The 461,373-nt window shown below is 56.0% G+C and carries 419 protein-coding genes, 7 tRNA genes, 2 pseudogenes, 1 riboswitch and 1 other annotated feature (2 of these 430 cut by a window edge); of the genes and pseudogenes, 227 read left to right on the plus strand and 201 right to left on the minus strand.

Translation table 11 applies throughout. From position 1 onward, the window contains the following. On the minus strand, window positions 1-180 hold the beginning of the coding sequence (locus tag PUP35_RS01875) for a helix-turn-helix transcriptional regulator (protein WP_115876639.1). 420 nt of this gene lie to the left of the window's left edge; only the first 180 of its 600 coding nucleotides appear in the window; it begins with the start codon at window positions 178-180; its stop codon lies beyond the left edge, outside the window. 261 nt (window positions 181-441) lie between these two features. Here PUP35_RS01875 and sugE point away from each other — a divergent pair, with 261 nt between their 5' ends. Continuing rightward, entirely contained in the window at window positions 442-759 is a 318-nt protein-coding gene (gene sugE, locus PUP35_RS01880) for a quaternary ammonium compound efflux SMR transporter SugE (RefSeq protein WP_006178944.1), read from the plus strand. Here sugE and PUP35_RS01885 read toward each other — a convergent pair. Then, on the minus strand, window positions 756-1,286 hold the full coding sequence (locus PUP35_RS01885; RefSeq protein ID WP_045888999.1) for a lipocalin family protein: 531 nt from the start codon (window positions 1,284-1,286) through the stop codon (window positions 756-758). The genes sugE and PUP35_RS01885 overlap by 4 nt on opposite strands. Window positions 1,287-1,391: 105 nt before the next feature. Further along, a complete protein-coding gene (gene blaACT / locus PUP35_RS01890; RefSeq protein ID WP_274241823.1) occupies window positions 1,392-2,537 on the minus strand; it encodes an ACT family cephalosporin-hydrolyzing class C beta-lactamase in 1,146 nt (381 codons plus the stop codon). Window positions 2,538-2,669: 132 nt separating this feature from the next. Here blaACT and ampR point away from each other — a divergent pair, with 132 nt between their 5' ends. Continuing rightward, on the plus strand, window positions 2,670-3,545 hold the full coding sequence (ampR, locus tag PUP35_RS01895) for a LysR family transcriptional regulator AmpR (protein WP_271369029.1): 876 nt from the start codon (window positions 2,670-2,672) through the stop codon (window positions 3,543-3,545). A gap of 29 nt (window positions 3,546-3,574) precedes the next feature. On the opposite strand, the gene frdD is transcribed toward ampR, so the two are convergent. The 4 genes from frdD to frdA are packed head-to-tail and all read right to left on the minus strand — an operon-like array spanning window position 3,575 to window position 6,868. After that, window positions 3,575-3,934 carry a fumarate reductase subunit FrdD gene (frdD, locus tag PUP35_RS01900; protein WP_032662398.1) on the minus strand — a complete coding sequence of 120 codons (360 nt, stop codon included), beginning with the start codon at window positions 3,932-3,934 and terminating at the stop codon, window positions 3,575-3,577. 10 nt (window positions 3,935-3,944) lie between these two features. Further along, entirely contained in the window at window positions 3,945-4,340 is a 396-nt protein-coding gene (gene frdC / locus PUP35_RS01905; RefSeq protein ID WP_111965403.1) for a fumarate reductase subunit FrdC, read from the minus strand. A gap of 10 nt (window positions 4,341-4,350) precedes the next feature. Continuing rightward, window positions 4,351-5,085: a succinate dehydrogenase/fumarate reductase iron-sulfur subunit gene (locus tag PUP35_RS01910; RefSeq protein WP_274241824.1), complete on the minus strand. Its 735-nt coding sequence runs from the start codon at window positions 5,083-5,085 to the stop codon at window positions 4,351-4,353. Beyond that, window positions 5,078-6,868, minus strand: a complete 1,791-nt coding sequence (gene frdA / locus PUP35_RS01915; RefSeq protein ID WP_274241825.1) for a fumarate reductase (quinol) flavoprotein subunit — start codon at window positions 6,866-6,868, stop codon at window positions 5,078-5,080. Before frdA ends, PUP35_RS01910 begins: the two co-directional genes overlap by 8 nt. 310 nt (window positions 6,869-7,178) lie before the next feature. On the opposite strand from frdA, the gene epmA reads away from it, so the two are divergent. Beyond that, window positions 7,179-8,156 (plus strand): elongation factor P--(R)-beta-lysine ligase, encoded by a 978-nt coding sequence (gene epmA / locus PUP35_RS01920; RefSeq protein ID WP_127729343.1) that lies wholly within the window; start codon window positions 7,179-7,181, stop codon window positions 8,154-8,156. 44 nt (window positions 8,157-8,200) lie between these two features. Here the strand turns inward: epmA and mscM are convergent, their stop codons facing one another. The 3 genes from mscM to rsgA form a co-directional block, all read right to left on the minus strand. Beyond that, window positions 8,201-11,524, minus strand: coding sequence for a miniconductance mechanosensitive channel MscM (gene mscM, locus PUP35_RS01925; RefSeq protein ID WP_274241826.1), 3,324 nt, complete (start codon window positions 11,522-11,524; stop codon window positions 8,201-8,203). Between the two features lie 19 nt (window positions 11,525-11,543). Further along, window positions 11,544-12,512 carry an archaetidylserine decarboxylase gene (gene asd, locus PUP35_RS01930; RefSeq protein WP_115876634.1) on the minus strand — a complete coding sequence of 323 codons (969 nt, stop codon included), beginning with the start codon at window positions 12,510-12,512 and terminating at the stop codon, window positions 11,544-11,546. Between the two features lie 97 nt (window positions 12,513-12,609). Further along, window positions 12,610-13,662: a small ribosomal subunit biogenesis GTPase RsgA gene (gene rsgA / locus PUP35_RS01935; protein ID WP_274241827.1), complete on the minus strand. Its 1,053-nt coding sequence runs from the start codon at window positions 13,660-13,662 to the stop codon at window positions 12,610-12,612. A 107-nt stretch (window positions 13,663-13,769) separates the two neighbouring features. Between rsgA and orn the strand changes: the two genes are divergently transcribed. The 4 genes from orn to PUP35_RS01955 all read left to right on the plus strand — a co-directional run bounded on the left by orn (window position 13,770) and on the right by PUP35_RS01955 (window position 14,811). Beyond that, the gene (gene orn, locus PUP35_RS01940) at window positions 13,770-14,315 is read left to right on the plus strand and encodes an oligoribonuclease (protein ID WP_023310130.1); all 546 of its coding nucleotides are present in this window, start codon (window positions 13,770-13,772) and stop codon (window positions 14,313-14,315) included. 196 nt (window positions 14,316-14,511) lie between these two features. Then, window positions 14,512-14,587: transfer RNA gene (locus PUP35_RS01945), tRNA-Gly, on the plus strand. Between the two features lie 36 nt (window positions 14,588-14,623). After that, a tRNA-Gly gene (locus tag PUP35_RS01950) sits at window positions 14,624-14,699 on the plus strand. A 36-nt stretch (window positions 14,700-14,735) separates the two neighbouring features. Beyond that, window positions 14,736-14,811, plus strand: a tRNA-Gly gene (locus PUP35_RS01955). Window positions 14,812-15,081: 270 nt separating this feature from the next. On the opposite strand, the gene queG is transcribed toward PUP35_RS01955, so the two are convergent. After that, window positions 15,082-16,221, minus strand: coding sequence for a tRNA epoxyqueuosine(34) reductase QueG (gene queG, locus PUP35_RS01960; protein ID WP_274241828.1), 1,140 nt, complete (start codon window positions 16,219-16,221; stop codon window positions 15,082-15,084). On the opposite strand from queG, the gene nnr reads away from it, so the two are divergent. The 14 genes from nnr to rlmB all read left to right on the plus strand — a co-directional run bounded on the left by nnr (window position 16,220) and on the right by rlmB (window position 31,982). Then, on the plus strand, window positions 16,220-17,743 hold the full coding sequence (gene nnr / locus PUP35_RS01965) for a bifunctional ADP-dependent NAD(P)H-hydrate dehydratase/NAD(P)H-hydrate epimerase (RefSeq protein WP_274241829.1): 1,524 nt from the start codon (window positions 16,220-16,222) through the stop codon (window positions 17,741-17,743). The two genes, queG and nnr, sit on opposite strands and share 2 nt — an antisense overlap. Next, window positions 17,736-18,197: a tRNA (adenosine(37)-N6)-threonylcarbamoyltransferase complex ATPase subunit type 1 TsaE gene (gene tsaE / locus PUP35_RS01970; protein ID WP_013095283.1), complete on the plus strand. Its 462-nt coding sequence runs from the start codon at window positions 17,736-17,738 to the stop codon at window positions 18,195-18,197. The genes nnr and tsaE overlap by 8 nt, the downstream gene beginning before the upstream one ends. Window positions 18,198-18,213: 16 nt before the next feature. Further along, complete coding sequence (gene amiB / locus PUP35_RS01975; protein ID WP_143344560.1) at window positions 18,214-19,545, plus strand: N-acetylmuramoyl-L-alanine amidase AmiB; 1,332 nt, start codon at window positions 18,214-18,216, stop codon at window positions 19,543-19,545. 9 nt (window positions 19,546-19,554) lie between these two features. Beyond that, complete coding sequence (gene mutL / locus PUP35_RS01980; RefSeq protein WP_274241830.1) at window positions 19,555-21,399, plus strand: DNA mismatch repair endonuclease MutL; 1,845 nt, start codon at window positions 19,555-19,557, stop codon at window positions 21,397-21,399. After that, window positions 21,392-22,342 carry a tRNA (adenosine(37)-N6)-dimethylallyltransferase MiaA gene (gene miaA, locus PUP35_RS01985; RefSeq protein WP_025758256.1) on the plus strand — a complete coding sequence of 317 codons (951 nt, stop codon included), beginning with the start codon at window positions 21,392-21,394 and terminating at the stop codon, window positions 22,340-22,342. The genes mutL and miaA overlap by 8 nt, the downstream gene beginning before the upstream one ends. 85 nt (window positions 22,343-22,427) lie before the next feature. Continuing rightward, window positions 22,428-22,739 carry an RNA chaperone Hfq gene (hfq, locus tag PUP35_RS01990; RefSeq protein ID WP_023334248.1) on the plus strand — a complete coding sequence of 104 codons (312 nt, stop codon included), beginning with the start codon at window positions 22,428-22,430 and terminating at the stop codon, window positions 22,737-22,739. A gap of 74 nt (window positions 22,740-22,813) precedes the next feature. Further along, on the plus strand, window positions 22,814-24,094 hold the full coding sequence (gene hflX, locus PUP35_RS01995) for a ribosome rescue GTPase HflX (RefSeq protein WP_023310136.1): 1,281 nt from the start codon (window positions 22,814-22,816) through the stop codon (window positions 24,092-24,094). A gap of 56 nt (window positions 24,095-24,150) precedes the next feature. Then, window positions 24,151-25,407 (plus strand): FtsH protease activity modulator HflK, encoded by a 1,257-nt coding sequence (hflK, locus tag PUP35_RS02000; protein ID WP_133293628.1) that lies wholly within the window; start codon window positions 24,151-24,153, stop codon window positions 25,405-25,407. Between the two features lie 2 nt (window positions 25,408-25,409). Then, a complete protein-coding gene (gene hflC / locus PUP35_RS02005) occupies window positions 25,410-26,414 on the plus strand; it encodes a protease modulator HflC (protein WP_111965392.1) in 1,005 nt (334 codons plus the stop codon). A 71-nt stretch (window positions 26,415-26,485) separates the two neighbouring features. Beyond that, complete coding sequence (locus PUP35_RS02010) at window positions 26,486-26,683, plus strand: DUF2065 domain-containing protein (RefSeq protein WP_274241831.1); 198 nt, start codon at window positions 26,486-26,488, stop codon at window positions 26,681-26,683. A gap of 104 nt (window positions 26,684-26,787) precedes the next feature. Continuing rightward, window positions 26,788-28,086 carry an adenylosuccinate synthase gene (locus PUP35_RS02015; protein ID WP_006178975.1) on the plus strand — a complete coding sequence of 433 codons (1,299 nt, stop codon included), beginning with the start codon at window positions 26,788-26,790 and terminating at the stop codon, window positions 28,084-28,086. Window positions 28,087-28,278: 192 nt separating this feature from the next. After that, window positions 28,279-28,704 carry a nitric oxide-sensing transcriptional repressor NsrR gene (nsrR, locus tag PUP35_RS02020; RefSeq protein WP_111965420.1) on the plus strand — a complete coding sequence of 142 codons (426 nt, stop codon included), beginning with the start codon at window positions 28,279-28,281 and terminating at the stop codon, window positions 28,702-28,704. Window positions 28,705-28,742: 38 nt separating this feature from the next. Then, window positions 28,743-31,184 (plus strand): ribonuclease R, encoded by a 2,442-nt coding sequence (gene rnr, locus PUP35_RS02025; RefSeq protein ID WP_274241832.1) that lies wholly within the window; start codon window positions 28,743-28,745, stop codon window positions 31,182-31,184. A gap of 66 nt (window positions 31,185-31,250) precedes the next feature. Continuing rightward, entirely contained in the window at window positions 31,251-31,982 is a 732-nt protein-coding gene (gene rlmB / locus PUP35_RS02030) for a 23S rRNA (guanosine(2251)-2'-O)-methyltransferase RlmB (RefSeq protein WP_274241833.1), read from the plus strand. Between the two features lie 82 nt (window positions 31,983-32,064). Here rlmB and PUP35_RS02035 read toward each other — a convergent pair whose 3' ends face one another. After that, complete coding sequence (locus PUP35_RS02035; RefSeq protein ID WP_274241834.1) at window positions 32,065-33,339, minus strand: MFS transporter; 1,275 nt, start codon at window positions 33,337-33,339, stop codon at window positions 32,065-32,067. 194 nt (window positions 33,340-33,533) lie between these two features. On the opposite strand from PUP35_RS02035, the gene PUP35_RS02040 reads away from it, so the two are divergent. Continuing rightward, a complete protein-coding gene (locus PUP35_RS02040; RefSeq protein ID WP_274241835.1) occupies window positions 33,534-35,156 on the plus strand; it encodes an isovaleryl-CoA dehydrogenase in 1,623 nt (540 codons plus the stop codon). Here the strand turns inward: PUP35_RS02040 and PUP35_RS02045 are convergent. The 3 genes from PUP35_RS02045 to bsmA all read right to left on the minus strand — a co-directional run bounded on the left by PUP35_RS02045 (window position 35,153) and on the right by bsmA (window position 38,010). Next, window positions 35,153-37,084 carry a methyl-accepting chemotaxis protein gene (locus PUP35_RS02045; RefSeq protein WP_274241836.1) on the minus strand — a complete coding sequence of 644 codons (1,932 nt, stop codon included), beginning with the start codon at window positions 37,082-37,084 and terminating at the stop codon, window positions 35,153-35,155. The two genes, PUP35_RS02040 and PUP35_RS02045, sit on opposite strands and share 4 nt — an antisense overlap. 172 nt (window positions 37,085-37,256) lie before the next feature. Continuing rightward, entirely contained in the window at window positions 37,257-37,544 is a 288-nt protein-coding gene (yjfN, locus tag PUP35_RS02050; RefSeq protein WP_111965386.1) for a DUF1471 family protease activator YjfN, read from the minus strand. A 136-nt stretch (window positions 37,545-37,680) separates the two neighbouring features. Next, the gene (bsmA, locus tag PUP35_RS02055; RefSeq protein WP_111965385.1) at window positions 37,681-38,010 is read right to left on the minus strand and encodes a biofilm peroxide resistance protein BsmA; all 330 of its coding nucleotides are present in this window, start codon (window positions 38,008-38,010) and stop codon (window positions 37,681-37,683) included. Between the two features lie 137 nt (window positions 38,011-38,147). Here bsmA and yjfP point away from each other — a divergent pair, with 137 nt between their 5' ends. Next, window positions 38,148-38,870, plus strand: coding sequence for an esterase (gene yjfP, locus PUP35_RS02060; protein WP_274241837.1), 723 nt, complete (start codon window positions 38,148-38,150; stop codon window positions 38,868-38,870). Between the two features lie 167 nt (window positions 38,871-39,037). Here the strand turns inward: yjfP and yjfY are convergent, their stop codons facing one another. Continuing rightward, on the minus strand, window positions 39,038-39,313 hold the full coding sequence (gene yjfY, locus PUP35_RS02065; RefSeq protein ID WP_010427445.1) for a DUF1471 family protein YjfY: 276 nt from the start codon (window positions 39,311-39,313) through the stop codon (window positions 39,038-39,040). A gap of 341 nt (window positions 39,314-39,654) precedes the next feature. Here yjfY and rpsF point away from each other — a divergent pair, with 341 nt between their 5' ends. From rpsF to rplI, 4 genes are read left to right on the plus strand one after another with little or no spacing between them, the layout of a single operon-like run. Further along, complete coding sequence (gene rpsF / locus PUP35_RS02070) at window positions 39,655-40,050, plus strand: 30S ribosomal protein S6 (protein WP_014068637.1); 396 nt, start codon at window positions 39,655-39,657, stop codon at window positions 40,048-40,050. A gap of 6 nt (window positions 40,051-40,056) precedes the next feature. After that, complete coding sequence (priB, locus tag PUP35_RS02075; protein ID WP_008502895.1) at window positions 40,057-40,371, plus strand: primosomal replication protein N; 315 nt, start codon at window positions 40,057-40,059, stop codon at window positions 40,369-40,371. 4 nt (window positions 40,372-40,375) lie between these two features. Beyond that, entirely contained in the window at window positions 40,376-40,603 is a 228-nt protein-coding gene (gene rpsR, locus PUP35_RS02080) for a 30S ribosomal protein S18 (RefSeq protein ID WP_000135199.1), read from the plus strand. A gap of 41 nt (window positions 40,604-40,644) precedes the next feature. Continuing rightward, window positions 40,645-41,094, plus strand: a complete 450-nt coding sequence (gene rplI, locus PUP35_RS02085; RefSeq protein ID WP_024907318.1) for a 50S ribosomal protein L9 — start codon at window positions 40,645-40,647, stop codon at window positions 41,092-41,094. Between the two features lie 68 nt (window positions 41,095-41,162). On the opposite strand, the gene PUP35_RS02090 is transcribed toward rplI, so the two are convergent. Continuing rightward, entirely contained in the window at window positions 41,163-41,801 is a 639-nt protein-coding gene (locus tag PUP35_RS02090; protein ID WP_271369014.1) for an OapA family protein, read from the minus strand. Window positions 41,802-42,034: 233 nt separating this feature from the next. Between PUP35_RS02090 and fklB the strand changes: the two genes are divergently transcribed. After that, the gene (gene fklB, locus PUP35_RS02095; protein ID WP_274241838.1) at window positions 42,035-42,655 is read left to right on the plus strand and encodes an FKBP-type peptidyl-prolyl cis-trans isomerase; all 621 of its coding nucleotides are present in this window, start codon (window positions 42,035-42,037) and stop codon (window positions 42,653-42,655) included. Between the two features lie 311 nt (window positions 42,656-42,966). After that, entirely contained in the window at window positions 42,967-44,376 is a 1,410-nt protein-coding gene (cycA, locus tag PUP35_RS02100; protein WP_115876619.1) for a D-serine/D-alanine/glycine transporter, read from the plus strand. A 95-nt stretch (window positions 44,377-44,471) separates the two neighbouring features. On the opposite strand, the gene ytfE is transcribed toward cycA, so the two are convergent. Further along, entirely contained in the window at window positions 44,472-45,134 is a 663-nt protein-coding gene (ytfE, locus tag PUP35_RS02105) for an iron-sulfur cluster repair protein YtfE (RefSeq protein WP_115876618.1), read from the minus strand. 244 nt (window positions 45,135-45,378) lie between these two features. Here ytfE and PUP35_RS02110 point away from each other — a divergent pair, with 244 nt between their 5' ends. Continuing rightward, complete coding sequence (locus tag PUP35_RS02110) at window positions 45,379-47,028, plus strand: methyl-accepting chemotaxis protein (RefSeq protein ID WP_111965380.1); 1,650 nt, start codon at window positions 45,379-45,381, stop codon at window positions 47,026-47,028. A gap of 79 nt (window positions 47,029-47,107) precedes the next feature. Here PUP35_RS02110 and PUP35_RS02115 read toward each other — a convergent pair whose 3' ends face one another. The 3 genes from PUP35_RS02115 to PUP35_RS02125 form a co-directional block, all read right to left on the minus strand. After that, entirely contained in the window at window positions 47,108-48,073 is a 966-nt protein-coding gene (locus PUP35_RS02115) for a DMT family transporter (protein ID WP_274241839.1), read from the minus strand. Between the two features lie 75 nt (window positions 48,074-48,148). Further along, entirely contained in the window at window positions 48,149-48,973 is an 825-nt protein-coding gene (locus PUP35_RS02120) for an AraC family transcriptional regulator (RefSeq protein WP_274241840.1), read from the minus strand. A 48-nt stretch (window positions 48,974-49,021) separates the two neighbouring features. Further along, entirely contained in the window at window positions 49,022-50,065 is a 1,044-nt protein-coding gene (locus PUP35_RS02125) for a GlxA family transcriptional regulator (RefSeq protein WP_274241841.1), read from the minus strand. 254 nt (window positions 50,066-50,319) lie between these two features. Between PUP35_RS02125 and PUP35_RS02130 the strand changes: the two genes are divergently transcribed. After that, the gene (locus PUP35_RS02130) at window positions 50,320-52,137 is read left to right on the plus strand and encodes a beta-ketoacyl synthase (RefSeq protein ID WP_274241842.1); all 1,818 of its coding nucleotides are present in this window, start codon (window positions 50,320-50,322) and stop codon (window positions 52,135-52,137) included. A gap of 85 nt (window positions 52,138-52,222) precedes the next feature. Here PUP35_RS02130 and PUP35_RS02135 read toward each other — a convergent pair whose 3' ends face one another. Further along, the gene (locus PUP35_RS02135; protein ID WP_274241843.1) at window positions 52,223-53,071 is read right to left on the minus strand and encodes an SDR family oxidoreductase; all 849 of its coding nucleotides are present in this window, start codon (window positions 53,069-53,071) and stop codon (window positions 52,223-52,225) included. An 84-nt stretch (window positions 53,072-53,155) separates the two neighbouring features. Here PUP35_RS02135 and PUP35_RS02140 point away from each other — a divergent pair, with 84 nt between their 5' ends. Next, on the plus strand, window positions 53,156-53,542 hold the full coding sequence (locus PUP35_RS02140; protein ID WP_023331869.1) for a winged helix-turn-helix transcriptional regulator: 387 nt from the start codon (window positions 53,156-53,158) through the stop codon (window positions 53,540-53,542). A gap of 91 nt (window positions 53,543-53,633) precedes the next feature. On the opposite strand, the gene PUP35_RS02145 is transcribed toward PUP35_RS02140, so the two are convergent. After that, window positions 53,634-55,577, minus strand: coding sequence for a bifunctional 2',3'-cyclic-nucleotide 2'-phosphodiesterase/3'-nucleotidase (locus PUP35_RS02145; protein WP_143344572.1), 1,944 nt, complete (start codon window positions 55,575-55,577; stop codon window positions 53,634-53,636). A gap of 190 nt (window positions 55,578-55,767) precedes the next feature. Between PUP35_RS02145 and cysQ the strand changes: the two genes are divergently transcribed. Further along, entirely contained in the window at window positions 55,768-56,508 is a 741-nt protein-coding gene (gene cysQ, locus PUP35_RS02150; RefSeq protein WP_274241844.1) for a 3'(2'),5'-bisphosphate nucleotidase CysQ, read from the plus strand. On the opposite strand, the gene PUP35_RS02155 is transcribed toward cysQ, so the two are convergent. Next, entirely contained in the window at window positions 56,502-57,059 is a 558-nt protein-coding gene (locus PUP35_RS02155; RefSeq protein ID WP_023310161.1) for a YtfJ family protein, read from the minus strand. The two genes, cysQ and PUP35_RS02155, sit on opposite strands and share 7 nt — an antisense overlap. Before the next feature lie 323 nt (window positions 57,060-57,382). Between PUP35_RS02155 and PUP35_RS02160 the strand changes: the two genes are divergently transcribed. Next, on the plus strand, window positions 57,383-57,589 hold the full coding sequence (locus PUP35_RS02160; RefSeq protein ID WP_008501430.1) for a DUF1107 domain-containing protein: 207 nt from the start codon (window positions 57,383-57,385) through the stop codon (window positions 57,587-57,589). A gap of 71 nt (window positions 57,590-57,660) precedes the next feature. Here the strand turns inward: PUP35_RS02160 and PUP35_RS02165 are convergent, their stop codons facing one another. Both PUP35_RS02165 and msrA read right to left on the minus strand, forming a co-directional pair. Beyond that, window positions 57,661-58,998 carry a hemolysin family protein gene (locus tag PUP35_RS02165; protein ID WP_023310162.1) on the minus strand — a complete coding sequence of 446 codons (1,338 nt, stop codon included), beginning with the start codon at window positions 58,996-58,998 and terminating at the stop codon, window positions 57,661-57,663. Window positions 58,999-59,252: 254 nt separating this feature from the next. Continuing rightward, window positions 59,253-59,894, minus strand: coding sequence for a peptide-methionine (S)-S-oxide reductase MsrA (gene msrA / locus PUP35_RS02170; RefSeq protein WP_274241845.1), 642 nt, complete (start codon window positions 59,892-59,894; stop codon window positions 59,253-59,255). 223 nt (window positions 59,895-60,117) lie between these two features. On the opposite strand from msrA, the gene tamA reads away from it, so the two are divergent. From tamA to PUP35_RS02185, 3 genes are read left to right on the plus strand one after another with little or no spacing between them, the layout of a single operon-like run. Beyond that, complete coding sequence (gene tamA / locus PUP35_RS02175; RefSeq protein WP_127729377.1) at window positions 60,118-61,851, plus strand: autotransporter assembly complex protein TamA; 1,734 nt, start codon at window positions 60,118-60,120, stop codon at window positions 61,849-61,851. Next, entirely contained in the window at window positions 61,848-65,624 is a 3,777-nt protein-coding gene (gene tamB, locus PUP35_RS02180) for an autotransporter assembly complex protein TamB (protein WP_274241846.1), read from the plus strand. Before tamA ends, tamB begins: the two co-directional genes overlap by 4 nt. A gap of 2 nt (window positions 65,625-65,626) precedes the next feature. Beyond that, window positions 65,627-65,971 (plus strand): gamma-glutamylcyclotransferase family protein, encoded by a 345-nt coding sequence (locus PUP35_RS02185; protein WP_111965369.1) that lies wholly within the window; start codon window positions 65,627-65,629, stop codon window positions 65,969-65,971. Window positions 65,972-66,128: 157 nt separating this feature from the next. On the opposite strand, the gene ppa is transcribed toward PUP35_RS02185, so the two are convergent. After that, window positions 66,129-66,659 carry an inorganic diphosphatase gene (gene ppa, locus PUP35_RS02190; RefSeq protein WP_111965368.1) on the minus strand — a complete coding sequence of 177 codons (531 nt, stop codon included), beginning with the start codon at window positions 66,657-66,659 and terminating at the stop codon, window positions 66,129-66,131. A 309-nt stretch (window positions 66,660-66,968) separates the two neighbouring features. Between ppa and ytfQ the strand changes: the two genes are divergently transcribed. The 5 genes from ytfQ to PUP35_RS02215 all read left to right on the plus strand — a co-directional run bounded on the left by ytfQ (window position 66,969) and on the right by PUP35_RS02215 (window position 73,174). Continuing rightward, entirely contained in the window at window positions 66,969-67,925 is a 957-nt protein-coding gene (gene ytfQ, locus PUP35_RS02195; RefSeq protein ID WP_014882271.1) for a galactofuranose ABC transporter substrate-binding protein YtfQ, read from the plus strand. 57 nt (window positions 67,926-67,982) lie between these two features. Further along, the gene (ytfR, locus tag PUP35_RS02200; protein WP_274241847.1) at window positions 67,983-69,485 is read left to right on the plus strand and encodes a galactofuranose ABC transporter, ATP-binding protein YtfR; all 1,503 of its coding nucleotides are present in this window, start codon (window positions 67,983-67,985) and stop codon (window positions 69,483-69,485) included. A gap of 10 nt (window positions 69,486-69,495) precedes the next feature. Further along, complete coding sequence (gene ytfT, locus PUP35_RS02205) at window positions 69,496-70,521, plus strand: galactofuranose ABC transporter, ATP-binding protein YtfT (protein ID WP_274241848.1); 1,026 nt, start codon at window positions 69,496-69,498, stop codon at window positions 70,519-70,521. Beyond that, window positions 70,508-71,509 (plus strand): galactofuranose ABC transporter, permease protein YjfF, encoded by a 1,002-nt coding sequence (yjfF, locus tag PUP35_RS02210; RefSeq protein WP_023293434.1) that lies wholly within the window; start codon window positions 70,508-70,510, stop codon window positions 71,507-71,509. Before ytfT ends, yjfF begins: the two co-directional genes overlap by 14 nt. A 93-nt stretch (window positions 71,510-71,602) precedes the next feature. Then, a complete protein-coding gene (locus tag PUP35_RS02215; protein WP_115876607.1) occupies window positions 71,603-73,174 on the plus strand; it encodes a methyl-accepting chemotaxis protein in 1,572 nt (523 codons plus the stop codon). On the opposite strand, the gene PUP35_RS02220 is transcribed toward PUP35_RS02215, so the two are convergent. Together PUP35_RS02220 and fbp are read right to left on the minus strand one after the other, a co-directional pair. Continuing rightward, window positions 73,146-73,502 carry a helix-turn-helix domain-containing protein gene (locus PUP35_RS02220; RefSeq protein ID WP_274241849.1) on the minus strand — a complete coding sequence of 119 codons (357 nt, stop codon included), beginning with the start codon at window positions 73,500-73,502 and terminating at the stop codon, window positions 73,146-73,148. The genes PUP35_RS02215 and PUP35_RS02220 overlap by 29 nt on opposite strands. A 149-nt stretch (window positions 73,503-73,651) precedes the next feature. Beyond that, window positions 73,652-74,650 carry a class 1 fructose-bisphosphatase gene (gene fbp / locus PUP35_RS02225; RefSeq protein WP_023310178.1) on the minus strand — a complete coding sequence of 333 codons (999 nt, stop codon included), beginning with the start codon at window positions 74,648-74,650 and terminating at the stop codon, window positions 73,652-73,654. A gap of 197 nt (window positions 74,651-74,847) precedes the next feature. Here fbp and mpl point away from each other — a divergent pair, with 197 nt between their 5' ends. After that, a complete protein-coding gene (mpl, locus tag PUP35_RS02230; protein WP_111965364.1) occupies window positions 74,848-76,227 on the plus strand; it encodes a UDP-N-acetylmuramate:L-alanyl-gamma-D-glutamyl-meso-diaminopimelate ligase in 1,380 nt (459 codons plus the stop codon). 78 nt (window positions 76,228-76,305) lie between these two features. Here mpl and yjgA read toward each other — a convergent pair whose 3' ends face one another. Further along, window positions 76,306-76,857 carry a ribosome biogenesis factor YjgA gene (gene yjgA / locus PUP35_RS02235; protein WP_008501414.1) on the minus strand — a complete coding sequence of 184 codons (552 nt, stop codon included), beginning with the start codon at window positions 76,855-76,857 and terminating at the stop codon, window positions 76,306-76,308. Window positions 76,858-76,952: 95 nt separating this feature from the next. On the opposite strand from yjgA, the gene pmbA reads away from it, so the two are divergent. The 12 genes from pmbA (at window position 76,953) to PUP35_RS02295 (ending at window position 87,630) form a co-directional block, all read left to right on the plus strand. After that, window positions 76,953-78,305 (plus strand): metalloprotease PmbA, encoded by a 1,353-nt coding sequence (pmbA, locus tag PUP35_RS02240; RefSeq protein ID WP_047652092.1) that lies wholly within the window; start codon window positions 76,953-76,955, stop codon window positions 78,303-78,305. Window positions 78,306-78,343: 38 nt separating this feature from the next. Then, window positions 78,344-78,730 carry a cytochrome b562 gene (cybC, locus tag PUP35_RS02245; protein ID WP_008501412.1) on the plus strand — a complete coding sequence of 129 codons (387 nt, stop codon included), beginning with the start codon at window positions 78,344-78,346 and terminating at the stop codon, window positions 78,728-78,730. Between the two features lie 314 nt (window positions 78,731-79,044). Then, window positions 79,045-79,383: a glycine dehydrogenase gene (locus PUP35_RS02250; RefSeq protein ID WP_115876605.1), complete on the plus strand. Its 339-nt coding sequence runs from the start codon at window positions 79,045-79,047 to the stop codon at window positions 79,381-79,383. Window positions 79,384-79,393: 10 nt separating this feature from the next. Then, window positions 79,394-79,756 carry an SFCGS family glycine-rich protein gene (locus PUP35_RS02255; protein WP_010427372.1) on the plus strand — a complete coding sequence of 121 codons (363 nt, stop codon included), beginning with the start codon at window positions 79,394-79,396 and terminating at the stop codon, window positions 79,754-79,756. Window positions 79,757-79,758: 2 nt separating this feature from the next. Beyond that, on the plus strand, window positions 79,759-80,058 hold the full coding sequence (locus PUP35_RS02260) for a DUF4312 family protein (protein ID WP_006810338.1): 300 nt from the start codon (window positions 79,759-79,761) through the stop codon (window positions 80,056-80,058). 22 nt (window positions 80,059-80,080) lie between these two features. Next, a complete protein-coding gene (locus PUP35_RS02265) occupies window positions 80,081-80,857 on the plus strand; it encodes a DUF4311 domain-containing protein (RefSeq protein WP_024907277.1) in 777 nt (258 codons plus the stop codon). A gap of 13 nt (window positions 80,858-80,870) precedes the next feature. After that, window positions 80,871-81,512 (plus strand): DUF4310 family protein, encoded by a 642-nt coding sequence (locus PUP35_RS02270; protein WP_003856081.1) that lies wholly within the window; start codon window positions 80,871-80,873, stop codon window positions 81,510-81,512. A gap of 42 nt (window positions 81,513-81,554) precedes the next feature. Beyond that, entirely contained in the window at window positions 81,555-82,688 is a 1,134-nt protein-coding gene (locus PUP35_RS02275) for an amidohydrolase/deacetylase family metallohydrolase (protein WP_274241850.1), read from the plus strand. Next, complete coding sequence (locus PUP35_RS02280; RefSeq protein ID WP_274241851.1) at window positions 82,672-83,790, plus strand: DgaE family pyridoxal phosphate-dependent ammonia lyase; 1,119 nt, start codon at window positions 82,672-82,674, stop codon at window positions 83,788-83,790. The genes PUP35_RS02275 and PUP35_RS02280 overlap by 17 nt, the downstream gene beginning before the upstream one ends. After that, window positions 83,787-84,527 carry a 2-dehydro-3-deoxy-phosphogluconate aldolase gene (dagF, locus tag PUP35_RS02285; protein WP_274241852.1) on the plus strand — a complete coding sequence of 247 codons (741 nt, stop codon included), beginning with the start codon at window positions 83,787-83,789 and terminating at the stop codon, window positions 84,525-84,527. Before PUP35_RS02280 ends, dagF begins: the two co-directional genes overlap by 4 nt. A 36-nt stretch (window positions 84,528-84,563) precedes the next feature. Then, window positions 84,564-85,700, plus strand: coding sequence for a lactonase family protein (locus tag PUP35_RS02290; RefSeq protein WP_274241853.1), 1,137 nt, complete (start codon window positions 84,564-84,566; stop codon window positions 85,698-85,700). Window positions 85,701-85,719: 19 nt separating this feature from the next. Next, entirely contained in the window at window positions 85,720-87,630 is a 1,911-nt protein-coding gene (locus PUP35_RS02295) for a BglG family transcription antiterminator (protein ID WP_274241854.1), read from the plus strand. A 32-nt stretch (window positions 87,631-87,662) separates the two neighbouring features. Here PUP35_RS02295 and nrdG read toward each other — a convergent pair whose 3' ends face one another. From nrdG to treR, 5 genes are all read right to left on the minus strand, one after another. Next, window positions 87,663-88,127, minus strand: a complete 465-nt coding sequence (nrdG, locus tag PUP35_RS02300; RefSeq protein ID WP_274241855.1) for an anaerobic ribonucleoside-triphosphate reductase-activating protein — start codon at window positions 88,125-88,127, stop codon at window positions 87,663-87,665. Between the two features lie 105 nt (window positions 88,128-88,232). Next, window positions 88,233-90,371 carry an anaerobic ribonucleoside-triphosphate reductase gene (nrdD, locus tag PUP35_RS02305; RefSeq protein WP_274241856.1) on the minus strand — a complete coding sequence of 713 codons (2,139 nt, stop codon included), beginning with the start codon at window positions 90,369-90,371 and terminating at the stop codon, window positions 88,233-88,235. A 376-nt stretch (window positions 90,372-90,747) separates the two neighbouring features. Beyond that, window positions 90,748-92,391: an alpha,alpha-phosphotrehalase gene (gene treC, locus PUP35_RS02310; RefSeq protein ID WP_274241857.1), complete on the minus strand. Its 1,644-nt coding sequence runs from the start codon at window positions 92,389-92,391 to the stop codon at window positions 90,748-90,750. 51 nt (window positions 92,392-92,442) lie between these two features. Then, window positions 92,443-93,861: a PTS trehalose transporter subunit IIBC gene (gene treB, locus PUP35_RS02315; RefSeq protein WP_029739268.1), complete on the minus strand. Its 1,419-nt coding sequence runs from the start codon at window positions 93,859-93,861 to the stop codon at window positions 92,443-92,445. A gap of 128 nt (window positions 93,862-93,989) precedes the next feature. After that, a complete protein-coding gene (gene treR, locus PUP35_RS02320; RefSeq protein WP_032651468.1) occupies window positions 93,990-94,937 on the minus strand; it encodes a trehalose operon repressor TreR in 948 nt (315 codons plus the stop codon). A 390-nt stretch (window positions 94,938-95,327) separates the two neighbouring features. Between treR and mgtA the strand changes: the two genes are divergently transcribed. Both mgtA and PUP35_RS02330 read left to right on the plus strand, forming a co-directional pair. Then, window positions 95,328-98,036: a magnesium-translocating P-type ATPase gene (mgtA, locus tag PUP35_RS02325; RefSeq protein ID WP_045335516.1), complete on the plus strand. Its 2,709-nt coding sequence runs from the start codon at window positions 95,328-95,330 to the stop codon at window positions 98,034-98,036. Between the two features lie 210 nt (window positions 98,037-98,246). Then, complete coding sequence (locus PUP35_RS02330; protein WP_274241858.1) at window positions 98,247-100,631, plus strand: beta-N-acetylhexosaminidase; 2,385 nt, start codon at window positions 98,247-98,249, stop codon at window positions 100,629-100,631. A gap of 50 nt (window positions 100,632-100,681) precedes the next feature. On the opposite strand, the gene ridA is transcribed toward PUP35_RS02330, so the two are convergent. The 4 genes from ridA to PUP35_RS02350 all read right to left on the minus strand — a co-directional run bounded on the left by ridA (window position 100,682) and on the right by PUP35_RS02350 (window position 102,687). Beyond that, entirely contained in the window at window positions 100,682-101,068 is a 387-nt protein-coding gene (ridA, locus tag PUP35_RS02335; RefSeq protein ID WP_008501391.1) for a 2-iminobutanoate/2-iminopropanoate deaminase, read from the minus strand. 73 nt (window positions 101,069-101,141) lie between these two features. After that, entirely contained in the window at window positions 101,142-101,603 is a 462-nt protein-coding gene (gene pyrI, locus PUP35_RS02340; RefSeq protein WP_023310197.1) for an aspartate carbamoyltransferase regulatory subunit, read from the minus strand. A gap of 12 nt (window positions 101,604-101,615) precedes the next feature. Continuing rightward, window positions 101,616-102,548, minus strand: coding sequence for an aspartate carbamoyltransferase (gene pyrB, locus PUP35_RS02345; RefSeq protein ID WP_032651472.1), 933 nt, complete (start codon window positions 102,546-102,548; stop codon window positions 101,616-101,618). Between the two features lie 34 nt (window positions 102,549-102,582). Then, window positions 102,583-102,687: a pyrBI operon leader peptide gene (locus tag PUP35_RS02350; RefSeq protein WP_022646880.1), complete on the minus strand. Its 105-nt coding sequence runs from the start codon at window positions 102,685-102,687 to the stop codon at window positions 102,583-102,585. Here PUP35_RS02350 and PUP35_RS02355 point away from each other — a divergent pair. Further along, window positions 102,667-102,784 (plus strand): annotated as a pseudogene (locus PUP35_RS02355) (hypothetical protein). The gene PUP35_RS02350 and the pseudogene PUP35_RS02355 overlap by 21 nt on opposite strands. A gap of 3 nt (window positions 102,785-102,787) precedes the next feature. Here the strand turns inward: PUP35_RS02355 and PUP35_RS02360 are convergent. The 5 genes from PUP35_RS02360 to arcA (PUP35_RS02380) form a co-directional block, all read right to left on the minus strand. Then, window positions 102,788-103,267 carry an arginine repressor gene (locus tag PUP35_RS02360; protein WP_029739272.1) on the minus strand — a complete coding sequence of 160 codons (480 nt, stop codon included), beginning with the start codon at window positions 103,265-103,267 and terminating at the stop codon, window positions 102,788-102,790. A gap of 80 nt (window positions 103,268-103,347) precedes the next feature. Beyond that, window positions 103,348-104,751 carry a YfcC family protein gene (locus tag PUP35_RS02365; RefSeq protein WP_127729404.1) on the minus strand — a complete coding sequence of 468 codons (1,404 nt, stop codon included), beginning with the start codon at window positions 104,749-104,751 and terminating at the stop codon, window positions 103,348-103,350. A 46-nt stretch (window positions 104,752-104,797) separates the two neighbouring features. Beyond that, window positions 104,798-105,802: an ornithine carbamoyltransferase gene (argF, locus tag PUP35_RS02370; RefSeq protein WP_127729406.1), complete on the minus strand. Its 1,005-nt coding sequence runs from the start codon at window positions 105,800-105,802 to the stop codon at window positions 104,798-104,800. 26 nt (window positions 105,803-105,828) lie between these two features. Beyond that, window positions 105,829-106,740, minus strand: a complete 912-nt coding sequence (arcC, locus tag PUP35_RS02375) for a carbamate kinase (protein ID WP_032661347.1) — start codon at window positions 106,738-106,740, stop codon at window positions 105,829-105,831. Between the two features lie 10 nt (window positions 106,741-106,750). Further along, window positions 106,751-107,971: an arginine deiminase gene (gene arcA, locus PUP35_RS02380; RefSeq protein WP_274241859.1), complete on the minus strand. Its 1,221-nt coding sequence runs from the start codon at window positions 107,969-107,971 to the stop codon at window positions 106,751-106,753. 676 nt (window positions 107,972-108,647) lie between these two features. On the opposite strand from arcA (PUP35_RS02380), the gene PUP35_RS02385 reads away from it, so the two are divergent. The 5 genes from PUP35_RS02385 (at window position 108,648) to PUP35_RS02405 (ending at window position 115,416) form a co-directional block, all read left to right on the plus strand. Next, a complete protein-coding gene (locus PUP35_RS02385; RefSeq protein WP_274241860.1) occupies window positions 108,648-109,100 on the plus strand; it encodes a YhcH/YjgK/YiaL family protein in 453 nt (150 codons plus the stop codon). Between the two features lie 194 nt (window positions 109,101-109,294). Continuing rightward, the gene (gene yagE, locus PUP35_RS02390; RefSeq protein WP_274241861.1) at window positions 109,295-110,203 is read left to right on the plus strand and encodes a 2-keto-3-deoxygluconate aldolase; all 909 of its coding nucleotides are present in this window, start codon (window positions 109,295-109,297) and stop codon (window positions 110,201-110,203) included. A 14-nt stretch (window positions 110,204-110,217) separates the two neighbouring features. Then, a complete protein-coding gene (gene yagF / locus PUP35_RS02395; RefSeq protein WP_274241862.1) occupies window positions 110,218-112,185 on the plus strand; it encodes a xylonate dehydratase YagF in 1,968 nt (655 codons plus the stop codon). A gap of 226 nt (window positions 112,186-112,411) precedes the next feature. Next, the gene (locus tag PUP35_RS02400; RefSeq protein WP_274241863.1) at window positions 112,412-113,794 is read left to right on the plus strand and encodes an MFS transporter; all 1,383 of its coding nucleotides are present in this window, start codon (window positions 112,412-112,414) and stop codon (window positions 113,792-113,794) included. An 11-nt stretch (window positions 113,795-113,805) separates the two neighbouring features. Then, window positions 113,806-115,416, plus strand: coding sequence for a glycoside hydrolase family 43 protein (locus PUP35_RS02405; RefSeq protein ID WP_274241864.1), 1,611 nt, complete (start codon window positions 113,806-113,808; stop codon window positions 115,414-115,416). A gap of 4 nt (window positions 115,417-115,420) precedes the next feature. On the opposite strand, the gene xynR is transcribed toward PUP35_RS02405, so the two are convergent. From xynR to argL, 3 genes are all read right to left on the minus strand, one after another. Continuing rightward, window positions 115,421-116,179 carry a DNA-binding transcriptional repressor XynR gene (gene xynR / locus PUP35_RS02410; protein ID WP_274241865.1) on the minus strand — a complete coding sequence of 253 codons (759 nt, stop codon included), beginning with the start codon at window positions 116,177-116,179 and terminating at the stop codon, window positions 115,421-115,423. 138 nt (window positions 116,180-116,317) lie between these two features. Beyond that, window positions 116,318-117,322 carry an ornithine carbamoyltransferase gene (argF, locus tag PUP35_RS02415; protein WP_274241866.1) on the minus strand — a complete coding sequence of 335 codons (1,005 nt, stop codon included), beginning with the start codon at window positions 117,320-117,322 and terminating at the stop codon, window positions 116,318-116,320. After that, on the minus strand, window positions 117,292-117,387 hold the full coding sequence (gene argL / locus PUP35_RS02420; protein ID WP_213014347.1) for a putative translational regulatory protein ArgL: 96 nt from the start codon (window positions 117,385-117,387) through the stop codon (window positions 117,292-117,294). Before argL ends, argF (PUP35_RS02415) begins: the two co-directional genes overlap by 31 nt. 99 nt (window positions 117,388-117,486) lie before the next feature. On the opposite strand from argL, the gene rraB reads away from it, so the two are divergent. The 5 genes from rraB (at window position 117,487) to PUP35_RS02445 (ending at window position 121,701) form a co-directional block, all read left to right on the plus strand. After that, window positions 117,487-117,912 carry a ribonuclease E inhibitor RraB gene (rraB, locus tag PUP35_RS02425; RefSeq protein ID WP_014882320.1) on the plus strand — a complete coding sequence of 142 codons (426 nt, stop codon included), beginning with the start codon at window positions 117,487-117,489 and terminating at the stop codon, window positions 117,910-117,912. Between the two features lie 46 nt (window positions 117,913-117,958). After that, on the plus strand, window positions 117,959-118,717 hold the full coding sequence (miaE, locus tag PUP35_RS02430) for a tRNA isopentenyl-2-thiomethyl-A-37 hydroxylase MiaE (RefSeq protein WP_274241867.1): 759 nt from the start codon (window positions 117,959-117,961) through the stop codon (window positions 118,715-118,717). Window positions 118,718-118,747: 30 nt separating this feature from the next. Continuing rightward, a complete protein-coding gene (locus tag PUP35_RS02435) occupies window positions 118,748-119,470 on the plus strand; it encodes a topoisomerase II (protein WP_274241868.1) in 723 nt (240 codons plus the stop codon). 106 nt (window positions 119,471-119,576) lie between these two features. Then, window positions 119,577-119,661 (plus strand) — tRNA-Leu (locus tag PUP35_RS02440). Between the two features lie 90 nt (window positions 119,662-119,751). Further along, window positions 119,752-121,701, plus strand: coding sequence for a site-specific integrase (locus PUP35_RS02445; protein WP_274241869.1), 1,950 nt, complete (start codon window positions 119,752-119,754; stop codon window positions 121,699-121,701). 476 nt (window positions 121,702-122,177) lie between these two features. Here the strand turns inward: PUP35_RS02445 and PUP35_RS02450 are convergent, their stop codons facing one another. From PUP35_RS02450 to PUP35_RS02460, 3 genes are all read right to left on the minus strand, one after another. Next, window positions 122,178-123,224: a DUF3800 domain-containing protein gene (locus PUP35_RS02450; RefSeq protein ID WP_001774110.1), complete on the minus strand. Its 1,047-nt coding sequence runs from the start codon at window positions 123,222-123,224 to the stop codon at window positions 122,178-122,180. A 195-nt stretch (window positions 123,225-123,419) separates the two neighbouring features. Next, window positions 123,420-123,752: an NIPSNAP family protein gene (locus PUP35_RS02455; protein ID WP_274241870.1), complete on the minus strand. Its 333-nt coding sequence runs from the start codon at window positions 123,750-123,752 to the stop codon at window positions 123,420-123,422. Between the two features lie 1,200 nt (window positions 123,753-124,952). Next, window positions 124,953-125,486 (minus strand): GNAT family N-acetyltransferase, encoded by a 534-nt coding sequence (locus PUP35_RS02460; RefSeq protein WP_274241871.1) that lies wholly within the window; start codon window positions 125,484-125,486, stop codon window positions 124,953-124,955. A gap of 189 nt (window positions 125,487-125,675) precedes the next feature. On the opposite strand from PUP35_RS02460, the gene PUP35_RS02465 reads away from it, so the two are divergent. The 3 genes from PUP35_RS02465 (at window position 125,676) to PUP35_RS02470 (ending at window position 129,272) form a co-directional block, all read left to right on the plus strand. Further along, window positions 125,676-126,233, plus strand: a complete 558-nt coding sequence (locus PUP35_RS02465; protein WP_000964075.1) for a recombinase family protein — start codon at window positions 125,676-125,678, stop codon at window positions 126,231-126,233. A gap of 108 nt (window positions 126,234-126,341) precedes the next feature. Next, on the plus strand, window positions 126,342-126,479 hold the full coding sequence (locus tag PUP35_RS21960; RefSeq protein ID WP_373275854.1) for a hypothetical protein: 138 nt from the start codon (window positions 126,342-126,344) through the stop codon (window positions 126,477-126,479). 276 nt (window positions 126,480-126,755) lie between these two features. Next, window positions 126,756-129,272: an AAA family ATPase gene (locus PUP35_RS02470; protein ID WP_225627633.1), complete on the plus strand. Its 2,517-nt coding sequence runs from the start codon at window positions 126,756-126,758 to the stop codon at window positions 129,270-129,272. A 40-nt stretch (window positions 129,273-129,312) separates the two neighbouring features. Here PUP35_RS02470 and PUP35_RS02475 read toward each other — a convergent pair whose 3' ends face one another. Next, window positions 129,313-129,810 (minus strand): hypothetical protein, encoded by a 498-nt coding sequence (locus PUP35_RS02475; protein WP_274241872.1) that lies wholly within the window; start codon window positions 129,808-129,810, stop codon window positions 129,313-129,315. 240 nt (window positions 129,811-130,050) lie between these two features. Here PUP35_RS02475 and PUP35_RS02480 point away from each other — a divergent pair, with 240 nt between their 5' ends. After that, window positions 130,051-130,515 carry a helix-turn-helix domain-containing protein gene (locus tag PUP35_RS02480; protein WP_274241873.1) on the plus strand — a complete coding sequence of 155 codons (465 nt, stop codon included), beginning with the start codon at window positions 130,051-130,053 and terminating at the stop codon, window positions 130,513-130,515. Window positions 130,516-131,026: 511 nt separating this feature from the next. On the opposite strand, the gene PUP35_RS02485 is transcribed toward PUP35_RS02480, so the two are convergent. Next, the gene (locus PUP35_RS02485) at window positions 131,027-131,896 is read right to left on the minus strand and encodes a phosphorothioated DNA-binding restriction endonuclease (RefSeq protein ID WP_274243216.1); all 870 of its coding nucleotides are present in this window, start codon (window positions 131,894-131,896) and stop codon (window positions 131,027-131,029) included. 300 nt (window positions 131,897-132,196) lie between these two features. Here PUP35_RS02485 and PUP35_RS02490 point away from each other — a divergent pair, with 300 nt between their 5' ends. The 4 genes from PUP35_RS02490 (at window position 132,197) to PUP35_RS02505 (ending at window position 134,182) form a co-directional block, all read left to right on the plus strand. Beyond that, window positions 132,197-132,664, plus strand: a complete 468-nt coding sequence (locus PUP35_RS02490) for a SymE family type I addiction module toxin (protein ID WP_274241874.1) — start codon at window positions 132,197-132,199, stop codon at window positions 132,662-132,664. Window positions 132,665-132,881: 217 nt separating this feature from the next. After that, on the plus strand, window positions 132,882-133,340 hold the full coding sequence (locus PUP35_RS02495; RefSeq protein ID WP_274241875.1) for an STM2901 family protein: 459 nt from the start codon (window positions 132,882-132,884) through the stop codon (window positions 133,338-133,340). Next, window positions 133,334-133,666, plus strand: coding sequence for a DUF1493 family protein (locus PUP35_RS02500; protein WP_064673157.1), 333 nt, complete (start codon window positions 133,334-133,336; stop codon window positions 133,664-133,666). The genes PUP35_RS02495 and PUP35_RS02500 overlap by 7 nt, the downstream gene beginning before the upstream one ends. A gap of 18 nt (window positions 133,667-133,684) precedes the next feature. Then, window positions 133,685-134,182 (plus strand): Hcp family type VI secretion system effector, encoded by a 498-nt coding sequence (locus PUP35_RS02505; protein WP_274241876.1) that lies wholly within the window; start codon window positions 133,685-133,687, stop codon window positions 134,180-134,182. 50 nt (window positions 134,183-134,232) lie between these two features. Here PUP35_RS02505 and PUP35_RS02510 read toward each other — a convergent pair whose 3' ends face one another. After that, a complete protein-coding gene (locus tag PUP35_RS02510) occupies window positions 134,233-134,580 on the minus strand; it encodes a hypothetical protein (protein WP_274241877.1) in 348 nt (115 codons plus the stop codon). A gap of 174 nt (window positions 134,581-134,754) precedes the next feature. Next, complete coding sequence (gene trpS, locus PUP35_RS02515; protein WP_274241878.1) at window positions 134,755-135,759, minus strand: tryptophan--tRNA ligase; 1,005 nt, start codon at window positions 135,757-135,759, stop codon at window positions 134,755-134,757. A 199-nt stretch (window positions 135,760-135,958) separates the two neighbouring features. Here trpS and fosA point away from each other — a divergent pair, with 199 nt between their 5' ends. Continuing rightward, the gene (fosA, locus tag PUP35_RS02520) at window positions 135,959-136,384 is read left to right on the plus strand and encodes a FosA/FosA2 family fosfomycin resistance glutathione transferase (RefSeq protein WP_274241879.1); all 426 of its coding nucleotides are present in this window, start codon (window positions 135,959-135,961) and stop codon (window positions 136,382-136,384) included. On the opposite strand, the gene PUP35_RS02525 is transcribed toward fosA, so the two are convergent. Then, the gene (locus PUP35_RS02525; RefSeq protein WP_274241880.1) at window positions 136,370-137,377 is read right to left on the minus strand and encodes a LacI family DNA-binding transcriptional regulator; all 1,008 of its coding nucleotides are present in this window, start codon (window positions 137,375-137,377) and stop codon (window positions 136,370-136,372) included. The two genes, fosA and PUP35_RS02525, sit on opposite strands and share 15 nt — an antisense overlap. 185 nt (window positions 137,378-137,562) lie before the next feature. Between PUP35_RS02525 and PUP35_RS02530 the strand changes: the two genes are divergently transcribed. Continuing rightward, a complete protein-coding gene (locus PUP35_RS02530; protein ID WP_274241881.1) occupies window positions 137,563-138,651 on the plus strand; it encodes a cellulase family glycosylhydrolase in 1,089 nt (362 codons plus the stop codon). A gap of 50 nt (window positions 138,652-138,701) precedes the next feature. Then, complete coding sequence (locus tag PUP35_RS02535) at window positions 138,702-140,096, plus strand: MFS transporter (protein WP_028015354.1); 1,395 nt, start codon at window positions 138,702-138,704, stop codon at window positions 140,094-140,096. A 40-nt stretch (window positions 140,097-140,136) separates the two neighbouring features. Here the strand turns inward: PUP35_RS02535 and PUP35_RS02540 are convergent, their stop codons facing one another. From PUP35_RS02540 to PUP35_RS02565, 6 genes are all read right to left on the minus strand, one after another. Further along, on the minus strand, window positions 140,137-141,435 hold the full coding sequence (locus PUP35_RS02540; RefSeq protein WP_274241882.1) for an McrC family protein: 1,299 nt from the start codon (window positions 141,433-141,435) through the stop codon (window positions 140,137-140,139). Further along, window positions 141,432-143,492 (minus strand): McrB family protein, encoded by a 2,061-nt coding sequence (locus PUP35_RS02545; protein ID WP_101865844.1) that lies wholly within the window; start codon window positions 143,490-143,492, stop codon window positions 141,432-141,434. Before PUP35_RS02545 ends, PUP35_RS02540 begins: the two co-directional genes overlap by 4 nt. A gap of 129 nt (window positions 143,493-143,621) precedes the next feature. Beyond that, on the minus strand, window positions 143,622-144,443 hold the full coding sequence (locus PUP35_RS02550; protein ID WP_148400879.1) for an alpha/beta fold hydrolase: 822 nt from the start codon (window positions 144,441-144,443) through the stop codon (window positions 143,622-143,624). A gap of 30 nt (window positions 144,444-144,473) precedes the next feature. After that, a complete protein-coding gene (locus PUP35_RS02555; protein ID WP_028015358.1) occupies window positions 144,474-146,093 on the minus strand; it encodes an MFS transporter in 1,620 nt (539 codons plus the stop codon). After that, window positions 146,090-146,497 carry a DoxX family protein gene (locus tag PUP35_RS02560; RefSeq protein ID WP_274241883.1) on the minus strand — a complete coding sequence of 136 codons (408 nt, stop codon included), beginning with the start codon at window positions 146,495-146,497 and terminating at the stop codon, window positions 146,090-146,092. Before PUP35_RS02560 ends, PUP35_RS02555 begins: the two co-directional genes overlap by 4 nt. Beyond that, window positions 146,497-148,368 carry an amidohydrolase gene (locus tag PUP35_RS02565; protein ID WP_274241884.1) on the minus strand — a complete coding sequence of 624 codons (1,872 nt, stop codon included), beginning with the start codon at window positions 148,366-148,368 and terminating at the stop codon, window positions 146,497-146,499. The genes PUP35_RS02560 and PUP35_RS02565 overlap by 1 nt, the downstream gene beginning before the upstream one ends. A 217-nt stretch (window positions 148,369-148,585) precedes the next feature. Between PUP35_RS02565 and PUP35_RS02570 the strand changes: the two genes are divergently transcribed. From PUP35_RS02570 to PUP35_RS02590, 5 genes are all read left to right on the plus strand, one after another. Continuing rightward, on the plus strand, window positions 148,586-149,272 hold the full coding sequence (locus PUP35_RS02570) for a hydrolase (RefSeq protein WP_047059056.1): 687 nt from the start codon (window positions 148,586-148,588) through the stop codon (window positions 149,270-149,272). Window positions 149,273-149,333: 61 nt separating this feature from the next. Next, the gene (locus PUP35_RS02575) at window positions 149,334-149,555 is read left to right on the plus strand and encodes a DUF1427 family protein (RefSeq protein WP_032660957.1); all 222 of its coding nucleotides are present in this window, start codon (window positions 149,334-149,336) and stop codon (window positions 149,553-149,555) included. After that, window positions 149,552-149,812: a XapX domain-containing protein gene (locus PUP35_RS02580; RefSeq protein ID WP_274241885.1), complete on the plus strand. Its 261-nt coding sequence runs from the start codon at window positions 149,552-149,554 to the stop codon at window positions 149,810-149,812. Before PUP35_RS02575 ends, PUP35_RS02580 begins: the two co-directional genes overlap by 4 nt. A 23-nt stretch (window positions 149,813-149,835) precedes the next feature. After that, window positions 149,836-150,216 carry a response regulator transcription factor gene (locus PUP35_RS02585; RefSeq protein WP_111964145.1) on the plus strand — a complete coding sequence of 127 codons (381 nt, stop codon included), beginning with the start codon at window positions 149,836-149,838 and terminating at the stop codon, window positions 150,214-150,216. A 9-nt stretch (window positions 150,217-150,225) separates the two neighbouring features. Beyond that, complete coding sequence (locus tag PUP35_RS02590) at window positions 150,226-155,808, plus strand: trifunctional serine/threonine-protein kinase/ATP-binding protein/sensor histidine kinase (protein ID WP_274241886.1); 5,583 nt, start codon at window positions 150,226-150,228, stop codon at window positions 155,806-155,808. Window positions 155,809-155,811: 3 nt separating this feature from the next. Here PUP35_RS02590 and PUP35_RS02595 read toward each other — a convergent pair whose 3' ends face one another. Then, complete coding sequence (locus tag PUP35_RS02595) at window positions 155,812-156,429, minus strand: response regulator transcription factor (protein WP_274241887.1); 618 nt, start codon at window positions 156,427-156,429, stop codon at window positions 155,812-155,814. Window positions 156,430-156,713: 284 nt separating this feature from the next. Between PUP35_RS02595 and PUP35_RS02600 the strand changes: the two genes are divergently transcribed. Continuing rightward, a complete protein-coding gene (locus tag PUP35_RS02600; protein ID WP_274241888.1) occupies window positions 156,714-157,316 on the plus strand; it encodes an ATP-dependent Clp protease proteolytic subunit in 603 nt (200 codons plus the stop codon). Window positions 157,317-157,375: 59 nt separating this feature from the next. On the opposite strand, the gene PUP35_RS02605 is transcribed toward PUP35_RS02600, so the two are convergent. The 15 genes from PUP35_RS02605 to PUP35_RS02675 form a co-directional block, all read right to left on the minus strand. After that, window positions 157,376-157,684: an SH3 domain-containing protein gene (locus PUP35_RS02605; protein ID WP_248175312.1), complete on the minus strand. Its 309-nt coding sequence runs from the start codon at window positions 157,682-157,684 to the stop codon at window positions 157,376-157,378. A gap of 129 nt (window positions 157,685-157,813) precedes the next feature. Further along, window positions 157,814-159,064: a hypothetical protein gene (locus PUP35_RS02610; protein WP_274241889.1), complete on the minus strand. Its 1,251-nt coding sequence runs from the start codon at window positions 159,062-159,064 to the stop codon at window positions 157,814-157,816. Between the two features lies 1 nt (window position 159,065). Further along, window positions 159,066-159,494, minus strand: coding sequence for an IrmA family protein (locus tag PUP35_RS02615; RefSeq protein WP_320739837.1), 429 nt, complete (start codon window positions 159,492-159,494; stop codon window positions 159,066-159,068). 25 nt (window positions 159,495-159,519) lie between these two features. Next, window positions 159,520-159,996: a hypothetical protein gene (locus PUP35_RS02620; protein WP_181899772.1), complete on the minus strand. Its 477-nt coding sequence runs from the start codon at window positions 159,994-159,996 to the stop codon at window positions 159,520-159,522. A gap of 51 nt (window positions 159,997-160,047) precedes the next feature. Further along, window positions 160,048-160,530: a hypothetical protein gene (locus PUP35_RS02625; protein WP_115876568.1), complete on the minus strand. Its 483-nt coding sequence runs from the start codon at window positions 160,528-160,530 to the stop codon at window positions 160,048-160,050. A gap of 11 nt (window positions 160,531-160,541) precedes the next feature. Next, a complete protein-coding gene (locus PUP35_RS02630) occupies window positions 160,542-161,240 on the minus strand; it encodes a hypothetical protein (RefSeq protein ID WP_133293703.1) in 699 nt (232 codons plus the stop codon). Between the two features lie 18 nt (window positions 161,241-161,258). Beyond that, window positions 161,259-162,794 (minus strand): SUMF1/EgtB/PvdO family nonheme iron enzyme, encoded by a 1,536-nt coding sequence (locus PUP35_RS02635; protein WP_248175315.1) that lies wholly within the window; start codon window positions 162,792-162,794, stop codon window positions 161,259-161,261. After that, the gene (locus tag PUP35_RS02640; RefSeq protein ID WP_274241890.1) at window positions 162,784-163,965 is read right to left on the minus strand and encodes an ABC transporter permease; all 1,182 of its coding nucleotides are present in this window, start codon (window positions 163,963-163,965) and stop codon (window positions 162,784-162,786) included. Before PUP35_RS02640 ends, PUP35_RS02635 begins: the two co-directional genes overlap by 11 nt. Before the next feature lie 31 nt (window positions 163,966-163,996). Next, window positions 163,997-164,683, minus strand: coding sequence for an ABC transporter ATP-binding protein (locus tag PUP35_RS02645; RefSeq protein ID WP_274241891.1), 687 nt, complete (start codon window positions 164,681-164,683; stop codon window positions 163,997-163,999). After that, window positions 164,683-166,638: a vWA domain-containing protein gene (locus PUP35_RS02650; RefSeq protein ID WP_133293705.1), complete on the minus strand. Its 1,956-nt coding sequence runs from the start codon at window positions 166,636-166,638 to the stop codon at window positions 164,683-164,685. Before PUP35_RS02650 ends, PUP35_RS02645 begins: the two co-directional genes overlap by 1 nt. A gap of 8 nt (window positions 166,639-166,646) precedes the next feature. Next, window positions 166,647-167,606 carry a hypothetical protein gene (locus tag PUP35_RS02655; protein ID WP_127729462.1) on the minus strand — a complete coding sequence of 320 codons (960 nt, stop codon included), beginning with the start codon at window positions 167,604-167,606 and terminating at the stop codon, window positions 166,647-166,649. 6 nt (window positions 167,607-167,612) lie between these two features. Continuing rightward, window positions 167,613-170,276, minus strand: coding sequence for a putative virulence factor (locus tag PUP35_RS02660; protein ID WP_133293706.1), 2,664 nt, complete (start codon window positions 170,274-170,276; stop codon window positions 167,613-167,615). Beyond that, a complete protein-coding gene (locus PUP35_RS02665) occupies window positions 170,276-173,281 on the minus strand; it encodes a virulence factor SrfB (protein ID WP_274241892.1) in 3,006 nt (1,001 codons plus the stop codon). The genes PUP35_RS02660 and PUP35_RS02665 overlap by 1 nt, the downstream gene beginning before the upstream one ends. Further along, window positions 173,282-174,655 carry an SrfA family protein gene (locus tag PUP35_RS02670; RefSeq protein ID WP_274241893.1) on the minus strand — a complete coding sequence of 458 codons (1,374 nt, stop codon included), beginning with the start codon at window positions 174,653-174,655 and terminating at the stop codon, window positions 173,282-173,284. Window positions 174,656-174,904: 249 nt separating this feature from the next. Next, window positions 174,905-176,125 (minus strand): VWA domain-containing protein, encoded by a 1,221-nt coding sequence (locus PUP35_RS02675; protein WP_127729467.1) that lies wholly within the window; start codon window positions 176,123-176,125, stop codon window positions 174,905-174,907. 331 nt (window positions 176,126-176,456) lie between these two features. Here PUP35_RS02675 and PUP35_RS02680 point away from each other — a divergent pair, with 331 nt between their 5' ends. Further along, entirely contained in the window at window positions 176,457-177,578 is a 1,122-nt protein-coding gene (locus tag PUP35_RS02680) for a ribosomal protein uL16 3-hydroxylase (RefSeq protein WP_274241894.1), read from the plus strand. A 61-nt stretch (window positions 177,579-177,639) separates the two neighbouring features. Here PUP35_RS02680 and PUP35_RS02685 read toward each other — a convergent pair whose 3' ends face one another. Beyond that, window positions 177,640-179,058 carry an aminotransferase-like domain-containing protein gene (locus PUP35_RS02685; RefSeq protein ID WP_133293710.1) on the minus strand — a complete coding sequence of 473 codons (1,419 nt, stop codon included), beginning with the start codon at window positions 179,056-179,058 and terminating at the stop codon, window positions 177,640-177,642. A gap of 176 nt (window positions 179,059-179,234) precedes the next feature. Between PUP35_RS02685 and PUP35_RS02690 the strand changes: the two genes are divergently transcribed. Next, window positions 179,235-179,396 (plus strand): DUF1127 domain-containing protein, encoded by a 162-nt coding sequence (locus PUP35_RS02690; RefSeq protein WP_045357378.1) that lies wholly within the window; start codon window positions 179,235-179,237, stop codon window positions 179,394-179,396. 39 nt (window positions 179,397-179,435) lie between these two features. Here the strand turns inward: PUP35_RS02690 and pdxR are convergent, their stop codons facing one another. Continuing rightward, complete coding sequence (gene pdxR / locus PUP35_RS02695) at window positions 179,436-180,824, minus strand: MocR-like pyridoxine biosynthesis transcription factor PdxR (protein ID WP_274241895.1); 1,389 nt, start codon at window positions 180,822-180,824, stop codon at window positions 179,436-179,438. A 101-nt stretch (window positions 180,825-180,925) separates the two neighbouring features. Here pdxR and PUP35_RS02700 point away from each other — a divergent pair, with 101 nt between their 5' ends. Beyond that, entirely contained in the window at window positions 180,926-181,405 is a 480-nt protein-coding gene (locus PUP35_RS02700) for a carboxymuconolactone decarboxylase family protein (RefSeq protein WP_127729473.1), read from the plus strand. On the opposite strand, the gene PUP35_RS02705 is transcribed toward PUP35_RS02700, so the two are convergent. Then, on the minus strand, window positions 181,392-182,294 hold the full coding sequence (locus tag PUP35_RS02705; RefSeq protein WP_115876554.1) for a LysR family transcriptional regulator: 903 nt from the start codon (window positions 182,292-182,294) through the stop codon (window positions 181,392-181,394). The two genes, PUP35_RS02700 and PUP35_RS02705, sit on opposite strands and share 14 nt — an antisense overlap. A 100-nt stretch (window positions 182,295-182,394) precedes the next feature. Here PUP35_RS02705 and PUP35_RS02710 point away from each other — a divergent pair, with 100 nt between their 5' ends. The 7 genes from PUP35_RS02710 (at window position 182,395) to PUP35_RS02740 (ending at window position 188,014) form a co-directional block, all read left to right on the plus strand. Then, a complete protein-coding gene (locus PUP35_RS02710; RefSeq protein WP_274241896.1) occupies window positions 182,395-183,810 on the plus strand; it encodes an aldehyde dehydrogenase family protein in 1,416 nt (471 codons plus the stop codon). Window positions 183,811-183,885: 75 nt separating this feature from the next. Then, the gene (locus tag PUP35_RS02715; protein ID WP_033144543.1) at window positions 183,886-184,209 is read left to right on the plus strand and encodes an antibiotic biosynthesis monooxygenase family protein; all 324 of its coding nucleotides are present in this window, start codon (window positions 183,886-183,888) and stop codon (window positions 184,207-184,209) included. Continuing rightward, window positions 184,202-184,579, plus strand: a complete 378-nt coding sequence (locus PUP35_RS02720; RefSeq protein WP_274241897.1) for an amino acid-binding protein — start codon at window positions 184,202-184,204, stop codon at window positions 184,577-184,579. The genes PUP35_RS02715 and PUP35_RS02720 overlap by 8 nt, the downstream gene beginning before the upstream one ends. Further along, window positions 184,572-185,267: an ArsR/SmtB family transcription factor gene (locus PUP35_RS02725; RefSeq protein ID WP_274241898.1), complete on the plus strand. Its 696-nt coding sequence runs from the start codon at window positions 184,572-184,574 to the stop codon at window positions 185,265-185,267. Before PUP35_RS02720 ends, PUP35_RS02725 begins: the two co-directional genes overlap by 8 nt. Window positions 185,268-185,413: 146 nt before the next feature. Continuing rightward, a complete protein-coding gene (locus tag PUP35_RS02730) occupies window positions 185,414-185,884 on the plus strand; it encodes a MarR family winged helix-turn-helix transcriptional regulator (protein ID WP_274241899.1) in 471 nt (156 codons plus the stop codon). Then, window positions 185,881-186,948, plus strand: a complete 1,068-nt coding sequence (locus tag PUP35_RS02735; RefSeq protein ID WP_111964134.1) for an HlyD family secretion protein — start codon at window positions 185,881-185,883, stop codon at window positions 186,946-186,948. Before PUP35_RS02730 ends, PUP35_RS02735 begins: the two co-directional genes overlap by 4 nt. Beyond that, window positions 186,938-188,014: a DUF2955 domain-containing protein gene (locus tag PUP35_RS02740; RefSeq protein WP_149367773.1), complete on the plus strand. Its 1,077-nt coding sequence runs from the start codon at window positions 186,938-186,940 to the stop codon at window positions 188,012-188,014. Before PUP35_RS02735 ends, PUP35_RS02740 begins: the two co-directional genes overlap by 11 nt. On the opposite strand, the gene PUP35_RS02745 is transcribed toward PUP35_RS02740, so the two are convergent. Next, window positions 188,011-189,282 carry a DUF445 domain-containing protein gene (locus tag PUP35_RS02745; protein ID WP_274241900.1) on the minus strand — a complete coding sequence of 424 codons (1,272 nt, stop codon included), beginning with the start codon at window positions 189,280-189,282 and terminating at the stop codon, window positions 188,011-188,013. The two genes, PUP35_RS02740 and PUP35_RS02745, sit on opposite strands and share 4 nt — an antisense overlap. A 56-nt stretch (window positions 189,283-189,338) precedes the next feature. Continuing rightward, entirely contained in the window at window positions 189,339-189,986 is a 648-nt protein-coding gene (locus PUP35_RS02750) for a hypothetical protein (protein WP_274241901.1), read from the minus strand. A gap of 197 nt (window positions 189,987-190,183) precedes the next feature. Here PUP35_RS02750 and PUP35_RS02755 point away from each other — a divergent pair, with 197 nt between their 5' ends. Beyond that, window positions 190,184-191,554: an NAD-dependent succinate-semialdehyde dehydrogenase gene (locus PUP35_RS02755; RefSeq protein WP_274241902.1), complete on the plus strand. Its 1,371-nt coding sequence runs from the start codon at window positions 190,184-190,186 to the stop codon at window positions 191,552-191,554. Between the two features lie 51 nt (window positions 191,555-191,605). On the opposite strand, the gene PUP35_RS02760 is transcribed toward PUP35_RS02755, so the two are convergent. Then, window positions 191,606-192,151, minus strand: coding sequence for a YfaZ family outer membrane protein (locus tag PUP35_RS02760; RefSeq protein ID WP_133293723.1), 546 nt, complete (start codon window positions 192,149-192,151; stop codon window positions 191,606-191,608). 410 nt (window positions 192,152-192,561) lie between these two features. Here PUP35_RS02760 and PUP35_RS02765 point away from each other — a divergent pair, with 410 nt between their 5' ends. After that, window positions 192,562-193,920, plus strand: a complete 1,359-nt coding sequence (locus PUP35_RS02765; protein ID WP_274241903.1) for an esterase-like activity of phytase family protein — start codon at window positions 192,562-192,564, stop codon at window positions 193,918-193,920. A 62-nt stretch (window positions 193,921-193,982) separates the two neighbouring features. Here PUP35_RS02765 and yjiA read toward each other — a convergent pair whose 3' ends face one another. From yjiA to hpaG, 14 genes are all read right to left on the minus strand, one after another. Then, complete coding sequence (yjiA, locus tag PUP35_RS02770) at window positions 193,983-194,936, minus strand: GTPase (protein WP_274241904.1); 954 nt, start codon at window positions 194,934-194,936, stop codon at window positions 193,983-193,985. A gap of 10 nt (window positions 194,937-194,946) precedes the next feature. Continuing rightward, window positions 194,947-195,150, minus strand: coding sequence for a YbdD/YjiX family protein (locus PUP35_RS02775; protein ID WP_003856610.1), 204 nt, complete (start codon window positions 195,148-195,150; stop codon window positions 194,947-194,949). A gap of 65 nt (window positions 195,151-195,215) precedes the next feature. After that, window positions 195,216-197,369, minus strand: a complete 2,154-nt coding sequence (locus tag PUP35_RS02780; RefSeq protein WP_111964124.1) for a carbon starvation CstA family protein — start codon at window positions 197,367-197,369, stop codon at window positions 195,216-195,218. A gap of 191 nt (window positions 197,370-197,560) precedes the next feature. Then, on the minus strand, window positions 197,561-198,478 hold the full coding sequence (locus PUP35_RS02785; RefSeq protein ID WP_274241905.1) for a helix-turn-helix transcriptional regulator: 918 nt from the start codon (window positions 198,476-198,478) through the stop codon (window positions 197,561-197,563). A 179-nt stretch (window positions 198,479-198,657) separates the two neighbouring features. Then, the gene (locus PUP35_RS02790; protein WP_111964122.1) at window positions 198,658-199,170 is read right to left on the minus strand and encodes a 4-hydroxyphenylacetate 3-monooxygenase reductase subunit; all 513 of its coding nucleotides are present in this window, start codon (window positions 199,168-199,170) and stop codon (window positions 198,658-198,660) included. Between the two features lie 17 nt (window positions 199,171-199,187). After that, the gene (gene hpaB, locus PUP35_RS02795) at window positions 199,188-200,750 is read right to left on the minus strand and encodes a 4-hydroxyphenylacetate 3-monooxygenase, oxygenase component (RefSeq protein ID WP_274241906.1); all 1,563 of its coding nucleotides are present in this window, start codon (window positions 200,748-200,750) and stop codon (window positions 199,188-199,190) included. A gap of 195 nt (window positions 200,751-200,945) precedes the next feature. Further along, window positions 200,946-201,836, minus strand: coding sequence for a 4-hydroxyphenylacetate catabolism regulatory protein HpaA (gene hpaA, locus PUP35_RS02800; protein WP_274241907.1), 891 nt, complete (start codon window positions 201,834-201,836; stop codon window positions 200,946-200,948). After that, window positions 201,808-203,160, minus strand: coding sequence for a 4-hydroxyphenylacetate permease (gene hpaX, locus PUP35_RS02805; protein WP_274241908.1), 1,353 nt, complete (start codon window positions 203,158-203,160; stop codon window positions 201,808-201,810). Before hpaX ends, hpaA begins: the two co-directional genes overlap by 29 nt. Window positions 203,161-203,181: 21 nt before the next feature. Beyond that, window positions 203,182-203,979 carry a 4-hydroxy-2-oxoheptanedioate aldolase gene (hpaI, locus tag PUP35_RS02810; RefSeq protein ID WP_274241909.1) on the minus strand — a complete coding sequence of 266 codons (798 nt, stop codon included), beginning with the start codon at window positions 203,977-203,979 and terminating at the stop codon, window positions 203,182-203,184. A 9-nt stretch (window positions 203,980-203,988) separates the two neighbouring features. Continuing rightward, window positions 203,989-204,792, minus strand: a complete 804-nt coding sequence (gene hpaH / locus PUP35_RS02815; RefSeq protein ID WP_024908290.1) for a 2-oxo-hept-4-ene-1,7-dioate hydratase — start codon at window positions 204,790-204,792, stop codon at window positions 203,989-203,991. 69 nt (window positions 204,793-204,861) lie between these two features. Then, a complete protein-coding gene (locus PUP35_RS02820) occupies window positions 204,862-205,242 on the minus strand; it encodes a 5-carboxymethyl-2-hydroxymuconate Delta-isomerase (RefSeq protein WP_127729512.1) in 381 nt (126 codons plus the stop codon). 9 nt (window positions 205,243-205,251) lie between these two features. After that, a complete protein-coding gene (gene hpaD / locus PUP35_RS02825) occupies window positions 205,252-206,103 on the minus strand; it encodes a 3,4-dihydroxyphenylacetate 2,3-dioxygenase (RefSeq protein WP_133293729.1) in 852 nt (283 codons plus the stop codon). Between the two features lie 2 nt (window positions 206,104-206,105). After that, window positions 206,106-207,572, minus strand: a complete 1,467-nt coding sequence (gene hpaE, locus PUP35_RS02830; protein ID WP_008502108.1) for a 5-carboxymethyl-2-hydroxymuconate semialdehyde dehydrogenase — start codon at window positions 207,570-207,572, stop codon at window positions 206,106-206,108. Then, window positions 207,569-208,846: a 4-hydroxyphenylacetate degradation bifunctional isomerase/decarboxylase gene (gene hpaG / locus PUP35_RS02835; RefSeq protein WP_274241910.1), complete on the minus strand. Its 1,278-nt coding sequence runs from the start codon at window positions 208,844-208,846 to the stop codon at window positions 207,569-207,571. Before hpaG ends, hpaE begins: the two co-directional genes overlap by 4 nt. A gap of 270 nt (window positions 208,847-209,116) precedes the next feature. Here hpaG and hpaR point away from each other — a divergent pair, with 270 nt between their 5' ends. Beyond that, window positions 209,117-209,557 carry a homoprotocatechuate degradation operon regulator HpaR gene (gene hpaR / locus PUP35_RS02840; protein ID WP_023334396.1) on the plus strand — a complete coding sequence of 147 codons (441 nt, stop codon included), beginning with the start codon at window positions 209,117-209,119 and terminating at the stop codon, window positions 209,555-209,557. 83 nt (window positions 209,558-209,640) lie between these two features. Continuing rightward, window positions 209,641-211,305, plus strand: a complete 1,665-nt coding sequence (gene tsr, locus PUP35_RS02845; RefSeq protein ID WP_149367760.1) for a methyl-accepting chemotaxis protein — start codon at window positions 209,641-209,643, stop codon at window positions 211,303-211,305. A gap of 92 nt (window positions 211,306-211,397) precedes the next feature. Here tsr and PUP35_RS02850 read toward each other — a convergent pair whose 3' ends face one another. The 18 genes from PUP35_RS02850 to PUP35_RS02935 all read right to left on the minus strand — a co-directional run bounded on the left by PUP35_RS02850 (window position 211,398) and on the right by PUP35_RS02935 (window position 226,605). Continuing rightward, entirely contained in the window at window positions 211,398-211,904 is a 507-nt protein-coding gene (locus PUP35_RS02850; protein ID WP_271368922.1) for a GNAT family N-acetyltransferase, read from the minus strand. Between the two features lie 29 nt (window positions 211,905-211,933). Continuing rightward, complete coding sequence (locus PUP35_RS02855; RefSeq protein ID WP_023615762.1) at window positions 211,934-212,407, minus strand: hypothetical protein; 474 nt, start codon at window positions 212,405-212,407, stop codon at window positions 211,934-211,936. Window position 212,408: 1 nt separating this feature from the next. Next, on the minus strand, window positions 212,409-213,149 hold the full coding sequence (locus tag PUP35_RS02860) for a winged helix-turn-helix domain-containing protein (RefSeq protein ID WP_127729524.1): 741 nt from the start codon (window positions 213,147-213,149) through the stop codon (window positions 212,409-212,411). 124 nt (window positions 213,150-213,273) lie between these two features. Then, entirely contained in the window at window positions 213,274-214,230 is a 957-nt protein-coding gene (locus PUP35_RS02865) for a Csu type fimbrial protein (RefSeq protein ID WP_274241911.1), read from the minus strand. Continuing rightward, window positions 214,221-216,509 carry a fimbria/pilus outer membrane usher protein gene (locus tag PUP35_RS02870; RefSeq protein ID WP_274241912.1) on the minus strand — a complete coding sequence of 763 codons (2,289 nt, stop codon included), beginning with the start codon at window positions 216,507-216,509 and terminating at the stop codon, window positions 214,221-214,223. Before PUP35_RS02870 ends, PUP35_RS02865 begins: the two co-directional genes overlap by 10 nt. Further along, window positions 216,430-217,206 carry a fimbrial biogenesis chaperone gene (locus tag PUP35_RS02875; protein ID WP_274241913.1) on the minus strand — a complete coding sequence of 259 codons (777 nt, stop codon included), beginning with the start codon at window positions 217,204-217,206 and terminating at the stop codon, window positions 216,430-216,432. The genes PUP35_RS02870 and PUP35_RS02875 overlap by 80 nt, the downstream gene beginning before the upstream one ends. A 2-nt stretch (window positions 217,207-217,208) precedes the next feature. After that, complete coding sequence (locus PUP35_RS02880; RefSeq protein ID WP_143344621.1) at window positions 217,209-217,703, minus strand: Csu type fimbrial protein; 495 nt, start codon at window positions 217,701-217,703, stop codon at window positions 217,209-217,211. A gap of 32 nt (window positions 217,704-217,735) precedes the next feature. Then, entirely contained in the window at window positions 217,736-218,278 is a 543-nt protein-coding gene (locus tag PUP35_RS02885) for a helix-turn-helix transcriptional regulator (protein WP_274241914.1), read from the minus strand. Beyond that, a complete protein-coding gene (locus PUP35_RS02890; protein WP_115876526.1) occupies window positions 218,275-218,913 on the minus strand; it encodes an EAL domain-containing protein in 639 nt (212 codons plus the stop codon). The genes PUP35_RS02885 and PUP35_RS02890 overlap by 4 nt, the downstream gene beginning before the upstream one ends. 180 nt (window positions 218,914-219,093) lie before the next feature. After that, window positions 219,094-221,385 carry a phosphatidylglycerol--membrane-oligosaccharide glycerophosphotransferase gene (opgB, locus tag PUP35_RS02895; RefSeq protein WP_271368916.1) on the minus strand — a complete coding sequence of 764 codons (2,292 nt, stop codon included), beginning with the start codon at window positions 221,383-221,385 and terminating at the stop codon, window positions 219,094-219,096. Window positions 221,386-221,655: 270 nt separating this feature from the next. After that, a complete protein-coding gene (locus PUP35_RS02900) occupies window positions 221,656-222,138 on the minus strand; it encodes a DUF2501 domain-containing protein (protein WP_274241917.1) in 483 nt (160 codons plus the stop codon). An 82-nt stretch (window positions 222,139-222,220) separates the two neighbouring features. Beyond that, complete coding sequence (gene dnaC, locus PUP35_RS02905; RefSeq protein WP_014168503.1) at window positions 222,221-222,958, minus strand: DNA replication protein DnaC; 738 nt, start codon at window positions 222,956-222,958, stop codon at window positions 222,221-222,223. Beyond that, the gene (gene dnaT / locus PUP35_RS02910; protein WP_274241919.1) at window positions 222,955-223,500 is read right to left on the minus strand and encodes a primosomal protein DnaT; all 546 of its coding nucleotides are present in this window, start codon (window positions 223,498-223,500) and stop codon (window positions 222,955-222,957) included. Before dnaT ends, dnaC begins: the two co-directional genes overlap by 4 nt. Before the next feature lie 148 nt (window positions 223,501-223,648). Further along, the gene (locus tag PUP35_RS02915) at window positions 223,649-224,077 is read right to left on the minus strand and encodes an organic hydroperoxide resistance protein (RefSeq protein ID WP_023310299.1); all 429 of its coding nucleotides are present in this window, start codon (window positions 224,075-224,077) and stop codon (window positions 223,649-223,651) included. Window positions 224,078-224,161: 84 nt separating this feature from the next. After that, entirely contained in the window at window positions 224,162-224,614 is a 453-nt protein-coding gene (locus PUP35_RS02920; RefSeq protein WP_127729540.1) for a MarR family winged helix-turn-helix transcriptional regulator, read from the minus strand. A gap of 41 nt (window positions 224,615-224,655) precedes the next feature. Next, window positions 224,656-225,297, minus strand: a complete 642-nt coding sequence (locus PUP35_RS02925) for a TetR family transcriptional regulator (protein WP_111964103.1) — start codon at window positions 225,295-225,297, stop codon at window positions 224,656-224,658. Window positions 225,298-225,364: 67 nt separating this feature from the next. Next, window positions 225,365-225,838 carry a threonine/serine exporter gene (locus PUP35_RS02930; RefSeq protein WP_020885295.1) on the minus strand — a complete coding sequence of 158 codons (474 nt, stop codon included), beginning with the start codon at window positions 225,836-225,838 and terminating at the stop codon, window positions 225,365-225,367. Then, a complete protein-coding gene (locus PUP35_RS02935; RefSeq protein WP_115876516.1) occupies window positions 225,829-226,605 on the minus strand; it encodes a threonine/serine ThrE exporter family protein in 777 nt (258 codons plus the stop codon). Before PUP35_RS02935 ends, PUP35_RS02930 begins: the two co-directional genes overlap by 10 nt. Window positions 226,606-227,014: 409 nt before the next feature. On the opposite strand from PUP35_RS02935, the gene PUP35_RS02940 reads away from it, so the two are divergent. Beyond that, window positions 227,015-227,752 carry a helix-turn-helix transcriptional regulator gene (locus PUP35_RS02940; RefSeq protein WP_115876514.1) on the plus strand — a complete coding sequence of 246 codons (738 nt, stop codon included), beginning with the start codon at window positions 227,015-227,017 and terminating at the stop codon, window positions 227,750-227,752. Next, on the plus strand, window positions 227,749-228,384 hold the full coding sequence (bglJ, locus tag PUP35_RS02945; protein ID WP_115876511.1) for a DNA-binding transcriptional activator BglJ: 636 nt from the start codon (window positions 227,749-227,751) through the stop codon (window positions 228,382-228,384). Before PUP35_RS02940 ends, bglJ begins: the two co-directional genes overlap by 4 nt. A 38-nt stretch (window positions 228,385-228,422) precedes the next feature. On the opposite strand, the gene PUP35_RS02950 is transcribed toward bglJ, so the two are convergent. Next, window positions 228,423-228,881, minus strand: a complete 459-nt coding sequence (locus PUP35_RS02950) for a YbaK/EbsC family protein (protein ID WP_115876508.1) — start codon at window positions 228,879-228,881, stop codon at window positions 228,423-228,425. Between the two features lie 328 nt (window positions 228,882-229,209). On the opposite strand from PUP35_RS02950, the gene PUP35_RS02955 reads away from it, so the two are divergent. Beyond that, complete coding sequence (locus PUP35_RS02955) at window positions 229,210-230,556, plus strand: PTS sugar transporter subunit IIC (protein WP_115876505.1); 1,347 nt, start codon at window positions 229,210-229,212, stop codon at window positions 230,554-230,556. Window positions 230,557-230,683: 127 nt separating this feature from the next. Here PUP35_RS02955 and fhuF read toward each other — a convergent pair whose 3' ends face one another. Together fhuF and PUP35_RS02965 are read right to left on the minus strand one after the other, a co-directional pair. Continuing rightward, window positions 230,684-231,472 carry a siderophore-iron reductase FhuF gene (gene fhuF / locus PUP35_RS02960; RefSeq protein ID WP_271368908.1) on the minus strand — a complete coding sequence of 263 codons (789 nt, stop codon included), beginning with the start codon at window positions 231,470-231,472 and terminating at the stop codon, window positions 230,684-230,686. A 95-nt stretch (window positions 231,473-231,567) separates the two neighbouring features. Further along, entirely contained in the window at window positions 231,568-232,632 is a 1,065-nt protein-coding gene (locus PUP35_RS02965) for a GGDEF domain-containing protein (RefSeq protein WP_029740020.1), read from the minus strand. Window positions 232,633-232,847: 215 nt separating this feature from the next. On the opposite strand from PUP35_RS02965, the gene PUP35_RS02970 reads away from it, so the two are divergent. Then, window positions 232,848-233,117, plus strand: coding sequence for a DUF1435 domain-containing protein (locus PUP35_RS02970; RefSeq protein ID WP_206529377.1), 270 nt, complete (start codon window positions 232,848-232,850; stop codon window positions 233,115-233,117). A gap of 41 nt (window positions 233,118-233,158) precedes the next feature. On the opposite strand, the gene PUP35_RS02975 is transcribed toward PUP35_RS02970, so the two are convergent. From PUP35_RS02975 to rsmC, 4 genes are all read right to left on the minus strand, one after another. Further along, window positions 233,159-233,244, minus strand: a tRNA-Leu gene (locus PUP35_RS02975). Between the two features lie 33 nt (window positions 233,245-233,277). Then, window positions 233,278-233,364 (minus strand) — tRNA-Leu (locus tag PUP35_RS02980). Window positions 233,365-233,392: 28 nt separating this feature from the next. Beyond that, window positions 233,393-233,479: transfer RNA gene (locus PUP35_RS02985), tRNA-Leu, on the minus strand. A 172-nt stretch (window positions 233,480-233,651) separates the two neighbouring features. Continuing rightward, window positions 233,652-234,680, minus strand: a complete 1,029-nt coding sequence (gene rsmC, locus PUP35_RS02990) for a 16S rRNA (guanine(1207)-N(2))-methyltransferase RsmC (protein ID WP_271368906.1) — start codon at window positions 234,678-234,680, stop codon at window positions 233,652-233,654. A gap of 102 nt (window positions 234,681-234,782) precedes the next feature. On the opposite strand from rsmC, the gene PUP35_RS02995 reads away from it, so the two are divergent. The 8 genes from PUP35_RS02995 to PUP35_RS03030 all read left to right on the plus strand — a co-directional run bounded on the left by PUP35_RS02995 (window position 234,783) and on the right by PUP35_RS03030 (window position 241,144). Continuing rightward, a complete protein-coding gene (locus PUP35_RS02995; RefSeq protein ID WP_008502079.1) occupies window positions 234,783-235,196 on the plus strand; it encodes a DNA polymerase III subunit psi in 414 nt (137 codons plus the stop codon). Continuing rightward, window positions 235,165-235,608 carry a ribosomal protein S18-alanine N-acetyltransferase gene (gene rimI, locus PUP35_RS03000; protein ID WP_111964094.1) on the plus strand — a complete coding sequence of 148 codons (444 nt, stop codon included), beginning with the start codon at window positions 235,165-235,167 and terminating at the stop codon, window positions 235,606-235,608. Before PUP35_RS02995 ends, rimI begins: the two co-directional genes overlap by 32 nt. 19 nt (window positions 235,609-235,627) lie before the next feature. Beyond that, entirely contained in the window at window positions 235,628-236,305 is a 678-nt protein-coding gene (yjjG, locus tag PUP35_RS03005; RefSeq protein ID WP_271368903.1) for a pyrimidine 5'-nucleotidase, read from the plus strand. A 91-nt stretch (window positions 236,306-236,396) separates the two neighbouring features. After that, a complete protein-coding gene (prfC, locus tag PUP35_RS03010) occupies window positions 236,397-237,986 on the plus strand; it encodes a peptide chain release factor 3 (protein ID WP_127729550.1) in 1,590 nt (529 codons plus the stop codon). Between the two features lie 299 nt (window positions 237,987-238,285). Further along, entirely contained in the window at window positions 238,286-238,903 is a 618-nt protein-coding gene (osmY, locus tag PUP35_RS03015; RefSeq protein ID WP_039260909.1) for a molecular chaperone OsmY, read from the plus strand. 127 nt (window positions 238,904-239,030) lie between these two features. Beyond that, window positions 239,031-239,192 (plus strand): DUF1328 domain-containing protein, encoded by a 162-nt coding sequence (locus tag PUP35_RS03020; RefSeq protein WP_003856556.1) that lies wholly within the window; start codon window positions 239,031-239,033, stop codon window positions 239,190-239,192. A 120-nt stretch (window positions 239,193-239,312) separates the two neighbouring features. Then, a complete protein-coding gene (locus PUP35_RS03025; protein ID WP_149367746.1) occupies window positions 239,313-240,365 on the plus strand; it encodes a patatin-like phospholipase family protein in 1,053 nt (350 codons plus the stop codon). Then, entirely contained in the window at window positions 240,362-241,144 is a 783-nt protein-coding gene (locus PUP35_RS03030; RefSeq protein WP_133293746.1) for a TatD family hydrolase, read from the plus strand. Before PUP35_RS03025 ends, PUP35_RS03030 begins: the two co-directional genes overlap by 4 nt. On the opposite strand, the gene PUP35_RS03035 is transcribed toward PUP35_RS03030, so the two are convergent. Both PUP35_RS03035 and PUP35_RS03040 read right to left on the minus strand, forming a co-directional pair. Then, on the minus strand, window positions 241,139-241,999 hold the full coding sequence (locus PUP35_RS03035; RefSeq protein WP_271368898.1) for a YjjW family glycine radical enzyme activase: 861 nt from the start codon (window positions 241,997-241,999) through the stop codon (window positions 241,139-241,141). The two genes, PUP35_RS03030 and PUP35_RS03035, sit on opposite strands and share 6 nt — an antisense overlap. Beyond that, on the minus strand, window positions 241,974-243,521 hold the full coding sequence (locus PUP35_RS03040) for a YjjI family glycine radical enzyme (RefSeq protein WP_274241940.1): 1,548 nt from the start codon (window positions 243,519-243,521) through the stop codon (window positions 241,974-241,976). Before PUP35_RS03040 ends, PUP35_RS03035 begins: the two co-directional genes overlap by 26 nt. A 262-nt stretch (window positions 243,522-243,783) precedes the next feature. On the opposite strand from PUP35_RS03040, the gene deoC reads away from it, so the two are divergent. From deoC to deoD, 4 genes are all read left to right on the plus strand, one after another. Next, window positions 243,784-244,563 (plus strand): deoxyribose-phosphate aldolase, encoded by a 780-nt coding sequence (gene deoC, locus PUP35_RS03045; protein WP_023303054.1) that lies wholly within the window; start codon window positions 243,784-243,786, stop codon window positions 244,561-244,563. Window positions 244,564-244,672: 109 nt separating this feature from the next. Then, window positions 244,673-245,995 (plus strand): thymidine phosphorylase, encoded by a 1,323-nt coding sequence (gene deoA, locus PUP35_RS03050; RefSeq protein WP_127729558.1) that lies wholly within the window; start codon window positions 244,673-244,675, stop codon window positions 245,993-245,995. Between the two features lie 53 nt (window positions 245,996-246,048). Then, window positions 246,049-247,272, plus strand: a complete 1,224-nt coding sequence (gene deoB / locus PUP35_RS03055) for a phosphopentomutase (protein ID WP_127729560.1) — start codon at window positions 246,049-246,051, stop codon at window positions 247,270-247,272. Window positions 247,273-247,361: 89 nt separating this feature from the next. Continuing rightward, a complete protein-coding gene (deoD, locus tag PUP35_RS03060) occupies window positions 247,362-248,084 on the plus strand; it encodes a purine-nucleoside phosphorylase (protein ID WP_032643987.1) in 723 nt (240 codons plus the stop codon). 61 nt (window positions 248,085-248,145) lie between these two features. Here the strand turns inward: deoD and lplA are convergent, their stop codons facing one another. Beyond that, entirely contained in the window at window positions 248,146-249,162 is a 1,017-nt protein-coding gene (gene lplA, locus PUP35_RS03065) for a lipoate--protein ligase LplA (protein ID WP_274241946.1), read from the minus strand. Between the two features lie 39 nt (window positions 249,163-249,201). After that, a complete protein-coding gene (locus tag PUP35_RS03070; protein ID WP_115876488.1) occupies window positions 249,202-249,846 on the minus strand; it encodes a YtjB family periplasmic protein in 645 nt (214 codons plus the stop codon). A 117-nt stretch (window positions 249,847-249,963) separates the two neighbouring features. On the opposite strand from PUP35_RS03070, the gene serB reads away from it, so the two are divergent. The 3 genes from serB to nadR are packed head-to-tail and all read left to right on the plus strand — an operon-like array spanning window position 249,964 to window position 253,597. After that, the gene (gene serB, locus PUP35_RS03075) at window positions 249,964-250,932 is read left to right on the plus strand and encodes a phosphoserine phosphatase (RefSeq protein ID WP_008502066.1); all 969 of its coding nucleotides are present in this window, start codon (window positions 249,964-249,966) and stop codon (window positions 250,930-250,932) included. Between the two features lie 11 nt (window positions 250,933-250,943). Further along, window positions 250,944-252,329, plus strand: coding sequence for a DNA repair protein RadA (gene radA / locus PUP35_RS03080; RefSeq protein ID WP_274241951.1), 1,386 nt, complete (start codon window positions 250,944-250,946; stop codon window positions 252,327-252,329). A 35-nt stretch (window positions 252,330-252,364) separates the two neighbouring features. After that, window positions 252,365-253,597: a multifunctional transcriptional regulator/nicotinamide-nucleotide adenylyltransferase/ribosylnicotinamide kinase NadR gene (gene nadR, locus PUP35_RS03085; RefSeq protein WP_006810194.1), complete on the plus strand. Its 1,233-nt coding sequence runs from the start codon at window positions 252,365-252,367 to the stop codon at window positions 253,595-253,597. Window positions 253,598-253,661: 64 nt separating this feature from the next. Here nadR and PUP35_RS03090 read toward each other — a convergent pair whose 3' ends face one another. Next, complete coding sequence (locus PUP35_RS03090) at window positions 253,662-254,663, minus strand: zinc-binding alcohol dehydrogenase family protein (protein WP_274241954.1); 1,002 nt, start codon at window positions 254,661-254,663, stop codon at window positions 253,662-253,664. 108 nt (window positions 254,664-254,771) lie between these two features. Here PUP35_RS03090 and PUP35_RS03095 point away from each other — a divergent pair, with 108 nt between their 5' ends. Then, window positions 254,772-255,671: a LysR family transcriptional regulator gene (locus PUP35_RS03095; protein ID WP_223581196.1), complete on the plus strand. Its 900-nt coding sequence runs from the start codon at window positions 254,772-254,774 to the stop codon at window positions 255,669-255,671. Between the two features lie 93 nt (window positions 255,672-255,764). On the opposite strand, the gene ettA is transcribed toward PUP35_RS03095, so the two are convergent. After that, window positions 255,765-257,432: an energy-dependent translational throttle protein EttA gene (ettA, locus tag PUP35_RS03100; protein ID WP_003856515.1), complete on the minus strand. Its 1,668-nt coding sequence runs from the start codon at window positions 257,430-257,432 to the stop codon at window positions 255,765-255,767. A 227-nt stretch (window positions 257,433-257,659) separates the two neighbouring features. Between ettA and sltY the strand changes: the two genes are divergently transcribed. Further along, a complete protein-coding gene (gene sltY / locus PUP35_RS03105; protein ID WP_274241959.1) occupies window positions 257,660-259,597 on the plus strand; it encodes a murein transglycosylase in 1,938 nt (645 codons plus the stop codon). 55 nt (window positions 259,598-259,652) lie between these two features. Further along, the gene (gene trpR / locus PUP35_RS03110; RefSeq protein WP_047747961.1) at window positions 259,653-259,979 is read left to right on the plus strand and encodes a trp operon repressor; all 327 of its coding nucleotides are present in this window, start codon (window positions 259,653-259,655) and stop codon (window positions 259,977-259,979) included. On the opposite strand, the gene yjjX is transcribed toward trpR, so the two are convergent. Then, the gene (gene yjjX / locus PUP35_RS03115; RefSeq protein WP_048961786.1) at window positions 259,976-260,491 is read right to left on the minus strand and encodes an inosine/xanthosine triphosphatase; all 516 of its coding nucleotides are present in this window, start codon (window positions 260,489-260,491) and stop codon (window positions 259,976-259,978) included. The two genes, trpR and yjjX, sit on opposite strands and share 4 nt — an antisense overlap. Before the next feature lie 50 nt (window positions 260,492-260,541). Here yjjX and gpmB point away from each other — a divergent pair, with 50 nt between their 5' ends. Continuing rightward, window positions 260,542-261,189: a 2,3-diphosphoglycerate-dependent phosphoglycerate mutase GpmB gene (gene gpmB / locus PUP35_RS03120; protein ID WP_008502057.1), complete on the plus strand. Its 648-nt coding sequence runs from the start codon at window positions 260,542-260,544 to the stop codon at window positions 261,187-261,189. Here the strand turns inward: gpmB and robA are convergent. Then, complete coding sequence (gene robA / locus PUP35_RS03125; RefSeq protein WP_274241965.1) at window positions 261,186-262,055, minus strand: MDR efflux pump AcrAB transcriptional activator RobA; 870 nt, start codon at window positions 262,053-262,055, stop codon at window positions 261,186-261,188. The genes gpmB and robA overlap by 4 nt on opposite strands. A gap of 211 nt (window positions 262,056-262,266) precedes the next feature. On the opposite strand from robA, the gene creA reads away from it, so the two are divergent. Further along, window positions 262,267-262,740, plus strand: coding sequence for a protein CreA (creA, locus tag PUP35_RS03130; RefSeq protein ID WP_274241967.1), 474 nt, complete (start codon window positions 262,267-262,269; stop codon window positions 262,738-262,740). Between the two features lie 45 nt (window positions 262,741-262,785). On the opposite strand, the gene arcA (PUP35_RS03135) is transcribed toward creA, so the two are convergent. After that, complete coding sequence (arcA, locus tag PUP35_RS03135) at window positions 262,786-263,502, minus strand: two-component system response regulator ArcA (RefSeq protein ID WP_003856501.1); 717 nt, start codon at window positions 263,500-263,502, stop codon at window positions 262,786-262,788. Between the two features lie 95 nt (window positions 263,503-263,597). Between arcA (PUP35_RS03135) and yjjY the strand changes: the two genes are divergently transcribed. The 7 genes from yjjY (at window position 263,598) to PUP35_RS03170 (ending at window position 270,396) form a co-directional block, all read left to right on the plus strand. After that, window positions 263,598-263,738: a protein YjjY gene (gene yjjY / locus PUP35_RS03140; protein ID WP_085928893.1), complete on the plus strand. Its 141-nt coding sequence runs from the start codon at window positions 263,598-263,600 to the stop codon at window positions 263,736-263,738. A gap of 399 nt (window positions 263,739-264,137) precedes the next feature. Then, complete coding sequence (locus tag PUP35_RS03145) at window positions 264,138-264,824, plus strand: tRNA/rRNA methyltransferase (protein ID WP_274241971.1); 687 nt, start codon at window positions 264,138-264,140, stop codon at window positions 264,822-264,824. A gap of 211 nt (window positions 264,825-265,035) precedes the next feature. After that, entirely contained in the window at window positions 265,036-265,104 is a 69-nt protein-coding gene (gene thrL, locus PUP35_RS03150; protein ID WP_015572623.1) for a thr operon leader peptide, read from the plus strand. Continuing rightward, window positions 265,043-265,160, plus strand: a sequence feature (Thr leader region). Its footprint overlaps the gene before it by 62 nt. 24 nt (window positions 265,161-265,184) lie before the next feature. Beyond that, window positions 265,185-267,647, plus strand: coding sequence for a bifunctional aspartate kinase/homoserine dehydrogenase I (thrA, locus tag PUP35_RS03155; protein ID WP_274241973.1), 2,463 nt, complete (start codon window positions 265,185-265,187; stop codon window positions 267,645-267,647). Between the two features lies 1 nt (window position 267,648). After that, window positions 267,649-268,578 carry a homoserine kinase gene (thrB, locus tag PUP35_RS03160; protein ID WP_048225593.1) on the plus strand — a complete coding sequence of 310 codons (930 nt, stop codon included), beginning with the start codon at window positions 267,649-267,651 and terminating at the stop codon, window positions 268,576-268,578. Window positions 268,579-268,581: 3 nt separating this feature from the next. After that, entirely contained in the window at window positions 268,582-269,868 is a 1,287-nt protein-coding gene (gene thrC / locus PUP35_RS03165; protein ID WP_271368882.1) for a threonine synthase, read from the plus strand. 246 nt (window positions 269,869-270,114) lie between these two features. Beyond that, a complete protein-coding gene (locus tag PUP35_RS03170; RefSeq protein ID WP_274241978.1) occupies window positions 270,115-270,396 on the plus strand; it encodes a DUF2502 domain-containing protein in 282 nt (93 codons plus the stop codon). A 32-nt stretch (window positions 270,397-270,428) separates the two neighbouring features. Here the strand turns inward: PUP35_RS03170 and yaaA are convergent, their stop codons facing one another. After that, on the minus strand, window positions 270,429-271,202 hold the full coding sequence (yaaA, locus tag PUP35_RS03175) for a peroxide stress protein YaaA (protein ID WP_274241979.1): 774 nt from the start codon (window positions 271,200-271,202) through the stop codon (window positions 270,429-270,431). A gap of 66 nt (window positions 271,203-271,268) precedes the next feature. Then, on the minus strand, window positions 271,269-272,699 hold the full coding sequence (locus PUP35_RS03180) for an alanine/glycine:cation symporter family protein (protein ID WP_274241981.1): 1,431 nt from the start codon (window positions 272,697-272,699) through the stop codon (window positions 271,269-271,271). Between the two features lie 262 nt (window positions 272,700-272,961). Between PUP35_RS03180 and tal the strand changes: the two genes are divergently transcribed. The 3 genes from tal to PUP35_RS03195 all read left to right on the plus strand — a co-directional run bounded on the left by tal (window position 272,962) and on the right by PUP35_RS03195 (window position 276,058). Then, a complete protein-coding gene (gene tal / locus PUP35_RS03185; RefSeq protein WP_023310342.1) occupies window positions 272,962-273,915 on the plus strand; it encodes a transaldolase in 954 nt (317 codons plus the stop codon). Between the two features lie 110 nt (window positions 273,916-274,025). Beyond that, the gene (mog, locus tag PUP35_RS03190; RefSeq protein WP_274241984.1) at window positions 274,026-274,613 is read left to right on the plus strand and encodes a molybdopterin adenylyltransferase; all 588 of its coding nucleotides are present in this window, start codon (window positions 274,026-274,028) and stop codon (window positions 274,611-274,613) included. 122 nt (window positions 274,614-274,735) lie between these two features. Next, window positions 274,736-276,058 carry an MFS transporter gene (locus PUP35_RS03195; RefSeq protein ID WP_115876471.1) on the plus strand — a complete coding sequence of 441 codons (1,323 nt, stop codon included), beginning with the start codon at window positions 274,736-274,738 and terminating at the stop codon, window positions 276,056-276,058. Here PUP35_RS03195 and satP read toward each other — a convergent pair. Then, a complete protein-coding gene (gene satP, locus PUP35_RS03200) occupies window positions 276,035-276,601 on the minus strand; it encodes an acetate uptake transporter (protein ID WP_008502042.1) in 567 nt (188 codons plus the stop codon). The genes PUP35_RS03195 and satP overlap by 24 nt on opposite strands. Window positions 276,602-276,897: 296 nt before the next feature. Here satP and dnaK point away from each other — a divergent pair, with 296 nt between their 5' ends. From dnaK to nhaR, 4 genes are all read left to right on the plus strand, one after another. After that, a complete protein-coding gene (gene dnaK, locus PUP35_RS03205) occupies window positions 276,898-278,811 on the plus strand; it encodes a molecular chaperone DnaK (RefSeq protein ID WP_008502041.1) in 1,914 nt (637 codons plus the stop codon). Between the two features lie 87 nt (window positions 278,812-278,898). Then, window positions 278,899-280,044 carry a molecular chaperone DnaJ gene (gene dnaJ, locus PUP35_RS03210; RefSeq protein WP_014830600.1) on the plus strand — a complete coding sequence of 382 codons (1,146 nt, stop codon included), beginning with the start codon at window positions 278,899-278,901 and terminating at the stop codon, window positions 280,042-280,044. Between the two features lie 172 nt (window positions 280,045-280,216). Further along, window positions 280,217-281,392, plus strand: coding sequence for a Na+/H+ antiporter NhaA (gene nhaA, locus PUP35_RS03215; RefSeq protein ID WP_115876467.1), 1,176 nt, complete (start codon window positions 280,217-280,219; stop codon window positions 281,390-281,392). A gap of 58 nt (window positions 281,393-281,450) precedes the next feature. Further along, complete coding sequence (gene nhaR / locus PUP35_RS03220) at window positions 281,451-282,350, plus strand: transcriptional activator NhaR (protein ID WP_032660752.1); 900 nt, start codon at window positions 281,451-281,453, stop codon at window positions 282,348-282,350. Window positions 282,351-282,407: 57 nt separating this feature from the next. Here the strand turns inward: nhaR and rpsT are convergent, their stop codons facing one another. Further along, window positions 282,408-282,671, minus strand: a complete 264-nt coding sequence (gene rpsT, locus PUP35_RS03225; RefSeq protein ID WP_003856458.1) for a 30S ribosomal protein S20 — start codon at window positions 282,669-282,671, stop codon at window positions 282,408-282,410. Between the two features lie 101 nt (window positions 282,672-282,772). On the opposite strand from rpsT, the pseudogene PUP35_RS03230 reads away from it, so the two are divergent. The 13 genes and pseudogenes from PUP35_RS03230 (at window position 282,773) to folA (ending at window position 298,073) form a co-directional block, all read left to right on the plus strand. Further along, a pseudogene (locus tag PUP35_RS03230) lies at window positions 282,773-282,991 on the plus strand (DUF2575 domain-containing protein). A 7-nt stretch (window positions 282,992-282,998) separates the two neighbouring features. Beyond that, window positions 282,999-283,925 carry a bifunctional riboflavin kinase/FAD synthetase gene (gene ribF, locus PUP35_RS03235; RefSeq protein ID WP_032644021.1) on the plus strand — a complete coding sequence of 309 codons (927 nt, stop codon included), beginning with the start codon at window positions 282,999-283,001 and terminating at the stop codon, window positions 283,923-283,925. 45 nt (window positions 283,926-283,970) lie between these two features. Then, window positions 283,971-286,787: an isoleucine--tRNA ligase gene (gene ileS, locus PUP35_RS03240; RefSeq protein ID WP_274241993.1), complete on the plus strand. Its 2,817-nt coding sequence runs from the start codon at window positions 283,971-283,973 to the stop codon at window positions 286,785-286,787. Continuing rightward, window positions 286,787-287,287: a signal peptidase II gene (lspA, locus tag PUP35_RS03245; protein WP_033144602.1), complete on the plus strand. Its 501-nt coding sequence runs from the start codon at window positions 286,787-286,789 to the stop codon at window positions 287,285-287,287. Before ileS ends, lspA begins: the two co-directional genes overlap by 1 nt. 52 nt (window positions 287,288-287,339) lie before the next feature. Next, complete coding sequence (gene fkpB, locus PUP35_RS03250; RefSeq protein ID WP_003856450.1) at window positions 287,340-287,789, plus strand: FKBP-type peptidyl-prolyl cis-trans isomerase; 450 nt, start codon at window positions 287,340-287,342, stop codon at window positions 287,787-287,789. A gap of 1 nt (window position 287,790) precedes the next feature. After that, window positions 287,791-288,741 (plus strand): 4-hydroxy-3-methylbut-2-enyl diphosphate reductase, encoded by a 951-nt coding sequence (gene ispH / locus PUP35_RS03255; protein ID WP_111964069.1) that lies wholly within the window; start codon window positions 287,791-287,793, stop codon window positions 288,739-288,741. 205 nt (window positions 288,742-288,946) lie between these two features. Beyond that, window positions 288,947-289,768: a 4-hydroxy-tetrahydrodipicolinate reductase gene (dapB, locus tag PUP35_RS03260; protein WP_274241998.1), complete on the plus strand. Its 822-nt coding sequence runs from the start codon at window positions 288,947-288,949 to the stop codon at window positions 289,766-289,768. A 454-nt stretch (window positions 289,769-290,222) separates the two neighbouring features. After that, on the plus strand, window positions 290,223-291,371 hold the full coding sequence (carA, locus tag PUP35_RS03265; protein WP_010427050.1) for a glutamine-hydrolyzing carbamoyl-phosphate synthase small subunit: 1,149 nt from the start codon (window positions 290,223-290,225) through the stop codon (window positions 291,369-291,371). 18 nt (window positions 291,372-291,389) lie between these two features. Then, window positions 291,390-294,614, plus strand: a complete 3,225-nt coding sequence (carB, locus tag PUP35_RS03270) for a carbamoyl-phosphate synthase large subunit (protein ID WP_111964067.1) — start codon at window positions 291,390-291,392, stop codon at window positions 294,612-294,614. 139 nt (window positions 294,615-294,753) lie between these two features. After that, entirely contained in the window at window positions 294,754-294,987 is a 234-nt protein-coding gene (locus PUP35_RS03275; RefSeq protein ID WP_274242001.1) for a YgdI/YgdR family lipoprotein, read from the plus strand. A gap of 103 nt (window positions 294,988-295,090) precedes the next feature. Further along, window positions 295,091-295,621 (plus strand): glutathione-regulated potassium-efflux system oxidoreductase KefF, encoded by a 531-nt coding sequence (gene kefF, locus PUP35_RS03280; RefSeq protein ID WP_274242003.1) that lies wholly within the window; start codon window positions 295,091-295,093, stop codon window positions 295,619-295,621. After that, the gene (gene kefC / locus PUP35_RS03285; protein WP_115876461.1) at window positions 295,614-297,479 is read left to right on the plus strand and encodes a glutathione-regulated potassium-efflux system protein KefC; all 1,866 of its coding nucleotides are present in this window, start codon (window positions 295,614-295,616) and stop codon (window positions 297,477-297,479) included. The genes kefF and kefC overlap by 8 nt, the downstream gene beginning before the upstream one ends. A 114-nt stretch (window positions 297,480-297,593) precedes the next feature. Next, window positions 297,594-298,073 (plus strand): type 3 dihydrofolate reductase, encoded by a 480-nt coding sequence (gene folA / locus PUP35_RS03290; RefSeq protein ID WP_008502023.1) that lies wholly within the window; start codon window positions 297,594-297,596, stop codon window positions 298,071-298,073. 39 nt (window positions 298,074-298,112) lie between these two features. Here folA and apaH read toward each other — a convergent pair whose 3' ends face one another. Genes apaH through lptD form a run of 6 tightly spaced genes read right to left on the minus strand, consistent with a single transcriptional unit; the run spans window position 298,113 to window position 304,836 of the window. Further along, a complete protein-coding gene (gene apaH / locus PUP35_RS03295; RefSeq protein ID WP_115876460.1) occupies window positions 298,113-298,961 on the minus strand; it encodes a bis(5'-nucleosyl)-tetraphosphatase (symmetrical) ApaH in 849 nt (282 codons plus the stop codon). Between the two features lie 4 nt (window positions 298,962-298,965). Then, window positions 298,966-299,343 (minus strand): Co2+/Mg2+ efflux protein ApaG, encoded by a 378-nt coding sequence (gene apaG / locus PUP35_RS03300; RefSeq protein WP_008502021.1) that lies wholly within the window; start codon window positions 299,341-299,343, stop codon window positions 298,966-298,968. Window positions 299,344-299,346: 3 nt separating this feature from the next. Next, the gene (rsmA, locus tag PUP35_RS03305; protein ID WP_023310362.1) at window positions 299,347-300,168 is read right to left on the minus strand and encodes a 16S rRNA (adenine(1518)-N(6)/adenine(1519)-N(6))-dimethyltransferase RsmA; all 822 of its coding nucleotides are present in this window, start codon (window positions 300,166-300,168) and stop codon (window positions 299,347-299,349) included. Next, entirely contained in the window at window positions 300,165-301,151 is a 987-nt protein-coding gene (gene pdxA / locus PUP35_RS03310) for a 4-hydroxythreonine-4-phosphate dehydrogenase PdxA (protein ID WP_032660737.1), read from the minus strand. Before pdxA ends, rsmA begins: the two co-directional genes overlap by 4 nt. Further along, the gene (gene surA, locus PUP35_RS03315) at window positions 301,151-302,437 is read right to left on the minus strand and encodes a peptidylprolyl isomerase SurA (RefSeq protein WP_115876459.1); all 1,287 of its coding nucleotides are present in this window, start codon (window positions 302,435-302,437) and stop codon (window positions 301,151-301,153) included. Before surA ends, pdxA begins: the two co-directional genes overlap by 1 nt. Window positions 302,438-302,490: 53 nt before the next feature. Then, entirely contained in the window at window positions 302,491-304,836 is a 2,346-nt protein-coding gene (gene lptD / locus PUP35_RS03320) for an LPS assembly protein LptD (protein ID WP_271368860.1), read from the minus strand. A 239-nt stretch (window positions 304,837-305,075) separates the two neighbouring features. Between lptD and djlA the strand changes: the two genes are divergently transcribed. Then, complete coding sequence (gene djlA, locus PUP35_RS03325; protein WP_008502016.1) at window positions 305,076-305,891, plus strand: co-chaperone DjlA; 816 nt, start codon at window positions 305,076-305,078, stop codon at window positions 305,889-305,891. Between the two features lie 28 nt (window positions 305,892-305,919). Here the strand turns inward: djlA and rluA are convergent, their stop codons facing one another. From rluA to araB, 6 genes are all read right to left on the minus strand, one after another. Then, window positions 305,920-306,579, minus strand: a complete 660-nt coding sequence (rluA, locus tag PUP35_RS03330; protein ID WP_008502014.1) for a bifunctional tRNA pseudouridine(32) synthase/23S rRNA pseudouridine(746) synthase RluA — start codon at window positions 306,577-306,579, stop codon at window positions 305,920-305,922. Between the two features lie 12 nt (window positions 306,580-306,591). Then, window positions 306,592-309,498, minus strand: a complete 2,907-nt coding sequence (rapA, locus tag PUP35_RS03335; RefSeq protein WP_133293761.1) for an RNA polymerase-associated protein RapA — start codon at window positions 309,496-309,498, stop codon at window positions 306,592-306,594. 128 nt (window positions 309,499-309,626) lie between these two features. Continuing rightward, on the minus strand, window positions 309,627-311,984 hold the full coding sequence (gene polB / locus PUP35_RS03340) for a DNA polymerase II (protein WP_274242010.1): 2,358 nt from the start codon (window positions 311,982-311,984) through the stop codon (window positions 309,627-309,629). A 74-nt stretch (window positions 311,985-312,058) separates the two neighbouring features. Then, the gene (gene araD, locus PUP35_RS03345; protein WP_133293763.1) at window positions 312,059-312,754 is read right to left on the minus strand and encodes an L-ribulose-5-phosphate 4-epimerase; all 696 of its coding nucleotides are present in this window, start codon (window positions 312,752-312,754) and stop codon (window positions 312,059-312,061) included. Window positions 312,755-312,843: 89 nt separating this feature from the next. Then, on the minus strand, window positions 312,844-314,346 hold the full coding sequence (araA, locus tag PUP35_RS03350) for an L-arabinose isomerase (protein WP_032649842.1): 1,503 nt from the start codon (window positions 314,344-314,346) through the stop codon (window positions 312,844-312,846). Between the two features lie 10 nt (window positions 314,347-314,356). After that, window positions 314,357-316,066, minus strand: a complete 1,710-nt coding sequence (gene araB / locus PUP35_RS03355; protein WP_274242011.1) for a ribulokinase — start codon at window positions 316,064-316,066, stop codon at window positions 314,357-314,359. A gap of 337 nt (window positions 316,067-316,403) precedes the next feature. Between araB and araC the strand changes: the two genes are divergently transcribed. Beyond that, window positions 316,404-317,249 (plus strand): arabinose operon transcriptional regulator AraC, encoded by an 846-nt coding sequence (gene araC, locus PUP35_RS03360; protein ID WP_023310373.1) that lies wholly within the window; start codon window positions 316,404-316,406, stop codon window positions 317,247-317,249. Between the two features lie 128 nt (window positions 317,250-317,377). Further along, window positions 317,378-318,145: a DedA family protein gene (locus tag PUP35_RS03365; RefSeq protein WP_111964056.1), complete on the plus strand. Its 768-nt coding sequence runs from the start codon at window positions 317,378-317,380 to the stop codon at window positions 318,143-318,145. 44 nt (window positions 318,146-318,189) lie between these two features. Here the strand turns inward: PUP35_RS03365 and thiQ are convergent, their stop codons facing one another. The 4 genes from thiQ to sgrR all read right to left on the minus strand — a co-directional run bounded on the left by thiQ (window position 318,190) and on the right by sgrR (window position 323,268). After that, complete coding sequence (gene thiQ / locus PUP35_RS03370) at window positions 318,190-318,891, minus strand: thiamine ABC transporter ATP-binding protein ThiQ (protein ID WP_111964055.1); 702 nt, start codon at window positions 318,889-318,891, stop codon at window positions 318,190-318,192. Continuing rightward, window positions 318,875-320,485, minus strand: coding sequence for a thiamine/thiamine pyrophosphate ABC transporter permease ThiP (thiP, locus tag PUP35_RS03375; RefSeq protein WP_274242012.1), 1,611 nt, complete (start codon window positions 320,483-320,485; stop codon window positions 318,875-318,877). The genes thiQ and thiP overlap by 17 nt, the downstream gene beginning before the upstream one ends. Further along, window positions 320,461-321,444: a thiamine ABC transporter substrate binding subunit gene (gene thiB, locus PUP35_RS03380; protein ID WP_274242013.1), complete on the minus strand. Its 984-nt coding sequence runs from the start codon at window positions 321,442-321,444 to the stop codon at window positions 320,461-320,463. Before thiB ends, thiP begins: the two co-directional genes overlap by 25 nt. 31 nt (window positions 321,445-321,475) lie before the next feature. Continuing rightward, window positions 321,476-321,576: riboswitch (TPP riboswitch) on the minus strand. Between the two features lie 36 nt (window positions 321,577-321,612). Continuing rightward, on the minus strand, window positions 321,613-323,268 hold the full coding sequence (gene sgrR, locus PUP35_RS03385; protein ID WP_115876450.1) for an HTH-type transcriptional regulator SgrR: 1,656 nt from the start codon (window positions 323,266-323,268) through the stop codon (window positions 321,613-321,615). A gap of 88 nt (window positions 323,269-323,356) precedes the next feature. Here sgrR and sgrT point away from each other — a divergent pair, with 88 nt between their 5' ends. Together sgrT and PUP35_RS03395 are read left to right on the plus strand one after the other, a co-directional pair. Next, complete coding sequence (gene sgrT, locus PUP35_RS03390; RefSeq protein WP_023334488.1) at window positions 323,357-323,509, plus strand: glucose uptake inhibitor SgrT; 153 nt, start codon at window positions 323,357-323,359, stop codon at window positions 323,507-323,509. A gap of 119 nt (window positions 323,510-323,628) precedes the next feature. Next, window positions 323,629-324,807 (plus strand): sugar efflux transporter, encoded by a 1,179-nt coding sequence (locus PUP35_RS03395; protein ID WP_133293771.1) that lies wholly within the window; start codon window positions 323,629-323,631, stop codon window positions 324,805-324,807. Between the two features lie 48 nt (window positions 324,808-324,855). Here the strand turns inward: PUP35_RS03395 and PUP35_RS03400 are convergent, their stop codons facing one another. From PUP35_RS03400 to leuL, 7 genes are all read right to left on the minus strand, one after another. Next, entirely contained in the window at window positions 324,856-325,437 is a 582-nt protein-coding gene (locus PUP35_RS03400) for a cytochrome b/b6 domain-containing protein (RefSeq protein ID WP_111964050.1), read from the minus strand. Between the two features lie 106 nt (window positions 325,438-325,543). After that, window positions 325,544-326,434 carry a cation diffusion facilitator family transporter gene (locus PUP35_RS03405; protein ID WP_274242014.1) on the minus strand — a complete coding sequence of 297 codons (891 nt, stop codon included), beginning with the start codon at window positions 326,432-326,434 and terminating at the stop codon, window positions 325,544-325,546. A gap of 162 nt (window positions 326,435-326,596) precedes the next feature. Next, complete coding sequence (gene leuD / locus PUP35_RS03410) at window positions 326,597-327,202, minus strand: 3-isopropylmalate dehydratase small subunit (protein WP_029741219.1); 606 nt, start codon at window positions 327,200-327,202, stop codon at window positions 326,597-326,599. 10 nt (window positions 327,203-327,212) lie between these two features. Then, a complete protein-coding gene (gene leuC, locus PUP35_RS03415) occupies window positions 327,213-328,613 on the minus strand; it encodes a 3-isopropylmalate dehydratase large subunit (protein ID WP_115876447.1) in 1,401 nt (466 codons plus the stop codon). 2 nt (window positions 328,614-328,615) lie between these two features. Next, a complete protein-coding gene (gene leuB / locus PUP35_RS03420) occupies window positions 328,616-329,707 on the minus strand; it encodes a 3-isopropylmalate dehydrogenase (protein WP_115876446.1) in 1,092 nt (363 codons plus the stop codon). Next, window positions 329,707-331,278 (minus strand): 2-isopropylmalate synthase, encoded by a 1,572-nt coding sequence (gene leuA / locus PUP35_RS03425; RefSeq protein WP_023334495.1) that lies wholly within the window; start codon window positions 331,276-331,278, stop codon window positions 329,707-329,709. The genes leuB and leuA overlap by 1 nt, the downstream gene beginning before the upstream one ends. A gap of 91 nt (window positions 331,279-331,369) precedes the next feature. After that, the gene (leuL, locus tag PUP35_RS21965) at window positions 331,370-331,456 is read right to left on the minus strand and encodes a leu operon leader peptide (protein ID WP_071786497.1); all 87 of its coding nucleotides are present in this window, start codon (window positions 331,454-331,456) and stop codon (window positions 331,370-331,372) included. 588 nt (window positions 331,457-332,044) lie between these two features. Here leuL and leuO point away from each other — a divergent pair. The 23 genes from leuO to mutT all read left to right on the plus strand — a co-directional run bounded on the left by leuO (window position 332,045) and on the right by mutT (window position 359,239). After that, the gene (gene leuO, locus PUP35_RS03430; RefSeq protein WP_274242016.1) at window positions 332,045-333,007 is read left to right on the plus strand and encodes a transcriptional regulator LeuO; all 963 of its coding nucleotides are present in this window, start codon (window positions 332,045-332,047) and stop codon (window positions 333,005-333,007) included. A gap of 380 nt (window positions 333,008-333,387) precedes the next feature. Next, the gene (gene ilvI / locus PUP35_RS03435) at window positions 333,388-335,112 is read left to right on the plus strand and encodes an acetolactate synthase 3 large subunit (protein ID WP_274242019.1); all 1,725 of its coding nucleotides are present in this window, start codon (window positions 333,388-333,390) and stop codon (window positions 335,110-335,112) included. Between the two features lies 1 nt (window position 335,113). Continuing rightward, the gene (ilvN, locus tag PUP35_RS03440) at window positions 335,114-335,605 is read left to right on the plus strand and encodes an acetolactate synthase small subunit (RefSeq protein ID WP_045907792.1); all 492 of its coding nucleotides are present in this window, start codon (window positions 335,114-335,116) and stop codon (window positions 335,603-335,605) included. 179 nt (window positions 335,606-335,784) lie between these two features. Then, complete coding sequence (cra, locus tag PUP35_RS03445; RefSeq protein ID WP_008501993.1) at window positions 335,785-336,792, plus strand: catabolite repressor/activator; 1,008 nt, start codon at window positions 335,785-335,787, stop codon at window positions 336,790-336,792. A gap of 599 nt (window positions 336,793-337,391) precedes the next feature. Then, the gene (mraZ, locus tag PUP35_RS03450; RefSeq protein WP_021240528.1) at window positions 337,392-337,850 is read left to right on the plus strand and encodes a division/cell wall cluster transcriptional repressor MraZ; all 459 of its coding nucleotides are present in this window, start codon (window positions 337,392-337,394) and stop codon (window positions 337,848-337,850) included. Window positions 337,851-337,852: 2 nt separating this feature from the next. Next, the gene (gene rsmH, locus PUP35_RS03455) at window positions 337,853-338,794 is read left to right on the plus strand and encodes a 16S rRNA (cytosine(1402)-N(4))-methyltransferase RsmH (RefSeq protein WP_021240527.1); all 942 of its coding nucleotides are present in this window, start codon (window positions 337,853-337,855) and stop codon (window positions 338,792-338,794) included. After that, window positions 338,791-339,156, plus strand: coding sequence for a cell division protein FtsL (gene ftsL, locus PUP35_RS03460; RefSeq protein WP_008501989.1), 366 nt, complete (start codon window positions 338,791-338,793; stop codon window positions 339,154-339,156). The genes rsmH and ftsL overlap by 4 nt, the downstream gene beginning before the upstream one ends. Before the next feature lie 15 nt (window positions 339,157-339,171). Further along, a complete protein-coding gene (locus PUP35_RS03465; RefSeq protein ID WP_111964042.1) occupies window positions 339,172-340,938 on the plus strand; it encodes a peptidoglycan glycosyltransferase FtsI in 1,767 nt (588 codons plus the stop codon). Beyond that, window positions 340,925-342,412 carry a UDP-N-acetylmuramoyl-L-alanyl-D-glutamate--2,6-diaminopimelate ligase gene (gene murE / locus PUP35_RS03470; RefSeq protein ID WP_048979011.1) on the plus strand — a complete coding sequence of 496 codons (1,488 nt, stop codon included), beginning with the start codon at window positions 340,925-340,927 and terminating at the stop codon, window positions 342,410-342,412. Before PUP35_RS03465 ends, murE begins: the two co-directional genes overlap by 14 nt. Continuing rightward, window positions 342,409-343,767, plus strand: a complete 1,359-nt coding sequence (murF, locus tag PUP35_RS03475; RefSeq protein WP_136195613.1) for a UDP-N-acetylmuramoyl-tripeptide--D-alanyl-D-alanine ligase — start codon at window positions 342,409-342,411, stop codon at window positions 343,765-343,767. The genes murE and murF overlap by 4 nt, the downstream gene beginning before the upstream one ends. Continuing rightward, the gene (gene mraY, locus PUP35_RS03480; protein WP_008501985.1) at window positions 343,761-344,843 is read left to right on the plus strand and encodes a phospho-N-acetylmuramoyl-pentapeptide-transferase; all 1,083 of its coding nucleotides are present in this window, start codon (window positions 343,761-343,763) and stop codon (window positions 344,841-344,843) included. The genes murF and mraY overlap by 7 nt, the downstream gene beginning before the upstream one ends. A gap of 2 nt (window positions 344,844-344,845) precedes the next feature. Then, window positions 344,846-346,162 (plus strand): UDP-N-acetylmuramoyl-L-alanine--D-glutamate ligase, encoded by a 1,317-nt coding sequence (murD, locus tag PUP35_RS03485; protein ID WP_143344650.1) that lies wholly within the window; start codon window positions 344,846-344,848, stop codon window positions 346,160-346,162. Beyond that, a complete protein-coding gene (gene ftsW, locus PUP35_RS03490; protein WP_115876438.1) occupies window positions 346,162-347,406 on the plus strand; it encodes a cell division protein FtsW in 1,245 nt (414 codons plus the stop codon). The genes murD and ftsW overlap by 1 nt, the downstream gene beginning before the upstream one ends. Next, the gene (murG, locus tag PUP35_RS03495; RefSeq protein ID WP_039260813.1) at window positions 347,403-348,467 is read left to right on the plus strand and encodes an undecaprenyldiphospho-muramoylpentapeptide beta-N-acetylglucosaminyltransferase; all 1,065 of its coding nucleotides are present in this window, start codon (window positions 347,403-347,405) and stop codon (window positions 348,465-348,467) included. The genes ftsW and murG overlap by 4 nt, the downstream gene beginning before the upstream one ends. A 56-nt stretch (window positions 348,468-348,523) precedes the next feature. Next, entirely contained in the window at window positions 348,524-349,999 is a 1,476-nt protein-coding gene (gene murC / locus PUP35_RS03500; RefSeq protein WP_274242039.1) for a UDP-N-acetylmuramate--L-alanine ligase, read from the plus strand. Further along, the gene (locus PUP35_RS03505; protein WP_274242041.1) at window positions 349,992-350,912 is read left to right on the plus strand and encodes a D-alanine--D-alanine ligase; all 921 of its coding nucleotides are present in this window, start codon (window positions 349,992-349,994) and stop codon (window positions 350,910-350,912) included. Before murC ends, PUP35_RS03505 begins: the two co-directional genes overlap by 8 nt. A gap of 1 nt (window position 350,913) precedes the next feature. Further along, the gene (gene ftsQ / locus PUP35_RS03510; protein WP_111964036.1) at window positions 350,914-351,756 is read left to right on the plus strand and encodes a cell division protein FtsQ; all 843 of its coding nucleotides are present in this window, start codon (window positions 350,914-350,916) and stop codon (window positions 351,754-351,756) included. Continuing rightward, window positions 351,753-353,009, plus strand: a complete 1,257-nt coding sequence (ftsA, locus tag PUP35_RS03515; RefSeq protein ID WP_023334508.1) for a cell division protein FtsA — start codon at window positions 351,753-351,755, stop codon at window positions 353,007-353,009. The genes ftsQ and ftsA overlap by 4 nt, the downstream gene beginning before the upstream one ends. 63 nt (window positions 353,010-353,072) lie before the next feature. Then, complete coding sequence (ftsZ, locus tag PUP35_RS03520; RefSeq protein WP_008501978.1) at window positions 353,073-354,224, plus strand: cell division protein FtsZ; 1,152 nt, start codon at window positions 353,073-353,075, stop codon at window positions 354,222-354,224. 101 nt (window positions 354,225-354,325) lie between these two features. Next, the gene (gene lpxC, locus PUP35_RS03525; RefSeq protein WP_008501977.1) at window positions 354,326-355,243 is read left to right on the plus strand and encodes a UDP-3-O-acyl-N-acetylglucosamine deacetylase; all 918 of its coding nucleotides are present in this window, start codon (window positions 354,326-354,328) and stop codon (window positions 355,241-355,243) included. A gap of 278 nt (window positions 355,244-355,521) precedes the next feature. After that, complete coding sequence (gene secM / locus PUP35_RS03530; protein WP_274242046.1) at window positions 355,522-356,025, plus strand: secA translation cis-regulator SecM; 504 nt, start codon at window positions 355,522-355,524, stop codon at window positions 356,023-356,025. Between the two features lie 58 nt (window positions 356,026-356,083). Then, window positions 356,084-358,789: a preprotein translocase subunit SecA gene (secA, locus tag PUP35_RS03535; RefSeq protein WP_111964034.1), complete on the plus strand. Its 2,706-nt coding sequence runs from the start codon at window positions 356,084-356,086 to the stop codon at window positions 358,787-358,789. A 57-nt stretch (window positions 358,790-358,846) separates the two neighbouring features. Next, the gene (gene mutT, locus PUP35_RS03540) at window positions 358,847-359,239 is read left to right on the plus strand and encodes an 8-oxo-dGTP diphosphatase MutT (RefSeq protein WP_045401031.1); all 393 of its coding nucleotides are present in this window, start codon (window positions 358,847-358,849) and stop codon (window positions 359,237-359,239) included. Between the two features lie 34 nt (window positions 359,240-359,273). Here the strand turns inward: mutT and yacG are convergent, their stop codons facing one another. Genes yacG through coaE form a run of 3 tightly spaced genes read right to left on the minus strand, consistent with a single transcriptional unit; the run spans window position 359,274 to window position 360,841 of the window. Further along, complete coding sequence (gene yacG, locus PUP35_RS03545) at window positions 359,274-359,468, minus strand: DNA gyrase inhibitor YacG (protein WP_045401034.1); 195 nt, start codon at window positions 359,466-359,468, stop codon at window positions 359,274-359,276. A gap of 9 nt (window positions 359,469-359,477) precedes the next feature. Beyond that, complete coding sequence (zapD, locus tag PUP35_RS03550; protein ID WP_047173318.1) at window positions 359,478-360,221, minus strand: cell division protein ZapD; 744 nt, start codon at window positions 360,219-360,221, stop codon at window positions 359,478-359,480. After that, complete coding sequence (gene coaE / locus PUP35_RS03555; protein ID WP_271368824.1) at window positions 360,221-360,841, minus strand: dephospho-CoA kinase; 621 nt, start codon at window positions 360,839-360,841, stop codon at window positions 360,221-360,223. The genes zapD and coaE overlap by 1 nt, the downstream gene beginning before the upstream one ends. Window positions 360,842-361,069: 228 nt before the next feature. On the opposite strand from coaE, the gene PUP35_RS03560 reads away from it, so the two are divergent. Next, complete coding sequence (locus PUP35_RS03560) at window positions 361,070-362,113, plus strand: GMP reductase (RefSeq protein ID WP_274242056.1); 1,044 nt, start codon at window positions 361,070-361,072, stop codon at window positions 362,111-362,113. Window positions 362,114-362,154: 41 nt separating this feature from the next. Here the strand turns inward: PUP35_RS03560 and hofC are convergent, their stop codons facing one another. The 4 genes from hofC to nadC form a co-directional block, all read right to left on the minus strand. Beyond that, window positions 362,155-363,339 carry a protein transport protein HofC gene (gene hofC / locus PUP35_RS03565; protein WP_115876433.1) on the minus strand — a complete coding sequence of 395 codons (1,185 nt, stop codon included), beginning with the start codon at window positions 363,337-363,339 and terminating at the stop codon, window positions 362,155-362,157. Continuing rightward, window positions 363,329-364,711, minus strand: a complete 1,383-nt coding sequence (gene gspE / locus PUP35_RS03570; protein WP_252093403.1) for a type II secretion system protein GspE — start codon at window positions 364,709-364,711, stop codon at window positions 363,329-363,331. The genes hofC and gspE overlap by 11 nt, the downstream gene beginning before the upstream one ends. Window positions 364,712-364,721: 10 nt before the next feature. Next, window positions 364,722-365,159 (minus strand): prepilin peptidase-dependent pilin, encoded by a 438-nt coding sequence (gene ppdD, locus PUP35_RS03575; protein ID WP_111964028.1) that lies wholly within the window; start codon window positions 365,157-365,159, stop codon window positions 364,722-364,724. 174 nt (window positions 365,160-365,333) lie between these two features. Continuing rightward, window positions 365,334-366,227 (minus strand): carboxylating nicotinate-nucleotide diphosphorylase, encoded by an 894-nt coding sequence (gene nadC, locus PUP35_RS03580; RefSeq protein WP_115876431.1) that lies wholly within the window; start codon window positions 366,225-366,227, stop codon window positions 365,334-365,336. Window positions 366,228-366,314: 87 nt separating this feature from the next. Between nadC and ampD the strand changes: the two genes are divergently transcribed. Then, window positions 366,315-366,866, plus strand: coding sequence for a 1,6-anhydro-N-acetylmuramyl-L-alanine amidase AmpD (ampD, locus tag PUP35_RS03585; RefSeq protein WP_274242061.1), 552 nt, complete (start codon window positions 366,315-366,317; stop codon window positions 366,864-366,866). 9 nt (window positions 366,867-366,875) lie between these two features. Further along, window positions 366,876-367,730 carry a beta-lactamase regulator AmpE gene (gene ampE, locus PUP35_RS03590; RefSeq protein ID WP_111964025.1) on the plus strand — a complete coding sequence of 285 codons (855 nt, stop codon included), beginning with the start codon at window positions 366,876-366,878 and terminating at the stop codon, window positions 367,728-367,730. Between the two features lie 18 nt (window positions 367,731-367,748). On the opposite strand, the gene PUP35_RS03595 is transcribed toward ampE, so the two are convergent. From PUP35_RS03595 to PUP35_RS03610, 4 genes are all read right to left on the minus strand, one after another. Continuing rightward, window positions 367,749-368,699 (minus strand): glycoside hydrolase family 43 protein, encoded by a 951-nt coding sequence (locus PUP35_RS03595; protein ID WP_274242064.1) that lies wholly within the window; start codon window positions 368,697-368,699, stop codon window positions 367,749-367,751. A 10-nt stretch (window positions 368,700-368,709) separates the two neighbouring features. Then, window positions 368,710-370,107, minus strand: coding sequence for a glycoside-pentoside-hexuronide (GPH):cation symporter (locus PUP35_RS03600; protein ID WP_271368817.1), 1,398 nt, complete (start codon window positions 370,105-370,107; stop codon window positions 368,710-368,712). A 164-nt stretch (window positions 370,108-370,271) separates the two neighbouring features. Beyond that, complete coding sequence (aroP, locus tag PUP35_RS03605) at window positions 370,272-371,642, minus strand: aromatic amino acid transporter AroP (protein ID WP_045355157.1); 1,371 nt, start codon at window positions 371,640-371,642, stop codon at window positions 370,272-370,274. A 46-nt stretch (window positions 371,643-371,688) separates the two neighbouring features. Then, entirely contained in the window at window positions 371,689-371,916 is a 228-nt protein-coding gene (locus PUP35_RS03610; RefSeq protein ID WP_127729634.1) for a hypothetical protein, read from the minus strand. 263 nt (window positions 371,917-372,179) lie between these two features. Here PUP35_RS03610 and pdhR point away from each other — a divergent pair, with 263 nt between their 5' ends. The 4 genes from pdhR to lpdA all read left to right on the plus strand — a co-directional run bounded on the left by pdhR (window position 372,180) and on the right by lpdA (window position 379,241). Next, window positions 372,180-372,944: a pyruvate dehydrogenase complex transcriptional repressor PdhR gene (gene pdhR, locus PUP35_RS03615; RefSeq protein ID WP_008501960.1), complete on the plus strand. Its 765-nt coding sequence runs from the start codon at window positions 372,180-372,182 to the stop codon at window positions 372,942-372,944. Window positions 372,945-373,067: 123 nt separating this feature from the next. Further along, entirely contained in the window at window positions 373,068-375,731 is a 2,664-nt protein-coding gene (gene aceE / locus PUP35_RS03620) for a pyruvate dehydrogenase (acetyl-transferring), homodimeric type (RefSeq protein ID WP_028015529.1), read from the plus strand. Window positions 375,732-375,745: 14 nt separating this feature from the next. Beyond that, the gene (gene aceF, locus PUP35_RS03625; RefSeq protein ID WP_111964021.1) at window positions 375,746-377,641 is read left to right on the plus strand and encodes a pyruvate dehydrogenase complex dihydrolipoyllysine-residue acetyltransferase; all 1,896 of its coding nucleotides are present in this window, start codon (window positions 375,746-375,748) and stop codon (window positions 377,639-377,641) included. Window positions 377,642-377,816: 175 nt separating this feature from the next. Further along, complete coding sequence (gene lpdA / locus PUP35_RS03630) at window positions 377,817-379,241, plus strand: dihydrolipoyl dehydrogenase (protein ID WP_003856313.1); 1,425 nt, start codon at window positions 377,817-377,819, stop codon at window positions 379,239-379,241. Between the two features lie 52 nt (window positions 379,242-379,293). Here lpdA and PUP35_RS03635 read toward each other — a convergent pair whose 3' ends face one another. Then, on the minus strand, window positions 379,294-380,085 hold the full coding sequence (locus PUP35_RS03635; RefSeq protein WP_045401139.1) for a DUF2950 family protein: 792 nt from the start codon (window positions 380,083-380,085) through the stop codon (window positions 379,294-379,296). A gap of 10 nt (window positions 380,086-380,095) precedes the next feature. Continuing rightward, window positions 380,096-381,655, minus strand: coding sequence for a DUF3300 domain-containing protein (locus PUP35_RS03640; RefSeq protein ID WP_271368813.1), 1,560 nt, complete (start codon window positions 381,653-381,655; stop codon window positions 380,096-380,098). Window positions 381,656-382,053: 398 nt separating this feature from the next. On the opposite strand from PUP35_RS03640, the gene acnB reads away from it, so the two are divergent. Both acnB and yacL read left to right on the plus strand, forming a co-directional pair. Further along, a complete protein-coding gene (gene acnB / locus PUP35_RS03645) occupies window positions 382,054-384,651 on the plus strand; it encodes a bifunctional aconitate hydratase 2/2-methylisocitrate dehydratase (protein WP_032645211.1) in 2,598 nt (865 codons plus the stop codon). A 190-nt stretch (window positions 384,652-384,841) separates the two neighbouring features. After that, entirely contained in the window at window positions 384,842-385,204 is a 363-nt protein-coding gene (yacL, locus tag PUP35_RS03650) for a protein YacL (RefSeq protein ID WP_115876426.1), read from the plus strand. 31 nt (window positions 385,205-385,235) lie between these two features. Here yacL and speD read toward each other — a convergent pair whose 3' ends face one another. The 3 genes from speD to PUP35_RS03665 form a co-directional block, all read right to left on the minus strand. Beyond that, window positions 385,236-386,030 (minus strand): adenosylmethionine decarboxylase, encoded by a 795-nt coding sequence (speD, locus tag PUP35_RS03655; protein ID WP_008501953.1) that lies wholly within the window; start codon window positions 386,028-386,030, stop codon window positions 385,236-385,238. After that, complete coding sequence (gene speE / locus PUP35_RS03660; RefSeq protein WP_039265690.1) at window positions 386,031-386,900, minus strand: polyamine aminopropyltransferase; 870 nt, start codon at window positions 386,898-386,900, stop codon at window positions 386,031-386,033. It abuts the gene before it with no gap. 114 nt (window positions 386,901-387,014) lie between these two features. Beyond that, window positions 387,015-387,362, minus strand: a complete 348-nt coding sequence (locus PUP35_RS03665) for a YacC family pilotin-like protein (protein ID WP_014882582.1) — start codon at window positions 387,360-387,362, stop codon at window positions 387,015-387,017. Window positions 387,363-387,507: 145 nt separating this feature from the next. On the opposite strand from PUP35_RS03665, the gene cueO reads away from it, so the two are divergent. Then, window positions 387,508-389,076 carry a multicopper oxidase CueO gene (cueO, locus tag PUP35_RS03670; RefSeq protein ID WP_274242065.1) on the plus strand — a complete coding sequence of 523 codons (1,569 nt, stop codon included), beginning with the start codon at window positions 387,508-387,510 and terminating at the stop codon, window positions 389,074-389,076. An 87-nt stretch (window positions 389,077-389,163) separates the two neighbouring features. Here cueO and PUP35_RS03675 read toward each other — a convergent pair whose 3' ends face one another. Continuing rightward, window positions 389,164-391,554: a glucose/quinate/shikimate family membrane-bound PQQ-dependent dehydrogenase gene (locus PUP35_RS03675; RefSeq protein WP_274242066.1), complete on the minus strand. Its 2,391-nt coding sequence runs from the start codon at window positions 391,552-391,554 to the stop codon at window positions 389,164-389,166. Between the two features lie 208 nt (window positions 391,555-391,762). Here PUP35_RS03675 and hpt point away from each other — a divergent pair, with 208 nt between their 5' ends. Then, a complete protein-coding gene (gene hpt / locus PUP35_RS03680; protein WP_008501948.1) occupies window positions 391,763-392,299 on the plus strand; it encodes a hypoxanthine phosphoribosyltransferase in 537 nt (178 codons plus the stop codon). Between the two features lie 61 nt (window positions 392,300-392,360). Here hpt and can read toward each other — a convergent pair whose 3' ends face one another. Then, the gene (gene can / locus PUP35_RS03685) at window positions 392,361-393,023 is read right to left on the minus strand and encodes a carbonate dehydratase (RefSeq protein ID WP_008501947.1); all 663 of its coding nucleotides are present in this window, start codon (window positions 393,021-393,023) and stop codon (window positions 392,361-392,363) included. Between the two features lie 107 nt (window positions 393,024-393,130). Between can and PUP35_RS03690 the strand changes: the two genes are divergently transcribed. From PUP35_RS03690 to PUP35_RS03705, 4 genes are all read left to right on the plus strand, one after another. Further along, window positions 393,131-394,057 carry an ABC transporter ATP-binding protein gene (locus PUP35_RS03690; protein WP_008501946.1) on the plus strand — a complete coding sequence of 309 codons (927 nt, stop codon included), beginning with the start codon at window positions 393,131-393,133 and terminating at the stop codon, window positions 394,055-394,057. Further along, the gene (locus PUP35_RS03695) at window positions 394,054-394,824 is read left to right on the plus strand and encodes an ABC transporter permease (protein ID WP_023334536.1); all 771 of its coding nucleotides are present in this window, start codon (window positions 394,054-394,056) and stop codon (window positions 394,822-394,824) included. Before PUP35_RS03690 ends, PUP35_RS03695 begins: the two co-directional genes overlap by 4 nt. Before the next feature lie 104 nt (window positions 394,825-394,928). Next, entirely contained in the window at window positions 394,929-395,369 is a 441-nt protein-coding gene (locus PUP35_RS03700; protein ID WP_133293795.1) for a PTS sugar transporter subunit IIA, read from the plus strand. Window positions 395,370-395,431: 62 nt separating this feature from the next. Then, entirely contained in the window at window positions 395,432-396,679 is a 1,248-nt protein-coding gene (locus tag PUP35_RS03705; RefSeq protein WP_115876423.1) for a polysaccharide deacetylase family protein, read from the plus strand. Between the two features lie 3 nt (window positions 396,680-396,682). On the opposite strand, the gene panD is transcribed toward PUP35_RS03705, so the two are convergent. From panD to thpR, 9 genes are all read right to left on the minus strand, one after another. Next, window positions 396,683-397,063 carry an aspartate 1-decarboxylase gene (panD, locus tag PUP35_RS03710; RefSeq protein WP_006810068.1) on the minus strand — a complete coding sequence of 127 codons (381 nt, stop codon included), beginning with the start codon at window positions 397,061-397,063 and terminating at the stop codon, window positions 396,683-396,685. 33 nt (window positions 397,064-397,096) lie between these two features. Further along, window positions 397,097-397,948, minus strand: a complete 852-nt coding sequence (gene panC, locus PUP35_RS03715) for a pantoate--beta-alanine ligase (protein WP_111964013.1) — start codon at window positions 397,946-397,948, stop codon at window positions 397,097-397,099. Window positions 397,949-397,959: 11 nt separating this feature from the next. Beyond that, window positions 397,960-398,751, minus strand: a complete 792-nt coding sequence (panB, locus tag PUP35_RS03720; protein WP_045401071.1) for a 3-methyl-2-oxobutanoate hydroxymethyltransferase — start codon at window positions 398,749-398,751, stop codon at window positions 397,960-397,962. 122 nt (window positions 398,752-398,873) lie between these two features. Then, window positions 398,874-399,353, minus strand: a complete 480-nt coding sequence (gene folK / locus PUP35_RS03725) for a 2-amino-4-hydroxy-6-hydroxymethyldihydropteridine diphosphokinase (RefSeq protein ID WP_248175383.1) — start codon at window positions 399,351-399,353, stop codon at window positions 398,874-398,876. Beyond that, on the minus strand, window positions 399,350-400,747 hold the full coding sequence (gene pcnB / locus PUP35_RS03730; RefSeq protein ID WP_202977124.1) for a polynucleotide adenylyltransferase PcnB: 1,398 nt from the start codon (window positions 400,745-400,747) through the stop codon (window positions 399,350-399,352). Before pcnB ends, folK begins: the two co-directional genes overlap by 4 nt. A gap of 42 nt (window positions 400,748-400,789) precedes the next feature. Further along, a complete protein-coding gene (gluQRS, locus tag PUP35_RS03735) occupies window positions 400,790-401,680 on the minus strand; it encodes a tRNA glutamyl-Q(34) synthetase GluQRS (protein WP_133293801.1) in 891 nt (296 codons plus the stop codon). A 59-nt stretch (window positions 401,681-401,739) separates the two neighbouring features. Further along, window positions 401,740-402,195, minus strand: a complete 456-nt coding sequence (gene dksA / locus PUP35_RS03740; protein ID WP_001155232.1) for an RNA polymerase-binding protein DksA — start codon at window positions 402,193-402,195, stop codon at window positions 401,740-401,742. A 176-nt stretch (window positions 402,196-402,371) separates the two neighbouring features. Further along, window positions 402,372-403,076 (minus strand): DNA/RNA nuclease SfsA, encoded by a 705-nt coding sequence (sfsA, locus tag PUP35_RS03745; RefSeq protein ID WP_023310436.1) that lies wholly within the window; start codon window positions 403,074-403,076, stop codon window positions 402,372-402,374. Further along, window positions 403,066-403,620: an RNA 2',3'-cyclic phosphodiesterase gene (gene thpR, locus PUP35_RS03750; protein ID WP_115876418.1), complete on the minus strand. Its 555-nt coding sequence runs from the start codon at window positions 403,618-403,620 to the stop codon at window positions 403,066-403,068. The genes sfsA and thpR overlap by 11 nt, the downstream gene beginning before the upstream one ends. A gap of 73 nt (window positions 403,621-403,693) precedes the next feature. Between thpR and hrpB the strand changes: the two genes are divergently transcribed. The 6 genes from hrpB to fhuB all read left to right on the plus strand — a co-directional run bounded on the left by hrpB (window position 403,694) and on the right by fhuB (window position 414,992). Next, window positions 403,694-406,123 carry an ATP-dependent helicase HrpB gene (gene hrpB / locus PUP35_RS03755; RefSeq protein WP_274242080.1) on the plus strand — a complete coding sequence of 810 codons (2,430 nt, stop codon included), beginning with the start codon at window positions 403,694-403,696 and terminating at the stop codon, window positions 406,121-406,123. A 141-nt stretch (window positions 406,124-406,264) separates the two neighbouring features. After that, the gene (mrcB, locus tag PUP35_RS03760; protein ID WP_274242082.1) at window positions 406,265-408,784 is read left to right on the plus strand and encodes a bifunctional glycosyl transferase/transpeptidase; all 2,520 of its coding nucleotides are present in this window, start codon (window positions 406,265-406,267) and stop codon (window positions 408,782-408,784) included. A 235-nt stretch (window positions 408,785-409,019) separates the two neighbouring features. Further along, window positions 409,020-411,275, plus strand: coding sequence for a ferrichrome porin FhuA (fhuA, locus tag PUP35_RS03765; protein WP_274242083.1), 2,256 nt, complete (start codon window positions 409,020-409,022; stop codon window positions 411,273-411,275). 50 nt (window positions 411,276-411,325) lie between these two features. Continuing rightward, window positions 411,326-412,123 carry a Fe3+-hydroxamate ABC transporter ATP-binding protein FhuC gene (gene fhuC / locus PUP35_RS03770; RefSeq protein ID WP_127729650.1) on the plus strand — a complete coding sequence of 266 codons (798 nt, stop codon included), beginning with the start codon at window positions 411,326-411,328 and terminating at the stop codon, window positions 412,121-412,123. After that, window positions 412,123-413,013 carry a Fe(3+)-hydroxamate ABC transporter substrate-binding protein FhuD gene (gene fhuD, locus PUP35_RS03775; protein WP_127729652.1) on the plus strand — a complete coding sequence of 297 codons (891 nt, stop codon included), beginning with the start codon at window positions 412,123-412,125 and terminating at the stop codon, window positions 413,011-413,013. Before fhuC ends, fhuD begins: the two co-directional genes overlap by 1 nt. Further along, the gene (gene fhuB, locus PUP35_RS03780) at window positions 413,010-414,992 is read left to right on the plus strand and encodes a Fe(3+)-hydroxamate ABC transporter permease FhuB (RefSeq protein WP_248175389.1); all 1,983 of its coding nucleotides are present in this window, start codon (window positions 413,010-413,012) and stop codon (window positions 414,990-414,992) included. Before fhuD ends, fhuB begins: the two co-directional genes overlap by 4 nt. A gap of 93 nt (window positions 414,993-415,085) precedes the next feature. On the opposite strand, the gene hemL is transcribed toward fhuB, so the two are convergent. After that, complete coding sequence (gene hemL, locus PUP35_RS03785) at window positions 415,086-416,366, minus strand: glutamate-1-semialdehyde 2,1-aminomutase (RefSeq protein ID WP_252093414.1); 1,281 nt, start codon at window positions 416,364-416,366, stop codon at window positions 415,086-415,088. 176 nt (window positions 416,367-416,542) lie between these two features. On the opposite strand from hemL, the gene clcA reads away from it, so the two are divergent. Further along, entirely contained in the window at window positions 416,543-417,943 is a 1,401-nt protein-coding gene (gene clcA / locus PUP35_RS03790; RefSeq protein ID WP_274242084.1) for a H(+)/Cl(-) exchange transporter ClcA, read from the plus strand. A gap of 79 nt (window positions 417,944-418,022) precedes the next feature. After that, a complete protein-coding gene (gene erpA, locus PUP35_RS03795; RefSeq protein ID WP_008501923.1) occupies window positions 418,023-418,367 on the plus strand; it encodes an iron-sulfur cluster insertion protein ErpA in 345 nt (114 codons plus the stop codon). Between the two features lie 92 nt (window positions 418,368-418,459). On the opposite strand, the gene PUP35_RS03800 is transcribed toward erpA, so the two are convergent. From PUP35_RS03800 to mtnN, 3 genes are read right to left on the minus strand one after another with little or no spacing between them, the layout of a single operon-like run. Then, entirely contained in the window at window positions 418,460-419,083 is a 624-nt protein-coding gene (locus PUP35_RS03800; protein ID WP_115876409.1) for a TRIC cation channel family protein, read from the minus strand. A gap of 27 nt (window positions 419,084-419,110) precedes the next feature. Further along, window positions 419,111-419,911 carry a vitamin B12 ABC transporter substrate-binding protein BtuF gene (btuF, locus tag PUP35_RS03805; protein ID WP_111963999.1) on the minus strand — a complete coding sequence of 267 codons (801 nt, stop codon included), beginning with the start codon at window positions 419,909-419,911 and terminating at the stop codon, window positions 419,111-419,113. Beyond that, window positions 419,904-420,602 (minus strand): 5'-methylthioadenosine/S-adenosylhomocysteine nucleosidase, encoded by a 699-nt coding sequence (gene mtnN / locus PUP35_RS03810; protein WP_014882620.1) that lies wholly within the window; start codon window positions 420,600-420,602, stop codon window positions 419,904-419,906. Before mtnN ends, btuF begins: the two co-directional genes overlap by 8 nt. Before the next feature lie 82 nt (window positions 420,603-420,684). Between mtnN and dgt the strand changes: the two genes are divergently transcribed. From dgt to PUP35_RS03825, 3 genes are all read left to right on the plus strand, one after another. Continuing rightward, window positions 420,685-422,199 carry a dGTPase gene (gene dgt, locus PUP35_RS03815; RefSeq protein ID WP_274242087.1) on the plus strand — a complete coding sequence of 505 codons (1,515 nt, stop codon included), beginning with the start codon at window positions 420,685-420,687 and terminating at the stop codon, window positions 422,197-422,199. Window positions 422,200-422,330: 131 nt separating this feature from the next. Then, the gene (gene degP, locus PUP35_RS03820) at window positions 422,331-423,767 is read left to right on the plus strand and encodes a serine endoprotease DegP (RefSeq protein ID WP_024907518.1); all 1,437 of its coding nucleotides are present in this window, start codon (window positions 422,331-422,333) and stop codon (window positions 423,765-423,767) included. Window positions 423,768-423,913: 146 nt separating this feature from the next. Next, window positions 423,914-425,071, plus strand: a complete 1,158-nt coding sequence (locus PUP35_RS03825; RefSeq protein WP_274242090.1) for a CdaR family transcriptional regulator — start codon at window positions 423,914-423,916, stop codon at window positions 425,069-425,071. Window positions 425,072-425,163: 92 nt separating this feature from the next. On the opposite strand, the gene PUP35_RS03830 is transcribed toward PUP35_RS03825, so the two are convergent. From PUP35_RS03830 to map, 4 genes are all read right to left on the minus strand, one after another. Continuing rightward, on the minus strand, window positions 425,164-425,550 hold the full coding sequence (locus tag PUP35_RS03830) for a DUF3461 family protein (protein WP_014168696.1): 387 nt from the start codon (window positions 425,548-425,550) through the stop codon (window positions 425,164-425,166). A 111-nt stretch (window positions 425,551-425,661) separates the two neighbouring features. After that, entirely contained in the window at window positions 425,662-426,486 is an 825-nt protein-coding gene (gene dapD, locus PUP35_RS03835; RefSeq protein WP_008501915.1) for a 2,3,4,5-tetrahydropyridine-2,6-dicarboxylate N-succinyltransferase, read from the minus strand. A gap of 32 nt (window positions 426,487-426,518) precedes the next feature. Then, on the minus strand, window positions 426,519-429,194 hold the full coding sequence (glnD, locus tag PUP35_RS03840; protein ID WP_274242095.1) for a bifunctional uridylyltransferase/uridylyl-removing protein GlnD: 2,676 nt from the start codon (window positions 429,192-429,194) through the stop codon (window positions 426,519-426,521). A gap of 63 nt (window positions 429,195-429,257) precedes the next feature. Next, on the minus strand, window positions 429,258-430,052 hold the full coding sequence (gene map, locus PUP35_RS03845; RefSeq protein WP_023310454.1) for a type I methionyl aminopeptidase: 795 nt from the start codon (window positions 430,050-430,052) through the stop codon (window positions 429,258-429,260). Window positions 430,053-430,373: 321 nt separating this feature from the next. Between map and rpsB the strand changes: the two genes are divergently transcribed. The 20 genes from rpsB (at window position 430,374) to tilS (ending at window position 453,856) form a co-directional block, all read left to right on the plus strand. After that, window positions 430,374-431,099: a 30S ribosomal protein S2 gene (gene rpsB, locus PUP35_RS03850; protein ID WP_003856207.1), complete on the plus strand. Its 726-nt coding sequence runs from the start codon at window positions 430,374-430,376 to the stop codon at window positions 431,097-431,099. Window positions 431,100-431,216: 117 nt separating this feature from the next. Then, window positions 431,217-432,068, plus strand: a complete 852-nt coding sequence (gene tsf / locus PUP35_RS03855; RefSeq protein WP_014882627.1) for a translation elongation factor Ts — start codon at window positions 431,217-431,219, stop codon at window positions 432,066-432,068. A gap of 150 nt (window positions 432,069-432,218) precedes the next feature. Then, window positions 432,219-432,944, plus strand: a complete 726-nt coding sequence (gene pyrH / locus PUP35_RS03860; RefSeq protein ID WP_008501910.1) for a UMP kinase — start codon at window positions 432,219-432,221, stop codon at window positions 432,942-432,944. A 167-nt stretch (window positions 432,945-433,111) separates the two neighbouring features. Continuing rightward, entirely contained in the window at window positions 433,112-433,669 is a 558-nt protein-coding gene (frr, locus tag PUP35_RS03865) for a ribosome recycling factor (protein ID WP_274242101.1), read from the plus strand. A gap of 95 nt (window positions 433,670-433,764) precedes the next feature. Continuing rightward, window positions 433,765-434,964, plus strand: coding sequence for a 1-deoxy-D-xylulose-5-phosphate reductoisomerase (gene ispC / locus PUP35_RS03870; RefSeq protein WP_274242103.1), 1,200 nt, complete (start codon window positions 433,765-433,767; stop codon window positions 434,962-434,964). Window positions 434,965-435,150: 186 nt separating this feature from the next. Then, window positions 435,151-435,909 (plus strand): (2E,6E)-farnesyl-diphosphate-specific ditrans,polycis-undecaprenyl-diphosphate synthase, encoded by a 759-nt coding sequence (gene ispU, locus PUP35_RS03875; RefSeq protein WP_024907522.1) that lies wholly within the window; start codon window positions 435,151-435,153, stop codon window positions 435,907-435,909. 12 nt (window positions 435,910-435,921) lie between these two features. After that, entirely contained in the window at window positions 435,922-436,779 is an 858-nt protein-coding gene (gene cdsA / locus PUP35_RS03880) for a phosphatidate cytidylyltransferase (protein ID WP_023310457.1), read from the plus strand. 11 nt (window positions 436,780-436,790) lie between these two features. Then, window positions 436,791-438,143: a sigma E protease regulator RseP gene (gene rseP / locus PUP35_RS03885; protein WP_111963994.1), complete on the plus strand. Its 1,353-nt coding sequence runs from the start codon at window positions 436,791-436,793 to the stop codon at window positions 438,141-438,143. Between the two features lie 29 nt (window positions 438,144-438,172). Further along, window positions 438,173-440,590, plus strand: coding sequence for an outer membrane protein assembly factor BamA (gene bamA / locus PUP35_RS03890; RefSeq protein WP_111963993.1), 2,418 nt, complete (start codon window positions 438,173-438,175; stop codon window positions 440,588-440,590). Between the two features lie 122 nt (window positions 440,591-440,712). Beyond that, entirely contained in the window at window positions 440,713-441,207 is a 495-nt protein-coding gene (gene skp, locus PUP35_RS03895) for a molecular chaperone Skp (protein ID WP_045907838.1), read from the plus strand. 3 nt (window positions 441,208-441,210) lie between these two features. Then, window positions 441,211-442,236 carry a UDP-3-O-(3-hydroxymyristoyl)glucosamine N-acyltransferase gene (gene lpxD, locus PUP35_RS03900; RefSeq protein WP_111963991.1) on the plus strand — a complete coding sequence of 342 codons (1,026 nt, stop codon included), beginning with the start codon at window positions 441,211-441,213 and terminating at the stop codon, window positions 442,234-442,236. Window positions 442,237-442,338: 102 nt separating this feature from the next. After that, window positions 442,339-442,794, plus strand: a complete 456-nt coding sequence (fabZ, locus tag PUP35_RS03905; protein ID WP_010426706.1) for a 3-hydroxyacyl-ACP dehydratase FabZ — start codon at window positions 442,339-442,341, stop codon at window positions 442,792-442,794. A 3-nt stretch (window positions 442,795-442,797) separates the two neighbouring features. Further along, the gene (gene lpxA / locus PUP35_RS03910) at window positions 442,798-443,586 is read left to right on the plus strand and encodes an acyl-ACP--UDP-N-acetylglucosamine O-acyltransferase (protein ID WP_023310462.1); all 789 of its coding nucleotides are present in this window, start codon (window positions 442,798-442,800) and stop codon (window positions 443,584-443,586) included. Further along, a complete protein-coding gene (gene lpxB, locus PUP35_RS03915; protein ID WP_127729666.1) occupies window positions 443,586-444,734 on the plus strand; it encodes a lipid-A-disaccharide synthase in 1,149 nt (382 codons plus the stop codon). Before lpxA ends, lpxB begins: the two co-directional genes overlap by 1 nt. Continuing rightward, window positions 444,731-445,327, plus strand: coding sequence for a ribonuclease HII (gene rnhB / locus PUP35_RS03920; RefSeq protein WP_008501897.1), 597 nt, complete (start codon window positions 444,731-444,733; stop codon window positions 445,325-445,327). Before lpxB ends, rnhB begins: the two co-directional genes overlap by 4 nt. Before the next feature lie 38 nt (window positions 445,328-445,365). Continuing rightward, window positions 445,366-448,848 (plus strand): DNA polymerase III subunit alpha, encoded by a 3,483-nt coding sequence (gene dnaE / locus PUP35_RS03925; protein WP_111963989.1) that lies wholly within the window; start codon window positions 445,366-445,368, stop codon window positions 448,846-448,848. Between the two features lie 12 nt (window positions 448,849-448,860). Next, entirely contained in the window at window positions 448,861-449,820 is a 960-nt protein-coding gene (gene accA / locus PUP35_RS03930) for an acetyl-CoA carboxylase carboxyl transferase subunit alpha (RefSeq protein ID WP_111963988.1), read from the plus strand. 100 nt (window positions 449,821-449,920) lie between these two features. Next, window positions 449,921-452,053 (plus strand): lysine decarboxylase LdcC, encoded by a 2,133-nt coding sequence (locus PUP35_RS03935; protein ID WP_274242114.1) that lies wholly within the window; start codon window positions 449,921-449,923, stop codon window positions 452,051-452,053. A 65-nt stretch (window positions 452,054-452,118) separates the two neighbouring features. After that, window positions 452,119-452,508, plus strand: coding sequence for a VOC family protein (locus PUP35_RS03940; RefSeq protein WP_023334583.1), 390 nt, complete (start codon window positions 452,119-452,121; stop codon window positions 452,506-452,508). Between the two features lie 58 nt (window positions 452,509-452,566). Beyond that, window positions 452,567-453,856, plus strand: coding sequence for a tRNA lysidine(34) synthetase TilS (gene tilS, locus PUP35_RS03945; protein WP_115876398.1), 1,290 nt, complete (start codon window positions 452,567-452,569; stop codon window positions 453,854-453,856). A 28-nt stretch (window positions 453,857-453,884) separates the two neighbouring features. On the opposite strand, the gene rof is transcribed toward tilS, so the two are convergent. Beyond that, window positions 453,885-454,145 (minus strand): Rho-binding antiterminator, encoded by a 261-nt coding sequence (rof, locus tag PUP35_RS03950; RefSeq protein ID WP_008501890.1) that lies wholly within the window; start codon window positions 454,143-454,145, stop codon window positions 453,885-453,887. Then, complete coding sequence (locus PUP35_RS03955; protein ID WP_008501889.1) at window positions 454,132-454,332, minus strand: YaeP family protein; 201 nt, start codon at window positions 454,330-454,332, stop codon at window positions 454,132-454,134. The genes rof and PUP35_RS03955 overlap by 14 nt, the downstream gene beginning before the upstream one ends. 196 nt (window positions 454,333-454,528) lie before the next feature. On the opposite strand from PUP35_RS03955, the gene PUP35_RS03960 reads away from it, so the two are divergent. From PUP35_RS03960 to nlpE, 3 genes are read left to right on the plus strand one after another with little or no spacing between them, the layout of a single operon-like run. Then, on the plus strand, window positions 454,529-455,074 hold the full coding sequence (locus PUP35_RS03960) for a YaeQ family protein (protein WP_023310470.1): 546 nt from the start codon (window positions 454,529-454,531) through the stop codon (window positions 455,072-455,074). Next, a complete protein-coding gene (gene arfB, locus PUP35_RS03965; protein ID WP_032649720.1) occupies window positions 455,071-455,493 on the plus strand; it encodes an alternative ribosome rescue aminoacyl-tRNA hydrolase ArfB in 423 nt (140 codons plus the stop codon). Before PUP35_RS03960 ends, arfB begins: the two co-directional genes overlap by 4 nt. Window positions 455,494-455,527: 34 nt before the next feature. Next, a complete protein-coding gene (gene nlpE, locus PUP35_RS03970) occupies window positions 455,528-456,232 on the plus strand; it encodes an envelope stress response activation lipoprotein NlpE (RefSeq protein ID WP_274242121.1) in 705 nt (234 codons plus the stop codon). A 48-nt stretch (window positions 456,233-456,280) separates the two neighbouring features. Here the strand turns inward: nlpE and proS are convergent, their stop codons facing one another. From proS to metN, 6 genes are all read right to left on the minus strand, one after another. Beyond that, window positions 456,281-457,999 (minus strand): proline--tRNA ligase, encoded by a 1,719-nt coding sequence (gene proS, locus PUP35_RS03975; RefSeq protein ID WP_274242123.1) that lies wholly within the window; start codon window positions 457,997-457,999, stop codon window positions 456,281-456,283. A gap of 112 nt (window positions 458,000-458,111) precedes the next feature. Continuing rightward, a complete protein-coding gene (gene tsaA / locus PUP35_RS03980) occupies window positions 458,112-458,819 on the minus strand; it encodes a tRNA (N6-threonylcarbamoyladenosine(37)-N6)-methyltransferase TrmO (protein WP_115876395.1) in 708 nt (235 codons plus the stop codon). After that, the gene (rcsF, locus tag PUP35_RS03985) at window positions 458,816-459,220 is read right to left on the minus strand and encodes an Rcs stress response system protein RcsF (protein WP_008501883.1); all 405 of its coding nucleotides are present in this window, start codon (window positions 459,218-459,220) and stop codon (window positions 458,816-458,818) included. Before rcsF ends, tsaA begins: the two co-directional genes overlap by 4 nt. Window positions 459,221-459,326: 106 nt before the next feature. Continuing rightward, window positions 459,327-460,142, minus strand: coding sequence for a methionine ABC transporter substrate-binding lipoprotein MetQ (metQ, locus tag PUP35_RS03990; RefSeq protein WP_014168729.1), 816 nt, complete (start codon window positions 460,140-460,142; stop codon window positions 459,327-459,329). A 40-nt stretch (window positions 460,143-460,182) separates the two neighbouring features. Further along, entirely contained in the window at window positions 460,183-460,836 is a 654-nt protein-coding gene (locus PUP35_RS03995) for a methionine ABC transporter permease MetI (RefSeq protein ID WP_271368680.1), read from the minus strand. Next, a protein-coding gene (metN, locus tag PUP35_RS04000) for a methionine ABC transporter ATP-binding protein MetN (RefSeq protein WP_023310475.1) crosses the window boundary here: on the minus strand, window positions 460,829-461,373 show its 3' portion. It continues 487 nt past the right edge of the window; only the last 545 of its 1,032 coding nucleotides appear in the window; the start codon falls outside the window, past its right edge; the stop codon is at window positions 460,829-460,831. Before metN ends, PUP35_RS03995 begins: the two co-directional genes overlap by 8 nt.

A 461,373-nucleotide genomic window follows, 5' to 3' on the forward strand; every position in this document is an offset into this window, starting at 1 on the left:
GCCGTACAAATCGGCGATAACCAGCGTGGGTTTCCATTGCAGAATGTGCTCCCTGGCAAGGAACAGATTATTCAGCCCGGTCACAACGTAGTGTCCCGGGAACAAACCGGAATGATTGAGCCATGCTTCAAACCCCGTGCGGGTAAAGTGACAACGGTCAATCAAGAGAATTTTGAACATATTTTATTCGCAGTCGGCTAGTGGTTTGGCTTCCTGCCATCAGAAAGCACATCATCATAGAGAAGTCGGATGAGTGCTAAATGCCGGAACTACGCGCCATACTGCGGCTATTTCTTGCCTTAACGTGTTCAGCAAAAAAAGATTGAAAAAAAATAGCACGCTAACCAAAATATGGGGCGTAATCTCTGCCTTACGGGACGACCCGTAAGCGTTTCTTTCACCGGGGACGGCCCCAACTTCTATTAAGTTAAGGAGCCTCAAATGTCCTGGATCATTCTTTTTATTGCCGGTCTGCTCGAAGTGGTGTGGGCGATTGGTCTCAAGTACACCCATGGATTTACCCGTCTGACGCCCAGCGTTATTACCGTAACCGCGATGATCGTGAGTATTGTCCTGTTATCCTGGGCGATGCGCTCGCTGCCTGTGGGAACGGCTTATGCCGTCTGGACGGGCATTGGTGCGGTGGGGGCCGCCATCACCGGCATTCTGCTACTGGGAGAGTCAGCGAGTCTGGCGCGTATCGCCAGCCTCGCCTTGATTGTAGCGGGGATCATTGGGCTTAAGCTCAGCACCCATTAATGGGGTTGTTTTACCCAGATCAGTTTTGACACATCAAACCCTTGCCGGGTCGCGACGTCCAGCATCTGCTGTTTCATTTCTGACGAAATAGTTGGCGTGCGGGAAAGTATCCACAGATAGTCGCGATCCGGCCCGCAGACCAGCGCGTGACGGTACTCTCTGTCGAGCGCGATCACGTTATAGCCACCATAAAACGGGCCAAAGAAAGAGACTTTTAGCGCGGCCCGTCGCGGGTCGCCCGTGAAGTACGCTTTCCCAATCGACTGCTGCCACATCTCCCGATCGGGATTATAGCCCCGGTTGATCACCTGAATACCGCCATCATCCATCGGGCTGTAATTTGCAGTGACCTTCTCTAAGCCCTGCTCAAACCGATGGTCGAGGCGCGCGATTTCATACCATGTTCCAAGGAAGCGTTGTGCATCAAAAGGCGTGACGACGGTAACGCCAGGCGGTGGGGTAGGGGAACTGCAGGCAACCACTAAAAACGCGGCTGTCACCGCGGCGATAACAGGCAGAATGCGCATAGGAGTTTCCTTACTGTTTTTTGTTAAGTGTAGATGACGGCAAGGAAAATGTGGTTTTTGTGCGGTGTGTTTCGCCGGGTAAGCGCAGCGCCACCCGGCAATGTTTTACTGCAGCGCGTCGAGGATACGGTATGCCGCCTCAACGCGGGCAGGGTTCGGATAGCTTTTATTCGCCAGCATCACAATGCCGAGCTGTTTTTCAGGAATAAATGCCACGTAGCTGCCAAACCCGCCGGTTGAGCCTGTTTTATGGACCCAGGACGCGTTGACCAGCGGTGCCGGTGGATTCACTTCTCTCGCAGGCAGCGGTGCCAGCGCCACCTTATTGTCGCTGCCTTCAACCACGGTTTTGGCATCGACCGGCCAGTTAAGCATTTCCCAACCTAACCCTTGATACATGGCCCCCACGCGCCAGTAGCGAGACTGCGCCAGGGCAATGCCTTTCCTGAGTGAACTATCCTGAAGCGAGTCCGGCTTCATGTTGACCATCACCCAGCTTGCCATATCCTGCACGTTGGTTTTTACGCCATAGGCTTCTGCATCCAGCATTCCTGGCGAAACGTGGACCGCTTTACCGTCGCGGTATCCCCAGGCGTAATGCGCCTCTTCCGTTTTCGGAACGTTAATCCAGGTATGGTTCAGATTGAGCGGCTTAAAGATTCGCGTCGTCATGGCCTGCTCATAGCTCATGCCGGAAGGTTTAACCGCCAGCGCGCCAAAAAGACCGATGCTGGCATTGGCGTAAAGACGCGTGGTGCCCGGCTTCCACTGCGGCTGCCAGTTTTGATAAAAGCGCAGCAGAGAGGCGTTATCCGTGACCTCATCCGGTACCTGTAACGGCAGACCGCCTGCGGTATAGGTTGCCAGCTCCAGCATGCGAATGCCCTGCCACTGCTTGCCCGTCAGTTCAGGCCAGTATTTTGTCACCGGATCGCCGAGCGATATTTCACCGCGAGCAATGGCATCGCCACCCAGTACGCCGGTGAAGGTTTTACTTATAGAGCCCAGCTCAAACAGGGTTTGCGGGGTGACGGGTTTGTTCGCCGCAACATCGGCTTTACCGAAGGTAAAGTAGTGTGGCTGACCCTGATAAATTACCGCCACCGCCATACCCGGAATGGCCTGCGCGTTCATCAGCGGCGTAACGGTACGTTCCACCACCTCAGCCAGCTGTTTTTCGGACATCGGTGCGGCGAATGCAGAGCTGGCGACGCTGAGCAGCAGGGCACAGCTTAGGGATTTTGTCATCATCGGTTATCTTCCGTAATAGCAGTTCAAGGGAGTGTCCGGGCCCGTCAGACCGCTATAGTCTGTTGGATTTGACTATGGCTGACAAACGGTTAAATTTAGCATGAGCTGTTAATTTTTCTAACGGACGAGACCATGACGCGCAGCTATCTTCCTCTGAACTCCCTGCGGGCGTTTGAAGCAGCCGCCAGGCACCTCAGTTTTACGCATGCCGCTATTGAGCTGAATGTCACCCATTCCGCGATTAGCCAGCACGTCAAGACGCTGGAGCAGCACCTTAACTGCCAGCTTTTCGTTCGCGTTTCGCGAGGGCTGATGTTGACTACCGAAGGCGAGAATTTGCTGCCGGTGCTGAATGACTCGTTCGATCGTATCGCCGGAATGCTGGATCGCTTTGCCAGCCAGCGCGCGCAGGAGAAGCTCAAAATTGGCGTGGTCGGGACATTTGCGACGGGGGTGTTATTCTCGCAGCTCGCGGACTTCCGCCGCTGCTATCCGCATATTGATCTTCAGCTTTCCACCCATAACAACCGTGTCGATCCGGCGGCTGAAGGACTTGATTACGCCATTCGTTATGGCGGCGGGGCCTGGCACGGCACGGAAGCGACGTTTCTTTGCCCTGCACCGCTTGCGCCGCTTTGCACACCTGACATTGCTGCCGCGTTGCACACCCCTTCCGATATCCTGAAGTTTACCCTCCTGCGCTCTTACCGGCGCGACGAGTGGACCGCCTGGATGCAGGCCGCGGGAGAAAACCCGCCTTCACCGACGCACCGGGTAATGGTATTTGATTCGTCCGTCACCATGCTGGAAGCCGCGCAGGCAGGTACGGGCATCGCGATTGCCCCTGTCGATATGTTCACCCATCTGCTGAACAGCGAGCGCATCGTGCAGCCATTTGCAACGCAGATTGACCTCGGCAGCTACTGGCTCACGAGGCTGCAGTCACGGGCAGAAACGCCCGCAATGCGCGAGTTTGCCCAGTGGCTGGTGGGGAAGATGCAAAAATAGAAGGCCCGCCTGATGGCGGGCCTGAAGCGTCAGAGGGTGACCACGGCAATCAGCGTTACTACGGTCAGGATGGTTGCCAGACCGTAGAACACCCATTTCCCGCTCGGGACATGGATTTTCAGGTCATGCATCGCATGGTGAATACGGTGCAGGCCACACCACAGCGGCAGGACGATCATCAGGAAGATGAACACGCGGCCGATAAAGCTGCTCGCGAACGCCAGTACGCGTTCGTAGCTCAGCGCATCTCCCGGGAACAGCCCCAGCGGCAGCATAATGCCGACCAGCAGGATGATGACGGGGGCGATGATGGCACTCCACATGCCGCCTGCGCCAAACAGTCCCCAGAAGACCGGCTCGTCAGAACGTTTTGGATTTGGATTGATCACAGTAGTCTCCTTACCAGAACAGTGCGACAAACAGAATGACCACAGTGACCAGAATCGTCACTGCCCAGAGCCCTTTAATCACCGGCTCTGGCCCCATTTTCTCGTCTTTTACGATGATGTTCGCCGCTTTTGGCGCCAGCTCAAACCAGGTTTTGGTATGAAGCAGCGCGGCCGCGAGCACGATCAGATTCAGCACAACAATGATCGGGTTTTGCAGGAAACCGACGAAGCTGGCCCAGGCTTCCGGGCCATGCTTGAGGGCAAAAACGCCGTACATCAGCTCAAGGCTGAACCAGACCGCCGGTACCGCCGTGCCTTCACGCAGCATGTAGAAGCGATAAAACGGCAGATTTTTCCACCAGGTTGACGGCACAGGCCGCACGTAGGCTTTGCGTTTAGTCGTCATCATGCACTCCTTAGCGTGGTTTCAGGGTAGCGATAAGAAAGTCTTTCGAGCTTTCCACTTTACCCTGCTGAATAGCGGCGGCCGGGTCGACGTGCTTCGGACAGACTTCGGAGCAGTAGCCCACAAAGGTACAGCTCCAGACGCCGTTCTGGCTATTGAGCTGCGCCATACGTTCTTTTTTACCGTGATCGCGGTTGTCCTCGTTATAGCGGTGCGCCAGGGTAATGGCGGCCGGGCCGATGAACTCCTTGTTCAGGCCAAACTGTGGACAGGCGGCGTAGCAGAGGCCGCAGTTGATGCATCCAGAGAACTGATGGTATTTCGCCATCTGAGCTGGCGTCTGGGTGTTTGGCCCCTGATCCGGCGTGCGCGAGTTGCCAATGATGTACGGCTTAATGGCTTCCAGGCTTTCGATAAAGTGGGTCATATCGACCACCAGATCGCGTTCAATCGGGAAGTTGCCCAGCGCTTCGACCTTAATGCCTTTGGTGTACTCGCGCAGGAAGGTCTTACAGGCCAGCTTCGGCACCTTGTTGACCATCATGCCGCAGGATCCGCAGATTGCCATGCGGCAGGACCAGCGGTAGCTCAGATCCGGCGCCAGGTTGTCTTTGATATAGCCGAGCGCATCCAGCAGGGAGGTTTGCTCGTCATAAGGGACTTCATAGAAAGCGCTGTGCGGTGCGGCGTCCACTTCCGGATTGTAGCGCACCACTTCAACCTTCATTTTTTGCATCTCAGCCATTCGCCTTCTCCTTCTTCTCGGCGGCTTCTGCTTCTGCACCGTACACGCGTTTAGCCGGCGGCAGCGTGGTGATTTTCACGTCGCTGTAGTCCAGACGTGTGGTGCCATCCGCATCGCGCCAGGCGAGAGTGTGTTTCAGGAAATTGACGTCGTCACGTTCGGTGCAGCCTTCGTCCAGACGCTGGTGGGCTCCACGTGACTCTTTACGCGCCAACGCAGAGTGCGCCATACATTCCGCTACGTTCAGACCGTGGCCCAGCTCGATAGTGTAGAGCAGGTCGGTGTTGAATACGCTGGAGGTATCGGTGATGCGCACGCGCTTGAAGCGCTCCTGCAGTTCCGCCAGCTTGTCGACGGTTTTTTGCATCAGCTCTGGCGTACGGTAGATACCGCAGCCTTCTTCCATCGACAGGCCCATCTCGTCGCGGATCTTAGACCAGTTCTCGTTACCCTCCTGGTTCACCAGAACTTTCAGGCGTTTTTCAACGTCTGCAACCTGCGCATCCAGTGCGGCACCGTTGGCTTCGCCTGCGGTAGCCGCCCGCTCCATCGCGCGCTCGCCCGCCATGCGGCCAAAGACGACCAGCTCTGCCAGCGAGTTAGACCCAAGACGGTTGGCGCCGTGCAGGCCCACAGAGGAACACTCGCCGACGGCGAACAGGCCTTTAATTCGGGTTTCGCACTGCTGGTCGGTTTCGATCCCGCCCATGGTGTAGTGCGCCGTTGGACGTACCGGAATCGGCTCTTTCACCGGGTCGACGCCAACGTAGGCTTTTGCCAGCTCGCAGATGAACGGAAGACGTTCCAGCAGCTTCTTCTCGCCCAGATGACGCAGGTCGAGGTGAACGACGTCGCCTCGCGGCGTGGAGATAGTGTTGCCTTTGCGCCACTCGTGCCAGAAGGCCTGAGAGACTTTGTCGCGCGGGCCAAGTTCCATGTATTTGTTCTTCGGCTCGCCGAGCGGGGTTTCCGGGCCCATGCCGTAATCCTGCAGATAGCGGTAGCCGTTTTTGTTGACCAGAATACCGCCCTCACCGCGGCAGCCTTCCGTCATCAGAATGCCGGAGCCTGGCAGGCCGGTTGGGTGATACTGGACGAACTCCATATCGCGCAGGGGTACGCCATGGCTGAGCGCCATGCCCATGCCGTCACCGGTGACGATGCCGCCGTTGGTGTTATAACGATAAACGCGACCCGCACCGCCCGTCGCCATCACTACCGCGTTGGCGCGGATCTGGACAAGCGTGCCTTCCATCATATTCATCGCCACCAGGCCGCGCGCGTGTCCGTCATCAACCAGAATGTCGAGGACGAAATGTTCATCGAAGCGCTGAATTTGTGGGAACTGAAGGGAGGTCTGGAACAGGGTGTGCAGCATGTGGAAGCCGGTTTTATCGGCGGCGAACCAGGTTCGTTCAATCTTCATTCCGCCAAAGCGGCGAACGTTGACGCTGCCGTCCGGACGGCGGCTCCACGGACATCCCCACTGTTCAAGCTGGGTCATTTCCGTTGGACAATGATGCACAAAGTAGTCAACGACATCCTGTTCGCAAAGCCAGTCGCCCCCTGCAACCGTGTCGTGGAAATGGTATTCAAAGCTGTCATGATCCTGCGCAACGGCGGCGGATCCTCCTTCTGCTGCCACAGTGTGACTACGCATTGGATAGACTTTTGAAATCAATGCGATTTTAGCGTTAGGATTAGCTTGTGCTGCAGCAATCGCAGCACGTAATCCAGCCCCGCCAGCGCCTATTACGGCAAGATCGGCCTGAAAAGTTTGCACGACATTCCTCCAGATTTTTGTTATTTCGCAACGCGACAAACTAAAGGTAGTTCACCCGTCCAAAAGGACGATTGCGAAAGCGTTTCCACTGCTCCTTTATGGGTAAAACAGTATAACCGTGTAGATGTCAGGGAAATTTGACGTGTTCGATTTTTTTGCTGTTCTGTACGGCGATTTATCATGAAGATTGATGAAATACGTCACGAAAAAGTTCACCAAAATGAAATGCGCTTTTTTACTGCGCAAAATTTGTCTCTGCCCCTGCTAACGAGTAGACTTCGTGCCCTTGTCTGAAATCGGAGAACAACTCATGAGCGAAACGGCCACCTGGCAGCCGAGCGCATCCATCCCTAATCTGTTAAAACGCGCTGCAATTATGGCGGAGATCCGCCGTTTCTTTGCCGACCGCGGAGTCCTTGAGGTGGAAACGCCGTGCATGAGTCAGGCAACGGTAACGGATATTCATCTGATCCCGTTTGAAACCCGTTTTGTTGGCCCCGGCCACTCTCAGGGGATGAATTTGTACCTGATGACCAGCCCGGAATATCACATGAAACGCCTGCTGGCAGCGGGATGTGGCCCGGTGTATCAGCTGTGCCGCAGTTTCCGTAATGAAGAGATGGGTCGTCACCACAACCCGGAATTCACCATGCTGGAGTGGTACCGCCCGCATTATGATATGTACCGCCTGATGAATGAGGTGGACGATCTGCTCCAGCAGGTGCTGGACTGTTCAGAAGCCGAAACGCTCTCCTATCAGCAGGCTTTCCAACGCCATCTGGAAATCGATCCGCTGTCGGCGGATAAAACCCAGCTGCGTGAAGTAGCGGCAAAGCTGGATCTGAGCAACGTGGCGGATACCGAAGATGATCGCGACACGCTGCTGCAGCTGCTGTTCACCTTCGGCGTAGAACCGCAGATTGGCAAAGACCGTCCGACGTTTGTCTATCACTTCCCGGCAAGCCAGGCTTCACTGGCGCAGATCAGTACCGAAGATCATCGTGTCGCAGAGCGTTTTGAGGTCTATTACAAAGGCATCGAACTGGCGAACGGCTTCCACGAACTGACTGATGCCCGCGAGCAGCAGCAGCGCTTCGAGCAGGATAACCGCAAGCGCGCCGCGCGCGGTCTGCCGCAGCAGCCTATTGATGTTAATTTGCTTGAAGCCTTAAAAGCGGGTCTGCCGGATTGCTCCGGCGTGGCGCTGGGTGTGGATCGTCTGGTGATGCTGGCCCTGGGCGCAGAGCAGCTTGGCGATGTGATTGCGTTTACCGTAGATCGCGCCTGACGGCAGTTAACCCTCTCCCGTGGGAGAGGGGCGCCCTGCTTATCTTACAAACTCCCCGCCGGGCGCGTACGCGCCGCTGACGTCAACGTTCTTCCCGTTTTACGCCCGTCCAGGCTTTCCAGACGCATCTGGAACGGTGGGAACGGCATATCAATACCGTGCTCGCGGAAGCCTGCCAGAATCAGCTGGTGGATCTCATGGCGCAGCGGCATACGGTGGCCCATTTCGGCGGCGTAGATACGCAGCTCGAAAATCTGGATCCCCTGCTGTAAATCCACCAGGAACACTTCCGGTGCCGGGTTATCGATCACCAGCGAGCAGCGCTCTGCGGCTGTGTAGAGGATCTGGGTGACCTCTTCGCTGTTGGCGTCCGACGGCGCCGGTACCGTCAGCACCACACGGGTAACGGAGTCTGACAGCGACCAGTTGATGAACTGCTCGGTAATAAACGCCTTGTTCGGTACAATGATCTCTTTGCGATCCCAGTCGCTGATCGTTGTCGCACGTGTGTTGATCTTGGTGATGCTGCCGGTCAGATCGCGGATCGTGACGGTATCGCCAATACGGATCGGTTTTTCGAACAGAATGATCAGGCCAGAGATGAAGTTGGCGAAAATCTCCTGTAAACCAAAACCTAACCCTACACCAAGGGCCGCCACCAGCCACTGCAGCTTCGACCACTCAATACCGATCATCGAGAAGCCAACCAGTCCGCCAAACAGCATGATCAGATATTTGGTTATGGTTGTAATCGCATAACCCGTCCCTGGCGTTAAATCCAGATGCTGCAGCAGCGCCAGCTCCAGCAGCGCCGGGAAGTTGCGCACCAGCTGCGTGGTAATGATCAGCACCAGAATGGCAATCAGCACCGCACCTAAGGTGATCGGCTCCAGGCTTTCAACACCCTGCACCGTGGACGTCACGTCCCAGAGAGAGATGTTCTCCAGGAAACCAAATGCGGAGTGTATCTCTGACCACAGGAATATGACCGACAGGAGGGCAATTAGCATCAGGATGGAACGAACCAGGCGCAGGGACTGGGTGCTGATGGCATCCAGATCCAGTTCGACCTCGTCCGCTTCCGTCGTGCCTTCCGTACTGTTGACGTGGTTTGGCTCTTCCTCACCTCGCGCGCGCTGGGCGAGGATCTCTGCCCGGCGATGCTTGGCACGGTCAAAGGCCAGACGGCGCCGCTGGATCAGCATCCAGCGGCGGATCACGTGGTACACCACCAGCAGCAGGAACCAGATGGCCACCGAGGTTTCCAGCCTTGCCAGCAGCGCCTGCGCGGTTGCCAGATAGCCCACCGCGGCCGCCAGCATCGCAAACAGCGGCGCGCTAAGCAGCAGGTTCCAGAGCAGCCGATTGAACATGTTTTCGCCGCTGCCGGATTTATCGAGATAGAGCGGAATACCCGCGCGTTTCAGGCTGAGCGTGACGATGGCCAGCGCCCCGCATATCAGCATAAAGCAGAGACGGCCCAGCGAGCCTGAGAATTCCCGGTCGTTGAGATTGTCGAACATGATCAGCGCCATAATCAGCGGCACAATCAGCCCGATGCTCATCAGGTAGTAACGCATGGCGCGCGCAACGCGATTACGCGGCCAGCCAAAGTGGGTGATAAACAGGCCATTGGGGCGCGCGAAGGTGGCGCAAATCATGACTACCCACAGCAGCGGCACCGTGGCGGTGACGCCATCGCCAATCGCGACCGCGAGCGGATAGGGCCAGGCTTCCCGCAGGCCATACCCCAGCGTCATCCACAGCACCGGCAGCGGGGAGGCGACAAGAATCGACCAGAATACGGTGCGCAACGTTAGCCAGAAGTGATCCTGGGTGACTTTCCCGACCCTGGAGCTGGAACGCTCCAGGAAGCGAGTGAAATGTCTGCGCGAGTAAATGCTGAAGCCCACCAGAATCAACGCCCCCAGCAGCGGGAAAATGGTCTCTTTGCTGGTGAACATCATCACGCTGGCCTGTCCCAGCTGGCTGAAGGTGTCCAGCGAAATCAGGCGGCGCAGGTCCTGGACGATCTCAATCGGCCACGAGAAGGTCATCGGACGCACGTCGGACGTCCAGAAGAGATAACGGTGCGTCGCCTCGTTCACCTCTTTCAGCGCATCTTCCAGCTGGCTATTGGAGACTTTTAGCTTGGTCAGCTCCAGAATCAGCGTATCCCCGCCCTGGAGCAAAGAGTTCAGCAGTTCACGCTGGGTACGCAGCTGGGCTTCCAGAATACGGTTTTGCTCGCTGGTCAGGGGCTGTCCGTCAGCCTGACGGATCTGGCGGATTTGCGGCTGTTTATTAAGGAGATCTTCAAAGTGCAGTCGCTGAACGCGCAGCTGGGCCATCTCGGTATCCAGCTGTTGCGGCTTCGGCATTTCCGGCAGGCGCGCGACCTGGGCACGTAGCGCTTCGCCCAGCAGGTTTGATGACCCGAGCCACTGGGACTGCTCGCGCAGGGTGTTGAGCGCCTGGCGAACCTGAAGGGTTTGATTGGTGGCCTGACGCTGCTGCGAGGCAACCAGATCCATACGCTGCGCCTGCTGATTCAGCGCGGCAGAAAGCTCGCGGTTGACCTTAAACTGTTCGACGATTCCGGCAGGCAAGTTATCGCTGTTTTCTGCCAGCAGTTCGGTACTTTCCAGCGCGCGCTCCGCCTCGCGTTGACGCTGACTGTTGAGCTGATTGCGCAGGGCCTGAAGATACGCATCCAGTTGCTCGCTCTGCTTCTGAGCGAGTTCAGAGCGCAACCGCGACAGCTCCTGGCGGTTATTGGCGGAAAGCTGCGCCAGCTCAAGTTCATCGACAAGGGCCTTCAGGCGAGCCGATTCTGCCTGCAGGCCCAGATTTTGGGCCTGAGCCTGTGGCGTATTGCCGCTTTGCGTACCCACGCGGCGCTCAACTTCATTTAGCTGGCGACGGGCGTCGGTTTGCTGCTGTGGAAGCTGGCTGAGGGAGTCGGCAATTTCGCGCGCGCGCTCCTGCTCCTGCTGAGCAAGGCGGCTCTTTTCCAGAAGCTGGCTGCTGACCTGGAGGATCTCCTGGTTCAGCGCGTCGGAGGTCATCCCTGCGGGCACATCGCGCGGTTCGTCACGCAAATTATTGAGCTGCGAGCGTAGCGTCTGCGAGAGTTTAGGGAAGTTGTCGATAACCTGCTGATACTGCTGAGCGCGCTCAAGAGAGCCTTTCCGCTCCTCAAGCGCGTTCAGGGCAGCCTGGAGCGACTCGACGGTCTCTGGCTGAGCGGGTTTGGCCGCTTTTGCCTGCTCCAGTTCCTGGGTTATCTGTTTGGCGTCGGGGGCTGTCGCTGCGTACGCCCCCATGCTGAGGCACCAGGCCATCAGTAGAACGATAATCGGGCGCACGTCAGCGATCCTTCTGTTGTTAGCCTTCGTCTTTTTTGTCGTCAACCAGCGGGCTGGCGTCGTGCTCGGCGTTGATCTCTTCCTGTGACAGCGGAGCAGGTTCTGCTTCCGGCGTCACGAAGGTTTCGGTAGAGACCGCCAGCGGCTGGCCCAGCTTGGTGACCGACAGGCTTTCGAGCTGTTCAGCCAGCTTCACTTTGCCCGGCGCAAACAGGTTGATCACGGTGGAGCCAAGCTTGAAGCGACCCATCTCCTGACCTTTTAGCAGGGCCACAGAGCCTTCCGCTTCACCGGCAGGCCAGGTCCAGCGTTTGATCACGCCTTCGCGCGGTGGGGTGATGGTGCCGGCCCAGACGGTTTCAATGCTGCCTACGATGGTTGCACCCACCAGAATCTGTGCCATAGGACCAAATTCAGTATCGAACAGACAGATGACGCGCTCGTTACGGGCAAACAGGTTCGGCACGTTCTGCGCGGTCAGGTGGTTGACGGAGAACAGATCGCCCGGGACATAAATCATTTCACGCAGGATACCGTTACACGGCATGTGCACGCGGTGATAGTCGCGCGGTGACAGATAGGTAGTGGCAAACGTACCGTTGCGGAACAGATCCGCCATCAGGTAGTTACCTGCCAGCAGAGCTTCCAGACTGTAGTTATGGCCCTTCGCCTGCAGGATTTTGTCGTCTTCGATGTTACCCAACTGGCTGATCACGCCGTCTGCTGGCATCACCAGGACGTTAGGATCGGTGTTCAGCGGGCGCACTTCGTCACGCAGCGGGCGCACGAAGAACTCGTTGAAGGTGCGGTAGCTGGCGGTGTCCGGCTTTTGCGCCTCTTTCATATCGACCTTGTAATATTTTACGAAAAGGTCGATGACCAGTTTGGTCAGCCAGCCTGCGCGTTTGCTCGCGCCCCAGCCCGCCAGGCGAGTGAGCCACAGTTTTGGCAGAATGTATTGAAGCGAAAGTTTAAATGCGTTTAACAAGGTAGCCTCCAGGCCATTGTTTTGTCGTTCCTGATCCGGCGTTAAGCCGCCGGAACCTGAAAAAAGGGGACGATTTTAGCGATGCTTAGCTTAGTTGTCAGTTATCAGAATCAGAAAAGTTTTTACGCGTTTTTACGTCTTCCATGCTCTCAAGAATACGGTGGTAATTCTCGAAGCGGGTTTCCGCGATCTCGCCTTTCCCAACCGCTTCACGGATAGCGCAGCCTGGGTCGTTATCGTGTTTACAGTCGCGGTATTTACAAGCGCCTAAATAATCATGGAATTCGACAAATCCGTTAAAGATTTGTTCCGGCTCAAGGTGCCACAAACCGAACTCACGCACCCCTGGGGAGTCGATCACGTCGCCGCCGTGCGGGAAATGATACAGACGCGAGGCGGTGGTGGTGTGCTGGCCCAGACCCGAGACGTTGGACACATCGTTAGTCAGGATCTCTTGCTGGAGGCCAAGCAGGTTGTTCAGCAGGCTCGATTTACCCACGCCGGACTGGCCCGCAAAGATGCTGATACGGTCGGTCAGCGCCTCTTCTAACGGCTTAAGGCCATCTTTGGTATGGCTGGAGACCATCAGCACGCGATACCCGATCTTACGGTAGATATCCATCTGCTCATTCACGAAGGCCATGCCGTCGTCATCCAGCAGATCGATTTTATTCAACACGATAATCGGTTCAACCTGCAGCGTTTCGCAGGCGACAAGGTATCGGTCGATAATGTTGAGCGAAAGTTCGGGTAAAATCGCCGAAACAATGACGATCTGGTTAATGTTGGCGGCAATTGGTTTTACGCCATCGTAGAAATCCGGGCGGGTGAGCACCGACGTGCGTTTATGCACGGCTTCAACGATGCCCTTAACCGTGACACCTTCAGCTGCCTCTTTACCCGGACGCCAGACCACGCGATCGCCGGTCACCAGGGAACGAATGGTCCGGCGGATATTGCAACGGTGAATGTCACCGTCGGCGGATTCGACATCGGCATGCATACCGAAACGGCTGATGACTACGCCTTCTGTCGCTTCACCAAACAGGTTGTCGTCATAATCCGGCTTCTCCGAAGTGGTTTTAAGACGGCGCTGGTGGTTGGCGTTTACGCGGCGCTGCTGCCCTTTGGAGAGTTTATTTTTACTCAATCGCGCTGGCTCCTGGTCGCCCGTAAGGGGCAAAACCTCTATGATACACTCTAATTAATACTAGTTAACCTGCTACTGCCGGTTATGCGAGAAGGGTGGAAAATAACATGAGCGCGGATGAAAACAACCTGATTTGGATCGATCTCGAAATGACCGGGCTGGATCCCGAGCGCGATCGCATCATTGAAATTGCAACTCTGGTGACGGACGCCAACCTGAATATCCTGGCTGAAGGGCCAACGATTGCGGTGCATCAGTCCGACGACCAGCTGGCTTTGATGGATGAATGGAACGTGCGTACCCACACCGGCAGTGGCCTGGTGGAGCGCGTGAAGGCGAGCACGTTCGGCGACCGTGAGGCGGAGCTGGCGACGCTTGAGTTCCTGAAACAGTGGGTTCCGGCAGGCAAATCCCCTATCTGCGGCAATAGCATCGGCCAGGATCGCCGTTTCCTGTTTAAGTACATGCCGGAGCTGGAATCTTACTTCCACTACCGTTATCTGGATGTCAGCACTTTGAAAGAGCTGGCGCGTCGCTGGAAGCCTGAAATCCTCGACGGCTTTAAAAAGCAGGGGACGCACCAGGCAATGGACGATATCCGAGAGTCCGTGGCGGAGCTTTCTTACTACCGCGAAAACTTTATTAAGCTGTGATTTTGCGATCCGGCGCCTTGCGTGGCCGGGTTTTTGTCGTTAAATTGTTCAGCTTGCCGATTTAATAAGCATTTGAACTTAATTTCGAAAAAATCGCTTTAAGGGGGGTTGCAGCTAAAAGGATTTCTCGTATAATGCGCCTCCCGTAACGACAGAGAATTACACGTTACGACAGCAACAAAAGCAGTGCAGATTTGCGGGAATAGCTCAGTTGGTAGAGCACGACCTTGCCAAGGTCGGGGTCGCGAGTTCGAGTCTCGTTTCCCGCTCCAAAATTTGAAAGTGCTTTCACAGCACAGACTGCCCAAGCGGGAATAGCTCAGTTGGTAGAGCACGACCTTGCCAAGGTCGGGGTCGCGAGTTCGAGTCTCGTTTCCCGCTCCAAAATTTGAAAGTGCTTCCACAGCACGGACCACCCAAGCGGGAATAGCTCAGTTGGTAGAGCACGACCTTGCCAAGGTCGGGGTCGCGAGTTCGAGTCTCGTTTCCCGCTCCAAATTCTTCTTCATCTCTAAAATATCCACAGCGAAAAGCGTCGCTGGGGGCGTTTTCTATTGTCTCTGAAATACTCTTGTGAACAGAGTTATCCACAGAAACTGCGCTTAACCGAAACAGGGTTAAAACTTAGCAGGGTGAATAATATCCTCATAACTCACTGTATTTAAAGTATAAAATTTGATTTCAAAATGTTATTGAGATCACTTGACCTCATCTCCAGCCCAGATGGCGCTTGAGTTTGTAATTTTATTCACAGGCTGTGAATAGTTCAGGCATCCCGCGAAAGCCCTTTTTCAATCACCCTCACCAGACGCTGTTTCTTCGGCAGCTGCACCTCGACAACGCAGGCATTACGTTTCTCAATTTGCTGCGCAATCGCCCACTCGATGTGCTCATCAAGAAGTGGGTGCTCACCTCGACGGCTTTCAAGCGCCCGTATATTCGCTTCCTCCCACGGGGCATTCCCCAGCGCGACGGCAACATTACGCAGCCAGCGCAAATGACCAATACGGCGAATGGCCGAACCCTCCGTCACTTTCAGGAACCATGCTTCGCTCCAGGCGAACAGTTCAATGAGCTGCGGCGCATGCAGAGCCTTACGCGGGCTGAAATCCTCTTCGTCCGTGAGCTGCGAATAGCGGTTCCACGGGCAGATCAGCTGGCAGTCGTCGCAACCGTAGATGCGGTTGCCAATAAGTGGTCGGAATTCCTCTGGAATGGCCCCTTCCAGCTCGATAGTGAGGTAGGAGATGCAGCGGCGTGCATCAACAGTGTAAGGCTCGACGATAGCACCCGTCGGGCAGATGGTCATGCAGGCCACGCAGCGCCCGCAGCCTTCTTCGACCGGGCCGTCTACCGGCAGCGGTAAATCAATCAGCAGTTCGCCCAGGAAGAAGAACGATCCGGCGTCACGGCTGAGGATAAGTGAGTGCTTACCTGTCCATCCAAGCCCGGCTTTTTCGGCGATCGGACGCTCAAGAATAGGCGCAGAATCGACAAAGGGTCTAAAATTCAGCGAAACACAGTGCTGCTGAATGGTTTCCCCGAGTTTTTTTAAGCGGTTACGCAAGAGCTTATGGTAATCACGACCCAAAGCGTACCGGCTGACGTAACCCAAAGAGGGATTTTTTAGCGTGCGCGCAAAGGCCGCGTTGGCGGGTAGATAGTTCATGCGCACGCTGATGACGCGTAATGTGCCCGGCAAAAGCTCGTGAGGACGGGCGCGCATCATGCCATGACGCGCCATCCATTCCATTTCGCCGTGGTATTGTTTGTCCAGCCAGGCCTGCAGTTTCGGCTCGCTGGCGGAAAGGTCGGTATCGGTAATGCCCACCTTCTGGAAGCCAAGCTCAGCACCCCACTGTTTTATTTTTTGCGCTAATTCATTGAGATCGAGGGGCTGTGACATGACGGACCATACGGTGAAGAAAAACCCCGCAAGTATACCACATTCCATCTGGCATGCGGATGACCTCCGGCGTGCCGAAAAAGAGGCCGCAGACAGCCTCGGGATTACCCTCTATGAACTGATGCTACGTGCGGGTGAGGCGGCGTTTAACGTTGCCCGCAGCGCGTACCCGCAGGCCGCTCACTGGCTGATTCTGTGCGGGCACGGCAACAACGGCGGTGACGGCTACGTCGTTGCCCGTCTCGCGGTGGCTGCGGGTATCCGCGTGACCTTGCTGGCTCTTGAAAATGATAAACCGCTGCCGGAAGAGGCCAGCGCGGCGCGGGAGGCATGGCTGAACGCAGGCGGTGTGATTCATGCGCCTGATATCGTCTGGCCAGAGGATGTTGATCTGATTGTTGACGGGCTGCTGGGCACCGGGCTGCGCAGCGCGCCGCGCGAAAATATTGCCGCGCTTATTGAACACGCTAACAGACATTCTGCGCCGGTAGTCGCCCTGGATATTCCCTCTGGCCTGATGGCACAAACCGGCGCGACGCCGGGGGCGGTGATTCAGGCGGCACATACGGTGACCTTCATCACCCTCAAGCCGGGGTTACTGACCGGTAAAGCGCGCGACGTCGTTGGCGTGCTGCACCACAATGCGCTGGGGCTGGAGAGCTGGCTGGCCGGGCAGGAAATGCGCCTCGCGCGTTTTGATGCGTCGCAGCTTGCAGCGTGGCTCCCGCCGCGCCGACCAACGTCCCATAAGGGCGATCACGGCAGGCTGGTGATTGTGGGAGGAGACCACGGTACGGCTGGTGCGATTCGTATGACGGGTGAAGCGGCTCTGCGCAGCGGTGCCGGATTAGTGCGAGTGCTCACTCGCATTGAGAATATTGCGCCCATAATCACCGCCCGGCCGGAACTGATGGTCCATGAGCTTACGCCCCAGGCGCTTGAAGAAAGCCTGGAATGGGCGGATGTGGTGGTGATTGGCCCCGGGCTTGGGCAGCAGTCATGGGGTAAACAGGCCCTGCAAAAGGTCGAGAATTTTCGTAAACCGATGCTGTGGGATGCCGACGCGCTTAACCTTCTGGCAATAAACCCGGATAAGCGTCACAATCGCATTCTGACACCACACCCCGGCGAAGCCGCGCGCCTGCTTAACTGCAGCGTGGCAGAAATTGAAAGCGATCGCTTACTTTCTGCTCAGCGTCTGGTAAAACGTTACGGAGGTGTTGCTGTTTTAAAAGGGGCAGGAACCATTGTCGCCAGTGATGAGATGCTGGGCATTATTGATGCCGGAAATGCGGGCATGGCGAGCGGCGGAATGGGCGATGTGCTTTCCGGCATCATTGGCGCATTGCTTGGACAGAAACTTCCCCTTTATGATGCAGCCTGTGCGGGCTGCGTGGCCCACGGTGTCGCGGCGGATAAACTGGCTGCGCGTTACGGTACACGCGGTATGCTGGCCACGGATCTTTTTTGCACGCTGCGGCGTGTTGTTAACCCGGATGTGATTGACGTAGAAAATGACTAATCGAGCGATTCCTTTACCTGATGAACAAGCCACTTTAGAACTCGGCAAGCGCGTGGCGCAGGCCTGTCAGGGGGCAACCGTCATTTATCTGTATGGTGATTTAGGTGCGGGTAAAACCACCTTCAGCCGGGGTTTTTTGCAGGCGTTAGGGCATAACGGGAATGTGAAAAGCCCAACCTACACGCTGGTAGAACCGTACACCCTTGAAAATCTCATGGTGTACCACTTCGATTTATACCGCCTTGCGGATCCTGAGGAGCTGGAATTTATGGGGATCCGTGATTATTTTGCCAACGACGCCATTTGCCTGGTGGAGTGGCCGCAACAAGGTGCGGGTGTGCTGCCTGACCCGGATGTCGAAATTCACTTAGATTACCAGGCTCAAGGGCGTGAGGCACGCATCAGTGCTGTTTCCTCATCAGGCAGTTCCTTACTGGCGCGTCTGGCCGGTTAAGCGTAGGGATGACGGGATGATAAATCGCGTTAAAGGTTGGGTGTTGGCTGCCACCGTGCTGCTGTGCGCGCAGGCCGGGGCGGCAAACCTCTCAGATATTCAGGTATCTAACGGCGAAAGCCAGGCCCGGATTACGTTCAGCTTTATGGGCGATCCTGAGTATGCGTTTTCACAGCCAGACAGCCACAGCGTGGCGCTGGATATCAAGCAGACAGGCGTGATCCAGGGATTACCGCTGCGGTTTAGCGGCAACAACCTGGTGAAAAGTATCCGTTCGGGTACGCCGCAGGATAGCCAGTCGTTACGCCTGGTGGTTGATCTGACCGAAAAGGGCAAAACGAAGGCGGTGAAGCAGCAAAACGGGGCGAACTATACGGTGGTCTTTACCATCAATGCCGACGCACCGCCGCCGCCGCCGGTCGTAGCGAAGCGGGTGGAAGAACCGGTGTATACGCCGCGTCCTGCTGAACCTGCGCGTAATCCGTTTAAATCGCAGAACGATCGCATCACTGCGGCAACCAGCAGCGATACGGTGACGCGTCCGGCGGCCAGCGCGCGACGCGCGACGGTCAGCGGTGACAAAGTGATTATCGCCATTGATGCGGGTCACGGCGGGGAAGATCCCGGGGCGATTGGTCCTGGCGGCACGCGAGAGAAAAACGTAACTATCGCTATCGCGCGTAAACTGCGTTCGCTACTCAATGACGACCCTATGTTTAAAGGCGTGTTGACCCGCGACGGGGATTACTTTATCTCCGTAATGGGGCGCTCGGATGTGGCGCGTAAGCAAAACGCAAACTTCCTGGTCTCCATTCATGCGGACGCCGCACCGAATCGTAGCGCCACCGGCGCCTCGGTTTGGGTGCTGTCGAACCGTCGCGCTAACAGCGAAATGGCCAACTGGCTGGAAGAGCATGAAAAGCAGTCTGAACTGCTAGGCGGTGCGGGCGACGTGCTGGCGAACAGCCAGTCCGATCCGTACCTCAGCCAGGCGGTGCTGGATTTACAGTTCGGTCATTCTCAGCGCGTCGGGTATGATGTCGCCACTAACGTATTGAACCAGCTGCAAAGCGTTGGCGTGCTGCATAAGCGTCGTCCGGAACATGCCAGCCTCGGCGTTCTGCGCTCGCCAGATATTCCGTCCATCCTTGTAGAGACGGGCTTTATCAGTAACAACGGTGAAGAGCGTCTGTTGGGAAGCGACAGTTACCAGCAGCAAATTGCCGAAGCGATTTATAACGGTTTACGCAAATATTTTGAGGCGCATCCTCTGCAGTCTGCGCCGCAGAGCGGCGCTGCCCAGACGGCCAGCGCAGCGCTGCCGGGTGAGATGACCGCGACCAACTAAGGAGAATTCATGCCGATTCAGGTTCTACCGCCGCAGCTCGCGAACCAAATCGCCGCCGGTGAGGTGGTGGAACGCCCTGCGTCGGTGGTGAAGGAGCTGGTGGAAAACAGCCTCGATGCGGGCGCAACCCGCATCGATATTGATATCGAACGCGGTGGCGCGAAGCTTATCCGCATTCGGGACAACGGCTGTGGCATTAAAAAAGAGGAGCTGTCGCTGGCGCTGGCTCGTCACGCCACCAGTAAAATCGCCTCTCTGGACGATCTGGAAGCGATTATTAGCCTCGGTTTTCGCGGTGAAGCGCTGGCCAGTATCAGCTCGGTTTCGCGTTTAACGCTGACCTCCCGTACCGCTGAACAGCAGGAAGCCTGGCAGGCTTACGCCGAAGGGCGCGACATGGATGTGACGGTCAAACCGGCGGCGCATCCTGTCGGGACGACGCTTGAAGTATTAGATCTCTTCTACAACACCCCCGCCCGACGCAAGTTTATGCGTACCGAGAAGACCGAGTTCGGCCATATCGACGAGATCATTCGCCGTATCGCGCTGGCCCGCTTCGATGTCACCATCAACCTCAGCCATAACGGTAAGGTGATGCGTCAGTACCGCGCGGTGGCGGAAGGCGGACAGAAAGAGCGCCGCCTGGGCGCTATCTGCGGGACGCCGTTTCTGGAACAGGCGCTGGCTATAGAATGGCAGCACGGCGATCTGGCTTTACGCGGCTGGGTTGCCGATCCAAACGCGAGCAGTGCTGCGTTTGCCGAGATCCAGTATTGCTACGTCAACGGCCGCATGATGCGCGATCGTCTTATCAATCACGCGATTCGCCAGGCATGCGAAGACAAGCTCGGGGCCGATCAGCAGCCTGCTTTCGTCCTTTATCTGGACATCGACCCGCATCAGGTGGATGTGAACGTTCATCCTGCCAAGCATGAGGTGCGGTTCCACCAGTCGCGTCTGGTTCACGACTTCATTTATCAGGGCGTGGCCGCTGTGTTGCAGCAGCAGGCAGCACCAACGCTGCCGCTGGAAAACGACGCTCCTGTACCGCGTCCGCTGCCCGAAAACCGTGTGGCGGCAGGGCGCAACCATTTTGCGGAGCCTGCCGCCGCGCGTGAACCGGAGACCCCACGTTTCTCCCCGGCAGGGAGCGCAACGCGTTCAACGGGCGCGAACTACCCGAATGCCCAGCCTGGTTATCAGAAGCAGCAGGGAGCGTTGTACCGCAAACTGCTGGAAACGCCAGCCGTGGAGCGTAAAGAGCACATTCCTGCCGCACAGCCTTCTCTGGACGGGCATAGCCAAAGTTTTGGCCGGGTGCTGACGATTATCGCGCCCGACATGGCATTGCTTGAGCGTGACGGCAAACTGATGCTTATGGCACTGCCGGTCGCCGAACGCTGGCTTAAACAGGTGCAGCTCACGCCTGGCGAAAATGCAGCCTGCGCGCAGCCGCTCTTGATTCCGGTTCGCCTGAAAATATCCCCTAATGAAACAAGCGTATTGCAGCGTGCAGAGCCGCAGCTGGCGCAGATGGGTATTGAAACTGTGCTCGAACCACAACATGTGACAATTCGTGCAGTGCCTTTACCCTTACGCCAACAAAATTTACAAAACTTGATTCCTGAACTGATAGGCTACCTGGCGCAGCAAACATCGTTTGATGCCGCCAACACCGCGCAGTGGATCGCCCGCCATCTGGCAAGCGAACACGCGCCGTGGAGCATGGCACAGGCCATCAGTGTGCTGGCTGAGGTTGAACGCCTCTGTCCGCATCTGGTGAAAGCGCCGCCGGGTGGGTTATTACAACCTGTTGATTTACAAACGGCGATGAACGCCCTGAAACATGATTGACGTAAGTAAGGCGAGCCTGCCTAAGGCAATTTTTTTAATGGGCCCAACGGCCTCCGGCAAAACGGCGCTAGCCATTGAGTTGCGTAAAGTTTTGCCTGTAGAGTTGATTAGCGTCGACTCCGCCCTCATCTACCGAGGGATGGACATCGGCACGGCGAAGCCTGACGCAGAAGAACTGCGCGCGGCACCGCACCGTTTGCTGGATATACTCGACCCGGCTCAGGCTTACTCCGCAGCGGATTTTCGCCGGGATGCCTTAGCCGAGATGGCAGAGATAACGGCGGCGGGGCGTATACCGCTGTTGGTTGGCGGAACCATGCTCTACTTCAAGGCGCTGCTGGAGGGGTTGTCACCTCTGCCATCCGCGGATCCGGAAATAAGAGCGAAAATTGAGCAGCAGGCGGCAGAGCAGGGTTGGGACGTTTTGCATCAGCAACTGGCGGAGATTGACCCGGTTGCCGCAGCGCGGATCCATCCAAATGATCCGCAAAGGCTTTCCCGGGCACTGGAAGTTTTTTTCATTTCGGGTAAAACTTTAACGGAACTGACGCAAACGTCAGGAGACGCTCTGCCGTATCAGGTGCATCAGTTCGCCATCGCCCCGGCGAGCCGTGAACTGCTCCATCAGCGGATTGAGCAGCGTTTTCATCAGATGTTAGCTTCAGATTTTGAAGCAGAAGTGCGGGCGCTTTTTGCCCGTGGAGATTTGCATACGGACATGCCTTCCATTCGTTGTGTGGGATACCGCCAGATGTGGTCGTATCTTGAAGGTGAGATTTCATACGATGAAATGGTTTATAGAGGTGTTTGCGCCACGAGACAGTTAGCGAAGCGCCAGATCACCTGGTTGCGCGGTTGGGAGGGTGTTCACTGGTTAGACAGTGAAAAACCGCAACAGGCGTTAAACGAAGTGATTGAGGTTGTTGGTGATATCGCTCACTGAATGTGTACAATTGAGGCGTATCGTGCGCAATTTTTCAGAATCGCAAGGTTCTAAGTACAAAACAAGCATATAAGGAAAAGATAGAATGGCTAAGGGGCAATCTTTACAAGATCCGTTCCTGAACGCATTGCGTCGGGAACGTGTTCCAGTTTCTATTTATTTGGTGAATGGTATTAAGCTGCAAGGTCAGATTGAGTCTTTCGATCAGTTTGTGATTCTGTTGAAAAACACGGTCAGTCAGATGGTCTACAAGCACGCTATTTCTACTGTTGTTCCGTCCCGTCCGGTATCTCATCACAGCAATAACGCTGGCGGCGGCACTGGTAGTAACTACCATCATGGCAGCAGCGCGCAGGGTTCTTCAACGCCGGCGCAGGACAGCGACGAGACCGAATAAGGTTTCGCACTGTTATCCACACGGGGAGCCAGGGATCCTGCGTTCCCCGCTGATCTTTTTAGAGAGGTTTACGCTTGTTTGACCGTTATGATGCCGGTGAGCAGGCGGTGCTGGTACACATCTATTTTTCGCAAGACAAAGATATGGAAGACCTCCAGGAGTTTGAATCTCTGGTCTCTTCCGCCGGTGTCGAAGCAATGCAGGTGATTACCGGTAGCCGTAAAGCGCCGCACCCAAAGTATTTTGTTGGTGAAGGTAAAGCAGTCGAAATTGCGGATGCCGTAAAAGCAACCGGCGCGTCAGTCGTGTTGTTTGATCATGCGCTGTCTCCAGCCCAGGAGCGCAACCTGGAAGCCCTTTGCGAATGCCGTGTTATCGATCGCACGGGTTTGATTTTAGATATTTTTGCTCAGCGTGCACGTACCCATGAAGGGAAACTGCAGGTTGAGCTGGCGCAGCTGCGCCATCTGGCAACGCGTCTGGTGCGTGGCTGGACACACCTTGAAAGACAAAAAGGCGGGATTGGTTTGCGCGGTCCGGGTGAAACCCAGCTCGAAACCGACCGTCGTTTACTGCGTGGCCGAATTACCCAGATCCTCTCACGTCTGGAACGTGTAGAGAAACAGCGTGAACAGGGGCGTCGGGCGCGCACCAAAGCCGACATCCCGACGGTGTCGCTGGTGGGCTATACCAACGCCGGTAAATCCACCCTGTTTAACCAGATAACTGAGGCCCAGGTGTATGCCGCAGACCAGCTGTTTGCGACCCTGGACCCTACGCTGCGCCGTATTGACGTTGCAGACGTCGGTGAAACGGTGCTGGCGGATACCGTAGGTTTTATTCGCCACCTGCCGCATGATCTTGTGGCGGCGTTTAAAGCCACCCTGCAGGAGACGCGACAGGCGACTCTGCTGCTGCACGTGATTGATGCAGCAGACGTGCGCGTGCAGGAGAACATTGACGCGGTGAATGTGGTGCTCGAAGAAATCGATGCTCACGAGATCCCAACGCTGTTGGTCATGAACAAGATCGATATGCTGGACGATTTCGAACCGCGTATCGACAGAGATGAAGAAAACAAACCAATTCGGGTCTGGCTTTCTGCCCAGACCGGTATTGGTGTGCCACTGCTTTTCCAGGCTTTGACAGAACGTCTTTCCGGTGAGGTAGCTCAGCACACGCTGCGACTGCCGCCACAGGAAGGCAGGCTGCGCAGCCGGTTTTATCAGCTTCAGGCGATAGAAAAAGAGTGGATGGAGGATGACGGCAGCGTGGGGATGCAGGTGCGTATGCCGATCGTTGACTGGCGTCGCCTCTGTAAACAAGAACCTGCGCTGGTCGACTATATCGTCTGATCAGAAAGGGGATGCCTGAATAATTCGCCCTTGCATAACAAATATGGAGCATATACATGGCGTGGAATCAGCCCGGTAATAACGGACAAGACCGCGACCCGTGGGGAAGCAGCAAACCTGGCGGCAACTCTGAGGGAAATGGCAACAAAGGTGGTCGCGAGCAGGGGCCGCCGGATCTGGATGATATCTTCCGCAAACTGAGCAAGAAGCTTGGTGGCCTTGGCGGAGGAAAAGGTTCTGGCTCGGGTGGCAATTCCACTCAGAGTACGCGCCCGCCAATGGGTGGCCGCGTAGTGGGCATCGTGGCCGCTGCGGTAGTCATCATCTGGGCAGCCAGCGGGTTCTACACCATTAAAGAAGCAGAACGCGGCGTAGTCACCCGTTTCGGTAAGTTCAGCCATCTGGTTGAGCCGGGTCTGAACTGGAAGCCAACCTTCATTGACGACGTGACCGCGGTAAACGTGGAATCCGTCCGTGAACTGGCCGCCTCCGGCGTGATGCTGACCTCTGACGAAAACGTGGTGCGCGTTGAGATGAACGTGCAGTACCGCGTGACCGATCCTGAGCGTTACCTGTTTAGCGTGACCAGCGCCGATGACAGCCTGCGTCAGGCGACTGACAGCGCCCTGCGTGGTGTCATCGGTAAATACACCATGGACCGTATCCTGACCGAAGGTCGTACCGTTATTCGTAGCGATACCCAGCGCGAGCTGGAAGAGACCATTCGTCCGTACAACATGGGTATCACCCTGCTGGACGTCAACTTCCAGGCTGCGCGTCCGCCGGAAGAGGTGAAAGCCGCATTTGACGATGCGATTGCTGCCCGTGAAAACGAACAGCAATACATCCGTGAAGCAGAAGCGTACACCAACGAAGTTCAGCCACGCGCTAACGGTCAGGCGCAGCGTATTCTGGAAGAAGCGCGCGCGTATAAGACCCAGACCATCCTGGAAGCACAGGGTGAAGTGGCTCGCTTTGCGAAGATCCTGCCTGAATACAAAGCGGCGCCGGAAATTACCCGTGAGCGTCTCTATATCGAGACCATGGAAAAAGTGCTGAGCCACACCCGCAAAGTGTTGGTTAACGATAGTAAAGGCGGAAACCTGATGGTGCTGCCGCTGGATCAGATGCTGAAGGGCAGTTCTGCACCGGCAGCAAAAGATACCAGCGGAGCGAACAACCTGCTGCGTCTGCCGCCAGCCTCAACAGGCAGCGCCAGCACGAACACAACGCCTTCTTCGAACGATGGTGACATTATGGACCAACGCCGTGCTAACGCGCAGCGTAACGACTACCAGCGTCAGGGGGAATAAGGATGCGTAAGTCAGTTATTGCGATCATCGTCATCGTACTGGTCGTGCTTTATACCTCGATCTTTGTGGTGAAAGAGGGCGAGCGTGGGATCAAGTTCCAGTTCAGCAGCGTCGTGCGTGATGGCGACAAACGCCCGGTGATTTACGAGCCGGGTCTGCACTTCAAGGTGCCGTTCATTCAGTCCGTAAAAACGCTTGATGCGCGTATCCAGACCATGGATAACCAGGCAGATCGTTTTGTGACCAAAGAGAAGAAAGACCTGATCGTTGATTCCTATATCAAATGGCGCATCAGCGATTTCAGCCGTTACTTCCTGGCAACGGGCGGCGGTGACGTTTCTCAGGCAGAAGTGCTGCTGAAACGTAAGTTCTCTGACCGTCTGCGTTCTGAGATTGGTCGTCTGGATGTGAAAGACATCGTGACCGACTCCCGTGGTCGTCTGACCCTGGAAGTTCGCGATGCGCTAAACTCCGGCACAGCGGGCACTGAAGATGAAGTTTCAACGCCGGCAGCAGACGATGCGATTGCCAAAGCGGCTGAACGTGTTCAGGCGGAAACCAACGGTAAAGTGCCGGTGATCAATCCGAACAGTATGGCTGCACTGGGTATCGAAGTCGTTGACGTGCGTATCAAGCAGATCAACCTGCCGGTGGAAGTGTCCGAGGCGATTTACAACCGTATGCGCGCCGAGCGTGAAGCGGTAGCCCGTCGTCACCGTTCACAGGGCCAGGAAGAGGCTGAGAAGCTGCGTGCTGCAGCAGACTACGAAGTCACCAAGACGCTGGCGGAATCTGAGCGCCAGGGCCGTATCCTGCGCGGTGAAGGTGATGCGGAAGCCGCGAAGCTGTTTGCTGATGCCTTCAGCCAGGATCCTGACTTCTATGCCTTTATCCGTAGCCTGCGTGCCTACGAGAATAGCTTCCAGAGCAGCCAGGATGTGATGGTGCTTAGCCCGGACAGCGATTTCTTCCGTTATATGAAGACGCCGACTAACGCAACGCGATAAACTCAGGCTCGTTTGAGTATTCAAACCACCGCTCTCAACGGAGCGGTGGTTTTCTTTTATAAGGAACAAAAATGAATTCAACGATCTGGCTCGCGCTGGCCCTGGTCCTGGTGCTTGAAGGCCTGGGACCGATGCTCTATCCACGCGGCTGGCGTCGAATGATCGCCACCATGAGCCAACTGCCGGATAATATTTTACGTCGTTTTGGCGGCGGTCTTGTGGTTGCGGGCATCGTGATCTACTACATGTTGAGGAAAACGATTGGCTGATCAAAAAGTAGGCGCAATCGGCGTATTTTGAGGTCAAAAAGTGCTGTATATCTGAAAAAGCGATGGTAGAATCCATTTTTAAGCAAACGGTGATTTTGAAAAAAATGGGTAACAACGTCGTCGTACTGGGCACCCAATGGGGTGACGAAGGTAAAGGGAAGATTGTTGATCTTCTGACTGAACGGGCTAAATATGTTGTGCGCTACCAGGGCGGTCACAACGCAGGCCATACTCTCGTAATCAACGGTGAAAAAACCGTCCTCCATCTTATTCCATCAGGCATTCTTCGCGAAAACGTCACCAGCATCATCGGTAACGGCGTTGTGCTGTCTCCAGCGGCGCTGATGAAAGAGATGAAAGGTCTGGAAGACCGTGGTATCCCTGTTCGTGAGCGTCTGCTGCTCTCCGAAGCCTGCCCGCTGATCCTGGATTATCACGTGGCGCTGGACGTAGCGCGTGAGAAAGCGCGTGGCGCGAAAGCGATCGGCACCACCGGTCGTGGTATCGGCCCGGCTTACGAAGATAAAGTTGCACGCCGCGGTCTGCGCGTGGGCGATCTCTTCGACAAAGCGACCTTCGCTGAAAAACTGAAAGAAGTGATGGAATATCACAACTTCCAGCTGGTGAACTTCTATAAAGCTGACGCTGTTGACTACCAGAAAGTGCTGGATGACGTCATGGCGATTGCAGACATTCTGACCGGTATGGTTGTTGATGTGTCCGATCTGCTGGACCAGGCGCGCAAGCGTGGCGATTTCGTCATGTTCGAAGGTGCGCAGGGTACGCTGCTGGACATCGACCACGGTACCTATCCGTACGTCACCTCCTCTAACACCACCGCGGGTGGCGTGGCGACCGGCTCTGGCCTGGGTCCACGTTATGTGGATTACGTCCTGGGCATCATCAAAGCGTACTCCACTCGCGTGGGTGCGGGTCCATTCCCGACCGAACTGTTTGATGAAACCGGCGAGTTCCTGTGCAAGCAGGGTAACGAGTTTGGCGCGACCACCGGTCGTCGTCGTCGTACCGGCTGGCTGGATGCGGTTGCAGTGCGTCGTGCTGTGCAGATCAACTCCCTGTCTGGCTTCTGCCTGACCAAGCTGGACGTACTGGACGGCCTGAAAGAAGTGAAAATCTGCGTCGGCTACCGTATGCCAGATGGCCGCGAAGTGACCACCACTCCGCTGGCTGCTGACGACTGGGAAGGCATTGAGCCAATCTACGAAACCATGCCGGGCTGGTCTGAGACCACCTTCGGTGTGAAAGAGCGTAGCGGCCTGCCGCAGGCGGCGCTGGATTACATCAAGCGCATTGAAGAACTGACCGAAGTGCCGATCGATATTATTTCTACCGGCCCGGATCGTACTGAAACGATGATCCTGCGCGACCCGTTCGACGCATAATCTTCGTGACTGCTGGCCTGCGGGGAGACCCGTAGGCCGGATAAGTGTAGCGCCATCCGGCGACCGCTCCTGGATCTCCGCTTTTTCGCCCCGTCTGTCAAATAAATTAGCCGCTAACTATCTGGCTGGTTTATCATCATTAATGAATATCTCTGCGGTTTGTCCGCGATTTCCCTTTTTCCTGAGGTTGATGTGCAGTTAACAAGTTTCACCGATTACGGCTTACGTGCGCTGATTTACATGGCGTCGTTACCCGAGGGGAAGATGACCAGTATCTCTGAAGTGACAGAGGTCTACGGCGTATCCCGTAATCATATGGTCAAAATAATCAATCAACTTAGTCGTGCCGGATACGTTGCTGCCGTCCGCGGGAAGAATGGTGGGATCCGTCTCGGTAAACCGGCACAGAGTATTCGTGTTGGCGATGTGGTACGTGAACTGGAGCCGCTGTCTCTGGTGAACTGCAGCAGCGAGTTCTGCCACATCACGCCCGCTTGCCGCCTGAAACAGGCGCTTTCTAAGGCCGTGCAAAGTTTTCTCATGGAACTGGATAACTACACGCTGGCCGATTTGGTTGAAGAGAATCAACCGCTTTATAAATTATTGCTGGTGGAATGAAGAAAATTTCCACCGGAGCTGACAACGGAGGAACCGACATGTCACACGATCCTTTCCAGGAACGCGAAGCCGAAAAATACGCGAATCCTATCCCCAGCCGCGAGTTCATCATTGAACACTTAACAAAACGCGAAAAACCCGCCAATCGTGAAGAACTTGCCGTTGAATTAAATATTGAAGGTGAAGAGCAGATTGAAGCCCTTCGCCGCCGCCTGCGCGCGATGGAGCGCGACGGGCAACTGGTCTTTACCCGCCGCCAGTGCTACGCGCTGCCGGAACGCCTCGATCTGCTGAAAGGGACCGTCATTGGTCACCGCGATGGCTTCGGCTTCCTGCGCGTGGAAGGCCGTAAAGACGATCTGTATCTCTCATCTGAACAGATGAAAATGTGCATCCACGGCGACCAGATCCTGGCACAGCCGCTGGGCGCCGACCGTAAAGGTCGCCGAGAAGCGCGCGTCGTGCGCGTTCTGGTGCCAAAAACCAGCCAGATTGTCGGCCGCTACTTTACCGACGCGGGCGTTGGGTTCGTGGTGCCGGACGACAGCCGTCTGAGCTTCGACATCCTGATCCCACCTGAAGAAGTGATGGGCGCCCGCATGGGCTTTGTGGTGGTGGTGGAACTTACCCAGCGCCCAACCCGTCGCACCAAAGCGGTAGGTAAAATCGTCGAAGTGCTGGGCGATAATATGGGCACCGGCATGGCCGTTGATATGGCGCTGCGCACCCACGAAATTCCGTACATCTGGCCGAAAGCGGTTGAAGAGCAGATCGAAAGCCTGCGTGAAGAAGTGCCGGAAGAATCCAAAGTGGGCCGCGTGGATCTCCGCTCCCTGCCGCTGGTTACGATCGACGGTGAAGACGCCCGTGACTTCGATGACGCCGTCTACTGCGAGAAAAAACGCGGCGGCGGCTGGCGTCTGTGGGTCGCTATTGCAGACGTAAGCTACTATGTTCGTCCGCACACTCCGCTGGATAACGAAGCGCGCAGCCGCGGTACCTCGGTCTACTTCCCGTCCCAGGTCGTGCCGATGCTGCCGGAAGTGCTCTCTAACGGCCTGTGTTCCCTGAACCCGCAGGTTGATCGCCTCTGTATGGTTTGCGAGATGACCATCTCCACCAAAGGGCGCTTAACCGGCTACAAGTTCTACGAAGCGGTGATGAGCTCGCACGCGCGTCTGACCTATACCAAGGTCTGGCATATGCTGCAGGGCGACCAGGATCTGCGCGAACAGTACGCGCCGCTGGTCAAACACATCGAAGAGCTGCATAACCTCTACAAAACGCTGGATCAGGCGCGCGAAGAGCGCGGCGGGATCTCGTTTGAGAGTGAAGAAGCGAAATTTATCTTCAACGCCGAGCGCCGCATTGAGCGTATCGAACAGACCCAGCGTAATGATGCGCACAAGCTGATCGAAGAATGTATGATTCTGGCGAATATCTCGGCGGCACGCTTCGTTGAGAAAGCCAAAGAGCCTGCGCTGTTCCGTATCCACGATAAACCGTCGACGGAAGCCATCACCGCGTTCCGCTCCGTGCTGGCTGAACTGGGCCTGGAGCTGCCGGGCGGCAACAAGCCAGAGCCGCGCGATTACGCCGAGCTGCTGGAATCCATTAGCGATCGTCCTGATGCAGAAATGCTGCAGACGATGCTGCTGCGCTCAATGAAGCAGGCGATTTACGATCCGGAAAACCGCGGACACTTCGGCCTGGCGCTGCAGTCTTACGCCCACTTTACGTCGCCGATCCGTCGTTATCCTGACCTCTCCCTGCACCGTGCGATCAAGTATCTGCTGGCGCAGGAGCAGGGCCATAAAGGGAACACCACTGAAACCGGTGGCTACCACTATTCGATGGAAGAGATGCTGCAGCTGGGTCAGCACTGCTCCATGACCGAACGCCGTGCCGATGAAGCCACCCGCGACGTTGCGGACTGGCTGAAGTGTGACTTTATGCTGGACCAGGTGGGTAACGTGTTTAAAGGCGTGATTGCCAGCGTGACCGGCTTTGGCTTCTTCGTTCGTCTGGATGAACTGTTTATCGACGGTCTGGTGCACGTCTCCAGCCTGGATAACGACTACTACCGCTTCGACCAGGTCGGCCAGCGTCTGATCGGCGAATCTGGCGGCCAGACCTATCGTCTGGGCGACCGCGTGGAAGTGAAGGTTGAGGCCGTGAATATGGACGACCGTAAAATCGACTTCAGCCTGATCTCCAGCGAGCGCGCCCTGCGTAACGTCGGTAAAACCGAGCGCGAAAGAGCGAAAAAAGGCGGAAACGGCAAAACGAGCGGCAAGCGCCGTCAGGCCGGTAAGAAGGTGAACTTCGAGCCGGACAGCGCGTTCCGCGGTGAGAAGAAGCAGAAGCCGAAGGCGGCGAAGAAAGAAGCCCGTTCAGCGAAGAAACCTTCCGCGAAGACACAGAAAATAGCGGCCGCCACCAAAGCGAAGCGCGCGGCCAAGAAAAAGCAGGCGGAGTAAAATCTCCCCTCATCCTGACCCTCTCCCCAACGGGGGGAGGGGAAATACTTATTACGAGAACCATCAATGAGTGAAATGATTTACGGCATCCACGCGGTGCAGGCCCTTCTCGAGCGCGCACCGGAGCGTTTTCAGGAAGTGTTTATTCTGAAAGGGCGTGAAGATAAACGTCTGATGCCGCTGATCCATGCCCTGGAAGCGCAGGGTGTGGTGATCCAGCTGGCGAACCGCCAGTTTCTGGATGAAAAAAGTGAAGGCGCGGTGCACCAGGGCATTATTGCCCGCGTGAAGCCGGGCCGTCAGTATCAGGAAAACGATCTGCCGGATCTGATCGCTGAGCTGGATAACCCATTCTTCCTGATCCTCGATGGCGTAACCGATCCGCACAACCTCGGCGCGTGTCTGCGCAGCGCGGATGCGGCGGGCGTGCATGTGGTGATCGTGCCGAAAGATCGCTCCGCGCAGCTGAACGCGACGGCGAAGAAAGTGGCCTGCGGCGCGGCGGAAAACGTTCCGCTGATCCGCGTGACCAACCTGGCGCGCACCATGCGTCTGCTGCAGGAAGAGAACATCTGGATCGTCGGTACCGCCGGTGAAGCAGATCATACCCTGTATCAGAGCAAAATGACCGGCCGTCTGGCGCTGGTGATGGGGGCGGAAGGTGAAGGCATGCGTCGTCTGACCCGCGAGCACTGCGATGAGCTGATCAGCATCCCGATGGCGGGCAGCGTGTCCTCCCTGAACGTGTCTGTTGCGACGGGTATTTGCCTGTTTGAAGCGGTGCGTCAGCGTAGCTGATTTTCGCCCGGTGGCGCTTCGCTTACCGGGCCTACGGTTTTGTAGGCCGGGTAAGGCGAAGCCGCCACCCGGCAAAACAACCTCACTCCTCTAACGACCGCAAATGGTCATCCTTCCTCAGAGTCATCAGCGCGAAAATACTCACCACCGCCGTTGCCATCACGTAATACGCCGGAATATCCAGGTTGCCCGTCTGCTTAATCAGCCCGGTAATGATTAACCCTGCGCATCCCGAGAAAATCGCGTTCGATAACGAGTAGGCCAGCCCCAGCCCGGTATAGCGCACGCGCGTCGGGAACATCTCAGAGAGCATCGCCGGGCCTGGCCCCGCCAGCATGCCCACCAGACCGCCCGCAATTAATACCACTATCGCTTTCACCGCCAGCGTGCTGGACTCCGCCTGCAGAAGTTTCAGCAGCGGCAGGGCGAGGATCAGCAGCAGCGCGGTGGCGATAATCATCACCGTGCGACGCCCGATCCTATCGCTCAGGATCCCCGACGGAATGATGGTTAGCGCAAACCCAATGTTCGAAATCACCGCGATCAGCAGCGCCTGGTTAAACCCGGTGTGTAGCGCCGACTGCAGATAGGTCGGCATAATCACCAGGTAAGTGTAACCCGCCGCAGACCAGACCATTACGCGCCCAATCCCCATCACGATGGCCCGGAGCGTGGCGGCAATATCCGCCTTAGCGACAGCCGGTTTGTCCTGCTGCTGCACAAAGCTGGGCGTCTCCTCCATGCTGACGCGAAGCCACAGCGCAACAGCGCCCATGGGCAGCGCCAGGAAGAAAGGAATGCGCCAGCCCCAGTCGTGCAGGGCTTCAGGCGTGAGGAGGGCGGAGAGCAGCGCCACGATGCCTGCGCCCGCTAACAAGCCCAGCGCCACGGTAAAGGACTGCCACGCGCCGTAGAGGCCGCGCCTGCCGCGCGGGGCGAACTCCGTCATCAGCGAGACCGCACCGCCGTACTCGCCGCCGGCGAACAGTCCCTGCAGGATGCGAAGCAGCGTAACGATCAGCGGTGCGGCAATGCCGATGCTGGCATAGACCGGCACAATGCCGATGGCGGCGGTGGCCAGCGTCATGAGCACCAGCACAATAATGAGCGTCGGCTTACGGCCAATTCGGTCACCGATGCGGCCAAACACCACCGCGCCCAGCGGACGGAAGAAGAAGGCGATGGCGAATGAGGCGTAGGTGAGGATCAGGCTGGTGAGTCCCGCTTCCCCTTCAAGCTGGAAGAAGTTCTTCGCAATGACGGTCGCCAGAAAACCGTAGACCGCAAACTCATACCACTCGATAAAGTTACCAATGGAGCCGGCAATTAATGCTCGCTTGTGCGCATCCGGTTGCATAACTTTCCTCACTGAAAGGGGGGGAGAATAAATTATTCAACAAAAGCGGAGTCATGAAATAGTTTATTCTTATGTTCTGTGAGCTATTTCACGAATGATATCAGCGGGATCGTGAACGTGTGACTCCCCTCCCATGCAGCGCGTGCGCGGTCTGTCCATACTTATCGTCATTGCCACTGAAGGAGGGAGACAGTATGCACTGGCAGACCCATACCGTTTTCAATCAACCCGCACCGCTTTCCAACAGCAACCTTTTCCTTTCGGACTGCGCGCTGCGTGACGCAGTTTCGCGCGAGGGGGCCGAGTGGGATGTTGAGCTGCTCGCCAGCATCGGGCAGCAGTTAGGTACCGCAGAGTCGCTGGAGCTGGGCAGGCTGGCGAACGTGAATCCGCCGGAGTTGCTTCGCTATGACGCCACCGGAGAGCGCCTGGATGACGTTCGCTTTCACCCGGCGTGGCACCTGCTGATGCAGGGGCTGTGTGCCAATCGGGTGCATAACCTGGCATGGGAAGAGGAGGCGCGTAAAGGGTCGTTTGTCGCGCGGGCCGCACGCTTTGTGCTTCATGCTCAGGTGGAAGCGGGCACGCTTTGCCCGGTCACCATGACGTTTGCCGCCACGCCGCTCCTGCAGCAGGCGCTTCCCAAAATATTTCACGACTGGCTGACGCCGCTGCTCAGCGATCGCTACGATCCGCATCTGGCTCCTGGCGCGCAAAAGCGCGGCCTGCTGATCGGTATGGGGATGACGGAAAAACAGGGCGGCTCGGACGTGCTGAGCAACACCACCAAAGCGGAAAAATGCAGCGACGGCAGCTACCGGCTGGTGGGGCATAAATGGTTTTTCTCCGTCCCGCAAAGCGATGCGCATCTGGTGCTGGCACAGGCGAAGGGCGGGTTGTCCTGCTTTTTTGTGCCGCGCTTTTTACCTGACGGACAGCGCAACGCCGTGCGTCTTGAGCGCCTCAAGGACAAGCTCGGGAACCGCTCCAACGCCAGCAGCGAGGCGGAGTTCCTCGATGCCTCCGGCTGGCTTCTGGGGGAAGAGGGCGAAGGGGTACGGCAGATCCTCAAAATGGGCGGTCTGACGCGCTTTGACTGCGCGCTGGGCAGCCACGGACTGATGCGTCGGGCGCTGTCCGTGGCGCTGTACCATGCGCATCAGCGCCAGACCTTCGGCAAAAATCTTATCGATCAGCCGCTCATGCGCGAAGTGCTAAGCCGGATGGCGCTGGTGCTGGAGGGGCAAACGGCGCTGCTGTTTCGCCTGGCGCGGGCGTGGGATAAACGCACGGATCCGCAGGAGGCGGCATGGGCGCGGCTGTTTACCCCGGCCGCGAAGTTTAGCGTGTGCAAAGCGGGCATCCCGTTTGTCGCGGAGGCGATGGAGGTGCTGGGCGGGATCGGATATTGCGAAGAGAGCGAACTTCCCCGCCTGTACCGAGAGATGCCGGTGAACAGTATCTGGGAAGGTTCAGGAAATATCATGTGCCTGGACGTGCTGCGCGTGCTGGCGAAGCAGCCGGGGATTCACGATCTGCTTGCCGATGAGTTTGCACAGGTAAAAGGGCAGGACAGACACTTCGACCGCAGCTGGCGACAGCTTCAGCAAAAACTGCGTAAACCGCAGGAGGCGCAGGGGCGGGAGATCGCGCAGCAGCTTTTCCTGCTGGGTGCCGGGAGCGAAATGCTGCGGCACGCGTCGCCTCCGGTGGCGCAGGCGTGGTGCCGCATGATGCTCGATACCCGTGGCGGCACGCTGATGAGCGAGCAGGTGCAAAGCGACCTGCTGCTGCGTGCGACGGGCAGAGTTGGCTAGCCTTTTAGCTGGAACAGACTCACCAGCTGGGCCAGATGTGATCCCTTCTCGCGCAGCGTTTGAGCCGTTTGTTCGCTGCGTGAGATGCGATCCGCATTGATATGCGACGCTTCGCCAATGTGGGTCATGGCGAGATTAACCTGGCCAATCCCTGCGGACTGCTCGCGTGAGGCATGGTTAATCTCGGTGACCAGCTGGCTGATGTTATCGATATGAATGATGATGTCATCCATCGCCAGGCGGGTCTTTTCAGACAGCGCATGGCCCTCACTCACTTTTCTGAGCGTATCGCCAATCAGCTGTTCAATCTCCTTCACCGCGTTAGCGCTGCGTCCCGCCAGGGCGCGAACTTCCTGCGCGACTACCGCAAACCCTTTTCCGTGCTCACCCGCGCGGGCCGCTTCCACTGCCGCATTCAGCGCCAGAATATTGGTCTGGAAAGCGATGGATTCGATCACGCGCGTGATGTCTTCGATGCGTTTTGACGCTTCGCGAATATCGTCCATGGTCGACACCGCGTGGGTGACCGTCTCACCGCCCTGATGGACCGCGAGCGAGGTTTCACCGACCAGCTGCTGCGTTTGCTCCATGTTGGCGGCATTTTGCTGCACGGTGGCGGCCAGCTGCTCCATGCTGGCGGAGGTCTCTTCCACGCTGCTCGCCTGCTTGTTGATCTGCTCTGAAATCTCGCCGGTGTCGGCGGCCAGCGCGTTGGTGCCCAAATGGATCTCGCCAGCGGCCTCGCGGACCTGCAGGACAATTTTTTGCAGGCCGCCGCCGATGCCGTTGATGGCGTCGATCAGCTGGCCGACTTCGTCCTGGCGCGTCACGGGCAGGCTGGAACGGAGATCCCCTGCGGCATATTGCCGGGCAAGATGGATCACTTTGCGCAGCGGTCGGGTCAGCACGCGGCGAATAAGAATCACGAACAGGCCAGCAAACAGGATGGATAAGACCACGCCGGCCAGCAGGAAGCGATCGCGCATGGCGGTAACGCTTGAAAGCAGCACCGATTTATCCACTTCGCCGACGATAGTCCAGTTCCAGCCTGGCAGCGGGGTATAGGCCATTTTCAGCGTGCGGCCGTCGTCGCTTACGCGTTCCAGCGTGCCGGGCTTGTCACTCAAAAGCTGTTGCTGCGTCGCGCCGTCCCACTTCGGCAGCTGTCCCTCTTCACCGGCATGGAACAGGTATTGCCCGCGCGTTTTGCCGTTGCTGCGATCCAGCACGAAGAAGTGGCCGCTCTCGCCCAGGCGGCGGGTGAGGATTTTCTCGCGCATGACGTTCCAGGAATGCGTAATGTCCACGCCAACAAAGACGATCGCAATGACCTGGCCTTCGGCGTTTTTAACCGGCTGATACTGGGTGATATAGCGTTTGCCAAACAGCAGCGCCAGGCCACGGTAGACTTCCCCTCTGTTGACGGCGGCAAAGGCCGGGCTGGTGGTATCCAGCACGGTGCCCATCGCCCGCTCGCCGTTCTCTTTGCGCAGGGAGGTGGCGACGCGAACAAAGTCGTTACCGCTGCGTACAAACAGCGTGGAGATTGCTCCCGTACGGCTCAGAAAATCATCGGAAAAAGAGGTATTTTCATGGAGTTCAGCGTCTCCCCCTTTCAGTAGGGGTACGGTGAGCCCGTTAATGGTCCGGGGCTGCTGAGTATCGACGCTAAAAGGCTGGGGCAGAAATGTCGTAAACAGTTTGGTGTAGCTTTCGACTTCTTCGCTCAGGCTGGTATTAAACATCTGCACCATGTCGACCATGCCTGTGGACTGATTATGCAGATCTTCGACGGCGAGGGCTTCAAGCTGCTGGCTGGCTTTTTGACTGAGCAGAAAAGTGAAAAGCAGAAACAGCGTGGCGACACTGATGCCCGTAAGCAGCGACAGCTTTGCCCCCAGGCCTGCACGGCGAAAAACGTTGATCATAAATTGCTCATCATTGAAAAGGTATGGTTCTTCAACGGCAGAGCGGGGATTACGTTTACTGAATTAATGTAACAAAATGTTATTTTCTTGTTATTGATTGGTTTTTCATACGATAAAAGATTTGCAAAAACGAAAAGCCACTAAAAATAAGTGGCTTTTATCAGGAGGGATATTACACGTAAAGAATGGCCTGTACTCGCCAGTGGTCGATGTGGTGATCTTCCTGCATCTGGATGATGCGATACCATGAAGCACCCTGCTCATCGGCCTTTAATGCCACAACGCGTTCAACGTCCTGCGGGCTCCCCGAGATATTATTCACGGAGATCTGGCCAATTTCATTCAGGCCAGTCACACAGTCAGCACTGGCGAATTCTGCTGACTGCGCGGTGGTGCTCACCAGGCCTGCTGAGAGCAACAGAGAGGTCAAAGCAAGAGTTCGTTTCATCGTCAGCTCCATTTCACATATCTCCGGTATCCGCCGGGCAATCCTTCGCGAATAAACTCCCTTCCATTGACGCGGGCATGGAGTTTATTGTGGACAGGAAAATGTCTATGGACGCAAAGCAGTGTAAATCTCGTTCAAAGGAAAACCATTATTTACGGTACAAAATGGCCTGTGAATACCACTGTCCCGTTATGATGGTTTCGTCGATCATAATGATGACGTAATAATCTGCTTTGGCGGCGACGGCCTGTGCTTTTATTGCCGCTTCTGCGTCATCCGGGGAGCCGCGTACCAGCGCGGAAATCGTGCCCATTCGTTGTAATCCTTCCGTCTGATTACGACGAATCTCCTGTGGATGATCGGCGACCGGTGGAGCGGGTTGCGGCGTTCCCTGCAGCGCGCTACAGCCACTGAGCAGAAACACCAGCACTAAAGCAGCAAACCTGCGCATAACCATATCTCGTTTCCTGATAGCCATAGTGTAGTTGTCTGTGAATTTAGTTTTGGGGGAATGTTCCCGAAGTGTTATCTGGGACGTATATTTCGAATGAAAATGACGTGAAAGCGTAACCCAGTTCTCAACATTATGAATCATACATTCGCACAGGGTCGACAATGATTGAAATTGAAATACGCCACCTCGGCGACCATGAAATTTTACACGCGATGCCAGCGGGTAAACGTGATAAACCGCTGCCTGTTGTGGTTTTTTATCATGGGTTTACCTCATCGAAGCTGGTTTACAGTTATTTTGCCGTCGCGCTGGCGCAGGCGGGGTTTCGGGTAGTGATGCCTGATGCACCCGACCACGGTGCACGCTTTTTGGGTAACGAACAGGCGCGTCTTGGGCAGTTCTGGCACACTCTGCACGGGAGTCTGACCGAGTTTGCCGGGGTGCGCGATGCGCTGTATAAGGCAGGGCTGGTGGCCGACAATCGTCTGGCTGTCGCCGGGGCGTCGATGGGCGGTATGACGGCGCTGGGGATTATGACGCATCATCCGGAAGTGAAGTCGGTCGCCTGCCTGATGGGCTCGGGCTATTTTACGTCGCTGGCGAAGACGCTCTTTCCCCCTAAGGAATTAGCGGAAATCACCGCGACGCTCGAAGAGTGGGATGTGTCCCGGTCATTGCCGCGCGTGGCCGATCGCCCACTGCTGCTATGGCACGGTGATGCGGATGATGTGGTCCCGCCCGAGGGAACCTTCCGTCTGCAGCAGGCGTTAATGAATGAAGGACTGGACGGTAATCTGACCTGCCTGTGGGAACCTGGCGTCCGCCACCGCATCACGCCAGCGGCGCTGGACGCCACGGTGGCATTTTTCCGCCAGTACCTTTAAATGCGCAGCACCTTAACTCCCTGATCTTCCAGCTTCTGGAGGAGCTCAGGGGGGCTTATGCCGATGGTATTCCGGAGCCTTTCTCAAAAAAAAGCCCCCGGGCAGGGGGCAACGTCAACTATGGCTATGTTCTCGTTGTTGGCTTTCCTGGTGCTAGCGTTAAAGCGTTATCGGTAAATATCTGCACTGGCGTGCATGTTGCCGTTGCTGCCGGGCTCACGGGTTAACATGACGTGGTAATAGGTTGCGCCCTGCGCATCGGTTTCTTCGTTTAGGGCCTGATCTGCTTCACTTTCCGTGGCGAAATTATGATTGATGTAAATGACGCCCAAGCTTTGCACATCATCCATGTTTCTGGCCTGTCGGCTGTCTATCTTGATGGCTGCCATCGCGTTTGCACTGAGCAAAAGCGCCGCCATTATGGCTAATGCGATTTTTTTCATGATATGCGCTCCACGACTACGTGCTGCGAGAGGGGGGATGCTCCTTCTTTAATTCAGGTGATTTCTGATTAAAGTGTAATCACTCATCCAGCGGGGATGCGTGACCATTTCTGATGCAGTTGTTCAAAAAAACAACGCTTCCGGATGTGACCAATTTTAAATCACCTACTTAGACCCGCTTCGCGCTTTGTGCGAATTATTTGTGCAATCAGCTTGAGTTTCCAGGGGCGCGCAAGTATTATGACGCGTCAATTTTTCAGCCGACCTTTAACACGTTCCTTGCCTCCCCGGGCCTCGGCTGACCCAGACAGGAGGCTGAATAATCCGTAAGGAGCAATTCGATGCGTCATTACGAAATCGTTTTTATGGTCCATCCTGACCAGAGCGAACAGGTTCCGGGTATGATCGAGCGTTACTCTGCTGCCATCACTGGTGCAGAAGGTACGATCCACCGTCTGGAAGACTGGGGCCGCCGTCAGCTGGCTTACCCGATCAACAAACTGCACAAAGCACACTACGTTCTGATGAACGTTGAAGCGCCGCAGGAAGTTATCGATGAGCTGGAAACTACCTTCCGCTTCAACGATGCCGTTATCCGCAGCATGGTTATGCGTACCAAAAACGCAGTTACCGAAGCATCTCCGATGGTTAAAGCGAAAGACGAGCGCCGTGAGCGTCGCGATGATTTCGCAAACGAAACCGCAGATGATTCTGATGCTGGGGATTCTGAAGAGTAATTTCTGATGACCAACCGTCTGGCGTTGTCCGGCATCGTATGCAGGGCTCCCCTTCGAAAGGTCAGTCCATCAGGAATTCCGCATTGCCAGTTCGTGCTTGAGCATCGTTCTGTGCAAGAGGAAGCCGGGTTTCACCGGCAGGCGTGGTGCCAAATGCCCGTTATTATTAGCGGACACGAAAACCAGGCCATTACTCACAGTTTAACGGTCGGTAGCGCAGTAATCGTTCAGGGGTTCATCTCTTGCCACAAGGCAAAGAACGGCCTGAGCAAAATGGTTCTGCATGCCGAGCAGATTGATTTGATAGATTCTGGAGACTAGCCATATGGCACGTTATTTCCGTCGTCGCAAGTTCTGCCGTTTCACCGCGGAAGGCGTTCAAGAGATCGACTATAAAGATATCGCAACGCTGAAAAACTACATCACCGAAAGCGGTAAGATTGTCCCAAGCCGTATCACCGGTACTCGTGCAAAATACCAGCGTCAGCTGGCTCGCGCTATCAAACGCGCTCGCTACCTGTCCCTGCTGCCGTACACTGATCGTCATCAGTAATCGGGCACGGTCCATTAATACGACTTTAAGAGGATAAGGTAATGCAAGTTATTCTGCTTGATAAAGTAGCAAACCTGGGCAGCCTGGGTGATCAGGTTAACGTTAAAGCGGGTTACGCACGTAACTTCCTGGTTCCACAGGGTAAAGCTGTTCCAGCTACCAAGAAAAACGTAGAGTTTTTCGAAGCACGTCGCGCTGAACTGGAAGCCAAACTGGCTGACGTTCTGGCGGCTGCTAACGCTCGCGCTGAAGCAATCAACGCACTGGGCACCGTTACCATCGCGTCTAAATCAGGCGACGAAGGTAAACTGTTCGGTTCCATCGGTACCCGCGATATCGCTGATGCAGTAACTGCTGCAGGCGTTAAAGTGGCTAAGAGCGAAGTTCGTCTGCCGAACGGCGTTCTGCGTACCACTGGTGAGCACGAAGTTGACTTCCAGGTTCACAGCGAAGTGTTCGCTAAACTGGTTGTTAACGTTGTAGCTGAGTAATTTTTTACTCTGCTCACGTTGAAACGCCGGCCTTGTGCCGGCGTTTTGCTTTTTACAGCTCCGGGCCCTTAACGCGCCCTGATAAAACTGCCGTCTGGCTGGCGGGTAAACAGCACCTGTTGTCCGTTTCCTGTATCAATCGTTAATCCTGTCACCACACCGCTGGCATTCTGACGAACCTGCACCATCTGTCCATTCTGCAGGTTACTGAGCGGCTTACCTGCACCTTCCACCTTCGCCATGGCATACACGTCGGTTGGCGGCAGGTTATGGTCGCGGAACAGCTGTGCCAGGGTTTTGCCCGGCTCCACGCGATAGGAACGCCACTGTTGCTCGATGCCGGTAGGCTGTTGCGTCTGAGGCTGAGCGGCGGCTTGATCCTGTGGTTGTTCATCCTGAATGGGCTCTGGCTCAACCGGTGCAACCTGACCCGGATCGTTAGACGGGGTGACAAGCTGCGTTTGCATCGGCTGTGCGTCAGGCTGCGGTCGCGTCTGCGACTGAATGTCCAGTTGGGCATTCCGGGTAACGGGTACGGTATCGACATCATTGCTCCCGGAAGGAAGCAGGAAGCCCACGATCACCATCAGCGCGCCAATGATAATCCCTCTGCGATGCAGAGGAGGCAGCGGGTCCATGATGCGAAAATTGTCCGGCGCCTGCCAGATTTTCGCCAGGGTAGGTTTCAGTTCAAATCGCCCGGGCATGGCACTCCTCCTGCTCCGCGTCTTTTTTATCCTGTGTTCCGAAGTATAGTTTGCTAACTGCCTGAACGGCGTAGCAAACCCGACATCCGTGACATCAGTTCGGGATTAATCCTGGTTATCTCTATTGTTTCTGTTTCGTCGCGGTTTGTCACCTTAACTTCAGACAAAGTTTTACCCATAAGGGCATGGCTGATATGCTGCCCGCTACTTTAAATGTGATGGAAGGAAAACCCATGACCACCCCGACTTTTGACACTATCGAAGCGCAGGCAAGTTACGGTATCGGCTTGCAGGTAGGACAGCAGCTGAGCGAATCCGGCCTGGAAGGTCTGTTACCAGAAGCGCTGGTGGCGGGTATCGCTGACGCACTGGAAGGCAAACAGCCTGCCGTTCCGGTTGACGTTGTGCACCGTGCGCTGCGTGAAATCCACGAGCGTGCTGACGCCGTGCGTCGCGCACGCTTTGAAGAGATGGCCGCCGAAGGTGTGAAATATCTGGAAGAGAACCGTGAGCGTGAAGGCGTGAACAGCACCGAGTCTGGTCTGCAGTTCCGCGTGATCAATCAGGGTGACGGCACAATCCCGGCGCGTACCGACCACGTTCGCGTACACTACACCGGTAAGCTGATCGACGGTACCGTGTTCGACAGCTCCGTGGCGCGCGGCGAACCGGCTGAGTTCCCGGTGAACGGCGTTATCGCAGGCTGGATTGAAGCGCTGACCCTGATGCCAGTCGGTTCCAAATGGGAACTGACTATTCCGCATAACCTGGCCTACGGCGAGCGCGGCGCTGGTGCGTCCATCCCGCCATTCAGCACCCTGGTCTTTGAAGTCGAGCTGCTGGAAATTCTGTAATCGACTTTTCTTATTTCCTCTCTCCGGTTGGGGAGAGGAAAATAGTGTAAAAACCTATAGTTATGGTGCAATCAACATTTTATCTTGCAAACGAAACTGTTGCGTGTATTTTTGTGAGCTGTTTCGCGCTGCATGAGTGATATGACACTCACTTTCAACATATTATTAACATAATATCTAAATCATAGTATTCATCCCGCCGATTCTTACCTAATATCGATTAGCCCTTACAAGGGAACGTCATCTTTTGACGTATTTAAAGGCCAGAAGAGCCTTAACAACACAGACAGGCATAAACAGGAAAATATCACATGGTAGATCAGGTTAAAGTCGTCGCCGACGAAGGGGCGTCGTCTGAACAGTCGCTACGGCGCAATCTCACAAACCGTCATATTCAGCTCATTGCCATCGGGGGTGCCATCGGTACCGGGCTGTTTATGGGGTCAGGCAAAACTATTAGTCTCGCCGGGCCGTCAATCATATTCGTTTATATGATTATCGGTTTTATGCTGTTCTTCGTGATGCGTGCAATGGGTGAACTGCTGCTCTCGAACCTCGAATACAAATCCTTTAGCGACTTCGCTTCTGACCTGCTCGGGCCGTGGGCGGGCTATTTCACCGGCTGGACCTACTGGTTCTGCTGGGTTGTCACCGGTATGGCGGACGTCGTGGCGATTACCGCCTACGCGCAGTTCTGGTTCCCGGGTCTGTCGGACTGGGTCGCCTCGCTGGCGGTTATTGTTCTGCTGCTGAGCCTGAACCTCGCCACCGTTAAAATGTTCGGTGAGATGGAGTTCTGGTTCGCGATGATCAAAATCGTGGCCATTGTCGGGCTCATCGTGGTGGGCCTGGTGATGGTGCTCACCCACTTCCAGTCACCAACCGGCGTTCAGGCATCGTTTACCCATCTGTGGAATGACGGCGGCTGGTTCCCGAAAGGTATTAGCGGCTTCTTTGCCGGCTTCCAGATCGCGGTATTTGCGTTCGTGGGCATTGAGCTGGTGGGCACGACGGCAGCGGAGACCAAAGATCCCGAGAAGTCTCTCCCGCGCGCGATAAACTCTATTCCGCTGCGTATCATCATGTTCTACGTCTTCGCGCTGATCGTCATTATGTCCGTGACGCCGTGGAGCTCCGTGGTGCCAACCAAGAGCCCGTTCGTTGAGCTGTTCGTGCTGGTAGGCCTGCCTGCTGCCGCGAGCCTGATTAACTTCGTGGTGCTGACCTCTGCGGCATCTTCCGCGAACAGCGGCGTGTTCTCCACCAGCCGTATGCTGTTTGGCCTGGCGCAGGAAGGCGTAGCGCCGAGCGCGTTCGCCAAGCTCTCTAAGCGTGCCGTACCGGCAAAAGGGCTGACCTTCTCCTGCATGTGCCTGCTGGGCGGCGTGGTGATGCTCTACGTGAACCCAAGCGTGATTGGCGCGTTCACCATGATCACCACGGTCTCAGCGATCCTGTTTATGTTCGTCTGGACCATCATCCTCTGTTCATATCTGGTGTACCGCAAGCAGCGCCCACATCTGCATGAGAAATCGATCTACAAGATGCCGCTGGGCAAGCTGATGTGCTGGGTGTGTATGGCGTTCTTCGTCTTCGTGCTGGTTCTGCTGACGCTGGAAGATGATACCCGTCAGGCACTCATCGTCACGCCGCTGTGGTTTATCGCGCTGGGGCTGGGCTGGGTGTTTATCGGTAAGAAACGTATGGCAGGCGTACGGTAAAAGCAAAACGGCAACTTCGGTTGCCGTTTTTAGTTTTTGCACCCTCTCCCGTGGCAGAGGGGCGGGGTGGGGGCATCAGGCCGCAGCGGCCTTTTTTATTCCCCCGCTAATGCCCGCGGGAACAGAACGTTGTTCTCGAGACTGATGTGTTCCATCAGGTCGTCAATCATCTCGTTAATGCCGTTGTACATCGCTTTCCACGTTGTGCACGCTTCTGCCGGCGGCGTAACGTTGTGGGTGGTGTGTTTGATCACTTCCAGCAGTTCGCCCGCGTCATCATGCTCGCTTTCCATCACGCTGATGGGCCCCATCGCCTGGCTTCCCATACCCTGTTTAATCATCGGGAAGAGGATCTGCTCTTCCTTCATCATGTGGCTTGAAAGCTCTTCGTGCAGCAGGGTCAGGTACTTTGCCAGACCGCGCGGTACGGTAGGTTTGTCGGCATGGACGCGCTCGACTTTGGTCGCCTGAAGAATCAGTTCCGGCAGTTGCTCACGGTGACGGTCATGATAACGCACGATGATATGGTCGATGATTTCCGCGAGCGGGGCGGTTCGCCAGTCTTTGTCGATGGGCTGCTCGGCCAGCTGCGCCAGCTCTGCTTCAATAACCTCAACGTCCAGCTCTTTGCGTGAGGCCGCACGCTCCAGTGTTTGCTTACCGCCGCAGCAGTAGTCCATATCGTATTTACGGAACAGCGCAGAAGCGCGAGGAATGGAGAGCGCCAGCTCGCCAAGGGGTTGGTCGCGAAAGGCCATAGCAGTTACCTCGTCATCAATATTATAAGGTGCATATTAAATGCATCTTTAGGCCAGCGCTATAACCCTTTAGAGGGAAGGGGGAAAGTGAGATGTGGATCACAAAAAAATCCCACTTTTAACTCTCTGAATGGGCTCAGGAAAGTGGTTTCGAAACTTTTTAAAGGTGGAGGAACAGTAAACAACCCGCCGCGCCTGCCGATATATCCACGTCAGACAAACCTGCATATAACAAAGGCAACGCATGTTTAAACGTATAAAAGTCATTACCCTTCTGATTTCGGTGCTGCTTGTGCTCGGCATCATGCAAGTGATTTCCGCTGGTATCTTTATCAACGCCCTGAATAACGATAAAGATAACTTCACCGTGTCGCAGCTCTCCAGCAAGAACGTGGCGGAGTTTACCGATGCGTGGATCAGTCTGAACCAGGCTCGCGTCACCCTGAACCGCGGGATGCTGCGCCTGCAAAGCAGCATGGCCTCACAAATTAACGGCGGTCAGCTGAATGAGCTGGTGACCACGGCGAAAAATCTGCTGACTGAAGCGCAGGTTCATTACGATAAATACTATGCCCTGCCGAACACGCCAGGCCTGGATGAGAACCTGACCAACCAACTCGAAGAGCAGTACCGCATTTACTCTGCAACGCTGACGCAAATGAACGTTCTGCTGAGCCAGGGCAATCTGGAAGATATGTTCAAGCAGAATGCCGAACAGAAACAAAACGCGATGCAGACGGTATATCGTGAATGGCGCGAAGCGCAGGCAATGCTTACCGATAAAGGCATCCAGGACAATGAAAGCGACTACAAGCGCATCCTGTGGATCCTCTCTGCGGTTATGCTGCTGGTGATTGTGGTGATTATCTCCAGCTGGATCGCCATGCGCCGCGTGCTGCTGCTGCCTCTTGAAGAGGTGATTAACCATATTCGCGCTATTGCTGCAGGCGATCTCACCCAGCCGATTCAGGCAGACGGTAATAATGAAATGGCCATCCTTGCGCGCAACGTTCAGGAGATGCAAACCTCGCTGGCGAACACCGTGGGCGTGGTGCGTGAAGGTGCGGATACCATTTACACCGGTGCAGGCGAAATCTCTGCAGGCAGTAACGATCTCTCTTCCCGCACCGAGCAGCAGGCCGCGTCTCTGGAAGAGACGGCAGCCAGCATGGAACAGCTGACGGCGACCGTGAAGCAGAACGCTGATAACGCGCGTCAGGCTTCCCGTCTGGCACTGGATGCCTCCTCAACGGCGAAGAAGGGCGGTAACGTGGTTGAAGGCGTCGTGCGGACGATGGACGAAATCGCCACCAGTTCCAGCAAAATTGCGCAAATTACTAACGTGATCGACGGCATTGCTTTCCAGACGAATATCCTGGCGTTGAACGCGGCGGTGGAAGCCGCGCGTGCGGGCGAGCAGGGCCGTGGTTTTGCAGTTGTGGCAGGCGAAGTGCGTACTCTTGCCCAGCGTAGCGCCCAGGCGGCGAAAGAGATTAAAGCGCTGATCGACGATTCCGGTGAACGCGTGAACGCGGGCTCTCAGCTGGTTAACGAAGCCGGGGAGACGATGGCAGAGATCGTCAATGCGGTCACCCGCGTCACCGACATCATGGGCGAAATTGCTTCGGCCTCTGACGAGCAGAGCCGTGGTATCGATCAGGTGGGCCAGGCGGTAGCCGAAATGGACCGCGTGACCCAGCAGAACGCCTCGCTGGTGGAGGAGTCTGCGGCCGCGGCGGCGGCGCTGGAAGATCAGGCTGCACGCCTGAACGAAGCGGTGGCGGTGTTCAAAATTACCCGCAACCAGGCGGTAAAAGCGGCGCCGGTAAAAACCTATGTGCCAAAAGCGCAGCCTGTCGCGGCGGCGTCTGAAGGGAACTGGGAAACGTTTTAAGGGCTTGCCCGGTGGCGGCTACGCCTTACCGGGCCTACGGTTTTGTAGGCCCTGCAAGCGCAGCGCCGCCGGGCAATACTCACATCTCCGATGCCGGAACAACCCTCGGTTTTTCCGGCTTCGCTCTCACCGCCATCACTACCCCCACCACCAACAGCACGATCCCACAGGTCGTGAACAGCGGCGGTACGCTCTGGCGCATCAGAAAGGTATAAAGCAGTCCGGCCAGGGTTTCGAAGACAATCAGCGGCCCTAATATCACCGTCGGCAGCTTCTGGCTGGCAATATTCCAGCACAGCGCGCCCACCCATGAACACAGCACGGCGATCGCCACCATCAGGCCGATAAACACCCACGGTCTTGGCCCGAAAGGCTGGGCGAAGTCCGGCTGCTGATGGCCCAGCCAGAGGCATGCGCCGAGATACCCTACGACTGATACGGGCAGCGTGACCAGCGCCTGCGCCGTGGCCCACATCATCGGGTGCTTGTCCGGGTTCTCCCGCAGCCAGCGCGCGTTGCGCAGGGCATACCATGCCCAGCACGCCACGGAAATGAACGCCAGCAGAATACCAGAACCGTAACGCCACAGGTCAACATTCGCCTGGCCATGACGCAGCTCGGCAATATTGACGCATATCAGCCCCAGGGCAGTGCAGACCAGCGCCGGCGCCATTTTAGACCACGCCAGTTTGCCATCGCGCTGGCTGTAGAGCAGGTTAGCAAAGACGGGGATGACGACCGGCAGCGTGCCGATAATCATGGTCGATACCGGCGCACCGGTACGCTGAATGGCGCTCGCGAGGCAAACGTAATAGATAAGATTGCCCATCATGGTCAGCGCCAGCGCGGTACCCCAGTCCTGACGGCTGAGCTGACGCAAGCGCGCGCGTCCCAGCCACGCCAGAGGCAGGGCAATCAGCCCCAGCGCCAGATAACGTCCGGTCGACTGCAATATTGCCGGATACTCGGGCACGATCAGCGGGCCGACGAAAATCAGACCCCACATCATCCCGGCCAGCAGGGCATACAACACTCCACTAATCATTTTTCCATCCACAGGTATTTACGCTATATGCAGTGTAGGAGGGGAAAATACGCGCGTATTGTATGAGATTGCGCATTAGCGCCGGATGACCTGCTTCTGGTAGCGCACGGGCGTAATGCCGTAGCGGCGGGTAAACGCGCGGGTGAGATGCGACTGATCGGTCAGCCCGGTTGCGGCGGCGACCTCTGCGGCGGGCATGCCGTGCGTGAGGAATGCTTTGGCGCGCCAGAGGCGAATGGCCATCAGCATCTGATGTGGCGTCACGTGAAAATGGGCTTTGAACTGGCGCTGAAAATGATACGGGCTGAGTGAAACGACGCTGGCCAGCTCGTCCAGCGTCAGGGGGTACATGTAGTTGTCGTGCAGGTACTCGCGTACGCGTTCGAAGCGGTGCGCGCCTTCCTGGACCTGCGGCGCGTGATGGGCCAGAGGCTGGAAGGTCTCAATCAGATCCAGCAGTAATCCTTTTTGCGCAAGCGGATCGTCCGTGTGCCACAGGCCGTAAATCAGCCTGCCGATTTGCTGTGAGCGCAACGGGTCATGGCGGGTCACGTCGCTAAACCACCAGTGCCTGAGGCCGGTCACCTCTTCAAGCAGAGCGGGTTCGATATAGACCATCCGGTAGCGCCAGCCGCCCTCGGTGGCGGATTCACCGGTGTGGATCTCGTCCGGGTTCATGGTGACGACGGATTTTTCCGCCGCGAGATGCTGGCTACCGCGATAGCGAAAGCGTTCGGCACCGGTTTCAATCGTGCCGATCCCGAAGGCTTCATGGGTGTGAGGCTCAAAGGCGTAGTCAGAAATGTGCGCGTGGTACAGCTCCAGGCCCGGCAGCTGCGCCAGATGGCGAAAGCGCGCTCTGTCTCTTTCATCATTAAACTGTTCCGGTACGCCTTGCACGTTGAACCTCCTCGTGGTCATCTTTTCATTATCAGAGATGACCGGCGTTTATGCACTAAACATCTTTGCCCGGACGGTCTTACGGTAATCCCCCGGTGAAACCGTTGTTTTATGCTTAAACTGGCGATTAAAGTGCGCAATATCCTGATATCCCACCGCATTGGCGATCTCCTGAATGCACAGATTGGTGGATTGCAGCATTGTCATGGCGGATTCAATTCTGGCGGTTAATAAATACTGCAGGGGAGACATGTCGGTGGCATTTTTAAAGCGACGGTTGAAGTTGCGCAAACTCATGCCAGCCATATCGGCAAGATTCTGCATGGATATATCCGAGGCGCAGTTGGCTTTTATCCAGGTTTGAATTTGAACAATATCTTCATCCGGATGCGGTTTGTTTTCTTCACTGTAACACTGGCGATCGAACTGACTACGAATTTCATGGAAAAATGTCCGTTGAGTATGTGTGGCTACACGTTTCCCGTATATCGTTTCGATAAAATGAATCGTCAGATCTGACAGGGCCTTAACGCTGGCGGCACAGTAAATATTATCGGCCTGCGTGAGAAAATGTTTGGTTTGTAATTTTACGCTGGGGTAGTCGCGCGAGAATTGTTTGAAGTAGTGCCAGTGGGTGGTGGCGGGCTTTCCGTTGAGCAATCCCGACTCCGCCAGAAAACAGCAGCCCGTTCCGACGGCAGCGATACGGGTTCCTCGCACAGCCTGCTCGGTCAACCATTTCAGAAGTTCAGGCTTTTGTCTGACCACTGCTCGAGGGTTGCGCCACAGGGCAGGAAGATAGATAACGTCATAGTGCCTGTCTGCGGCAAGCGTGGTATCGGCGGTAATGCTAAAGCCACTTTGCGTCAGGATGGGCTCGTTATTTATGCCAATAGTATGAACTTTCAGTATATTCTCCGGACGACAGGGCCTGAACGCAGATGTCTCCGTTTTGTGCGTGTCTGCGTGGGATGTTGTTTTTTGCTCGGCTAAATAGCTGCTGGCTGCGGCTTTCCACATTTCAATCGGCAGACTGAGACCGGAACTTAGCATGCGTTCACATAACACAAATCCAATTTGTGTATTTGTCATTTTCGATTAATACCTGTTTTGACTATTATTTTTGGTGACTCATCGTTGCCCTAGCCAAAAAAGTCAGCATTTTGGCTGGATTTTCATATTAGCTTTTGTCGGTAATTTGTAAACTAATATCTGAAATTATCGCACTTGCACAAAATAAATCCACGACCACTACAGGATGAATTATGGTGAAATTACCCGTAATAACGGCTTTTGGCGGCTATAGTCCAGCTGGTCGTAGTTCTTTTCATCATGCATTTCGCCGAATGATTATTGATTCATTATCGGAAGAGGAAAGGCAGGAGACGTTATTATCGTTAGCTATTCTGATGGGCGTGCTTAAATATGATGAAGGTGGGTATTGCGACATTTCAGGTAAAAGATTTACGCCCGCTCAGGCTGCCGCGCAGATAAAAGACGAGACGCTGGAAGGAACCCTTATCAGAATAATTACGCGCGACTATTTTGATGTCGATGCTATCACCAGCCATGCAAAATTGAATATGGTTTCTGGCGAAGAAGGATTCAGCTTTAATATCTCAGCCAGACAATTACCGCATCCCTTACCGGCGGGATGGCAGGTTGAGGAATTAGCGGATCGGCGCGTGCGTATTACCGTTCAGGGAGAGATGGACTGTAAAATTGAGGCGTTGTTGCGCACGGAGGTTCAGGCTGCTGGTTTGCTGCCGCAGGGATTCCGGCCGGGTGACCATTACAATTCGCAGTTCCATCCGCGGGCGTTACAAATGGCGATTGTCGGGGCATCGGACGCCATCAACGCTCTGGGGATCCCGTGGCGCGAGATACAGGCAGCGATCGCGCCGGATCAGCTCGGGGTCTATTCGGGCAATATCATGGGACAGCTCGACGATTATGGCTTTGGCGGTATGCTCCAGTCGCGCCTGAAAGGCCAGCGCGTCAGCGCCAAACAGTGTCCGCTGGGCCTGAACAGCATGTGCGCTGATTTCCTCAATGCGTATGTGCTGGGTAGCGTTGGCCATACCAGCGCCACGCTGGGGGCGTGCGCCACGTTTCTGTATAACCTCAATGCGGCAGTCGAAGATATAAAAGCGGGACGCATTCGCGTGGCCGTTGTGGGCAGCGCCGAAGCGCCGGTCACCTCCGAAGTGATTGAAGGATTCGACGCCATGGGCGCCCTGGCAACGGAGAGCAAGCTTAAGCATATTGATGAAACGGAAACGCCCGACTGGCGCAGCAGCAGCCGTCCTTTTGGCGACAGCTGTGGTTTTGTGATCGCAGAATCCAGCCAGTATGTCGTGTTAATGGACGACGAGCTGGCGCTGCAGCTTGGGGCAGAGATCCATGGTTCGGTGGGGAATGTCTTTATCAACGCTGACGGCTTTAAGCGTTCTATTGCGTCACCAGGGCCGGGGAACTACATCACCATGGCGAAAGCCGTGGCTTCGGCAGTGTCGATGGTCGGAATGGAAGCGGTGCAAAAGGGATCGTTTATTCAGGCGCACGGTTCAAGCACGCCGAAGAATTGCGTCTCCGAAGCGGATATTTTTGACCGCGTTGCGCAAGCCTTTGCGATCCGCGACTGGCCGGTGACGGCGGTGAAATCGTATCTCGGTCACTCCCTGGGACCCGCCAGCGGCGACCAGCTTATCAGCTGCCTCGGCGTCTTCCGCTATGGCATTTTACCGGGAATTAAAAGCGTAACCCAGATCGCGCCGCAGGTGAATAACGCACGCTTATCCATTCCTCTTCAGGACTACAAATTAGAGGAAGGCCAGGGGCAAATTGCCTTTATTAATTCAAAAGGCTTTGGCGGTAATAATGCCACGGGGGTGGTTTACTCGCCAAAGCTTACCCATCAATGGTTGCGCAAACGCTACGGGGACGCGGTATTTGCGGATTATCAGCAGCGTAACCGCGAGGTGCGACATCAGGCGAACGCGTACGACGAGTCGGCTTCGCAGGGTGAACTCAACGTTATTTATCTGTTTGGCCAGCAGGGGATAAATGAGGAAGATATTAAGATTGCCAGGGATGGCATCACCCTTCCCGGATTTGAAAAACCGATAATGTACGCGACGGAAAAAGAATACCCGGACTTTTAATCGTTATATCTGTTTTTATTATTAATCAATATGTGTGGGCCGGGTAAGGGAAATCACCCGGCCGCAGGAAAGAACGGTGACACCGTTAAAGAATGGCTTTAATGCTCTGCGCCAGCGGTGTCGTTGCGCGCCCGATCAGTTTGCTCAGCGTATGGCTATCGTCAAAGAGTCCGCCTTTGGAGGCCCCGACATCGGAATCCGCCAGCATATCAGCCAGCCCGGCAGGCAGACCGACGCTTTTAAGCGCGGCGGCAAAATCTGCTTCACTGAGATTCTGATAGGTTACCGGTTTCCCGCTCTGTTTGCTGAGCTCAGCTGCCAGTTCGCTCAGCGTCCAGCCGTGGTCGCCCGCCAGTTCATACACCTTGCCCGCATGGCCCTCTTCAGCGATCACTTTGGCTGCCGCCGCGGCATAGTCTGCGCGGGTGGCAGAGGCAATTTTGCCTTCGCCTGCCGCACCAATAAACACGCCGTGTTCCAGCGCAGGCGGCGCGCTCGCCAGGTAGTTTTCGGTATACCAGCCGTTGCGCAGCAGGGCATAAGGAATCCCGGACGCCGCCAGCGCTTTTTCAGTGGCAACGTGTTCAACGTGCAGGCCGAGCGGTGATGTATCCGCATGCAGCAGGCTGGTGTAGGCGATAAATTTCACCCCAGCCGTTTTGGCGGCGTTAATCACGTTCTGGTGCTGGGTCGCGCGCTGGCCGACTTCGCTGGAAGAGATCAGCAGAAGCTTATCCACGCCGCTCAGCGCGGCGGCGAAGGCGGCTTCATCCGTGTAGTCAGCCTGACGAACCACAATCCCCTGCTGGCTTAAGGCTTGCGCTTTCGCCGGGTTACGTACGATGGCCACAATCTGCTTGGCCGGTACGGTTTTCAGCAGCTGTTCGATAACGAGATGGCCAAGCTGGCCGGTAGCGCCGGTAATCGCGATCATGATGAATCTCCTTCGTGTTTGTCTGATGTTGTGGCACACTAGCACCATAGCTAACTTTTAGTAAGTACGTACAAAAAGGTAAGTATGAAAACAACGATACCGACGCTCAGCGAACAAATGCGCGATGGCAATCTTTTCGCGGAGCAGTGCCCTTCACGAGAGGTGCTCAAACATGTAACCAGCCGCTGGGGGGTACTGATTTTGCTGGCGCTGCGCCAGGGAACGCATCGCTTTAGCGATCTGCGCCGCAAAATGGGCGGGGTGAGCGAAAAGATGCTCTCCCAGTCGCTTCAGGCGCTGGAGCAGGACGGGTTTGTCGATCGCGTATCGTATCCGGTCGTGCCGCCGCACGTAGAGTATAGCCTGACGCCGATGGGTATTGAGGTCAGCGAGAAAGTTGCCGCGCTGGCTGACTGGATTGAGGTGAATACGCCGAAGGTTATGGCGAACAGGGACGATCGCGCGGCGTAAAAGCCGGGTGGCGGCTTCGCCTTACCCGGCCTACCCGTACTCTTTCATCCCGTAGGCCGGGTAAGCGAAGCGCCACCCGGCACAATCGCCGCTACTTGCTTAAATCCACCTGATAAATCGCGAACCCAATATCATCCGTCGCGACCTGTTTCATTGGATACTGCGCCTTCTCCTTGATAAACGTGGCTGCCTTGTCGGATGGCGACGTTTCAAAGCGAATATCCAGTTTCGTATCGCTGTGGATCGGTGCCAGACGCCAGTTGTTATCCACCGCAGGATGAATTTCGCCCGCCTTCTTCGACTCCGCGCTGATCCACGCCGCAAGCACCGAGCGGTTCTCGTCCGGCGAGGCAAAGGCGATATGGCTATCTCCCGTACCGGCAAACTTACCGCCGTAGGCACGGTAGTTATTGGTCGCCACCAGGAAGGTGGCATTCGGGTCGATCGCCTTGCCGTTGAAGGTCAGGTTTTTGATGCGCTCCGCCTGCGGGTTAACCGCCTGGCACTCGCCGTCATATTTCGCCGGCTGGGTGACGTCAATCTGGTAGTTAACGCCGTCGATCACGTCGAAGTTATAGGTACGGAAGCCGTCCCAGTTAATCAGCGACTGCGGCTTACTGCTGTGCGGGTCAATCTGGTTAAACTGTCCGGCAGAACACTCCAGCCACTCTTTTACCTCTTTCCCGGTGGCTTTAACCACCACCAGCGTGTTCGGGTAGAGATAGAGGTCGGCGGCGTTACGGAAGGTCAGCTGGCCCTTTTCGACTTCAACATAGCTGGCCGGGTCATTCTTACGCCCGCCCACTTTGAATGGCGCAGCGGCTGACAGGACCGGCAGTTTTGCCAGATCCGGATCGCCCTGCACAAAGTGTTCGGCATAGGCTTTCTGCGCCATGTTGACGACCTGAACGGTCGGGTCGTCCTGCACTAGCGCGAGGAAGCTGTACATGTTATCGGCGGATTTGCCGATCGGCTTGCTGACGAATTCGCGCGTGGCGTCGTGATCGTGCTTCAGCACGTTGACCAGTTTTTTATCTTCAGCCGCCAGAGATTTTTTCGCTGCAGCGTCGTAGATTGGGCGCGCTTCGGCTTTTGACTGCGTCACCTTCCAGCTGCCACCGTCGTTATTCAGCACCAGATCCACTACGCCAAGATGGTCGCCCCACATACCCGGCATCACCGACGGCACGCCGTTGAGCGTCCCTTTCTCAATGTCAGCCCCTTTGATGCTGACGAAATCTTTACCCGGGAAGACCGCGTGGGCATGGCCGAACAGGATCGCGTCGACGCCAGGGACTTCACTCAGATAGTAAACGGAGTTTTCTGCCATGGCCTGATACGGATCGGCGGAGAGACCAGAGTGGGCGACAACGACCACCAGATCGGCGCCTTTTTTGCGCATTTCCGGCACGTATTTACGCGCGGTTTCGGTGATGTCGTTGACGGTCACCTTACCGTCGAGGTTGGCCTTATCCCACGTCATGATCTGCGGCGGGACAAAACCGATATAGCCGATTTTGAGCGTTTGTTTTTTCCCGTCCCGATCGACAACCTCGGTATTTTTAATCAGGTATGGGGTAAAGAGCGGCTTTTGCGTTTTAACGTCGATGATATTGGCGTTAACGTACGGGAATTTCGCGCCGGCCAGGGCATCGTGAAGGTATTTCAAACCGTAGTTGAATTCGTGGTTGCCGAGGTTGCCGACGGTGTAATCCAGGGTGTTCATCGCTTTATAAACAGGATGGATCTCGCCTTTTTTCAACCCCCTGGTCGCCATGTAGTCCCCAAGCGGGCTGCCCTGAATGAGATCGCCATTGTCGACCAGCACGCTGTTATTCACTTCGCCGCGTGCGGCATCGATCAGGCTCGCCGTGCGTACCAGTCCGAATTTTTCCGTCGGGGTATCTTTGTAGTAATCGAAGTCCATCATGTTGCTGTGCAGATCGGTCGTTTCCAGAATACGCAGATCTACCGTCGCCGCCTGCACGCTCGCTGCAATCAGCGTCGCCAGAAGCGTTGCACTAAACTTAATCATCAGAGGAGTCCTTTTTTCGATGCAGACCACAAAAGAGTATGTATCTATAGCTTGTTGCTTACAGAAATGTGAATCCTGACAGAAAAAAGTAACCTGAAACCGGAATTGCTTCACAGATAGCGGAATTGTTCACATTACGATATAACTAAAACAAAGAGTTAACCTCACTGCGTTAACAAAGAGGTGGAAAATGCTAGAAAAAATTTGTCAGCTCGCACGGGATGCGGGAGATGCCATCATGCAGGTGTATGACGGTATTAAACCTATGGAGGTTGTCAGCAAAGCCGACGATTCTCCGGTCACGGCGGCGGATATTGCCGCGCATAAGGTGATCCTCAAAGGGTTACAGGCCTTAACGCCGGACATCCCCGTCCTGTCAGAAGAAGCGCCGCAAAGCTGGGACGAGCGCCAGCACTGGCAGCGCTACTGGTTGGTCGATCCGCTGGACGGGACAAAAGAGTTCATCAAGCGCAACGGTGAATTCACCGTCAATATCGCCCTGATTGAGAAAGGGAAAGCGGTGCTGGGTGTGGTTTACGCGCCGGTAATGAAGGTGATGTACAGCGCCGCAGAAGGGAAGGCGTGGAAGGAAGAGTGCGGCGTGCGCAAGCAGATCCAGGTGCGCGATGCGCGTCCGCCGCTGGTGGTAATTAGCCGCTCGCACAGCGACAGCGAACTGCAGGAGTACCTGCAGCAGCTGGGTGAACACCAGACCACCTCGATCGGCTCGTCGCTGAAATTCTGCCTGGTGGCGGAAGGCCATGCGCAGCTGTATCCTCGCTTTGGGCCAACCAATATCTGGGATACCGCCGCCGGGCATGCCATTGCTGCGGCCGCCGGGGCGCATGTTCATGACTGGCAGGGCAAACCGCTGGACTACACCCCGCGCGAATCCTTCCTTAACCCCGGCTTCCGCGTCTCTATTTATTGAGCCAGCAGCTTATGCAGCAGGTCGACAACCTGCTGCACCTCTTCCTGGGTTAACGCGCCGTCTTTCGCCCACTGCACGCGACCTTCCTTATCCAACACAATAATCGCTGAGCTTTCTTCCTCCAGCTGCCAGGCCTTACGGGTTACGCCGTTGCTGTCGACGATAAACTGCGACCACGGATAGAGCTTTTTATTGCTCTCAAGGCTTGAGCGCACAAACATCCCGGAGCCCGGAATGGCGTCATCGGTATTAACAATAGTGGTCGTCTGGTAGCGGTCGTGCGGGAATTTCGCGGCCTTGATCGCTTCCACCAGGTTGGCATTTTTCTCTTTTGCGGATGTACGACCGGCAATATGTTGTACAACTCTCACTTTGCCCGCGAGCTGCGCGCTATTCCAGGGTTTGTAGCTAAACTTATCATTGTCGAGAATCAATTCTCCCCGGTCAGCAATGCCGACTGGCGGTACACGTTGTCCTTTTTCAATGTTGTGAGCGGAAGCCCACAGAGGCAGCAGCAGGCAGGCTGCTGCAAGGATATTACGTAGGGTCATGGCGTTTCCTTATTGTTTGCAGGTGATCCGACCACTTGGTCTTACGCTTTAATCATAAGTGCGATCAATGTGGTTTTCCCGCAATCCCGATGCCAGTTTGCGGGTGAACGCACATATCCATGAAAAAACGACGGCTTATACTGCGCCCGGTCACGCTTTGCAAAGATTATTCTGAATAATTGTAATCAAACGGTAAATAAACTTATGCACACTGGGTAACACCGTAGTTCTGGTCTATAGTCATTGGGCATTAAAATTTGCGCTCAGGACAGTCGGGCCGATTGTGGCACCGCAAGAGCGTATGATTCGCAGGAGATACAAGAATGAAAATTTTCCAACGCTACAACCCGCTTCAGGTGGCGAAGTACGTGAAGATCCTGTTCCGTGGACGGTTGTATATCAAGGATGTTGGCGCTTTTGAGTTTGATAAGGGCAAGATCCTTGTCCCAAAAGTGAAGGACAAACAGCACCTGTCTGTGATGTCCGAAGTCAACCGTCAGGTTATGCGTCTGCAAACTGAGATGGCTTAACCAACGTGCTATGCAGTAGTTAAAAAAACGGCTCCCAATGGGAGCCGTTGATGTTTGTGGAGGCTGGAACCTTACGCCGATACCTTCTCTTCCGCATCCGGCAGCTTCGGAACCAGTACGGTCGGTTTGTTGTCGATGCGCGTCACCAGCAGCTGGTCGATGCGGTAGTTATCAATATCCACCACCTCAAACTTGTAGCCGGAGAACTTCACCGAGTCGGTACGTTTCGGGATTTTACGCAGCATAAACATCATAAAGCCGCCGATGGTCTCGTAGTTACCGGACTGCGGGAACTCGTCGATATCCAGCACGCGCATCACGTCTTCAATCGGCGTGCCGCCATCAATCAGCCATGAATTATCGTCACGCTGGACAATCTGCTCTTCCAGCCCCTGGCCAACCAGGTCGCCCATCAGCGTGGTCATCACGTCGTTCAGGGTGATAATACCCACCACCAGGGCGTATTCGTTCATGATAACCGCGAAGTCTTCCCCGGCGGTTTTGAAACTTTCCAGCGCTTCTGAGAGCGTCAGAGTGTCCGGCACAATTAGGGTATTGCGGATCTGCACGCCGCTGTTGAGCGCCAGGCTCTGGTTTGCCAGTACGCGGTTCAGCAGGTCTTTGGAGTCGACGTAACCGATGATGTGGTCGATATCTTCATTACAGACAAGGAACTTAGAGTGTGGATGCTGCGCCACTTTGTTCTTCAGGCTCTGCTCATCTTCATGTAAATCGAACCAGATAATGCTTTCACGGCCCGTCATGGAAGACGGTACGGTACGGGATTCCAGTTCGAACACGTTCTCAATCAGCTCGTGTTCCTGCTTGCGCAGCACCCCGGCCAGCGCGCCGGCTTCCACTACCGCATAGATGTCGTCAGACGTGATGTCGTCTTTACGCACCATAGGCAGCTTAAAGATGCGGAAAATCACGTTCGCCAGGCCGTTGAAGAACCACACCAGCGGACGAAACACGTACAGACAGAAGCGCATCGGGTTGATGATACGCAAAGCCACAGCTTCTGGCGCAATCATACCGATGCGTTTCGGGGTCAGGTCTGCAAAGAGGATGAACAAGCCGGTTACCAGCGAGAAGGAGAGGATAAAGCTGAGCTGTTCGGCCAGTTCAACGGACATGTACTTAACAAACAGGCTGTAAAACGCCGGAGAAAACGCCGCATCACCCACGATACCGCCGAGTATGGCCACCGCGTTGAGGCCAATCTGCACCACGGTGAAGAACATGCCGGGGTTTTCCTGCATTTTCAGGATGCGGGTGGCATTGATGTTGCCTTCATCGGCAAGCAGCTTCAGTTTGATTTTACGGGACGCGGCCAGCGAGATCTCAGATATCGAGAAAAATGCGCTGACGGCAATCAGACAAAGTATTACTAAAATACTGTTTAACATAGTTTATCCGGCTTCTCGCCAGATCCTCAGAAGGGGAGTTGATACCATTTGTGTGGAAACACATTGAACATCCGCTCGTAGCGTTGAGCCGATTATTTCAGCGGGTAGTATAGCGTAAAGAGATGTAAATCTGCCAGAGGTCACAATTTGGCGAAGATGGCCGGCGGGGACGGCTGGTGGATGGATGTTAAGCTATGAGACAACGCTGTCGCTTCTTTGAGCGCCACGCTGCTCGCGTGGCGCTGGAACGGAAATCAGGCCAGCTGTGGCGGCAGGCAGACGCCGATGCCCCCGATACCGCAATAGCCGTACGGGTTTTTATGCAGATACTGCTGGTGATCGTCTTCCGCATAGTAGAATGGTTTCGCGGTTGTGATTTCCGTCGTCACCTCGCGCGTGTCGCCCGCTTCACGCATGGCCTGCTGGAAACGCTCAAGGCTGGCGCGCGCGGCGGCATCTTGCTCCGGCGTGAGCGGATAAATGGCCGAGCGATACTGTGTGCCGTGGTCGTTGCCCTGACGCATGCCCTGCGCCGGGTCGTGGTTCTCCCAGAAGACCTGCAGCAGCTGCTCGTAGCTGATTACCGCAGGGTCATAGACCACGCGCACTGCTTCCGCATGCCCGGTTTCGCCGGAGCAAACTTCGCGATAGGTAGGATTCGGCGTGTAACCGCCCGTGTAGCCAGCCGCCGTGCTGTAAACGCCGGGGAGTTGCCAGAAGAGGCGCTCAACGCCCCAGAAACAGCCCATGGCGAACATGGCGATTTCCATTCCCTCCGGCACGTTGGTCATGGAGTGGTTATTGACGGCGTGTAAGGTCGCCACAGGCATAGGGGTGTTGCGTCCCGGTAATGCATCAGCTTGTGAAACCAGATGCTTTTTGTCGAATAAACTCACGATGGGGCCTCCCGGGGTGCGATGTTTCAGTTAAGGTTGTCACGAAGCGTTTAATTGAACACAATAAATGCGCTGAATCAGTCTAGATTTAATCATAAGAAATATTTGGGTGTTACACCCATTTTCAACCCGCGATTCGGGTTTTTGGCCACAGGCCGTATTTTGCCGCGGAGCGGCACTTCATTTGCTTCCAGGGTGGAAACAGGGATATTCAGGAGAAAACGTGACAAAAATCCGCCAGTTATGTTTAGTCAGTGTGTTGCTGACAAGCGGGATTGCCAGCGCGGCGAATGTCCGTTTGCAGGTTGAGGGGTTATCCGGGGCGCTACAAAAAAACGTGCGTGCGCAGTTGTCGACCATCCAGAGTGATGAGGTGACGCCGGACCGGCGTTTTCGCGCGCGCGTAGATGATGCGATCCGTGAAGGGCTGAAAGCGCTGGGGTATTACGAACCCACTATTGATTTTGACCTCCGTCCGCCGCCAAAGAAGGGGCGCCAGGTCCTTATTGCCCGCGTTTCGCCGGGTGAGCCGGTACTGATTGGCGGTACGAACGTCATCCTGCGCGGCGGGGCGCGTACCGACCGGGATTATCTGGACCTGCTCAGCACGCGGCCGAAAATCGGTACCGTGCTTAACCACGGTGACTACGACCATTTCAAAAAAGAGCTGACGAATGTTTCCCTGCGTAAGGGCTACTTTGACAGCCAGTTCAATAAAAGCCAGCTGGGCATTGCGCTGGAGAGACGTCAGGCCTTCTGGGATATCGACTACGACAGTGGAGAGCGCTACCGCTTTGGCGACGTGACGTTTGAAGGTTCGCAAATTCGCGAAGAGTACCTGCAAAATCTCGTGCCGTTCAAAAAAGGGGATTACTACCAGTCGAGCGATCTCGGAGAGCTGAACCGACGCCTCTCCGCTACCGGCTGGTTTAACTCCGTAGTTGTCGCACCGGAATTTGAGAAGTCTCGCAAAACCAAGGTGTTGCCGCTGCATGGCGTTGTCTCGCCGCGCACCGAGAACACCATTGAGACCGGTGTTGGCTACTCGACGGATGTCGGACCACGCGTGAAAACCTCGTGGAAAAAACCGTGGATGAACTCGTACGGCCACAGCCTGACCACCAGCCTGAGCCTCTCTGCGCCCGAGCAGCAGCTTGATTTCAGCTACAAAATGCCGCTGCTGAAAAATCCGCTTGAGCAATATTACCTTCTGCAGGGCGGTTTTAAGCGCACCGATTTAAACGACACCAAGCAGGACTCCACGACGCTTGCGGTCTCCCGCTTCTGGGATCTCTCCAGCGGCTGGCAGCGCGCCATTAACCTGCGCTGGAGCCTGGACCACTTTACCCAGGCCAACGTCACCAATACCACCATGCTGCTTTATCCGGGCGTAATGATCAGCCGAACCCGTTCGCGCGGGGGGCTGATGCCGACCTGGGGCGACTCACAGCGCTACTCGATCGATTATTCCAACTCCGCCTGGGGCTCCGACGTGGATTTCTCGGTGATTCAGGCGCAAAACGTTTGGATCCGCACGCTGTACGACAAACACCGCTTTGTGATGCGCGGCAATCTCGGCTGGATTGAAACGGGAGACTTCGAGCGCGTTCCGCCGGATCTGCGCTTCTTCGCCGGGGGCGACCGCAGCATTCGTGGGTATAAGTACAAATCGATCTCACCTGAGAACGAAAAGGGCCAGCTAACCGGTGCGTCAAAACTGGCGACGGGATCGCTGGAGTATCAGTACAACGTCAGCGGAAAGTGGTGGGGCGCCATGTTTGTTGACGGCGGTGAAGCGGTGAACGATATCCGCCGCAGCGACTTTAAAACCGGCGCGGGCGTGGGCGTACGCTGGCAGTCGCCAGTCGGACCCATCAAGCTCGACTTCGCCGTGCCTGTCGGCGACAAAGATGAACACGGATTACAGTTTTACATCGGTCTGGGGCCTGAATTATGAGTTTATGGAAGAAAATAAGCCTCGGGGTGCTGATTTTTATCGTGCTGCTGCTCGGTACGGTGGCGTTTCTGGTTGGAACGACGACCGGGCTGCATCTGCTGTTTAACGCCGCGAACCGCTGGGTGCCGGGGCTGGAGATTGGTCAGGTGACGGGCGGCTGGCGCGATCTGCGTCTGAAGAATATCCGCTACGAGCAGCCGGGCGTGGCGGTGAACGCCGGGGAGTTTCATCTCGCGGTGAAGCTGGGCTGTCTGCGTGACAGTAAGCTCTGCGTCAACGACCTGTCGCTTAAAGACGTCAACGTGGCGATAGATTCGAAAAAAATGCCGAAGTCTGCGCCGGTCGAGGAAGAGGACAGCGGCCCGCTGAATCTCTCCACGCCTTACCCGATCGCGCTCTATCGGGTGGCGCTCGATAACGTCAATATCAAAATCGACGACACCACCGTGTCCGTGATGGATTTCACCTCCGGCCTGCGCTGGCAGGAGAAAAACCTCACCCTGACGCCAACGTCCCTGCAGGGCTTATTGATCGCGCTGCCGAAAGTGGCCGACGTGGCGCAGGAAGAGATCGTCGAGCCGAAGATCCAGAACCCGCAGCCGGAAGAGAAGCCGCTGGGCGAAACGCTGAAAGATCTCTTCTCGAAGCCTGTCCTGCCGGAAATGACCGACGTTCACCTGCCGCTGAACCTCAATATTGAAGAGTTCAAAGGCGAGCAGCTGCGCCTGACCGGCGATACCGATCTGACGGTCTACAATATGCTGCTGAAGGTCAGCAGCATTGACGGCAACATGAAGCTCGACGCGCTGGATATCGACACCAACCAGGGCTCGGTGAATGCGTCAGGCAATGCCCTGCTGCGCGATAACTGGCCGGTGGACATCACGCTTAACAGTGCCCTCAACATCGATCCGCTGAAAGGCGAAAAGGTGAAGGTCAAGGTGGGCGGGGCGCTGCGCGATAAGCTCGATGTTGGCGTGAATCTCTCCGGCCCGGTGGACATGGTCCTGCGCGCGCAAACCCAGCTGGCGGAAGCCGGGCTGCCGCTCAATCTTGAGGTGGTCAGCAAGCAGCTTTCCTGGCCGTTCACCGGCGAAAAACAGTTCCAGGCCGATGACCTGAAGCTAAAGCTGAGCGGCAAGATGACGGACTACACGCTTTCGTTCCGCACCGCGGTGAAGGGGCAGGGCGTGCCGCCCGCGAACATTACGCTGGATGCGAAGGGCAACGAACAGCAGGTCAACCTCGACAAGCTGACCGTCGCGGCGCTTGAAGGCAAAACCGAGCTGACCGCGCTGCTCGACTGGCAGCAGGCGATCAGCTGGCGCGGCGAGCTGAAGCTGACGGGCATTAATACCGCCAAAGAGGTGCCGGACTGGCCGTCAAAACTGGATGGCCTGATCAAAACCCGCGGCAGCCTGTACGGCGGTACGTGGCAGATGGACGTGCCGGAAATTAAGCTCACCGGGAACGTGAAGCAGAACAAGGTTAACGTTGAAGGCTCGGTGAAAGGCAACAGCTATCTGCAGTGGGTTATCCCAGGGCTGCACGTGGCGCTGGGCCGCAACACGGCGGATATCAAGGGCGAGCTGGGAGTGAAAGATCTCAATCTGGACGCCACCATCGACGCGCCGAATCTGGATAACGCCCTGCCGGGGCTTGGCGGCACGGCGAAAGGACTCGTGAAGGTGCGCGGCACGGTAGACGCGCCGCAGCTGCTGGCGGATATCACCGCCAATAACCTGCGCTGGCAGGAACTGAGCGTTGCCCGCGTTCGCGTGGAAGGGGATGTGAAATCCACCGATCAGATCGGCGGTAACCTGAACCTGCGCGTGGAGCGCATTTCTCAGCCGGACGTGAACATTAGCCTGGTCACCCTGGATGCCAAAGGGAACGAGAAGCAGCACGATCTCCAGCTGCGCGTGCAGGGCGAACCGGTCTCCGGCCAGCTTCACCTCACCGGCAGCTTTGACCGCAAAGAGGAGCGCTGGAAAGGTACGCTGGATAACACCCGTTTCAATACGCCGGTCGGGCCGCTTGCGCTCTCGCGCTCCATCGCCCTGGACTACCGCAACGCCGAGCAGAAGATCAGCATTGGGCCACACTGCTGGACCAATCCGAATGCGGAGCTGTGCGTGTCGCAGACCATCGATGCGGGCGCGGAAGGGCGGGCGCAGATCAACCTCAACCGCTTCGATCTGGCGATGCTAAAGCCGTTTATGCCGGATACAACACAGGCGAGCGGCGTCTTCAGCGGAAAAGCCGATGTCGCCTGGGATACCACCAAAGAGGGGCTGCCGCAGGGCAGCGTCACGCTGTCCGGGCGTAACGTTAAGGTGACGCAGGAGGTCAACAACGCGCCCCTTCCGGTGGCGTTCGATACTCTGAACCTGAGTGCCGATCTGCATAACAATCGCGCACAGCTGGGGTGGACAATCCGCCTGACCAACAACGGCCAGTTGGATGGGCAGGTCCAGATTACCGATCCGCAGGGACGGCGTAATCTGGGCGGTAACGTGAACATCCGTAACTTCAACCTGGCGATGGTGAACCCGATTTTCGCCCGCGGGGAAAAAGCCGAGGGCATGCTGAACGCTAACCTGCGCCTGGCCGGCAACGCGCAAAGCCCGCAGCTGTTCGGTCAGATGCGGCTTAGCGGCGTGGATATTGACGGCAACTTTATGCCGTTTGACATGCAGCCCAGCCAGATCGCGATGAATTTCAACGGCATGAGCTCGACGCTGAGCGGCTCGGTACTGACGCAGCAAGGGCAAATCAACCTGAGCGGCGACGCGGACTGGAGCCAGCTCGATAACTGGCGCGCGCGTATTGCCGCGAAAGGCAGCAAGGTGCGCATCACCGTACCGCCGATGGTACGCCTGGACGTCTCGCCTGATGTGGTCTTTGAAGCCACGCCAAGCCTCTTCACGCTTGACGGCCGCGTCGACGTGCCGTGGGCGCGCATCGTGGTTCACGACGTGCCGGAAAGCGCGGTCGGCGTCTCAAGTGATGAAGTTATGCTCAATGAAAATCTGAAACCTGTCGAACAGAAGAGCGCGGGCATACCGATTAATAGTAATCTTATCGTGCACGTGGGGAATAACGTGCGGTTGAATGCGTTTGGGCTGAAGGCGAGGCTCACGGGCGACCTGAAGGTGGCGCAGGATAAACAAGGGCTTGGCCTGAACGGGCAAATTAATATTCCTGAAGGGCGTTTCCATGCGTATGGTCAGGATCTGATCGTCCGTAAAGGCGAGCTGCTATTCTCCGGTCCACCGGATCAGCCTCTGTTGAACATCGAAGCGATTCGTAACCCTGAAGCGACGGAAAACGACGTTATTGCTGGCGTACGCGTTACCGGTTCCGCCGACGAACCGAAGGCGGAGATCTTCTCTGACCCGGCGATGTCGCAGCAGGAAGCCCTCTCTTATCTGCTGCGTGGACAAGGTCTGGACAGCGGTCAGAGCGACAGCGCGGCGATGACCTCGATGTTAGTGGGTCTGGGGGTTGCACAAAGTGGGCAGGTTGTGGGTAAAATCGGCGAGACGTTCGGCGTAAGCAATCTGGCGCTGGACACCCAGGGCGTGGGTGACTCCTCGCAGGTGGTGGTCAGCGGCTATGTATTGCCGGGTCTGCAGGTAAAATATGGTGTGGGGATCTTTGACTCACTGGCAACACTCACGTTACGCTATCGCCTGATGCCTAAGCTATATCTGGAAGCAGTGTCCGGCGTAGACCAGGCACTTGATCTGCTCTATCAGTTTGAGTTTTAGCAATGCGAATATTTGTCTACGGCAGTTTACGAACCAGGCAAGGCAACAGTCACTGGATGACCAATGCCCAGCTACTGGGGAATTACGATATCGAGAACTACCAGTTGTACAGCCTGGGCCACTATCCAGGCGCGGTTCCGGGCGAAGGAACAGTACAGGGTGAAGTTTATCGTATTGATAACGCGACGCTTGCCGAACTTGATGCCTTGCGCACCAGGGGCGGTGAATACGCACGCCAGTTGATCCAGACGCCGTACGGAAGCGCGTGGATGTATGTCTACCAGCGTCCGGTCGAAGGGTTAACGCGGATTGTAAGCGGTAACTGGTTAGACAGAGACCAGTACTGAAAAAAAACAGCGCCACCGTGAGGTGGCGTTGTTTTTTTGCGTCTCTTGCCGGGTGGTGCTGCGCTTACCCGGCCTACATGTTCACTGTAGGCCCAGCTGCGCGCCCGCCACAAAAAAAGCCCCGACGTGCGGGGCTTTCATCAATCGGCAGTAAGAATTACTTCTTAGCAGCGCGTTCGAAAGAGGAGATGATTTCCGCTTTCGCTGCTTCTGCGTTGTCCCAGCCGTCAACTTTAACCCACTTGCCTTTTTCGAGGTCTTTGTAGTGCTCGAAGAAGTGAGTGATCTGCGCTTTCAGCAGCTCTGGCAGGTCGTTCACATCTTTGATGTGATCGTACTCTTTGCTCAGCTTGGTGTGCGGTACCGCAACCAGCTTCGCATCTTCACCGGATTCGTCGGTCATTTTCAGCACGCCAACTGGACGGCAGCGAATGACGGAGCCTGGCTCCAGTGGGTATGGCGTTGGGACCAGCACGTCAACCGGGTCACCGTCCAGAGACAAGGTATGGTTGATGTAACCGTAGTTGCACGGATAGAACATCGCGGTAGACATGAAACGGTCTACGAACAGGGCGCCGCTCTCTTTGTCCACTTCGTATTTGATCGGATCTGCGTTAGCCGGGATTTCGATAACTACGTAGATGTCTTCTGGCAGTTCTTTACCCGCTGGGACGTTGAGTAAGCTCATGTCGGTGTCCTTTAAAATGGATGGTAAACAAGTGGCAGGTATTATAGCCAACTCGCGCTGAATGTCTCCGCCTGTTTTCGCCTTCTCTCCACGTTCTTCCCACTTTTCAGACCGATTCCATGACAGAAAAATCCATAAACTCAGCCGCATTTTTCATGGAGAAATGAAAGCGATTACAAACTTGTGATTAACGTTTTATTCACTTTTCTGAAGTGTGATGTAACGCAATTCGTTACATATTTCATGGGCTATAGTCATTCCGCAGAACATCTTTTAACCAACAATAACTCACCCTACGAGGACGTTCATATGTGGAAGCGCTTACTCCTGGTCACAGCAGTTTCGGCAGCCATGTCGTCTATGGCGATGGCCGCTCCCTTAACCGTAGGTTTTTCGCAGGTCGGCTCTGAATCTGGCTGGCGAGCGGCAGAAACCAACGTGGCGAAAAGCGAAGCTCAGAAACGCGGTATTACCCTGAAAATCGCCGATGGTCAGCAAAAACAAGAGAATCAGATCAAAGCCGTGCGCTCCTTTATCGCCCAGGGCGTGGATGCCATCTTTATTGCACCCGTCGTGGCAACCGGCTGGGAACCCGTCCTGAAGGAAGCGAAAGACGCTGAGATCCCGGTCTTCCTGCTCGACCGTTCCATCGACGTCAAAGACAAATCCCTTTATATGACAACCGTCACCGCTAACAACGTGCTTGAAGGGCAGTTGATTGGCGACTGGCTGGTGAAACAGGTCGACGGCAAGCCGTGTAACGTCGTTGAGCTGCAGGGCACCGTCGGCGCGAGCGTGGCCATCGACCGTAAAAAAGGCTTTGCTGAAGCCATCGCGAAAGCGCCAAACATCAAGATCATCCGCTCTCAGTCCGGCGACTTTACCCGTAGTAAAGGTAAAGAGGTCATGGAGAGCTTCATTAAGGCTGAAAACAACGGCAAGAATATCTGCATGGTTTACGCCCACAACGATGACATGGTAATCGGCGCGATTCAGGCAATTAAAGAAGCGGGCCTGAAGCCGGGCAAAGATATCCTCACCGGCTCTATCGACGGCGTGCCGGATATCTACAAAGCGATGATTGACGGCGAAGCCAACGCCAGCGTGGAGCTGACGCCAAACATGGCGGGCCCGGCATTCGACGCGCTGGAGAAATTCAAGAAAGACGGCACGATGCCGGAGAAAGTGACGGTTACCAAATCCACGCTCTACCTGCCTGACACGGCGAAAGAAGAGTTAGAGAAGAAGAAAAATATGGGCTACTAAGCCTGTCTGAATATGCCGGGTGGCGCTGCGCCATCCGGCTTGATGCAGGGGGAAACCATGACCACTGAACAACACCAGGAAATCCTCCGCACAGAGGGCTTGAGCAAATTCTTCCCCGGCGTAAAAGCGCTGGATAACGTTGATTTTAGCCTGCGGCGTGGGGAGATCATGGCGCTGCTGGGCGAGAACGGCGCGGGAAAATCGACGCTGATTAAATCCCTGACCGGCGTTTATCACGCCGACCGCGGCACCATCTGGCTGGAAGGCAACGCCATTTCGCCAAAAAATACCGCCCATGCCCAACAGCTGGGGATCGGGACGGTCTATCAGGAAGTGAACCTGCTGCCGAATATGTCGGTGGCGGATAATCTGTTTATTGGCCGTGAGCCGCGACGCTTTGGCCTGCTGCGCCGCAAAGAGATGGAGGCGCGGGCGACAAAGCTGATGGAATCCTACGGCTTCTCCCTCGACGTCCGCGAGCCGCTGAACCGCTTTTCCGTGGCGATGCAGCAGATCGTTGCCATCTGTCGCGCGATCGATCTCTCCGCGAAGGTACTCATCCTGGACGAACCCACCGCCAGCCTCGATACCCAGGAAGTGGAGATGCTCTTTACCCTGATGCGCCAGCTGCGCGATCAGGGCGTCAGCCTGATCTTCGTCACCCACTTCCTCGATCAGGTGTATGAGGTGAGCGATCGCATTACGGTGCTGCGCAACGGCAGCTTTGTCGGCTGCCACAAAACCCGCGAGCTGCCGCAAATCGAGCTGGTAAAAATGATGCTGGGTCGCGAGCTGGAGACCAACGCCCTCCAGCGCGCAGGGCGCACGCTGCTGAGCGAGAAGCCGGTCGCCGCGTTCAGCGATTACGGCAAAAAAGGAGTGATCTCACCGTTTAACCTTGAGGTGCGGCCAGGCGAAATTGTCGGCCTGGCGGGCCTGCTGGGCTCCGGCCGGACCGAGACCGCCGAGGTGATCTTCGGGATCAAGCCCGCGGACAGCGGCTGCGCGCTGATCAAGGGCAAACCGCAAACCCTGCGATCGCCGCATCAGGCCTCCTGTCTGGGCGTCGGCTTCTGCCCGGAAGATCGGAAAACGGACGGTATCATTGCCGCGGCCTCGGTGCGGGAGAATATCATTCTGGCGCTGCAGGCCCAGCGCGGCTGGCTGCGCCCGATCCCCCGTAAAGAGCAAAACGCCATAGCCGAGCGCTTTATCCGCCAGCTCGGCATCCGCACCCCGAGCGCGGAACAGCCGATCGAGTTCCTCTCCGGCGGCAACCAGCAGAAGGTGCTGCTGTCGCGCTGGCTGCTGACCAAACCGCAGTTCCTGATCCTCGACGAACCGACCCGCGGCATTGACGTGGGGGCGCACGCCGAAATTATCCGGCTTATCGAAACCCTGTGTGCAGACGGTCTGGCCCTGCTCGTCATTTCGTCCGAGCTGGAGGAGCTGGTAGGTTATGCCGATCGCGTCATTATCATGCGCGATCGCAAGCAGGTGGCAGAGATCCCGCTGGATAAGCTGTCCGTTCCGGCGATCATGAATGCCATTGCGGCATAAGGAGTGAATCGTGATGTCCCGTTCGCTTTCGCAAACCGGTGAGTCAAAGCGCCGCTTCAGCTGGCCAACCGGCACGCCGCAAATCGCGGCGCTGCTGGTGGTACTGCTGGTTGACAGCTTTGTCGCACCGCATTTCTTCCAGATTATCGTGCAGGATGGTCGCCTGTTTGGCAGCCCGATAGACATTCTGAACCGTGCTGCGCCCGTGGCGCTGCTGGCCATCGGGATGACGCTGGTCATTGCCACCGGCGGGATTGATCTCTCCGTCGGCGCGGTGATGGCTATCGCCGGGGCCACTGCAGCCGCCATGACCGTGGCCGGACACAGCCTGCCGGTGGTACTGCTGGCGGCGTTAGGCACCGGCGTGCTGGCCGGATTATGGAACGGCATTCTGGTGGCGGTGCTGAAAATTCAGCCCTTTGTCGCCACCCTTATCTTAATGGTGGCCGGGCGTGGGGTGGCGCAGCTGATTACCTCCGGCCAGATTGTCACCTTTAACTCCCCGAGCCTGGCGTGGCTTGGTAGCGGCAACCTTCTGTTCTTCCCGACGCCGGTGATTATTGCCCTGGCCACGCTGGTTGTCTTTTGGCTCTTCACCCGTAAAACGGCGCTCGGCATGTTCATTGAGGCCGTCGGGATCAACATCCGCGCCGCGCGCAACGCCGGGGTCAACACCCGGCTGATGGTGATGCTGACCTACGTGCTGAGCGGCGTTTGCGCCGCCATCGCAGGGGTGATCGTCGCGGCGGATATCCGCGGAGCCGATGCCAACAACGCCGGGCTCTGGCTGGAGCTGGACGCAATCCTGGCGGTGGTCATCGGCGGCGGGTCGCTGATGGGCGGGCGCTTTAACCTGCTGCTCTCGGTGATCGGCGCGCTGATCATTCAGGGCATGAACACCGGGATCCTGCTTTCGGGATTCCAGCCGGAACTCAATCAGGTGGTGAAAGCGGTGGTCGTGCTCTGCGTGCTGATCGTCCAGTCGCCGCGCTTTGTCAGCATCATTAAGGGGATCCGTGGCCATGATAAAACGTAATTTGCCGTTGATGATCACGCTGGGCGTGTTTGTGCTGGGGTATCTCTACTGCCTCACCCAGTTTCCCGGTTTCGCCTCCACGCGTGTGATCTGCAATATACTGACCGATAACGCTTTTTTAGGCATTATCGCCGTCGGGATGACCTTTGTGATCCTCTCCGGCGGGATCGATCTCTCCGTCGGCTCGGTGATCGCGTTTACGGGCGTGTTCCTCGCGAAGGCGATCGGCTTCTGGGGGATCTCTCCGCTGGTGGCGTTTCCGCTGGTGCTGGCGATGGGCTGCGCGTTCGGCGCCTTTATGGGGCTGCTGATCGACGCGCTGAAAATCCCGGCGTTTATCATTACCCTCGCGGGGATGTTCTTCCTGCGCGGCGTGAGCTATCTGGTGTCGGAAGAGTCGATTCCCATTAACCATCCGGTGTACGACACGCTCTCCAGCCTGGCGTGGAAAATTCCCGGCGGCGGTCGTTTGAGCGCGATGGGGCTGCTGATGCTGGGCGTGGTGGTGATCGGCATCTTCCTCGCCCACCGTACCCGGTTTGGCAATCAGGTTTACGCCATCGGCGGTAACGCCACGTCGGCAAACCTGATGGGGATCTCGACCCGCAGCACTACCATCCGCATCTATATGCTCTCGACAGGCCTGGCGACGCTGGCGGGTATCGTCTTCTCGGTGTACACCCAGGCGGGCTATGCCCTTGCAGGCGTTGGCGTTGAGCTGGATGCGATTGCTTCTGTGGTCATCGGCGGTACGCTGCTTAGCGGCGGCGTGGGTACGGTGCTGGGGACGCTGTTCGGCGTGGCTATACAGGGGCTGATACAAACCTATATCAACTTTGACGGCACGCTCAGCTCGTGGTGGACGAAGATCGCCATCGGCATTCTGCTGTTTATTTTTATTGCCCTGCAGCGTGGCTTGACTGTGCTCTGGGAGAACCGTCAAAGCTCACCTGTTACCCGCGTAAACACATCGGTAACAGAGCGATAACACGCTGAATTTGCTTAAAGTCTAAACATTTTCCGGTAGCGGCCGATACTCTTTTTTTATGCCCAGAAATATCTCGCTACCGGAAATAATATCATGCTTAAAACGCTATCGATTCGTACCGGCTTGCTCTCTTTACTGGCCGTTATGACCCTTCTGCTGCTGATTGTCAGCGGCATTGGCATTTATGCCCTCACACAGAGTTCTTCTTCGCTGCAGCGCATTAATCACCTTCAGGGTGAGCAGATGGTGCAGCTAAATTCAGGCTATACGCTGATCCTGCGCGCCCGCAATGAAGCGGGTCAGGCCGTCCGCATGATGGAAATCGGCATGCTGGACGATGCGGCCAAAGCGGTAAAAAACATCAATCAGGAAGTTGCCCTAGCCCAGAAAACGCTGAAAGGCGTGATTGACGGCGGCGTGGCTGACGAGCAGGGACAACAGCTGCTCGACAAAGTGTCAGCCAGCCTGGCGACGTATAACCAGCAGGGGATCAACCCGATGTTGAAAACCCTGAACGACCAGAGCGCGGACGGGTATTACGATCTGCTGGAGAAGACGCTGATCCCGGTGGCGAAACAGTTTGATAACGATATGCAGGCGTTTCAGAAATGGAGCGAAGCGCGTGGTCAGGCGGAAGTGAGTGCCGTACAGTCGAGTAAAACCCGCGTGCTGATCCTGATTATCGTCGCAGCGCTGCTGACGGCGGGCATTATCGTGCTCGCGTGGCTGGTGCTGCGCCATATGCTGCTCCAGCCGCTCTCGGCCTCCATTGCTCAGCTGGAGAACGTGGCGGCGGGGGATTTAACCCATACGCTTGCCGCGCCCGCGAGTCAGGAGTTTAACCGCCTCAACGCGGTGATAGAGGAGATGCGACAGTCGCTGATGAACTCGGTAATGCGGGTACGCGATGCCAGCTCGCAAATTGACACCGGCAGCCGCGAACTGACCTTGGGAAACCGCGATCTTGCCGAGCGTACGGAATCCACCGCCACGTCGCTGGAGCAGACGGCGGCCAGCATGGAACAAATCACCGCGACGGTGAAACTCAACGCGGATAACGCCGAGCAGGCGCACCAGCTGGCGAAGTCGGTGTCCGATACGGCCGATCACGGCAGCGAAATGGTCTGCTACGTGATTGAAAAAATGCGCGATATCTCCGGCAGCTCGGCGCGCATCGCCGACATCCTGAGCGTGATCGACGGTATTGCCTTCCAGACCAATATTCTGGCGCTTAACGCCTCCGTGGAAGCGGCGCGCGCGGGCGAGCAAGGGCGTGGTTTTGCCGTCGTCGCGGGCGAGGTGCGAAACCTTGCCAGCCGCAGCGCCGACGCGGCGAAAGAGATCCGATCGCTTATCAGTGATTCGCAGACCCACGTTAACGAGGGCAGCGAGCTGGCTCAGCAGGCTGGCGAAACGATGGATGAGATCGCAACAGAAGTGCTGCGCATGACCAAACTGATGCGCGAGATTGCGACCGCGTCCCAGGAGCAGAGCCGCGGCATTGAGCAGGTGAATATTGCGGTGAATCAGATGGACGAAACCGCGCAGCAGAATGCGGCGCTGGTGCAGCAATCCTCCGCTGCGACCCGCTCCCTTGAGGAGCAGTCGCGTCAGCTGATGGAAGCGATGTCATCATTCAAAGTGACGACTCAGACCGCTGCATAATATTACTCAACCCCGGTACGTTCTGTGCCGGGGTTTTATTTTTCCCGGAATTAATTGCCGCAATATTATCGTGAATTTCACCCATTAATATTTCCAGCGAGCTGGTTAAGGCTAACGCTTTTTCCGTCGGTTCAAGATATAAACCTTTTCGGAAAAATAATGGTTCATCAAAGAGTTGATTAAAACGCTTTAAGGCCAGACTTACCGCGGGGCGTGACATCTCCAGACGCAAAGAGGCTTTTGCCATGCTGCCGCAGCGGACGATTTCAATAAATACAGGGATAAGATTTAAATCAATGCCGGTATTAGAACGGGAATAATTGTTCATTGCGATTCTGCTCCACGAAATATCTGTCAAACTGTTATGGAAATAATGCAGGAGCATTGGTGAATATTAAAGCATGTTTTTTATAAACACTTATACGGTAAAATATATAAATGACAGGGGAGCCAGAACGGCTCCCCTGAAGAGAGATATTACGCGTCCGGGTACTCACGGATAAAACGTTCAACGTCTTCAACCATGTGGTTGTTGCCGACGAAGAATGAACGGCGCTGGTGAAGACTTTCCGGCACGATATCCAGAATACGCTCTTTACCGTCGCTCGCCTTGCCGCCCGCCTGTTCGGCGAGGAATGCCATCGGGTTGCACTCGTACAGCAGACGCAGTTTCCCGTCCGGATGGCTGGCGGTGCTTGGGTAGAGGTAGATACCGCCTTTCAGCAGGTTACGGTGGAAATCAGCGACCAGAGAGCCAATATAGCGGGACGTGTAAGGGCGCTGGGTCGCTTTATCTTCTTCCTGGCAGAATTTAATGTACTTCTTCACGCCGTTCGGGAATCGGATGTAGTTGCCTTCGTTGATGGAGTAGGTGTTGCCCTTTTCCGGGAAGCGCATGCGTTCCTGGCTCAGGCAGAAAACGCCCAGTGAAGGATCGTACGTAAAGGCGTGAACCCCACATCCGGTGGTATACACCAGCATGGTGGAGGAGCCATAAACGACGTAACCGGCAGCAACCTGATTAATGCCAGGCTGCAGGAAATCTTCTTCGGTCACCGGCGTGCCAACAGGCGTGACGCGGCGATAGATGGAGAAAATGGTACCGACAGAAACGTTAACGTCGATGTTTGAGGAACCGTCGAGCGGATCCATCAGAACAACGTATTTAGCGTGTTCACACCCTTCGAAAACAACAATTTCATCTTCTTCTTCAGAGGCGATACCCGCAACGATGTCGCGCGCGCGCAGTGCAGCTTTCAGTTTTTCATTTGCGAACAGATCGAGTTTCTGTTGAACCTCGCCCTGAACGTTCTCGGCACCGCTGGCACCCAGGATATCGACCAGACCGGCCTTGTTGATATCGCGGTGGATGATCTTAGCGCCCAGCTTTATTGCCGACAGCAAAGCAGTGAGTTCACCGGTAGCATGAGAGAACTCGTGCTGCTTTTCGACAATAAATTCACCTAACGTTTTCATAACACTTTCCCTGCATCTTTGTGAGTAGAGCGATTGTATGTTCACTAAAACGACTAAAGCCCAACAATCTTAACAAATATTCAAATAGTAGCGCAGAGGTGAATCGCGCCAGCAACATACGGATTTACCTGAAATGCGTTTCACAGCCGCTAACATGTGAGTAAAATGTGCGCCACATTGAAGAAGGATAGTGACGTATGCGCATTCATATATTGGGGATTTGTGGCACTTTCATGGGCGGACTGGCAATGCTGGCGCGCTCGCTGGGCCATGAAGTGACAGGTTCGGACGCCAATGTGTATCCGCCAATGAGCACACTTCTGGAAAAACAGGGCATCTCTTTAATTCAGGGCTACGATGCCAGCCAGCTGGATCCCGAGCCGGACCTGGTGATCGTTGGTAACGCGATGACCCGCGGCAATCCGTGCGTCGAGGCGGTACTGGAACGCAATATTCCGTTCATGTCCGGCCCGCAGTGGCTGCATGACTTCGTCCTGCGCGACCGCTGGGTGGTTGCCGTTGCCGGTACTCATGGTAAAACCACGACCGCGGGCATGGCAACCTGGATCCTCGAAGCCTGCGGCTATAAGCCGGGCTTCGTGATCGGCGGCGTACCGGGTAATTTCGACGTTTCTGCGCGTCTGGGTGACAGCCCGTTCTTCGTGATCGAAGCCGATGAATACGACTGCGCGTTCTTCGACAAGCGCTCCAAGTTCGTGCATTACTGCCCGCGCACCCTGATCCTCAACAATCTTGAGTTCGACCACGCGGATATTTTTGACGATCTGAAAGCGATTCAGAAACAGTTCCACCATCTGGTGCGCATTGTTCCGGGTCAGGGGCGCATCATCCTGCCGGAGAACGATATCAACCTGAAGCAGACTCTGGCGATGGGCTGCTGGAGCGAGCAGGAGCTGGTGGGCGAGCAGGGCCACTGGCAGGCGAAGAAACTCAACGCCGATGCCTCCGAGTGGGAAGTGCTGCTCGACGGTGAAAAAGTGGGTGAGGTGAAGTGGGGCCTGGTGGGCGAGCACAACATGCACAACGGCCTGATGGCCATTGCTGCGGCGCGTCATGTCGGCGTTCTGCCTGCGGATGCAGCCAACGCGCTGGGCTCGTTTATCAATGCCCGCCGCCGTCTGGAACTGCGCGGTGAAGCCCACGGCGTTACCGTGTATGACGATTTCGCGCACCACCCAACGGCCATTCTGGCAACGCTTGCCGCCCTGCGTGGCAAGGTCGGCGGTACCGCGCGCATTCTGGCGGTGCTGGAACCGCGTTCGAATACCATGAAGATGGGCATCTGCAAAGACGATCTGGCGCCGTCGTTAGGGCGTGCCGATGAAGTCTTCCTGCTGCAGCCGCAGCATATTCCGTGGCAGGTGGCTGAAGTAGCCGACGCCTGCATTCAGCCTGCGCACTGGAGTGCGGATGTGGATGCGCTCGCGGATATGGTGGTGAAAGCCGCTCAGCCCGGCGACCATATTCTGGTGATGAGCAACGGCGGGTTCGGTGGGATCCATCAGAAGCTGCTGGACGGTCTGGCGAAGAAAGCGGAAGCGGCAGCCGACGCGTAAAAAAAAAGCCCGGTGGCGCTCGCGCTTACCGGGCCTACGCTCTTTTCTCCCTCGCCCCACAGGGGTGAGGGGAACGAATTACTCTTCGTTCTCAGACAGCTCGCGCAGATACTGGAAAATCAGGCGCGCGGACTTCGGCGGCTTATTCCCTTCTTTCTCTTTCTTCGCGTTGCGGATCAAGGAACGCAGCTGCTGGCGGTCGGCATCCGGCCACAGGTTCAGCACTTCCGGCACGGCATCATCACCCTGTTCAATCAGACGATCGCGGATCTGCTCCAGCTTATGAAACAGCGCAACCTGCTGGTTGTGGCGGTTTTTCAGCTTGTCCAGCGCCTGGCGGATCGGATCGACGTCGCGCTGACGCAGCATTTTCCCGATAAGCTGAAGCTGGCGACGACGGCCTTCTTTTTTGATTTTCTGTGCCAGTTCAATGGCATCGCGCAGATCCTGGTCGAGCGGGATCTTGTCCAGCGCGTTTTTGCCCAGCTCTACCATTTCCGCGCCAAGCTGTTTTAACTCTTCGGCGTCACGTTTAATTTCACTTTTACTGACCCAGATGATCTCATCATCTTCGTCTTCGATGTCATCACCGGGAACGTCGTCGAGCCAGTCTTCGGGCTGCTTAGTCATGTCAGGCTCCTTAAAAAAAGAGGCTAATGTTACCAGTTAAGACGCGCACTGAAAAACGGTTCTCTGTTAGACTTCAGATAACTCTCTCTTACAGTATGGCATTTGCGATGAAAGTAACCTCACAAGTTGAAGCGCAGCGTAAGATTCTTGAAGAAGCCGTCTCCACCGCGCTGATGCTTGCTTCAGAAAAATCAGATGGCGCCGAAGTGGCGGTCAGCAAAACCACCGGCATCAGCGTGAGTACCCGCTATGGTGAAGTGGAGAATGTAGAATTCAACAGCGATGGCGCGCTTGGGATCACGGTGTATCACCAGAATCGCAAAGGCAGCGCGTCATCCACCGATCTCAGCCCGGATGCCATTGCCCGTACGGTGCAGGCGGCGCTGGATATTGCCCGCTACACCTCGCCGGATCCTTACGCCGGCGTGGCGGATAAAGATCTGCTGGCGTTTGACGCGCCGGATCTCGATCTGTTCCACCCTGCGGAAGTGAGCCCGGACGAAGCGATCGAGCTGGCCGCGCGCGCGGAGCAGGCTTCCCTGCAGGCGGATAAGCGCATCACCAATACCGAAGGCGGCAGCTTCAACAGCCACTACGGCATCAAAGTCTTCGGCAACAGCCACGGCATGCTGCAGGGCTACTGCTCTACCCGCCACTCGCTCTCCAGCTGCGTCATCGCCGAAGAAAACGGTGACATGGAGCGTGACTACGCCTACACCATTGGCCGCGCGCTGGGGGATTTGCAGTCTCCTGAGTGGGTGGGTAAAGAGTGTGCCGAACGTACGCTGTCTCGCCTGTCGCCGCGTAAACTCTCCACCATGAAAGCGCCTGTTATCTTTGCCAACGAAGTGGCGACCGGTCTGTTTGGCCATCTGGTGGGCGCTATCGCGGGCGGCTCCGTTTACCGTAAGTCGACCTTCCTGCTCGACTCGCTGGGCAAGCAGATCCTGCCGGAATGGCTGACCATCGAAGAGCATCCGCATCTGCTGAAGGGGCTTGCCTCCACGCCGTTCGACAGCGAAGGCGTGCGCACCGAACGTCGCGATATCGTTAAAGACGGCATTCTGACCCAGTGGCTGCTGACCAACTACTCCGCGCGCAAGCTGGGGCTGAAAAGCACCGGGCACGCGGGCGGCATTCACAACTGGCGTATTGCCGGACAGGGCCTGAACTTTGAGCAGATGCTGAAAGAGATGGGCACCGGTCTGGTGGTCACCGAGCTGATGGGTCAGGGCGTAAGCGGCATCACCGGAGACTACTCGCGCGGCGCGGCGGGCTTCTGGGTGGAAAACGGCGAAATCCAGTATCCGGTGAGCGAAATTACTATCGCCGGCAACCTGAAGGATATGTGGCGCAATATCGTTACGGTCGGTAACGATATTGAAACACGCAGCAATATACAGTGTGGTTCTGTATTACTCCCGGAAATGAAAATCGCCGGACAATAGAGATAGCGTTTTGTTAATAATAAAAAAGGAAGTGAGCAATGCGTAAACATCTGTTAGCGATCGTCGCGGCTTCAACGCTGGTTCTTGGCTCTTCTGCGTTTGCTGCCGATCTTGAAGACGACATGGGCATCCTCGGTCAAAACCTGAAGGTGGTGCAGAAAACCGACAATGCGGCGGAAATGAAAGACGCGCTGACCAAAATGCGAGAAGCGGCGCTGGACGCACAGAAAGCGACGCCTCCGAAGCTGGAAAGCAAAGCGGCAGACAGCGCAGAGATGAAAGACTACCGCCACGGCTTTGACGTGCTGGTCGGCCAGATCGACGGCGCGCTGAAGCTGGCTAACGAAGGCAAAGTGAAGGAAGCCCAGGCGGCAGCCGAGCAGTTTGTGACGACCCGTAATACGTATCACAAGAAATACCGTTAACCGATCGCGCATCTGACAAACAACCAGCGGGGGCCAGCGGCCCCCGTTTTTTTACGCGGTAATAAGTAAACCCTATCGCCATCACATTTTTGCGTCACCACGCCTGAACGTTTCGTTTCCCCGGCGCGCGTTTTGCCGCTGGAATACGTGATATTCATCACGCAAATACCGTCATTAATTCAGATTCACCGCATTTATGTGGCACAGATCACTGCCGCGGCTCGCCTTTCCACTTCGAAGTGGAAAACAACTCGCTACAAACAATTCCCCCCCAACGTTAGTTTTATTCCAGAGCCATTAACGGGGTAAGACCAGTGATTAACGGAGCGGTAATGAACGACGTTGGGGAACAGGCGGAGCAAACAGAACAGCTCGCGAACACCATGCTGCAGCAGGTTTATGCCCTGCTGTCCCGGAACAACATCATCCCCAATGCGGTACAGGAGCAGATGCTCACTTCCCACGTGCGCGCCATGGCGCACCGGTCCGTGACCGGCGAGCCGCTGCCGGAGGTTGAAGCAGAGCTGTTTGACGAAATTTCACCGGATTCAATGCGGCTCGCCCGTGAAGTGGTCGCGCAGTTTGGCAACCTTCCTGATGAAGAAGCCTGGCTGCTCTCCGTTCACTTTGAAGTCGCGAAAGACAACCTTTAAGGAGCAACACATGGAACAGATTACAGTCGTGATTGGCGATCGCCTGGGTAAAGGTCAGAAAGTGGCAGCCGGTGTGGAAAAAGCAGGTGGACGCGCGGTTGTCGTACCGGGCATGGCGGCAGACATGAAGCTCGGCGACATGATGAAAGCAGAAAACGCCACCTTCGGTATTTCCTTTTGCGGCAGCGGCGGTGCGGGTGCCATCACCGCCCAGACCAAATACGGCTACAAGGCCAAATACGGCATGCGTTCCGTGGAAGAGGGCGTGACCGCCATCAACGAAGGCTGCAACGTGCTGGGCTTTGGCTTTATGGATAAAGAAGAGCTGGGCGAGCGTCTGGTGCAGGCGTGGCAGAAAAAATACGGCGCATAAGCATGAAAGAACAGTTCACAACCACGGTAAGAGTGAAGGGCAAAGGCGACGCCAAAGCGCGCGCCTTTGCCGACGCGCTCAACCACGTTCAGGCCGCGGTGATGAAAGCCTCACCGCATATCTTACTGCGTATTGAGCCACAGGATGTGCAGGTCGTTCAGGCGCAAGAAGCGGTGCGTAAAGAAGCGTTTCTGTTCTTCTTTCTGCGCCGGGAAAGACGCACCTACAGCGTGGAGCTGGATGTGACCGTCAACGTGACCGCTATCAATCTTGACCAGGTGGATTTCGTCACGCAACGCTGATTATTCATAAAAGGGCAGACTGATGTTCTTAATTATATTAATAAAATCGCTCATCATTGGCGGCCTGGTTGGCGTCGGTGTCGGAGCCGGGGCTGCACGCATGTTTCATGCGCCTACCACTCAGGGTATGGGCGCGTTTCGTACGTTGGGGGAACTGAACTCCTGTGAAGGGGATCCGGCGTCCCACTTCTCCTTTGGGTTAGGTTTCTTCTTTAACGCCTGGGCCTCTTCCGTGGCCGCAGGTGCCTTCACACAGGACGTTGACCACCGCATCATCCCGAACTGGGGTGCTGCTGCACTGATGATCAAAAACCGTAACGTCGGCGAAACGCTGCACGACCCGCGCAAAATGGCGATTGCCTGCGGCCTGATCGGCATGATTGTCGTGACCTTCCTTAACCTTACCGCCTCCTCCGTGCCGGCAGCGCTTCAGGTCACCGCCGTGAAGGTGCTGGTGCCTGCGGCAAACCTGCTGGTGAACACCGTGATGCCGGTGATCTTCTGGCTGGCGGCCATCGACGCGGGTAAAAAATCGGGCTTCTGGGCCACCATTTTTGGCGGCGCGGCGCAGCTGATTATGGGGAACGCCGTACCGGGCCTGGTGCTGGGGATCCTGATCGGTAAAGGCGTAGAAGAGAGCGGCTGGAACCACGTCACCAAAGTGATGATGGCGGCTATCGTCCTGCTCTTCGTGCTGAGCGGCTTCTTCCGCGGCTTCGACATGAAGATGATTGAATCCTTCCATCTGACCGTGCCGAACTGGCTCGACATGATCCACAACTCGCTCAGCGGTAAATAACAGGAGCCTCTAAATGGAACAGAATAAAGGTTTTTGGTATGCCGACTGGTCGTTCCCGATCTTCGTTGGCCTGCTCTCCTCCGGCGTGTTTGCCGGGACGCACATGTACTACCTCTACGGCATCGGCGCGTTTAACGAAGTGGCCTTCGTGGCGATGCTGAAAGCGGGCATTGATACCGGCGTTTACGGCGCGGTGGCGGCGTTTGGCGCGAGCTTCCTGTTCGCCCGTATTATCGAAGGGTCGCTGGTTGGTATTCTCGACATCGGCGGCGCGATCCAGACCGGCGTGGGCCTTGGCGTTCCGGCGCTGCTGCTGGGCGCGGGGATCATGTTCCCGGTGACCAACTTCATTGCTTCGCTGATCACCGGGCTGGTGATTGGCCTGGCGATTGGCTACGTCATCATCCTGGCGCGTAAGTTCACTATCAACCAGAGCAACTCCACCTACGGCGCAGACGTGATGATGGGGGCTGGCAACGCCTCCGGCCGCTTCCTCGGGCCGCTGATTATTCTCAGCGCCATGACCGCCTCCATTCCAATCGGCGTCGGTTCGCTGGTGGGGGCTCTGCTGTTCTACATCTGGCAGAAGCCGATTACCGGTGGCGCTATCCTCGGCGCGATGATTCTGGGCTGGCTGTTCCCGGTCGCCCTTTAATACCCGCGGGCGCTCCGGCGCCCGCCTTTTCAGGAGATCCTCATGTTTGATTTACTCCTGCGCCGCGCGCGCCTCGCCGACGATACCCTGACCGATATCGCGATTCAGGACGGGAAGATTGCCGCGACGGGCGACATTGACGCTCCCGCTCGCAAGACGGTTGATCTTAACGGTGACGTGTTCGTCAGCGCAGGCTGGATTGACTCCCACGTACACTGCTACCCGAATTCCCCGATTTACCACGACGAGCCGGACAGCGTGGGCATTGCCACCGGCGTCACCACCGTAGTGGACGCGGGCAGTACCGGGGCCGACGATGTGGACGATTTCTATGACATCACCCGCAGGGCCTCCACCGAGGTCTTTGCCCTGCTGAACATCTCCCGCGTGGGGCTGATTGCCCAGAACGAGCTGGCCAACATGGCCAATATTGACGCCGACGCGGTGAAAGAGGCGGTGACGCGCCACCCTGATTTTATCGTCGGCCTGAAGGCGCGCATGAGCAGCAGCGTGGTCGGTGAAAACGGCATCACGCCGCTGGAGCGTGCCAAAGCCATTCAGAAAGAGAACGGCGATCTGCCGCTGATGGTGCACATTGGCAACAACCCGCCGAACCTCGACGAAATTGCCGAGCTGCTGAGCTCCGGCGACATCATCACCCACTGCTACAACGGCAAGCCTAACCGCATTCTGACGCCCTCCGGCGAGCTGCGCGCCTCCATTACGTCTGCGCTGAAGCGCGGCGTGCGTCTGGACGTCGGGCACGGTACGGCGAGCTTCAGCTTTGAGGTGGCGAAACGCGCCATCGCGATGGGCATCCTGCCGCACACCATCAGCTCGGACATCTACTGCCGCAACCGCATCAACGGCCCGGTGGGTTCGCTGGCAAGCGTGATGTCGAAGTTTCTCGCCATCGGCATGTCATTGCCGCAGGTGATTGACTGCGTCACGGCGAACGCCGCCGACGGCCTGCGCCTGACGCGCAAGGGCCGCATTCAGCCGGGTCTCGACGCCGATCTGACGCTATTTACCCTCAAGCGCCAGCCAACGGTGCTGACGGATGCCGAAAACGACAGCCTGCAGGCTGAACACATTCTGGTGCCGCTTGCCGCGATCCGCGCGGGCAAGGGCTACATGACCGAACAAGGGAGCACGGAACATGCCTTCGATTTATGAGAAGTACAACTTAAAGCAGGTGATCAACACCTCTGGCCGCATGACGGCGCTCGGCGTCTCCACGCCGCGCCCGGAAGTCGTGCAGGCGGCGATGGACGGCATGAATCACTATTTCGAGATGAAGGATCTGGTCAACAAAACCGGGGATTACATCGCGAAGCTGCTGGACGTGGAAGGGGCGACGGTGGTTTCCTGCGCGTCGGCGGGCATTGCCCAGTCCGTGGCCGCGGTGCTGGTAAAAGACAGCGACTGGCTGCTGGAAAACCTGCACGTCACCCCGATTGAGAACAACGAAATCGTCCTGCCGAAAGGGCACAACGTGAACTTTGGCGCGCCGGTGGGCACCATGGTGGCGTTGGGCGGCGGCAGGCTGGTGGAAGCGGGCTACGCCAACGAATGTTCCGCCGATCAGCTGGCGGCGGCGATTACCCCGCGCACGGCGGCGATCATGTACATCAAATCTCACCACTGCGTGCAGAAAAGCATGCTCAGCGTCGAGCAGGCGGCGGTTGTCGCACGTAAACACGACTTGCCGCTCATCGTGGATGCCGCGGCGGAAGAAGACCTGCACGCGTACTACCGTTCTGGCGCGGACCTGGTCATCTACAGCGGCGCGAAGGCGATCGAAGGCCCAACCAGCGGTCTGGTGATCGGCAAAACCCGGTACGTTGAGTGGGTTAAGCGCCAGACGGCGGGCATTGGCCGCGCGATGAAGGTCGGCAAAGAGGGCATTCTCGGCCTGACCTGCGCCATCGAACACTACCTGACGGCCACTAAAGAGAGCGGCGCCGAGATGGTGGCGAAAATGACGCCGTTTATCGAGGCGCTCAACACCCTGAACGGTGTGACCGCGCGCGTGGTCTGGGACAGCGCCGGACGCGATATTGCCCGCACCGAGATTAAGTTTGACGAAGTCACGACCGGCGTCGGCACGGGCGATCTGGTGGCGAAGCTCAAGCAGGGCGAGTACGCCATTTACTTCCGTGGCTACAAGGCCAACGAAGGGATTATTGAGGCGGACGTGCGCAGCGTAAACGCTGACCAGCTGAACATCGTGTACCGCCGCATTAGTGAAGTATTAGGACAGGAGAAAAACGCATGAAACTGACCCCCAACTTTTACCGTGACCGCGTCTGTCTGAACGTGCTGGCAGGGTCGAAAGCCAACGCCAGCGCCATCTACGAGGCGGCGGAAGGTCACGTGCTGGTGGGCGTGCTCTCCAAAAATTACCCGGACGTGGCGAGCGCTGTTGCTGATATGCGCGAATACGCGAAGCTGATTGATAACGCGCTGTCTGTTGGGCTGGGCGCGGGCGACCCGAACCAGTCGGCGATGGTGAGTGAAATCTCCCGCCAGGTGCAGCCGCAGCACGTTAACCAGGTCTTTACCGGCGTGGCCACCAGCCGCGCGCTGCTGGGGCAGAATGAGTCCGTGGTCAACGGTCTGGTCTCTCCGACAGGCACCGTTGGCATGGTAAAAATCTCCACCGGCCCGCTGAGCAGCAAAGCGTCGGACGGTATCGTGCCGGTTGATACCGCGATTGCCCTGCTGAAAGATTTCGGCGGCAGCTCCATCAAATACTTCCCGATGGGCGGCCTCAAGTACCGTGACGAGTACAAGGCGGTAGCGGAAGCCTGCGCCCGCCACGACTTCTGGCTGGAGCCGACCGGAGGTATCGATCTGGAAAACTATGAGGAGATCCTGCAGATCGCCCTCGACGCGGGCGTGAGCAAAATCATCCCGCATATCTACAGCTCGATTATCGACAAAGCCAGCGGCGATACGCGTCCGGAAGACGTGCGTACGCTGCTGGCGATGACGAAGAAGCTGGTTAAATAAAACAAAACTAAACCGCACATACCTGAAGGAGCCACCATGCACACCCGTACCCTGCTTGTCGCTTCACTCTCAATGTTCGCCACCGCCGCTGTCGCCCAGACGCAATACGCCTGGGTGGGTACCTATAATCCGAACGGTGAAGGGCTGTACCGTTTTACTGTTAACCCGCAAACCGGCGCGCTGAACGATAAAACGCTGGTGAGCAAACTGCCGAATGCGGCGCAGCTGACCCTTTCACGAGACGGCAAAACGCTGTATCTGGCAAGTGAAGTGGAGCAGGGCGTGGTGCAGGCGCTGCGCGTCGGCGATAACGGTGAGCTGAGCGAGCTCAATCAGATGGCCTCCGGCGGTGCGGGACCGGTGTATCTCTCCCTGACGCCGAACGGCAAGCATCTTCTGGTGGCGAACTACATCAGCGGATCGATTGCCATTTTACCCGTCAACGCAGACGGCAGCCTGGGTGAAGCCACGGACAAACGTCAGGATCAAGGCGAACCGGGCGCGGCGAAGCCGGAAGCTGCCGTCCAGGGCAGTTTCGCGATCAGCGATCATAACGGCCCGCATGCGCACATGATCGCCGCCGATCCGAGCGGGAAATACGTGTTTTCGACCGATCTTGGGCTGGATCGCATCTATCAGTACCGCTTTGACGATCGGACAGGAAAGCTGACGCCGAACGATCCGCCGTTTATCAGCGCCTCCTCAAAAGGGGCCGGGCCGCGCCACTTTGTCTTTACGCCAAAGGGCGATGCCCTGTGGCTGATTAACGAAGAGGCGTCTACGCTCACCCGGTATACCGTGAACGCCAACGGCACCTTAAAAGAGGGCAAAACAATTTCAGCCCTGCCTGAAGGTTACAAAGGCACCAGCTTTGCTGCCGGTCTGGCGTTAAGCGCAGACGGCAAACAGCTGTATGTGGCTAACCGTTTGCATAACAGCATCGGGCACTTTACCGTAACGGCGGAGGGCATGCTGACGCATCAGGATGACGTGTGGACGCGTGGTGATTATCCCCGCACCCTGACGCTCGATAAACAGGGACGCTGGCTGTACGTCATGAACCAGCGCAGCGACAACATTACCCGTTTCCGCGTGGCGCAGGACGGGAAATTGAGCTTCGAACCGGACTATACCCCGGTCGGCAGCCCATCCCAGATGGTCATTTCACCTTAAGCCGTAAGAGGACAACGACGTGCGATTTCCGAACCAACGTTTAGCGCAACTTTTCGAACTGTTGCAAAACGAGACGCTGCCGCAGGACGAACTGGCGCAGCGGCTGTCGGTTTCCACGCGAACCGTCCGTGCCGATATCACCGCCCTGAACGCGCTGCTGGCAAGCCACGGCGCGCAGTTTATCTTGAGCCGGGGCAACGGCTATCAGCTCAAAATAGATGATGCCCAGCGCTATCAGCAGCTGCAGGCCTCCCACCCGCGCGCGCTGCGTATCCCCCGCACCGGGCCGGAGCGCGTGCATTATCTGGTGGTACGTTTTTTGACCTCGGCATTTTCTCTTAAGCTGGAGGATCTGGCGGACGAGTGGTTTATCAGCCGCGCGACGCTGCAAAGCGACATGGCCGAAGTCCGCGAGTGGTTTCATCGCTATAACCTGACGCTGGAAACGCGTCCGCGCCACGGCATGAAGCTGTTTGGCAGCGAGATGTCGACCCGCGCGTGCCTGACCGATCTGCTCTGGGAGCTGGCGCAGCAGGACAGCCTGAACCCGCTGGTGACCGACGTGGCGCTAAATGCGGGCGTGGCGGAGAAGATGGTGCCGGTGCTGCACGACGCCCTGACGCGTCACCACATTCGCCTGACCGATGAAGGCGAGCTGTTCCTGCGCCTGTACTGCGCGGTGTCGGTACGGCGCATCAGCGAGGGCTATCCGCTGCCGGAATTCCACGCCGAAGACGTGGAAGAGAACGTGCGCGAGGCGGCTAAGGATATCGCCGTCACCATTCAGCAGCTGGCGGGCAAGGCGCTTTCGCCGTCGGAGGAGAGCTGGCTGTGCGTGCACATTGCGGCGCGGCAGATTCAGGAGATCGCGCCCAGCGCCATTAACGCCGACGACGACGAAGCGCTGGTCAACTACATCCTGCGCTACATCAACACCCACTATAACTACAACCTGCTCAGCGACGAACAGTTGCACGCGGATCTGCTCACGCACATCAAAACCATGATCACCCGCGTGCGGTATCAAATTATGATCCCCAATCCGCTGCTGGATAACATCAAGCAGCACTACCCGATGGCGTGGGACATGACGCTGGCGGCGGTGTCGAGCTGGGGCAAATACACGCCGTATGCGATCAGCGAAAACGAGATTGGCTTCCTGGTGCTGCACATTGGCGTCGGGCTGGAGCGCCACTACAACATCGGCTACCAGCGCCAGCCGCGCGTGCTGCTGGTATGCGACGCCGGTAACGCGATGGTCCGCATGATTGAGGCGGTGCTGCAGCGTAAATATCCGCAGATTGAGGTGACGCGCACGCTCACCCTGCGCGAGTACGAGGTTGCGGAAACCATTGGCGAAGACTTTGTGATAGCCACCGCACGCGTCAGCGAAAAGTCGAAACCGGTAGTAACGATCGCCCCGTTCCCGACCGACTATCAGTTAGAACAGATTGGCAAACTGGTGCTCGTGGACCGTACCCGGCCGTGGATGCTGGATAAATACTTCGACGCGGCCCATTTCCGCATTATCGACAAGCCAATCGATCAGCAGACGCTGTTCCGCGAGCTGTGTGAACAGCTTGAAGCAGAAGGCTTTGTCGGCGCGGAGTTTCTGGATTCGGTTGTTGAGCGTGAAGCCATCGTCAGCACCATGCTCGGCGACGGCATTGCGCTCCCGCACTCCCTCGGCCTGCTGGCGCAGAAAACGGTGGTCTACACTGTGCTCGCCCCGCACGGCGTTCAGTGGGGCGACGAAACCGCGCACGTCATCTTCCTGCTCGCCATCAGCAAAAGCGAGTACGAAGAGGCGATGGCGATTTACGATATCTTCGTCACCTTCCTGCGCGAGCGGGCGATGTCGAGGCTTTCTAGCTGCGGAGATTTTGCCGGGTTTAAGGCGGTGGCGATGGAGAGTTTGAGTCGGTTTTGAGGTAAGGGCGGATGGATAACATCCGCCTTTGATCAACGCAAATGATGTACAACCTGGTTACTGCTGCCGCGCCAGATCAAAGACGGGTCTTTTAAATCCTGCACGAACTTGCCGTCGACCAGCACGTTAATCAGATCCACCACTTCCATCTGCTGCGTATTCAGTTCATCCAGCCTGTAGCCTGTCCAGACCCAGATATCTTTTCCCGCACACTCTGCACGAATGCGCTTCACCAGCTTCAGGATATCCGGCACGTTTTGCGGGTGCAGCGGATCGCCGCCGGAGAGCGAAACCCCCTGGCGTTTGATGCGCGTGTCGTTCAGGTCGCTGATGATTTTATCTTCCATCTCCGCGGTGAACGGCATGCCGGAGTTCAGGCGCCAGGTGCTTTTGTTGTAGCAGCCGGGGCATTCGTGGACGCAGCCTGAAACGAACAGGGTGCAGCGGGTGCCGGGGCCGTTGACGATGTCGACAGGGTAGTACTGGTGATAGTTCATAGCGAATAACCACGCCGGGTGGCGCTGCGCTTACCCGGCCTACAAAAGAGAGCGGTCCGTAGGCCCGGTAATCGCAGCGCCACCGGGCATTAACGTGGCTGAGGATTAACCGATCTGCCCATTCCCCAAATGCTTGACGCGACGCTTCACCTCTTCCTGCTTGCCGGCGTTAAACGGACGCGCATCCGGGCTACCGAGATAGCCGCACACGCGACGTGTCACGGATACGCGGGCAGCATCGTGGTTGCCGCATTTCGGGCAGGTAAAGCCTTTGCTCGTACATTCAAACTCACCGGTAAAGCCGCATTCGTAGCACTCGTCGATAGGCGTGTTGGTCCCGTAATACGGCACGTGCTGGTAGCTGTAATCCCACACGTCCTCCAGCGCCTTCAGGTTGTGCTGAATGTTCGGGTACTCGCCGTAGCAGATGAAGCCGCCGCTGGCGATCGGCGGATAGGCCGCTTCGAAGTCGATCTTGTCGTACGGGTTGACCTTCTTCTCGACGTCGAGGTGGAAGCTGTTGGTGTAGTACCCTTTGTCGGTCACGCCCTCCACAATGCCGAACTCGGCGGTGTCCAGACGGCAGAAGCGGTCGCACAGGTTCTCGCTCGGCGTGCTGTAGAGGCTAAACCCGTAGCCGGTTTCCTCTTTCCACTGGTCTACCGCGTCGCGCAGGCGCTGAACGATGGCGATCCCTTTTTCGCGCAGGGCTTCGCTGTCGTACATGTGCGTGTCGCCAAACAGCGCGTTGATGGTTTCGTGAATGCCGATGTAGCCCAGCGAAATGGACGCGCGACCGTTTTTGAAGATCTCGGATACGTCATCGTCCGCCTTCAGGCGCACGCCGCAGGCCCCTTCCATATAGAGGATCGGCGCGACGCGGGCTTTCACCCCTTCCAGACGGGCGATACGGGTCATCAGCGCTTTGCGCGCCAGCTGCAGACGTTCATCCAGCAGTTTCCAGAACTCAGCTTCATTACCTTTCGCCTCCAGCGCGATGCGCGGCAGGTTGAGGCTGATGACGCCCAGGTTGTTGCGCCCGTCGTGGATCTGCTCGCCGTTTTCATCCTCGTACACGCCGAGGAAGCTGCGGCAGCCCATTGGCGTTTTAAACGAACCGGTAACTTTCACAACCTGGTCGTAGTTCAGGATGTCCGGATACATGCGCTTGCTCGCGCACTCCAGCGCCAGCTGTTTGATGTCGTAGTTCGGATCGCCAAACTTGTGGTTCAGGCCGTCGCGGATGGCGAACACCAGTTTCGGGAACACCGCCGTTTTGCGGTTCTTGCCGAGGCCGGAAATACGGTTGCGAAGGATCGACTGCTGGATCAGGCGTGATTCCCAGCTGGTGCCCAGGCCAAAGCCGAAGGTCACAAACGGCGTCTGGCCGTTGGCGGTGTGCAGCGTGTTCACCTCATATTCCAGCGACTGGAAGGCATCGTAGCACTCTTTCTCGGTACGGGAGTGCGCGTAGCCGTCAGCGTCCGGGATCTGCCACTCTTCGGCCGTTTTACGGTGCTTGAAGAAGCTTGCCGTCACGAACGGGGCCAGCACTTCATCAATGCGGTTAATGGTGGTGCCGCCATAAATATGGCTGGCGACCTGGGCGATGATCTGCGCCGTGACCGCGGTGGCCGTGGAGATCGACTTAGGCGGTTCAATCTCTGCGTTACCCATTTTAAAACCGTGGGTCAACATGCCTTTCAGGTCGATCAGCATGCAGTTGAACATCGGGAAGAACGGCGAATAGTCGAGATCGTGGTAGTGAATTTCGCCGCGCTCGTGCGCCGAGACTACGTCGCGCGGCAGCAGATGCTGACGGGCATAGTGTTTGGCGACGATGCCGGCCAGCAGGTCGCGCTGGGTCGGGATCACTTTACTGTCTTTGTTGGCGTTTTCATTGAGCAGGGCAGAGTTGGTCTGCTCTACCAGACCACGGATCTCCTGGTTCAGACGCCCGCGCTTCTCACGCTGCACGTCACGATCGTGGCGGTACTCAATGTAGGCGCGCGCCAGCTGCTTGTAGGGCCCTGCCATGAGCTGGTTCTCAACCGCGGTCTGGATCTCGTTGATATCGACCTGGCTGCGTTCGTTCATCTGGCTGCTAACGACTTCTGCGACGGTGGCGCAGTAATCTGCGTCATCGACTCCCGCTGCTTTAGCTGCACGCAGAATGGCTTCCTGGATGCGCTCTGATTTAAACGGCACTTTACAGCCATCACGTTTCATCACATGCGGTGTCATGATCACTCCATTTTTTGAAAACAGGTTATCCACAGAGGTGGAGAAGTCTTCTCCGGGCGTATTCCCCGCCAGGCCAAAGACTTCCCGCGTTCCCAGCTCGTGTTATCCACAATTCCGGCCAGCGTAAGCGCCGTCTTGTTGTTGGAATAGTAGACGATAAATACAAGATGTTGGGTTGGCGTGCATTTTAAGTGCTACATATAGTGATTTGCATCAAACATGTTTGCGATTTATTTGATGCAGAACAAAGTAAAAAAACGAGAGTACAAACGACGGGCGCTTCAGCGATTGTAAAGGCGCGAGAGAAAAATCTGATTAATTACTCAACAAAAACAGTTAAGTAAGCCGGGTGCTGAGCCGCACCCGGCAGGGAATGCTACTGCTGCAACCACCAGACGGCTTCAAACGGACGCAGCGACGTCGTTTGCGGTGTCGGGTAGTTACTCATCAGCACCTGCAACTTACCGCTGAGAAGGTCTGTCTGCCATTCCTGAGGCGTATTACTCAGGTTTGCCGCAACAATCAAGGTCTGTCCCTGCCACTGGCGGCGATAGCACCACAGAGAAGGATGCTCCGGCAGGAGATCTTCATAATCTCCCCACGTCAGCACCGGCAGGGTTTTACGCAGGCCGATCAGCGACTGGTAGGTGTAGAACACCGAATCCGGGTCGTCGAGCGCCGAGCGGGCGTTCACGGTTTCGTAATTATCGCAGACGCCAATCCACGGTTCGCCCTCGCTAAAGCCCGCGTTGTGCGACGCGTCCCACTGCATTGGCGTGCGGCCATTATCCCGGGACTTACTCGCCAGAATCGCCAGTAATTCATCCGGATCGCGGCCGCTGGCGCGCAGTTCCGCGAACATGTTCAGGCTTTCCACGTCGCGGTAATCGGTGATGCGGCTGAAGTGCGGGTTGGTCATCCCCAGCTCCTCACCCTGATAAATATACGGCGTGCCCTGCATGCCGTGCAGTACCATGCCGAGCATCTTCGCGGCGTGAACCCGGTATTCCCCTTCGTCGCCAAAGCGCGACACAATGCGCGGCTGATCGTGGTTACACCAGAACAGCGCGTTCCAGGCTTTGTTGTGCATCCCCTGCTGCCAGTGGCGGAAGAGGGTTTTGAGCGCCACGAAGTCCGGCTTCGCCTTCGTCCACTTTTCGCCGCCGGGGTAGTCCACCTTCAGGTGGTGGAAGTTAAAGGTCATCGACAGCTCGCGCCCGTCGAGCGACGCGTACTGCTGGCAGTTTTCCAGCGAGGTTGAGGACATCTCGCCCACCGTCATCAGGTTGCGCGGGGTGAAGACGTCGCGGCTCATTTCCTGCAGATATTCGTGGATGCGCGGCCCGTCTGTGTAGAAGCGGCGACCGTCGCCCGTCTCGTCATTCGGGAAATCCTGATCTTTCGAAATCAGGTTAATGACGTCGAGGCGCAAGCCGTCGACGCCGCGGTCGGCCCAGAACTCGCACACCTTTTTCAGCTCGGCGCGCACCGCCGGGTTTTCCCAGTTGAGATCGGCCTGCTCCGGCGCGAAAAGGTGCAGGTAATACTGCTCGCTCTCCGCGTGCCAGCGCCAGGCGTTGCCGCCAAACTTGGAGCGCCAGTTATTGGGCAACTGCTCCGGCGTGCCGTCTCGCCAGATGTAGAACTGGCGGTACGGGCTCGCTTTGTTCAGCGACTCGCGGAACCAGGCGTGCTGCGTGGAGGTGTGGTTAAACACCATGTCCAGCACGATGCGAATGCCGCGCGCGTGCGCCTCAGCGACCAGCTCGTCGAAATCATCCAGCGTGCCGTAGGCCGGGTCGATGGCGGTGTAGTTTGCCACGTCGTAGCCGTTGTCCACCTGCGGGGAGATATAAAACGGCGTCAGCCAGATGGCGTCGATGCCGAGGGTTTTCAGGTAGTCCAGACGCTGCGTCACACCGCGCAGATCGCCGGTGCCGCTGCCGGTGGTATCCTGGAAACTCTTGGGGTAAATCTGGTAGATAACGCCGTTTTGCCACCAGTGAGGAAGGGTATTCATAGTGTGTTCCTGCAAATGCGAAGGGGCGCAACTGCGCCCCGAAAGAGAGAGTTAAACAATCTGCAGCGAGCCCTGACGGAACTTACGCTGGTAAACCACGGTGGTCAGCGCCATTGGGACGATAATGGCGATGGCCATTGCCAGGGCGAACACCTGCCAGTAAGCGGGCTGGATGGAGAGGATGCCCGGCAGGCCGCCGACGCCAATCCCGTTTGCCATTACGCCGTTCAGTCCGCACACCAGGCCAGCCAGACCGGAACCGATCATCGCGCAGAGCATCGGGAAGCGGTATTTCAGGTTGATACCGTACATCGCCGGTTCGGTGACGCCGAGGTAGGCGGAGATGGCCGCCGGAACGGAGATCTCGCGTTCGTTGTGCTTGCGGCTGACGATAATGATGCCGGTCACCGCTGACGCCTGAGCAATGTTAGACAGGGCGATAATCGGCCAGACCGGCGTGCCGCCGAGGCTCTGGATCATCTGCATATCAATGGCCAGCGTGGTCTGGTGCACGCCGGTGATCACCAGCGGGGCGTACAGGAAGCCAAACAGCGCGGCGCCAATCGGGGCGAAGCTGCCGGTCATCAGGTGACGCACCGCGAAGGCCACGCCGTCGCCAATCATGCGGCCAAACGGACCGATAAAGGCATGCGCCAGGAACACCGCCAGAATCAGCGAGCACACCGGCACCACCACCAGATAGAGGTAATCCGGCACGATGCGCTTCAGTCGGGTTTCAATAAAGCCCAGCGCCAGCCCCGCCAGCAGGGCCGGAATGACCTGCGCCTGATAGCCCACTTTGGCGATGGTAAACAGGCCGAAGTTCCACACCTCAGGCACCTGCTGACCAAGTAAGTAAGCGTTCATTAACTGTGGAGAGACCAGCGTGACGCCCAGCACGATTCCGAGAATCGGCGTACCGCCCATTTTACGCACCGCGGACCAGCAAATCCCGACCGGCAGATAGAAGAAGATCGCCTCGCCAATCAGCCACAGGAAATCGTAAACGGTTTTCAGCGCCGGATACATCTGCGCCAGGGTTTTACCGTCGCTCATCGGCACATCGCCGATGACGTTACGGAATCCTAAGATCAAGCCCCCACTGATCAGCGCGGGCAGCAGCGGGAAGAAAATCTCCGCGAAGTGGGAAATCAGCTGCTCGTGCCACTTCATATTCTGGCGCGCGGCCTTCTTCGCCTGCTCTTTATCGGCGGAGGAGTGCCCGGTTGTCGCCAGCAGAGCCTGATAGTAATCGCCCACTTCGGTACCAATAACGACCTGGAACTGACCGGCGTTGGTGAAGCAGCCTTTAACCATGGAGAGTTCTTCAATGGCCTTCGGGTTGGCTTTGGCCGGATCGTTCAGCACGAAGCGCAGGCGGGTAATGCAATGGCTGACGGTGGCGATGTTTTCGCGGCCGCCGACCAGGACGATCAGCCGATCGATATCTGCTTGTTTGACTTTACTCATCATGAAACCTCATGACAGATGGTGAGGGGGGGAATGACCTGAGCGCAAGCCTACTCCTTCAGCGTGACGGCGAAAATGGGAACGTTCCCGAAATCGGGCGAAGATCACAATAATCTGTTTTATGGCGATTACGAAAGGTGAGCGGGAATGACGATCTGACGCGGCTCAGCGCGCCCGTTTATCTGCTCGATCAGCTGCGCGGCGGCCTGTCTGCCGGATTCGGCGTAGCCCGGGTCGACGGTGATGATCTCCGGGTGCAGGAACTTCATCAGCGGCGTGCTGCCGACGCTCGCCACCTGCAGGTTATCGATACGCTGCTCCTGCAGATATTTGCTGGCACCCAGTGCAAGGGTATCCGTGGCGCACACCAGCGCGGTGGTCTGCGGCGTCAGTACGCTGGCGACCTGCTCGTAGCCCTGCTTCATGCCCAGACCCGGCAGGGAGGCCACGGCGGAAAGATTGTGCTTTTTGCAAAAGGCCAGGTAGGCCTCATGACGACGCTTGCCGGTGGTGACGTCCGCGTGCGGGACGCCGAGGAAGCTGATGTGGCGATGGCCTTCGTCAAACAGGCGCTGCATCAGGGTGATAATCGCGCCCTCGTCGTCATAGCAGACGGAGGCAAACCCGTGGGCATCGCGCGCCAGCAGCACCAGCGACGGCTGCCAGGGTTTTAGCATCTCGTCTTTGATGCCGGTAAAGCCGAACAGCACCACGCCGTCAATGTTGCGCCGCTGGAGCATGCCCAGATGCTCTTCCACCAGCTGTGGCGAGAACTGGCTCTCCATCATGATCGGATCATATCCCTGCTCGTAGAAGGCGGGCAGCATCGTCTGCACGGCGAGGTTTTCAGACAAAGAGTCCAGACGCGAGACAATGATGGCAACCACTTTATCGCTTTGCCCGCGCATGGCGCGCGCGGAGCGGGAAGGGGAAAAGCCGTGCTGATTCATAACCGCCTCGACGCGCTCGCGGGTGCGTTCGCTGACGCCGCTTTCGTTGTTCAGCACGCGTGAGACGGTCGATTTCCCCACGCCGCTTAAACGCGCGATGTCTTTAATCGTAAGACGGTTCTGCATGCTGTATTCCCTGTAACAACGACGATGTAGTGAATTGAGCCTAATGCTATAGCGCGATTTCGCTATGGGCAAAGTCTGGTTTACGTTCGGTTTATTTGCAGGGGGGTATAATACCGCCCGAATCGTCATAAAGGGTATGCCTAAATCCCTGGACTGCGCGGCGACACCCTGTTTTTTACTTACCGGAGGCTTCATGGATCCCGATCCCACACCTCTCCTGAACGGGAGAATGCGTTCTTTCCGGTAAGCCAGCTTTTGCTGTCTCACCGGTGATGTGAGGCAGCAACGTCCCAAACGTTCCTGCTTGAAAAATTGAGTGCCTCTCAGGTACGGCTTTGCCACGCCTGAAGGAATTGCTGCGTCCGCATTCGCGGATGCGGAGGAATGACTATGTTTAAAAATATCACCCGGCAGCTGCAGGCCCTGCTGAGCCGCCACCTGCCACACCGTCTTGTTCAGCGCGACCCGCTGCCTAATGCCAAAAACATGGCGGGGGCGGCGATCCCCGCGTCCCTGACCGAACGCTGCCTGAACGTGGCGGCGATGGATGAAAACGAAGTCTGGCGCGCCTTTGGCGGACACCCGGAAGGGCTGAACGCGGCAGAAGTGGAAAAAATCCGCGCCGTGCATGGCGATAACCTCATTCCGGCGCAAAAGCCGTCTCCGTGGTGGGTGCACCTGTGGCTCTGCTACCGCAACCCGTTCAACCTGCTGCTGACCGTGCTCGGCCTCATCTCCTACGCGACGGAAGATCTGTTTGCCGCAGGCGTCATTGCCCTTATGGTCGGTATCTCCACGCTGCTGAACTTTATTCAGGAAGCCCGCTCTACCAAAGCGGCTGACGCCCTGAAGGCGATGGTCAGCAACACCGCGACCGTCTCGCGCGTGATTAACGATCTCGGCGAAAACGCCTGGGTGGAACTGCCTATCGACCAGCTGGTGCCGGGCGATCTGGTGAAGCTGGCCGCGGGGGACATGATCCCGGCGGATTTACGCATCATCCAGGCGCGCGATCTCTTCGTCGCGCAGGCCTCCCTGACCGGGGAATCCCTGCCCGTTGAAAAGGTGGCGCGCAGCCGCGACCCGCAGCAGATGAACCCGCTCGAGTGCGACACCCTGTGCTTTATGGGCACCACGGTCGTCAGCGGCACCGCGCAGGCGATTGTCACCGCCACCGGGGGCAACACCTGGTTTGGTCAGCTTGCCGGACGCGTCAGCGAGCAGGAGAGCGAGCCAAATGCCTTCCAGAAAGGAATTGGCCGCGTCAGCATGCTGCTGATCCGCTTTATGATGGTGATGACGCCGATCGTGCTGCTGATCAACGGCTACACCAAAGGCGACTGGTGGGAAGCGGCGCTGTTTGCGCTCTCCGTGGCGGTCGGCTTAACGCCGGAAATGCTGCCGATGATCGTCACCTCCACGCTGGCGCGCGGTGCGGTGAAGCTCTCTAAACAAAAGGTGATCGTCAAACACCTCGACGCCATTCAAAACTTTGGCGCGATGGACATTCTCTGCACCGATAAAACCGGCACCCTGACGCAGGACAAAATCGTGCTGGAGAACCACACCGATATCTCCGGTAAAACCAGCGAGCGCGTGCTGCACAGCGCGTGGCTGAACAGCCATTACCAGACCGGGCTGAAAAACCTGCTCGACGTCGCGGTGCTGGAAGGGGTGGATGAAGAGTCCGCCCGCACGCTCTCCGGCCGCTGGCAGAAGGTGGATGAGATCCCGTTCGACTTCGAGCGCCGCCGCATGTCGGTGGTGGTGAGCGAGCAGACGGATGTGCATCAGCTGATCTGCAAAGGGGCGCTGCAGGAGATCCTCAACGTGTCGACGCAGGTTCGCTATAACGGTGACATCGTGCCGCTGGACGACACCATGCTGCGCCGCATCAAGCGCGTCACCGACAACCTGAACCGTCAGGGGCTGCGCGTCGTGGCGGTGGCGAGCAAGTTCCTGCCCGCGCGCGAGGGTGATTACCAGCGTATTGACGAATCCGATCTGATCCTCGAGGGTTACATCGCCTTCCTCGACCCGCCGAAAGAGACCACCGCACCGGCGCTGAAGGCGCTGAAGGCGAGCGGTATTACCGTCAAAATTCTCACCGGCGACAGCGAGCTGGTGGCGGCTAAAGTGTGCCATGAAGTGGGGCTGGACGCGGGCGACGTGGTGGTGGGGAGCGATATTGAACATCTCTCTGATGACGAGCTGGCGAAGCTTGCCCAGCGTACCACGCTGTTTGCCCGCCTGACGCCGATGCACAAAGAGCGCATCGTCACCCTGCTCAAGCGCGAAGGGCACGTGGTGGGCTTTATGGGCGACGGCATTAACGACGCGCCCGCGCTGCGTGCGGCGGATATCGGTATTTCCGTCGACGGGGCGGTGGATATCGCCCGCGAAGCGGCGGATATCATTCTGCTGGAAAAAAGCCTGATGGTGCTGGAGGAGGGTGTCATTGAAGGGCGCCGTACCTTTGCCAATATGCTCAAGTACATCAAGATGACCGCCAGCTCCAACTTTGGTAACGTCTTCAGCGTGCTGGTGGCGAGCGCGTTTCTGCCGTTCCTGCCGATGCTGCCGCTGCACCTGCTGATCCAGAACCTGATGTACGACGTTTCTCAGGTGGCGATTCCGTTTGATAACGTGGACGACGAGCAGATCCAGAAGCCGCAGCACTGGAACCCGGCAGATCTCGGGCGCTTCATGCTGTTCTTTGGCCCGATCAGCTCCATCTTCGACATCCTGACCTTCTGCCTGATGTGGTTTGTGTTCCATGCCAACACCCCGGAACATCAGACGCTGTTCCAGTCCGGCTGGTTCGTGGTCGGGCTGCTGTCGCAGACGCTAATTGTGCATATGATCCGCACCCGCCGCATTCCGTTCATCCAGAGCCGTGCCGCGTGGCCGCTGATTGTGATGACGGGGATTGTGATGGCGCTCGGCATCGCGCTGCCGTTCTCACCGCTGGCGAGCTACCTGCAGCTGCAGGCGCTGCCGCTGAGCTACTTCCCGTGGCTGGTGGCGATCCTCGCCGGTTATATGGTGCTGACCCAGATGGTGAAAGGGTTCTATGCGCGTCGGTATGGGTGGCAGTAATTTTTTACCCTCACCCTAACCCTCTCCCTGGAAGGGAGAGGGGACCGCTCGGTGCCGCCTTTCCCCCTCGCCCCTTTGGGGAGAGGGGACTGGCTTTCCTCCCAAATTCAACAACCTGTGATCTCCGTCGGCGCATTCGCTTGACGACAAATTGAGCGCATGTTAACAGAATGTTTTGCCTTTATTTGACCCGTCAGATAAGGAACATTCATGTTACGGTACAGTCTCTTAACCGCCGGGCTGATGCTCGGCGCCTCTGCCTTTGCCGCCCCGGCAGGGGATCTCCCCTTAATGCCCTGGCCTGCGAAGGTCGAACGCCCGACGACTCAGGGCACGCTGGTGCTCAGCAACAACGTATCCATTAGCGTCAGCGGGGACGATCTCGGTGACGCCGTCAGCCGCCTGCGCCAGCGCATCGCCCTGCAAACCGGCTGGACGCTGCAGGCTCAGGCTGAAAAGCCGGACAAACCAACTATCCGCATCGCGATTGCCAAAAAGGTCAAGCCGCAGCCGCTGCCGGACAGCGATGATACCTATAAGCTCACGGTGGACGCCAACGGGGTGAATATCTCCGCCAACACCCGCTTCGGCGCGCTGCGCGCCATGGAAACCCTGCTCCAGCTGATGCAGAACGGGGCGGAAAACACCTCGATCCCGTGGGTTACCATTGAAGATTCGCCGCGCTTCCCGTGGCGCGGGCTGCTGCTCGATTCGGCACGTCACTTTATCCCGCTGCCGGATATCAAACGCCAGATCGACGGCATGGCTGCGGCGAAGCTCAACGTGCTGCACTGGCACTTAACCGACGACCAGGGCTGGCGCTTCAGCTCGAAGCGCTACCCTAAGCTGACGCAGCTTGCCAGCGACGGGCTGTTCTACACCCCAGATCAGATGCGCGAGGTGGTGCGTTACGCCGCCGAACGCGGTATCCGCGTGGTGCCGGAGATCGATATGCCGGGTCACGCCTCGGCGATTGCCGTGGCCTACCCGGAGCTGATGAGCGCCCCGGGGCCGTACGCCATGGAGCGCCACTGGGGCGTGCTGAAGCCGGTGCTGGATCCCACAAAAGACGCAACTTACGCTTTTGCCGACGCGATGGTCAGCGAACTGGCGGCGATCTTCCCCGATCCGTATCTGCACATCGGCGGTGATGAGGTGGACGATAGCCAGTGGAAAGCGAACCCGGCCATCCAGCAGTTTATGCGCGACAACAGGCTGGCGGACAGCCACGCGCTGCAGGCCTATTTTAACCGCAGGCTGGAAACGATCCTCGAGAAGCATCACCGCCAGATGGTCGGCTGGGATGAGATCTACCATCCTGACCTGCCGAAAAGTATTCTGATCCAGTCCTGGCAGGGCCAGGACGCGCTGGGGCAGGTGGCGCAGAACGGCTACAAGGGCATTCTCTCCACCGGTTTCTATCTCGACCAGCCCCAGTCCACCGCCTATCACTACCGCAACGAAATTGTCCCGCAGGGGCTGAACGGCGTGGATGTGATAGCGGATACCGACAGCGCCCAGAGCTGGGCCTTCTCCATGCCGCGCCTGAAGGGCAAGCCGGTGGAGGGGAGCTTCACCCTGGTGAAAGGGGATGCCGGCTGGCGCGGGTTTATTGATTTTGCCGGGAAATCGCGCCGTGCGGTGCAGAACATTGAATGGCGCGATGACAGCCAGGTCACGTTTACCGTCGATACGTGGATGGGCGAAACGCGCCCGGTCGTCACCGTCGATAACGACAAACTCGCCGGTTATTTCCTTGTCGGGAATACGCGCTACCCAATCAGCGGCACGCGTCTGGACGACGTGCCGAAAGGCGTTCCGCCCGTCGTGCCGGACGTGGCGAACCAGGCCAACCTGCTCGGCGGCGAAGCGGCGCTGTGGGCGGAAAACGTGGTGGCGCCAGTGCTGGATATCCGCCTGTGGCCGCGCACCTTCGCGGTGGCGGAGCGGCTGTGGTCCGCGCAGGATGTTAACGACGTCGATAACATGTACACCCGCCTGCAGGCGATGGACAGCTGGTCGACGGTGTCGGTCGGGCTGCAGCAGCATACCCAGCAGCAGGTGCAGTTCACGCGCCTCGCCGGTAATGCCGACACCCTGCCGCTGCAGATCCTCGCTCAGGCGGTAGAGCCCGCGCAGTATTACACCCGCCAGCACCTGAAGTTCCAGGCCGGAAACTACCATCAGTTCGAGCCGCTCAACCGCTTCGCCGATGCGCTGAACGCCGAAAGCGCCACCGTGCGCCAGATGCACAAATGGGCGGACCGTCTGGTGAGCGATGCGGAGGACACGGAAAGCGCCGACGCCCTGCGCCACGTGTTTAACCGCTGGCAGAGCAACACCAGCGACGCGCTGGCGTTAAGCGAAAACAGCTATCAGCTGAAGGCGATGAAGCCGGTGATCCAGGAGGTGGATAAGCTGGCGTCGATTGGCCTGCGGCTCACCGACCTGGTGGCGCGCCAGGGGACGCTGGATGATAAAGAGATCGCGTCGATTCAGAGCGAGCTGGATAACGCGGCGAAGGTTCAGGACGAGGTGGTGATTGCGGCGGTCTATCCGCTGGAGACGCTGCTCAGGGCGACGCGGAATCAGTAGCAAGCAACAAAAAAGGCAGCCTGGGCTGCCTTTTTTATCGCCAAAGCGAATTAGCGACGTACGGCGATCGCTTCGATTTCAATTTTCACGTCTTTTGGCAGACGGGCCACTTCCACGCAGGAGCGCGCCGGGAAGGTGGCGTTGTGCTCGGTGAAGAACGCTTCGTAGGTGGCGTTAACGGTCGCGAAATCGTTCAGATCTTTCACGAAAACGGTAGTTTTCACGATATCACCCACTTTCAGACCGGCAGATTCAACGATAGCCTGCACGTTTTCCAGCGACTGACGCGCCTGCGCCGCGACGTCTTCCGGCACCGCGCCGGTTTTTGGGTTCACCGGGATCTGCCCGGAAGTGATGATCATGCTACCCAGATCAACGCCCTGAACGTAAGGGCCGATAGCCGCTGGTGCATTTTCCGTCGCGAGTACTTTGCTCATGTTTTCTCCAGAATTACAGCGTTAAGAATGTTCCCGGCCATTATAACAGCCGGGATTTCATTACCAACCTCAATTAGTTGGCCAGCACCACATAATGAGAAAACTCTTTTTCGCAGTATTTGCATTTGAGCGCGATGTCATCGGCGCGTTTTTTCACTGCAAAGCTGGAGGAAACCGGCTCAGCGTGACTGATGCAGTTGCTGTTCGGGCAGACCAGCACGCTTTCAATGCGATCCGGCAGGCTCGGGCGGGATTTACCGACCACTTCATACTCGTCGATGCGGTTGACGGTGGCGTCCGGCGCGTAAAGCGACAGTTGGTTAACCTGCTCGTCGGTCAGGAAGGTATTCTCGATTTTAATCAGGTCTTTGCGGCCCATCTCGCCCGACGGCAGGTTCAGGCCGATGGTGATGCGCTGGTCGGTTTCGGTCAGTTTGAACAGCGTCAGCAGCTTAAAGCCTACCTGCGCAGGGATGTGGTCAATCACGGTGCCACGCTTGATGGCTTCAACCTGGAGTTTGTTATCGTGTGTCATGGTCGTCTCCCCTTACAGAGCTAATTCGCGATTCAGAACCAGTGCCAGTAACGCCTGGCGGGCGAAGATGCCGTTTCCTGCCTGCTGGAAGTACCAGGCGTGCGGCGTTTTATCCACGTCTGTGGTGATCTCATCGATGCGCGGCAGCGGATGCAGGACCTTCATGTTGTCGCGCGCGCCCTCGAGGTCGCTGGCGCGCAGCACGAACTGCGCCTTCACGTTGGCGTATTCGGACGGGTCCAGACGCTCTTTCTGCACGCGGGTCATGTAGAGAATATCCACGTGGCTCATCACCTCTTCGATGCTGGCATGCAGGCTCCACGCAATGCCTTTCTCGTCCAGCATGTCGAGAATGTACTGCGGCATCGCCAGCGCGTCCGGGGCGATGAAGTAGAAGCGGTTGCCGTTAAATTTCGCCAGCGCCTGGGTCAGGGAGTGGACGGTGCGGCCGTATTTCAGGTCGCCAACCATGGCGATGTTCAGGTTCTCAAGTTTGCCCTGCGTCTCCTGAATGGTGAACAGGTCCAGCAGCGTCTGCGTTGGGTGCTGGTTGGCACCGTCACCGGCGTTCAGCACCGGAATGCCGCCGGAGAACTCGGTCGCGAGGCGCGCCGCGCCCTCCTGTGGATGACGCATCACAATTGCGTCGACGTAGGTGCTAATCACTGAAATGGTATCCGCCAGGGTCTCGCCTTTTTTACCCAGCGACGTGTTGCTGCTGTCCGAGAAGCCCACCACGCTCGCGCCCAGGCGGTGCATGGAGGTCTCAAAGGAGAGGCGGGTGCGGGTTGAGGCTTCAAAGAAGCAGCTCGCAATCACCTTGTGCTTCAGCAGCTCCGGTTGCGGATTGGCCTTCAGTTTTGCCGCGGTTTCCAGAACCAGTTCCAGCTCTTCGCGGCTGAGGTCGTTTATGGAAATGATGTGTTTTTGATAAAGCGGATTCATGTTTATCTCCTGACGCCGGGCAAAAAAAAGCCCCTCAAATGAGGGGCTCTGGGAATAGGTTTAGCAACGGGAAGAAAAACGGCAGGCCAGCGTCTGATTTCAGACGCGGTAAGACGTTATGTCGTACACGCTTGACCATGCTTCCTCCCGGCAAATTGTCGGGCATTATACGCAGCTCGCTTTTCGGATCAAGCGATTTAATGCACGCTTTACTCAATGCAAACGGTTCTTTGTGAATATTAATGCGTTCTGAGTAAATAATTAATTTGCTTATGCACCAGCGCGGTACGCTTCACCACCCGGGGGGCGACCCAGACAATACTGCTGCCGGCCACCACGCCTAATATTTCCGGAAGCTGGTGATAATCTAGAATACGCGCCACCGCGCGGCCATATCCGGCGACGGTATGAACAAGGATAAACTCGCTATTATGCTCGACGCTGACCACCATTTCGGACACGGTACGCGCGGCGTCGGGGGCAGGGCGCAGCTGGGGATTCAACGAATAAATCTTTAGCCCTTTGGCATTTCGAATTTTTATGACACCGAGCAATTTAAGCAGACGTGAAACGGTGGACTGGCTGATGGTCTCAAAACCACGCTCCTGTAAATCCCGGCGGATCTCCTCCTGAGAGAGGTAACTCTTTTCTGCGATCAGGCGCTGGCAGACCGTCAGCTGTAGTTGCTCTTTGGGAGAGTACTCTTCGTAATCCATCATAGTTCCCATATCAGTTCCCGAAATAACCGGTGGCACCGCACCGATCCGTAGGCCGGATAAGCGCAGCGCCATCCGGCAAATTACAACAACGCCCCCAGACTTAACGCCACCATAATCACCACCGTCAGGATCGCCAGCAGCGGCGCCACCCATTTCAGATAGCGCACGTAAGGCACCCGGGCGATAGCCAGCCCGCCCATCACGACGGCAGAAGTGGGCGTGACGAGGTTAACGATGCCGGAGGCCGACTGGTAAGCCGTCACCACCAGGTCGCGGTTGACGTTAGCGAAATCGGCAAGCGGCGCCATGATCGGCATCGTCAGAACGGCCAGGCCGGATGAAGATGGCACAAGAAACGACAGCACGACCTCCAGCCAGTACATCACGTTGATAAACGCTACCGTGGACAACCCGCTGACCAGCCCTTCCGCGCTGTGCAAAATGGTGTGGGTAATCATGCCCTTATCCATGATGACTACGATACCGCGCGCGATGCCGATAATCAGCGCGACGCCCAGCAAATCTCGCGCGCCGTTGATAAACGTCGACGTCAGTTCCTCTTCGCTCATGCGGGCAATCAGGCCGACGATAATCGCGCTGGCGAGAAACACCGCGGAGATCTCCGCCATCCACCAGCCCAGTACCGCCACGCCGTAAATCATCACCGCGAAGGCGAGGGCAAAAATCACCAGGATGATTTTGCGCACCGGGGTGAATTCCAGCGACTGTTCGCCCTTGTTGCCAAGGAAATGGGCGCGGTTCTCTTCCTGTTTATCCGCGACGATCGACAGCGACGGATCCTGGCGGACTTTGCGGGCATAGCGCATCACCCACGCCACGCAGATGATCCAGCCGATGACCAGCAGCGCCACGCGCAGGGCGATGCCGTTGGTAAAGGGGATCCCGGCGGCGTTGGCGGCGATGACCGTGGCAAACGGGTTGATGGTGGAACCCAGCGTGCCGATCCCCGCCCCGAGCAGCACGGTAGAAGCGGCGACAACCGGATCGAACCGCGCGGCCAGCATCACCGGCACCAGTAAGGTATAGAAAGGCAGTGACTCTTCGGCCATGCCGTAAATCGTGCCGCCCGCGGCGAACAGCGCCATCAGGATCGGGATCATCCACTCCTCGCGTCCGCGCAGCCGGGTGGTCACACGCTCGATCCCGGCGTCAATCGCCCCGGTTTTGGTGACGATCCCGAGAAATCCCCCGATGATCAGAATAAACAGCGCCACGTCGATCGCCCCGGCCTGGCCGGAGACCGGATCGTACAGCCCGGCGATTGGCGCCATCAGGACGGAAACCAGCCCCTGCGGATGCGCCGCCACGTGCGCGTAGGTGCCGGCAATCGGGACTTCTTTACCGAGGGTTTCGTTCATCGCCATCTGGTACTGACCGGCGGGGACGACCCAGCTCAGCGCCGCCACAACGGCAATCAGGAAAAAGAGAATGGTGTAAGCGGAGGGAAACTTGAACTTGCCCATGATGTTCTCCTTAAACCCGGCGCACCCGCGGCGCGCCGGGCGGTGATTAGTCGCCGAGTGTCGCCACCATGACCGCTTTGATGGTGTGCATGCGGTTCTCTGCTTCGTCAAAGACGATGGAATTCGGCGATTCGAAGACCTCTTCCGTCACTTCCAGCCCCTTCAGGCCGTACGCCATCTCGATCTCGCGGCCCACTTTGGTGTGTTCGTTGTGGAACGCCGGCAGGCAGTGCATGAATTTGACGTTCGGGTTGCCGGTGGCCTTCATCACCTGGGCGTTAATTTGATATGGCTTCATCAGACTGACGCGCTCGGCCCAGGCTTCCTTCGGCTCACCCATGGAGACCCACACGTCGGTGTAGAGGAAATCGGTCCCCTGCACGCCTTCTTTCACGTCGTCGGTGAGGGTGATGCGCGCGCCCGTCTCTTTCGCGATGGCGCGGCACTGTTCAACCAGCCCCGCTTCCGGCCAGAAGGATTTCGGCGCGACGAGGCGGATATCCATCCCCATCTTGGCCGCGCCTACCATCAGGGAATTGCCCATGTTGTTGCGCGCGTCGCCGAGATAGGCAAAGCTAAGCTCAGGCAGGGTTTTGCCCGGCGCGTGCTCCAGCATGGTCATCAGATCGGCGAGAATTTGGGTCGGGTGGAACTCGTCGGTCAGGCCGTTCCACACAGGCACGCCCGCGTACTCGCCCAGCTCTTCGACGATGGCCTGGCCGTAGCCGCGGTATTCGATGCCGTCGTACATGCGGCCCAGCACGCGGGCGGTGTCTTTCATCGACTCTTTATGGCCAATCTGCGAGCCGCTTGGGCCGAGATAGGTGACCTGCGCGCCCTGGTCGAACGCGCCCACTTCGAAGGCGCAGCGGGTGCGGGTGGAGGTTTTTTCAAAGATCAGGGCGATGTTTTTCCCGACCAGGGTTTGCTTCTCGCGCCCGGCTTTTTTGGCGGCCTTGAGCTCGATGGCGAGGTCAATCAGGTACTGGATCTCCGCCGGGGTATAGTCCAGCAGTTTCAGGAAGTTGCGGTTTTTCAGGTTGATGGTCATGGGTAAATCCTTTTTAAAATGAGTGTTCAGTTACGAATCAACGTGCCTTTCTCGCCCGCGAGGATCTCCGCGCCGTCGGCCAGCGCGCCGATCCCGGCAATGCCGTTACAGGCTTCAACGAACTCGCGGCAGGCGGCCACTTTCGGCCCCATCGATCCGGCGTCGAACTGCATGCCCCTGAGCAGTTCCGGCGTCACCTGCGCCAGCGGACGCTGGGTCGGCTTGCCCCAGTCGAGGTACACCGCGTCGGCATCGGTCAGGATCAGCAGGGCGTCGGCCTCGATCTGGCGCGCCAGCAGGGCGGCGGAGAGGTCTTTGTCGATCACTGCCTCAATGCCGCGATAGCCGTTGGCGTGTTCCACCACCGGCACGCCGCCGCCGCCGTTGCAGATCACCAGGTGGTCACGCTGGATCAGCGCCGTGATGGCGTCGCTCTCGACGATGCGCTTCGGCTGCGGAGAGGGCACCACGCGGCGGACGTAGCTGCCGTCGGCCTTAAACACCCAGCCTTTCTCCGCGGCCAGCGTTTTTGCCTGGGCTTCGCTGTACACCGGGCCGATGTATTTGGTCGGGTTGCTGAAGGCCGGGTCGGCGGCGTCCACTTCTACCTGGGTGAGCAGAACGCTCACCTCCCGCTGCGGCAGGCTGTTTTTCAGCGCCTGCTGGAGCATGTAGCCGATCATTCCCTGGCTTTCGGCGCCGAGAACGTCCAGCGGGTAGGGCGTCACTTTGTCGTAGGCGCTGTTCTGCAGCGCCAGCAGTCCGACCTGCGGCCCGTTGCCGTGTACCAGCACCACGCGCCACTGCGCCGTCAGCCCGGCGATGGTGCGGGCGGCCTGCTCGATGTTCTGGCGCTGGATCTCCGCTTCCAGCGGCTCGCCGCGCTTGAGCAGCGCGTTGCCGCCGAGGGCCACAACCAGAGTGGGTTTTCGTTCCATGATGGCTCCTTTAAATTCCGTCGCGTTCCAGCGGGCAGCTCATGCAGCGCGCGCCGCCGCGGCCGCGTCCGAGTTCGTCGCCCGGAATGGGCAGCACGGTGATACCCGCTTTGTCGTACTTCTCGTTGGTCCATACGTTGCGCTCGTAGCCGATCACCACGCCGGGGCGGATGGTCAGGACGTTATTGGCGTCGTTCCACTGCTCGCGTTCGGCCTCAAAGGCGTCGCCGCCGGTGGTGATCAGACGCACCTGGTTAATGCCGAGCGCTTTCTCGATGGCGTGCAGGAGGTCGGTTTCCTGGGTGCGCAGCAGGCCGCCGCGGCCGTCCGGGGTGAGCGTCCAGCACTGGACGTCCTTGCGCACCACTTCCGGGTAGACGGAGAAGGTGTCTACGTCGATGTGGGTCATGACGGTGTCGAGGTGCATGCAGGAGCGGTGTTTTGGCAGCTCAACGGCGATCACGCGCTCGGCCTGGCGATGTTTGAACAGGCTGTTGGCGAGGAACTCCACGCCCTGCGGCGTCGTACGTTCGGACATGCCGATCAGGACCGCGCCGCGGCCAATGACTAATACGTCGCCGCCTTCCAGGGTGGCGTGGTCGTAATTAATATTTTCGTCGCCGAAATACTTAATAAAATTGCCGTCGGCGAACGCCGGGTGCCAGCGATATATTGCCCTCAGGTTATTGGTTTCGCGCTGACGGGCCGGTTTGGCCATCGGGTTAATAGAGACGCCGTTATAGATCCAGCAGGAGGTATCGCGGGTAAATAAATGGTTCGGCAGCGGCTTCATAATAAAATCATTCGCCGTGTGGGTATCAACCACCATATTTTTAATGGCTGCCGGAATTTCGCCGTAGGTTAATCCGCCGCTCAGCCTGCGCGCCAGTTCGCGGTGCGGCATATCCGCCAGCCAGCCGCGAACGTCGCCGGCAAAGGTGGGCCCGAGACGATAGTCGGAGATTTGCGTCTCCAGCAGCCAGGCCTTCGCCTCTGCAATATCAAGGGTTTGTGTCAGAAGGTCGGTCAACAGCAGGACTTCCACACCCTGCTCGCGCAGCGTGTTTGCGAAGATGTCATGCTCCTCACCCGCCCGCTCAACCGAGAGCACGTCATCGAAAAGCAGCTCCTGGCAATTCGATGGCGTTAAGCGTTTCAGACTTAAATTTGGGCGGTGCAGCATAACGCTACGCAATTGACCAATTTCAGAACCGACGTAATGCTTTTCCATAATTATTCCTTTAACTGTTTTTCAGAATAAAAAGGGCATGCGCCATGTAACGTATTTAATTTCATGGCGGCTAAGCTCAATTGATTTCGTGATTCATACTAGGCAGTTAAATAATCTGTATTGTGATGTTGCTCACGCGAAAATGGATATTAAGGGGTTTGTTTTCATTTGCATGATTCGCATCAGATAATGATTAATTGGCTATTCTGGCGAGGTGAATAGCTAAGCACTATCCGTTGTCATTATTTGCAGTTGTTAGTGTTTTGTAGAATTTCATGCTTTGAAGTATTTTGTTAAGCTATTGATTTTAATTGTTTTTAATGGCGGCGGGGAATGCCTATGCAATATTGCTAATTAACTATTTTTGGCTTAAGGAAAATCAATAAATATTTATTGAATTTAATAGCAAATTATCAAAGTGATAAAATGTGAAGCTGTAGCGAGTTTTGTTGTTAAGGCATGACGATCAGTAAGTTAGCGCAAGGCCGTGATAACGAAGAACTGAAGATATGCATAATGACTGCATAAATGCCTGCGAGGGCTTAACAGCAAATTAACACCATTCCCGATAAACATGCGCTCGCGCAAACCTCGTCCAAAAAAAGGCTGGTATGGCAGACAGGATTCTCGTATAAAAGGTAAAAATGAAACGTTGTTTTATATCGAGGGTTTTCTCATGATGATCGGCAACATCCACCATCTGCAGTCCTGGCTGCCTGACGATCTGCGCCAGGCGATTGAGCATGTTAAAGCCCACGTCACCGACGCGACGCCGCTCGGCAAGCACGACGTCAACGGCAGCCGCCTGTTTTATCTTGTCTCTGAAGACATGACCCAGCCGTTCGCCGAACGTCGCGCCGAGTACCACGCGCGCTATCTGGATATCCAGATCGTGCTGAAGGGCCAGGAAGGGATGACGTTCAGCACCCTGCCGCCCGGCACGCCGGACACCGACTGGCTGGCGGATAAAGACATTGCGTTCCTGCCGGAAGGCGAGCAGGAGAAAACCGTGGTGCTGAGCGAAGGGGATTTTGTGGTGTTCTGGCCGGGTGAGGTGCATAAGCCGCTGTGCGCGGTGGGCGCGCCGGCGAAGGTGCGTAAGGTTGTGGTGAAGATGCTTGTAGAGTAAGAACCCCCTCACCCCGAACCTCTCTCTACAGGGGAGAGGTTCGGGGTGAGGGGCAATATGTGATCCAGCTTAAAGTTTCCGCACTCCCTCTTCATCTCTCATTTACCTGCGCTTTTCCTGCGTCATAGTATGATCGTTAATTTAATGAACGCTGTTCTATAATGTAGAACAAAATGATTCAGCAAGGAGATCTCATGCCGCAGTCCGCGTTGTTTACGGGAATCATTCCCCCTGTCTCCACCATTTTTTCCGCCGATGGCCAGCTCGATAAGCAGGGCACCGCCGCGCTGATCGACGATCTGATCGCGGCAGGCGTTGACGGCCTGTTCTTCCTGGGCAGCGGCGGCGAGTTCTCCCAGCTCAGCGCCGAAGAGCGTAAAACCATTGCCCAATTTGCTATCGATCGCGTCGATCGTCGCGTACCGGTGCTGATCGGCACCGGCGGCACCAACGCCCGGGAAACCATTTCGCTCAGCCAGCACGCGCAGCAGGCGGGGGCGGACGGCATCGTGGTGATCAACCCTTATTACTGGAAAGTGTCGGAAGCGAACCTGATCCGCTATTTCGAGCAGGTGGCGGACAGCGTCACGCTGCCGGTAATGCTCTATAACTTCCCGGCGCTGACCGGGCAGGATCTGACCCCGGCGCTGGTCAAAACCCTGGCCGACTCGCGCAGAAACATCGTCGGCATCAAAGACACCATCGACTCCGTCGCCCACCTGCGCAGCATGATCCACACCGTCAAAGCCGCCCATCCGCACTTCACCGTGCTGTGCGGCTACGACGATCATCTGTTTAATACCCTGCTCCTCGGCGGCGACGGGGCGATTTCGGCGAGCGTCAACTTTGCCCCGCAGGTGTCGGTGAATCTTCTGAAAGCCTGGCGGGATAAAGACGTGGCGAAAGCGGCTGAGTATCATCAGACCCTGCTGCAAATCCCGCAGATGTATCAGCTGGATACGCCGTTTGTGAACGTCATTAAAGAGGCGATAGTGCTCTGCGGCCGCCCGATCTCCACGCACGTGCTGCCGCCCGCGTCACCGCTGGACGAGCCGCGCAAGGCGCAGCTGAAAACCCTGCTGCAACAGCTCAAGCTCTGCTGAGCCGGACGATAACCATGACCATCGAGAAAATTTTCACCCCACAGGACGATGCGTTTTATGCGGTGATTACCCATGCCGCGGGGCCGCAGGGCGCGCTACCGCTGACCCCGCAGATGCTGATGGAATCCCCCAGCGGCAACCTTTTCGGCATGACGCAGAACGCAGGAATGGGCTGGGACGCCAACAGGCTGACCGGGAAAGAGGTGCTGATCATCGGTACCCAGGGGGGCATTCGCGCCGGGGACGGACGCCCGGTTGCGCTGGGCTACCACACCGGGCACTGGGAAATCGGTATGCAGATGCAGGCGGCGGCGAAGGAGATCACGCGCAACGGCGGGATCCCGTTTGCTGCCTTCGTCAGCGATCCGTGCGACGGGCGCTCTCAGGGCACGCACGGCATGTTCGACTCTCTACCGTACCGCAACGACGCGGCGATCGTGTTTCGCCGTCTGATCCGCTCTCTGCCCACGCGGCGGGCGGTGATCGGCGTCGCCACCTGTGATAAAGGGCTGCCCGCCACCATGATTGCCCTGGCCTCGATGCACGACCTGCCGACCATTCTGGTGCCGGGCGGGGCGACGCTGCCGCCGACCGTGGGGGAAGACGCGGGCAAGGTGCAGACCATCGGCGCGCGCTTTGCCAACCACGAACTCTCCCTGCAGGAGGCCGCCGAGCTGGGCTGTCGCGCCTGCGCGTCGCCGGGCGGTGGGTGTCAGTTCCTCGGCACGGCGGGTACCTCGCAGGTGGTCGCGGAAGCGCTGGGGCTGGCGCTGCCGCACTCCGCGCTGGCGCCGTCCGGGCAGGCGGTGTGGCTGGAAATTGCCCGCCAGTCGGCGCGGGCGGTGAGCGAGCTGGATAACCGCGGCATCACCACGCGCGATATCCTCACCGACAAAGCCATCGAAAACGCCATGGTGATCCACGCGGCGTTCGGCGGCTCCACCAATTTACTGCTGCACATTCCGGCCATCGCCCACGCGGCGGGCTGCACGATCCCGGATGTTGAACACTGGACGCGCGTTAACCGCAGGGTGCCGCGCCTGGTCAGCGTGCTGCCCAACGGCCCGGACTATCACCCGACCGTGCGCGCCTTCCTGGCGGGCGGCGTGCCGGAGGTGATGCTCCATCTGCGCGATCTCGGCCTGCTGCATCTGGACGCCATGACCGTGACCGGCCAGACGGTGGGCGAAAACCTCGACTGGTGGCAGGCGTCCGAACGCCGGGCGCGCTTCCGCCAGTGCCTGCGCGAGCAGGACGGCGTGGATCCGGATGACGTGATCCTGCCGCCGGAGAAGGCAAAAGCGAAAGGGCTGACCTCAACGGTTTGCTTCCCGACGGGCAACATCGCGCCGGAAGGTTCGGTGATCAAGGCCACGGCGATCGATCCGTCGGTCGTCGGTGAAGATGGCGTTTACCGCCACACCGGCCGGGCGCGGGTGTTTGTCTCGGAAGCGCAGGCAATCAAGGCCATCAAGCGGGAAGAGATCAAGCAGGGCGATATCATGGTAGTGATCGGCGGCGGGCCGTCCGGCACCGGCATGGAAGAGACCTACCAGCTTACCTCCGCGCTGAAGCATATCTCGTGGGGCAAGACGGTGTCGTTAATCACCGATGCGCGCTTCTCAGGCGTGTCGACAGGCGCCTGCTTCGGCCACGTGTCGCCGGAGGCGCTGGCGGGCGGGCCGATTGGCAAGCTGCGCGATAATGACATTATCGAGATAGCCGTCGACCGACTGACATTAACGGGCAGCGTGAATTTTATCGGCACCGCGGACAACCCGCTGACGCCGGAGGAGGGCGCGCGCGAGCTGGCAATGCGGCAGACGCACCCGGACCTGCACGCCCACGACTTTTTGCCGGACGACACCCGCCTGTGGGCAGCATTACAGTCGGTCAGCGGCGGCACCTGGAAAGGCTGTATTTATGACACCGATAAAATTATCGAGGTAATTAACGCCGGTAAAAAAGCGCTCGGCATTTAATTATTTTTCACGCGATTGTCGTCTACGGAATATATTCCGTGGACGGCTTTTGCTTGTCTTTATTTTATTAATTTAAACAATAAGTTGTGATATATCGCTGGCGTCACAAAAGCAAAATAACGTAATTCAGAAATAAGATATGACCATTGCTGGTTAATTGAACAGCTCATTACACTCCATTAACACGATGTTGTAATTCAGCACACTACATAAGGGTGTAATTCTGATGACGCAATTAACCATGAAAGACAAAATTGGCTACGGGCTGGGTGACACCGCCTGCGGCTTCGTCTGGCAGGCCACGATGTTCCTGCTGGCCTACTTCTACACCGACGTCTTCGGCCTGTCGGCGGGCATTATGGGGACGCTGTTTCTAATCTCCCGCGTGCTCGACGCCGTGACCGACCCGCTGATGGGGCTGCTGGTCGACCGCACCCGCACGCGGCACGGCCAGTTCCGCCCGTTCCTGCTGTGGGGCGCCATCCCGTTTGGCATCGTCTGCGTGCTGACCTTCTACACGCCGGAGTTCTCCGCGCAGGGCAAAATCATCTACGCCTGCGTGACCTACATTCTCCTTACCCTGGTCTACACCTTCGTTAACGTGCCGTACTGCGCCATGCCCGGCGTCATCACCGCCGACCCGAAAGAGCGTCACGCCCTGCAGTCCTGGCGCTTCTTCCTGGCAGCGGCGGGGTCGCTCGCCATCAGCGGCATTGCCCTGCCGCTGGTGAGCATCATCGGCAAAGGGGACGAGCAGGTGGGCTATTTCGGCGCCATGTGCGTGCTGGGCCTGACCGGCGTGGTGCTGCTCTACGTCTGCTTCTTCACCACCAAAGAGCGCTACACCTTTGAGGTGCAGCCGGGCTCGTCGGTGGTGAAAGATCTCAAGCTGCTGCTCGGCAACGGCCAGTGGCGGATCATGTGCGCGTTCAAGATGATGGCGACCTGTTCCAACGTGGTGCGCGGCGGGGCGACGCTCTACTTCGTCAAATACGTGATGGATCACCCGGAGATGGCGACCCAGTTCTTACTCTACGGCAGCCTCGCCACCATGTTTGGCTCGCTCTGTTCGTCCCGTCTGCTGGGACGCTTTGACCGCGTCACTGCCTTCAAGTGGATCATCGTCGCCTACTCGCTTATCAGCCTGCTGATTTTCGTCACCCCGGCGGAGCATATCGCCCTGATTTTTGCCCTCAACATCCTGTTCCTGTTCGTCTTCAACACCACCACGCCGCTGCAGTGGCTGATGGCCTCTGACGTGGTGGATTACGAAGAGAGCCGCAGCGGTCGCCGCCTCGACGGGCTGGTGTTCTCCACCTACCTGTTCAGCCTGAAGATTGGCCTGGCGATTGGCGGGGCGGTGGTGGGCTGGATCCTGGCGTACGTCAACTATTCCGCCAGCAGCAGCGTGCAGCCGGTCGAGGTCCTTACCACCATCAAAATTCTGTTCTGCGTGGTGCCGGTGGTGCTCTACGCGGGCATGTTCATCATGCTGTCGTTCTACAAGCTCACCGACGCCCGCGTGGAGGCCATCAGCCAGCAGCTGATCAAGCACCGCGCGGCGCAGGGCGATGCCGTTCCCGACGCTGCGACAGCCGCATCCCATTAACCGGAGGCACTATGCAAATCACTAACCCTATTCTGACCGGCTTCAACCCGGACCCGTCCCTGTGCCGCCAGGGCGAGGACTACTACATCGCCACCTCCACCTTCGAGTGGTTCCCGGGCGTGCGCATCTACCACTCCCGCGACCTGAAAAACTGGTCGCTGGTCAGCACCCCGCTGGACCGCGTGTCGATGCTGGACATGAAGGGCAACCCGGACTCCGGTGGCATCTGGGCGCCGTGCCTGAGCTATGCCGACGGCAAATTCTGGCTGCTCTACACCGACGTGAAGATTGTCGACTCGCCGTGGAAAAACGGCCGTAACTTTCTTGTTACCGCGCCCTCCATTGAGGGGCCGTGGAGCGAGCCGATCCCGATGGGCAACGGCGGGTTTGACCCGTCCCTGTTCCACGACGACGATGGCCGCAAATATTACCTCTACCGCCCGTGGGGGCCGCGCCACCACAGCAACCCGCACAACACCATCGTAATGCAGGAGTTTGACCCGCAGACCGGCACGCTCTCGCCCGAGCGCAAAACCCTGTTTACCGGCACGCCGCTCTGCTACACCGAGGGCGCGCACCTGTATCGCCACGCGGGATGGTACTACCTGATGGTGGCCGAAGGCGGAACCAGCTACGAGCACGCCGTCGTGGTGCTGCGTTCCAAAAACATCGACGGGCCGTACGAGTTGCACCCGGACGTGACGATGATGACCAGCTGGCACCTGCCGGAGAACCCGCTGCAGAAGAGCGGCCACGGCTCGCTGCTACAGACCCACACCGGAGAATGGTATATGGCCTACCTCACCAGCCGCCCGCTGCGCCTGCCCGGCGTGCCGCTGCTGGCCTCCGGCGGGCGCGGCTACTGCCCGCTGGGCCGCGAGACCGGCATCGCCCGCATTGAATGGCGCGACGGCTGGCCGTACGTGGAAGGCGGCAAGCACGCGCAGCTGACTGTGAAAGGCCCGCAGATTGCCGAGCAGCCCGCTGCCGTTCAGAACGGCTGGCGGGACGATTTCGATGGCAGTACGCTGGACCCTGAACTGCAGACCCTGCGCATTCCGTTCGACGACACCCTCGGCTCGCTCACCGCGCGCCCGGGCTACTTGCGGCTCTATGGCAACGACTCGCTCAACTCGACCTTTACCCAGTCGACCGTGGCGCGCCGCTGGCAGCACTTCGCTTTCCGGGCCGAGACGCGGATGCAGTTCTCGCCGGTCCACTTCCAGCAGAGCGCGGGGCTGACCTGCTACTACAACAGCAAAAACTGGAGCTACTGCTTTGTTGACTACGAGGAGGGGCAAGGCAGAACGATTAAGGTGATCCAGCTCGACCACAACGTGCCGTCATGGCCGCTGCACGAGCAGCCGATTCGGGTGCCGGAACATGCGGAGAGCGTCTGGCTACGCGTGGACGTGGATACGCTGGTCTACCGCTACAGCTACTCGTTTGACGGCGAGACGTGGCACGCCGTGCCGGTGACGTATGAGGCGTGGAAACTGTCGGACGACTACATCGGCGGGCGCGGCTTCTTCACCGGCGCGTTTGTAGGGCTGCACTGCGAGGACATCAGCGGCGACGGCTGCCACGCGGACTTCGACTACTTCACCTACGAGCCGGCATAACGGCTCAGACCGGGTAGCCCAGCGCGCGTGACAGCGCGAGCCCGGCCTGCTGAAGCTGCTCGCGGAAGCGGGCCAGCTCGGCATCGTCCACGCGTGAGGTGAGCGTCGACAGGCTCAGGGCGGCGATGACGCGGGACTCGTGGTTCCACACCGGCACCGCCACGCAGCGCACGCCCTGCTCGTTCTCTTCGTTATCCAGGGCATAGCCCTGCTCGCGGGTCTGCGCCAGGGCGCTCATTAAGGCTTCGCGAGAGGCGAGGGTAGCGGGCGTAAAGGTGGTGTACTGATAGCCCTCCAGCAGGGCGTTCAGCTCGGTCTCGCCCAGCCAGGCAATCAACACCTTGCCGATGGCGGTGGCGTGAACCGGCAGGCGGCGGCCAATGCGCGAATAGGCGATGGCGGCCAGCTTGCCTTCAATCTTCTCGATATAAACCCCTTCACGCCCGTCCAGGATCCCCAGATGGGTGGTCTGCCCGGTCCGCTGGGACAGCTCCGTCAGCCAGCCTTTCGCCTTCTGGCGAATATCGATGGAGCCCACGACAAAATGACCGCGCTCGACCAGCTTCATGCCGAGGCGATATTTGCCGTTCTCCGGGTTCTGATCGATATAGCCGTGGAGCTGCAGGGTTTTCAGCAGCGAGTGGAGGGTACTCTTGCTCAGCCCCATCAGTTTGCTGATGTCGGTGATCTTAAGCTCGGTGGCCTGCTCGTTGAACAGGTCGAGGATCTGCAAAGCACGTTCAACAGACTGAATAATCGGCATAATGCTGGCATGTCCACGCTGGAATTAAGGCGAAAACGTACCTTTTTCGGGGTGAAAAATCAATGAAACGAAGCCGGTGTTCTCCCTCTCCCCGTGGGAGAGGGCTGGGGTGAGGGCACCAGGCCGCAGAGGAGCCAATCACTTCCCAAGCGTCGCCACCATCACCGCCTTAATCGTATGCATCCGGTTTTCAGCCTGGTCGAACACGATGCTCGCCTTCGACTCAAACACCTCGTCCGTTACTTCCATCCCGCCGTGCAGATCGAACTCCTTCGCCATCTGCTTGCCGAGCGTGGTCTGGTCGTCATGGAACGCCGGCAGACAGTGCAGGAACTTCACGTTCGAGTTGCCGGTCAGCGCCATCATCTGCGCGTTCACCTGATACCCGCGCAGCAGCGCAATCCGCTCCGCCCACTTCTCTTTGGCCTCGCCCATCGACACCCACACGTCGGTATAGATAAAGTCCGCGCCCTTCACGCCCGCCGCCACGTCTTCCGTCAGGGTAATTTTCCCGCCGTGCTTCTCCGCTAGCGCGCTGCACTCCGCTACCAGGCTCTCTTCCGGCCAGCAGGCCTTCGGGGCCACCAGGCGCAGATCCAGCCCGGTCAGCGCCGCCGCTTCCAGCATCGAGTTGCCCATGTTATTGCGTGCGTCGCCCGCGTAGACCAGCGTCATCTCGTTAAACGCCTTGCCCGGCAGGTGCTCCTGCATGGTCAGCAGGTCCGCCAGCAGCTGCGTCGGGTGGAACTCGTTGGTCAGCCCGTTCCACACCGGTACGCCCGCATACTGCGCCAGCGTTTCGACCACTTCCTGGCCGTGGCCGCGATACTGAATGCCGTCGTACATCCGCCCGAGCACGCGCGCGGTGTCCTTAATTGACTCTTTATGCCCAATCTGGCTGCCGCTCGGCCCTAAATAGGTGACGCGCGCGCCCTGGTCAAATGCGGCAACTTCGAAAGAGCAACGTGTACGGGTCGAGTCTTTTTCGAAGATGAGCGCGATGTTTTTACCGGTAAGCTTCTGTACTTCCTTGCCATTTTTTTTATCGGCTTTGAGCTGTGCGGCAAGGGTCAGCAGAGAAGTGAACTGTGCAGGGGTAAAGTCGAGCAATTTCAGAAAGTGTTTCTTGTACAGATCAGACATTTTATCCTCACATGGCGAACGCCACTTATTGAATTAAAATTCACTTTATATGTGTAATTATTCATTTGCAACCCCGTTTCACAATTCTTTCTTACAAAGGTGGAGGCAAACCCGTCCGTGTGTGAAAATAGAAGTATCTGCCGCACTTTAAAGAGGATTGAGCCATGGCAAACCCGGAACACCTGGAAGAGCAACGCGAAGAGACGCGTCTGATTATTGAAGAGCTGCTGGAAGACGGTAGCGATCCGGACGCGCTGTACACCATCGAGCACCATTTCTCTGCGGATGATTTCGACGCGCTGGAAAAAATGGCCGTGGAAGCCTTCAAGCTGGGCTACGAAGTGACCGAGCCGGAAGAGCTTGAAGTGGAAGAGGGCGACACCGTCATCTGCTGCGACATCCTGAGCGAAGGCGCGCTGAAGGCGGAGCTGATCGACGCGCAGGTGGAACAGCTGATGAACCTGGCCGAGAAGTTTGAAGTGGAATACGACGGCTGGGGAACCTACTTCGAAGATCCGAACGGTGAAGACGGCGAAGAAGGCGACGACGAAGATTACGTCGACGAAGACGACGACGGCGTGCGTCACTAAGCGTTTCAGGCGGTGGCGCGCGCCACCGCTTTTTCAAGGCAGAACCATGGATTACCCGCAGATACTCGCCCCCGTACTCAACTTCCTCCAGTGCCCGACCCCGCAAGCATGGATTGATAAAGCCCGCGACCCGGCGAACCTGCCGCTGCTGCTCACCGACCACATGGTGTGCGAGCTCAAGGCCGCCCAGACCGCGCTGCTGCTGGTGCGTAAATACGTCGCCGACGAAAGCGGTGCCGACGCGCTGCTCGACTGGCTCAAACCCTACGAACAGTTCACCTTCCGCGACGGCCCGGAGCCGGACTTCATCGCCCTGCACAGGCAGATTGGCAAAAGCGTGATGCCCAAAACCGACGACCCGTGGGGCCAGGCGCTCATCGACAGCATGGTGCTGCTGATTAAAGAGGAGCTGCACCACTTCTGGCAGGTGCGCGAGGTGATGCTGGCTCGCGATATTCCGTACGTCAAAATCACCGCCAGCCGCTACGCCAAAGGGATGCTGAAGGAAGTGCGCACCCACGAACCGCTGACGCTGATCGACAAGCTCATCTGCGGCGCCTACATCGAAGCCCGCTCCTGCGAACGCTTCGCCGCGCTGGCCCCGTTCCTCGACGACGACCTGCAGAAGTTCTATCTCTCGCTGCTGCGCTCGGAAGCGCGTCATTATCAGGACTACCTGACGCTGGCCCGGCAGGTGAGCGACGACGATATCTCACCGCGCATACAGCTTTTTGGCGAAATTGAAGCCACACTTATCTCGACACCGGACAACGAGTTTCGCTTCCACAGCGGCGTGCCGGTGTAAACCGGCATAGCGAAAGGATAAGGATGCGAGATGAATAAAACGTGGACCCGTATTGTGATTGTCGTCATTGCGGCTGCCGCCGTGGCGTTCTGGGTGTTTTTCGACAGGCAGCGCGCCCCGGAACGGCAGATGGATAACGCCCTCAACGCGATGCCCGCCTGGCAGGTGATTAAGGAGCAGGAGCCCGCGCTGCATCAGCGTATCCTCGACCAGATGGCCGCCCTGCAAAAAGCGGGCGAGCCGGAGCAGCAGATTATCGACACCATCCAGCCGCAGATCCTGCATCTGCAGATGTCGCGCCTGCAAAACGCCCCGGACGCCAACGTGGTGAACTACATGACCATCAACATGGAGCAGACCGCCGCCATCCAGAAGGTGAGCGACGACGCCTGCTTCCGCTTCCTCTACCCGACGGTGAAGGGCGGCGTGAACCCGATGCGCATGCTGGATAAAGACCTGATGGCGCGGCGCATGCAGGCAGACGCCGACATGATGCGCGCGGCCTACGGCAAAAACCGCCACACCGTGACCCAAGCCGAGCGCGAGGCGGCCGTCGAGGATGTGCGACCGATTATGAAGGCGCTTGCCGATAAGTACGGCGAGGACATCCAGCTGCTGCAGATGCCGGAGAAGGCGGCGGGCAAAGAGAAGCTCTCCTGCGATATGGTGCAGGAGATGTGGGCCAAGGTGCTGGCGCTGCCGGAGCAGAAGGCAGCGAGGGTGATTCGGCTGGCGGTGTCTGAGCTGGAGTGACAAAGGGTGCTGGTTTTTTGGGCACTTAGCGCGGGTTTCGCGCGTCGTCGCTTGCATGGCGGCGCGCGACAGGTATAATCCACAACGTTTCCGCATCCCCTTCAGTGCCGAAGTGGCGAAATCGGTAGACGCAGTTGATTCAAAATCAACCGTAGAAATACGTGCCGGTTCGAGTCCGGCCTTCGGCACCAAGACTCATATAAGCTATTGTTTTAAAACAATTTAATTCATAATCTTGCTTGAAATCGCGTAGCCCCTCTTACAAAAGGGTATACGAGGCGATGTCTCAGCGATATAAACTCTATCGTCGAACCAGCGGCATTTATGTTGTCCGCATTAGCGTTCCCCAACGTTTTCGTCGATACGCAGGACAGTGTGAGATTCACACTTCAACAGGCACTCACGATCTTCATGAAGCAAAGCAGAAGTCCGCGCTCCTGTTGGCGGTCTGGTATCAGACCTTACAAGAGTATGAACAATTGGATTATCGAACTTTAAGTGATTGCGCCCCACTGCTTGCTGGTGAGGGGATGATCTCGCTTTCTAACTTTGCTCAGTCAATAGAGTTGCCTATATCGCAATTGATTCGAGAGGTGATTAATCGTAACCTCCCGGTATTCTGGCTGGCGACTGGTCAGTTCGGTTTCTATGTTGATGAATTTAATGCAGTAGAGCGGGAACCCGGTGCAAAACGAGAAAAACAGTCTGATGATGAAAAGGATCAACCTAAAGAAGTCATCATTCTCAATAGCGCGTTTGAGCTGGGTATCGAGAGCTTCGCAAATGGTTATCTCCGCCCCTTCAATCCCCGGCATACTTTAGATTGTCTGTTGAACGCTGAAGTATCCGAAGGAGAGGCTGCATTTCGAACTAGTGGTGATAACCAAAGTGGAGGTTGGTTCTTCGATTTACCCGGTGTAGATATAACTGCTGATAGCCTGTTGATTAGCAAAGTTCATGCTGAAGGCCTTCGACTTACATGGCTGGTTAAGACCACGCCACCAGCAGTTAGCATTCACTCTGCCGTGCCTCTTGTCGCTCCTGTTATCACTAACGAATATGTTCACCGCAAACATTACAATGAAAACTTGTCATGGCTTCGTGAAGAGTATTTGAAACATCGGCGTAAGGGCAAGGTATCAGAAGCGGCGCTCCGCGATATTCGCTATTACTTCGATTTGATGATTGAAGTGATGGGGGATATTCAGTTGCAAGATTTCGACCGTGATTTCCTCCGGGCTTATGAGAGCAAGTTACGCACAATTCCTGCTAACCGTAATTTGATGAAAGGTAAGCACGGGGTTAAGACGCTGGATGAGTTAATCGCCAAAGCGGCAGAATGTGGCGATAAACTGATGACAGAAGAGTCTGTCAAAAAGTATATCAACGGCCTTTATGGCGCAATGGAGTGGGCTGTTGATGATGGTAAGTTTCTGAAATCGCCATGCGACAACTTTTTCCCTCCCGATGATAAAGGTGAGCGAGAGCAGGATCACACTGACATATTTGAACCACATGAAATTAAGGCAATTTTTTCGCAGCCGTGGTTTGTGGCTGGAACGGTTGAACGTAATGCGCAAGGGCGATTCCATCAATATTGCCCGTTTCACTATTGGGCGCCGTTGTTGGGCTTGATGACGGGGGCAAGGGTTAACGAGATTGCACAGTTAATGCTGGACGATGTTCTGGCAGATGACGGCGTTTATTACCTGAACCTTGAAAGCGATAGCGAAAACGGAAAGAAACTAAAAAACGCCAATTCCCGCCGCAAGATTCCGGTTCATTCTACGCTGATTGAACTCGGTTTTATCGAGTATGTGGATGCGTTGAAAGCTGCCGGGTATGACCGTCTTTTTCCCGAGCTTAAACCACATAAAACCAAAGGCTATGGTAGGCCGGTTTCCGCATGGTTCAATGAATCATTGCTTGCGGGTCGATTAAAACTTGAAAGAGACAGAAGCAAATCTTTCCACTCTTTCCGGCATTCTGTTTCAACTTTGCTTAAAGAGAAGGGTGTTAGTTCGGAACTGCGTGGGCAGCTACTTGGGCATGTGCGCGGCAAAACAGAAACTGAAGTGCGATACAGCAAAGATTTAAAACCGGTTCACATGGTTGAGGTTGTCGAAAAGATTGATTTTTCTTTGCCCGAGATAGCGAGATTCAACATTCCTGATGGGCTGGATGCTGTAAGAGATGCGCTGCGAAGAAAGCGTGGCAAACAAACAGGTTGAGTCAGTTACTATTCAGTTGAGTTGTGCTCTTGAATGCGCTGGGACGCTTCCTGGCGCATTTTTTATTAAAGGTCGTGGATTTAATAGTGCCAAATTTGGAGACGCTTAAAATGCGTCTGGTGAGACTTGATTTGCATTAGCTCAGAATTGAGCTGACGGTTTTCTCTGACAGCATACAATCAAGTCTAACAGTCCGCCTTGAGCGAGAAGCAGGCCTTACACTGTAATCAGCATAGGATAGGATGCAGAATCGCTAAACAAATAGATGTCTGTCAGAGTAGTGGCTTTTAGTGGAAATCTATAGTTGCTATAGCTCAGATAATTAAGTGCCGTCTCTGTCCGCAACTCTAGTCAGAGTTTATTGCACAGGGGAAATAAATAAGTGCATGTGAATCATTGTCACGAAACAGTAAATATTCGTCATGGGTCATCATATCACTATTTATATGTGTCAGAGTTGATACCCACCACTGAAATCACTTTCCAAACTTATTAAATTGTTCAGCAATGAAATCAATATACTCATTACCTTGGCCGTTATGCCTGAATTTTTGCTGCCCTTCGAAATCTAAATTAGGTGAAAAATGAATTATTTGGTTATCTTCATACAGTTTTAAAGGAGAATAAAATGACAATGATTTATCATTCAATAATTGACGCACTCCTGTTATAGCACTACCAATCAAAATATCACATAATTGAACTGCCGGGCTTAGTTTTGAATCAACTTGGTGAACATGCTCAAGCTTTAATGGGAATTTAATACTGGCGATTTCAGACATCTTAAACTCGGCTGGCGTCTGACATTTGATAAGCATCGAAAGATATTCATTGTATTGTAAAAGATTTTTAGAACGATCATGCTCAATGCTATACGGTCCCTCTGACATTAATTCAGTGCGTGATATTAGTGCTTGAAGAATAACAAATGCTGCATCAGTAGAAATTTTTGGATTAGTTATTGCCGTAATACAATCTGGATGCTCCAAAGCTAGTGGCCCCAGCACTTCCGGTAATAGACGCCAATTCACGGCCCTAACGTTCGCAATAAGGTTATTTACTGCTGTGTGCGTTTTCTCATGCATCGCATTTTGAAAAGATATTAGGATATTATCAAAATCTCTACCAAAGTAGCTTTGGCAGACATAGTAAGCCATTGATGCCATAGAAACGTTTCCACCATTTTCGTATAGATTTATCCCATGGTCATAGTAAAAAGGCTCTACCGCATACTCAATAAACATTTGAATTAGAATCAAACGTTTATCGGCAACACAAGTAACACATGGAAAATTGGCAAGTAGTTCCTGTTGCAAAGTAAAAATTGGTTTTTGATAACTATCTCGCTTTTTGAGAGAGCTAAATTTCAATTCAGGGGCTTTGTGTTTAGGAAAATGTTGTCTGATAAGATGAAGAGCATCGTCATGACTAATCTTTACAGCGCTGGCCCCTTGCCAAGGTTGTGACTTTTGAAGAAGATCTCGCCCAGTGTAACCAGACTCATCAATTGAAAATATACTCATTTATTCTGTGTCCATAGCTGTTGTTTCACCCAAAATACCTTTTTGGATAGTATTGCGCTATAGCCTTTAACCCTATTAATTGAGATCCATCGATGCAAGCAACGTCCGCTCATGGCACAAAGCTGCCTGTCAGATTAGGTTTGGCTATCTACCTTAACTGTTTTAGGTCAAATCTAAGCTAATACACTTGATTACCTACGATTGCACCCGCAGCCCTTTCACGCTTTCTGATGGTAGGCTAATCACTGTTTTAATGCAGTTCTCTATGCTGCCAACGATGTGTTCGCGTGGGCCGCTGCGCCAGTCTGCGCTTGCGTAGAAAGCATCGAGAACCGAAGCCATGTTTTCAGCGCTGTCAAAGGCGCGAATCAAGTAGTAGCAATCTAGGTCATGAAGCGAGTTGCCAAACGAAACAACATCGATCCCGTGGCAGCGGTGTAGGGGAACGCTGATTTCCTGCATGATTGCGTGAAAAGCAGTTCCGGTGCCTTTGCGTAAGGTGTATTGCAGTATTTCGACGGTTATCAAAAAGTTGTCTCCGTTGGTAGCTACTGGGCGGTTCCTTGTTTATATAGAGATTAAAGTAAACCTGGCCTATGAAGCTACTACTAAGCAGACAGCTATTCGCAAGCCGAAGCAGCAAAACCCTTCAGACGCACAGGGAAGCTGTGTGGCGCGTTTTTTCTCAGGGGTAGTGAAATCATGGTGCAGAATTAGCGGCGCTGTCATAGAGTTTCTGGCGAAGCCAGTGGAAACAAGCGTAACCTTGCCATTGATGGAATATGCGGCATCGTGCTGAAAAATATCAACTAGCGGAGTATAGACGTCTATGGCGACCTATCGACAAATTGCTGATGATGTTAAATCTCGAACAGGGGGATCAGTCAAAACATGCTGGATAGCGCATGTTAAGTCATTGCATGGGCTAACCCGTCGCGTATCACCGAACCGGATTAGCACCGAAAGCCGAGTTTACCCTTGTCCTGAAAAATGGGTAGCGGAGATCGAGCAATCAATGAAAAATCTGGGTGAGCTTTAGCTTGACCGCGTTGCTTAACTTTGGAGGCTGTTTGCCTCTATAAGGAGAAGCCTGTCACATCCGAAGTTTTTGAACGCAATGCCTGATAGGAGGGCTGGCAAACCTAGGACATCCACTTTTCGACGCGACCAATTTTTGCGGTAGCTTTTGTCGTATTGGTTGGAGATTTGTGGGGGCTAAGCTGAAACTTCAAAACCACAAGAACATGGTTCTTGTGTTGTCTTTTCTTTTTAACTTCTTGTTTTGTTTTTATATGTTTTATAAACCTCTTTTCTGGGGAGCAAAACTAGCCCTAAGGACCAATGCGATGATTTGCAGTGAGGCCCTTGGCTAATCAGGCTTCCAGAGTTGTAACCTCTTTTCTGGGTCCCTGCTTGGATCGGCGATGTGAGCTACTCTGCTTTAAAAAAGGCTCACCACATAAGCCCTTTGCAAAACATGATACCTCACTATTAGGTATTGGCTATGCAAGTCCAAGACTCAGCACCCTGCATAACCTCACGCACTCTGGCATACGCCGCCTTTCGGAACTAGACCAGTGGGTAATAGTGCGACCCCTCTTTTCACCCCGGCTCCGCTACGCTAGCGGCTGAGCCTTGTTGATGCGCCATTTTGGGTAAGCGTCTGTATACCAAAACCCCAAAATGTATACTTATAGTAACATTTTGAATCTTTTGTGCAAGCATCTGTCATTTACGGCGCCACTCATCAACGGTGAGAGTAAACAGCAAACTGGGTGGGGCATTATCTATGTCGCTGATCTCTCTGACATACTTTAATCCTGCTTTCGTCAGGACTTTTTGTGATGCAAGATGATTTCCTCTGACGACACCCGAGATGGCTTCAAGCTGAAGTTTTTCGAATCCATAACGAACGGCATAGCGTGAAAACTCAGTTGCCAGCCCTTTACCCCATGCTTCGGTAGCAAAACGATACCCAAGATTGTTGATGGTAATACCGGCGTAAGTGCTAATGCTCAACCCACCAAATCCAATCACCTTTTCTGGCGCTTCATGCAAAGAGATTGCCCAGTTCCCGAAAGCATTTTCCTTCCAGTGGCTAACCCAGCGGTCCAAGACTGTCTTTGCATGAGTTGGATTCGGATAAGGGCCAGCCGGGTTAAAAGTGTTAGTGGCAGGATCGCCATAAATCCTGAATAAGTCATCAACGTCAGATGTTGTAACCGGTCGTAGAGTCAGGCGTTCGGATTGTGTGCGTGTCATGTTCACCCTTATTTATATGATTGAAGCAGATGTTATATCTCACTTGAGTAGAGCCATGCCAACAAACGACCGTTTTCCGGCACCCCTTCGCAGGTATCTTCCGGGATGTTGAAAAATTAGCCTTGGCAATTGTTGGCAGGCGTCCTATTGTTGACACCGTTTTCTGACAGGTATTGAGAGGTGTTGAGAATGGCGATTTTTGGCTACGGGCGTGTCTCTACCGCTCAGCAAGATACGGAGAACCAGAGGTTGGAGCTTGAGCAAGCTGGTTGGACGTTTGACTTTTGGTTTGCCGATATTGTTAGCGGGAAAGCTCAGGCAATTCAGCGTAAGGCGTTTGCTGAAATGCTTGGCAAAATTCGAACCGGTGAAACGCTGGTAGTGGCAAAACTCGACCGTTTGGGGCGTGATGCTATCGACGTGCTCCAGACAGTCCGATTGTTATCTGATCGCGGCATCAAGGTGATCGTCCACCAGCTTGGAACAACTGACCTCACTTCTGCTGCCGGTAAGCTTCTATTGTCGATGTTGGCAGCGGTTGCGGAGATGGAGCGTGATCTACTGATTGAACGCACTCAGGCGGGTTTGTCGCGAGCAAAAGCCGAAGGCAAGAAATTGGGTAGACCTTCTAAAATCGCACCAGAAGCCCGTAGAGCGATTATAGAGAAAAAGAGTAGCGGAATCAGTGTCAGTGCGTTAGCGCGTGAATACGGCGTTTCCAGAGCAACTATAGCAGCGTTGCTTTAAACGTTTATTGCTTCTCGAAGCTCTTGGGCGACAACTCGTTGTATAGCGGTTCTAACTTTCAGACCGCAGGGCTTATCTCAGAGAAAGATTGCCAATGCACTTAATCATTTGGGCATAACTACGCCTCATGGTGGAACTTGGCGATTGTCTCAGGTTCATGGGATAATCAGTAGGTTAGAAGAAAATGTGAAAGAAGAGACTCAGTTTAAAATGCTTTCGGTTGCGTTAAATGAATTCTTCACTTAAAACATAACGGTGTCGCATATGTCGATGTTTATGAGAGAGTTAAGTTAAATTGAAGAGCGTGTTCTTCTTTGTTCCAATGTCTTCGGTGGATGCGATACAGTCTAACCTTATGAATTGCTTATGAAATCTTCTATCAACGCTATTATATGAAAGATAGGAGGCAATTCTTATCTATAAAAATAACTGTTAGAGGCTATCATGGATGTCTTACAGGAAATATTGAAATGGTCTAGTTCCGAGCTACCCCTCTGGGCAAGAGACTGCTTAAGGAGACAATTGGCTTCTCCCTCATTGGAGGATAGTGATTATGAAGAATTATTGGAATTGATAAAGATTGAAAATAAAATATTGCCCTCCGATAAATTAGAATCTCTCCCCTTAAATAAGGATCATATTCCGGTTTCAGCGGTTAATGATCAAGTCATTAAGATTAAAGAACTAAGTAGTCTTGTTCACGTGAACAGGATTGCGCCTGACCAAAAAATTGCATTCTGTGATAATGGGATTACCATCATTTATGGTATGAATGGTGCGGGAAAATCAGGATACGGGCGAGTTCTCAAGCATGCATGTAGAGCACGAGATAAAGGTGGTGCGATACTCCCTAATGTAAACCTGCCTGGCTATTCATCCAATATACCTAACGGGAAATTTAAAATTTCTCTGAATGGGAAAGAACACGATTTACAATGGTCTTATAATTCACCATCCCCAGAATTGTTGTCCTCAATTAGTGTTTTTGATACTCTTTGTGCATCATCATATCTGAAAGAAGGCGAGGCTGCTTATTTACCTCGCGGTCTCGATATTCTTGAAGAATTTGCAAATATAATAATTCCTAAATTAGCAGAGAAAGTTTTAGCCGAAGCTAAGGCTATAGATGTGAATAAAGAGATAACTCAAATTTTTACAGATGGCACTAGTGTATCTGATATATGTAAAGTATTGGACCATAAAACAGATGTCGTAAAATTAAGAGATTTAGCCACTTTAAGTGATTCCGAGCTAAGTAGAGATAAAGAGCTAGATAGAGTTCTGGCAGAAAAAAATCCTGAGGAAAAGTATAAAGAATTACTAAGAAGTGTATCGCACATAAAAGAGCTTTGCGTTAGGATCAATAATCAAAGTAAGTTTATAAATAACGCGGCCATGACAAAGCTTAAGTCGTTGATCGAAGGCGTTACTAATGCAGAAAAGGCATTAAACGAGTCAGCGCAAAAACTTGCGGCCGGAGATGATTTATTGCCTAACACTGGTGAAGGTATCTGGAGAGATTTGTTTCTGTCTGCCAAAAAATACTCGCTCAGTTGTGCTTACCCAGGCCATGATTTTCCCTCCGTTGGTCGTGATGCAAAATGCGTTTTATGCCAGCAACCTATATCCGAAGCAACTGACAGAATGTTACGCTTCAATGAGTTTATTAATGATGATATATCTAAATTATTAGATGAAAGAAAATCTTCTCTAAAAACAGCTAGAGAAAAAATATATACTGCTACCCTTGATTTTAGTTTTAATGCTGCAATACATATTGAAATTGGCAATGAGCATAGCGAATTAATTGAAAGAGTTAATAAGTATCAAGAAGATATTATCAATACAAAGACTGCGATGCTTTCAATGATTGATAGTAAGAACTTCGCGAATATCGAATTTGATTATAATCCAATTTCGGAGCTAAGACTTCTGGCTGCTAGCAAGTTACGTGAAGCAAGGTTATATAAGCAAGCATCCAAAAAAAGAAAGATTGACGCTCTAATAAAGGAAAGTAAAGAACTCAAAGCACGAATTATGCTTGCGGAAAAATTAGAAGGCTTAATTTCTTTAGTTGGTAGATTGAAATTATATAACACTCTTAACTCAATTAGCTTTTCAGCATTATCAAAAAAAGTATCAGATAAATCTAAGTTGTTTGCAAATTCAATAATAAGTAATGCTTTAAAAAAAGATTTGGATGAAGAATTTTCTAAATTGGGTGTTTCTCATATAAAAACAGTTCTCAAACCAAGAGTTTCTAAAGGGAAGGTTTTTTATAGTTTGCTTTTGGATATACCTGTCTCAAATAAAGTGGATTTAATTTTGAGTGAAGGGGAACAGAGGGCTGTATCGTTAGCATCTTTTTTAGCTGAATTAAAACTTGCCAACCATTCATGTGGGATCATTTTTGATGATCCAGTATCTTCTCTTGATCATCATAGAAGAAGACGGGTAGCAACAAGATTGGTTGAAGAAGCAAAAAATCGGCAGGTAATAATCCTCACGCATGATATCGCTTTTTTGAGCGAGTTAATATTTGCTACCGAGAAAAATAATGTCGATAGCTTAATACATCACCTGCAATGGACTGGGGATTTTTCAGGCTGCGTTTATGATGGTTTACCTTGGGACAAGGTCAGCTATAAAACCAGAGTTGAAAAGTTAAAACAAGAATCTCGGCAATTAGATCCTTGGCCTGTATATCCCAGTGCTGAGCAAGACAACTCGATGCGAAGATTATATAGCCGTATGAGATCAACGGTTGAGAAAATGGTTGAAGATGTGATATTCGCTGGGATTGTGGTTAGATTCAGTGAAATTATAGGCGTTGGCAATTTACATAAATTAAGTGGGCTTGAGCGAGAATGTTGTATTGCGATTTCTGAACTCTGGTCAAAATGCCATCGTATTACTGATGCTCATGATCAACCTGCATACAAACAGACAGCGTTACCAAGCCCTGATGAATTTCGGGCAGATTTAGAGCTTATTTTAGATTTAGCAAAAAAAGCAGCAGCGACTCAGATTAAAAAATAGTTAATCTTTAAGCATTCAGGGAAGAATTCCCTGAATGCTTTCATTCAAATGAAGCCGCGATGACTTCCCCAGTGTTGGCGTTAAAAACACAAAAGTATTGCAATGGTATCAGCATATTCATGCTGTTAATGGCCTTAGCCTGTTGTCCAAATGCTTGAATCGTTTTCTTTTGCTCGTTGTGCCAAAGGTAAGTGTCGAAAACTGGCCGCGCTTCACTATCCTGCCACACATGGCGAAACGCTGCTTTCTTGTCCATTATCTGCTTGCACTCTTTGACGGGGTTGTGGTGCGCTTTTGCATAGCATTCAGGGGCGCTACCTAAGCACAAGGTCTTGTGTTTCGCTGCCGGGTGTTCTGCGCTTACAGCGGAAAATGCACATACGCCTAGCACCAATGAGAGGGTTCCAAGAATTCCCCATGAAACTGCGCGTAGCGTGCTGATCTGATGTTTTGAAACAATGCGAGCAACAAATCCATAGCTGACGCAACTAAGCGCGACACCCGCCACCATTGGTAATAAAAAACCTGATCCCGCCATGATTCCCTCATTTTCAAAAACACATCACGCCTACTAGCGAATGTTGGGGACGACCAACCGATGACGATCATAATACTTTGTGGATTTAAAATGTCACTATTGATGTTCATTCTGAATCATTAAGGGTTGTCATGAGGCAGGTGGCTAATGCGAGTGACTCAGCCCGCTGAAGTTAGTATTGATTCAAAATGTCTCATGTAGAGCGTGGCCTTACAGTGGTCAAAACTGCACATTCAGTGCATGAAAAAGACCTTGAGAATACAGTTTGGCGAGCGGGTAAAAGAACTCCGCATAGCCACCGGATTGAGCCAGGAAGCCTTTGCTGATCGGTGTGGGTTTGCACGTAGCTATATGAGCAGAATTGAACGTGGTGGCTCTAATGCGTCTCTGGACGCGATTGAGGTGCTGGCTAACGCTTTGAGCGTTGAGCCGTGGCAGTTATTAGCGTCTGGCTCATCTGAAGATAACGACCCGGAACTGTTGGTTCCATACGCGGCCGATGGTTCCTGTTTTCACCCCGGTTTGGCGAGCTCCCGTGATGGTTCGTTTGGTGTAGGTGATAAAGCGGCTCAGAAGCGTTTTGGCACCTTTTCCGAAGCGCTTGAGTATCTCCGTAGTATGGAGACGGCAAAATGGCGTAGGCCCAATGCCAGTGGCAACTGGGGCATTGTTTCGGCAGTGCGGTGGGACAAACTCAGAAAGTAGTTCAAATGTAAGTTTATGAATTTTTATGCTGTATGGATGAACAGCATTCATTAAATGCTGATAGTCTTATGTTTCATCAGCCCTTTGTTTCTATAAGAGTGAATAAAACAGCAAAATGCGGGTGCGTTACGTAGGCGTTGCGGTGGCGTTTCAATTTGACGCTGAATGGATTAATTCATATCAATAACATTGAGTTAAATGGTTTTTATGAACAAGGCCCGCCGGGTTTAGCTTGTTTCAAAATCCGAACGCAGTGGCGTTTTCTTAACGCCCACTTAGCTGACAAACGTTCTTTCCTCCCGACCCGGCAGACCTCCATAAACATCAAAAGGCAGGTATGGCACGTTGATGTTTTGTGCCCTCACGAACACTCGGTTTGATTCCGTCCACCGGATCAAACTTAAGATGTAGCCCCTAGAACGAAAAGGTCCTACGATTGTTCTTTTAAAGGCTAAAGGGAACGTGATTACAGCAGGTTATGGAGACTTAGGTTCGAGTCCGGCCTTCGCGCTCATCCTCTAAACACCTCCCTCCGATGCCATTCCACAAACCCTTCCCTTGGATAATTCCCTTTCACCATCGGCAAAGCAATCTGCCTCCCGGCAAAATCCCAAAAAAGCCTCCCAACAATTCCATTCCCATTCACCGCCTCAGACACGAGCACCCGCATACTCTCATCCAGCCCAATAGATCCTTTATCAAACGTCTTATGATGAATCGCACACAACGCCAGTCCGTTCGGGATCTCACACGGTCCGCCAAACTGCTTCCACTTAATATGCGCAGCTTCAAGTCCAACAGAGGCGTTATCATGCCGCATGTTGAATCCACAGATTGCGCACTCATAGTTATAAGCACGCAACACCTGCTGGCGGAATAGCGGATCGCGAACCTTACGGATCTGGTGGATATCAAAACTCATCTCATCCGCGATCTCTTCCTGAATGCTTTCAGGAAAATGCGCTTCAAGGATCTGCTGCGCCAGCGAGCCGATCAGGTTTTTGTTCTTACTCAGCAGCGCAAAGTGTTCTTCATCAAACCCGCCTGCAACGTTATGTTCCACAAGCTCTTTAACAGGCGGTTGCTTGCTGCCTGTGGTCGAACAGAACTCAGTATTCTTCAGATCCCAAAATCCATCCCCTTTGAGCCGCCAGAAAGGCATATTCGGGTAATGCGCCTTCCTCTGTGGGCCAAAGCGTTCTAACAGGCTAAGAAGCTGCTCATGGACCTCGGTACCATAATCAAATAGTCGCGCATGCCCCTGCTGATAGTTCGCCAGCACGTACAGAAGCAATAAAGGCTTATGCGGCGCACGCTGTTCGCCTTTGCGCCAGATGGTGATGTCGGCAATTGCCTGTTCGAGAGTTTTGCTGGAAGCCATCGCGTTACGGAAGAAGGTAAATAATTGCGATGATGCTCGCAAAATCCAGACCAATCAACCCACAATCAACAAAAACATGACCTTACCGCACACAACCTTATTTCCTGAATCCCCCTCGCAAATTCCAAATTTACCCCACACCAAACCGCTGTATTTATATTCAGCCCTGTATAATGAGCATCAGAAATTACGCCTAACGGCAAAGGAAGTATCAAAGAAATTTAAACGAGGAATTCGCGATATGAAGGTGCTGCAACACCCCCATACCGCTAACCACAACCAACTAGTAAGGAGTTGTATATGGCTGCGACGAATTTTAAGCCAGAGTTTACTGTTTGCAAAACAGAATCAGACGCTTTCACCGGCGTGATTGAAAACCGCGAGCTGGTACGCAAAAACAGCGCCCGCCGTCTGCACGGCAACCAGCCCAACGCGGCGCCCGTCCATCCCCGTGCGGAAACGCCGCAGGACAGTGCCGCCTGTTGCGAACTGTATGCACGCATAGACATGAAATACCTTCTTCTGGGCGGCGAGTGGTTAACCCGTGCAGGCTTTATCAACGGCATGCCGGTAAAAATCCGCGCCATGAGAGACTGCATTGTGATTACGCCACAGCATACAAGAGAATTATGGGGATGCCTGGAAGGTATGAGTGTGGTGAATATCAATAAACAGAAAGTCGCGCAGTGGTTGAAGACGTTTCCGGGAGCGCTGAATGATACTGGAGATATCCCGGTAGTTAAGCGCACTCTAGGGCAGGCAAAATAATAACGTATTTAAACACCCTTGATCCTGAATCGAGGGTGTTTAAATTAGTAGAAGGGGGGGGGTTGTTTTTTTAATAATATTATTGATCTGAATGGTATGGCTGTATTTTTATCATTGTGGTTATATAAGGAGGCTTTTCAGAAGTATGTTGGAGATCTCAATTTAATTATTGTCCAACATTTATGATTCTTCCTGGAGCAACTCAATGGAATGAACTATGGACACAACAGAAGAACTAAATGGAACCTATTTTTATGCTGGCAGAACAAATCTTACTGCTGGCGGCCTTTTCTTTATGATTTACTGTGAGTCAATTGCCGATCATTTTGGTATTGACGATGTGGCAGGAATTGCTGCGTTATACAGTGGTGCTAATAATCAAACGACTAGAAAGAAACCCGCAGGAGCTACGGAAGGAACGTCCCGAGCCTCGAAAGCCATGAGGAACTATTTCAAACAGGCGAAATTTCCTTATGGCATTAAGCTGCCTACCTGGGTTGGTGGGTACACTCCGTGGACAGTAAAGTGTCGAATGGTATCGAAAGTTAGTGCGTTTGTTGGCAGGACAATACCGTTAATAGGCATAGTGATATTAGTCGCTGATGTATCACTAATCACCTATGCTGCAATACGTGATTATAATCGAATCGCACGGGGCAGCGACAAACTATGGTAGAGGATATTGAGCAGCGCATCTACGCCTTAGCCAGACGCTATAACGGCGTTTATCTGATGAATAACGAAGCGAAGCAGAAATTACTGAATGCAAAAACTGATTTGGATACTGACATGCAGCTTGATGTCACTGAAGCAGAAGATTTAATGGAAGAATTTTTTAAAGAATTTGATGTTGATAGAGGGAATTTTAACATAAACACCTACTACCCTGATGAGCCTTTTTCATGGAATCCATTCAAAAAAAGCCCGGTGGTGATGGTTCCAGATTTCACTATTGGAATGCTTATCGAATCCGCAAAAGCGGGCAAATGGTTATACGACTAAAACGCAAGGAGCAATAGAATGGCCGTACCTGTACATCTCTTTTTAACCAATGACGGCGGCACAATCATTTGTGGTTCTTGTGACGTTGCACAAAGGGAAGGAAGTATTGAGCTAAGAGGATTACAACATAACCTCAGCCTGCCAACCGACTCGGCAACGGGAAAGGTCACTGGCACTCGTCAACATTCGCCGTTTCAGTTTACCAAGGAATTGGATAGCTCTTCGCCCTATCTGTTCAAAGCGGCAGCAACGGGTCAGACCCTTAAAACGGCAGAATTCAGGTTTTACCATATTAACTATTCTGGGCAAGAGGAGGAGTATTACCGAATCACGCTCGAGAATGTTAAGGTCATTTCTGTGAGTCCAGTAATGTACGACACCCGAGGCTGTCCGGGGACTGGGCATATGGAGGAAGTGGCGTTTAATTATGAGAAGATTACCCATTTGTACAAGGACGGTAACTTGTTAGCGCACGACGCGTGGAACGAACGTCCAACATCGGGTTCCGCTGCTTGATGCTATCTTGAACTTGCCCGCCAGCGTTTCGTTTGTGCGGGCAGAGAATATCATTCTTTATTCCTTTTCGTAAATGATGGCAGAAACATCATAAAAATAACCCACGCAAAAATTCCAATAATCTTCATAGGCCAGGGTTCAAACACATCCAGACACACAATTGCGCCAATAACTAATAGCGGACCTTCTATCAGTTCAGCTATCCCCCGTAAAACATGTAACTTATGAGGCAGTGCCCGATTAAGTAATGTCGCAATAAGTTGTGCACTTCCTAAGATTATTGTTACTGCGATTATACGGTCCTCCCAGTTATCAAAACTAACCAAAGAAATGAGGCATGTAGCCAGTACATAACCACAGAATAATATATTCAGCATGTAAATAATAAACTTGCCCATAGCATTTTCCGAGACAGTTAAAAAATAAAGAGTCTATGACAATAGCGCTCTTAACAGAATGACAAACGACAATGGCTAATAATGCATTTAAGAATTTTTGCTCCTCGCTTATTTACGCAATAATCAAGTTAGCGGCTTCATGCCAATCCCCCGCATTCCACCGCTAAATCGACTTTAACTAAACACCGGCACCCCCAGCCCCACCTTCACCTCCCTCAACGTCTCCTGCGTCACTCCCTGTGCCCGCTCCGTCCCGCGCTTCAGCATCGCCATCAACTCTCCCTTGTCACGCATATACATCGCCCTCCGTTCCCGCATCGGCGCAATCAGCTCCTGCAGGCACGCCTCCAGCTCGTTCTTACACACCCGGTCACCCAGCCCGCCCGCCTGATAGTGCGCCTTCATCGCCGCCACTTTAGCTTTGTCCGGATGAAACGCGTCGAGATACGTAAACACCACGTTCCCCTCAATCTGCCCCGGATCGCTCACCTTCAGGTGGTTCGGATCGGTGTACATGGCGCTGACCGCACGGTGGATGGTCTCTTCGCTGGCCGAAAGGTGCAGCGTGTTGCCCAGCGATTTCGACATCTTGGCGCTGCCGTCGATGCCGGGCAGGCGGCTGGTGTCGCTCAGCATCGCCTTGCAGTGGCGCAGCACCGGGGCGGGCAGCAGGCTGTTCATCTTGTGCACAATCTCGTTAGTCTGCTCAATCATCGGCAGCTGGTCGTCGCCGACGGGCACGCACTTGGCCTTAAACGCGGTGATGTCCGCCGCCTGGCTGATGGGGTAGGCCATAAACCCGACCGGCAGCGAGCGGGCGAAGCCCTTCTGCGCAATCTCGTTCTTCACCGTCGGGTTACGCTCCACTCGGGCAACGGTGACGATATTCATATACAGCATCGTCAGCTCGGCGAGGGCGGGCAGGGCGGACTGCAGGCAGATCGTGGTCAGGTTCGGATCGATGCCGGCGGCGAGGTAGTCGGCCAGCACTTCGGGAATGCTGTCGCGGATTTTTTGCGGGTTGCTGCCGTTGTCGGTCAGCCCCTGCAGGTCGGCAATCAGCACAAATTGATTGTGCGTCTGCTGGAGCGCCACGCGCTGGCGCAGCGATCCGACGAAGTGGCCGAGGTGCAGCGGGCCGGTTGGGCGATCGCCGGTGAGGATGGTTGGCGTGTTCATAAAGACTCCTTAATGGGCAGTTGCCGAAAGGGGTCTTAGATGTGTGAAAGCCGCCTTTCGGCGGCTATCTGAAAATGGGGAAAACTACTCCGTGCCGCCTTTAAGAAGGCAGCCACCAGCGGTTTACGGTGAGGACGGCGTGGTTTATGTTCATCTCTTTACCGTATCACGTCCGGCGCGAAAAACAAAAGGGCACGTCATGCTGCAATCACTCAACCACTTGACCCTCGCGGTCAGCGACCTGCAAAAAAGCGTCACCTTCTGGCACGAGCTGCTTGGGCTTGCGCTGCATGCTCGCTGGAATACCGGGGCCTATCTCACCTGCGGCGACCTGTGGGTCTGTCTGTCGTACGACGAGGCGCGCCAGTATGTGCCGCCGCAGGAGAGCGACTACACCCACTACGCGTTTACCGTGGCGGAAGCGGATTTTGAACCGTTCTCGCAAAAACTTGAGCAGGCGGGCGTCACCGTCTGGAAGCTGAACAAAAGCGAGGGGGCGTCGTTCTATTTTCTCGACCCGGACGGGCACAAGCTGGAGCTGCACGTGGGCAGCCTCGCCGCGCGGCTGGCGGCATGTCGCGAGAAGCCCTATGCGGGCATGGTGTTTACCTCAGACGAGGCTTGAGGCGCGCACCTTCAGCCTGCCCGCCAGCGTCACGTGCGTGGCGGCATCTTCCTGATTGCACAGGTACTCCACCGCCAGCCGTCCCAGCTCGCTGTAGGGCAGCTGGATACTGGTCAGCGGCGGGGTAAGCTGCTCGGAGATCTTCTGGTCGTCGTAGCCCGCCAGCAGCATGTCTTCTGGAATGCGCACGCCGTTCACCGTCAGCGCCTGATAGCAGCCAATCGCCAGCCAGTCGCTGGCGCAGAAGATGGCGTCCGGGCGCTCGGCCAGTTCCAGCAGGGAAGCCGTCGCGGTAAAGGACTCGCTGAACTGCCAGTTGGTCTGGCGCACCAGGCCGTCGTCGCACGCGAGTCCGGCCTGCTGTAATGCCGCCTGGTAGCCCGCCAGACGCTGGCGCGAGGCCTCCATCCAGCTCTCGCCGGTAATGTGGGCGATGCGCGTGGCCCCGCAGGCGATGAGGTGTTTAGTCACCTGGAAGGCGTTGGCGTAGTCGTCCGGAATAAACGACGGCAGCAGCGGCGAGCCGGGGTCGCGCTGGTTGAGCAGCACCAGCGGGATGCGGGTGCAGTCCTGGAATGCCGTCATGTCCACCAGCGTGGTGACCGGTGAGGCGAGGATAATCCCGATGCAGTTGCGCTTCTCCAGCTGGCGAATGATGTTCAGCGCCAGCTCGATGTCGTCGCCGTAGTCGTAGACGGTGAGCAACGTTTCATTGCGCCACGCCGCTTCCCGCGCCTGGCTGATGGCGTCGATAAACGGGTCGAAGCTCTGCATGGAGCTCACCAGCAGGGCGATCTCTTCCTGGTTGCGCGGGGCGTGAACGGCGGGGAGGCGGTCGTAGCCGAGCTCGGTGGCGACGCCAATCACCCGCTGGCGGGTGTCGTCGCTGAGCTTGATGTTGCGGGACTGGTTAAGCACCAGCGATACCGTCGCCTGCGACACCCCTGCCGCCCGCGCAATATCGTTCATCGTCACTTTCGTTTTTCGCTTCATCCGTCCTCTCCCTTTCGCGAATTCGCATCATACCCTAACCGCACGCTTACGCGCCGTCGATCACGTTTCTCATTCATCGAAGCGTGAACTTTGTGAGGGGCATCGCTTTTCTCAACGCCGTGATTTGCGCATTTATCCCGCAACTAATATTTATTAGCTAAATATTATCAGTAAGAGGGCGCGTAATGAAAGAGCAGTGGAGCAGGGAGCAGGCACAGGCGTGGTATCAGCAGAAGGGCTGGCTGTGCGGGTTTAACTATCTGCCGTCGACGGCGGTGAACTGGACCGATATCTGGCAGGCAGAGACCTTCGACGCCGGGACGATTGACCGCGAGCTGGGCTGGGCGGCGGAGGCGGGCTACAACACCCTGCGCATCAACCTGCCGTTTATCGTCTGGGAGCACGACCGCGACGGGCTGATGGCGCGCATCGACCAGTTTTTGACGATTGCCGACGGCCACGGGTTCAGCACCATGCTGACCCTGATGGACGACTGCGGCTTCTCCGGCGACGAGCCGTACCTCGGCCCGCAAAAGCCGCCGGTGCCGGGCAAGCACAACAGCCAGGCGGCGGCGAGCCCGGGGCGCGACAAGGTGTGCGATCCGGACTGCTGGGCAGACATTGAGCGCTATATCCGCGACGTTGTCCGCCAGTTCCGCGAGGATAAGCGCGTGCTGCTGTGGGATCTCTACAACGAGCCGGGCAACCGCGGCATTTTCGCGACCGGCACGCAGGAGGTGCAGTACGACGCGAAGCTGGAGACCTGCGCCCATGAGCTGATGAAGCTGGCGTTCCGGTGGGTGCGTGAGGAGGACCCGACCCAGCCGCTCACTGTCTGCGCGTGGCGCCTGCCGCCGGAAGAGGAGGGCGAGACGTTCTTCCAGCATCCGCTGGACCAGACCGCGCTGGCGCTCTCGGACGTGGTGAGCTTCCACGCCTACACCCACACGGGGCGGATGACGGCGATTATCCAGCAGCTGCAACAGCTCGGACGACCGCTGTTCTGTACCGAATGGCTGGCGCGCCACGTGGGCAGCACCATCGAAGAGCAGCTTCCGCTGATGTACGCGGCGAAGGTCGCGCCGTACCAGTGGGGGCTTGTTCGCGGCAAAACCCAGACGTGGCTGCCGTGGCCGGTGGTGATGAAGGAGTCCACTGACTACTGCCGCCTCTGGTTCCACGACGTGTTTGAGGAGAACGGCATTCCGTTCTCGCGCCGTGAAATCGCATTAATGCAGCAGCTGCGCAAGATCGCCCCACAGGCGCAGGACTAATAATATCGACCCGGCGGTCCACCGCCGGGCAACCAGGCAGGCATATAACAATGGCAACGACAATGAAAATACCGTCTCGCGAGCTGTGGTCTTATTTTGGTTATGGTTTAGGTCAGTGTTTTAGCTTTGGTTTAGTGGGTTCGTTTATTAACTATTTTTACACCGACGTGCTGGGGATCTCGGCGCTGGCGGCGAGCACCATCTTCCTGATTGCCCGCGCGTGGGACGCGGTTCACGATCCGCTGTTTGCCAGCATCATGGACACCATTAACAGCCGGTTCGGCAAGTTTCGCCACTTTTTGCTGATCGCCCCGCTGCTGATCACCGGCGTCACGCTGCTGTCGTTCTATAAAATCGAAGCGGACATGACCACCAAAATTCTCTACGCCGGGGTGACGTATATCCTGTGGGGGACGCTGTACGCCATCTCCGATATCCCGTTCTGGTCGATGTCGTCGGTGATGACCAACGACTCCGGGCAGCGCACCCGCGCGGTGACGGCGGCGATGCTCGGGGTGAACGCCGGGATCGCCTGCGCCAACATCTTCTTCCCGAAGCTGGCGGCCTATTTCGCCCAGTACAGCAATGACAAAGGCTACTTTATGGCGGCGCTGGTGATGATGCTGGTGGGCCTGCCGCTGATGCTCAACGGCTTTATGCAGATCAAAGAGCGCGTGCCGCCGAGCCCGGAAAAGGTGACCATCCGCGACACCTTCCACAACCTGCGCCAGAACAAGCCGCTGTTTATCGTCCTGCTGTCGTTCTTCTTCTGCGTGTTCCACAACGTGGCGGGCGGTCTCTATATCTACTTCTTTATCAACAATCTGGGCGACGGCAGCCTGCAGATGGCGATTGGCGTGATGGGAATAGTCGCGGCGGTGCTGTGCCTGGTCGCCCCGATGCTGACGCGCCGGATGCAGAAGCGGAAGTTGTTTATGATCCTCTGCGGGCTGGACGTGGCGGTGCGCGTGGTGATGTGGTTTGTCGGGTATCAGCAGGTGACGATGCTGTTTATTCTGCTCGGCCTGAGCACGCTGTTCGTGATGATGACCAACATCCTCACCTCGTCGATGATTGCCGACACCATCGAGTACGCGGAGTACCACACCCACAAGCGCTGCGCGGCGATCACTTTCTCCGGGCAGACCTTCACCGGCAAGATGTCGGTGGCGGTAGGCGGCGGGTTAATCGGGGTGTTCCTGACCATGATCGGTTACGTGCCGCAGGCGCAAATTCAGAGCGAGAGCGTGCTGTCGGGGCTGTTTTTCGGGATTTGCCTGCTGCCGGCGATTGGGTCGCTGATCCGCATGGGCTTTATGTCGCGCTTTACCTTTACCGAGGAGAAGCACGCGGAGATTTGTCGGCTGCTGGCGGAGCGACGTCACGGCATGGAGCAGGATGAGGTCAGAAAAGGGGAGTTAACTCGTTCGGTTTCGGTTAATTAACATCAACAGACGCTTGTTAAGCAGGCGTCTGTTTCACTTGTTAAAGACTCAATGCTTTAGGGAGGCAGAGTGTCGATTTCTGGATGCTGGTTCCGATGGCAAAGGGGACGACCCACAGACGTAGCGCATGGCCCTGCGGATTATGAAGTTCAAAGGGATGGGGGAGAGCATCACGAAAACCGTCGTATTCCGGATAGATGAGTAACATATCGCCACGGCTATCGAGATATTTCACCCCGTAGGCCTGCATCTGATACAGATCATGTTGTGAAATATTAAAGCCAGGTTTATGAGGCTTAATCTTCTTCCATTTCGTATCGCAGATAACTGCAGAATGTGTCGTGTCGTTATGCGGGCGAAGCCAAATATCTGGTTTTAGCCTGAACATATTCTTCGTATGGTAGCGAGCCAGGCTGTGTGCTTTGGCCTGAGTATCAATCCGATAATGTCGATGATGGTGATGCCGCATCCATGCGGCAACGAAGGATTCAAAAACCGCTTCCATTGGAAAGAGTAGCGATATGGCATTAGCCTCCCCCTGCATACAGTGAGGAGACTCGCCCAGCAATATGAGTTTCGCCCAGTTTAGTGCCTGCTCATAGTGATGCATATGCCTGTCAAGGCGGACCTGACTAAAAGCATACGCGACATCTACCACGGACGGAATGGCCTCAAAGGTTGATCGTAACGACTGAAGTTGCCTGGCGAGTTCAGCGTTGCGGGTCAGGCGGGAGACATTATCAATAGCCGTTTTCAGTAGGCGGTTTTCGGGCCGATCGACGCTGTATTCGTCATATTCCACCTGAAAACAATCGCGCCGAACGCTGTTTTTAGTTATCTGCGCTGAAATCAGTAATTTGCCTTTCATCCAGGCCAGATTATCCTGCTGGCGAAGGTAGTCTCGTTTAAGACCCTGTTGGAGGATCGACTGAACGCTGCTGATAAATTGTTGAATAAAAATATCCATCAATGGCATACGCGAGGTCTGAATGCTGGCGGATGTCGTTGCAATATGTCGGAAGGTTTTCAGAGTACGCAGCATCATCATCAGCTGTTCACGTGCGTTATCATTGCCCGTTTTCGGTAACACTTCAATAAACGCACCGCCCGGGAGCGCAATTACGCCTACGTAGTTTTTGACCTGCAGTGCCTGAACCCGACCAATAGATCGAAGGGTAAGCAGCCGGCCGTCAAACTCTGCGTTATCACTTAAACAGCGTTGTACAAGCCATTGAAAAAGCGTATCCGGCAGTGCGATCGCATGCTCGACGCGGCCCCGATCGTTCTGGCTAATCACATGACGATGCTCAAAAATCGTCCAGTAACGGCCGGGTGTCATTCCTCGCTCTCCTGGCGAATGGATGCTGGGGCGTATATCTGGCGGTACGCAAGCGGATCATTCCACACCGGTTTCGACTCGCTGGAAAGATGATAGCTAATACCTGCTTCCTGCAAATCCTCAGCTGCATCAGCACCGAACAACCGCAGGAAGTTCCCTTCACTGTTTATCGATGAAACGAACTGTAAGCTATCGTCCTCTTTCTGGTTGTCTCCAAGAACCAGGCGAATTTTTTGCCAGTCGTTGTAGAAATACTCCTCCAATAACGGGAGGATTTTGTTTTTCATAATGCGTTTAAGTAGATCGAAGGCGGCGTCTTCGTCATGTTTAACCTGGATAACCGGCATGAAAAAGGCGTGCCCCAGCGTATGTTCATTGTCATACAACGCCTGGATCCTTGCGTTCAAAGTTTCCAGCAGGCGTTCAAGCTCAATTCCCTTGATCGTCGTGCCTGCCAGTAGGCTGGTGTCTGGTAACATCGGAACGAACTCAAAGCGGCGGCGTAAAGCGGTATCAAGCGCCGTCAGGGAGCGATCTGCGGTATTCATCGTACCGACAAGGTAGAGATTATTGGGAACACTAAACGATGTACCAGAATAGGGAAGTGAAACGCTGAGTTCCTCTGCTTCGCCTGCACGCTTAGAAGTTTCAATCAGCGTGATGAGCTCGCCGAAAATTTTAGAAATATTGCCGCGGTTAATTTCGTCGATAATCAACACGAAATTTTGCCGTTTACCGCCTGTTGACTGCGTAGGTGTGGCCGGAATCTCACTCTTTTCGACCAGATACGCGAGGATCCCTCGTACATAAGAAACGTTATGGATTTTGGCATTGTTATCCTGATACCAGGCGCGAATGTCCTTGAGGTACGCATTATAGCCCTGACCCAGATCCTCTTTTTTACTGTGCTCCGGGAAAATCCCAAAAGCGGTTTCACTTTTGTAGGTCACACGGAACGGATTGCCGTTGTGGGTGCGGAGCGTAATGCTCTCTCCTTCCGAAAGCCGCTCCTGTAACTGCACGAGTGCGTTATCCAAAGTCCGCAGCGCACCTGCGTTGCCAAAGGCGGCGTCATCACAAATTTGTTTAAAAATTCCCGGCTTGATGTCGTAACGTACGTTGCCGTCATCGGTAGTCTCTGCCCGCAATCCTTCGATAAACTCTTCGTAGCCGAAGCTCTGATGAAAAGTAATAAAGCGGATTCGGTTTTCACCCATCAGGCGGTCATAAATTTTCTTTAGCTCGCGTCGGCGTTCACTCTCTTCTTTTCCATCCAGTCGGGCATATGCCTGAGGCTCGCAGGCGCGCACGGCAATATCGATGGTTTTATAGGTTTTACCTGTACCTGGAGGTCCATAAAGGATGCGGTTTTTGGGGAGCTGAAGATCGTGGGGTTCGGAGCCTTGTTCGTCTTCATCATCACCCGTGTTGTCAGGCGTCACTAGGGTATCATTTTTCTCAAGGATGAAATGTGCGTACAGATGCCAGAGCGACATATTTAGCGTGATGGAATCAATCTCAGATCCGATGGCCTGGTTTAATGCCTCTTTAAGCTCCATGTTGAGGTCAAACCAATCGCCCTCGCCAGACAGGCCCAAATCAAAGCGGTTGTTACAGTAGTTATAGATCCGGAAAAATGCGTCAGTGTTGACGATATTGCTTATATGCTCTGGATACATAACGGCAAACGCACGATGACAAAGAGCCCAGTATACTTTTTTCAGGATCTTTTGGTCTTTGAGCGCCTTGAGTTGTCCAATCACCTGCTCATAGTTGGTACGTGTACATTCTTTAGACATCTGGCGAGAAAGCTCGCGTAGCTCCTCTATTGCGCCGTTAAATTCATTTATCGACATACCGCCTTGCTTGACACTGGCGACTCCATTGGAGCGATTGTACCAAAGCTCATAAAGCGTCTCGTCTGAGAAGTTGGGGCGTTCATTCTGAACTTGTTGACGGAGCGCGCGAAAAGACGGTCCCCACTCGGGGCTATAAGTATCGTTATTGGCCGTGTGAGAGGTGAAAAATGAGAGTACGTCGGTATGTTCCTGAACCATTACCTGCTCCAGAGCGAAAAGAGGAGAATATTTTCCTCATCTTATAAGAATTATCTGTGAAGCGTCACTGCCTGTTCAGGGGGGAATGAACGGGAATAGCTGACGCCTTTTGGCGTCAGCCCAGGGAACTTACAGCGACTTCACAAACGCCAGCAGGTCTTCGTTGAGCTGGTCCTGGTGGGTCAGCGCAAAGCCGTGCGGCGCGTTGTCGTACACCTTCAGCGTGGCGTTTTTGATCATCTCTGCCGCCAGCTTGCCGGTGCTTTCAAACGGCACGATCTGATCGTTGCTGCCGTGGATCACCAGCGTCGGCACGTCGATTTTCGCCATATCCGGGCGGAAGTCGGTTTCGCCGAACGCGGTCACGCAGTCGATGGTGCCCTTCAGCGACGCCAGGAGGGCGATGTTCAGCGTCTGGGTCAGGGCACCGGCGGAAACGGTCTGCCCGGCGTTGGTGCCGTAGAACGGCGTGGCGAAGTCGCTGATAAACTGGGCGCGATCTTTACGCAGTCCGTCGCGAATGCCGTCGAACACGCTCTGATCCACACCCTGCGGGAAGGAGTCGGATTTGCCGAAGATTGGCGTGACCGCGCCCAGCAGCGCCAGACCGGCGACGCGCGCGCTGCCGTAGTTGTTGATGTAGCGCGTCACGTCGCCGCCGCCCATGGAGAAGCCCACCAGCGTCACGTCCTGCAGGTCCAGGGTGACGATCAGGTCGTTGATGTCGGACGCAAAGGTGTCGTAGTCGTAACCGTTCCACGGCTGATCCGAGCGGCCAAAGCCGCGGCGGTCAAAGGCGATGGCGCGGAAGCCTCGCTCGGCCAGGTAGTTCAGCTGGCTGTCCCACATGTCGCCGTCCAGCGGCCAGCCGTGGCTGAAGAGAACCGGTTTGCCCGCGCCGCAATCTTTGTAGTAAATCTGCGTGCCGTCTTTTGCCTTAAACGTTGCCATAGTGTGTTCCTGTGCAGGTGATGGTTATGGTTATACCGGCGCGACCAGATAACGAATTGCCGGTGATGTTGTGCCCTGATGAAAAGCCAAAACGCGGCTCTGCAGCAGGAGGTCATTCATGGTGTGGCGCTCCTGCTGGCGCAGATGCTCAATCCACGAGCCCATCAGGAAGGTCTCAATAAACAGGCCGGGGCGCTCAATATCCTCATATACCGCCCAGCTCATCGCCCCGGCGCGGCGTCGCACCCGGCGCAGCTCGTGTACCGCCTCCAGGAAGGCTTTCGCGTTGTGCGGGTCAATGATGTACTCGTGCGAGACCAGCACCGGGCCGCGCTCGTTCGGCAGGTCAATCTCCACGCCGTCCAGAGGCTGACCGCTCAGGTCGAGGTTCAATTCCGGGTCTTTCTCCAGCTTCCAGCGGAACACGGTGGCGCTTGCCAGCACCATCCCCAGCGTGGCGACAACCAGCGCGGTCGGGGTGCCGAACCGGGAGGCTATCTGCCCCCAGATGGCGCTGCCCGTGGTCATCGAGCCGAAGAACACCGTCAGGTAGACCGCCAGCGCGCGGGCCTTCACCCAGCGGGCGGCGCTGCGCTGCGCGCCGAGGTTGAGGGTTGAAAGCACCGCAATCCACGCGAAGCCGGTGAAGAACTCAAACAGGTTGAGCAGCCAGACGTGGCGCACGAACGCCAGCGCCAGCATGGTGAGGGCAAAGGTCAGGCTGGCGGCCACCATCAGCCGGTCAGCGTCGAGCCGCTGGCGCAGGCGCGGCAGCAGGATGGCCCCGGCAATCGCCCCCAGGCCAATGCACGCCAGCATCACGCCGTAGCCCGCCGGGCCTAAGCCCAGCTCGCGGCGCGCCACCAGCGGCAGCAGCGCCCAGCCCGCGCTGCCGAAAACGAAGAACGCCACGGTACGCACCAGCACGTTGCGCAGCACCGGGGCGGCGTGCACGTAGCGGATGCCGGTGCGCACCGCAGAGAAGAAGTGCTCCGGCGGCAGACGCTGAATGGACGGTGCCGGGCGCCAGCGCCACAGCACCCACGCCACGCCGACCACGGACAGCGCGTTGAGGGCAAACACCATCCACGGCCCGGCGAGCGACAGCAGGAAACCGCCCAGCGCGGGGCCTATCGCCCGGCTGATGTTCACCCCCAGCGAGTTCAGCGCCACGGCGGCACCCAGCTCCGGCTTGCTCACCAGATCGGGCACCACAGCCTGAAACGGCGGTGAGCTCATCGCCGCGCCCACGCTCAGCAGGAACGTCGCCACCAGCAGAACGGCGGGGGTGACGTGTCCGGTGAAGGAGAGCACCGTCAGCCCGGCGGCGGCGATGAACACCCACAGCTGGGAGAAGAGCAGGTATTTACGCCGGTCAACGATGTCCGCCATCACCCCGGACGGCAGGGCGAAGAGGAACATCGGCAGGCTGCTGGCCGCCTGCACCAGCGCGATATCCAGCGGGTCGGCGCTCAGGGTCAGCATGCTCCAGTTGATGCCGACGTCGCTCATCCATGAGCCGACGTTAGAGACCACCGTGGCGATCCACAGCATGCGGAACACCGGCTGGCTCAGCGGCTGCCAGGGCGAAACCGTCGGTGCGGGCGTCGTCTCGACGTGTGCGTCGCGAACGTCGTTAACCTGGGTCATGCGAATCTCTCCGCTGTCTTACGCTGCAGCCGCCACTGGCCCGGCCCGGTGAGGGCGAGAGTGGTGAAGATAATCAGCAGCAGCCAGCCAAACTGCCCTTCGGCAATCGACCAGTTCGGGTGAACCGCCAGCATCGCCACCAGCAGCACGGCGATAATCGGCAGGCACGCCAGGCGGGTGTACACGCCCGCAATGATAAACAACGGGCAAATCACCTCGGCGACAATCGCCGGGATCAGGCTCGCCCAGGGCCCGAAGCCGAACGGATCTTCAATGCGCGTCAGCTCTTCGCTGAAGTGCAGCACCTTCGGCAGGCCGTGCACGTAGAGCAGCAGCAGGCTGCCGGTCAGGCGCAGAAAGAACAGCCCCAGGTCGATCCGGGGCGGCATAGTGGTGTTTTTCATCAGAATGCAAAGCAGCTGCAGCCCAGCGCCCCCCAGAAAGCGTTATCGTCGGACACCGGCATCGCTGACGTGCGGGCGAAATCGTGCTGGTGGCTGTGAACTCCGCACGGGCCGCTGCAGTGGTGAGCCACACTCATACCCACGCGGGCGGCCTGCGGCGGCGCGCTGCGGTAGTGGCCTGGCACCTTAACCACCGGGGACCACTCGGGCAGAACCGGAATGGCCGGCGGCGCAAGCGGGCCAAAGCTGCCCGCGGCGTAGACGATGTCGCCGTTGACCACCGTGAGAACAGACTCGATGCCCTTGATTTCCTCTTCCGGCACGCGGAAGTAGTCTTTGCTGAGCACCGCCAGGTCGGCGAGCTGGCCGACCTTGATCTGCCCCTTCTGGTTCTGCTCGCTGGAGAACCACGCGCTGCCCTGGGTCCAGAGCATCAGGGCGGTATCGCGGTCCAGACGGGCGCTGTGGTCGTACATCTGCATCCCGCCGACGGTGCGGCCGGAGACCAGCCAGTAGAGCGCGGTCCACGGGTTATAGCTCGCCACGCGGGTGGCGTCCGTCCCTAAGCCCACCGGCACGCCGGTCTCGAGCATTTTCGCCACCGGCGGCGTGTGGCGGGTGGCTTCGATGCCGTAGCGCTCGGCAAAGTATTCCCCCTGGAAGGCCATGCGGTGCTGCACGGCAATGCCGCCGCCGAGCGCTTTGATGCGGTCGATGTTGGCCTGGGTAACGGTTTCCGCGTGGTCGAAGAACCAGTGCAGGCCGTTGAACGGAATATCGCGGTTCACCTTCTCGAAGACGTCCAGCATGCGGCTGATGGATTCGTTATAGGTAGCGTGCAGGCGGAACGGCCAGCGGTGCTCCACCAGGTGGCGCACCACGCGCTCCAGCTCGTCCTCCATGCCCGGCGCGAGATCCGGGCGCGGTTCGAGGAAATCTTCAAAATCGGCGGCAGAGAAGACCAGCATCTCGCCCGCGCCGTTGTGGCGGAAGAAGTCGCTGCCCTGGCCCGGCGTGAGCATGTCGGTCCATTTTTCAAAGTCTTCCAGCTCGTGGCCCGGACGCTGGGTGAAGAGGTTGTAGGCGATGCGGATGGTCATCTGCTTTTTCGCGTGCAGCTCGGCAATCACCTCGTAATCTTCCGGGTAGTTCTGGAAGCCGCCGCCCGCGTCGATGGCGCTGGTCAGCCCCAGGCGGTTGAGCTCGCGCATGAACTGGCGGGTGGAGTTAACCTGCTGCTCCAGCGGCAGCTTCGGCCCTTTGGCCAGCGTGGCGTAGAGGATCATGGCGTTCGGACGGGCGATCAGCATCCCGGTCGGGTTGCCGTTGGCGTCGCGCTGGATCTCCCCGCCCGGCGGGTTTGGCGTGTCCTTGGTGTAGCCGACCACCTTCAGCGCGGCGCGGTTGAGCAGGGCGCGGTCGTACAGGTGCAGGATGAAGACCGGGGTATCCGGCGCGGCGTAGTTAATTTCGTCCAGGGTTGGCATGCGGCGCTCGGCAAACTGGAACTCGGTCCAGCCGCCGACCACGCGCACCCACTGCGGCGACGGGGTGCGCAGCGCCTGCTCTTTCAGCATCCGCAGGGCGTCGGCCAGGGAGGGCACGCCTTCCCAGCGCAGCTCGAGGTTGTAGTTCAGCCCGCCGCGGATCAGGTGCAGGTGCGAGTCGTTCAGGCCGGGGATGGCGGTGTGGCCTTTTAAGTCGACCACTTTGGTGGTGTCGCCGTGGTGCTGCATCACCTCGGCGACGGTACCCACTTCCAGAAATTTTCCGTCGCGCACGGCAACGGCTTCCGCGACAGGATTCTCGCGATCGACGGTGTGAAACTGGCCGTTAACCAGAATGAGATCGGCTTTACCTGGGGTATCCATAACTGCTCCTGACTGAGAGGGGAATGGTCAGGATTATGGGAACCGGTTTCGGCAAAGATCCAGTTATACAATAGGATAGGTATACCAAAGTATAACTATACCTAAGGTTAACTATACGAAGAGATAATTACGCGCAGGGACGGAAAACCGCAGGATGAGGGTGACTTTATCGTCGCGTCGCTCGCGGCGATTTCACCCTTAACCACTGGAAAATGCTATGACCTCTTCCAAGCTCGAAGTGTTAACCCCTGCCAACTGTCAGGTAATCTTTATCGATCACCAGCCTCAGATGGCGTTTGGCGTGCAGTCGATTGACCGCCAGGTGCTGAAAAACAACACCGTGGCGCTGGCGAAAGCGGCTAAGGTGTTCAACATCCCGACCATCATCACCACCGTAGAGACCGAAAGCTTCTCCGGCAATACCTATCCTGAGCTGCTGGACGTGTTCCCGGGCCAGGACATTCTGGAGCGTACCTCCATGAACTCCTGGGACGACCAGAAGGTGCGCGACGCGCTGAAGGCCAACGGCAAGAAGAAGGTGGTGGTTGCCGGTCTGTGGACCGAAGTGTGCAATAACAGCTTCGCCCTCTGCGCGATGCTCGAAGGCGACTACGAAATTTATATGGTGGCGGACGCGTCCGGCGGCACCTCCAAAGAAGCCCACGACTACGCGATGCAGCGCATGATCCAGGCGGGCGTGATCCCGGTGACCTGGCAGCAGGTGATGCTGGAGTGGCAGCGCGACTGGGCGCGTAAAGAGACCTACACCGCGGTAATGGACATCGTGCGCGAGCACTCCGGCGCGTACGGCATGGGCGTGGATTACGCCTACACCATGGTACATAAAGCGCCGTCTCGCCAGAAGAGCGAGCACCGCACCTTAGCGCCGGTCCCGGCTCGCTAAGTCCCGTCGGCGGGCTGGTCCCTCATCCGGCTCGCCGCTGCCTCTTTCTCTGGAGTTCACGATGAGTACTGGGCTGATATCCCTTGCGGCAGGCGTGTTGATTGGCCTGATGTATGCCGTGCTGAAGGTGCGCTCCCCCGCGCCGCCCGCGCTGGCGTTGATTGGCCTGCTGGGGATGCTGGCGGGTGAACAGGCGACGCGCCATCTGTTATCCCGGGACGGCGCGCCTCCTCCTCAGGTGACCGTGCCGCAGGCTAAATCGCAGACGGGAGCGTCCTCATGAAGGCATGGATAATTTCGCTGGCGTGCGGCGTGGCTGCTGGGGTAATTTACGCCCTGCTCGACGTTCATTCCCCGGCACCGCCGGTTGTCGCCCTGCTTGGCCTGTTCGGCATGCTGGTGGGCGAACAGCTCATCCCGGTGGGACGACGTTTACTGAGTCGCGAACCGCTCACCCTCGCCTGGTTTCGTCACGAATGCGTACCGAAAATCAGCGGCTCGGCGCCCCCTGCGCCCGCGAAGGACGATCGCGACGTATAATGATTTTTTAGAGGAAAGACAGCATGACGCTGCCGTGGCGCATTGCCATCATTGATGACGAACGTTCCGTCCGCAGCGGGCTGAGTAATCTCCTGGAGTCGGAAGGGTATTCGACCGATACGTTTGATTCGGCAGAGGTATTTCTGAGCCATCCGCTTGCCCTGTCCGGCGCGGCGCTGGTGATCACCGACATCAAGCTGCGGGGCATGAGCGGCCTGGAGCTGTTTGAAAAGCTGCGCCTGCTGGCCGTACCGCCTCCGCCCGTGCTCTTTATCTCCGGTCATGCTGATGAAAATATGCAGCGGTACGCTCTCGGTCTGGGCGCCGCTGCTTTTTTGCGTAAGCCCATTAACATCGATATTCTGCTGGATCATATTCAGCGGGAGCTGGCCCGCCGACAATAAGGATCGCGGATGAACGAAAACGAGCAGCCTGCATTCTGGCCCGCCCAGGGGAATCTTCACCAGGGGCGGGTTTTTGTCCTTAAAGAGGATGTGATTTTTACCGTGCTGGCGCAGGAGGGCGGAATCGCCTGGATGCACGCGCGACATCCTCATTCCGGCGGCTCATTTATTATCGCCACCGCGGTCAGCGACGAAGAGGAAGAGCGGGCCACCCGGCTGCTGAAAAACGAGTTTGCGCTGCGTGACGCGCTGCAGGATAGCTGGGCCATTCGCGCCGTCGCGTCCACCCAGTACCGGGGACGCTTCGCGCTGGTGTACGCCCCGTTTTCGTTTGAGCTGCTGGCGCGGCGCGCGGGCAGGGCGATCTCGGGTATCACGCGCTTTATCGAGATGGCGATTCAGATCTGCGTTCCCCTGCGCCAGATGCATCTGCAAAACCTGATCCACGGCGATATCAAGCCCGGCACGATTTTTGTTCATCACGATGCCACCTGCCGTCTGGGCAGCTTTGGCCTCTCCTGTAGCCTCTCCGGAGCCTTCACCCAGACCCGGCTTGCCGTGTCCGGCGGTACTCCCGCCTATATGTCTCCAGAGCATACCACCCGCACCCAGCGCCCCGTCGACAGCCGCAGCGATCTCTACAGCCTCGGCATGGTGCTGTATGAACTCCTGACCGGACGCCTGCCGTTTGAGCTGGGAGAGGACGAGCAGACCAACTGGGCGCACTACCATATTGCCTCGGCGCCGCTGGCCCCGGATGCGATCCGCCCGGACGTGCCGGGAATGCTGTCGACCATCATCCTGAAGCTGCTGGAAAAGAACCCTGATAACCGCTACCAGACGGTCGACGGGCTGATTGCCGACCTCCGCCGCTGTCAGGCGACGTTAACCTGCGAGGGCGAGATCGTCGCCTTTACCCCCGGTCAGCAGGATCGCACTCCGGCGATCCATCTGGCGGACTCCCTGTTCGCGACGCATCCGCAGGCGAATGATGTCGTTGCCGCGTTTGAGCGGGTGGGGCAGAGCCTGGTCCCGGAGCTGGTGACGATCGGCGGGCCGTCCGGGATCGGCAAATCCTCCATTATCGCGACGGCGCTTAAAACGCTGCAGCAGCGTACGGTGCTGCTGGCGGTGGGCAAAGTCGATCAGTTTTCACCGTCGTTGCCTTACGGCGTATTAAGCTCTGCGTTCCGCGCCCTGACGCTGCACCTGCTGGGGCTGCCCGCAAACGACGTGGCGAAGTGGAAAATCCGCCTGTCTCGCGCCCTGGAGGGACACGAGGCGCTGGCCGTCAGCCTGGTGCCCGAGCTGGGACTGCTGCTTGAGAGCAAGCCGCGCTTCTCGACGGATACGTTTTCCATTGATGCCCGGGCGCGCTTCAGCCATATGGTGCTGGCACTGGTGAAGACCTTTGCCTCGCAGGGCTGCCCGCTGGTGCTGGTGCTCGACGATCTCCAGTGGAGCGACGCTGCCAGCCTGCACACGCTCAAATATCTGCTGATGAACTGCGGCGCTATCCCGCTGCTGGTGGTCGCGGCCCACCGGGATATCGGCTCTGTGACCGACGCCTCCCTGCAGGCGCTGCTGGCAAGCCTGCCGGAAGCGGCGCAAAACGCGAGCGAGATTGTTCCGCAGGCGCTTTCCGTGAAAGCGGTGGCGCGCTGGCTGGCGACGGTATTTCGCACCCGTAGCGCGGCGACGGCCGATCTCGCCACGCTGATCCACGAGAAGACCGGGGGTAACCCGCTCTTTGTGCACGAGTTTTTCCGCCGTATCGTTGATGACGGGCTGGTGATACACAACAAATATCAGGACAAGTGGCATTACGATCTGCAGGCGATCCGCGCCCGGCATTACACTGAAAACGTGGTCACCCTGGTGCTGGAGCAGCTCGAAGAACTGCCCGACGAGACGTGTCGCCTGCTGGGCAGCATCGCCTGCCTTGGCGGCACGGGCGAGATGGAGATGGTCTGCCGCGTGGTCGGCATGTCGATGGCAGAAATGCGCTATGCGCTGCACCCGGCGGTGATGGCCCAGCTCATCGTGCTGACGGAAAAAGCGTATTCCTTCACCCACGACCGGGTACAGGAGGCCGCCTTCGCGCTGCTGGATCGGCATGAGAAAAGCCATATTCACCTGACGACTGCCAGCCTGCTGGCCGACGCCGCGCGCCAGGCGGCCGGGAACGAACTGCTGTTCCGCGCCGTTCACCACGTCACGGCCGCGCTGGACAGCATTCAGCCCGCGCCGCAGCGCCAGATGTTCCGCGAGCTGAGCCTGCTGGCCGCGCGGCGCGCGAAGCGCTCGGGAGATTACCCGTCGGCACTCAGCTATATCCAGACCGCCAGAGCGCTGGGCAACGCCGGGACGGTGTCGGACTTTATGCTCGATATCGAAGAGGCGGGCTGCGAGTTTGCGCTGGGGCACCTGGAGCGGACCCGCGAGCTGTGTGACGCCATCCTCGGCTGCCCCGGCGGGCTGACCGAAAAGGCGCTGGCGGCCAATCTGCTGGTGGAAGTGTACATTCGCCAGTCGGACAGCCGTCTGGCGCTGGAGGCGGCGCTCTGCTGGCTGGGGGTCTTTGGTATTCAGATCGGCCGCTATCCGGAGGATGCCGACTGCGACGAGGCCTGGGAACACTTCTGCAACCGCGCGAATGACGCGCCACAAAACCTGTTTGCCCAGCTGTCGCGGATGGATAACCCTGAAACCGAAGCGGTGATGAACCTGCTCTACAGCGCCAGCATTTGCGCCAGCTTCATCTGCCCGCGCCTGCACTTTTTACTGCTCTGCCGCATGATGCACCTGACCCTCGACCACGGTATTACCGGCGCCTCCACCACGGCGATGGCCTGGTTTGGCGTGCTGATTGGCCACCGCTACGCCGAGTACCGCCTCGGGTTCCAGTACGGCACGCTGGCCCGCGAGCTGGTGAATCGCCACGGCTACGATGCGTTCGAAGCCAAAACCCTGCTGCCGCTCGACCAGCTCAGCGTCTGGACCCAGCCTTTGTCGTTCACCATCGAGTGCGCGAAAGCCTGTTTTACCTCAGCGGTGACCCACGGGGATATGACGATGGCCTGCTTTGCGGCCTGCCACCAGGTGATTAACTTCCTCTCGCGGGGCGATCACCTGGACGGGGTGCTGACCAGCATCGATCGCGGCCTGGCGTTTGTGCGTAAAACCCACTTCCAGGACGTGGAAACCATTTTGATGGTTCAGCGCGGGTACGTTGAGTTCCTGCGCACGCCGGTTATCGGCACCTGGACCGCGTCGCAGGTGCTGCCGGAGGCGCTGCTTCCCGCGTCGCCGGAGCAGGCCCCGGAGCAGACCTCCACCATGCTGTTCTGGTACTGGCTCTATCGCGGCATGGCGCACTTTACCTGCGGGGAGTATGCCGACGCGCAGGCGGATCTGGAGATGGCGGGGTGGTACGCGTGGTCTGCGCCGGGGCACATCCATCTGCTGGATTACCATCTTTACAGCGCGCTGGCGCTTTCCCGTCAGCTGACGCCGGAGACCTTCTCGGCGAACCACCGTCGCAGCATTCACGCCCACTATGACAAAATCGCCCTCTGGGCGCGCGTTAATCCCGGCACGTTCGCGGATAAAGAGGCGCTGATCTACGCCGAAATCGTGCGTCTGGACGGGATGAACAGCATTGCGCTTGAGCAGTATGAGAAGGCGGTCCGGCTCTCCCGCGAGGGCGGCTTTAATCCGATCAATGCCCTGGCCCACGAGCTGGCGGGGCGCTTTGCGCTGGCCTGCGGCTACCCGACCGCCTCGGACGCCCACTTCCGCGGCTCTATTGCCGCCTGGGGTCGCGCGGGCGCGCAGGCCAAGGTGCGCCAGCTGGAGCAGGATTTCCCGCACCTGCTGGCCTCCGGGCAGGCCAGCGCCTACGACACGGTGGCGTTCGCCCAGAACGAGACCATCCGCGATCTCCAGAGCGTGATCAAAGCATCCCGCGCGCTGTCGGAAGAGATTAATCTTGAGCGCCTGATCGAAAACCTGATGACTATCCTGCTCGAACGCGCCGGGGCGCAGCGTGGCCTGCTGCTGCGCGTGAGCGATAACCTTATTCCTGAGATCGAGGCCAGCGCCTGGACCAGCACCGAGGGCGTGCGGGTGCGGATCCTGAAAGACGTGCCGACGGCGACCGACCTGCCGCTGTCGGTGCTGGCGGCGGTGATCCGCACCGGGCAGGAGATCCGCACCGGCAGGCCGGAGGAGTTCCATCCCTTCAGCCAGGACCCTTATCTTGTGACGTCGGGGGCGGCGGTTATGTGCGTTCCGATGTTCAAACAGGCGCGGCTGGTGGGCGTGCTCTATCTCGAAAACCGCCTGATGCCGGAGGTCTTCACCGCCGAGCACTCGCGCGTGGTGAGCCTGTTGGGCGCGCAGGCAGCGGTATCCCTGGAGACGGCGCGGCTGTACGCCGAGCTGCTGGCGGAGAACATCCAGCGCCGCCGGGTGGAGAAAGAGCTGCGATCCAGCCAGACCTCGCTAATGCTGGGCGAGCAGATCAGCCACACCGGCAGCTGGCGCTGGGAGCTGGAGCAGGATCTGATGTATGTCTCGGAAGAGTACGCCCGCATTCTCGGCCTGCCCGAGCAGCAAAAGATGATCTCCATGGCGGAGTTTTTGACCTTCGTCCATGAGGACGATTACGCCCGCATCAGCGCCATCGTCACCCAAAGCGTGCGCGAAGGTCTCTCCATGCGCGCGGAGTTTCGCGTCAAGCGTCCCGATGGCTCGACGCGCTACATCCTCGGAATTGGCGATCCGGTGGGCGTGGGCAGCGAGGTGAACGAGTACTACGGCATCATCACCGATATCACCAGCCAGCGCGCCGCGGAGGATGCCATGCGGGTGGCGCAGGCGGATCTGGCGCGGGTGTCCCGGGCCACCACCGTCGGACAGCTGACCTCCTCCATCGCCCACGAGATCAACCAGCCGCTGATGTCGATCGTCTCGAACGCCGGAGCGAGCCTGCGCTGGCTCAGCCGCGAGCCCGCCCGGCTGGATAAAGTGCGGGAAGGGCTGGAGGAGATCGCCGCGGAAGGCGCGCGGGCGGGGGAGATCATTCGCAGCATTCAGTCCCTGACGCGCAAGCAGGATCCCACCTTCTCGCGCATCGATCTGCACTATCTGATCCACCATATCATCGCGCTTTCGCGCAGCGAGCTGGAGCAGCGACACATAAGCGTTGATTATCTGTTGAACGCCAGCGACAGCTTTATCACCGGCGATAGCGTGCAGATCCAGCAGGTGCTGTTGAATCTGGTGATGAACGCGGTAGAGGCGATGGCCGAGGTGAAGGATCGCGCCAGCACCATTACCCTTAGCACCGCCAACGCGGACGGGAAAGCGATCGTCGAGATTGCCGATACCGGCAGCGGCATTGAGCCCGAGCGGCTGGAGCAGATTTTTGACTCGTTCTATTCCACCAAGCCACAGGGAATGGGGATGGGGCTGACCATCAGCGCCAGCATCATCGAGCGCCACTGCGGGAAGCTGAGCGCGCGCCGCCGGGAGCCGTACGGCACTGTGTTTGCGTTTGCGCTGCCGCTGGCGGCGCAGGAAGGGTAAACGTTACTCCGCAGGCTGGCTTTTGGTCAGGCGCTCAACGGCCCTGACCAGCTCGGCCACGGAACGCACCTGCATTTTCTCCATCACGCGGCGGCGGTGCACCTTCACCGTGATCTCGCTAACGCCCAGCTCGGCGGCAATTTGCTTGTTCAGCATGCCGCTTATCGCCAGCGTCAGCACCTCGTGTTCGCGCGGGGTGAGGGACATATGGCGCTGCTTCAGGGCGTAGTACTCTTTATTGCGCACGGCGTTGTGTTCCGCCAGCTGAAGCGCGGATTCAATGGCGTTGATAAGCGCGTTAGATTCGACGGGCTTGGTGAGGAATTCGTACGCGCCGCCTTTAATGGCACGCACCGACATCGGGATGGTGCCGTGGCCGGTGAGAAAAATAATCGGGATCTCGCGCCCGCTGTCCTTAAGGGCGTCAGCCACCTCAAAACCCGAGATGGTGGGCATTTGCATATCAAGAACCACGCACGACGGGAGCTCTTCAAAGCGGTACTGAAGAAACGCTTCTGCCGATGAAAAGCCGACGGCGTTTAGGTCTGCCGATTCCAGCAGCCCAATCACGGACTGCCTGACTGCGTCATCGTCATCTACAACATACACAATGTGTTCCATTCACCGCCCCGGTGCTGATTGACATGTCGAGGATGCAAACAATCCCGTCGGTTACGTAAGGGACTGTTTATGCTGACTTTCATCTTAACACATTAACTATCATTATCATTTAACAATATGATAACCGTATGAAGTATAGCGAGCCGGGGCGGGAGTGGTGAAGGAACGAAACGCGTGCAACATGGGCAGTATGCCTCAGCGCCCTCGTTATTTGTCGGTGAGGACTTTGATCGGTAAAACAGGCTACACTCTGGTTTTGAGCGCTAAATGCTGAGGACATAACAATGCACTACACACTGAAAGAGAGCGACAAGGATAAAGCTGAAGGGTCAAACGGCGCGGGCGCTCTGCAGCAAAAACTGCTGGAGTCTCGTTCGATTGTGATCTCCGGTGAGATCAATCAGGAGCTGGCGCAGAAAGTGATCACCCAGATGATCCTGCTGCAAAGCGTCAGCAACGATCCGATCAAGCTGTACATCAACAGCCAGGGCGGCCACGTGGAAGCGGGCGACACCATTCACGACTTCATCAAATTCATTCGCCCGGAAGTGCACGTCATCGGCACCGGCTGGGTGGCGAGCGCCGGGATAACCATCTTCCTGGCAGCGAAAAAAGAGCACCGCTACTCGCTGCCGAATACCCGCTTTATGATCCACCAGCCGCTGGGCGGCGTGCGCGGTCAGGCAACGGATATTGAGATCGAAGCGCGCGAGATCATCCGCATGCTGGATCGCGTGAACAAGCTGATCGCTGACGCCACCGGCCAGCCGCTGGAAAAAGTGAAAAAAGACACCGACCGCAACTTCTGGATGTCTCCGGCAGAAGCGCTGGACTACGGCATCGTGGGCAAGCTGATCGCCCATTATGACGAGCTGAAGCTGGATTAAGGTTTTATCGCCGTGTACGTGTCGGGTGGCGGCTTCGCCTTACCCGACCTACGCCGGACCTATCGTACCTCGAACACCACCACCATCCAGTTCGTTCGCGTGCCTGGCGGAAACGCCGGGTAAGGATCGAGCCGTGTGCATGCCCCCGCCCAGATGTATGTATCCTCACCAATGCGATACCAGTGCGCGTTGCCTTCCACCGCATCCCCCATCACCGCAGCCTGCACCGTCAGTTGGCTTCCCGCAGAGAGTTCACACGCCACGGGCGAGAATACCGAGGGGCTCTGTTTACGCGTGTAGACCGCTGTTGTGGTCTTAACAGAGCCAGTGACCGGCAGTTCAGTGAAATCGCTCATTTTAGACCTCATGACAGTTCTCTCTTAACGTAACGATATAAGCCGCTGTAAATATGGCGATCACGATAAAGCGTGAAACTGTCAGAATGTGTCATGCGGAAGTCTGAAAGGCACCCGTTGAGCGGGTGCCTGGAGGATTACTTAATTCTGGGCTGCGATGCTGATAAGTTCGTAGATTTTTTTTGCCCCGGCATTTGATTGAGTCAGTTCAATATTATGTTTCTGGCCATTCTTCATATGCAGGACAATTTTTTTATTAATGGATCCTTTTATGACTACGCTACTGACTTCTCTGAAGCGGGCGTAGAAAGTTTCATACAATTTTCCCAACACGCAATAAACACCGTCATCAGTTAATACCACACCACGATCTCCTTGGCCGAAAACCGTTTCGTCGTAGTAGAACAGGATCGCATCTTCCGTGAGAGGAGGCAGCGATTGACGATGACTGGCCGCCTGGACGAAATTGCTTATTTTTTTCGCGTTGAGATTGTCGTAGCGGTAAAAATTGTGGTCTTTGTTCGTCGCATACTGTGTTAATTCACCCCCGGCTGGTTTGTGCTCCAGTGCTGGCAAGGTTTGCTGTGGCTGTTGTGGTGTTGTTATCGTTGCCTCCGATACGGAACCAACCATAGAGGCACCAACAGCTCCCATCCCCGGAAGTGTCTGGGAGGTCACGCTATGTTGAATGGTGGTCACAGTTCGGGTGTAAGCGTTGACATGGCTCCCGCCTCGCATATGCGCTGATACGTTTTGCGGGGTTTTGACCACGGTCTGCACCGGGGTCAGCACGGTTCTGAATGCCGCGCGTAGGGATGCCACAATCGAGACGATCAGAAGTGCGATAAGTGGGACCGAAAGCCACATAATTGAAAAATAGAAAATACTTTGCTTAGTGTTGGTTGCCAGCTGCGTTAACCTGGAACAATAAAGCCCTGCAGTTATCACGTACACGACACCACAAGCGATAGTGGCAGCCATGTTGCTCTCCCCGTCCATTGCCATTTCCTGGATAACGGGAAAGAGCAAACATCCATAGAGAACAGCGCTAAAGAGCGCATCGGGAAGTAATGTTTTTATCGTCTCAAAGGCTTTTGCAATATTGTAGAAGATCCACAGAAGTAACAATATCCAGCCAATGACAGGAATAGCTGCGGCGATAGCCATAAGTATCATGCTGACGATCATACTGCCAAGAATATTGCCTAAATGCCCTTCCGAAATAAGATACCAGATAAAATACAGGAAGGAACCGGCGATAACGGCCGGGAAGGCGACCACAACGCTTGCAGGTATAAAGAAAACGAACCCGCCAAAGATAAGTAATAACAAAAAGCAAAGGCCAGGCCCATTATTGTCAGGTGTTGAGTTTGCTTCAGCGTCTATAGACATATTAGTGATCTGCCTGCGGGTTAATGATAGGGAATGGAATAAATGGCCTTGGTGTAAGCAAACTGAGAGGTAAAGGCTGTTTGGTCTTTCCGTTAACTAACGCCAGTGACGTCAGGCGCAGCGTGAGATTGCTTTCGCAATAATGCTCGCCTTCGGCGAAAGCCGTTTGGTATCGCGTGGCATCAGAATCGCCGAATGGCTCTACCTGCAAAGTATCATGAGCTACAAGGTTATTTTTTGCATCAACGAGGTCAAAGCCTATCTCTAACGAACCAACGCTTTCCATGCCACTGTCCAGCGTGAAAGTGGCGCTGCACATCCCTTGATTTGCCCAGACGGTGTTTGAGTGCCAGATCTCAATCGCATGAGATGGAGCAGCGAATAAAAGACATGCGAATACTATGCTACAGTGTAAGTAACGGCTCATCATATTTTACCATCCTGAAAATGATGTATTAATCAACATAACCGTATGTTGCATCATCACCGGTGTCCGCTTCTTTTACGAGGCCTTGACCGCGATATTCATTAGGTAAAAACCCCCCATTAGTGCACTCTTTTTTCATGATGAGCTTTTGGTTTTTATATACTTTCAGGCCGGTATAATCCCATCCTTTTCCCGTACCGCTATAAACAACATAGCTGTAGTTGCCATTGATGAAACGATAATAATAAGCGCCTCCACCCGAGAACGTCATTTCACCCAGGCGAACCTGCGTTTTGTCTCCCTCATTTTGGGGGAGAGTCATTTCTACTTTTTCAAGTGAGCCGTAATAATAAGTAGGAACATCGTGCTCTAGACGGACGATAACGTATTTTTCGTTCGTGAGTTCGCAGTTGAAAATAAGCTCAGGCTCAGGCGGTGCAGCATGAACGCTTGGAATTGTCGCCAGAAGGGTCAATAATCCAGCAGAGAGTAATTGAGATTTCAACGTTATTTTTCCTTAGCAGGTAAAGCAGCCGGTAACCCGGCTGCTATTTTATTATTGTGAAGCCAGTGTTTCTTGTAATTCATTCAGCTGTCCCTGCAGCTTCTGCAGTTCCATCTGTTTTTGCAATTCGGAAGCGCTTGGTTTGTTTTGCGCCTCCTTCATATTTTTTTCCAGGTCTGCAACTTGCTTTTGAGCATCAGCCCGGCCAGCTGTTTTTTTCTTCAACTGGGCGAGCAGATTGTTCATCGACTTTTGCAGTTCTTGCTGCGATTTTTGTTTACTGGCTACGTTGGCATTGCTCAGTGCTTTCTCTTTTTCAATCGCATCATTCACCGCTTTGAACTCTTTATTCAGTTCCTGATCGTATTGCAGCGTTTTTTGTTTATCTTCAACGCGCTTATCCCAGGTGCCGGAGTAGTTGCAGTTAAATTTGGTAATAATGCTGACATCACCGGTTGTCGGGTCACAATCTCGCGCGTTAGTGGCACAGCCGGCTAATATGAGGGCGCTGAGTGCAAGAAAAATATAACGCATTGCTATTCCCCTCAACCGACTTTCAGCGCGGTGCGCTGGGTATAGAGGCTATCGAGCTCGCCCTGCAGAGAGCCAATTTTGTCGCGCATCAACGCAATCTCGCTATCCAGATTTTGGGTATCACTGCCGGATTTGCTCATGTCTGCAGAAACGTCCTGCCACTGCTTCTCATGTTTTTTCATGTCGGTGATGGTGCCACGAAGGTAAGCAATGTTGGCATCCACTCCTTTAATTTGCTTCTGTACTGCGTCTTTTTTCACCGTGTTTGCAGCCATATCTTTTTCTATTTGAGCGAGGGTCTTTTTATCAGAGTCGATAACCGATTTTGCAACGCTGGTTGCGTTCTGAATGCGTTTGTTTTCGGCTTCAACATCCTTAATCGTTGCGTTTAACTGCAGCTCTTTGGAGGCGTATTTTTTGCGCTGATTATCCAGATAGGCGTTAGCCCCCATACCCACACCGCAACCGGCGATAGCGGCGGCGGCCATACATACTGCTTTGTTGCTGGAGTTACTGACAGCGCAGGCCAGTGCGCCGATTACCGCGCCGCCAGCACAGGCCTGCCAGCCTGATTTATTGAAAAACTCAACATCCTGATTATTGGCAAGGCGCGGGTCGACGCCGCCACTACTTCCCGTACTGCCATTCTGGCACCCCGCCAGAAATACCATCATTCCTGCTATCACTGCTGTGCGAATAACCTTTAACATTCCAATCTCCTGAACTATTTAATTATTTTTTTTACATGAACTAAGCCACGCCTCGCGCGCAACTTTTCCATCTTTCCAGTACCCCTGAAGGTTCTTCCAGTAGGTATCGAGATAACCGTTAAGGTTGGTTTTTCCGCGTGCAGCCATCTGTTGCAATACGACAGCGACCTGCGGTTCGATGAGGGGTTTGTCATAGGTTGTGCCCATGTCTACCAGTGTGTCAGCGTAATAACTGGTAATAAAATCAAGGGCTTTTTGATGTTGACCAAGCTGTTCCTGACGGCGGGAGCAATTAGCATCAAGCTGGCTGCCTGCGGCACAGGTTTTGGTGAAGAGCTGGTTGAGACGATCGTAAAACTCGCCGTCATCTTTCATTTTTGTGCACAAAAAGGCGCCCAACTGTAACGATGTGCGTATTGCCTGATCCCGTTGTTCATCCCGAAGCTGGCTATTTGCGCGCAGCTCACCGCGCAGTTGCTCAAGTTGTTTCTTCAGTGCGTCATCCTGGACTTTTGCCGAGATAGCATTCAGGTTTTTTAGAGAATCATCAGCTTTGCCTGCAGGTGTTTCCTTTTTACCCGTGCCTAATGATTGCCACTCTTTTTCAATCTCTTTCACCCGCTCGCGTGATGTCAGGGTTGTGGAAACTAAAACCAGACGAACACCGGTGCTTTTGGTTGTATTCTCGCCTGCATTGGCATAGTACGGCTCCTCTCCACGCAGTGAACTGCGGATATCCGCCTGAGGAGTCATATAACTGCCCCCCCGAACGACATAGCCCCCAGCCTTACCATGCAGGCGATCGAGCTTGTTCAGGCGGAACGGGTCAAACATCATCTCTGCTGCGTTGCCCAGTATGTCGTGCAATCCGAGCGGGTTAGGTTTCAGCAGGCCGGTAAGCTGAAGTTTTCCATTTGCAGACTGTGCCCCCGCAAACCAGACATAACCGTTTAATCCTTCAGGCATCGGGAAGTGGCGATCGCGGAACTCTGCGGGGGAAACCGCGAGCCCGCCGCGTGCGGCAAACTCCCACTCGGTTTCTGTCGGAAGCCGTAAAAATCCCGCCTGACCATCATCTTCAGGCAGTGCAGAAAGTTTTTCTTTTCGTAACCACAGGTTGTATTGATTTGCGAATACCATGGCATCCATCCAGCCAATACTCACCTTCGGTAAACGTCCTTTCATATCCGTCGTCGGGCATTCCCCAGAAAGCGCGCGATACTGCAGGTCGCTCAGTTCATATTTGGCCATCAGGTAATAACGGCCCTTACCACCCTTCTCCGGGAAACTGCCTGCAATGTGTTCCTGGCGAGATTGTTCAACGTATCCCCAGTCGTCGCCTTCTTGCCCCAGCGTGATGTTGTAATCTTCCAGCGGTTTATTCAGCGGGATAGCGACTTTGCGAAATGCCATGGCACCGTCGCACGGCATAGGCAATATCACGTCATCGGCCAGAGGTTTTGGGTTCCAGAACTTTTCATCCCAGGTGGCATTAGCCGCCCAGGCGTACCCGAGTCCAATGATAGCCAGGCTCATCGCCAGTTTAGATTTCACGTAAACTCTCCGCAGGTTCGATTTTCAGTGCGCGCAGTGCTCCGATAGCGGCCACGCCTAACGCCACGGCAAGGACACAGAGCAATGCTGCGATAAAATGAAGGGGGTCAAGGTGACAGACGAATGCCTGGTCCGGTAAAGAACTGCCCAACACATGGTTGAACAATGCACTGCCCAGCAGGTAGATGATCACACCCAGTCCGTATGAGACGCCGGTCAAACACAGCGCCTGAATAATAATAAAAAGCGTCACAGAGCGACGGCGAAAACCCAGAAGGCGCAGCACGGCCATATCTTTGCGCTTACGATCAATGTTGGCGATGAAGGCACCGACTAACGAGGCGATGCATCCTGATGCAGAGATCCAGGCAATCACGCCAAAGATAATACCCAGCACACGGTCGATGGCACGCACAGACTCAATTTGAGCTGACTGAGTGATAGCCTCAATTTTCTGCGTCTCCAGCCACCGCGCGAGGAGTGAAACGTCATCTATCGAACTGGCATAGATACGTGCTCTTGAATAGCGGGTTCTCTCTCTGAACGGCTTGCCATCGCTGACCCCCAGCAAGGGAACCTGAAAGCCATCGCGGTAGTCTTCCAGAGCAACAAGCAAAGGCAATGTAATAAAGGCACCTTGACGTGAAAATTTTGCGTCATCCAGCACGCCGGTAACGGTTAAAGCGAACGTGGCGCGTTGGTTTTTCCCTTCGCTTTTTCGGCTCACCATCAGGCGCAGGATATCTCCTGTCTGCACGCCAAGGCGGCGTGCCGCACTGGCGCTGAGTACGGTATCGCTGTCTTTGACCGGTGCTCTGACATCCTGCAAAAGAGGATCGCCTTTGGCCGTCGGGATCACTTCAGCACCCGGGACAAAGTGTTGCCCGTCTCGGACCAGATCGGCCTGAGTGTTCAGCGAACGAGTCAACGGAATCGAAAATCCGACTTCTGAACGGCGGGCGAGCTTATCAAGCCAGGCAAAATCATAATTACCATTACCCGTCATACGTACTTCCCGGGTGCGAGGGTCGTCGAGAAGCTGATGGCGAAGCTGGCTGACAATGCCATTCTTCAATCCGAACAGCAGCAATAACGGTGCGATAACGGCAATCAAAGAGAAGATGATGCACAGCGCGACCTTGCGATCGTGAATGAGATCGCGCAGAGCCATACGGCACAGCAGGGTGCCTGACGCTGGCATTTCAGCTGGGTAAGAAGACACTTTTTCCCTCTCCGGTCACGGCCTGATATCGGTCAATCCCAAAATGCGTCACGCGCTGCCAGTCGTGGCTCACAATAATGGCTGCCATATCCAGTGAGCGCACCAAACCGATCATCAGGTCAAACAGCCGGTCTGCATTATCAGGATCCAGCGCCGCAGTCGGTTCATCGGCAAGGAGTAAGCGTGGCTGGTGGGCAATCGCACGGATGAAGGCAACGCGCTGGCGCTCGCCGATAGAAAGCCGGGAAGGCATTCTTGTCAGCAGCGGCCGCACGCCCAGGGTGTCGATGGCCTTATCGAGCCAGGCTGACTGTAGGCTAAGTCCTGCCAGCCTGCGAACCAGAGTGATGTTTTCTATCACGGATAACCAGGGCAACAAGCCGCCGTGCTGTAGCATAAACCCAAGCTCGCGTGCGCGAAGCGCGGCCAGGGCAGGCTCGTTTTCAGCCATGAGCGGTATTGAAATATCGCGACCGGCGAGCCGGTACTCGGCAAGATGCGCTGGGCGGAGGATCGCCCCTATCATCTCCAGAAGCGTGCTTTTACCGCACCCGCTAGGCCCGGTTAGAGCGACCACCTCTCCCTTTTTCAACGAGAGGTGCGGGAGGGCGACGCTATAGCCATGCGTCCCGCCCCGGCTGATCTCCATATCGCGGATCCTCAACATCAGGGCAGGTTCTCCAGAGGTACCGGATAAACGTTATCGCGTGGGTCGCTATCGGGCGCTAATGCCACCCAACGGTCTACATCCTGGTTGTAGCGTTGATAGTAATTAAGCTTGGTGTTCAGCCTGCGGATAAAACGCTCCTGCTCAAGGCCATCCCAGCTTTTCCAGGTTTCTTCATCCAGGCTCAATACTTCACTGAGGTAAGGTAAGCTCTCGATATATTCACCGAGCAGTCCCATCTCTCCGAGGCGGGTCGCATTTTTCCCTTTCGCCTGGTTTGGATCGTTGCCCATGGTTGCCGCCAGAGAACGCAGGCTGGCAAACATGTCATCCGGAGAAATCATCCCCTCATTGGCGGCATTGACGATCTTCTTCATGACATCGCTCAGATCGCTGAGCTCGCTTTTCGTGAGCAGTACGCGCACCTCGGTCGCCGGGATGTTTTGGTCAATCAGATCGCGGTCGCTTATCCATGACTTGAATACCGGTGGTGCCGTGGTGCCTTGCTTTTCACCCAGATAGGCAAGACGCATTGCCTTACTTAACTTGTCGGCATCACTGAGCAGGGGATCTTCTTTCTTACCGGCATATTTAGGGCTTGCCCCCAGCGCACTCCCCGCCGTTTCTTCGCCGCTCCAGGCTGTTTTAATCTGGCCGGTAATGGCATTCGCCAGCTTATCGACCATACTACCGAAGCTATTTACATCACCTGAATCAATAGGATAGTAGAGCGGTTTATGCAGGAATGGATTTAACGTCAGCTCCTGATACTGGGCTTCAGCAGAACTGTGATTTTTCTTACCATCAGAGGTTTTCAGATGTAACGCATACAGCGCAACGCCACGATAGGCGGCTTCCTGACGCACCTGGGCGGCATCCAGATGGGTTGACGAGAGCTTATCTGTGCCATCAAGCGCGCCTGCGTCAGTAATCAGTACAACGTAGCGGGCGCCAAACTGCGTCCAGTCCACTTTGTCCAGCGCTGTCATGACCCCGCCGTAAGCATCTTCATCAACCTTGCTGCTGGAAACGGTAGCCTGCTTCAGGTCATGTACTTTAGCGAGGAAGTCTTTACCATCTTTAACGGTATTGGGGTCGACATACATCTTGCTGTCGTATTCAAGACCCGGAACCGCTTTCACGCTGGAGCGAAAAGCTACCAGGCCAAACTTGACCTGATCCTGTAAGTGTTCCTTCTCGATCCTTTTGTAGATCTTATCGATCGCCTCTTTGGTGCGATCGATATACGGCCCCATCGAGATGGTGGAGTCGATCACAAAGACAACCGAGGCGGAGAACCCTTTCATCATGTTCTTTTCATCAGCAGCGGACGCGGCCTTTTTTGCGGGCGACTTTTCGCTGACGGAGGCAACGTTGAGTACACGTACCTGGAAGCCGGTATCGGTAAACACATCATCTGAGCCAAGAACAGGTAAGAGATAAAAGTTTTTTAACTGATCCACCATGTAATCAGGCTCGCGTGCCAGAACCTGCGGGACCGGTTTATGGCTGCTCAAACTGTTGAGCATTGGTTGCAATGTTGCCGCAGGGTTTTTGCTGTTCAGAAGAGACTCAACGTCGGATTTCTCTTTAAAGAACAGCATCGGGTGACGGCCAGCAGGATTGGTAAACGCCAGCGTCAGCTGCATTTTCCAGTCAACGGTGCAGGAGGATTTCATCCAGCCAGCGGTATGACCAAAGCTGTCCGGCCCAACCTGCAGCCACGTGTCCTGACCCTGCGTTGTCCTTTGGTAAACATAGAATCGACTAAAGGCCGGCTGCTCTTTACCTGCTTCACCTGCTTTGGCGGACAGCTGGCAGCCTGGGTAAGTCAGTACCCGCTGGAATAACGCATGTTTACCTTCCTGCAAAAGCGGCTGTTTACCCGCGGCACAGACGGGGGATGCCAGCGTTGCGGCACACACCAGGCTACTGAACCAATGCATGTATTTCATTATTTATCCTATTTCTTCAGCTCAGCTAAACGGGCTTTGGCCTCGTTATTCTGCGGATCCTGATTTACAACCGACTCATACCAATACGCCGCTGTCTCTGCGTCAGGATTGAAGCATCCCCCTGGTTTTGCGGTTTTAGGGTCATATTCTTGTGCATAACGAACGGCCATCTGCGTATCGCCGGACTGGGCTTTATAGGCGTAAAGGCGCTGAGCGATATCGCAATGTTTTGCCGCTTTCGCTTTTGCGATGACGTCCAGCAGTTGTGCACTACTTGGCTGGCTACGCAGGCACCCTTTAACGAACGCCATTTCATTGCCGCTCGCCATTTGTTCATCACCACACGGCCCGGTAGTTTTCGCGACGGGTGCGGGAGGTGCCGCTGGAATTGCAGGCTCTGGCTTACGGGTAAACCACCACCCAGCAGCGGCCAGCAGGAGCAATAGAATGGCTAATCCCGCAAATAACGGCAGCTTGCTTTTCGGCTTCTGCGGCTGTTGAGATACAGGCTTTTCTGCGACAGGTTCTAAAACGACAGGTTCCGGTTCTTGAACGGACATCGGCTGCACGATGGGGGTATCATTCAGCGTCTGTATATTTTCCGGAAGTGGGTTTTCACCACCGGCCTGGGAGCTAAGTAGCCCTTCAGCGATGGTCAGAATCCCCATATCCTTATTACTTCCATCTTTGATGGTGATGCGATAGGCCGCCTGGCGGTTAGCGAGTAGTGGATCGATCAGAGAAGGGCCGACCTGAACGCAGGGCGTCTCCTCATTTTGTATCAGTGGAGGGAGGGCGAGAAAAATCTCGCCACTGACCCAATCACCGTGGCTGTCCAGATACAGACGATCCTGATTACGTACTACCGAGATTGTGACGCCCTCGGCATCGCCTTTCCAGCCTTTCAACAAGAGTAATGCGAATCCTGGTTGTATAGGGGTCAGCGTCTTAAGTTCAGGTTTGATCACGTCCAGTTACTCCTTTGCCGATTTAATCTGGCGGAGAATGACGCCCAGATTTTCGTTCTGCGCGACGCTAATCTCGCGTCCGGCAGAATGACCTGCGTTTTCGGTAATGAGTGCTTCCAGGCCAACCAGCCAGTCGATGATAAAGAAGGCACTGTAGTTCAGCTGTTGCGGCGTCAGGCGTGCCAGGCGTTCATCACCTTTCCAGACCACACTGTCGCACGTTGGTGGACGGGTAAAGATCGGCTGTTCGGGCTGGTTGAGACGGGCCGGGCGTTTCGATTCCGGCATATTTTGATAGCCCAGCCAGGTGATGAAATCGCTCATCACGTGAAGCACGCGTGAAACCTGACGCTCGACCATACGTTCACGACGAACGCCAGCCTGCTCGGTATTTTTCATTGCATTGACCAGCGCGTCCTCGACACGTGAACGCAATAACCCCGTGATCAATTCGTCTACCAGCGCTTCGGCAATCGGGCGCGGAAGACTGATGTAGTTGAGCATGGCGGCGGTTTCAGGCAGGCCGCGCAGATGGTTAATCCAGAGCTGAACGCTCTGGTGCGCGAAAGCGACCTCATGGCTGTGCGTCGTCACCGCAGTTGCGCTGCTTTCGAAAGCATCTTCCACACCGATATCAAAGAATCCTGCATCTTCTTCTGCTTCAGGCGCAGACAGGGTCGTTTGCTGCATGTAAAGTGCATGGAGATCGCGGCGTGCCGGAACCAACCGCGCCAGCAGTTCGCCGTGCATGCCGCTGCGTTTTTTCAGGGTGGCAAGGATCTCTTGCGCAATTCGGGATTTTCTGGACAGCTCTTCTTCGCCGTCCGGTTGGTACCAGTTCCCCAGTCCCCCTTCGACCAGTTCGTGGCGGATCTCGTCGAGCTGTTCTGCGATCCGCTCCAGTTTCAGTTCAGGGCGGGCGACGCGGGCCAGATAATCGGCCATTCGGCGCATACCACCGTCGTTGAGGGTGAGCATCGCATCCCAGGCTTCAGCAGGGTTCGCGATGTAGCGAGCGACAGCTTCATCTTCAAGGAAGGTTTTCCGCATCAGTGCAAGCTGCCCGCCATTGTCGTCGTTGAAAGCCGCTTCACTACCTGCGTTCATGCGGATAAAGGGCGTTTGCTGGCGCGGTTTGCGCACCAGGAACGTGTTATTGAACGCCTGACCCTGGCTCCATTCCTGCATCCATTTGTACTGGCCAAAACGCTCTGTCATCGCCATTTTGATCATCCCGCCAAGCCCCCAGGACTGGCGAAGAAGTGCTTCGTCATGGGAAAGGTTTTGGCTAATGCGCAGATCAAACATGGTTAATGCCCAGACAAGGCCAGGTAAGCGACGACCACGCGCGTCGGCATCGGCGCCCTGGGTGTAACGGATCCACTCGTCCAGCACGCCGCCCACTTCTTTGACATCAGACTGTTTTGTTGAGGCCGTACACACCACCAGGACATTCATCTCCTGGTTTTCGGTATAACGTTCAAAAAGATAGGCCACTTTTCCGCGCAAAATTAACTGCGCTAGCGGGTTGCTCTCTGCATTTTTAACCTCGCGGGTGACATCACCCATGGACTCCACCGCCAGACGGCCGCGATAACCCGGGAAATCAAGCAAGTCGACGGCTTCGAAGATTGTTTCGCGAGGCGGAGCCATTAACGGGATATGCAATTCAACGGTAAGCGCGGTGAGCTCTGCCAGCGATAGCGAAATAGACGCACCCGTTTGCCCATTTACCACAGGACAGACTTCAATAGTCTGATCTGACGGGGTATTCAGCCGCTCCAGCATATCGACGTTCATGATGCTATCCCGCTGGAGAAGCATGCCGTTTTCGTTACGAACCAGCGTGCTCAGTGGGGCACGCAGCTCCTGCACTCCACCGAGACGCTGTAGCGTGTTGGCAAAACGGATATAGGCATTGGTTAGTTCTGGTACTTCGCCCCATAAAACGGAGAAAAGCTGGCCGCGATCTTCAACAGAAAGCCATGGTGCGAGGCTTACTGCCTGTGGCCAGTAGGTCAGGGCAAAACGGCTTTGCGTTTTCTCAGAATGGCGGATGAGGTAATCCCAAAAAGAAACTACGTCATCTTCGGTCACGCCAGGGCTGCGGGAGGTCAGGCGTCGTTTCGACAGGGACGTTAACAGATCGCTGATACGTTTTTCATCGAACTGCCAGTCAAATTTTTCCTGGTTGAAGTCATGGATGAATGCGTTGGCGAGGATCTTCCCCATTTCCACTTCGTTGAAGAGCTGTAAAGTGACAGGCCAGCGTTCGTCCGTGCTCTGATCACTGCGGCTAAACCGGGTAACAAGACCCGTCGCCTCTTTGCCGCCGCCAGGCGGGTTGATGTGGGTCAGAAAATCGAGCTGATTGCCGCCGAGGCGTGTTTCCAGCTTTCCGTTTTCACCCGCAGCCAGCGCGGAAATGAGATACGATTTGCCTGCCTGCGACAAGCCAAAGAAGCCGATTGTCATCGGTTTCGCTGCGGCCTGCGCCAGCCTGCGTGCTTTGTTACGGCTGCGGCGCAAGTTCATGGTCAGGCGATCGGCTTCAGTGTTCAGGCGCGGCGCGTCCTGACGAACGCTAGCGATCCAATCAATGGCCCGGCCTGCACCTTGTTCGACGCCATTCCAGCCCTGGATAATGGTGTTGGGATGAATAGTGCTCATTAGCTTTTAATACTCCCGCTATCCAGCCAGTAATGGGTTTCACTCAGCCCGTTACCGACCATTGTGTTCAACTGGAATGCAACATCTCTACGGCCATAACCGCGCTGTGCGTTTTCCATTTCCATCGAGCCAATCTGGAAGCGCTCCGGACTGACCGGTTCTTCGCTACTACGTCCACGTCCCTGTTCTGCGGTTAAACCGATGCTTATTACAGCATCACCCGACAGCTCGCTTGCCAGGTTCGCACTGGTAATTTTTAGGGTATAAAGTGCGGTCGATGGCCAGCGTTCGTTATCAAGCTGGCGGAAACCGATACGCACTTCCCCCCGTGCTTCAAAGCCTTTCCCTTCGGGTAACTGGAAATCAGCGGAGTCCAAATCAACATCTCGATAGGCGACATTGCTGTCTTTAATCACATTGTTTCCATCAAGCATCCCGACATAGCGGATGGTTGAATAAGGCTTAAAGTTCGCAGTGCGGAAGAAGAAGTTGTTGAGTCTGGATTTCTCCGCTAACAGGCAGAGCATCGCCCCCACAACGGCTGTCGATTTCGGATCGTCAATGCATCCTTTCTTGTTAAACGGATACCAGCCACCGGTTTCATAACCGTGGAGTGGCAGTACGCGAAAAGGGGGAACAGGTTGAAGCTGGCGAATGAGCGCTTGAATTCCCGGCAGGCGAGATGGACGACCGGTTAAAAGTAATACATCGCAGTTGTAGTGCCAAAGCACTTCGCACAACGCGCGCAGGCTGTGGCAAATGTTCATTCGCCCGCTGCGAGGGTCGATAAATTCATTGTGCAGACGCGCAAGATCCAATTCCAGCGGTACATCCAGAATGGAGAACGGTACTTCGCTCGCAAGCTGTCCGGAACGGGCAACGTCGTTTACGTAATCCTGTACTTTCTCGGTTGGAAGATTATCGGCAAGTAGCTCACGGAAGGTGTAATTCAGTATCTCCCGCCCATTTTCCGGGGAGTACTCTTCATAGCGATGCAAAATAGATAACGCCAGAGGCGCGAAGATCTGCAATGTAAGCTGCTGACGTAATACCTGTTTTCCGGCTTCGATAGATTCACTACCGAAGAGTTGTGACATCATTGATTCGGCTGCAAGATCGCTGTGGCCGACTTTGGTCATGGCCGCTTTTACTGCTGGCTGGAGGAAAAGCCGTATAACATCCAGCAGTATGTCGTCGCCTGCTACCTTAAACCCTTCACGGAAAAGCTGTTTCGGGGTAATTCGGACGTTAATGCCCTGGCCTTCATCCAGCGTGTAGCGAGAAATGACGAGGTCGGTCGTTCCTCCGCCAATGTCAATCGACGCGATTTTTAATGAGCGTGTATCGCTGGTGTCTTTTTGAGTATCGGGACGGCGAGTAGCTGCAAAAAATTCGTCCGTGCGACCGCCAAAGTAGTTCTGCGTTTCGTTATAGAGATATACCAACTGCCCACAGGTGGCTTCGTCCCACTTCACGTGTACGCCAGGATGGGCGTACTTCAAGCACTGCGGGTCATCGCCTTCATAATCCATCTCTTCCCAGCCGAGCGCTTTCCAGACCATGCGGATAGCGTCATGCATGCTCTCCTCAAAGATAGCGCGCTCAGGCTTTGGCATCGCCGGAGGGACAGTCATAATGACATTTCGTAAACGACGCGGTGTACTGGCGTGGTTCATCTTCAGCCGCTGTGAAGGGCTGTTGATTTGCATGAGAGCCTGGCTTAATACCTCTGACAACATCATCGTCATCAGCGAGCTACGACTGTATACCGGCGTGAAGACGGGCATACGGTCTTCTTCATTTTTCAGGCGAATGAGCAATTTCCCCTGATCGTTGACTATATACAGCAGCGGTGCTGCAGTGGCTAACGGCTCTCTGTCACTTTTCACGAAGGCCTGGCTAAAGCGCCATCCCGGTGAATAGGGTTGATCGTCCCAGAGGTAGCGTTTAGGGCTGGAGATCCCTGTTGAGCCCTCGGTACCCAGGCGTTGAGCCGCCATTCTGAAGGCTTCTCCGCCGACGCGTCCAATGGTTGGCCATGTGAAGGCATCGCTGCGCCCGCTTTTTAGCGAGAAATCCTGCTTGCCGAATTCGGCCTGGGCAAACTCGAGACGGCTGTCAAAAGGCTCGTTATAAACAAATTGCGGTTGGCTCAAATCGCGGAGCTGAAGCTGATAAAGTTGAGAAAGCCCTTTATTGTCGTCACGATGTTCTTCGATCAAGATGCCGCAGCTACGTGAGTTACCAATGTCCAGCACGAGGTCTACAGGTATCGCTGAGTCCCGGATTTTTACGTCATTGACCTGTACTTCAGGAACGACAATCGTCGTCGCCAGGACATGCAGCAGGTTAAGATAATGCGCCTGATGTTCCTTCTGCAGCAGTTTTTCATCAATGTCATCAATATGTTGGCGTAATACTTCGCGAGCCTGAGTACTGAAAACTTCCCGTAGCCATTCATCCACCCATGGCAGTGAGAGAAACTCCCTCATCTCGTGAGGATGGCGTGCCAGAGCAAATCCCGCACCTGAACGGATATCATCCTCGCCCGGTGCGAGATACTGCGTATTCTCGCGATCCGGGAAAATTTTGGTATCAAAAATCAGAGTAGCGCGCCAGGTATTACCCTTTTCATCCGGCTCAGGCAGCTCATGGAACTGGACGCGTGACCAGTTATAGGGCCCGTGAGCAAAGGCTCGTGGCGGGTTGAAGCGGAAAAATGGCAGCGGTAACCAGAGGCCGCGATAGAGGCGTAGCGACTCTTCGGTCGTCAATGTGTAGTCGGAGTCTGCGTAGCGAGGAGGTTCGCTGTCAGGCAGAGGGAGCTGCAGCTTATCTTCCCTCTCATTATAGATAAGCCGCATAATAGCCTCGTCACCCTGTTGACGAAGAAATTCTCCATATTCTTTACGCGTTGGCAGGGTAAAGGCGAAATCAAGGAACTGGATCCCGCTGTCGCGAATAAGTTTGACCTGTTTTTTAAAATCAGTGAGTTCAGCGAGCATTTACTGACTTGCCTCCTGCTTCATCGAAATAGGGAAAAGTGTTTTGGCGTCGTAACGGCCTTTGCAATTCGCAATGTTTTGCGCGCCGGGAGCACACAGAATTTCTGGCATTTGGTAGCGTGAGCCATCGGAGCACTGTGCTTCTCCCTGATTGTTAATGGCGAGATGACCTGACTGAATGGCCGCATTGACCGCGCCACGACAGGTCACACCGTCGCCACGGATCATCTGTACTTCGCCCTTACCGTCATTGATTTGGTAACTCAGACTAAGGGGCTTTCCTGTGCGTTGATCCTGAATACCAGCCCCTGCGTGCCAGTTCCCGTCCAGAAAACGGGTATTTCCTTGTGCCAGTGAAGATGCGGGCAGGGTCAACGGGACTTTAGCACCAGCTGAGGTATTGGCTGATGGCGCTTCGAGAGCAGGTGCTGTTCCGCCGGGATGAGGGCTATTCGTGGCTGACGCAGGATCCACAGCAGATGCCGTTGCTGCTGCACTTTGTGACGGCGTTTGTAATGCTGATTGCTCTTGTGACGTTGTGAGTGAAGTGCCCGTGGCGCTTAAAATCTCACTGCCCGTTGTCGAATGCAGGTTCGCCTTAGACGTTGTTGTGCTGATGATGGCCCTTGACGACGGCGCAAGAGATTCGGCTGTTGGAAGGTGGGGCGCGGGCAAAGCGGATACAGAAGATGAAATACCAGGGATCGTTATGCCTGGCATGCAACCCCGTAAGAACAGTAGCGCTAAAAGGAGTAACAGAAGTAGCGGCAGTAGCCAACGCAACCATGCGGGTAAGAGCAACCACCAGCGTCTTTTGGCGGGCCTTTGATGCGTAAAGGTGCGTTCTGGTATCACCGGTTCAATACTTGCTGATTGCGGAGGCAAGGCTGTAGATATTGGACGCAAACAGTCTAGCGGCTCGATGCGGGCCTGGTTAGTGGCGTTCACAAATCCCCAAAAACTGATGACCGGCTTTCCACCTACCAGCCACACGTGCTGCTGATCGGGGAATTGCATCGCTTTTTCAAGTAATTTCCCAAAGAGCCGGCGTTCCGGCTGCTGGCTTTGGGCAAATTCATTACTTATCTGGCGAAACGCTGCATGGGTTGTTTCGAGTTGCGCGAGCGCGGCCTGGCGCTCAGCTTCCGTTGCGGCCGTCCATGGAATAACGTCACCGGCCAGCGGGGCATACCAGTCGATTCGATCGCCATGCTCGCTGATTTGCGGGATGGCTAAAGTGTCAGCAACCGCCGTTTGTTTTCTAAGTCGTAGGGTTTCACGCAGCTGTAATGCGGAAATATATACTGCCTGTCCATTCTCACCCATCGACTGATATTTATCGAGCTTGTCACTGCATAGAAAAATTTCTTTCACGCTGCATGCCTTTGCTGTTAAACGAACAAGTGAAAGCTGGTTCCACTGTGGAAAAGGACGCCGCAAATACGCCTGGTAATCTGCGTCATTTGTTTGTGGCAACAAAATATTGAGTATTATCGGCAAGTGGCCGAAAACGTTTAGACCTAAACTAAACTTATTATTGGGACGTGCGCATATCCGATTACCGCAAAAAAAGTTTCGCTGTGAAACTATATTTCTGGCAATGTATTCATTTTCTCTAATGTGTTAGTCACAACCCTGCGGTATATATTCCTTCACGGCGTTGTTCATCATCTTATTAAATTCCTGCGTATTATTGACAGCAAATACCTTTCCACCTGTATTGCTGGCAATACAGTTTCCGGCGCCGGTATTCATGATATCGACAACATTGACCTGTAATCGGGGCTTACGTTTTTTTAGCTCAAGCGCGACATCGCAAGGCGAGCCTCCGCATGTCTCTTCCCCATCCGTCACCAGTAGAATTATGGCATCACGGTCAACGCCATTAACTCGTTTCCCCGCCTCTTCTAACGCCTCTGCCAGAGCGGTTTTACCCACCGGCTGGATTTTATCAATTAACTTTTTTAGCTCAGCGCGTTGTTCCGGCAGGAAAGCCGGAGTTGCGCTCACCTGGTGGCAGTTAGCTGCGGCAATAAGGCTAATGTCCATGTCATTTGGCACGTCATCGATAATGTGTTTAGCGGATTGATGCGCGAGCGTAATGCGGCGAGGTTCACGATCGATACCGGGTACAGGTTTATCCTGCATCCACCGCATTATCTCTTCTGGTGTGGCATCCATGCTCATGGCCATAGAGCCAGAAGCATCAAAAATAATAACCATTTCAGGTGCCTGCTGTTTTGTCCGCTGTGCCGGGCAGAGCATTTTGACCTGATGCTCAGGGGCTGGCTGGACGGGAGAAACGGCAGGAGTGACTACTTTGACAGTCGGCCAGCAGCCGCGCAGGAGAACAAGAGCCAGAAGCAGAGCCAGCGCTAAAAGCCCCAGCCATAACCACCCACGCTTTTTAGGCAGCTGTTCTGCCGGCAACTTAGTTGCCGGCATGATGTCCCAGCCTGTGATTACAGGCTGACCGTCAACGATCCATATTCTTTCTGGTGAGGGCTGTCTGGCTATTTTTGCCAGTAACTGCAGTGTTTCGGGAGAAGTCTGCGCGCTAGTCGAGAGTGTTTGATGAAGTTGAGTGAGTGCCGCCAGCTTTTGTGAGAGGAGTATGGCGATTTTGTCTCGCTCAACGACGTTTAAAGCGTTAAAGCGTTGGGGTTTACCATTTATTTCGCTATACCATTCAACCGCACCATCTTCAGCCTGCTGAGGGCGGGCAAAAAGATTTAGATAAGTTTTAGAAAGGTGTCGGTCAATAAGATTATTTACGACAGAAAACGTTGAAATATATTCTTGTAAGCAATGTTCGCTCTCAACGGTCCTTGTGATTCTAATCATTGCCTTTAATGAGCCAGGTATGCAAAAGAAAATAGCTTAGAGCTAAATATAAAAAATGACAATCTCTAATACTAATCTTGTTCTTAAAATTAAAAAACTACCAGTTTTAAGAGGTAAGATGTTTTGAGTAAAAGTAAACATCGGACAGGGGAAAAGGTTCAGGAAAAATTATCATTTAAGTTTTACTTTAATACCACTTCACCTAATGACTAGGTTTATCATTGCCAACACGCGCGTGGCAGGCAAATCATCTGCGCTTGACCCACGACAAAGCAGCCCTCCACGCCCTCCACCATAATCGCGCCTGTTTCCCTTCTCACTGGTGCTACCCATGGCGTATCAATTGAACCTGAACTGGCCGGAATTTCTTGAGAAATACTGGCAAAAACAACCCGTTGTGCTGAAAAATGCCTTCCCGAATTTTGCCGATCCGATTACACCGGACGAGCTGGCGGGTCTGGCGATGGAGCCGGAGGTCGATAGCCGTCTGGTAAGCCATTTCAACGGTAAATGGCAGGCCAGCAACGGTCCGTTTGAGCACTTCGACGATCTGGGCGAAACCGGCTGGTCGCTGCTGGCGCAGGCGGTGAACCACTGGCATATGCCCGCCGCGGAGCTGGTGCGTCCGTTCCGCGTTCTGCCGGACTGGCGTCTGGACGACCTGATGATCTCCTTCTCCGTGCCCGGCGGCGGCGTGGGTCCGCATATCGATCAGTACGATGTTTTCATCATTCAGGGGATGGGCAGCCGCCGCTGGCGCGTGGGCGACAAGCTGCCGATGCGTCAGTTCTGCCCGCATCCGGCGCTGCTGCATGTCGATCCGTTCGAGCCGATCATCGACGAAGATCTGGCCCCGGGCGATATCCTCTACATCCCGCCAGGATTCCCGCACGACGGCTTTACCCATGAAACGGCGCTTAACTACTCCGTCGGCTTCCGCGGGCCAAACGGCCGCGATCTGATCAGCAGCTTCGCCGATTACACGCTGGAGAACGATCTGGGCGGCGAGCACTACAGCGATCCGGATCTGACCTGCCGCGAACACCCGGGCCGCGTTGAGCAGTACGAGCTCGATCGCATTCGCCAGATGATGATCGAGATGATCAGCAAGCCGGATGATTTCACAAAATGGTTCGGCAGCTTTGTCTCCACGCCGCGCCACGAGCTGGATATCGCCGCCGCCGAGCCGCCGTACGCGCCGGAAGAGGTGCTGGACGCGCTGCAGGGCGGCGAAACGCTGTCCCGCCTGAGCGGCCTGCGCGTGCTGAACGTCAACGGCAGCTTCTTTATCAACAGCGAACAGCTGGAGACGGTAGACGCGAAGGCGGCGGATGCGCTGTGCCGCTATACGGAACTCGGCCAGGCCGAGCTGGGCGATGCGCTGAAAAACCCGGCATTTGTTGAAGAGCTCACCGGGCTGATTAATCAGGGATACTGGTACTTCGACGAGTAATGCGGCACGATTTTCTCCCTCTCCCTGTGGGAGAGGGGCGGGGTGAGGGCATCAGGCCGCACTAGCCCTCCTCCATCGCAATCACAATCGCTTCACCCAGCTTCTTCAGCGCCTCGCGATTTTTCTCCGTCGGCGGCAGCGCCACGTTGATCCGCAGGCAGTTGCGGTACTTCCCGGAGGCGGAAAACAGCGACCCGGCCGCGGCCTGGATCTTCAGCCGGCACAGCTGCTTGCTGACGCACACCATGTCGACCTTCTCCGGCAGCTCAATCCACAGCAGGAAGCTGCCCTGTGGGCGCGTGACGCAAATCTCTGCTGGAAAGTACTGCCGTACCCAGCAGGTGTAAGTTTCCATATTCTGCTGATAAATCTGGCGCATGCGGCGCACGTGGCGATGGTAATGACCGTCGCGAATAAACGCCGCCACCGCCATCTGCGTGCCCGGCACGTTAAACCCGCCGGCGGCGTATTTCATGTGCATCACCCGGTCGTAGTAGCGTCCCGGTACAATCCAGCCGACGCGCAGGCCCGGCGCCACGGTTTTGGTAAACGAGCTGCAGAGGATCACGCGTCCGTCGATATCCATCGAATGAATGGTGCGCGGGCGCGGGTACTCCGCCGCCAGCTCGCCGTAAATGTCATCCTCAACAATCACGATATCGTGCCGCTGGGCGAGGGCCAGCACCTGTTTTTTCCGCGCCTCCGGCATGATAAACCCGAGCGGGTTATTGCAGTTGGGCACCAGAATCACTGCTTTGATCGGCCACTGCTCCAGCGCCAGCTCTAACGCTTCGATGCTGATCCCGGTTTCAGAGTCGGTAGGAATTTCAATCGCCTTGATATCAAACCCGCGCAGCATCTGCATGGTGCCGTGAAACGATGGCGATTCCACCGCCACGATATCTCCAGGTTTGCATACCGAGAGCAGGGCGATTGATAGCGCACCGTGGCAGCCGTTGGTAATCACAATGTCGCTTGCCGAGACGGTGGAGCCGCCGTCCAGCATCAGGCGCGCGATCTGCTCGCGCAGCTCCAGGCGTCCGTCGAGCACGTCATAGCTCAGCATCTCGCCGGGGTTATGCTGCGCGATGCGGCTCATCTCGCGCCACAGGGGCTTCAGGCTCGGCTGGTTAATGTCCGGCGAACCGCCGCCAAAGGAGATCATCTCTTTGTCGGCGCGGGCGTCCAGCAGCATCATCACCTCATCCCACTGGGTAACGTCCACGGGGCGCTGCACCGGGCGCGTCATCGCCGGGACGGGCGGCTGGGCTTTTCGCGGTGAGACAAAATAGCCGGAGCGCGGCTGAGGGGTTATCAACTGGAGGTTTTCGAGGATCTGGTAGGCCTGCTGTATGGTGCTGATGCTCACGCCGTGCTCCTGGCTCAGCGCACGCACCGACGGCAAACGTTCACCGCTGCGATACAGACCTTGTTGAATGCGTTCTGCCAGAAGGTTGGCGAGATGTTGATAGCGCGTCATGCTGTATCCTTTGTTTTCACCATACAGATTATAAAACCAGTACAGATTGCTGCGAAAATTGGCATGCAGATACTGTTTTAGCGGATCTGTATGTTAAACAAAAGCTGTTTTTGCATCTGTATTGCACGGGTGGATTTCAGGGATGATAACCCCACTGGCACAGTGAGGAGAGCATCATGGAATTTTACGAGAATCGTTCAAAACGTCCGTTCGTCGTGTTTGTCTGGATCGGAAAAACGATCTGCAACTGGTATCGCATCAACCGTACCCGCCGCATCCTGAGCCAGATGAGCGACGAGCAGCTGAAGGACGTTGGTTTATCCCGCAATGATATTTAAACCCCAGGCCGGGTAAGGCGCAGCCGCACCCGGCGATGTTTAGCGCAACAGCTCAAGCGTCTGCCGCTTCGGCCTTTCCAGCAGCTCAACCGCCTCTTCATACGAGCGCACGTTGTTATAGCCCATCACCAGCCCGTAGCGTTTGCCCGACCCGCGATACCACTCCGAGAGCGCATTGACCTGCAGCTGCTGCTCCTGCCAGCAGCGCGCCACTTCCCGGTCACGGCTTCCTTTGGTCAGGAACGCCACGATATGCATCCCACCGTCGTTTTGCTCGGTGAAAAACAGATCGCCATACACCTCCTGCAGGGCGGCAATCATCCAGTCGCGGCGGGTCTGATACAGCGCGCGCATCTTTTTCAGATGACGGAAAAAATGCCCTTCGTTGAGAAACGCGGTGAGGATCTTTTGCGTCAGCACCGGCTGGCCGCTGGTGGTGATGTCCGCGCAGTCGGTAAAGGCTCCAACGGTGCTGGCGGGCATCACCACGTAGCCCATGCGCAGCGACGGCATGATGGTTTTACTGAAGGTGCCCATAAAAATCACCCGGTCGTGCTGGTCGAGGCTTTTCAGCGACGGCAGCACCTTGCGGGTGTAGTGGAATTCCCCGTCGTAATCGTCTTCGATAATCCACGCCTCGTTCTGGCTGGCCCAGTCGAGCAGCTGCTGCTTGCGCGGCAGGGAGAGCGTTACCGCCAGCGGGCTCTGATGCGACGGGGTGACGATGGCAAAACGTGCGTCGCGATGGTAACGGAGCAGGTAGTCCGTATCGATGCCGCAGCGATCGACCGGCACGGTGTGCAGGCGCGGCACGATCCGCTTGAGCAGCTGCTGGCCCATAAAATAGCCCGGATCTTCAAACAATACCTTGTCGCTGCGGCTGGCGAGGGTGTCGAGGATCAGCCGCAGGCTGCCGCTGTAGCCACTGGTGATCAGCACCTGTTCAGCGGTGCAGGATAAACCGCGTGAAATATTGAGGTAGCTGGCGATGGCCTGGCGCAGCGGATACCAGCCCAGAACGGGCGGGTTGAGCATCTCCTCCTGTCGCATAGCCCGCGTCGCCTGGCCCGCCAGCAGCAGCCATTTTTTATACGGGAAGCTGTCGAGGGCGGGGATGCCGGGACGCAGAAACCCGGCCCGCTCGCGCTGGCTAATGAGCGAGGCCGGAAGCGCCCCGGTGGGCTGCTCCGCAGGGGCAGTCTTATCCGGCAGCAGTAAGTCCGGGTTAACCCGCGTGCCGCGCGCCCCCTGGCTCACCAGATACCCTTCGCCCGTCAGAATGGCGTACGCCGTTTCGACGGTTTTACGCGCCACCTTCAGCTCTTCCGCCAGCACGCGGATGGCAGGCACCCTGTCGCCTGGCTTCAGCACGCCGCGCATGATGTTATCGCGGTAGCGGGAATAAATCTCGTGATAGCCCGGCTTCATGTCCTACCTCATTTCACGCTTTTTGTATCTTTTTACTATGTCATGAACGGCGTAGATTTGCCTCATCGCACGGCACATGCCGCACAAAAAGAGGAAAGACCATGAGCACTCGCGTTAACCACCATAAAGTTACACCTGCCCTCGCCAACGCGCTGTCTGCCCTGAGCATGGAGGTAGCAAAAACCTCCATCGACCCGGCGCTGAAGCACCTGATCGACATTCGCGTGTCGCAGCTGAACGGCTGTACGTTCTGTCTGGATATGCACTCAAAAGAGGCGAAAATCGCCGGCGAGCGCGAGCTGCGCCTGTATCATCTGGCGGCCTGGCGCGAGTCCCCGCTGTTTAGCGCCCGTGAAAAAGCGGCGCTGGCCTTCACCGAAGCGCTAACCCAGATTAGCGTTCACGGCGTAAGCGATGCGTTGTACCGCAGCGTGGCGGAGCACTTTTCGGACGTCGAGATTTCAGAGCTGAACTTCGCCATCGTGGCGATCAACGCCTGGAACCGTCTGGGGATCACCTCCCGCATGGCGCCCGGCGCGCTGGACGCGGCGTACGGGCTGAACAAGGCTAACCTGGAATAATTCCGCGCTCGCGGATCATCGCCACCAGCGCCCGCAGTCCCGGCGGGACGTGGCGATGGCCGGGGTAGTACAGGCGCAGCCCGGCAAACGGCTGCGCCCAGTCGTTTAAGACGCTCACCAGTTCCCCGCTTTTCAGCTCGTCCCGAATATAGAGTTCCGGTAAAAATCCCACCCCTAATCCCGCTTTCACGGCGCGGATCGAGGCAAAAAGATCGGACGTCGCAAAGCGCGGCGGCACGGCAAGGGCGTACGTTTCCCCCCGACGCGCCAGCTCCCAGCGGTAGATCCCGCCGTGAGCCATACGCATACCGATCCCCTGATGTGAAAGCAGATCGTCCGGCGTCTCGGGTATGCCGTGACGGGCGAAATAGTCCGGCGTGGCGGTGACGAGCTGGCGGATCTCACCGGTCAGCGGCACGGCGATCATGTCCTGCGGAACGGACTCTTCGAGGCGGATCCCCGCGTCATAGCCTTCGGCAACGATGTCGATCATCCTTGCTTCACTCACCGTTTCCACGCGCATTTTCGGGTAGCGGATCATGTAGTCGATCAGCAGCTGGTCCAGAAAAAGCGTGCCGATATGGTTCGGCACGTTCAGCCGTAGCGTACCGGCGGGTTCCCCGGTGTCGCTGTGGATCTCCTCGCTGGCGAGACGGATCTCCTGCAGGGCGGGGCCGATACGCGCCACGTAGCGCTGCCCGGCGTCGGTGAGCGCCACGCTGCGGGTGGTGCGGTTGAAAAGTCGCGTCTCAAGGCGGCTCTCCAGCCCGGCGACGGCATTACTTACCGCCGTGGCGGACATCCCCAGCTCCTGCGCCGCACCGCGAAAACTGCCGCGCCGCACCACCGCCATCACCACTTCCAGCTCTGTCAGACCTGAACGATGCATAGATTATCCTGAAAATCGAAACAACCCTTGCAGCATAGCGTGGATTATCGCAACGGAGAAGCCGTGACAGACTGGGCTCACACAGCCTGAGGAGGTTTATATGCACACCATCGAACAGATCTTTATTAACGGCGAGTTTGTTACCCCGCACGGTACCGAGTGGTTTGATTTGTACAATCCGGCGACGGCGCAGGTCATCGGCCAGGTTCGTCTGGCGGATGAGGTTGACGCTGAACGCGCTATCGCGGCGGCAAAAGCGGCGTTTCCGGCGTGGTCGCAGACCACAAAACAGGAACGCATCACCGCGCTGAAGCGCATGCACGCCGCCGTGGCCGCTCGCCACGACGATCTGCTGGAAGCGGTCATTGAAGAGTACGGCGCGCCCGCCTCGCGCTCGGCGTGGATGGCTAGCTATCCGGCGGAGGTGATTGCTCAGGCAATTGAGGCGCTGGAGGCGTTTGAGTTTGTCACCCCCGCAGGTGCAGCGACGGTGCAGATGACGCCGCTTGGGGTGGCCGGGTTGATTACGCCCTGGAACAGCGACGCGGGGTTTATCTGCGGCAAGCTGGCGGCCGCGCTGGCTGCGGGCTGCACGGCGGTGATCAAGCCGAGCGAAATGAGCGCCCTGCAAACGCAGATTGTCACCGAAGCGCTGCGCGATGCTGAATTACCGCCAGGGGTATTTAATATCGTCACCGGACGCGGCGAGACGGTAGGCGAAACGATTAGCCGTCATCCGGACGTGGCGAAAATCTCGTTCACCGGCTCCACGAATACCGGCAAGGCGATCCTGCGTAACGCGGCGGAAAGCTTTAAGCGCGTGACGCTGGAGTTGGGCGGTAAATCACCGACGATCCTGATGGATGATGTGGATCTCGCGCAGGCGATCCCGCTGGCGATCCAGGCCGGGTTTATGAACAGCGGGCAGGCGTGCGTGGCCGGAACGCGCATTCTTGTGCCTTACTCGCGCAAGGCAGAGATCGAAACCGCGCTGGCGCAGGCCGTGGCGGCGGTGAAATCCGGCGACCCGCGCGATAGCGCAACGGACGTCGGCCCCATGGTCAGCGAAAAGCAGTGGCTGCGGGTGCAGGGCTATATCCGGAAAGGTATCGAAGAGGGGGCACGCCTGCTGGCGGGCGGTGAAGGGCGACCGGAAGGCACGCGGGACGGCTGGTTCGTGCGTCCGACGCTGTTTGCCGACGTGAACAACCGGATGACCATTGCCCGCGATGAGATTTTCGGTCCGGTACTGTGCGTAATCCCCTATCGTGACGAGGCGGAGGCGATCGCTATTGCCAACGACACCGACTACGGCCTGAGCGCGATGGTGCTGGGTGGTGATGTAAACCGCGCGCGACGCGTGGCGCAGCAGATTGTTTCCGGTCGCGTGCTGGTGAACACCCTGGCTCATGAACCGAAAGCACCATTCGGTGGCTTCAAGCACTCCGGTTTGGGGCGCGAGATGGGCGAGTGGGGAATTCGGGCGTTTATGGAGCCGAGGTCGATGGTGGGCTAAAACTTCGCTATTTACCGAAGCATTGTGCTTTTCCATCCCGCATGCTCTCCTCAACATCACCACGGAGAGACCCTCATGATCGCAGTCATTTTTGAAGCTAAAGCCGCGCCTGCCCATCAGGCGCGCTATCTTCAGCTTGCCGCAGAGCTTAAGCCGCTGCTGGCGGACATCGACGGCTTTATTGATATCGAACGTTTTCAGAGCCTGACCACCGACGGCAAAATTCTGTCCCTTTCCTGGTGGCGGGATGAAGAGGCCGTCCGCCGCTGGAAGCAGAACGTCTTTCATCAGGCGGCGCAGGCCGAAGGGCGGGAGTCGATTTTTGCGTACTACCGCATCCGGGTGGCGCAGCTGGTGCGGGAATACAGTTCCGAAACCGGAGGGCATGCCGATGTATGACGTTCATATCATTTTTCGCGATACCCCCGGTGAACTGGCGCGGTTTGGACAGCTGCTGGGCAGAAACGGCGTGGGGCTGGAGGGCGGCGGCGTATTTGGTGCAGATGCCCATTTCCTGGTGGAAGACGGGGAAAAAGCGCGACGCGTGCTGATGGAGGCCGGGTTTACCGTGCAGGCGGTGCGAAAGCCGGTGATCCGGAAACTTAGGCAGGAACGCCCCGGTGAGCTGGGCGAGATCGCAGCGGCGCTGGCGGCACGCGGTGTGTCTATCCTGACTCAGTACAGCGACCATGCGAATCACCTTATTCTGCTGACGGATGATGATAAGCTGGCCGCAGAGATCACCGAACCCTGGGCGGCCCATGCTTAAGACGAGTTTACCTCCTGACAACAGCGCTGCGCTGGAGCTGGCGATTGCCGCGGTGGCGGCTGCAATGGCCGATCCGTCGCGCGTGAAGATGCTGTGTGCGCTAATGGACGGGCGGGCGTGGACGGCCACCGAACTGAGCGCGGCGGCAGACGTCGCCCCGTCGACCGCCAGCGGGCATCTCGCCCGGCTGCTTGAAGGGCAACTGATAACCTGCCTGTCGCAAGGGCGGCATCGCTATTATCGCCTTGCCGGGCACGACGTGGCGGCGCTGGTGGAGCAGATGATGGGGCTTTCGTGGAGCCGCATTACCCCGCCGGAAACCACCGCGCCGAAAGCCATGCGTGAAGCCCGGACCTGCTACGACCATCTTGCCGGTACGGTGGCGGTGCAGATTTATGATTTCATGCAGGCGGAAGGCTGGCTGGAGGCAGACGGTTCAGCGTTGACACTCTATGGCCGGGAGCAGTTCCTGACGTTCGGCATTTCGTTAAGCGATCACCCGCACCGGAAGGCCTGCTGCGCCTGCCTGGACTGGAGCGAGCGGCGGTTTCACCTGGGCGGAGAAGCCGGCGCGTTGCTGCTCGAGCATCTGGAAAATAAAGGCTGGATCCAGCGGGTGGCGGGGTATCGGGAGGTGGCGGTGACGGCGTCGGGGAAGGCCGCTGTAAAGAGGCTTTTTAGCCGCTAAAAATGCCCGGTGGCGCTGCGCTTACCGGGCCTACGCGTACATCGCCGCCAGTAACACCTTTCGCAATTCCTGCGCTTATGCCTCTCGTTTCTTGATACTTACCCTGATAACTATTATCTTGACCGCGTGTGACGAGAGGTTTCCCTATGAGTGAAGAAGAACTGTTCTGCCGCAGGCCGATGGGTATGCGGATGGCGATGATCGTGCGCCAGTGGCGTGCCGTCATCGACGAGGCTATTCTCGATACCGGGTTAACCCAGTCGAGCTGGACGGTGATGATGCAGCTTCATCAGCTCGGGGATAACGTCTCAATGAGTGAGCTGGCGGAGGTGCAGGGCATTGAACTGCCGCCGCTGATGCGCACCCTGACACAGCTGGAAAAGCAGGGTTACCTGCTGCGCGCCACATCGCCTTATGACAAGCGCATCCGGCTTCTGACGCTGACGCCTGAGGGAAAAGCCCTGTTACAAAGGCTCACTCAGGTGATTGAGACGTATCAGGCGCGCGTATCGCAAAACATCGCGCCGGAACATCTCGACATTTTCAGCGCCACGTTGAATCAAATCGCCTGCAATTTGCGGACAATCCGCGAAGAAGATAACAAGACCGAAAAATAATGACCCCTGAACAAAAGTTTGCCCGCTGGGTAAGGGTGAGTATTGCCTCTTTCCTGCTGATGTTTGTCTACTTTATCGTCGCGGATATCTGGATCCCGCTGACGCCGGACTCCACCGTGATGCGCGTGGTGACGCCGGTGTCTCCGCGCGTCTCCGGCTACGTGGCGGCGGTACATGTCCACAACAACAGCCAGGTGAAGAAAGGCGATCTGCTGTTTGAGCTCGACGACACGCCGTTTCGCAATAAGGTGGAAGCGGCGCAAATCGCGCTTGAGCAGGCACGCCTGTCCAATGAACAGCTGGACGCGCAGATCGCCGCCGCGCAGGCCAGCCTGAAAACCGCCGTGCTGACCGCGCGTAACGACAAAGTGACCTTTGATCGCTACCAGAAGCTGAGCACGCTGCAGAACGTCTCGCAGGCGGATCTGGATAAGGTCCGCACGACCTGGCAGAGCAGCGAGCAGTCCGTCAGCACGATTCAGGCCAACATCCGCAACCTGCGCATCCAGCGTGGTGAGCGCGAAGAACACCGCAACGTGACGCTGCAAAAATACCGCAACGCGCTGGATGAAGCTGAGCTGAACCTCGGCTGGACGAAGGTCTATGCCCTGGCGGACGGCACGGTCAGTAATTTGCAGCTGAGCCCTGGCTTCTACGCCTCATCCGGTTCCGCCGCGCTGGCGCTGGTGAACAACCAGACCGATATCGTGGCCGATTTCCGTGAAAAAAGCCTGCGCCATACCCATCAGGGCACCGATGCGGCCGTGGTGTTTGACGCCTTCCCGGGACACGTTTTCCGCGCCCACGTCACCAGCAGCGACGCGGGGATCCTGGCGGGGCAGGAGGCCGTTAACGGCCAGCTTTCCGAGCCGGAAACCTCCAACCGCTGGGTGCGCGACGCCCAGCGCATGCGCATTCACGTGACGCTGGACGAGCCGCTGCCGAAGCATCTGCCGACCGGCGCCCGCGCGACCGTGCAGCTCTACAATAGCGAAGGGCCGTTTGCGCGCTTTTTCTCCGGGATGCAGATCCACCTGGTGAGCCTGCTTCACTATGTCTATTAGTACCCTGGCGCGGGTATTTACCCCGCACGGCAACATCGTCTATACGGCAAACGATTTCCGCCAGACCCTGCGCATCGTTTTTGCCGGGATGATTGCGCTCAGCATCTCCAGCTTTTACAACACCAGCTACGGCGTGTTTTTCGTGGTCTATCCGATCATGCTGCTGTCGCTGGTACCGGTGTTTAATCGCCACGTGGCAAAGCAGTTTATCTTCAGCGCATCGCTCAACTGCGTCGAAATGGTGATTATCATCGGCTACCTGTCGCAATGGCCGGTCATCATGACGCTGGTGGTCTTTGCCCTGTACGTGATGCGTTTTCGCTTTATGAGCAAGGGGCCGCTGTTCCTGTTTGGCTCAATGGGCGTGGTGTGCCAGAGCGTGATGCTCAACTTTATGAGCTACCCCACCACCAACTGGCACACGCTTTTGTTCTCCAACATCGAAGCCAGCGTGATGGCGGTGTGCCTTAGCGCGCTGATGAACTATCTGCTGCCGGACGTGGAGCCCCGCAAGCCGCCGCCGCTGATTGAGAAAGACGACGCCCGCGTGCGCCACGAGTCGCTGCTCTCCGGTACCGTCGCGACGCTGATTTTTGTGGTTTTTCAGATTAGCGACTTAAGCGATTCGCTTTCGGCGCTGATGGCGGGGATTTTGATCCTGTTCCCGATGCACTACCGAGGTTCGGTGATGAGCTCGATCTGGCGCGTGGTCGGCGTGGTGCTGGGCTGTCTCTACATTCTGGTGGTGCAGCTAATACTCTACGATCACAGCAGCCATATGCTGCTGATGATGCCGCTGATTGGCCTCGGCCTGGCGTTTGGCGCGCGACTCCACGTGATGGAAAAGGTGGGGGCGGGCGTGGGCTTTTCCAGCATCACCACCATCGGCATTATGTTCGGGCAGAACATGCACCCGGACACTGACCTGGTGTTCAGCGATCTGTACCGCATCACCTCTGTCACCTTTTCGCTGGTGGCGACGCTGACGATGGTCTTTCTGGTGCACCTGATCCTGAACCGCTTCGAGGCGACCCGCTACGTCATCGCGCCGCCAAAAACGGATTAATGCCCCAGCACGGCAGGCAGCTGCGAGAGTAAAAACAGGATCAGGCCAATCGTCCCGCCCACCAGGGTTCCGTTGACGCGGATAAACTGCAGATCCTTGCCAATGTTCAGCTCAATCTGGCGTGACATGTCTTTGGCGTCCCAGCTTTTCACCGTGTCGCTGATGTGGCGGGTCAGAAACGCCGCGAAGTCCGGCGCGAGGCGGTGCGCGGCCTGCTCCAGATGCTCGTTCAGCGATGCCCGCAGGCTGGCGTCGTTAGACAGCGTTTCGCCAAACCACAGCCCGGCGTTGGCGATGCGCTGCTTCACGCGCGAATCTTCACTCTGCATATCTGCCTTCAGCCACTGGCGCAGATCGGCCCACATCTCGCCCAGATAGCGGTTAAACGCCTCATCGTTTTTCAGGTAGTGCTTGATGTTGTCGGCTTTTGCCGCCATCTCCGGATCGTTTTTCAGATTGTCGATAAGCTTCAGCGTGGCGCGGTCGAATGCCTGACGGATCTGGTGCGTGCGGTCGTGGCTGATATCGTCCAGCAGCGTATTCACCGCGTTCGACACCATCTCCGCGCTCTGATCGCCCAGCCACTCGGTGGGCAGCACCATCGCCTTGCGTGGATGCTCGGTCTTCAGCCAGTGGACAATCTGATCGGCAATAAAGTCCCGCGTGCTTTCCCGCTGAATCAGGGTAATCAGGCGATTGATGATGGCGTCGAGCAGCACCTGATGGCGGTTGTTTTTGGTCATACTCTCCAGCATCACGGCGCTGGTTTCGGTGAAATCGACCTTGTCGATGGCCTTATGCACCGCGCGTTTTAGCAGGCGCTGAATGCGCCCGTCGTCGGTCAGTTCGAGAAAACCGCTCATCACCTGCATCAAGTGCAGCCCGACGCGCTGAGCGTTGTCGGGCTTGCTGAACCAGGCGCCGATCATCTGCGCAGGTTCATAGCGACGGATCAACGCCACCAGCGACTGGGTATCCAGAAACTTCTCCTGAACAAACTGGCCGAGATTGTCGCCGATTCGGTCCTTATTGCGCGGGATGATCGCCGTATGGCGCGAGATAAAGGGAATCGGCACCCGGCGGAACAGCGCGACGACCGCAAACCAGTCAGCCAGCGCGCCGACCATTGCCGCCTCGGCAATGGCCTTGACGCCGCGCACCCAGAAGTTCTGCGGCAGGAATAGGGTGGTGATAAAGGCCGCGGCGGCAACCAGCAGCAGCGACAGCGCCAGCAGCTTGGCGCGTTTGAGTTCAGCTATTTTTTCCATGGGTTAAGGATAGAGGTAAGCGGGGGGAAAGTGCAAAGTCCTCAGTTAAAGATAAATTAGTCGCTATCACCTAATATCTTTTCATTTATTTCATACGATACAGGTAGCATAACTGCATATTTAATGATGTCGTCAATCTGCTCAAATTTTTCATTTTTATGGCTTTGAATATAATTTTCAAAATATTCGTATGCTTTTTTATCAGAAGATGAGACTTTCTTTGTGTTATCATTAGGAAGCAATGAGTTTGAATAGGTGATAATATCAAATTTTGTGTTTCCTTTGATGGATATTTGATAAATAGTGGTACTAAGCAGTTTTTCCCGGATCGTCGCTAACTTTCCGCGAATTGTTTGCTTTTGTGCTAGAACAAGTTCTCTGTTCAAATTATTAAGTAAGTTTTGTTTTTCTATAAGAGTTTTATTTGTTTTGCTCAGGTTTTCATTGAGTTCATTTAAATGGTTGCTGGATGCTAAGAATTTATTTTGTAGTAAGAGATTGTCGGCATTTAATTTTGTTTTTTCTGACTCAAGACTAAGCTTTTCAGCTCGTAAGTTTTGTAGTTCTTTTTCTTTTTCAAAAACGGGATGGATGGTATTAAAGTAGGCATAAATTCCGAAAGCTAGCGTTCCTGTAGTGGCAAATATTGAAGTTATTTTTGATACTTTATCGAAGAAAGCATCGTCAGCTTTAAATAATTTCACTTTCTTTCCTTGATGACTAAAAGTTATCGTCAATAATATGTGTATAATATATTGATATTAATTAATAATATTGTCTATCACAAGAAGAAAATGGTATATACGGAAATGGTAGGCTGCTTACATACCAAACTTTACGTTTGTTTCCAGTCACGTTGACTACCCTTAATACCCTAAGCGGTAAAACAAGGAGATTCGACATGGCTTATCAGACAGTAAACCCTGCCACTAACCAGCTCATCAAAGAATACCCCTCGCATACCGACGCGGATATCGAAGCGGCGCTGAAGGCGGCCGATGCGCTTTATCATTCGGACTGGGCGAAAGGCGACATCAATCAGCGCCTGCCGGTGCTGCATAAGCTTGCCGACCTGATCGACGAGCGCACCGAGGATCTGGCGAAAATCGCCAGCCAGGAGATGGGTAAGCTCATCGAACAGAGCCGCGGCGAGGTGAAGCTGTGCGCGCAGATCGCCCGCTACTACGCCGACAACGCGAAGCAGTTTCTGGCCCCGGTGAAGTATCAATCCGAACTCGGGGAAGCGTGGGTGGAGCATCATCCCATCGGCGTGCTGATGGCCGTTGAGCCGTGGAACTTCCCGTATTACCAGCTGATGCGCGTTCTGGCGCCAAACCTGGCGGCGGGTAACCCCGTCATCGCCAAGCATGCCAGCATCGTGCCGCACTGCGCCGAAGCCTTTGCCCATCTGGTCCGCGAGGCGGGCGCGCCGGAAGGCGCATGGACTAACCTGTTTATTTCGTCCGAGCAGGTGGCGAACATCATTGCCGACGATCGCGTGCAGGGCGCCGCATTAACCGGCTCTGAAAAAGCCGGCAGCGTGGTGGCCGCACAGGCGGCGAAGCACATTAAGAAATCCACGCTGGAGCTGGGCGGTAACGACGTCTTCGTGGTGCTGGACGACGCGGACCTGGACAAAGCCGTCAAGATTGGCGTGAATGCACGGCTCAACAACGCCGGGCAGGTCTGCACCGCGGCAAAGCGCTTTATCCTGCATGAAAAGATTGCGGATGCCTTCCTGAGCAAATTCACCGAGGCGTTTAAGCAGGTGAAGATTGGCGATCCGCTGGACGAAAGCACCACGCTGGGGCCGCTGTCGTCGAAAGATGCTCTGGAGACGTTGACCAAACAGGTTAACGAGGCGGTGAAAAACGGTGCGACGCTGCACTATGGCGGCAAGCCGGTGCAGCGCGACGGGAGCTTTTTTGAACCGACGATCCTGACGAACATCTCGCGCGACAACCCGGCGTATTTCGAAGAGTTCTTCGGCCCGGTGGCGCAGATGTACGTGGTGAAAAACGACGACGAGGCGGTCGCGCTGGCGAACGACTCACACTACGGTCTGGGCGGGGCGGTATTCAGCCAGGATATCGAGCGCGCGAAGAAGATGGCGTCGCGTATCGAGACGGGGATGGTGTACATCAACTGGCTCACCGATACCGCGCCAGAGCTGCCGTTCGGCGGCGTGAAGCGCTCCGGTTACGGACGCGAGCTGTCGGATCTGGGGATTAAAGAATTTGTGAACCAGAAGCTGGTGGTGGTGCGTAAGTAACGTAGTAATAAAAAACCTGCCGAATGGCAGGTTTTTTATTTATCAGGTGGATTAGAAGCTCACGCCGCCGCCGAAGTAAGCGCCGTCTACCAGCGTGTGGTTTGGACGACCGTCTTTGCCATCAACGCTCACGTGACGATAACCCACCTTCAGCGTCACCGGCTTCACTGGCGTCCAGCTTACGCCGCCGTTCGCTTCAACGTAGTTTTTCACGCTGTTGTTCAGGCCGTCTGGAGCAACGTAGCCTTCACCGAATACCCTGATGCTGTCGGTCAGGGCAACGTTCACACCGCCGCCGACCGGGAACGCCACGCCGTTATCGCCTTTCTTCGGGCCAACGTAGAGGGCCTTAGCGCCTGCGTTCAGCATCACCGGGCCGACCTCGAAGTTGTAGCCTGCACCCACGCCACCGGTCGTGGTGCCGTCGTCGGTGTTTTTCAGCCAGCTACCTTCGGTGTACAGACCAGAGGTTGATTTACCCATTTCGACGTTCAGGTTAGTGAAGTTCTTACCCTGCTCAATGCTGCCGCCCATGGCCAGTGCGGAGCCTGATACGGCGGTCAGAGCGGAAAGAAGGAGAACGTTGAGCTTTTTCATTAGTTTTTCCTCTTCATCAAATTAATCTGAGGGCACCTTAACAAGAGCTGTTTATCACTGCAAATGTGATGTTTGTCGCGTTTTTAAGCTGATTTTGTTGGGTTTTTGAATTTTAAATGTTGGTTGAATGTTGAGCCGGCAAGGAGTCAATACGTAATGCATTCTCGTTTAGGGATGGTTCAGGGTTTTGATTAAACGTACGCTGAACGAGCCGGAGAATGTGGTTCGTGTTGAATTAATTGAGTTTCTAATAATTTCCAAAAGTGTTTCAGTTGTCACAGATAAAGACACAGGTTTACATTTCTGGAGGTGGTTATACGTCCCGCAACGCCAGGTCGCTTTCCGCCATGTCATTTTTCTGACACGTTCCTTCTTTACGTTGTTGGCTTCACTTCCTGGACACTAACAATATGAAAAGAAAAATTATTCCTGTGCTAATCGGCTGTGCGCTCTCTTTCTCTGGCCTGGCGGCGCAGCCCACTGCTGAGCGCTATGTCGTCAGCTTCCCTGAAGGCTCCCACGTGAGCTACAGCGGCGCGTTTGCCAGCGCGTTTCCAAACGGACTCCCTGTGGGAATCGGCTCCGGCCTGCTGTTTACGGGCAAGCAGGGCGACGCCCTGACCTTTGCGACCGTGACCGATCGCGGTCCAAACGCCGATGCGCCAAAAATGGGTAAAAGCGAAGCCAAAATATTTGTCACGCCGGATTTCGCGCCGCTGCTGATGACCATCCGCGTCCAGAACGGCAAAGCGGAGGCGGTTGATGCCCGCCCGCTGCATGACGATAAAGGCGAGATTAACGGTCTGCCGCTGCAAAGCGGCGTGATTGGCTCCACCAATGAAGTGGCGTTCAGCGATACCTTAAAGACGCTCAAGGGTGACAACCGTGGCCTGGACACGGAAGGCATCACCCCGGACGGAAAAGGCGGCTACTGGCTGTGCGACGAATATGGTCCGTTCCTGATTAACGTCGACAGCAAAGGCAAAATCCTTGCGATCCACGGGCCGCAGGCGGCGGAAGGGGAAAAATCCATCGCGGGCGGTCTGCCAAACATCATCAAATGGCGCCAGCCGAACCGGGGCTTCGAAGGCCTGACCCGGATGCCGGACGGACGCATTATCGCCGCCGTGCAGAGCACGCTGGACATCGACGGTAAGAGCAAAAAGCAGGCGCTGTTTACGCGTCTGGTGAGCTTCGATCCGGCAACCGGCAAAACCGCAATGTACGGTTACCCCATCGACAGCGCGGCCTACGACAAAAACAGCGACGCCAAAATCGGCGATATCGTGGCGCTTGATGACCAGCACATCCTGCTGATTGAGCAGGGAAGCGATAAAAACGACGGAATGCGTAACCTGATTTACAAGGTGGATCTCAGCAAGGCGAGCGACCTTTCCGCCTTCGACAAGCCGGGCGAGTACCCTGAGTTTGATGATGAGAAAACCCTGGCGCAGCGCGGCATTACCCTTGCGGCTAAAACGCAGGTCGTCGATTTGCGCGCGTTGGGCTGGCAGCAGGAGAAGGCCGAAGGGCTGGCGCTGATCGACAGCAAAACGCTTGCGGTGGCGAACGATAACGACTTTGGCGTAAAGGTAGCGATGCAAAACCCGGTCGAGGGCAAGAAGCTCAAGGATTATCGGGTGAACGCGGAAGGCAAGCTGACGCTGGATGATAAACCGGTGGAAACCACGCTCAGCGTGAAGCCGCTGAAGAAGCCGGAGTCGGACAGCGAGCTGTGGATTGTGACGCTGCCGGAGGCGGTGAAATAAGTTTACCGCTTACCCCTCACCCTAGCCCTCTCCCCATAGGGGAGAGGGGATGTTCGATGCGGTTATTTCTTCAGACCCGCAAACGCCGCCCGAATTTCTTCCTCCGGCAGTTGGATGCCAATAAACACCATCACGCTGTGCGGCGCTTCATCGCCCCACGGTCGGTCCCAGTCGGCGCTGTACAGGCGCTGCACGCCCTGGAATAGCAGGCGGTTGGGTTCGCCGTCAATCCACAGCATTCCTTTGTAGCGCAGCAGCCTGTCGGCAAACGACAGCAGCAGGTTTTCCATCACGCGGGAGACTTCGCTGATATCCACCGGATAATCCAGCTCTACCACAATCGACGCCACGTCGTTTTGCTTGTCTCCCATAAAGTGGAAGCGCGGTTTCGCGGTGACGTTCTCCTCCAGCATAAAGCCGTTGGTGTTGAACAGCTGAGACAGGTCGATATCGCCGTGCGTCACCGTGTAAATCGGCGCGCGGGAGTTAATGCGGGTCAGGCGCTCGCGAAGCTTTTCGCTTTCGCCCGCCACGTCGGTTTTGGTCAGCAGGATGCGGTCGGCGTAGCCCACCTGAGACTGGGCGATGGTGAACTGGTTCATCTGTTCGTCGGCGTGGACCGCATCAACCAGGGCAATCACGCCGTCCAGCAGATAGCGCTGACAAAGGATCTCATGGGAGAAAAAGGTCTGAATAATCGGGCCGGGATCGGCCATGCCGGTGCACTCGATCACCAGGCGGTCAAAGTCGATTTCCCCGCGATCGCGGCTGTCGAGCAGGTCCAGCAGGGCATCTTCTAATTCGTTAGAGCGGGTGCAGCAGATGCAGCCGTTGGTCAGGGTTTTGATCTGCGTGGCGCGATCGCCAATCAGCTGGTCGTCTACGGAGACTTTGCCAAATTCGTTTTCGATGACGGCGATTTTGAAGCCGTGCTGCTCGTTCAGAATGTGGCGCAGCAGGGTGGTTTTACCGGCGCCGAGGAAACCGGTCAGCAGGGTAACGGCAATCGGGGTCATGGTCTCTCCTTTAGCAGCAGCGGACGCCGCCTTCTCCACTTCCGCCGTAGCGCGCTTCCTGACGCTCGCGGAAGAATTCAGTGTAGGTCATGTACGGCTTATCCGGATGGTTGGTCTTCATATGCTCAACGTAGTTGTCATAGTCCGGAATGCCAATCAGCATTTTCGCCGCCTGACCGAGGTATTTTTTTGCTTCGCCTAAGTTACCAAACATAACGGGTCCTGATAAGAAAAAGCCCGGTGGCGCGCAGCGATCCGGGCCTGGAGTGACATGCTGGATTAATGGTGTGAAGAAGTCTTCACGCCGCCTTCAGGCACCGGCACGTACGGGGTTTCTTTGTCCGTACGGCCGTCGGCGTTACGCACTTTCAGCCAGGTTTTGATGCCATAGAAGATGATGCTGTACACCACCACCAGGAACAGAATGCTCAGACCCGCGTTAGTGTAGTTGTTCACCACGATATGGTTCATGTTGGCAATCTGCTGGGCGGTCAGATCCGCGCCGCCTGCGGCAATCTTCTCTTTGTACTGGTTAGCCATGAAGAAGAAGCCTTCCAGCTGCGGGTTGGCGCTGAACAGCTTCAGGCCAAGCGCCCAGGTGGTGCAGAGCAGCAGCCACAGCGCAGGGACCACGGTGACCCAGATGTATTTGGTGCGTTTCATCTTCACGAGGACAACGGTACCGAGCACCAGAGCTACAGCCGCCAGCATCTGGTTAGAGATACCGAACAGCGGCCACAGGCTCTTCACGCCGCCGAGCGGGTCGACAACGCCCTGATACAGCAGGTAGCCCCACAGGCCGACGCAGCCCGCCGTACCCAGAATGCCCGCTACCAGAGAGTCGGTTTTCTTCAGGAACGGCACGAAGTTACCCAGCAGATCCTGCAGCATGAAGCGACCCGCACGGGTACCTGCATCCAGCGCGGTGAGGATGAACAACGCTTCGAACAGAATACCGAAGTGGTACCAGAAGCCCATGTCCGCCCACGGCAGCACTTTGTGGAACACGTGTGCAATACCGACAGCCAGCGTAGGAGCGCCACCGGCGCGGTTCAGCACGGACGGTTCGCCGATGTCCTTCGCGGTCTGCATGATCTGCTCAGGCGAAATCACGAAGCCCCAGGAGCTGACGGTCGCCGCCGCGTGTGCGCTGGCGTCTTTCAGCTGCGCCATAATCAGCGCCGCGTTGTCGCCGCCCATCTCGTGCAGGTTCGGCATGGTAATACCGAGGCCCGCCGGAGGGGTGTTCATTGCGAAGTACAGACCCGGTTCGATGATGGACGCGGCAACCAGCGCCATGATCGCCACGAAGGACTCCATCAGCATGGCGCCGTAGCCGATCAGGCGTGCGTCTTTCTCGTTTGCCAGCAGCTTAGGCGTGGTACCGGAGGAGATCAGGGCGTGGAAGCCGGAGACCGCACCGCAGGCGATGGTGATGAACAGGAACGGGAACAGGGCGCCTTTCCACAGCGGACCGGTACCGTCGATGTACTGGGTCACCGCCGGCATTTTCAGTTCAGGGTTGATGATCACAATCCCGATTGCCAGCCCGACGATCACGCCGATTTTCAGGAAGGTCGCCAGGTAGTCGCGCGGGGCCAGAATCAGCCAGACCGGCAGCAGCGCGGAGATAAACGCATAGCCAATCAGCGCGAAGGTGATGGTGGTGTCCTTGAAGGTCAGCGCCGGGCCCCAGTACGGGTCGTGCGCGATGACGCCGCCGAAGTAGATAGAGGCCACCAGCAGCACGATACCAATTACCGACACCTCACCTACGCGTCCCGGTCTCAGGAAGCGCATGTAGATACCCATGAACAGCGCAATCGGCACGGTTGAGCAGACGGTGAAGACGCCCCACGGACTTTCGGCCAGGGCTTTCACCACGATCAGGGCCAGCACCGCGAGGATGATGATCATGATCAGGAAGCAGCCGAACAGGGCGATAGTTCCCGGCACGCGGCCCATCTCCTCTTTGACCATCTCACCCAGAGAGGCGCCGTTACGGCGAGAAGAGATAAACAGCACCATAAAGTCCTGCACCGCACCGGCCAGCACCACGCCCGCCAGCAGCCAGAGCGTACCCGGCAGGTAGCCCATCTGCGCGGCCAGTACCGGGCCGACCAGCGGGCCAGCACCGGCGATAGCGGCAAAGTGGTGACCAAACAGCACGTAGCGGTTGGTTGGCACGTAGTTCAGGCCGTCATTGTTAATGACCGCCGGAGTGGCGCGCGTTGGGTCGAGCTTCATGACCTTCTGCGCGATGTATAAGCTGTAGTAGCGATAAGCCACAAGATAGACGGAAACGGACGCGACCACGATCCACAGGGCGCTTACGTGTTCGCCCCGGCGTAAGGCGACAACCGCCAGACAAAAAGCGCCGAGGATCCCGAGTAAGGCCCAGGGCACGTGCTTCAGTAGTTTTTTAGTATCCATAGTAAGACCTGGTTTTTTATGTAAAGAAAAAAGGGTCAGGGTTCGTTGTGAGGAGGTATTGATTAATGCTGCAGCGATCGTGCCAGATCAACGCGCGCGTAAAGGACGGTAAATGAATGAGTGGTTGAAAGTGCCGGGTGAGCGGTCAAAGGGGGCGACGAGCGGTTTCGGCTCGCCGCCAGTGGGCTAAATTATGTGATTGAGATCACTTGATTATTCGTGTTGCGTTCCACTGCCAGATAATTCTCCAGCGTTCTGATGAGCTTCTCCTTCAGCCAGCTCGGTTCCAGTATCTGAATATGGGGGAGCCAGTAGAACAGCAGCGGCAGGATCTGGTTCTCGTGTGCCGCCTGGCAGCGCAGCGTGACGCCGCCCTGTTGCTCCTCCAGCAGCTCCTGTTCCGGCAGAAGATCGCGGCGCAGGAAGTAATGTGAAATATTATCTTTAATAAATATTTTCACTGCGAAAGTATCTTCAGATACCCAAGGGTCGAGGCTTTTCTCCAGCAGCTCAAGGACATTTTCTTCAGGAGTGAAGGTCGTTTTCTGAATATCAAACCAGCTAATCTGGCTCAAGGAGAAGGATTTCAGGCGGCTATTTTCGGTGGCTTGTAAATACCATATATTTTTTTTGTTAATGAGTTTATAGGGATTAATCAGACGGGTTTTACCCTTATAAACGATCTGACAAACATTATGGTTTTTAATCGATTTCTCGATTTTCGTTAAATGACGGCGAATATCACGCTCTACCGTGTGTTCTGCTTCATTGCCAAGAATAAGAATATGGTTTTCGTCAACGCGCGTTTCAAGCTTCTGCCAGAATTCCGTATTTCTTTCAGGGAAAAAGCTGTCAGCATTCAGGAAGTTAGCAAGGGTGTGATGTAAGCCTTGTCCGCCGGGCGATTGTGCAGAATGGATCAGCCGATATAGCCCGTTACCGAAATGTTCAACAATGGGAGAGAGGGCATTTAAATCCCGGTAGACGGTACGCTCGGTAATTTTAAATTTCTCCATTAGCGCACTGCGGTTTACCACACCGTTTAAATGTAGCTCAACCAGAATATCGACTAGACGTTCAGCCGAGCGGCTACGCGTCGTTTTAGCCATAAGGTCATCCTGTATATTTAGGTATGCGCTGAATGATGCGGATGCACTGACAGGTAGTGTCAGTATTCAGTCACAGAAAATTTCTCTTATGGCTATATAACGGCGTGTTTTAGGGGAAACCTTAGGAGTTTTTGTAGAAAGCGGCGCTGGCCGGAAAAAAAGGCCAGCGCGAAGGGGCATCACAAGGCGGCTTCTGCCTCCAGCATGACCGGGTGGAAACGGCGCCTGAAGTAGATCAGGCCGTGTCCCGCGTCACTCAGGATAATGTTTTTAACTTCAACAAGGTAGACAAGATGCGTGCCGATGGTTTGCACCTGGCTAATCTCACCTTCAAGGCTGGCGAGCGCACCCTTGAGCACAGGCTGCGCCAGCGGCCCTTTCTGCCAGCAGGAGAGTGCAAAGCGCTCTTCCATCGTCATACCGGTCATCCCGGCGAAATGGCGAGCCATGATCTCCTGCTCGTGGTTCAGCACGTTAACGCACAGCCTGCCGTTGCCCTGGAATACCGGGTTCATAGCGCTGTTGGCGTTGATGCACACCATCACCGACGGCGGGGTGTCTGTGACCGAACAGACGGCGGTGGCGGTAATGCCGCAGCGGCCCGCCTCACCCTCGGTGGTGACCACGTTTACCGCCGCCGACAGGCTACTCATTGCGTCGCGAAAACGCAGGCGTTGTTCATCTGAATGCATTGCAACCTCCCGCTGCGCTATTTCAGCAGCTTGTCGAGCATGTTGATATCGCTGTTGTTGTGCAGGTGCGGTACGGTCCAGCCGTGCTGGTCGTATTCGGACATGCAGCGGTCGACCATCGCCATCATCTTGTCCATGTTGCCGGAGCTCTGCGCCTGGCGCAGACACTGCAGGCGAATTTCATCCTGGCTGCCGGAGTAGTTAATTTCGTACAGCTCGTGACGACCGCCGAACTCGCTGCCGATGGCGTCCCACATCAGTTTCAAAATCTTGATACGTTCAACGTGATCCATGCCGTTGGAGCCGCGCACGTATTTCGCCAGATACTGGTCGATCTGCGGATTGTTCAGATCCCGGGCGCTGGACGGCAGGTAAATCAGGCCGGACGTCACGTTACTCTCGATGATGTTCTTGATTTTGGCGTAGGCCATCGGCGCCATCACGCGGTAGGTTTGCAGCGCGGCGTGATCCGGCAGATACGCGCCGTTGACCCACGGGGTGGCTTCGGAACACATGGAGTCGCTCAGCGCCCAGAACATGTTGCGCCAGGCCACCACTTCGCCGAGATCTGCCTGCACGCCGCGGAACTCCAGGGTACCGGTGCACTCCAGGGATTTCTTCAGCAGGGCGGTGATGAAGTCGAGTTTTACCGCCAGACGCACGCAGGCCTGCAGCGGGTACATGCGGGCGAAACCGCCTTCCATCGTCCAGCGACGGCAGCGGTCGAAATCGCGGTAGATCAGTACGTTTTCCCACGGGATAAGCACGTGATCCATCACCAGGATCGCGTCGTTCTCGTCAAAGCGGCTAGAGAGCGGGTAGTCGTAAGGGGAGCCGGTCGCGCCTGCCACCATCTCGTAAGAGGCGCGGGAGATCAGCTTCACGCCCTCGGCATCCATCGGCGCGACGAACATCAGCGCGAAGTCAGGGTTTTCGCCCATCACCTGCGCGGAGCCGAAGCCGATCATGTTGTAGTGGGTCAGGGCGGAGTTGGTGGCCACCACTTTCGCGCCGCTGACGATAATCCCGGCGTCGGTCTCTTTCTCCAGCTTGATGTAGACGTCTTTCACCTCGTCTGCCGGCTTGTGGCGGTCGATCGGCGGGTTAACGATGGCGTGGTTGAAGTACAGGCCGGTTTCCTGAATGCGGGTGTACCAGTTGCGGGCGTTCTGTTCGAACTGGCCGTAGAAGGCCGGGTTAGCGCCGAGCGCGCAGCCGAAAGCGGCTTTGTAGTCCGGCGTGCGGCCCATCCAGCCGTAGCTAAGGCGCGACCATTCGGCGATGGCATCGCGCTGCTGGCGCAGGTCGTCGGCGCTTTTCGCCACGCGGAAGAACTTGTGGGTATAGCCGCCGCTGCCGGTGTCGGTGCCCCAGCACAGCGTGTCCTGCATGTCCGGCTTGTGCAGCGCGTCGTACATCTGCGCGATGGAGGCCGCCGCATTGCGAAACGCCGGATGGGTGGTGACGTCTTTGACGCGCTCGCCGTAGATATAAATCTCACGACCGTCCTGCAGGCTTTTTAAATACTCTTCGCCGGTTAACGGGCGTTTGGCGTCTGCGCGGAACTCTTCAGGCTTCATAGGGACCTCGTATCGGAATAGTGTTGTTAAATTTATGTTTTGTTTTTGTTGTTTAATTGAAGCCTGAGAGGGACGTAACGTGAAGGGACGATTGGGACAACGACGGGTACTTTTCGGGTGGGATGTGGTTTTGTGATCTGTGCGGCTTTTCGGCGGGTGGCGCTACGCTTACCCGCCCTACGAACCGTGATGCGTTCAGGAAACCGGTACTTTCTGCGCCCGATATGCGCTGGGCGAGCATCCCACTAAGCGGTTAAAAAAGCGGGCGAAATAGGCCGGATCTTTGAACCCCAGCTGCCAGGCAATCTCGCTGACGGTGCTGTCGGAGAAGAGCAGCAGGCGCCTGGCCTCCCGCAGCTGGCGGTCGAAGATCAGCCGTTTTGGCGGACGGTTGGCGAAGCGGCGGCAGATATCGGTCAGGCGGGATTCGGTCAGGTGCAGCTCGCTGGCGTATTCCGGCACCGTCCAGTGCTGGTGGTAGTGGGTGTCGATCAGCTGGGTAAAGCGCTGGAACAGCTTCAGCTCGCCGCGCATGCCGCCCGAAGCGTGGTCGTCGAGCTTCGCATTGCGCAGCAGCAGGGTAAACACCGCCTGCGCCAGCAGGACCAGGGTATGCCCGCGCCCGGGCAGCTGTTCCGTGGATTCCCGGGCAATCAGCTGCCAGTAGTGCTTCAGCGCCGCCAGCTCGTCCGGCTTATCCGCCAGCGAGAGGCAGATCCCCGGCAGGCCAAACGCCTCCCGCGTGCCGGGGTAGAGCACCTCCAGCAGCGGCCAGATCAGATCCTCACGGACCGTCAGAACGTGTCCGTCGCTGTCGGATTCGGTGATAAACGCGTGCGGCACCGACGGCGGCGTGAGGACGAACAGCGGGGCCTGCACCGAATAGCGGTGATCGTCGAGCTGGAGCTCAATCTGCCCGGTATCGAGAAAGTGCATCTGAAAGTACTGGTCGTGACGATGCGCCTGCATGTCGCGGCCAAAAAAGGCCGCCATGCGGGCGAACGACTGGTAGTGCACATCGTCGGTGCCCAGACTTTCGTCGTACTCCTTGCTGATATCAATGTTGGCGATAGGGTTCTGGCACACGATCGTTCCTCTGTTGATCCCGCTGCGTCATCGGAATGCGCGTCAGCACCAGCGCGCCGACCACCAGCAGCCCGGCCACAAACCACAGCCCCGAGCTGAAGCTGCCGGTCGCGTCGCGCAGGATCCCAATCAGCAGCGGGCTGACGGCGGAGCCGACGTTGCCGATGGCGTTGATCACCGCCAGCGCCACCGCGCGGGACTGCAGGCTAATAACCCGATCCGGCGTGGTCCAGAATATCGCCATGGCGGTAAACGATCCGGTTGAGGCCATGATGATGCCAAGCAGCTGGATCAGGCTGTGATCCGTCGCGGAGGCTAGCATCCATCCCGCCGCGGCGAACAGGTACGGCAGGATGGTGTGCTTTTTTCGCTCTTTCATCCTGTCGGAGCGGCGGCTCCACCAGATCATCCCGAGGATGGTGCAGAACTGCGGGATCGCCGCCAGCAGACCGATGACGATGTTGCTGCTTCCCGTGTTAAAGCTTTGCAGGATCTGCGGCGTCCAGATGTTGATCGCACTCAGCGTATTGGTCAGGCAGAAGTAGGCCAGCGTGTAGAGCAGCACCGCCGGGGTCAGCACCTCGCGCAGCGTCGAGCGCGGCGTGACGGATTGGGCAATGGCAACCTCCTGCTCGCGGGCGATCATCGTTTTGAGCGCCTGCTTTTCGTCCTCGTCCAGCCAGGTGGCCTGGTCCGGCGTGTCGTTGAGGTAAAACCAGGTCACTACGCCGAGCACCACCGACGGCAGCCCCTCCAGCAGGAATAGCCACTGCCAGCCCTTGAGATTCCACAGTCCGTCCATCGCCAGAATGTAGCCGGAGAGGATCGAGCCGAGCATCATTGTTACCGGCATGGCGATCATAAACAGCGCGTTGGCGCGGGCGCGGTGATAGGCCGGGAACCACCAGGTGAGGTAGACCAGAATCCCCGGCAGGAAGCCGGCTTCGGCAATGCCCACCAGCATGCGTAAAACATAGAGCGTGTGCGGGCTGGTGGCGAACATGGTGCAGGTAGAGGCAATACCCCACACCACCATGATCCCGGCGATCCAGCGGCGTGCGCCGATCTTCGCCAGCATGATGTTGCTCGGAATGCCGCACAGCACGTAGGTTACGTAAAACAGCGTCGCGGCCAGGCCAAACATGGTTGACGTGAGGCCAAGATCTTTACCCATCGTCAGCCCGGCGAAGCCGATGTTGATGCGATCGAGAAACGAGAAGACAAACAGGATAAAAAGAAAGACGATCAGGCGACGGAACAGCTTGTTAATGGCGCGATGTTCAACAGCTTTATTATCATGGGTTTGCAGGGTAGAGGTCGTCATGGTGCGCTCCAGATCTTACGTTTAGTAGACGGATTTATTGTTATTAACTGACGTAACCGGTTTTTCGATAAAACGTGCCGCCAGCGCTTCCGCGCCGCGGGCGAGCAGAGTGGTGTCGACGCCGACGGCAACAAACAGCGCGCCGAGTTCAAGATAGCGTTTCGCCAGCGGCTCGTTCGCCATCAGGATGCCGGGTGCTTTACCGGCGGCGCGTATCTGCGCGATCGCCTGCTCGATGGCGGCCTGCACCTCCGGGTGCTGCGGATTGCCGGCAAAGCCCATGTCGGCGCTCAGATCCGCCGGGCCGATAAACACGCCGTCGACGCCTTCCACGTCCAGGATCTGCGGCAGGTTTTTCAGCGCCTCGCGGGTTTCAATCTGCACCAGCACGCACATGGCGTCGTTGGCCTGCTGCAGGTAATCGGGAATGCGGTTCCAGCGCGACGCGCGCGCCAGGGCGCTGCCTACCCCGCGAATACCCGCAGGCGGGTAGCGGGTGGCACGTACCGCCAGCCGCGCTTCGTCGGCGTTTTGCACCATCGGCACCAGCAGTGTTTGCGCACCCACGTCCAGCAGCTGTTTGATCTGCACAGGGTCGTTCCACGACGGGCGGACCACCGGCTGGCTGGGATAAGGGGCGATAGCCTGCAGCTGGGTTAAGACGGTCTGCAAGCTGTTCGGCGCGTGCTCGCCGTCGATCAGCAGCCAGTCGAATCCTGCTCCGGCCAGCAGCTCGGCGCTGTAGCTGCTGGTCAGCCCCAGCCATAACCCAATTTGCGGACGGCCTGCTTTCAGTGCCGCTTTAAATGCGTTTTGCATCGTGCTCTCCTAGACAAAGCGGCAGCTGATGGAGCCCATGTTGCCGTAATCGACGTGGAAGGTATCGCCCCTGCTGGCGGGCACCGGGCGGGTAAACGAGCCGCCGAGGATGATTTGCCCCGGCTCAAGCTGCACGTCGTACGGCGCAAGCTTGTTGGCCAGCCACGCCACGCCGTTGGCCGGGTGGTTAAGCACGCCTGCGGCCACGCCGGTCTCTTCGATCACGCCGTTGCGGTAGAGCAGGGCGGAGATCCAGCGCAGGTCCAGTTCGTCGGGCTTAATCGGACGGCCGCCGAGGATAACGCCCGCGTTGGCGGCGTTATCGGAGATGGTGTCGAACACCTTGCGCGGGCGCTGGGTCTCCGGGTCGACGTTGTGGCAGCGGGCGTCGATCAGCTCCAGCGCGGGGATGACGTAGTCCGTGGCGTTGTAGACGTCGAAGATAGTGCAGTTCGGGCCGCGCAGCGGTTTTGCCAGCACGAAGGCTAGCTCCACTTCAATGCGCGGGACGATGAAGCGGTCGACGGGAATGTCGCTGCCGTCGTGGAAGAACATGTCGTCCAGCAGCGCGCCGTAGTCCGGCTCGCTGATCTGCGAGCTGGCCTGCATCGCTTTGGAGGTCAGGCCGATCTTATGGCCCTTCAGCACGCGGCCTTCGGCGATTTTCAGGCTGACCCATTCGCGCTGAACGGCGTAGGCGTCTTCAATGGTAATCTCCGGATAGTCCAGCGAGATCGCGCGGATCTGCTCCCGGGACTGTTCCGCCTGATGCAGACGATGGGCGATCAGGGTATGGGTATGTTTGTCGAGCATGGCGATATCCTGTTTTATGTTTGTTTTCTCCCTCTCCCTAAAGGGGCGAGGAGACTGGCCGTGCCGGTATTACTTAAACAACGCGTGCACGTTGTTCTGTTTGTAATTAAGGGTCGGGTGCAGCTCGTCAAGCTCAAACGACAGCGCCAGGTAGCGGCTCGCCATCAGCTCCGCGAAGTGCGCTTTGATAAGCCCAAACAGCATCTCCCCCACGGCTTCCCGGCTCTCCAGGCTGCGCCCGGCGCCGATCTTCAGCGTCATATGGACAAAGGCGTAATCGTGCCTGCCGTCAGCCATCTGCCAGGTGTCCAGCCAGTGGGCGCGGCTGCGGATACCGCCGAGCGGGAAGATGCCCGTGGCGGCGAGCGCCTCGTTCACTTTGGCGAACAGCCCCGGCAGGTCGGCCTGCTCGCGGATGTTGTCGGTACATTCAGCAATAAAGTGCGGCATGGTGGCTCCTTAGGCGGGCAGCGGGAAAACGGCGTTGACCTGGCCGGTGCCGGAGCTGGCGAACAGCTCGGTGAGAAACTCCACCTTGCCGTCGTATTTGTCCCAGCCGAGCATGCCCAGCAACATCACCGTGTCGTGCATGTTGCCCTCGCCGTAGCAGTAGTCGGCGTACTCCGGCAGCATGCTGCAAAACTCTTTAAACTGACCCTCGCGCCACAGCTTCACCACGCGCTCGTCCATCTGACGGTCGAACTCCCGGGTGTAGCTGTTCATCCCTTCTTCCGCGCGCTGGTCGTCGATAAAGCGGTGCGACAGCGAGCCGCTGGCGAGCACCGCCACGGTGCCGTCGTATTTTTCAATGGCGCTGACGATGGCCTCGCCCAGCCTGCGGCTGTCGGCGAAGTCGTGAACAGTGCAGAACGCTGAAATAGAGACCACCCTGAAGTGCTTATCCGCGTTCATGTAGCGCATCGGCACCAGCGTGCCGTATTCCAGCTTGAGGCTCGGGATGTTGTGCGCTTTGGCGCGCACGCCAAGCTTCACCGCCTCGTCGGCGATGAGCTGGCCGAGTTCCGGATTGCCGTCGTAGTCGTAGGTCATGTCGCGGATAAAGTGCGGCAGCTCGTTGCTGGTGTAGACGCCCGAAAAATGGTCCGCACAGTTGATGTGGTAGGCGCTGTTCACCAGCCAGTGGGTGTCGAAGACGATAATGGTATCGACGCCCAGCTCCCGGCAGCGCTTGCTAATTTCTTTATGACCGTCGATGGCGCCCTGGCGGCAGCCGTGGTTTTTGCCCGGCAGCTCGGAGAGATACATCGACGGTACGTGGGTGATTTTCGCCGCTAACGCTAGTTTACCCATGCTCAGATCCCCCACTTTGGAATCGGATGGTCGCCCATGGAGATGCAGACGTTCTTCATCTCCGCGAATACCTCGAAGCTGTACTCGCCCCCCTCGCGGCCGGTGCCGGAGGCCTTCACGCCGCCAAACGGCTGGCGCAGGTCGCGCACGTTCTGGGTGTTGACGAACACCATACCGGCTTCAATGCTGCGCGCCAGACGCAGCACCTTGCTGACGTCCTGGGTCCAGATGTATGACGCCAGGCCGTATTCCACGTCGTTGGCCAGGCGCAGCCCTTCCGCTTCGTCCTTGAACGGCAGCAGGCAGGCCACCGGCCCGAAGATCTCCTCCTGCGCCACGCGCATGCGGTTGTCGACGTCCGCCAGCACGGTCGGGCGCAGGAAATTGCCGCCCTTCAGGTGCGCAGGCAGGTCGGTCGGTTTGTCCGGGCCGCCCGCCAGCAGGGTTGCGCCTTCCTCGATGCCGAGGCGGATGTAGCCGGAGACTTTTTCCCAGTGCTGTTGGCTAATCAGCGCGCCAATCTGGGTGTTCGGATCGGTCGGGTCGCCCACGCGCAGGCGATTGGCGCGCTCGGCGAAGCGCTTGACGAATTCCGGGTAGATGCTCTGCTGGATAAAGATGCGCGAGCCCGCGGTGCAGCGCTCGCCGTTGATGGAGAAGATGGTGAACAGGGCGGCGTCCAGCGCGCGCTCGATGTCGGCGTCTTCAAAAATCAGTACCGGGGATTTGCCGCCCAGCTCCATGGAGTACTTCTTCAGCCCGGCGTTTTTCATGATGTTGCGCCCGGTGGCGGTGCCGCCGGTGAAAGAGACGGCGCGCACGTCGTGATGCCGCACCAGCGCATCGCCTGCCGTCGCGCCGTAGCCCTGAACGACGTTCAGCACGCCCGCCGGAATACCCGCTTCGAGGGCCAGTTCGCCCAGACGGTCGGCGGTCAGCGGGGAAAGCTCGGACATCTTCAGCACTGCGGTATTACCTAAGGCGAGGCACGGCGCGACCTTCCAGGTGGCGGTCATGAACGGCACGTTCCACGGCGACACCAGCGCGCAGACGCCCACCGGCTGCACCAGGGTATAGTTGAGCATCTTGTCGTCGACCGGGTAGGTTTTGCCGTTCATCTGTTGGCACACCTCGGCGAAAAATTCGAAGTTGTGCGAGGCGCGCGGGATCAGCACGTTTTTGGTCTGGTGGATCGGCAGCCCGGTATCGGCGGTTTCCATGGCGGCGATCTCGGGCACGTTCTGGTCGATCAGATCGCCCAGACGGCGCATTAGGCGCGCGCGCTCCTTCATCGGCAGATTAGCCCACTTCGGAAACGCCTCTTTGGCGGCGGCAACGGCCTGATGGATTTCGGCTTCGCCGCCGGAGGCCACTTCTGCCAGGACCTCGCCGGAGGCCGGGTTAGTGGTGTGGAAGTAGTCGCTGCCCGCGACGTTTTTACCGTTGATCCAGTGGTTAATCTTTTTCATTTTGCCGTCTCCTCACTCACAATTCGGTTCACCAGACGTCCTACGCCCTCCACTTCCACCACTACCTCATCGCCCGGCGCCACGTCGGATAGCCCCTTCGGCGTGCCGGTGGCAATCATGTCGCCCGGCTGCAGGGTCATAAAGTCGCTCAGGTAGGCGATCAGGTACGGGATGCTGAAGATCAGATCCGCCGTGGTGCCTTCCTGACGCAGCTCGCCGTTGACGAAGGTGCGCAGGGCGAGGTTGTGCGGGTCGGGAATGGCTTCTTTTAGCACGACGTTTGGGGAAATGGGGGTCAGCCCGTCGCGGCTTTTCACCCGCAGGTTCGGGCGGTAGTAGTTTTCCAGGTAGTCGCGGATGGCGTAGTCGTTGCAGACCGTATAGCCCGCAACATAGTCCATCGCCTCGGCTTCGCTCACCTTACGCGCCGTTTTGCCGATGACCACCACCAGCTCCGCTTCATAGTGCATGTACTCGATATTGTTCGGGCGCACCGACGTCTGGTTGTCGCCGTTGAAGGTGTTTGGCGCTTTGATAAATACCAGCGGCTCGGTGGGCGGCTTGAAGTCCAGCTCGCTGGCGTGATCGGCATAGTTCAGACCGAGGGCAAACAGCGTGGCGTGCGGCGGCGTGCGGTGCGTGTGAGCGACGTCGCGTTCATCTACCACCGGGTTTTCCAGCGGCGGAAAACCTGCCGCCAGAATACGCACCCGATCGCCCGGACGGATCTCAACGCGGCTGTGCGGGGTACCGAGCAATATCGCATCGCCGGGATTGAGGGTAGCGAACTCGCTCAGGGCGCTCAGCAGTTCGGCTGCGTTACGCTGAAGGTCGGCCGTGTTCCAGTGGTCCGCTTCGCGGCCGTTGATCTCGGTGATGATGGTCAGGTTATCCACGTTACCAACGGCGACCATCTCACCGAGCGGGCAAAATCCGTCACGGCATTTCGCCTTGATGGCAGGGCGGTAGAAGCTCTCTTCCGGCAGGCTCACCTCGTTGGCGAGCGCGTATCCCGCAATGTATTCCGCGGCGTCCTCCACGCGCACCTTGCTGGCGGTTTTGCCCACGACCAGCGCCACCGTCGCGCCGCTCAGCACCGTTTCACCCTGCGGGAAGGGGATCGGCTCGCCCGCGCGGATCACCGTGTTATGCGGTTTGATAAACCACACCGCTGTTTTCGGCGGCGTGTTGTAGGGGGCTTTTTCAAAGGCCTCACGCCAGGCTTCACGCTGGCTTTGATGGTTGAGGGCGACGGCAAAAACGGTACCTTTCATTCACATACTCCTCAGGCCGGATGTCCGGTTTGGATTTCATTAATATGTTAATGATCTGGTTTTATGCTTTTGCTGTTTATTTCGCAATCAGAAGTGAAAAATTTGTGATATGAATAACAATAAATTTACATGTTGGACTTTATTAATATTTAAATCATAGAGTTAATAAAATTGACGGGTTTCTGTTAGACTTTTTGACGGAAAACGCGTTGTTTATAAAAACATCTTTTAGTGATTGTTTACTTGTTAATGATGTGAAGGGGAGACGCTATGCATGATTCATTAACCATCGCGCTGCTGCAGGCGCGGGAAGCGGCGATGTCCTATTTCCGCCCCATCGTGAAGCGCCATAACCTGACCGAGCAGCAGTGGCGCATTGTGCGCGTGCTGGCTGAACATCCGTCGATGGATTTTCACGATCTGGCGTTTCGCACCTGCATCCTGCGTCCCAGCCTGACCGGCATCCTGACGCGGATGGAGCGCGACGGCCTGGTGCTGCGCTTAAAGCCGGTGAACGACCAGCGCAAGCTGTACGTATCGCTGACCAAAGAGGGAAATGCGCTGTATGAACACGCCCAGGCGCAGGTCGAAGAGGCGTATCAGCAGATCGAGGCGGAATACACGCCGGAGAAGATGAAACAGCTGACGGCGCTGCTGGAAGAGTTTATTGAACTCGGAAACCGGCATAACGCAGCGCGGGAAGAAGAGTAAAAACCACAAATTCCAGGATGATTTTCGTAAAGTTTTCCCTTTCCAGGCCGAAAATTCTGTATCTGTCTGAGGAAAGAGAAAACATGTTAAACCGTATCAAGATTGTCACCAGCTTAATGCTGGTTTTAGCGATATTTGGCCTTTTACAACTCACGTCCGGTGGTCTTTTCTTTAATGCCCTTAAGAATGACAAAGAGAATTTCACCGTCCTGCAAACCATTCGCCAGCAACAATCCACGCTGAACGCCAGCTGGGTAGCATTGCTGCAAACCCGTAATACCCTGAACCGTGCGGGTATCCGCTACATGATGGATCAGAGCAATATCGGCAGCGGCGCGACTGTTAACGATTTGATGCAAATCGCGTCGACGTCTCTGAAACAGGCGGAAAAAAACTGGGCTGCCTATGAAGCCCTGCCGCGCGATCCGCGTCAAAGCGATGCGGATGCCATGGAGATCAAGCGTAACTATGATATTTACCACGGCGCGCTGGCGGAGCTGATTCAGCTGCTGGGCGCGGGCAAAATCAACGCCTTCTTCGACCAGCCGACCCAGAGCTATCAGGACGGTTTTGAGAAGCAGTACGTGAGCTACCTGCAGCAGAACGACAAGCTGTATCAGACGGCGGTCGAAGACAGCAACAGCTCCTACAGCCAGGCTATCTGGGTGCTGATTAGCGTCCTGATTGCCGTGCTGGTGGTGATCGTGGCCGTCTGGCTGAACATCAAGCAGACGCTGATCTCTCCGCTGAATCGTCTGATCGACAACATTCGCCATATCGCCAGCGGCGACCTGGTGAAGCGCATTGAGGTTCAGGGCACCAACGAGATGGGTGAACTGGCCGACTCGCTGCGTCATATGCAGGGCGAACTGGTGCGTACCGTTGGAGACGTGCGTAACGGCGCGAATGCGATCTACAGCGGCGCGAGTGAAATCGCGATGGGCAACAATGACCTCTCCTCCCGTACTGAACAGCAGGCCGCTTCCCTGGAAGAGACCGCTGCCAGCATGGAGCAGCTGACGGCGACCGTTAAGCAGAACGCCGAGAACGCTCGTCAGGCAAGCCATCTTGCGCTGAGCGCCTCTGAAACCGCGCAGAAAGGCGGCAAAGTGGTGGACAACGTGGTGCAGACCATGCGCGATATCGCGGGCAGTTCGCAGAAAATCGCCGACATTATCAGCGTGATTGACGGGATTGCCTTCCAGACCAACATTCTGGCACTGAACGCGGCGGTAGAAGCGGCGCGTGCGGGCGAGCAGGGCCGTGGTTTTGCGGTGGTGGCAGGTGAAGTGCGTAACCTGGCCCAGCGCAGCGCCCAGGCGGCACGCGAGATCAAGAGCCTGATCGAAGACTCCGTGGGCCGCGTGGAAGTAGGCTCAACGCTTGTCGAAAGCGCCGGTGAAACCATGGGTGAGATCGTGAATGCGGTAACACGCGTCACGGACATCATGGGTGAAATCGCCTCTGCGTCTGACGAGCAGAGCCGCGGTATCGACCAGGTGGGTCTGGCGGTAGCCGAGATGGATCGCGTGACCCAGCAGAACGCCTCTCTGGTTGAGGAATCTGCCGCAGCGGCGGCCGCACTGGAAGAGCAGGCGAGCCGTCTGACTCAGGCCGTAGCGGTATTCCGCATTCAGCAGGAGCAGATGAAAGCGCGCGAATTCGCTTCTGCGAAAACCGTTGCAGCGCCGGCGATGGCGCGTAAAGCGGTTACCGCTGATGCAGGTGATAACTGGGAAACCTTCTAACGCCGTTTGTTGTGCCGGGTGGCGGCTGCGCCTTACCCGGCCTACGCTTCAGGGTTTTGTAGGCCCGGTAAGCGCAGCGCTACCGCGCGATATTACAGAGGCAGGCGCATGACGCAGCGCGTTTCATACGCGAAGCCGTGCGCTGTCTCTTCTTCCCTTTTCCGACGCAGTTCAGGCGTCAGCGTCGTCATTTTTTCAAACCCCAGCCGAGCATAGAACGGCGCATTCCACGGTACGTTCCTGAACGTCGTCAACGTCAGCGCTGTCAGCCCCCTTTTACGTGCATAGTCTGCCACGCAGGCGATGAGCTGCCTGCCGATCCCTTTTCCCTGCCAGTGCAGATCGACCGAGAGTTCGACAATAAACAGTGATGACGGATGGGCTTCGGCGAGGATAAACCCGACGGGCTGGTCGTTTGCCAGCGCCAGCCAGCTTAGCCCGCGTTCGACATAGCCGAGGTGTTGGTCAGTGGAAATGACCTCGCCATCGGCAAGCCAGGCGAGTTCCGGGTCTTCACGAAAGCGCTCCCCCGCCGCGCGTTCAATGGCGGGCAGGGCGACAACGTCGTTGAGGGTGGTGGAGCGAATGCGAATGGTCATGGCGGCAAGTATAGCCTGATCCGGAGACATTATTCCGAGCAGATCAGCACCGGCGAATAGAAATTGCTGATCACCAGCGCGTCTTCTGGCGTGCGCTCTATTGTCAGGAGCCTTTTATTGCCCAGCGTCAGGCCGGCAACGTATTTTTCAAAGACCCCGGGCGGCATGGCGTCATGGCTAAAACGCTCCACTTTTTGAATAGCAATCTCATACAGTTCGCCCTCCACGTGACGCCATTTAAACATCTCCTGGCGGGAAACCTCCCAGCTGCGCGGGGCATTCACCACGCTGCCGTTAACCGTGATATACCCCGTTTTGTCGGGATGAAAACGCATAATGATCTCACCGTCAAAGGTGAAATCGTGGCTGTCGCGCCGGTCGGAGAAGGTCAGGTTTCCATCGCAGGCCACCGACAGCGGGGGCGTGTGAAAGTACCACGCCGTCACGGCGCCCAGCAGCAGCAGGTTGAGGAACAGGATTAGCCAAACTTTTTTGTGTCTCATATCACCACTCGTAATAGTAAAGCGTACGACAGGCGCTGGCTTTACCCCGCGTGAGGGAACATTGGGAGAGCACCAGCCGCCCTTCGTGGCCGTAGAAAAGCGTTCTCTGAATGTGCATGTAGAAAATTGAATTTTTCAGGCACGGAAGATGGCCGTCCTTCTGAAGCGTTTGCGCCAGCGTTATTGCCTTCCCGTGAAACACGTCCGCCAGCGGCGTAAAGGTGTAGACCGGGCAGGTGCCGATATGCGTCAGCAGATGGATCTCCCTTTGTGAATTTTCTGGCTTGATCAGCGCGATCCAGAGGCATAGCGCAACGACGACCAGCGTGAGCGCGCCGCAGAACAGCCATTCCGGGCGAACGCGCCATGCAGGTTTTGCCGTTTCGGCGGTCGGCGGAGCCTCCTCCAGCGGAGTGACCGTGACGTCCGCGCTGAGCATAAAGCCCGTTTTCGGTACGGTAACGATAAGCAGCGCGTCGGGAAGCAGGGCCGCCAGCATCTTGCGCAGAATGCTGATGTACTGGTTTAAGGAGTTGTTAGAGCCCTGGAGCCCTCGCCGATCCCAGACTTCCTGGAGAAAGGTTTCCCGTTCAACCACGTTCCCATGATGCTGAACCAGCAGCTTCATGATGGTATTGGCCGTACAGGTGAGGAGCTGCGCATCCTCATCCGGCGCATTGATAAGAGAAACAGAACCGTCCTCGTCGTTATAGACGATGGCGTCAGCAAGCAGGTATTTCATAAGTTGTTGTAATAAAAACAGAGATAAAAATAAAAGAGAAGGTCTACGCCTTCCGGGCTGCATTGCTGGCTATTTTAACGCCACTGTTACCGATAACATTGATCCAGACAGGATTTTGGGTGGTTTAATAAGTTAGCGTGATAATCACGTCATCAATAAATTCCCCGGTACCGGTTAGCGGCTGTGCCGGAACCTCGCCATAAACGGTGTAGTTCTGGGTGCCGCCTGCGGGATTGGTGACCTGCAGCGCATCGCCGCTGCTTCGATCTCCCCAGCGTTGCGTGGCCGCCTCATCCTGCCAGAGCCCGTAGCGCAGGCACTGGCCCTCGCTGTTGCAGAGCTGCCGCTGGTTACCGCTGGCATGGTTGCCTTTGCCCATGGCAAGGGTGAACGCGGTTCCGGCCGGACAGCGCGTGGTGAGGGTGGCGGTGGAACGTGTCGGACGCAGGGTTGCGGTGCTGGTCAGGGTGCCGAAGTTAAGGGGCGTCACGCGCTCGATGTAGCATCCCTGGCTGATTTCGGCCTGTGCGCTGGTGCCGCCCTGCACCTGCTCCCCCTCTGCGGAACCGTCCGAGCAGTTTTGCAGGGCATCCTGACGCAGGGCGCTGTGCCAGGCGATACGCAGATTCATGTTGTAGTTGTAATAGTGGTAGGCCGGAAGCTGGCTTTGCCCTGCCGGAATGGTAGCGATAAGCGGAAAGGTACCGCTGACGTTGGCATTGCTTTGCGCGGCCAGAGTCTGCTGAATCAGGTTCCCGCTGCTGGCAGGCCCCAGCTCCTGAGAGCGCGCTGCGCCGTTCAGCAGGCGGAAGAGGAGGGTGTACTGTTTTCCCTCCTGGTCCCCCGGCGAGATCATCTCAAAGGGCGGGGCGTCTACGCTGCTCAGGCAGACGTTAAGATATTCCGTCCTGCCCTCGTTGTCGGCCTGGCAGCTAAATTTGACCTCGGTGTTGACGGAGGTGGTATTGCCCGCCACGACGTTGCCAAAGTTAATGGCGGGCATGGAGGTTATCCAGCAGGCTGCCGCCATCGCCTTCACGGACAGGACGAGCAGCAATAATAACGGTGCTCTTAATGACACAGTTGTTCTCCGATGTTCTGTATAGATGACCCGGTGCGCGGCGCCGGAAGCGTGACCCGGCACTCTTCCTCACCGGTTTTCACCACCAGTTCACCCGGCAGGGGCGGATCTTCAAGCCAGATAAAGCCATCGCGTCCCACGATGGTGGCACCCTGCGGCGTTGACACGACGCTGCCCAGCGGGAGCGGCCTGCGGCGGCTGTCGACCAGCCGGGCCTGAACCGTGACGGCATGATGGACGTTAAAATCGACTTTGACCGCGCTGCTGTTGCCCGGTCTGGCATGCATGTCGGTGACGGGGGCGATCACATCGGCGGGCAGATCGAGCGGGTTAATGCTGACTTTGCTGTTGTGGTAGCGCGGCAGGTCGGTCAGCAGAAGATAACCGTCCTCATCCGTTTCACCGGCCGGGCGGTTTTCCAGCATCACCGGTACGTGCCCAATACCGTGCGTGGACACCAGCGCCATACCCTGCTGGATGTAGCGCAGCGCGTGCAGGCTGCCGTCCAGCAGCGTCAGGCTACCTTCGGCTGAGGCGTACTGGTTGCCCTGGCTGGCACCCTGCTGCAGCCCAACGTGCCATTCGCCCGCTCGGCCCAGATAGCCTACGTCCGCATATCTTTCACGTCGTTCGCCAAAGCCCTGGCCCAGCTCCCATGACCAGCCGCCGGCCTCATCGTCCGGCTGGTGGCGGTAATCCATGCGCGGCGTATCCCGGCTGGCCTGAGCGGAGAGCGTGTCCTCGCGACCCAATGGGACGGAAAGCAGTAGCTGAACCTGACTCGACGCATCCGTAAACGAGCGGGTATAGCTCAGCGTGGTGGAGATGTGTGCCGGTAGCGACACCGACCAGGAGGCGTTGAGGTAGCGCTCTGTGCTGCCCTGAATGTTCTGCTGTACCCAGCCCGCGCCCACGGTACCGAAATGGGGGATGGACTGGCTTACCCACACGCTGTCGCTGCGCCTGACAGGCGCGGCACCGCTCATGCGGGCGTTGTCGGCGAAATCCGCCCCGGTACGGACGGTGCTGGCAGAAATGCCCGTTCCTCTGCCGTTCCACTGCCAGCCGAGGCCCCACTGAACGCCCTGCCCGTAAGGGCTGTCGCTCACGGCAACGTGCTGGCTGACCACCCCTACGGCGGGGGAGACCAGCCAGTCAGCGCCCGTGCCCACGTTGTGCAGCCTGCGCTGCTGCTCCGTATGCAGTGCCAGCGTCAGGTGATTATTCACTCCATAGCGCCAGCCCGCGTCCAGCAGCGGCGAGGCGGCATAGTCGTCGGAGTGCAGGGCGTAGTTTTCCCGCATCCAGCCGATGTCCAGCGAACCGCTGCTGAGCCCTTCCGCCAGCATGCCCGGCGCGCCGTAGAGATCGAGCTGTACGGTGCGACGCTGGCCGTTGATATCGGTAATGACCACCTCCGCCTGCCCGCTTCCGGTGAAGGAGGGAAGGGTATCCAGCAGAAAGTCTCCCGGCGTGACGCGCTGGCTGCTCTGCTTAAGGCCGTCGATATACAAATCGACCGTGGAAGGCAGTACGGCCGTGTCGCTGTAGCGGCTGCGCGGTTCAGTATTAAGTTGCGGATTGAGCTCAAAATTACGTGCCCAGTGCAGTCCGCCAAAGCGTACCTGCCGGCTCCAGCGGGTGCCGGTGGTGATGCTGTCGCCCAGCGCCAGCGTGGTCAGCGAGTCGGTGTTGTCCCACTGCCAGCGGGTTTCGAGGCGGGTGTGGGTAGGCCGACCGGCGCTGTTTTCCTCCCCCGCATGGCTTGAAAAACTACTGCTGAACGTTCCGGGTAGCCCTCCGGACGCGGTCAGCATGGTCTGGGCGTTAAGCTGGCGCTTCCCCTGCGCGTCGCTGGCGTAGAGCGCGTATCCGAGCGTATACGCGCTGACGGGCTGCGCATCAGGATAGCGGTACATCGGCGTGGGCCTTGAGACGGTCAGATGCTGCTGGCCCTCGAGCGCGTCTGCTTCTGCGGTAATCGACACCTGCTGGGACAGCACGTCGAGATTGACCTTCAGGCCCGGCAGGGAGGTTAGCTCAACCCACTCTGCGCGATCGTCCGGGGCGTGAAGCCCCAGCTTTTTCATGTCGCTGCGGCTTATCCATAGCGTATTATCCACCACCCGGCAGGCCCACAGCTCGCCTCGCGGGGCGTGGTTCACGGTAATGGCCAGCCATTGTACGGTGTCGGCGGGTTCAGCCCGGGCTGACAGCATGAGCGGTAGCCAAAACAGGAGCGCGAGAAGCGAGCGGGCGCAGGGGTATCTGGCTGGCATGATGGTCATCATTGAGATAGACGCGCAGCGAGCTGAGCGCGTGACGTGTGGGCTGCTTGAGCGATAAAAGGGCGATTTGTCCCGGGAGCACATAGCCCGCCAGGCCTTTAATCGACCCTACAACCTGCCCATCGGCCGTCAGGGCCTCAAGGTGGCTCAGGCGGATATGGCGGTTTCCGGCGTTAAAGCAGCGGAGAGTGGCCGGTATGTCTGCCTGCTCACAGCTCAGGGCATCGTGGCTGACGGGCGCGCTCTGGTTCCCGGCAATGAACACCGGAATCGAGTAGCGCAGCAGGAAGTGCACCGCGGTGGGATTGGCGGCGCGGGACGTGGCGTCCGGCAGTTCGTCGATGATCAGCCGGTAACTTTGCTCCTGTGCACGGTTGCCTGGCTGCATGACGATAATGCGCACCAGCTGCTGCTGGCCCGGCGCCAGTGATGTCATCGCCGGGCTGGTGACCACCTCCCCGGTGTTCACCAGAACATCTTTACCGTTTTTTTGCGTCCATTCGTACACCCGAATCTGCGCATGGATGGCCGCTTTCCCACTGTTAGTGAGATAGACCGCCGCTGCCCGCTGGTCGCTCTGCAGATCGAGCGTTACCGGGGCCACCTGAAGCGTGGCGGCCAGCGCGTAGCGTGACAGCAGCGCCAGCATCATGAGCCACAGAATGAAGCAGGGAAGGTAGCGACGCACGATCAGTACTCCAGTTTTAACGTGATATCGTCGCTGTAGGTACCTGCCTGGGCGGTTGTCAGCGCCCCGGCTTCAATGACGCCATACAGCGTTTCCTCCTGTTCCACACCGTTGCCGGTATCGTCCAGGCCATTCGTGCCGGTGATTTGCGTCTGTTTGCCTTCGTCGGCAAAGAGTTTCCACGCAATCTTCTGTGCGCCCGTTTCGCCGTTTTCCGGCTTCAGCCAGAAGGTTCCGTTTTCGCCGTCGTTGCTGGTGGCGGTGAGGGTGAAAGGCGTGCCGTTGGTACAGACGATATCGACCTGCGTTTTGGCCTGGATTTCGCTCGACTCATCGGAGCCGTGACGCGAGAAGTTGAGGTCGTTGGCTTTGAGGGTGCACGACTTTACGACCTCAAGTGATACGTGCATCGTCGCGCTTGCGCTACTGTCTGCGGCGATCGCAGCAGCAGGAAGCAGGAGAACGGAACAACATGCAACGGTGGGAATAATTTTCATGATTTTATTTCCTGACGTGAGTAACAGTGGAATTACAAAGCGAATGACTGAGCGTCCAGCAGGCAGAGTTTTCGATGGAATTCCGCCAGGCTGTGGCAGCAAAATTTGTTCATCGCGTTACGCTTGTGGGTGTAGATCGTTTTAGGGGACTTATTCATGATTTTTGCGATGCGAACCGGACTGAATCCTTTATGGAGCAACATGCAAACCCGTCTCTCCTGATACGAGAGCATGGCGGCGTTTTCGAAGGCGAATGTCGTGTCGCTAAAACAGTGGCTTAGCTGCGCAAAAGAGAGGTTGTCCGCGACCACTCGGACCCGCTCGTTGCGCAGGAAGGCGTGAACGTCGCAGACCCGCGCTGCATCCGTAAATACCAGCCAGTTCTCTCCAGAGTGTGTATTGAGCAGCCGTTCCTGCAGGCGCAAAAGCCCTTCCGGATTAACGTCATGGATCCAATACATCTCCGGGCGAGGGGTAACGGCCGTCGAGATCATCGAAGTGAGGCCAAGCCATAAAAACGTATTCCCGCTCAGAACGATAACCTGATAGCCAGCATTCAGAATGAAAGGGGTCATTTTCTACCCCACAGATAGCCCTGGCCGTAATCGGCCGCGCTGGCGCGGGCCAGCGCGAAATCACCCGCGGTTTCGATGCCTTCGATCAGTACCTTGCTGGCGATGCGCTTGCACTGGCGGGTGAGATGCAGAAACTTTGCCTGCTCGATCCGTCCGTTCCAGAAGGTATGTTTGTCAATTTTGATGCCGCAGAAGCGGATCTGGCTGGTCAAAAGTTCGGGAAGAAGGTCTTCGCAAACATCGTCTGCCCACACTTCTATTCCCCACTGATGGAGCGTTGCGATGCATTTCCTCAGCGCCCGGCTTTGCGTATCGTCGAGTTGTACCATCGTATGGAGATCGGTGACCTCGATAGCAAGTCTCTCCGGGCAGGGTGTTTCTTCTTTGAGCCTGTCGAGGAAGTCCGTTTCCAGCAGTAAATCCGATGTCGCATTGAGGTAATACTTGTCGCCCTCTTCGCAAAACATGGCATGACGAAGCTGCGCAAAGAAGTGCGCCTTACGCAGCGTCGAGGACATCGAGCCAAAGTAGTCTTCAAGATCGACGTGGGGCTTTGCCGTGGACAATACCTCCCAGGCAATCACATTTTCGCTGCGCAGTGCCCGGATGGATTCGAACTTATAGCCGGTTAGCATGATAAAAGTGCGTAACGCTCCGTGGTGATTTCAGGAGCTGCACATTTTATTTATTTGGTTTTTGGTGGGATATTCATAGATAAAAATGGCTTATATAAAGTGTTTTTATCTAATTTATAAGGCTTGTAAAGGATTATTTATTTTCATAAGCGCCCGGCAGAACGCCGGGCGCGACGCGCATTAACCCGCTTTGCTGATGATTTTGATTTCGACCATGCCAATTCCGATCTCGCGCGGTGAGTGCCCAAGGATATTTCCCTCATTCGTGGACTGCGGGTCCGGCGGCACGATCACCAGGGTATTGCTGCGCGAAGGATTCTCAAAATGCAGCGTTTGTGTGCTCACGTCGTATCCAAGCGTTAACGTCTGCTCCCGATCCCCCACGCGCACGGGTACGGGCTTGTTAGCATTGGGGCCATACGCTCTGGCGGTGATCACCAGGTCGAACTGTTCCGGCAGCGGATGGGCGTATTCAATTTTCACCTCATTGCCCAGCTGCGCGTTGGACCAGCGCCCCCAGGACTCCGGACGCGAGATGCCGCTAAACTGCTTCACTTCTTCCGGTGCGCCGGCCACGTTAAAGATAAAGCTATCCGCTTTGTAACGAATATCGTTATCGTTGATTTTCAGCATGTCGATGTTGTGCTGATAGCGCGCGGTATCAATCACCGTATCGTTGAACGCGGTTTTGCCCTTCCACTGCGCCTTATCAACGTGCTGCACGGTTTGCTCCCCGCCGAGCTGACCCTGAGAGACGCACCAGTCGGTAGAAAGCGCCAGCGGCTGCGACCAGAGCTGGCCCATTTTGTAGCATCGGTCGACCCAGACAAAATTATCGCGTGGCGCGAAATCGGCCAGCTGATAGCGCAGCGGCGCGGAATATTCGCTTTCCGGCAGCGGCTCAACGCGCCCCTCCGACACGCGCACCAGCAGCGGCAGACGGAAGCTGCTGCCCGAGAAGGCAATCGTGTTTTTATCCCGATCGACGGTGAAGTCCTTCATCTCTTTCGGGAAGTTCCACAGGCGGATAATGTCTGGCTTCCAGGCGAGGATTTTATCCTTCATGTTGAGGAACACTTCCGACAGGGACTGCCCCGACAGCGTGCTGCGGCCAAGGCCAATAAAGTTGTCGCCGCCCAGAATGTCCAGCACGGTTGCGCCGTTATCCATGGAGTTGCGTTTGGTGGCAATGACCTCCTGCTGCGGCTGGTCGCCGCGCAGGACGAAGAACAGGTTGCTGCGATCCTGCTTATTGAGCTGATCCCATGCGCTGTTTTTCATCGCCAGATGGTCAGACGAAACGACGATGACGGTGTTTTTAAACCAGGGCGAGGCTTTGATTTTCTCGACCAGCGCGGCAATGTGTTCCTGACTGCAGGTGACGGCGCTGAAAGATTTGTTGTTTTTGCCGTCCACGTCATAGCTTTTGCGCTTGCAGCTGCGCGAGACGAACCCGTCCGGATGGTGTGTGTCCACCGTCAGCGCAAAGAGAGAGAAACGCTTGCCCGCGCGGGACAGCTCCTCGAATTTCTTCCAGGTTTCGTCGAGTACCGTATCGTCATAGAAGCCCCAGTCGTTGCGGTAGCTCGGATCGGTAACCGTCGTTTTTAACTCTTCAGAGCCATACAGGTGGTCAAAACCGTGGGATTTCAGGAACACATCTTTTCCGGCAAAGCGCAGGTTTGCCCCCTGCACAAAATAGTTTTCGTAGCCGGAGTTTTTCAGGATATCGCCGAGGCAAATATTCTGCGGGAAGAAGGTCGACATGGAGGCTGAGGCGTTACCTTCAAAAGGCGCGAACAGCGGAATACCGCACTGGGAGGCAACCATCCCGGCAATCGTATAATCCGTACCGGGCAGCTGCATGGTGTGGCTGAAATCGAGCCCTTCATTTTTCAGCGCACCCAGGTCCGGCGTCAGGTTCGGGAATGCATCGTTATCAAAGTAAGTGCGTTCCAGGCTTTCACCGTAGATGTAGACCAGGTTGAGCTTCGGGTTGGCGATCGTTTTCGACGGTTCTTTGTAGTAAGCCACGAAATCCGGATCGCCGTCGCGCGACTGCGATTTCACCAGCTCGGTGATCTGATGGAACGCCGGGCTGGCGTCGACGGAGGCCAGCGCCAGGAATAACGCCAGCAGGCTGTAGCCATGATGGTGCGGATGATGGCGACGTCGACGCAGCACCCAGGCCAGCGCGCCAAATATCGTCACCAGCGCGACGATAAGGCCGAGCCCAGGCAGAATGTACTTGCCCACGCCCGCGCCCGTCAGGCTGTTCGTCAGCGTGTAGAGTACCGCATCGTTAATACCGTCACCGGTAAAGTAATCGCTGGCGTATAAGGTAATGTTTAAAATGATAAAAATGCCGAGCACCACCAGCGTGGCGATAAACCACCAGGTGTTACGGCCGGCTTTCCACGCGTAAACGCCGACAGAAGCCAGAAAAAGGATAAGAGACATGAATTCAGACAACAGCATATCCTCGTGACGCCAGATAATTCGCTGGCTAACTGTTTATTTTTTGGGTCATACAATGTAATTGCGATGTCGTTAAGCTGCAATTTTAGTGTCACGAAAGTGTGCTGTTGTTAGGATTTGGTTTAGAAAATCGTTTTTATGAAGACGTGCACATCCTGACAAACGGACGCTGAGGCGGTGGCAGGTAGGGAAAACGCTCATTTAGCGCCGCGCTGCAAGACTATCGCATTAAACGCGGCGTGTTGTGGCAGAAAATGGGATGGATCAGGAGATGAAATTAACGCCTTGTTTCAGCACCAGATCGCAGGCTTTGGTTTTCACCTGTTTTGCCAGAGAAGAGTTGCCGAGGGTGCTCAGATTCAGCTGCTGCCCGTTTTGTGCGTTAAGCAGGCCCTGAATGCCGTCCATATAGTTGGTGTCCGCTTTTTGCTCCTGGGTATCCAGACCCAGTTTACCCAACACCTGGTTTTTCACGTTTTGCGCGTCGGTCACGGAGGCCAGCTTTTGCTTCGCGCAATATTCCAGAATCCCCGCCGCGTTGTTCATCGTGCCCGCACTCAGACTCTGGGAGCTGTTGCCCAGCAGGCTGGTAAGAGAAGAGGCGGAGAGTCCACCCTGAGAGCTGCTGCTCTCTTTGGTCAGCTCATTTGCTGCGCTTGACAGGGACTCCTGCCAGGACGTCGCTTGCGCTGCGCCGGTCACCAGCAGCGCGCCTAAAAAGGTGCTGATTAGAATCTGTTTTTTCATTATGGCTCTCTCAAAAAGGTCCGTTTTGGGCCGAGGGGTTCCAGTATATACCTATGCCCTGTCGGCGATTCCTGGAACTGTCTTAATACTCTTTGCCGGTGACGCGGCTGCGGTAGCTTTCCCAGTCGAAAATGACATACAGGCTGTTACCCAGCTTCATGCGGTCCATGACGCGTTCACCTAATAAGCGGGTCATTTCGTCGATGTTGTGGTTCGTCAGCATGCCGGTGGGGCGTTTGGACGAAGAGCGGCGATCGACAATCTGGTTGATGATCACTTTTTCATAGCGGGATTCCGTCTGAACGCCAATCTCGTCGATGACCAGTAAATCGACATTGCTTAAATCATTAAGCAATTGCTCTTCACTGGTTTCGCGGTTGCTGAAGGTGTCTTTCATCGCGGACATGATATCGGCCACGGTGATGATGAGGACCGATTTACCGCGCAGAAGCAGCTCGTTGCAGATGGCGGCAGCAAGGTGATTTTTGCCGGTGCCCGGCTTGCCGCTGAAAATGAAGCTGGCGATATTGCCGTCGAATTCATCCACGTACTGACGGGCGGCGGCAAGGGCGTTCATCTGCCCGTTGGTCTCAATTTTATAGTTATCGAACGAGCAGTTCTGGTGCAGGGGACGGATACCGGAACGGTTAAAGGTGCGCTGCATTTTCATCGCCCGATTTTCGCGGGCAAGCGCGGCGGCGCGGATCTTGCCTTGCTCTTTTTGCCACGCCAGCAGCTCTTCACCGGTGGTGAAAGCAGGCTTCACGTTGGCAGGCATCATTTTTTGCAGACGTTTCATCAGGTCGCCGACGTTCTTCATTTCGCACCTCGGAATCCGCTGGGGATCTGTTTATCCGGTTCTGAAAACGCGTTGATGTCGCGTTTTGGCTGGCCATTGTTGCCGGCGCGAGTAATTTGCAGATGACGCGCGAGCTTTTGCTGCCACTGAATATGGGTGAAGACTTTACCTTCCGCCTGCCACCAGGCAGTAAACGCGGCAAGCTCTTCCGCGGTGGCCGGTTGGGTTAACGCAATCCCCCACAGCGCGGCCTGCCGCTGAAAATCCGCATCCGGCTGCCAGCCCGTGTAAAGAGCAAATTTTCCCATTGGAACGGTCACGGGAACGTTGACCGGCTCATCAAAGAACTGGTTGTCCAGCGTGACATCGCTCGCCGGGCGTGACAGTTGCGCTTCAATCTCCAGAAGCTGTGCCAGACGTTCCGGTGTGATTGCGTAAAACGCCGGCGCGTTGTCGGTAAAAACGGCAACCGTGCCGCCTTCAGCGTGGGTCAACACACCGCGTGGGTCGCGCATAAAGGCATCAATGCCAGCAATGCTGGTGGTCAGAATTCTGGAGGACATAACGCTTACTCTACTGATTACTACGGGCGTGATATGGGCTTATGGTAGCACAGAGAGGGGAAAGGGAAGGAGGGGATTTCCCCGGTGGTGCTGCGCTTACCGAGGCTACAGTCGTAGGCCGAATAAGCGCAGCGCCATCAGGCAGTTATCACGCAATGATGTTCAGCGTGACGTCGATGTTGCCGCGGGTCGCGTTAGAGTACGGGCAAACAATGTGTGCTGCATCGACCAGCTTTTTAGCTTCCGCAGGATCCATACCTTCAACATGGATGTTCAGCTTTGCTTCGATACCAAAACCGGTTGGCAGCGGGCCAATCCCCACTTCGCCTTCAATAAAGGCATCTTTTGGCAGGGTGAATTTGTCGCGTGCGGCCACGAACTTCATCGCGCCGAGGAAGCAGGCAGAGTAGCCCGCAGCAAACAGCTGCTCAGGGTTAGTCACTTCTCCGCCCATGCCGCCCATCTCTTTTGGCACACCCAGTTTGACGTCCAGTACGCCATCGGAGGAGGTGGCACGGCCGTCACGGCCACCGGTGGCTTTTGCTTTGGCGGTATAAACAACTTTTTCTAAAGACATGGCAGGTTCCTCATCTTGTTTTGATATGTGCTATTAAATAGCGTGCGATATATATGGGCAAATAATAACGCCTAAAGTATAGCGTTACGCGCGGTGTAGCTGTTGTCGCAAAAGTTCGAGCTCCTGTTTGAGCGTCACCAGAGTGTCAGTATCACACTGCGCTGCGCAACCCACCGCATCGGGGATACCCCGTGCCTGCTGCTGAAGTTCACGTCCCGTTTCACTCAGGGTGACGGCGACCTGACGTTCGTCTTTACGCGAACGGTGACGGTTGATTAGGCCGGCACTTTCCAGCCGCTTCAACAGCGGCGTCAGCGTCGCAGAGTCCAGAAACAGCCGTTCGCCGATGTCCGACACCGTTATGTCATCCTGCTCCCACAGCACCAGCATCACCAGATATTGCGGGTAAGTCAGGTTCAGCGGTGCCAGCAGCTGCCGGTACAGCTTATTAAGCGCCAGATTTGCCGAATAGAGGGCAAAGCAGAGCTGGTTATCCAGCTTGAGCGCAGCGGTTGCGTCGTTCGTTTTCGCGTTCATGAGATGAATATAGATAGTGTGCAATTTAATTGCAAGCAATTTTATGGGCAGGTGTAACGGAGCGCTACCTGAACGGCCATTTTGCGGTAGTGCTCGCGCTGAGCCTGTTCGTCTGCGCCATCTTCAAACAACAGCGTAAAGGTGTAGCTGTTGGCAACGTAGTGAAAGCTGAAGCTGCTTATCAGGCGGTGAAGATCGCGGGCGTCAACGGTCTGGCTGAATAGCTGTTTTTCTTTGCCCCGGTGCAGGATGCCCTCCAGCAGGTCGAGCGCGCTACGGTTGACCTGACGAAGATAGTTCGACTGCTGCATAAAGCGGCCGCGCTGCATGTTTTCCATGCAGATAATCCGGATGTAATCCGGATGGTCGGCATGATAGTCAAAGGTAGCTTCAACCAGATTGACCAGCGCTTCGACGGGAGGCATTCCCGCCAGGCTTAGCGCTTTTTCACTGGCGCGAATCTGAGTGTAAACATGTTCCAGGACCAGGAGATAGAGGTTCTCTTTATTCTTAAAATGGTAAACCACCATGCGTTTGGTCGTACCCGCTTTCTCCGCGATCTGCTCCATGCGGGCACCGTTCAATCCATACTCGGCAAAAAGCGCGATGGCGCTCTGAAAGATTTTCTCTTTCAGGCTAGATTCTTCGCTGTGCTCGGGGTGTTCGCTGCCAGGGTTAGCCACATCCTTTCCTTATTTTCACCAAACGGACCAGAAGGATTATCTCCACGGCAGCGAAATAACACAAATATCAAACGCGTGGGCGTTTGCGGTACAGCCACAGCCCGGGGATCGACAGCCCGATAGAGAGCGCGCCAACGATGGACGACGCCTTAAGAAAGTTGCTCAGGAGGAGGATCATCTGAGGTTCGGTGTAGCCAAAATGGCTGATTTTCACCGCGGAAATCATCGCTGTGTACGCAGATATGCCCGGGAACATCGGGATAACGGCGGCGACGGTGAACACTTTTGGATGCGCCAGATACCAGCGCGACCACTGGATGCCGATACTGCCAACCAGCATGGAAGCCATAAATGTTGACCATTCGATGTTAAAACCCGCCGTCATCATCACCATTCGCGAGCCATGACCAATCGCGCCCAGCAGTGCACACCATGGCAACGCGCGTTGCGGAACGTTAAATACCATCGCAAAGCCGACGGCAGGAATGGCGGCCAGAAGCATGTCCTGTGCCAGCGCCAGCAGAAAATCTATCACGCCCATCCGCGTAACCCCCACAGTGTCATGGCCATGACCACGCCGATGCAGGTCGCCAGCGTCAGCAGGCTGGCAATAGCCCAGCGTGCCAGACCTGTATTGATGTGCCCTTTAAACATGTCGGCGACGGCGTTTATCAACGGAAAGCCCGGGACCAACAGAAGCACGCTGGCGGCCATAGCAATCGTCGGGGTGCTGGCAAACTGCGGCAGGCGCAGCAGCAGACCGGAAACCGTGGTGGCGACAAACGCGGTAATACAGAAGTTAATTTGCGGATGCAGCTGTCGGTGCGTCAGCAGCTGGCGAACATACATGGCGATACTGCTGGCGAAAAAGGTGACGATCGCACCGTCCCAGCCGCCTTTATTGAGCTTACAAAAGCAGGCGCACGACAGCCCTACCATCAACACGACAAGCCAGCGCGGATAACGTAATGGCTTAATTTGGCTGAACCTTTTTTCAATCTCCCGAAGTTCGAGAAGCTTATGTTCAGCAAGGATGACGATGTGCTGCACTTCGGTCACGACGTGCATGTTAATGCCACGGTCATGGTTTTTGCGGGTGGAGGTCAGGCACTGACCGTCTTTGATCGTGGTCAGCACAATGGCGTTGGATGAAATAGCGCTTTCAACGCTATCCATACCCAGCGCCAGTCCCAGTCGGGTGGAAAGCTCCTCAACCAGCGCGCTTTCCGCGCCATGCTGGAGCAGAAAAAGACCGCACTGGATACATAGCCGCGTGATAGCACGCTGCGTTGACCGATCTGCCTGCATGTATTGTCCTGAAAAAGGTTGAAAGTTGCCGGTTGGGCCATAGCAATTATTTTTAACACAAAGTGCAGTGTCTCTTGCTGTGGGCCAGATCAAGGTTTATGCAAACAGTTGCCGTCCCTTAGTGCGGAAGAGCTTGGGATTAATTTATCATTTTCATGAATAATTAATATTGAAAGATAAGTTATTTATATTTAGTTATTCTAATTTTATATTGTAGTTATTTTAATGGCACTGCAATTAAATTTTGTTTCGCTTTGTGAGATATTAGTGCTGTTTAGGCATTTCTTATACTAAGAATACATCTCATCTTCTACTTGTATTAACCTGCATTACACTCAGGGACAAAAATACTCATACGTTGATGCGTTTTAACGTTACTCATCAAATGAAGAATGGACACGGAGGGTCTATGTTGTCTTTGCACGGTAAGCATAGCGTTATCATCAGCCGGATACCTGTGATGCAAAACGGGTTAGGGGGCGTGATGACTCGCCATTTCCCCGATTTTGAATTGACCTATTGCAACTCATTGCAGGAGTTAACGCTGCTCCAGCTACGCCGCGCTGACGTCATCATTGCCGACATTTCAGGCGAATACTGGAATCCTCGAGGGGCGCTTGAAGAGTATTTCAGTTTATTGAATCAATACCGGAATATTCACTGGATCTTTTTAGTTTCGCGGCCACTTAACCCTATTGCCGTTGAGTTACTTGTGCGCCCTGAAAGTACGTTGCTTTCTGATATGGAACCCATTGAAGGCCTGGTTAACGCTGTACGGGCAGGTCGCGAACGCGCAGAGCGAGTAAGCCAGATGTTGTTAACCCCGGAACCTCTAAGTTCAGAGGAGGAAAACGAACATGTTATCGCGCTCACGCACTCCGAACGCAAGGTATTGAGACTGTTAGGTAAAGGATGGGGGATCAACCAAATCGCCACATTGCTCAAGAAGAGCAATAAAACCATCAGTGCGCAGAAAAACAGTGCGATGCGACGACTTTCATTACGCAGTAACGCCGATATGTACGCCTGGATAAACAGTACACAGGGAATGCGAGAGCTGAGTTTGATGTCAGCCTATGGAGAGTTCGAAGAATGGAAAAAACCGATTCAACAAGCCATATTGCCATCGTCGAAAATTGCACGATGAGTGCTGTTGGGCTAAAGCATCTTTTTGCGATGCCCGGCCTGAATCATTACCAACTGCATCTGTTTAGTGAATTTGACAGTTTTAAGAAAGCACTTCAGCACGTCAATTTTTTCTCGCTGATCTATTCATATTCCGATGCGCGGGAAGAGCGTCGTAGCTGCCTGGCGCACCTGCGGGATTTTGCGTTTACGCATGGTCATATCCAGCGCATCATCTTGGTCGCTGACGAGATGGAAGCAAGATTAATTAGCTATCTTTCCCCGTCACGCCTTCACGGTGTGGTTAGTAAATCGCTGACGCTTGAGCTCCTGCAGAAGGAACTCATGGTGTTGTTGAGTGAAACCTTGTGCATCAATGACAATATGATGAATCACTGGTACCGGAGTCAAAGCAGAATGTTAAGCCCAACGGAAAGGGCAATATTGCGTTATATGTCTTGCGGGTATTCCATTCCTCAAATCGCGGCACGGCTTGAACGCAATATTAAGACCATCCGGGCGCATAAGTTTAATGCGATGGTGAAGCTGGGGGTGAACTCTGACGTAGGGTTGCTCGATGCGGCAGATATTATTACCCACCTTTCGGCAAGAGAACCGCGAAGTCCGACGCTTAGCAAGCCGACCTTTTTATAACCTGCCTGTTGCGCGCCAGACAGGCTCTGGCGCATCAATCAGATGCAAACATCCACCCATTTTGCGGAAGTCAGCTCTGCCATTCTGTCAGGTGAGATACGCACAGCGCTGTGAATTGCGCCTGCGGCGGGCAGCACTTCGGCGTACTGCTTTAACGAGACATCGCAGTAAACCGCGAGCGGGTTTTCCAGGCCAAACGGGCACACGCCCCCAACGGGGTGACCGGTTATGGTCACCACTTCATCACTGCTGAGCATGCGCGCTTTTGCACCAAAGGTGTCTTTCAGCTTTTTGTTATCCAGACGCGCATCGCCTTTCGCTACCACCAGAATCACCTCATTTTTCACCTTTAGTGACAAGGTCTTGGCGATTTGTCCCGGTTCCACACGGTGGGCGGCAGCAGCCAACGCAACGGTAGCGGTACTCTGGCTAAGTTCAATGACGTCTATATCCGGCGCGTTGTCGGCAAAAAACTGCTGTACAGACTGCAAACTCATTGTTTCCTCCTGACAAATATCCTGCGTAATCTGTCATAAGAATTTATGCTCTGTAAATATCTCTTCAGTAACAAATATACCGAACGGCTGATTTCTGGATCCTCTTCACAATCACGGAAACCGGTTACAGTAACCGGTTGCAGAGCGTGATGCGTCGATTAATACTGAGTACGTAACGTCCCCTGTATCTAATAATAAGAGCAAATTATGAAACCATTCCGTCTTAGCAGTACTACTGGTACACAAGCCAGCAAGGTTGTGAAGGTGATTTATGGAACAACGTGCGGCGCAAATGTGCCCGTAACAAACGTCTGACAGGAGATCTGCCATGTCTGCCAACCATGCTGCGTTTAACCTAATATTCCGTTTTGTTGAAAATTACGTCAGCCCGATTGCCGGGCGGATCTCTTCCCAGCGTCATGTGATGGCCATTCGTGATGGGTTCATCTCCGCGATGCCATTCATGATTGTGGGTTCATTTTTGTTAGTGTTCGCATACCCGCCATTTTCGCCTGATACCACCTGGAGTTTCGCCCGCGCCTGGCTGGATATGGCGAAGCAGTTTGAAGGTCAGATCCTGACGCCGTTTGATATGACGATGGGCATTATGTCCATTTATATCTGTGCGGCCATTGCCTATAACCTTGGCAAACACTATGTCAAATCGCACCAGTTAGACCCGTTTATGTGCGCCATGCTGTCGCTGATGGCATTTCTGCTGGTCGCGGCACCGAAAACCAAAGGCACGCTGCCTGTCGACAGCCTGGGTGGAACGGGGATTTTTACCGCGATTCTGGTGGCGATCTACTGCGTTGAGATGATGCGTTTCCTCAAGGCGCACAACATCGGTATTCGCCTGCCAGACCAAGTACCTCCGATGATCAAAAACTCTTTTGATCTGCTCATCCCTGTGCTGGTGGTAGTCTTGACGCTTTACCCTCTGAGCCTGGTCATTCAGTCTCAGTTCGGCATGCTGATCCCGCAGGCCATTATGTCGGTCTTTAAACCTCTTGTTTCCGCAGCGGATTCCCTGCCTGCGATCCTGCTGGCCGTGTTGATTGGTCATCTGCTGTGGTTCGCCGGGATCCACGGAGCCGCCATCGTCTCCGGGATGCTTCAGATGTTCTGGCTCACGAACCTCGGCGCGAACCAGACCGCTCTGGCCGCCAGCCAGCCTCTGCCGCATATTTTTATGGAGGCGTTCTGGACGTTCTTTATCGTGATTGGCGGGTCGGGCGCCACGATGGGGCTGGTGATTTGCTATCTGCGTAGCCGTTCAGCGCATTTACGCTCTATCGGGCGTTTGAGCGTGGTACCCAGCTTCTTTAACATCAATGAACCTGTCATTTTCGGTACGCCGATTGTGATGAACCCGGTGTTCTTTATTCCGTTCCTGCTGGCACCGATGGTAAATGCCGTGCTGGCCTGGGCGGCGATGACGTTTGACCTGATTGGACGCGTCATCTCAGTAGTCCCCTGGACAGCACCGGCGCCAATAGGTGCAGCGTGGGCTCTGGGCTGGGATTTCCGCGCGGCTATTCTGGTTGTGGTTCTTGCCTGCGTATCGGCAATCATCTACTTCCCGTTCTTCAAAGTATACGAGAAACAGCTGCTGGAGCAGGAAGCGGAAGAAGCGCAGCGTAACGCGGAAGAGGACAATCAGCAGGTGGCATAGGTAAAAACAAAACGGCAACGCATGTTGCCGTTTTTAGTGGTTATTCCCTCTCCTTGTGTGAGAGGGTTTAGGCCGGGCCCGGTTTTGTAGGCCCGGTAAGCAAAGCGCCACCGGGCAATTCACTGCTCTACTTCAGCGTACAGTCCCCACACTGCTTAACGTCCGGCAGGCGATAGCGCTGGCAGCAGGTGCGGCGAACCAGAAGCCCATCACGGAGCACGACGGTGCGGAATAGCGGGTTGTCACGGCCATCGGAAAGCTGTTTTGCAAAGAAACAGGACTGACGCAGGGCATCAACATTCTCATCACCAAGCAGAGGCTTCATTTCCGTTAAATACCAGTGGATTAAATAGCCCGTATTGCTCCAGATAAGCTTTGCGTTAATCTCTCCCGTCGCTTCAAGCACTTCCACCACCGGGATCAGGGCCTGGATGATAAGCTGCTCCATACGTTCCTGAGCCGTCAGGCGTTCAGCGTTCTGGTCTTCGTGGAGATCAATCCAGAAACAGGCCGCACGCCCGGTTTCGTGGAACTCGACGTGGAAATTATCCGGCGAGAGTTCCAGCATGCTCTTCTGGGTTAACAGCGCCAGCATGAGGGGGGGCACCATCAGCCCGATATACCACTGCGCCCATAGAGAGAGCAGGGGTTTATTTTCCCGCGTAAGGGTGGGCTGATTGCGATAGATATGGTCGGAATAGGTAGCCAGCAGAGACTGCAGTTTTGTCGGGTGACGCCACTCTGAGAGCGTCATGGCGTGATTCGGGTGCGCTTCATCAAGCCGGATGAAGTCCAGCAGGTGGGCGCGCGTCTCCGCAATCTTATCCCGTATGGCATCCGCAAGCGAAACATTCCCGCTGGTGAGGGGCGCTCGCCAGAGGAGTGGTTCGACGATGTGTGCGGTATGCGTAGCCATAGTATAGATAGAAATCTAAATGATAATGATTGCCAATCCTAACTATTGCTTATACCAATGGCAAGACTTTTGTCCGGGTGACATCGTCGTGATGTTTAAGCCGTCTGCAGCTCTTCACTCAGCAGAATGTTATTGCGCCCCATATGCTTGGCTTCATAGAGGGCTTTGTCCGCTTTTTCCAGCGCGCCTTCTACGTCTTCATCCTCGAAAATGGCAATACCAATGCTGATGGTGACGTTTGTCGCGACGCTCTCGTTAAACAGATGCGGGATTTTCAAATCGTAGACTTTCTGACGGATCCGCTCGGCCGTCTGGCGAGCATGTTCGAGAGAAATATTCGTCAACAGCACCATAAACTCTTCCCCGCCAAAACGCGCCACAATATCGCGGGAACGCACGGCGTCGCGGATTGCCGCAGAGACACGTTTCAGCGCCTGGTCGCCCATCATGTGGCCATAATGGTCGTTATAGGCTTTGAAGTGATCGATATCCATCAGCAGGACAAAATGTTCGCCATTTTCAACCGTCGGCAGATTCTCCAGACGGCTTTGCAGACCGCGACGATTATAAAGCCCGGTAAGCGGGTCCATCATGCTGAGATCGGTAAGGGTTTCTCGCTCTTCCAGAAGACGTGAGAGCAGCTCCTGAGCAAAACGGTCGTTACGTGTTTGCAAAATGTTATGAATAGCAATTGCCACCACAGGAAGTGCGAAAGAATAGGTCATTCTCAGCCATATATCGTGATCGCTTAACCACAGGCAGACAATAAACGTAGGCAGTGAGTGCAGCGTAAAGGCTTTGATATTACTGGCGAATGCCAGCGTTCCGATAAAAAGCACCGTTAATAGGGCGATTAACAAATACGTCGCGTGATCGTGGGTAATTAAGGCGAATTTAGACACAATTTGCCAGGCCCACAAAATACCGAATATCCCTGAAACAACAGGAATATTTATCTTCCGCGCGCGCTTTCTCCAGTGCCAGACGAACAGGCCGGTGCTGATGGAGAAAATAGCAATAAGTGGGGCTGATAACAGGCGTACAGAATTGAGCGGATTTGTTACCGAGAACACTGCCGAGGTTGCGTTCAGAAATAAAAATAAACGTAACGACAATTGATATTTTCTGTGAACCAAAGACCGCCAGGATTGTGATGTCATAGTCGTGCGTTTTTATTAAAATTTAATTAAAACAAATAAGTAGGTGCTGTATCGCAATAAAATATGAAAAAAACTCAAAGAGTAATTATCAGAAAATCTTTAGATGTTGTTAACAGGTGTGCAATTTATCACCTTAGGCAATTCCTGTCATTACGGGAAAGGTAAAGGACGATGGATTTTGATTCATTCAGCTGACAAATGATAATCCGTGTCATATGATATTGGTTATCATTATCGCTTTGAGAGGGCAGAGCATGTTGAACAGGGCGCTTGGCAGTGGTTGGGGGGTATTGCTACCGGGAGCCATTCTCGGCGGGTTGACGTTTGCCGATCTCTCCCTTGATACATGGAAAGCGATCATTGTGTCAGGACTGTTAGTCACGTCAGGCATGATCTGGCATAAGCAACTGCGCCACTTTGTTTTACTACCATCATGTGTAGCACTGGTCAGTGGAATTCTGGTGATACTGATGAGCTTGAAATAACAGGGAAAAGAAGAGGAACTACAGAAGGGATGTAAGATAATTGGTGCGAGGGGGGGGACTCGAACCCCCACATCCTAAGGACACTAACACCTGAAGCTAGCGCGTCTACCAATTCCGCCACCTTCGCACAGTCATCTTACTATTGTTGATATCGCCTCGTTGGTGCGAGGGGGGGGACTCGAACCCCCACATCCGTAAGGACACTAACACCTGAAGCTAGCGCGTCTACCAATTCCGCCACCTTCGCCCAGTGCGAGCAATATCATTGTGATTTATGGTGCGAGGGGGGGGACTCGAACCCCCACATCCGTAAGGACACTAACACCTGAAGCTAGCGCGTCTACCAATTCCGCCACCTTCGCATACCATCGATACTGTAAAAGTATCGTAACCACGGAGGCGCATTCTAGATGTTTTCAGCTTTACGTCAACAGAAAAGTGCGCGCGACGCCTTGATTGCTGCAAAAATGGCCGATGCAGGCGCCATGCGGAGCCGGATGGTGCTTGCACTTATCCGGCCTGCATGAGTGGAGATTACTTTTTGGCCTGACGCGTCATCACGGTACGGTAGACCTTAAAGCGGCCGGTCTGGGCGATCACTTCGTGGAAACCGAAGGTTTCGTCAAGCACTTTCGGGTACGCCAGGAAGGCGTTCGCGACAATACGCAGCTCACCGCCGCTGTTGAGGTGACGGACCGCGCCACGGATCAGCGTTTGCGCGGCTTCCAGGCTGGTCTCCATACCGTCGTGGAACGGCGGGTTAGAGATGATCATGTCGAAGCGACCGGTGACGTCGGAGAAGACGTTGCTGGCAATCACCTCGCCTTCAATACCGTTTGCGGCAAGCGTTGCGCGGCTGGCTTCTACCGCCGGAGCGCTCACGTCACACAGGGTTAAGCGCACTTTTGGTGAATGGCTGGCGAGCACGGTAGAGAGCACGCCCGCACCGCATCCTACGTCCAGCACTTTGCCTTTGGTGTGCGGCGTCAGGGTGGAGAGCAACAGCTTGCTACCCGTATCCAGCGCGTCGCGGCTGAACACGCCCGGCAGGGTTTTGATGGTCAGGCCGTCAAGCTGGTACTCGTCCCAGTAAGCCTGCGCATCAAACGTTGTCTGTTTTTCCAGACGGCCATGGTAGAGACCACAGCGGCGAGCGCTGTCGACTTTATTCAACGGCGCGTAGCCTTCCAGCATCTGTTCAGCGCTACGCACGCCGCTGCGGTTTTCACCGACCACGAAAATATCGCAGCCGACCGGCAGCAGGGAGAGCAGGTTCATCAGCTGGAACTGGGCCTCAGGTTTATTCTTCGGCCAGTAGTAGATCAGCGTATCGCATTCGGCAATATCGCTCTGCTCTGCCACCAGGCTAAAGCGCGCGCGCTCGCCCATCTGGCGGCTCAGCACCTGCCAGTGGTGGTAGTATTGGGTATGGGCACGGCTTTCAGCACAGTCGAAACGCGCAGGCAGGTCATCCTGCATATCTCCGGCAAACAGAATACGGCTTTCTTCGAAATCATCACTGTGACGCAGCAAGACTTCACTTGCCGGGGTAAATGCAGACATGAATTGTTCCTCAATAAACTCAGGCGGGGATTATAGTAGGTAGATGGCGCACTTTCGACACATTTGCTATATTTGCGCGCCTGAGAGACAGGAGTTTTCCCTATGACATCCCGACGAGACTGGCAGTTGCAGCAGCTGGGCATTACCCAGTGGGCTTTGCGTCGCCCGACGGCGTTGCAGGGCGAAATCGCCATCTCCATCCCGGCGCACGTTCGTCTGGTGATGGTGGCAGAAGAACTGCCTGCCCTGAATGACCCCCTGATCGGTGATGTCCTTCGCAGCCTGAAGCTGACGGCCGACCAGGTTTTACCGCTGACGCCAGAGCGTGTCGCGATGCTGCCTCCTGATAGCCGCTGTAACAGCTGGCGTATCGGAGAGGCAAATGAGATCTCTCTTCAGGGGAGCCAGATCTGCTCGCCAGCGCTGGACGAACTGAAAGCCAACCCAAAAGCGCGCAGCGCGCTATGGCAACAAATCTGCGAATATGAACACGATTTCTTCCCTCACGACGCCTGACCTGTCCACCGCGTTCGCGATTGAAACACGCGCCCACGCGTTTCCGTGGAGCGAAAAAACTTTCGCCAGCAATCAGGGCGAACGGTATCTGAACTACCGCCTGGACGTTGACGGCACCATGGCCGCTTTCGCGATCACGCAGGTTGTTCTTGATGAAGCGACGCTGTTTAATATCGCGGTTGATCCCGCGTTTCAGCGCCGTGGGCTGGGAAGAGAACTGCTTGAGCACCTCATCCGTGAGCTCGAAACCCGTGACGTTTTCACCCTGTGGCTGGAGGTGCGCGCGTCGAATGTCGCCGCCATCGCGCTCTATCAAAGCTTAGGCTTTAACGAGGCGACAATCCGCCGTAACTACTACCCCACCGCAGAGGGACGTGAAGACGCCATTATCATGGCTCTGCCGATTGGATAACGAATATAAGGTTGTAACGATGAAATGGGACTGGATTTTCTTTGATGCCGACGAAACGCTGTTTACGTTTGATTCGTTCGGCGGCCTGCAGCGGATGTTTCTCGACTATAGCGTGACCTTCACCGCTGAAGATTTTCAGGACTATCAGGCGGTAAATAAGCCGCTGTGGGTGGATTACCAGAACGGTGCCATCACCGCGTTACAGCTTCAGCACCAGCGCTTTGACGTCTGGGCGGAACGCTTAAAGGTCAGTCCGGGGACGCTGAACGATGCGTTCCTGAACGCGATGGCCGATATCTGTGCGCCGCTGCCGGGCGCGGTTTCCCTGCTGAATGCGTTGAAAGGCAAGGTGAAACTGGGGATCATCACCAACGGTTTTACCGCCCTGCAGCAGATCCGCCTTGAGCGCACCGGCCTGCGCGATCATTTCGACGCGCTGGTGATCTCGGAAGAGGTTGGCGTGCCGAAGCCGGATCCGCGTATTTTCGATTATGCGCTGGCGCAGGCCGGAAATCCCGACCGCGATCGCGTCCTTATGGTGGGTGATACGGCAGAGTCAGATATCCTGGGCGGCATCAAGTCAGGTCTGTCGACCGTGTGGCTCAACGCGCATGGCCGCGTGAAGCCTGAAGGCATCGAGCCGACCTGGACCGTGACGTCGTTGAACGAACTGGAGCAACTCCTGTGTAAACAATGATTGCCTGCCCCCCGTTGATGGGTAAAATAGCCGCAATTTTGTATTCCATGATGCGTGGCGTGCTGCCGCGCTTATAAAAGAAGATTTAATTATGACGTTGTCTCCTTATCTGCAAGAGGTGGCCAAGCGCCGCACTTTTGCCATTATCTCTCACCCGGATGCCGGTAAAACGACCATCACCGAGAAGGTGTTGCTGTTCGGACAGGCGATCCAGACTGCGGGTACCGTGAAAGGCCGTGGCTCCAGCCAGCATGCAAAATCCGACTGGATGGAGATGGAAAAGCAGCGTGGTATTTCGATTACCACCTCCGTGATGCAGTTCCCGTATCACGACTGCCTGGTGAACCTGCTGGACACCCCGGGCCACGAAGACTTCTCCGAAGATACCTACCGTACCCTGACGGCAGTGGACTGCTGTCTGATGGTGATCGACGCCGCGAAAGGTGTAGAAGACAGGACCCGTAAGCTGATGGAAGTCACCCGTCTGCGCGATACGCCGATCCTCACCTTTATGAACAAGCTCGACCGTGACATCCGCGATCCGATGGAGCTGATGGATGAAGTAGAAAACGAGCTGAAGATCGCCTGTGCGCCAATCACCTGGCCAATTGGCTGCGGTAAGCTGTTCAAAGGGGTGTATCACCTCTATAAAGACGAAACTTACCTGTATCAGACCGGTAAAGGCCACACCATTCAGGAAGTGCGCATTGTTAAAGGTCTGGACAACCCGGATCTGGACGCGGCGGTTGGCGAAGAGCTGGCCGCGCAGCTGCGCGAGGAGCTGGAGCTGGTCAAGGGCGCGTCTCACGAATTCGACAAAGAGCTGTTCCTGAGCGGCGAAATTACCCCGGTCTTCTTCGGTACCGCACTGGGTAACTTCGGCGTTGACCACATGCTCGACGGCCTGGTGGAGTGGGCGCCGCAGCCGATGCCGCGCAAAACCGACACCCGTGAAGTGGAAGCAAAAGAAGAGAAGTTCACCGGCTTCGTATTTAAGATTCAGGCCAACATGGACCCGAAACACCGTGACCGCGTGGCCTTTATGCGCGTGGTGTCCGGTAAGTATGAAAAGGGCATGAAGCTGCGCCAGGTGCGTATCGGGAAAGACGTTGTCATCTCCGACGCGCTGACCTTTATGGCGGGTGACCGTTCGCACGTTGAAGAGGCCTATCCGGGCGACATCATCGGGCTGCACAACCACGGCACCATCCAGATCGGTGATACCTTCACCCAGGGCGAAATGATGAAGTTCACCGGTATTCCGAACTTCGCGCCGGAGCTGTTCCGTCGCATTCGTCTGCGCGATCCGCTGAAGCAGAAACAGCTGTTGAAAGGCCTGGTCCAGCTTTCCGAAGAGGGCGCCGTGCAGGTCTTCCGCCCAATCGCGAACAACGATCTGATCGTTGGCGCGGTCGGCGTGCTGCAGTTTGACGTGGTCGTTGCGCGTCTGAAGAGCGAGTACAACGTGGAGGCGATTTACGAATCGGTGAACGTCGCGACTGCGCGCTGGGTTGAGTGTTCTGACGTGAAGAAATTCGAAGAATTTAAGCGTAAGAATGAAGTTCAGCTGGCGCTGGATGGTGGCGATAACCTGACCTATATCGCGCCAACGATGGTGAACCTGAACCTGACGCAGGAACGTTACCCTGACGTTCAGTTCCGTAAAACCCGCGAGCACTAATCCCCTCTCTGAGCACGGCTCCCGCCGTGCTCTTCTTTAATTCCTGTCTTATTAATCCCTTGCGGAATGTTCTTAATTCAACGCAATTTCACGCTATTCGCGCGTTTTTTGCCCAATTCTGAAAGCGGCTCTGTGAGAGTGATCTATATTTAACTCAGTGTTTAACACCGGGCGTGGATAAATTAACTGTTCAATGCATGACTTTAGGTTATCCATTTTGCCCGCGTGTTTATTCGCAATATATAAAACTACTAAGGAAGTATGCAGCCCGAATAACGGGTCAACACAGGAATAGATCGATGAATATGACAAGACTGAAGATTTCTAAAACTCTGCTGGCTGTAACTCTGGGTAGCGTTCTGGTGAGCGGCTCCGCCCTGGCGGAAAGCAGCACCATGGATAAAGCACAATCCACGGCCGATAACGCAGGGCAAAAAATCGATAGCTCTATGAATAAAGTCGGCAACTTCATGGATGACAGCTCAATCACAGCAAAAGTGAAAGCCGCACTGGTGGATGATGAAGCCATTAAGAGCACCGACATTTCCGTTAAGACCGACAAGAAAGTGGTCACGCTGAGCGGCTTTGTCGAAAGCCAGGCTCAGGCTGAACAGGCGGTGAAAGTGGCGAAAGGCGTCGAAGGTGTCGCATCCGTCAGCGATAAGCTGCACGTACGTGACGGCAAAAACGCGTCGGTGAAAGGTTATGCCGGTGATGCAGCCACCACCAGCGAAATCAAAGCTAAACTTTTAGCGGATGACATCGTGCCGTCCCGTAAGGTGAAAGTAGAAACCACCGATGGCGTGGTTCAGCTTTCCGGTACGGTAGATTCGCAGGCGCAAAGTGAACGTGCCGAGTCCATCGCGAAAGCGATTGACGGTGTGAAAAGCGTTAAAAACGATCTGAAAACGAAGTAAATCTTGACCATTCGCCCGTCTGGCTAACACCAGCGGGCGAAATAAGAACGACTCTGGAAAAACGCCGGTGAGTGACCTGAGCGCTCACGTTTAGCGGCCGACATTAACTATGGTAAAGGAGAAGCTTATGTTTCGTTGGGGCATTATATTTCTGGTTATCGCGTTAATTGCCGCCGCATTGGGCTTTGGTGGACTGGCAGGTACAGCGGCATGGGCAGCTAAAATTGTCTTCGTTGTGGGTATTATTCTGTTCCTGGTCAGCCTGTTTACGGGACGTCGACGTCCGTAGCAAACGCAATATTCCTTCAACAAAATAAAGCCAGTCACTGTGACTGGCTTTTTCTTATTTGCGGAACAGGTCGGGTGCGTTACTGTGGTGTTATAAAATAATCAAAACAGGAAAGCAGAGGTGGGGCAACGAATTCCCGTTACGCTCGGCAATATTGCGCCGCTGACGTTAAAACCGTTCCGCGCAGGTCAACTCGCGCTGGTATGCGAGGGTGGCGGACAGCGCGGCATTTTCACCGCCGGTGTGCTGGATGAGTTTATGCGCGCGCAGTTCAACCCTTTTGACCTCTATTTCGGCACGTCTGCCGGGGCGCAGAACCTCTCTGCCTATGTCTGCAACCAGCCCGGCTACGCGCGAAAGGTCATCATGCGCTATACCACGGCGAAAGAATTTTTTAATCCGGTGCGCTTTGTGCGCGGCGGCAACCTGATCGATCTCGACTGGCTGCTGGAGTCGACCTCCAGCCAGATGCCGCTGGCCATGGACACCGCCGCGCGTCTGTTTGATAGCGGCAAAGAGTTCTGGATGTGCGCCAGCCGGGGCGATGACTATTCGCCGGGCTATTTTTCGCCTCAGAAAGAGAACTGGCTGGACATCATCCGCGCCTCCAGCGCGATCCCCGGTTTTTATCGTACCGGCGCCCTGCTGGACGGCATTAGCTATCTGGACGGCGGGATCAGTGACGCGGTGCCGGTGCAGGAAGCCGCCCGTCGCGGGGCGAAAACCATCGTGGTGATCCGTACCGTGCCGTCGCAAATGTATTACACCCCACAGTGGTTTAAGCGGATGGAGCGCTGGCTTGGCGACAGCAGCCTTCAGCCGCTGGTGAACATCGCGAAGCAGCATGAAACAACCTACGGCGCGATGCAGCGATTCATTGAAAAGCCGCCGGGTAAGCTGCGTATTTTTGAAATTTATCCGCCTAAGCCGCTGCTGAGCATGGCGCTGGGAAGCCGCGTCCCTGCGCTGCGCATGGATTACAAAACGGGGCGGCTGTGCGGACGCTACTTCCTGGCGACGGTGGGTAAAATGCTGGCAGAGCAACCGCCGCTTCATCGCCATAAACGCATTATTACGCCGCCTGCGGTTGTCGCTAACGATGCCCTGACGATGCCGCTTGTGGATATTCCGCAGGCGAATGACGCTTTACTGGATAACGAGGATCTGGCGTGACGCACCGCTTTATTGATACCCACTGCCACTTCGATTTCCCGCCGTTTACGGGAGATGAAGAACACAGTATTGCGAAAGCGGCCGAGGCAGGCGTTCAGGCCATCATTGTTCCTTCAGTGGAAGCGGCCTATTTTTCCCGCGTGCTGGATCTTTCCATGCGGCACTCCGCACTCTATGCCGCGCTCGGCCTGCATCCGATTGTGATTGAGCGGCATCGGGATGAGCACATTGAGAGGCTTGATGAGATCGTGCAGACCGCAGGCGACAAGCTTGTCGCCATCGGTGAGATCGGCCTCGATCTTTATCGCGAGGATCCGCAGTTTGAGCGCCAGCAGACGATCCTCGACGCGCAGCTCAGGCTGGCGAAGCGCCACGATCTGCCGGTGATCCTCCACTCAAGACGCACGCACGATAAGCTGGCGATGCACCTGAAACGCATCGATCTGCCGCGCAGGGGCGTCGTGCACGGTTTCTCCGGCAGCCTGCAGCAGGCGCAGCGTTTCATTGAACTGGGCTATAAAATTGGTGTGGGTGGCACCATCACCTATCCGCGCGCCAGTAAAACCCGTGACGTGATGGCACAGCTGCCGCTGTCGGCGCTTCTGCTGGAAACTGACGCGCCGGATATGCCGCTGAACGGTTTTCAGGGACAGCCGAATCGCCCGGAACAGGCGGCGCGTGTGTTCACCACCCTGTGTGAACTGCGACAGGAGCCGGAAGAGGTGATTGCCGATGCGCTGCTGGAAAATACGCGTTCGGTATTTGGCATCACGCTATAGATAAAGCGCCGGGCGGATCACCGTTATTTTCTGTTTTTCCAGCGCCCGCGCCAGCGGTTCAACGTCTTCCGGCGTGGCGCTGCGCCATAACGCTGCCTCACCGTATACGCCGTGCGCATGAAACGCGTTAAGGCGTACCGCCACGTTTCCCAGCCCGTGGATAAACGCCGTCAGCGGCTTCAGATGTTCCAGGTAATCACACTGCCCCGGAATGACCAGCAGGCGGAGCTCCGTCAAACGGTGACGATCTGCCAGCCAGCGGATGCTCTGCTTGATCTGCGGGTTTTCGCGCCCGGTCAGGAAGCGGTGGTGTTCGTTCCCCCATGCTTTCAGGTCCAGCATCGCGCCATCCAGTACCGGCAGCAGCTTTTGCCAGCCTGTTTCGCTTAACAAGCCGTTGCTGTCGACCAGGCAGGTCAGATGATGCAGGGCGGGATCGGCTTTGATCGCAGAGAATAGCGTCACTAAAAATGGCAATTGCGTTGTGGCTTCCCCGCCGCTTACGGTGATCCCTTCGATAAACGGTGCGGATTTGCGGATCTGCGCGAGGATCTCCTCCACGCTCAGGCGGTGCGCCATGGGCGTGGCCTGCTGCTGGCACAGGTGCAGGCAGGTGTCGCACTGCTGGCAGTCGCTCTCCTGCCACCAGACGCGTCCCGCCTGCATAATTAGCGCGTCGTGCGGGCAGTGGGGCACGCAGTCCCCGCAGTCATTGCAGCGGCCGATCGTCCACGGGTTGTGGCAGGTTTTACAGCGCAGGTTGCAGCCCTGCAGGAACAGGGCCAGGCGGCTGCCCGGCCCGTCCACGCAGGAAAAAGGGATGACCTGACTAACTAAAGCGCATCTGCTGTTCATGGCTTATCACGCGCGGCTGACGTTCCAGAATGCGGGTATTGCGTGCGGCTTCTTCACCCAGCCACGTGGTGTTCGTTCTCGACCCTGCTTCGCGGTATTTATCCAGATCCGATAGCCGCACCATATACCCGGTTACGCGCACCAGATCGTTACCCGCTACGTTGGCGGTAAATTCACGCATACCCGCCCTGAACGCGCCCAGGCACAGCTGAACCACCGCCTGCGGGTTGCGTTTTACCGTTTCATCCAGCGTCAGAATATCGCTTATCCCGGAAGAGTAGTGCTTGTGATGGGGAGCCACCGCCAGCAGGTGGCTGATGGGATCCGGCTCGTCGCCGTAGGGCAGGCGCGCGCCTGGCGTGGTACCCGAATCGGAGCTGATCCCCGACTGGGCATGAAGCATCGCGCGCTGCTTCCAGGCGTGCTTCACCGGCGTGTTTTCGACAAACGCCGCAAGCTGTTCGCTGATGCGATAGCCCAGCGCGTTGGCCTGCTCATCTTTTCCGTAGCGTCCCGCTATTCCTGCTTTCTCACAAAGCGAGTTTACCGCTTCCGCCAGGCCGTACATGCCAAACATCGGCACAAACCGATCGGCATCAATCAGCCCCTCTTTCACCAGGAAGCTATTCTCAAAGAAGCCAGATTGCTCGTACAGGAAACCGCAGCGTGCATCGATGATGGCCATTTGCTGCTGGCAGTAGTGCGGGAGCGTGCGGGTGAAGAAGTCTTCAATGGATGTGCTGCGTTCAGCAATGGCTTTGAGGTTAAGGCGCACCAGGGTGCTGCCACCGCCTGCAAGCGGCAGGGAGTTGTAACAGCTCACCACGCCGTAACGGCCTTTTGTGAAAATTTTATCATTCACCGGGCCATAAGAAATATGCGGTTTGCTGCATTCACATATGTTTTTTGCTACCTCAAGCAGCAAGTCGTCCGCGGTGATATCGGGATCGTAGATAAAGGTCAGGTTTGGCGCGACCTGCTTCAGCTCTGCATCGGTCCGCAAAATGGCACGGGTGATGGGGCCGTCAGCAGGCCCGATGTTTGCGTGCATAAACGCATCCGGCAGCGTACGGTCGAGATAGCGCCAGAAACGTTTTATTCGGCTATCGATCTCTTCTTGTGTTAGAATTCTAACATAAGGTTGCAGCAACGCATCAAGCTGACCGAGATAGACCGGCATCGATGTGACGGACGGAACATGATGGTAGAGGATGGTTAACAGCGAGAGGGCATCGTCGAGATCTTTTGCCCCTTCCAGCTCCAGCCATTCTGAACCATTAGCCAGAAATTTTGCGTAATCCGGCAGAACGTAACGGGGTTTGTAAGGCGCATGGCCTTCGAACATGTCGCAGATAAACCCCTCGTCCAGCGCGGCGCGCGCAGCTTCAGGAAGTGCCGGATACGCCAGGTTGTTTTCCGCTTCCAGCGCCAGAAAATGACGTTTTTGTTCCGGGGTTAACACCGGGCTTGTCACAATCTGCTGGCAACGTTGCTGCAGGGCGTCGGGGCTGGAGTGGGGCATATTCGCTTCCTTGAATGTTCTGCGGATGATGAACGGATTGTAGAAAGCCTGCCTGTTGGCGCTTTTGATCCCACAGGGGGTATTGCTGCTTTAGTCGGCAATTTGCGCACTAAAGTTTGAAGAAGATCTCATTACAGCAATGCAAATTTGTACGAAGTTTTCATTAACTGTGATGAATGTCGAAGTGTGGATGCGGGTGAATGTTAGAATACTCACAGACCCGCAAGGTAAAATTTATACGGCACTGCCGTTGGAGATTGTTATGACCGATTTAACTGCAAGCAGCCTGCGCGCGTTGAAACTGATGGACCTGACCACCCTGAACGATGACGACACCAATGAGAAAGTCATCGCCCTGTGCCATCAGGCGAAAACGCCGGTGGGTAATACCGCAGCCGTTTGTATCTACCCGCGCTTTATCCCGATTGCCCGGAAGACGCTGAAAGAGCAGGGCACCCCGGACGTGCGCATTGCAACCGTGACTAACTTCCCGCACGGCAACGACGATATCGACATTGCGCTGGCAGAAACCCGCGCGGCGATTGCCTACGGCGCAGACGAAGTTGACGTGGTGTTCCCGTACCGCGCGCTGATCGCTGGCAACGAGCAGGTCGGTTTTGATCTGGTGAAAGCCTGTAAAGACGCGTGTGCGGCGGCAAACGTGCTGCTGAAAGTGATCATCGAAACCGGCGAGCTTAAAGAAGAGGCGCTGATTCGTAAGGCGTCTGAAATCTCCATCAAAGCCGGTGCGGATTTCATTAAAACCTCTACCGGTAAAGTGCCGGTGAATGCGACCCCGGAAAGCGCGCGCATCATGATGGAAGTGATCCGCGACATGGGCGTGTCCAAAACCGTTGGTTTCAAACCTGCGGGCGGCGTGCGTACCGCCGAAGACGCGCAGCAGTTCCTGGCGATTGCCGACGAGCTGTTTGGCGCCGACTGGGCCGATTCCCGTCACTACCGCTTCGGCGCCTCCAGCCTGCTGGCCAGCCTGCTGAAAGCGCTGGGTCACGGCGACGGTAAGAGCGCAAGCAGCTACTGATTGCCATACAACGCCGGATGACGCTTCGCTTATCCGACCTACAGGATCGTAGGGCGGGTAAGCGTAACGCCACCCGCCACAACTCCCCCGATTCCGCATGGAGGTTACCGTGTTTCTCGCACAAGAAATTATTCGTAAAAAACGTGATGGTCATGCATTAAGCGACGAAGAGATCCGCTTCTTCATCAACGGCATTCGTGATAACACCGTCTCAGAAGGGCAGATTGCTGCTCTGGCGATGACCATTTTCTTCCACGATATGTCGATGCCTGAGCGCGTGTCGCTGACCATGGCGATGCGAGATTCAGGAACCGTTCTGGACTGGAAAAGCCTCAATCTTAACGGCCCGATTGTGGATAAACACTCCACCGGCGGCGTGGGCGACGTGACCTCCCTGATGCTTGGCCCAATGGTGGCAGCCTGTGGTGGTTACATCCCGATGATCTCCGGACGCGGCCTGGGCCACACCGGCGGTACGCTCGACAAACTGGAAGCCATTCCGGGCTTCGATATCTTCCCGGATGACAACCGCTTCCGCGACATAATTAAAGACGTTGGTGTGGCGATTATCGGCCAGACCAGCTCTCTTGCTCCGGCAGACAAGCGTTTCTACGCGACCCGCGACATCACCGCGACCGTTGACTCCATCCCGCTGATCACCGCCTCTATCCTGGCGAAGAAGCTGGCGGAAGGGCTGGATGCGCTGGTGATGGACGTGAAGGTGGGCAGCGGCGCCTTTATGCCAACCTATGAACTCTCTGCGCAGCTTGCCGAAGCGATCGTTGGCGTCTCCAACGGCGCGGGCGTGCGCACCACCGCACTGCTCACCGACATGAACCAGGTGCTGGCCTCCAGCGCCGGTAACGCCGTCGAAGTGCGTGAAGCCGTCCAGTTCCTCACCGGGGAATACCGTAACCCGCGCCTGTTTGACGTGACCATGGCGCTGTGCGTTGAGATGTTAATCTCCGGCAAGCTGGCCAAAGACGATGCGGAAGCGCGCGCGAAACTGCAGGCGGTGCTGGATAACGGCAAAGCGGCGGACATTTTCGGCCGCATGGTAGCAGCCCAGAAAGGCCCGACCGATTTCGTCGAAAACTATGCGAAGTACCTGCCGACCGCGACGCTCAGCAAAGCGGTGTATGCCGATAGCGAAGGGTTTGTCTCTGCGATGGACACCCGTGCGCTGGGTATGGCGGTGGTCTCGATGGGCGGCGGTCGCCGTCAGGCATCGGACACCATTGATTACAGCGTCGGCTTTACCGATATGGCCCGTCTGGGCGACAGCGTTGACGGTCAACGTCCGCTGGCGGTGATCCACGCCAAAGATGAAGCCAGCTGGCAGGAAGCGGCTAAAGCGGTGAAAGCGGCTATTACGCTTGACGATAAAGCACCGGAAACCACACCGACTGTCTATCGCCGTATCACCGAATAGCGGTATACTGATCTGATCGATAATTTTTGAAGCACTACGTACGGAGAACAATTATGAAACGTGCATTTATTATGGTGCTGGACTCATTCGGCATCGGCGCAACCGAAGATGCAGAACGTTTTGGTGACGTGGGTTCCGATACCATGGGTCACATCGCGGAAGCCTGTGCGAAAGGCGAAGCGGACAACGGTCGTAAAGGCCCTCTGACTCTACCTAACCTGACCCGCCTCGGGCTGGTGAAAGCGCATGAAGGCTCTACCGGTAAAATCGCAGCCGGTATGGACGGCAACGCGGAAGTCGTGGGCGCCTACGCCTGGGCTCACGAGCTCTCCTCCGGTAAAGACACCCCGTCTGGCCACTGGGAAATCGCCGGTGTGCCGGTGCTGTTCGACTGGGGCTATTTCTCCGATCACGAGAACAGCTTCCCGCAGGAGCTGCTCGATAAGCTGGTGAAGCGTGCCAACCTGCCGGGTTACCTGGGTAACTGCCACTCTTCCGGTACCGTGATTCTGGATCAGCTCGGCGAAGAGCACATGAAAACCGGCAAGCCGATTTTCTACACTTCTGCTGACTCCGTGTTCCAGATTGCGTGCCATGAAGAAACGTATGGCCTGGATAAACTCTACGAGCTGTGCGAAATCGCCCGTGAAGAGCTGACCGAAGGCGGCTACAACATTGGGCGCGTGATCGCGCGTCCGTTTATCGGCGACAAAGCGGGTAACTTCCAGCGTACCGGTAACCGTCACGATCTGGCCGTTGAGCCGCCGGCGCCAACCGTGCTGCAGAAGCTGGTTGAAGAGAAGGACGGTCACGTGGTGTCCGTGGGTAAAATCGCGGATATCTACGCTAACTGCGGCATCACCAAAAAGGTCAAAGCGACCGGTCTGGATGCGCTGTTCGATGCCACCATCAAAGAGATGAAAGAAGCGGGCGACAAGACCATTGTCTTCACCAACTTCGTGGACTTCGACTCCTCCTGGGGCCACCGTCGCGACGTCGCAGGCTATGCGGCCGGTCTGGAACTGTTCGACCGCCGTCTGCCGGAGCTGATGGAACTGGTGGGTGAAGATGACATTCTGATCCTGACCGCGGACCACGGCTGTGACCCAACCTGGACCGGTACCGACCACACCCGTGAGCACATTCCGGTGCTGGTGTACGGCCCGAAAGTGAAGCCGGGCTCGCTGGGGCACCGTGAAACCTTCGCGGACATCGGCCAGACTATCGCCAAATACTTTGGTACGTCTGACATGGAATATGGCAAGGCCATGTTCTGAATCATGTTGGGTGAGGTCTGATGCCCTCACCCCGACCCTCTCCCGCAGGGAGAGGGTGAAAAGAATAAACAATGTTAAAGGAACTGAAGATGGCAACTCCTCACATTAACGCAGAAATGGGTGATTTCGCTGACGTCGTATTGATGCCGGGCGACCCGCTGCGCGCGAAGCACATTGCAGAAACCTTCCTGGAAGACGTGCGTGAAGTGAACAACGTTCGCGGCATGCTGGGCTTCACCGGTACCTATAAAGGCCGCAAAATTTCCGTTATGGGCCACGGTATGGGTATCCCATCCTGCTCTATCTACACTAAAGAGCTGATCACCGATTTCGGCGTGAAGAAAATCATCCGCGTTGGCTCCTGCGGCGCGGTGCGCATGGACGTTAAGCTGCGCGACATCGTTATCGGTATGGGTGCCTGCACCGATTCCAAAGTTAACCGTATGCGTTTCAAAGACCATGACTTCGCAGCGATTGCTGACTTCGGCATGGTGCGCGACGCGGTTGACGCAGCAAAAGCGCTGGGCGTTGAAGCGCGCGTGGGTAACATCTTCTCTGCTGACCTGTTCTATGCCCCGGACGGCGGCGAGATGTTCGACGTGATGGAAAAATACGGCATCCTGGGCGTGGAAATGGAAGCGGCGGGTATCTACGGCGTCGCGGCTGAGTTTGGTGCGAAAGCGCTGACCATCTGTACCGTGTCTGACCACATCCGTACCCACGAGCAGACCACCGCTGCCGAGCGTCAGACTACCTTCAACGACATGATCAAAATCGCGCTGGAATCCGTTCTGCTGGGCGATAAAGCGTAATTCTGTCTCTTCCCTCCCTCTCCCTGTGGGAGAGGGCTGGGGTGAGGGCACCAGACCGCACCTAGCGCACGGCCTGCGCAATCCATGCTAACAAATCCCTTAACTCTTTCTCCTGCTCAGGGAAATCCCCAATCAACGCGTCACTCTCCTGCTGCAGCATATCCGCCCGATACAAACAGCCCTGCAGACGAGCGGCCAGCGCCTCTAACGGTGCCGGATTGAGACTATCCGTAAAGACCTGCGTACGGGTAATGTGGCCCTTCTCCACGTCAAAGTGCAATTCCACGCCGCCCCAGGTAAAACGCTCATCCAGTAGATGGGAAAACGCAGGAGCCTGACCGAAGTTCCACTCCCAGCTGCTCTGGCGGGCGAAGGTGTCGGCGAAGTTGGGCAGATCCGGGGTTTTGTCTGGGGAGATCACTTCTGCTTCCACGCGCTCGCCGTAATGTTCAAAGAACGCTTCACGGATCGCGTCGCAAATCTGCTCGTGCGTAATCCCCGGCAGCAGCTCCACCAGATTTGCCACGCGCCCGCGTACGGACGTAATGCCCTTGGCCTGTAACTTTTTCTTATCAGGATTAAGGTAGTTCGCCAGACGGCTGAGATCGGCATTCAGCAGCAGGGTGCCGTGGTGGAACCCGCGATCCATCGTTTCGCGGTAGGCGGAGCCGGACACCTTGCGATCCCCGTCGGGCGTTTTGACCACCAGATCGTTACGTCCGGAGGCTTCAGCCGTCACGCCGAGCGCGTTAAGGGCGTTTAGGACGATGGACGTCGAGATGGTTTTGTCGTATTCCGGTTTTCCCGCCATAAAGGTAAAGCAGGTATTGCCCAGATCGTGAAAGACCGCGCCACCGCCGCTGCTCCGGCGCGCGAGGCGGACGTTATCCTCTTCCATACGCCGCGTATTGCACTCTTTCCACGGGTTTTGCGCACGGCCAATGACCACCGTATCGGCGTTACGCCAGAGAAACAGGACGCGCTGGGTAGCAGGCATCTGGCGGAAAATGCACTCTTCTACCGCGAGATTAAACCAGGGATCGTAAGAGTCAGAGATAAGCAGGCGTAACGTCGTCATGGCAAAGTTCCTTTTCCGAATCGTTCGCCTACTTTATCACTATTCTTTCTTCTCGCTCTCTTCGTCTTCGGGAACGGATCTGCTGGCGGTCAGCAGGAACGGGGATTGCTGCCATCGCGAGCGCTTGCCGCGAAGCAGGGTGCGCGCCAGCACAACGCCGATGGCGAGAGAAAGCAGCAGCATCAGGCGCAGAATATTGGTGGTATTATCGACCTGCTTGGCTTCAGTGGGCAGGGTGTGGGTGTCGAGCGTCAGGCGCAGATACCCCAGGGGGCCATTCTTACCCTGAATAGGTTCAACAAGCTGCTGGTTGAAGTAGCCGCCGGCTTTTTTACCGTCAAGCGCCAGCCTGTCGCGCACGTCGACATGTTCGCCCGCGCGGGCAATCAGGTTGCCTTGCTCATCATAGACGCCAGCATCAAGAATGCGGCTATTCTCCGTGAGCAGGCGTAAAACCTGGCCTATTCGCTTATCGTCCGGCGTTTCGGTTCGCATGGACGGTGCGACGTTGAGCGTCACCTGGCGTGCCAGCGTGCGGGCCAGCTCTTCAAACTGCGGGTTGCGTTGCCGTTGATGATTCTGGCTAAACCACGATGCCCCCTGCATCAGCACCACTAAGAGTGCGAGACAGGAAAGGACGATCACGGCGCGATGGAGCCGGAATTTCAGTTTTGCGCGAGCCATATTCCACCTGCTGAAAATTTACGGCTTAATGTTGCCAGAAGTGATGGTTACAGGGTAGCCTCATGCGTTATTTTCCCTCTGCAACCTTCCGGCGCGAACGAAATTACAGGAGCTTTAATGCCGAACATTACCTGGTGTGACCTGCCAACGGATGTCTCTTTATGGCCAGGATTGCCGCTCTCTTTAAGTGGCGATGAGGTGATGCCTCTGGATTACCATGCCGGTCGTAGCGGCTGGCTCCTTTACGGACGCGGTCTGGATAAGCAACGCCTGACCCAGTATCAAACCAAACTGGGTGCGGCGATGGTCATCGTCGCCGCCTGGTGTGTGGAAGACTATCAGGTCATTCGCCTGGCAGGCTCTTTGACGCAGCGCGCCACGCGTCTGGCGCATGACGCCGGGCTGGACGTCGCGCCGCTGGGTAAAATTCCGCACCTGAAAACGCCAGGCCTGCTGGTCATGGACATGGACTCTACCGCCATTCAGATCGAGTGTATCGACGAAATTGCGAAGCTGGCGGGCAGCGGCGAGCTGGTGGCGGAAGTCACCGAGCGTGCGATGCGCGGCGAGCTGGATTTCACCGCCAGCCTGCGCCAGCGCGTGGCGACCCTGAAAGGGGCCGATGCCAATATTCTGCGCCAGGTGCGCGACGTTCTGCCGCTGATGCCTGGGCTGACGCAGCTGGTGCTGAAGCTGCAGTCCCTCGGCTGGAAGGTGGCGATCGCCTCAGGTGGCTTCACCTTCTTCGCGGATTACCTGCGGGAAAAACTGCATCTGACCACCGTGGTGGCCAACGAGCTGGAGATCATGGACGGCAAGCTGACCGGCCAGGTGATCGGCGATATCGTTGATGCCCAGTACAAAGCCAATACGCTGACGCGCCTCGCGGAAAAATATGAAATTCCGGTTGTCCAGACCGTCGCTATCGGGGACGGCGCGAACGACCTGCCGATGATCAAAGCGGCCGGCCTGGGCATTGCCTACCATGCCAAGCCAAAAGTGAATGAAAAGACGGAAGTCACTATCCGTCACGCTGACCTGATGGGGGTGTTCTGCATTCTCTCCGGCAGCCTTAATCAGAAATAACGAGGTAAACCGTGGCGAAAGCTCCAAAACGCGCATTTGTCTGTAATGAATGTGGTGCGGATTATCCGCGCTGGCAGGGGCAATGCAGCGCCTGTCATGCCTGGAACACCATCACCGAAGTGCGTGGTGTGGCGGCTTCGCCTGGCGTGGCGCGCAATGAACGCCTGAGCGGCTACGCGGGCAATGCGGGCGTTGCGAAGGTGCAAAAACTTTCGGACATCAGCCTCGAAGAGCTGCCGCGCTTCTCCACCGGGTTCAAAGAGTTTGACCGCGTGCTCGGCGGCGGCGTGGTGCCGGGGAGCGCCATTTTGATCGGCGGTAACCCGGGCGCGGGTAAATCGACCCTGCTGCTGCAAACGCTCTGCAAGCTCGCCGAACAGATGAAAACCCTGTACGTCACGGGCGAAGAATCACTGCAGCAGGTGGCGATGCGCGCACACCGTCTGGGCCTGCCGACCGGCAATCTGAACATGCTCTCCGAAACCAGCATCGAGCAGATCTGCATGATCGCCGAAGAAGAGCAGCCGAAGCTGATGGTGATCGACTCCATCCAGGTGATGCACATGGCGGACATTCAGTCCTCGCCGGGCAGCGTGGCGCAGGTGCGTGAAACGGCGGCCTACCTGACGCGCTTTGCCAAAACGCGCGGCGTGGCGATTGTGATGGTCGGCCACGTGACCAAAGACGGCTCGCTGGCGGGACCGAAGGTGCTTGAACACTGTATCGACTGCTCCGTGATGCTCGACGGCGACGCGGACTCCCGCTTCCGTACCCTGCGCAGCCATAAAAACCGCTTTGGGGCGGTGAACGAGTTAGGCGTGTTTGCCATGACCGAGCAGGGGCTGCGCGAAGTCAGCAACCCGTCGGCGATCTTCCTGAGTCGGGGAGATGAGATCACCTCCGGAAGTTCAGTAATGGTGCTGTGGGAAGGCACGCGCCCGCTGCTCGTCGAAATTCAGGCGCTGGTGGACGTGTCGATGATGGGCAACCCGCGGCGCGTGGCGGTCGGTCTGGAACAGAACCGTCTGGCGATCCTGCTGGCGGTGCTGCACCGTCACGGTGGGCTGCAGATGGCGGATCAGGACGTTTTCGTTAACGTGGTGGGTGGCGTGAAAGTCACTGAGACCAGCGCAGACCTGGCGCTGCTGCTGGCGATGGTCTCAAGCCTGCGCGACAGACCGCTGCCGCAGGATCTGGTCGTCTTCGGTGAGGTGGGCCTCGCCGGGGAAATCCGTCCGGTGCCCAGCGGCCAGGAGCGTATCTCCGAGGCGGCAAAACACGGTTTCCGCCGGGCTATCGTTCCCGCTGCTAACGTGCCGAAAAAAATCCCGGAAGGGATGCAGGTTTTCGGCGTGAAGAAACTCGCAGATGCGTTAAATGTCTTTGACGACTTATAATTACGTATTCGATTTTGCAGGAGGCACCGTAATTTATGTCATCATTTGACTACATCAAGACCGCTATCCGCCAGAAGGGCTGCACGCTGCAGCAGGTGGCGGACGCCAGCGGCATGACCAAGGGTTATCTGAGCCAGCTGCTGAACGCCAAAATCAAAAGCCCCAGCGCGCAGAAGCTGGAAGCGCTGCACCGCTTTCTGGGGCTGGAATTCCCGCGTATGCAAAAGAACATCGGCGTGGTGTTCGGCAAGTTTTACCCGCTGCATACCGGGCATATCTATCTGATCCAGCGAGCCTGTAGCCAGGTTGACGAGCTGCACATCATCATGGGCTACGATGAAACCCGCGATCGCCAGCTGTTTGAGGACAGCGCCATGTCGCAGCAGCCGACCGTGCCGGACCGCCTGCGCTGGCTGCTTCAGACCTTCAAGTACCAGAAAAACATTCGCATTCATGCCTTTAACGAAGAGGGCATGGAGCCGTATCCGCACGGCTGGGACGTGTGGAGCAACGGCATCAAAGCGTTTATGGAAGAGAAGGGCATTGCGCCTAACTGGATCTACACCTCTGAAGAGTCCGATGCGCCGCAGTTCCGCGAGCATCTGGGCATCGAGACGGTGCTGATCGATCCGAAACGCACCTTCATGAACATCAGCGGAGCGCAGATCCGCGAAAACCCGTTCCGCTACTGGGATTACATCCCGACCGAGGTGAAGCCGTTCTTTGTGCGCACCGTCGCGATCCTGGGCGGCGAGTCGAGCGGCAAATCAACGCTGGTCAACAAGCTGGCGAATATCTTCAATACCACCAGCGCATGGGAGTACGGCCGCGATTATGTCTTCTCGCACCTGGGCGGCGACGAGATGGCGCTGCAGTATTCCGACTATGACAAAATCGCGCTCGGCCACGCTCAGTACATTGATTTCGCAGTGAAATATGCCAACAAGGTGGCGTTTATCGATACCGATTTCGTCACCACTCAGGCGTTCTGTAAAAAATACGAAGGGCGCGAGCACCCGTTCGTGCAGGCGCTGATTGACGAATATCGCTTTGACCTGGTGATCCTGCTGGAAAACAACACCCCGTGGGTGGCCGACGGCATGCGCAGCCTCGGCAGCTCCGTTGACAGGCGTGAATTCCAGTCCATGCTGGTGGAGATGCTCAACGAAAACAACGTTGAGTTTGTGCACGTGGAAGAGTCGGACTACGACTCCCGTTTCCTGCGCTGCGTCGAGCTGGTGAAGGAGATGATGGGGGAGCAGGGGTAAAAACTTACCCCTCACCCTAACCCTCTCCCTGCGGGAGAGGGCCGGGTTGAGGGCATCAAGCCACTCAGAACTCAACCACCACTTTTCCGCGCATATGCCCGTCCAGCACCTTACGGTGCGCCTCGGTAATGCTCCCCACGCTCAGCCCGTGCAGCGTTTCACTCAGTGAGCTTTCCACTACGCCATTATCTACCAGCTTCGCCACCTCATTGAGGATCTCACCCTGACGCGCCATATCCGCGGTCTGGTACATGCTGCGGGTGTACATAAATTCCCAGTGCAGCGCGGCGGATTTCGACTTCAGCTTGTCCTGGTTCAGCGGGTGTTCATTCTCCACGATGGAACAGATATGCCCCTGTGGGGCAATCAGTTCGCTGACCGCATCCCAGTGCCCGTCGGTGTCGTTGAGGATGAAAATGTAATCCACAAAGGTGAGCCCGTGTTTCGCCAGTTCGCCTTTCAGATCGCGGTAGTTCACCACCACATCTGCACCGCGAGCGCGGCACCACCGGGCGGAATCTTCGCGAGACGCGGTTGCGATGACCTTCACCTTGCTGTTGTGCTTCGCAAACGGGATCGCCAGCGATCCCACCCCGCCCGCGCCGCCAATGATCAGCAGGGTTTTGTCCGCGCCGGCATCCTGAATGTTCAGCCGTTCAAACAGGCCTTCCCACGCGGTGAGTGCGGTCAACGGCAGTGCAGCGGCAGCGGCCCAGCCGAGGCTTGCGGGCTTGCGCCCGACAATGCGCGCATCAATCAGCTGATGCGTGGTGTTGCTGCCCGGGCGGGTGATGTCGCCCGCGTACCACACTTCATCTCCCGGTTTGAATCCGGTGACGCCCGTCCCAACGGCTTTGACGATCCCGCTGGCGTCCCACCCGAGAATGCGCGGCTCGTTCAGTCCGTTTTTGGCAATGCCCGCATGGACTTTGGTATCGACCGGGTTAACCGAGACGGCTTTGACCTCCACCAGCAGATCGTGCTCGCCGGGCTGTGGCATCGGCGGGGTGATTTCAATGAACGTTGCGGGATTTTCCGGGTTAACGGCGATGGCTTTCACTGACATGGTGTGCTCCTCAATGGCATGCGTTTTGTTGAGGCTAGTCTATTAAGTGGCCAGCTGCATGATAAGATGGACAATCAAGAACTCAGCGTTCGTACAGGATGAACAATCATGTTTAAACAGCTGCAGGATATGGCGCTTTTCGCGCTGGTGGCGGAGATGGGCAGCTTTACCGCGGCAGCCCAGAAAGCCGAACTGCCGAAATCCAGCGTCAGCCAGCGAATTAGCCAGCTGGAGCAGCAGGTGGGTATCCGCCTGCTTAACCGCACCACGCGCAGGCTGAACCTGACGTTTGCGGGCGAGCACTATCTGGTGCACTGCCGCGAAATGCTGGCGGCCAGCGAGCGGGCGGAGTATGCCATTCAGCGCCTGCGCGAAAACCCGAGCGGGCGGCTGCGCATTACCTGTCCGGCTGGAATTGGCGCGACGCTGCTGGCGCATATGAATGCCGAGTTCCAGCTTCGCTATCCTGAGGTTTCGCTGGACGTGTCGATCTCTGATGATGTGGTGGATCTGGTCGAGTCCGGCTTTGACGTGGCGCTGCGTACCGGCAAGCCGCAGGACTCCTCCCTGATTGGCCGAATGATCGGGCATTGTCCGCGCTACATGCTGGCCTCGCCGGACTATCTGGCGCGCCGGGCGCCGCTAACGCATCCCCGTCAGCTGGTGGAGCACCGCAGCATTACGCACAGAGCCTGGTCGGAGTGGCTTCTGCGAAGCGAGAATGAGGATTACCGCTACCTGCCGGATAACGCGCACATGACCGATAATCTGGTGTACGCCCGCGAGTGCGCGATGGCCGGGGCGGGGATCACGCTGCTTCCTGCATTTCTGCTGGGAGATAAGGTTGAAAAGGGCGCGCTGGTGCAGGTACTGCCGGAGTGGAACGTTGAAGGCAACGACCTCTGGCTGGCCTACCCGAGCCGCAAGCTGAATTCGCCCGCGCTGATGAGCTATATCGAGTTTGCGATGCAGTTTGACGAGGTGAAGCGGTATTACGTGGGGCGGTGAAACCGTGCGGCCTGATGCCCCCTTACCCTGACCCTCTCCCACAGGGAGAGGGAACAACCATAAAAAACGGCAACCGAAGTTGCCGTTTTGCTTTTATTTCGCAATACGCTTGTACTTAATACGCTTCGGCTCCAGCGCGTCGGCGCCCAGCGTGCGTTTCTTGTACTCTTCGTATTCGGTGAAGTTACCTTCGAAGAACTCCACCTTACCTTCGTCCTGGTAGTCCAGAATGTGGGTCGCGATACGGTCGAGGAACCAGCGGTCGTGCGAGATAACCATCGCGCAGCCCGGGAACTCCAGCAGGGCGTTTTCCAGCGCGCGCAGGGTTTCGATATCCAGGTCGTTTGTTGGTTCATCGAGCAGCAGAACGTTACCGCCCACCTGCAGCAGCTTCGCCAGGTGCAGACGACCACGCTCACCGCCGGACAGCTCGCCCACGCGTTTGCCCTGATCGGTGCCTTTGAAGTTAAAGCGACCAACGTAGGCGCGGCTTGGCATCTCGGTGTTGCCGATGCGCATGATATCCAGACCGCCGGACACTTCTTCCCACACGGTTTTGCTGTTGTCCATCGCATCACGGAACTGGTCAACGGAGGCCAGCTTCACGGTCTCACCCAGGGTGATAGAGCCGCTGTCAGGCTGTTCCTGACCGGACATCATGCGGAACAGGGTCGATTTACCCGCGCCGTTCGGACCGATGATGCCCACGATAGCGCCTTTCGGTACGGAGAAGGTCAGGTCGTCGATCAGCACGCGGTCGCCGTAAGACTTACGCAGGTTGGTCACTTCAACCACTTTATCCCCCAGACGTGCTCCAGGTGGAATAAACAGTTCGTTGGTTTCGTTACGTTTCTGGTATTCGGTGTTGTTCAGCTCTTCGAAGCGTGCCAGACGGGCTTTGCCCTTAGACTGACGGCCTTTCGCGCCCTGACGAACCCACTCCAGCTCTTTCTCGATAGACTTACGACGCGCCGCTTCCTGAGAAGCTTCCTGAGCCAGACGCTGATCTTTTTGCTCCAGCCAGGAGGAGTAGTTGCCTTCCCACGGAATACCTTCACCGCGGTCCAGCTCCAGGATCCAGCCGGCGACGTTGTCGAGGAAGTAACGGTCGTGGGTAATCGCCACAACGGTGCCTTCGAAGTCGTGCAGGAAGCGCTCCAGCCACGCCACGGATTCCGCATCCAGGTGGTTGGTTGGTTCGTCGAGCAACAGCATATCTGGTTTTTCCAGCAGCAGGCGGCACAGCGCCACGCGGCGACGTTCACCACCGGAGAGGTTAGCGATTTTCGCATCCCAGTCCGGCAGACGCAGGGCATCCGCCGCGCGCTCCAGCTGCACGTTCAGGTTGTGACCGTCGTGCGCCTGGATAATTTCTTCATACTTGCCCTGTTGTGCAGCCAGCTTGTCGAAGTCCGCATCCGGCTCGGCGTATTTGGCATACACTTCATCGAGACCTTTCAGGGCGTTAACCACTTCGGATACCGCTTCTTCAACGGATTCGCGAACGGTGTGTTCCGGGTTCAGCTGAGGTTCCTGCGGCAGGTAGCCAATCTTGATGCCAGGCTGCGGACGGGCTTCACCTTCGATGTCTGTATCAATGCCGGCCATGATGCGCAGCAGGGTGGACTTACCGGCACCGTTGAGACCCAGAACACCGATTTTTGCGCCCGGGAAGAAGCTCAGCGAGATATTTTTAAGAATATGACGTTTCGGCGGGACAACTTTGCCGACACGATGCATGGTATAAACGAATTGAGCCACGTTGGACTTCGCCTCTTTTATCGTAATGAGAAGGAATTTCAGCCTCGAAGTGTAGCCTTTTTCACGTCCTAATCCCAGCCAGGAACGTCGGGAGTGTTAAAACGCGCAAGAAAGGTAAAAAAGTGTCCATGACGTGGCGCGTTGAAGGATGCCTGGTTAGCATAAATTAATTAGACTTTGACGTGGCAAGACGCTGCAATTGACGAAAAAACAATGAGGAAGAGCTTGTGGAAAAAGCCAAACAGGTGGTCTGGCGTCTGCTGGCTGCCAGCGTATGCGTAATGGCGGTAAGCCAGGCGGTGCATGCCGATTCACTGGATGAACAACGTAGTCGCTACGCTCAGATTAAACAGGCGTGGGACAACAAGCAGATGGATACCGTGCAGGCGCTGATGCCGACGCTAAAGGATTATCCGCTGTATCCGTATCTCGAGTATCGTCAAATTACGGACGATCTCATGAATCAACCCACCGTTACTGTGAATAACTTCATTCAGGCGAACCCGACCCTGCCGCCAGCCCGGAATCTTCAGTCTCGTTTTGTGAATGAGCTGGCGCGACGCGAAGACTGGCGCGGACTGCTGGCGTTTAGCCCTGAAAAGCCGAATACCATCGAAGCCCAGTGTAACTACTACTACGCAAAATGGGCGACCGGCCAGCAGGAAGAGGCCTGGGCCGGGGCGAAAGAGCTCTGGCTGACCGGGAAAAACCAGCCGAACGCCTGTGACTCCCTGTTCGGCGCGTGGCGCGCATCCGGCAAGCAGGATCCGCTGTCCTACCTTGAGCGCATCCGTCTGGCGATGAAAGCCGGCAACACGCGTCTGGTGACCACGCTGGCGGGGCAGATGCCGTCCGATTACCAGACGATCTCCACCGCGGTTATCTCGCTGGCTAACGATCCCAACAGCGTGCTGACCTTTGCCCGCAGTACGGGCGCGACCGATTTTACCCGCCAGATGGCGGCGGTGGCCTTTGCCAGCGTGGCGCGTGACGATGTGGAAAACGCGCGGCTGATGATCCCGCAGCTGGTGCAGGCGCAGCAGCTTAATGAGGAACAAACCCAGGAGCTGCGCGACATCGTGGCGTGGCGACTGATGGGCACGGATGTGACCGATGAACAGGCGCGCTGGCGTGACGATGCCATTATGCGTTCGAACTCCACGTCTCTGGTGGAACGTCGCGTGCGCATGGCGCTGGGTACGGGCGATCGCCGTGGGCTGAATACCTGGCTTGCGCGGTTGCCTATGGAGGCCAAAGAGAAGGACGAATGGCGCTACTGGCAGGCCGATCTGCTGATGGAGCGCGGTCGTGATGACGAGGCCAAAGAAATTCTCCATACGCTGATGCAGCAGCGCGGGTTCTACCCGATGGCAGCCGCGCAGCGCCTGGGCGAGGAGTACACCTTCCGCATTGATAAAGCGCCAGCCAACGCGAACCCGGCGCTGACGCAGGGGCCAGAAATGGCGCGCGTGCGCGAGCTGATGTACTGGAATATGGATAATACCGCGCGCAGCGAGTGGGCGAATCTGGTGACCAGCCGCAGCACCGACGAGAAAGCCCAGCTTGCCCGCTATGCTTTTGATAACCACTGGTGGGATCTGAGCGTGCAGGCGACGATCGCCGGTAAGCTTTGGGATCATCTCGAAGAGCGTTTCCCGTTGGCTTACAAGGATCTGTTCGATCGCTACACCAGCGGCAAAGATATCCCGCAAAGCTACGCGATGGCAATTGCCCGTCAGGAGAGCGCATGGAACCCGAAAGTCCGTTCCCCGGTGGGCGCCAGCGGCCTGATGCAGATTATGCCGGGCACGGCGACGCACACGGTGAAGATGTTTAATATTCCTGGCTACAGCAGCCCGTCACAGCTTCTGGATCCGGATACCAACATCAACATCGGTACCAGCTACCTGCAGTACGTGTATCAGCAGTTCGGCAATAACCGCATCTTCGCGTCGGCGGCGTATAACGCGGGGCCGGGTCGCGTGCGTACCTGGCTCGGCAACAGCGCCGGACGCATTGACGCCGTGGCGTTTGTCGAGAGCATCCCGTTCTCGGAAACGCGCGGCTATGTGAAGAACGTGCTGGCCTATGACGCCTACTATCGCTACTTCATGGGGCAGAAAGATACCCTGATGAGTGATGCCGAGTGGCAGAGACGTTACTGATCGGCGCGGGTTGTGTTATGCTGTACTCGCTAATGAGTACAAGAGGCAGCATAACATGACCCAGCATTCCCCGTATTCCTCGGCAATGGCCGAACAACGTCATCAGGAGTGGCTTCGTTTTGTGGAGCTGCTTCGCCAGTCTTACGAGCAGGATTTGCACTTACCCCTTATGCAGCTGATGCTCACGCCGGACGAGCGCGAGGCGCTGGGCACGCGCGTGCGCATCATTGAAGAGTTGCTGCGCGGCGAGATGAGCCAGCGCGAGCTGAAAAATGAGCTCGGCGCGGGCATCGCAACGATTACCCGCGGATCGAACAGCCTGAAGTCGGCACCCGTTGAGCTGCGCCAGTGGCTGGAAGCGGTATTGCTGAAAAATACCTAACGATAAATCGCGTTATGGAACGGGCTTAACGCCAGGATCACCGCCTGATGATAAACGCCTGAACGCGTCAGCGCGCCTGCGGTAAAGACGCCAATCGCCCCTTCTTTACGGCCAATCTCATCAATGCCGGTGTACTGCGACATCACCGGCCCAAGCGCTTCACCCGCGCGGACTTTTTCCAGAATAATCTCCGGCAGCGGCAGGGTGGCTGAACGCGCTTCACCGCGCTGTTCACGGCTTTCGATCACCACCCAGCTAAAGGTTGCGCCTTCGTCGATACCGGCTTCAATTGCCACCCAAAAGTCCGCATCCGGTGCCGCAGCCCTGGCATTTGCCACGCGGTTTCGTGCGCCAGCGCGCGTTTCCTCACTGCCAAACGGCTGTTCAGGAACGCCACTCTCGACGCCGATGGCTTCAATATGGCAGGATCCTGCGCCGAAGATCTCTTCAAATGCCCTTAGAATTGCCTGAATTTTGGCAGGATTAGTGGTAGCAGAGACAACATGGTGCATAATTAAGCTCGATTCAAAAAAAACTCATCGCAGTATAACGGAAAAAAAGCATGTTACAGGTATACCTTGTTCGCCACGGTGAAACGCAGTGGAACGCCGAGCGACGTATTCAAGGCCAGTCAGACAGTCCTCTTACAGAGAAGGGCGTGCAGCAAGCGTGGCAGGTGGCAGAACGCGCCCGAACGCTGGGCATTACCCACGTCATTACCAGCGATTTAGGTCGCACACAGCAGACGGCGCGCATCATTGCAGACGCCTGCGGCTGTGACGTCATGCTGGAGCCGCGCCTGCGCGAGCTGGATATGGGCGTGCTGGAAAAACGCCATATCGATACGCTGACGGAAACGGAAGAGGGCTGGCGCCGCACGCTGGTGAACGGTACCGAAGATGGCCGTATTCCTGAGGGCGAATCCATGCAGGAGCTCAGCGTCCGTATGCATGCCGCACTGGCGGAATGCCTGAAGCTTCCGGCGGGAAGCCGTCCGCTGCTGGTGAGTCATGGGATTGCGTTGGGATGCCTGGTGAGCACCATTCTGGGATTACCGGCTTACGCTGAGCGCCGTTTGCGTCTGCGTAACTGCTCCATTTCCCGAATTGATTATCAGGAAAGCGCGTGGCTGGCGTCAGGATGGGTCGTGGAGATGGCAGGGGACATTTCGCATCTCGATGCCCCTGCGCTTGACGAACTGCAGCGTTAACGACGTATTGGAATCAAAAATTCCATACGCAGATTAATTGGGCCTTCTTCCGGTTTGGCATCCTGCGCCGGGTAGTAGCGCTCAATGTCCTGACCTTTACGGCGATTCAGATTCAGCATTGGCATGCAGGTACCGTAAACGGTCAGGATAAACTCCTGTACCCCCGTTCCCAGCCCTTCATAGGCGAACATCACGTATTCGCCCCCTTCCAGCACGACAGGCTTCGAACCCTGAATATACCCGTTGGCCATCTCTGGCGTCAGCGCGGTGGTGTAGAACACCTCCTGCTCGTCGTCTTTTTCCTGGCTTGGATGCGTTTCGTTGAGGCCATACAGGATAGACGGGATCGCCGGCGCGTGGCTCAGGAAGTCGCGCCAGAACTGGACGCGCATCTGATGTCGGAACTCGGAAATCTGCTCCAGTGAACAGGAGTAGCTCTGCGTTGTGCCGATCAGATGGGTTTCCGGCAGTGTAATAATGTCGTACTTCGGCATTGCGAACTCGCCCAGACGCAGCGGCGGACGCATGCCAAACGAGCTCCAGTCAGGCGAGCGACGATAAAGCGCTGGCGTCAACAAGAACTGTTTTTTAAAGGCGCGGGTGAATGTCTGCTGTGAATCGAAACGATATTGCAGGGCAATATCCAGAATCGGCCGCGCGGTGAGGCGCAACGCTACAGCAGATTTTGATAAACGACGTGCGCGAATATAGGCCCCGATAGCATGACCGGTGACATCCTTGAACATCCTTTGCAGATGCCACTTGGAATAGCCTGCTTTAGCCGCCACATGATCCAGTGACAAAGGCTGGTCGAGATGACCTTCCAGCCAGGTGAGCAGGTCGCGAATAATTCCAGCCTGATCCATATACTATCCTCATCCTTAAAACAGCAGGTGCCTGATAACAGGTTAGCGGATAATAGCATTTTTTGATGTTTTAGCATTCAGTGTTTTTTTTGCGCATTCATGCTTTTTCTAGCACATTACAGGCAGATATATTCTAATCCTGTGATCTTGCTACATTTTTGTCTAAAGTGTTGAATAATTGCTCAGTGTAATTTTAAAGAATGGTAACAATATGAAATACAAGACTTTGCTCTTCACCGCGCTGATGTTGATGGTCGGGCGCACTGCACAGGCGGAACAGATTGGTTCCGTCGATACCGTGTTCAAAATGTTTGGCCCGGACCACAAAATCGTGGTGGAGGCGTTTGACGATCCGGACGTGAAAAACGTCACCTGCTATGTCAGCCGCGCGAAAACGGGCGGTATCAAAGGCGGACTGGGGCTGGCGGAAGATACCTCCGATGCGGCGATCTCATGTCAGCAGGTGGGCCCGGTTGAATTGAGCGACAAAATTAAAAACGGCAAAGCGCAGGGCGACGTGGTATTCCAGAAACGGACCTCGCTGGTGTTCAAAAAGCTGCAGGTTGTGCGTTTCTACGATGCCAAACGCAATACGCTGGCCTACCTGGCCTATTCTGACAAAGTGGTGGAAGGGTCACCGAAAAACGCGATCAGCGCGGTGCCGATTATGCCCTGGCGGGAATAAAAAAACGGCGCATAAGCGCCGTTTTTTAATGCATTAACTGCGGGATTATTCCTGCAAATCGCCGCAGAAACGGTACCCTTCGCCGTGAATGGTGGCGATGATTTCCGGCGTATCTGGCGTAGATTCGAAATGTTTACGAATACGACGGATGGTGACGTCTACGGTACGGTCGTGCGGCTTCAGCTCACGGCCGGTCATTTTCTTCAGCAGTTCTGCACGGGACTGAATTTTTCCCGGGTTTTCGCAGAAGTGCAGCATCGCGCGGAATTCACTGCGCGGCAGTTTATACTGCTCACCGTTCGGGCTAATCAGCGAGCGGCTATTAATATCAAGTTCCCAGCCGTTGAATTTGTAGCTATCTACGCTACGACGCTCTTCGCTGACAGTACCCAGGTTCATGGTGCGGGACAGCAGGTTGCGTGCACGAATGGTTAACTCGCGAGGGTTGAACGGCTTGGTGATGTAGTCATCCGCACCGATTTCCAGGCCAAGAATTTTATCAACTTCGTTATCACGGCCTGTCAGGAACATTAACGCGACGTTCGCCTGCTCGCGCAGTTCGCGCGCCAGAAGAAGACCGTTTTTGCCCGGCAGGTTAATATCCATGATCACCAGGTTGATATCATTTTCAGAAAGGATCTGATGCATCTCTGCGCCATCGGTCGCTTCAAAGACATCGTAGCCTTCTGCTTCGAAAATGCTCTTTAACGTGTTGCGTGTTACCAACTCGTCTTCAACGATAAGAATGTGCGGGGTCTGCATGTTTGCTACCTAAATTGCCAACTAAATCGAAACAGGAAGTACAAAAGTCCCTGACCTGCCTGATGCATGTCGCAAATTAACATGATCGGCTTAACGTGACTAAAGTACGTAATTGCGTTCTTGATGCACTTTCCATCAACGTCAACAACATCATTAGCTTGGTCTTGGGTACTTTCCCTTTGGACCCGACAGTGTCAAAAACGGCTGTCATCCTAACCATTTTAACAGCAACATAACAGGCTAAGTGACACCAGACACCCAATAAAACTACGCTTCGTTGACATATATCAAGTTCAATTGTAGCACGTTAACAGTTTGATGAAATCATCGTAGCTGAATGCTAGCCTTTGTCACAATTTTTCAATAAACCAACTAGTTGCGGACATTGATTTATAAACGAAGCGAATCCAATCTGAATAGGGTATTCATGCTGCCATTATCATTATAAAACATAGGGATAATGGTGTTCTATTAACATTCTAACTGATTGTTCAGACACAGAATAGTTTAGCGTTTTTAATTTGTTATGAAACGCTATTTCGGTGATTTTTGTTGCAATTTTGTAAATTCGCGCTGCGTAATATGTTGAAGTGCATCACATTTTTACCGGCTAACTGATTAAAAAGAGAGCATAAATGCATCTGTCGATTGTACTGGTTGCCCCAGCCAGAGCAGAAAATATAGGCGCAGCGGCGCGTGCCATGAAGACCATGGGTTTTACCGATTTGCGCATTGTGGACAGCACGGCCCATCTGGAGCCAGCCGCGCGTTGGGTGGCGCACGGATCGGGAGATATTCTCGATAATATAACCACTTACGCTACACTTGCCGACGCGCTGCACGACATTTCGTTTACCGTTGCAACCACGGCGCGTAGTCGCGCTAAGTTCCACTACTATGCGACGCCAGCGGAGCTGGTGCCGATGCTGGAAGAGAAAAGCCAGTGGCTGGAGAAAGCGGCGCTGGTATTTGGTCGTGAAGATTCCGGATTAACCAACGAGGAGCTGGAACTGGCGGACGTGCTCACCGGTGCGCCGATGGTGGCCGATTATCCTTCCCTGAATTTGGGCCAGGCGGTCATGGTGTACTGCTATCAATTAGCCTCCCTAATACAAATCCCCCAGCCTCAGGCTGAAAGGGCTGATGAAAATCAGCTGGCTGCGCTGCGCGCACGCGTTGAGCAGCTGTTATCTCAGTTGGAAGTAGCGGACGATCAAAAAATGGCTGACTGGCTGCAGCAGCGTTTGGGACGTCTTGAGCAACGGGACACCGCAATGCTGCACCGTTTGCTGCATGATATTGAAAAAAAATTGGCCGAGTAAAATACTGCCATAAGTTTTTACTATGGCGAATAAGTCTGTCTGTATGGGTTGCATCTGGGGGAATCGGATGAAAATAAATCTGCACGCAGCGGGACGTGAGAGTCTTCCGAATTGTGATCAAATTAAAAATTCGTTGACTTAACGAGCCCGATCCTTTAACCCTAAAAGAATACAGCACAGACAGATAATAATGACAGAGTACACAACATCCATGAAACGCATCAGCATCACCACCATTACCACAACCATCATCATTACCACTGGTAACGATGCGGGCTGACGCGTACAGGAAAAACAAAAAAAAGCCCGCACCTAGACAGTGCGGGCTTTTTTTTCGGCTAAAGGAAACGAGGTAGAACCATGCGAGTGTTGAAGTTCGGCGGTACATCAGTGGCAAATGCAGAACGTTTTCTGCGAGTTGCCGATATCCTGGAAAGCAACGCCAGGCAGGGGCAGGTTGCGACCGTGCTCTCTGCCCCGGCAAAAATCACGAACCATCTGGTGGCGATGATCGAAAAAACCATCGGTGGCCAGGACGCACTCCCGAACATCAGCGACGCAGAGCGTATATTCGCTGACTTATTGCAAGGGCTGGCAGAGGCGCTGCCTGGCTTCCCGCACGCTCAGCTGAAGTCCTTCGTTGAGCAGGAATTTGCGCAAATCAAACACGTTCTGCACGGTATCAGCCTCCTCGGCCAGTGCCCGGACAGCATCAACGCGGCGCTGATTTGTCGCGGCGAAAAACTTTCTATCGCCATTATGGCCGGCGTGCTGGAAGCGCGCGGCCATAGCGTGACCGTGATCGATCCCGTTGAAAAACTGCTTGCGGTGGGCCACTACCTCGAATCCACCGTTGATATTGCTGAATCAACCCGCCGTATCGCCGCCAGCAAAATTCCCGCTGACCACATGATCCTGATGGCAGGCTTCACCGCCGGTAACGAGAAGGGCGAGCTGGTGGTGCTGGGCCGTAACGGTTCCGACTACTCCGCCGCCGTGCTGGCCGCCTGCTTACGCGCGGACTGTTGTGAGATCTGGACTGACGTCGACGGCGTCTATACCTGCGACCCGCGCCAGGTTCCGGACGCCAGGCTGCTGAAATCGATGTCGTACCAGGAAGCGATGGAGCTTTCCTACTTCGGCGCCAAAGTGCTTCACCCTCGTACCATCTCCCCGATTGCCCAGTTCCAGATCCCTTGCCTGATTAAAAACACCGGTAACCCGCAGGCGCCGGGTACGCTGATTGGCGCAAGCAGCGATGAGGACGGTCTGCCGGTGAAAGGCATCTCCAACCTCAACAATATGGCGATGTTCAGCGTCTCCGGCCCTGGGATGAAAGGGATGGTCGGCATGGCAGCGCGCGTATTTGCGGCCATGTCCCGCAACGGTATCTCGGTGGTGCTGATTACCCAGTCCTCTTCCGAATACAGCATTAGCTTCTGCGTGCCGCAGGGCGACTGCCTGCGCGCCCGTCGCGCGCTGGAAGAAGAGTTCTATCTGGAGCTCAACGAAGAATTGCTCGAGCCGCTCTCCATTCAGGAGCGTCTGGCGATTATCTCCGTGGTTGGCGACGGCATGCGCACGCTGCGCGGTATCTCAGCCAAGTTCTTTGCCGCGCTGGCGCGCGCCAATATCAACATCGTGGCGATTGCTCAGGGCTCGTCGGAGCGTTCAATTTCTGTTGTCGTGGACAACGATGATGCGACCACCGGCGTTCGCGTGGTTCACCAGATGCTGTTCAACACCGATCAGGTCATCGAGCTGTTCCTGATTGGCGTGGGTGGCGTGGGCGGCGCGCTGCTGGAGCAGGTGAAGCGTCAGCAGGCGTGGCTTAAGAAGAAACACATCGACCTGCGCGTCTGCGGGATTGCGAATTCCAAAGCGCTGCTGACCAACGTCCACGGCCTTAACCTGGAAAACTGGCAGGCAGAGATGAACGAGGCGAAAGAGCCGTTCAACCTGGGCCGCCTGATCCGTCTGGTGAAAGAGTACCATCTGCTTAACCCGGTCATCGTCGACTGTACCTCGAACCAGGCGGTGGCGGACCAGTACGCCGACTTCCTGCGCGAAGGTTTCCACGTGGTGACGCCGAACAAAAAGGCCAACACTTCGTCGATGGATTACTATCACCAGCTGCGTCTGGCGGCGAGCAAGTCGCGCCGCAAGTTCCTTTACGACACCAACGTTGGGGCTGGTCTGCCGGTTATCGAAAACCTGCAGAACCTGCTTAACGCGGGTGATGAACTGCAGCGTTTCTCCGGCATTCTCTCCGGCTCGCTGTCGTTTATCTTCGGCAAGCTGGATGAAGGGATGAGCCTCTCCGAAGCCACCCGCGCCGCGCGCGAGCTGGGCTACACCGAGCCGGATCCGCGTGACGATCTCTCCGGTATGGATGTGGCGCGTAAGCTGCTGATCCTCGCCCGTGAAACGGGCCGGGAGCTTGAGCTTTCTGATATCGTGATTGAACCGGTCCTGCCGGCAGAATTTGACAGCAGCGGTGACGTCAGCGCCTTTATGGCCAAACTGCCGCAGCTTGACGACGCGTTTGCCGCGCGCGTTGCGAAAGCCCGTGATGAAGGTAAGGTATTGCGCTATGTTGGCAACATTGAAGAAGATGGCGTGTGCCGGGTGAAGATTGCCGAAGTGGATGGCAACGACCCGCTGTACAAAGTCAAAAACGGCGAAAACGCCCTCGCGTTTTACAGCCACTATTATCAGCCACTGCCGCTGGTGCTTCGCGGCTATGGCGCAGGGAACGATGTTACGGCGGCGGGTGTGTTTGCCGATCTGCTGCGTACCCTGTCATGGAAGTTAGGAGTTTAACATGGTCAAAGTTTATGCCCCGGCTTCCAGCGCGAATATGAGCGTCGGATTTGACGTGCTGGGTGCGGCGGTGACGCCGGTGGATGGTTCGCTGCTGGGCGATACGGTTACGGTGGAAGCGGCAGACAGCTTCAGCCTGAATAACGTGGGCCGCTTCGCCAGCAAGCTACCGTCCGACCCGCGCGAGAACATCGTCTATCAGTGCTGGGAACGCTTCTGTCAGGAGATCGGTAAAAACGTGCCGGTCGCTATGACGCTGGAAAAAAGTATGCCGATTGGCTCGGGGCTGGGTTCCAGCGCCTGTTCGGTGGTCGCCGCTCTGGTGGCAATGAATGAGCACTGCGGCAAGCCGCTGAACAACAACCGCCTGCTGGGCTTAATGGGCGAGCTGGAAGGGCGTATCTCCGGCAGCATTCACTATGACAACGTGGCGCCGTGCTTCCTCGGCGGCATGCAGCTGATGATCGAAGAAAATGGCATCATCAGCCAGCAGGTGCCAGGGTTTGATGAGTGGCTGTGGGTGCTGGCCTATCCGGGCATTAAGGTCTCTACCGCGGAAGCGCGTGCGATCCTGCCCGCGCAATATCGTCGTCAGGACTGTATCGCCCACGGGCGTCATCTGGCGGGCTTCATCCACGCCTGCTACACCCGTCAGCCGCAGCTGGCGGCAAAACTGATGAAGGACGTCATTGCCGAGCCGTATCGCACGAAGCTGCTACCCGGCTTTAACGAGGCGCGACAGGCATCAATGGATATCGGCGCGCAGGCGTGCGGCATCTCCGGCTCCGGCCCGACGCTGTTCGCCCTGTGCGACAAGGCAGACACTGCGCAGCGCGTGGCGGACTGGCTCTCTAAACACTACCTGCAAAATCAGGAAGGCTTTGTTCATATCTGCCGTCTGGACACGGCTGGCGCACGAGTACTGGGATAATTAATGAAACTCTACAACCTTAAAGATCATAACGAGCAGGTCAGCTTCGCGCAGGCGGTGACTCAGGGACTGGGCAAAAATCAGGGGCTGTTTTTCCCGCATGACCTGCCGGAATTCCAGCTGACCGAGATTGATGACCTGCTGAAGCAGGATTTTGTCACCCGCAGCACCAAAATTCTGTCCGCGTTTATCGGCGATGAAATTCCGCAGGAGCTGCTGGAAGAGCGCGTGCGTGCGGCATTCGCGTTCCCGGCGCCGGTTCAGCAGGTTGAGCCTGACGTGGGCTGTCTGGAGCTGTTCCACGGCCCAACCCTGGCGTTTAAAGACTTCGGCGGCCGCTTTATGGCGCAGATGCTGACCCACATCAGCGGCGACAAGCCGGTGACCATCCTGACCGCAACCTCCGGCGATACCGGCGCGGCGGTGGCACACGCGTTCTACGGCCTGAAAAATGTCCGCGTGGTGATCCTCTATCCAAAAGGCAAAATCAGCCCGCTGCAGGAGAAACTGTTCTGCACCCTCGGCGGCAACATTGAAACCGTGGCAATTGACGGTGATTTCGATGCCTGCCAGGCGCTGGTCAAGCAGGCCTTCGACGACGAAGAGCTGAAGGTCGCTCTGGGTCTTAACTCTGCGAACTCCATCAACATCAGCCGTCTGCTGGCGCAGATCTGCTACTACTTCGAAGCGGTGGCGCAGCTGCCGCAGGACGCGCGCAACCAGCTGGTGATCTCCGTGCCGAGCGGTAACTTCGGTGACCTGACGGCGGGCCTGCTGGCAAAATCCCTGGGTCTGCCGGTGAAACGCTTTATCGCCGCGACCAACGCCAACGACACCGTGCCGCGCTTCCTGAAAGACGGGAAGTGGGCGCCGAACGCCACGCAGGCGACCCTCTCCAATGCGATGGATGTGTCTCAGCCGAACAACTGGCCGCGCGTGGAAGAGCTGTTCCGCCGTAAGATCTGGCGTCTGGGCGACCTGGGCTATGCCGCGGTGACGGATGAAACTACCAAATCCACCATGCGCGAGCTGAAGGCGGTCGGGTATACCTCTGAACCGCACGCGGCGATTGCCTACCGCGCGCTGCGCGACCAGCTTAACCCGGGTGAATATGGCCTGTTCCTGGGCACCGCACATCCGGCGAAGTTCAAAGAGAGCGTGGAGGCAATCCTGGGCGAAACGCTGCCGCTGCCGAAAGAGCTGGCCGAGCGTGCCGACCTGCCGCTGTTGTCCCATGAACTGCCGGCAGACTTTGCCGCGCTGCGTAAGCTGATGATGTCCCGAGCATAATTTTTGTCGGGTGCGGCTTCGCCTTACCCGACCTACAACGGCTCAGAACGTAGGCCGGGTAAGGCGTAGCCGCTACCCGGCTTTTTTTATGGAGAAATTAAGGAGGAAAATAGCAGGAAAAAAGCAGAAATTCCCAATAAATGCGGTCACTTAGCGATTAGGATTGCAGAGAATAACATCCCCCGTTCCCCTCGCGTACTCTCCTTACAACGGCCCACGTTGGGCAACGATAATAAGGAGTCACCGATGTCAAAACTGAAACCTGCGCTGATTGCGCTTTCACTGATGCTGGTCGCTCCCATGGCGGTTCAGGCATCCGAAATCACCCTCGTACCTGCGGTCAAACTGCAGATTGGCGACCGGGATAATAACGGGCACTACTGGGACGGTGGCCGCTGGCGCGACCATGACTGGTGGAAGGCGCATTATGACTGGCGCGATAACCGCTGGCGTCCTCACGATGAGCATAGCGAGCGTGACCATCATCATGACGATCATCGTCCAGGTCCGGACTGGAAACACCACTAATGCAAAACCCCGCCAGCCGGCGGGGTTTGTTTTTACTGCTCGTGGCGCTTAAACACCAGTTCGCCTTTCCCTGACGACGCCTCGTCAAAGAAATAGCCTTCGCTGTTGAAGGCGGTTAGCTGCTCCGGCTTCGTCAGGCGGTTCTGGATAATGTAGCGGCTCATCAGACCGCGCGCTTTCTTGGCGTAGAAGCTGATCACTTTGAACTTACCGTTCTTCTCGTCGAGGAACACCGGTTTGATAATCTCCGCATCCAGCTTTTTCGGCTTCACCGACTTGTAGTATTCATCGGACGCAAGGTTTATCACCACGTTATCGCCCTGGGCGTGCAGCGCCGCTTTCAGCTTGTCGGTAATGATATCGCCCCAGAAATGGTACAGGTCTTTGCCTTTGGCATTCTCCAGACGAATTCCCATCTCCAGACGATACGGCTGCATGAGGTCCAGCGGTCTCAGCACGCCGTACAAACCCGACAGCATGCGCAGATGCTGCTGGGCAAAATCGAAGTCGGCTTCGCTAAAATCTTCCGCCTGCAGGCCGGTATAGACATCGCCTTTAAATGCCAGAATCGCCTGGCGAGCGTTAGCCGGGGTGAAATCCGGGTGCCATTCATGAAAGCGGGTCGCGTTAAGGTCTGCCAGCTTGTCGCTGATGCTCATCAGCGAGGCGATTTGCGGCGCAGAGAGCTTACGCGCTTCGCGGATCAGCTGTTGCGAGTAGTCCAGCAGTTCAGGCTGGGTATAGCGCTCTGTAGCGAGCGGGCTCTGGTAGTCGAGCGTTTTTGCAGGTGAAATCAGAATCAGCATATCCAGTCCTTGCAGGAAATTTAGAGCGACTTTAGCAAAAAATCGCCCTGAATTGATCGATAGCTGTTATTGCCGCGGCAAATCATCCCACGTGCCCGGGGCAAGCTGCGCCTTAATATCGGGATAACGGGCGGGATCAAATACCGGCGGAACGCCGAGTTTGCGCTGGCGCAGATAGTCTCTGGCAATCAGGGTAACCACGGGCGAGAGCAGCAGGATCGCCGTGAGGTTAGTGATCGCCATCAGCGCCATAATGATATCGGCCAGCTGCCAGACCAGCGGCATACTGAGCAGGGAGCCTGCGATCACCATCAGGATGACCCCCAGACGCAGGGTTCCGATTGCGGCGCGGGAGTCGAGCTTCAGGAAAATAAGGTTATTTTCGGCGTAAAGGTAATTCACCACTATCGAGCTGAAGGCAAACAAAACCAGGATTAGCGAGACAAACCCTGCACCCCAGCCGCCGGTCAGGTTCACCAGCGCCTGCTGGAGAAGCTGTATTCCGACGGTGCCCGACGCGTGCGGTACGGGGCCTGCCAGCAGCAAAATCATAGCGCTGGCGGAACAGATAATAATGGTATCTGTAAAGACGCCAATCATCTGCACAATGCCTTGCGCGGCCGGGTGCGGCGGCCAGGAAGAGGCGGCAGCGGCCGCGTTGGGGGTTGATCCCATACCGGCCTCATTAGAGAACATGCCCCGCTGAAAACCCGCCATCAGCGCCTGGCTGAAGGTATAGCCCAGCGCCCCGGAGGCCACTTCGCGCCAGCCAAAGGCGCTTTTGACGATGGTCGCAATCACGCCCGGCACCTGGTCGAGATGCAGGGCGGTAACGAACAGGCTCGCGGTAACCCAGAGCAGCGCCATAATGGGCACCAGCCACTGCATCAGACGGGCGATGCCCTTGAGACCGACCGAGATGGTAAGCAGAACGACGATGGCTAAAGCGAGACCCGAGAGCCACTCGGGGCAGGAGAAGGCATAGCGCAGGGCGTTGGCGACCGAGTTAGCCTGGACGGTATTAAAAATAAGGCCGTACGCGAGCAGTAAAAAAAGCGAGAACAGGACACCCATCCAACGCATCCCTAAGCCACGCGCCATGTACCAGGCTGGACCACCGCGAAACTGGCCGTTTTTATCTTTCTCTTTATAAAGCTGGGCGAGCGAACTTTCGGCAAAGGAGGTGGCCATCCCGAGAAGCGCCGTCACCCACATCCAGAAGACTGCGCCTGGCCCACCGGCGCTGATGGCCAGCGCAACGCCCGCCAGATTGCCGCTGCCGAGGCGTGCCGCCAGGCTGGTACAAAGTGCCTGAAACGACGTTAATCCGCCCGGCTGAGGCGTGACGCTGTTTTTCAGACTTCTGCCAAACTTGCGAATATAACGAAACTGGATGAACCCACTGCGTAGCGTAAACCAAATACCTGCTCCCAGAAGCAGGTAAATCATTATCGAACCCCACAGGACTTCGTTAATAAAGAAAAAGAAATCAGGCATTAACGTCCCTCTTGTTGATGCCAAAGTGAATATGTAAGCGCTACCACTGATTGGGCATGCTGTTGCTTAGCAGCCTGTTAATATTCCGAGTTTACCATACTCTACCTAAGCGCACTGTCTGCGGTTGCGCTACCCCTCCGTCGTGTTATCATCAGGGCAGACCGGTTACATCCCCCTAACAAGTAAACCTGTCATTTTTCCGCTGCAGGCATGCTGTCGGTAGCGTGAATTATCCAGGGCACGTTAAAAGAGAAACACTATCATGACGGATAAATTGACCTCCCTTCGTCAGTTCACCACTGTCGTAGCTGACACCGGAGATATCGCGGCAATGAAGCTGTACCAGCCGCAGGATGCCACAACTAACCCTTCTCTGATCCTTAACGCCGCACAGATCCCTGAGTATCGCAAACTGATTGACGACGCAGTGACCTGGGCGAAAGCACAGAGCAACGACCGCGCGCAGCAGGTTGTGGATGCCACCGACAAACTGGCAGTGAACATCGGTCTGGAAATCCTGAAACTGGTTCCTGGCCGTATCTCTACCGAAGTGGATGCGCGTCTCTCCTACGACACCGAAGCGTCTATCGCCAAAGCGAAACGTCTGATCAAAATGTACAACGACGCGGGCATCAGCAACGACCGTATCCTGATCAAACTGGCTTCCACCTGGCAGGGTATTCGCGCGGCAGAGCAGCTGGAAAAAGACGGTATCAACTGTAACCTGACCCTGCTGTTCTCCTTCGCGCAGGCGCGTGCTTGTGCAGAAGCGGGCGTATACCTGATTTCTCCGTTCGTGGGCCGTATTCTGGACTGGTACAAAGCCAACACTGATAAGAAAGAGTACGCACCGGCTGAAGATCCAGGCGTAGTTTCTGTTACTGAAATCTACGAATACTACAAGCAGCACGGTTATGAGACTGTGGTTATGGGCGCAAGCTTCCGTAACGTCGGTGAAATTATCGAGCTGGCTGGCTGTGACCGCCTGACCATCGCTCCTGCGCTGCTGAAAGAGCTGGCAGAAAGCGAAGGTACCATTGAGCGTAAACTGTCTTACACCGGTGAAGTGAAAGCACGTCCAGAGCGCATCACTGAATCCGAGTTCCTGTGGCAGCACAACCAGGATCCAATGGCGGTAGACAAGCTGGCGGACGGTATCCGTAAGTTTGCTGTTGACCAGGGCAAACTGGAAAAAATGATCGGCGACCTGCTGTAATCATTCTGCGTGACCGGGCTCCCGGTCACGCGACTTCTTTCGTCCCCTGTCTGAATCTCCTCTCTGCGTGTATCATTCCCTTTAATCAGTACTCTTTGAATGGAATGGATATGAATACCTTACGCATCGGCTTAGTGTCGATTTCTGACCGCGCCTCCAGCGGTGTTTACCAGGATAAAGGCATCCCCGCTCTGGAAGAATGGTTGAGCAGCGCGCTGACCACCCCCTTTGAGATTCAGACCCGCCTGATTCCTGACGAACAGCCGATCATCGAGCAGACGCTCTGCGAGCTGGTGGATGAGATGAGCTGCCATCTTGTTCTGACGACGGGCGGAACCGGCCCCGCGCGCCGTGACGTGACGCCGGACGCGACGCTGGCTATCGCCGATCGCGAAATGCCGGGCTTCGGTGAACAGATGCGCCAGATCGGTCTACACTTTGTTCCGACGGCCATTCTTTCCCGCCAGGTGGGGGTGATCCGCAAGCAGGCGTTGATTCTGAACCTGCCGGGTCAGCCGAAGTCGATCAAAGAGACCCTGGAAGGGCTTAAAGCGGAAGACGGCAGCGTCATCGTTCACGGTATCTTTGCAAGTGTACCGTATTGTATACAGGTTCTTGACGGCCCGTATGTCGAAACCGATGAGAAAGTGGTAGCAGCTTTTCGTCCTAAAAACGCGCGTCGCGAAACAATCTCCTGAAATTAATCAATGTGTGACATAAGCTGAAGCGGCGATAGCGTGGGCAAGGTTTTACGGTATAGTAACTTTTTCTTTACGATTGCTGTAAAAATAAATCCACAACACACGCATAATGGTTCGCTATGTCACATAACGCCCGACCTCTGAATCAACAGGATTACAAAACCCTCACGCTTGCGGCCTTAGGCGGCGCGCTGGAATTTTACGACTTCATTATCTTCGTCTTCTTCGCCGCCGTGGTGGGAGAGCTCTTCTTCCCGGCGGATATTCCGGAATGGCTGCGTCAGGTGCAAACCTTCGGCATTTTTGCCGCCGGGTATCTGGCGCGTCCGCTGGGCGGCATCATCATGGCCCACTTTGGCGATCTGGTCGGGCGTAAGAAGATGTTTACCCTTAGCATCCTGCTGATGGCCGTGCCGACGCTGGCCATTGGTCTGCTGCCCACCTATGCCTCGATGGGTATCCTTGCGCCGTTGCTGCTGTTGCTGATGCGCGTTCTTCAGGGCGCGGCGATTGGCGGTGAAGTGCCGGGCGCGTGGGTGTTTGTCGCGGAACATGTTCCGGCGCGCCGCATTGGTATCGCCTGCGGAACCTTAACCGCGGGCTTAACGGTAGGGATTTTGCTCGGGTCCGTCGTCGCAACAATCGTTAATACCAGCATGACGCAGCAGGCCGTGCACGACTGGGGCTGGCGTATTCCATTCCTGCTGGGCGGAGCGTTTGGCCTGGTCGCGATGTACCTGCGTCGCTGGCTGCAGGAGACCCCGATTTTCCTCGAAATGCAGCAGCGCAAGGCGCTGGCGCAGGAGCTGCCGGTGAAGGCGGTCGTGGTACGCCATAAAAAAGCGGTAGTGGTGTCGATGCTGCTTACCTGGCTGCTCTCGGCGGGCATCGTGGTGGTGATATTGATGTCCCCGGTGTGGCTGCAAAAGCAGTATGGTTTCGCTCCTGCCGTGACGTTACAGGCGAACAGTATCGCGACAATCATGCTCTGCTTTGGCTGTCTTGCCGCCGGGCTGGCGGCGGATCGTTTCGGTGCCAGCGTTACCTTTGTTGTCGGAAGCCTGTTACTGGCCGCATCAAGCTGGGCGTTTTACCATCTGGCTGGCAGCCATCCTGAACAGCTGTTCCTGCTGTACGGCGTGGTAGGCCTGTGCGTGGGCGTTGTCGGGGCTGTACCGTACGTGATGGTGCGCGCGTTCCCGCCAGAGGTACGCTTCACCGGGATTTCTTTTTCCTACAACGTGTCGTATGCCATTTTCGGTGGGCTGACGCCGATTGCGGTGACGGTGTTGATGGGCGTGTCTCCCATGGCTCCGGCCTGGTACGTGCTGGCGCTGTCGATGATGGGGCTGGGATTAGGGATTTGGCTGGGGCAGAAGCGGGGATGTCGTGCCCGCGAGGCGGACACGACAGAAGGATCAGTGTTTTTCACCAATCGGTAAAACGGTGCGGTCAAACTGCTCGTTCAGCACTTCACCCATTGCAAGGTAGATAGCGCTTGCGCCGCAAACCAGACCAATCCAGCCTGCAACATGAACGATGCCTTCGTTATCCACCAGGTGACCGATCGCCAGCAGGGCGAACAGGACGGTCAGGCTCAGGAAAACGAACTGCAGCATGCGGTTGCCCTTCAGGGTACCGAAGAACATAAACAGGGTGAAAACGCCCCACAGACCCAGGTAAACGCCCAGGAAGTGGGCGTTTGCCGCGTCTGCCATGCCCATTTTAGGCAGCAGCAGAATGGCAACCAGGGTCAGCCAGAAAGAACCGTAAGAGGTGAATGCGGTTAAGCCGAAGGTATTGCCTTTCTTATATTCCAGCAGGCCCGCGAAGATTTGTGCGATACCGCCGTAAAAAATGCCCATCGCCAGGATGATGCCATCCATCGGGAACATCCCGATATTGTGCAGGTTCAGCAGAATAGTGGTCATGCCAAAACCCATCAGGCCCAGCGGAGCCGGATTAGCCAACTTAGTGTTGCCCATAAGTCCTCAAAAAAATCATCATTAATATGGTGAAATGGTTAAACCCGCGTCAGTTCTCCCTGACTGGGCGCGGCATCATAATGGGCGCAATCAATGGCGTCTATGATCTCATCAGGGTGAAATTAAAATTTTTTTTATGCTTGCCCCTTGATGGATGCCGTCGCGACCCCATCTTGTAGTCAACCGCAGTGTGTGGACCTGAAAAAAATCAAATCTGGGCAGTTGAAAAAGCACGTTCTGCCCTTATTACAGGTACACAACCACATGTTGACTGAATTTTTAGTGGAGACGTTTAGATGGGTAAAATTATTGGTATCGACCTGGGTACTACCAACTCTTGTGTAGCGATTATGGATGGCACTACTGCACGCGTGCTGGAGAACGCCGAGGGCGATCGCACCACGCCTTCTATCATTGCTTATACCCAGGATGGTGAAACTCTGGTTGGTCAGCCGGCTAAACGTCAGGCAGTGACAAACCCGCAAAACACCCTGTTTGCGATTAAACGCCTGATCGGTCGCCGCTTCCAGGACGAAGAAGTTCAGCGTGACGTTTCCATCATGCCTTACAAAATCATCGCGGCAGATAACGGCGATGCATGGCTTGATGTGAAAGGCACCAAAACTGCACCACCGCAGATTTCTGCTGAAGTGCTGAAAAAAATGAAGAAAACCGCTGAAGATTACCTGGGTGAGCCGGTAACTGAAGCTGTTATCACCGTACCTGCCTACTTCAACGATGCTCAGCGTCAGGCAACCAAAGATGCTGGCCGTATCGCAGGTCTGGAAGTAAAACGTATCATCAACGAACCAACCGCGGCTGCACTGGCTTACGGTCTGGATAAAGAAGTCGGCAACCGTACTATCGCGGTTTACGACCTGGGTGGTGGTACCTTCGATATCTCTATTATCGAAATCGACGAAGTTGACGGCGAAAAAACCTTCGAAGTTCTGGCAACCAACGGTGATACCCACCTGGGTGGTGAAGACTTCGATACCCGTCTGATCAACTACCTCGTTGACGAGTTCAAGAAAGATCAGGGCATTGACCTGCGTAACGACCCGCTGGCTATGCAGCGCCTGAAAGAAGCCGCTGAGAAAGCGAAGATCGAGCTGTCTTCTGCTCAGCAGACCGACGTTAACCTGCCGTACATCACTGCAGACGCGACCGGTCCTAAACACATGAACATCAAAGTGACCCGTGCGAAACTGGAAAGCCTGGTAGAAGACCTGGTGAACCGTTCTATCGAGCCGCTGAAAGTTGCTCTGCAGGACGCTGGCCTGTCCGTGTCTGATATCAACGACGTTATCCTCGTTGGTGGCCAGACCCGTATGCCAATGGTGCAGAAGAAAGTGGCTGAGTTCTTTGGTAAAGAGCCACGTAAAGACGTTAACCCGGACGAAGCAGTGGCTATCGGTGCTGCGGTTCAGGGTGGCGTACTGACCGGTGAAGTTAAAGACGTACTGCTGCTGGACGTTACCCCGCTGTCTCTGGGTATCGAAACCATGGGCGGTGTGATGACTGCGCTCATCAACAAAAACACCACCATTCCAACCAAGCACAGCCAGGTGTTCTCTACCGCTGAAGACAACCAGTCTGCGGTAACCATCCATGTGCTGCAGGGTGAGCGTAAGCGTGCGGCGGATAACAAATCTCTGGGTCAGTTCAACCTGGACGGTATTAACCCGGCACCGCGCGGCATGCCGCAGATCGAAGTCACCTTCGATATCGATGCTGACGGTATCCTGCACGTGTCTGCGAAAGACAAAAACAGCGGTAAAGAGCAGAAGATCACCATCAAGGCATCTTCTGGCCTGAACGAAGCTGAAATCGAAAAAATGGTTCGCGATGCCGAAGCTAACGCGGAATCCGACCGTAAGTTCGAAGAGCTGGTTCAGACCCGTAACCAGGGTGACCATCTGCTGCACAGCACCCGTAAGCAGGTTGAAGAAGCAGGCGATAAACTGCCAGCGGAAGACAAGACTGCTATCGAAGCTGCACTGAGTGCGCTGGAATCCTCACTGAAAGGTGAAGATAAAGCGGACATCGAAGCGAAGATGCAGGAACTGGCACAGGCTTCTCAGAAGCTGATGGAAATCGCTCAGCAGCAGCACGCTCAACAGCAGGCGGGCGCTGACGCTTCGGCGAACAACGCGAAAGACGACGACGTTGTCGACGCTGAGTTCGAAGAAGTTAAAGATAAAAAATAATCGCCCTGATGCAGGGTAATTAATCGGCACGGGCGTAGGAGAACTCTCCACGCCCGTGCTCGCATGTTAAGGGGCTTAAAAAAACCAATGGCAAAGCAAGACTATTACGAGATTTTAGGCGTTCCGAAAACTGCGGAAGAGCGTGAAATCAAAAAGGCGTATAAGCGCCTGGCCATGAAATTCCACCCGGACCGTAACCAGGGTGACAAAGAGGCTGAAGCCAAATTTAAAGAGATCAAAGAAGCCTACGAAGTCCTGACCGATGCACAAAAACGTGCGGCCTATGACCAGTACGGTCACGCAGCCTTTGAACAGGGCGGCATGGGCGGCGGTGGATTCGGTGGCGGCGGCTTTGGTGGCGGCGCTGACTTCAGCGATATCTTTGGCGATGTGTTCGGCGATATCTTCGGCGGCGGCCGTGGTCGTCAGCGCGCGGCGCGCGGCGCGGACCTGCGCTACAACATGGAGCTGACGCTGGAAGAGGCCGTTCGCGGCGTAACCAAAGAGATCCGTATTCCAACGCTGGAAGAGTGTGACGTTTGCCACGGCAGCGGTGCGAAAGCGGGTACGCAGCCACAAACCTGTCCAACCTGTCACGGTTCGGGTCAGGTACAGATGCGTCAGGGCTTCTTTGCGGTGCAGCAGGCCTGTCCGCACTGTCACGGTCGCGGTACGCTGATCAAAGATCCGTGCACCAAATGCCACGGCCACGGTCGCGTTGAGAAAACCAAGACCCTGTCCGTTAAGATCCCGGCCGGCGTGGATACGGGCGACCGCATCCGTCTGGCAGGTGAGGGCGAAGCAGGCGAGCACGGCGCACCGGCAGGCGATTTGTACGTCCAGGTGCAGGTGAAACAGCACGCTATCTTTGAGCGTGAAGGGAACAACCTGTACTGCGAAGTGCCGATCAACTTTGCGATGGCGGCACTGGGCGGTGAAATCGAAGTACCGACGCTGGATGGTCGCGTCAATCTGAAGATCCCGGGCGAGACCCAGACCGGTAAGCTGTTCCGCATGCGCGGGAAAGGCGTTAAATCCGTTCGTGGTGGTGCGCAGGGCGACCTGCTTTGCCGCGTCGTCGTGGAAACGCCGGTTGGCCTGAACGACAAGCAGAAACAGCTGCTGAAAGAGCTGCAGGAGAGCTTCGGCGGCCCGACGGGTGAGAAAAACAGCCCGCGCTCCAAAAGCTTCTTCGATGGCGTCAAAAAATTCTTCGATGATTTGACCCGCTAATCGATCAGCTGGTTTTCATCCGCAAAAGCCCGGAAGCGATTCCGGGCTTTTTCTTTTTGTAGATATTGCTCGGTTAAACTGAATCTATACTCAATATTAATCTGTTTTTGCCGAGCTATTTGGCTTGGTATTATGGTTTTATCGAGGTATTGTTGTAAAAGAGAGAACTTAAATGAAATTACTACACCGTTTCTTTAGCAGTGAGGCGTCCGGTGGCGTGATCCTGATTATTGCCGCAGCGGCCGCGATGGTGCTGGCTAACCTTGGCATCACGCAGGATCTCTACCATGCATTTCTGGAAACGCCCGTTGAGCTGAAGGTCGGGGCGCTGGAAATTAACAAGAACATGCTGCTGTGGATCAACGATGCGCTAATGGCGGTGTTCTTCCTGCTGGTGGGGCTTGAGGTCAAGCGTGAGCTGGTACTGGGCTCGCTTGCCAGCCGCCAGCGCGCGGCGTTCCCGGTCATTGCCGCGCTCGGTGGGATGGTGGTGCCGGCGCTGCTCTTCCTGGCGTTCACCTGGCAGGATCCGATTGCACGTCACGGCTGGGCGATCCCGGCCGCAACGGATATCGCCTTTGCGCTCGGGGTGCTGGCATTGCTGGGAAGCCGCGTGCCGGTGGCCCTGAAAATTTTCCTGATGGCGCTGGCGATCATTGATGACCTGGGCGCCATTGTGATTATCGCGCTGTTCTACACCAGCGATCTGTCGATCCTGTCCCTGAGCGTGGCTGCCGGGGCGATTGCGGTGCTGGCGCTGCTGAACATCTTTAATGTGCGCCGTATTGGAATCTATATCCTGGTGGGGATGGTGCTGTGGACGGCGGTGCTGAAATCGGGCGTGCACGCTACGCTGGCAGGTGTGATCGTCGGCTTCTTCGTGCCGCTTAAGCCGCAGGACGGCAAGTCGCCTGCCAAACAGCTGGAGCACGTGCTGCACCCGTGGGTTGCCTTTATGATCCTGCCGCTGTTTGCGTTTGCCAACGCGGGCGTTTCCCTCGGCGGCGTGACGCTGGACGGGCTGACGTCCGTGCTGCCGCTAGGCATTATTGCCGGGCTGTTTATCGGTAAGCCGCTGGGCATTAGCCTCTTCTGCTGGCTGGCGACGAAGCTGAAGCTGGCGTCATTGCCGCACGGCACAACCTTTGGTCAAATTATGGCCGTCGGCGTGCTGTGTGGAATCGGGTTTACGATGTCGATCTTTATCTCGACCCTTGCGTTTGGCGCGCATGCGCCTGAGCTGATCGTCTGGGCGAAACTCGGCATTCTTATTGGGTCATTACTGGCCGCGGTAATCGGTTATACCTTGCTGAAGGTAAAATTGTCCGGACAGGCCGTCCGGGCATAACGGAACACCGGGAGGAGGCGATCCTTCTCCCGATACACACTCAGGGAGAGAAGACGCGATGTCTCATTTAAATTACAACCATCTGTACTACTTCTGGCACGTCTATAAGCAGGGCTCGGTGGTGGGAGCGGCAGAGGCGCTCTACCTGACGCCGCAAACCATCACCGGGCAAATCAAGGCGCTGGAAGAGCGTTTGCAGGGCAAGCTGTTCAAGCGTAAGGGGCGTGGGATTGAACCCAGCGAACTGGGCGAGCTGGTGTTTCGCTACGCGGACAAGATGTTCACCCTGAGCCAGGAGATGCTGGATATTGTCAACTACCGCAAAGAGTCGAACCTGCTCTTTGACGTGGGCGTGGCGGATGCGCTGTCCAAACGGCTGGTGAGCGGCGTGCTGGACGCGGCGGTGGTTGAAGATGAACAAATTCATCTGCGCTGCTTTGAATCCACCCACGAGATGCTGCTGGAACAGCTAAGCCAGCACAAGCTGGATATGATTATCTCGGATTGTCCGATTGATTCCACCCAGCAGGAAGGGCTGTTCTCGGTAAAAATTGGCGAATGCGGCGTGAGCTTCTGGTGCATTAATCCGCCGCCGGAAAAACCGTTCCCCGCGTGCCTTGAAGAGCGCCGCCTGCTGGTGCCGGGAAGACGCTCAATGCTGGGACGCAAGCTGCTGAACTGGTTTAACTCGCAGGGGCTAAAGGTAGAAATCCTCGGAGAGTTTGACGATGCGGCGCTGATGAAAGCTTTTGGCGAAGCGCATAACGCCATCTTCGTTGCGCCGACGCTGTACGCGCACGATCTCTATTCGGACGATAAGATTACGGAGATAGGCAGAGTGGATAACGTGATGGAGGAGTATCACGCCATATTTGCCGAAAGGATGATTCAGCACCCGGCGGTGCAGCGAATCTGTAACCGTGACTACTCGGCGCTGTTTACGCCACCGGCAATCTGAAGGCATAAAAAAACCCGCGTTAAGCGGGTTCTTTAAACAAGCAACAACAAGTAGCGATTAAGCCAGTTTGTTGATCTGCGCGGTCAGGTTTGCTTTATGACGCGCTGCTTTGTTTTTGTGGATCAGACCTTTAGCAGCCTGACGATCCACGATTGGTTGCATTTCGTTAAATGCGTTCTGCGCTGCAGCTTTGTCGCCTGCTTCGATTGCTGCGTATACTTTCTTGATGAAAGTACGCATCATAGAGCGACGGCTTGCGTTGTGCTTACGAGCCTTTTCAGACTGAACGGCACGTTTCTTAGCTGATTTGATATTAGCCAAGTCCAACTCCCAAATATGTTCTATGTGGACAATTCAAAGGCCGAGGAATATGCCCTCTTTGCCTTCTTTTGTCAATGGATTTGTGCAAATAAGCGCCGTTAATTAGCGACGCTACGTTACGTAGTGATGGCGCAGGATTCTACCAGCTTGTCTTCCCTGAATACAGCCTTTCGGCATAAAAATCGCAGTTCACGAGCAGATTTTTTCGCTGCGAAAGGTCAGCCTGATGAAATCATTACGGCTTTCTGTTTTGCGCGAACAATCGCCGGTTAACCTTAATCGCTGTACAAGGTATACTTTGGCGATTTTCACTGTTTTGAGCCAGACATGAAGCTGATACGCGGCATACATAATCTCAGCAGCGCACCGCACGGGTGCGTGCTGACTATTGGTAATTTCGACGGCGTGCATCGTGGTCATCAGGCGCTGTTGCAGGGATTGCGTAAAGAAGGGGAGGCCCGCGGCCTGCCTGTTGTAGTGATGATTTTCGAGCCGCAGCCGCTGGAGCTGTTCGCGGGCGATAAATCTCCCGCCCGCCTCACTCGCCTGCGCGAGAAGTTGCGCTATCTGGCGGAGTCCGGCGTGGACTATGTATTGTGTGTACGTTTCGATCGCCGCTTTGCCGCGCTGACAGCACAAAATTTCGTCAGCGACCTGCTGGTTAAGCGCCTTGGCGTGCAGTTTCTCGCCGTGGGCGATGATTTCCGCTTTGGCGCTGGTCGTCAGGGCGATTTCTTGCTATTACAGAAGGCTGGTCTGGAGTACGGATTTGACGTCACCAGCGCGATGACCTTCTGCGAAGGCGGCGTGCGCGTCAGCAGCACGGCGGTTCGCCGGGCACTGGCCGATGATGAACTGGATACGGCTGAAACCCTGCTGGGGCATCCGTTTACTATCTCTGGCCGCGTGGTCCATGGCGATGCGCTGGGCCGCACGATAGGCTTCCCGACGGCGAATATACCGCTGCGTCGTCAGGTTTCCCCGGTTAAAGGGGTTTATGCGGTGGAAGTGGCAGGACTGGGCGATAAGCCGTTCTACGGCGTCGCCAACATTGGCACGCGTCCGACCGTCGCGGGTGTGCGTCAACAGCTAGAAGTGCACCTGCTGGACGTTGTAATGGACCTGTATGGTCGCCATATAGATGTGATACTGCGTAAAAAAATACGCAACGAGCAGCGATTTGGTTCGCTGGATGAACTAAAAGCGCAAATTGCGCGAGATGAATTGACGGCCCGCGAGTTTTTTGGGCTTTGAACCCGGCTTAACTGCCTACGTGATAAATACGGAACCGAGAATCTGATGAGTGACTATAAATCAACCCTGAATTTGCCGGAAACAGGGTTCCCGATGCGCGGCGATCTCGCCAAGCGCGAACCGGGAATGCTGGCGCGTTGGACCGATGATGACCTGTACGGCATCATTCGTGCAGCCAAAAAAGGCAAAAAAACCTTCATTCTGCATGATGGCCCTCCATATGCGAATGGCAGCATTCATATTGGTCACTCGGTTAACAAGATTCTGAAAGACATTATCGTGAAGTCCAAAGGGCTCACGGGCTATGACTCGCCTTACGTTCCAGGCTGGGACTGCCACGGTCTGCCAATCGAGCTGAAAGTGGAGCAAGAGTTCGGCAAGCCGGGTGAGAAGTTCACCGCCGCCGAGTTCCGTGCGAAGTGTCGCGAATATGCAGCCACGCAGGTCGACGGTCAGCGCGCTGACTTCATCCGTCTGGGCGTGCTGGGCGACTGGTCGCACCCGTACCTGACCATGGATTTCAAAACTGAAGCCAACATCATCCGTGCGCTGGGCAAAATCATCGGTAACGGTCACCTGCATAAAGGCGCTAAGCCGGTGCACTGGTGCGTGGACTGCCGCTCTGCGCTGGCAGAAGCGGAAGTGGAGTATTACGACAAAACTTCCCCATCTATCGACGTGGCGTTCCATGCCGTCGATCAGGATGCGGTGAAGGCTAAATTTGGCGTCTCCTCGGTAAACGGCCCGATCTCTCTGGTGATCTGGACCACCACCCCGTGGACTCTGCCTGCCAACCGTGCGATCTCCCTGTCCGGTGAGTTCGAATACGCACTGGTGCAGATTGACGGTCAGGCGGTTATCCTGGCGAAAGATCTGGTTGAGAGCGTGCTGAAGCGCGCGCATATCAGTGGCTACACCGTGCTGGGCACCGTGAAAGGTGACGCCCTGGAGCTGATGCGCTTCAAGCACCCGTTCCTGGACTTCGACGTTCCGGCGATCCTGGGCGATCACGTGACGCTGGAAGCGGGTACCGGTGCGGTGCATACCGCCGGTGGCCACGGTCCTGACGACTACAACATCAGCCTGAAGTACGATCTGGAAATCGCTAACCCGGTCGGCCCGGACGGTTCTTACCTGCCTGGCACCTACCCGGCGCTGGATGGTATCAACGTCTTCAAAGCGAACGACATTATCGTCGACATGCTGCGTACCAGCGGCGCGCTGCTGCACGTAGAAAAAATGCAGCACAGCTATCCGTGCTGCTGGCGTCACAAGACCCCAATCATCTTCCGTGCGACCCCGCAGTGGTTCGTCAGCATGGATCAGAAAGGCCTGCGCGAGCAGTCTCTGAAAGAGATCAAAGGCGTGCAGTGGATCCCTGACTGGGGCCAGGCGCGTATCGAATCCATGGTAGCTAACCGTCCTGACTGGTGTATCTCCCGTCAGCGTACCTGGGGTGTACCGATGTCTCTGTTCGTGCACAAAGAGACGCAGGAACTGCACCCGAATACCCTGGAACTGATGGAAGAAGTGGCGAAGCGCGTCGAAGTTGACGGCATTCAGGCGTGGTGGGATCTCGACGCCCGCGACATCCTGGGCGCTGATGCAGATAACTACGAGAAAGTGCCGGATACCCTGGACGTGTGGTTCGACTCCGGGTCGACCCACTCCTCCGTGGTTGACGTGCGTCCGGAATTCGCCGGTCACGCTGCCGATATGTATCTGGAAGGGTCGGACCAACACCGCGGCTGGTTCATGTCATCTCTGATGATCTCCACCGCCATGAAGGGTAAAGCGCCTTACCGTCAGGTACTGACTCACGGCTTCACCGTGGATGGTCAGGGCCGTAAGATGTCCAAATCTATCGGTAACACCGTTTCTCCGCAGGATGTGATGAACAAACTGGGCGCAGACATCCTGCGTCTGTGGGTGGCGTCGACCGACTACACCGGCGAAATGGCGGTGTCTGACGAGATCCTGAAGCGTGCTGCCGACAGCTATCGTCGTATCCGTAACACCGCGCGCTTCCTGCTGGCGAACCTGAACGGGTTCGATCCGGCAAAAGACATGGTTAAACCGGAAGAGATGGTGGTGCTGGACCGCTGGGCGGTAGGCTGCGCGAAAGCGGCGCAGGACGATATCCTGAAAGCCTATGAGTCTTACGACTTCCACGAAGTGGTGCAGCGCCTGATGCGCTTCTGCTCCATCGAGATGGGCTCGTTCTACCTCGACATCATCAAAGACCGCCAGTACACCGCGAAAGCGGACAGCGTGGCGCGTCGTAGCTGCCAGACCGCGCTGTTCCACATCGCAGAAGCGCTGGTACGCTGGATGGCGCCGATCATGTCCTTCACCGCGGATGAAATCTGGGGCTATCTGCCTGGCGACCGTGAGAAGTATGTCTTCACGGGTGAGTGGTACGAAGGTCTGTTCGATCTCTCCAGCACCGAAGCGATGAACGATGCCTTCTGGGACGAGCTGCTGAAGGTGCGTGGCGAAGTGAACAAGGTTATCGAGCAGGCGCGTGCAGACAAGAAAGTCGGCGGCTCTCTGGAAGCGGCAGTCACGCTGTACGCTGAACCGGAGCTGGCGGCGAAGCTGATCGCGCTGGGCGATGAATTACGATTTGTCCTGTTGACCTCCGGTGCGAAAGTTGCGGATTATGCCGAGGCTTCTGCTGATGCTCAGCAGAGCGAACTGCTCAAAGGACTGAAAGTCGCGCTGAGCAAAGCCGACGGTGAGAAATGCCCGCGTTGCTGGCATTACACTACCGATGTCGGTCAGGTGGCGGAACACGCAGACATCTGCGGACGCTGTGTAAGCAACGTCGCCGGTGACGGCGAAAAACGTAAGTTTGCCTGATGAGTAAAACTCTCTGTTCAACAGGACTGCGCTGGCTGTGGCTGGTTGTGGTGGTGCTGATTATCGATCTGGGCAGCAAATTCCTGATCCTCCAGAATTTTGCTCTGGGCGAGACGGTCCCGCTGTTCCCGTCGCTTAACCTGCACTACGCGCGTAACTACGGCGCAGCCTTTAGTTTCCTTGCCGACAGCGGTGGCTGGCAGCGCTGGTTCTTTGCAGGTATCGCTCTCGGTATCTGCGTGATCCTGGCGGTGCTGATGTACCGCTCGAAGGCCACGCAAAAGCTGAATAACATCGCCTACGCGCTGATCATTGGCGGCGCGCTGGGCAACCTGTTTGACCGCCTGTGGCACGGCTTTGTGGTCGATATGATTGACTTCTACGTCGGCGACTGGCATTTCGCGACCTTTAACCTGGCCGATACGGCAATTTGTATCGGTGCGGCGTTAATCGTGCTGGAAGGCTTCTTGCCTAAACCGGCTGCGAAAGAGCAGGCGTAACACACTCGCCCGGTGGTGTAATGCCACCGGGCAAAACAAGCGAGCAATTTGCATGTCTAAATCCGTACAGAGCAACAGCGCGGTTCTCGTTCACTTCACGCTGAAGCTGGATGACGGCTCTACGGCCGAATCCACCCGCAACAACGGCAAACCGGCCCTGTTTCGTCTTGGCGATACCTCCCTGTCTGAAGGTCTTGAGCAGCAGCTTCTCGGTCTGAAAGAGGGTGAGAAAAAGGCCTTTTCGCTGGAGCCGGATGCCGCGTTTGGCGTGCCGAGTCCGGACCTGATCCAGTATTTCTCGCGCCGCGAGTTTATGGATGCAGGTGAACCGGAAATCGGCGCGATTATGCTCTTTACCGCTATGGACGGCAGCGAAATGCCTGGCGTGATCCGCGAAATCAACGGCGACTCTATTACCGTTGACTTCAACCATCCGCTTGCCGGGCGTACCGTTCATTTTGATGTTGAAGTGCTGGAAATCGATCCTGCACTGGAGGCCTGAAATGCAGATCCTGTTGGCTAACCCGCGCGGCTTCTGCGCCGGTGTAGACCGCGCTATCAGCATTGTTGAAAACGCGCTGGAGATTTACGGCGCGCCGATTTATGTGCGTCACGAAGTGGTGCATAACCGCTATGTGGTCGACAGCCTGCGCGAGCGCGGCGCAATTTTTATTGAGCAGATCAGCGAAGTACCGGACGGTGCGATTCTGATCTTCTCCGCGCACGGTGTCTCGCAGGCGGTCCGTAACGAAGCAAAAAGCCGCGATCTGACCGTATTCGATGCTACCTGTCCGCTGGTGACAAAAGTGCATATGGAAGTGGCGCGCGCCAGCCGTCGTGGTGAAGAGTCGATTTTGATTGGCCATGCCGGTCATCCGGAAGTCGAAGGCACCATGGGCCAGTACAGCAACCCGGAAGGGGGGATGTATCTGGTTGAGTCGCCTGAAGATGTCCTTACGCTGAACGTGAAAAACGAAGCGCGTCTGTCGTTTATGACCCAGACGACGCTCTCCGTAGACGATACCTCAGACGTGATTGACGCCCTGCGCCAGCGCTTCCCGAAAATCGTCGGCCCGCGTAAGGATGATATCTGCTACGCAACCACTAACCGTCAGGAAGCGGTGCGCGCGCTGGCTGAAAAGGCGGATGTGGTGCTCGTGGTCGGCTCCAAAAACTCATCTAACTCCAACCGTCTGGCCGAACTGGCGCAACGCATGGGGAAAATGGCTTTCCTGATTGATGACGCGTCGGATATTCAGGAAGCGTGGGTTAAAGACGCGGCCTGTGTCGGCGTGACGGCCGGGGCGTCTGCGCCAGATATTCTGGTACAGAACGTCATTTCCCGTCTGCAGGAGCTGGGCGGTGGTGAAGCGGTGCCGCTGGAAGGACGTGAAGAGAACATCGTTTTCGAGGTCCCGAAAGAACTGCGCATCGACGCCCGCGAAGTTGAATAGTCCTTTTTCTGATGAAAGGCCAGCACCTCCTGTGCTGGCCTTTTTTTTACCCGTTACTTTATCGTGACGACAAAATCATGTCTTTTACTGATATTTAAGTCGGTTTCACGTTAAATTCTAATTATCGGTGTTTTCAGTTGGCAGTGCTTCTCAAGGCTGGTTAATCTGAAAACGGTTTACATCATTTTAACGTAAGAGAATAACTATGCATGATGCACAGATCCGTGTCGCCATTGCGGGCGCGGGTGGACGTATGGGCCGTCAGCTTATTCAGGCGGCACTTCAGATGGATGGCGTAGCGCTTGGCGCGGCACTGGAGCGAGAAGGTTCTTCGCTTCTGGGGACCGATGCCGGTGAGCTGGCGGGCGCTGGCCACACGGGTGTTACCGTGCAAAGCAGTCTGGAAGCGGTAAAAGAGGACTTCGATGTTTTCATCGATTTTACCCGCCCGGAAGGGACGCTCACGCATCTGGCGTTTTGTCGTCAACACAGCAAGGGGATGGTGATCGGCACCACCGGTTTTGACGATGCGGGCAAGCAGGCTATCCAGGATGCATCAAAAGAGATTGCGATTGTCTTCGCGGCAAACTTCAGCGTGGGCGTTAACGTCATGCTGAAGCTGCTGGAGAAGGCCGCGAAGGTGATGGGCAATTATACCGATATCGAGATTGTAGAAGCTCACCACCGTTACAAGGTTGATGCGCCATCTGGCACGGCGCTGGCGATGGGCGAAGCGATTGCTCATGCACTTGATAAAGATTTAAAAGACTGCGCGGTCTATACCCGCGAAGGCTACACCGGCGAACGCGTACCTGGCACCATCGGTTTCGCAACCGTGCGAGCGGGTGACATCGTCGGCGAACACACGGCGATGTTCGCCGATATTGGCGAACGTGTCGAAATTACGCATAAAGCCTCAAGCCGAATGACGTTCGCCAACGGCGCCGTACGTTCCGCTTTGTGGCTTAAAAGTAAGAAAAGTGGTCTTTTTGATATGCGAGATGTGCTCGATCTCAACAATTTGTAAGCATTATTACCCATCGTGATGTGGTTATTGCAGTCGTAATTGTTTGATTGCATAGGGCAATATTTTATTGCCCTTTTATTTTATCTGTTTCATGTTTTATTTTTAATTAAGCCTCTAAATTTATATATCTTGTAGCGTTTTAACGTTACTGAAATGTAAATTTTGACCATCCGGTCCACTTTTTCATGCTCCAACACGACATTTTTTATTAAACCAGGCGCGCAAGCGTTTTCCGCGGTGATTTACCTGATCTTTTTGTCGCTTAAGCCGCATTACTCTCACCAGGGCTGCAAAACAATAAACAAAATATCCGTTTTAAGTTGACTTTTACCCACCAAATCTCCAGAATGCCGCCGTTTGCCAAAAATCCGCTGGCAACACATTTGCATTGATTCATGACACGGTTATGCATTAATATGCAAATAAAGTGAGTGAATATTCTCTGGAGGGTGTTTTGATTAAGTCAGCGCTATTGGTTCTGGAAGACGGAACCCAGTTTATCGGTCGGGCCATAGGGGCAACGGGTTCGGCGGTTGGGGAAGTCGTTTTCAATACTTCAATGACCGGTTATCAAGAAATCCTCACTGATCCTTCCTATTCTCGCCAAATCGTTACTCTTACTTATCCTCATATCGGCAATGTCGGCACCAATGCGGCTGACGAAGAATCCTCTCAGGTACATGCGCAAGGCCTGGTCATCCGCGACCTGCCGCTGATAGCCAGCAACTTCCGCAATACCGAAGATCTTTCTTCTTACCTGAAGCGCCATAACATCGTGGCGATTGCCGATATCGATACCCGTAAGCTAACGCGTCTGCTGCGCGAGAAGGGTGCACAGAACGGCTGCATCATCGCGGGTGATAACCTCGATGCGACGCTGGCGCTGGAAAAAGCGAAAGCCTTCCCTGGCCTGAACGGCATGGACCTGGCGAAAGAAGTGACTACTGCTGAAGCCTACAGCTGGACTCAGGGTAGCTGGACGCTGGAAGGCGACCTGCCGGAAGCGAAAAAAGAGAGCGAGCTGCCGTTCCACGTGGTGGCCTACGATTTCGGCGCCAAGCGCAACATCCTGCGCATGCTGGTTGACCGCGGCTGCCGCCTGACGGTGGTTCCGGCACAAACGTCTGCCGAAGACGTGCTGAAGATGAATCCGGACGGTATTTTCCTGTCCAACGGTCCTGGCGACCCGGCGCCGTGTGATTATGCCATCGCCGCCATCAAGTCCTTCCTGGAAACCGACATCCCGGTATTCGGCATCTGCCTCGGCCATCAGCTGCTGGCGCTGGCTAGCGGTGCGAACACCGTTAAGATGAAGTTCGGCCACCACGGTGGTAACCATCCGGTGAAAGACATCGATAACAACACGGTGATGATCACCGCGCAGAACCACGGCTTTGCCGTCGATGAAGCCTCAATGCCGGCTAACCTGCGCGTGACCCATAAGTCGCTGTTCGATGGCACCCTGCAGGGTATCCACCGTACCGATAAGCCAGCATTCAGCTTCCAGGGCCACCCTGAAGCCAGCCCGGGCCCACACGACGCCGCGCCGCTGTTCGATCACTTCATCGAACTTATCGAGCAATACCGTAAGACAGCTAAATAATCAGGAGCCGAGAAGACAATGCCAAAACGTACAGACATAAAAAGCATCCTGATCCTTGGCGCTGGCCCGATCGTGATCGGCCAGGCCTGCGAATTCGACTACTCCGGCGCTCAGGCGTGTAAAGCCCTGCGCGAAGAGGGTTACCGCGTTATCCTGGTGAACTCCAACCCGGCAACCATCATGACCGACCCGGAGATGGCAGATGCAACCTACATCGAGCCGATTCACTGGGAAGTGGTGCGTAAAATCATCGAGAAAGAGCGTCCGGACGCGGTGCTGCCAACCATGGGCGGCCAGACGGCGCTGAACTGTGCGCTGGAGCTGGAGCGTCAGGGCGTGCTGGAAGAGTTCGGCGTGACCATGATCGGTGCGACCGCCGACGCCATTGATAAAGCAGAAGACCGTCGCCGCTTCGACGTGGCGATGAAGAAAATCGGCCTCGACACCGCGCGCTCCGGTATCGCACACAACATGGAAGAAGCGCTGGCCGTTGCGGCTGAAGTGGGTTATCCGTGCATCATCCGTCCATCGTTCACCATGGGCGGCACCGGCGGCGGTATCGCCTACAACCGTGAAGAGTTCGAAGAGATTTGTGAGCGCGGTCTGGATCTCTCCCCAACCAAAGAGCTGCTGATTGACGAGTCGCTGATTGGCTGGAAAGAGTACGAGATGGAAGTGGTGCGTGATAAAAACGACAACTGTATCATCGTCTGCTCCATCGAAAACTTCGATGCGATGGGTATCCACACCGGTGACTCCATCACCGTTGCGCCAGCCCAGACCCTGACCGACAAAGAGTATCAAATCATGCGTAACGCCTCGATGGCGGTACTGCGTGAAATCGGCGTGGAAACCGGCGGTTCTAACGTGCAATTCTCGGTTAACCCGAAAACAGGCCGCCTGATTGTTATCGAAATGAACCCGCGCGTGTCCCGTTCCTCCGCGCTGGCCTCTAAAGCGACCGGCTTCCCGATTGCGAAAGTGGCGGCGAAACTGGCGGTGGGTTACACCCTCGACGAGCTGATGAACGACATCACCGGTGGCCGCACGCCTGCGTCCTTCGAGCCGTCCATCGACTACGTTGTGACCAAAATTCCTCGCTTCAACTTCGAGAAATTCGCGGGCGCGAACGACCGTCTGACCACCCAGATGAAATCTGTCGGTGAAGTGATGGCGATTGGCCGCACCCAGCAGGAATCCCTGCAAAAAGCGCTGCGCGGCCTGGAAGTGGGCGCGACCGGCTTTGACCCGAAAGTAAGCCTGGATGACCCGGAAGCGCTGACTAAAATACGCCGCGAGCTGAAAGACGCGGGCGCAGAGCGTATCTGGTACATCGCCGATGCCTTCCGTGCGGGCCTGTCCGTGGACGGCGTGTTCAACCTGACCAACATCGACCGCTGGTTCCTGGTGCAGATTGAAGAGCTGGTCCGTCTGGAAGAACAGGTTGCCGAGCTGGGCATCACCGGTCTGGACGCTGACTTCCTGCGCGTGCTGAAGCGTAAAGGCTTCGCCGACGCGCGTCTGGCTAAGCTGGCGGGCGTGCGTGAAGCAGAAATCCGCAAGCTGCGCGACCAGTACAACCTGCACCCGGTCTACAAGCGCGTGGACACCTGTGCGGCTGAATTCTCGACCGACACCGCGTACATGTACTCCACCTATGAAGACGAGTGCGAAGCGAACCCGTCAGTCGACCGCGACAAGATTATGGTGCTGGGCGGCGGTCCAAACCGTATCGGCCAGGGCATCGAGTTCGACTACTGCTGCGTACACGCCTCGCTGGCGCTGCGCGAAGACGGTTACGAGACCATCATGGTCAACTGTAACCCTGAAACGGTTTCTACCGACTACGACACCTCTGACCGCCTCTACTTCGAGCCGGTTACCCTGGAAGACGTGCTGGAAATCGTGCGCATCGAGAAGCCAAAAGGCGTTATCGTGCAGTACGGTGGCCAGACCCCGCTGAAGCTGGCGCGCGCGCTGGAAGCGGCAGGCGTACCGGTTATCGGTACCAGCCCGGATGCGATTGACCGTGCGGAAGACCGCGAGCGTTTCCAGCAGGCGGTTGACCGTCTGAAGCTGAAACAGCCGGCGAACGCCACCGTGACCGCTATCGAACAGGCCGTTGAGAAGGCGAAAGAGATTGGCTACCCGCTGGTGGTGCGTCCTTCCTACGTGCTGGGCGGCCGCGCGATGGAAATCGTTTATGACGAAGCCGACCTGCGTCGCTACTTCCAGACCGCAGTGAGCGTTTCCAACGATGCGCCAGTGCTGCTTGACCGCTTCCTCGACGACGCGGTGGAAGTAGACGTTGACGCCATCTGCGATGGCGAAATGGTGCTGATTGGCGGCATCATGGAGCATATCGAGCAGGCAGGCGTGCACTCCGGCGACTCCGCCTGTTCTCTGCCAGCGTACACCCTGAGCCAGGAGATTCAGGACGTGATGCGCCAGCAGGTGCAGAAGCTGGCCTTCGAGCTGCAGGTTCGCGGCCTGATGAACGTCCAGTTCGCGGTGAAAGACAACGAAGTCTACCTGATTGAAGTCAACCCGCGTGCGGCACGTACCGTACCGTTCGTCTCCAAAGCCACCGGCGTACCGCTGGCGAAAGTGGCGGCGCGCGTGATGGCGGGCCAGACGCTGGCGCAGCAGGGTGTGACCAAAGAGATCATTCCACCGTACTACTCGGTGAAAGAAGTGGTGCTGCCGTTCAACAAATTCCCGGGCGTTGACCCGCTGTTAGGGCCAGAAATGCGCTCTACCGGTGAAGTGATGGGCGTGGGCCGCACCTTTGCCGAAGCGTTCGCGAAGGCGCAGCTGGGCAGTAGCTCTACCATGAGAAAATCAGGCCGTGCGCTGCTCTCCGTTCGCGAAGGCGACAAAGAGCGCGTGGTTGACCTGGCCGCCAAGCTGCTGAAACAGGGCTTCGAGCTGGACGCAACCCACGGTACGGCGATTGTGCTGGGTGAAGCCGGCATCAATCCGCGTCTGGTGAACAAGGTGCATGAAGGTCGTCCGCACATTCAGGACCGTATCAAGAATGGCGAATACACCTACATCATCAACACTACCGCAGGCCGCCAGGCGATTGAAGACTCCAAGCTGATTCGCCGCAGCGCGCTGCAGTACAAGGTGCACTACGACACCACCCTGAACGGCGGTTTCGCAACGGCTATGGCGCTGAACGCGGATGCCACCGAGAAGGTGATTTCAGTGCAGGAAATGCACGCGCAGATTAGCAAGTAAGTAAAAATGCCCGGTGCCGTTCGGCTGCCGGGCATTCTCCCCATCTTCAGAACCTTCTGGTTTTTCATCCGCTTTCAGTCAGTTAGCCTAAAATGGTTAGGTCGATAACGAAATTCAACTGAGAGCAGGGGAAAACACCATGCAAAATAAATTACTGATCGCTTCCGTTCTGGCTGCTACGGCAATGTTTACCGTTGCGGGCTGTTCGTCTAATCAGGCCGTAAAAACCACCGATGGCAAAACCATCGTCACCGACGGCAAACCGCAGGTGGATGACGATACCGGTCTGGTGTCGTACAAAAACGCCGAAACCGGCCAAACCGAGCAGATCAACCGCGGCCAGGTGAAATCCATGGGCGAGCTGGATAACTAATTCAGAATTCTGACGTAAGCCCGTCAATAATATTCACTATTAGCCTGTTGAATTACTGACTACACTCTTTTGTTAAAAGAAAGCAGTAACAACAGGCTAATCAATGATTCTGATAATTTATGCCCATCCTTATCCGCAGCACTCGCATGCGAATAAGCGGATGCTTGAGCAGGTAAGGACGCTTAATAACGTAGAGATACGTTCCCTCTATCAACTTTATCCCGATTTTAATATCGATATCGCCGCCGAGCAGGAGGCGCTTTCTCGTGCCGATCTGATTATCTGGCAGCACCCCATGCAGTGGTACAGCACGCCCCCGCTGCTGAAACTGTGGATTGATAAAGTCTTCTCCCACGGCTGGGCGTATGGACACAACGGCCATGCGCTAAAAGGGAAAAGCCTGATGTGGGCGGTCACCACCGGCGGTGGGGAAAGCCATTTTGATATCGGTTCCTTCCCGGGTTTTGACGTCCTGGCGCAGCCGCTGCAGGCGACAGCGCTCTATTGCGGTTTGAACTGGCTCCCGCCTTTTGCGATGCACTGCACGTTTGTTTGCGACGATGAAACGCTGCAGGCGCAGGCTCGCCATTATAAACAACGCTTACTTGAGTGGCAGGAGACGCACCATGGATAGCCATACGCTGATACAGGCGCTGATTTACCTCGGCGCGGCGGCGCTGATTGTGCCCGTGGCGGTACGCCTGGGGCTGGGCTCTGTTCTCGGCTATCTGATTGCGGGCTGCGTCATTGGGCCGTGGGGCTTTCGACTGGTCACGGATGCCGAGGCGATTCTCCATTTTGCTGAAATCGGCGTTGTGCTGATGCTGTTTGTGATTGGCCTGGAGCTCGATCCCCAGAGGTTGTGGAAGCTTCGCGCCTCGGTATTTGGCGGAGGGGCACTGCAGATGGTGGCCTGCGGCCTGCTGCTGGGTGGGTTCTGCATCCTGCTGGGCATGGACTGGAAAGTGGCAGAGCTCATCGGCATGACGCTGGCGCTCTCCTCAACGGCTATTGCCATGCAGGCGATGAACGAGCGAAATCTGACGGTATCCCAGATGGGACGTAGCGCGTTCTCGGTGCTGCTGTTCCAGGATATTGCCGCTATTCCGCTGGTGGCGATGATCCCGCTGCTGGCAGCAAGCGGTTCCTCTACCACGCTGGGCGCTTTCGCGCTGTCGGCACTGAAGGTAGCGGGCGCGCTGGCGCTGGTGGTGCTGCTTGGCCGTTACGTGACCCGCCCGCTGCTGCGGTTTGTTGCCCGTTCAGGCCTGCGCGAAGTGTTCAGTGCCGTGGCGCTGTTCCTGGTGTTTGGCTTTGGTCTGCTGCTGGAAGAAGCCGGGCTGTCGATGGCGATGGGGGCGTTCCTCGCAGGCGTCCTGCTGGCGAGCTCGGAATACCGTCACGCGCTGGAAAGCGATATCGAGCCGTTCAAAGGGTTGCTGCTGGGGCTGTTTTTCATCGGCGTCGGGATGTCCGTCGACTTCGGCACGCTGGTGACGCACCCGCTGCGGATCGTCATCCTGCTCGTCGGCTTCCTGATCATTAAAATGGTAATGCTGTGGCTGATTGCGCGTCCGCTGAAGGTTCCAAATAAGCAGCGCAGCTGGTTTGCGGTTCTACTGGGGCAGGGGAGCGAATTTGCGTTTGTGGTTTTTGGCGCTGCGCAGATGGCAAACGTGCTCGATCCCGAGTGGGCGAAAGCGCTGACGCTGGCGGTCGCGCTCTCGATGGCCGCAACGCCCGTTCTGCTGGTGGTGCTGACGCGTCTGGAAAAATCGGGTAGCGAGCAGGAGCGCGAAGCCGATGAAATTGACGAAGAACAGCCGCGCGTCATCATTGCCGGATTTGGCCGCTACGGGCAGATCGTTGGCCGTCTGCTGCTGTCCAGCGGGGTGAAGATGGTTATCCTCGATCACGACCCCGACCATGTCGATACTCTGCGTAAATTTGATATGAAGGTATTTTACGGCGATGCGACCCGCGTCGATCTATTGGAATCCGCCGGTGCGGCCAAAGCGGAGGTATTGATTAACGCGATTGACGATCCGGAGACCAGCATGCAGATGGTGGAAATGGCGAAAGAACATTTCCCGGATCTGACCATTATTTCCCGTGCCCGCGATGTGGATCATTATATCCGTCTCAGGCAAGCGGGCGTAGAAGCCCCTGAGCGTGAAACCTTCGAAGGCGCGCTGAAATCTGGCCGTATGGCGCTGGAAAATCTGGGGCTCGGCGCGTATGAAGCGCGCGAGCGGGCGGACCTGTTCCGCCGCTTTAACACCGAGATGGTCGAAGAGATGGCGGCGATGGCCGGGAGTACGGCCACCGAGCGCGCGGCGGTGTTTAAACGCACCAGCGCCATGCTGACGGAAATCATTAACGAGGACCGTAATCACCTGTCGCTGATCCAGCGTCACGGCTGGCAGGGCACGGAAGAGGGCAAGCATACCGGCGATCCGTCTGACGAACCGGAGAGTAAACCTTCCGCGTGAAGTGGAGTTGCCAGCAATATTAAAAAATTTCTTTATCTTTACTCTGCCGCCAGTCGACGAAAGATTAAGCTTTCCGTATAGTGGCGGCAATTTTTTGCATCCGGGAAATTTTCAATGATCAGTCTGATTGCAGCGCTGGCGGTGGACCGCGTTATCGGTATGGAAAATGCCATGCCGTGGAACCTGCCTGCCGATCTCGCATGGTTTAAACGTACTACGTTAAACAAGCCGGTAGTGATGGGCCGCCTGACCTGGGAGTCGATTGGTCGTCCATTGCCGGGCCGTAAGAATATCGTTATCAGCAGCCAGCCGGGCACTGACGATCGCGTCGAATGGGTAAAATCAGTCGACGAGGCGATTGCTGCATGCGGCAATGCCGAAGAGATCATGGTGATCGGCGGTGGGCGCGTGTACGAGCAGTTCCTGCCAAAAGCGCAGAAGCTGTATCTGACCCACATTGATGCAGAAGTGGAAGGGGATACTCATTTCCCGGACTACGATCCGGACGAGTGGGAATCGGTATTCAGTGAATTCCACGACGCGGATGCACAGAACTCCCACAGCTACTGCTTCGAGATTCTGGAACGTCGTTAAGTGATTTTCCCTCTCCCGGCCGGGAGAGGGAATAGCGTATCAGGAGGCGACTGCCTCGCCTTCTCCTAAGTCCAGCTGTCGGTTGGACGGCTGCACAAAGTAAGCTTTATCTTCCCAGCGTAAACAGGTTAACTCTCCGCCCCAGCAGCATCCGGTATCCAGACCGTAAATCCCTTCCGGCGTTCCTTTTCCTTCCAGTGCCGCCCAGTGACCAAATACCACGCTGTACTCGCTTGTCACCGGCCCCGGAATGGCAAACCACGGTTTCAGCGGAGCGGGCGCACTTTCCGGCGTCTCTTTGGAATACATGTCCAGCTGTCCGTTCGGGAAGCAGAAGCGCATGCGGGTAAAGGCGTTGGTGATAAAGCGCAGACGGGCCAGACCGCTGAGATCCTCGCTCCAGTGGTTCGGCATATCGCCGTACATGGCATCGAGGAAGAAAGGATACGAGTCGCTTGCCAGCACCGCCTCAACGTCGCGCGCGCAGGTTTTCGCCGTCTCAAGATCCCATTGCGGGGTGATCCCGGCATGCGCCATGACCAGCTTTTTCTCCTCGTCGACCTGCAGCAGCGGCTGACGGCGAAGCCAGTTAATCAGATCGTCCGCGTCCGGCGCATCCAGCAGCGGAGTGAGGCGATCTTTAGGTTTGTTGCGGCTGATCCCGGCGAACACCGCCAGCAGATGCAGATCGTGATTGCCCAGCACCATGCGGACGCTGTCGCCCAGCGATTTGACGAAACGTAATACTTCAAGGGAGCCGGGGCCACGCGCGACTAAATCGCCCGTCAGCCAGAGCGTGTCCTGTCCTGGCGTAAAGTCGACCTGTTTTAATAATGCGATCAGTTCATCGTAGCAACCGTGAACGTCGCCAATCAGATATGTAGACATTAGATTAATGAATAAGTGTGGTTACGGCGAGACGGAACACGGGAATGGCAACGCGGAAATCATTGCCATCGACATCGACCATTTCATAATGGCCCTGCATCGTACCCATCGGCGTTTCAATCACCGCGCCGCTGGTGTACTGGTACTCTTCGCCAGGGGCGATGTGGGGCTGTTCACCGACCACACCTTCACCCTGAACTTCGATTTCGCGGCCATTGCCGTTGGTGATAAGCCAGTAGCGTCCGCGCAGCTGCACGGGCGTCCGCCCCAGATTGCGAATGGTCACGGTGTAAGCAAAGACAAAACGTTCTTCGTCCGGTGATGACTGTGATTCAACATAGACGCTTTGTACATGGACACATACGCGGGGCGAATCAATCATGGCTTAACTCTCCTTCGGCGGCGCATTATCGCTGATGTAATTAGCCAGCTTGCAGTATTGCTCTACGGAAATGTTCTCCGCACGCATTGCCGGGTCGATTCCCAGTTCGGCTAACACCTCAACGGTAAAGGAATTGCTGAGGCTGTTACGGATCGTTTTACGACGCTGGTTAAAGGCTTCAGTGGTAATGCGGCTCAGTACACGCAGATCTTTAACCGGATACGGTTTCGTTTTGTGCGGTACAAGGCGCACAACCGCTGAATCCACTTTCGGTGGTGGTGTGAACGCTGACGGCGGTACTTCGAGTACCGGGATCACGTTGCAGTAATATTGTGCCATCACGCTTAAACGACCATACGCTTTACTGTTCGGGCCTGCAACCAGACGGTTAACAACCTCTTTTTGCAACATGAAGTGCATGTCGGCAATGGCATCAGTATAGCTAAAGAGGTGGAACATGAGCGGCGTGGAGATGTTGTACGGCAGGTTGCCGAAGACGCGCAGCGGCTGGCCCATTTTTTCCGACAGTTCGCCAAAGTTCATGGTCATGGCGTCCTGCTGATAGATGGTCAGCTTCGGCCCGAGGAACGGGTGCGTTTGCAGGCGAGCGGCCAGATCGCGGTCCAGTTCGATGACGGTCAGCTCGTCAAGGCGTTCGCCTACCGGCTCGGTCAGCGCGGCAAGACCCGGGCCGATTTCGACCATCGCCTGACCTTTTTGCGGATTAATAGCCGAGACAATGCTTTCGATCACGAACTGATCGTTAAGGAAGTTTTGCCCGAAACGTTTACGGGCTAAGTGGCCCTGATGGACTCGATTAGTCATTGAGTATTAACAATCATTTTGATGGCGAGATTAAGCGCCGTAATAAAACTGCCGACATCCGCTTTCCCCTGGCCTGCCAGATCCAGCGCAGTACCGTGGTCAACGGACGTTCGAATAAAGGGTAAACCGAGGGTGATATTCACCCCGCGGCCAAAGCCCTGGTATTTTAGCACGGGCAGGCCCTGATCGTGGTACATCGCGAGCACGGCGTCGGCATTATCCAGGTATTTCGGCTGGAAAAGAGTATCTGCAGGGAGCGGCCCGCTGAGGTTCATCCCCTTCGCCCGCATTTCGTTGAGCACCGGAATAATGGTGTCGATCTCTTCGGTGCCCATGTGCCCGCCTTCGCCGGCGTGCGGATTCAGGCCACAGACCAGCACATGCGGCTGCGGTATCCCAAACTTTGTCTGCAGATCGTGGTGCAAAATCCCGATGATCTCGCGCAGGAGTTCAGGGGTGATCGCATCAGGAATGGCTTTGATCGGCAGATGGGTGGTCACCAGCGCAACGCGCATTTCCTCCGTCGCCAGCATCATCACCACTTTCGGGCTACGTGAGCGCTCTTCGAAGAACTCCGTATGCCCGGTAAACGGTATACCCGCTTCGTTGATGACGCCTTTATGGACGGGACCGGTAATCAGGGCGGCAAATTCGCCCTTCAGGCAACCGTCGCAGGCGCGCGCCAGGGTTTCCACGACATAGTGGCCGTTTTCCGTGCTGAGTTGTCCCGGAATAACCGGTGTACGAAGCGGAACAGAAAGAAGGGTGAGTGTACCGGCTTGCTGCGGTGCAGGCTGTTGGCCTTCAACGTAAGGGATAAGCGTTAAAGGCAGACCGAGCAGCGTTGCCCGGTCTTGTAACAGTGTTGCATCGGCGCAGACAACAAGTTCTACAGGCCAGCTGCGCTGGGCGAGCTGGACAACGAGGTCAGGCCCAATCCCGGCGGGTTCGCCGGGCGTGATCACAACACGATGCTGTTTCATTAGTTGCTCAGAATTTTCACGTATGCGCTGGCGCGTTGTTCCTGCATCCAGGTGGCTGCTTCTTCAGAGAACTTGCGGTTAAACAGCATACGGTAGGCTCTGTCTTTCTGTGCCGCATCCGTTTTATCAACGTTACGGGTGTCCATCAGCTCGATCAGATGCCAGCCAAACGAAGAGTGGACAGGCGCACTGATCTGGCCTTTGTTCAGCTTCATCAACGCATCGCGGAAGGCAGGATCGTAAATATCCGCAGCCGCCCAGCCCAGATCGCCGCCCTGGTTAGCAGAGCCTGGATCCTGAGAGAACTCTTTTGCTGCCTTCTCAAAAGAGGTTTTACCGCTCTTAATGTCTGCTGCAATCTGTTCCAGTTTCGCACGCGCCTGATCGTCAGTCATGATCGGTGACGGTTTCAGAAGAATGTGGCGAGCGTGAACTTCGGTGACGGAGATATTTTGGCTCTGGCCACGCAGATCGTTCACCTTCAGAATGTGGAAGCCCACGCCTGAACGGATTGGACCCACGATATCCCCTTTCTTCGCCGTGCTCAGCGCCTGAGCAAAGATGGATGGCAGCTCCTGAATACGTCCCCAGCCCATCTGGCCGCCTTTCAGCGCCTGTTGGTCAGCGGAGTAGGTGATAGCCAGCTTGCCAAAGTCTCCGCCGTTACGCGCCTGTTCGACAATAGAACGCGCCTGGCTTTCAGCTTCCGCAGCCTGATCGGATGTTGGGTTCTCTGGCAGTGGGATCAGGATGTGGCTCAGGTTCAGCTCTGTGCTCGCATCGTTCTGGTTACCCACCTGTTTTGCCAGCGCGTCCACTTCCTGAGGCAGGATAGTCACGCGGCGACGCACTTCGTTGTTACGCACTTCCGAAATCAGCATCTCTTTACGGATCTGATTACGGTAGGTGGCGTAGCTGATGCCGTCATAGGCCAGACGGCTGCGCATCTGGTCTAAAGACATATTGTTCTGCTTCGCGATGTTAGCGATCGCCTGATCGAGCTGCTCGTCAGTGATCTTCACACCCATTTTCTGCCCCATCTGCAGAACGATCTGATCCATGATCAGACGCTCCAGGATCTGGTGGCGCAGCGTGGCGTCATCAGGAAGCTGTTGACCGGCTTCACCCGAATTGAGCTTCACCGATTTCATCAGACCGTCAACGTCACTTTCAAGCACGACGCCGTTGTTAACCACAGCAGCGACTTTATCAACAACCTGGGGGGCGGCGAAGCTGGTATTCGCAACCATAGCGACACCGAGCAGCAGCGTTTTCCAGTTCTTCATACTTTTTCCATTTCAATTAACCGCAAAGCGGATTACGTTGCAAATCAAGCACATTACAAGGCGCTACTGTAAGGCAGAATATTCGAGCGCAGCATTTTCTGCGTACCCAGGCCGTAGTTGGAACTCAGGCCGCGTAACTCGAAGTTAAAGCCAATCACGTTATCGTATTTGCTCTGATTGTTTTCCCAGCCGTTAAGCTTACGTTCGTAGCCGAGACGCAGCGCGTAACAGCAGGAGTTATACTGCAGGCCCACCATCTGGTCAGCAGCTTTATTGGCGTTAGTGTCGAAGTAGTACGCGCCTACGATTGACCAGCGGTCGGCGATTGGCCAACTCGCTGCGCCACCCACCTGCGAAATACCGTCTTTATACTGCTCGGCAGTACCATAGTTCGGTAGCGTCGCCTGAATATATTCCGGGCTGGCATAACGATAGGTCAACTGCACCATACGATCTTCATCCCGGCGATACTCAATCGCCGCCGTACTGTTGGCGATATTGTCGAGACGGGTGTCATATTGGACGCCGCCGCGCAGACCCCAACGATCGGTCATACGCCAGTAGGTGTCACCAGCCCAAATCAGCGAACCTGTCTTGTTATCTTTCTCCCACTTAATATTGTCATCGCCCGTGCGAGACTCGGTGAAATAGTAGATTTGACCAACAGAAACGTTAAAACGTTCAACGGCAGCGTCATCATAAACGCGCGATGTGACCCCGGTCGTTAACTGGTTCGCTGAGGCGATGCGGTCAAGGCCGCCGTAGGTACGATCGCGGAACAGGCCGCTATAGTCAGATTGCAGTAAAGAGGAGTCGTAGTTATTGATGTTGCTCTGGTCGCGATAAGGCACGTACAGGTACTGCATACGTGGCTCCAGCGTCTGGGTATAGCCATCCGCCAGAAGTGCCATATTGCGTTCGAAGATCAGCTTACCGTCCATTTTGAACTGCGGAAGCGTACGGTTTACGGATTCCTCAAGATGGGCGTTGTTGCTGGTATTGTAATCATCAATATTTTTTTGCTGATAATGGGTCGCCATCAGCTTGGCTTCCGTATTCAGGCTTGCCCAGTCATTCGACCATGGCAAGTTGATAACGGGCTCCAGGTGAACACGGGTGGCTTCCGGCATATTGGAATTGGTGTTCACAAAATGCACGGCCTGGCCATAAATACGAGTGTCGAACGGACCCACGTCATTTTGGTACCAGTTAACGTCCAACTGAGGCTCGGCGCCATAGGTACTTGCCGTCTGGCTGGAGAATACCTGGAACTGTTTGTTGGTTACCGTCGCATCGAAGTTCTGAACCGCGTAGCCAACGCTGAAAATCTGTGTGGCATAGCCATCGGTACTCGAACCGTATTTGGATGAGAAATCATTGAAGTAGTTCGGGTCACTGACTTTGGTGTAGTTGACGTTGAAACGCCAGACCTTGTCCATCACCCCGGAATGCTGCCAGAAATACATCCAGCGGTGCTTATCGCCTTCGGTTGGATGCTCGTCCTGGAAAACTTTATCCGACGGCAGATAATCCAGCTCCATCAGACCCGCACCAGCCTGGGTCAGATAGCGGAACTCATTCTCCCACATGATGTTGCCGCGCTTGTGGATATAGTGCGGCGTGATCGTCGCATCCATGTTTGGCGCGATGTTCCAGTAATACGGCAGGTAGAACTCAAAGTAGTTCGTGGTGCTGTATTTGGCATTCGGGATCAGGAAACCGGAGCGACGTTTGTCACCCACGGGAAGCTGCAGATAAGGGCTATAGAATATGGGCACCGGACCCAGCTTGAAGCGGGCGTTCCAGATCTCTGCGACCTGTTCTTCGCGGTCATGGATAACCTCGCTCCCGACCACGCTCCAGGTATTTGAACCCGGCAGACATGACGTGAACGTACCGTTTTCCAGGATCGTATAGCGGTTTTCACCGCGCTGTTTCATCAGGTCTGCGTCACCGCGCCCCTGGCGACCCACCATCTGGTAATCACCTTTCCAGACGTTGGTATCTTTCGTATTCAGGTTTGACCAGGCTTTCGGACCTTTCAGGATGACCTGATTGTCGTCATAGTGCACATTACCCAGCGCATCCACCGTTCGTACCGGCTCGGCCGCACCTTCCGGTTGTTTCTGGTGCAGCTGCACTTCATCTGCCTGCAGGCGGCTATTGCCCTGGTTAATATCGACATTGCCCGTAAACGTGGCATTGTCAGGGTAAGTCCCTTTTGAACTGTCGGCAGTAATGGTTACCGGCAAGCTATTTGTATCGCCACTCACCAGTGGGCGATTATAGCTTGGGACGCCAAGCATACACTGCGAGGCGAGATCGGCCGCCAGACCCTGTTGACTGTACAGGGCTGAGCCAATCATTGTGGCCAGGAGGGTGGGGATACGTTTTTTCATACGTTGTATTTTATTGTTCCGTCATCAGTGGCTACGGCTTATAAACGCTCAGAGACTATCTTACTCATCTGCGCAGTACCAGCGTTAATCCTGCCCGTTTGCGTGCCAGAGTGTTAGGCTCGCTATCGAATGACGAGTATGATAAAGCAAATTATAGGCGATGTCCTTCAATTGACCGTGACTTGAACACAGTGATGATGACGTTGCGTCGGCAAGGAATATGACTATCCGGGGAGTATATGCAGTATTGGGGTAAAATAATCGGCGTTGCGTTCGCCATCATCATGGGTGCCGGGTTCTGGGGAATTGTGCTGGGGCTTATTATTGGCCATATGTTTGATAAGGCGCGCAGCCGCAAAATGGCCTGGTTTGCCAATCAGCGCGAGCGTCAGTCACTCTTTTTCTCCACCACCTTTGAGGTCATGGGGCACTTAACCAAATCCAAAGGGCGTGTCACAGAAGCCGATATTCAGATTGCCAGCGTTTTTATGGATCGCATGAACCTGCACGGCGACTCCCGTCTGGAAGCGCAAAATGCGTTTCGCATCGGGAAATCCGATAACTATCCGCTTCGCGAAAAAATGCGTCAGTTCCGCAGCATCTGTTTTGGACGTTTTGATTTAATTCGGATGTTTCTGGAAATTCAAATCCAGGCGGCCTTCGCGGACGGTTCACTACACCCTAATGAACGTGACGTGCTGTACGTCATTGCGGAAGAGCTGGGCATCTCCCGTATGCAGTTCGACCAGTTCCTGCGCATGATGCAGGGCGGGGCACAGTTTGGCGGTGGCTATCACCAGCAGTCGTCCGGCGGTGCCTGGCAGCAGGCGCAGCGTGGTCCAACGCTGGAAGATGCCTGCAATGTGCTTGGCGTTAAGCCCTCTGACGATCAGACCACGATCAAACGTGCCTATCGTAAGCTTATGAGCGAGCACCATCCGGACAAGCTGGTCGCGAAAGGCTTACCGCCAGAAATGATGGAGATGGCAAAGCAAAAAGCGCAGGAAATTCAGAAAGCGTACGAACTGATTAAAGAGAAGAAAGGTTTCAAATAGAAAAAGCCCGACGATGTCGGGCTTTTTCTTAGAAGTCCACCGGGGCTTTAAACGTCATCGCGTTACCGAAGGCCGGATGGGTGATGGTGAGCGTCTGCGCGTGCAGCTGCAGACGTGGCGCTAAGGCCAGCGCTTCAGGCGGCGCGTAAAACCTGTCGCCCAGAATCGGATGACCCAGCGCAAGCATATGCACGCGCAGCTGATGCGAGCGTCCGGTAATCGGCTTTAGCAGGACGCGCGCGGTATTATCCGGCGCGTACTCAAGCACTTCATACTCGGTCTGCGCGGCCTTGCCGGTTTCATAACACACCTTCTGCTTTGGCCGGTTCGGCCAGTCGCAGATCAGCGGTAAATCCACCAGCCCTTCGGCCTGCGCCGGGTGACCCCAGACGCGGGCGACATACTGCTTCTTCGGCTCGCGCTCGCGGAACTGGCGCTTCAGCTCGCGTTCCGCCGCTTTGTTCAGCGCCACCACAATCACGCCGCTGGTCGCCATGTCCAGGCGATGGACAGACTCCGCCTGAGGATAATCGCGCTGAATGCGCGTCATCACGCTGTCTTTGTGCTCGTCCAGACGACCCGGCACGGACAACAGCCCGCTGGGCTTGTTGACCACCATAATGTGTTCATCCTGATACAGAATGACCAGCCAGGGATCCTGCGGCGGATTGTACGGCTCCATCACCATCTTGCGCTCCGGTTACTGATGCGTCACAACGATAAGACGCAGGGCATCCAGGCGCCAGCTAGCCTGATTGAGGCTTTCCAGCACCTGCTGACGGTTGCTTTCAATCGCTGCCAGTTCGTCGTCACGGATGTTAGGGTTCACGGCCTTCAACGCTTCCAGACGCGACAGCTCAGCAGACAGTTTCTCGTCGGCTTCCGCGCGCGCGGCATCAATCAGCGCTCTGGCCGCTTTCTCAATCTGGGTTTCGCCCTGTTGCAGAATAGCGTGCACGTCCTGCTGGACCGCGTTAACCAGCTTGCTGCCGGTATGGCGGTTCACCGCGCTCAGCTGTCGGTTGAAGCTCTCGAATTCAACCTGTCCCGCCAGGTTCGTACCGTTTTTGTCCAGCAGCAGGCGGACAGGCGTTGGCGGCAGGAAGCGGTTGAGCTGAAGCTGTTTCGGCGCCTGCGCTTCCACAACGTAGATCAGCTCCAGCAGCAGGGTACCCACCGGAAGCGCCTTGTTCTTCAACAGGGAGATGGTGCTGCTGCCGGTATCGCCGGAGAGGATCAGGTCCAGACCGTTGCGGATCAGCGGGTGCTCCCAGGTGATAAACTGGGCGTCTTCGCGGGACAGCGCCACATCGCGCTCGAAGGTGATGGTACAGCCATCTTCCGGCAGGCCCGGGAAATCCGGAACCAGCATGTGATCCGACGGGGTCAGGACAATCAGGTTCTCGCCGCGGTCGTCCTGGTTAATGCCGACGATGTCGAACAGGTTCATGGAGAAGCTGATCAGACTGGTGTCATCATCTTGTTCTTCAATACTTTCGGCAAGCGCCTGCGCTTTTTCACCGCCGTTGGAGTGGATCTCAAGCAGGCGGTCGCGGCCCTGTTCCAGCTGCGCTTTTAGCGCGTCGTGCTTCTCACGACAGGACTTAATCAGATCGTCAAAGCCGTCGGTGTTTTCCGGCGCGGCCAGGTAGCCGATCAGATCGCCATGCACCTGATCGTAAATGGTGCGGCCGGTCGGGCAGGTATGTTCAAACGCGTCCAGACCTTCGTGGAACCAGCGCACCAGCACGGACTGGGCCGTTTTTTCCAGATACGGCACGTGGATCTGAATATCATGGGCCTGACCGATACGGTCCAGACGGCCGATACGCTGCTCCAGCAGATCGGGGTTAAACGGCAGATCGAACATCACCAGGTTGCTGGCGAACTGGAAGTTACGGCCTTCAGAACCGATTTCAGAGCAAAGCATAACCTGAGCGCCGCTGTCCTCTTCGGCAAACCACGCCGCGGCGCGGTCGCGTTCAACGATGGACATGCCTTCGTGGAACACGGCGGCGCGAATGCCTTCGCGCTCGCGCAGGACCTGCTCCAGCTGCAGCGCGGTGGCCGCCTTGGCGCAGATCACCAGCACCTTCTGGGAACGGTGCGCGGTCAGGTAGCCCATCAGCCACTCTACGCGCGGATCGAAGTTCCACCAGGTGCCGGTATCGCCTTCAAATTCCTGGTAGATTTGTTCCGGGTAGAGCATGTCGCGAGCGCGCTCTTCCTGCGTTTTGCGCGCGCCCATAATGCCGGAAACTTTAATGGCCGTCTGATATTGCGTCGGCAGCGGCAGCTTGATGGTGTGCAGCTCGCGTTTCGGGAAGCCTTTGACGCCGTTACGGGTGTTACGGAACAGGACGCGGCTGGTGCCGTGGCGATCCATCAGCATGTCGATCAGTTCTTTGCGCGCGGATTCCGCGTTCTCGCTGTCGCTGTTAGCGGCCTGCAAAAGCGGCTCGATATCCTGCTCGCCAATCAGATCGCTCAGGGTGTTGAGTTCGTCATCAGAAAGACGCTTGCCCGCCAGCAGCAGCGCGACGGCATCCGCCACCGGACGGTAATTATTCTGTTCTTCCACAAATTGCCCGAAGTCGTGGAAACGGTTTGGATCGAGCAGGCGCAGACGGGCGAAGTGGCTTTCCAGACCCAGCTGTTCCGGCGTTGCGGTCAGCAGCAGGACGCCAGGCACGCGCTCGGCAAGCTGCTCGATAGCCATATATTCGCGGCTCGGAGCGTCTTCGCTCCAGACCAGGTGGTGCGCTTCGTCGACCACCATCAGATCCCACTCGGCATCGCACAGGTGCTCAAGACGCTGCTTGCTGCGGCGCACGAAGTCCAGGGAACAGATCACCAGCTGTTCGGTTTCAAACGGGTTGTCCGCATCATGCTGCGCCTCGGCATAGCGTTCGTCGTCGAACAGGGAGAAACGCAGGTTAAAGCGGCGCAGCATTTCAACCAGCCACTGGTGCTGCAGGGTTTCTGGCACCACAATCAGCACGCGTTCGGCAGCGCCGGAAAGCAGCTGTTGATGCAGTATCATGCCCGCTTCAATGGTTTTACCCAGCCCCACCTCATCTGCCAGCAGCACGCGCGGCGCGTGACGACGGCCCACGTCATGGGCGATGTTCAGCTGGTGGGGGATCAGGCTGGTGCGCTGGCCGCGCAGACCGCTCCACGGCATGCGGTACTGTTCACTCTGGAACTTACGCGCGCGATAGCGCAGGGAGAAGCGATCCATACGGTCGATTTGCCCGGCAAACAGGCGGTCCTGCGGCTTGCTGAACACCAGCTTGCTGTCGAGCAACACTTCACGCAGGATGACATTTGACTCGTCGGTGTCCAGGCGAGTCCCGATGTAGGCGAGCAGTCCATTCTCTTCTTTTACGTCTTCAATCTTGAGCTGCCAGCCGTCATGGCTGGTCACGGTGTCACCCGGATTAAACATCACGCGGGTTACAGGGGAGTCATTGCGAGCGTACAGACGGTTTTCACCGGTGGCAGGGAAGAGGAGGGTAACCATACGCGTATCGATTGCTACGACGGTTCCTAATCCAAGTTCGCTTTCTGTATCGCTGATCCAGCGTTGACCAAGTGTAAAAGGCATAGTTGTTCGGCTCTAATCTTTAATTGCAGGCAATAGTTCGACTACCGTCAGAAAAAACGGTCATCGAAAAATGGGTCCGGGAATGGAAAGGGCGCTATGGTACTGGATGGCAGCCATTTCGTCACGCGTCAAAATAGGCCAAGTTGCCCTGTAACCAGTGTAGCAAAATCATCGTCGATGAAGGGCAAAATTCCGTCGGCAACCGGCTGAAGCTGACGCGTCAGATAGTGTTCATAATCCAGAGGCGAGTGCTGATAATCCACCGGTTCCGGGCCGTTAATCGTCCAGACGTATTTGATGGTCCCCCGGTTCTGATACTGCGGCGCGCGGCCGCGGCGGACGTTTTCTTCATCTGCCAGGCGCGCGGCGCGGACGTGCGGAGGAACGTTACGCTGGTACTCCGCCAGCGGACGGCGCAGACGCTTGCGATACACCAGCTGCGCGTCAAGTTCGCCCGCCATCAGGCTGGCTATCGTCTCGCGCACGTAGTCCTGATACGGCTCATTGCGGAACACCCGCAGATAAAGCGTCTGCTGGAACTGCTGCGCCAGCGGCGTCCAGTCGGTACGTACCGTCTCCAGCCCTTTGAAGACCATCCGCTGCGCGTCGCCTTCCTGAATCAGCCCGGCGTAGCGCTTCTTGCTGCCCTGATCGGTACCGCGAATGGTGGGCATTAAAAAGCGGGCAAAATGGGTTTCAAATTCCAGCTCCAGCGCGCTGGTTAAGCGCGCTTTCTGCAGATGTTCCTGCCACCAGTTGTTCACGAAGGCAACCAGCGCTTTGCCGATTTGCGCGGCGTCTTCTTCTGAATGAGTGCCCTTAAGCCATACAAAGGTGGAGTCCGTGTCGCCGTAGATGACGTCATAGCCCCGGGACTCAATCAGCGCTTTAGTCTGGCGCATGATCTCGTGTCCGCGCATGGTGATCGACGACGCCAGCCGCGGGTCAAAGAAGCGGCAGGCGCTGGTGCCCAGCACGCCGTAAAAGGCGTTCATGATGATTTTCAGCGCCTGCGATAGCGGCTTGTTGCCGTGGCGCTTGGCCTCATCGCGGCCGTGCCAGATGTTTCCCACGATTTCAGGCAGGCAGTGTTTTTCCCGCGAAAAACGTGCGCCGAGGAAGCCTTCGGTGCTGTGCTCATCATCCGGCTGGGCCAGGCCTTCCACCAGCCCGACGGGGTCGATCAGGAAGGTGCGAATTATCGACGGGTAGAGGCTTTTGTAGTCCAGCACCAGAACGGAGTCATACAATCCTGGCCGGGAGTCCATGACATATCCGCCGGGGCTGGCCTGCGGCGGCACGTCCCCAAGGTTGGGGGCGACGTATCCTGCCCGGTGCATCCGCGGAAAATAGAGGTGGCTGAAAGCCGCCACGGAGCCGCCGTGTCTGTCAGCTGCCAGGCCGTTCACCGTCGCGCGCTCCAGCAGGAACGGCATAATCTCGGTTTTATGGAATATCTGCGTGACCAGCTCGCAGTCTTTCAGGTTATAGGTGGCGAGCGCCGGTTTGTCTTCGTTAAAGCGCCGGTCGATCTCGTCCATTCTGTCCCAGGGGTTGTCGATGGATTTACCTTCACCAAGCAGCTCCTGCGCCACCGCTTCGAGGGAGAATGAAGAGAAGTTCCAGAAGGCGGATTTCAGCGCCTCAATGCCGTCGATAATCAGGCGACCGTTCGCCTGTGCGAAGAAGACGCCGTTCTTAAAACCGTGCTCGCGCCATTCCAGCTCGCTGTTGCCGCGCCCGAGCATCAGCGGAATGCGGTAACGCTCGGCGTGCTTTTGCAGCACGCGCAGATCGAACTGCACCACGTTCCAGCCGATCAGGACGTCGGGATCGTAGTCGGCAAACCACTGGTTAAGCTTCTCCAGCAGCTGCGGGCGGCTGTTGACGTACTCAAGCCGGAAATCCAGCGCGGAGGCATTACCATTCGGCGGCCCGAGCATATAGACAACCCGATCGCCACAGCCTTCCAGACCGATGCAGTACAGTTCGCCGTGGCGGGTGGTTTCGATATCCAGTGATACCCATTTCAGCGGCGGGCGGTAGTGCGGGTTCGGCTTCAGCCGCGCGTTAACGAGGCTGCCGTTATGCGCGGTGCCGTCCACCCAGACGGGCGCGGTAATAAACCGCTCCATCAGAAAGCGTTCCGGTGGGCGGATATCCGCTTCGTAGAGCGTCACGTCTGCTTCGCGCAGCAGTTTTTCATAGCGCATCAGCTGACGATGGGCGCGACAGTAGAGGCCGTAAACCGGCTGACGGTGGAAATCTTTTAGCTCAAGCGGAGTGATACGCCAGCCGTTTTCGCCGCGCAGCAGCTCTTTCACTTTTTCGACGTGCGCTTCCGGAATAAACGCCACGGATTCCTGCGGGGGGAGCGTCACGTGCAGCGGACCGTTGTCCGTCGCCAGCCAGAACGCGACCTCGGTGCCCTGAGGGGTATCCCGCCAGTGTCGGGTCAGTAAAAAGCCTTCTTGCGCCTGCGCCACGCCGTTATCCCAGAAAACAAAACCAGGCCTGATTATAGCCTGGTTAAGATTTTAATGCTGGGTTTATATACAGTTTACTGCCCGTAGTAGGCCTTCGCGCCGTGTTTGCGCAGGTAATGCTTATCCAGCAGGGTTTGCTGCATATCCGGCAGCTGCGGCGCCAGCTGGCGACAGAAGATCCCCATATAGGCGATCTCTTCGAGTACGATGGCGTTATGCACCGCGTCTTCTGCGTTTTTCCCCCAGGCAAACGGGCCGTGGGAGTGCACCAGCACGCCGGGCATTTGCGCCGCGTCGATTCCCCGTTTTTCGAAGGTTTCAACGATCACGTTGCCGGTTTCCCACTCATACTCGCCGTTGATTTCTGCATCGGTCATCAGACGCGTGCAGGGAATAGTGCCGTAAAAGTAATCCGCGTGGGTGGTGCCGGTCGCCGGGATGGACTGGCCCGCCTGCGCCCAGATGGTGGCGTGGCGCGAATGGGTATGCACGATACCGCCGATGGTCGGGAATGAGCGGTACAGCAGGCGGTGGGTTGGCGTATCGGAGGAGGGTTTTTTGTTTCCTTCCACCACTTCACCCGTTTCGATGCTGACAACGACCATATCGTCTGCAGTCATTACCGAGTAATCGACGCCGGAAGGCTTGATCACGAACACGCCTTTTTCGCGGTCAACGGCGCTGACGTTGCCCCAGGTCAGGGTCACCAGATTATGTTTCGGCAGCGCCAGGTTGGCTTCGAGCACCTGGCGTTTGAGCTCTTCTAACATTGTTGTCTCCAGTGCCGGATGGCGCTTCGCTTATCCGGCCTACAGGATCGTAGGCCCGGTAAACGCGGCGCCACCGGGCATTCCGTGCTTTAGCGTTTTGAACCGTAATAGACTTCATTCCAGCGCAGAGCGTCCTTGAAGGCGGGCAGGCGGGTATCGTTATCAATGACGGTCAGTTCGATATCGTGCAGCTCGGCAAACTGACGCATGTCGTTCAGATCCAGCGCGTGGCTGAAGACGGTGTGGTGCGCGCCACCTGCGAGGATCCAGGCTTCTGAAGCGGTCGGCAGATCCGGCTGTGCTTTCCACAGGGCGTTGGCGACCGGCAGTTTCGGTAGAGAATGTGGGGTTTCAACCGCATCGACGCAGTTCACCAGCAGGCGGAAACGATCGCCCAGATCGATCAGGCTGGCGTTGATGGCCGGGCCCGTGCGGGTGTTGAAGATCAGACGCGCCGGATCGGCTTTACCGCCAATACCGAGGTACTGCACGTCCAGGATCGGTTTTTCCTCTACCGCGATGGAAGGGCAGACTTCCAGCATGTGCGAGCCGAGCACCAGGTCGTTGCCGTTTTCGAAGTGGTAGGTGTAGTCCTCCATAAAGGAGGTGCCGCCCTGCAGACCGGTCGACATCACCTTCATGATGCGAAGCAGAGCGGCAGTTTTCCAGTCGCCCTCGCCCGCAAAGCCGTAGCCCTGCTGCATCAGGCGTTGTACTGCCAGACCCGGCAGTTGTTTCAGACCGTGGAGATCTTCAAAGGTGGTGGTAAAGGCGTGGAAACCGCCCTGTTCCAGGAAGCGCTTCATGCCCAGCTCGATGCGCGCCGCGTCCAGCACGTTCTGGCGCTTGTCGCCGTTGATTTGTGCCGCAGGCGTCAGGCGGTAGCTGCTTTCGTATTCGTCCACCAGCGCGCTCACGTCGCCATCGCTGATTTCATTCACCACCTGCACCAGGTCGCCCACGGCCCAGGTATTCACGGAGAAGCCGAACTTGATCTGCGCGGCCACTTTGTCGCCGTCGGTGACCGCCACTTCACGCATGTTGTCGCCGAAACGCACCACTTTCAGGTGGCGGGTATCCTGCTTAGAGACCGCCTGGCGCATCCAGGAGCCGATACGTTGTTGCGCTTTGCCATCCTGCCAGTGGCCGGTGACCACCGCATGCTGCTGACGCATACGCGCGCCGATGAAGCCGAACTCGCGGCCGCCGTGCGCGGTCTGGTTCAGGTTCATAAAGTCCATGTCGATGCTGTCCCACGGCAGGGAGGCGTTGAACTGGGTGTGGAACTGCAGCAGCGGTTTGTTGAGGATAGACAGGCCGTTGATCCACATTTTTGCGGGGGAGAAGGTGTGCAGCCACACCACCAGACCGGCGCATTTATCGTCGTAGTTGGCGTCGCGGCAGATGTGAGTGATTTCGTCCGGCGTTGTGCCCAGGGGTTTCAGCACCAGTTTGCACGGCAGCTTGGCTTCCGCATTCAGCGCGTTAACGACGTGTTCCGCGTGTTTTGTCACCTGCTGCAGCGCTTCCGGTCCGTACAGATGCTGGCTGCCAATCACAAACCACACTTCATAGTTATTAAAAATGGTCATCATCGTGTCCTTAATGGGTCAGGGTTGCCGTAGTGTCCGCGGCGCTTTTGGCCGGGGCGGCGACAGGGAGATAGTGAAGTTCGGCGCTTTTTGCCCATTGCTGGTAGCGCTGATAAAGCTGTTCAAAGCGTTGTGCCTGCTGGGCACGCGGCTGGAGCGTATTTTCGACGGCGCTCGCCATATGCTGCTGCGCGGTCGGGATATCCGCATGGACCCCTGCGGCCACGGCGGCGAAAATCGCCGCGCCCAGCGCGCAGCACTGATCGGAGGCCACAATCTGCAGCGGACGGTTCAGCACGTCGCAGCAGGCCTGCATGATCACCGGGTTTTTACGGGCAATACCGCCCAGCGCCATCACGTTATTCACGTCGATGCCCTGCCCGGTGAAGCACTCCATAATCGCGCGGGCGCCGAAGGCCGTTGCGGCAATCAGGCCGCCGAACAGCGCAGGCGCGTCGGTTGCCAGGTTGAGATCCGCGATCACTCCTTTCAGACGCTGGTTGGCGAACGGCGTACGACGGCCGTTAAACCAGTCCAGCACCACCGGGAGGTGATCGAGAGACGGATTTTTTGCCCAGGCTTCGGTGAGCTGCGGCAGGAGCTGCTTTTTGCTCTCGGCTATCTGTGTTTTCAGTTCAGGATGCGCCGCCGCCAGCTGGTCTAGCGGCCAGCCCAGCACGCGGCCAAACCAGGCGTAGATATCACCAAACGCGGACTGACCGGCTTCCAGGCCGATGAAGTCCGGCACCACGCTGCCGTCAACCTGCCCGCAGATGCCTTTTACCGCGCGGTCGCCGACGGTGGCTTTATCCGCCGTCAGGATGTCGCAGGTGGAAGTCCCGATGACTTTGACCAGCGTGTTTGGCTGTGCGCCCGCGCCCACGGCGCCCATATGGCAGTCAAAGGCGCCGCCGGAGATCGCCACGTTTCGCGGCAGGCCGAGGCGCGTCGCCCACTCTTCGCAGAGGGTGCCGACGGGAACATCGGCGGTGAAGGTGTCGGTAAACAGCGGGTATGTCAGGCTCTTGTTGATAATCGGGTCGAGTTCATCGAAGAAGGCTGCCGGAGGCAGGCCGCCCCAGCTTTCATGCCACAGGGATTTATGCCCGGCGCTGCAGCGACCGCGGCGGATATCCTGCGGGCGGGTGGTGCCGGAGAGCAGGGCAGGCACCCAGTCGCACAGCTCAACCCATGACGCGGCAGCTTGCGCAACGGAGTCGTCGGCACGGGTGACGTGGAGGATCTTGGCCCAGAACCATTCGCTGGAGTAAATCCCGCCGATGTAGCGCGAGTAGTCTGTTTTGCCGGGCTGATGGCATAAGCGCGTAATGGCTTCGGCCTCTTCCACGGCGGTATGGTCTTTCCACAGCACGAACATGGCGTTCGGGTTGTCGGCAAACTCCGGGCGCAGCGCCAGCACGCGTCCTTCGGCATCCACAGGGGCTGGCGTGGAGCCGGTGCTGTCGACGCCAATCCCCACAATCTCAGCTCGCTGGGCGTCAGTCAGTTCGGCCAGGACGGTTTTGATCGCCGCTTCCATCGACTCGATATAGTCACGCGGGTGGTGGCGGAACTGGTTGTTCGGCGCATCACAGTAGCGCCCCTCTTGCCAGCGCGGGTACCACTCAACGCTGGTTGCTATCTCCTGGCCGGACGTACAGTCCACTGCCAGCGCGCGAACCGAATCGCTGCCAAAATCGAGGCCAATCGCAATTGCCATGGTGTTGCTCCATCGAAAAAACAGGTATGGAAGAACATTAGAGACTGGGGGAAAAAGTCGTCAGGCAGGATCCGCTAATCTTATGGACTAAATTGCTGTTACAACGGAAAGTGTGACGCCGTGCAAATATTCAATGTGGACATTTCTGCCGCACTTATAGACACTTTTGTTACTGGTTATCTGCTTGCTCTGGCGAAGAAATCAGGGGGAAAGGCTGAAACATGGCGGACGTAAAAGCGGCGTGATGCTTTTTAGATCTTTACGCGGGCCATTTTTAAGCTGCTTTTAGTGATATGGACAATTGGTTTCCTTCAGGACCCTTGGGAGAACTGAATCTATGGCCGAAACGCAAAACGATCCCCTGCTGCCGGGATACTCGTTTAACGCGCACCTTGTGGCGGGACTGACCCCTATCGAGGCTGAGGGATATCTCGATTTTTACGTCGACCGACCGCTTGGGATGAAAGGGTATATCCTCAACCTCACCGTGCGAGGGGAAGGAATCATCAAGAACGGTGACCAGCAGTTTGTCTGCCGCCCAGGGGATATCCTGCTGTTCCCGCCGGGGGAGATCCACCACTATGGCCGTCATCCGGATGCCAAAGAGTGGTATCACCAGTGGGTTTACTTCCGTCCGCGCGCCTACTGGCAGGAGTGGCTTTCCTGGCCAGCAATTTTTGCGCACACCGGTTTTTATCGCCCGGACGAGGTTCATCTTGCGCAGTTTCGCGAGCTTTTTGCCCAGATTATCGAGGCGGGGCAGGCCGGTGGTCGCTATGCCGAACTGCTGGCGATAAACCTCCTTGAACAGCTGCTGCTGCGGCGGATGGAGGCGATTAACGAGTCGCTTAACCCGCCGCTGGATAACCGCGTGCGCGACGCCTGCCAGTACATCAGCGACCACCTGGCCGATAGCCAGTTTGATATCGCCAGCGTTGCTCAGCACGTCTGCCTGTCGCCGTCGCGGCTGTCGCATCTGTTCCGCCAGCAGCTGGGCGTCAGCGTACTGAGCTGGCGCGAGGATCAGCGCATCAGCCAGGCGAAGCTGCTGCTCAGCACCACCCGGATGCCCATCGCCACCGTGGGGCGCAACGTGGGCTTTGAGGACCAGCTCTATTTCTCCCGGGTATTTAAAAAATGCACCGGTGCCAGCCCGAGTGAATTCCGCGCGGGATGTGAATAAACGGTAAAAAAAGATAAACAAGCAGGTGAATGCGGGAAGCAACCTGTAAACTATTCAGACAATTGTTGCCTTGACGCGGTGCGGGGCGCTAAGCAGAATCGCTGATTCGTTTTCTGACCGGAATAGTTATGCAGGCATTGCTGGAACACTTTATTACCCAGTCCGTTATGTACTCGCTCATCGCCGTGGCGCTGGTGGCGTTTCTGGAATCACTGGCGCTCGTCGGGTTAATCCTGCCCGGCACCGTAATGATGGCGGGGCTTGGTGCGCTGATTGGCAGCGGCGAGGTTAATTTCTGGCAGGCGTGGCTGGCCGGGATTATCGGCTGCCTGCTTGGCGACTGGATCTCCTTCTGGCTGGGCTGGCGCTTTAAAAAGCCGCTGCACCGCTGGTCGTTCATGAAAAAGAACAAAGCCTTGCTGGATAAAACCGAGCATGCGCTGCATCAGCACAGCATGTTTACTATCCTCGTCGGGCGCTTTGTCGGGCCAACGCGTCCGCTGGTGCCGATGGTGGCCGGGATGCTGGATCTGCCCGTCGCGAAATTCGTGGTGCCGAACATTATCGGCTGCGTCTTCTGGCCGCCGTTCTACTTCCTGCCGGGGATCCTCGCAGGGGCGGCGATAGATATTCCTGACGGGATGCAAAGCGGTGAGTTTAAGTGGTTGCTGCTGGGCACGGCGCTGCTGCTGTGGCTGGCGGTCTGGCTCTGCTGGCGACTGTGGCGCAGCGCGAAAGCCAGTGTCGATCGCCTGACGCGCTACCTCCCGCGTACTCGCCTGCTCTGGCTGGCTCCGCTGACGCTGGGTGTGGCTGCGGTAGCCCTGGTCGCGCTGATTCGTCACCCGCTGATGCCGGTGTACGGTGAGATTTTGTTAAAAGTGGTCAGTCGTTAAGGACTATTGCCCTCTCCCAGTGGGAGAGGGCAAGGGTGAGGGCATCAGACCGCACGAATGCCCAACAGTGAAGACGCCCCCGCTTGACCACTGAGCAGCTCTTCCGTCTTCCCATCCCATGCAATCCGCCCTTCGGCAACGACCACCGATCTCGGCGCAATCCGTGCTGCATCCTCAATACTGTGCGAAACCATCAGCATCGTCAGCTGCTGGCGCTGGCAGACCTCCTGCACCAGGGCGAGCATCTCCTGACGCAGCGCGGGATCGAGCGCCGAGAAGGGCTCATCCAGCAGCAGAAGCGGCTGCTCGCGCACCAGACAACGCGCCAGCGCCACGCGCTGACGCTGGCCGCCGGAGAGCTCGCCCGGCAGCCTGTCGATAAATTCGGTGATCCCCATCTGTCCGGCAATCACTTCAAGTTTTTCGCGTTGGGCATCGTTCAGCCTGAGCCCCGGATGCATTCCCAGCGCGATGTTTTGCCGCACCGTCAGATGGGTGAAGAGGTTATTTTCCTGAAACAGCATCGACACAGGACGTTTAGCCGGAGGGGCGTTGGTGAAATCACGATTATCGATGGCTATCGACCCGCTGGCAGGTTGCAGAAAGCCGGCGATCAAATTGAGCAAGGTGCTTTTCCCGGCACCGCTTGGGCCAAGCACCGCAATCCGCTCGCCCTGCTGAACGGAGAGCGTGAAGCGCATCGGCAGATGCTGATAGAGCCAGGTTACATCAGTCAGTTTTAACATCACGCCCCGGGAGTTTTTCGATAACGGTAAATAAGGCAAAGCACAGCAGCAGCAGTAACAGCGCGGTAACCGCGCCATCCTGACTGCGGTAAGAGCCAATTTGCTGATAAAGCCAGTAAGGCAGCGTGCGGAAATCGTCATTGCCGAACAGCGCCACGACGCCAAAGTCTCCAATAGAGAGCACGCAGGCAAAGGCCAGCGCCTGCGCCAGCGGGCGTTTTAGCGCGCGCAGTTCGACTACCTTCAGCCGCTGCCAGCCCTGCATGCCCAGCGACTGACACAGTAAACCGTAGCGGCTGTTGACGTCGCGCATCGGGTTTTCCAGCACCTTGAGCGCGTAGGGGATGGCCATTAAGGCGTTGGTGAAAATCACAATGCCATCGGCCCTTTCCGGCAGGCCGAAGGTGCTGTTAAACAGTAAAAAGAAGCCCGTTGCCAGCACGATGCCCGGCATCGCCAGGATCAGCATGCCCGTCAGCTCCAGCATTTGTCCGGCTTTTTGCGCCTGGCGGGCGTAGAGCTCACGGCTGCTCCACAGCAGCATCATAGTCAGGAGGACGCACAGTAATCCGGCAGCCAGCGCGATACGCAGCGAGGTCCAGGTGGCCTGCCAGAGAACGGGCTGTTGCAGGACTGCCATGAGATTGAGGTTCAGTCCGTCAACAATAACGGCCATCAGCGGCGGCAGCAGTAGCAGAAGCGCCAGCGCGATCAGGATAAAATCGCTGACGCGGCTGTGGAGGCTGTCCTGCGGATCGCGCCAGCCGGTTATTTGATGACTACCTGCGGGAATGGCTTTACTCAGCCGCTGGCTCAACAGCACCAGCGCAAGACAGCACGCCATCTGCACCATCGCCAGCAGCGCGGCGCGACCGGGATCGTAGTCGTAACTCAGCGCCTGGTAAATCGCCAGCTCAATGGTGGTGGCCTGCGGCCCGCCGCCGAGTGACAGCACGGTGGCAAAGCTGGCAAAGCAGAGCATGAAGATTAACGCCGCCACGGGCGGGAGCTGGCGGCGCAGCCACGGCCATTCGACAAAGCGGAAGAACGACACGCCGCGCATGCCGAGCTGGGCGGCAATCTGACGCTGTTCGCCGGGAATATTTTCCAGCGCCTGCAAAAAGAGGCGCGTTGCCATTGGCATATTGAAAAATACGTGCGCCAGCAGAATGCCCTGCAGTCCGTAAGGCGAGAATGACCATTCCAGACCAAGCTGACTGAACAGTGAAGCCAGCCAGCCCTGGCGACCGTAAACGCTCAGAATACCAAAGACCGCCACCAGCACGGGCAGGATAAGCGTCATGGCGCACAGGCGCAGCAGGGCCTGCCTGCCGGGAAATCGCCGTCGATACAGAGCGCGTGCCAGAAAAATAGCCGGGATCACCGACAGCAGGGCAGAAAGAGACGCCTGCCAGAAGGAGAACCGGATAACGTGCCAGAGGTAGCTGTCGTGCCAGAGGGCGAGCAGGTCGCTCTCTGGCGCGTTAAACCACAATGCAAGAAAAGCCCCCAGGCTGACCGCTACCATCACGGCGGCGGCGAGCAGCCCGGGAAGTAACCAGCCGGGAATCAACGGCTGACGGCGCGTTGCCATTCACTTACCCATGCGGCACGCTGCGCGGCGACCTGCTGCGGCGTAAACTCCAGCGAGGTTTTCGGTTTGGTCAACTGCTCGAAACCTGCGGGCAGCGCAACGTTAGTAACCGGATACATCCAGTTGCCCGCTGGAATGGCGTTCTGAAACGCCGGTGAAACCATAAACTTCAGGAACTTCTCGGCCAGCTCCGGCTGTTTGCTGGCAGCGGTACGCGCGGCCACTTCCACCTGCAGATAGTGCCCTTCCGCAAAATCTGCGGCTGCATAGTTGTCTTTCTTCTCGGCGATAATGTGGTAGGCCGGGGAGGTGGTGTAGCTCAGCACCAGGTCGCTTTCGCCTTTGAGGAACAGGCCGTAGGCTTCGCTCCAGCCTTTGGTCACGGTGACGGTTTTGGCGGCCAGCTTCTGCCATGCTTCCGGTGCTTTATCCCCGTAGACTTTTTGCATCCATAGCAGCAGGCCCAGGCCCGGCGTGCTGGTACGCGGATCTTCGTAAATTACGCGCCACTTCTGATCGCTTTCGACCAGCTCTTTCAGGCTTTTTGGCGGGTTTTTCAGCTTATTTTTGTCATAAACAAAAGCAAAGTAGCCATAGTCGAACGGCACAAAGGTGTCGTTCTTCCAGCCGCCCGGCACGTTAATGGCATCTGCCGCGACGCCGCTTTTGGCAAACAGTTTGGTTTGCGAGGCGGCTTCCAGCAGGTTGTTATCCAGCCCGAGCACCACGTCGGCTTTACTGTTTTTTCCTTCCATGCGCAGGCGGTTGAGCAGCGACACGCCATCTTCAAGCGCCACGAACTTCAGCTCGCAGTTGCAGTCCGCTTCAAAGGCTTTTTTGACAACCGGGCCAGGGCCCCAGTCGGCAGAGAAGGAGTCGTAGGTGTAGACCGTCAGGACGGGTTTGGCAAAAGCAGGCAGCGCGAACAGCGCCAGCAGGGGGAGAACTTTTTTTAACACTTTGCACCTCAGGGTTGAGTGGCAAAGGATTTTGAGCGACAGCCTCAAATCCCTTCGCCGGCGTTATCCGGATCAGGTTCGACGGGTATTATCTCAGCGCACATCTGTGATGCAGCACCCCGTTGAGAACGGCGCTATTGTAATGATTTGGTGAATATTACGAAAGCGTTATGGCTCCGGGGGCGCAAACCAGGCGGATTTAAAATCAAACCAGCCCAGGGTGTTCATCCGCAGGCCGCGCATGCTGCGCTGGCCCTGAATCATCAGCCAGTGGTGGATCAGCGGGACGATCGCCTGCTCGGCCAGCAGCTGCTGGCACCATACGGCAAGATTCATCTCGCCCGCTCGCCACAGGGCGGCGTCCTGCTGCCAGTCACGGTCGATGCAGTGCTGGATCAGCGGGACTTCATACAGATGTGAAAATAATGAAAAATCGAGCGGCAGGGTAAAATTAGCGCTGTTGAGCCAGATATCGCTGGCGATCTCTCCCTGATGCCATTCGTCATAGTCCACTTCTCTTACCTCTAACTTGACCCCCTCGGCTGCCAGCAGGCGGGTCATGATCCTCGCGATAAAACGATGCTCCACGTGCTCGCGGTAGTAGGTCAGGGTGATGGACTCCAGCCCTGCGGGTTTGTCGCAGTGCGACGGTCGGGCGTGGTGCCAGCGCGGAAGCAGGCCGTAGGCCGGAAACCAGTATGTCTGGTACTGCTCTTCCGCATGGTAGATCAGATTGGAAGGGGACAGCACGTGGCTGATCCACTTGCGGACGCCCTGGTTTGCCCCGCGGTGGGTGCGGCGGTCAAACAGGAGATAGTAGCATCCCTCCTCCAGGCGGCTCTCCACGGCCTTTTCTCCGGTGGTGGGGCCTTCAAGCGTCAGCCCGCAGCTCAGGTCTTCATTGAGATCAGGCAATACCCACACGTTCACTTCGTCGATCAGCGCCCGATAGCCAAAGTAGTCATCGAACGCGCGGATTTTCAGCTGGTTGCTGTTATTGCGGGACACGGAGTAGGGCCCGGTGCCAATCGGCAGGCTGGCAAAATTGTTCAATGATTCCCACTCGCCGGGCAAAATCATCGACGGTACATAGCCCAGCAGCCAGGGAAGCCACTTGTCCTGCTGCGACAGCTCAATGTCTAGCGTCCAGGCCGTGGGGGAGTGGATGCGCGAAATATGCGAGTAGAGCGGCAGCCTGCGGGCGCGTTCCAGAGAGGCGATGACGTCGTGCATCTCCAGCTCGCGGCCGTGGTGAAAGTGGATGCCGGGGCGTAAGAAGAAGCGCCAGTGGCGCGGGGAAAGCTGCTGCCAGTGATGGGCAATATCCGCCTCCAGTTCCCCGTTTTCCTCATTTATGCGCGTCAGGCCGCTGAAGATTTGTCGGGCCATGTGGGTTTCAGAGCGGCGTAACGCCGTGCCGGGCAACAGATTTTTCATTGGCCGATAGTAGAGCACCCGCAGAATGTGCCGGCCCTGACGAAAACTGCGTCCGAGATGGGAAACCAGCATCTGGCGCACGGCGGCCTTGTCGCCCACCAGCTGGACCAGCTGATCGATGCGGTCCTGTTCGAGCAGATCTTCTGCGCGCTGCTGCTGCAACGCCAGTCCGGTATACAGGAAGGTCAGTCGCGAGCGTTTGCCGCGTCCCGCTTCCGCTTCCCAGCTTAACCACCCCTGCTGCTGCATGGTGTTGAGCAGCGTGCGCATATGGCGGCGGGAACAGCTAAGCAGGTCCGCCAGCTCGTTGAGCGTGGTCTCCTGCGATTGCCCCTCGCAGCACTGCCAGAGGCGGATAAACTGTTGTTGCAGACGACCGGAAGGCATAAAAGGGGAACTCCTGACAAAAAACCAGCAATTTATTTATCCCTATATTAGGCCAATAATTCTCCTCGATGAAGCGAGGAGGTAAATTATGAAGAGGTCTACCGCACGTCAGTTTTATCAGCAGTACTTTTCAGCGACAAAAGGATCGTCCTGGCTGGCCCGCCGGTGTGCAGAGCAACGGCTGAAAACGTTAGAAGAATTGATGCAGTGGGACGTTACGACACCGACCTCTTCCCGCTAACTCGCCTCGATCATGTGTGACTGAGTATTGGTGCTTATCACCCGCCAGCAAAATGTTTTTGCTGGCTTTTTTCGTTTACTATTCACCCAATTTCGATTCGCTTTCACAAGGACTTGCGCATGCTGTGGTTGATGACGATGGGGCGACGCCTGAACGGCGTGTATGCCGCTTTTATGCTGGTGGCCTTTATGATGGGCGTGGCGGGGGCGCTTCAGGCGCCGACGCTGAGCCTGTTTCTCAGCCGCGAGGTAGGGGCGCAGCCGTTTTGGGTCGGCCTGTTTTATACCGTCAACGCCATTGCCGGGATCCTGGTCAGCCTCGCGCTGGCGAAACGATCGGACAGTCAGGGCGATCGCCGCAGGCTAATCCTCTTTTGCTGCGCCATGGCCGTGGGCAACGCGCTGCTCTTTGCCTTCAATCGTCATTATCTGACGCTCATTACCTGCGGCGTGCTGCTGGCGTCGCTGGCGAACACCGCTATGCCGCAGCTGTTCGCCCTGGCCCGTGAATATGCGGATAACTCCGCGCGGGAAGTGGTGATGTTCAGCTCGGTGATGCGTGCCCAGCTCTCGCTGGCGTGGGTCATTGGTCCGCCGCTGGCCTTTATGCTGGCGTTGAACTATGGCTTTACCACCATGTTTTCCATTGCGGCAGGGATTTTTGTCATCAGCCTGGCGCTGATAGCCTTCGCACTGCCGTCCGTGGCCCGCGTCGAACAGGCGACGGATAAACCTGTTACCCAGGTGAGCGGCTGGCAGGACAAGAACGTCCGCATGTTGTTTATTGCCTCGACGCTGATGTGGACCTGCAACACCATGTACATTATTGATATGCCGCTGTGGATCAGCAGCGATCTGGGCTTACCGGACAAGCTCGCGGGGATCTTAATGGGGACCGCCGCCGGGCTGGAAATTCCGGCGATGATTCTGGCGGGCTATTACGTTAAGCGCTTTGGAAAGCGTCGGATGATGATCGTCGCCGTGGCGGCCGGGGTACTGTTCTACGCGGGGTTGATCCTTTTCCATTCGCGTGAAGCGTTGCTGGCGCTGCAGCTGTTTAACGCCGTGTTTATTGGAATTGTTGCCGGGATCGGCATGCTCTGGTTCCAGGATCTGATGCCCGGCCGTGCAGGCTCGGCAACGACGCTTTTTACCAACAGTATTTCAACCGGCGTGATCCTGGCGGGCGTGATTCAGGGGGCGCTGGCGCAAAGCTATGGTCATGCGTCGGTCTACTGGATGATTGCGGCGCTATCCGTCGTGACGCTCCTGCTGACCTGCCGCGTAAAAGACGTGTAATCGGATGAGTGAAACGGAGCCCGGGAGCACCGGGCTCTGTGAAGCGTTTTATTCGGAATACTGATATTTACGCTGCGCGCGTAGCGTCAGGTACATATGAACGAGTCCCATGAAGCCGTGTGCCCAGAAATATGTCTCAATAAAAACTGTCAGGAATTTATGCAAATCTAAGACGGATTCCGTGACGGACGAAACCGGCCCAAGCGTGGCGTTCAGCACGAACCAGGCCGCGCCGCAGAGTGCAACGCCCAGCAGCGCCAGCACACCCAGACCTTGCACCGTTGCCGCCATACCGCCAGCATGCGCGTCAGGTAACTGACGCTGCGCGAGGGTGCGAATATCTTCAACGATTCCACGAAAATCCAGTGCCAGCCAGGCGTAGTAATACTTAAATCCGCGCTGGGTTAACATCCATGCCATCATGGCAATACCACAAAAAATTAAACCAAACCCTGAGATAACATGGATCCAGGTGACAATTCCGTTCAGTCCGGATTCGTGGAGGGCCTCGCTTTCGGTGAAATTAGAATTGATAATTTGGGCCAGCACCAGTATGGCTACAAGAATGTGCAGTACGCGAAGAAAAGGCGTTTCTTTATGGGGAAGCGTATTACGTAGCGTTGGGTTCATCGCTTTTTACCTCAATAATGAGAGAGCTGATGCGATGCAGTGTGACGCAGATTAATTAACGAAACCTTAACGATGAGTAGCGTCACACTGTATTTATGCGTTCTGATTAGCGAGCAGGATCAATATGCGTCATCACGTTCAGCACATTGAATTTTTGCATCACGTTGTTTCTGGCATTGACGGCAATCTGATGCCCTTCTTTTACGCTTAATTCGCCGTTCACTTCCAGATGGACATCGACAAGGGCTAAATCGCCCATCTTGCGGGTTTTTAAATCATGGAGTCCGGTGACGCCTTCGGTTGAGAGAAGACACGTTTTGATATCGTGCTCCAGCTCGGGTTCAAGCGAACGGTCCATCAGATCGTGCAGGGCATCGGCAGAGAATTTGTAACCCATATGGGCGATGAACACTCCGACAATCAGGGCCGCAATCAGGTCCATCGCGTGAAAACCCACTAAATTCCCGGCAATACCGATGGCGACAACCACTGACGACGCTGCGTCAGAACGGGCATGCCAGGCATTGGCTATCAGCAGCGAGGACTGAATACGTTTTCCCGTGGCAAACATGTATCTGAACAGACTTTCCTTCACCACCAGCGCCAGTATCGCCACCCACAAAGCGGCCCCTTTCACCATCTGATGCGTCTCGGGATTAAGCAGTTTATTGCCAGCGGACCAGAGCATCCCGACCCCCACGAGCAGCAGAATAGCGCCAATAATAAGCTTTGCACCGTTTTCGAAACGCAGATGACCGTAATGATGATCGATATCAGAGGCTTTCTGACTCTTTTTATTCGCAATCAGAACGACAAAGTCAGAAGATAAATCGGAAAGAGAATGAATCCCATCAGCAATTAATCCCTGTGAACCGGAGAATATTCCTGCAACTATCTGAAAGCAGGTGAGTAAAATATTTATTATCACGCTTACTAATGTGCATTTATGTATTTCCCGAGAACGGATGTGAGACTCATTGCCATTTTTCTTTTTCATGATAATTTCCGCTACCAACTGATTGAGCGATTATTCTGTGCAGGGAACATTAAATTAACGTTAAATATAACGTCATTATTGGCTGGGTTTGGGAATATTTACAGAAGGAGGGCGGGTATCGGGATAAAACGCGGCCTGCAGAGTGCACTGCAGGCCGGAGGATTACTTCATAAATGCAGGTTGTTTGTTTTCGTAAGTGGCAATCGCCGCTTCGTGCTGGAGAGTTAAACCTATGCTGTCCAGACCGTTCAGCATGCAGTGACGGCGGAACGCATCAATGCTGAAGCTGTAGGTTTTATCCCCGGCTTTCACCACTTCCGCTTCCAGATCCACTTCAAACGAAATACCCGGATTCGCCTTAACCAGCGCGAACAACTCATCGACCTGTTCATCGCTCAGCGTCACCGGCAGCAGCTGGTTGTTGAAGCTGTTACCGTAAAAAATATCCGCGAAGCTTGGGGCGATGACCACTTTGAAGCCGTAATCGGTGAGCGCCCACGGCGCGTGTTCGCGGGATGAGCCGCAGCCAAAGTTTTCTCGGGCCAGTAAAATGGAGGCGCCTTTGTACTCCGGGAAGTTCAGAACGAATTCCGGATTAGGCACTTCGCCTTTGTCGTCCAGGAAACGCCAGTCGTTGAACAGGTGCGCGCCAAAGCCGGTACGCGTTACCTTCTGCAGAAATTGTTTCGGAATAATAGCGTCAGTATCGACGTTAGCGGCGTCCAGCGGGACAACCCGGCCCGTATGTTGGGTAAATTTCTCTGCCATGATTGTCTCCTTATTTCAGGCTGCGAATATCGGCGAAATGGCCGGTGACTGCCGCAGCGGCGGCCATTGCCGGGCTGACCAGATGGGTACGCCCACCGCGGCCCTGACGGCCTTCAAAGTTACGGTTGCTGGTGGAGGCGCAGCGCTCACCCGGATTCAGGCGATCGTTATTCATGGCCAGACACATCGAGCAGCCAGGCAGACGCCACTCGAAGCCCGCTTCGATAAAGATCTTATCCAGACCTTCGGCTTCCGCCTGGGCCTTCACCGGACCAGAGCCTGGAACCACCAGCGCCTGCACGCCCGGCGCGACTTTACGGCCTTTGGCAATCTCTGCCGCCGCGCGCAAATCTTCGATACGGGAGTTAGTGCAAGAACCGATAAAGACTTTATCAATGGTCACGTCGGTCAACGGCACGCCGGGCTTCAGCCCCATATAGGCCAGCGCTTTTTCCGCACTGGCGCGCTCGACCGGATCGGCGAAGGAAGCAGGATCTGGAATGGCGTCGTTGACGGAAATCACCTGACCCGGGTTGGTCCCCCAGGTCACCTGCGGCGCAATCTCTTCTGCCTGCAGCGTGACAACGGTATCAAACGTCGCCCCATCGTCGGTTTTCAGGGTTTTCCAGTACGCTACCGCGTCGTCAAAATCGTGACCTTTCGGCGCATGCAGACGGCCCTTCACATAGTTGAAGGTCGTTTCATCTGGCGCGACCAGACCGGCTTTGGCGCCCATCTCAATGGCCATGTTGCACAGGGTCATGCGGCCCTCCATGCTCAGCGCCTGGATAGCGTCTCCGCAGAACTCAACGACGTGGCCTGTACCGCCTGCGCTGCCGGTTTTACCGATAATCGCCAGCACGATATCTTTCGCGGTAATGCCAGGTGCCGCTTTGCCCTTCACTTCAATCTTCATCGTTTTGGCACGGCCCTGCTTCAGGGTCTGCGTCGCCAGAACGTGTTCAACCTCTGAGGTGCCAATCCCGAACGCCAGAGCGCCAAACGCGCCGTGTGTTGCGGTATGGGAGTCACCGCAGACGATGGTCATGCCCGGCAGGGTGATCCCTTGCTCAGGCCCCATCACGTGGACGATGCCCTGATAAGGATGGTTCAGGTCGTACAGCTCAACGCCAAATTCTTTACAGTTCTTAATCAGCTCCTGCATCTGGATACGCGCCATCTCACCCGAGGCATTAATGTCTTTGGTCTGGGTGGAAACGTTGTGATCCATCGTCGCGAAGGTTTTACCCGGCTGACGTACCGGACGCTTGTGCGCGCGCAGGCCGTCAAATGCCTGAGGAGAGGTCACTTCGTGTACCAGATGACGGTCAATGTACAGCAGCGGGGTTTCGTTTGGTGCCTCGTAAACAACGTGCGCATCAAACAACTTTTCGTATAACGTTTTAGCCATGATTACACCCCTTCAGCGACATAGCGGGCAATGATGTCGCCCATTTCATCGGTACTGACTGCCGCCGTGCCGCGTGCTAAATCGCCGGTACGGACGCCTTCTTCTAACGCCCGGTTAATGGCGTGTTCAATTGCGGTTGCTGCATCGTCTGCATCCAGGCTGTAGCGCAGCAGCAGGGCCAGGGAGAGGATCTGCGCAATCGGGTTGGCAATGTTCTTGCCGGCGATATCCGGCGCGGAGCCGCCCGCAGGCTCGTACAGGCCAAAGCCTTCTTCATTCAGGCTTGCGGATGGCAGCATTCCCATGGAGCCGGTGATCATTGCGCACTCGTCAGAGAGAATATCGCCGAACAGGTTGGAGCACAGCAGCACGTCAAACTGGGACGGATCCTTAATCAGCTGCATGGTCGCGTTATCGATGTACATGTGCGACAGCGTGACGTCCGGGTACTGCTTAGCGACTTCGCTGACGATCTCGCGCCACAGAATCGAAGACTGCAGCACGTTCGCTTTGTCAATGGAGGTCACTTTATGGCGACGTTTACGCGCAGACTCAAAGGCGATATGGGCGATACGTTCAATTTCGAAACGGTGATACACCTCGGTGTCGAACGCTTTTTCGTGCTGACCGCTGCCTTCGCGTCCTTTTGGCTGACCGAAATAGATCCCGCCGGTCAGTTCACGCACGCACAGAATGTCGAAACCGTTGGCGGCGATATCCGCGCGCAGCGGGCAGAACTCTTCCAGACCCTGATACAGCTTCGCCGGACGCAGGTTGCTGAACAGCTTGAAGTGTTTACGCAGCGGCAGCAGCGCGCCGCGCTCTGGCTGCTCTGCTGGCGGCAGGTGTTCCCATTTCGGGCCACCGACGGAACCAAACAGCACGGCATCGGCATTTTCACAGCCTTCCACGGTCGCTTTTGGCAGCGGTGTACCGTGGTTATCAATCGCAATACCGCCCACGTCGTAGTGGCTGGTGGTGATTTTCATCGCAAAACGCGCGCGAACGGCTTCCAGTACTTTCAGCGCCTGTGCCATCACTTCCGGGCCAATACCGTCGCCCGGCAACACAGCAATATGGTAATTCTTCGACATTACACGGTTTCCTTGTTGTTCTCTTTATTCTGAGCTTTGCGTTGCAACTCTTTTTCGACTTCGGCGGCGCGCCAGATGTTGTTCAGAACATGCACCATCGCCTTCGCGGAGGATTCAACGATATCGGTCGCCAGGCCCACGCCATGGAAGCGACGGCCGTTGTAATTGACCACGATATCCACCTGACCCAGCGCATCTTTGCCGTGGCCCTTGGCCGTCAGGTCATATTTGACCAGCTCAACGTCGTACTCGGTGACGCGATTAATCGCCTGGTAAATCGCATCGACAGGGCCGTTACCGTTAGCTGCCTCTGCTTTAATTTCATCTCCGCAGGCCAGCTTGACCGAGGCGGTAGCGATGTCGCTGGACCCGGACTGCACGTTGAAGTAATCCAGACGGAAGTGCTCCGGCTCTTCCTGCTGTTTGTTGATAAAGGCCAGTGCTTCCAGGTCGTAGTCGAAGACCTGGCCTTTTTTGTCGGCCAGCTTCAGGAACGCGTCATACAGCTGATCCATGTTGTAATCGCTGTCCTTATAACCCATCTCTTCCATACGGTGCTTAACCGCCGCACGGCCTGAACGGGAGGTCAGGTTCAACTGCACCTGATTCAGGCCAATGGATTCCGGGGTCATGATTTCGTAGTTTTCACGGTTCTTCAGCACGCCATCCTGGTGAATACCGGAAGAGTGTGCGAAGGCGCCAGTGCCGACAATCGCTTTGTTAGCCGGAATGGGCATGTTGCAAATCTGGCTGACGGTCTGGCTGGTGCGCCAGATTTCGTTGTGATTGATGCGGGTGTGCACGTCCATGATGTCTTTGCGCACTTTGATCGCCATGATCACTTCTTCCAGAGAACAGTTGCCCGCACGTTCGCCGATGCCGTTCATCGCGCCTTCAACCTGACGCGCCCCGGCGTGGACGGCGGCGATGGCATTACCCACGGCCAGACCCAAATCATCGTGGGTGTGGACGGAGATAATTGCCTTATCAATATTTGGTACGCGGTCATACAGGCCGGTGATGATGTTGGAGAACTCAAACGGCATGGTGTAGCCGACGGTGTCCGGAATGTTGATGGTTTTGGCACCAGCATTGATGGCGGCTTCGACGACGCGCGCCAGGTCTTCGATTGGCGTACGGCCCGCATCTTCACAGGAGAATTCAACGTCATCGGTATAGTTGCGTGCGCGCTTAACCATGTAAACCGCGCGCTCAATCACCTCATCCAGCGTGCTGCGCAGCTTGGTTGCGATGTGCATGGGCGAGGTCGCAATAAAGGTGTGGATACGGAACGCTTCGGCCACCTTCAATGACTCGGCGGCAACGTCGATATCTTTCTCTACGCAGCGCGCCAGGGCACACACGCGGCTGTTTTTAATGGTGCGGGCGATAGTCTGGACGGATTCGAAATCACCCGGAGACGAGACAGGGAAACCGACCTCCATCACGTCGACACCCATACGTTCGAGAGCCAGCGCGATCTGCAGTTTCTCTTTAACACTCAGGCTTGCCTGTAATGCCTGTTCACCGTCACGTAAAGTAGTATCGAAAATAATGACTTGCTGGCTCATGGGTTAGGTCCTTGTCAGTCTTAGGGCGCCTTGCTACGAGCATAAAAAAACCCGCGCAGTGGCGCGGGTTTTTAGTCTTACTGGTGACGATTCAACGCTGAATTTCGCCCGCCAGTCTACCGCGCACAGTGGATGCGTTTAGTAGTAGTAGACCGGTGAAACGAATGGTGCGTGTCATGAATCGTGCTCCGTTAAATTCAATATGCTTTTAGTGGTACTGGATACGGCTGTTCATGTCAACCCCTGAAGATGAAAACGGGTCCGAGAGACGGAATCAACAGGTTATTAACTTTAGCTAATTGTGCTGGTTTTAGCTTTCGTAGCCCGACTAATTGTCTAATTTTGGACTTAATAAAAGAGTTGCAGAAACAAATAAATATAATTGTTTAAAATGAGTGAAATGTGTTGAAGAGAATGCTTTGTGCTTAAAGAGTTTGGATATCATTAAGTTATAAATACAGTGAATCTATTCCAGAACGTTGAAAAACGAAAAGAGATAACAGGTTGTTAAGTAACTGTAGATCGATAGTATTAACAGTTTAATAATACTTAAGTCATCGTTAACCTGATGGTAATTGTATATTTGTTTAGTTTATGGTTTCATTCAGATCCTAAAGTCAAACATATCATTTGCGCTCATTAGTTTTCATTTATATAGAGTCTTTATATATTCCGAATTTTAAATAATTCTCTTTCGCTGATCGTATTTGCATGATAAATCATATTTTTCGAGATTATTACCGTACGATGGCAAAGGGAGTGTAGCGTGACAGTGGAGTCAGAAGTGCCAGAAAATAATATTAAACAACCTCAAGCTACTGATGGGATTAAACCGCAGTTACGCACGGTGGATCTGAATCTTCTGACGGTGTTTGATGCTGTCATGCAGGAACAGAATATCACCCGAGCGGCCCAAACGTTGGGGATGTCACAACCCGCCGTGAGTAATGCCGTTGCAAGGCTTAAGCTCATGTTTAACGACGAATTATTCGTTCGCTACGGGAGGGGTATCCAGCCTACGGCTCGCGCGTTCCAGCTGTTCGGATCTATTCGCCAGGCGTTGCAACTGGTTCAAAATGAGCTGCCGGGATCGGGCTTTGAACCCTTAAGCAGCGAGCGCGTATTCCATCTTTGTGTCTGTAGCCCATTAGATAATTATTTAACGTCAATTATTTATAATAAAGTTGAAGAGATCGCACCAAATATCAATCTTGTTTTTAAATCATCCCTGAATCAAAACACGGAACATCAGTTACGCTATCAGGAGATCGAGTTCGTTCTCGGGTATGAAGAGTTCCGTCGTCCGGAATTCTCCTGCGTGCCGCTGTTTAAAGATGAAATGGTTCTGGTCGCCAGTAAAAAACACCCACGCCTGAATTCTCCGCTGCGCGAAAACGATGTTTATAACGAGCAGCATGCCGTTGTTGCACTCGACAGATATGCTTCCTTTAGCCTGCCGTGGTATGACACTGCGGATAAACAGGCAAGCGTGGCTTATCAGGGCATGGCTATGGTCAGCGTATTAAACGTGGTCTCACAGACACAGCTGGTGGCGATTGCGCCGCGCTGGCTGGCAGAAGAGTTTTCTGACTCTCTAAATCTGCAAATTTTACCTCTGCCACTCAAACTAAATAGCCGTACCTGTTATCTTTCCTGGCATGAAGCAGCGGGGCGGGATAAAGGACATCAGTGGATGGAAGAGCTGCTGGTGGGCATTTGCCGTCGGTAAACGCATCAGGATAAATTGCATCGGATTATGTGATTTATCCTGATTTTTTTTAGATAATTGATATTTTGTTCTGTTGTTCTTTTTTTTTGGCTGCTCTCCGGCTCGCAAAAATAGATGATTTCCTGCGTTGTCGCGCTTTTCAGTGATGATTTATCACCCCATCCTCTATTCCCAGAGGAATTAACCATATCTTCAGTTAACGGCTGCTTTTTCTGCTTTACGCACCGTTTATCTCTCCAGGTTTGCTAATTGCCTGCCTCATAACGAGCGGTTAAGGTAAAGAACACTCTGCAAAATATAAGATTGGTTTCTCCCAATCGTAAGACGGTGCGGAAATGAATTCGGCATTCCGTCTATAACAAAATGCCTGGAGGCAAACCATGGAGATGTTGTCTGGCGCGGAAATGGTCGTTCGGTCGCTGATCGATCAGGGCGTAAAGCAAGTGTTCGGCTACCCTGGCGGCGCGGTTCTCGATATTTATGATGCGCTGCACACGGTAGGGGGCATTGACCATGTTCTGGTACGTCACGAGCAGGCGGCGGTACACATGGCTGACGGCCTGGCGCGGGCGACGGGTGAAGTGGGTGTGGTATTAGTCACGTCCGGTCCCGGCGCGACAAACGCCATTACCGGCATTGCGACAGCGTATATGGACTCTATCCCGCTGGTGATCCTCTCCGGGCAGGTGGCAACCTCACTGATCGGTTACGATGCGTTTCAGGAGTGCGACATGGTCGGGATTTCGCGTCCCGTTGTGAAGCACAGCTTCCTGGTCAAGCAAACGGAAGACATTCCCGGCGTACTGAAGAAAGCTTTCTGGCTGGCGGCGAGCGGACGCCCTGGACCGGTGGTGGTCGATCTGCCTAAAGATATCCTCAACCCGGCAAACAAGCTGCCTTATGTCTGGCCGGAAGCGGTCAGCATGCGCTCTTATAACCCAACAACGCAGGGGCACAAAGGGCAGATCAAGCGGGCGTTGCAAACGCTTCTGGCAGCCAAAAAACCGGTGGTCTATGTCGGAGGCGGTGCGATCAACGCTGCCTGTGAAGCCCAGCTTCGCGAGTTGGTTGAAAAACTCAACCTTCCTGTGGCGTCGTCGCTGATGGGACTGGGGGCGTTCCCCGCAACCCATCGTCAGGCGCTGGGTATGCTGGGTATGCACGGTACCTATGAAGCCAACATGACGATGCATCATTCCGATGTGATTTTTGCCGTCGGCGTGCGTTTTGACGATCGCACCACAAACAACCTGGCGAAGTATTGCCCTAACGCCACCGTGCTGCATATTGATATCGATCCAACGTCAATTTCAAAAACGGTATCGGCTGATGTGCCTATCGTCGGTGATGCCCGGCAGGTTCTGGAGCAAATGCTGGATCTGCTGGCTCAGGAGAGTGCGACCCAGCCGCTGGATGAGATCCGCGACTGGTGGCAGCAGATTGAACAGTGGCGCGCGCGTCAGTGCCTGAAATATGACACACAAAGTGATAATATTAAGCCGCAGGCGGTCATTGAAGCGGTGTGGCGACTGACGAAAGGTGAGGCGTACGTAACCTCAGATGTTGGGCAGCATCAGATGTTTGCCGCCCTGTATTACCCGTTTGATAAACCGCGACACTGGATCAACTCCGGTGGTTTAGGAACAATGGGCTTTGGTCTGCCTGCCGCGTTGGGCGTGAAGCTGGCGCTGCCGAATGAAACCGTCGTCTGCGTAACGGGGGACGGCAGTATTCAGATGAACATTCAGGAGCTGTCTACTGCGCTGCAATATGAACTGCCGGTACTGGTGCTGAACCTGAATAACGGGTATCTCGGTATGGTGAAGCAGTGGCAGGATATGATCTACTCTGGCCGTCACTCTCAATCCTACATGAAATCGCTGCCAGATTTTGTTCGCCTTGCTGAAGCTTACGGCCATGTTGGCATGCGGGTGACCGATCCGGCAGAGCTGGAAACAAAGCTCGCGCAAGCGCTTGAGCACGTTAAAAACAACCGCCTCGTCTTTATGGATGTGATTGTTGATGGGACCGAGCACGTTTATCCGATGCATATTCGTGGAGGCGGTATGGATGAAATGTGGTTAAGCAAAACGGAGAGAACCTGATATGCGCCGGATATTATCGGTTTTACTGGAAAATGAGTCTGGCGCACTGTCGCGCGTCATTGGCCTTTTTGCGCAGCGCGGCTATAACATTGAAAGCCTGACCGTTGCCCCGACGGAAGATCCAACGCTGTCACGCATGACGATCCAAACTGTCGGCGATGCCAAAGTGCTAGAACAGATTGAAAAACAGCTGCATAAGCTGGTTGATGTGCTGCGCGTGAGCGAGCTGGGGCAGGGGGCCTATGTTGAACGTGAGGTCATGCTGGTGAAAATCCAGGCCAGCGGCTACGGGCGCGAAGAAGTTAAACGTAATGCGGATATTTTCCGCGGACAAATTATCGACGTTACGCCTTCTCTTTATACGGTTCAGCTGGTCGGGACAAGTGACAAGCTGGATGCTTTCCTGACGTCCGTGCGGGATGTGGCAAAAATTGTCGAGGTCGCGAGATCGGGTGTAGTGGGTCTGTCACGCGGCGAGAAAATCATGCGTTAGTTGTCAAAAAGGTTCGCCTCTTTCTGCCCGGTCACCAAAGCCGGGCTTTTTTTTGCGTAATCAGCCGACAACGCAGATAAAAGCGGTTGCCGCGAAGGCTTTTCTGCGTTTAGATGTTAAAAGATTTAACCATAACCTTGACAGGGCCATGGACTCTTTTCTTTTTTTAAGGGGCAATTGTGAAACTGGATGAAATCGCCCGGCTAGCCGGCGTGTCACGAACAACGGCCAGCTATGTGATTAACGGTAAAGCAAAGCAGTACCGTGTCAGCGACAAGACCGTTGAAAAAGTTATGGCGGTGGTTCGTGAGCATAACTACCATCCGAATGCTGTCGCAGCCGGTCTGCGCGCCGGGCGCACCCGCTCTATTGGTCTGGTGATCCCTGACCTGGAAAACACCAGCTATACCCGTATCGCCAACTATCTCGAACGTCAGGCGCGCCAGCGCGGCTATCAATTGCTGATTGCCTGCTCTGAAGATCAGCCCGACAACGAGATGCGCTGCATTGAACATCTTCTCCAGCGCCAGGTGGATGCCATTATTGTTTCGACCTCCCTACCGCCAGAACATCCGTTCTACCAGCGCTGGGCGAACGACCCGTTCCCAATCGTTGCGCTGGATCGTGCGCTCGATCGCGAGCATTTCACCAGCGTCGTGGGGGCGGATCAGGACGATGCAGAAATGCTGGCCGCAGAGCTGCGAACTTTCCCCGCTGAAACTGTGCTGTATCTTGGCGCGCTGCCCGAGCTTTCCGTTAGCTTCCTGCGTGAGCAGGGGTTCAGAACCGCCTGGAAAGACGATCCGCGCGAGGTTCATTACCTCTATGCCAACAGTTACGAGCGTGAAGCCGCAGCGCAGCTGTTCGAAAAATGGCTGGAGACACACCCGATGCCGCAGGCGCTATTCACCACGTCGTTTGCGCTGTTGCAGGGTGTCATGGATGTAACCTTACGCCGTGAAGGTAAACTTCCCTCTGACCTGGCGATTGCCACGTTTGGGGATAACGAGCTGCTCGACTTCCTCCAGTGTCCGGTGCTGGCGGTAGCACAGCGTCACCGTGATGTGGCTGAACGCGTGCTGGAGATTGTGCTGGCAAGCCTGGATGAGCCGCGCAAACCGAAGCCGGGCCTGACGCGTATCAAACGTAATCTCTATCATCGCGGAATTTTAAGCCGCCAAAAATGAAATGACCGGGGCGGGGAAGTCTGCCCCATTTTGCTGCGATAAATCGTGCGGATAATTCCCGGAGAGAAATTAGGATAATTCTTGTGAGATCATAATCGCCTATTTTTCTTAATTCATTTTGGCTCTTAAATTGTCCTTTAAAGAACATCTCAGCGATTTTAAACAGCTATCTTTGTATTATTTTGTTACAAACCCCATTCGGCCGATGAATATTCAGACGTTTTTCCTCCTCCTGTAGCTGCTTACGTGGCAACTGCCGCGCTTACCCGGTGCCAGAGTTAATCTGGCGCTGTTATCCCCTGAGAATCTGTCATAAAATGCTGCCCGCGTCGCAAACTGACACTTTATATTTACCTGCGATGATATTGAGTGAGCTTTAACGCTAGTGTGCATATTCGGTTTTTTTCTTACAAATATTCATAACGTTAATTTTGCCTCGCCAGTTGTGCAGTTATTAACCAGGACTGTTTAACTCTGTAAATAGAGGGCTTTCGAGTCCTTACAGGGAGAGTCCTGGCTTGACAAGCTTTTCCCTCGCTCCGTAAACTCCTTTAGGTGGGAATTTGTGGGTTAAAGTGGTGAGGAGGGGTGAGACTGGCATGTTCCGTGGAGCAACGTTAGTCAATCTCGACAGCAAAGGGCGTTTATCGGTACCAACCCGATACCGCGACCAGCTGATTGAGAACGCTGCGGGTCAAATGGTTTGCACCATTGACATTAACTCCCCCTGCCTGCTGCTTTACCCCTTGCCTGAATGGGAAATTATTGAGCAAAAGCTGTCGCGACTGTCGAGCATGAACCCGCAGGAACGCCGCGTGCAGCGGCTGTTATTGGGACATGCCAGTGAATGTCAGATGGATAACGCAGGGCGGTTACTGATTGCCCCTGTGTTACGGCAACATGCCGGTCTGACCAAAGAAGTGATGCTGGTCGGGCAGTTCAACAAATTTGAACTGTGGGATGAAACGACCTGGTATCAACAGGTCAAGGAAGATATCGACGCTGAGCAGTCTGATTCCGCGACATTATCGGAACGGCTGCAGGACTTGTCTCTATAAATATGATGGAAAATTATAAACATAAAACGGTGTTACTGGACGAGGCCGTAAACGGTCTGAATATTCGTCCGGATGGCATCTACATTGATGGCACGTTTGGCCGCGGTGGTCACTCGCGTTTGATTCTCTCCCAGCTTGGAGAGGAAGGACGTCTGCTGGCAATCGATCGCGATCCGCAGGCAATTGCGGTTGCACAGACCATCAATGACCCACGCTTTTCCATCGTGCATGGACCTTTCTCTGCGCTCGCAGATTATGTTGCTGAGCGCGGCCTGACGGGCAAGATCGACGGGATTCTCCTCGATCTTGGCGTCTCTTCACCCCAACTTGATGATGCCGAACGTGGTTTCTCCTTTATGCGTGATGGTCCGCTGGATATGCGGATGGATCCGACGCGCGGTCAGTCTGCCGCTGAGTGGTTACAGACCGCTGACGAAGCCGATATTGCATGGGTCATCAAAACGTTTGGCGAAGAGCGCTTTGGCAAACGAATCGCGCGCGCCATCGTTGAGCGTAATCGCATTGAACCAATGACCCGCACCAAAGAGTTGGCCGAAGTGATCGCGGCGGCGACACCGGTGAAGGATAAGCACAAACATCCCGCGACCCGTACCTTCCAGGCGGTTCGCATCTGGGTAAACAGTGAACTGGAGGAAATAGAGCTGGCGCTAAAAAGCTCGCTCGACGTGCTGGCCCCGGGGGGGCGGTTATCCATCATCAGCTTCCATTCGCTGGAAGACCGTATTGTGAAACGCTTTATGCGTGAACAAAGCCGCGGTCCACAGGTACCAGCGGGGCTGCCGATGACGGAAGAACAACTCAGGAAGCTGGGTGGCCGTCAGTTGCGAGCATTAGGCAAGTTGATGCCGGGCGAAGAAGAAGTGGCAGAGAATCCACGCGCCCGTAGTTCAGTGCTGCGTGTTGCAGAGAGGACGAACGCATGATCGGCAGAGTGACAGAGACCCTAAGCAAAGTTAAGGATTCGTTAGGAAGCAACGAGCGCCATGCCTTGCCTGGCGTGATCGGCGACGATCTTTTGCGGTTTGGGAAACTGCCACTCTGTCTGTTCATTTGCATCATTGTCACGGCAGTTACGGTGGTGACCACCGCCCACCATACACGTTTATTGACTGCGCAACGCGAGCAGATGGTACTGGAACGCGATGCGCTGGATATTGAATGGCGAAATCTGATCCTTGAAGAAAACGCGCTCGGCGATCACAGCCGGGTTGAACGGATCGCAACGGAAAAGCTGCAACTGCAGCATGTTGATCCTTCGCAGGAAAATATCGTAGTACAAAAATAAGGGAAAACGCGACGCATGAAAGCAGCGGCAAAAACGCTAAAACCAAAACGTCAGGAAGAACAGGCCAACTTTATCAGTTGGCGTTTTGCGTTGCTTTGCGGCTGCATTTTACTCGCTCTGGGTTTTCTGCTTGGACGCGTGGCCTGGCTACAAATCATCGCTCCTGACATGCTGGTACGCCAGGGTGACATGCGTTCCCTGCGCGTTCAGGAAGTGTCGACATCCCGTGGGATGATTACCGATCGCTCGGGGCGTCCGCTAGCGGTGAGCGTGCCGGTGAAGGCGATTTGGGCCGATCCTAAAGAACTGCATGATGCTGGCGGTATCACACTTGATAACCGCTGGAAGGCCCTTGCGGATGCGCTGAAGATGCCGTTGGACCAGTTAGCTTCACGCGTGAATACGAACCCGAGAGGGCGCTTTATCTATCTGGCACGTCAGGTGAACCCTGACATGGCGGACTACATCAAAAAATTGAAGCTGCCGGGGATCCATCTGCGTGAAGAATCCCGTCGTTACTATCCATCCGGCGAAGTGACTGCTCACCTCATTGGCTTTACTAACGTTGATAGCCAGGGGATTGAAGGCGTTGAAAAAAGCTTTGATAAATGGCTCACCGGCCAGCCCGGCGAGCGCATTGTGCGTAAAGACCGCTATGGTCGCGTGATCGAGGATATTTCCTCAACGGACAGCCAGGCCGCACACAACCTTGCGCTGAGTATCGATGAGCGATTACAGGCGCTGGTTTACCGCGAGCTGAACAATGCCGTGGCCTTCAACAAAGCGGAATCGGGCAGTGCTGTGTTAGTTGATGTCAGCACGGGTGAAGTGCTGGCGATGGCCAATAGCCCGTCCTACAACCCTAATAATCTTACCGGCACGCAGAAGGATGTAATGCGTAACCGTACCATCACCGACGTGTTCGAACCGGGTTCGACGGTTAAGCCGATGGTGGTCATGACTGCACTTCAGCGCGGTATCGTCAACGAAAACACCGTACTGAATACCATTCCATACCGAATTAACGGTCACGAAATCAAAGACGTGGCGCGCTACAGCGAATTGACCCTGACCGGGGTATTACAGAAGTCGAGTAACGTCGGCGTTTCAAAGTTGGCGTTAGCGATGCCGTCCTCAGCGTTAGTAGAGACTTACTCACGTTTTGGACTTGGAAAGGCGACCAATTTGGGGTTGGTCGGAGAACGCAGTGGCTTATATCCTCAAAAACAACGGTGGTCTGACATAGAGAGGGCCACCTTCTCTTTCGGCTACGGGCTAATGGTAACTCCGTTACAGCTAGCGCGAGTCTATGCAACGATTGGCAGCTATGGCGTCTATCGTCCGCTGTCGATTACTAAAGTTGATCCACCAGTTCCGGGCGAGCGTATCTTCCCGGAATCTGTCGTTCGTACCGTGGTGCACATGATGGAAAGCGTGGCGCTGCCTGGCGGCGGCGGCGTGAAGGCGGCGATCAAAGGTTATCGCATTGCCATCAAGACCGGTACTGCGAAAAAGGTGGGGCCAGACGGCCGCTACATCAACAAATATATTGCCTATACCGCAGGCGTTGCGCCTGCAAGCAATCCGCGTTTTGCGCTGGTGGTCGTAATAAACGATCCACAGGCGGGTAAATACTACGGCGGCGCCGTCTCCGCGCCTGTGTTCGGGGCTATCATGGGCGGCGTGTTACGCACCATGAACATTGAACCGGATGCGCTGGCGACGGGCGAAAAAAGTGAATTTGTAATTAATCAAGGCGAGGGTACAGGTGGCAGATCGTAATTTGCGCGACCTTCTCGCTCCGTGGGTGCCAAATGCACCGGAGCGAGCACTGCGAGAGATGGTACTGGACAGCCGCGTGGCTGCTTCTGGCGATCTTTTTGTGGCGGTGGTCGGTCATCAGGCGGACGGGCGTCGTTATATCCCGCAGGCGATTGCGCAAGGTGTGGCTGCCATTATTGCTGAGGCCAAAGATGAGGCAACCGACGGTGAGATCCGTGAAATGCACGGGGTGCCGGTTATCTATCTCAGCCAGTTAAACGAGCGTCTCTCCGCGCTGGCGGGACGTTTTTATCACGAACCTTCCGACCAGCTGCGTCTGGTCGGCGTGACGGGCACGAACGGTAAAACCACCACCACGCAGCTGATGGCGCAGTGGGCCCAGCTGTTGGGTGAAACCGGTGCAGTGATGGGTACCGTAGGTAACGGCCTGCTGGGCAAAGTGAGCCCGACGGAAAACACCACCGGCTCGGCGGTAGACGTACAGCATGTGCTTGCAGGTCTGGCTGGGCAGGGGGCAACCTTTGCTGCGATGGAGGTCTCTTCGCACGGTCTGGTACAGCATCGGGTTGCGGCGCTGAAATTTGCCGCTTCAGTGTTTACTAACCTGAGTCGCGATCATCTTGATTATCATGGTGATATGGAGCATTACGAAGCCGCGAAATGGCTGCTGTTCTCCACTCACCATTATGGACAAGCCATCATCAACGCCGACGACGAAGTGGGCCGCCGCTGGCTGGCGAAGCTGCCGGATGCGGTTGCGGTGTCGATGGAAGACCATATCAATCCGAACTGCCACGGCCGCTGGCTGAAGGCGGTTGAGGTGAATTACCACGACAGCGGGGCGACAATCCGCTTTGCCTCTTCCTGGGGTGAAGGCGAAATTGAAAGCCGCCTGATGGGCGCGTTCAACGTCAGCAACCTGCTGCTGGCGCTGGCGACGCTGCTGGCGCTGGGTTATCCGATGGCTGAACTGCTGAAAACCTCAGCGCGTCTGCAGCCGGTTTGCGGCCGTATGGAAGTGTTCAGCGCGCCGGGCAAACCGACCGTTGTGGTTGATTATGCCCACACGCCGGATGCGCTGGAAAAAGCGCTCGAAGCGGCGCGCCTGCACTGCGCCGGGAAGCTCTGGTGCGTGTTTGGCTGCGGTGGCGATCGTGATAAAGGCAAACGCCCGCTGATGGGGGCTATTGCCGAGCAGTTCGCAGATATTCCGGTAGTAACCGATGACAACCCGCGTACGGAAGAGCCGCGCGCCATCATCAATGACATTCTGGCGGGCATGCTGGACGCGGGCCGTGCTCGCGTGGTGGAAGGCCGTGCGGAAGCCGTGACCAATACCATTATGCAGGCGCAGGAGAATGATGTTGTCCTGTTAGCGGGCAAAGGGCATGAAGATTATCAGATCGTTGGCAATCGCCGTCTGGACTACTCGGACCGCGTAACGGCAGCACGCCTGCTGGGAGTCGTGGCATGATTAGCATCACGTTACGTCAGGCCGCTGCAATCCTGAAGGGCGACCTGCACGGGCAAGACCTGACCATTGATGCCGTAACGACGGACACCCGCAAAATCACTGCAGGCTGTCTGTTTGTGGCGCTGAAAGGCGAACGTTTTGACGCGCATGATTTTGCTGAACAGGCCAAAGAGAACGGCGCCGGTGCGCTGCTGGTCAGCCGCAAGCTCGATATCGATCTGCCGCAAATTGTGGTGAAAGATACGCGCCTCGCGTTCGGTGAGCTGGCCGCCTGGGTGCGTCAGCAGGTGCCTGCTCGCGTCGTCGCGCTGACCGGGTCATCCGGCAAAACGTCGGTGAAAGAGATGACGGCGGCGATCCTCGGCCAGTGCGGCAATACGCTTTATACCGCGGGCAACCTCAATAATGATATCGGCGTGCCGATGACATTGCTTCGCCTGACCAAAGAACATGACTATGCGGTGATCGAGTTAGGAGCAAACCACCAGGGCGAAATCGCCTGGACCGTGAGCCTGACTCGCCCGGAAGCGGCGCTGGTGAATAACCTCGCGGCTGCGCACCTGGAAGGCTTTGGCTCGCTGGAAGGCGTGGCAAAAGCGAAAGGCGAGATTTACACCGGCCTGCCGGATAACGGTATCGCTATTCTGAACGCCGATAACAACGACTGGCTGAACTGGCAGAGCATTATTGGCTCGCGTAAAACCTGGCGCTTCTCGCCAAATGCGGCCAACAGTGATTTTACGGCGACCAATATCCATGTGACGTCCCACGGCACCGAGTTCACCCTCACGACTCCAACGGGGGGCGTGGAGGTTCTGCTGCCGCTGCCGGGTCGCCATAACATCGCCAATGCCCTTGCGGCGGCGGCGCTGTCAACGGCGGTGGGCGCTACACATGAGGCGATCAAAGCCGGGCTGGCGAACCTGAAAGCCGTGCCGGGTCGTCTGTTCCCGATTCAGCTTTCGGAAAACAAACTGCTGCTGGATGACTCCTACAACGCGAACGTTGGTTCAATGACGGCGGCGGTGCAGGTGTTATCAGAAATGCCGGGCTACCGCATCATGGTGGTTGGCGACATGGCAGAGCTGGGCGACGAAAGCGAAGCCTGTCATACCCAGGTTGGCGAAGCGGCGAAAGCTGCGGGGCTGGACTGTGTACTGAGCGCAGGAAAACTGAGCCAGGCGATTAGCCAGGCCAGCGGCGTTGGCGAGCATTTTGCCGATAAAACCGCGTTGATTGAGCGCCTTAAGGCATTAATTACAGAAAAACAAATTGTGACAGTGTTAGTGAAAGGTTCACGTAGTGCCGCCATGGAACAGGTTGTGCACGCATTACAGGAGAACGGGACATGTTAGTTTGGCTGGCCGAACATTTGGTCAAATATTATTCAGGCTTTAACGTCTTTTCGTATCTGACGTTTCGCGCCATCGTCAGCCTGCTGACTGCGCTGTTCATCTCGTTGTGGATGGGCCCGCGCATGATTGCCCGTCTGCAAAAACTCTCTTTCGGCCAGGTTGTGCGTAACGACGGTCCGGAATCGCACTTCAGCAAACGCGGTACCCCGACCATGGGCGGGATCATGATCCTGACCGCCATCGTCGTTTCCGTGCTGCTGTGGGCGTATCCCTCCAACCCGTACGTCTGGTGCGTTCTGACGGTACTGGTGGGTTATGGGATCATCGGTTTTGTTGATGATTACCGCAAAGTCGTTCGTAAAGATACTAAGGGCCTGATCGCGCGCTGGAAATATTTCTGGATGTCGGTGATCGCGCTTGGCGTAGCCTTCGCGCTGTATCTGGCAGGCAAAGACACACCGGCCACCGAGCTGGTTGTGCCGTTCTTCAAAGACGTGATGCCGCAGTTGGGGCTGTTCTACATTCTGCTGGCCTACTTTGTGATTGTCGGCACCGGTAATGCCGTTAACCTTACCGACGGTCTGGATGGCCTGGCCATTATGCCAACCGTCTTTGTGGCGGCCGGTTTCGCGCTGGTGGCGTGGGCGACCGGTAACATGAACTTTGCGAACTACCTGCACATTCCTTATCTGCGCCATGCGGGTGAGCTGGTGATCGTCTGTACGGCGATTGTTGGCGCGGGGCTGGGCTTCCTGTGGTTCAACACCTATCCGGCTCAGGTCTTTATGGGTGACGTCGGTTCACTGGCGTTAGGCGGCGCGCTGGGCATTATCGCCGTACTGCTGCGTCAGGAGTTCCTGCTGGTGATCATGGGCGGCGTGTTTGTGGTTGAAACCCTGTCGGTGATTTTGCAGGTCGGTTCCTTCAAGCTGCGCGGTCAGCGCATCTTCCGTATGGCGCCGATTCACCACCACTATGAACTGAAAGGCTGGCCGGAGCCGCGCGTTATTGTGCGCTTCTGGATTATTTCGCTGATGCTGGTGCTGATTGGCCTGGCAACGCTGAAGGTACGTTAATCATGGCAGATTACCAGGGCAAAAAAGTCGTTATCATCGGGTTAGGCCTCACGGGCCTTTCCTGCGTGGACTTTTTCCTCGCGCGCGGCGTGACGCCGCGCGTAATGGATACGCGTGTCTCTCCGCCGGGTCTGGACAAACTGCCGGAACAGGTTGAACGCCACCTTGGTGGTCTGAATGATGACTGGCTGCTGGCAGCCGATCTGATTGTCGCCAGCCCGGGTATGGCGCTGGCGCACCCTTCACTGAGCGCTGCCGCGGATGCGGGCGTTGAGATTGTCGGCGATATCGAGCTGTTCTGCCGTGAAGTGCAGGCGCCCGTTATCGCGATTACCGGTTCTAACGGTAAAAGCACCGTCACCACTCTGGTGGGTGAAATGGCGAAAGCGGCAGGCATGAACGTCGGCGTTGGCGGTAACATTGGTTTACCTGCTCTGATGCTGCTGGACAAAGGCTGCGAGCTGTTCGTGCTGGAACTCTCCAGCTTCCAGCTGGAAACGACTTCCAGCCTGCATGCTGCGGCTGCGACGATCCTCAACGTGACTGAAGATCATATGGACAGGTATCCATTTGGCCTGCAGCAGTACCGTGCCGCTAAGCTCCGCGTTTATGAAAATGCCAAAGTCTGCGTTGTTAATGCCGATGACGCGCTGACCATGCCGGTGCGTGGCGCAGACGATCGCTGTATCAGCTTCGGTATCACGATGGGGGATTATCATCTGAACCGCCAGCTGGGTGAAACCTGGCTGCGCGTGAAGGGTGAGAAAGTGCTGAACGTGAAAGAGATGAAGCTCACAGGTCAGCACAACTACACCAATGCCCTGGCGGCGCTGGCGCTGGCGGATGCTGTAGGGCTGCCGCGCTCCTCCAGCCTGCAGGCGTTAACCACGTTTTCAGGCCTGGCGCACCGTTTCCAGCTGGCGCTGGAGCACAACGGCGTGCGCTGGATCAACGACTCCAAAGCCACCAACGTGGGCAGCACGGAGGCCGCGCTGAACGGGCTGCACGTTGACGGCACCCTGCATCTGCTGCTGGGCGGCGACGGTAAATCAGCTGATTTTTCCTCGCTGAAGCCGTATCTCTCCGGCGATAACATCCGCCTGTACTGCTTCGGCCGTGACGGCAGCGAGCTGGCTGAACTGCGCCCTGAGGTTGCCGTACAAACCGAAACCATGGAACAGGCGATGCGGCTGATTGCCCCTCGCGTGAAGCCAGGCGATATGGTGCTGCTCTCTCCGGCCTGTGCCAGCCTCGATCAATTCAAGAATTTCGAACAGCGTGGTGATGTCTTTACCCGCCTGGCGAAGGAGTTAGGCTGATGCGTTTATCTCTCCCTCGCCTGAAAATGCCGCGCCTGCCAGGATTTGGGATCCTGGCATGGCTGTTTGCGGCGCTCAAAGGCTGGGTGATGGGCTCTCGTCAAAAAGATAACGACAGCCTGATCATGTACGACCGCACGCTGTTCTGGCTCACGATGGGGCTGGCGGCGGTAGGCTTTATTATGGTGACGTCGGCATCAATGCCCGTCGGGCAGCGTCTGGCGAACGATCCTTTCCTGTTTGCCAAACGTGATGGTCTTTACATCATCCTGGCGTTCTGTCTGGCGCTGGTGACCTTGCGTCTGCCGATGGAGTTCTGGCAGCGGCACAGCACGGCGATGCTGATCGCGTCGATTATTATGCTGCTGATCGTACTGGTGGTGGGCAGCTCCGTTAACGGGGCATCCCGCTGGATCGCCTTCGGCCCGCTGCGTATTCAGCCTGCGGAATTTACCAAACTCTCCCTGTTCTGCTACCTGGCTAACTACCTGGTGCGTAAGGTAGATGAGGTGCGTAACAACCTGCGCGGCTTCTTAAAACCGATGGGCGTGATTCTGGTGCTGGCGGTATTACTGCTGGCGCAGCCTGACCTCGGTACCGTTGTCGTGCTGTTCGTTACCACCCTGGCCATGCTGTTCCTGGCGGGCGCGAAGCTGTGGCAGTTCATCGCTATTATCGGGATGGGGATTTCGGCGGTTGTGCTGCTGATCCTCGCCGAGCCTTACCGTATTCGCCGTGTGACCTCGTTCTGGAACCCGTGGGAAGATCCGTTCGGCAGCGGTTATCAGCTGACGCAGTCGCTGATGGCCTTTGGTCGCGGTGAAGTCTGGGGACAGGGGCTGGGGAACTCGGTACAGAAACTCGAGTATTTACCGGAAGCGCATACTGACTTCATCTTCTCCATTATTGCGGAAGAGCTGGGTTATATCGGTGTGGTATTAGCGCTATTAATGGTATTCTTCGTCGCTTTCCGCGCCATGTCCATCGGCCGGAAAGCGCTGGAGATCGATCACCGCTTCTCAGGCTTCCTGGCCTGCTCAATTGGTATCTGGTTTAGCTTCCAGGCATTGGTTAACGTCGGGGCCGCAGCGGGTATGCTGCCGACCAAAGGTCTGACGTTGCCGTTGATCAGTTATGGTGGTTCCAGTCTGTTGATTATGTCGACGGCCATCATGCTGTTGTTGCGCATAGATTATGAAACGCGTCTGGAAAAAGCCCAGGCGTTTACACGAGGTTCACGATGAATCAACCGAAGCGGTTAATGGTGATGGCAGGCGGTACCGGCGGACACGTGTTCCCGGGGCTTGCGGTTGCGCACCATTTAATGGATCAGGGCTGGCAGGTACGCTGGCTGGGAACCGCAGACCGCATGGAGGCCGACCTGGTACCGAAGCACGGTATCGAGATCGACTTTATTCGTATTTCCGGCCTTAGGGGCAAAGGCCTCAAGGCAATGCTGCTGGCACCGGTGCGTATTTTTAACGCCTGGCGTCAGGCGCGCACCATTATGAAGCGCTTTAAGCCCGATGTGGTGCTGGGCATGGGCGGCTATGTCTCGGGGCCCGGCGGGCTGGCGGCGTGGTCGTTAGGTATTCCCGTCGTTCTGCATGAGCAGAACGGTATTGCCGGTCTGACTAACAAGTGGCTGGCGAAGATCGCCACTAAAGTGATGCAGGCGTTTCCCGGCGCGTTCCCGAAAGCGGACGTGGTGGGTAATCCGGTGCGTGTCGACGTGCTGGCGCTGCCGCTGCCGGACGCTCGCCTGACGGGCCGTGAAGGGCCGGTTCGTGTGCTGGTCGTCGGCGGCTCTCAGGGCGCGCGTATCTTGAACCAGACGATGCCGCAGGTAGCTGCAAAGCTGGGCGATACCGTGACCATCTGGCACCAGAGCGGGAAAGGCGCTCAGCAGACCGTTGAGCAGGCTTACGCAGACGAAGGTCAGCCGCAGCATAAAGTCACAGAGTTTATCGACGACATGGCGGCAGCGTATGCCTGGGCCGATGTCGTGGTCTGTCGCTCAGGCGCGCTGACGGTGAGTGAGATCGCCGCCGCGGGTCTGCCGGCCCTGTTTGTGCCGTTCCAGCACAAAGACAGACAGCAGTACTGGAATGCGCTGCCGCTTGAGAAAGCCGGTGCCGCGAAAATTTTTGAGCAGCCACAATTTACCGCCGACGCGGTCGCCACCACCCTGGCGGGCTGGAACAGAGACGCACTGCTGGAGATGGCACAACGCGCGCGCGCGGCCGCTATCCCTGATGCGACGGAAAGGGTGGCAAAAGAAGTGAGCCTGGCAGCCCAGGCTTAACCCTCGCAGCGCGTGTTGCGCTGCACGAATTTTAAGTAGTCGATGGCGTTTAGAGAATGAATACACAACAACTGGCAAAACTGCGTTCAATCGTGCCCGAGATGCGTCGCGTCCGGCACATTCACTTTGTTGGCATCGGTGGTGCTGGCATGGGCGGTATTGCCGAAGTGTTAGCTAACGAAGGCTATCAGATCAGCGGGTCTGACCTGGCGCCAAACCCTGTTACGCAGCAGCTGGCGTCGCTTGGGGCGACTATCTATTTCAACCATCGTCCGGAAAACGTGCGCGATGCGAGCGTGGTGGTGGTCTCAAGCGCCATCTCCTCTGACAACCCTGAAATCGTTGCTGCGCACGAAGCGCGCATTCCGGTGATCCGCCGTGCAGAAATGCTGGCGGAACTGATGCGTTTTCGTCACGGCATCGCCATTGCCGGGACCCACGGTAAAACCACGACCACGGCGATGGTTTCCAGTATTTATGCGGAAGCGGGGCTCGATCCGACGTTCGTCAACGGCGGTCTGGTCAAAGCCGCAGGCGTGCATGCACGCCTGGGCCACAGTCGTTATCTGATTGCTGAAGCGGATGAGAGCGACGCGTCGTTCCTGCACCTGCAGCCGATGGTGGCGATTGTCACTAACATCGAAGCTGACCATATGGATACATACCAGGGTGACTTCGAGAACTTAAAGCAGACCTTCATCAACTTCCTGCACAACCTGCCGTTCTATGGACGTGCGGTAATGTGCGTAGACGATCCGGTGATCCGCGAGCTGCTGCCGCGCGTGGGTCGTCAAATCACCACCTACGGCTTCAGCGAAGACGCTGACGTTCGCGTGGAGGAGTACAAACAGATTGGCGCGCAGGGACACTTCACGCTGGCGCGTCAGGACAAAGAGCTGCTGCACGTCACGCTGAATGCACCAGGGCGCCATAACGCCCTCAATGCCGCAGCGGCAGTGGCCGTCGCGACGGAAGAAGGCATTGATGATAATGCGATTCTGCGCGCGCTGGAAAGCTTCCAGGGCACCGGTCGCCGTTTCGACTTCCTCGGTGAATTCCCGCTGGATGCCGTGAACGGTAAAGCCGGCTCAGCGATGCTGGTGGACGACTACGGCCACCATCCGACCGAAGTGGACGCCACCATTAAAGCCGCACGCGCGGGCTGGCCTGACAAAAATCTGGTGATGATCTTCCAGCCGCACCGCTTCACGCGTACGCGCGATCTGTATGACGATTTCGCCAGCGTCCTGTCACAGGTAGACACCCTGTTAATGCTGGACGTATACGCCGCAGGCGAGACGCCGATTCCAGGGGCTGACAGCCGCTCCCTGTGCCGTACAATCCGTGGACGCGGTAAGGTTGACCCTATTCTGGTTTCTGACCCTGCGCAGGTGGCGGAAATTCTGGCACCGGTCCTGACGGGTAACGATTTGATTCTGATTCAGGGCGCGGGAAATATCGGCAAAATCGCCCGTACCTTAGCTGAAATCAAACTGAAGCCGCAAACCCAGGAGGATGAGCATCATGGCTGATAAGATTGCTGTCCTGTCTGGCGGCACCTCTGCTGAACGCGAGGTTTCCCTGAATTCCGGCGCGGCTGTGCTGGCGGGCTTGCGGGAGGGGGGCGTCAACGCGCACCTGGTCGACCCAAAAGAGGTCGACGTGACGCAATTAAAAGCCATGGGCTTCGATAAAGTCTTTATCGCTTTGCATGGTCGTGGTGGTGAAGACGGAACCCTGCAGGGGCTTCTTGATCTGATCGGCCTGCCGTACACCGGCAGCGGCGTGATGGCTTCCGCTATCTCAATGGACAAACTGCGCAGCAAGCTGCTGTGGCAGGGCGCGGGATTACCTGTTGTGCCATGGGTAGCGCTGACGCGTCGCGAATTTGAATTGGGCCTTTCGGATAGCGTTAATGCACGCATTGCTGAACTGGGCTTACCGGTTATTGTAAAGCCCAGCCGGGAAGGCTCCAGCGTGGGAATGTCCAAAGTCGACAAAGCTGAAGATCTTTCGTCCGCTTTAGCACTGGCATTTCAACATGATGAAGAAGTTCTGATTGAAAAATGGCTTAGCGGGCCGGAATTTACCGTCGCGATGCTTGGCGAAGAAATTTTACCGTCAATCCGTATCCAACCCGCCGGAGTCTTCTATGATTATGAGGCGAAGTATCTCTCTGATGAGACGCAATATTTCTGCCCAAGTGGTCTTGAAGCTGAGCGTGAAGCCGATTTACAGTCCCTGGTGCTTAAAGCCTGGCATGTTCTGGGTTGCCAGGGCTGGGGACGCATCGATGTGATGCAAGACAAAGATGGACAATTCTATCTGCTGGAAGCCAACACCTCTCCGGGTATGACGAGCCACAGCCTTGTGCCGATGGCCGCGCGTCAGGCGGGGATGAGTTTCTCGCAGTTAGTCGTACGCATTCTGGACCAGGCGGGCTGATATGTCTCAGGCTGCATTGAACACGCGCAACCGCGATGACGAGGACGAATACACCTCTTCACGCCGCAGCAATGGAACGCGTCTTGCAGGCATCATTTTCCTGCTCGGGGTGCTGTGCACCGTGTTTATCAGCGGCTGGATGGTCCTGGGCTGGATGGAAGATGCGCAGCGGTTGCCGCTCTCTAAGCTGGTGGTCACCGGTGAGCGTCACTACACGCGTAACGACGATATTCGCCAGTCAATACTGGCGCTGGGTTCGCCTGGCACTTTCATGACTCAGGACGTCAATATTATCCAGAGCCAGATTGAACGTCTGCCATGGATAAAACAGGCGAGCGTAAGAAAGCAATGGCCTGATGAATTGAAGATTCATCTGGTTGAATATGTGCCCATTGCGCGTTGGAATGATCAGCACATGGTTGACGCAGACGGAAATTCCTTCAGCGTCCCGGCCGATCGTGTCAACAAGCAAAATTTACCGATGTTGTATGGCCCTGAAGGCAGCGAAAACGAAGTGTTACAGGGTTTTCGCGAAATGGGTCAGGTGCTGGCGAAGGACAGGTTTACGTTAAAAGATGCTGCCATGACGGCGCGCCGTTCCTGGCAGCTGACGTTAACGAACGGCATTAAGCTCAACCTGGGACGCGGGGACACCATGAAGCGTCTGGCGCGTTTTGTCGAACTTTACCCGGTTTTACAGCAGCAGGCGCAGACTGACGGCAAACGGATAAGCTACGTTGATTTGCGCTATGACTCAGGCGCAGCAGTCGGTTGGGTACCGGCTCCGGTCGAGGAACCTAATCAGCAACAGAATCAGGCACAGGTACAGGCAGAACAACAATGATCAAGGCGACGGACAGAAAACTGGTAGTTGGACTGGAGATTGGCACCGCGAAGGTTGCCGCTTTAGTAGGGGAAGTTCTGCCCGACGGTATGGTCAATATCATTGGCGTAGGCAGTTGCCCTTCCCGTGGTATGGATAAAGGTGGGGTAAACGATCTTGAATCGGTGGTGAAATGCGTTCAGCGCGCCATCGATCAGGCTGAACTGATGGCAGATTGCCAGATTTCTTCTGTCTATCTGGCCCTTTCTGGTAAGCACATTAGCTGCCAGAACGAAATTGGTATGGTGCCGATTTCCGAAGAAGAAGTGACGCAGGAAGATGTTGAAAACGTAGTGCACACGGCGAAATCCGTGCGTGTCCGCGATGAGCATCGCGTATTGCACGTGATCCCGCAGGAATATGCGATTGACTACCAGGAAGGGATCAAGAACCCGGTCGGTCTTTCTGGCGTACGTATGCAGGCAAAAGTGCACCTGATCACATGTCACAACGATATGGCGAAGAACATTGTAAAAGCCGTTGAACGTTGTGGCCTGAAAGTTGACCAACTTATTTTCGCGGGTCTGGCGGCAAGTTATTCCGTGCTGACAGAAGATGAACGTGAACTGGGTGTCTGTGTGGTCGATATTGGTGGTGGTACAATGGATATCGCCGTCTATACCGGCGGTGCGTTGCGCCACACTAAAGTGATCCCTTATGCCGGCAACGTTGTGACCAGCGATATTGCTTACGCTTTTGGTACGCCGCCGAGCGATGCAGAAGCGATTAAAGTGCGCCACGGCTGTGCGCTGGGGTCTATCGTTGGCAAAGATGAGAGCGTTGAAGTGCCGAGCGTCGGTGGTCGTCCACCGCGTAGCCTGCAGCGCCAGACGTTGGCAGAGGTGATTGAGCCGCGCTATACCGAGCTGCTCAACCTGGTCAACGAAGAGATTTTACAGTTACAGGAACAGCTTCGTCAGCAGGGTGTTAAGCATCATCTTGCGGCGGGGATTGTATTAACCGGCGGTGCAGCGCAAATTGAAGGTCTTGCGGCCTGTGCTCAGCGCGTGTTCCATACGCAGGTGCGTATTGGTGCGCCGCTGAATATCACCGGTTTAACGGATTATGCTCAGGAGCCGTATTATTCAACGGCTGTGGGCCTGCTTCACTACGGGAAGGAATCTCATCTCAGTGGTGAAGCAGAAGTGGAAAAACGCGTCTCAGTGGGGTCGTGGGTCAAACGACTGAACAACTGGTTGCGAAAAGAGTTTTAATTTTTTTAAGAGACCGGAGAGAATTAGCGGTCTCGGGCGACAGGCACAACGGAGAGAGAAATTATGTTTGAACCTATGGAACTGACCAACGACGCGGTGATTAAAGTCATCGGCGTCGGTGGCGGCGGCGGTAACGCCGTAGAGCATATGGTGCGTGAACGCATTGAAGGTGTTGAATTCTTCGCAGTTAACACCGATGCGCAGGCACTGCGTAAGACGGCTGTAGGCCAGACTATCCAGATCGGCGGTGGTATCACCAAAGGGCTGGGAGCAGGGGCTAACCCGGAAGTTGGTCGCAATGCGGCTGAAGAAGATCGTGAAGCGCTGCGCGCTGCACTGGAAGGTGCGGACATGGTCTTCATCGCAGCAGGTATGGGGGGCGGTACGGGTACCGGCGCAGCACCTGTTGTAGCTGAAGTAGCTAAAGATTTAGGTATCCTGACCGTTGCTGTCGTGACCAAGCCTTTCAACTTTGAAGGCAAGAAGCGTATGGCGTTCGCGGAGCAGGGTATCACCGAGCTGTCCAAGCATGTGGACTCGCTGATCACCATCCCTAACGACAAGCTGTTGAAGGTTCTGGGGCGCGGTATCTCCCTGCTGGACGCCTTCGGCGCAGCAAACGACGTGCTGAAAGGCGCGGTCCAGGGTATCGCTGAACTGATTACCCGTCCTGGCCTGATGAACGTTGACTTTGCAGACGTTCGCACCGTGATGTCCGAAATGGGCTACGCGATGATGGGCTCTGGCGTGGCGAGCGGTGAAGATCGTGCAGAAGAAGCGGCTGAAATGGCCATCTCTTCTCCACTGCTGGAAGATATCGATCTGTCTGGTGCGCGCGGCGTGCTGGTCAACATTACCGCTGGCTTTGACCTGCGTCTGGATGAGTTCGAAACCGTGGGTAACACTATCCGTGCGTTCGCCTCTGACAACGCTACCGTGGTAATCGGTACTTCTCTTGACCCTGAAATGAACGACGAGCTGCGTGTTACCGTTGTTGCTACCGGTATCGGCATGGACAAACGTCCTGAGATCACCTTAGTGACTAACAAGCAGACTCAGCAACCGGTAATGGATCGTTACCAGCAGCACGGTATGTCTCCTCTGACTCAGGAGCAGAAACCGGCCGCGAAAGTGGTGAACGACCCAACGCCGCAAACGGCGAAAGAGCCAGATTATCTGGATATCCCGGCGTTCCTGCGTAAGCAAGCTGACTAAGAATTGGCTGGAATTTGGGGATTTGCGCTCTTTGTGCTAAACTGGCCCACCGTTAGTGATATACACTCTCGGTTGGATAGTTAATTTGGCGAGATTATACGATGATCAAACAAAGGACACTTAAACGTATCGTTCAGGCGACGGGTGTCGGTTTACATACCGGCAAGAAAGTCACGCTGACGTTACGCCCTGCGCCGGCCAATACCGGGGTCATCTATCGTCGCACCGACTTGAATCCACCGGTAGATTTTCCGGCCGATGCCAAATCTGTGCGTGATACTATGCTCTGTACTTGTCTGGTGAACGAGCATGACGTGCGGATTTCTACCGTTGAGCACCTGAACGCCGCCCTGGCGGGGCTGGGTATCGACAACATTATTGTTGAAGTCGATGCGCCAGAAATCCCGATTATGGATGGCAGTGCTGCACCGTTCGTCTATCTGTTGCTGGATGCTGGCATCGAAGAACTGAACTGCGCGAAGAAATTTGTTCGCATCAAAGAGACCGTTCGCGTCGAAGATGGCGACAAATGGGCTGAATTCAAGCCGTACAATGGTTTCTCGTTGGACTTTACCATCGACTTTAACCATCCGGCGATTGACTCCAGCACCCAACGCTATGCGATGAACTTCTCTGCCGATGCGTTTATGCGCCAGATCAGCCGAGCCCGTACGTTTGGCTTCATGCGTGATATCGAATATCTGCAGTCCCGCGGCCTGTGCCTGGGCGGCAGCTTCGATTGTGCCATCGTTGTTGACGATTATCGCGTACTGAACGAAGACGGCCTGCGTTTCGAAGATGAATTCGTTCGTCACAAAATGCTGGATGCTATCGGCGACCTGTTCATGTGTGGTCACAACATCATTGGTGCATTTACCGCGTTCAAATCCGGTCATGCGCTGAACAACAAACTGTTGCAGGCCGTCCTGGCAAAACAGGAAGCCTGGGAATATGTGACCTTCGAAGACGAAGCTGAGCTGCCGCTGGCTTTCAAAGCACCGAGCATGGTTCTGGCGTAACGGTTCACGCCGTTTCGTAAAAAAATCGACTGGTTAACCTGGTACTCTCTCCGACCAGGAAGACCAGTCGTTTTTATTTTTACCCTTCTTAGTTTGCCCCAGCGTTATCTCTTGTTTGTCTTTCGCAGAAAATGTGTGCGTTAGCTGCATTCTTGACCGTTTTTCCCCGCGGCGGCACCTCATTCCTGCTGATGTGCATTGGCTTTAGTGATACTATCTGGGCGCTAAAAGAATAACTGAACTCAGCCTCTGCAAGGCTGGCTTATTGGGTGGAGCAGGTGAGCGGAATACTGACGCGCTGGCGACAATTTGGCAGACGTTACTTCTGGCCGCATCTCTTATTAGGGATGGTCGCGGCGAGCTTTGGCTTGCCTGCGCTCAGCAACAGTGCCGAAGCGGCGACGCCCGCAAAAACCTCCACGACTAAACACGATTTCAACACGCGGGTTAACTTCACTAATCTTGCGTGGCTTGAAGCCAGCCGCCGTCCAAACTTCACCGTCGATTACTGGCACCAGCACGCTATCCGCACGGTTATCCGCCATCTGTCGTTTGCGATGGCACCGCAGGCCATGCCTGTTGCGGAAGAGACGCTGCCGGTGCAGGCTCAGCATCTTGCCCTGCTGGACACGCTCAACGCGCTTCTCACGCAGGACAGCCAGCCGCCGGTCATAGTTCGTCAGTCGACGCAACGTGAATTTGTTTCACCTGTTTCATTCTCTGTTTCAACCTGGATTAGCCAGGCTCACGGCATTCGCGCCGGGCCGCAACGCCTCAGCTAAATTAACTTTTTCAATACCTTAATTTATCTGCCCACAATGGGGCGTTTGAGAATTTATTATGCTAATCAAATTGTTAACTAAAGTTTTTGGTAGTCGTAACGATCGTACCCTGCGCCGTATGCGCAAAGCAGTTGCCGTCATCAACGGTATGGAACCGGCGATGGAGAAGCTCTCTGATGACGAGCTTAAAGCGAAAACGGCGGAATTTCGTGCGCGTCTGGAAAAAGGTGAAACCTTAGAAAGCCTGATCCCGGAAGCGTTTGCTGTCGTGCGCGAAGCGAGTAAGCGCGTGTTCGGCATGCGTCACTTCGACGTTCAGCTGCTGGGTGGTATGGTGCTCAACGAGCGCTGCATCGCGGAAATGCGTACCGGTGAAGGTAAAACCCTGACCGCAACGCTGCCGGCTTACCTGAACGCGCTGACCGGTAAAGGCGTTCACGTCGTTACCGTCAACGACTATCTGGCGCAGCGTGACGCCGAAAACAACCGTCCACTTTTCGAATTCCTCGGTATGACTGTTGGCATCAACATGTCCGGCCTGCCTGCGCCAGCCAAGCGTGAAGCGTATAACGCGGATATTACCTACGGTACCAACAACGAATACGGCTTCGACTACCTGCGTGACAACATGGCGTTCAGCCCTGAAGAGCGCGTCCAGCGTAAGCTGCACTACGCGCTGGTGGATGAGGTGGACTCCATCCTGATCGATGAAGCGCGTACTCCGCTTATCATCTCCGGCCCGGCTGAAGACAGCTCCGAGATGTACCGTAAGGTCGACAAAATCATTCCACACCTGCTGCGTCAGGAGAAAGAGGACTCGGATACCTTCCAGGGTGAAGGCCACTTCTCCGTTGATGAAAAAGCGCGCCAGGTGAACCTGACCGAACGTGGTCTGGTGAAAATTGAAGAGCTGCTGGTTGCTGAAGGCATTATGGAAGAGGGTGAGTCCCTGTACTCACCGAGCAACATCATGCTGATGCACCACGTGACCGCCGCGCTGCGTGCCCACGCGCTGTTCACCCGCGACGTCGACTACATCGTAAAAGACGGCGAAGTGATCATTGTCGATGAGCACACCGGCCGTACCATGCAGGGACGTCGCTGGTCTGACGGTCTTCACCAGGCTGTGGAAGCCAAAGAAGGCGTGGATATTCAGAATGAAAACCAGACGCTGGCGTCTATCACCTTCCAGAACTACTTCCGTCTGTACGAGAAGCTGGCGGGCATGACCGGTACTGCTGATACTGAAGCGTTTGAATTCAGCTCCATCTACAAGCTGGATACCGTGGTTGTTCCAACCAACCGTCCGATGATCCGTAAGGATATGCCGGACCTGGTGTACATGACCGAAGCGGAAAAAATTCAGGCGATCATTGAAGACATTCGCGAACGTACCGCAAAAGGCCAGCCGGTTCTGGTGGGGACCATCTCCATCGAGAAATCTGAAGTGGTTTCCAACGAGCTGACCAAAGCAGGCATCAAGCACAACGTTCTGAACGCCAAGTTCCACGCTAAAGAGGCGGACATTGTTGCGCAGGCGGGTTATCCGGCTGCCGTGACCATCGCCACCAACATGGCGGGTCGTGGTACCGATATTATGCTGGGCGGTAGCTGGCAGGCTGAAGTGGCGGAGCTGGAAAACCCAACGCCAGAACAGATTGCGCAGATCAAAGCCGACTGGCAGGTTCGTCATGATGCCGTTCTGGCTTCCGGCGGTCTGCACATCATCGGTACAGAGCGTCATGAATCTCGTCGTATTGATAACCAGCTGCGTGGCCGTGCGGGTCGTCAGGGTGATGCCGGTTCATCCCGCTTCTACCTGTCTATGGAAGATGCGCTGATGCGTATTTTCGCCTCCGACCGCGTGTCCGGCATGATGCGTAAGCTGGGGATGAAACCTGGCGAAGCCATTGAGCACCCGTGGGTGACTAAAGCGATTGCTAACGCACAGCGTAAAGTGGAAAGCCGCAACTTTGATATTCGTAAGCAGCTGCTGGAATATGATGACGTGGCTAACGATCAGCGTCGTGCGATCTACACCCAGCGTAACGAACTGCTGGACGTCTCCGACGTGAGCGAAACCATCAACAGCATTCGTGAAGATGTGTTTAAAGCCACCATCGACGCGCATATTCCACCGCAGTCTCTGGAAGAAATGTGGGATATCGAAGGCCTGCAGGAACGCCTGAAAAACGACTTTGACCTCGATCTGCCAATCAAAGAGTGGCTGGATAAAGAGCCTGAGCTACACGAAGAGACCCTGCGTGAACGTATCTTTGAAACCGCGCTGGACGTATACAAGCGTAAGGAAGAGGTCGTTGGCGCTGAGATGATGCGTCACTTCGAAAAAGGCGTGATGCTGCAGACCCTGGATTCCCTGTGGAAAGAGCACCTGGCGGCTATGGACTACCTGCGTCAGGGTATCCACCTGCGTGGCTATGCGCAGAAAGATCCGAAGCAGGAATACAAGCGTGAATCCTTCTCCATGTTTGCGTCTATGCTGGAGTCGCTGAAGTATGAAGTGATCAGCACCCTGAGCAAGGTTCAGGTGCGTATGCCGGAAGAGGTAGAAGCGATGGAGCAACAGCGTCGTGAAGAAGCCGAGCGTCTGGCACAAATGCAACAGCTGAGCCACCAGACCGACGACAGCGAAGCCGCAGCGGCGATCGCCGCGCAGACCGGCGATCGTAAAGTGGGTCGTAACGATCCGTGCCCGTGTGGTTCCGGTAAAAAGTACAAGGCGTGCCACGGCCGCCTGAGCTAAGTTCATAAAAAAACAAAAAGGCGCAGAAATCTGCGCCTTTTTTATGGAAGTGACAATATGAAAATACTGCAAATTGCCGTCGGGATTATTCGCAACCCGCAAAACCAAATCTTTATCACCCAGCGCGCTGCCGACGCCCATATGGCGAACAAGTGGGAGTTTCCAGGCGGTAAAATCGAGTCAGGTGAAACGCCGGAAGAGGCGCTGGTTCGGGAGCTTCAGGAAGAGGTGGGGATCACTCCGCTTGGCGCAACGCTGTTTGATAAGCTTGAGTACCAGTTTCCGGACAGGCACATCACGCTGTGGTTCTGGCTGGTGGAAAACTGGGAAGGTGAACCCTGGGGAAAAGAGGGACAGCCGGGTAACTGGGTAGAGCTTCAGGCATGTGATGCCGAAAAATTCCCGCCAGCTAATGAGCCCGTGATCCTGCGGTTAGTCGCACAACCGTAGGCCTGCTGAGCGAAGCGCCAGCAGGCTTTACAGATTACTGCTGGGTTTCACTCCAGTCATCGCTGTCCGAGAGATCGCCTTTGCTTGGAATGCGTTTCTCTTCCGCCGCCCATTCGCCCAGGTCAATGAGCTGACAGCGCTTGCAGCAGAATGGGCGGAACGGACTGACTTCGCCCCAGACAACGGTTTTACCACAGGTTGGGCAGCTTACGGTGGTGACATCAGACATCGGCACTCCTTAACAACAGGCCAGTTCAAAATCGAGACGTTCCGGCACGGTGCCATTTTCACTGTCCAGCGGCATAAAGCGAATCGCAAAACGGCTCTTATGCCCGGAAATCTGCGGGTAAAGCTGTTCGCCAAGCGATAAATTCAGGCGCAGAAGATCGGCATCATCACCGTTATCCTGGTAGAAACCATTCAGGCTGGTTTGCTTGCGGAACGGCGCAGAGTTACGTATCAGGTCGAGGATCAGCGACAGCGTCTGGTGCATTGGCTCCAGGCTTGCCAGCCAGCTGTTCACTTGTGCGTCACGCTGCGCCTGTGGCATATGTAGCCACATATGCAGCGTCGGCAGGTCGAAGCTGCAGCAGCCGCCAGGGATGCTCAGACGCTGGCGCACCAGGCCAATCAGGCGGTCTTCGCGCAAAAACTGCCCGACGCGTGGCGCGGCCATCAGGACGGCGCTACTGCTTTTCAACTGCTGGCGGAGCGCGTCGATACGGCTCTGATCTACGCCGGGGACTTCTGTCCATGCCTGCAATTTACGCTGCTGGCGCTCCAGCTCTTTGAGTAATTCTGTGCGGACATCACCGCGTTCAATCACATCCAGCAGATCGCCTACGTTGCGGAAGAAGTGCAATGCGGTGGCATGATCGTTAACCGGCAGATGTTGTGAAAGTTGTTGAATAAGAAATTCGATACGCAGCCAGGTGCGCATTTTTTCATTGAGCGGATGCTCAAAAAGGATGTGTGTCGACATTATAGTTTTTCCTGTGCAACGGCCTGCGCGGCGAACGTCAGATACTGCGCGTGCAGACGGGCAACATCCGATGCAATGGCATCTGGTGCGCCGTTATTATCAATAACATCATCCGCCACGGCAAGACGCTGAGCGCGCGTAGCCTGAGCGGCAAGAATTTGTTCAGCATGCTCCCGCGAAACGCGATCGCGCGTCATGGTTCTCTGGATTTGCGTTTCGGGTTCAACATCAATCACCAGCACCCGATCGGCTTTCTGATGCAGCTGATTTTCCACCAGCAGCGGGACCACCCACAGGACATAGGGCGAGCGGGCTGCGGCTATCTGACGCTGAGTTTCCTGGTGGATGATGGGGTGGAGCAGGGCATTAAGCCAGGCTTTTTCCGCAGAATCAGAAAAAATCCATTCGCGAAGCTGACGGCGATTCAGTGTGCCGTCGGCATTGATGATTGCCTGACCAAAATGTTCTGCTATGGCCTTTAGCGCGGGTGTATTGGGCTCTACCACCTGGCGGGCAATGATATCGGCATCAATAATCGTGATACCCAAACGAGAAAACGCGTCCGCAACGGTACTTTTGCCACTACCGATGCCGCCGGTTAATGCGACGATATACCCCATTAAATCAAATCCTGGGAATTATTCATTATTAAAATCAGTGGATTAAAACTCTCAGGTGCGCCAGCAACTGTTTAGCCCTGTTTACCGGCTTTTGACCAGGTAAATTTATAGGATTGTAGCGTAAAAAAAGAGAATTTCGCAGTCTTGCGGAGCAGGTATTAGTGCGTATGATAGCGTCACTGGAGTTGTGCTTTTAACATATTTGCCTCTAACCCCAGGAATCCGCACATGCGTATCGAAGAAGATCTGAAGTTAGGTTTCAAAGACGTTCTTATCCGCCCTAAACGCTCTACACTGAAAAGTCGCTCAGACGTTGAACTCGAACGTCAATTCACCTTTAAGCATTCCGGTCAGACCTGGTCTGGCGTGCCGATCATCGCTGCCAACATGGATACTGTGGGTACCTTTAAGATGGCAACCGCCCTGGCACAGTTTGATATTCTCACCGCCGTGCACAAACATTACAGCCCTGAAGAGTGGAATGCGTTTGTCGCGTCCACATCTGCTGACGTAGTGAAGCATGTGATGGTTTCTACCGGCACCTCCGATGCGGATTTCGAGAAGACCAAACAGATCCTGAACGCTAACCCGGCGCTCAACTTCGTTTGTATTGACGTGGCGAACGGTTACTCCGAGCACTTCGTGCAGTTCGTCAGCAAGGCGCGTGAGGCCTGGCCGACGAAAACCATCATCGCGGGCAACGTGGTGACCGGTGAAATGTGTGAAGAGCTGATCCTCTCCGGTGCCGATATCGTGAAAGTGGGCATTGGTCCGGGCTCTGTATGCACGACACGCGTCAAAACCGGCGTCGGTTATCCGCAGCTCTCCGCCGTCATTGAATGTGCCGATGCGGCGCACGGGCTGGGCGGACAGATCATCAGCGACGGCGGTTGCACCATGCCGGGTGATGTCGCAAAGGCTTTCGGCGGCGGCGCGGACTTCGTGATGCTCGGCGGTATGCTGGCAGGTCACGAAGAGAGCGGTGGTACCGTAGTTGAAGAGAACGGCGAGAAATTCATGCTGTTCTACGGTATGAGCTCTGAGTCTGCGATGACCCGTCACGTCGGTGGCGTAGCAAAATACCGTGCGGCAGAAGGCAAAACCGTGAAGCTGCCTCTGCGCGGCCCGGTTGAAAACACCGCACGCGATATCCTCGGCGGCCTGCGCTCTGCCTGCACCTACGTTGGAGCATCCCGTCTGAAAGAGCTGACAAAGCGTACGACGTTTATTCGCGTTCAGGAACAAGAAAACCGCGTATTCAATAGCCTGTAATGGCTTTCGCTGGCGCATGCCCGTGCGCCAGCCCTGCTGTACTATCCCGCACTCAACGCATCCCCCAGATGGAAAATCGGCAGGTACATTGCCACCACCAGCGTGCCGATGATGACCCCTGTCACAATCAGAAGCACCGGTTCCAGAAGGGCCGCCAGGCTATCTGCTCGTTGAAAGGTCTGTTCCGTGTGATGCCGGGCGAGGTTTGCCAGCATGATATCCAGCGCACCTGATATTTCGCCGGTTCGTAAAAGCTGAATACACAGCGGGGTAAAGATGCCCGCTTTATTAAAGGATGACCAGACGGGGAGACCTTTTTCAATGTCCTCCCGAACGCCACGGAGTATTCCCTGCCAGTACCGACTTTCAACGGTCTCCTCTGCACTCTCCAGGCCCTGTAGAAAGGGGATTCCGGACTGCTGCGTGAGTGACAGCACGGTAAAGATGTGTCCCAGTTTTTGCCCTTTTGCCAGCGCGCCCATCACGGGCGTATACATCAGCATGCGCTGCCAGCGAGGGTTCTGCCGCAGAGCCCAGGCAGTGGCCAAGGGCGCTAATAACGCGGCGAACAACGCGAGGGCATAGGACTGGATAAAGGCGGCCATCCCCATGACCATCTGTGTCAGCAGGGGAAGCGGAGCGTTAAACGTTTTATAGATCGCGGCAAACTCGGGCAAGACCAGGACAACCATCGCCAGCACCACGAGCACGGCCAGCGTCAGGACAATCGCCGGATAGCGCAGGGCTTTTTTTACCTTTGCTCTGAGCTCCTGCTGCGCTTTTTGCTGCTGCGCGAGCTGGCGACAACACTCCTCCAGTTTCCCTGTGAGCTCACCGGTTTTCACCATCGAGACATGCAGTGGGCTAAAAACGGCTGGCCACTTTTTTAGCGACTCAGAAAAGGGGGCTCCCTCACCGAGCTCATCGGCAATACTTTGCAGCAGTGCCTGCCACGGTTTTAACGGATGTTGCTCTGCCAGCATCTGCAGGCTGTGGGACAACGTCAGCCCGGCCTGCAGAAGCGTTGCAAGCTGGCGAAACATCTCGTAGCAGTGATGTGGCCGCCAGCGGTGTTGCTGAGCGCATCGGGTCAGCGTCAAAGGATGGAGATCGCTCCGCACTAGCCGGGTGAAGGCGGCATTGCGGTCTGTGGCCCAGAGTGTCCCGCTTCGGAGTTCACCTTCTTTGGTGAGCGCTCGCCAGCGCCAGAGTTGATTAGCCGCCATTTGGCATTCCCAGCACGCGCACCAGTTCTTCGAGCGTGGTCAGCCCTTGTTCGACGGCCATGCAACCGTGCTCGAAAAGAGAAATCATTCCCGCCTGCCGGGCGCTCGCTTCTATCAATTCTGTTCCCGCTCCGCTGGCAATGGCCTGTCGCAGCGCATTGTCGACCGCAAGTACTTCAAAAATAGCCACGCGGCCATAAAAACCGTGATAACAGCGATCGCAGCCGGTGGACTGCCAGCGAGGAAGTGGTCTGGACCATACGGCGCGCGGTAATTCAGCATGCTCGCTGGCTTCCCGACGACAATGTGGGCACAGGCGCCGGACCAGTCGCTGGGCAATCACCATCGACAGCGCGGAAGATATCATCCAGCGCGCGACGCCCATCTGCTCCAGTCGAATCAGGGTTTCTGTCGTCGAGTTGGTGTGCAGCGTTGACAGTACCAGATGACCGGTCTGGGCGGCATTAATGGCAATTTCTGCCGTTTCACCGTCACGGATTTCGCCGACCATAATGATGTCGGGATCCTGACGTAGCAGCGCCCTTAACACGCTCTGGAATGTTAAACCCGCCCGGGGATTAATCTGCGTCTGGTTTAAACCCGCAAGGGGGATCTCAATGGGATCCTCCACGCTGCATATGTTGACGTCAGGGGTGTTACGCGCCTGCAGCGCGCTGTACAACGTCACGGTTTTGCCGCTGCCGGTAGGGCCGGTGACCAGAATCAGCCCCTGCGGCTGGTGGAGCACCTCGTTGAAACGGGCCAGTTGTTCAGCACTCATACCAAGCGCTTCAGGCTCAAGGGCCTGCTGAACCTGATGCAAGAGACGCAGCACAATTTTCTCACCACCGCTGCAGGGAAGCGTCGCGATCCGAAATGAGACCGGCTCGTTTGCCAGCTCAATCGTAAACTGACCGTCCTGGGGCAAACGACGTTCTGCAATATCCAGGTTACCCAGCACCTTTAAACGTGCGCTGAACAGGCTTGCCAGTTCAGCGGCAAGGGGAGGCTGAGGGCAAAGTACGCCGTCGATACGTAAACGAATCTGGCACGCGTGCTCCATCGGTTCGATATGAATATCAGAGGCGCGTCGGTTGATTGCCTGCTGCAGCGTGTGGTTGAGGACATCAACTGTTGAGTATGTTTGCGTAATGCCGGGCAGATGTGATTGGGACGTTAGCTGCCGGTGTTTTTCCATGCGCTCAGCGCTCCAGCACTCAATATCAATTCGTTTCTGGGTGGCGAAGCGCAGCGCCTCCATGAGTTCAGCCGCGGGGCTTCCCACGACGGCAATGCTGACCATGTCACTGTCGCTGGTGAGCAGCAGCGCGCGGTGGCGCAGACAAAGCGCCACGAGTTGCTCGGTATTCATTATCCGCTCCTCAGTTGTTGTCGAAGCGGAAAACGTCTTCGCAGGCCTGTTTCAGGGCGCTATCAGCACCGATCTTACAGTCGCGCGTCCAGCCCGTCATACCGTTGCCGTCGTTCCACCGTGGCGTCATGGTTACCGTCAGCCCGTTAAGACTCTCCTGTCCTGTTAAGGTCACGGTCCCTTTTGCCACGCTCATTCCTGAAACGTAGCGTGTCGTGGTGGGGGAAGGGATACCGTTGCTGCCGGCATCGCAGCTCTCCACGCCTCCGTGATCAAGTGCGCAAAGCTCAATGGCCGTGCGGTAAGGAACGAAGGTTTGCAGCATATCGGTCAGCGCCGCTTTGCGCAGGTAGTTCTGATAGGCTGGTACGCCGATGGCGCTCAGAATCGCGATAATGCCGATGACCACCATCAGCTCAATGAGAGTGAATCCGTGTTGTCTGTTCATATCTGCTCCTTACGTTTAGTGGAGCTACTCTGTCAGCGCGAAAGGGCAGATACGAGGGGCAAAAAAGTGAACGGGAAAGCACATTCAGAGAATTTATGCCGCGTTGCAGGGAAGAACAGCGGATATGCGAGCGGGGCTGAAATTCCCCTCTCCGGGCGGAGAGGGGAGAATGCATTATTTGAAGCGCATTGAGAGGTCGAGGGCGCGAACGTGTTTGGTCAGCGCGCCGACGGAGATGTAATCCACGCCGGTTTCGGCGAATTCACGGATCGTTTCGAAGGTGACGTTCCCGGACACTTCAAGCTGGGCCCGGCCGTTAGTCAATTTTACCGCCTCGCGCATCTGCTCGGTTTCGAAGTTATCGAGCATGATGATATCGGCCCCGGCCTTAATCGCCTGCTCCAGCTCGTCCAGGTTTTCCACTTCCACTTCAACCGGCACATCAGGGTGCAGCCAGAAGGCCTTCTCCACTGCCTGACGCACGGAGCCAGAGGCAATAATATGGTTTTCTTTAATCAGGAAGGCGTCGGACAGGCCCAGACGATGGTTTGCGCCACCGCCGCACAGCACCGCATACTTCAGCGCCGTGCGCAGGCCCGGCAGCGTTTTGCGGGTATCCAGCAGCTGGGTGCGGGTGCCTGCCAGCAGGTCAACGTAGCGACGTACTTCACTGGCGACACCAGAGAGCGTTTGTACAAAGTTGAGCGCGGTACGTTCGCCAGTCAGCAAGACGCGGGAAGGTCCGTCCAGTTCAAACAGCGGCTGGTTTGCCGTAATCGCATCGCCGTCTTCAACGTGCCAGATAATCTGCACATCATCACCCGCCAGTTGAGTAAAGACCTCTTCAACCCAGCGCTTGCCGCAAAAAACACCCTCTTCGCGGGTGATAATGACCGCGTGGGAGCGCGTCTCTTTCGGCAACAATTGTGCGGTAATATCCTTTTCGGCATTAACATCACCGCCCAGATCTTCTTTCAAAGCATGGGAGACGCTTGCCGGAATATCCATATTAATACGTTCCAGAAGCGCTTCACGTCGGTGGTCGGGGTTGTAGCGGCGAGGCGGCATGATAAAACTCCAAATTGGTAACGAATCATAATATTGAAACATGCTACTCTGAACCGAGTCATTGCACCATACAGAAGGAGTTCCAGCATGTTGTTAAAAAACGGATGGCTGGTGGATGCGCGGCGTGTGCCCTCGCCGCACCACGATTGCCGCCCGGAGGATGAAAAGCCCACACTGCTGGTGGTTCATAATATTAGTCTCCCGCCGGGTGAATTTGGCGGCCCGTGGATTGATGCGTTATTCACGGGAACGATTGATCCCGATGCTCATCCCTTCTTTGCTGAAATTGCACATCTGCGCGTATCGGCTCACTGCCTGATTCGTCGCGATGGTGAAGTGGTTCAGTATGTTCCTTTTGATAAGCGCGCCTGGCATGCCGGGGTGTCGGTGTATCACGGGCGCGAGCGGTGCAATGATTTTTCTATCGGGATCGAACTGGAAGGCACGGATACCACGCCCTACACCGATTCACAGTATCAACAGCTAGCGGCTGTGACCCGCACGCTTATCGGACTTTACCCGGCAATCGCCGACAATATTACCGGGCACTGCGATATTGCCCCGGCGAGAAAAACCGATCCCGGCCCGGCATTCGACTGGCCCCGCTTTCGTGCCATGCTCACCGCGTCGTCAGAATAAGGAGATACCATGACGTTGTTTACCATGCTGCTGGTCATCATCGCTGAACGCCTGTTCAAGCTCGGTGAGCACTGGCATCTGGATCACCGGCTGGAGGTGTTATTCCGCCGTATCAAGCACTTTTCCATGCTGCGTACGCTGCTGATGATGGCGGGTGTGATGGTGATTACGTTCCTGCTGCTGCGCTCGCTGTATGGACTCTTTTTCAACGTGCCGCTGCTGGTGGTGTGGATCCTGCTCGGCGTGCTGTGCATTGGTGCGGGCAAGGTGCGTTTGCACTATCACGCCTACCTGAAAGCCGCCTCCCGTGATGATGCCCATGCGCGCAGTGCCATGGCGAGCGAACTGACCATGATCCACGGCGTGCCGCCTGACTGCGACGAGCGCGAGTTTCTGCGCGAACTGCAGAACGCGCTGCTGTGGATTAACTTCCGTTACTACCTGGCGCCGCTATTCTGGTTCGTAGTGGGCGGCCCGTGGGGGCCGGTACTGCTGATGGGGTATGCGTTCCTGCGCGCCTGGCAGACCTGGCTTGCCCGCTATCTGACGCCGCATGAACGCCTGCTGTCCGGCATCGATGCCATCCTGCACGTGCTAGACTGGCTCCCGGTGCGTCTGGTGGGCGTGGTTTACGCGTTAATTGGCCACGGTGAAAAAGCGTTGCCCGCGTGGTTTGCTTCTCTTGCCGATCGCCATACGTCGCAGTATCAGGTGCTAACGCGTCTGGCGCAGTTCTCGCTGGCACGTGAGCCGCATACCGACAAGATTGAAACGCCGAAAGCCGCTGTCTCCATGGCGAAGAAAACGTCGTTTGTGGTGGTGGTTATCGTGGCGCTGCTGACTATCTACGGCACGCTGGTGTAAGCCAGCGCGCCGCAAAGTCTAAAGCGTATCCGCGGGCGGGATGCCGAAATCAGGCATCCCGTTTTCATTCCAGCGGACAAGCTTCAGGCGGGTATGGCGATTCGGATCGTACAGCGGATCGCCCTCAATTTCGGTGTAATTCCGCGCGTGATACACCAGCACATCGCCCCCTTCCGGCATTTGCGTAAAGCTGTTATGGCCCGGGCCGAACTGGCGGTTTTCGTAGCTGGTCACGAATACGGGATGCGGAGATTTTTGCCAGTTCAGTGGGTTTTGCGGATCCGCGTTCAGGTCTATCCACAGCAGCCCCATGCAGTAGTTCTCGTCGGTAGCGCTGGCGGAATAGCTGATAAACAGCTTATCGCCGTGAACCAGTACCGCCGGGCCTTCGTTGACCCAAAACCCGCGACACTCCCAGTCGTATTCCGGCTTGCTGAGCATCACCGGCTCGCCTTTCAGCGTCCACGGGTTCGCCATTTCACACAGATAAAGGTTGGAGTTCCCGGTGATATCCGGCGCTTTTTGCGCCCACAGATACCAGCGTTTCCCCTGATGCAAAAAGGTGGTGGCGTCCAGGGCGAAGGTATCGAAAGGCGTTTTGATCTGCCCTTTTTCCACCCACGTGCCGGTAAGCGGATCGCTGTCGGCACATTCAATGGCAAACATGCGGTGCTGGAACATCCCGAGCGCGTCGAGCGCCTGGGTGTGCGCCGCAGCAAAATAGATGTACCACTTCCCGTCAATGTGGTGCAGTTCCGGCGCCCAAATCAGCTGGCTCATTGATCCGGTCTCGGGTTTACGCCAGACCACCACTTCTTCGGCATGACGTAAGCCTTCCAGCGACGCTGCGCGGCGGATCGCCAGCCTGTCGTACTCCGGCACGGAGGCGATAAAATAGTACTGCCCCTCGTGATGTAAAATGTACGGATCGGCGCGTTGTTCGATAAACGGGTTTGGCCAGGTTTGCATTCGGATTTCCTTATTTAGTCTCAGCAGCTTTCAGTTCCTGATAATCGTTCAGCTCTTGATAGTTGTTGCGGCGTTTTTCCAGATCGGACTGGATCTGCTTCATGGTTTCACGATCCACCTTCAGCAGTCGTACTACACCCGCGGTAATTAAGTATCCAATGCCGGGAATGACGGTAAAGAGTAGCACGATCCCGTTAATGGCGTCCGCGCTCTGCGCTTTTGCTCCCGCATCATAACCGTACCAGGAGAGCAGGAAGCCGACCATCGCTCCGGCAATCGCTAGCCCCAGCTTCAGGAAGAAGATGTTGCCGGAGAAGCTGATCCCGGTGATGCGCTTACCGGTCTTCCACTCGCCGTAGTCGTCCACGTCGGCCATCAGCGACCAGTGTAGCGGAGACGGGATCTGGTGCAGGATGTTCAGCAGGAAGTAGAGCACCACGATGGTGACGGTGGCTTTCGGGTCGAAGAAATAAAAGGCGCAGGAGAAAATCGCCAGCACGATATTGGTCCAGAAGAAGACCTTTAGTTTGCACCAGCGGTCGGTCAGCACTTTTGCCAGCATGCTGCCGAGCATCATGCCGACGACGCCCAGGCTGATAAACAGCGTGGCGAAATGAGTGCTCTGACCCATCACCCAGGTCACGTAATACATGGTGGCCGCCATGCGGATAAAGCCCGGGCAGACGTTGCAGAGCGTCAGCAGCAGAATGCGCACCCACTGGTCGTTTTTCCACACGTCTTTCAGGTCATTTTTCAGCTGGTCATTGGTCTGCACCGCCGGACGCACGCGCTCGCGCACGGTGGCGAAGCAGAACAGGAACATGCATGTGCCAATCAGCGCCAGAACGGTCATCGCCATCTGGTAGCCTTTGGCTTTGTTGTCCCCGCCAAACCAGTCGGCCATCGGCAGCAGCGTTAATGAGAGCAGCAGCGTGGCGATGCCGACCAGCACGAAGCGATAGGACTGGCAGGCCACACGTTCTTTTGGATCGTTGGTGATCACCCCGCCCAGCGAGCAATAGGGGATATTGATGGCGGTATAGGTAAGCGACAGCAGGAAATAGGTGACAAACGCATAGATAACTTTGCTGTTATAGCTCCACTCAGGCGTGGTGAACATCAGGATGCTGAACAGCGCGTAGGGGAAGGCGATCCACAGCAGCCATGGACGAAACCGGCCATATTTGCTGCGGGTACGGTCAGCAATCGCGCCCATGATCGGGTCCGTTACGGCGTCAATCACGCGCACGGAAAGCAGCAGCACGCCGACCAGCGCAGGGGCGAGGCCAAAAATATCCGTATAAAAATAGTTAACAAACAACATGATGGCGCCAAAGATGATGTTGCATCCCGCGTCGCCCATCCCATAGCCGATCTTTTCTTTTACTGACAGTTTGTTGTTATCCATCGACAGCTCTCCGGTTTACGGTATGGAGAGAATTATTTGCTGGCAAAGGAATATATGCGTTGCAGTATCAGGGCGGTGATATGGATAAATGCGCTGTGGACGTGAAAGTGTGAAGGAGGTAACAACGCGCGGCACCCGCAAAAGCAGGTGCCGCGAAGAGAGGCTTAGTGTGCCTTCATGGCATTACGGCTTTTCTGACTGAACAGATAGCCCACGCCCAGGATCGCAATCCAGACCGGGATCAGGTAGACGGAAATCGCCATACCCGGGGTGATCAGCATAATCACCAGCACGGCTGCCATAAACAGCAGGCAGATCCAGTTACCCAGCGGATAGAGCAGGGCAGGGAAGCGCGTGGTGACACCCTGCTGCTGTTTTGCGCGGCGGAACTTCATGTGCGCCAGGCTGATCATCGCCCAGTTGATGACCAGGGCAGAGACCACCAGCGCCATCAGCAGGCCAAACGCCGATTCCGGTGCCATGTAGTTAATGAGCACACACAGCGCGGTCACGACCGCCGAAACAAGAATCGTGTTTACCGGCACGCCGCGCTTATCGACGTTGAGCAGCGCTTTTGGCGCGTTACCCTGCTGGGCCAGGCCGAACAGCATGCGGCTGTTGCAGTATACGCAGCTGTTGTAAACGGAGAGCGCGGCGGTGAGTACCACGATGTTCAGGGCGTTGGCGACAAAGGTGTCGCCCAGCTCGTGGAAGATCAGCACAAATGGGCTAGTGTCGGCGGTGACGCGCGTCCATGGCAGCAGGGAGAGCAGCACGGCCAATGAGCCCACATAGAAGATCAGAATGCGGTAGATAACCTGGTTAGTGGCTTTCGGAATGCTTTGCTCCGGGTTGTCGGCTTCAGCGGCGGTGATTCCCACGAGTTCCAGACCGCCGAAGGAGAACATAATGATGGCCATCATCATCACCAGACCGGTCATGCCGTGAGGCAGGAATCCGCCCTGTTCCCAGAGGTTGCGCACGGTGGCCTGCGGGCCGCCGTTGCCGCTGAACAGCAGCCAGCCGCCGAAGATAATCATCGCCACCACGGCAATGACCTTGATGATGGCAAACCAGAACTCCATCTCCCCGAACACTTTAACGTTCGTCAGGTTAATGGCGTTGATAATGACGAAGAAGGCTGCAGCAGAAGCCCAGGTTGGGATTTCTGGGTACCAGAACTGAATGTACTTCCCGACGGCGGTAAGCTCAGCCATGGCAACCAGAACGTACAGCACCCAGTAGTTCCAGCCCGAGGCGAAACCGGCAAAGCTGCCCCAGTATTTATAGGCAAAGTGGCTGAAGGAGCCGGCGACCGGCTCTTCAACCACCATTTCACCCAGCTGGCGCATGATCAGAAAAGCAATGAAACCCGCAATCGCGTAACCCAAAATAATGCCCGGACCGGCTGACTGGATAACGGATGCGCTGCCCAGAAACAGGCCGGTACCAATCGCACCGCCCAGTGCGATGAGCTGTATATGGCGGTTTTTAAGCCCGCGCTTTAGCTGATCGCCGTGCTGTTGAGCTTCCATTTGAAACCTCGTGTGTGGTTGTTATGTTCACGCTGAGCGTGTGTAATTATGAAAATCCATATTCTGTATTTATTTCTTTACGGTTAACGAGACCGAAAAAAGCGGAGGTGACTTCCGTAAGCGCCAGAATAGTGGTAAGTGCCTGCGAATGCACCTGCTTTATGAAGGGGTGATGACGACTTGAATAAAAAGAAAGCATTTGTAAATCGGCCCGCTCGTTGTTCCTCTCCCAACCTATAGAATAGAAATGCTCCGTAAGTGGGCGAATTTTCATTATTTGCCTTGTTGAATCGCTTCAGATTGCAAAAACCCTCGTTTCATTATGGTTAAAACTCCCTCTTTGGGAGTAATCAACTCATTTGTGCAAAGTTACATTTCTGAAACGTTATTTCTGTAAGGTTGTTAAAATGTGCAGGGTTTACTGATTTCAATCAAAACCAATATGGACAGAAGGTGAATACTTTGTTACTTTAGCGATACGAAATAGAAATTGGTAAGACCAATTGACTCCGGGCAAAAAGGCGTAAGACAGGGAATATGGCCTACAGCAAAATTCGCCAACCAAAACTATCTGATGTGATTGAGCAGCAGCTGGAGTTTTTAATCCTCGAAGGGACTCTGCGCCCGGGTGAGAAACTTCCGCCAGAACGCGAGCTGGCAAAACAGTTCGACGTTTCACGTCCTTCTCTGCGTGAGGCGATTCAACGTCTCGAAGCAAAGGGCTTGCTGCTTCGTCGCCAGGGCGGCGGAACCTTTGTGCAAAACAGCCTGTGGCAGAGCTTCAGCGATCCGCTGGTAGAACTTCTCTCTGACCACCCAGAATCCCAGTTTGATCTGCTTGAGACCCGTCACGCGCTGGAAGGTATTGCGGCCTATTACGCCGCCCTTCGCAGCACTGATGAAGATCGCGTGCGTATCCGTGAACTGCATCAGGCCATTGAACGGGCACAGCAGTCCGGCGATTTAGACGCCGAGTCCAGCGCCGTCGTCCAGTATCAAATCGCCGTCACCGAAGCGGCCCACAACGTGGTGCTCCTCCATCTGCTACGCTGCATGGAGCCGATGCTGGCCCAGAACGTTCGTCAAAATTTTGAATTGTTGTATGCCCGTCGGGACATGCTCCCACTGGTAAGCAACCATCGCACCCGAGTATTCGAGGCGATAATGGCCGGGGAACCGGAGCAGGCGCGCGAAGCGTCGCACCGCCATCTGGCTTTCATTGAGGAAATCTTGCTGGACCGCAGCCGTGAACAATCGCGTCGCGAACGTTCATTACGCCGCATACAGCAACGAAAGGATTAAGCGCCAGGTACTTTTAGAGCGCGGCAACTAAACGCAGAACCTGTCTTATTGTGTTCTTACCCAAGAGCACAATGGGACAGGTTCCAGACAAATCAACGTATTAGATAGATAAGGAATACCCCCATGTCAGAACGTCTCCAAAATGACGTGGATCCGATCGAAACTCGCGACTGGCTACAGGCGATCGAATCGGTCATCCGTGAAGAAGGTGTTGAGCGCGCTCAGTATCTGATTGATCAGCTGCTTTCTGAAGCCCGCAAAGGCGGCGTGAAGGTTGCTTCAGGTGCAGGGGCTAGCAACTACGTAAACACGATTGCCGTTGAAGACGAACCGGAATACCCGGGCAATCTGGATCTGGAACGTCGTATCCGTTCTGCAATTCGCTGGAACGCCATCATGACCGTTCTGCGCGCATCCAAGAAAGACCTGGAACTGGGAGGCCACATGGCGTCCTTCCAGTCTTCTGCGACCGTTTACGAAGTGTGCTTCAACCACTTCTTCCGTGCAGCGAACGAGAAAGACGGCGGCGATCTGGTGTACTTCCAGGGCCACATCTCTCCGGGCATCTATGCACGTGCATTCCTGGAAGGTCGTCTGACTGAAGAGCAGATGAACAACTTCCGTCAGGAAGTTCACGGTAAAGGTCTGTCTTCTTACCCGCACCCTAAACTGATGCCTGAATTCTGGCAGTTCCCGACCGTATCTATGGGTCTGGGCCCAATCGGTGCGATCTACCAGGCGAAATTCCTGAAGTATCTGGAACACCGTGGTCTGAAAGACACCTCTGAGCAGACCGTATACGCCTTCCTGGGCGATGGCGAAATGGATGAGCCAGAATCCAAAGGTGCGATCACCATCGCAACCCGTGAGAAGCTGGACAACCTGTGCTTCATCATCAACTGTAACCTGCAGCGTCTGGATGGTCCGGTAACCGGTAACGGCAAGATCATCAACGAACTGGAAGGCATCTTCGCAGGTGCTGGCTGGAACGTGATCAAAGTGATGTGGGGTTCCCGTTGGGACGAACTGCTGCGTAAAGACACCAGCGGTAAACTGATCCAGCTGATGAACGAAACCGTTGACGGTGACTACCAGACCTTCAAATCCAAAGACGGTGCCTACGTGCGTGAGCACTTCTTCGGCAAATATCCAGAAACCGCAGCCCTGGTTGCAGACTGGACTGATGAGCAGATCTGGGCCCTGAACCGCGGTGGTCACGATCCGAAGAAAATCTACGCTGCACTGAAAAAAGCGCGTGAAACCAAAGGTAAAGCGACTGTAATCCTGGCCCACACCATCAAAGGTTACGGCATGGGTGATACCGCAGAAGGTAAAAACATCGCTCACCAGGTTAAGAAAATGAACATGGACGGCGTGCGTTATATCCGCGACCGTTTCAACGTTCCAGTGACCGATGAGCAGGTAGAAAACCTGTCTTACATCACCTTCCCTGAAGGTTCTGAAGAGCACAAGTACCTGCACGAACGTCGTCAGGCGCTGAAAGGCTACCTGCCAGCTCGTCAGCCTAACTTCACCGAGAAGCTGGAACTGCCAGCGCTGGAAGACTTCTCTCAGCTGCTGGAAGAGCAGAACAAAGAGATCTCTACCACTATCGCTTTTGTTCGTGCCCTGAACGTGATGCTGAAGAACAAGTCGATCAAAGATCGCCTGGTGCCAATCATCGCCGACGAAGCGCGTACTTTCGGTATGGAAGGTCTGTTCCGTCAGATCGGTATCTACAGCCCGAACGGCCAGCAGTACACCCCGCAGGACCGTGAGCAGGTTGCATACTACAAAGAAGACGAGAAAGGTCAGATCCTGCAGGAAGGTATCAACGAGCTGGGCGCAGGCGCATCCTGGCTGGCTGCTGCGACCTCTTACAGCACCAACAACCTGCCGATGATCCCGTTCTACATTTACTACTCCATGTTCGGGTTCCAGCGTATCGGTGACCTGTGCTGGCAGGCAGGCGACCAGCAGGCTCGCGGCTTCCTGATCGGTGGTACTTCCGGTCGTACGACCCTGAACGGTGAAGGTCTGCAGCACGAAGATGGTCACAGCCACATTCAGTCTCTGACTATCCCTAACTGTATCTCTTACGACCCGTCTTACGCGTACGAAGTGGCGGTCATCATGCATGACGGTCTGCAGCGCATGTACGGTGAAGCGCAGGAGAACATTTACTACTACATCACCACCCTGAACGAAAACTACCACATGCCGGCAATGCCAGCAGGTGCCGAGGAAGGTATCCGTAAAGGTATCTACAAACTCGAAACCATCGAAGGTAGCAAAGGTAAAGTTCAGCTGCTGGGCTCCGGTTCTATCCTGCGTCACGTTCGTGAAGCAGCGCAGATCCTGGCGAAAGACTACGGTGTCGGTTCCGATGTGTACTCTGTTACCTCCTTCACTGAACTGGCGCGTGATGGCCAGGATTGTGAGCGCTGGAACATGCTGCACCCAATGGAAACCCCACGCGTTCCTTACATCGCTCAGGTGATGAACGACGCGCCAGCGGTGGCGTCTACTGACTATATGAAACTGTTCGCTGAGCAGGTTCGTACTTACGTTCCAGCTGATGATTATCGCGTACTGGGTACTGACGGCTTCGGTCGTTCTGACAGCCGCGAAAACCTGCGTCACCACTTCGAAGTTGATGCTTCTTACGTGGTTGTAGCAGCACTGGGCGAACTGGCTAAACGTGGCGAAATCGATAAGAAAGTGGTTGCAGACGCAATCACCAAATTCAACATCGATGCAGAAAAAGTTAACCCGCGTCTGGCGTAAGAGGTAAAAGAATAATGGCTATCGAAATCAATGTACCGGACATCGGGGCTGATGAAGTTGAAATCACCGAGATCCTGGTCAAAGTAGGCGACAAAGTTGAAGCTGAACAGTCGCTGATCACCGTAGAAGGCGACAAAGCCTCTATGGAAGTCCCGTCTCCTCAGGCTGGCATCGTTAAAGAGATCAAAGTCTCTGTTGGCGATAAAACCGAGACTGGCAAACTGATCATGATTTTCGATTCCGCCGACGGTGCAGCAGCTGCTGCACCTGCGCAGGAAGAGAAGAAAGCCGCTCCGGCCGCCGCTGCTCCAGCAGCTGCCGCAGCTGCAAAAGAAGTGAACGTGCCGGATATCGGTGGTGACGAAGTTGAAGTCACTGAGATCCTGGTGAAAGTGGGCGATACCGTTGCGGCCGAGCAGTCACTGATCACTGTAGAAGGCGATAAAGCCTCTATGGAAGTGCCGGCTCCGTTCGCGGGTACCGTTAAAGAGATCAAGATCAACACCGGCGACAAAGTGTCTACCGGCTCCCTGATCATGATCTTCGAAGTGGCGGGTGCTGCCCCTGCTGCCGCGCCTGCACAGGCCGCTGCTCCGGCTCCGGCCGCAGCACCAGCCGCTGCTGGCGGCGCGAAAGACGTTAACGTACCGGACATCGGCGGTGACGAAGTTGAAGTCACCGAAGTGATGGTAAAAGTGGGCGACAAAGTTGCCGCTGAACAGTCACTGATCACCGTTGAAGGCGACAAGGCTTCTATGGAAGTCCCTGCGCCATTCGCGGGTACCGTTAAAGAGATCAAAATCAGCACCGGCGACAAAGTGTCTACCGGCTCTCTAATCATGGTCTTCGAAGTGGAAGGCGCTGCGCCTGCCGCTGCTCCGGCTGCCGCGGCTGCTCCAGCACCGGCTGCTGCACCGGCTCAGGCTGCTAAACCAGCCGCTGCCCCTGCTGCAAAAGCAGAAAAATCAGAGTTCGCTGAAAACGACGCTTACGTCCACGCTACCCCGCTGATTCGTCGCCTGGCGCGCGAATTCGGTGTTAACCTGGCGAAAGTGAAAGGGACCGGCCGTAAGGGTCGTATCCTGCGCGAAGACGTTCAGACCTACGTGAAAGACGCGGTGAAACGCGCCGAAGCTGCACCAGCTGCAGCCGCTGGCGGCGGTATCCCGGGCATGCTGCCATGGCCGAAAGTGGACTTCAGCAAGTTCGGCGAAATCGAAGAAGTGGAGCTGGGCCGTATCCAGAAAATCTCTGGTGCGAACCTGAGCCGTAACTGGGTGATGATCCCGCACGTTACGCACTTCGACAAAACCGATATCACCGATCTGGAAGCGTTCCGTAAACAGCAGAACGCCGAAGCTGAGAAGCGTAAACTGGACGTGAAATTCACCCCAGTGGTCTTCATCATGAAAGCGGTTGCTGCGGCTCTGGAACAGATGCCACGCTTCAACAGCTCCCTGTCCGAAGACGGCCAGAAGCTGACGCTGAAGAAATACATCAACATCGGTGTTGCGGTTGATACGCCAAATGGTCTGGTTGTTCCGGTCTTCAAAGACGTGAACAAGAAGAGCATCACTGAGCTGTCCCGTGAACTGACCGTGATCTCCAAGAAAGCGCGCGATGGTAAGCTGACTGCCGGCGAAATGCAGGGCGGCTGCTTCACTATCTCCAGCATCGGCGGCCTGGGTACCACCCACTTCGCGCCGATTGTGAACGCGCCGGAAGTGGCTATCCTCGGTGTGTCTAAGTCCGCGATGGAGCCGGTGTGGAATGGCAAAGAGTTCGTACCGCGTCTGATGATGCCAATCTCTCTGTCCTTCGACCACCGCGTGATCGACGGTGCTGATGGTGCGCGCTTCATCACCATCATCAACAACATGCTGAGCGACATTCGCCGCCTGGTGATGTAATCGAAAAGCCGGCCAGTCGGCCGGCTTTTTTCTGATAATCTCATGGTGTTTGTGAGGTTATTGGCGAAAGCGACAATTCGTGAGCCGTTTGTTGTTTCAAAATTGTTAACAATTTTGTAAACTGCGGGCGGATAGAACGACCCGGTGGACGACGGGTATAAATTAAGAGGTCATGATGAGCACAGAAATCAAAACTCAGGTCGTAGTACTTGGGGCAGGCCCGGCAGGTTACTCCGCAGCATTCCGCGCCGCGGATTTAGGTCTGGAAACCGTCATCGTAGAACGTTACAGCACCCTCGGCGGTGTTTGTCTGAACGTCGGCTGTATCCCTTCTAAAGCGCTGCTGCACGTAGCGAAAGTTATCGAAGAAGCCAAAGCGCTGGCTGAACACGGTATCGTCTTCGGCGAGCCGAAAACCGATATCGACAAAATTCGTACCTGGAAAGAGAAAGTTATCACTCAGCTGACCGGCGGTCTGGCGGGTATGGCCAAAGGCCGTAAAGTGAAAGTGGTAAACGGTCTGGGTAAATTCACCGGTGCGAACACCCTGGAAGTGGAAGGCGAAAACGGCAAAACCGTGATCAACTTCGACAACGCGATCATCGCGGCAGGCTCTCGCCCAATCGAACTGCCATTCATTCCGCATGAAGATCCACGCGTGTGGGATTCCACCGATGCGCTGGAGCTGAAAACCGTTCCTAAGCGTCTGCTGGTTATGGGCGGCGGTATCATCGGTCTGGAAATGGGTACCGTGTACCATGCGCTGGGTTCAGAGATCGACGTGGTTGAAATGTTCGACCAGGTTATCCCGGCTGCCGACAAAGACATCGTTAAAGTCTTCACCAAACGCATCAGCAAGAAATTCAACCTGATGCTGGAAACTAAAGTGACTGCCGTTGAAGCGAAAGAAGACGGTATTTACGTTTCCATGGAAGGCAAAAAAGCCCCATCCGAACCACAGCGTTACGACGCTGTGCTGGTGGCTATCGGTCGTGTACCGAACGGTAAAAACCTCGACGCAGGCAAAGCTGGCGTTGAAGTGGACGACCGTGGCTTCATCCGCGTTGACAAGCAGCTGCGCACTAACGTGCCGCACATCTTTGCTATCGGCGATATCGTCGGTCAGCCAATGCTGGCGCACAAAGGTGTTCACGAAGGTCACGTTGCCGCTGAAGTTATCGCCGGCATGAAGCACTACTTCGATCCGAAAGTGATCCCATCTATCGCGTACACCGAGCCAGAAGTGGCATGGGTTGGTCTGACTGAGAAAGAAGCGAAAGAGAAAGGCATCAGCTACGAAACCGCCACCTTCCCGTGGGCTGCTTCTGGCCGTGCTATCGCATCCGACTGCGCAGACGGTATGACCAAACTGATCTTCGACAAAGAGACTCACCGTGTGATCGGTGGTGCGATTGTCGGTACCAACGGCGGCGAGCTGCTGGGTGAAATCGGTCTGGCTATCGAAATGGGCTGTGACGCTGAAGACATCGCGCTGACCATCCACGCTCACCCGACTCTGCACGAGTCCGTGGGCCTGGCGGCAGAAGTGTTTGAAGGCAGCATCACCGACCTGCCAAACGCGAAAGCGAAGAAGAAATAAGTTTCTTCAGATGAAAAAAGCGGCCAATGGCCGCTTTTTTTATGCGCTGCTTTCAGGGTGCTACAGGCTGCCAGGTTTTATCAGGGCTATAGGCGGCTAGCGCACGGGCTTTCTGCTCTGAATCGCTGCCGAGATCGGACTGGTACACCTTGTCGTCCTGGTTTATCAAAAAGCTCATGACGCCCGTCTGGCCGTAGCTGACCGGCCAGGCCACCATCGCGAAACCATTATTATCCGGCAGGATGCGGAAGCGATAGCCGTGATAGCCGGTACCCGGCTCTTTTGGGCTAAATGCCGGTCCGAGCGGACTGGGCGCTTCGCCGGGGGAGGCGGGCCAGTACAAACCGTCTTTTTTCCCCTTCGAGCTGACAATCTTCTGCGCGTATTTCTGGTTCATCGCAAAGTAGCTTTGCTGCGCATCAACATAGGCATGTAAGGCTTCAATGGCGGCGAGCTCGTTACGCCCAATTTCGCGGGTCAGGATTTCTTCAGCCCCTTCTTTGATATCGAACTGCCAGCCTGCAGTGGTTTTGATCACCGGGATGGGAAGCTGCCAGCCGCTGTCTCCGACAACCAGATGCGCCGTATCCCCTTCGATAACGGTCTTATGACGGACTTTCCAGTCGCGCAGGAAGCGATCGACGGCATCAGGATCAACGCCTTCAGGGGGCAGAAAATCGCGCCAGTTCTCTCCAAGCAGATTGCTCATCGCGCTCTCATTTTGCTCACTGATGGCGTTGGCCAGCGCATCGGTCGCCCGATCGGGCGTGCTGAAGGACTGCTGCGCCATCACCGGGGCCGAAAGCATGAACAACACCATTCCGCTGAGTAGTTTACTTTTCATGTCGGTTCCCTTAGCGATGTCGAATTTCACGGCGTTCAGCGCGTCCACCAGACGCCTGACGCTGCTGCTGGCGCGCAGCGAACTGTCTGCTTTGCGCACCGCGCTGCTGCTGCGCCTGCCAGTTCGCGGAGCGGCTGTCGTTGCCGCTCAGCGCATTGGCCCGGGGCTGGCTGTTTCGCTGCTGCAGAGTGCGTTGCTGCGCGGGCTGCGATACCCGTTTCTCTTGCCTCTGCGCGGTGGTCTGGCGATTTTCTCGCTGCTGCGTGGTGCTCCGCCTCGTCGTCTGCGGTTTGGTGTCGTAGCCACGGTAGTTATTGCGCTGGGAAATCTGCTTCAGCTGTTCACTTGAGGCCTGACGCTGAACATCTTTCGTGCCGGTGCGCGCCGTTTGGGGGAAGGTTTTACCCGTGGATTTCTCCATCTGGCTCAGCGCGGCCTGACGCTGGCTGTCCCGGTTAACCGGTTTTTGCTGCGTTGAACTGAGCCCTGTTGCCGTGCTGGTGGAGTGGAAGCGACTGTTGAGCTGGTTAGTCGGATAGGGCACGCCTTCCCGATAGGCCGGGTTGTGCTGCCAGGTACGGTTGGCGTCCGTCAGACGCTGTCCGCTGATTTTATTGAAGTTCTCAACGTTGATATTGATGTTGTTATCACCGTTGCGGTTATAGCCTCCGTGATTATCCCAGTCACCGTCATGATGGTGGTCCCAGTCATCGTCGTCGTCCCAGTCGATGTTGCTGAAGATGGCATAGGTTGTGGCAACGCCCAGGCTGAAACCTAAGCCGTTAACGAAGCTGTTGCCAAACTGCTCTCCGGGCGTGGGCGGGAGATAGGTGGGAGGATACGCGGTGTTGGGCCAGGTCCCGTAAACCGTGTTGGGGTTATAGGTGGGGACGTAAACGACCTGCGGATCGGCAGATTCAATTTTGATAACCGTAGGGGCGGGCGCAGACGTGGTTGTTGTTGTTGCCTCGGTGGCGCTGGTTTTCGCTGGTGCCGGTTTAGTCACGGTGGTAACCGTCTGCTGAGGCGTGGATTGTAAAGCGCCGGTCTTTTGTGCCAGCGCGCGCAGGCGCTGAACGGAATCCATTACGTCTTTCGGCTGCGCGAGAAACGCATCGCCCAGATTTTGTACCCACGGCGGGTTTTCACCCATCAGGGACATAAGCTGAGGAAACGCGACCAGCGATTTCACGCTCGGATCCCAGGGCTGGCTGGCAACGGCCTGAATCGCGGCGTCTCCTTCCATTTTAGGGTTGTCTTTGGACCACTGCGCCGCCTGAATCACGTTGGCCGGGTAAGTCGAGGCCATCAGAATTTGTGAAAGCAGGGCGTCAGGGTAGAGCGCAATGGGGGCAACCCACTGATCGATTTGTGCGGCTGTGTAGGCTGGCGCGACAGCAGGGGCGGGCTGGGCTGAAGCAGGCGGCGCCGGTGCAGCCGGCTGTTGGGCGACGGGGGCTGTCGCAACGGGTTCCGTTGCGCGGCTTTTGACAAACATGACGCCCGAGGCGGCAAGCAGCCCGGCACTGCACAGTAGGACGAGCAGATGTGGCTTAAAGGGCAACTTCATAAAATGACTCCAACGAGACAAGCGCTGTGCCGTGAGGCGTTACGGTTGGCGTGAGTATTATTCACCCGCCTTTTACCGTTTTGACTTTTATTGGGAAGCGTCCGGTACGTCCGGATAAAGAGTGTGAGTATTTATTACACAATTATATCTGATGAAGGAAAAACTGAAGCGTCACGGTGCAGAAGAAACCGCAAATGATGGCCTAAATCCCCGCTACACCATGCTTAACGATTCAGCAAATTTTTTAATGTTGCTTTTTTGTAAACGGATTAACACTGTGCAGAAATCCTGCTATGCTGCCCGACGCGGTATCGGGCATTTACCCTACAAACTGCTGTCTCACAGGAGCGTGAAGAGAACGCCCGCCGCATATGACAATGAGAGCGAGGAGAACCGTCGTGCTAGAAGAATACCGTAAGCACGTAGCAGAACGTGCCGCCGAGGGAATTGTACCCAAACCTTTAGATGCAACCCAAATGGCCGCGCTCGTCGAGCTGCTGAAGAACCCGCCTAAGGGCGAAGAAGAATTCCTGTTAGATCTGTTGATCAACCGCGTACCGCCTGGCGTAGATGAAGCTGCCTACGTAAAAGCCGGATTCCTTGCTGCTATCGCCAAAGGCGAAGCCACCTCCCCACTGGTTACTCCTGAAAAAGCCATTGAACTGCTCGGCACCATGCAGGGTGGTTACAACATTCATCCGCTGATTGACGCGCTGGATAACGACAAGCTGGCACCGATTGCCGCTAAAGCGCTCTCGTCTACGCTGCTGATGTTCGATAACTTCTACGATGTGGAAGAAAAAGCCAAAGCTGGCAACGTCTATGCGAAACAGGTGATGCAGTCCTGGGCTGATGCCGAATGGTTCCTGAACCGTCCAGCGCTGGCTGAAAAAATCACCGTTACCGTCTTCAAAGTGACCGGTGAAACCAACACCGATGACCTCTCTCCGGCACCGGACGCGTGGTCTCGCCCGGATATCCCTCTGCACGCCCTGGCGATGCTGAAAAACGCCCGTGAAGGCATTGAGCCGGATCAGCCTGGCAGCGTTGGCCCGATCAAACAGATCGAAGCCCTGCAGAAAAAAGGGTTCCCGCTGGCCTACGTGGGTGACGTTGTGGGTACCGGTTCTTCCCGTAAGTCCGCGACCAACTCCGTGCTGTGGTTCATGGGCGACGATATTCCGCACGTGCCAAACAAGCGCGGCGGCGGTCTGTGCCTCGGCGGCAAAATTGCACCAATCTTCTTCAACACCATGGAAGATGCGGGCGCACTGCCGATCGAAGTGGACGTCTCTAACCTGAACATGGGCGACGTGATTGATGTTTACCCGTACAAAGGTGAAGTGCGTAACCACGAAACCAACGAACTGCTGGCAAGCTTTGAGCTGAAAACCGACGTGCTGATCGACGAAGTGCGTGCCGGTGGTCGTATTCCGCTGATCATCGGCCGTGGCCTGACCACCAAAGCGCGTGAAGCGCTGGGTCTGCCGCACAGTGATGTATTCCGTCACGCGAAAGACGTGGCGGAAAGCAATCGCGGTTACTCTCTGGCACAGAAAATGGTCGGTCGCGCCTGCGGCGTCGCCGGCGTTCGTCCTGGCGCATACTGCGAGCCGAAGATGACCTCCGTAGGTTCTCAGGACACCACTGGCCCAATGACTCGCGACGAACTGAAGGACCTGGCGTGCCTGGGCTTCTCTTCCGATCTGGTGATGCAGTCCTTCTGCCACACTGCGGCGTATCCGAAGCCGGTTGACGTGACCACGCACCACACGCTGCCAGACTTCATCATGAACCGCGGCGGTGTTTCCCTGCGTCCGGGCGACGGCGTAATCCACTCCTGGCTGAACCGTATGCTGCTGCCGGATACCGTGGGTACCGGCGGTGACTCCCATACCCGTTTCCCAATCGGTATCTCCTTCCCGGCGGGTTCCGGTCTGGTGGCGTTTGCTGCGGCGACCGGCGTAATGCCGCTGGATATGCCGGAATCGGTGCTGGTGCGCTTCAAAGGTAAAATGCAGCCGGGTATCACCCTGCGCGACCTGGTTCACGCGATCCCGCTGTATGCGATTAAACAGGGTCTGCTGACCGTTGAGAAGAAAGGGAAGAAAAACATCTTCTCTGGCCGTATCCTTGAAATCGAAGGTCTGCCGGATCTGAAGGTTGAGCAGGCGTTCGAGCTGACCGATGCCTCCGCCGAGCGTTCAGCTGCAGGCTGTACCATCAAGCTGAACAAAGAGCCGATCATTGAGTACCTGAACTCTAACATCGTGCTGCTGAAGTGGATGATTGCAGAAGGCTACGGCGACCGTCGTACGCTGGAGCGTCGTATCCAGGGCATGGAAAAATGGCTGGCCGATCCGCAGCTGCTTGAAGCCGATGCCGACGCAGAGTACGCGGCGGTGATCGACATCGATCTGGCGGATATCAAAGAGCCAATCCTGTGTGCACCGAACGATCCGGACGACGCGCGTCCGCTGTCTGAAGTTCAGGGCGAGAAGATCGACGAAGTGTTCATCGGTTCGTGCATGACCAACATCGGTCACTTCCGCGCAGCCGGTAAGCTGCTGGATACCCACAAAGGACAGCTGCCAACCCGTCTGTGGGTGGCTCCGCCGACCCGTATGGACGCGGCTCAGCTGACCGAAGAGGGATACTACAGCGTGTTTGGTAAGAGCGGTGCACGTATCGAAATTCCTGGCTGTTCCCTGTGTATGGGTAACCAGGCGCGCGTAGCTGACGGCGCGACGGTGGTCTCCACCTCGACCCGTAACTTCCCGAACCGTTTAGGTACCGGTGCGAACGTCTTCCTGGCTTCTGCTGAGCTGGCGGCGGTTGCGGCGCTGATTGGCAAACTGCCAACGCCGGAAGAGTACCAGACCTTCGTGGCTCAGGTGGATAAGACTGCGGTTGATACCTATCGCTACCTGAACTTCGACCAGCTCTCTCAGTACACCGAGAAGGCTGACGGGGTTATCTTCCAGACGGCAGTATAAACAGCAAAACCGTCTCTACGAGACGGTTTTTAGTGTTTGCCCCCTCTCCTGTGGGAGAGGGACGGGGTGAGGGCATCAGGCCGCAGGGTCTTGCTCTCACCTTTTTATTTTCATTCCTCCCACCTCTCACGCTTTTTTTCTTCCTCGCTGCTGCGATAATTACCTTAATGGCTTTGCAGAGGAAAACACTATGGATTACGAATTTCTGCGCGACATCACCGGAGTGGTGAAAGTGCGTATGTCGATGGGCCACGAAGCCGTTGGACACTGGTTTAACGAAGAGGTGAAAGAAAATCTCGCACTTCTTGATGAGGTTGAAGAGGCGGCAAATACGGTAAAAGGCAGTGAACGATCCTGGCAGCGCGCCGGGCATGAATATACGCTGTGGATGGATGGTGAAGAGGTCATGGTGCGTGCCAACCAGCTCGAGTTTTCAGGTGACGAGATGGAAGAGGGGATGAGCTACTATGACGAAGAGAGCCTGTCGATGTGTGGCGTAGAAGACTTCCTTCAGGTGGTGAACGCATACCGTGATTTCATGAAACAGAAATAACAGCCCGGAGCATCCCTGCTCCGGCTTGTTCTTACACGGCCGGAATATTGCGGCCGTAGTAAATCTCGCGCATCTCTTTCCAGAGCAGGTCAGTAATAGCCTTACGCTCTTCTTCGCTTAAATCTTCCGGCTTCGTGTGGAACATATAGTGCTTAAGGTCGAACTCCTTAAGTAACATCTTGGTATGGAAGATGTTTTCCTGATACACGTTCACGTCCATCATGTCGTACAGCGATTTCATGTCCTCGGACATAAAGTTCTGTATGGAGTTGATCTCGTGGTCAATGAAGTGCTTCATGCCGTTGACGTCACGAGTAAAACCGCGCACGCGATAATCAATCGTGACGATATCCGATTCCAGCTGGTGGATGAGATAGTTCAGCGCGTTCAGCGGGGAAATCACGCCGCAGGTCGACACTTCAATATCGGCGCGGAACGTACACAGCCCACCTTCCGGATGGCTCTCCGGGTAGGTATGGACGCAGATATGGCTTTTATCCAGGTGGGCAACAACCACTTCCGGCAGCGGGCCCGGATGTTCCGTTTTGTCGATAAGCTTCGGGTCAACCGGCTCTTCGCTGACCAGAATGGTCACGCTCGCGCCCTGGGGTTCATAATCCTGTCGGGCGATATTCAGGATATTTGCGCCGATAATGGAACAGGTTTCTGACAGGATCTCGGTCAGACGGTTGGCGTTGTAGAGTTCGTCGATATAGGCGATGTAACCATCGCGTTCTTCCGCTGTTTTGGCATAGCAGATATCGTAAATACAAAAACTCAGGCTTTTGGTCAGATTGTTAAAGCCATGCAGTTTAAGCTTTTTCAATTAGCTCACCCCCTTAGTGGATAATGCGTCTTGCAGGTACTGCGGCAGAGCAAACGCTGCGGTATGAATAGCCGGATTGTAGTATCGGCACTGAAGACCTGCCTGATGGAAGCGGGCCTGAATAATTTCGGTGGAGAGATGGCGTAATACGTCGTTATCCGTTGCCCAGGCAAAGGTCATGATCCCGCCGTAGTACGTCGGAATGGCCGCCTGATAGAAGCTGACATCCTCGAAATAGGTGCTGAGCTTGCGATGGCTGTCCAGCGCTTCATCCTGCTGAAGGAAGCAGACGCCATTTTGTGCGACGAAGATCCCGCCCGGGTTCAGGCAGCGCTTGCAGCCTTCGTAGAACGAGGAAGTGAACAGCGACGCGCCTGGGCCAATAGGGTCGGTGCAGTCGGAGATAATCACGTCAAAGGTCTGCGAGGTCTGGTTAACAAAGTTAACGCCGTCGTCAATCACCAGGCTAAAGCGCGGATCGTCATAGCTGCCGGCATTGTGGTTGGGCAGGTACTGGCGGCAGAAAGAGACGACGCCCGCATCGATTTCCACCATGGTGATGGTTTCAATGGAACGATGGCGGGACACTTCACGCAGCATTGCGCCGTCGCCGCCGCCAATAATCAGAACATGCTTCGCGTGACCGTGCGCCAGGAGCGGGACGTGGGTCATCATTTCATGATAAATAAACTCGTCGCGCTCGGTGGTTTGCACAACGCCGTCCAGCGCCATCACGCGGCCAAAGGCAGCATTCTCGAAGATGATCAGATCCTGGTGATCGGTTTTCTCATGATAGAGCACGTTATCAACGGCAAAGTACTGACCAAACTGGTCATGCAATGTTTCATGCCACAACGTGTGGTCGGCCATAGCGAACTCCTCCTGTGTAAACATCCGTTACGCTCGCAAAAAATGAGCGAAACATGATAGCTAACTCTAACCGTGGTTGCACGGCCAGAGGTTCAACAGGAGGCGTCGGGAAGGTTATTTAACGTAGGCGAGCAGGCTGAGTGAGTCGCGAGCCAGCGCTTTGCATTTTTTAGCAGTGGGAATGCCAATACCGCTTAAGTCACGGTAGCTGTCTTCGCCGAGCGCCTTCATGTCGAAGCTGTCGTAGTTGCTGAGATCCCACTGGTTCTGCTGGGCAAAAAAGACCAGCGCGCGGCGAATCTGCCCGTTGGGTAAATTCTGGTAGCCACAATCATTTTTCAGGAATACAAAAACCGCCGTTAAATCGGCCATATCTTCCGCTTCATTTTCACTTAGCGCATAGCTGTTCGCACACATTGCCATCAGGCTACCGAACAAAATTGTCCTGAAAAACGTCTTCATTGCTTCTACCACTTCTTCACGGAAAATTAACGTTAGCATACTTGATGCCAGTGCGACGATCTTTATTATTGCCGCTTTACTTGACCTTCCGGTAAGGGGAGGGTTTATGCTCAAAAGATCGCCTGCTGGAAATAAGGAAATGAACATGCAACGTCGTGATTTTTTAAAATATTCCGCTGTGCTGGGGGCTGCCAGCGCATTACCCCTCTGGAGCCGCGCGGTTTTCGCGGCTGACAGGCCTGCCTTACCCATCCCTGACCTGGTGACCGCTGACGCCCGCAGCCGTATCCAGCTTGTGGTTCAGGCAGGCAAAACAACATTCGGTGCGCACAACGCCACGACGTGGGGCTATAACGGCAATCTGCTCGGCCCGGCGCTGCAGCTGCGTAAAGGGAAAGCGGTGACGGTGGATATCCACAACACGCTCGCCGAAGAGACGACGCTGCACTGGCACGGGCTGGAAGTACCAGGCGAGGTAGACGGCGGGCCGCAGGGCATCATCAAAGCGGGCGGCTCGCGCAGCGTCACCTTTACGCCCGACCAGCGCGCGGCGACCTGCTGGTTCCATCCGCATCAGCATGGTAAGACGGGCCATCAGGTGGCGATGGGGCTGGCGGGGCTGGTGCTGATTGAAGACGACGAAAGCCGCCTGCTGCGCCTGCCGAAGCAGTGGGGCATCGACGATGTGCCGGTGATTGTGCAGGACAAGAAATTCACCGCTGACGGGCAAATTGACTACCAGCTGGATGTGATGAGCGCGGCGGTAGGCTGGTTTGGCGACACGCTGCTGACCAACGGCGCCATTTATCCTCAGCACGCCGCACCGAAGGGCTGGCTGCGCCTGCGTCTGCTTAACGGCTGTAACGCGCGTTCCCTCAACTTCGCCACCAGCGATAAGCGTCCGCTGTACGTGGTCGCCAGCGACGGCGGGCTGCTGCCTGAGCCGGTGAAGGTCAACGAACTGCCGATGCTGATGGGCGAACGCTTTGAGGTGCTGGTGGACATCAGCGACGGCAAGGTGTTTGACCTCGTGACGCTGCCGGTTAGCCAGATGGGGATGGCGGTCGCGCCGTTTGACAAGCCGCATCCGGTGCTGCGTATCCAGCCTTTACTGGTGACCGCTTCCGGCACGCTCCCTGATACGTTAACCACTATGCCGGCACTTCCGTCGCTTGATGGGCTTACGCAACGCAAGCTGCAGCTCTCTATGAACCCGATGCTCGATATGATGGGCATGCAGGCGCTGATGGCGAAATATGGCGATAAGGCGATGGCGGGAATGCATCACGGGCAGATGATGGGCCATATGAATATGGACTATGGAAAAATGGGCGGCATGGGGAACATGAATCACGGCGACCATGGCTTTGATTTCCACAACGCCAATATGATCAACGGCAAGGCGTTCGATATGAATACGCCGATGTTTGCTGCGACAAAGGGCCAGTTTGAGCGCTGGGTGATTTCAGGCGAAGGGGACATGATGCTGCATCCGTTCCATATCCACGGCACCCAGTTCCGCATTCTCTCTGAGAACGGTAAAGCGCCGGACTCGCATCGCGCGGGCTGGAAGGATACGGTGAAGGTGGAGGGCGGCGTCAGCGAGGTGCTGGTGAAGTTTGACCACGACGCGCCGAAGGAGTTTGCCTACATGGCGCACTGCCATCTGCTGGAACATGAAGATACGGGGATGATGCTGGGCTTTACCGTGTAAAAAAGCCGGGTGGCGGCTTCGCCTTACCCGGCCTACATAGCGTATCCATAGGCCCGGTAAGCGCGTAAGCGCCACCGGGCTTTTCAGTTACTTGTTTTCGTCAGGCAGCGCATACGCGACAATATAGTCGCCCATCTTCGTGCCAAACGAACCGTGACCGCCCGCAGAGATGACAACGTACTGCTTGCCATTCACTTCATAGGTCATCGGCGTGGCTTGTCCACCCGCTGGCAGACGGCCTTGCCACAGTTTCTCACCGTTGGTCATGTTGTACGCGCGCAGGTAGTTATCTGCGGTTGCCGCGATGAACAGCACGTTACCGGCGGTGGAAATTGGGCCACCCAGCATTGGCATACCCATATTGAACGGCACCGGAACCGGCATCGGGAACGGCATGCTGTCCTGTGGTGTACCAATACGTTTTTTCCACACGATCTGGTTAGTTTTCAGATCCAGACCGGAGATGTAACCCCAGGCAGGCTGTTTACACGGCAGACCAAACGGAGACAGGAACGGGTTCAGCGTTACGCCGAACGGTACGCCATACTGCGGCTGAATACCGGCTTCGGTACCGCTGCCTTTCGCGTCTTTCGGCTGCTCCATTGGGTTGCCCGGACCGCGTGGGATCAGACGGGAAACGAACGGTAGCGCCATTGGGTTAGCAATAGCGACCTGACGGTTAGGGTCAACGGAGATCCCGCCCCACTCGAACATCCCCAGGTTACCCGGGAAGACCAGCGTGCCCTGCTCAGAAGGCGGCGTGAAGATGCCTTCATAGCGCAGCTGATGGAACATCACGCGGCACACCAGCTGGTCAAACATCGTGGCGCCCCACATGTCTGCCCCGCTGAGGTCTTTCTTCGGACGGAAGCTCAGATCGGAGAACGGCTGGGTTTTGCTGACGTAATCGCCTTTCGCCGCACCCTGCGGAACCGGTTTTTCCGGTGCCGGCACAACCAGCTTGCCGTTGCTGCGATCCAGTACGAAGATGTTGCCGGTTTTCGCCGGAGCGTAAATCACCGGTACGGTTTTGCCGTTAACGGTAATGTCCGCCAGCGTCGGCTGGGACGGCATATCCATATCCCACAGATCGTGGTGAACGGTCTGATAGCTCCAGGCCAGCTTACCGGTGGTCGCGTTCAATGCCACGATAGCGCTGGCATAACGTTCCTGCTCCGGCGTGCGGTTACCGCCCCAGATATCTGGCGTAGTAACGCCCATCGGCAGGTAGACCAGATCCAGCTTCGCGTCATACGCTGCAGGTGCCCAGGAGTTTGGCGAGTTAAAGGTAAAGGTGTGCTCGTCCGACGGGATCGCATTCGGATCTTTCGCGCCCGGGTCGAAGGCCCACAGCAGTTTACCGGTATTCACGTCGAAACCACGGATAACGCCGGAGGTTTCACGCGTGGAGAAGTTATCCGTTACCGAACCGGCAATCACGATGGTTTTATCGGTGATGATTGGCGGCGAGGTTGGCTCGTACAGACCCGGCGTGGTGTCCGGCATATTGGTCTGCAGATTCAGGATACCTTTGTTGGCAAAGGTTTCACACAGCTTGCCCGTTTCGGCATTGATGGCGAACAGGCGACCATCGTTGACCGGCAGCATGATGCGGCGAGGACAGTCGGCAATGACTTCCGGGCTCGCGTTATCGGCGCGCGCTTCGTGATAAGAGACGCCACGGCAGGTCACGTGCTGGAAGGACGGGTTGGAGTTCAGCTGCGGATCGAAGTGCCATTTCTCTTTACCGGTGGCCGCGTCGAGCGCGAACAGACGCTGGTGCGCCGTACACAGATAAAGCATATCGCCGACTTTAATTGGCGTCACTTCGTTGGTCAGTTCACCCGGATCGTTCGGCATCTTAAGGTCGCCGGTACGGAATACCCAGGCTTCTTTCAGGTTCTTAACGTTGTCCGCGTTGATCTGCTTCAGCGGAGAGTAACGCTGGCCTTCCTGGTTACGACCATAGGCAGGCCAGTCGCCGTCAGCGACCTGTGAGATCGCTGCCGCAGGCGTCGATTCTGCATTCAGCGTACCGTTGATCTCCTGCGGGTCGTTAAAGCCGGCCCAGGTCAGGATACCCCCGCTGATCAGCAGCGCTACCACCAGCGCCGCAACGGCACCGCTGGACGGCACGATCAGGCGACGCCAGACGAACGGCAGGATCAGCCAGATACCGAAGAAGACCAGGATGTCACTGCGCGGCGTCAGCGCCCAGAAGTCAAAGCCGACTTCCCAGACGCCCCAGATCATGGTGGCAAGAAGGAGTGCGGCATACAGCCACAGTGCAGATTGTTTTCTACGCCAGAGCAGGACGGTTACGCCAAGCATAACCAGGCCCGCAATCGGGTAGTACCAGGAGCCGCCGATCGCGACCAGCCAGACGCCACCGATTAACAGGTACAGGCCGCAGAAGGCGGCGAATAGCGCTGTTAATGTCACCAGTAGACGCGGCTGTTTAGAGTTTGTTTCAGCCATAGAAAGTGTACTCGTCAGTTTTTGTTAATAATTTGCTAGCAACTAATTATAGGTATTAACAAGTGTGATCGGAATCACAATATTTGCTTTTTATAACTCATACGCCAGGCTTATCCATTTGCTGATATAATGAGGGGCTTGCGTATCAGTGCTGGATATTAACTCATCCGTATTGAGAGATTTTCATTAAAATCATTTGGTTAGTAATATGAAACATACTGTTGAAGTGATGATCCCGGAAGCCGAGATCAAAGCGCGTATCGCCGAACTGGGTCGTCAAATCACCGAACATTACAAGGACAGCGGCAGCGAAATGGTGCTGGTCGGTCTGTTGCGTGGCTCTTTCATGTTCATGGCAGACCTGTGCCGTGAAGTGCATGTGCCCCACGAAGTCGATTTTATGACCGCCTCCAGCTACGGCAGCGGCATGTCCACCACCCGTGATGTGAAAATCCTGAAAGACCTGGATGAAGATATTCGTGGCAAAGATGTGTTGATCGTTGAGGACATTATCGACTCCGGCAATACGCTGTCAAAAGTGCGCGAGATCCTGAGCCTGCGTGAGCCAAAATCGCTGGCGATTTGCACCCTGCTGGATAAGCCTGACCGCCGTGAAGTACAGGTGCCGGTAGAGTTCGTGGGTTTCTCAATTCCTGACGAATTCGTCGTCGGTTACGGCATTGACTACGCGCAGCGTTATCGCCATCTGCCGTATGTTGGGAAAGTGGTATTGCTGGACGAGTAATTGCGGGCTGATGCCCTCACCCCGGCCCTCTCCCGCAGGGAGAGGGAGAACATCCCCGGCTTTATTTATGATTCACATGCTTAAGCTGAAGGTTGGCAATCCCCGAACGGTAACGCTGCTCCAGCGTTTCGCGGTTGGTGGCGGTCACTTCCAGATTGCGCAGCAGACCATCGTGAATTCCGTACGCCCAGCCGTGGATAGAGACCTTCTGCCCGCGTTTCCAGGCTGATTGCATGATCGTTGAGTGGCCCAGGTTATACACCTGCTCCATCACGTTGAGTTCGCAAAGGGTATCCATGCGACGCTCCTGCGGCATTTCACCCAGCAGTGAGCTATGTTTGAACCAGATATCGCGGATGTGCAGTAGCCAGTTATCAATGAGCCCCAGCTCCGTGTTTTCAACCGCCGCCTGCACGCCGCCGCAGCCGTAATGGCCGCAAATGATGATGTGCTCGACTTGCAGAACGTCAACGGCATACTGAACAACAGAAAGACAGTTGAGATCGGTGTGAATCACCAGATTGGCAACGTTGCGGTGAACGAACAGTTCGCCGGGCTCAAGGCCGGTCAGGCGCTCCGCCGGTACGCGGCTGTCGGAGCATCCAATCCAGAGAAAGCGTGGGTTTTGCGCCTGCGCGAGTTTTCCAAAAAATCCGGGGTCTTCCTCCACCAGCATTTTTGACCATAGTGCATTGTTGCTGATGAGTGTATCTATGTTGTTCATGGAGGTTAGCGACCTGTAACCGAGTAATTGCGTTGCGCTACTATAGGGTAACCCGACTTTTAATGAAACCACACAACGTGTGTCAGAACTGAAGGTAAGTTAATTTCATGGCAATTGCACTGGAGCTTGAGCAGCTTAAAAAAACCTATCCGGGCGGCGTTCAGGCGCTACGCGGAATAGATCTAAAAGTAGAGGCCGGTGATTTTTACGCGCTTCTGGGGCCGAACGGCGCGGGGAAATCGACCACCATTGGGATTATCAGCTCGCTGGTCAATAAAACGTCCGGCCGGGTGAGCGTCTTTGGTTACGACCTGCAAAAAGATGTGGTCAACGCCAAGCGCCAGCTGGGTCTGGTACCGCAGGAGTTCAACTTCAACCCGTTCGAGACGGTGCAGCAGATCGTCGTTAACCAGGCTGGCTATTACGGCGTCGAGCGTAAAGAAGCCCTTGAACGGAGCGAAAAATACCTCAAGCAGCTCGACCTGTGGGAAAAGCGTAACGAACGCGCACGGATGTTATCCGGCGGGATGAAGCGCCGCCTGATGATTGCCCGCGCGCTCATGCACGAGCCAAAACTGCTGATTCTTGATGAGCCAACGGCGGGTGTCGATATTGAACTGCGCCGCTCCATGTGGGGCTTCCTGAAAGACCTCAACGACAAAGGCACCACCATTATTCTGACCACCCACTACCTTGAAGAGGCGGAAATGCTCTGCCGCAACATCGGCATCATCCAGCACGGTGAGCTGGTGGAGAACACCTCGATGAAGAATCTGCTCTCCAAGCTGAAATCAGAAACCTTCATCCTCGATCTGGCGGCTAAAAGCCCGCTGCCGAAGCTTGAAGGGTATCAGTATCGCCTCGTCGATACCTCGACGCTGGAGGTGGAAGTGCTGCGCGAGCAGGGGATTAACAGCGTGTTCTCGCAGCTGAGCGCGCAGGGGATTCAGGTCTTAAGTATGCGTAACAAAGCGAACCGACTGGAAGAGCTGTTTGTCTCTCTGGTACAGGACAAACAAGGAGACAAGGCATGACGCATCTATACTGGGTCGCGCTGAAAAGTATCTGGGCGAAAGAGATTAACCGCTTTATGCGTATCTGGGTGCAAACCCTGGTGCCACCGGTCATCACGATGACGCTCTATTTCATCATCTTCGGTAACCTGATTGGTTCCCGGATTGGTGAAATGCACGGCTTTACCTATATGCAGTTTATCGTGCCGGGACTGATTATGATGGCGGTGATTACTAACGCCTACGCCAATGTAGCGTCGTCATTCTTCAGCGCTAAGTTCCAGCGCAATATTGAAGAGCTGCTGGTTGCGCCTGTGCCGACGCACGTCATTATCGCGGGCTATGTTGGCGGCGGCGTAGCGCGCGGGCTGTGCGTGGGGATCCTGGTCACGGCGATTTCGCTGTTCTTCGTGCCGTTCCAGGTCCACTCGTGGCTGTTCGTCGCGCTGACGCTGCTCCTGACGGCAATCCTCTTCTCGCTGGCCGGACTACTGAACGCTGTGTTCGCTAAGACGTTTGACGATATCAGCCTGATTCCGACCTTCGTGCTGACGCCGCTGACCTATCTCGGCGGGGTGTTCTACTCCCTGACGCTGCTGCCACCGTTCTGGCAGGCGCTGTCGCACCTGAATCCGATTGTCTACATGATCAGCGGTTTTCGCTTTGGCTTCCTCGGCATTACCGATGTGCCGCTGTTTACCACGGTAGCGGTGCTGGTGGTGTTCATCATCGCCTTCTACCTGCTCTGCTGGTATCTGATCCAGCGCGGACGCGGTCTGCGCAGCTAATCTTTTGCCCGGCGACGTTTAGTTTGCCGGGCACTTTCTTTGACAGCTATCACCGAAAGCTAACCTTCACTTCGCTAAACTACTTGCCTGCTAAGGAGAGAGTTATGCTGGGATGGGTTATCACCTGCCACGATGAACAGGCGCAGGAAATACTGGATAAGCTTGAAGCCAGATTTGGCCCGCTGGTGCAATGCCGGGCGGTAAACTACTGGCGCGGGTTGAGCACCAACATGCTTAGCCGCATGATGTGCGATGCCCTGCATGAAACCGACACCGGTGATGGCGTGATCTTTCTTACCGATAAATCGGGCGCGGCGCCTTACCGCGCAGCCGCTTTGCTCAGCCATAAGCACGCGTGCTGTGAAGTGATCTCGGGTATTAACCTCTCCCTGCTGGCGTTAATGTATCCGCAGCGTGGATCCTTAAGCAGCGCTGAGTTTCGCCAGGCCATCGTGGCGCAGGGCGTTCCGGGCGTCAGCAGCTTGTGGCATCAGCAGCAAAAAAATCCTCCTTTCGTCCTGCTCCACGATTTGTATAAGAATTAAACGTTGGTATTGATGTCTCATTTGTTACAATAGCGGCAGTTTTCCGCACCGATTAAGAAACCATGCTACCGCGCATTCTTTTCTTGCTATTGATGCTCATTTCCGGCGTCAGCTCAGCCAGTTTACTCAGCCAGCAAACGCTGCCTGCCCAGTACATGCAAACCACCGAAGACGCGGCAATCTGGGCGCAGGTGGGAAACAGCGTGATCAACGTCGGTAACGTGCGCGCCGGGCAGATCCTCGCCGTTGTGCCCGCGGCGGCGGACTACTATGAATTTCGCTTCGGTTTTGGCACGGGTTTTATCGATAAAGGGCACCTGGAGCCGGTTCAGGGGAAACAGCGCGTTGAGGACAGCCTCGGGGATCTCAATAAACCCCTGAGCAATCAGAATCTCATTACCTGGAAAGACACGCCGGTCTATAACGCGCCGTCGAGCGGTAGCGCGCCGTTCGGCACATTAAGCGCCAATCTTCGCTATCCCATATTAAACAAACTGAAAGACCGCCTGAATCAGACCTGGTTTCAGATCCGCATCGGCAATCGTCTGGCGTGGATCAGCAGCCTGGATGCGCAGGAAGATAATGGACTTCCGGTTCTGACCTACCATCATATTTTGCGTGATGAAGAAAACACGCGCTTTCGACATACGTCCACGACCACCAGCGTACGTGCGTTTAACAACCAGATGGCCTGGTTACGCGATCAAGGCTATACCACCCTGACGATGTACCAGCTGGAAGGGTACGTGCGTAACAAAATGAACCTGCCTGCAAAATCGGTGGTAATAACCTTTGACGACGGCCTGAAATCTGTCAGCCGCTATGCCTATCCTGTGCTGAAAGAATACGGCTTCAAGGCTACCGCATTTATTATCTCTTCCCGCATTAAAGGCCACCCGCAGAAATGGGACCCCAAATCGCTGCAGTTTATGAGCGTGCAGGAGATAAAGGGCATTCAGGATGTGTTTGATATTCAGTCACATACCCACTTCCTGCACCGCGTGGATGGGTATAAGCACCCGATTTTACTGAGCCGCAGCTATCACGTGATTTTGTTTGATTTTGAACGCTCGCGTCGCGCGCTGGCGCAGTTTAACCCGCGCGTGCTCTATCTTTCCTATCCGTTTGGCGGCTACGACAATAAAGCGATAAAGGCGGCAAATGATGCCGGTTTCCATCTGGCAGTGACGACGGTGAAAGGGAAGGTGAAGCCGGGGGATAATCCGTTCTTACTGAAACGCCTGTACATCTTAAGAACGGATTCGCTGGAAACAATGTCGCGGCTGATCAGCAATCAGCCGCAGGGATAATGCTTAAGCAACCTGAACCGGAATCGCCTTCGCGGTACGTTTCATGTCGTTGTCGCCTTCAAAATAGGCGACTTTCGGCTGCCAGCGGCGTGCCTCTTCATCAGACATCATCACGAAGCTGGCGATAATCACAATATCGCCCACGTCCGCGCAGTGCGCTGCCGCGCCGTTAACGGAGATGATTTTAGACCCGCGCTCGGCGGCGATGGCATAGGTTGAGAAACGTTTGCCGTTGTTAACGTTCCAGATATCAATCGCTTCGTTTTCAAGGATGCCCGCGGCATCAAGGAAATCCTGGTCGATGGCGCAGGAGCCTTCATAGTGCAGGTCGGCCTGGGTGACTTTCACACGGTGAAGCTTACCTTGCAGCATTTTGCGAATCATTACGTTTACCTTTCATCTTCCGGGTAGAGAAACCTACGCCAGTTCAACCACTTTGTTGTCGATTAGGCGGGCCTGACCAAGCCATGCCGCCACCAGAATGACCGCACGTTTGCTGGTCTGTGTAAGCTCCAGAAGCGTGTCGGCATCGCGAATTTGAATATCATCAGCGCGGAAGCCTTTATCGTTCAGCGCCTGTTCAGCCAGAGCAATAATCTCTTCGGCAGTTAACTCTTTCGCCAGAAGCTGTTCTGCCATGGTATTCATGACCTTGCTTAAGCCCGGCGCGATTTTACGCTGGTCGGCGGTCAGGTAGCCATTTCGCGAGCTGAGCGCCAGACCGTCTTTGGCGCGTACAATCGGTACGCCGACAATCTCGATATCGTAACCCATATCCGCAACCATCTTGCGGATCAGCGCCAGCTGTTGGAAATCTTTCTCACCGAAGCAGGCAACGTCCGGCTGCACAAGGTTGAACAGCTTGCTGACGATAGTGGAAACGCCGCGGAAATGACCCGGGCGGCTCGCGCCTTCGAGCATTGTGGAAATGCCCGGGACGTCAACGTAGGTTGCCTCTTCAGTACCCTGCGGGTAAACATCCGCCGGTGCAGGTGAGAAGACGATATCCGCATGGCGTTTTTTGAGCTTCTCGCAATCTTCCTGCAGGGTGCGCGGATAGCGTGCCAGATCGTCGGCGCGGTCAAACTGCATTGGGTTAACGAAGATACTGACCACCACGATATCTGCACGGGCTCTTGCTTCGTCAACCAGCTTCATATGGCCGTCATGCAGGTTGCCCATGGTCGGGACCAGTGCGATACGTTTACCTTCCTGACGCGCACGACGGATATGCTGGCGAAGCAGCGGCAGGGTTTCAATGATTAGCACAACGAGACTCCTTAATGGAAACTGTGTTCTTCACCCGGGTAAACACCGGATTCAACGTCGGCAATATACTGCCTGACCGCAGCGCGCATGTCGCCCGCTTCGGTGAGGAAATTTTTGGCAAATTTTGGAATATGTCCGCCAGTGATGCCAAAGGCGTCGTGCATCACCAGAATCTGACCGTCAGTCACGTTGCCCGCACCAATACCAATCACCGGAATCGACAGAGCTTCAGTAATGCGCTTCGCCAGCTCAACCGGCACGCACTCCAGCACCAGCAGTTGGGCACCTGCGGCTTCCAGCGCCAGGGCATCATCCAGCAGCGTCTGGGCTGCATCACCACGGCCCTGCACTTTATATCCACCAAAGATGTTGACGGATTGCGGCGTCAAACCCAAATGGCCGCACACCGGCACGGCACGCTCGGTGAGCATCTTCACCGTATCCACCAGCCAGGCGCCGCCTTCAACTTTGACCATATTAGCGCCCGCACGCATCACCGCTGCCGCGTTTTCAAATGCCTGCTCCGGCGTGGCGTAGGCCATAAACGGCAGATCGGAAAGCAGCAGGCAGGCTGGGGCGCCACGGCGCACGGCGCGGGTATGGTAAGCGATATCCTCAACCGTCACCGGCAGGGTGGAATCATGTCCTTGTACCGTCATCCCTAACGAATCTCCGACCAGCATGACGTTGATCCCCTCTTCGGCAAACAGTTTGGCGAAGCTGTAGTCATACGCGGTGATGGTGGCGAAGCGTTTTTTTTCCTGTTTGCATTTCTGCAGTAAGGAGATGGTGGTTGGTTTCATACTGTTTCCTGATAGCCCAAAGCGAATCTTTGCGCATTCTAACAGTAACATTCGAGGGAACAATGATTTTAGGTAACCGATTAGCCACAATTATTTTGAGGCTAATCAGCAGGGGGACCCGATCACCAGCGAGCGGGTCTTTCCGCGTTGAGGCTGTCCAGAATGGACTTAAGTGGGGTGCCATCCGGGAAGATAAGATCGGGCGCGACTTCAAACAGCGGCCAGAGCATAAACCCGCGATTTTTCATGTCGTAATGCGGAACGGTGAGACGTTCAGTGTTAATGGTCTCGTGACCAAACAGCATAATGTCGAGGTCCAGCGTGCGCGGTCCCCAGCGCTCGGCTTTGCGAACGCGGCCCTGCTGCAGTTCGATGCGCTGGGTATTGTCCAGCAGCTCTTCTGGGCCCAGTTCAGTCTCAAGGATCACGGCGGCGTTCAGATAATCAGGCTGATCCTGCGGACCCAGCGGCGGAGTGCGGTAGAACGAGGAGACAGCCACAATCTTGCTTTGCGGGATCTCACCCAGCGCCTGTACGGCAGCATTCACCTGCTCCAGCGGAGAGGCTAAATTGCTGCCGATGGCGATATACGCGAGGGTCATGCTGTTCCTTCACGACGCGGCGCGCGTTTGCGCGGGCGACGATGACGGCGACGCGGTTCCGGCTCTTCATCCAGCCCGGTGAGCATATCTTTTTGTTCTGGCGGGGCGGAAACCTGGAATTCGGCCCACCACTGCGCCAGACGCTGCAGCTCCTGGTTGCGTTCAATTTCCGCGCGCAGCGACAGGAGATCGAAGGCTGCGCGGAATTTAGGATGCTCCATCAGCTTCCAGGCGCGTTTGCCCTGACGACGGGACATGCGCAGCTGAAGCTGCCAGATATCGCGCACCAGAGTGGTAATACGTTTCGGAATGGCGAGCGTGCGGCAGCCTTCGTCGAGCACGTCGTTGGCGGCCAGCGCGAACGCATCGTAATAGGCGAGTCCGCTCTCCTGGGTGATGCGCTGGGCCGTTTCCAGCAGCGGATACCAGAACATCGCGGCAAACAGGAACGCCGGGTTCACGCGCATGTCGTTGCGAATGCGGGTATCGGTATTTTTCAGCACCTGCACAATCATCCGCTCCATTGGGCTGTCACCGTTTTCGGTGAAGTAGCGGGTAATGGTCGGGAACAGCGGCTGGAACAGGTTGTATTCACGCAGCAGATTGTAGGTTTCAAAGCCGTGGCCGGCCTGCAGCAGCTTCAGGGCCTCTTCGAACAGGCGGGCAGGGGGCACGTCGTTAATCAGAGTCGCCAGACGCGGAATAGGCTCTGCCGTTTCCGGGCTGATGCGCATGTTCAGCTTGGCGGCGAAACGCACGGCGCGCAGCATACGCACGGGATCTTCACGGTAGCGCGTTTCCGGCGTGCCGATCAGACGGATCAGACCTTCTTTCAGGTCCTGCATGCCGCCGACGTAATCGCGCACGGTGAAATCCGCCACGCTGTAATAAAGGCTATTGATGGTGAAGTCGCGACGCTGGGCATCTTCTTCGATGGACCCGAAGATATTGTCACGCAGCAGCATACCGTTCTGGCCGCGCTGTGACGTCGTGCGATCGGACGCGCCGGCTTCGTGGTGGCCGCGGAAGGTTGCCACTTCGATAATTTCCGGGCCAAACATCACGTGAGCCAGACGGAAACGGCGGCCAACGAGACGGCAGTTACGGAATAGTTTGCGCACCTGCTCAGGCGTGGCGCTGGTCGTCACGTCGAAATCTTTCGGTTTTTTGCCCAGCAGTAAATCACGCACTCCACCGCCTACGAGATAGGCCTCGTAGCCCGCTTTATTCAGACGATAGAGCACCTTGAGGGCATTTTCACTGATATCTTTGCGGGAAATTGTGTGCTGCTCACGCGGAATAACCGACATGTGTGGCTGTGCAATAGCATCGTTCGCCATGCTCTCTTCGCGGCTTAGCACTTTACGGCAAAAATTAGCGACTCGGGTAAAAATGGTACACCTCGTAGTGTGTTTTGTTATGAAAAAAGCGGCTAATCATAGCTCAGCGCAACGCATTTGAGAATGCTGGATTTTGGGCACTGCCGCGAGCGTCCAGTTGGCAACGGCCATTTTCAGCAGTTCGTCAATACGCAGATCCTGCCATTCGTTGGTTACATTCTGGTTGAGAAACCGCAGCGCGTCGATCAAAACAGGACGCGGATCGCCCTCTGGCAGGGCCGGGGCGTGGTTCTGCTTTGACAATTTTAAGCCCTGCGCATTAACCGCCAGCGGCAGATGAATGTAATCCGGGGCCGTCCAGCCAAACTGGTGATACAGCGATATTTGTCGCACGGTGGGCTCGACCAGATCCGCCCCGCGCACAATCTCCGTCACGCCCTGAAAACGATCGTCGACGACCACGGCCAGGTTGTAGGCGAAAAGGCCGTCACGACGGTGAATAATAAAGTCCTCACGCGCCAGACGTTCATCGGCATGAATCTCACCGGAGAGGAGATCGTTAAAGCGCGTCACCGGGGAGCGCTGCTTGATGCGCACGGCGGCATTTTCCGGGGGGAGATTGAGCGTACGACAGTGGCCATCATAGACCCCACCCACGCTCTGGATACGCGCGCGGGTGCAGGTGCAGTTATAGGCAAGCCCCCGATCGCGAAGCCAGGCCAGACGTTCCCGATAAGCATCGTGACGTTTTGACTGCCAGAGCACCTCGTCATCCCAGTGAAGACCGTAATGTTCCAGCTGACGCAGAATGGTCTCTGCTGCACCGGGAACTTCACGCGGAGGGTCAATATCTTCAATGCGGACAAGCCATTTTCCCAGGCGGGCGCGAGCCTGCAGGTAGCTGCCGAGCGCGGCAATTAATGAGCCGAAGTGTAATTCACCGGAAGGAGATGGCGCGAAGCGCCCAATATAGTGTGATTCAGACATATCAACAGTAACAAGGCGGGAGAGACTCCCGCCTTTGGAGTGTGTAAACAGCGCTGGTGTTAACCGGCCATCTGTTTTTCGCGGATTTCGGCCAGCGTTTTACAGTCGATGCACAGATCGGCGGTTGGACGCGCTTCCAGGCGACGAATACCGATTTCAACACCGCAGGATTCGCAGTAGCCAAAATCTTCGTCTTCGACTTTTTTCAGCGTTTTCTCGATCTTTTTGATCAGTTTGCGTTCGCGGTCACGGTTACGCAGTTCGAGGCTGAACTCTTCTTCCTGAGCGGCACGGTCTACCGGATCCGGGAAGTTGGCAGCTTCATCCTGCATATGAGTAACGGTGCGATCGACTTCATCCCTGAGTTGATTACGCCATGCTTCAAGAATACGCTTGAAGTGCGACAGCTGGGCTTCGTTCATATACTCTTCGCCCGGCTTCTCTTGATACGGCTCCACCCCAGCGATGGCGAGAATACTCAGGGACGATGTTTTACGGTTTTGCCCTTCTTGCATGTTGCTTCTCCTTAACACGCACTATCGATCCCCGTGTTGGGGGAAAAATCAGGTCGCTATAAATAGCAGATGCTTTTCCGTATGGCAATTATCTAAACGTAACACTTGACAAGCCTGTGAGGAAAAGCGTATTTGCGCACGCGGCCAGAACACTTATTCGTCAATCGTCTAATCCCTTATAAGACAATGGGAAGAGAGGATCTCAGAGTCATATTATCGGCAGAAAGTTCCGCTTTATAAGCGAAAACCTCTACCCCCTGCTTTTGTGCCTCATTCAACAATTGCGCGTATTTAGGGTCAATATGGCGGGCAGGGGAGAAACGTTCAATGGCTGAATGCAATACTGCAAACAGCAATACGGCGCGTTTGCCCGCCGCCGCAACACTCATTAGCTCTCGCAGATGCTTCTGGCCACGTAGCGTTACCGCATCCGGGAAGTAGCCATTTTCCTGTTCCGCTAACGTCACTGATTTCACTTCAATATAGCACTCCGGCCTGTCTTCCGCCTGTAACATGAAGTCAATTCTGCTGCCCTCATCGCCATATTTCACTTCACTTTTATGCGTGCCATATCCCACCAGTTCGGGAATTGTGCCAAGGGTCAGCGCTTCCTTAACCAGCTGATTGGCGCGCTGGGTATTAACGCAAATAAATGCCCCGTTTTGGGTTTCGGTCATTTCCCAGGTATGGGCATATTTCCGTTTACTATTTTCTGATGTGGAATACCAGACCCTGTCACCCGGCGTCGCACATCCCGTCATGGCTCCGGTATTGGGGCAGTGCAGGGTGAGCTGAACCCCTTCGGGGGTAATCACATCGGCGAGGAAGCGTTTGTAGCGTTGGATTAACGTGGCGTGCTGCAGAGGAGGACTAAACTTCATCAGAATTCCTTTCGGTGTTGCCCAGCGTCCAGCGCTGTAGCGGCGTATAACGGGTGCGTCCCTGTGCAAAGACGGATTCATAAAGCGCGAATGTGTTGACCGGAAACGCCCAGTGAAAACCCGGCGGCGGGATGGCAACGGCCTGACCGGCATCGCGCAGCAGCGTGATATGTGGATGAAACGGCTGTGGGCTCTGATAACAGCCGCTGCGCGCCGCCTGCGCGCGCAGCATGTTCGCCAGCTGCAATAATCCGCGCGGCGGCTGGCGCGTTCCCAGCCAGACCACGCGCGAACGCAGCCACTGACCCGCGTCGTCAAGTTGCAGCGTAAATTCCGGCTGGGCAATACGCCCGGCCATTGCGGCTAATGCCCGCTGTTTTTCGGCGCTGACGTCGCCCAAAAAGGCCAGCGTCAGGTGCAGGTTAGCCGCCGCAACAGGACGGCCTGCTTCCGGCGCGAAGTTGTCAGCACGCCAGCGAACAATTTGACGCTGTATCGTGGTGGGCAATTCAATGGCAAAAAACAGCCGTTTCGACTCAGGCATACGGAGGACTCGGTAATGATATGCGCCGATGCTACAATGTACGCCGACTAATGTTAACCCTCTGGAGCTGTTAGTGTCCTCATTGCCGGTCGCCGTCGTTCTTCCTGACCTTCTCGCTGCCTTACGCCACTCCCCGCAGGTTTTGCTGAATGCCCCGACGGGGGCGGGTAAGTCCACCTGGCTGCCGCTGCAGATTCTGAAAGACGGGAACATCAGCGGGAAAATTATCCTGCTGGAGCCGCGCAGGCTGGCCGCGCGCAACGTGGCGCAGCGCCTGGCGGAGCTGCTGAATGAAAAACCGGGCGAAACGGTAGGTTACAGGATGCGTGCCGAGACCTGCGTTGGCCCGACCACGCGTCTTGAAGTGGTCACCGAGGGCATTCTTACCCGCATGCTGCAAAACGATCCGGAGCTGAACGGCGTTGGGCTGGTGATCCTGGATGAATTCCACGAGCGCAGCCTGCAGGCGGATCTGGCCCTCGCGCTGTTGCTGGACGTTCAGCAGGGGCTGCGCGACGATCTCCGGCTTTTGATAATGTCGGCCACGCTGGACAATGAGCGGCTACGGCAGGCGCTACCCGATGCGCCTGTTATCAGCTCTGAAGGGCGGGCGTATCCAGTTGAACGCCGCTATCAACCGCTTCCGACCCACCAGCGTTTTGACGAAGCGGTCGCCATCGCAACCGCAGAACTGCTGCGTCAGGAACCCGGCTCGCTGCTTCTGTTTTTGCCGGGTGTCGGTGAGATCCAGCGCGTGCAGGAGCAGCTTTCTACCCGTGTAGGCGGCGATGTGCTGCTTTGCCCGCTTTACGGCGCGCTGTCACTGCAGGATCAGCGTAAAGCTATCCTTCCTGCCCCGGTGGGGCAGCGCAAGGTGGTGCTGGCAACCAACATTGCTGAAACCAGTTTGACCATTGAAGGTATTCGCCTGGTGGTGGATAGCGCGCAGGAGCGGGTGGCAAGCTTTGACCCGCGTACCGGGCTGACTAAACTCCTGACGCAGCGCATCAGCCAGGCGTCGATGGTGCAGCGCGCTGGCCGAGCGGGGCGTCTTGAGCCGGGTATCTGCCTGCATTTGACCAGCGCGGAACAGGCTGAACGTGCTGCACAGCAAAGCACGCCAGAAATTTTACAAAGTGATTTGTCGGGTCTGGTGATGGATCTGCTGCAGTGGGGCTGTCCGGATCCTGGACAGCTTACCTGGCTTGATTCTCCCCCTGTCGTTAACCTCGCCGCTGCGCGCACGTTGCTGACGCAGCTTGGCGCGCTGGAAGGCGAGCGTCTGACGGCGCGCGGCCAGAAAATGGCGGCGCTGGGCAACGATCCGCGTCTGGCCGCGATGCTGGTGGCTGCGCAAGGGGAAGATGAAATTGCCACGGCGGCAAAACTGGCGGCTATTCTTGAGGAGCCGCCGCGTGGAGGCAGCAGCGATCTGGGGAAGGCTTTTTCGCGCAATCAGGGAAACTGGCAGCAGCGGGCGCAGCAGTTGTGCAAACGCCTGAATAGCCGGGGAGGAGCGCCTGACAGCGATAAGATTGCCTTCCTGCTGGCCCAGGCCTTCCCGGACAGGATTGCGCGCCGGCGCGGGCTGGACGGTCGCTACCAGCTGGCAAACGGCATGGGTGCGATGCTGGACAGCGATGACGCCCTGACGCGTCACGAGTGGCTGATTGCGCCGCTCCTGCTGCAGGGCAGCCATTCTCCGGATGCGCGTATCCTGCAGGCGATAGCCGTAGATATTGACGCTCTGACGCGTACCTGTCCGCAACTGCTTCAGCAATCTGATACCGTGGAGTGGGATGACGCCCAGGGCACGCTTAAGGCGTTTCGTCGCAGCCGGATTGGAAAGCTGACGCTTGGAACGAAGCCGCTGGCGAAGCCGTCGGAAGAAGAGCTGCATCAGGCGATGCTGAATGGCATTCGGGAAAAAGGGTTGAGTGCCCTGAACTGGACGCCGGAAGCGGATCAGTACCGCATTCGTCTGCACTGCGCCGCGAAGTGGCTGCCGGAATACGGTTGGCCTGCGGTGGATGACGAGACGCTGCTGGCTACGCTTGAGCACTGGCTGCTGCCGCAAATGAGCGGCGTACACTCCCTGCGAGCCCTTAAGGCGCTTGATGTTAAGACCGCGTTACAGAATTTACTGGACTGGTCATTACGTCAACGTCTGGATAGTGAACTGCCAGGGCATTACACTGTGCCGACCGGAAGCCGGATTACTATCCGTTATCATGAGGATAATCCGCCGGCGCTGGCGGTTCGGATGCAGGAAATGTTTGGTGAAGCCACCACGCCGTCCATTGCGGAAGGGCGCGTGCCGTTGGTGCTTGAGCTGCTGTCGCCTGCGCATCGCCCCTTGCAGATCACCCGAGATTTGGGGGCGTTCTGGGCGGGGAGCTACCGTGACGTGCAGAAAGAGATGAAGGGGCGGTACCCCAAACACGTCTGGCCGGACGATCCGGCGAATACGGCGCCGACGCGGCGAACGAAGAAATATTCGTAAAAGGGAGTGTGGCCTGATGGCCTCACCCCGGCCCTCTCCCACAGGGAGAGGGAGAACTAATTTTGAGAGATTTCTTCTTTCACAGGCCTGTGAAAGAAAAGAAAATCTGGCCTTTGCGCCTGAAAGTTGCGGAGAAAAAGCATGGCGGGGAATGACCGCGAGCCAATAGGACGTAAGGGAAAACCAACGCGTCCGGCGAAAGAAAAAGTAAGCCGTCGTCGCCTCAGAGATGAGGACTATGACGATGACTATGAAGACGATGATGAGGATGAAGAACCGATGCCGCGTAAAGGGAAAGGCAAAGGGCGTAAGCCTCGGGGCAAGCGCGGCTGGTTCTGGCTGCTGCTGAAGCTGTTTATTGTTTTTGTCGTGCTGATGGCAATTTACGGCGTGTATTTGGATCAGAAGATCCGCAGCCGTATCGACGGTAAAGTCTGGCAGCTACCTGCGGCAGTGTATGGCCGTATGGTGAACCTTGAGCCAGATATGTCCATCACTAAGAACGAGATGGTTAAACTGCTGGAAGCCACCCAGTATCGTCAGGTGTCAAAAATGACGCGGCCTGGCGAATTTACCGTGCAGTCCAACAGCATTGAGATGATCCGTCGTCCGTTTGATTTCCCGGACAGTAAAGAAGGACAGGTGCGAGCGCGTCTGACCTTTGACGGCGATCGTCTGGATACCATCGAGAACATGGATAATAACCGTCAGTTCGGTTTCTTCCGTCTCGATCCGCGTCTGATCACCATGCTTTCGTCAGCAAACGGCGAGCAGCGTCTGTTCGTGGCGCGTAATGGCTTCCCGGATCTGCTGGTCGATACCCTGCTGGCAACCGAAGACCGTCACTTCTACGAGCACGACGGCATCAGCCTCTACTCGATTGGTCGTGCGGTGCTGGCTAACCTGACTGCCGGTCGGACCGTGCAGGGGGCGAGTACGCTGACCCAGCAGCTGGTGAAGAACCTGTTCCTCTCCAGCGAGCGCTCCTACTGGCGTAAAGCGAACGAAGCCTATATGGCCGTGCTGATGGACGCGCGTTACAGCAAGGATCGTATCCTTGAGCTGTATATGAACGAGGTGTATCTCGGTCAGAGCGGCGATAACGAAATCCGCGGCTTCCCGCTGGCGAGCCTGTACTACTTTGGTCGTCCGGTGGAAGAGCTGAGCCTGGATCAGCAGGCGCTGCTGGTGGGCATGGTGAAAGGGGCGTCCATTTATAATCCGTGGCGTAACCCGAAACTGGCCCTGGAGCGTCGTAACCTGGTGCTGCGTCTGCTGCAACAACAGCAGGTGATTGACCAGGAGCTGTACGACATGCTGAGCGCACGTCCGCTTGGCGTTCAGCCGCGCGGTGGGGTGATCTCGCCTCAGCCTGCGTTTATGCAGCTGGTGCGTCAGGAACTGCAAAGCAAGCTTGGTGATAAGGTCAAAGATCTCTCCGGCGTGAAGATCTTCACCACCTTTGACTCCGTGGCGCAGGATGCAGCAGAAAAAGCGGCGGTAGAAGGCATTCCGGCGCTGAAGAAACAGCGTAAGCTCTCCGATCTGGAAACCGCGATGGTGGTGGTTGACCGCAACTCCGGCGAAGTTCGTGCGATGGTGGGAGGTGCCGAGCCGCAGTTTGCAGGCTACAACCGTGCCATGCAGGCGCGTCGCTCGATCGGCTCTCTGGCAAAACCAGCAACCTATCTCACTGCCCTGAGTCAGCCAAACCAGTATCGCCTGAATACCTGGATTGCGGATGCGCCTATCTCCCTGCGCCAGCCTAACGGCCAGGTGTGGTCACCGCAGAACGACGATAAGCAGTTCAGCGGGCAGGTGATGCTGGTGGATGCGTTGACCCGTTCCATGAACGTGCCGACGGTAAACCTGGGCATGTCGCTGGGCCTGCCGGCCATTGTCGATACCTGGCAGAAGCTGGGCGTGGCGAAAGATCAGCTGCACCCGGTACCGGCGATGATCCTGGGCGCGCTTAACCTGACGCCAATCGAAGTGGCGCAGGCGTTCCAGACCATCGCCAGCGGCGGTAACCGCGCACCGCTCTCCGCCCTGCGTTCGGTGATTGCCGAAGATGGCTCCGTGCTGTATCAGAGCTTCCCGCAGGCGGAGCGTGCAGTTCCTGCTCAGGCCGCCTATATGACGCTGTGGACGATGCAGCAGGTGGTGCAGCGCGGTACCGGGCGTCAGCTGGGTGCGAAGTATCCGGGTCTGCATCTGGCGGGTAAAACCGGGACCACCAACAACAACGTCGATACCTGGTTTGCCGGGATTGATGGCCGTGAAGTGGTGATCACCTGGGTAGGCCGCGATAACAACCAGCCGACCAAGCTGTACGGCGCGAGCGGGGCGATGTCGATTTACCAGCGCTATCTGGCAAATCAGTCCCCGGTGCCGCTGAACCTTGTCGCGCCGGAAGATATCGTCGATATGGGCGTGGACAGCTCCGGTAACTTCGTCTGCGGCGGCGGAATGCGTACTCTGCCGGTCTGGACAACCAACCCGGATTCCCTGTGCCAGCAGAGCCAGCCTGAACAGCCGACCGGTAACCCGTTCGACCAGTCTTCTCAGCCACAGCAGCAGCAACAGCCGCAGCAGCAGAATGAGAAGAAAGACAGCGACGGTGTTGCGGGCTGGATTAAAGACATGTTCGGCGGTAACTAACCTTGTAAAGCCCTCTTCCCCGGAAGGGGGCTTTTTTTACCCGTAGACCTCATTTCGTTAACCCTCGTTTTAACTCTGATTAACCCTTCGTTTTCTCTTGATGATTTCTTAAACCCTTAATTCTCATAGGGCCGCTTACTGCTTGCTATGCAACCAGCGTTTCGCATATTATTCTGGCGCTCATAATAATAATTCTCGTTTACGTTATCATTCACTTTCACATCAGAGATTCAACATGGCGCTTTCCAATACTGCTCAGCCAATGAACACGTCGCTGCGTAAACTCGCGGTCGTCGTCGCCACAGCGGTTGCCGGCATGTCAACTTATGCACATGCTGCCGAAACCCCGAAAAAAGAAGAAACCATTACGGTAACAGCAGCTCCTGCGGCACAGGAAAGTGCCTGGGGCCCTGCTGCTACCATCGCCGCAAGGCAATCCGCGACCGGAACCAAAACGGATACCCCTATTCAAAAGGTTCCGCAGTCTATTTCTGTCGTCACTGCCGAAGAGATGGCGCTGCATCAGCCGCGCTCGGTGAAAGAAGCCCTGAGCTATACGCCGGGCGTTGCGGTAGGCACGCGCGGTGCGTCTAACACCTATGACTATCTGATTATTCGCGGCTTCGCAGCCGATGGTCAGACGCAGAATAACTACCTCGACGGCATGAAAATGCAGGGGAACTTCTATAACGACGCGGTGATTGATCCTTATATGCTGGAGCGCGCCGAGATCATGCGCGGTCCGGTTTCCGTTTTGTACGGTAAAAGCAGCCCTGGCGGGTTGCTGAACATGGTCAGTAAGCGCCCAACAACCGAGCCCCTGAAAGAGATCCAGTTCAAAGTCGGCACGGACAGCCTGTTCCAGACCGGGTTCGACTTTAGCGATGCAATCGACGATGACGGCGTTTACTCTTACCGTTTAACGGGCGTTGCGCGTTCTAATAATTCCCAGCAGGAAGGTAAGGGCGAGCAGCGTTACGCCATCGCGCCATCGTTCTCCTGGCGTCCGGATGATAAAACCACCTTCACGTTCCTCTCCTATTTCCAGAACGAACCTGAAACGGGCTACTACGGCTGGCTGCCAAAAGAGGGAACGGTTGATCCGCTGCCGAACGGCGATCGTCTGCCGACGAACTTCAACGAAGGCGCGAAGAACAATACCTATTCCCGTAACCAGAAAATGGTGGGATACAGCTTCGACCACGAGTTCAATGATACCTTTACCGTGCGTCAGAACCTGCGCTATGCGCAGAATAAAACTTCCCAAAACAGCGTCTACGGCTACGGCATGTGTTCCGATCCGCTCTACTCGAGTAATCCGGCATCCAGCCCTTGCGCGAGCGTTCCTCAGTCGCAGTGGGGTCATACGCTGACTCGCCAGTATGTGATCGATAACGAGAAGCTGGAAAACTTCACTGTTGATACGCAGTTGCAGAGCAAGTTCGCGACAGGTTCACTCGATCATACTCTGCTGACTGGGGTGGATTTCATGCGCATGCGTAATGACATCGACTCGTGGTTCGGCTATGCCGGTTCCGTTGCGCCATCTGATATCTATAACCTCGATCGTAGCGATTTCGATTTCGCTTCACATCCTGGACCGTCAGGTGCCTATCAGGTGTTGAACAAGCAAAAACAGACCGGCGTTTACGCTCAGGATCAAATTGAGTGGGACAAAGTCCTGGTAACCCTGGGCGGTCGTTATGACTGGGCCGATCAGGAATCCTACAACCGCGTGACGAACACCACCTCCAAACGTGATGATACCCAGTTCACCTGGCGCGGTGGCGTTAACTACCTGTTTGATAACGGTATAACCCCGTACTTTAGCTATAGCGAGTCGTTTGAACCGGCTTCTCAGACCGGAGCGAACGGCAACGTCTTTGCACCGTCTAAAGGCAAACAGTACGAAGCGGGCGTGAAATACGTGCCGAACGATCGTCCGATCGTCGTCACCGGTGCGTTGTACCAGTTGACCAAAACCAACAACCTGATGGCGGACCCGGCGGGCTCCTTCTTCTCGGTACAGGGCGGTGAAATCCGCGCGCGTGGCGTAGAGGTGGAAGCGAAAGCGGCCCTGTCTGCAAGCGTTAACCTGGTGGGTTCTTATACCTATACCGATGCCGAATACACCACAGACACCACTTATAAAGGCAACACGCCTGCTCAGGTTCCAAAACACATGGCATCGCTGTGGGGTGATTACACGCTGTTTGACGGTACGCTGTCTGGCCTGACGCTGGGTACCGGCGTGCGTTACACGGGTTCAAGCTATGGCGATCCGGCGAACTCCTTTAAAGTGGGCAGCTACACCGTTGTCGATGCGCTGGTCAGATACGATCTGGCACGCGTTGGCATGGCTGGCTCAAACGTCGCGCTACACGTGAACAACCTGTTCGATCGTGAGTACGTTGCCAGCTGCTTTAATACTTACGGCTGCTTCTGGGGTGCTGAACGTCAGGTTGTTGCCACCGCGACCTTCCGCTTCTAATCTCTCTTCGGGCACGGTTCGCCGTGCCCTTTTTATTTAAGTTGGCTGATATGCAGGATAATCAAACGCAACCCGACACCACCTTTACGCTTAACCATCTCTCCTTTCGCGTACCCGGGCGCACCTTGCTGCATCCGCTCTCTTTGACGTTTCCCGCAGGTAAAGTCACTGGCCTGATTGGTCATAACGGTTCCGGTAAATCTACGCTGCTCAAGATGCTGGGGCGCCATCAGCCGCCTTCTGAAGGCGATATTCTGCTGGATGACCAGCCGCTGGAGAGCTGGAGCAGCAAAGCGTTTGCCCGCAAAGTGGCCTATCTGCCGCAGCAGCTGCCGCAGGCGGAAGGGATGACGGTGCGTGAGCTGGTGGCAATTGGGCGTTATCCCTGGCACGGGGCGCTTGGGCGCTTTGGCGTTGCTGACAGAGAGAAAGTGGAAGAGGCGATTGCGCTGGTCGGGCTGAAACCGCTGGCGCACCGTCTGGTGGATAGCCTGTCCGGCGGCGAGCGCCAGCGCGCGTGGATTGCGATGCTGGTGGCGCAGGACAGCCGCTGCCTGCTGCTGGATGAGCCAACCTCCGCGCTGGATATTGCCCATCAGGTCGACGTGCTGGCGCTGGTGCACCGCTTAAGCCAGGAACGTGGTCTGACGGTCATTGCGGTCCTGCACGATATCAACATGGCGGCACGCTACTGTGACTACCTTGTTGCGCTGCGCGGTGGCGAAATGATTGCGCAGGGTACACCATCCGAGCTGATGCGCAGCGAAACGCTGGAACATATTTACGGTATTCCGATGGGTATTCTGCCTCACCCGGCCGGGGCTGCACCGGTGAGCTTTGTCTACTGATGCTGAATAACACACGCATTAGCCGCCGTCGCCTGCTGACGGCGATGGCCCTTTCACCGCTGCTGTTAAAAATGAATACGGCGCGTGCTGCCACCGTCGATCCGCACCGTATTGTGGCCCTGGAGTGGCTGCCGGTCGAACTGATGATGGCGCTCGGCGTCACGCCCTACGGCGTCGCGGACATTCCCAACTATAACCTCTGGGTGAACGAGCCAAAGCTGCCGGACTCGGTAATCGACGTCGGCCTGCGAACGGAGCCAAACCTTGAGCTGCTCACCCAGATGAAACCCTCGTTCCTGTTCTGGTCTGCGGGCTACGGTCCCTCAGAGGAGGTCATGGCGCGCATTGCGCCCGGGCGCGGATTCGCTTTCAGCGACGGTAAAAAACCGCTGGCCGTAGCGAAAAATTCGATTAACGAGATGGCGCATTTCCTCAACCGCGAGGTGGAGGCCAAAAAACACCTCGACGAATTTGATGCCCTGCTCGACTCCCTGAAGCCGCGCTTTGCTCACCGGGGCGATCGTCCGCTGCTGATGGTGACGCTGCTGGATGCCCGCCATATGCTGGTCTTCGGTAAAAACTGTCTTTTCCAGGAGGTGCTGGACAGCTTCGGCATTCGTAATGCCTGGGAAGGGGAGATGACGTTCTGGGGCAGTACCGCCGTGGGTATCGACCGTCTGGCGGCGTTTCGCGACGTGGACGTGCTGTGTTTCGACCACGGCAACGAACGCGACATGCAAACCCTGATGGCGACTCCGCTCTGGCAGGCGATGCCGTTTGTGCGCGAGAAGCGCTTCCAGCGCGCTCCGGCGGTCTGGTTCTACGGCGCGACGCTGTCGGCCATGCATTTTGCCCGCGTGCTTGATAACGCTCTGGGAGGTAAAGCATGAGTACGCGTATCGCCCGTTTCCCGGCGCTTCTGCTGATGCTGATTTTTCTTGCCGCGCTGGCGTTAACCGGGTTCAACCTCTCTGCCGCGTTACCTCGCGCGCAATGGGGAGCCGCGCTGGCCTCGCCGGATATCGACAATATTCAGCAGATGCTGTTCCACTACAGCCTGCTGCCGCGTCTGGCAATCTCCCTGTTAGTCGGTGCCGGTTTAGGGCTGGTGGGCGTGCTGTTCCAGCAGGTTTTACGTAACCCGCTGGCAGAGCCAACCACGCTCGGCGTCGCGACCGGCGCACAGCTTGGGATCACCATCACCACCCTGTGGACGCTGCCGGGAGCGTTAACCTCGCAGTTTGCAGCACTCGCGGGTGCGTGCGTGGTGGGCGCGCTGGTCTTTGGCGTGGCCTGGGGCAAACGCCTTTCTCCCGTGACGCTTATCCTGGCCGGGCTGGTGGTGAGCCTGTACTGCGGGGCGATTAACCAGCTGCTGGTGTTGTTCCATCACGATCGGCTGCAAAGCATGTTCCTGTGGAGTACCGGCACGCTCACCCAGACCGACTGGAGCGTTGTGCTGCGCCTGTGGCCGCAGCTGGCTGGCGGCGTCGTGCTGACGCTGCTGCTCCTGCGCCCTCTGACGCTCATGGGGCTGGACGATGGCGTGGCGCGCAATCTCGGTCTGGCCCTGTCGCTGGCTCGCCTGGCGGCGCTGACGCTGGCGATCGTATTGAGTGCCCTGCTGGTGAACGCGGTCGGCATCATCGGGTTTATCGGCCTGTTTGCGCCGCTGCTGGCGAAAATGCTCGGCGCGCGTCGCCTGCTGGCGCGTCTGATGCTGGCGCCGCTCATTGGGGCGCTGATCCTCTGGCTTTCCGATCAGCTTATTCTCTGGCTGGCGCAGGTCTGGAGGGAAGTGTCCACCGGCTCTGTGACCGCGCTTATCGGGGCGCCGCTGCTGCTGTGGCTGCTCCCGCGCCTGCGCAGCATGAGCGCACCGGCGATGGACGCTGGCGACAAAGTCTACGCTGAACGTCAGTCGGTGCTGTGGTTTAGCCTTGCCGGTCTGGCGGTGCTGATTATCGCCTCGTTCGCGGCGCTCTCATTCGGACGCGATGCCTCGGGCTGGCACTGGGCAACGGGCGATTTACTCAACGACCTGCTGCAGTGGCGCTGGCCGCGTATCTTTGCTGCGCTGATCGCAGGGGTAATGCTGGCGGTAGCGGGGTGCATTATTCAGCGTCTTACCGGCAACCCGATGGCGAGCCCGGAAGTGCTTGGGATCAGCTCCGGCGCCGCCTTTGGCGTGGTGCTGATGCTGTTCTTTGTGCCGGGGAATGCGTTTGGCTGGCTGATGCCTGCCGGCAGTCTCGGTGCGGCAGTTACGCTGATGATTATCCTGATTGCCGCCGGTCGCGGCGGGTTTTCACCGCACCGCATGCTGCTGGCGGGGATGGCGCTCAGCACCGCGTTCACGATGCTGCTGATGATGCTGCAGGCGAGCGGCGATCCGCGTATGGCGAAGATCCTGACCTGGATTTCCGGCTCAACGTACAACGCCACCGGCAGCCAGGTAATCTGGTCCGGGATGGTGATGCTCGTGCTGCTGGCGTTTGTGCCGCTGTGCCGCCGCTGGATGACCATTCTGCCGCTCGGCGGCGAAACCGCGCGCGCGGTGGGAATGGCGCTGACGCCAGCGCGTGTGGCCTTGCTGCTGCTGGCTGCGTGCCTGACGGCTGTGGCAACCCTGACGATTGGACCGCTGAGCTTTGTCGGGTTAATGGCGCCGCACATTGCCAGAATGATGGGATTCCGCCGGACGATGCCGCATATTGTTATGTCGGCCCTGACGGGCGGGGTGATGCTGGTGTTTGCGGACTGGTGCGGAAGAATGGTGCTGTTCCCGTATCAGATCCCGGCGGGTCTGCTGTCGACCTTTATCGGTGCGCCGTACTTTATTTATCTGTTGAGAAAGCAGAGTAGGTAATAAAAGTAAACGGCAATCCTTTGATTGCCGTTTTAGTGTTTGCTCCCTCTCCCCGTGGGAGAGGGTTGGGGTGAGGGCATCAAGCCGCACATCTTACAGTTTCGCAAACACCTTACGCGCCGCGTCAATGGTATTATTGATATCTTCTTCGCTGTGCGCCACGGACATAAAGCCCGCCTCGAATGCGGACGGTGCCAGGTAGACGCCTTCTTCCAGCATCAGATGGAAGAAGCGTTTGAAGCGTTCAACGTCGCACTTCACCACGTCCTGATAGCAGGTCACGGTTTTCGCGTCGGTGAAGAAAATCCCGAACATCCCGCCTACGTGGTTAACCACCAGCGGAATGCCGGCCTCTTCTGCCGCTTCCAGCAGGCCGTTTGCCAGCTGCGTGGTACGGTCGGTCAGGGTTTCGTGAATGCCTGGCTGAGCCACTTCGGTCAGGCAGGCAAAGCCCGCCGCCATGGCGATTGGGTTACCGGAGAGCGTGCCCGCCTGGTAAACCGGGCCGGTTGGCGCCAGAGCTTCCATCACGTCCTTACGCCCACCGAATGCGCCGACCGGCATGCCGCCGCCGATGATTTTACCGAGGCAGGTCAGGTCCGGCTCGACGTCGTAGTAAGACTGGGCACCCGCCAGCGCCACGCGGAAGCCGGTCATGACTTCATCGATGATCAGCAGCGCGCCGAACTCGTCGCACAGGGCACGCAGGCCCGGGAGGAAGTCAGGCTGCGGTGGGATACAGTTCATGTTGCCGGCAACCGGCTCAACGATGATGCAGGCGATCTCCTGCGGATACTGCTCGAACGCCGCGCGAACGGTAGCAAGATCGTTGTAGGTGCAGGTCAGGGTGTGCTTCGCGAAATCTGCCGGTACGCCCGGGGAGTTCGGCTGGCCGAGCGTCAGCGCGCCGGAACCGGCTTTCACCAGCAGGCAGTCCGCATGACCGTGGTAACAGCCTTCAAACTTGATGATTTTATCGCGACCGGTAAAACCGCGCGCCAGGCGGATGGCGCTCATGGTGGCTTCGGTACCGGAGTTCACCATACGCACCATGTCCATGGTAGGCACCAGTTCAGTCACCAGCTCCGCCATTTTCACTTCCATTTCGGTTGGCGCGCCGAAGCTCAGGCCGCGCTGGGCGGCTTCAATTACCGCGTTACGAATAGCCGGGTGGTTGTGACCCAGCACCATCGGGCCCCAGGAACCGACGTAATCGATATAGGCTTTGCCATCGACATCATACAGATACGCGCCGTCAGCACGTTCGATAAACAGCGGCGTACCGCCCACGCCCGTGAAGGCGCGCACAGGTGAGTTCACGCCACCCGGAATAAGCTCGCGGGCTGCACTGTAGAGGTTTTCAGACTTGCTCATGGCGTCGTTCCTGGTTCGTATAAAATGGTTAAGCCCACTATTCTAAGTGATTCGGGGATGGTTATGAAATTTTTAGCCGGGTAATGCTTTAAGATTTGTTAAGTAATTTTCAGGAGACGGTAGGGCAGTCTCTGGTAAAATCCACGCGGCTTTTGTATGACGAATAAGTGCAGGACATGAAATCAGATTCTCCGTCTTTTGAAGAACAACAGTTTACGCGCGCTCAGCACCGAATCAGCATTCGGCGGCTGCTTAACCGCGATAAAACGCCGCTGGCGATCCTTCTGGCTGCTGCCGTGGTGGGAACACTCGCCGGGCTGGTGGGCGTGGCGTTTGAAAAAGCGGTTAATGCCGTGCTCAACTGGCGAGTGGGCACCGTGGCCGGTTTCGCCAATAGCGAATGGCTGGTCTGGGTGTGGGCATTCGGGCTGTCTGCGCTGTTTGCCATGGTGGGGTATTTCCTGGTGCGTAAATTCGCGCCGGAAGCAGGGGGATCGGGCATCCCGGAAATTGAAGGCGCGCTGGAGGAGCTGCGTCCGGTGCGCTGGTGGCGGGTGATTCCGGTTAAATTCATCGGCGGCATGGGAACTCTGGGCGCGGGAATGGTACTCGGACGGGAAGGACCCACGGTTCAGCTGGGCGGGAACGTCGGTCGCATGGTGGGCGATCTCTTTCGGATGCGCAGCGCCGAAGCGCGCCATACGCTGCTGGCGACCGGCGCGGCGGCGGGGCTGTCGGCGGCGTTTAACGCGCCGCTGGCGGGCATTTTGTTCATCATCGAAGAGATGCGCGCGCAGTTTCGCTACAACCTGATCTCCATTAAAGCGGTGTTTACCGGCGTCATTATGTCGAGCATTGTCTTCCGCCTTTTTAATGGCGAAGGGGCGGTAATTGAAGTGGGGAAACTGACCAATGCGCCGGTCAACACCCTGTGGCTTTATCTGATCCTCGGCATGATTTTTGGCGTGGTGGGGCCGCTGTTTAACACCTTTATCCTGCGCGCTCAGGATATGTTTCAGCGCATTCACGGCGGCAACACGACGAAATGGGTGCTGATGGGCGGCCTGCTGGGCGGCATGTGCGGCGTGCTTGGGTTCATCGAGCCGAATGCCGCAGGCGGCGGGTTCGGGCTGATTCCCATTGCGGCGGCGGGGAATTTCAGCGTGGGTCTGCTGCTGTTTATGTTTATCTCCCGCGTCATTACCACGGTATTGTGCTTCTCCTCGGGCGCGCCGGGAGGGATTTTCGCCCCGATGCTGGCGCTGGGTACGCTGCTCGGCACCGCGTTTGGTATGGCGGCTGAAGCGAGGTTTCCCGCCTATCATCTTGACGCCGGGACGTTTGCCGTCGCCGGAATGGGGGCGCTGCTGGCCGCCTCCCTGCGCGCGCCGTTGACCGGGATCGTGCTGGTGCTGGAGATGACGGACAATTACCAGCTCATTTTGCCAATGATCATTACCTGTCTCGGCGCGACACTATTAGCCCAGTTCCTGGGTGGAAAACCGCTATACTCCACCATCCTTGCGCGTACTCTGGCAAAACAAGAGGCGGAGCGGGCCGCCGCGCAGAATACTTGAATGAATTACCAGGGTATTAGATAATGACGAAAAGAATTGGGTGAATTTTACCCAATAGCAGTATTCATGGGAGCATAAGATGAGTGATGACGTAGCTGTGCCGCTGGAATTTACCGAAGCAGCAGCCAACAAAGTGAAAACCCTGATTGCCGACGAAGACAATCCGGATCTGAAACTGCGTGTTTATATTACCGGTGGTGGCTGCAGCGGCTTCCAGTATGGTTTTACCTTTGACGACCAGGTTAACGATGGCGATATGACTATCGAGAAACAGGGCGTCGCGCTGGTGGTTGACCCGATGAGCCTGCAATATCTGGTGGGCGGTTCGGTGGATTACACCGAGGGTCTGGAAGGTTCGCGCTTTGTGGTGACCAACCCGAACGCCACAAGCACCTGTGGGTGTGGATCTTCGTTCAGTATCTAAGAGAGTGCGGGCTGATGCCCTCACTCCGGCCCTCGCTCACAGGGAGAGGGAGAAATACTAAAAACGGTAACCTGACGGTTACCGTTTTGCTTTTATCTTGCATTATCATCCAGCGCAAACGTCGGCAGCTTCAGGTGCCAGCGTATCGCCGCTAAACGTATCACCAGCGTCACGACCATCCCCAGCATTGCGGCGTTTTCCAGCGGAATTGCAAAGGTATAGTACGCGGTCGCGTGAACAATGCCGCCCGCAATACAGGCCGTCGCGTAAATTTCAGTACGCAGGATCATCGGCACTTCACGCGCCAGAATGTCGCGAATGATGCCGCCGCCCACGCCGGTTAATACGCCCATGCAGATTGCCACCATCGGACCGGTGCCCGCATTAAACGCCTTATTGACGCCAATACCGACAAACACGGCCAGACCGACGGCATCCAGTACCGGCAATATCCATTTTGGTAATCGGCGGGGCTGGCGAACCAGCACAATGGTTAACAGGCAGGTGACCATTGCGACCACCAGATCGGTCGGATCTTTCACCCAAAACACCGGCCCATTCGCCAGCGCCATATCGCGGATAGTCCCGCCGCCCACGGCGGTCACGACGCCCAGCACCAGCACGCCAAACGGATCCATGCGTAGTTTTCCGGCGAGCAGGACGCCGGAGATAGCAAAAACGGCTGTGCCAAGAATATCCAGCCAATAAACGAGCATCGTTAAATCCTCGAAAAGGGTCTTATGTTAGTGACTCTCTGCCAGCGCGGCACAGAGCTGTTTTGCGGCGAGGATAATACGCGGGCTGGCGCGTTCAAACCAGTCGCTGTTGAGAGGTATCACCGGTATTTTTAGCTGTCTTTGCCAGAATTGCTCAATTTTGGGAATTTCGCTCGCATTTCCGACCACGACGATGGCCTGCGGCTGGCGCGCCAGAACCTGCTCACGGCTTACCTGAGGCCACGGCACCCGGCTGGCTGCAAAGATGTTTTCACCGCCACAGACTTCCAGCACCTGGTTCTGAATCGACCCTTTCCCGGTGGTAAACAGCGGCTGGCTGCCAAACTGAAGGAAGATGCGCTTTTTAACAGGGGTATCGTATCGGGATTTCAGCGCCGCATAGTCGCTCAGCATCTGTTTCGCCGCAGCCTCTGCTTTTTTGGGCGTAGGGCTATAGGGTGCCAGGGCGCGGAGCGCCTGAGCGACCTGCTCAATGCTGACGGCATCTATCCACATCACCTTTATGCCAAGGGAAGTGAGCTGGTTGACCTGCCGCTCGGCGTTGCCGCCACGCCAGGCCAGCACGAGATCCGGTTTAAGCGCCACGATACGCTCAAGGTTCATCCCCTGCCAGGTTGCCACTTGTTCAATACCCGCGGCCTGCGGTGGGTAATCCGAAAAGCTGCTCACGCCAACGGGGGTGATCCCGGCGGCAAATGCCAGTTCCGTATTCGCGGGAGAGAGGGTAATTACGCGCGGTAGCGCATAGAGCCACAGCGGTGCGAAAAGAAGCAGGGCGGCAAGCGCCCTGAGGGTATGTTTAGCCACGTGCCAGATTCTGCACCAGGCGTTCCACCATCACGGTGGACTGTTTTGCCGCAACGGTCAGGAACTCGTCGAAGCTGATGTGGGACTGCTGGTCTGCCACGTCAGAGATGGCGCGAACCACCACAAACGGTACGCTGAAGTTATGGCAAACGTGAGCAATCGCGGTCGCTTCCATCTCAACGGCTACCGCCTGAGGGAAGTTATGACGGATTTTCGCCAGACCCACGGAACCATTGATGAACGCATCACCGCTGACAATCAGACCGCGTACCGCGTTGAGGTTGAGCTCCGCAATGCAGGTCTCTGCCGCCGCAATCAGTTTGTCGTCAGCCTTAAATCCTGCCGGGCAGCCAGGAAGCTGGCCGTACTCGTAACCGAACGCGGTGACGTCCGCATCGTGATAGCGCGCTTCGTCGGAAACAACGATATCACCCACCTTCAGCGTCGGCGCCAGGCCGCCCGCAGAGCCGGTATTCACGATCACGTCCGGCTTGCAGCGCTCAAGCAGCAGGGTGGCACCCAGCGCCGCAGCGACTTTACCGATGCCTGATTTCAGCAGAGCCACGTCAACACCGTTTAGCTGACCGGTATAGATCTCACAACCACCCAGAGAGAGGGTCTGACGGTTCTCAATTTTGTCACGCAGGAGCGTAACTTCTTCTTCCATTGCACCAATAATGCCGATTTTCATAGATTTACTCGCGATGTGCCTTGTTAAGATGCATAGTCTATCATGCGGTTAAGGGGAAACGCATTCTCACGCGGGGGAGCACATGTCACCAATCGATTTTCGCACCAAAATTAACTGGCACCGACGTTTCCGTTCGCCGCAGGGCGACAAGAGCGAACATGAGATCCTGCGTATCTTTGAAAGCGATCGCGGGCGGATCATTAACTCGCCCGCCATCCGCCGTCTGCAGCAAAAGACCCAGGTCTTTCCGCTGGAACGTAACGCCGCGGTGCGCACGCGTTTAACCCACTCCATGGAGGTGCAGCAGGTCGGGCGCTACATTGCCAAGGAGGTTTTGAGCCGTCTCAAAGAGCAGCGTTTACTGGAAACCTATGGTCTGGACGAGCTGACGGGGCCTTTTGAGAGCATCGTTGAGATGGCCTGCCTGATGCATGACATCGGCAACCCGCCTTTCGGTCACTTTGGTGAGGCGGCTATCAATGACTGGTTTAAACAACGGCTTTACCCTTCGGATGCGGTGAGCCAGCCGCTGAGCGACGATCGCTGCATCGTACGCGATTTACGCCTGCGTGAAGGCGAAGAGGGGCTGAACGATCTGCGCCGCAAGGTACGTCAGGATCTCTGTCATTTTGAGGGCAACGCGCAGGGGATCCGTCTGGTCCACTCCCTGATGCGCATGAACCTGACCTGGGCGCAGGTCGGCTGCATTCTAAAATATACGCGCCCCGCGTGGTGGATGGGGGATCCCCCCGCGTCCCACAGTTATTTAATGAAAAAACCGGGCTATTACCTTTCTGAAGAGGCCTATATTGAGCGGCTGCGTAAAGAACTTTCATTGACGCCAAACGGTCGTTTTCCATTGACCTGGATTATGGAAGCCGCCGATGATATCTCCTATTGCGTGGCCGATCTGGAAGATGCCGTTGAGAAAAGAATTTTCAGCGTCGAGGAGCTTTATCAGCATCTTTATGCGGCCTGGGGTACTCACGAAAAAGGCTCGCTGTTTGCGCAGGTTGTCGAAAATGCCTGGGAAAAATCGCGGTCAAATACATTAAGTCGCAGTACGGAAGACCAGTTCTTTATGTATTTGCGGGTCAATACATTAAATAAACTGGTGCCATACGCGGCGTCGCGCTTTATTGATAATTTGCCGCTCATTTTCAGCGGGGAATTCAACCACGCGCTGCTGGAAGATGACAGCAGTTTCAGCCAGCTCCTTGAGCTTTATAAACATGTTGCGATGCGGCATGTATTCAGCCATCCGGATGTCGAGCAGCTAGAGCTGCAGGGCTATCGGGTAATCAGTGGGTTACTGGAAATTTATTCCCCATTGCTCCAGCTTTCGGTCGACGAATTCAGCGAGCTGGTGGAACACGAGCGCGTGCGCAGAATACCCATCGAATCGCGGCTTTATCAAAAACTCTCTACCCGGCATCGTCTGGCGTATGTCGAAGCGATTGGCAAGCTGGAACGCAACTCTCCCGAATGGCCGGTAATGGAATATTATTATCGCTGCCGTCTTATCCAGGACTATATCAGCGGCATGACGGATTTGTATGCCTGGGATGAATACCGCAAGCTGATGGCGGTGGAATAATCCCGGAGTTTTGTAAAGACGGCCAATAAATTTTTACCTTTTCCATAAACTTATCGCCGGAACTAAGCGGTATAAAACGAATCTGAGTTACACAGCAATTTTGCGTTACCTGTAAATCGAGATTGAGAAACATGAAAAAAACCACATTAGCAATGAGTGCACTGGCTCTGAGTTTAGGTTTAGCGCTGTCTCCTCTGACTGCTACTGCAGCCGAGACCGCGTCGTCGGCAGCAACCGCGCAGCAGATGCCAAGCCTGGCACCGATGCTCGAAAAAGTGATGCCATCGGTGGTGAGTATTAACGTTGAGGGCAGCACGACCGTCAATACGCCGCGTATGCCGCGTAACTTCCAGCAGTTCTTTGGCGACAACTCGCCGTTCTGCCAGGACGGTTCGCCATTCCAGAGCTCTCCGTTCTGTCAGGGCGGCGGTGCAGGGGATGACAGCCAGGGCGGCGGCCAGCAGCAGAAATTCATGGCGCTTGGCTCGGGGGTAATCATTGATGCAGCGAAAGGCTACGTCGTTACCAACAACCACGTTGTCGATAACGCTAACAGCATTAAGGTTCAGCTGAGCGATGGCCGTAAGTTTGACGCCAAAGTGGTCGGCAAAGACCCGCGCTCCGACATCGCGCTGATCCAGATTCAGGATCCGAAAAACCTGACGGCAATTAAAATTGCCGACTCCGACGCGCTGCGCGTGGGTGACTACACCGTGGCGATCGGTAACCCGTTCGGCCTGGGTGAAACCGTGACATCCGGTATCGTCTCTGCGCTGGGTCGTAGCGGCCTTAACGCGGAAAACTACGAAAACTTCATCCAGACGGATGCAGCGATCAACCGCGGTAACTCCGGCGGTGCGCTGGTGAACCTGAACGGTGAGCTGATCGGTATCAACACCGCGATCCTGGCACCGGACGGCGGCAACATCGGGATCGGCTTTGCTATCCCAAGTAACATGGTGAAAAACCTGACCGCGCAGATGGTGCAGTATGGCCAGGTGAAACGCGGCGAGCTGGGTATCCTCGGTACGGAGCTGAACTCCGAACTGGCTAAGGCGATGAAAGTTGACGCCCAGCGCGGGGCATTCGTCAGCCAGGTGATGCCGAATTCCTCTGCGGCGAAAGCGGGCATTAAAGCAGGGGATGTGATCACCTCCCTGAACGGTAAGCCGATCAGCAGCTTTGCCGCCCTGCGCGCCGAAGTGGGCTCAATGCCGATTGGCAGTAAAGTGACCCTCGGCCTGCTGCGCGACGGTAAGCCGGTTAACGTGAGCCTGGAGCTGCAGCAGAGCAGCCAGAATCAGGTGGATTCCAGCACCATCTTCAGCGGGATTGAAGGTGCCGAGATGAGCAATAAAGGCGCAGACAAAGGCGTGGTGGTGAATAACGTGAAAGCGAATTCACCGGCAGCCCGTATCGGCCTGAAAAAAGGCGATGTGATCATGGGCGCTAACCAGCAGCCGGTTAAAAACATCGCTGAACTGCGCAAAATTCTCGACAGCAAGCCTTCCGTGCTGGCGCTGAATATCCAGCGTGGTGATACCTCTCTTTATCTGCTGATGCAGTAATCCTCTGAAGCCCCTGTTCGCAGGGGCTTTCTCGTTTCTGTGACTGTAACCACAACTCCATACTTTTCCCTCTCTCTTTGTGCATTTGCACAATGCAGCCGCAGCTGAACTTCCCTATGCTTGAGCTCTGCTCACGGGAGGGTTGCATGGCTGGCTGGCATCTTGATACCAAAATGGCGCAGGATATCGTGGCGCGCACCATGCGCATCATTGATACCAATATCAACGTGATGGATGCTCGCGGGCGCATTATCGGCAGCGGCGATCGCGAGCGTATTGGGGAATTGCACGAAGGTGCGCTGCTCGTGCTTTCTCAGGGGCGGGTAGTGGATATCGACGATGCGGTAGCGAAACACCTGCACGGCGTCCGTCAGGGCATCAATTTACCGCTGCGCCTTGAAGGTGAGATTGTGGGGGTCATCGGCCTCACCGGCGAGCCCGAGTCGCTGCGAAAATACGGTGAGCTGGTCTGCATGACGGCAGAGATGATGCTGGAACAGTCGCGCCTGATGCACCTGCTCGCTCAGGACAGCCGCCTGCGCGAAGAGCTGGTGATGAACCTTATTCAGGCGGAAGAGCATACGCCTGCACTGAGTGAATGGGCCCAGCGTCTGGGGATCGATCTAAACCAGCCGCGCGTGGTGGCGGTGATTGAGGTCGATAGCGGCCAGCTTGGCGTGGACAGCGCGATGGCCGAGCTGCAGCAGCTGCAAAATGCGCTGGCGACGCCGGAGCGCGATAACCTGGTGGCGATCGTTTCTCTGACGGAAATGGTGGTGCTCAAACCGGCGCTCAATGCGTTTGGCCGCTGGGATGCAGACGAGCATCGTCGTCGCGTGGAGCTGCTGATCGCCCGGATGAAGGAGAATGGTCAGCTGCGTTTTCGCGTTGCGCTGGGCAACTACTTTACCGGGCCGGGCAGTATCGCCCGCTCCTGGCGTACCGCACGCACCACCATGATGGTGGGCAAGCAGCGAATGCCGGAGAGCCGCAGTTATTTTTATCAGGACCTGATGCTGCCGGTGCTGCTCGACAGCCTGCGCGGGGGCTGGCAGGCCAATGAGCTGGCGCGGCCATTAGCGCGTCTGAAAGCCATGGACAACAACGGCCTGCTGCGCCGGACGCTGCAGGCATGGTTCCGCCATAACGTGCAGCCGCTGGCGACCTCGAAGGCGCTGTTTATTCACCGCAATACTCTGGAGTATCGGTTAAACCGGATTTCGGAGCTGACGGGGCTGGACCTGGGGAATTTCGACGACAGGCTGCTGCTGTATGTGGCGCTGCAGCTGGACGAGCAGAGATGACTGAGTGTGGTCTGGTGCCCTCACCCCATCCCTCTCCCACGGGGAGAGGGCGCAAACACTAAAAACGGCAATCAAGGATTGCCGTTTTGCTTTTATTTCCGGGTTAATTTCTCAAGATCCGCTTCAATCTCGCTGATCTTGTTAGTCACAACGCTTTCCAGGTGACGCAGATCGTCAAGGATCTTACGCTTGAGATCGACTTCGGTGCGGTCGCGCTGGCAGATCTGATCGAGTTCATCGATCACATAGCGCAGGTTAGGGCTGATTTCCTGTACTTCTTTGTATCCCTGACCTACGCCGTCAGCAACAACGGTTTTACGCTGGCGTGGGTATTTAAACTTCACGCTTTTGGCGAAAAACTCTCCTTTGTCCTTGTGAAAATAGATTTTCAAAATATCGTTGTTGGCTTCCTGGCGGAGGCTGTAACGATCAATTTCATCAGGATTGGTAATGCCCAGACTTTTCAGATTATCGTACATAGCGGTACCCTTGATCTCAACATAACCTTTGAATAATTAACGAAAAAATCTATTTTCGCCACCCTAAGATATAAAAAAAGCGGGGTTGCCCCCGCTTTTTGTTATACCCGATTAATCGATGGTGCGCAGCAATTCATTGATGCCCACTTTACCGCGCGTTTTCGCATCCACTTTCTTCACGATAACCGCACAGTAGAGGCTGTATTTGCCATCTTTTGACGGCAGGTTACCGGAAACCACTACGGAGCCCGCCGGAACGCGACCGTAGTGAACTTCGCCGGTTTCACGGTCATAAATACGGGTGCTCTGACCGATGTAAACGCCCATGGAGATCACGGAGCCTTCTTCAACGATCACGCCTTCTACCACTTCAGAGCGCGCGCCGATGAAGCAGTTGTCTTCGATGATGGTCGGGTTAGCCTGCAGTGGCTCCAGAACACCACCGATGCCCACGCCGCCGGACAGGTGAACGTTTTTACCGATCTGCGCGCAGGAACCGACGGTCGCCCAGGTGTCAACCATCGTGCCTTCGTCAACGTAGGCACCGATGTTCACGTAGGATGGCATCAGCACGGTATTGCGTGCGATGAAGGCGCCCTGACGCACTGCCGCAGGCGGTACCACGCGGAAACCTTCTTTCTGGAAACGCGCTTCGTCGTAGTCAGCGAATTTCATTGGCACTTTATCGAAGTAGCGGCTTTCAGCTCCGTCGATAACCTGGTTATCGTTGATGCGGAAAGAGAGCAGCACGGCTTTCTTCAGCCATTGATGAGTGACCCACTGACCGTCGATTTTTTCTGCCACGCGCAGCGCGCCGGAATCCAGAAGGGAAATCACCTGGTTTACCGCTTCACGGGTCACGGTATCCACATTTGCCGGGGTAATCTCGGCGCGACGCTCAAAAGCGGACTCAATAACGTTCTGTAACTGCTGCATTGTTTACTCTTTCCATTTCACTAAAAAACATATCACCCTTTATCGTTTGGATTGAGGGCTGCTGTCAACCGTTGTTGCACTTCAAGCTGCAGGTCATTATTAAGGGCACGCCGGTCGGCGGTGGCGATTATAAATAAATCTTCTACTCGCTCGCCAATGGTTGTAATTCGGGCCCCATGAAGCGAAATTCCCAGATCGGCAAAAACCTGGCCGACGCGGGCAAGCAGCCCTGGCTGGTCGAGCGCGATCAGCTCCAGGAACGATTTTCGGTCGGTGTGGGTCGGCAGGAAATTGACCTCGGTATCGACGGTAAAGTGGCGCAATTTCGCAGGCTGGCGACGCGGCTGCGGAGGCTGCCAGCTGCGCTGGGTAATCGCCTGCTCCAGACCAAAACGTATCCCTTCATGCCTGTCCGCCGAGAGCGGGCTGCCGTCCGGCTCAAGCACGATAAAGGTGTCCATCGCCATACCGTCGCGGGTGGTGAAAATCTGCGCGTCGTGAACGCTCAGATTACGCCTGTCCAGCTCGGCGCAGACCGCAGCAAACAGATAAGGGCGGTCCGGGCTCCAGATGAAAATTTCCGTCCCGCCGCGGGTGGCCTGCGGGCTAAGCAGGATCATCGGCTGGGACAGATCGTGCTTGAGCAGATGCCGCGCGTGCCACGCCAGCTGGTTTGGGCTGTGGCGGACAAAATAGTTGGCGCGACAGCGGGCCCAAATCTGATGCAGCGCCTCTTCATCAATGTTATCCATCCGCAGCAGCGCCAGCGCCTGCAGCTGATGATGGCGTACGCGTTCGCGCATATCCGGGGTGTTTTGCATCCCGCGGCGCAGCTGTTTTTCTGTGGCGAAGTACAGCTCGCGCAGCAGGCTCTGCTTCCAGCTGTTCCACAGGGTCTCGTTGGTGGCGCAGATATCGGCCACCGTCAGGCAGACCAGATAGCGCAGACGGTTTTCAGTCTGAACCTCTTCGGCGAACTGCTTAATGACTTCCGGGTCCTGAATGTCCCGACGCTGGGCGGTGACCGACATCAGCAGGTGATGGCGAACCAGCCAGGCCACCAGCTGCGTTTCACGCGAGTTCAGGCCGTGCAGTTCGGCAAATTTCAGTACGTCCTGCGCGCCCAGCACCGAATGGTCACCGCCGCGACCTTTGGCGATATCGTGGAACAGGGCGGCAATCAGGATCAGTTCCGGATGGGTCAGGCGCGGCCACAGCTCCACGCACAGCGGGTGGCGGGAGCGCGTCTCTTCTTTCGCAAAGCTCTCCAGCTTGAGCATCACGCGGATCGTGTGTTCATCCACCGTGTAGGCGTGGAACAGATCGAACTGCATCTGCCCGACGATGTGCGACCACTGCGGCATATAGGCCCACAGCACGCTGTGACGGTGCATCGGCAGCAGCCCACGGCTTACGGCACCCGGGTGGCGGAGCATGCTCAGGAACAGCGAACGCGCTTCCGGGATATAGCACAGCGGCTGCGTCAGATGACGGCGCGCATGACGCAGATGGCGCAGGGTGGTGGAATAGATCCCGGTGATGGTGCTGTTGCGCACCATGGTATAGAACATCCGCAGGATCGCTTCCGGCTCGCGGATGAACAATGTTTCGTCGCGCAGATCGATAAGCGTGCCGCGCAGCTGGAATTCGTCATCAATCGGGCGCGGCTTTTCGTCGGCCGTCAGGGCCAGAATGGCCTCGTCGAACAGCTGCAACAGCATCTGGTTCAGCTCGGTCACCCGGCGGGTGACGCGGAAGAAATCCTTCATCATCTGCTCAACCGGCTCGTTACCTTCGCCCTGGTAATTCAGGCGCTGAGCCACGCTGAGCTGGCGGTCAAACAGCAGACGGTTATCGTAGCGCGTAACTTCCAGATGCAGGGCAAAGCGGATGCGCCAGAGCAGGTGCAGGCACTCGTTTAGTTCGTTACGCTCGGCCTCGGTTAAAAAGCCGAAGCCGACCATCTCGTCCATCGAGGTGGCGCCAAAATGGCGGCGGGCGACCCACTGTAAAGTGTGGATGTCGCGCAGGCCGCCGGGGCTGCTTTTTATATCGGGTTCAAGATTATAGCTGGTGCCGTGATAGCGCTGGTGGCGCTGGTTTTGCTCCTCGACCTTCGCGGCGAAGAACTTTTCTGACGGCCAGAAGCCGTCGCTGAAGATGTGTTTTTGCAGCTCCAGGAACAGGGCAACGTCACCAATCAGCAGGCGGGTTTCAATCAGGTTGGTGGCGACGGTCAGGTCCGATAACCCTTCCAGCAGACACTCTTCCAGGGTGCGCACGCTGTGGCCCACCTCCAGCTTCACGTCCCAAAGCAGCGTCAGCAGTTCGCCAATTTTTTGCGCCTGTTCGTCCGGCAGCTTTTTGCGGCTCAAGATCAGCAGATCGATATCGGAAAGCGGATGCAGCTCACCGCGGCCGTAGCCCCCGACGGCAACCAGCGCAACATCGCTGATTTGCCCAAACCCATAATCGATCCACAGGCGCTGCAGCAGCTGGTCGATAAATTCGGTGCGCGCCTCAATCAGCTGTTCTGCCGATATGCCCGCATCAAATGCGCTGCCCAGCCAGCGGTGAAAGACATCCATGTGCGCCTTGATGCCGGCACAGGTCAGCTCGTGCGACGGCCAGACGCCCGGGTTATCGGGCTGGTCGGGGAGGGTGGGAAGTGCTGTGTTAGCATACTGTTCGGGTAAAAGATTACTCATCGTGCGCCACCCATAAGAAAAAGCTATAGCCATTAAAAAAGCCGGCATTTGCCGGCTTTTTTATCATTCGTCGTGCGTCAGTATCGCCGGGATGGTGTCATCCTTGCGCAACGTCATAATTTCGCAGCCGTTGTCTGTTACCACAATAGTATGCTCGTACTGTGCAGACAAGCTTCTGTCTTTGGTTTTCACCGTCCAGCCGTCTTTCATGGTACGGATGCGGTAATCACCCGCGTTGACCATCGGCTCAATGGTAAAGGTCATGCCTTTTTGCAGCACCACGCCGCCGTCGTCTGCATCATAGTGCAGAACCTGCGGCTCTTCATGGAAGACGCGACCAATGCCGTGACCGCAGTACTCGCGAACCACGGAGAAACCTTCTGCTTCCACAAACTTCTGGATTGCCGCACCGATGGTACGCAGGCGAATACCCGGTTTAACCATTTTCAGCGCCAGATAGAGGCTCTCTTGCGTCACTTTGCACAGACGCTCGCCAAGAATAGTCGGCTTGCCAACGATGAACATTTTTGAGGTGTCACCGTGGTACTCGTCTTTAATGACGGTCACGTCGATGTTAACGATGTCGCCGTCTTTCAGCAGTTTTTCATCGTCCGGAATACCGTGACACACCACTTCATTAATAGAGATGCAGACGGATTTCGGGAAACCGTGGTAGCCGAGGCAGGCGGAAACCGCGTGCTGCTCGTTCACGATATAGTCGTTACAGATACGGTCCAGTTCACCGGTGCTGACGCCCGGCTTCACGAACGGCTCGATCATTTCCAGCACTTCCGCGGCCAGACGACCGGCGACGCGCATCTTTTCAATTTCTTCAGGTGTCTTAATAGAGATAGCCATGTAATCTGTCCATCGGTGTCGATTTTTTCGACAATACTAGTCTAAGTGTCGTCAATGGTATCAGTCAGGCACGCTCCGTGCCAAATTGAGAATCATTAACAGCACACTCCGCCAACAACTGTTGGTTTCTGGTCGTGTTTTGTGGTATAAAGCGCGCCGGACTTCCGATCCATCTCAGATACACAGGCTGGACGGAAGCGACAAATCTCACTTTGTGTAACAACACACACGTATCGGCACATATTCCGGGGTGCCCTTCGGGGTCGGTAATATGGGATACGTGGAGGCATAACCCCAACTTTCAATATAGAGGTTTTAAACATGGCAACTGTTTCCATGCGCGACATGCTCAAGGCTGGTGTTCACTTTGGTCACCAGACCCGTTACTGGAACCCGAAAATGAAGCCTTTCATCTTCGGCGCGCGTAACAAAGTTCACATCATCAACCTTGAGAAAACTGTACCAATGTTCAACGAAGCCCTGGCTGAGCTGAACAAGATCTCTTCCCGTAAAGGTAAGATTCTGTTCGTTGGTACTAAGCGCGCTGCAAGCGAAGCTGTGAAAGATGCTGCTAACAGCTGCGACCAGTTCTTCGTGAACCATCGCTGGTTGGGCGGCATGCTGACCAACTGGAAAACTGTTCGTCAGTCCATCAAGCGCCTGAAAGATCTGGAAACCCAGTCTCAGGACGGTACTTTCGACAAGCTGACTAAGAAAGAAGCGCTGATGCGCACTCGTGAACTGGACAAGCTGGAAAACAGCCTGGGCGGTATCAAAGATATGGGCGGCCTGCCAGACGCGCTGTTCGTAATCGATGCAGACCACGAGCACATCGCTATCAAAGAAGCTAACAACCTGGGTATCCCGGTATTCGCTATCGTTGATACCAACTCCGATCCGGACGGTGTTGACTTCGTTATCCCGGGTAACGACGACGCAATCCGTGCTGTTAGCCTGTACCTGAGCGCTGTAGCTGCTACCGTTCGTGAAGGCCGTTCCCAGGATCTGGCTTCTCAGGCGGAAGAAAGCTTCGTAGAAGCTGAATAATAAGGTTTTACCCCTTATTAGTACCGTGTATGAATAGGGGCCCATTACCGGCCCCTTTTTTCAATTTACACTGTTTGGCCCCCGGCCGGGCAGTTCACATCTCCCGAGGATTTAAGAATGGCTGAAATTACCGCATCCCTGGTAAAAGAGCTGCGCGAGCGTACTGGCGCAGGCATGATGGATTGCAAAAAAGCGCTGACTGAAGCGAACGGCGACATCGAGCTGGCAATCGAAAACATGCGTAAATCCGGTGCGATCAAAGCAGCTAAAAAAGCAGGCAACGTTGCTGCTGACGGCGTGATCATCACTAAGATCGACGGCAACTACGGCATCATTCTGGAAGTTAACTGCCAGACTGACTTCGTTGCTAAAGATGGCGGTTTCCAGGCATTTGCTAACAAAGTTCTGGACGCAGCTGTTGCTGGTAAAATCACTGACGTTGAAGTTCTGAAAGCACAGTTCGAAGAAGAACGTGTTGCGCTGGTTGCTAAAATCGGTGAGAACATCAACATCCGTCGCGTATCTTCGCTGGAAGGTGACGTTCTGGGCTCTTACCAGCACGGTGCACGTATCGGTGTTCTGGTTGCGGCTAAAGGCGCTGACGAAGAGCTGGTTAAACAGCTGGCAATGCACATCGCTGCAAGCAAGCCAGAATTCGTTAAGCCAGAAGACGTGTCTGCTGAAGTGGTAGAGAAAGAGTACCAGGTTCAGCTGGACATCGCGATGCAGTCTGGTAAACCAAAAGAAATCGCAGAGAAAATGGTTGAAGGCCGCATGAAGAAATTCACCGGCGAAGTTTCTCTGACTGGCCAGCCATTCGTAATGGACCCAAGCAAGTCTGTTGCTCAGCTGCTGAAAGAGCACAACGCTGACGTAACTGGCTTCATCCGCTTCGAAGTGGGCGAAGGCATCGAGAAAGTTGAGACTGACTTCGCAGCAGAAGTTGCTGCAATGTCCAAGCAGTCTTAATGATTGAAAAGGAGCCGCCTGAGGGCGGCTTCTTTTTGTCACCCGTCACAGGAAATCAGACAGGCTCCAGTATCGCTGTACTGATTTGCGGCATATCATGTCGCCAGAATTAACCCCCATCTTAATCGTTGACAGTCTCAGGAAAGAAACATGGCTACCAATGCAAAACCCGTGTACAAACGCATTCTGCTTAAGCTGAGTGGCGAAGCGCTGCAGGGATCGGAAGGCTTCGGTATTGACGCAAGCATCCTTGATCGCATGGCACAGGAAATCAAAGAACTGGTCGAACTGGGTATCCAGGTTGGCGTGGTCATTGGCGGTGGCAACCTTTTCCGTGGTGCTGGTCTGGCGAAAGCGGGGATGAACCGCGTTGTGGGCGACCACATGGGTATGCTGGCAACCGTGATGAATGGCCTGGCGATGCGTGATGCGCTCCATCGCGCCTATGTGAACGCCCGCCTGATGTCCGCTATTCCACTGAATGGCGTATGCGATAATTACAGCTGGGCAGAAGCCATCAGCCTGCTGCGCAACAACCGCGTGGTGATCCTCTCCGCCGGTACGGGTAACCCGTTCTTTACGACCGATTCCGCTGCCTGCCTGCGCGGTATCGAGATCGAAGCCGATGTGGTACTGAAAGCGACCAAAGTTGACGGCGTGTTTACTGCCGACCCGGCAAAAGATCCTTCTGCCACCATGTACGATCAGCTGAGTTACAGCGAAGTGCTGGATAAAGAGCTGAAAGTGATGGATCTTGCCGCCTTCACGCTGGCTCGCGACCACAAACTGCCGATCCGTGTCTTCAACATGAACAAACCAGGCGCACTGCGTCGCGTGGTCATGGGCGAAAAAGAAGGCACTTTGATCACGGAATAATTTCCGTCGACGATAAATACAGGTAAGATTCCGCTTTATTTTGTAGTGGTATCTTACCCGGGCGCGCCTTTGGCGTTGTCATGAATTAAACGCGACTATACTTAGCACACCTGTAGCGCTGTGCTGGCGGATAGTCTGCCTGAGACAAGTTTTCAAGGATTCGTAACGTGATTAACGACATCAGAAAAGATGCTGAAGCACGCATGGAAAAATGCGTAGAAGCGTTCAAAACCCAAATCAGCAAAATCCGTACTGGCCGTGCTTCTCCAAGCCTGCTGGATGGCATCATTGTTGAGTACTACGGTACGCCAACTCCTCTGCGTCAGCTGGCGAGCGTAACGGTAGAAGATACCCGTACGCTGAAAATCAACGTGTTCGATCGTTCTATGGGCCCGGCGGTTGAGAAAGCGATCATGGCGTCTGACCTTGGTCTGAACCCAAGCTCTGCGGGCGCAGACATCCGCGTTCCACTGCCACCGCTGACCGAAGAGCGTCGTAAAGACCTGATCAAAGTGGTACGTGGCGAAGCTGAGCAGGGCCGTGTATCCGTGCGTAACGTCCGTCGCGACGCGAACGATAAAGTAAAAGCGCTGCTGAAAGAAAAAGAGATCAGTGAAGATGACGATCGTCGTTCTCAGGACGACATTCAGAAAATGACCGACGCTGCCATCAAGAAAATTGATGCGGCGCTGGCAGATAAAGAAGCGGAACTGATGCAGTTCTGATTTCTGTCGTACACTGATAAACGCCGTTCAGAAGGACTTCGGGTCTTGCTGGCGGCGTTTTGCTTTTATCTGGTCTAACTTTTTTCGGGCATCTCATGAAGCATTTAACACTCCTCGGCTCAACCGGTTCTATCGGTTGCAGCACTCTCGACGTCGTTCGCCATAATCCTGAACTTTACACCGTGACAGCGCTGGTGGCCGGTAAGAATGTGCAGCGAATGGTCGAACAGTGCCTGGAATTTGCGCCTCGCTATGCGGTGATGGATGACGAAGAGAGCGCGCGCCTGCTGAAAGCACGGCTGATTGAACAGGGCAGCCGAACCGAGGTGCTGAGTGGGCAACAGGCGGCCTGCGAGATGGCGGCGCTGGATGAGGTGGATCAGGTGATGGCTGCTATCGTCGGCGCGGCAGGATTATTGCCGACGCTTGCCGCGATTGATGCCGGTAAGGACGTTCTGCTGGCCAATAAAGAGTCGCTGGTCACCTGCGGACGCCTGTTCATGGAGGCGGTGAAGCAGCGCAGCGCGCGTCTTTTGCCCGTCGACAGCGAGCACAACGCGATTTTTCAGAGTTTACCGCAACCTTTTCAACAGAACCTGGGGTACGCTGACCTGGAGCAGAATGGCGTCGTGTCGATTCTGCTTACCGGGTCTGGTGGCCCGTTCCGTGAAACGCCACTGTCTGAACTGCGTGCGATGACGCCGGATCAGGCGTGCCGTCATCCGAACTGGTCGATGGGGCGTAAAATCTCCGTTGACTCTGCCACCATGATGAACAAAGGTCTGGAATACATTGAAGCGCGCTGGTTGTTTAATGCGTCAGCGAAACAGATGGAAGTACTGATTCACCCGCAATCGGTGATTCATTCGATGGTGCGTTATCAGGATGGCAGCGTGCTGGCGCAGCTGGGCGAACCGGATATGCGTACGCCGATTGCCCATTCCATGGCGTGGCCGAATCGAGTGAAGTCCGGCGTGAAGCCGCTTGATTTCTGCAAGCTAAGTTCCCTGACGTTCAGTGAACCAGATTACGATCGCTATCCTTGTCTGAAGCTTGCGATGACTGCCTTTGACCAGGGGCAGGCGGCGACAACGGCACTGAATGCAGCCAATGAAATTACCGTTGAGGCATTTCTGAATCAGCAAATTCGTTTTACCGATATCGCGTCGTTAAATTTATCGGTACTGGAGATGATGGATTTGCGCGAACCACAAAGCGTGGAAGAGGTGCTGGCGGTGGATGCAGCTGCGCGTAATATTGCGCGCCAACAGGTGACACGTCTCGCAAGCTGGTGATAAAGCAAGCACTAGTCGTCGTGCTATTTGTTAGCGTTGGGCTTCAGTGATATAGTCTGCGCCACCTGATCGCAGGTATTTGACTTAATGTGGTCAGGTGAGCCGTGGTTTGACACGGCTTTTTTATGTATAGGCTTCAGTATTCCTGAGTACCGTTAAATCCTTTTCAGGGACAAAAAACGCGTTATGTTGTCTGCGAATCAACCAATAAGCGAAAATTTGCCAGCTCATGGCTGCCGTCATGTAGCAATCATTATGGATGGCAATGGCCGCTGGGCGAAAAGACAAGGGAAGATACGAGCCTTTGGGCATAAAGCGGGGGCGAAATCCGTTCGCCGCGCCGTTTCTTTTGCCGCCAACAACGGCATTGATGCGTTAACGCTCTATGCTTTTAGCAGTGAAAACTGGAATCGGCCTCTGCAGGAAGTGACTGCGTTGATGGAATTGTTTGTGTGGGCGCTAGACAGCGAAGTAAAAAGCCTGCACCGCCACAACGTCCGCCTGCGTATCATTGGCGATACCAGTCGTTTTAACTCACGTTTGCAGGAACGGATTCGTAAAGCAGAAGCGCTGACGGAAAATAATACCGGTCTTACGCTGAATATTGCGGCGAATTACGGCGGACGCTGGGATATTATCCAGGGCGTTCGGCATCTGGCCGAACAGGTTCAGGAAGGGCTGTTGAGACCCGACCAAATTGATGAAGAGGCGCTGAGCAAGCAAATCTGCATGAATGAACAGGCTCCCGTGGATTTGGTAATTAGGACAGGGGGGGAACATCGCATAAGTAACTTTTTGATATGGCAAATTGCCTATGCCGAACTTTACTTTACGGATGTTCTTTGGCCCGATTTTGATGAACAAGACTTTGAAGGTGCGCTGCATGCCTTTGCCAATCGAGAGCGTCGTTTCGGCGGCACCGAGCCTGGTGGCGACAAAGCCTGATGGGGGTAGCTTTTGCTGAAGTATCGCCTGATTTCCGCTTTTGTATTAATACCCATTGTCATTGCGGCGCTGTTTTTACTGCCCCCGGTGGGATTCGCTATTGTCACGCTGGTGGTGTGTATGCTCGCCGCGTGGGAATGGGGACAGTTTAGCGGCTTTACCTCGCGCACTCAGCGAGTATGGCTTGCGGTACTTTGTGGCTTTATCCTGGCCATAATGCTGTTTACGTTGCCTGAATATCACCATGATATTCATCAGCCACTGGTTGCCGGTTCCTTGTGGATATCGTTGGCCTGGTGGGTTGCCGCGCTGTTGCTGGTTCTTTTTTATCCAGGTTCAGCGGCATTATGGCGTAATTCAAAAGTGCTGCGACTGATTTTTGGTTTGCTCACAATTATTCCTTTTTTCTGGGGTATGGTTGCGCTGCGAGCCTGGCACTACGACGAAAACCACTACAGCGGTGCGATCTGGCTGCTTTATGTAATGATTCTGGTCTGGGGTGCTGACTCCGGGGCCTATATGTTTGGTAAACTGTTTGGCAAACATAAGCTGGCACCGAAGGTTTCTCCGGGCAAAACCTGGCAAGGATTCATCGGCGGCCTGTTTACGGCAGCGATCATCTCCTGGGGCTACGGCGTCTGGGCGAATCTTGAAGTGGCACCGTCAATACTGCTGGTGTGCTCGATTTTTGCTGCGCTTGCCTCCGTGCTCGGTGATTTGACCGAAAGTATGTTTAAGCGCGAAGCAGGGATTAAGGATAGCGGACACCTGATTCCAGGGCATGGCGGTATACTGGATCGCATTGATAGCCTGACAGCGGCTGTTCCAGTGTTTGCGTGTTTGCTTTTACTGGTATTCGGGACGATTTAACGGAAGGTTTTATGCTGAGCATTCTCTGGAATCTGGCGGCGTTCATTGTTGCACTGGGTGTACTGATTACCGTGCATGAATTTGGCCATTTCTGGGTTGCTCGCCGCTGTGGCGTGCGCGTAGAGCGGTTTTCCATCGGTTTTGGTAAATCACTCTGGACGCGCACAGACCGTCATGGCACAGAATTTGTCATCGCCCTTATTCCGCTGGGCGGCTACGTCAAAATGCTCGACGAACGCGTCGAGCCTGTCGCTCCTGAGCTGCGACACAGCGCATTCAACAATAAAACCGTTGGACAACGCGCCGCCATCATTGCTGCCGGACCGGTAGCCAACTTCATCTTTGCGATTTTCGCTTACTGGCTGGTGTTCATCATCGGCGTTCCTGGCGTGCGTCCTGTGGTAGGTGAAATTGCCCCCAACTCCATCGCGGCGAGTGCGCAAATTACATCCGGGATGGAACTTAAAGCGATTGATGGCATCGAAACCCCTGATTGGGATGCCGTGCGACTGCAGCTGGTAGCCAAAATTGGCGATCCGCAGACCACCATCAGCGTATCGCCGTTTGGTTCTGATACGCGTCAGGACAAAGTACTTGATTTACGCCACTGGCGTTTCGAGCCAGACAAAGAGGATCCCGTCGCTGCGCTGGGCATTCGTCCGCGCGGCCCGCAGATCGAGCCGGTATTAGCCGAAGTACAGGCAAATTCGGCAGCGAGCAAAGCGGGTTTGCAAGCGGGCGACAGGATCGTTAAAGTCGATGGTCAACCATTAACAGAGTGGATGACCTTTGTTACTCTGGTGCGCGATAATCCGGGAACGTCTCTCGCGCTGGAAGTTGAAAGGCAGGGTAGTCCGCTTTCGCTGACGCTGATTCCGGATACGAAGTCGGTCGGCAAAAAGGCAGAAGGGTTTGCAGGCGTTGTGCCAAAGGTGATCCCGCTGCCAGATGAGTACAAGACAATACGCCAGTATGGGCCGTTCAGCGCCATCCTTGAAGCCACGGATAAAACATGGCAACTGATGAAGCTGACGGTCAACATGTTGGGGAAATTGATAACCGGTGATGTGAAACTGAACAACCTCAGTGGGCCAATTTCGATTGCTCAGGGGGCTGGGATGTCAGCGGAATTCGGGGTGATTTACTATCTCATGTTCCTCGCGCTCATTAGCGTGAACCTTGGGATAATCAACCTGTTCCCGCTTCCCGTTTTAGACGGGGGTCATCTGCTGTTTTTAGCGATTGAAAAGCTAAAAGGCGGACCGGTATCCGAGCGAGTTCAAGACTTTAGTTATCGCATTGGCTCGATTCTGCTGGTGCTGTTAATGGGGCTTGCACTTTTCAATGATTTCTCTCGGTTGTAAGAGAGTGTTAGGAAGAACGCATAATAACGATGGCGATGAAAAAGTTGCTCATAGCGTCGCTGCTGTTTAGCAGCGCCACCGTATACGGTGCTGACGGGTTCGTAGTGAAAGACATTCATTTCGAAGGCCTCCAGCGTGTCGCCGTTGGTGCGGCCCTCCTCAGTATGCCTGTACGCCCCGGCGATACGGTTAATGATGATGATATCAGTAACACCATCCGTGCTCTGTTTGCCACCGGCAACTTTGAGGACGTTCGCGTCCTGCGCGATGGTGATACGCTGCTGGTACAGGTAAAAGAACGTCCAACGATCGCCAGTATCACTTTCTCCGGTAACAAGTCGGTGAAAGATGACATGCTCAAGCAAAACCTTGAAGCATCGGGTGTTCGTGTGGGTGAATCTCTGGACCGCACAACCCTTTCAGACATTGAAAAAGGTCTGGAAGACTTCTACTACAGCGTCGGTAAATACAGCGCCAGCGTGAAAGCGGTTGTTACTCCGCTGCCACGTAACCGTGTTGACCTGAAGCTGGTCTTCCAGGAAGGTGTTTCTGCGAAGATCCAGCAGATCAACATTGTCGGCAACCATGCGTTCAGCACCGACGAACTGATCTCCACCTTCCAGCTGCGCGATGAAGTGCCATGGTGGAACGTGGTAGGCGATCGCAAATACCAGAAACAGAAACTGGCGGGCGACCTTGAAACCCTGCGCAGCTACTATCTCGATCGTGGCTATGCGCGTTTCAACATCGACTCGACTCAGGTCAGTCTGACTCCGGACAAGAAAGGCATCTACATTACGGTTAACATCACTGAAGGCGAGCAGTACAAGCTTTCTGGTGTTGAAGTGAGTGGTAATCTGGCGGGGCATTCTGCTGAAATCGAATCGCTGACCAAAATTCAGCCAGGCGACCTGTATAGCGGTTCCAAAGTAACCAAAATGGAAGACAGCATTAAGAAGCTGCTCGGCCGCTATGGTTATGCCTATCCGCGCGTACAGACTCAGCCTGAAATCAATGACGCGGATAAAACCGTTAAGCTGCATGTGAATGTTGATGCGGGCAACCGTTTCTACGTGCGTAAGATCCGCTTCGTCGGTAACGACACCTCCAAAGATTCCGTTCTGCGTCGCGAAATGCGTCAGATGGAAGGCGCATGGTTGGGTAGCGACCTCGTTGATCAGGGTAAAGAGCGTCTGAACCGTCTGGGTTATTTTGAAACGGTGGATACCGATACCCAGCGCGTACCGGGCAGCCCGGATCAGGTTGATGTCGTTTATAAAGTGAAAGAGCGCAATACCGGTAGCTTCAACTTCGGTGTGGGCTACGGTACTGAAAGCGGCGTCAGCTTCCAGGTCGGCGTGCAGCAGGATAACTGGCTGGGTACAGGTTACTCTGTCGGTATTAACGGCACCAAAAACGACTACCAGACCTACTCTGAGTTCTCTGTAACTAACCCATACTTCACCGTAGACGGTGTGAGCCTGGGCGGTCGTATTTTCTATAACGACTTTAAAGCAGACGACGCGGATCTGTCTTCTTACACCAACAAGAGTTACGGTGTAGACGGTACGCTTGGCTTCCCGGTTAACGAATACAACACCCTGCGTGCGGGCTTAGGTTACGTGCATAACGACCTGTCCAACATGCAACCTCAGGTGGCGATGTGGCGTTATCTGGACTCTATCGGCCAGTCAACCAGCAAAACTGGTCATGACAATGGCTTCGCGGCGGATGACTTCACCTTTAACTACGGTTGGACCTATAACCGTCTCGACCGCGGCTACTTCCCAACGGAAGGTTCTCGCGTCAACCTGAACGGTAAAGTTACAGTTCCGGGTTCCGATAACGAGTTCTATAAGGTCACGCTTGATACCGCATCCTACTTCCCGATCGATGACGATCATAAGTGGGTGGTTCTGGGTCGTACCCGTTGGGGCTATGGCGATGGTCTGGGTGGCAAAGAACTGCCGTTCTATGAAAACTTCTATGCGGGTGGCTCCAGCACCGTTCGTGGTTTCCAGTCCAACAACATTGGTCCGAAAGCGGTTTACTACGGCGGGAACGACAAAGATAACTGTAATAAGTCTTCCTCTTCCGAAGTCTGTAGTTCTGATGACGCGGTGGGCGGTAACGCCATGGCCGTTGCCAGCCTGGAGTTCATCACGCCAACGCCGTTTATCAGTGATAAATACGCGAACTCGGTCCGTACGTCCTTCTTCTGGGATGCAGGTACCGTGTGGGATACCAACTGGCAGAATACTGCCCAGATGCGCGCAGAGGGCGTTCCAGACTACAGCGATCCGAGCAATATTCGCATGTCTGCCGGTATCGCATTACAATGGATGTCACCGCTGGGGCCGTTGGTCTTCTCTTACGCCCAGCCGTTTAAGAAATACGATGGAGACAAAGCGGAGCAATTCCAGTTTAACATTGGTAAAACCTGGTAATAATCCGCTGCAAAGGAATGCGTTGGCAGTGTAGCGCTGACAACTGGCGATCGGTAACACGGTCGCCTTGCCACGCAAAGAACGGTACCTTCTGGTGCCAATGGGATGGTAAGGAGTTAATTGTGAAAAAGTGGTTATTAGCTGCAGGTCTCGGTTTAGCGATGGCAACTTCTGCTCAGGCAGCAGACAAAATTGCAATCGTCAACATGGGTAATTTGTTCCAGCAGGTTGCACAGAAAACAGGTGTTTCTGCGACTCTGGAAAACGAATTCAAAGGCCGTGCAAGCGAACTGCAGGGTATGGAAAACGATCTTCAGTCCAAAATGCAGCGTCTGCAGCGTGATGGTTCTACCATGAAAGCAAGCGACCGCAGCAAGCTGGAAAAAGACGTAATGGCTCAGCGCCAGACGTTCTCCCAGAAAGCGCAGGCTTTCGAGCAGGATCGTCAGCGTCGTTCTAACGAAGAACGCGGCAAGCTGGTGACTCGCATTCAGACCGCTGTTAAAGCAGTGGCTGCCGATCAGAGCATCGATCTGGTTGTTGATGCGAACGCCGTTGCTTTCAACAGCAAAGATGTTAAAGACATCACTGCTGATGTTCTGAAACAGGTTAAATAAGTAATGCCTTCAATTCGACTGGCTGATTTAGCTCAGCAGTTGGATGCAGAATTACACGGTGATGGCGATATCGTCATCACCGCTGTTGCGTCCATGCAATCTGCTAAAGCTGGCACGATTACCTTCATGGTAAGCCCTAAGTACCGTGAGCAACTGGCTCAATGCCAGGCGTCAGCTGTTGTACTGACGCAGGACGATCTTCCATTTGCCACTGTAAGCGCGCTGGTAGTGAAAAACCCCTACCTGACGTATGCACGCATGGCTCAAATTCTCGATACCACGCCGCAGCCGGCCCAGAACATTGCTGCCAGTGCAGCGATTGATGCGACGGCCAGGCTGGGTAACAACGTCGCCGTTGGCGCGAATGCGGTTATCGAATCCGGCGTTGTGCTGGGCGATAACGTCGTCATTGGCCCAGGTTGCTTCGTTGGGAAAAATACGAAAATCGGCGCCGGGACCCGTTTATGGGCCAACGTGTCCGTTTATCATGACGTTGAAATTGGCGAAAATTGCCTCGTCCAGTCCAGCACCGTGATTGGTTCCGATGGCTTTGGTTACGCTAACGATCGCGGTAACTGGGTTAAGATCCCGCAGCTTGGTCGCGTTATTATTGGCGATCGCGTAGAGATCGGCGCCTGTACCACCATTGACCGTGGCGCGCTTGACGACACGATCATTGGCAATGGTGTTATCATCGATAACCAGTGCCAGATTGCGCATAACGTTGTGATTGGCGACAATACCGCGGTTGCGGGTGGCGTCATCATGGCAGGCAGCCTGAAAATTGGCCGTTATTGCATGATTGGCGGCGCGAGCGTGATTAATGGCCATATGGAAATATGCGACAAGGTCACCGTGACGGGAATGGGCATGGTAATGCGTCCTATCACTGAACCTGGCGTCTATTCCTCCGGCATTCCGCTTCAGCCCAACAAGGTATGGCGTAAAACAGCAGCTCTGGTGATGAACATTGATGATATGAACAAGCGCCTCAAGTCTCTTGAGCGTAAGATCGATCAACAAGATTAAGCGTCATCCGTTTAACGCTATTTTTCCCGGCCTGTCGGCTTTCTAATAAACCGGCAGGCCGTGTTATTATTGTTATCAGTACATTTTGACAGGAAGAGTATTTTGACTACTGACACTCATACTCTGCATATTGAAGAGATTTTAGAACTTCTGCCGCACCGCTACCCGTTTCTGCTGGTAGACCGTGTGCTGGATTTTGAAGAAGGTCGTTTTCTGCGCGCAGTGAAAAATGTTTCCGTGAACGAGCCGTTCTTCCAGGGGCACTTCCCTGGGAAGCCTATCTTCCCGGGTGTGTTGATTCTGGAAGCGATGGCTCAGGCTACCGGTATCCTGGCGTTTAAAAGCGTCGGTAAACTGGAGCCAGGTGAGCTGTATTACTTCGCGGGTATTGATGAAGCGCGCTTTAAGCGCCCTGTCGTGCCTGGTGATCAGATGATCATGGAAGTCACTTTTGAAAAAACGCGTCGTGGCCTGACTCGCTTCAAAGGCGTAGCGCTGGTTGACGGCAAAGTTGTTTGCGAAGCGACGATGATGTGTGCTCGTAGCCGGGAGTCCTGATACGTGATTGATAAATCCGCCTTTATTCATCCTACCGCTATTGTGGAAACCGGTGCCATCATTGGCGCTAACGTCCATATTGGCCCGTTTTGTATTGTTGGACCCCATGTCGAAATTGGTGAGGGTACAGTACTGAAATCTCACGTTGTCGTGAACGGTCACACGACCATTGGCTGCAATAACGAGATCTATCAGTTCGCTTCCATCGGCGAAGTTAACCAGGATCTGAAATATGCTGGTGAGTCGACCCGTCTGGAAATTGGCGATCGTAACCGTATTCGCGAAAGCGTCACCATTCATCGTGGAACAGTACAGGGTGGTGGGTTGACGAAGGTGGGCAGCGATAACCTGTTTATGGTTAATGCGCATATCGCGCACGACTGTACCGTAGGTGACCGCTGTATTCTTGCCAACAACGCAACGCTGGCAGGACACGTATCGGTTGATGACTTCGCAATTATTGGCGGCATGACCGCTGTCCATCAGTTCTGCATCATTGGTGCGCACGTGATGGTTGGCGGATGCTCCGGTGTGGCGCAGGACGTCCCACCGTATGTGATTGCGCAGGGCAACCATGCCACGCCGTTTGGCGTGAACATCGAAGGCCTCAAGCGTCGTGGTTTTAGTCGCGAAGCGATTACTGCCATCCGCAACGCGTACAAACTGCTGTACCGTAGCGGTAAAACGCTGGAAGAGGCGAAGCCGGAAATTGCCGAGCTGGCGAATAAGCACCCGGAAGTGAACGCGTTCATGGAATTCTTTGACCGTTCCACAAGGGGTCTGATTCGTTAATGGTCGACAGTCGTCCGCTTACGATAGCCCTGGTCGCCGGAGAAACCTCCGGCGATATTCTTGGTGCCGGTCTCATCCGCGCGCTTAAGGCGCGTGTACCCAATGCTCGCTTTGTCGGCGTTGCTGGCCCGCTAATGCAGGCCGAAGGCTGTGAAGCCTGGTATGAAATGGAAGAGCTCGCCGTGATGGGCATCGTTGAGGTGCTGGGGCGGCTACGCCGTTTGCTGCACATCCGCGCCGATCTCACCCGTCGTTTTACCGAACTCAAACCCGATGTGTTTGTCGGTATCGATGCGCCTGATTTCAACATTACCCTCGAAGGGAATCTGAAAAAGCAGGGTATCAAAACGATTCACTACGTCAGTCCGTCCGTCTGGGCGTGGCGACAGAAACGCGTTTTCAAAATCGGACGGTCCACCAACCTGGTGCTGGCTTTTCTGCCTTTCGAAAAAGCGTTTTACGACAGATTTAATGTTCCGTGCCGTTTTATCGGTCATACCATGGCGGATGCGATGCCCTTGGATCCGGATAAAAACGCGGCGCGCGACGTGCTGGGCATTCCCCATGATGTGCACTGTCTGGCCTTGCTGCCGGGCAGCCGTGGCGCAGAAGTGGAGATGCTGAGCTCCGATTTCCTCAAAACAGCGCAAATTCTTCGCCAGACGTACCCCGATCTCGAAGTGGTCGTGCCGCTGGTGAATGCCAAACGCCGCGAGCAGTTTGAGCGTATCAAAGCGGAAGTCGCCCCGGATCTACACGTCCGTCTTCTGGACGGGAAAGGGAGGGAAGCGATGTATGCGAGCGATGCCGCGCTGCTGGCCTCCGGCACGGCGGCGCTGGAATGCATGCTGGCGAAATGTCCGATGGTGGTCGGTTATCGCATGAAGCCGTTCACTTTCTGGCTGGCAAAACGTCTGGTGAAAACGGATTATGTCTCCCTGCCGAACCTGCTTGCCGGGCGCGAGCTGGTGAAAGAACTGCTGCAGGATGAGTGCCAGCCGCAGGCGCTTGCCGATGCGCTGCTGCCGCTGCTCGCCAACGGCAAGACCAGCCACCAGATGCACGATACCTTCCGCGAACTGCATCAACTGATCCGCTGTAATGCTGATGAGCAAGCGGCCGATGCGGTGCTGGAGTTAGCAAAATGATGGAATTTGTTTATCCTCACACCCATCTTGTGGCGGGCGTGGACGAAGTGGGTCGTGGTCCGTTAGTCGGGGCAGTGGTGACCGCTGCGGTGATCCTCGATCCGGCTCGGCCGATCGTCGGGCTGAACGACTCTAAAAAATTGTCTGAAAAGCGCCGGCTGGCGCTGTTTAGTGAGATTCAGGAGAAGGCGCTGGCCTGGAGCCTGGGGCGCGCTGAACCGCATGAAATAGATGAACTGAATATTTTGCACGCCACGATGCTGGCGATGCAGCGTGCGGTAGCGGGCCTGAAAATTTCCCCGGAATATGTCCTGATTGACGGCAACCGCTGTCCGGCATTGCCCATGCCTTCAATGGCGGTCGTCAAAGGCGATAGCCGGGTCGCAGAAATTAGCGCAGCTTCTATTATTGCCAAAGTGACGCGCGACGCCGAAATGGCCGCGCTGGACCTCACTTACCCTCAGTACGGTTTCGCCCAGCACAAGGGGTATCCCACACCTTTCCACCTGGAGAGGCTGGCTGAACATGGCGCAACCGAACACCACCGGCGCAGTTTCGGCCCGGTGAAACGCGCGCTGGGACGGGTGTCCTGAATCAATACGCAAGCAATTAAGTAACGCGGAATCTGAAGATGGCTGAACCACGTTTCGTACACCTGCGGGTGCATAGCGACTACTCCATGATCGATGGGCTGGCGAAGACCGGGCCGCTGGTAAAAAAGGCGGCCTCCCTTGGCATGCCTGCGCTGGCGATCACCGATTTTACCAACCTGTGTGGCCTGGTGAAGTTCTACGGAACAGCGCACGGCGCGGGGATAAAGCCCATCGTCGGCGCGGATTTCCACGTACAGAGCGACCTCATCGGGGATGAACTGACGCAAATCTCCGTGCTGGCGATGAACAACACGGGTTACCAAAACCTCACGCTGCTTATCTCAAAAGCCTATCAGCGCGGATATGGTGCGCTGGGCCCGTGGATCGACCGCGACTGGCTGGCCGAGCTCAACGAAGGGCTGCTGCTGATCTCCGGTGGCCGTATGGGTGACGTCGGCAAATCACTGCTGCGCGGTAACAGCGCGCTGGTGGATCAATGCGTCTCGTTCTACGAAGAGTATTTCCCGGATCGTTATTATCTGGAGTTGATCCGCACCGGTCGCCAGGACGAAGAGAGCTATCTTCATGCGGCGGTCGCACTTGCGGAAGAACGCGGTCTGCCCGTCGTCGCGACAAACGATGTACGCTTTCTCGAACCGGGAGATTTTGACGCGCACGAAATTCGCGTGGCGATCCACGATGGCTTTACGCTCGACGATCCGAAGCGGCCGCGTAATTACTCCGCTCAACAGTACATGCGCAGCGAGGAGGAGATGTGTGAACTCTTCTCCGATATTCCCGAAGCGCTGGAAAACAGCGTAGAGATCGCCAAGCGCTGCAACGTTACCGTCCGCCTCGGCGAATACTTCCTGCCGCAGTTCCCGACGGGTGACATGACCACGGAAGATTTCCTGGTCGCGAAATCAAAAGAAGGTCTGGAAGAGCGTCTGGAATTCCTGTTCCCGGATGAAGAAGAGCGTAAAAAGCGTCGTCCTGAGTATGACGAACGCCTGGACATTGAACTCCAGGTGATCAACCAGATGGGCTTCCCGGGCTACTTCCTGATCGTTATGGAGTTTATCCAGTGGTCGAAAGATAACGGCGTGCCGGTCGGGCCAGGGCGTGGCTCCGGTGCAGGTTCGCTGGTGGCGTATGCGCTGAAAATTACCGACCTCGATCCGCTGGAATTCGACCTGCTGTTCGAACGTTTCCTCAACCCGGAACGTGTCTCGATGCCCGACTTCGACGTCGACTTCTGCATGGAGAAACGCGACCAGGTGATTGAGCACGTCGCCGATATGTACGGCCGTGACGCGGTATCGCAGATCATTACCTTCGGTACGATGGCGGCAAAAGCGGTTATCCGCGACGTGGGCCGCGTGCTGGGCCACCCGTACGGGTTTGTCGATCGCATTTCTAAGCTGGTGCCGCCCGATCCGGGCATGACGCTGGCAAAAGCGTTTGAAGCCGAGCCGCAGCTGCCGGAAATCTACGAGGCGGACGAAGAGGTCAAAGCGCTGATCGACATGGCGCGCAAGCTTGAAGGCGTCACGCGTAACGCCGGTAAGCATGCGGGGGGCGTGGTTATTGCGCCGACCAAAATTACCGACTTCGCGCCGCTCTACTGCGATGAAGCTGGTGAGCATCCGGTTACTCAGTTTGATAAGAACGACGTGGAATACGCCGGGCTGGTGAAGTTTGACTTCCTCGGCCTGCGTACGCTGACGATCATCGACTGGGCGCTGAAGATGATCAACCCGCGCCGGGAAAAGCAGGGTCTTGAGCCGATAGACATTGCCGCCATCCCGCTGGATGACAAGAAAAGTTTCGACATGCTGCAGCGCTCGGAGACGACAGCCGTCTTCCAGCTTGAATCCCGCGGCATGAAAGATCTGATTAAACGTCTGCAGCCTGACTGCTTTGAAGATATGATCGCACTGGTCGCCCTGTTCCGTCCGGGCCCACTGCAATCAGGGATGGTAGATAACTTTATCGACCGTAAGCACGGTCGCGAAGAGATTTCTTACCCGGACGTTCAGTGGCAGCACGAAAGCCTGAAGCCGGTACTGGAACCAACATACGGCATCATCCTGTATCAGGAACAGGTCATGCAGATTGCCCAGGTGCTTTCCGGCTATACGCTCGGCGGCGCGGACATGCTGCGTCGTGCGATGGGTAAGAAAAAGCCGGAAGAGATGGCCAAGCAGCGCTCCATTTTTGAAGACGGGGCGAAGAAAAACGGCGTTGACGGCGAGCTGGCGATGAAAATCTTCGACCTGGTGGAGAAATTCGCCGGGTACGGATTTAACAAATCTCACTCCGCCGCCTATGCTTTGGTGTCGTATCAAACGCTGTGGCTGAAGGCGCACTATCCTGCTGAATTTATGGCGGCGGTAATGACGGCCGATATGGATAACACCGAGAAGGTGGTTGGCCTGGTGGACGAGTGCTGGCGCATGGGACTCAAGATCCTGCCGCCGGATATTAACTCAGGGCTCTACCACTTCCACGTCAACGATGACGGAGAGATCGTTTACGGGATCGGCGCGATCAAAGGCGTAGGTGAAGGTCCGATCGAGGCGATCATCGAGGCGCGTAACAACGGCGGGTATTTCCGCGAGCTGTTCGATCTTTGCGCCCGTACCGATACCAAAAAACTGAACCGTCGCGTGCTGGAAAAACTGATCATGTCCGGCGCGTTTGACAGGCTGGGGCCGCACCGCGCCGCGCTGATGAATTCCCTCGGCGACGCCCTGAAAGCGGCGGATCAGCACGCAAAAGCGGAAGCCATTGGTCAGGCGGATATGTTCGGTGTGCTGGCGGAAGAGCCAGAGCAGATCGAGCAATCTTATTCCAACTGCCAGCCGTGGCCAGAACAGGTGGTACTGGATGGGGAGCGTGAAACGTTAGGCTTGTACCTGACGGGGCACCCGATCAACCAGTACATTAAAGAAATTGAGCGCTATGTCGGCGGCCACAGGCTTAAAGACATGCATCCGACAGAACGTGGTAAAATCACCACGGCTGCGGGGCTCGTGATTGCTGCAAGGGTTATGGTCACCAAGCGCGGCAATCGTATCGGCATCTGTACGTTGGATGACCGTTCCGGGCGTCTGGAGGTGATGCTGTTCACCGACGCGTTGGATAAATACCAGCAATTGCTGGAAAAAGACCGCATACTTATCGTCAGCGGACAGGTCAGCTTTGATGACTTCAGTGGGGGGCTTAAAATGACCGCCCGCGAAGTGATGGACATTGACGAAGCCCGGGAAAAATATGCTCGCGGGCTTGCTATCTCGCTGACGGACAGGCAAATTGATGACCAGCTTTTAAACCGACTCCGTCAGTCTCTGGAACCCCACCGCTCGGGGACAATTCCAGTACATCTCTACTATCAGAGGGCGGATGCACGTGCGCGGTTGCGCTTTGGTGCAACGTGGCGTGTCTCTCCGAGCGATCGTTTACTGAACGATCTCCGTGGCCTCATTGGTTCGGAGCAGGTGGAACTGGAGTTTGACTAATACAGGAATACTATGAGTCTGAATTTCCTTGATTTCGAACAGCCGATTGCTGAGCTGGAAGCGAAAATCGATTCTCTGACAGCGGTAAGCCGTCAGGATGAAAAACTGGATATTAACATCGACGAAGAAGTGCATCGTCTGCGCGAGAAAAGCGTAGAGCTGACGCGTAAAATCTTTGCCGATCTCGGCGCATGGCAGGTGGCCCAGCTGGCTCGCCATCCACAGCGTCCGTACACCCTGGATTATGTCCGCCTGGCGTTTGACGAATTTGACGAACTGGCAGGCGATCGCGCATACGCTGACGATAAAGCTATCGTTGGCGGTATCGCGCGTCTGGACGGACGCCCGGTGATGATCATTGGTCATCAGAAGGGTCGTGAAACCAAAGAGAAAATCCGTCGTAACTTCGGTATGCCAGCACCAGAAGGCTACCGTAAAGCCCTGCGTCTGATGGAGATGGCTGAGCGTTTCAACATGCCAATCATCACCTTCATCGACACCCCGGGGGCTTACCCTGGCGTGGGCGCGGAAGAGCGCGGTCAGTCTGAAGCCATCGCGCGCAACCTGCGCGAGATGTCTCGTCTGAAGGTGCCGGTCATCTGTACCGTTATCGGTGAAGGTGGCTCCGGCGGTGCGCTGGCAATTGGCGTGGGCGATAAAGTGAATATGCTGCAGTACAGTACCTATTCCGTTATCTCCCCCGAAGGCTGTGCGTCCATTCTGTGGAAAAGCGCCGACAAAGCGCCGCTGGCTGCAGAAGCAATGGGCATCATTGCGCCACGCCTGAAAGAGCTGAAGCTGATCGATTCCATCATCCCGGAACCGCTGGGTGGTGCACATCGTAAGCCGGAAGTGATGGCAGCGTCTCTGAAAGCGCAGCTGCTGGCAGACCTGGCGGACCTGGACGTGCTGAGCACAGAAGATCTGCTCAACCGCCGTTACCAGCGCCTGATGACCTACGGTTACGCGTAAGCTTCACAATTATCTGAAAAGCCGCACACTGTTGCGGCTTTTTTTATACCTGCGGTTTAGCCGGGCTATGCTTAGCTAATGTTTTTAAAGGAGGAAGCCCATGAATATCATTGCCATTATGGGGCCACACGGCGTCTTTTATAAAGATGAGCCGATTAAGGAGCTGGAGCAAGCCCTGCAGTCGCGTGGGTATCAGCTAATCTGGCCGCACAACAGCGCCGACCTGCTGAAGTTCATCGAGCACAACCCGCGTATCTGCGGCGTGATCTTCGACTGGGACGAATATGATCTCGAACTGTGCAGCGACATCAACAAGCTGAACGAATACCTCCCGCTGTACGCATTTATTAATACTCACTCAACCATGGACGTCAGCGCCAATGATATGCGTATGGCGCTGTGGTTTTTTGAATATTCCCTCGGCGTGGCGGACGATATTGCGACCCGAATTCAGCAGTACACGAATGAATATCTCGATAACATCACTCCGCCGTTTACCCGCGCGCTCTTCACCTACGTGAAGGAGGGGAAATATACCTTCTGTACGCCAGGCCATATGGCGGGGACGGCCTACCAAAAAAGCCCGGTGGGCTGCCTGTTCTATGATTTCTTTGGTGGCAACACGCTGAAAGCGGACGTGTCAATTTCGGTCACCGAATTAGGCTCTCTGCTGGATCACACCGGCCCTCATCTGGAAGCCGAAGAGTATATCGCCCGCACCTTTGGCGCCGAGCAGAGCTATATGGTGACCAACGGCACCTCGACCTCGAACAAAATTGTCGGGATGTACGCTGCGCCTGCTGGCAGCACCCTGCTGATTGACCGTAACTGCCATAAATCGCTGGCGCACCTGCTGATGATGAGCGACGTCGTACCGCTCTGGCTGTCGCCCACGCGTAACGCGCTCGGTATTCTTGGCGGCATTCCGCGCCGGGAGTTTACCCATGAAGCCATTGAAAGTAAGGTCGCGACGATCCCTTGCGCAAGCTGGCCTGTTCATGCGGTCATCACCAACTCGACCTATGACGGTCTGTTGTACAACACGAACTGGATCAAAAAGACTTTGGACGTGCCGTCGATCCACTTCGATTCCGCATGGGTACCGTACACTAATTTCCACCCGATTTACGCGGGTAAAAGCGGCATGAGCGGCGAGCGCGTGCCGGGTAAAGTATTCTTCGAAACGCAGTCGACGCACAAAATGCTGGCCGCGTTTTCCCAGGCTTCGCTTATTCACATTAAAGGCGAGTACGACGAGGAGACCTTTAACGAAGCCTTTATGATGCATACCACCACCTCGCCGAGCTATCCGCTGGTGGCGTCTATCGAAACGGCCGCGGCGATGCTGCGCGGCAACCCGGGTAAACGTCTCATCAACCGTTCGGTGGAGCGCGCGCTGCATTTCCGTAAAGAGGTGCAGCGGCTGAAAGATGAAGCCGACGGCTGGTTCTTTGATATCTGGCAGCCGGAAGAGATTGATGAGGCAGAATGCTGGCCCGTCTCGCCCGGCGAAGACTGGCATGGTTTCCGGGATGCCGATAGCGACCATATGTTCCTCGACCCGGTAAAAGTGACGATCCTGACGCCGGGCATGGACGAGCAGGGCAGGATGAGCGATGAAGGTATTCCGGCCGCGCTGGTCGCGAAATTCCTTGATGAACGTGGCGTGGTGGTGGAGAAAACCGGTCCCTATAACCTGCTGTTCCTGTTCAGCATCGGGATCGACAAAACCCGGGCGATGGGATTGCTGCGCGGGCTGATGGAGTTTAAGCGAGCCTACGATCTCAACCTGCGGGTGAAGAACATGCTGCCGGATCTCTATGCGGAGGATCCTGACTTCTACCGTAATATGCGCATTCAGGATCTGGCCCAGGGGATCCACAGGCTGATCCGTCAGCACGATCTGCCGCGTCTGATGCTTCAGGCGTTCGATGTCTTACCGGAGATGAAGTTTACCCCGCACAAGGCATGGCAGCGCCAGGTGAAAGGGGAGGTCGAAACCGTTGAGCTGGAAAACCTGGTCGGGCGCGTATCGGCGAACATGATCCTGCCCTACCCGCCGGGCGTACCGCTCCTGATGCCGGGAGAGATGATTACCGAAGAGAGTCGGGCCGTGCTCGATTTCCTGCTGATGCTTTGTTCGGTAGGGCGTCACTATCCCGGTTTTGAGACGGATATCCACGGTGCGAAGCGCGACGAAAACGGCGTTTACTGGGTGCGAGTCCTAAAATAAGGGTGACCGCTTGCATGGTGCGGGTTTTCGGTTGTAACGTTCAGGGATCATAAAAAGGAGAAGCTATGCTGGGTTTAAAAGCTGTTCATCATATTGCGATCATTGCGACCGATTACGCGAAAAGTAAGGCCTTCTACTGCGACATCCTTGGCTTCACGCTTATGAGTGAGGCCTACCGCGAGGAGCGCGACTCCTGGAAGGGTGACCTGGCGTTAAACGGGCAGTATGTGATTGAACTGTTCTCTTTTCCTTTTCCGCCTGCTCGTCCGTCCCGCCCGGAAGCCTGCGGCCTGCGCCATCTCGCCTTCAGCGTCGATGACCTGGATAGCGCAGTTAAGCATCTGGAAGCACACGGCGTGACGTGCGAAGCGATTCGCGTCGATCCGTTCACCGACAAGCGCTTTACCTTTTTCAACGACCCGGACGGCCTGCCGCTGGAGCTTTATCAGCAGTAATGTTCGTCCTGTGTGATAATGCCCGCTCAGCTCGGGCATTTTTTATGTGTAATTCCCTATGATCTTACCCGCTATCGCACAAGCCGTTTCACCGTACCGCCAGCTGCTGGTGGGGTTTAGCGGTGGCCTGGATTCCACCGTTCTGCTCCATCGCCTTAAGCGCTGGCGCGATCGGGAACCTGACGTCCAGCTCCGGGCGATGCATATTCATCACGGATTAAGTCCTCACGCAGAGGAGTGGGTGGCGCACTGCGAAGCCTTGTGTGCGGCCTGGGCGATCCCGCTCATCGTTGAACGCGTCATGCTTGCGGAGGAAGGGCTGGGCATCGAGGCGCAGGCACGTAAAGCCCGCTATGCCGCGTTTGCCGGGGCATTACGTACCGGAGAAGCGCTGGTCACGGCCCAGCACCTGGACGATCAGTGTGAAACCTTTCTGCTGGCGCTTAAGCGGGGCAGCGGGCCGGCGGGGCTTTCTGCCATGCCGGCGCGTTCTGAATTTGCCGGCACAACGTTACTGCGTCCGCTGCTTGGCGAGACGCGCGCCTCGCTTGAAGCCTGGGCGCGAGAACATCAGCTGAGCTGGATCGAAGATGAGAGCAACCAGGATGACGGCTATGACCGTAACTTCCTTCGTCTGCGCGTCCTTCCGCTTTTAAGCGAGCGCTGGCCGCATTTCGCCGACGCGACGGCAAGAAGCGCCATGCTGTGCGCCGAACAGGAGTCGCTGCTGGACGAGCTGTTGAGCGGCGAGCTGGCTGGGCTGATTTCTGCCGACGGGGGGCTGGCGATCGCCCCGATGCAAGCGATGAGCCCGGTACGTCGCGCCGCGCTGTTACGCCGCTGGCTTGCCTCTCATCACGCTGCGATGCCGTCGCGGGCGATGCTGAGCCGTATCTGGGACGAGGTTGCCCTGGCGCGGGATGATGCTTCCCCGTGCGTCCACCTGAACGGTTTTGACGTAAGGCGCTACAAAGGGGAACTCTGGTGGGTAAAATCAACGCCTTCACTGACCGATGTGGTGCTCGACTGGCTTTCTCCTGAGCTTCCGCTGATATTGCCCGCTGAGGCTGGACGTGTCTCTATTATACCGTCTGGTCATGTGCGGCTGCCGGAGCCCGGTGAACCGGTAACGGTGCGCTTTAAGGCTGGCGGCATGCTGCATATCGTCGGGCGCAACGGGGGACGCAAGCTGAAGAAAATCTGGCAGGAGTGCAACGTGCCGCCGTGGCAGCGCGACACCACGCCGCTGCTGTTCTATGGTGAAACGTTGATTGCTGCGGCAGGGGTTTTCATTACGGAAGAGGGTTGGACAGAAGAGGGTGTCCGTTTTGAGTGGCAGAAAGCGTAACGGGCAGCCAGGCTGCCCGTTAGTGTCATCAGGATTCGCTCACCACGACGGTGCCGATTTGCGGGTGGCTGAAGCTGGCTATTTTGTCCAGGCGCAGCTCACGCGTCGCACCGGCATCTTCCACTATCAGGTATTCCACATTCTTGCGTGAAACCAGATCGCTGGCTTTTGCCTTCAACACTTCGCCATCTTTTAGCTCCAGCGTCAGTAATAAATGATGCTGGCAGGCGAGTTCGAGGTTGTCATAGTCATCACAATTGATGGGTTGATAAGTATCATTCATCGACATAATCGCTCACCAGTAAATTCGCCGCAGCATAAGCTGCTTTTTCCCTGACCGACTCTGAAAGGCTCTCATCAGAGGCCACTTCATTAAGCACTTTCAATACACAGCCCAACGCGTCCGGGACATACCCCAGATCTCCGCTGGCGATTTCCGCATACCGTTTGCGAATTAACTCACAATAATTATTCACATCCCCTCCCGCCAGCGCACTGACTTACTGTGAGATATCATTAAGCCTACGAAGATAAACTCGGTTTAGCAAGGTGACTATACCATACTCATTTAAGCAATATCAGCGCCTTGATAGCGGTGTATTTATCACCCCATAACAGCCTTTTGCCGCGGTTTTAGCTACAATGAGCGCCTGATTCGAATGGAGTTCTCTCATGGCGCTGAAAGCGACAATTTATAAAGCAGTGGTCAATGTGGCCGATCTTGATCGCAACCAGTTCCTCGACGCGTCGCTTACGCTGGCACGGCATCCCTCCGAAACCCAGGAGCGCATGATGCTGCGCCTGCTGGCGTGGATTAAGTACGCCGACGAGCGTCTGCAGTTTACCCGTGGGTTAAGCGCAGAAGACGAGCCTGAAGCCTGGCTGCGCAACGATCATCTGGGTATCGACTTGTGGATCGAACTCGGCCTGCCTGACGAGCGCAGAATTAAGAAGGCCTGCACCCAGTCCGCTGAAGTGGCCTTATTCGCGTATAATCAGCGTGCTGCGGAGATTTGGTGGCAGCAAAACAAGAGCAAGTGCGGACAGTTTAAAAATCTCACGGTTTGGTATCTGGATGATGAGCAGCTGGCTCAGCTGAGCGAGTTTGCCAGCCGGACCATGGTGTTGCAGGCGACGATTCAGGATGGCGCCATCTGGCTCTCTGATTCTCAGAATAATCTGGAAATTCATTTGACGGCGTGGCAGCCCGCGTCATGATCGTCTTGTCCCGTAACGTCAGCATTCCTGACAACGAGCTGGAGATCACCGCCATCCGTGCTCAGGGGGCCGGTGGGCAGCACGTCAACAAGGCGTCGACGGCTATCCATTTGCGTTTTGACATTCGGGCCTCGAGCCTGCCAGAGTATTATAAAGAAAGCCTGCTTGCTGCCAGCCATCACCTGATCACCAGCGATGGTGTGATTGTGATCAAAGCCCAGGAGTACCGCAGCCAGGAGCTCAACCGGGAAGCGGCGATAGCCAGGCTGGTGGCGGTCATCAAAGAATTAACGGCAGTACAAAAAAGCCGCCGGGCAACGCGGCCAACCCGCGCATCGAAAGAGCGTCGGCTGTCCTCGAAGGCCCAAAAATCCACAGTGAAAGCACTACGCGGTAAAGTTCGTCGCCCAACAGAGTGACGAAAGGGAACACAATTTTCATAAGGAATTCATTGTGAAAAAAGCATTATGGTCAGCGATGGCAGTGAGCACGCTGTTTGCGCTTTTCGGGTGTAACAACCGCTCCGAAACGCAGATGTTACAACCCACGCAAACGGAAGAGTTAAAACCAATGCAGCAGAGCTGGCGCGGCGTATTGCCTTGCGCAGACTGCGAAGGCATTGAAACGTCTCTGTTCCTGCAAAAAGACGGCACCTGGGTAATGAACCAGCGCTATCAGGGCGCTAAAGAACCCTCGTCATTTGCAACTTACGGAACATGGGCGCGTACGGCTGAGAAGCTGGTTCTGACGGATACCTCCGGTGAGAAAACCTTTTTCCGCGCCAAAGGCGAGGGAATGGAGATGCTTGACCGCGAAGGCAACCCGATTGAATCCCAGTTCAACTACACGCTTGCGCCGGTAAAAGCGGCTCTGCCTGCCACGCCTATGACAATGCGGGGGATGTACTTCTATATGGCGGATGCGGCGATCTTTACCGACTGCGCAACCGGCAGGAAGGTTAGCGTGGCAAACAATGCGCAGCTTGAACGTGATTACGCCGTGGCACGCGGTAATGACAGCAAGCCGGTATTGCTGACGGTTGACGGTCACTTTACGCTTGAAGCAAACCCGGATAGCGGAGAGATGGTGAAAACGCTGGTGGCGGATAAAGGCGCGAAATTTATTGCGGGCAAAGACTGTAACAGTAACAGTAAATAAGCTGACGTAGCACCATTAAAAAACCCCGCCTGAGCGGGGTTTTTTTGTTTAGCCTTTAATGGCTTTCACCAGGTAATCAAGGATGTCGCCGGTCTTGATCATCTGTTTTTCGCCGCTGCGACGGTATTTGTATTCAATCTCATCGCTGTCAAGGTTACGGTCACCGATAACGACGGTGTGTGGGATGCCGATCAGTTCCATATCGGCGAACATCACGCCCGGACGCTCTTTACGGTCATCCATCAGCACTTCGATGCCCTGAGCACGCAGCTCGGCATACAGCTTCTCGGCCAGCTCCTGCACGCGGTAAGACTTGTGCATGTTCATTGGCAGAATGGCGACCTGGAACGGCGCGATATTGTCCGGCCAGACGATGCCGCGCTCGTCGTAGTTCTGCTCAATTGCCGCAGCCACCACGCGCGTCACCCCGATACCGTAGCAGCCCATGGTCAGGATCTGGTTACGGCCATCTTCACCCTGAACGGCGGCGTTCAGCGCACGAGAGTATTTATCGCCCAGCTGGAAGATGTGACCGACCTCGATGCCGCGCTTAATCATCAGGGTACCCTGACCATCCGGGCTTGGATCGCCTGCAACCACGTTACGGATGTCAGCCACTTCCGGCGTCGCCACGTCGCGATCCCAGTTGATGCCGAAGTAGTGTTTACCGTCGATGTTCGCACCGGCGGAGAAGTCGCTCATTGCAGCAACCGTGTGGTCAATAACAACCGGCACCGGCAGATTGACTGGACCCAGTGAACCTGGACCCGCATTCACCACTGCGCGGATTTCCGCTTCCGTGGCGAACGTCAGCGGGCTGGCGACCTGCGGCAGCTTCTCGGCTTTCACTTCGTTCAGCTCGTGATCGCCACGCACCAGCAGGGCAACCAGCGGGTAAGCGCTGCCTTCGGTGGATTTCACCAGCAGCGTTTTCACGGTTTTTTCGATCGGCAGATTGAACTGCTCAACCAGCTCGGCAATGGTTTTCGCGTTTGGCGTATCAACCAGCGTCATCTCTTGCGTTGCCGCAGCACGCGGTTCTTTTGGTGCCAGCGCTTCTGCAAATTCGATGTTCGCCGCGTAGTCTGAAGAGTCAGAGAAGATCACATCGTCTTCACCGCTCTGCGCCAGTACCTGGAACTCATGGGATGCGCTACCGCCGATGGAGCCGGTATCAGCCTGCACAGCACGGAAATCCAAACCCATGCGGGAGAAGATTTTGCTGTACGCCGCGTACATTGCGTCGTAAGTCTCTTGCAGTGATTCCTGAGAGGTATGGAAAGAGTAGGCATCTTTCATCAGGAATTCGCGAGAACGCATGACGCCGAAACGCGGGCGAACTTCGTCACGGAACTTGGTCTGGATCTGGAAGAAGTTCAGCGGCAGCTGTTTGTAAGAGCTCAGCTCATTACGAATCAGGTCGGTAATAACTTCTTCATGCGTTGGGCCGAGAACGAACGGACGCTCGCCGCGATCGACGAAGCGCAGCAGTTCAGGACCATATTGTTCCCAACGGCCACTCTCCTGCCACAGGTCAGCGGGCTGAACCACAGGCATGGACACCTCGATAGCACCGGCGTTGTTCATCTCTTCACGCACGATGTTTTCGACTTTTTTCAGGACGCGCACGCCGGTCGGCAGCCAGGTATATAACCCGGAGGCCAGCTTGCGGATCATCCCGGCGCGCAGCATCAGCTGATGGCTGATCACTTCGGCGTCGGCAGGCGTCTCCTTCAGAGTGGAGAGCAGATATTGGCTAGTACGCATGTTGTTACGGTTCCATTTCGACGATTGGAACAGGCTGAAACACCAGCCTGACACAAAAAAAGTGGTTTAGTTTACCAGTGTGGCAAAGATGCCAAAAGAGAGGAGAACAAAATTACCTGGGTTCAAGGGCAAACACTTCAAAACCTGCCCCGGTGACGCGCCAGCGAACGTTAAAATCCATCAGCCAGACGGCGTACGTTTTTCCTGCTTCCTCTTCTTTACGGTAGGCCGGGCGCGGGTCCTGTGCCAGAACTTCGGTGATGAAATCCCGTAAGCGAGGATAGCGTTTCTCCAGCTGACCGAGCTGTGCGGTTATCTCAGGCGTAAAATACACCGGCATGTCCGCCTGTGGTGCGTCCTGAGCATAACTTGCACGCGCGTTCGGGAGCGCTTCGGCGAAGGGCAAATAGGGCTTGATGTCGATAACCGGCGTGCCGTCGACCAGGTCCAGGCTACCTAACTCCAGTATCACCCGATCTTTCTGGCAGCGTATGCCTTTCAGTTCAACCAGCGACATGCCAACCGGGTTTGGACGGAAGGTCGAGCGCGTTGCAAACACGCCCATTCTCGCATTGCCGCCAAGACGAGGAGGACGCACGGTAGGTCGCCAGCCGCCTTCCATCGTCTGGTGAAACACGAACACCACCCATAAATGGCTGAAAGCCTCGAGCCCGCGTACCGCATCGGCCTGATTGTAAGGCGCAATCAGGTGAAGCTCACCGCTTCCGCTGGTGACCAGACCGGGCTGGCGAGGGACGGCGAACTTCTCTTTATAAGGAGAGTGGATAACGCCTATCTGCTCGAACTGAAATGCACTCATTTCGCCGTGATGTTCAGCGCAGAACCGATGCAAACCGCCTGACGGTAGCAGCCCGGCGTGCCGCTGGTGACTTCACAGCTGTGCAGCAGAACCGCGTTAGCTTTCATTTTTGCGGCATTAATCTGCATGCGTTTACGCGCTGTCGGAATATTTGGTGGTGAGTCCTGATTGGTCGCCTGACAGGATTCGCCGCTCACTTCGCCCAGCTCACGGAACGGTTTACCGACGAGTTCGTCCGCTTTCGTGATAATGCGAACCGGCGCAGGGCGAACCACTTTCGGTTTCGCAGGCTCGGTCTTTGGCGGGGTTGCCGTGCTTTGAACAGGTTCAACGGGAGATCTGCTTAGCATAGAACAGCCGCTCAGCATGAGTGCTAAAAGACAGATCGGTAAAGCACGCATAATATTTCCTCAATGGATAATCAAAACGTCAGATATTGAATCAGTTGACTGCACAAATGACAAGACGGGCATAAGCCCGTCCTGATGATATTACACTGAGGTGAGATTACCAGCCTTTAACAGCGCCGCCGTTAAACACTTTGTTGGCTTCCTGGTAAACTTCATCTGACTGATAGGCCTGAACGAATTTCTTCACGTTTTCCGCGTCCTTGTTGTCTTCGCGAGTCACGATCAGGTTAACGTACGGGGAGTCTTTATCTTCAACGAAGATACCGTCTTTGGCTGGCGTCAGGCCAATCTGGCTGGCGTACGTGGTGTTGATAACGGCCAGAGCAATCTGTGCATCGTCCAGAGAACGTGGCAGCTGCGGTGCTTCCAGTTCAACGATTTTCAGATTTTTCGGGTTCTCGGTGACGTCCAGAACGGTTGGCAGCAGGCCAACACCGTCTTTCAGTTTGATCAGGCCCACTTTCTGCAGCAGCAGCAGGGAACGACCAAGGTTAGTTGGGTCGTTAGGTACGGCAACCTGAGAGCCCGGCTGCAGTTCGTCCAGTGATTTAATTTTCTTAGAGTAACCGGCAATCGGATACACGAAGGTGTTACCGACACCCACCAGTTTATAGCCGCGATCTTTAATCTGCTGATCCAGGTATGGCTTATGCTGGAAGGCATTCGCGTCGATATCGCCTTTGCTCAGCGCTTCGTTCGGCAGAACGTAATCGTTGAAGGTCACCAGCTCCACGTCCAGGCCATATTTCTCTTTTGCCACTTTCTGAGCAACTTCCGCAACCTGCTGTTCTGCACCTACGATAACGCCCACTTTAATGTGGTTTGGATCCTTTTCGTCTTGACCGCAACCCACCAGTGCCAGAGAGCCGATCAGCGCGCCTACTGCTGCGAAGGTCTTTAATTTAAACGCCATGTTTTATCCTTAACTCGTAGAGTTTGTGTTGTGTGTAACGTTATTTATGCGTAACAGCCCGGACGATGCAATCGCCAGAGAACTGGATTAAGTAAACCAAAACAACCAGCAATACCAGAACGGTATTCATCACGGTAGCGTTATATCCAATATAGCCGTACTGGTAACCAATCTGACCTAAACCGCCGGCACCAACGGCACCGCCCATCGCGGAATAACCGACCAGGGTGATAAGCGTAATGGTTGCCGCATTCACCAGCCCTGGCAGCGCCTCAGGCAGCAGAACCTTGCGGACGATCTGCATCGGCGTGGCACCCATCGCACGGGAAGCTTCGATCAAACCGGTTGGGATTTCCAGCAGGGCGTTCTCCACCATACGGGCGATAAACGGCGCAGCGCCAACGGTCAGCGGAACGATCGCCGCCTGCAGACCGATAGACGTTCCGACGATCACGCGGGTAAACGGAATCATCCACACCAGTAAAATAATGAACGGGATAGAACGGAAGATGTTCACCAGCGCAGAGAGCGTACGGTACAGCTTCGCGTTCTCAATGATTTGACCCGGACGCGTCACGTACAGCAACACGCCGACCGGCAGGCCAATCACAAAACCAAAGAAGCCAGAGACAAAGGTCATTGCCAGCGTTTCCCAAACGCCGCGAACCAGCAGCCACATCATCGGCTCAGACATAACCCAGTACCTCTACTTTTACGTGATGTTCTTGCAGCCAGGCAATGGCTGCCTGGGTTTCTTCTTGTGTGCCGTGCATTTCTGTCAGCATGATGCCGAACTTCACGCCACCGGCGTAATCCATCTGCGCGCTGATGATGTTGTTGTTCACGTTAAAGCGACGCGCGGTTTCGGAAAGCAGGGGAGCATCAACGGACTGACCGGTGAACTCCATGCGCAGCATCGGGACGCTGTCAGCAGCGGGTTCGGTCTTCAAACGCTCCAGATAGTCTTCCGGGATATCCAGATGCAGGGTGGACTGGATGAACTGCTGCGCCAGCGGGGTTTTCGGATGCGAGAACACTTCACTTACCGTGTCCTGCTCGATCAGTTCACCGTTGCTAATGACCGCCACGCAGTCGCAGATGCGTTTCACCACATCCATCTCGTGCGTAATAAGGAGGATCGTCAGGCCCAGACGACGATTAATGTCTTTTAGCAGTTCCAGAATAGAACGCGTGGTTGCGGGATCCAGTGCGCTGGTGGCCTCATCGCACA

The sequence above is a fragment of the Enterobacter sp. S-33 genome (assembly GCF_028735835.1).
GTDB lineage: Bacteria > Pseudomonadota > Gammaproteobacteria > Enterobacterales > Enterobacteriaceae > Enterobacter > Enterobacter vonholyi.

What these genes read in the sequence shown, in the direction of transcription:
- PUP35_RS03465 (WP_111964042.1), top strand. Translation starts at nt 339,172, where the DNA reads ATGAAAGCAGCGGCAAAAACGCTAAAACCAAAACGTCAGGAAGAACAG.
- PUP35_RS02570 (WP_047059056.1), top strand. Translation starts at nt 148,586, where the DNA reads ATGACCTCTTCCAAGCTCGAAGTGTTAACCCCTGCCAACTGTCAGGTA.
- murF (WP_136195613.1), top strand. Translation starts at nt 342,409, where the DNA reads ATGATTAGCATCACGTTACGTCAGGCCGCTGCAATCCTGAAGGGCGAC.
- PUP35_RS02350 (WP_022646880.1), bottom strand. Translation starts at nt 102,687, where the DNA reads ATGGTCAAGCGTGTACGACATAACGTCTTACCGCGTCTGAAATCAGAC.
- PUP35_RS02505 (WP_274241876.1), top strand. Translation starts at nt 133,685, where the DNA reads ATGGCCGTACCTGTACATCTCTTTTTAACCAATGACGGCGGCACAATC.
- ftsL (WP_008501989.1), top strand. Translation starts at nt 338,791, where the DNA reads ATGATCGGCAGAGTGACAGAGACCCTAAGCAAAGTTAAGGATTCGTTA.
- PUP35_RS03070 (WP_115876488.1), bottom strand. Translation starts at nt 249,846, where the DNA reads ATGGCTCGCGCAAAACTGAAATTCCGGCTCCATCGCGCCGTGATCGTC.
- thrC (WP_271368882.1), top strand. Translation starts at nt 268,582, where the DNA reads ATGAAACTCTACAACCTTAAAGATCATAACGAGCAGGTCAGCTTCGCG.
- PUP35_RS03960 (WP_023310470.1), top strand. Translation starts at nt 454,529, where the DNA reads ATGGCGCTGAAAGCGACAATTTATAAAGCAGTGGTCAATGTGGCCGAT.
- thrB (WP_048225593.1), top strand. Translation starts at nt 267,649, where the DNA reads ATGGTCAAAGTTTATGCCCCGGCTTCCAGCGCGAATATGAGCGTCGGA.
- PUP35_RS02970 (WP_206529377.1), top strand. Translation starts at nt 232,848, where the DNA reads ATGATATTGGTTATCATTATCGCTTTGAGAGGGCAGAGCATGTTGAAC.
- PUP35_RS01910 (WP_274241824.1), bottom strand. Translation starts at nt 5,085, where the DNA reads ATGGCTGAGATGCAAAAAATGAAGGTTGAAGTGGTGCGCTACAATCCG.
- tilS (WP_115876398.1), top strand. Translation starts at nt 452,567, where the DNA reads ATGATCTTACCCGCTATCGCACAAGCCGTTTCACCGTACCGCCAGCTG.
- yjgA (WP_008501414.1), bottom strand. Translation starts at nt 76,857, where the DNA reads ATGACTAAGCAGCCCGAAGACTGGCTCGACGACGTTCCCGGTGATGAC.
- PUP35_RS02820 (WP_127729512.1), bottom strand. Translation starts at nt 205,242, where the DNA reads ATGCCGCACTTTATTGCTGAATGTACCGACAACATCCGCGAGCAGGCC.
- PUP35_RS02475 (WP_274241872.1), bottom strand. Translation starts at nt 129,810, where the DNA reads ATGGCGGGATCAGGTTTTTTATTACCAATGGTGGCGGGTGTCGCGCTT.
- fbp (WP_023310178.1), bottom strand. Translation starts at nt 74,650, where the DNA reads ATGAAAACGTTAGGTGAATTTATTGTCGAAAAGCAGCACGAGTTCTCT.
- PUP35_RS02930 (WP_020885295.1), bottom strand. Translation starts at nt 225,838, where the DNA reads ATGGGCGTGATAGATTTTCTGCTGGCGCTGGCACAGGACATGCTTCTG.
- PUP35_RS02545 (WP_101865844.1), bottom strand. Translation starts at nt 143,492, where the DNA reads ATGGTTCAGGAACATACCGACGTACTCTCATTTTTCACCTCTCACACG.
- PUP35_RS02775 (WP_003856610.1), bottom strand. Translation starts at nt 195,150, where the DNA reads ATGTTTGGTAACTTAGGCGAAGCAAAAAAATACCTCGGTCAGGCGGCG.
- amiB (WP_143344560.1), top strand. Translation starts at nt 18,214, where the DNA reads ATGATAAATCGCGTTAAAGGTTGGGTGTTGGCTGCCACCGTGCTGCTG.
- pyrB (WP_032651472.1), bottom strand. Translation starts at nt 102,548, where the DNA reads ATGAATCCGCTTTATCAAAAACACATCATTTCCATAAACGACCTCAGC.
- PUP35_RS02460 (WP_274241871.1), bottom strand. Translation starts at nt 125,486, where the DNA reads ATGACACGCACACAATCCGAACGCCTGACTCTACGACCGGTTACAACA.
- yjfN (WP_111965386.1), bottom strand. Translation starts at nt 37,544, where the DNA reads ATGGAGCTGACGATGAAACGAACTCTTGCTTTGACCTCTCTGTTGCTC.
- mgtA (WP_045335516.1), top strand. Translation starts at nt 95,328, where the DNA reads ATGTTTAAAAATATCACCCGGCAGCTGCAGGCCCTGCTGAGCCGCCAC.
- PUP35_RS02700 (WP_127729473.1), top strand. Translation starts at nt 180,926, where the DNA reads ATGAGCACTCGCGTTAACCACCATAAAGTTACACCTGCCCTCGCCAAC.
- arfB (WP_032649720.1), top strand. Translation starts at nt 455,071, where the DNA reads ATGATCGTCTTGTCCCGTAACGTCAGCATTCCTGACAACGAGCTGGAG.
- coaE (WP_271368824.1), bottom strand. Translation starts at nt 360,841, where the DNA reads ATGGGGTATATCGTCGCATTAACCGGCGGCATCGGTAGTGGCAAAAGT.
- hpaX (WP_274241908.1), bottom strand. Translation starts at nt 203,160, where the DNA reads ATGACGACCTCTACCCTGCAAACCCATGATAATAAAGCTGTTGAACAT.
- PUP35_RS02725 (WP_274241898.1), top strand. Translation starts at nt 184,572, where the DNA reads ATGCTTAAGACGAGTTTACCTCCTGACAACAGCGCTGCGCTGGAGCTG.
- PUP35_RS02965 (WP_029740020.1), bottom strand. Translation starts at nt 232,632, where the DNA reads ATGACATCACAATCCTGGCGGTCTTTGGTTCACAGAAAATATCAATTG.
- aceE (WP_028015529.1), top strand. Translation starts at nt 373,068, where the DNA reads ATGTCAGAACGTCTCCAAAATGACGTGGATCCGATCGAAACTCGCGAC.
- PUP35_RS02940 (WP_115876514.1), top strand. Translation starts at nt 227,015, where the DNA reads ATGTTGTCTTTGCACGGTAAGCATAGCGTTATCATCAGCCGGATACCT.
- PUP35_RS02280 (WP_274241851.1), top strand. Translation starts at nt 82,672, where the DNA reads ATGCCTTCGATTTATGAGAAGTACAACTTAAAGCAGGTGATCAACACC.
- ftsA (WP_023334508.1), top strand. Translation starts at nt 351,753, where the DNA reads ATGATCAAGGCGACGGACAGAAAACTGGTAGTTGGACTGGAGATTGGC.
- bamA (WP_111963993.1), top strand. Translation starts at nt 438,173, where the DNA reads ATGGCGATGAAAAAGTTGCTCATAGCGTCGCTGCTGTTTAGCAGCGCC.
- rraB (WP_014882320.1), top strand. Translation starts at nt 117,487, where the DNA reads ATGGCAAACCCGGAACACCTGGAAGAGCAACGCGAAGAGACGCGTCTG.
- yagE (WP_274241861.1), top strand. Translation starts at nt 109,295, where the DNA reads ATGCCGCAGTCCGCGTTGTTTACGGGAATCATTCCCCCTGTCTCCACC.
- tsaE (WP_013095283.1), top strand. Translation starts at nt 17,736, where the DNA reads ATGACTAATCGAGCGATTCCTTTACCTGATGAACAAGCCACTTTAGAA.
- degP (WP_024907518.1), top strand. Translation starts at nt 422,331, where the DNA reads ATGAAAAAAACCACATTAGCAATGAGTGCACTGGCTCTGAGTTTAGGT.
- PUP35_RS02595 (WP_274241887.1), bottom strand. Translation starts at nt 156,429, where the DNA reads ATGGAACACATTGTGTATGTTGTAGATGACGATGACGCAGTCAGGCAG.
- prfC (WP_127729550.1), top strand. Translation starts at nt 236,397, where the DNA reads ATGACGTTGTCTCCTTATCTGCAAGAGGTGGCCAAGCGCCGCACTTTT.
- cybC (WP_008501412.1), top strand. Translation starts at nt 78,344, where the DNA reads ATGCGTAAACATCTGTTAGCGATCGTCGCGGCTTCAACGCTGGTTCTT.
- gluQRS (WP_133293801.1), bottom strand. Translation starts at nt 401,680, where the DNA reads ATGTCTGAATCACACTATATTGGGCGCTTCGCGCCATCTCCTTCCGGT.
- mog (WP_274241984.1), top strand. Translation starts at nt 274,026, where the DNA reads ATGAATACCTTACGCATCGGCTTAGTGTCGATTTCTGACCGCGCCTCC.
- ppdD (WP_111964028.1), bottom strand. Translation starts at nt 365,159, where the DNA reads ATGAACAGACAACACGGATTCACTCTCATTGAGCTGATGGTGGTCATC.
- PUP35_RS02860 (WP_127729524.1), bottom strand. Translation starts at nt 213,149, where the DNA reads ATGAAATACCTGCTTGCTGACGCCATCGTCTATAACGACGAGGACGGT.
- PUP35_RS02450 (WP_001774110.1), bottom strand. Translation starts at nt 123,224, where the DNA reads ATGAGTATATTTTCAATTGATGAGTCTGGTTACACTGGGCGAGATCTT.
- cycA (WP_115876619.1), top strand. Translation starts at nt 42,967, where the DNA reads ATGGTAGATCAGGTTAAAGTCGTCGCCGACGAAGGGGCGTCGTCTGAA.
- PUP35_RS02485 (WP_274243216.1), bottom strand. Translation starts at nt 131,896, where the DNA reads ATGGCTTCCAGCAAAACTCTCGAACAGGCAATTGCCGACATCACCATC.
- folK (WP_248175383.1), bottom strand. Translation starts at nt 399,353, where the DNA reads ATGACCCTCGCGTATATCGCCATCGGCAGCAATTTAGCCTCTCCGCTG.
- ppa (WP_111965368.1), bottom strand. Translation starts at nt 66,659, where the DNA reads ATGAGCTTACTCAACGTCCCAGCGGGTAAAGAACTGCCAGAAGACATC.
- folA (WP_008502023.1), top strand. Translation starts at nt 297,594, where the DNA reads ATGATCAGTCTGATTGCAGCGCTGGCGGTGGACCGCGTTATCGGTATG.
- PUP35_RS03395 (WP_133293771.1), top strand. Translation starts at nt 323,629, where the DNA reads ATGCTGTGGTTGATGACGATGGGGCGACGCCTGAACGGCGTGTATGCC.
- PUP35_RS03095 (WP_223581196.1), top strand. Translation starts at nt 254,772, where the DNA reads ATGTTTAAACAGCTGCAGGATATGGCGCTTTTCGCGCTGGTGGCGGAG.
- gpmB (WP_008502057.1), top strand. Translation starts at nt 260,542, where the DNA reads ATGTTACAGGTATACCTTGTTCGCCACGGTGAAACGCAGTGGAACGCC.
- araB (WP_274242011.1), bottom strand. Translation starts at nt 316,066, where the DNA reads ATGGCAATTGCGATTGGCCTCGATTTTGGCAGCGATTCGGTTCGCGCG.
- kefC (WP_115876461.1), top strand. Translation starts at nt 295,614, where the DNA reads ATGGATAGCCATACGCTGATACAGGCGCTGATTTACCTCGGCGCGGCG.
- leuB (WP_115876446.1), bottom strand. Translation starts at nt 329,707, where the DNA reads ATGTCGAAGAATTACCATATTGCTGTGTTGCCGGGCGACGGTATTGGC.
- araA (WP_032649842.1), bottom strand. Translation starts at nt 314,346, where the DNA reads ATGACCATTTTTAATAACTATGAAGTGTGGTTTGTGATTGGCAGCCAG.
- miaA (WP_025758256.1), top strand. Translation starts at nt 21,392, where the DNA reads ATGATTGACGTAAGTAAGGCGAGCCTGCCTAAGGCAATTTTTTTAATG.
- leuC (WP_115876447.1), bottom strand. Translation starts at nt 328,613, where the DNA reads ATGGCTAAAACGTTATACGAAAAGTTGTTTGATGCGCACGTTGTTTAC.
- PUP35_RS03675 (WP_274242066.1), bottom strand. Translation starts at nt 391,554, where the DNA reads ATGGCTGAAACAAACTCTAAACAGCCGCGTCTACTGGTGACATTAACA.
- PUP35_RS02360 (WP_029739272.1), bottom strand. Translation starts at nt 103,267, where the DNA reads ATGATGGATTACGAAGAGTACTCTCCCAAAGAGCAACTACAGCTGACG.
- rnr (WP_274241832.1), top strand. Translation starts at nt 28,743, where the DNA reads ATGTCACACGATCCTTTCCAGGAACGCGAAGCCGAAAAATACGCGAAT.
- lpdA (WP_003856313.1), top strand. Translation starts at nt 377,817, where the DNA reads ATGAGCACAGAAATCAAAACTCAGGTCGTAGTACTTGGGGCAGGCCCG.
- nrdD (WP_274241856.1), bottom strand. Translation starts at nt 90,371, where the DNA reads ATGACACCGCATGTGATGAAACGTGATGGCTGTAAAGTGCCGTTTAAA.
- PUP35_RS03690 (WP_008501946.1), top strand. Translation starts at nt 393,131, where the DNA reads ATGGCAATTGCACTGGAGCTTGAGCAGCTTAAAAAAACCTATCCGGGC.
- argF (WP_127729406.1), bottom strand. Translation starts at nt 105,802, where the DNA reads ATGACCATCAACCTGAAAAACCGCAACTTCCTGAAACTGCTGGACTAT.
- metQ (WP_014168729.1), bottom strand. Translation starts at nt 460,142, where the DNA reads ATGGCGTTTAAATTAAAGACCTTCGCAGCAGTAGGCGCGCTGATCGGC.
- PUP35_RS02495 (WP_274241875.1), top strand. Translation starts at nt 132,882, where the DNA reads ATGGACACAACAGAAGAACTAAATGGAACCTATTTTTATGCTGGCAGA.
- PUP35_RS02720 (WP_274241897.1), top strand. Translation starts at nt 184,202, where the DNA reads ATGTATGACGTTCATATCATTTTTCGCGATACCCCCGGTGAACTGGCG.
- cysQ (WP_274241844.1), top strand. Translation starts at nt 55,768, where the DNA reads ATGCTAGAAAAAATTTGTCAGCTCGCACGGGATGCGGGAGATGCCATC.
- PUP35_RS02760 (WP_133293723.1), bottom strand. Translation starts at nt 192,151, where the DNA reads ATGAAAAAGCTCAACGTTCTCCTTCTTTCCGCTCTGACCGCCGTATCA.
- lplA (WP_274241946.1), bottom strand. Translation starts at nt 249,162, where the DNA reads ATGACGACGTTACGCCTGCTTATCTCTGACTCTTACGATCCCTGGTTT.
- PUP35_RS03020 (WP_003856556.1), top strand. Translation starts at nt 239,031, where the DNA reads ATGTTTCGTTGGGGCATTATATTTCTGGTTATCGCGTTAATTGCCGCC.
- osmY (WP_039260909.1), top strand. Translation starts at nt 238,286, where the DNA reads ATGAATATGACAAGACTGAAGATTTCTAAAACTCTGCTGGCTGTAACT.
- PUP35_RS02625 (WP_115876568.1), bottom strand. Translation starts at nt 160,530, where the DNA reads ATGCGTTATATTTTTCTTGCACTCAGCGCCCTCATATTAGCCGGCTGT.
- creA (WP_274241967.1), top strand. Translation starts at nt 262,267, where the DNA reads ATGAAATACAAGACTTTGCTCTTCACCGCGCTGATGTTGATGGTCGGG.
- PUP35_RS02115 (WP_274241839.1), bottom strand. Translation starts at nt 48,073, where the DNA reads ATGATTAGTGGAGTGTTGTATGCCCTGCTGGCCGGGATGATGTGGGGT.
- PUP35_RS03505 (WP_274242041.1), top strand. Translation starts at nt 349,992, where the DNA reads ATGGCTGATAAGATTGCTGTCCTGTCTGGCGGCACCTCTGCTGAACGC.
- PUP35_RS02575 (WP_032660957.1), top strand. Translation starts at nt 149,334, where the DNA reads ATGAGTACTGGGCTGATATCCCTTGCGGCAGGCGTGTTGATTGGCCTG.
- PUP35_RS02140 (WP_023331869.1), top strand. Translation starts at nt 53,156, where the DNA reads ATGAAAACAACGATACCGACGCTCAGCGAACAAATGCGCGATGGCAAT.
- PUP35_RS03090 (WP_274241954.1), bottom strand. Translation starts at nt 254,663, where the DNA reads ATGTCAGTGAAAGCCATCGCCGTTAACCCGGAAAATCCCGCAACGTTC.
- gspE (WP_252093403.1), bottom strand. Translation starts at nt 364,711, where the DNA reads ATGAATACCGAGCAACTCGTGGCGCTTTGTCTGCGCCACCGCGCGCTG.
- PUP35_RS02630 (WP_133293703.1), bottom strand. Translation starts at nt 161,240, where the DNA reads ATGTTAAAGGTTATTCGCACAGCAGTGATAGCAGGAATGATGGTATTT.
- PUP35_RS03560 (WP_274242056.1), top strand. Translation starts at nt 361,070, where the DNA reads ATGCGTATCGAAGAAGATCTGAAGTTAGGTTTCAAAGACGTTCTTATC.
- PUP35_RS02690 (WP_045357378.1), top strand. Translation starts at nt 179,235, where the DNA reads ATGGAATTTTACGAGAATCGTTCAAAACGTCCGTTCGTCGTGTTTGTC.
- serB (WP_008502066.1), top strand. Translation starts at nt 249,964, where the DNA reads ATGCCGAACATTACCTGGTGTGACCTGCCAACGGATGTCTCTTTATGG.
- lpxD (WP_111963991.1), top strand. Translation starts at nt 441,211, where the DNA reads ATGCCTTCAATTCGACTGGCTGATTTAGCTCAGCAGTTGGATGCAGAA.
- mtnN (WP_014882620.1), bottom strand. Translation starts at nt 420,602, where the DNA reads ATGAAAATCGGCATTATTGGTGCAATGGAAGAAGAAGTTACGCTCCTG.
- PUP35_RS02790 (WP_111964122.1), bottom strand. Translation starts at nt 199,170, where the DNA reads ATGCATTCAGATGAACAACGCCTGCGTTTTCGCGACGCAATGAGTAGC.
- dnaK (WP_008502041.1), top strand. Translation starts at nt 276,898, where the DNA reads ATGGGTAAAATTATTGGTATCGACCTGGGTACTACCAACTCTTGTGTA.
- dnaC (WP_014168503.1), bottom strand. Translation starts at nt 222,958, where the DNA reads ATGAAGAACGTCGGCGACCTGATGAAACGTCTGCAAAAAATGATGCCT.
- dnaE (WP_111963989.1), top strand. Translation starts at nt 445,366, where the DNA reads ATGGCTGAACCACGTTTCGTACACCTGCGGGTGCATAGCGACTACTCC.
- rsmA (WP_023310362.1), bottom strand. Translation starts at nt 300,168, where the DNA reads ATGACTAATCGAGTCCATCAGGGCCACTTAGCCCGTAAACGTTTCGGG.
- yjfF (WP_023293434.1), top strand. Translation starts at nt 70,508, where the DNA reads ATGATAAAACGTAATTTGCCGTTGATGATCACGCTGGGCGTGTTTGTG.
- ftsQ (WP_111964036.1), top strand. Translation starts at nt 350,914, where the DNA reads ATGTCTCAGGCTGCATTGAACACGCGCAACCGCGATGACGAGGACGAA.
- PUP35_RS03940 (WP_023334583.1), top strand. Translation starts at nt 452,119, where the DNA reads ATGCTGGGTTTAAAAGCTGTTCATCATATTGCGATCATTGCGACCGAT.
- thrA (WP_274241973.1), top strand. Translation starts at nt 265,185, where the DNA reads ATGCGAGTGTTGAAGTTCGGCGGTACATCAGTGGCAAATGCAGAACGT.
- ispH (WP_111964069.1), top strand. Translation starts at nt 287,791, where the DNA reads ATGCAGATCCTGTTGGCTAACCCGCGCGGCTTCTGCGCCGGTGTAGAC.
- PUP35_RS02580 (WP_274241885.1), top strand. Translation starts at nt 149,552, where the DNA reads ATGAAGGCATGGATAATTTCGCTGGCGTGCGGCGTGGCTGCTGGGGTA.
- PUP35_RS02510 (WP_274241877.1), bottom strand. Translation starts at nt 134,580, where the DNA reads ATGGGCAAGTTTATTATTTACATGCTGAATATATTATTCTGTGGTTAT.
- araD (WP_133293763.1), bottom strand. Translation starts at nt 312,754, where the DNA reads ATGTTAGAAGAGCTCAAACGCCAGGTGCTCGAAGCCAACCTGGCGCTG.
- lpxC (WP_008501977.1), top strand. Translation starts at nt 354,326, where the DNA reads ATGATCAAACAAAGGACACTTAAACGTATCGTTCAGGCGACGGGTGTC.
- tsaA (WP_115876395.1), bottom strand. Translation starts at nt 458,819, where the DNA reads ATGAGTGCATTTCAGTTCGAGCAGATAGGCGTTATCCACTCTCCTTAT.
- PUP35_RS03635 (WP_045401139.1), bottom strand. Translation starts at nt 380,085, where the DNA reads ATGAAAAGTAAACTACTCAGCGGAATGGTGTTGTTCATGCTTTCGGCC.
- PUP35_RS03995 (WP_271368680.1), bottom strand. Translation starts at nt 460,836, where the DNA reads ATGTCTGAGCCGATGATGTGGCTGCTGGTTCGCGGCGTTTGGGAAACG.
- PUP35_RS02035 (WP_274241834.1), bottom strand. Translation starts at nt 33,339, where the DNA reads ATGCAACCGGATGCGCACAAGCGAGCATTAATTGCCGGCTCCATTGGT.
- yacG (WP_045401034.1), bottom strand. Translation starts at nt 359,468, where the DNA reads ATGTCTGATGTCACCACCGTAAGCTGCCCAACCTGTGGTAAAACCGTT.
- epmA (WP_127729343.1), top strand. Translation starts at nt 7,179, where the DNA reads ATGAGCGAAACGGCCACCTGGCAGCCGAGCGCATCCATCCCTAATCTG.
- treR (WP_032651468.1), bottom strand. Translation starts at nt 94,937, where the DNA reads ATGCAGAACCGTCTTACGATTAAAGACATCGCGCGTTTAAGCGGCGTG.
- panD (WP_006810068.1), bottom strand. Translation starts at nt 397,063, where the DNA reads ATGATTCGCAAAATGCTGCAAGGTAAGCTTCACCGTGTGAAAGTCACC.
- ilvI (WP_274242019.1), top strand. Translation starts at nt 333,388, where the DNA reads ATGGAGATGTTGTCTGGCGCGGAAATGGTCGTTCGGTCGCTGATCGAT.
- dapB (WP_274241998.1), top strand. Translation starts at nt 288,947, where the DNA reads ATGCATGATGCACAGATCCGTGTCGCCATTGCGGGCGCGGGTGGACGT.
- PUP35_RS02855 (WP_023615762.1), bottom strand. Translation starts at nt 212,407, where the DNA reads ATGAGACACAAAAAAGTTTGGCTAATCCTGTTCCTCAACCTGCTGCTG.
- PUP35_RS02155 (WP_023310161.1), bottom strand. Translation starts at nt 57,059, where the DNA reads ATGACCCTACGTAATATCCTTGCAGCAGCCTGCCTGCTGCTGCCTCTG.
- deoC (WP_023303054.1), top strand. Translation starts at nt 243,784, where the DNA reads ATGACCGATTTAACTGCAAGCAGCCTGCGCGCGTTGAAACTGATGGAC.
- PUP35_RS02870 (WP_274241912.1), bottom strand. Translation starts at nt 216,509, where the DNA reads ATGCCAGCCAGATACCCCTGCGCCCGCTCGCTTCTCGCGCTCCTGTTT.
- treC (WP_274241857.1), bottom strand. Translation starts at nt 92,391, where the DNA reads ATGAATACCCTTCCTCACTGGTGGCAAAACGGCGTTATCTACCAGATT.
- PUP35_RS03695 (WP_023334536.1), top strand. Translation starts at nt 394,054, where the DNA reads ATGACGCATCTATACTGGGTCGCGCTGAAAAGTATCTGGGCGAAAGAG.
- PUP35_RS02480 (WP_274241873.1), top strand. Translation starts at nt 130,051, where the DNA reads ATGAAAAAGACCTTGAGAATACAGTTTGGCGAGCGGGTAAAAGAACTC.
- hpaG (WP_274241910.1), bottom strand. Translation starts at nt 208,846, where the DNA reads ATGAAAGGTACCGTTTTTGCCGTCGCCCTCAACCATCAAAGCCAGCGT.
- PUP35_RS02525 (WP_274241880.1), bottom strand. Translation starts at nt 137,377, where the DNA reads ATGAAGCGAAAAACGAAAGTGACGATGAACGATATTGCGCGGGCGGCA.
- hpaE (WP_008502108.1), bottom strand. Translation starts at nt 207,572, where the DNA reads ATGAAAAAGATTAACCACTGGATCAACGGTAAAAACGTCGCGGGCAGC.
- ftsZ (WP_008501978.1), top strand. Translation starts at nt 353,073, where the DNA reads ATGTTTGAACCTATGGAACTGACCAACGACGCGGTGATTAAAGTCATC.
- ridA (WP_008501391.1), bottom strand. Translation starts at nt 101,068, where the DNA reads ATGAGCAAAGTACTCGCGACGGAAAATGCACCAGCGGCTATCGGCCCT.
- ampD (WP_274242061.1), top strand. Translation starts at nt 366,315, where the DNA reads ATGTTGTTAAAAAACGGATGGCTGGTGGATGCGCGGCGTGTGCCCTCG.
- PUP35_RS03595 (WP_274242064.1), bottom strand. Translation starts at nt 368,699, where the DNA reads ATGCAAACCTGGCCAAACCCGTTTATCGAACAACGCGCCGATCCGTAC.
- surA (WP_115876459.1), bottom strand. Translation starts at nt 302,437, where the DNA reads ATGAAGAACTGGAAAACGCTGCTGCTCGGTGTCGCTATGGTTGCGAAT.
- hpaR (WP_023334396.1), top strand. Translation starts at nt 209,117, where the DNA reads ATGCATGATTCATTAACCATCGCGCTGCTGCAGGCGCGGGAAGCGGCG.
- ytfR (WP_274241847.1), top strand. Translation starts at nt 67,983, where the DNA reads ATGACCACTGAACAACACCAGGAAATCCTCCGCACAGAGGGCTTGAGC.
- apaH (WP_115876460.1), bottom strand. Translation starts at nt 298,961, where the DNA reads ATGTCTACATATCTGATTGGCGACGTTCACGGTTGCTACGATGAACTG.
- PUP35_RS02555 (WP_028015358.1), bottom strand. Translation starts at nt 146,093, where the DNA reads ATGACCCAGGTTAACGACGTTCGCGACGCACACGTCGAGACGACGCCC.
- PUP35_RS02615 (WP_320739837.1), bottom strand. Translation starts at nt 159,494, where the DNA reads ATGATGAGCCGTTACTTACACTGTAGCATAGTATTCGCATGTCTTTTA.
- secA (WP_111964034.1), top strand. Translation starts at nt 356,084, where the DNA reads ATGCTAATCAAATTGTTAACTAAAGTTTTTGGTAGTCGTAACGATCGT.
- PUP35_RS02530 (WP_274241881.1), top strand. Translation starts at nt 137,563, where the DNA reads ATGAAAGAGCAGTGGAGCAGGGAGCAGGCACAGGCGTGGTATCAGCAG.
- hpaI (WP_274241909.1), bottom strand. Translation starts at nt 203,979, where the DNA reads ATGCAAAACGCATTTAAAGCGGCACTGAAAGCAGGCCGTCCGCAAATT.
- PUP35_RS02125 (WP_274241841.1), bottom strand. Translation starts at nt 50,065, where the DNA reads ATGACAAATACACAAATTGGATTTGTGTTATGTGAACGCATGCTAAGT.
- PUP35_RS02110 (WP_111965380.1), top strand. Translation starts at nt 45,379, where the DNA reads ATGTTTAAACGTATAAAAGTCATTACCCTTCTGATTTCGGTGCTGCTT.
- tsf (WP_014882627.1), top strand. Translation starts at nt 431,217, where the DNA reads ATGGCTGAAATTACCGCATCCCTGGTAAAAGAGCTGCGCGAGCGTACT.
- aceF (WP_111964021.1), top strand. Translation starts at nt 375,746, where the DNA reads ATGGCTATCGAAATCAATGTACCGGACATCGGGGCTGATGAAGTTGAA.
- pdxA (WP_032660737.1), bottom strand. Translation starts at nt 301,151, where the DNA reads ATGAAACAGCATCGTGTTGTGATCACGCCCGGCGAACCCGCCGGGATT.
- mrcB (WP_274242082.1), top strand. Translation starts at nt 406,265, where the DNA reads ATGGCGGGGAATGACCGCGAGCCAATAGGACGTAAGGGAAAACCAACG.
- nrdG (WP_274241855.1), bottom strand. Translation starts at nt 88,127, where the DNA reads ATGAACTATCACCAGTACTACCCTGTCGACATCGTCAACGGCCCCGGC.
- lpxB (WP_127729666.1), top strand. Translation starts at nt 443,586, where the DNA reads ATGGTCGACAGTCGTCCGCTTACGATAGCCCTGGTCGCCGGAGAAACC.
- rnhB (WP_008501897.1), top strand. Translation starts at nt 444,731, where the DNA reads ATGATGGAATTTGTTTATCCTCACACCCATCTTGTGGCGGGCGTGGAC.
- frdC (WP_111965403.1), bottom strand. Translation starts at nt 4,340, where the DNA reads ATGACGACTAAACGCAAAGCCTACGTGCGGCCTGTGCCGTCAACCTGG.
- PUP35_RS02490 (WP_274241874.1), top strand. Translation starts at nt 132,197, where the DNA reads ATGGCTGCGACGAATTTTAAGCCAGAGTTTACTGTTTGCAAAACAGAA.
- hpaH (WP_024908290.1), bottom strand. Translation starts at nt 204,792, where the DNA reads ATGCTCGACAAACATACCCATACCCTGATCGCCCATCGTCTGCATCAG.
- yjjX (WP_048961786.1), bottom strand. Translation starts at nt 260,491, where the DNA reads ATGCACCATGTTGTCTCTGCTACCACTAATCCTGCCAAAATTCAGGCA.
- PUP35_RS02465 (WP_000964075.1), top strand. Translation starts at nt 125,676, where the DNA reads ATGGCGATTTTTGGCTACGGGCGTGTCTCTACCGCTCAGCAAGATACG.
- rcsF (WP_008501883.1), bottom strand. Translation starts at nt 459,220, where the DNA reads ATGCGTGCTTTACCGATCTGTCTTTTAGCACTCATGCTGAGCGGCTGT.
- PUP35_RS02605 (WP_248175312.1), bottom strand. Translation starts at nt 157,684, where the DNA reads ATGAGGTCTAAAATGAGCGATTTCACTGAACTGCCGGTCACTGGCTCT.
- dksA (WP_001155232.1), bottom strand. Translation starts at nt 402,195, where the DNA reads ATGCAAGAAGGGCAAAACCGTAAAACATCGTCCCTGAGTATTCTCGCC.
- ilvN (WP_045907792.1), top strand. Translation starts at nt 335,114, where the DNA reads ATGCGCCGGATATTATCGGTTTTACTGGAAAATGAGTCTGGCGCACTG.
- PUP35_RS02850 (WP_271368922.1), bottom strand. Translation starts at nt 211,904, where the DNA reads ATGACCATTCGCATTCGCTCCACCACCCTCAACGACGTTGTCGCCCTG.
- hofC (WP_115876433.1), bottom strand. Translation starts at nt 363,339, where the DNA reads ATGGCGGCTAATCAACTCTGGCGCTGGCGAGCGCTCACCAAAGAAGGT.
- nhaA (WP_115876467.1), top strand. Translation starts at nt 280,217, where the DNA reads ATGAAATTACTACACCGTTTCTTTAGCAGTGAGGCGTCCGGTGGCGTG.
- ispC (WP_274242103.1), top strand. Translation starts at nt 433,765, where the DNA reads ATGAAGCATTTAACACTCCTCGGCTCAACCGGTTCTATCGGTTGCAGC.
- PUP35_RS02045 (WP_274241836.1), bottom strand. Translation starts at nt 37,084, where the DNA reads ATGATCAACGTTTTTCGCCGTGCAGGCCTGGGGGCAAAGCTGTCGCTG.
- rapA (WP_133293761.1), bottom strand. Translation starts at nt 309,498, where the DNA reads ATGCCTTTTACACTTGGTCAACGCTGGATCAGCGATACAGAAAGCGAA.
- hflC (WP_111965392.1), top strand. Translation starts at nt 25,410, where the DNA reads ATGCGTAAGTCAGTTATTGCGATCATCGTCATCGTACTGGTCGTGCTT.
- nnr (WP_274241829.1), top strand. Translation starts at nt 16,220, where the DNA reads ATGACGGACCATACGGTGAAGAAAAACCCCGCAAGTATACCACATTCC.
- fkpB (WP_003856450.1), top strand. Translation starts at nt 287,340, where the DNA reads ATGTCTAAATCCGTACAGAGCAACAGCGCGGTTCTCGTTCACTTCACG.
- argF (WP_274241866.1), bottom strand. Translation starts at nt 117,322, where the DNA reads ATGTCTGATCTGTACAAGAAACACTTTCTGAAATTGCTCGACTTTACC.
- PUP35_RS02445 (WP_274241869.1), top strand. Translation starts at nt 119,752, where the DNA reads ATGTCTCAGCGATATAAACTCTATCGTCGAACCAGCGGCATTTATGTT.
- PUP35_RS02745 (WP_274241900.1), bottom strand. Translation starts at nt 189,282, where the DNA reads ATGGAAAAAATAGCTGAACTCAAACGCGCCAAGCTGCTGGCGCTGTCG.
- PUP35_RS02260 (WP_006810338.1), top strand. Translation starts at nt 79,759, where the DNA reads ATGAAAGAACAGTTCACAACCACGGTAAGAGTGAAGGGCAAAGGCGAC.
- PUP35_RS02185 (WP_111965369.1), top strand. Translation starts at nt 65,627, where the DNA reads ATGCGAATATTTGTCTACGGCAGTTTACGAACCAGGCAAGGCAACAGT.
- PUP35_RS02675 (WP_127729467.1), bottom strand. Translation starts at nt 176,125, where the DNA reads ATGATTAGAATCACAAGGACCGTTGAGAGCGAACATTGCTTACAAGAA.
- ytfQ (WP_014882271.1), top strand. Translation starts at nt 66,969, where the DNA reads ATGTGGAAGCGCTTACTCCTGGTCACAGCAGTTTCGGCAGCCATGTCG.
- PUP35_RS03600 (WP_271368817.1), bottom strand. Translation starts at nt 370,107, where the DNA reads ATGGATAACAACAAACTGTCAGTAAAAGAAAAGATCGGCTATGGGATG.
- sgrT (WP_023334488.1), top strand. Translation starts at nt 323,357, where the DNA reads ATGAAGAGGTCTACCGCACGTCAGTTTTATCAGCAGTACTTTTCAGCG.
- pmbA (WP_047652092.1), top strand. Translation starts at nt 76,953, where the DNA reads ATGGCATTTGCGATGAAAGTAACCTCACAAGTTGAAGCGCAGCGTAAG.
- PUP35_RS02705 (WP_115876554.1), bottom strand. Translation starts at nt 182,294, where the DNA reads ATGCATCGTTCAGGTCTGACAGAGCTGGAAGTGGTGATGGCGGTGGTG.
- ribF (WP_032644021.1), top strand. Translation starts at nt 282,999, where the DNA reads ATGAAGCTGATACGCGGCATACATAATCTCAGCAGCGCACCGCACGGG.
- rimI (WP_111964094.1), top strand. Translation starts at nt 235,165, where the DNA reads ATGAACACGATTTCTTCCCTCACGACGCCTGACCTGTCCACCGCGTTC.
- PUP35_RS02435 (WP_274241868.1), top strand. Translation starts at nt 118,748, where the DNA reads ATGAATAAAACGTGGACCCGTATTGTGATTGTCGTCATTGCGGCTGCC.
- nhaR (WP_032660752.1), top strand. Translation starts at nt 281,451, where the DNA reads ATGTCTCATTTAAATTACAACCATCTGTACTACTTCTGGCACGTCTAT.
- PUP35_RS03145 (WP_274241971.1), top strand. Translation starts at nt 264,138, where the DNA reads ATGCATCTGTCGATTGTACTGGTTGCCCCAGCCAGAGCAGAAAATATA.
- arcA (WP_003856501.1), bottom strand. Translation starts at nt 263,502, where the DNA reads ATGCAGACCCCGCACATTCTTATCGTTGAAGACGAGTTGGTAACACGC.
- mutL (WP_274241830.1), top strand. Translation starts at nt 19,555, where the DNA reads ATGCCGATTCAGGTTCTACCGCCGCAGCTCGCGAACCAAATCGCCGCC.
- PUP35_RS02385 (WP_274241860.1), top strand. Translation starts at nt 108,648, where the DNA reads ATGATGATCGGCAACATCCACCATCTGCAGTCCTGGCTGCCTGACGAT.
- speE (WP_039265690.1), bottom strand. Translation starts at nt 386,900, where the DNA reads ATGGCCGACCACACGTTGTGGCATGAAACATTGCATGACCAGTTTGGT.
- ampE (WP_111964025.1), top strand. Translation starts at nt 366,876, where the DNA reads ATGACGTTGTTTACCATGCTGCTGGTCATCATCGCTGAACGCCTGTTC.
- PUP35_RS02885 (WP_274241914.1), bottom strand. Translation starts at nt 218,278, where the DNA reads ATGACCCCTTTCATTCTGAATGCTGGCTATCAGGTTATCGTTCTGAGC.
- PUP35_RS03825 (WP_274242090.1), top strand. Translation starts at nt 423,914, where the DNA reads ATGGCTGGCTGGCATCTTGATACCAAAATGGCGCAGGATATCGTGGCG.
- PUP35_RS02915 (WP_023310299.1), bottom strand. Translation starts at nt 224,077, where the DNA reads ATGTCTTTAGAAAAAGTTGTTTATACCGCCAAAGCAAAAGCCACCGGT.
- hflK (WP_133293628.1), top strand. Translation starts at nt 24,151, where the DNA reads ATGGCGTGGAATCAGCCCGGTAATAACGGACAAGACCGCGACCCGTGG.
- thiP (WP_274242012.1), bottom strand. Translation starts at nt 320,485, where the DNA reads ATGGCAACGCGCCGTCAGCCGTTGATTCCCGGCTGGTTACTTCCCGGG.
- PUP35_RS02715 (WP_033144543.1), top strand. Translation starts at nt 183,886, where the DNA reads ATGATCGCAGTCATTTTTGAAGCTAAAGCCGCGCCTGCCCATCAGGCG.
- ftsW (WP_115876438.1), top strand. Translation starts at nt 346,162, where the DNA reads ATGCGTTTATCTCTCCCTCGCCTGAAAATGCCGCGCCTGCCAGGATTT.
- PUP35_RS02785 (WP_274241905.1), bottom strand. Translation starts at nt 198,478, where the DNA reads ATGGCTAAAACGACGCGTAGCCGCTCGGCTGAACGTCTAGTCGATATT.
- PUP35_RS02565 (WP_274241884.1), bottom strand. Translation starts at nt 148,368, where the DNA reads ATGGATACCCCAGGTAAAGCCGATCTCATTCTGGTTAACGGCCAGTTT.
- fhuD (WP_127729652.1), top strand. Translation starts at nt 412,123, where the DNA reads ATGCTGAATAACACACGCATTAGCCGCCGTCGCCTGCTGACGGCGATG.
- PUP35_RS02780 (WP_111964124.1), bottom strand. Translation starts at nt 197,369, where the DNA reads ATGGATACTAAAAAACTACTGAAGCACGTGCCCTGGGCCTTACTCGGG.
- PUP35_RS02935 (WP_115876516.1), bottom strand. Translation starts at nt 226,605, where the DNA reads ATGCAGGCAGATCGGTCAACGCAGCGTGCTATCACGCGGCTATGTATC.
- lspA (WP_033144602.1), top strand. Translation starts at nt 286,787, where the DNA reads ATGAGTAAAACTCTCTGTTCAACAGGACTGCGCTGGCTGTGGCTGGTT.
- fhuC (WP_127729650.1), top strand. Translation starts at nt 411,326, where the DNA reads ATGCAGGATAATCAAACGCAACCCGACACCACCTTTACGCTTAACCAT.
- PUP35_RS02995 (WP_008502079.1), top strand. Translation starts at nt 234,783, where the DNA reads ATGACATCCCGACGAGACTGGCAGTTGCAGCAGCTGGGCATTACCCAG.
- PUP35_RS02880 (WP_143344621.1), bottom strand. Translation starts at nt 217,703, where the DNA reads ATGAAAATTATTCCCACCGTTGCATGTTGTTCCGTTCTCCTGCTTCCT.
- PUP35_RS03170 (WP_274241978.1), top strand. Translation starts at nt 270,115, where the DNA reads ATGTCAAAACTGAAACCTGCGCTGATTGCGCTTTCACTGATGCTGGTC.
- rpsF (WP_014068637.1), top strand. Translation starts at nt 39,655, where the DNA reads ATGCGTCATTACGAAATCGTTTTTATGGTCCATCCTGACCAGAGCGAA.
- robA (WP_274241965.1), bottom strand. Translation starts at nt 262,055, where the DNA reads ATGGATCAGGCTGGAATTATTCGCGACCTGCTCACCTGGCTGGAAGGT.
- ispU (WP_024907522.1), top strand. Translation starts at nt 435,151, where the DNA reads ATGTTGTCTGCGAATCAACCAATAAGCGAAAATTTGCCAGCTCATGGC.
- pyrH (WP_008501910.1), top strand. Translation starts at nt 432,219, where the DNA reads ATGGCTACCAATGCAAAACCCGTGTACAAACGCATTCTGCTTAAGCTG.
- trpR (WP_047747961.1), top strand. Translation starts at nt 259,653, where the DNA reads ATGACCCAGCATTCCCCGTATTCCTCGGCAATGGCCGAACAACGTCAT.
- PUP35_RS02600 (WP_274241888.1), top strand. Translation starts at nt 156,714, where the DNA reads ATGCACTACACACTGAAAGAGAGCGACAAGGATAAAGCTGAAGGGTCA.
- PUP35_RS01885 (WP_045888999.1), bottom strand. Translation starts at nt 1,286, where the DNA reads ATGCGCATTCTGCCTGTTATCGCCGCGGTGACAGCCGCGTTTTTAGTG.
- PUP35_RS03365 (WP_111964056.1), top strand. Translation starts at nt 317,378, where the DNA reads ATGCAGGCATTGCTGGAACACTTTATTACCCAGTCCGTTATGTACTCG.
- erpA (WP_008501923.1), top strand. Translation starts at nt 418,023, where the DNA reads ATGAGTGATGACGTAGCTGTGCCGCTGGAATTTACCGAAGCAGCAGCC.
- PUP35_RS03935 (WP_274242114.1), top strand. Translation starts at nt 449,921, where the DNA reads ATGAATATCATTGCCATTATGGGGCCACACGGCGTCTTTTATAAAGAT.
- PUP35_RS02740 (WP_149367773.1), top strand. Translation starts at nt 186,938, where the DNA reads ATGTCTATTAGTACCCTGGCGCGGGTATTTACCCCGCACGGCAACATC.
- dagF (WP_274241852.1), top strand. Translation starts at nt 83,787, where the DNA reads ATGAAACTGACCCCCAACTTTTACCGTGACCGCGTCTGTCTGAACGTG.
- nadC (WP_115876431.1), bottom strand. Translation starts at nt 366,227, where the DNA reads ATGCCGCCTCGCCGCTACAACCCCGACCACCGACGTGAAGCGCTTCTG.
- PUP35_RS03405 (WP_274242014.1), bottom strand. Translation starts at nt 326,434, where the DNA reads ATGAAAAAGAAAAATGGCAATGAGTCTCACATCCGTTCTCGGGAAATA.
- PUP35_RS03665 (WP_014882582.1), bottom strand. Translation starts at nt 387,362, where the DNA reads ATGAAGACGTTTTTCAGGACAATTTTGTTCGGTAGCCTGATGGCAATG.
- lptD (WP_271368860.1), bottom strand. Translation starts at nt 304,836, where the DNA reads ATGAAAAAACGTATCCCCACCCTCCTGGCCACAATGATTGGCTCAGCC.
- pyrI (WP_023310197.1), bottom strand. Translation starts at nt 101,603, where the DNA reads ATGACACACGATAACAAACTCCAGGTTGAAGCCATCAAGCGTGGCACC.
- queG (WP_274241828.1), bottom strand. Translation starts at nt 16,221, where the DNA reads ATGTCACAGCCCCTCGATCTCAATGAATTAGCGCAAAAAATAAAACAG.
- PUP35_RS02730 (WP_274241899.1), top strand. Translation starts at nt 185,414, where the DNA reads ATGAGTGAAGAAGAACTGTTCTGCCGCAGGCCGATGGGTATGCGGATG.
- hpaD (WP_133293729.1), bottom strand. Translation starts at nt 206,103, where the DNA reads ATGGGTAAACTAGCGTTAGCGGCGAAAATCACCCACGTACCGTCGATG.
- hemL (WP_252093414.1), bottom strand. Translation starts at nt 416,366, where the DNA reads ATGAGCAAGTCTGAAAACCTCTACAGTGCAGCCCGCGAGCTTATTCCG.
- PUP35_RS03640 (WP_271368813.1), bottom strand. Translation starts at nt 381,655, where the DNA reads ATGAAGTTGCCCTTTAAGCCACATCTGCTCGTCCTACTGTGCAGTGCC.
- accA (WP_111963988.1), top strand. Translation starts at nt 448,861, where the DNA reads ATGAGTCTGAATTTCCTTGATTTCGAACAGCCGATTGCTGAGCTGGAA.
- PUP35_RS03610 (WP_127729634.1), bottom strand. Translation starts at nt 371,916, where the DNA reads ATGAAAATTCGCCCACTTACGGAGCATTTCTATTCTATAGGTTGGGAG.
- PUP35_RS02710 (WP_274241896.1), top strand. Translation starts at nt 182,395, where the DNA reads ATGCACACCATCGAACAGATCTTTATTAACGGCGAGTTTGTTACCCCG.
- xynR (WP_274241865.1), bottom strand. Translation starts at nt 116,179, where the DNA reads ATGCCGATTATTCAGTCTGTTGAACGTGCTTTGCAGATCCTCGACCTG.
- mraZ (WP_021240528.1), top strand. Translation starts at nt 337,392, where the DNA reads ATGTTCCGTGGAGCAACGTTAGTCAATCTCGACAGCAAAGGGCGTTTA.
- ampR (WP_271369029.1), top strand. Translation starts at nt 2,670, where the DNA reads ATGACGCGCAGCTATCTTCCTCTGAACTCCCTGCGGGCGTTTGAAGCA.
- PUP35_RS02685 (WP_133293710.1), bottom strand. Translation starts at nt 179,058, where the DNA reads ATGACGCGCTATCAACATCTCGCCAACCTTCTGGCAGAACGCATTCAA.
- PUP35_RS03700 (WP_133293795.1), top strand. Translation starts at nt 394,929, where the DNA reads ATGCTGGGATGGGTTATCACCTGCCACGATGAACAGGCGCAGGAAATA.
- PUP35_RS03035 (WP_271368898.1), bottom strand. Translation starts at nt 241,999, where the DNA reads ATGAACAGCAGATGCGCTTTAGTTAGTCAGGTCATCCCTTTTTCCTGC.
- fhuA (WP_274242083.1), top strand. Translation starts at nt 409,020, where the DNA reads ATGGCGCTTTCCAATACTGCTCAGCCAATGAACACGTCGCTGCGTAAA.
- araC (WP_023310373.1), top strand. Translation starts at nt 316,404, where the DNA reads ATGGCCGAAACGCAAAACGATCCCCTGCTGCCGGGATACTCGTTTAAC.
- dnaT (WP_274241919.1), bottom strand. Translation starts at nt 223,500, where the DNA reads ATGTCCTCCAGAATTCTGACCACCAGCATTGCTGGCATTGATGCCTTT.
- PUP35_RS02955 (WP_115876505.1), top strand. Translation starts at nt 229,210, where the DNA reads ATGTCTGCCAACCATGCTGCGTTTAACCTAATATTCCGTTTTGTTGAA.
- PUP35_RS02640 (WP_274241890.1), bottom strand. Translation starts at nt 163,965, where the DNA reads ATGGCTCTGCGCGATCTCATTCACGATCGCAAGGTCGCGCTGTGCATC.
- PUP35_RS02135 (WP_274241843.1), bottom strand. Translation starts at nt 53,071, where the DNA reads ATGATCGCGATTACCGGCGCTACCGGCCAGCTTGGCCATCTCGTTATC.
- hpt (WP_008501948.1), top strand. Translation starts at nt 391,763, where the DNA reads ATGAAACATACTGTTGAAGTGATGATCCCGGAAGCCGAGATCAAAGCG.
- PUP35_RS02255 (WP_010427372.1), top strand. Translation starts at nt 79,394, where the DNA reads ATGGAACAGATTACAGTCGTGATTGGCGATCGCCTGGGTAAAGGTCAG.
- PUP35_RS03800 (WP_115876409.1), bottom strand. Translation starts at nt 419,083, where the DNA reads ATGCTCGTTTATTGGCTGGATATTCTTGGCACAGCCGTTTTTGCTATC.
- satP (WP_008502042.1), bottom strand. Translation starts at nt 276,601, where the DNA reads ATGGGCAACACTAAGTTGGCTAATCCGGCTCCGCTGGGCCTGATGGGT.
- PUP35_RS03830 (WP_014168696.1), bottom strand. Translation starts at nt 425,550, where the DNA reads ATGTACGATAATCTGAAAAGTCTGGGCATTACCAATCCTGATGAAATT.
- fosA (WP_274241879.1), top strand. Translation starts at nt 135,959, where the DNA reads ATGCTGCAATCACTCAACCACTTGACCCTCGCGGTCAGCGACCTGCAA.
- dnaJ (WP_014830600.1), top strand. Translation starts at nt 278,899, where the DNA reads ATGGCAAAGCAAGACTATTACGAGATTTTAGGCGTTCCGAAAACTGCG.
- proS (WP_274242123.1), bottom strand. Translation starts at nt 457,999, where the DNA reads ATGCGTACTAGCCAATATCTGCTCTCCACTCTGAAGGAGACGCCTGCC.
- PUP35_RS02215 (WP_115876607.1), top strand. Translation starts at nt 71,603, where the DNA reads ATGCTTAAAACGCTATCGATTCGTACCGGCTTGCTCTCTTTACTGGCC.
- miaE (WP_274241867.1), top strand. Translation starts at nt 117,959, where the DNA reads ATGGATTACCCGCAGATACTCGCCCCCGTACTCAACTTCCTCCAGTGC.
- panB (WP_045401071.1), bottom strand. Translation starts at nt 398,751, where the DNA reads ATGAAACCAACCACCATCTCCTTACTGCAGAAATGCAAACAGGAAAAA.
- PUP35_RS02220 (WP_274241849.1), bottom strand. Translation starts at nt 73,502, where the DNA reads ATGAACAATTATTCCCGTTCTAATACCGGCATTGATTTAAATCTTATC.
- rsmC (WP_271368906.1), bottom strand. Translation starts at nt 234,680, where the DNA reads ATGTCTGCATTTACCCCGGCAAGTGAAGTCTTGCTGCGTCACAGTGAT.
- yacL (WP_115876426.1), top strand. Translation starts at nt 384,842, where the DNA reads ATGGATTACGAATTTCTGCGCGACATCACCGGAGTGGTGAAAGTGCGT.
- apaG (WP_008502021.1), bottom strand. Translation starts at nt 299,343, where the DNA reads ATGATTGATTCGCCCCGCGTATGTGTCCATGTACAAAGCGTCTATGTT.
- sgrR (WP_115876450.1), bottom strand. Translation starts at nt 323,268, where the DNA reads ATGCCTTCCGGTCGTCTGCAACAACAGTTTATCCGCCTCTGGCAGTGC.
- PUP35_RS02165 (WP_023310162.1), bottom strand. Translation starts at nt 58,998, where the DNA reads ATGTTAAACAGTATTTTAGTAATACTTTGTCTGATTGCCGTCAGCGCA.
- aroP (WP_045355157.1), bottom strand. Translation starts at nt 371,642, where the DNA reads ATGGAAGCTCAACAGCACGGCGATCAGCTAAAGCGCGGGCTTAAAAAC.
- PUP35_RS02660 (WP_133293706.1), bottom strand. Translation starts at nt 170,276, where the DNA reads ATGAGCACTATTCATCCCAACACCATTATCCAGGGCTGGAATGGCGTC.
- PUP35_RS02290 (WP_274241853.1), top strand. Translation starts at nt 84,564, where the DNA reads ATGCACACCCGTACCCTGCTTGTCGCTTCACTCTCAATGTTCGCCACC.
- PUP35_RS02160 (WP_008501430.1), top strand. Translation starts at nt 57,383, where the DNA reads ATGAAAATTTTCCAACGCTACAACCCGCTTCAGGTGGCGAAGTACGTG.
- yjjG (WP_271368903.1), top strand. Translation starts at nt 235,628, where the DNA reads ATGAAATGGGACTGGATTTTCTTTGATGCCGACGAAACGCTGTTTACG.
- PUP35_RS02330 (WP_274241858.1), top strand. Translation starts at nt 98,247, where the DNA reads ATGTTACGGTACAGTCTCTTAACCGCCGGGCTGATGCTCGGCGCCTCT.
- fklB (WP_274241838.1), top strand. Translation starts at nt 42,035, where the DNA reads ATGACCACCCCGACTTTTGACACTATCGAAGCGCAGGCAAGTTACGGT.
- murG (WP_039260813.1), top strand. Translation starts at nt 347,403, where the DNA reads ATGAATCAACCGAAGCGGTTAATGGTGATGGCAGGCGGTACCGGCGGA.
- PUP35_RS02645 (WP_274241891.1), bottom strand. Translation starts at nt 164,683, where the DNA reads ATGTTGAGGATCCGCGATATGGAGATCAGCCGGGGCGGGACGCATGGC.
- can (WP_008501947.1), bottom strand. Translation starts at nt 393,023, where the DNA reads ATGAACAACATAGATACACTCATCAGCAACAATGCACTATGGTCAAAA.
- yagF (WP_274241862.1), top strand. Translation starts at nt 110,218, where the DNA reads ATGACCATCGAGAAAATTTTCACCCCACAGGACGATGCGTTTTATGCG.
- PUP35_RS03400 (WP_111964050.1), bottom strand. Translation starts at nt 325,437, where the DNA reads ATGAACCCAACGCTACGTAATACGCTTCCCCATAAAGAAACGCCTTTT.
- yjfY (WP_010427445.1), bottom strand. Translation starts at nt 39,313, where the DNA reads ATGAAAAAAATCGCATTAGCCATAATGGCGGCGCTTTTGCTCAGTGCA.
- PUP35_RS02765 (WP_274241903.1), top strand. Translation starts at nt 192,562, where the DNA reads ATGAAAAGAAAAATTATTCCTGTGCTAATCGGCTGTGCGCTCTCTTTC.
- ytfE (WP_115876618.1), bottom strand. Translation starts at nt 45,134, where the DNA reads ATGGCCTTTCGCGACCAACCCCTTGGCGAGCTGGCGCTCTCCATTCCT.
- leuL (WP_071786497.1), bottom strand. Translation starts at nt 331,456, where the DNA reads ATGACACGCACCATTCGTTTCACCGGTCTACTACTACTAAACGCATCC.
- PUP35_RS02900 (WP_274241917.1), bottom strand. Translation starts at nt 222,138, where the DNA reads ATGAAAAAACAGATTCTAATCAGCACCTTTTTAGGCGCGCTGCTGGTG.
- PUP35_RS02275 (WP_274241850.1), top strand. Translation starts at nt 81,555, where the DNA reads ATGTTTGATTTACTCCTGCGCCGCGCGCGCCTCGCCGACGATACCCTG.
- rlmB (WP_274241833.1), top strand. Translation starts at nt 31,251, where the DNA reads ATGAGTGAAATGATTTACGGCATCCACGCGGTGCAGGCCCTTCTCGAG.
- PUP35_RS02500 (WP_064673157.1), top strand. Translation starts at nt 133,334, where the DNA reads ATGGTAGAGGATATTGAGCAGCGCATCTACGCCTTAGCCAGACGCTAT.
- sfsA (WP_023310436.1), bottom strand. Translation starts at nt 403,076, where the DNA reads ATGAAGTTTAGTCCTCCTCTGCAGCACGCCACGTTAATCCAACGCTAC.
- priB (WP_008502895.1), top strand. Translation starts at nt 40,057, where the DNA reads ATGACCAACCGTCTGGCGTTGTCCGGCATCGTATGCAGGGCTCCCCTT.
- rsmH (WP_021240527.1), top strand. Translation starts at nt 337,853, where the DNA reads ATGATGGAAAATTATAAACATAAAACGGTGTTACTGGACGAGGCCGTA.
- PUP35_RS03040 (WP_274241940.1), bottom strand. Translation starts at nt 243,521, where the DNA reads ATGCCCCACTCCAGCCCCGACGCCCTGCAGCAACGTTGCCAGCAGATT.
- rseP (WP_111963994.1), top strand. Translation starts at nt 436,791, where the DNA reads ATGCTGAGCATTCTCTGGAATCTGGCGGCGTTCATTGTTGCACTGGGT.
- murC (WP_274242039.1), top strand. Translation starts at nt 348,524, where the DNA reads ATGAATACACAACAACTGGCAAAACTGCGTTCAATCGTGCCCGAGATG.
- djlA (WP_008502016.1), top strand. Translation starts at nt 305,076, where the DNA reads ATGCAGTATTGGGGTAAAATAATCGGCGTTGCGTTCGCCATCATCATG.
- hfq (WP_023334248.1), top strand. Translation starts at nt 22,428, where the DNA reads ATGGCTAAGGGGCAATCTTTACAAGATCCGTTCCTGAACGCATTGCGT.
- PUP35_RS02610 (WP_274241889.1), bottom strand. Translation starts at nt 159,064, where the DNA reads ATGTCTATAGACGCTGAAGCAAACTCAACACCTGACAATAATGGGCCT.
- tal (WP_023310342.1), top strand. Translation starts at nt 272,962, where the DNA reads ATGACGGATAAATTGACCTCCCTTCGTCAGTTCACCACTGTCGTAGCT.
- PUP35_RS02400 (WP_274241863.1), top strand. Translation starts at nt 112,412, where the DNA reads ATGACGCAATTAACCATGAAAGACAAAATTGGCTACGGGCTGGGTGAC.
- arcC (WP_032661347.1), bottom strand. Translation starts at nt 106,740, where the DNA reads ATGGAACGAAAACCCACTCTGGTTGTGGCCCTCGGCGGCAACGCGCTG.
- mutT (WP_045401031.1), top strand. Translation starts at nt 358,847, where the DNA reads ATGAAAATACTGCAAATTGCCGTCGGGATTATTCGCAACCCGCAAAAC.
- PUP35_RS02650 (WP_133293705.1), bottom strand. Translation starts at nt 166,638, where the DNA reads ATGAAATACATGCATTGGTTCAGTAGCCTGGTGTGTGCCGCAACGCTG.
- PUP35_RS02535 (WP_028015354.1), top strand. Translation starts at nt 138,702, where the DNA reads ATGGCAACGACAATGAAAATACCGTCTCGCGAGCTGTGGTCTTATTTT.
- thpR (WP_115876418.1), bottom strand. Translation starts at nt 403,620, where the DNA reads ATGCCTGAGTCGAAACGGCTGTTTTTTGCCATTGAATTGCCCACCACG.
- PUP35_RS02920 (WP_127729540.1), bottom strand. Translation starts at nt 224,614, where the DNA reads ATGAACGCGAAAACGAACGACGCAACCGCTGCGCTCAAGCTGGATAAC.
- cueO (WP_274242065.1), top strand. Translation starts at nt 387,508, where the DNA reads ATGCAACGTCGTGATTTTTTAAAATATTCCGCTGTGCTGGGGGCTGCC.
- PUP35_RS02755 (WP_274241902.1), top strand. Translation starts at nt 190,184, where the DNA reads ATGGCTTATCAGACAGTAAACCCTGCCACTAACCAGCTCATCAAAGAA.
- bglJ (WP_115876511.1), top strand. Translation starts at nt 227,749, where the DNA reads ATGAGTGCTGTTGGGCTAAAGCATCTTTTTGCGATGCCCGGCCTGAAT.
- murD (WP_143344650.1), top strand. Translation starts at nt 344,846, where the DNA reads ATGGCAGATTACCAGGGCAAAAAAGTCGTTATCATCGGGTTAGGCCTC.
- PUP35_RS02950 (WP_115876508.1), bottom strand. Translation starts at nt 228,881, where the DNA reads ATGAGTTTGCAGTCTGTACAGCAGTTTTTTGCCGACAACGCGCCGGAT.
- glnD (WP_274242095.1), bottom strand. Translation starts at nt 429,194, where the DNA reads ATGAGTAATCTTTTACCCGAACAGTATGCTAACACAGCACTTCCCACC.
- PUP35_RS02040 (WP_274241835.1), top strand. Translation starts at nt 33,534, where the DNA reads ATGCACTGGCAGACCCATACCGTTTTCAATCAACCCGCACCGCTTTCC.
- fhuB (WP_248175389.1), top strand. Translation starts at nt 413,010, where the DNA reads ATGAGTACGCGTATCGCCCGTTTCCCGGCGCTTCTGCTGATGCTGATT.
- rplI (WP_024907318.1), top strand. Translation starts at nt 40,645, where the DNA reads ATGCAAGTTATTCTGCTTGATAAAGTAGCAAACCTGGGCAGCCTGGGT.
- ileS (WP_274241993.1), top strand. Translation starts at nt 283,971, where the DNA reads ATGAGTGACTATAAATCAACCCTGAATTTGCCGGAAACAGGGTTCCCG.
- rluA (WP_008502014.1), bottom strand. Translation starts at nt 306,579, where the DNA reads ATGGTGATGGAGCCGTACAATCCGCCGCAGGATCCCTGGCTGGTCATT.
- fhuF (WP_271368908.1), bottom strand. Translation starts at nt 231,472, where the DNA reads ATGGCTACGCATACCGCACACATCGTCGAACCACTCCTCTGGCGAGCG.
- PUP35_RS03195 (WP_115876471.1), top strand. Translation starts at nt 274,736, where the DNA reads ATGTCACATAACGCCCGACCTCTGAATCAACAGGATTACAAAACCCTC.
- rpsB (WP_003856207.1), top strand. Translation starts at nt 430,374, where the DNA reads ATGGCAACTGTTTCCATGCGCGACATGCTCAAGGCTGGTGTTCACTTT.
- PUP35_RS02270 (WP_003856081.1), top strand. Translation starts at nt 80,871, where the DNA reads ATGGAACAGAATAAAGGTTTTTGGTATGCCGACTGGTCGTTCCCGATC.
- PUP35_RS02890 (WP_115876526.1), bottom strand. Translation starts at nt 218,913, where the DNA reads ATGCTAACCGGCTATAAGTTCGAATCCATCCGGGCACTGCGCAGCGAA.
- PUP35_RS02665 (WP_274241892.1), bottom strand. Translation starts at nt 173,281, where the DNA reads ATGCTCGCTGAACTCACTGATTTTAAAAAACAGGTCAAACTTATTCGC.
- yjiA (WP_274241904.1), bottom strand. Translation starts at nt 194,936, where the DNA reads ATGACCCCGATTGCCGTTACCCTGCTGACCGGTTTCCTCGGCGCCGGT.
- PUP35_RS02590 (WP_274241886.1), top strand. Translation starts at nt 150,226, where the DNA reads ATGAACGAAAACGAGCAGCCTGCATTCTGGCCCGCCCAGGGGAATCTT.
- PUP35_RS02145 (WP_143344572.1), bottom strand. Translation starts at nt 55,577, where the DNA reads ATGATTAAGTTTAGTGCAACGCTTCTGGCGACGCTGATTGCAGCGAGC.
- PUP35_RS02365 (WP_127729404.1), bottom strand. Translation starts at nt 104,751, where the DNA reads ATGGGCAAGTTCAAGTTTCCCTCCGCTTACACCATTCTCTTTTTCCTG.
- tsr (WP_149367760.1), top strand. Translation starts at nt 209,641, where the DNA reads ATGTTAAACCGTATCAAGATTGTCACCAGCTTAATGCTGGTTTTAGCG.
- mpl (WP_111965364.1), top strand. Translation starts at nt 74,848, where the DNA reads ATGCGCATTCATATATTGGGGATTTGTGGCACTTTCATGGGCGGACTG.
- dgt (WP_274242087.1), top strand. Translation starts at nt 420,685, where the DNA reads ATGTCACCAATCGATTTTCGCACCAAAATTAACTGGCACCGACGTTTC.
- bsmA (WP_111965385.1), bottom strand. Translation starts at nt 38,010, where the DNA reads ATGGCTATCAGGAAACGAGATATGGTTATGCGCAGGTTTGCTGCTTTA.
- PUP35_RS02585 (WP_111964145.1), top strand. Translation starts at nt 149,836, where the DNA reads ATGACGCTGCCGTGGCGCATTGCCATCATTGATGACGAACGTTCCGTC.
- PUP35_RS02010 (WP_274241831.1), top strand. Translation starts at nt 26,486, where the DNA reads ATGAATTCAACGATCTGGCTCGCGCTGGCCCTGGTCCTGGTGCTTGAA.
- PUP35_RS03275 (WP_274242001.1), top strand. Translation starts at nt 294,754, where the DNA reads ATGCAAAATAAATTACTGATCGCTTCCGTTCTGGCTGCTACGGCAATG.
- hpaB (WP_274241906.1), bottom strand. Translation starts at nt 200,750, where the DNA reads ATGAAGCCTGAAGAGTTCCGCGCAGACGCCAAACGCCCGTTAACCGGC.
- deoD (WP_032643987.1), top strand. Translation starts at nt 247,362, where the DNA reads ATGGCAACTCCTCACATTAACGCAGAAATGGGTGATTTCGCTGACGTC.
- PUP35_RS02550 (WP_148400879.1), bottom strand. Translation starts at nt 144,443, where the DNA reads ATGGCAACGTTTAAGGCAAAAGACGGCACGCAGATTTACTACAAAGAT.
- zapD (WP_047173318.1), bottom strand. Translation starts at nt 360,221, where the DNA reads ATGTCGACACACATCCTTTTTGAGCATCCGCTCAATGAAAAAATGCGC.
- PUP35_RS02540 (WP_274241882.1), bottom strand. Translation starts at nt 141,435, where the DNA reads ATGACACCCGGCCGTTACTGGACGATTTTTGAGCATCGTCATGTGATT.
- PUP35_RS02405 (WP_274241864.1), top strand. Translation starts at nt 113,806, where the DNA reads ATGCAAATCACTAACCCTATTCTGACCGGCTTCAACCCGGACCCGTCC.
- orn (WP_023310130.1), top strand. Translation starts at nt 13,770, where the DNA reads ATGAGCGCGGATGAAAACAACCTGATTTGGATCGATCTCGAAATGACC.
- clcA (WP_274242084.1), top strand. Translation starts at nt 416,543, where the DNA reads ATGAAATCAGATTCTCCGTCTTTTGAAGAACAACAGTTTACGCGCGCT.
- arcA (WP_274241859.1), bottom strand. Translation starts at nt 107,971, where the DNA reads ATGGAAAAGCATTACGTCGGTTCTGAAATTGGTCAATTGCGTAGCGTT.
- PUP35_RS02265 (WP_024907277.1), top strand. Translation starts at nt 80,081, where the DNA reads ATGTTCTTAATTATATTAATAAAATCGCTCATCATTGGCGGCCTGGTT.
- map (WP_023310454.1), bottom strand. Translation starts at nt 430,052, where the DNA reads ATGGCTATCTCTATTAAGACACCTGAAGAAATTGAAAAGATGCGCGTC.
- blaACT (WP_274241823.1), bottom strand. Translation starts at nt 2,537, where the DNA reads ATGATGACAAAATCCCTAAGCTGTGCCCTGCTGCTCAGCGTCGCCAGC.
- trpS (WP_274241878.1), bottom strand. Translation starts at nt 135,759, where the DNA reads ATGAACACGCCAACCATCCTCACCGGCGATCGCCCAACCGGCCCGCTG.
- deoB (WP_127729560.1), top strand. Translation starts at nt 246,049, where the DNA reads ATGAAACGTGCATTTATTATGGTGCTGGACTCATTCGGCATCGGCGCA.
- pdxR (WP_274241895.1), bottom strand. Translation starts at nt 180,824, where the DNA reads ATGAAGCCGGGCTATCACGAGATTTATTCCCGCTACCGCGATAACATC.
- nadR (WP_006810194.1), top strand. Translation starts at nt 252,365, where the DNA reads ATGTCATCATTTGACTACATCAAGACCGCTATCCGCCAGAAGGGCTGC.
- rpsR (WP_000135199.1), top strand. Translation starts at nt 40,376, where the DNA reads ATGGCACGTTATTTCCGTCGTCGCAAGTTCTGCCGTTTCACCGCGGAA.
- PUP35_RS03705 (WP_115876423.1), top strand. Translation starts at nt 395,432, where the DNA reads ATGCTACCGCGCATTCTTTTCTTGCTATTGATGCTCATTTCCGGCGTC.
- treB (WP_029739268.1), bottom strand. Translation starts at nt 93,861, where the DNA reads ATGAGTAAAGTCAAACAAGCAGATATCGATCGGCTGATCGTCCTGGTC.
- PUP35_RS02090 (WP_271369014.1), bottom strand. Translation starts at nt 41,801, where the DNA reads ATGCCCGGGCGATTTGAACTGAAACCTACCCTGGCGAAAATCTGGCAG.
- mraY (WP_008501985.1), top strand. Translation starts at nt 343,761, where the DNA reads ATGTTAGTTTGGCTGGCCGAACATTTGGTCAAATATTATTCAGGCTTT.
- PUP35_RS02130 (WP_274241842.1), top strand. Translation starts at nt 50,320, where the DNA reads ATGATTATTGATTCATTATCGGAAGAGGAAAGGCAGGAGACGTTATTA.
- pdhR (WP_008501960.1), top strand. Translation starts at nt 372,180, where the DNA reads ATGGCCTACAGCAAAATTCGCCAACCAAAACTATCTGATGTGATTGAG.
- leuA (WP_023334495.1), bottom strand. Translation starts at nt 331,278, where the DNA reads ATGAGCCAGCAAGTCATTATTTTCGATACTACTTTACGTGACGGTGAA.
- yjfP (WP_274241837.1), top strand. Translation starts at nt 38,148, where the DNA reads ATGATTGAAATTGAAATACGCCACCTCGGCGACCATGAAATTTTACAC.
- kefF (WP_274242003.1), top strand. Translation starts at nt 295,091, where the DNA reads ATGATTCTGATAATTTATGCCCATCCTTATCCGCAGCACTCGCATGCG.
- PUP35_RS02015 (WP_006178975.1), top strand. Translation starts at nt 26,788, where the DNA reads ATGGGTAACAACGTCGTCGTACTGGGCACCCAATGGGGTGACGAAGGT.
- sugE (WP_006178944.1), top strand. Translation starts at nt 442, where the DNA reads ATGTCCTGGATCATTCTTTTTATTGCCGGTCTGCTCGAAGTGGTGTGG.
- tamB (WP_274241846.1), top strand. Translation starts at nt 61,848, where the DNA reads ATGAGTTTATGGAAGAAAATAAGCCTCGGGGTGCTGATTTTTATCGTG.
- thiQ (WP_111964055.1), bottom strand. Translation starts at nt 318,891, where the DNA reads ATGTTAAAACTGACTGATGTAACCTGGCTCTATCAGCATCTGCCGATG.
- PUP35_RS03180 (WP_274241981.1), bottom strand. Translation starts at nt 272,699, where the DNA reads ATGCCTGATTTCTTTTTCTTTATTAACGAAGTCCTGTGGGGTTCGATA.
- PUP35_RS02680 (WP_274241894.1), top strand. Translation starts at nt 176,457, where the DNA reads ATGGCGTATCAATTGAACCTGAACTGGCCGGAATTTCTTGAGAAATAC.
- rof (WP_008501890.1), bottom strand. Translation starts at nt 454,145, where the DNA reads ATGTCGATGAATGATACTTATCAACCCATCAATTGTGATGACTATGAC.
- carB (WP_111964067.1), top strand. Translation starts at nt 291,390, where the DNA reads ATGCCAAAACGTACAGACATAAAAAGCATCCTGATCCTTGGCGCTGGC.
- PUP35_RS02560 (WP_274241883.1), bottom strand. Translation starts at nt 146,497, where the DNA reads ATGAAAAACACCACTATGCCGCCCCGGATCGACCTGGGGCTGTTCTTT.
- argL (WP_213014347.1), bottom strand. Translation starts at nt 117,387, where the DNA reads ATGAATAATTACACATATAAAGTGAATTTTAATTCAATAAGTGGCGTT.
- yaaA (WP_274241979.1), bottom strand. Translation starts at nt 271,202, where the DNA reads ATGCTGATTCTGATTTCACCTGCAAAAACGCTCGACTACCAGAGCCCG.
- leuD (WP_029741219.1), bottom strand. Translation starts at nt 327,202, where the DNA reads ATGGCAGAGAAATTTACCCAACATACGGGCCGGGTTGTCCCGCTGGAC.
- dapD (WP_008501915.1), bottom strand. Translation starts at nt 426,486, where the DNA reads ATGCAGCAGTTACAGAACGTTATTGAGTCCGCTTTTGAGCGTCGCGCC.